The 410,294-nt window shown below is 60.4% G+C and carries 376 protein-coding genes, 5 tRNA genes, 2 pseudogenes and 1 riboswitch; of the genes and pseudogenes, 150 read left to right on the top strand and 233 right to left on the bottom strand.

Translation table 11 applies throughout. The features are described 5' to 3' along the window. Both CAG02_RS11985 and CAG02_RS11980 read left to right on the top strand, forming a co-directional pair. Positions 1-835: RHS repeat-associated core domain-containing protein (locus tag CAG02_RS11985; RefSeq protein WP_170931585.1), on the top strand; the 835-nt coding region annotated here is incomplete at its 5' end. Next, positions 832-1,251, top strand: a complete 420-nt coding sequence (locus CAG02_RS11980) for a hypothetical protein (protein WP_085710668.1) — start codon at positions 832-834, stop codon at positions 1,249-1,251. The genes CAG02_RS11985 and CAG02_RS11980, both read left to right, overlap by 4 nt. A 51-nt stretch (positions 1,252-1,302) precedes the next feature. Here CAG02_RS11980 and CAG02_RS29815 read toward each other — a convergent pair whose 3' ends face one another. From CAG02_RS29815 to CAG02_RS11965, 4 genes are all read right to left on the bottom strand, one after another. After that, positions 1,303-1,470 carry a hypothetical protein gene (locus tag CAG02_RS29815; protein WP_167443766.1) on the bottom strand — a complete coding sequence of 56 codons (168 nt, stop codon included), beginning with the start codon at positions 1,468-1,470 and terminating at the stop codon, positions 1,303-1,305. A 120-nt stretch (positions 1,471-1,590) separates the two neighbouring features. After that, positions 1,591-2,007: a hypothetical protein gene (locus tag CAG02_RS11975; protein ID WP_085710667.1), complete on the bottom strand. Its 417-nt coding sequence runs from the start codon at positions 2,005-2,007 to the stop codon at positions 1,591-1,593. A 135-nt stretch (positions 2,008-2,142) separates the two neighbouring features. Beyond that, positions 2,143-2,511: a bacteriocin gene (locus CAG02_RS11970; RefSeq protein ID WP_085710666.1), complete on the bottom strand. Its 369-nt coding sequence runs from the start codon at positions 2,509-2,511 to the stop codon at positions 2,143-2,145. Between the two features lie 310 nt (positions 2,512-2,821). Then, positions 2,822-3,010, bottom strand: a complete 189-nt coding sequence (locus tag CAG02_RS11965; RefSeq protein WP_085701198.1) for a hypothetical protein — start codon at positions 3,008-3,010, stop codon at positions 2,822-2,824. Between the two features lie 243 nt (positions 3,011-3,253). On the opposite strand from CAG02_RS11965, the gene CAG02_RS11960 reads away from it, so the two are divergent. Next, positions 3,254-3,529 (top strand): hypothetical protein, encoded by a 276-nt coding sequence (locus CAG02_RS11960; RefSeq protein ID WP_085710665.1) that lies wholly within the window; start codon positions 3,254-3,256, stop codon positions 3,527-3,529. 54 nt (positions 3,530-3,583) lie between these two features. On the opposite strand, the gene CAG02_RS11955 is transcribed toward CAG02_RS11960, so the two are convergent. The 3 genes from CAG02_RS11955 to CAG02_RS29810 all read right to left on the bottom strand — a co-directional run bounded on the left by CAG02_RS11955 (position 3,584) and on the right by CAG02_RS29810 (position 4,390). Further along, a complete protein-coding gene (locus CAG02_RS11955; RefSeq protein ID WP_007959944.1) occupies positions 3,584-3,904 on the bottom strand; it encodes a YbjQ family protein in 321 nt (106 codons plus the stop codon). A gap of 153 nt (positions 3,905-4,057) precedes the next feature. Then, positions 4,058-4,147, bottom strand: a tRNA-Ser gene (locus CAG02_RS11950). An 84-nt stretch (positions 4,148-4,231) separates the two neighbouring features. Next, complete coding sequence (locus CAG02_RS29810; RefSeq protein ID WP_170931584.1) at positions 4,232-4,390, bottom strand: hypothetical protein; 159 nt, start codon at positions 4,388-4,390, stop codon at positions 4,232-4,234. A gap of 64 nt (positions 4,391-4,454) precedes the next feature. On the opposite strand from CAG02_RS29810, the gene CAG02_RS11945 reads away from it, so the two are divergent. From CAG02_RS11945 to CAG02_RS11935, 3 genes are all read left to right on the top strand, one after another. Next, positions 4,455-5,144: a crotonase/enoyl-CoA hydratase family protein gene (locus CAG02_RS11945; RefSeq protein ID WP_085710664.1), complete on the top strand. Its 690-nt coding sequence runs from the start codon at positions 4,455-4,457 to the stop codon at positions 5,142-5,144. Between the two features lie 215 nt (positions 5,145-5,359). Then, complete coding sequence (locus CAG02_RS11940) at positions 5,360-6,082, top strand: 1-acylglycerol-3-phosphate O-acyltransferase (protein ID WP_085710663.1); 723 nt, start codon at positions 5,360-5,362, stop codon at positions 6,080-6,082. Positions 6,083-6,216: 134 nt separating this feature from the next. Continuing rightward, positions 6,217-7,188: a magnesium and cobalt transport protein CorA gene (locus CAG02_RS11935; protein WP_085710662.1), complete on the top strand. Its 972-nt coding sequence runs from the start codon at positions 6,217-6,219 to the stop codon at positions 7,186-7,188. Positions 7,189-7,227: 39 nt separating this feature from the next. Here the strand turns inward: CAG02_RS11935 and CAG02_RS11930 are convergent, their stop codons facing one another. From CAG02_RS11930 to CAG02_RS11920, 3 genes are all read right to left on the bottom strand, one after another. Beyond that, positions 7,228-7,950: an amidotransferase gene (locus tag CAG02_RS11930; protein WP_085710661.1), complete on the bottom strand. Its 723-nt coding sequence runs from the start codon at positions 7,948-7,950 to the stop codon at positions 7,228-7,230. Between the two features lie 95 nt (positions 7,951-8,045). Further along, positions 8,046-10,190 carry a 3-hydroxyacyl-CoA dehydrogenase NAD-binding domain-containing protein gene (locus CAG02_RS11925; RefSeq protein ID WP_085710660.1) on the bottom strand — a complete coding sequence of 715 codons (2,145 nt, stop codon included), beginning with the start codon at positions 10,188-10,190 and terminating at the stop codon, positions 8,046-8,048. Positions 10,191-10,207: 17 nt separating this feature from the next. Further along, positions 10,208-11,413 (bottom strand): acetyl-CoA C-acetyltransferase, encoded by a 1,206-nt coding sequence (locus CAG02_RS11920; RefSeq protein WP_085710659.1) that lies wholly within the window; start codon positions 11,411-11,413, stop codon positions 10,208-10,210. Positions 11,414-11,996: 583 nt separating this feature from the next. Between CAG02_RS11920 and CAG02_RS11915 the strand changes: the two genes are divergently transcribed. Beyond that, on the top strand, positions 11,997-12,818 hold the full coding sequence (locus tag CAG02_RS11915; protein WP_085710658.1) for a cytochrome c: 822 nt from the start codon (positions 11,997-11,999) through the stop codon (positions 12,816-12,818). A gap of 124 nt (positions 12,819-12,942) precedes the next feature. On the opposite strand, the gene CAG02_RS11910 is transcribed toward CAG02_RS11915, so the two are convergent. From CAG02_RS11910 to CAG02_RS11865, 10 genes are all read right to left on the bottom strand, one after another. Next, positions 12,943-13,752 (bottom strand): transglutaminase family protein, encoded by an 810-nt coding sequence (locus CAG02_RS11910; protein WP_085710657.1) that lies wholly within the window; start codon positions 13,750-13,752, stop codon positions 12,943-12,945. After that, complete coding sequence (locus tag CAG02_RS11905) at positions 13,749-14,699, bottom strand: alpha-E domain-containing protein (RefSeq protein ID WP_085710656.1); 951 nt, start codon at positions 14,697-14,699, stop codon at positions 13,749-13,751. Before CAG02_RS11905 ends, CAG02_RS11910 begins: the two co-directional genes overlap by 4 nt. Before the next feature lie 12 nt (positions 14,700-14,711). Continuing rightward, a complete protein-coding gene (locus CAG02_RS11900; protein WP_025113343.1) occupies positions 14,712-16,121 on the bottom strand; it encodes a circularly permuted type 2 ATP-grasp protein in 1,410 nt (469 codons plus the stop codon). A gap of 476 nt (positions 16,122-16,597) precedes the next feature. Beyond that, positions 16,598-16,945, bottom strand: a complete 348-nt coding sequence (locus CAG02_RS11895) for a ribonuclease E inhibitor RraB (protein ID WP_007960698.1) — start codon at positions 16,943-16,945, stop codon at positions 16,598-16,600. A 210-nt stretch (positions 16,946-17,155) separates the two neighbouring features. Then, the gene (locus CAG02_RS11890) at positions 17,156-17,389 is read right to left on the bottom strand and encodes a hypothetical protein (RefSeq protein ID WP_085710655.1); all 234 of its coding nucleotides are present in this window, start codon (positions 17,387-17,389) and stop codon (positions 17,156-17,158) included. A gap of 199 nt (positions 17,390-17,588) precedes the next feature. Then, positions 17,589-18,464, bottom strand: coding sequence for a polyamine aminopropyltransferase (speE, locus tag CAG02_RS11885; protein WP_085608797.1), 876 nt, complete (start codon positions 18,462-18,464; stop codon positions 17,589-17,591). A gap of 135 nt (positions 18,465-18,599) precedes the next feature. Continuing rightward, positions 18,600-18,791 carry a PLDc N-terminal domain-containing protein gene (locus CAG02_RS11880; protein ID WP_003223221.1) on the bottom strand — a complete coding sequence of 64 codons (192 nt, stop codon included), beginning with the start codon at positions 18,789-18,791 and terminating at the stop codon, positions 18,600-18,602. A 71-nt stretch (positions 18,792-18,862) separates the two neighbouring features. After that, entirely contained in the window at positions 18,863-19,393 is a 531-nt protein-coding gene (locus CAG02_RS11875; protein WP_085710654.1) for a hypothetical protein, read from the bottom strand. Between the two features lie 91 nt (positions 19,394-19,484). Next, positions 19,485-20,003, bottom strand: coding sequence for an ankyrin repeat domain-containing protein (locus CAG02_RS11870; protein WP_085710653.1), 519 nt, complete (start codon positions 20,001-20,003; stop codon positions 19,485-19,487). Positions 20,004-20,100: 97 nt separating this feature from the next. After that, positions 20,101-21,939 (bottom strand): long-chain-acyl-CoA synthetase, encoded by a 1,839-nt coding sequence (locus tag CAG02_RS11865; RefSeq protein ID WP_085710652.1) that lies wholly within the window; start codon positions 21,937-21,939, stop codon positions 20,101-20,103. Positions 21,940-22,327: 388 nt separating this feature from the next. Here CAG02_RS11865 and CAG02_RS11860 point away from each other — a divergent pair, with 388 nt between their 5' ends. Next, positions 22,328-22,606: a DUF3509 domain-containing protein gene (locus CAG02_RS11860; RefSeq protein ID WP_085710651.1), complete on the top strand. Its 279-nt coding sequence runs from the start codon at positions 22,328-22,330 to the stop codon at positions 22,604-22,606. Between the two features lie 78 nt (positions 22,607-22,684). Here CAG02_RS11860 and mtnC read toward each other — a convergent pair whose 3' ends face one another. The 5 genes from mtnC to aroC all read right to left on the bottom strand — a co-directional run bounded on the left by mtnC (position 22,685) and on the right by aroC (position 26,902). After that, on the bottom strand, positions 22,685-23,368 hold the full coding sequence (gene mtnC, locus CAG02_RS11855) for an acireductone synthase (RefSeq protein WP_085710650.1): 684 nt from the start codon (positions 23,366-23,368) through the stop codon (positions 22,685-22,687). Between the two features lie 4 nt (positions 23,369-23,372). After that, positions 23,373-23,918, bottom strand: coding sequence for an acireductone dioxygenase (locus tag CAG02_RS11850; protein WP_085710649.1), 546 nt, complete (start codon positions 23,916-23,918; stop codon positions 23,373-23,375). Between the two features lie 92 nt (positions 23,919-24,010). Beyond that, complete coding sequence (locus tag CAG02_RS11845; RefSeq protein WP_085710648.1) at positions 24,011-24,637, bottom strand: methylthioribulose 1-phosphate dehydratase; 627 nt, start codon at positions 24,635-24,637, stop codon at positions 24,011-24,013. Continuing rightward, positions 24,634-25,779, bottom strand: coding sequence for an MFS transporter (locus CAG02_RS11840; protein WP_085710647.1), 1,146 nt, complete (start codon positions 25,777-25,779; stop codon positions 24,634-24,636). The genes CAG02_RS11845 and CAG02_RS11840 overlap by 4 nt, the downstream gene beginning before the upstream one ends. Positions 25,780-25,810: 31 nt before the next feature. After that, complete coding sequence (aroC, locus tag CAG02_RS11835; RefSeq protein ID WP_085710646.1) at positions 25,811-26,902, bottom strand: chorismate synthase; 1,092 nt, start codon at positions 26,900-26,902, stop codon at positions 25,811-25,813. 130 nt (positions 26,903-27,032) lie between these two features. On the opposite strand from aroC, the gene CAG02_RS11830 reads away from it, so the two are divergent. Beyond that, positions 27,033-27,986 carry an alpha/beta hydrolase gene (locus CAG02_RS11830; RefSeq protein WP_085710645.1) on the top strand — a complete coding sequence of 318 codons (954 nt, stop codon included), beginning with the start codon at positions 27,033-27,035 and terminating at the stop codon, positions 27,984-27,986. A 97-nt stretch (positions 27,987-28,083) separates the two neighbouring features. Beyond that, positions 28,084-28,875, top strand: a complete 792-nt coding sequence (locus tag CAG02_RS11825) for a hypothetical protein (RefSeq protein WP_085710644.1) — start codon at positions 28,084-28,086, stop codon at positions 28,873-28,875. 42 nt (positions 28,876-28,917) lie between these two features. Here CAG02_RS11825 and prmB read toward each other — a convergent pair whose 3' ends face one another. Continuing rightward, positions 28,918-29,826: a 50S ribosomal protein L3 N(5)-glutamine methyltransferase gene (prmB, locus tag CAG02_RS11820; protein ID WP_085710643.1), complete on the bottom strand. Its 909-nt coding sequence runs from the start codon at positions 29,824-29,826 to the stop codon at positions 28,918-28,920. A 239-nt stretch (positions 29,827-30,065) separates the two neighbouring features. Here prmB and CAG02_RS11815 point away from each other — a divergent pair, with 239 nt between their 5' ends. From CAG02_RS11815 to CAG02_RS11795, 5 genes are all read left to right on the top strand, one after another. Continuing rightward, positions 30,066-30,656: a cysteine hydrolase family protein gene (locus CAG02_RS11815; RefSeq protein WP_085710642.1), complete on the top strand. Its 591-nt coding sequence runs from the start codon at positions 30,066-30,068 to the stop codon at positions 30,654-30,656. A 131-nt stretch (positions 30,657-30,787) separates the two neighbouring features. Then, a complete protein-coding gene (locus CAG02_RS11810; protein ID WP_085710641.1) occupies positions 30,788-31,108 on the top strand; it encodes a hypothetical protein in 321 nt (106 codons plus the stop codon). Positions 31,109-31,182: 74 nt separating this feature from the next. Continuing rightward, positions 31,183-31,740, top strand: a complete 558-nt coding sequence (locus tag CAG02_RS11805; protein ID WP_085710640.1) for a Smr/MutS family protein — start codon at positions 31,183-31,185, stop codon at positions 31,738-31,740. Between the two features lie 77 nt (positions 31,741-31,817). Next, positions 31,818-32,363, top strand: a complete 546-nt coding sequence (gene folE / locus CAG02_RS11800) for a GTP cyclohydrolase I FolE (RefSeq protein WP_003204506.1) — start codon at positions 31,818-31,820, stop codon at positions 32,361-32,363. A 102-nt stretch (positions 32,364-32,465) separates the two neighbouring features. After that, a complete protein-coding gene (locus tag CAG02_RS11795) occupies positions 32,466-32,837 on the top strand; it encodes a glutathione S-transferase N-terminal domain-containing protein (protein WP_007960011.1) in 372 nt (123 codons plus the stop codon). Between the two features lie 41 nt (positions 32,838-32,878). Here the strand turns inward: CAG02_RS11795 and CAG02_RS11790 are convergent, their stop codons facing one another. Continuing rightward, positions 32,879-34,036, bottom strand: a complete 1,158-nt coding sequence (locus tag CAG02_RS11790) for a PLP-dependent aminotransferase family protein (protein WP_085710639.1) — start codon at positions 34,034-34,036, stop codon at positions 32,879-32,881. A gap of 82 nt (positions 34,037-34,118) precedes the next feature. Here CAG02_RS11790 and CAG02_RS11785 point away from each other — a divergent pair, with 82 nt between their 5' ends. The 4 genes from CAG02_RS11785 (at position 34,119) to CAG02_RS11770 (ending at position 38,560) form a co-directional block, all read left to right on the top strand. After that, the gene (locus CAG02_RS11785; RefSeq protein ID WP_085710638.1) at positions 34,119-34,562 is read left to right on the top strand and encodes a MarR family winged helix-turn-helix transcriptional regulator; all 444 of its coding nucleotides are present in this window, start codon (positions 34,119-34,121) and stop codon (positions 34,560-34,562) included. Positions 34,563-34,760: 198 nt separating this feature from the next. Further along, positions 34,761-36,110 carry an NCS2 family permease gene (locus CAG02_RS11780; RefSeq protein ID WP_085710637.1) on the top strand — a complete coding sequence of 450 codons (1,350 nt, stop codon included), beginning with the start codon at positions 34,761-34,763 and terminating at the stop codon, positions 36,108-36,110. 87 nt (positions 36,111-36,197) lie between these two features. Beyond that, a complete protein-coding gene (locus CAG02_RS11775; RefSeq protein WP_085710636.1) occupies positions 36,198-36,827 on the top strand; it encodes a LysE family translocator in 630 nt (209 codons plus the stop codon). A 140-nt stretch (positions 36,828-36,967) separates the two neighbouring features. Next, on the top strand, positions 36,968-38,560 hold the full coding sequence (locus CAG02_RS11770) for a hypothetical protein (protein WP_139831867.1): 1,593 nt from the start codon (positions 36,968-36,970) through the stop codon (positions 38,558-38,560). A 107-nt stretch (positions 38,561-38,667) separates the two neighbouring features. On the opposite strand, the gene uraH is transcribed toward CAG02_RS11770, so the two are convergent. Continuing rightward, complete coding sequence (gene uraH, locus CAG02_RS11765) at positions 38,668-39,021, bottom strand: hydroxyisourate hydrolase (protein ID WP_011333195.1); 354 nt, start codon at positions 39,019-39,021, stop codon at positions 38,668-38,670. 430 nt (positions 39,022-39,451) lie between these two features. Here uraH and puuE point away from each other — a divergent pair, with 430 nt between their 5' ends. The 8 genes from puuE to CAG02_RS11725 all read left to right on the top strand — a co-directional run bounded on the left by puuE (position 39,452) and on the right by CAG02_RS11725 (position 47,518). Beyond that, positions 39,452-40,378: an allantoinase PuuE gene (gene puuE, locus CAG02_RS11760; protein WP_007960032.1), complete on the top strand. Its 927-nt coding sequence runs from the start codon at positions 39,452-39,454 to the stop codon at positions 40,376-40,378. Next, positions 40,375-40,890 carry a 2-oxo-4-hydroxy-4-carboxy-5-ureidoimidazoline decarboxylase gene (gene uraD, locus CAG02_RS11755; protein ID WP_085710634.1) on the top strand — a complete coding sequence of 172 codons (516 nt, stop codon included), beginning with the start codon at positions 40,375-40,377 and terminating at the stop codon, positions 40,888-40,890. The genes puuE and uraD overlap by 4 nt, the downstream gene beginning before the upstream one ends. 87 nt (positions 40,891-40,977) lie before the next feature. After that, a complete protein-coding gene (gene alc, locus CAG02_RS11750) occupies positions 40,978-41,973 on the top strand; it encodes an allantoicase (RefSeq protein ID WP_085710633.1) in 996 nt (331 codons plus the stop codon). Between the two features lie 118 nt (positions 41,974-42,091). After that, positions 42,092-42,595 (top strand): ureidoglycolate lyase, encoded by a 504-nt coding sequence (locus tag CAG02_RS11745; RefSeq protein ID WP_027613342.1) that lies wholly within the window; start codon positions 42,092-42,094, stop codon positions 42,593-42,595. A gap of 51 nt (positions 42,596-42,646) precedes the next feature. Then, complete coding sequence (locus CAG02_RS11740; RefSeq protein WP_085710632.1) at positions 42,647-43,960, top strand: urate hydroxylase PuuD; 1,314 nt, start codon at positions 42,647-42,649, stop codon at positions 43,958-43,960. A 169-nt stretch (positions 43,961-44,129) separates the two neighbouring features. Continuing rightward, positions 44,130-45,488 carry a nucleobase:cation symporter-2 family protein gene (locus CAG02_RS11735; protein WP_085608811.1) on the top strand — a complete coding sequence of 453 codons (1,359 nt, stop codon included), beginning with the start codon at positions 44,130-44,132 and terminating at the stop codon, positions 45,486-45,488. Positions 45,489-45,574: 86 nt separating this feature from the next. Beyond that, complete coding sequence (locus CAG02_RS11730; protein ID WP_085710631.1) at positions 45,575-46,360, top strand: outer membrane protein OmpK; 786 nt, start codon at positions 45,575-45,577, stop codon at positions 46,358-46,360. Positions 46,361-46,732: 372 nt separating this feature from the next. Continuing rightward, a complete protein-coding gene (locus CAG02_RS11725; protein WP_085710630.1) occupies positions 46,733-47,518 on the top strand; it encodes an outer membrane protein OmpK in 786 nt (261 codons plus the stop codon). Between the two features lie 114 nt (positions 47,519-47,632). Here the strand turns inward: CAG02_RS11725 and CAG02_RS11720 are convergent, their stop codons facing one another. Together CAG02_RS11720 and CAG02_RS11715 are read right to left on the bottom strand one after the other, a co-directional pair. Continuing rightward, positions 47,633-48,805: a patatin-like phospholipase family protein gene (locus CAG02_RS11720; RefSeq protein WP_085710629.1), complete on the bottom strand. Its 1,173-nt coding sequence runs from the start codon at positions 48,803-48,805 to the stop codon at positions 47,633-47,635. A gap of 35 nt (positions 48,806-48,840) precedes the next feature. Further along, a complete protein-coding gene (locus CAG02_RS11715; RefSeq protein ID WP_085710628.1) occupies positions 48,841-49,773 on the bottom strand; it encodes a lipid A biosynthesis lauroyl acyltransferase in 933 nt (310 codons plus the stop codon). 116 nt (positions 49,774-49,889) lie between these two features. On the opposite strand from CAG02_RS11715, the gene minC reads away from it, so the two are divergent. The 8 genes from minC to CAG02_RS11680 all read left to right on the top strand — a co-directional run bounded on the left by minC (position 49,890) and on the right by CAG02_RS11680 (position 57,644). Next, positions 49,890-50,627, top strand: a complete 738-nt coding sequence (gene minC / locus CAG02_RS11710; RefSeq protein WP_085710676.1) for a septum site-determining protein MinC — start codon at positions 49,890-49,892, stop codon at positions 50,625-50,627. A gap of 169 nt (positions 50,628-50,796) precedes the next feature. Continuing rightward, positions 50,797-51,609 carry a septum site-determining protein MinD gene (gene minD / locus CAG02_RS11705; protein ID WP_064378705.1) on the top strand — a complete coding sequence of 271 codons (813 nt, stop codon included), beginning with the start codon at positions 50,797-50,799 and terminating at the stop codon, positions 51,607-51,609. Then, a complete protein-coding gene (minE, locus tag CAG02_RS11700) occupies positions 51,609-51,863 on the top strand; it encodes a cell division topological specificity factor MinE (protein ID WP_007960071.1) in 255 nt (84 codons plus the stop codon). The genes minD and minE overlap by 1 nt, the downstream gene beginning before the upstream one ends. Positions 51,864-51,954: 91 nt before the next feature. Continuing rightward, positions 51,955-52,590 carry an RluA family pseudouridine synthase gene (locus CAG02_RS11695; protein ID WP_038367008.1) on the top strand — a complete coding sequence of 212 codons (636 nt, stop codon included), beginning with the start codon at positions 51,955-51,957 and terminating at the stop codon, positions 52,588-52,590. Between the two features lie 46 nt (positions 52,591-52,636). After that, positions 52,637-53,737, top strand: a complete 1,101-nt coding sequence (locus CAG02_RS11690) for a hypothetical protein (RefSeq protein WP_085710627.1) — start codon at positions 52,637-52,639, stop codon at positions 53,735-53,737. Positions 53,738-53,813: 76 nt separating this feature from the next. Beyond that, a complete protein-coding gene (locus CAG02_RS11685) occupies positions 53,814-55,103 on the top strand; it encodes a M18 family aminopeptidase (protein WP_085710626.1) in 1,290 nt (429 codons plus the stop codon). 131 nt (positions 55,104-55,234) lie between these two features. Next, positions 55,235-55,411 (top strand): hypothetical protein, encoded by a 177-nt coding sequence (locus tag CAG02_RS29805; protein WP_167443765.1) that lies wholly within the window; start codon positions 55,235-55,237, stop codon positions 55,409-55,411. A gap of 76 nt (positions 55,412-55,487) precedes the next feature. Beyond that, positions 55,488-57,644: a mechanosensitive ion channel family protein gene (locus CAG02_RS11680; protein WP_085710625.1), complete on the top strand. Its 2,157-nt coding sequence runs from the start codon at positions 55,488-55,490 to the stop codon at positions 57,642-57,644. Positions 57,645-57,706: 62 nt separating this feature from the next. On the opposite strand, the gene CAG02_RS11675 is transcribed toward CAG02_RS11680, so the two are convergent. Both CAG02_RS11675 and CAG02_RS11670 read right to left on the bottom strand, forming a co-directional pair. Beyond that, entirely contained in the window at positions 57,707-57,955 is a 249-nt protein-coding gene (locus CAG02_RS11675) for a bacteriocin immunity protein (RefSeq protein ID WP_085710624.1), read from the bottom strand. Beyond that, on the bottom strand, positions 57,955-59,808 hold the full coding sequence (locus CAG02_RS11670; protein WP_085710623.1) for an S-type pyocin domain-containing protein: 1,854 nt from the start codon (positions 59,806-59,808) through the stop codon (positions 57,955-57,957). Before CAG02_RS11670 ends, CAG02_RS11675 begins: the two co-directional genes overlap by 1 nt. A 554-nt stretch (positions 59,809-60,362) precedes the next feature. Between CAG02_RS11670 and CAG02_RS11665 the strand changes: the two genes are divergently transcribed. Beyond that, complete coding sequence (locus CAG02_RS11665) at positions 60,363-61,379, top strand: IS110 family transposase (protein WP_085710622.1); 1,017 nt, start codon at positions 60,363-60,365, stop codon at positions 61,377-61,379. A 379-nt stretch (positions 61,380-61,758) separates the two neighbouring features. Here CAG02_RS11665 and CAG02_RS11660 read toward each other — a convergent pair whose 3' ends face one another. After that, positions 61,759-62,472, bottom strand: a complete 714-nt coding sequence (locus CAG02_RS11660) for a UTRA domain-containing protein (RefSeq protein ID WP_085710621.1) — start codon at positions 62,470-62,472, stop codon at positions 61,759-61,761. Between the two features lie 351 nt (positions 62,473-62,823). Here CAG02_RS11660 and CAG02_RS11655 point away from each other — a divergent pair, with 351 nt between their 5' ends. The 6 genes from CAG02_RS11655 to CAG02_RS11630 all read left to right on the top strand — a co-directional run bounded on the left by CAG02_RS11655 (position 62,824) and on the right by CAG02_RS11630 (position 68,118). After that, positions 62,824-63,888: an ABC transporter substrate-binding protein gene (locus CAG02_RS11655; RefSeq protein ID WP_085710620.1), complete on the top strand. Its 1,065-nt coding sequence runs from the start codon at positions 62,824-62,826 to the stop codon at positions 63,886-63,888. 120 nt (positions 63,889-64,008) lie between these two features. Next, positions 64,009-64,815, top strand: a complete 807-nt coding sequence (locus tag CAG02_RS11650) for an alkaline phosphatase family protein (RefSeq protein WP_085710619.1) — start codon at positions 64,009-64,011, stop codon at positions 64,813-64,815. 5 nt (positions 64,816-64,820) lie between these two features. After that, entirely contained in the window at positions 64,821-65,657 is an 837-nt protein-coding gene (locus tag CAG02_RS11645) for an ABC transporter permease subunit (RefSeq protein ID WP_170931592.1), read from the top strand. Further along, positions 65,644-66,444: an ABC transporter permease gene (locus CAG02_RS11640; RefSeq protein ID WP_065261898.1), complete on the top strand. Its 801-nt coding sequence runs from the start codon at positions 65,644-65,646 to the stop codon at positions 66,442-66,444. Before CAG02_RS11645 ends, CAG02_RS11640 begins: the two co-directional genes overlap by 14 nt. Further along, positions 66,441-67,430, top strand: a complete 990-nt coding sequence (locus CAG02_RS11635; protein WP_085710617.1) for an ABC transporter ATP-binding protein — start codon at positions 66,441-66,443, stop codon at positions 67,428-67,430. Before CAG02_RS11640 ends, CAG02_RS11635 begins: the two co-directional genes overlap by 4 nt. 34 nt (positions 67,431-67,464) lie before the next feature. After that, complete coding sequence (locus CAG02_RS11630) at positions 67,465-68,118, top strand: HAD family phosphatase (protein ID WP_085710616.1); 654 nt, start codon at positions 67,465-67,467, stop codon at positions 68,116-68,118. Positions 68,119-68,163: 45 nt separating this feature from the next. Here the strand turns inward: CAG02_RS11630 and CAG02_RS11625 are convergent, their stop codons facing one another. Further along, positions 68,164-69,126 carry a zinc-binding dehydrogenase gene (locus CAG02_RS11625; protein ID WP_085710615.1) on the bottom strand — a complete coding sequence of 321 codons (963 nt, stop codon included), beginning with the start codon at positions 69,124-69,126 and terminating at the stop codon, positions 68,164-68,166. 181 nt (positions 69,127-69,307) lie between these two features. Between CAG02_RS11625 and CAG02_RS11620 the strand changes: the two genes are divergently transcribed. Beyond that, positions 69,308-71,392: a carboxy terminal-processing peptidase gene (locus CAG02_RS11620; protein WP_162803468.1), complete on the top strand. Its 2,085-nt coding sequence runs from the start codon at positions 69,308-69,310 to the stop codon at positions 71,390-71,392. Between the two features lie 134 nt (positions 71,393-71,526). After that, positions 71,527-73,317, top strand: coding sequence for a bifunctional diguanylate cyclase/phosphodiesterase (locus CAG02_RS11615; RefSeq protein WP_085710613.1), 1,791 nt, complete (start codon positions 71,527-71,529; stop codon positions 73,315-73,317). A 45-nt stretch (positions 73,318-73,362) separates the two neighbouring features. Here CAG02_RS11615 and CAG02_RS11610 read toward each other — a convergent pair whose 3' ends face one another. The 7 genes from CAG02_RS11610 to CAG02_RS11580 form a co-directional block, all read right to left on the bottom strand. Then, positions 73,363-73,779 carry a hypothetical protein gene (locus CAG02_RS11610; protein WP_085710612.1) on the bottom strand — a complete coding sequence of 139 codons (417 nt, stop codon included), beginning with the start codon at positions 73,777-73,779 and terminating at the stop codon, positions 73,363-73,365. A 278-nt stretch (positions 73,780-74,057) separates the two neighbouring features. After that, positions 74,058-78,554: an RHS repeat-associated core domain-containing protein gene (locus tag CAG02_RS11605; protein ID WP_371857767.1), complete on the bottom strand. Its 4,497-nt coding sequence runs from the start codon at positions 78,552-78,554 to the stop codon at positions 74,058-74,060. Between the two features lie 224 nt (positions 78,555-78,778). Next, on the bottom strand, positions 78,779-79,186 hold the full coding sequence (locus tag CAG02_RS11600) for an SEL1-like repeat protein (RefSeq protein WP_085710611.1): 408 nt from the start codon (positions 79,184-79,186) through the stop codon (positions 78,779-78,781). Continuing rightward, complete coding sequence (locus CAG02_RS11595; protein WP_003223109.1) at positions 79,187-79,558, bottom strand: hypothetical protein; 372 nt, start codon at positions 79,556-79,558, stop codon at positions 79,187-79,189. Beyond that, positions 79,555-79,896: a helix-turn-helix transcriptional regulator gene (locus CAG02_RS11590; protein WP_007950435.1), complete on the bottom strand. Its 342-nt coding sequence runs from the start codon at positions 79,894-79,896 to the stop codon at positions 79,555-79,557. Before CAG02_RS11590 ends, CAG02_RS11595 begins: the two co-directional genes overlap by 4 nt. A gap of 114 nt (positions 79,897-80,010) precedes the next feature. Further along, positions 80,011-80,466 carry a YkvA family protein gene (locus CAG02_RS11585; RefSeq protein WP_085710610.1) on the bottom strand — a complete coding sequence of 152 codons (456 nt, stop codon included), beginning with the start codon at positions 80,464-80,466 and terminating at the stop codon, positions 80,011-80,013. Between the two features lie 294 nt (positions 80,467-80,760). Next, positions 80,761-81,477 (bottom strand): FKBP-type peptidyl-prolyl cis-trans isomerase, encoded by a 717-nt coding sequence (locus CAG02_RS11580; protein ID WP_085710609.1) that lies wholly within the window; start codon positions 81,475-81,477, stop codon positions 80,761-80,763. A 270-nt stretch (positions 81,478-81,747) separates the two neighbouring features. On the opposite strand from CAG02_RS11580, the gene CAG02_RS11575 reads away from it, so the two are divergent. Together CAG02_RS11575 and CAG02_RS11570 are read left to right on the top strand one after the other, a co-directional pair. Continuing rightward, complete coding sequence (locus CAG02_RS11575; protein WP_085710675.1) at positions 81,748-83,556, top strand: di-heme-cytochrome C peroxidase; 1,809 nt, start codon at positions 81,748-81,750, stop codon at positions 83,554-83,556. A 26-nt stretch (positions 83,557-83,582) separates the two neighbouring features. Further along, entirely contained in the window at positions 83,583-84,719 is a 1,137-nt protein-coding gene (locus CAG02_RS11570; protein ID WP_139831869.1) for a catalase family protein, read from the top strand. 145 nt (positions 84,720-84,864) lie between these two features. Here CAG02_RS11570 and CAG02_RS11565 read toward each other — a convergent pair. The 4 genes from CAG02_RS11565 to CAG02_RS11550 form a co-directional block, all read right to left on the bottom strand. After that, a tRNA-Asp gene (locus CAG02_RS11565) sits at positions 84,865-84,941 on the bottom strand. A 19-nt stretch (positions 84,942-84,960) separates the two neighbouring features. Next, a tRNA-Val gene (locus CAG02_RS11560) sits at positions 84,961-85,036 on the bottom strand. Positions 85,037-85,226: 190 nt separating this feature from the next. Beyond that, a tRNA-Asp gene (locus CAG02_RS11555) sits at positions 85,227-85,303 on the bottom strand. Positions 85,304-85,322: 19 nt separating this feature from the next. Next, positions 85,323-85,398: transfer RNA gene (locus CAG02_RS11550), tRNA-Val, on the bottom strand. A 159-nt stretch (positions 85,399-85,557) separates the two neighbouring features. Here CAG02_RS11550 and rdgC point away from each other — a divergent pair. The 3 genes from rdgC (at position 85,558) to sugE (ending at position 88,016) form a co-directional block, all read left to right on the top strand. Then, positions 85,558-86,478, top strand: coding sequence for a recombination-associated protein RdgC (gene rdgC, locus CAG02_RS11545; RefSeq protein ID WP_007950430.1), 921 nt, complete (start codon positions 85,558-85,560; stop codon positions 86,476-86,478). 146 nt (positions 86,479-86,624) lie between these two features. Beyond that, positions 86,625-87,590 carry a bile acid:sodium symporter family protein gene (locus CAG02_RS11540; protein ID WP_085710607.1) on the top strand — a complete coding sequence of 322 codons (966 nt, stop codon included), beginning with the start codon at positions 86,625-86,627 and terminating at the stop codon, positions 87,588-87,590. A gap of 111 nt (positions 87,591-87,701) precedes the next feature. After that, entirely contained in the window at positions 87,702-88,016 is a 315-nt protein-coding gene (gene sugE, locus CAG02_RS11535; RefSeq protein WP_085682912.1) for a quaternary ammonium compound efflux SMR transporter SugE, read from the top strand. Between the two features lie 42 nt (positions 88,017-88,058). Here the strand turns inward: sugE and CAG02_RS11530 are convergent, their stop codons facing one another. From CAG02_RS11530 to CAG02_RS11515, 4 genes are all read right to left on the bottom strand, one after another. Next, a complete protein-coding gene (locus tag CAG02_RS11530) occupies positions 88,059-89,933 on the bottom strand; it encodes an MFS transporter (protein WP_085710606.1) in 1,875 nt (624 codons plus the stop codon). Between the two features lie 98 nt (positions 89,934-90,031). Beyond that, entirely contained in the window at positions 90,032-91,183 is a 1,152-nt protein-coding gene (locus CAG02_RS11525; RefSeq protein ID WP_085710605.1) for a TDT family transporter, read from the bottom strand. Positions 91,184-91,288: 105 nt separating this feature from the next. Then, a complete protein-coding gene (locus tag CAG02_RS11520) occupies positions 91,289-91,600 on the bottom strand; it encodes a cupin domain-containing protein (RefSeq protein ID WP_085710604.1) in 312 nt (103 codons plus the stop codon). Between the two features lie 52 nt (positions 91,601-91,652). Beyond that, positions 91,653-92,840, bottom strand: a complete 1,188-nt coding sequence (locus CAG02_RS11515) for an MFS transporter (RefSeq protein WP_085710603.1) — start codon at positions 92,838-92,840, stop codon at positions 91,653-91,655. Positions 92,841-92,931: 91 nt separating this feature from the next. Between CAG02_RS11515 and CAG02_RS11510 the strand changes: the two genes are divergently transcribed. Both CAG02_RS11510 and CAG02_RS11505 read left to right on the top strand, forming a co-directional pair. Further along, positions 92,932-93,474, top strand: coding sequence for a TetR/AcrR family transcriptional regulator (locus CAG02_RS11510; protein ID WP_085710602.1), 543 nt, complete (start codon positions 92,932-92,934; stop codon positions 93,472-93,474). Between the two features lie 136 nt (positions 93,475-93,610). Beyond that, entirely contained in the window at positions 93,611-97,081 is a 3,471-nt protein-coding gene (locus CAG02_RS11505) for a hybrid sensor histidine kinase/response regulator (protein ID WP_085710601.1), read from the top strand. Between the two features lie 9 nt (positions 97,082-97,090). Here the strand turns inward: CAG02_RS11505 and rmuC are convergent, their stop codons facing one another. Both rmuC and CAG02_RS11495 read right to left on the bottom strand, forming a co-directional pair. Beyond that, entirely contained in the window at positions 97,091-98,455 is a 1,365-nt protein-coding gene (gene rmuC, locus CAG02_RS11500) for a DNA recombination protein RmuC (protein WP_170931591.1), read from the bottom strand. Positions 98,456-98,630: 175 nt separating this feature from the next. Then, positions 98,631-98,954: a hypothetical protein gene (locus CAG02_RS11495; RefSeq protein WP_085710599.1), complete on the bottom strand. Its 324-nt coding sequence runs from the start codon at positions 98,952-98,954 to the stop codon at positions 98,631-98,633. Between the two features lie 951 nt (positions 98,955-99,905). Here CAG02_RS11495 and CAG02_RS11485 point away from each other — a divergent pair. From CAG02_RS11485 to CAG02_RS11475, 3 genes are all read left to right on the top strand, one after another. Next, a complete protein-coding gene (locus tag CAG02_RS11485) occupies positions 99,906-100,130 on the top strand; it encodes a hypothetical protein (protein WP_007950419.1) in 225 nt (74 codons plus the stop codon). A 276-nt stretch (positions 100,131-100,406) separates the two neighbouring features. After that, positions 100,407-100,889 carry a hypothetical protein gene (locus CAG02_RS11480; protein WP_085710598.1) on the top strand — a complete coding sequence of 161 codons (483 nt, stop codon included), beginning with the start codon at positions 100,407-100,409 and terminating at the stop codon, positions 100,887-100,889. A 146-nt stretch (positions 100,890-101,035) separates the two neighbouring features. After that, on the top strand, positions 101,036-102,307 hold the full coding sequence (locus CAG02_RS11475) for an OmpP1/FadL family transporter (protein WP_085710597.1): 1,272 nt from the start codon (positions 101,036-101,038) through the stop codon (positions 102,305-102,307). Positions 102,308-102,388: 81 nt separating this feature from the next. Here CAG02_RS11475 and CAG02_RS11470 read toward each other — a convergent pair whose 3' ends face one another. The 14 genes from CAG02_RS11470 to cobO all read right to left on the bottom strand — a co-directional run bounded on the left by CAG02_RS11470 (position 102,389) and on the right by cobO (position 113,751). Then, positions 102,389-102,949 (bottom strand): glutathione peroxidase, encoded by a 561-nt coding sequence (locus CAG02_RS11470; protein ID WP_085710596.1) that lies wholly within the window; start codon positions 102,947-102,949, stop codon positions 102,389-102,391. 52 nt (positions 102,950-103,001) lie between these two features. Continuing rightward, positions 103,002-103,127, bottom strand: coding sequence for a hypothetical protein (locus tag CAG02_RS30030; RefSeq protein WP_256576024.1), 126 nt, complete (start codon positions 103,125-103,127; stop codon positions 103,002-103,004). Further along, complete coding sequence (locus tag CAG02_RS11465) at positions 103,124-104,332, bottom strand: MFS transporter (protein ID WP_085710595.1); 1,209 nt, start codon at positions 104,330-104,332, stop codon at positions 103,124-103,126. Before CAG02_RS11465 ends, CAG02_RS30030 begins: the two co-directional genes overlap by 4 nt. Positions 104,333-104,386: 54 nt before the next feature. Further along, a complete protein-coding gene (locus CAG02_RS11460) occupies positions 104,387-104,791 on the bottom strand; it encodes a MarR family winged helix-turn-helix transcriptional regulator (protein ID WP_007950413.1) in 405 nt (134 codons plus the stop codon). 56 nt (positions 104,792-104,847) lie between these two features. After that, positions 104,848-105,579, bottom strand: coding sequence for an adenosylcobinamide-GDP ribazoletransferase (locus CAG02_RS11455; RefSeq protein ID WP_085710594.1), 732 nt, complete (start codon positions 105,577-105,579; stop codon positions 104,848-104,850). A 1-nt stretch (position 105,580) separates the two neighbouring features. Continuing rightward, complete coding sequence (gene cobC, locus CAG02_RS11450; protein WP_085710593.1) at positions 105,581-106,156, bottom strand: alpha-ribazole phosphatase family protein; 576 nt, start codon at positions 106,154-106,156, stop codon at positions 105,581-105,583. Further along, a complete protein-coding gene (gene cobT, locus CAG02_RS11445) occupies positions 106,153-107,208 on the bottom strand; it encodes a nicotinate-nucleotide--dimethylbenzimidazole phosphoribosyltransferase (RefSeq protein ID WP_085710592.1) in 1,056 nt (351 codons plus the stop codon). The genes cobC and cobT overlap by 4 nt, the downstream gene beginning before the upstream one ends. Further along, positions 107,205-107,726 carry a bifunctional adenosylcobinamide kinase/adenosylcobinamide-phosphate guanylyltransferase gene (gene cobU, locus CAG02_RS11440; protein ID WP_085710590.1) on the bottom strand — a complete coding sequence of 174 codons (522 nt, stop codon included), beginning with the start codon at positions 107,724-107,726 and terminating at the stop codon, positions 107,205-107,207. Before cobU ends, cobT begins: the two co-directional genes overlap by 4 nt. 118 nt (positions 107,727-107,844) lie before the next feature. After that, the gene (locus CAG02_RS11435; RefSeq protein WP_085710589.1) at positions 107,845-109,296 is read right to left on the bottom strand and encodes a cobyric acid synthase; all 1,452 of its coding nucleotides are present in this window, start codon (positions 109,294-109,296) and stop codon (positions 107,845-107,847) included. Beyond that, complete coding sequence (gene cobD, locus CAG02_RS11430; RefSeq protein WP_085710587.1) at positions 109,293-110,303, bottom strand: threonine-phosphate decarboxylase CobD; 1,011 nt, start codon at positions 110,301-110,303, stop codon at positions 109,293-109,295. Before cobD ends, CAG02_RS11435 begins: the two co-directional genes overlap by 4 nt. Further along, complete coding sequence (gene cbiB, locus CAG02_RS11425) at positions 110,296-111,204, bottom strand: adenosylcobinamide-phosphate synthase CbiB (protein ID WP_085710586.1); 909 nt, start codon at positions 111,202-111,204, stop codon at positions 110,296-110,298. The genes cobD and cbiB overlap by 8 nt, the downstream gene beginning before the upstream one ends. After that, positions 111,201-111,851, bottom strand: coding sequence for a 5,6-dimethylbenzimidazole synthase (gene bluB / locus CAG02_RS11420; protein ID WP_085710584.1), 651 nt, complete (start codon positions 111,849-111,851; stop codon positions 111,201-111,203). Before bluB ends, cbiB begins: the two co-directional genes overlap by 4 nt. After that, on the bottom strand, positions 111,848-113,143 hold the full coding sequence (locus CAG02_RS11415) for a cobyrinate a,c-diamide synthase (RefSeq protein WP_085710582.1): 1,296 nt from the start codon (positions 113,141-113,143) through the stop codon (positions 111,848-111,850). Before CAG02_RS11415 ends, bluB begins: the two co-directional genes overlap by 4 nt. Then, the gene (cobO, locus tag CAG02_RS11410) at positions 113,140-113,751 is read right to left on the bottom strand and encodes a cob(I)yrinic acid a,c-diamide adenosyltransferase (protein WP_007950401.1); all 612 of its coding nucleotides are present in this window, start codon (positions 113,749-113,751) and stop codon (positions 113,140-113,142) included. Before cobO ends, CAG02_RS11415 begins: the two co-directional genes overlap by 4 nt. Positions 113,752-113,831: 80 nt before the next feature. Further along, positions 113,832-114,058: riboswitch (cobalamin riboswitch) on the bottom strand. Between the two features lie 166 nt (positions 114,059-114,224). Here cobO and CAG02_RS11405 point away from each other — a divergent pair. Both CAG02_RS11405 and CAG02_RS11400 read left to right on the top strand, forming a co-directional pair. Next, positions 114,225-114,809, top strand: coding sequence for a hypothetical protein (locus CAG02_RS11405; protein ID WP_085710581.1), 585 nt, complete (start codon positions 114,225-114,227; stop codon positions 114,807-114,809). A gap of 66 nt (positions 114,810-114,875) precedes the next feature. Next, on the top strand, positions 114,876-116,189 hold the full coding sequence (locus CAG02_RS11400; RefSeq protein WP_085710579.1) for a sorbosone dehydrogenase family protein: 1,314 nt from the start codon (positions 114,876-114,878) through the stop codon (positions 116,187-116,189). Positions 116,190-116,257: 68 nt separating this feature from the next. On the opposite strand, the gene CAG02_RS11395 is transcribed toward CAG02_RS11400, so the two are convergent. The 5 genes from CAG02_RS11395 to CAG02_RS11375 all read right to left on the bottom strand — a co-directional run bounded on the left by CAG02_RS11395 (position 116,258) and on the right by CAG02_RS11375 (position 120,934). Continuing rightward, entirely contained in the window at positions 116,258-116,794 is a 537-nt protein-coding gene (locus CAG02_RS11395; RefSeq protein WP_085710577.1) for a C40 family peptidase, read from the bottom strand. 218 nt (positions 116,795-117,012) lie between these two features. Then, positions 117,013-117,630 carry a C40 family peptidase gene (locus CAG02_RS11390; protein ID WP_085710576.1) on the bottom strand — a complete coding sequence of 206 codons (618 nt, stop codon included), beginning with the start codon at positions 117,628-117,630 and terminating at the stop codon, positions 117,013-117,015. A gap of 214 nt (positions 117,631-117,844) precedes the next feature. Beyond that, a complete protein-coding gene (gene hda, locus CAG02_RS11385; protein WP_025111852.1) occupies positions 117,845-118,549 on the bottom strand; it encodes a DnaA regulatory inactivator Hda in 705 nt (234 codons plus the stop codon). A gap of 219 nt (positions 118,550-118,768) precedes the next feature. Next, positions 118,769-119,842 carry an AI-2E family transporter gene (locus CAG02_RS11380; protein ID WP_085710575.1) on the bottom strand — a complete coding sequence of 358 codons (1,074 nt, stop codon included), beginning with the start codon at positions 119,840-119,842 and terminating at the stop codon, positions 118,769-118,771. A gap of 36 nt (positions 119,843-119,878) precedes the next feature. Further along, positions 119,879-120,934 (bottom strand): DUF2066 domain-containing protein, encoded by a 1,056-nt coding sequence (locus CAG02_RS11375; protein WP_085710573.1) that lies wholly within the window; start codon positions 120,932-120,934, stop codon positions 119,879-119,881. Between the two features lie 375 nt (positions 120,935-121,309). Between CAG02_RS11375 and purM the strand changes: the two genes are divergently transcribed. The 3 genes from purM to CAG02_RS11360 are packed head-to-tail and all read left to right on the top strand — an operon-like array spanning position 121,310 to position 123,740. Then, complete coding sequence (purM, locus tag CAG02_RS11370; RefSeq protein ID WP_085710572.1) at positions 121,310-122,368, top strand: phosphoribosylformylglycinamidine cyclo-ligase; 1,059 nt, start codon at positions 121,310-121,312, stop codon at positions 122,366-122,368. Then, positions 122,368-123,018 carry a phosphoribosylglycinamide formyltransferase gene (gene purN, locus CAG02_RS11365; RefSeq protein ID WP_085710571.1) on the top strand — a complete coding sequence of 217 codons (651 nt, stop codon included), beginning with the start codon at positions 122,368-122,370 and terminating at the stop codon, positions 123,016-123,018. Before purM ends, purN begins: the two co-directional genes overlap by 1 nt. A gap of 8 nt (positions 123,019-123,026) precedes the next feature. After that, positions 123,027-123,740 (top strand): DUF3108 domain-containing protein, encoded by a 714-nt coding sequence (locus tag CAG02_RS11360; protein ID WP_085710569.1) that lies wholly within the window; start codon positions 123,027-123,029, stop codon positions 123,738-123,740. A gap of 52 nt (positions 123,741-123,792) precedes the next feature. Here the strand turns inward: CAG02_RS11360 and CAG02_RS11355 are convergent, their stop codons facing one another. The 6 genes from CAG02_RS11355 to CAG02_RS11335 all read right to left on the bottom strand — a co-directional run bounded on the left by CAG02_RS11355 (position 123,793) and on the right by CAG02_RS11335 (position 129,976). Then, on the bottom strand, positions 123,793-124,443 hold the full coding sequence (locus tag CAG02_RS11355) for a TetR/AcrR family transcriptional regulator (RefSeq protein ID WP_085710568.1): 651 nt from the start codon (positions 124,441-124,443) through the stop codon (positions 123,793-123,795). Between the two features lie 110 nt (positions 124,444-124,553). Then, a complete protein-coding gene (locus CAG02_RS11350; RefSeq protein ID WP_085710567.1) occupies positions 124,554-125,912 on the bottom strand; it encodes an MFS transporter in 1,359 nt (452 codons plus the stop codon). Between the two features lie 19 nt (positions 125,913-125,931). Beyond that, a complete protein-coding gene (locus CAG02_RS29545; protein WP_139831866.1) occupies positions 125,932-126,123 on the bottom strand; it encodes a hypothetical protein in 192 nt (63 codons plus the stop codon). After that, a complete protein-coding gene (locus tag CAG02_RS11345) occupies positions 126,098-126,955 on the bottom strand; it encodes a sugar phosphate isomerase/epimerase (RefSeq protein WP_085710565.1) in 858 nt (285 codons plus the stop codon). Before CAG02_RS11345 ends, CAG02_RS29545 begins: the two co-directional genes overlap by 26 nt. Then, the gene (locus CAG02_RS11340; RefSeq protein ID WP_085710564.1) at positions 126,943-128,001 is read right to left on the bottom strand and encodes a Gfo/Idh/MocA family protein; all 1,059 of its coding nucleotides are present in this window, start codon (positions 127,999-128,001) and stop codon (positions 126,943-126,945) included. Before CAG02_RS11340 ends, CAG02_RS11345 begins: the two co-directional genes overlap by 13 nt. Before the next feature lie 349 nt (positions 128,002-128,350). Beyond that, complete coding sequence (locus CAG02_RS11335) at positions 128,351-129,976, bottom strand: methyl-accepting chemotaxis protein (protein WP_085710562.1); 1,626 nt, start codon at positions 129,974-129,976, stop codon at positions 128,351-128,353. A gap of 377 nt (positions 129,977-130,353) precedes the next feature. Here CAG02_RS11335 and CAG02_RS11330 point away from each other — a divergent pair, with 377 nt between their 5' ends. Both CAG02_RS11330 and CAG02_RS11325 read left to right on the top strand, forming a co-directional pair. Further along, positions 130,354-130,770 carry an OsmC family protein gene (locus CAG02_RS11330; protein ID WP_065260454.1) on the top strand — a complete coding sequence of 139 codons (417 nt, stop codon included), beginning with the start codon at positions 130,354-130,356 and terminating at the stop codon, positions 130,768-130,770. A 61-nt stretch (positions 130,771-130,831) separates the two neighbouring features. Then, entirely contained in the window at positions 130,832-131,722 is an 891-nt protein-coding gene (locus CAG02_RS11325; RefSeq protein WP_085710561.1) for a pirin family protein, read from the top strand. Between the two features lie 42 nt (positions 131,723-131,764). On the opposite strand, the gene CAG02_RS11320 is transcribed toward CAG02_RS11325, so the two are convergent. The 4 genes from CAG02_RS11320 to CAG02_RS11305 all read right to left on the bottom strand — a co-directional run bounded on the left by CAG02_RS11320 (position 131,765) and on the right by CAG02_RS11305 (position 135,473). Next, on the bottom strand, positions 131,765-132,493 hold the full coding sequence (locus CAG02_RS11320; RefSeq protein WP_085710559.1) for a dienelactone hydrolase family protein: 729 nt from the start codon (positions 132,491-132,493) through the stop codon (positions 131,765-131,767). Between the two features lie 68 nt (positions 132,494-132,561). Continuing rightward, on the bottom strand, positions 132,562-134,466 hold the full coding sequence (gene htpG, locus CAG02_RS11315) for a molecular chaperone HtpG (RefSeq protein WP_085710674.1): 1,905 nt from the start codon (positions 134,464-134,466) through the stop codon (positions 132,562-132,564). Between the two features lie 81 nt (positions 134,467-134,547). Continuing rightward, positions 134,548-135,000 carry a PaaI family thioesterase gene (locus CAG02_RS11310; protein WP_085710558.1) on the bottom strand — a complete coding sequence of 151 codons (453 nt, stop codon included), beginning with the start codon at positions 134,998-135,000 and terminating at the stop codon, positions 134,548-134,550. Next, positions 134,997-135,473, bottom strand: a complete 477-nt coding sequence (locus tag CAG02_RS11305; protein ID WP_085710556.1) for a PaaI family thioesterase — start codon at positions 135,471-135,473, stop codon at positions 134,997-134,999. The genes CAG02_RS11310 and CAG02_RS11305 overlap by 4 nt, the downstream gene beginning before the upstream one ends. Positions 135,474-135,631: 158 nt before the next feature. On the opposite strand from CAG02_RS11305, the gene CAG02_RS11300 reads away from it, so the two are divergent. Further along, complete coding sequence (locus CAG02_RS11300; RefSeq protein WP_011333123.1) at positions 135,632-135,868, top strand: hypothetical protein; 237 nt, start codon at positions 135,632-135,634, stop codon at positions 135,866-135,868. A gap of 77 nt (positions 135,869-135,945) precedes the next feature. Here the strand turns inward: CAG02_RS11300 and CAG02_RS11295 are convergent, their stop codons facing one another. From CAG02_RS11295 to sdhC, 12 genes are all read right to left on the bottom strand, one after another. Beyond that, entirely contained in the window at positions 135,946-136,347 is a 402-nt protein-coding gene (locus CAG02_RS11295) for an MAPEG family protein (RefSeq protein WP_085710555.1), read from the bottom strand. Further along, on the bottom strand, positions 136,347-137,084 hold the full coding sequence (locus CAG02_RS11290; protein ID WP_085710553.1) for a DUF599 domain-containing protein: 738 nt from the start codon (positions 137,082-137,084) through the stop codon (positions 136,347-136,349). The genes CAG02_RS11295 and CAG02_RS11290 overlap by 1 nt, the downstream gene beginning before the upstream one ends. A 150-nt stretch (positions 137,085-137,234) precedes the next feature. Further along, positions 137,235-138,548 (bottom strand): branched-chain amino acid transport system II carrier protein, encoded by a 1,314-nt coding sequence (gene brnQ / locus CAG02_RS11285; RefSeq protein ID WP_085710552.1) that lies wholly within the window; start codon positions 138,546-138,548, stop codon positions 137,235-137,237. Between the two features lie 329 nt (positions 138,549-138,877). Then, positions 138,878-139,762, bottom strand: a complete 885-nt coding sequence (gene sucD, locus CAG02_RS11280) for a succinate--CoA ligase subunit alpha (protein WP_011333119.1) — start codon at positions 139,760-139,762, stop codon at positions 138,878-138,880. Then, a complete protein-coding gene (sucC, locus tag CAG02_RS11275) occupies positions 139,762-140,928 on the bottom strand; it encodes an ADP-forming succinate--CoA ligase subunit beta (protein WP_007959029.1) in 1,167 nt (388 codons plus the stop codon). The genes sucD and sucC overlap by 1 nt, the downstream gene beginning before the upstream one ends. 199 nt (positions 140,929-141,127) lie before the next feature. Continuing rightward, complete coding sequence (lpdA, locus tag CAG02_RS11270) at positions 141,128-142,564, bottom strand: dihydrolipoyl dehydrogenase (RefSeq protein ID WP_011333117.1); 1,437 nt, start codon at positions 142,562-142,564, stop codon at positions 141,128-141,130. Positions 142,565-142,661: 97 nt separating this feature from the next. Continuing rightward, positions 142,662-143,882 (bottom strand): 2-oxoglutarate dehydrogenase complex dihydrolipoyllysine-residue succinyltransferase, encoded by a 1,221-nt coding sequence (odhB, locus tag CAG02_RS11265; RefSeq protein WP_085710550.1) that lies wholly within the window; start codon positions 143,880-143,882, stop codon positions 142,662-142,664. 42 nt (positions 143,883-143,924) lie between these two features. After that, positions 143,925-146,756 (bottom strand): 2-oxoglutarate dehydrogenase E1 component, encoded by a 2,832-nt coding sequence (locus CAG02_RS11260; RefSeq protein WP_085710549.1) that lies wholly within the window; start codon positions 146,754-146,756, stop codon positions 143,925-143,927. 272 nt (positions 146,757-147,028) lie between these two features. Further along, positions 147,029-147,733, bottom strand: a complete 705-nt coding sequence (locus CAG02_RS11255; protein WP_065260469.1) for a succinate dehydrogenase iron-sulfur subunit — start codon at positions 147,731-147,733, stop codon at positions 147,029-147,031. An 11-nt stretch (positions 147,734-147,744) separates the two neighbouring features. Beyond that, entirely contained in the window at positions 147,745-149,517 is a 1,773-nt protein-coding gene (gene sdhA, locus CAG02_RS11250) for a succinate dehydrogenase flavoprotein subunit (RefSeq protein WP_085710547.1), read from the bottom strand. Positions 149,518-149,520: 3 nt separating this feature from the next. Next, positions 149,521-149,889 (bottom strand): succinate dehydrogenase, hydrophobic membrane anchor protein, encoded by a 369-nt coding sequence (gene sdhD / locus CAG02_RS11245; RefSeq protein WP_085710546.1) that lies wholly within the window; start codon positions 149,887-149,889, stop codon positions 149,521-149,523. Beyond that, entirely contained in the window at positions 149,883-150,257 is a 375-nt protein-coding gene (gene sdhC, locus CAG02_RS11240; RefSeq protein ID WP_011333113.1) for a succinate dehydrogenase, cytochrome b556 subunit, read from the bottom strand. Before sdhC ends, sdhD begins: the two co-directional genes overlap by 7 nt. 364 nt (positions 150,258-150,621) lie before the next feature. On the opposite strand from sdhC, the gene gltA reads away from it, so the two are divergent. Next, the gene (gene gltA, locus CAG02_RS11235) at positions 150,622-151,911 is read left to right on the top strand and encodes a citrate synthase (protein WP_007959044.1); all 1,290 of its coding nucleotides are present in this window, start codon (positions 150,622-150,624) and stop codon (positions 151,909-151,911) included. A 741-nt stretch (positions 151,912-152,652) separates the two neighbouring features. On the opposite strand, the gene CAG02_RS11230 is transcribed toward gltA, so the two are convergent. From CAG02_RS11230 to CAG02_RS11215, 4 genes are all read right to left on the bottom strand, one after another. Then, a complete protein-coding gene (locus tag CAG02_RS11230) occupies positions 152,653-153,780 on the bottom strand; it encodes an IS481 family transposase (protein ID WP_085710544.1) in 1,128 nt (375 codons plus the stop codon). 233 nt (positions 153,781-154,013) lie between these two features. Next, a complete protein-coding gene (locus tag CAG02_RS11225; protein ID WP_085710542.1) occupies positions 154,014-155,672 on the bottom strand; it encodes a cation acetate symporter in 1,659 nt (552 codons plus the stop codon). Beyond that, complete coding sequence (locus CAG02_RS11220) at positions 155,669-155,980, bottom strand: DUF485 domain-containing protein (protein WP_085710541.1); 312 nt, start codon at positions 155,978-155,980, stop codon at positions 155,669-155,671. The genes CAG02_RS11225 and CAG02_RS11220 overlap by 4 nt, the downstream gene beginning before the upstream one ends. Before the next feature lie 245 nt (positions 155,981-156,225). Beyond that, a complete protein-coding gene (locus CAG02_RS11215; RefSeq protein ID WP_085710539.1) occupies positions 156,226-157,077 on the bottom strand; it encodes a glycine betaine ABC transporter substrate-binding protein in 852 nt (283 codons plus the stop codon). Between the two features lie 287 nt (positions 157,078-157,364). Between CAG02_RS11215 and CAG02_RS11205 the strand changes: the two genes are divergently transcribed. Continuing rightward, positions 157,365-158,960: a beta (1-6) glucans synthase gene (locus CAG02_RS11205; RefSeq protein ID WP_085710538.1), complete on the top strand. Its 1,596-nt coding sequence runs from the start codon at positions 157,365-157,367 to the stop codon at positions 158,958-158,960. 44 nt (positions 158,961-159,004) lie between these two features. On the opposite strand, the gene CAG02_RS11200 is transcribed toward CAG02_RS11205, so the two are convergent. Further along, positions 159,005-159,379 (bottom strand): hypothetical protein, encoded by a 375-nt coding sequence (locus CAG02_RS11200; protein WP_085710537.1) that lies wholly within the window; start codon positions 159,377-159,379, stop codon positions 159,005-159,007. 223 nt (positions 159,380-159,602) lie between these two features. Here CAG02_RS11200 and CAG02_RS11195 point away from each other — a divergent pair, with 223 nt between their 5' ends. Continuing rightward, positions 159,603-160,901: a serine/threonine protein kinase gene (locus tag CAG02_RS11195; protein WP_085710535.1), complete on the top strand. Its 1,299-nt coding sequence runs from the start codon at positions 159,603-159,605 to the stop codon at positions 160,899-160,901. Then, complete coding sequence (locus CAG02_RS11190) at positions 160,894-161,682, top strand: VacJ family lipoprotein (protein ID WP_085710534.1); 789 nt, start codon at positions 160,894-160,896, stop codon at positions 161,680-161,682. Before CAG02_RS11195 ends, CAG02_RS11190 begins: the two co-directional genes overlap by 8 nt. A gap of 129 nt (positions 161,683-161,811) precedes the next feature. On the opposite strand, the gene CAG02_RS11185 is transcribed toward CAG02_RS11190, so the two are convergent. From CAG02_RS11185 to CAG02_RS11165, 5 genes are all read right to left on the bottom strand, one after another. Then, entirely contained in the window at positions 161,812-162,726 is a 915-nt protein-coding gene (locus CAG02_RS11185) for a DUF808 domain-containing protein (protein WP_085710533.1), read from the bottom strand. A 66-nt stretch (positions 162,727-162,792) separates the two neighbouring features. Continuing rightward, positions 162,793-164,229, bottom strand: a complete 1,437-nt coding sequence (locus CAG02_RS11180; RefSeq protein WP_085710531.1) for an efflux transporter outer membrane subunit — start codon at positions 164,227-164,229, stop codon at positions 162,793-162,795. Beyond that, entirely contained in the window at positions 164,230-167,352 is a 3,123-nt protein-coding gene (locus tag CAG02_RS11175) for an efflux RND transporter permease subunit (RefSeq protein WP_085710529.1), read from the bottom strand. Further along, the gene (locus tag CAG02_RS11170; RefSeq protein ID WP_085710528.1) at positions 167,342-170,425 is read right to left on the bottom strand and encodes an efflux RND transporter permease subunit; all 3,084 of its coding nucleotides are present in this window, start codon (positions 170,423-170,425) and stop codon (positions 167,342-167,344) included. The genes CAG02_RS11175 and CAG02_RS11170 overlap by 11 nt, the downstream gene beginning before the upstream one ends. A 12-nt stretch (positions 170,426-170,437) precedes the next feature. Then, positions 170,438-171,565: an efflux RND transporter periplasmic adaptor subunit gene (locus tag CAG02_RS11165; RefSeq protein WP_085710526.1), complete on the bottom strand. Its 1,128-nt coding sequence runs from the start codon at positions 171,563-171,565 to the stop codon at positions 170,438-170,440. A gap of 193 nt (positions 171,566-171,758) precedes the next feature. Here CAG02_RS11165 and CAG02_RS11160 point away from each other — a divergent pair, with 193 nt between their 5' ends. Continuing rightward, positions 171,759-172,364: a TetR/AcrR family transcriptional regulator gene (locus tag CAG02_RS11160; RefSeq protein WP_085710525.1), complete on the top strand. Its 606-nt coding sequence runs from the start codon at positions 171,759-171,761 to the stop codon at positions 172,362-172,364. 93 nt (positions 172,365-172,457) lie between these two features. Here CAG02_RS11160 and CAG02_RS11155 read toward each other — a convergent pair whose 3' ends face one another. Next, positions 172,458-172,898, bottom strand: coding sequence for a heme-binding protein (locus CAG02_RS11155; RefSeq protein WP_085710524.1), 441 nt, complete (start codon positions 172,896-172,898; stop codon positions 172,458-172,460). A gap of 268 nt (positions 172,899-173,166) precedes the next feature. Here CAG02_RS11155 and gcl point away from each other — a divergent pair, with 268 nt between their 5' ends. The 8 genes from gcl to CAG02_RS11115 all read left to right on the top strand — a co-directional run bounded on the left by gcl (position 173,167) and on the right by CAG02_RS11115 (position 182,662). After that, positions 173,167-174,942 (top strand): glyoxylate carboligase, encoded by a 1,776-nt coding sequence (gene gcl, locus CAG02_RS11150; protein WP_085710523.1) that lies wholly within the window; start codon positions 173,167-173,169, stop codon positions 174,940-174,942. Between the two features lie 144 nt (positions 174,943-175,086). Continuing rightward, positions 175,087-175,869 (top strand): hydroxypyruvate isomerase, encoded by a 783-nt coding sequence (gene hyi / locus CAG02_RS11145; RefSeq protein ID WP_007959286.1) that lies wholly within the window; start codon positions 175,087-175,089, stop codon positions 175,867-175,869. Positions 175,870-175,912: 43 nt separating this feature from the next. Further along, the gene (locus tag CAG02_RS11140; protein WP_085710522.1) at positions 175,913-176,806 is read left to right on the top strand and encodes a 2-hydroxy-3-oxopropionate reductase; all 894 of its coding nucleotides are present in this window, start codon (positions 175,913-175,915) and stop codon (positions 176,804-176,806) included. Positions 176,807-176,966: 160 nt separating this feature from the next. Beyond that, positions 176,967-178,241 carry a glycerate kinase gene (locus tag CAG02_RS11135; protein ID WP_085710520.1) on the top strand — a complete coding sequence of 425 codons (1,275 nt, stop codon included), beginning with the start codon at positions 176,967-176,969 and terminating at the stop codon, positions 178,239-178,241. After that, positions 178,238-179,653: a pyruvate kinase gene (gene pyk, locus CAG02_RS11130; protein WP_085710519.1), complete on the top strand. Its 1,416-nt coding sequence runs from the start codon at positions 178,238-178,240 to the stop codon at positions 179,651-179,653. The genes CAG02_RS11135 and pyk overlap by 4 nt, the downstream gene beginning before the upstream one ends. Positions 179,654-179,798: 145 nt before the next feature. Beyond that, on the top strand, positions 179,799-180,713 hold the full coding sequence (locus CAG02_RS11125; RefSeq protein ID WP_085710518.1) for an urea transporter: 915 nt from the start codon (positions 179,799-179,801) through the stop codon (positions 180,711-180,713). Between the two features lie 21 nt (positions 180,714-180,734). Further along, positions 180,735-181,559: an ion transporter gene (locus tag CAG02_RS11120; protein WP_085710517.1), complete on the top strand. Its 825-nt coding sequence runs from the start codon at positions 180,735-180,737 to the stop codon at positions 181,557-181,559. A 104-nt stretch (positions 181,560-181,663) separates the two neighbouring features. Then, positions 181,664-182,662, top strand: a complete 999-nt coding sequence (locus tag CAG02_RS11115) for a sulfate ABC transporter substrate-binding protein (protein ID WP_085710515.1) — start codon at positions 181,664-181,666, stop codon at positions 182,660-182,662. Between the two features lie 55 nt (positions 182,663-182,717). On the opposite strand, the gene CAG02_RS11110 is transcribed toward CAG02_RS11115, so the two are convergent. Then, the gene (locus CAG02_RS11110) at positions 182,718-183,338 is read right to left on the bottom strand and encodes a DUF5666 domain-containing protein (RefSeq protein ID WP_085710514.1); all 621 of its coding nucleotides are present in this window, start codon (positions 183,336-183,338) and stop codon (positions 182,718-182,720) included. 243 nt (positions 183,339-183,581) lie between these two features. Between CAG02_RS11110 and CAG02_RS11105 the strand changes: the two genes are divergently transcribed. After that, the gene (locus tag CAG02_RS11105) at positions 183,582-184,769 is read left to right on the top strand and encodes an MFS transporter (protein ID WP_085710513.1); all 1,188 of its coding nucleotides are present in this window, start codon (positions 183,582-183,584) and stop codon (positions 184,767-184,769) included. A gap of 37 nt (positions 184,770-184,806) precedes the next feature. Here CAG02_RS11105 and CAG02_RS11100 read toward each other — a convergent pair whose 3' ends face one another. Beyond that, positions 184,807-185,211 (bottom strand): type II toxin-antitoxin system HicB family antitoxin, encoded by a 405-nt coding sequence (locus CAG02_RS11100; RefSeq protein ID WP_085710511.1) that lies wholly within the window; start codon positions 185,209-185,211, stop codon positions 184,807-184,809. Positions 185,212-185,380: 169 nt separating this feature from the next. Between CAG02_RS11100 and CAG02_RS11095 the strand changes: the two genes are divergently transcribed. From CAG02_RS11095 to CAG02_RS11085, 3 genes and pseudogenes are all read left to right on the top strand, one after another. Continuing rightward, a complete protein-coding gene (locus CAG02_RS11095) occupies positions 185,381-186,268 on the top strand; it encodes a LysR family transcriptional regulator (protein WP_085710510.1) in 888 nt (295 codons plus the stop codon). A gap of 85 nt (positions 186,269-186,353) precedes the next feature. Beyond that, entirely contained in the window at positions 186,354-186,821 is a 468-nt protein-coding gene (locus CAG02_RS11090) for a helix-turn-helix domain-containing protein (RefSeq protein WP_085710508.1), read from the top strand. Then, positions 186,818-186,931, top strand: a pseudogene (locus CAG02_RS11085) (PIN domain-containing protein); the annotation flags it as partial. The gene CAG02_RS11090 and the pseudogene CAG02_RS11085, both read left to right, overlap by 4 nt. 40 nt (positions 186,932-186,971) lie before the next feature. Here the strand turns inward: CAG02_RS11085 and CAG02_RS11080 are convergent. The 10 genes from CAG02_RS11080 to ccmA form a co-directional block, all read right to left on the bottom strand. After that, entirely contained in the window at positions 186,972-187,379 is a 408-nt protein-coding gene (locus CAG02_RS11080) for a hypothetical protein (RefSeq protein WP_085710507.1), read from the bottom strand. Positions 187,380-187,404: 25 nt separating this feature from the next. After that, the gene (gene ccmI, locus CAG02_RS11075; protein WP_085710506.1) at positions 187,405-188,604 is read right to left on the bottom strand and encodes a c-type cytochrome biogenesis protein CcmI; all 1,200 of its coding nucleotides are present in this window, start codon (positions 188,602-188,604) and stop codon (positions 187,405-187,407) included. Continuing rightward, positions 188,601-189,071 carry a cytochrome c-type biogenesis protein gene (locus CAG02_RS11070; protein ID WP_085710505.1) on the bottom strand — a complete coding sequence of 157 codons (471 nt, stop codon included), beginning with the start codon at positions 189,069-189,071 and terminating at the stop codon, positions 188,601-188,603. The genes ccmI and CAG02_RS11070 overlap by 4 nt, the downstream gene beginning before the upstream one ends. Further along, a complete protein-coding gene (locus CAG02_RS11065) occupies positions 189,068-189,604 on the bottom strand; it encodes a DsbE family thiol:disulfide interchange protein (protein WP_011333088.1) in 537 nt (178 codons plus the stop codon). The genes CAG02_RS11070 and CAG02_RS11065 overlap by 4 nt, the downstream gene beginning before the upstream one ends. Then, the gene (locus CAG02_RS11060) at positions 189,601-191,589 is read right to left on the bottom strand and encodes a heme lyase CcmF/NrfE family subunit (RefSeq protein ID WP_085710503.1); all 1,989 of its coding nucleotides are present in this window, start codon (positions 191,587-191,589) and stop codon (positions 189,601-189,603) included. The genes CAG02_RS11065 and CAG02_RS11060 overlap by 4 nt, the downstream gene beginning before the upstream one ends. Positions 191,590-191,592: 3 nt before the next feature. Continuing rightward, positions 191,593-192,048 (bottom strand): cytochrome c maturation protein CcmE, encoded by a 456-nt coding sequence (ccmE, locus tag CAG02_RS11055; protein WP_065261104.1) that lies wholly within the window; start codon positions 192,046-192,048, stop codon positions 191,593-191,595. Further along, positions 192,045-192,221, bottom strand: a complete 177-nt coding sequence (gene ccmD, locus CAG02_RS11050; RefSeq protein ID WP_011333085.1) for a heme exporter protein CcmD — start codon at positions 192,219-192,221, stop codon at positions 192,045-192,047. The genes ccmE and ccmD overlap by 4 nt, the downstream gene beginning before the upstream one ends. Further along, on the bottom strand, positions 192,218-192,973 hold the full coding sequence (locus CAG02_RS11045; RefSeq protein WP_085699421.1) for a heme ABC transporter permease: 756 nt from the start codon (positions 192,971-192,973) through the stop codon (positions 192,218-192,220). Before CAG02_RS11045 ends, ccmD begins: the two co-directional genes overlap by 4 nt. A 78-nt stretch (positions 192,974-193,051) precedes the next feature. Continuing rightward, positions 193,052-193,720 carry a heme exporter protein CcmB gene (gene ccmB, locus CAG02_RS11040; protein WP_085710502.1) on the bottom strand — a complete coding sequence of 223 codons (669 nt, stop codon included), beginning with the start codon at positions 193,718-193,720 and terminating at the stop codon, positions 193,052-193,054. Next, entirely contained in the window at positions 193,717-194,352 is a 636-nt protein-coding gene (ccmA, locus tag CAG02_RS11035) for a cytochrome c biogenesis heme-transporting ATPase CcmA (protein ID WP_085710500.1), read from the bottom strand. The genes ccmB and ccmA overlap by 4 nt, the downstream gene beginning before the upstream one ends. A 198-nt stretch (positions 194,353-194,550) precedes the next feature. Here ccmA and CAG02_RS11030 point away from each other — a divergent pair, with 198 nt between their 5' ends. Both CAG02_RS11030 and CAG02_RS11025 read left to right on the top strand, forming a co-directional pair. Further along, on the top strand, positions 194,551-196,125 hold the full coding sequence (locus CAG02_RS11030; protein ID WP_085710499.1) for a flagellar hook-length control protein FliK: 1,575 nt from the start codon (positions 194,551-194,553) through the stop codon (positions 196,123-196,125). Beyond that, on the top strand, positions 196,122-196,451 hold the full coding sequence (locus CAG02_RS11025; RefSeq protein ID WP_085710498.1) for an EscU/YscU/HrcU family type III secretion system export apparatus switch protein: 330 nt from the start codon (positions 196,122-196,124) through the stop codon (positions 196,449-196,451). Before CAG02_RS11030 ends, CAG02_RS11025 begins: the two co-directional genes overlap by 4 nt. A gap of 54 nt (positions 196,452-196,505) precedes the next feature. Here CAG02_RS11025 and CAG02_RS11020 read toward each other — a convergent pair whose 3' ends face one another. The 14 genes from CAG02_RS11020 to flhA all read right to left on the bottom strand — a co-directional run bounded on the left by CAG02_RS11020 (position 196,506) and on the right by flhA (position 210,931). Next, positions 196,506-196,901 (bottom strand): DUF2802 domain-containing protein, encoded by a 396-nt coding sequence (locus tag CAG02_RS11020; protein ID WP_085710496.1) that lies wholly within the window; start codon positions 196,899-196,901, stop codon positions 196,506-196,508. Further along, positions 196,902-197,387 (bottom strand): chemotaxis protein CheW, encoded by a 486-nt coding sequence (locus CAG02_RS11015; RefSeq protein WP_007959223.1) that lies wholly within the window; start codon positions 197,385-197,387, stop codon positions 196,902-196,904. 85 nt (positions 197,388-197,472) lie between these two features. Beyond that, positions 197,473-198,426: a CheW domain-containing protein gene (locus CAG02_RS11010; RefSeq protein ID WP_085710494.1), complete on the bottom strand. Its 954-nt coding sequence runs from the start codon at positions 198,424-198,426 to the stop codon at positions 197,473-197,475. Positions 198,427-198,428: 2 nt separating this feature from the next. Further along, on the bottom strand, positions 198,429-199,217 hold the full coding sequence (locus tag CAG02_RS11005) for a ParA family protein (protein ID WP_085710493.1): 789 nt from the start codon (positions 199,215-199,217) through the stop codon (positions 198,429-198,431). 43 nt (positions 199,218-199,260) lie between these two features. Then, entirely contained in the window at positions 199,261-200,151 is an 891-nt protein-coding gene (gene motD / locus CAG02_RS11000) for a flagellar motor protein MotD (RefSeq protein ID WP_085710492.1), read from the bottom strand. A gap of 12 nt (positions 200,152-200,163) precedes the next feature. Next, the gene (locus CAG02_RS10995) at positions 200,164-200,904 is read right to left on the bottom strand and encodes a flagellar motor protein (protein ID WP_085710490.1); all 741 of its coding nucleotides are present in this window, start codon (positions 200,902-200,904) and stop codon (positions 200,164-200,166) included. Continuing rightward, on the bottom strand, positions 200,904-202,049 hold the full coding sequence (locus tag CAG02_RS10990) for a chemotaxis response regulator protein-glutamate methylesterase (RefSeq protein WP_085710489.1): 1,146 nt from the start codon (positions 202,047-202,049) through the stop codon (positions 200,904-200,906). Before CAG02_RS10990 ends, CAG02_RS10995 begins: the two co-directional genes overlap by 1 nt. A gap of 49 nt (positions 202,050-202,098) precedes the next feature. Then, positions 202,099-204,384, bottom strand: a complete 2,286-nt coding sequence (locus CAG02_RS10985; protein WP_085710488.1) for a chemotaxis protein CheA — start codon at positions 204,382-204,384, stop codon at positions 202,099-202,101. Between the two features lie 39 nt (positions 204,385-204,423). Then, positions 204,424-205,212, bottom strand: a complete 789-nt coding sequence (locus CAG02_RS10980) for a protein phosphatase CheZ (RefSeq protein WP_085710486.1) — start codon at positions 205,210-205,212, stop codon at positions 204,424-204,426. 17 nt (positions 205,213-205,229) lie between these two features. After that, a complete protein-coding gene (locus tag CAG02_RS10975) occupies positions 205,230-205,601 on the bottom strand; it encodes a chemotaxis response regulator CheY (protein WP_003183998.1) in 372 nt (123 codons plus the stop codon). Positions 205,602-205,768: 167 nt separating this feature from the next. Beyond that, positions 205,769-206,509, bottom strand: coding sequence for an RNA polymerase sigma factor FliA (gene fliA, locus CAG02_RS10970; RefSeq protein WP_007951959.1), 741 nt, complete (start codon positions 206,507-206,509; stop codon positions 205,769-205,771). After that, on the bottom strand, positions 206,506-207,336 hold the full coding sequence (fleN, locus tag CAG02_RS10965) for a flagellar synthesis regulator FleN (RefSeq protein ID WP_003222917.1): 831 nt from the start codon (positions 207,334-207,336) through the stop codon (positions 206,506-206,508). Before fleN ends, fliA begins: the two co-directional genes overlap by 4 nt. Positions 207,337-207,449: 113 nt before the next feature. Beyond that, positions 207,450-208,790, bottom strand: a complete 1,341-nt coding sequence (flhF, locus tag CAG02_RS10960) for a flagellar biosynthesis protein FlhF (RefSeq protein ID WP_085710485.1) — start codon at positions 208,788-208,790, stop codon at positions 207,450-207,452. Positions 208,791-208,801: 11 nt separating this feature from the next. After that, on the bottom strand, positions 208,802-210,931 hold the full coding sequence (gene flhA, locus CAG02_RS10955; RefSeq protein WP_085710483.1) for a flagellar biosynthesis protein FlhA: 2,130 nt from the start codon (positions 210,929-210,931) through the stop codon (positions 208,802-208,804). A 606-nt stretch (positions 210,932-211,537) separates the two neighbouring features. Between flhA and CAG02_RS10950 the strand changes: the two genes are divergently transcribed. Then, positions 211,538-211,912, top strand: a complete 375-nt coding sequence (locus CAG02_RS10950; protein WP_085710482.1) for a DUF6124 family protein — start codon at positions 211,538-211,540, stop codon at positions 211,910-211,912. A 624-nt stretch (positions 211,913-212,536) separates the two neighbouring features. Continuing rightward, positions 212,537-215,089 carry a putative mucin/carbohydrate-binding domain-containing protein gene (locus tag CAG02_RS10945; RefSeq protein WP_170931583.1) on the top strand — a complete coding sequence of 851 codons (2,553 nt, stop codon included), beginning with the start codon at positions 212,537-212,539 and terminating at the stop codon, positions 215,087-215,089. 51 nt (positions 215,090-215,140) lie between these two features. Here CAG02_RS10945 and flhB read toward each other — a convergent pair whose 3' ends face one another. The 54 genes from flhB to CAG02_RS10675 form a co-directional block, all read right to left on the bottom strand. Further along, positions 215,141-216,280: a flagellar biosynthesis protein FlhB gene (flhB, locus tag CAG02_RS10940; RefSeq protein WP_085710479.1), complete on the bottom strand. Its 1,140-nt coding sequence runs from the start codon at positions 216,278-216,280 to the stop codon at positions 215,141-215,143. A gap of 4 nt (positions 216,281-216,284) precedes the next feature. Further along, positions 216,285-217,070 (bottom strand): flagellar biosynthetic protein FliR, encoded by a 786-nt coding sequence (gene fliR, locus CAG02_RS10935; protein ID WP_085710477.1) that lies wholly within the window; start codon positions 217,068-217,070, stop codon positions 216,285-216,287. Between the two features lie 3 nt (positions 217,071-217,073). Then, positions 217,074-217,343, bottom strand: a complete 270-nt coding sequence (gene fliQ, locus CAG02_RS10930; protein WP_085710476.1) for a flagellar biosynthesis protein FliQ — start codon at positions 217,341-217,343, stop codon at positions 217,074-217,076. Next, a complete protein-coding gene (gene fliP / locus CAG02_RS10925; RefSeq protein WP_085710474.1) occupies positions 217,340-218,098 on the bottom strand; it encodes a flagellar type III secretion system pore protein FliP in 759 nt (252 codons plus the stop codon). Before fliP ends, fliQ begins: the two co-directional genes overlap by 4 nt. After that, positions 218,098-218,532, bottom strand: coding sequence for a flagellar biosynthetic protein FliO (gene fliO, locus CAG02_RS10920; RefSeq protein WP_085710672.1), 435 nt, complete (start codon positions 218,530-218,532; stop codon positions 218,098-218,100). The genes fliP and fliO overlap by 1 nt, the downstream gene beginning before the upstream one ends. Before the next feature lie 57 nt (positions 218,533-218,589). Continuing rightward, entirely contained in the window at positions 218,590-219,048 is a 459-nt protein-coding gene (gene fliN, locus CAG02_RS10915; protein ID WP_085710472.1) for a flagellar motor switch protein FliN, read from the bottom strand. Positions 219,049-219,104: 56 nt separating this feature from the next. Then, positions 219,105-220,073: a flagellar motor switch protein FliM gene (fliM, locus tag CAG02_RS10910; protein WP_003222890.1), complete on the bottom strand. Its 969-nt coding sequence runs from the start codon at positions 220,071-220,073 to the stop codon at positions 219,105-219,107. 9 nt (positions 220,074-220,082) lie between these two features. After that, entirely contained in the window at positions 220,083-220,583 is a 501-nt protein-coding gene (gene fliL, locus CAG02_RS10905) for a flagellar basal body-associated protein FliL (protein ID WP_085710471.1), read from the bottom strand. 212 nt (positions 220,584-220,795) lie between these two features. After that, positions 220,796-222,169: a flagellar hook-length control protein FliK gene (locus tag CAG02_RS10900; RefSeq protein WP_085710470.1), complete on the bottom strand. Its 1,374-nt coding sequence runs from the start codon at positions 222,167-222,169 to the stop codon at positions 220,796-220,798. Between the two features lie 105 nt (positions 222,170-222,274). Further along, positions 222,275-222,622 (bottom strand): Hpt domain-containing protein, encoded by a 348-nt coding sequence (locus tag CAG02_RS10895; protein ID WP_085710468.1) that lies wholly within the window; start codon positions 222,620-222,622, stop codon positions 222,275-222,277. A gap of 30 nt (positions 222,623-222,652) precedes the next feature. Further along, a complete protein-coding gene (locus tag CAG02_RS10890) occupies positions 222,653-224,356 on the bottom strand; it encodes a fused response regulator/phosphatase (protein ID WP_085710467.1) in 1,704 nt (567 codons plus the stop codon). A 5-nt stretch (positions 224,357-224,361) separates the two neighbouring features. Next, positions 224,362-224,667 (bottom strand): STAS domain-containing protein, encoded by a 306-nt coding sequence (locus CAG02_RS10885; protein WP_085710465.1) that lies wholly within the window; start codon positions 224,665-224,667, stop codon positions 224,362-224,364. Positions 224,668-224,768: 101 nt separating this feature from the next. Continuing rightward, on the bottom strand, positions 224,769-225,218 hold the full coding sequence (fliJ, locus tag CAG02_RS10880; protein WP_065260770.1) for a flagellar export protein FliJ: 450 nt from the start codon (positions 225,216-225,218) through the stop codon (positions 224,769-224,771). Positions 225,219-225,224: 6 nt separating this feature from the next. Beyond that, positions 225,225-226,583: a flagellar protein export ATPase FliI gene (gene fliI / locus CAG02_RS10875; protein ID WP_085710464.1), complete on the bottom strand. Its 1,359-nt coding sequence runs from the start codon at positions 226,581-226,583 to the stop codon at positions 225,225-225,227. Further along, on the bottom strand, positions 226,573-227,379 hold the full coding sequence (gene fliH, locus CAG02_RS10870) for a flagellar assembly protein FliH (RefSeq protein ID WP_085710462.1): 807 nt from the start codon (positions 227,377-227,379) through the stop codon (positions 226,573-226,575). Before fliH ends, fliI begins: the two co-directional genes overlap by 11 nt. 4 nt (positions 227,380-227,383) lie before the next feature. Then, a complete protein-coding gene (fliG, locus tag CAG02_RS10865; protein WP_007958288.1) occupies positions 227,384-228,403 on the bottom strand; it encodes a flagellar motor switch protein FliG in 1,020 nt (339 codons plus the stop codon). Then, positions 228,396-230,183 carry a flagellar basal-body MS-ring/collar protein FliF gene (gene fliF / locus CAG02_RS10860; protein ID WP_085710461.1) on the bottom strand — a complete coding sequence of 596 codons (1,788 nt, stop codon included), beginning with the start codon at positions 230,181-230,183 and terminating at the stop codon, positions 228,396-228,398. The genes fliG and fliF overlap by 8 nt, the downstream gene beginning before the upstream one ends. A 15-nt stretch (positions 230,184-230,198) precedes the next feature. Next, positions 230,199-230,528, bottom strand: a complete 330-nt coding sequence (gene fliE, locus CAG02_RS10855) for a flagellar hook-basal body complex protein FliE (RefSeq protein WP_085710460.1) — start codon at positions 230,526-230,528, stop codon at positions 230,199-230,201. A 128-nt stretch (positions 230,529-230,656) separates the two neighbouring features. Continuing rightward, the gene (gene fleR, locus CAG02_RS10850) at positions 230,657-232,048 is read right to left on the bottom strand and encodes a sigma-54-dependent response regulator transcription factor FleR (protein ID WP_085710671.1); all 1,392 of its coding nucleotides are present in this window, start codon (positions 232,046-232,048) and stop codon (positions 230,657-230,659) included. Positions 232,049-232,053: 5 nt separating this feature from the next. After that, on the bottom strand, positions 232,054-233,265 hold the full coding sequence (locus tag CAG02_RS10845; protein ID WP_085710458.1) for an ATP-binding protein: 1,212 nt from the start codon (positions 233,263-233,265) through the stop codon (positions 232,054-232,056). 110 nt (positions 233,266-233,375) lie between these two features. Continuing rightward, on the bottom strand, positions 233,376-234,851 hold the full coding sequence (locus CAG02_RS10840; protein WP_003222863.1) for a sigma-54 dependent transcriptional regulator: 1,476 nt from the start codon (positions 234,849-234,851) through the stop codon (positions 233,376-233,378). A gap of 172 nt (positions 234,852-235,023) precedes the next feature. Then, entirely contained in the window at positions 235,024-235,320 is a 297-nt protein-coding gene (locus CAG02_RS10835) for a flagellar protein FliT (protein WP_085710457.1), read from the bottom strand. A 10-nt stretch (positions 235,321-235,330) separates the two neighbouring features. Next, a complete protein-coding gene (gene fliS / locus CAG02_RS10830) occupies positions 235,331-235,729 on the bottom strand; it encodes a flagellar export chaperone FliS (RefSeq protein ID WP_085710456.1) in 399 nt (132 codons plus the stop codon). A gap of 129 nt (positions 235,730-235,858) precedes the next feature. Further along, entirely contained in the window at positions 235,859-237,325 is a 1,467-nt protein-coding gene (fliD, locus tag CAG02_RS10825; RefSeq protein WP_085710455.1) for a flagellar filament capping protein FliD, read from the bottom strand. Between the two features lie 80 nt (positions 237,326-237,405). Next, positions 237,406-237,762: a flagellar protein FlaG gene (locus CAG02_RS10820; protein WP_085710453.1), complete on the bottom strand. Its 357-nt coding sequence runs from the start codon at positions 237,760-237,762 to the stop codon at positions 237,406-237,408. 71 nt (positions 237,763-237,833) lie between these two features. Beyond that, a complete protein-coding gene (locus CAG02_RS10815; RefSeq protein ID WP_007920059.1) occupies positions 237,834-238,685 on the bottom strand; it encodes a flagellin domain-containing protein in 852 nt (283 codons plus the stop codon). Between the two features lie 244 nt (positions 238,686-238,929). Then, on the bottom strand, positions 238,930-239,196 hold the full coding sequence (locus tag CAG02_RS10810; RefSeq protein ID WP_085710452.1) for a hypothetical protein: 267 nt from the start codon (positions 239,194-239,196) through the stop codon (positions 238,930-238,932). Next, a complete protein-coding gene (locus tag CAG02_RS10805; protein ID WP_085710451.1) occupies positions 239,193-240,485 on the bottom strand; it encodes a motility associated factor glycosyltransferase family protein in 1,293 nt (430 codons plus the stop codon). The genes CAG02_RS10810 and CAG02_RS10805 overlap by 4 nt, the downstream gene beginning before the upstream one ends. Positions 240,486-240,571: 86 nt before the next feature. Then, positions 240,572-241,498: a ketoacyl-ACP synthase III gene (locus tag CAG02_RS10800; RefSeq protein ID WP_085710450.1), complete on the bottom strand. Its 927-nt coding sequence runs from the start codon at positions 241,496-241,498 to the stop codon at positions 240,572-240,574. A gap of 226 nt (positions 241,499-241,724) precedes the next feature. Next, positions 241,725-242,777 carry a pseudaminic acid synthase gene (gene pseI / locus CAG02_RS10795; RefSeq protein ID WP_085710449.1) on the bottom strand — a complete coding sequence of 351 codons (1,053 nt, stop codon included), beginning with the start codon at positions 242,775-242,777 and terminating at the stop codon, positions 241,725-241,727. Next, complete coding sequence (pseG, locus tag CAG02_RS10790; RefSeq protein WP_085710448.1) at positions 242,774-244,276, bottom strand: UDP-2,4-diacetamido-2,4,6-trideoxy-beta-L-altropyranose hydrolase; 1,503 nt, start codon at positions 244,274-244,276, stop codon at positions 242,774-242,776. Before pseG ends, pseI begins: the two co-directional genes overlap by 4 nt. Next, positions 244,273-244,968 (bottom strand): pseudaminic acid cytidylyltransferase, encoded by a 696-nt coding sequence (gene pseF / locus CAG02_RS10785; RefSeq protein ID WP_085710446.1) that lies wholly within the window; start codon positions 244,966-244,968, stop codon positions 244,273-244,275. Before pseF ends, pseG begins: the two co-directional genes overlap by 4 nt. Further along, positions 244,965-245,585 carry a pseudaminic acid biosynthesis-associated methylase gene (locus tag CAG02_RS10780; RefSeq protein WP_085710445.1) on the bottom strand — a complete coding sequence of 207 codons (621 nt, stop codon included), beginning with the start codon at positions 245,583-245,585 and terminating at the stop codon, positions 244,965-244,967. The genes pseF and CAG02_RS10780 overlap by 4 nt, the downstream gene beginning before the upstream one ends. A gap of 31 nt (positions 245,586-245,616) precedes the next feature. Next, entirely contained in the window at positions 245,617-246,774 is a 1,158-nt protein-coding gene (pseC, locus tag CAG02_RS10775) for a UDP-4-amino-4,6-dideoxy-N-acetyl-beta-L-altrosamine transaminase (protein WP_085710443.1), read from the bottom strand. After that, the gene (pseB, locus tag CAG02_RS10770) at positions 246,771-247,772 is read right to left on the bottom strand and encodes a UDP-N-acetylglucosamine 4,6-dehydratase (inverting) (protein ID WP_085710442.1); all 1,002 of its coding nucleotides are present in this window, start codon (positions 247,770-247,772) and stop codon (positions 246,771-246,773) included. Before pseB ends, pseC begins: the two co-directional genes overlap by 4 nt. Positions 247,773-247,794: 22 nt before the next feature. Beyond that, entirely contained in the window at positions 247,795-250,710 is a 2,916-nt protein-coding gene (locus tag CAG02_RS10765) for a TIGR00180 family glycosyltransferase (protein ID WP_085710441.1), read from the bottom strand. Between the two features lie 54 nt (positions 250,711-250,764). Further along, positions 250,765-251,502 (bottom strand): cephalosporin hydroxylase family protein, encoded by a 738-nt coding sequence (locus CAG02_RS10760; protein WP_064378606.1) that lies wholly within the window; start codon positions 251,500-251,502, stop codon positions 250,765-250,767. 17 nt (positions 251,503-251,519) lie between these two features. Continuing rightward, positions 251,520-252,593, bottom strand: coding sequence for a class I SAM-dependent methyltransferase (locus CAG02_RS10755; RefSeq protein ID WP_085710440.1), 1,074 nt, complete (start codon positions 252,591-252,593; stop codon positions 251,520-251,522). Continuing rightward, positions 252,590-253,441, bottom strand: coding sequence for an NAD(P)-dependent oxidoreductase (locus CAG02_RS10750; RefSeq protein ID WP_085710439.1), 852 nt, complete (start codon positions 253,439-253,441; stop codon positions 252,590-252,592). The genes CAG02_RS10755 and CAG02_RS10750 overlap by 4 nt, the downstream gene beginning before the upstream one ends. After that, entirely contained in the window at positions 253,438-254,664 is a 1,227-nt protein-coding gene (locus CAG02_RS10745; RefSeq protein ID WP_085710438.1) for a class I SAM-dependent methyltransferase, read from the bottom strand. The genes CAG02_RS10750 and CAG02_RS10745 overlap by 4 nt, the downstream gene beginning before the upstream one ends. Next, positions 254,661-255,221, bottom strand: a complete 561-nt coding sequence (rfbC, locus tag CAG02_RS10740) for a dTDP-4-dehydrorhamnose 3,5-epimerase (RefSeq protein ID WP_085710436.1) — start codon at positions 255,219-255,221, stop codon at positions 254,661-254,663. The genes CAG02_RS10745 and rfbC overlap by 4 nt, the downstream gene beginning before the upstream one ends. Beyond that, positions 255,218-256,300, bottom strand: a complete 1,083-nt coding sequence (gene rfbG / locus CAG02_RS10735; RefSeq protein ID WP_085710435.1) for a CDP-glucose 4,6-dehydratase — start codon at positions 256,298-256,300, stop codon at positions 255,218-255,220. Before rfbG ends, rfbC begins: the two co-directional genes overlap by 4 nt. Beyond that, positions 256,282-257,055, bottom strand: a complete 774-nt coding sequence (rfbF, locus tag CAG02_RS10730; protein WP_085605742.1) for a glucose-1-phosphate cytidylyltransferase — start codon at positions 257,053-257,055, stop codon at positions 256,282-256,284. Before rfbF ends, rfbG begins: the two co-directional genes overlap by 19 nt. A gap of 247 nt (positions 257,056-257,302) precedes the next feature. Beyond that, on the bottom strand, positions 257,303-259,057 hold the full coding sequence (locus CAG02_RS10725; RefSeq protein ID WP_085710433.1) for a calcium-binding protein: 1,755 nt from the start codon (positions 259,055-259,057) through the stop codon (positions 257,303-257,305). 109 nt (positions 259,058-259,166) lie between these two features. Next, a complete protein-coding gene (locus CAG02_RS10720; RefSeq protein WP_139831864.1) occupies positions 259,167-262,817 on the bottom strand; it encodes a calcium-binding protein in 3,651 nt (1,216 codons plus the stop codon). 216 nt (positions 262,818-263,033) lie between these two features. After that, on the bottom strand, positions 263,034-266,627 hold the full coding sequence (locus CAG02_RS10715; RefSeq protein WP_085710432.1) for a glycosyltransferase: 3,594 nt from the start codon (positions 266,625-266,627) through the stop codon (positions 263,034-263,036). 116 nt (positions 266,628-266,743) lie between these two features. Further along, positions 266,744-268,315 (bottom strand): flagellar hook-associated protein 3, encoded by a 1,572-nt coding sequence (locus CAG02_RS10710; protein WP_085710430.1) that lies wholly within the window; start codon positions 268,313-268,315, stop codon positions 266,744-266,746. 13 nt (positions 268,316-268,328) lie between these two features. Further along, positions 268,329-270,374 (bottom strand): flagellar hook-associated protein FlgK, encoded by a 2,046-nt coding sequence (flgK, locus tag CAG02_RS10705; protein WP_085710429.1) that lies wholly within the window; start codon positions 270,372-270,374, stop codon positions 268,329-268,331. Positions 270,375-270,395: 21 nt separating this feature from the next. Next, entirely contained in the window at positions 270,396-271,688 is a 1,293-nt protein-coding gene (flgJ, locus tag CAG02_RS10700) for a flagellar assembly peptidoglycan hydrolase FlgJ (RefSeq protein WP_085710428.1), read from the bottom strand. A gap of 11 nt (positions 271,689-271,699) precedes the next feature. Beyond that, on the bottom strand, positions 271,700-272,788 hold the full coding sequence (locus CAG02_RS10695) for a flagellar basal body P-ring protein FlgI (RefSeq protein ID WP_065260802.1): 1,089 nt from the start codon (positions 272,786-272,788) through the stop codon (positions 271,700-271,702). Positions 272,789-272,815: 27 nt separating this feature from the next. Beyond that, entirely contained in the window at positions 272,816-273,511 is a 696-nt protein-coding gene (gene flgH / locus CAG02_RS10690; protein WP_007965503.1) for a flagellar basal body L-ring protein FlgH, read from the bottom strand. A gap of 53 nt (positions 273,512-273,564) precedes the next feature. Further along, complete coding sequence (gene flgG, locus CAG02_RS10685; RefSeq protein ID WP_007958342.1) at positions 273,565-274,350, bottom strand: flagellar basal-body rod protein FlgG; 786 nt, start codon at positions 274,348-274,350, stop codon at positions 273,565-273,567. A 45-nt stretch (positions 274,351-274,395) separates the two neighbouring features. Next, positions 274,396-275,136 (bottom strand): flagellar basal body rod protein FlgF, encoded by a 741-nt coding sequence (locus CAG02_RS10680; protein WP_085710427.1) that lies wholly within the window; start codon positions 275,134-275,136, stop codon positions 274,396-274,398. A 204-nt stretch (positions 275,137-275,340) separates the two neighbouring features. Continuing rightward, complete coding sequence (locus CAG02_RS10675; protein ID WP_085710425.1) at positions 275,341-276,903, bottom strand: sigma-54-dependent transcriptional regulator; 1,563 nt, start codon at positions 276,901-276,903, stop codon at positions 275,341-275,343. A gap of 223 nt (positions 276,904-277,126) precedes the next feature. Between CAG02_RS10675 and phhA the strand changes: the two genes are divergently transcribed. From phhA to CAG02_RS10650, 6 genes are all read left to right on the top strand, one after another. Then, on the top strand, positions 277,127-277,963 hold the full coding sequence (phhA, locus tag CAG02_RS10670) for a phenylalanine 4-monooxygenase (RefSeq protein WP_256576873.1): 837 nt from the start codon (positions 277,127-277,129) through the stop codon (positions 277,961-277,963). Positions 277,964-278,073: 110 nt separating this feature from the next. After that, the gene (locus CAG02_RS10665; RefSeq protein WP_003222798.1) at positions 278,074-278,430 is read left to right on the top strand and encodes a 4a-hydroxytetrahydrobiopterin dehydratase; all 357 of its coding nucleotides are present in this window, start codon (positions 278,074-278,076) and stop codon (positions 278,428-278,430) included. Continuing rightward, entirely contained in the window at positions 278,430-279,623 is a 1,194-nt protein-coding gene (locus tag CAG02_RS10660) for an amino acid aminotransferase (RefSeq protein WP_085710422.1), read from the top strand. The genes CAG02_RS10665 and CAG02_RS10660 overlap by 1 nt, the downstream gene beginning before the upstream one ends. A 258-nt stretch (positions 279,624-279,881) precedes the next feature. Next, a complete protein-coding gene (locus CAG02_RS30025) occupies positions 279,882-280,013 on the top strand; it encodes a hypothetical protein (RefSeq protein WP_255261961.1) in 132 nt (43 codons plus the stop codon). A 73-nt stretch (positions 280,014-280,086) separates the two neighbouring features. Continuing rightward, complete coding sequence (locus CAG02_RS10655; RefSeq protein ID WP_085710421.1) at positions 280,087-280,269, top strand: hypothetical protein; 183 nt, start codon at positions 280,087-280,089, stop codon at positions 280,267-280,269. A 95-nt stretch (positions 280,270-280,364) separates the two neighbouring features. Then, positions 280,365-281,552 (top strand): MFS transporter, encoded by a 1,188-nt coding sequence (locus CAG02_RS10650; RefSeq protein ID WP_170931589.1) that lies wholly within the window; start codon positions 280,365-280,367, stop codon positions 281,550-281,552. Here CAG02_RS10650 and arfB read toward each other — a convergent pair. The 8 genes from arfB to CAG02_RS10610 form a co-directional block, all read right to left on the bottom strand. Then, the gene (gene arfB, locus CAG02_RS10645) at positions 281,549-281,962 is read right to left on the bottom strand and encodes an alternative ribosome rescue aminoacyl-tRNA hydrolase ArfB (RefSeq protein ID WP_011333010.1); all 414 of its coding nucleotides are present in this window, start codon (positions 281,960-281,962) and stop codon (positions 281,549-281,551) included. The genes CAG02_RS10650 and arfB overlap by 4 nt on opposite strands. A 224-nt stretch (positions 281,963-282,186) precedes the next feature. After that, positions 282,187-283,599 carry an amino acid permease gene (locus CAG02_RS10640; RefSeq protein WP_085710418.1) on the bottom strand — a complete coding sequence of 471 codons (1,413 nt, stop codon included), beginning with the start codon at positions 283,597-283,599 and terminating at the stop codon, positions 282,187-282,189. An 848-nt stretch (positions 283,600-284,447) separates the two neighbouring features. Continuing rightward, on the bottom strand, positions 284,448-285,659 hold the full coding sequence (gene rluB / locus CAG02_RS10635) for a 23S rRNA pseudouridine(2605) synthase RluB (protein WP_085710417.1): 1,212 nt from the start codon (positions 285,657-285,659) through the stop codon (positions 284,448-284,450). A 155-nt stretch (positions 285,660-285,814) separates the two neighbouring features. Further along, a complete protein-coding gene (locus CAG02_RS10630) occupies positions 285,815-286,006 on the bottom strand; it encodes a DUF1289 domain-containing protein (protein ID WP_085710416.1) in 192 nt (63 codons plus the stop codon). Positions 286,007-286,008: 2 nt separating this feature from the next. Then, positions 286,009-287,040, bottom strand: coding sequence for an SMC-Scp complex subunit ScpB (gene scpB, locus CAG02_RS10625; protein ID WP_085710415.1), 1,032 nt, complete (start codon positions 287,038-287,040; stop codon positions 286,009-286,011). 11 nt (positions 287,041-287,051) lie between these two features. Continuing rightward, complete coding sequence (locus CAG02_RS10620; RefSeq protein ID WP_170931588.1) at positions 287,052-287,750, bottom strand: ScpA family protein; 699 nt, start codon at positions 287,748-287,750, stop codon at positions 287,052-287,054. A 120-nt stretch (positions 287,751-287,870) separates the two neighbouring features. After that, complete coding sequence (locus CAG02_RS10615; protein WP_096822250.1) at positions 287,871-288,500, bottom strand: L-threonylcarbamoyladenylate synthase; 630 nt, start codon at positions 288,498-288,500, stop codon at positions 287,871-287,873. Positions 288,501-288,513: 13 nt separating this feature from the next. Then, a complete protein-coding gene (locus CAG02_RS10610) occupies positions 288,514-289,377 on the bottom strand; it encodes a PHP domain-containing protein (protein WP_085710411.1) in 864 nt (287 codons plus the stop codon). An 87-nt stretch (positions 289,378-289,464) separates the two neighbouring features. Here CAG02_RS10610 and CAG02_RS10605 point away from each other — a divergent pair, with 87 nt between their 5' ends. The 6 genes from CAG02_RS10605 to CAG02_RS10580 all read left to right on the top strand — a co-directional run bounded on the left by CAG02_RS10605 (position 289,465) and on the right by CAG02_RS10580 (position 293,678). After that, entirely contained in the window at positions 289,465-290,061 is a 597-nt protein-coding gene (locus tag CAG02_RS10605; protein ID WP_085710410.1) for a septation protein A, read from the top strand. A gap of 1 nt (position 290,062) precedes the next feature. Beyond that, on the top strand, positions 290,063-290,362 hold the full coding sequence (locus CAG02_RS10600; protein ID WP_085710408.1) for a YciI family protein: 300 nt from the start codon (positions 290,063-290,065) through the stop codon (positions 290,360-290,362). Positions 290,363-290,471: 109 nt separating this feature from the next. Next, positions 290,472-290,882, top strand: coding sequence for a translation initiation factor 2 (locus CAG02_RS10595; RefSeq protein WP_085710407.1), 411 nt, complete (start codon positions 290,472-290,474; stop codon positions 290,880-290,882). Positions 290,883-290,889: 7 nt separating this feature from the next. Next, positions 290,890-291,567: a response regulator transcription factor gene (locus CAG02_RS10590; protein WP_085710405.1), complete on the top strand. Its 678-nt coding sequence runs from the start codon at positions 290,890-290,892 to the stop codon at positions 291,565-291,567. A 142-nt stretch (positions 291,568-291,709) separates the two neighbouring features. Further along, positions 291,710-292,159 carry an LTXXQ domain protein gene (locus tag CAG02_RS10585; protein WP_085710404.1) on the top strand — a complete coding sequence of 150 codons (450 nt, stop codon included), beginning with the start codon at positions 291,710-291,712 and terminating at the stop codon, positions 292,157-292,159. Between the two features lie 178 nt (positions 292,160-292,337). Further along, positions 292,338-293,678 carry a HAMP domain-containing sensor histidine kinase gene (locus CAG02_RS10580; protein WP_085710403.1) on the top strand — a complete coding sequence of 447 codons (1,341 nt, stop codon included), beginning with the start codon at positions 292,338-292,340 and terminating at the stop codon, positions 293,676-293,678. Between the two features lie 14 nt (positions 293,679-293,692). Here CAG02_RS10580 and CAG02_RS10575 read toward each other — a convergent pair whose 3' ends face one another. Then, on the bottom strand, positions 293,693-294,259 hold the full coding sequence (locus CAG02_RS10575; RefSeq protein WP_085710402.1) for a nitroreductase family protein: 567 nt from the start codon (positions 294,257-294,259) through the stop codon (positions 293,693-293,695). Between the two features lie 121 nt (positions 294,260-294,380). Between CAG02_RS10575 and CAG02_RS10570 the strand changes: the two genes are divergently transcribed. Next, a complete protein-coding gene (locus tag CAG02_RS10570; RefSeq protein ID WP_085710400.1) occupies positions 294,381-295,835 on the top strand; it encodes a TrkH family potassium uptake protein in 1,455 nt (484 codons plus the stop codon). Here the strand turns inward: CAG02_RS10570 and CAG02_RS10565 are convergent. Continuing rightward, positions 295,792-296,853: an AraC family transcriptional regulator gene (locus CAG02_RS10565; protein ID WP_218189841.1), complete on the bottom strand. Its 1,062-nt coding sequence runs from the start codon at positions 296,851-296,853 to the stop codon at positions 295,792-295,794. The genes CAG02_RS10570 and CAG02_RS10565 overlap by 44 nt on opposite strands. 167 nt (positions 296,854-297,020) lie before the next feature. On the opposite strand from CAG02_RS10565, the gene CAG02_RS10560 reads away from it, so the two are divergent. Together CAG02_RS10560 and CAG02_RS10555 are read left to right on the top strand one after the other, a co-directional pair. Beyond that, positions 297,021-297,332: a DUF962 domain-containing protein gene (locus tag CAG02_RS10560; RefSeq protein ID WP_085710398.1), complete on the top strand. Its 312-nt coding sequence runs from the start codon at positions 297,021-297,023 to the stop codon at positions 297,330-297,332. Positions 297,333-297,356: 24 nt separating this feature from the next. Next, positions 297,357-297,947: an HD domain-containing protein gene (locus tag CAG02_RS10555; protein ID WP_085710397.1), complete on the top strand. Its 591-nt coding sequence runs from the start codon at positions 297,357-297,359 to the stop codon at positions 297,945-297,947. Between the two features lie 15 nt (positions 297,948-297,962). Here CAG02_RS10555 and CAG02_RS10550 read toward each other — a convergent pair whose 3' ends face one another. Further along, entirely contained in the window at positions 297,963-298,778 is an 816-nt protein-coding gene (locus tag CAG02_RS10550) for a UDP-2,3-diacylglucosamine diphosphatase (protein WP_085710396.1), read from the bottom strand. Positions 298,779-298,910: 132 nt separating this feature from the next. On the opposite strand from CAG02_RS10550, the gene CAG02_RS10545 reads away from it, so the two are divergent. Both CAG02_RS10545 and CAG02_RS10540 read left to right on the top strand, forming a co-directional pair. Then, a complete protein-coding gene (locus CAG02_RS10545) occupies positions 298,911-299,675 on the top strand; it encodes an AraC family transcriptional regulator (protein ID WP_085710394.1) in 765 nt (254 codons plus the stop codon). A gap of 72 nt (positions 299,676-299,747) precedes the next feature. After that, complete coding sequence (locus CAG02_RS10540; protein ID WP_085710393.1) at positions 299,748-300,641, top strand: DMT family transporter; 894 nt, start codon at positions 299,748-299,750, stop codon at positions 300,639-300,641. Here CAG02_RS10540 and CAG02_RS10535 read toward each other — a convergent pair. Beyond that, positions 300,635-300,922 (bottom strand): SelT/SelW/SelH family protein, encoded by a 288-nt coding sequence (locus CAG02_RS10535; protein ID WP_085710391.1) that lies wholly within the window; start codon positions 300,920-300,922, stop codon positions 300,635-300,637. The genes CAG02_RS10540 and CAG02_RS10535 overlap by 7 nt on opposite strands. A 71-nt stretch (positions 300,923-300,993) precedes the next feature. Between CAG02_RS10535 and CAG02_RS10530 the strand changes: the two genes are divergently transcribed. Further along, on the top strand, positions 300,994-303,183 hold the full coding sequence (locus CAG02_RS10530) for a patatin-like phospholipase family protein (RefSeq protein WP_085710390.1): 2,190 nt from the start codon (positions 300,994-300,996) through the stop codon (positions 303,181-303,183). Positions 303,184-303,189: 6 nt separating this feature from the next. Here CAG02_RS10530 and CAG02_RS10525 read toward each other — a convergent pair whose 3' ends face one another. The 3 genes from CAG02_RS10525 to recQ all read right to left on the bottom strand — a co-directional run bounded on the left by CAG02_RS10525 (position 303,190) and on the right by recQ (position 307,821). Then, positions 303,190-304,995 carry a FimV/HubP family polar landmark protein gene (locus CAG02_RS10525; protein WP_085710388.1) on the bottom strand — a complete coding sequence of 602 codons (1,806 nt, stop codon included), beginning with the start codon at positions 304,993-304,995 and terminating at the stop codon, positions 303,190-303,192. Between the two features lie 127 nt (positions 304,996-305,122). Beyond that, complete coding sequence (locus CAG02_RS10520; RefSeq protein ID WP_085710387.1) at positions 305,123-305,557, bottom strand: MarR family transcriptional regulator; 435 nt, start codon at positions 305,555-305,557, stop codon at positions 305,123-305,125. 134 nt (positions 305,558-305,691) lie between these two features. Next, positions 305,692-307,821 (bottom strand): DNA helicase RecQ, encoded by a 2,130-nt coding sequence (gene recQ, locus CAG02_RS10515; protein ID WP_085710386.1) that lies wholly within the window; start codon positions 307,819-307,821, stop codon positions 305,692-305,694. Positions 307,822-308,098: 277 nt separating this feature from the next. On the opposite strand from recQ, the gene CAG02_RS10510 reads away from it, so the two are divergent. The 8 genes from CAG02_RS10510 (at position 308,099) to CAG02_RS10475 (ending at position 319,755) form a co-directional block, all read left to right on the top strand. Further along, entirely contained in the window at positions 308,099-308,686 is a 588-nt protein-coding gene (locus CAG02_RS10510) for a YecA family protein (protein WP_085710385.1), read from the top strand. Positions 308,687-308,696: 10 nt separating this feature from the next. Then, positions 308,697-309,092 carry a YbaN family protein gene (locus tag CAG02_RS10505; RefSeq protein ID WP_085710384.1) on the top strand — a complete coding sequence of 132 codons (396 nt, stop codon included), beginning with the start codon at positions 308,697-308,699 and terminating at the stop codon, positions 309,090-309,092. A 118-nt stretch (positions 309,093-309,210) separates the two neighbouring features. Further along, entirely contained in the window at positions 309,211-313,224 is a 4,014-nt protein-coding gene (locus CAG02_RS10500) for a hypothetical protein (RefSeq protein ID WP_085710383.1), read from the top strand. Between the two features lie 70 nt (positions 313,225-313,294). Beyond that, positions 313,295-314,203: a hypothetical protein gene (locus tag CAG02_RS10495; protein ID WP_085710381.1), complete on the top strand. Its 909-nt coding sequence runs from the start codon at positions 313,295-313,297 to the stop codon at positions 314,201-314,203. Positions 314,204-314,234: 31 nt separating this feature from the next. Continuing rightward, positions 314,235-315,839: a hypothetical protein gene (locus CAG02_RS10490; protein WP_085710380.1), complete on the top strand. Its 1,605-nt coding sequence runs from the start codon at positions 314,235-314,237 to the stop codon at positions 315,837-315,839. Between the two features lie 372 nt (positions 315,840-316,211). Next, on the top strand, positions 316,212-318,050 hold the full coding sequence (locus CAG02_RS10485) for a hypothetical protein (RefSeq protein WP_085710379.1): 1,839 nt from the start codon (positions 316,212-316,214) through the stop codon (positions 318,048-318,050). Positions 318,051-318,140: 90 nt separating this feature from the next. Beyond that, positions 318,141-318,764 (top strand): hypothetical protein, encoded by a 624-nt coding sequence (locus tag CAG02_RS10480; protein ID WP_085710377.1) that lies wholly within the window; start codon positions 318,141-318,143, stop codon positions 318,762-318,764. Between the two features lie 73 nt (positions 318,765-318,837). Beyond that, complete coding sequence (locus CAG02_RS10475; protein ID WP_139831863.1) at positions 318,838-319,755, top strand: hypothetical protein; 918 nt, start codon at positions 318,838-318,840, stop codon at positions 319,753-319,755. A 139-nt stretch (positions 319,756-319,894) separates the two neighbouring features. Here CAG02_RS10475 and CAG02_RS10470 read toward each other — a convergent pair whose 3' ends face one another. The 3 genes from CAG02_RS10470 to CAG02_RS10460 all read right to left on the bottom strand — a co-directional run bounded on the left by CAG02_RS10470 (position 319,895) and on the right by CAG02_RS10460 (position 326,417). Next, positions 319,895-322,000, bottom strand: a complete 2,106-nt coding sequence (locus tag CAG02_RS10470; protein ID WP_256576868.1) for an autotransporter outer membrane beta-barrel domain-containing protein — start codon at positions 321,998-322,000, stop codon at positions 319,895-319,897. A gap of 406 nt (positions 322,001-322,406) precedes the next feature. Beyond that, positions 322,407-324,389: a hypothetical protein gene (locus CAG02_RS10465; protein ID WP_085748637.1), complete on the bottom strand. Its 1,983-nt coding sequence runs from the start codon at positions 324,387-324,389 to the stop codon at positions 322,407-322,409. 72 nt (positions 324,390-324,461) lie between these two features. Beyond that, complete coding sequence (locus CAG02_RS10460; RefSeq protein WP_085710372.1) at positions 324,462-326,417, bottom strand: hypothetical protein; 1,956 nt, start codon at positions 326,415-326,417, stop codon at positions 324,462-324,464. A gap of 527 nt (positions 326,418-326,944) precedes the next feature. Between CAG02_RS10460 and CAG02_RS10455 the strand changes: the two genes are divergently transcribed. The 3 genes from CAG02_RS10455 (at position 326,945) to CAG02_RS10445 (ending at position 332,651) form a co-directional block, all read left to right on the top strand. Further along, positions 326,945-327,316 (top strand): DUF6124 family protein, encoded by a 372-nt coding sequence (locus CAG02_RS10455; protein WP_085710371.1) that lies wholly within the window; start codon positions 326,945-326,947, stop codon positions 327,314-327,316. Positions 327,317-327,610: 294 nt separating this feature from the next. Further along, positions 327,611-331,741, top strand: a complete 4,131-nt coding sequence (locus CAG02_RS10450; protein ID WP_139831862.1) for a hypothetical protein — start codon at positions 327,611-327,613, stop codon at positions 331,739-331,741. Between the two features lie 538 nt (positions 331,742-332,279). Beyond that, the gene (locus CAG02_RS10445; protein WP_085710369.1) at positions 332,280-332,651 is read left to right on the top strand and encodes a DUF6124 family protein; all 372 of its coding nucleotides are present in this window, start codon (positions 332,280-332,282) and stop codon (positions 332,649-332,651) included. 68 nt (positions 332,652-332,719) lie between these two features. Here CAG02_RS10445 and CAG02_RS10440 read toward each other — a convergent pair whose 3' ends face one another. After that, the gene (locus CAG02_RS10440) at positions 332,720-341,365 is read right to left on the bottom strand and encodes a retention module-containing protein (protein ID WP_085722092.1); all 8,646 of its coding nucleotides are present in this window, start codon (positions 341,363-341,365) and stop codon (positions 332,720-332,722) included. Between the two features lie 533 nt (positions 341,366-341,898). On the opposite strand from CAG02_RS10440, the gene CAG02_RS10435 reads away from it, so the two are divergent. From CAG02_RS10435 to CAG02_RS10425, 3 genes are read left to right on the top strand one after another with little or no spacing between them, the layout of a single operon-like run. Continuing rightward, on the top strand, positions 341,899-343,263 hold the full coding sequence (locus tag CAG02_RS10435) for a TolC family outer membrane protein (protein WP_085710366.1): 1,365 nt from the start codon (positions 341,899-341,901) through the stop codon (positions 343,261-343,263). Between the two features lie 30 nt (positions 343,264-343,293). Then, the gene (locus CAG02_RS10430; protein ID WP_085710365.1) at positions 343,294-345,453 is read left to right on the top strand and encodes a type I secretion system permease/ATPase; all 2,160 of its coding nucleotides are present in this window, start codon (positions 343,294-343,296) and stop codon (positions 345,451-345,453) included. 9 nt (positions 345,454-345,462) lie between these two features. Then, positions 345,463-346,824: an HlyD family type I secretion periplasmic adaptor subunit gene (locus CAG02_RS10425; RefSeq protein WP_085710363.1), complete on the top strand. Its 1,362-nt coding sequence runs from the start codon at positions 345,463-345,465 to the stop codon at positions 346,822-346,824. A 145-nt stretch (positions 346,825-346,969) separates the two neighbouring features. Here CAG02_RS10425 and CAG02_RS10420 read toward each other — a convergent pair whose 3' ends face one another. Both CAG02_RS10420 and CAG02_RS10415 read right to left on the bottom strand, forming a co-directional pair. Continuing rightward, the gene (locus CAG02_RS10420; protein ID WP_085710362.1) at positions 346,970-347,563 is read right to left on the bottom strand and encodes a tRNA-uridine aminocarboxypropyltransferase; all 594 of its coding nucleotides are present in this window, start codon (positions 347,561-347,563) and stop codon (positions 346,970-346,972) included. A gap of 6 nt (positions 347,564-347,569) precedes the next feature. Beyond that, entirely contained in the window at positions 347,570-348,463 is an 894-nt protein-coding gene (locus CAG02_RS10415; RefSeq protein ID WP_007956593.1) for a LysR family transcriptional regulator, read from the bottom strand. Positions 348,464-348,668: 205 nt separating this feature from the next. On the opposite strand from CAG02_RS10415, the gene speB reads away from it, so the two are divergent. From speB to CAG02_RS10385, 6 genes are all read left to right on the top strand, one after another. Continuing rightward, positions 348,669-349,619 carry an agmatinase gene (gene speB / locus CAG02_RS10410; RefSeq protein ID WP_007956591.1) on the top strand — a complete coding sequence of 317 codons (951 nt, stop codon included), beginning with the start codon at positions 348,669-348,671 and terminating at the stop codon, positions 349,617-349,619. A 10-nt stretch (positions 349,620-349,629) separates the two neighbouring features. Continuing rightward, complete coding sequence (locus tag CAG02_RS10405; protein ID WP_085710361.1) at positions 349,630-350,052, top strand: nuclear transport factor 2 family protein; 423 nt, start codon at positions 349,630-349,632, stop codon at positions 350,050-350,052. Positions 350,053-350,108: 56 nt separating this feature from the next. After that, entirely contained in the window at positions 350,109-351,620 is a 1,512-nt protein-coding gene (locus CAG02_RS10400) for a cytosine permease (RefSeq protein ID WP_085710359.1), read from the top strand. A 79-nt stretch (positions 351,621-351,699) separates the two neighbouring features. Beyond that, a complete protein-coding gene (locus CAG02_RS10395) occupies positions 351,700-353,079 on the top strand; it encodes a sodium:solute symporter (protein ID WP_085710358.1) in 1,380 nt (459 codons plus the stop codon). 82 nt (positions 353,080-353,161) lie between these two features. Beyond that, a complete protein-coding gene (locus CAG02_RS10390) occupies positions 353,162-353,887 on the top strand; it encodes an MBL fold metallo-hydrolase (RefSeq protein WP_085710357.1) in 726 nt (241 codons plus the stop codon). Positions 353,888-353,934: 47 nt separating this feature from the next. Then, positions 353,935-354,183: a phosphopantetheine-containing protein gene (locus CAG02_RS10385; protein ID WP_085710356.1), complete on the top strand. Its 249-nt coding sequence runs from the start codon at positions 353,935-353,937 to the stop codon at positions 354,181-354,183. A 101-nt stretch (positions 354,184-354,284) separates the two neighbouring features. Here the strand turns inward: CAG02_RS10385 and CAG02_RS30020 are convergent, their stop codons facing one another. Both CAG02_RS30020 and CAG02_RS10380 read right to left on the bottom strand, forming a co-directional pair. Next, the gene (locus CAG02_RS30020; RefSeq protein WP_007914492.1) at positions 354,285-354,413 is read right to left on the bottom strand and encodes a PA1414 family protein; all 129 of its coding nucleotides are present in this window, start codon (positions 354,411-354,413) and stop codon (positions 354,285-354,287) included. A 142-nt stretch (positions 354,414-354,555) separates the two neighbouring features. After that, positions 354,556-355,449 carry a LysR family transcriptional regulator gene (locus CAG02_RS10380; protein ID WP_085710354.1) on the bottom strand — a complete coding sequence of 298 codons (894 nt, stop codon included), beginning with the start codon at positions 355,447-355,449 and terminating at the stop codon, positions 354,556-354,558. 105 nt (positions 355,450-355,554) lie between these two features. Between CAG02_RS10380 and CAG02_RS10375 the strand changes: the two genes are divergently transcribed. Next, complete coding sequence (locus tag CAG02_RS10375; RefSeq protein WP_085710353.1) at positions 355,555-356,736, top strand: MFS transporter; 1,182 nt, start codon at positions 355,555-355,557, stop codon at positions 356,734-356,736. On the opposite strand, the gene CAG02_RS10370 is transcribed toward CAG02_RS10375, so the two are convergent. From CAG02_RS10370 to CAG02_RS10360, 3 genes are all read right to left on the bottom strand, one after another. Next, a complete protein-coding gene (locus CAG02_RS10370; RefSeq protein ID WP_085710351.1) occupies positions 356,681-357,613 on the bottom strand; it encodes a DMT family transporter in 933 nt (310 codons plus the stop codon). The genes CAG02_RS10375 and CAG02_RS10370 overlap by 56 nt on opposite strands. A gap of 152 nt (positions 357,614-357,765) precedes the next feature. Further along, the gene (locus tag CAG02_RS10365; protein ID WP_085710350.1) at positions 357,766-358,176 is read right to left on the bottom strand and encodes a DUF2177 family protein; all 411 of its coding nucleotides are present in this window, start codon (positions 358,174-358,176) and stop codon (positions 357,766-357,768) included. A 45-nt stretch (positions 358,177-358,221) separates the two neighbouring features. Beyond that, complete coding sequence (locus CAG02_RS10360) at positions 358,222-359,058, bottom strand: S1 RNA-binding domain-containing protein (RefSeq protein WP_085710349.1); 837 nt, start codon at positions 359,056-359,058, stop codon at positions 358,222-358,224. A 350-nt stretch (positions 359,059-359,408) separates the two neighbouring features. Here CAG02_RS10360 and CAG02_RS10355 point away from each other — a divergent pair, with 350 nt between their 5' ends. From CAG02_RS10355 to CAG02_RS10345, 3 genes are all read left to right on the top strand, one after another. Next, a complete protein-coding gene (locus tag CAG02_RS10355) occupies positions 359,409-359,597 on the top strand; it encodes a hypothetical protein (RefSeq protein WP_016985943.1) in 189 nt (62 codons plus the stop codon). A gap of 207 nt (positions 359,598-359,804) precedes the next feature. After that, positions 359,805-360,521 (top strand): TorF family putative porin, encoded by a 717-nt coding sequence (locus tag CAG02_RS10350; protein WP_085710348.1) that lies wholly within the window; start codon positions 359,805-359,807, stop codon positions 360,519-360,521. Positions 360,522-360,592: 71 nt separating this feature from the next. Continuing rightward, a complete protein-coding gene (locus CAG02_RS10345) occupies positions 360,593-361,462 on the top strand; it encodes a DUF6279 family lipoprotein (RefSeq protein ID WP_085710347.1) in 870 nt (289 codons plus the stop codon). Positions 361,463-361,519: 57 nt separating this feature from the next. Here the strand turns inward: CAG02_RS10345 and CAG02_RS10340 are convergent, their stop codons facing one another. Then, complete coding sequence (locus CAG02_RS10340; protein WP_085710345.1) at positions 361,520-361,912, bottom strand: transcriptional regulator; 393 nt, start codon at positions 361,910-361,912, stop codon at positions 361,520-361,522. A 175-nt stretch (positions 361,913-362,087) separates the two neighbouring features. Between CAG02_RS10340 and CAG02_RS10335 the strand changes: the two genes are divergently transcribed. The 4 genes from CAG02_RS10335 (at position 362,088) to CAG02_RS10320 (ending at position 364,600) form a co-directional block, all read left to right on the top strand. Then, the gene (locus tag CAG02_RS10335; protein ID WP_085710344.1) at positions 362,088-362,822 is read left to right on the top strand and encodes a thioredoxin family protein; all 735 of its coding nucleotides are present in this window, start codon (positions 362,088-362,090) and stop codon (positions 362,820-362,822) included. A gap of 81 nt (positions 362,823-362,903) precedes the next feature. Then, entirely contained in the window at positions 362,904-363,179 is a 276-nt protein-coding gene (locus tag CAG02_RS10330; protein ID WP_085710342.1) for a hypothetical protein, read from the top strand. A 224-nt stretch (positions 363,180-363,403) separates the two neighbouring features. Beyond that, a complete protein-coding gene (locus CAG02_RS10325; protein WP_085710340.1) occupies positions 363,404-363,988 on the top strand; it encodes a papain-like cysteine protease family protein in 585 nt (194 codons plus the stop codon). 12 nt (positions 363,989-364,000) lie between these two features. Beyond that, positions 364,001-364,600 (top strand): hypothetical protein, encoded by a 600-nt coding sequence (locus tag CAG02_RS10320; protein ID WP_085710338.1) that lies wholly within the window; start codon positions 364,001-364,003, stop codon positions 364,598-364,600. Positions 364,601-364,662: 62 nt separating this feature from the next. Here CAG02_RS10320 and CAG02_RS10315 read toward each other — a convergent pair whose 3' ends face one another. Then, positions 364,663-366,003: a DEAD/DEAH box helicase gene (locus tag CAG02_RS10315; protein ID WP_085710336.1), complete on the bottom strand. Its 1,341-nt coding sequence runs from the start codon at positions 366,001-366,003 to the stop codon at positions 364,663-364,665. 191 nt (positions 366,004-366,194) lie between these two features. On the opposite strand from CAG02_RS10315, the gene CAG02_RS10310 reads away from it, so the two are divergent. Continuing rightward, complete coding sequence (locus CAG02_RS10310) at positions 366,195-367,493, top strand: mechanosensitive ion channel family protein (RefSeq protein WP_085710335.1); 1,299 nt, start codon at positions 366,195-366,197, stop codon at positions 367,491-367,493. Between the two features lie 64 nt (positions 367,494-367,557). Here the strand turns inward: CAG02_RS10310 and CAG02_RS10305 are convergent, their stop codons facing one another. Then, on the bottom strand, positions 367,558-368,199 hold the full coding sequence (locus CAG02_RS10305; RefSeq protein ID WP_007956548.1) for a hydrolase: 642 nt from the start codon (positions 368,197-368,199) through the stop codon (positions 367,558-367,560). Positions 368,200-368,368: 169 nt separating this feature from the next. On the opposite strand from CAG02_RS10305, the gene CAG02_RS10300 reads away from it, so the two are divergent. Continuing rightward, positions 368,369-369,274, top strand: a complete 906-nt coding sequence (locus tag CAG02_RS10300) for a LysR family transcriptional regulator (protein WP_085605645.1) — start codon at positions 368,369-368,371, stop codon at positions 369,272-369,274. Here CAG02_RS10300 and CAG02_RS10295 read toward each other — a convergent pair. The 3 genes from CAG02_RS10295 to CAG02_RS10285 form a co-directional block, all read right to left on the bottom strand. Next, positions 369,219-370,100 carry a carboxylate/amino acid/amine transporter gene (locus CAG02_RS10295; RefSeq protein ID WP_085710334.1) on the bottom strand — a complete coding sequence of 294 codons (882 nt, stop codon included), beginning with the start codon at positions 370,098-370,100 and terminating at the stop codon, positions 369,219-369,221. The genes CAG02_RS10300 and CAG02_RS10295 overlap by 56 nt on opposite strands. Positions 370,101-370,312: 212 nt before the next feature. Next, entirely contained in the window at positions 370,313-370,912 is a 600-nt protein-coding gene (locus CAG02_RS10290) for an FMN-dependent NADH-azoreductase (RefSeq protein WP_085710333.1), read from the bottom strand. 169 nt (positions 370,913-371,081) lie between these two features. After that, positions 371,082-371,396, bottom strand: a complete 315-nt coding sequence (locus CAG02_RS10285) for a 3-phosphoglycerate kinase (protein WP_085710332.1) — start codon at positions 371,394-371,396, stop codon at positions 371,082-371,084. A 49-nt stretch (positions 371,397-371,445) separates the two neighbouring features. Between CAG02_RS10285 and CAG02_RS10280 the strand changes: the two genes are divergently transcribed. The 6 genes from CAG02_RS10280 (at position 371,446) to CAG02_RS10255 (ending at position 377,140) form a co-directional block, all read left to right on the top strand. Further along, a complete protein-coding gene (locus CAG02_RS10280; protein WP_007956543.1) occupies positions 371,446-372,369 on the top strand; it encodes a LysR family transcriptional regulator in 924 nt (307 codons plus the stop codon). A 14-nt stretch (positions 372,370-372,383) separates the two neighbouring features. Then, positions 372,384-373,187, top strand: a complete 804-nt coding sequence (locus tag CAG02_RS10275) for an alpha/beta fold hydrolase (RefSeq protein ID WP_085710330.1) — start codon at positions 372,384-372,386, stop codon at positions 373,185-373,187. Between the two features lie 3 nt (positions 373,188-373,190). Next, positions 373,191-373,754, top strand: coding sequence for a peptidylprolyl isomerase (locus tag CAG02_RS10270; RefSeq protein WP_085700647.1), 564 nt, complete (start codon positions 373,191-373,193; stop codon positions 373,752-373,754). 88 nt (positions 373,755-373,842) lie between these two features. Beyond that, a complete protein-coding gene (locus CAG02_RS10265) occupies positions 373,843-375,675 on the top strand; it encodes an ABC transporter ATP-binding protein (RefSeq protein WP_085710329.1) in 1,833 nt (610 codons plus the stop codon). Positions 375,676-375,860: 185 nt separating this feature from the next. Beyond that, the gene (gene aqpZ, locus CAG02_RS10260; RefSeq protein ID WP_085710328.1) at positions 375,861-376,556 is read left to right on the top strand and encodes an aquaporin Z; all 696 of its coding nucleotides are present in this window, start codon (positions 375,861-375,863) and stop codon (positions 376,554-376,556) included. A 248-nt stretch (positions 376,557-376,804) separates the two neighbouring features. Continuing rightward, positions 376,805-377,140: a hypothetical protein gene (locus tag CAG02_RS10255; protein WP_085710326.1), complete on the top strand. Its 336-nt coding sequence runs from the start codon at positions 376,805-376,807 to the stop codon at positions 377,138-377,140. 87 nt (positions 377,141-377,227) lie between these two features. Here the strand turns inward: CAG02_RS10255 and CAG02_RS10250 are convergent, their stop codons facing one another. Further along, positions 377,228-378,361, bottom strand: a complete 1,134-nt coding sequence (locus CAG02_RS10250) for a GNAT family N-acetyltransferase (protein WP_085710325.1) — start codon at positions 378,359-378,361, stop codon at positions 377,228-377,230. 280 nt (positions 378,362-378,641) lie between these two features. Between CAG02_RS10250 and CAG02_RS10245 the strand changes: the two genes are divergently transcribed. Further along, positions 378,642-379,973, top strand: coding sequence for a putative porin (locus CAG02_RS10245; RefSeq protein ID WP_085710324.1), 1,332 nt, complete (start codon positions 378,642-378,644; stop codon positions 379,971-379,973). Between the two features lie 136 nt (positions 379,974-380,109). On the opposite strand, the gene CAG02_RS10240 is transcribed toward CAG02_RS10245, so the two are convergent. The 5 genes from CAG02_RS10240 to aceK all read right to left on the bottom strand — a co-directional run bounded on the left by CAG02_RS10240 (position 380,110) and on the right by aceK (position 388,243). Continuing rightward, complete coding sequence (locus tag CAG02_RS10240) at positions 380,110-380,346, bottom strand: anti-sigma factor (protein WP_085710322.1); 237 nt, start codon at positions 380,344-380,346, stop codon at positions 380,110-380,112. Further along, entirely contained in the window at positions 380,340-380,954 is a 615-nt protein-coding gene (locus CAG02_RS10235; protein ID WP_085710320.1) for an RNA polymerase sigma factor, read from the bottom strand. The genes CAG02_RS10240 and CAG02_RS10235 overlap by 7 nt, the downstream gene beginning before the upstream one ends. 80 nt (positions 380,955-381,034) lie before the next feature. Then, positions 381,035-382,156, bottom strand: a complete 1,122-nt coding sequence (locus CAG02_RS10230) for a beta-ketoacyl-ACP synthase III (protein WP_085710318.1) — start codon at positions 382,154-382,156, stop codon at positions 381,035-381,037. A 330-nt stretch (positions 382,157-382,486) separates the two neighbouring features. After that, positions 382,487-386,398, bottom strand: a complete 3,912-nt coding sequence (hrpA, locus tag CAG02_RS10220) for an ATP-dependent RNA helicase HrpA (RefSeq protein WP_085710314.1) — start codon at positions 386,396-386,398, stop codon at positions 382,487-382,489. A gap of 123 nt (positions 386,399-386,521) precedes the next feature. After that, the gene (gene aceK, locus CAG02_RS10215; protein WP_085710312.1) at positions 386,522-388,243 is read right to left on the bottom strand and encodes a bifunctional isocitrate dehydrogenase kinase/phosphatase; all 1,722 of its coding nucleotides are present in this window, start codon (positions 388,241-388,243) and stop codon (positions 386,522-386,524) included. A gap of 417 nt (positions 388,244-388,660) precedes the next feature. Here aceK and CAG02_RS10210 point away from each other — a divergent pair, with 417 nt between their 5' ends. Both CAG02_RS10210 and CAG02_RS10205 read left to right on the top strand, forming a co-directional pair. Then, on the top strand, positions 388,661-390,286 hold the full coding sequence (locus tag CAG02_RS10210; protein ID WP_085710310.1) for a methyl-accepting chemotaxis protein: 1,626 nt from the start codon (positions 388,661-388,663) through the stop codon (positions 390,284-390,286). A gap of 84 nt (positions 390,287-390,370) precedes the next feature. Then, positions 390,371-391,279, top strand: a complete 909-nt coding sequence (locus CAG02_RS10205; protein WP_085710308.1) for a DMT family transporter — start codon at positions 390,371-390,373, stop codon at positions 391,277-391,279. A 58-nt stretch (positions 391,280-391,337) separates the two neighbouring features. Here CAG02_RS10205 and CAG02_RS10200 read toward each other — a convergent pair whose 3' ends face one another. Beyond that, positions 391,338-392,201 (bottom strand): DMT family transporter, encoded by an 864-nt coding sequence (locus CAG02_RS10200; protein ID WP_085710306.1) that lies wholly within the window; start codon positions 392,199-392,201, stop codon positions 391,338-391,340. Between the two features lie 432 nt (positions 392,202-392,633). On the opposite strand from CAG02_RS10200, the gene CAG02_RS29520 reads away from it, so the two are divergent. Next, positions 392,634-392,813, top strand: a complete 180-nt coding sequence (locus CAG02_RS29520; RefSeq protein ID WP_139831861.1) for a hypothetical protein — start codon at positions 392,634-392,636, stop codon at positions 392,811-392,813. A gap of 48 nt (positions 392,814-392,861) precedes the next feature. Here the strand turns inward: CAG02_RS29520 and CAG02_RS10195 are convergent, their stop codons facing one another. Both CAG02_RS10195 and cysK read right to left on the bottom strand, forming a co-directional pair. Further along, entirely contained in the window at positions 392,862-393,800 is a 939-nt protein-coding gene (locus CAG02_RS10195) for an aspartyl/asparaginyl beta-hydroxylase domain-containing protein (protein ID WP_085710304.1), read from the bottom strand. Between the two features lie 187 nt (positions 393,801-393,987). After that, a complete protein-coding gene (gene cysK, locus CAG02_RS10190) occupies positions 393,988-394,962 on the bottom strand; it encodes a cysteine synthase A (protein ID WP_085710303.1) in 975 nt (324 codons plus the stop codon). 128 nt (positions 394,963-395,090) lie between these two features. On the opposite strand from cysK, the gene CAG02_RS10185 reads away from it, so the two are divergent. Then, positions 395,091-396,167, top strand: a complete 1,077-nt coding sequence (locus tag CAG02_RS10185; protein WP_085710302.1) for a DUF748 domain-containing protein — start codon at positions 395,091-395,093, stop codon at positions 396,165-396,167. 4 nt (positions 396,168-396,171) lie between these two features. On the opposite strand, the pseudogene CAG02_RS10180 reads toward CAG02_RS10185, so the two are convergent. Continuing rightward, positions 396,172-396,429: pseudogene (locus tag CAG02_RS10180) on the bottom strand (DUF2442 domain-containing protein); the annotation flags it as partial. 225 nt (positions 396,430-396,654) lie between these two features. Here CAG02_RS10180 and CAG02_RS10175 point away from each other — a divergent pair. Together CAG02_RS10175 and CAG02_RS10170 are read left to right on the top strand one after the other, a co-directional pair. Beyond that, complete coding sequence (locus CAG02_RS10175) at positions 396,655-397,500, top strand: MoxR family ATPase (RefSeq protein ID WP_085710298.1); 846 nt, start codon at positions 396,655-396,657, stop codon at positions 397,498-397,500. A gap of 12 nt (positions 397,501-397,512) precedes the next feature. Continuing rightward, positions 397,513-398,691 carry a VWA domain-containing protein gene (locus CAG02_RS10170; protein WP_007956512.1) on the top strand — a complete coding sequence of 393 codons (1,179 nt, stop codon included), beginning with the start codon at positions 397,513-397,515 and terminating at the stop codon, positions 398,689-398,691. A gap of 36 nt (positions 398,692-398,727) precedes the next feature. On the opposite strand, the gene CAG02_RS10165 is transcribed toward CAG02_RS10170, so the two are convergent. From CAG02_RS10165 to CAG02_RS10150, 4 genes are read right to left on the bottom strand one after another with little or no spacing between them, the layout of a single operon-like run. After that, a complete protein-coding gene (locus CAG02_RS10165; protein ID WP_085710296.1) occupies positions 398,728-399,642 on the bottom strand; it encodes a biotin-dependent carboxyltransferase family protein in 915 nt (304 codons plus the stop codon). Next, on the bottom strand, positions 399,639-400,343 hold the full coding sequence (locus CAG02_RS10160; protein WP_085710294.1) for an allophanate hydrolase subunit 1: 705 nt from the start codon (positions 400,341-400,343) through the stop codon (positions 399,639-399,641). Before CAG02_RS10160 ends, CAG02_RS10165 begins: the two co-directional genes overlap by 4 nt. After that, on the bottom strand, positions 400,340-401,092 hold the full coding sequence (locus CAG02_RS10155) for a 5-oxoprolinase subunit PxpA (protein WP_085710292.1): 753 nt from the start codon (positions 401,090-401,092) through the stop codon (positions 400,340-400,342). The genes CAG02_RS10160 and CAG02_RS10155 overlap by 4 nt, the downstream gene beginning before the upstream one ends. Before the next feature lie 60 nt (positions 401,093-401,152). Then, positions 401,153-402,439 (bottom strand): MFS transporter, encoded by a 1,287-nt coding sequence (locus CAG02_RS10150; protein WP_085710290.1) that lies wholly within the window; start codon positions 402,437-402,439, stop codon positions 401,153-401,155. A gap of 146 nt (positions 402,440-402,585) precedes the next feature. Here CAG02_RS10150 and CAG02_RS10145 point away from each other — a divergent pair, with 146 nt between their 5' ends. Further along, on the top strand, positions 402,586-403,500 hold the full coding sequence (locus CAG02_RS10145) for a LysR family transcriptional regulator (protein WP_085710289.1): 915 nt from the start codon (positions 402,586-402,588) through the stop codon (positions 403,498-403,500). 39 nt (positions 403,501-403,539) lie between these two features. On the opposite strand, the gene CAG02_RS10140 is transcribed toward CAG02_RS10145, so the two are convergent. The 3 genes from CAG02_RS10140 to CAG02_RS10130 are packed head-to-tail and all read right to left on the bottom strand — an operon-like array spanning position 403,540 to position 405,390. Then, positions 403,540-404,082 (bottom strand): DUF2937 family protein, encoded by a 543-nt coding sequence (locus tag CAG02_RS10140; RefSeq protein ID WP_085710286.1) that lies wholly within the window; start codon positions 404,080-404,082, stop codon positions 403,540-403,542. Positions 404,083-404,096: 14 nt separating this feature from the next. After that, positions 404,097-404,873 carry a class II glutamine amidotransferase gene (locus CAG02_RS10135; RefSeq protein WP_085710284.1) on the bottom strand — a complete coding sequence of 259 codons (777 nt, stop codon included), beginning with the start codon at positions 404,871-404,873 and terminating at the stop codon, positions 404,097-404,099. A gap of 16 nt (positions 404,874-404,889) precedes the next feature. Next, positions 404,890-405,390, bottom strand: a complete 501-nt coding sequence (locus tag CAG02_RS10130; protein ID WP_085710282.1) for an MFS transporter — start codon at positions 405,388-405,390, stop codon at positions 404,890-404,892. 215 nt (positions 405,391-405,605) lie between these two features. Here CAG02_RS10130 and CAG02_RS10125 point away from each other — a divergent pair, with 215 nt between their 5' ends. Both CAG02_RS10125 and CAG02_RS10120 read left to right on the top strand, forming a co-directional pair. Next, positions 405,606-407,660 carry a S9 family peptidase gene (locus CAG02_RS10125; protein ID WP_085710280.1) on the top strand — a complete coding sequence of 685 codons (2,055 nt, stop codon included), beginning with the start codon at positions 405,606-405,608 and terminating at the stop codon, positions 407,658-407,660. A 109-nt stretch (positions 407,661-407,769) separates the two neighbouring features. Next, positions 407,770-408,243 carry a cyclic nucleotide-binding domain-containing protein gene (locus CAG02_RS10120; RefSeq protein WP_085710279.1) on the top strand — a complete coding sequence of 158 codons (474 nt, stop codon included), beginning with the start codon at positions 407,770-407,772 and terminating at the stop codon, positions 408,241-408,243. Here the strand turns inward: CAG02_RS10120 and CAG02_RS10115 are convergent. Next, the gene (locus CAG02_RS10115) at positions 408,240-408,524 is read right to left on the bottom strand and encodes a hypothetical protein (RefSeq protein WP_085710277.1); all 285 of its coding nucleotides are present in this window, start codon (positions 408,522-408,524) and stop codon (positions 408,240-408,242) included. The two genes, CAG02_RS10120 and CAG02_RS10115, sit on opposite strands and share 4 nt — an antisense overlap. Before the next feature lie 78 nt (positions 408,525-408,602). Between CAG02_RS10115 and CAG02_RS10110 the strand changes: the two genes are divergently transcribed. The 3 genes from CAG02_RS10110 to CAG02_RS10100 all read left to right on the top strand — a co-directional run bounded on the left by CAG02_RS10110 (position 408,603) and on the right by CAG02_RS10100 (position 410,279). After that, a complete protein-coding gene (locus tag CAG02_RS10110) occupies positions 408,603-409,289 on the top strand; it encodes a hypothetical protein (RefSeq protein ID WP_085710275.1) in 687 nt (228 codons plus the stop codon). Positions 409,290-409,338: 49 nt separating this feature from the next. Beyond that, positions 409,339-409,710 (top strand): YajD family HNH nuclease, encoded by a 372-nt coding sequence (locus tag CAG02_RS10105; protein ID WP_007944009.1) that lies wholly within the window; start codon positions 409,339-409,341, stop codon positions 409,708-409,710. Positions 409,711-409,808: 98 nt separating this feature from the next. Beyond that, complete coding sequence (locus tag CAG02_RS10100; protein ID WP_007958066.1) at positions 409,809-410,279, top strand: RNA methyltransferase; 471 nt, start codon at positions 409,809-409,811, stop codon at positions 410,277-410,279. The last annotated feature ends 15 nt before the right edge of the window (positions 410,280-410,294 follow it).

Here is a 410,294-nt window from a genome sequence, read left to right as displayed (position 1 = left end):
GACTCAACACCGCAGCTTCATCTACGAACCCGGCACCTTCCGCCCATTGGCGATGCTCGACGGCCAAGGCCCGAAACGCGCCTGCCCGTTCTACTACCAACTCGACCACCTCGGCACCCCGCAAGAGCTGACCGACTACAGCGGCGACATCGTCTGGTCAGCCAAGTACGGCGCCTACGGCAAGGTCACCTCGCTGCAGCTCGCGACCGAGGACTACCTCGACCAGCCGCTGCGCTTTCAAGGCCAGTATTTCGATGCGGAAAGCGGGCTGCACTACAACCGGCATCGGTACTACGACCCGGACGTTGGACGGTACCTGACGCCGGATCCGGTGAAGCTGGCGGGTGGGTTGAACCAGTACCGGTACGTGCCGAATCCGACGGGGTGGGTGGATCCGTTAGGGTTGACGTCCAACTGCCCACCGCCGAATAAACCGGGGTGTTCGGTGCCCGATGTTGTCAGTGGTTCAAAGGTATACAAAGGTGAACCACTACCCCCTACCATTTTTTTCGAGGTAGAAGCGAAAACCTTGATACGAACGCATGCAATAGTAGGAAAAGGCTCAACTAAACGAGTAGAAAAGTTAAGACAAGACATGCGAACTGTCGGGTATGACAATGAATTCCCCATCGACGTGGCAGAACACAACGGCAACCTCTATATTTTAGATGGCCACCATCGCGCAGCGGCTGCGCGGCAAACCTCAACTAACGTAACAATAAATTTAGTAACCAACATAAAAGAACATAAAGGAATTCTAAACACTATCGAAGAAGTCTTAGAATCGGCGGCTAACACTGGCCACGACAGATTGGAGCATCACAGAAGAAGATGAGAGAACAAGACAGTACCCTTGAAGATCTAATAACTGATTTTTTATACAAAGTAGATATCGGCACGAAGCTGCTGGAGGAAAATTTTGGCACGCGAAATATTTTGAGGTTATGGCGCTCCAATCAGATACAACGATGCGGAAAAATAACAGATACCGTGGAATACGAACTGCACGGTGTCGGGTGCGCTATCCACTTCCCTACAGAGTCTGTGGATTTCGACTACGGATCAAACAATAGAATCGATGGCTTTGATATTTGGCGTCTCTACATTTACGCCAGTGACAGACCTTTGAAATACAAAAAATACTGCGACAAAAACGAACTAAAAAAAGAATTCAACGAGTATTTGGCGTTAAATAAGATAGAAAAAATGTCTGCTTCGGATAACCTGTACATCCTCAAAAAACCAGAATGATTAGGTCCAGGTGTGAAGTGCCGATACTCACACCTCGGGCTTGCCCAGCAATCACTCATCATCATCAAAATCCTCATACTCAAGCTCCTCCCCCTCACCCTCCCAAAGCGGAACCGTCGCATCATCCATCAACGACCCCGGATCCTCATTCCCCGGATCATTGATAAACGGCAACCCGCTCGGGCCTTTTTCTTCCTTGCCTTCGGTTTCGGGAGTCATGGTGCACCTCGCAAGCTCAGCGTGTAGACGTTCGAAAAGTATGGTCGCTAAACGTTCCGGCGCATTACGCGGGAACACAAAAAACCCGGCACAAGGCCGGGTTTCGGTAGTTCCGCTTGCTCAGCGGTGACGATATTTGTGTTTGTGCTTGTGGCCGCCACCGGAATGCGATTTTCCGCCATCGCCTCCCAGGCTGTTGCCCACTGCCCCACCTGCCGCGCCGCCGAGTCCGGCACCGACAGCCGAGCCGGTAGATCCACCGACGCTGTTGCCCAGCACTGAACCACCCGCCGCGCCAAGACCGCCACCAATCGCGGCCTCCGTACGATTACGCTTGTTCGCTCCGACGGCACTGCCGGCTGCACCGCCAACGCCCGCGCCCACTGCGGCGCCGGTGCTGCCGCCGAGTTGTCCGCCGACTACGTTACCCAGCACACCACCCAGACCACCGCCGACCGCCGCGGAACCATCGCCGGCAGCCATGGCGCCTTGCGCCACAAGCAATCCTAGAACCAACGCAGTTAATGTCGATCGCATACAGACCTCGCAGGTCCCGGATCGGGACGGTACGCCCGGAAGGGGCTATACGGAATTGGAGGCGGATTCCGGAAAAACGTTCAGCAACGAAAAGGCCCGGCATATAGCCGGGCCTTTTCAGACATGCATTCGCAATCAGTGACGCTTGTGGCCCTTGGACAGGTTGCTACCCACCGCGCCACCCGCTGCGCCGCCCAGGCCGGCGCCGATGGTCGCGCCGTTCTTGCCACCCAGGCTGTTGCCGATGATCGAACCGCCTGCCGCGCCAACACCGCCGCCAATGGCCGCTTTGGTGCGAGCACCTTTCTTCGCTGCCAACGCACCGCCAGCCGCACCGGCCAAGCCAGCGCCGATGGCCGCGCCGCTGCTGCCGCCCATTTTCTGGCCGACCACATTACCCAGCGCGCCACCCAGGCCACCACCCAGTGCGGCGGTACCATCACCGGCCATTGCACCTTGAGCGACCAGAAGCCCCAGAACCAGAGCAGGCAGAGTTAAACGCATGACGAAAACCTCAAAAGAAGGAAGAAAAAGGGCGCAGATTGAATGCTGTTGCCGCGGCAATGTCCAGTGCCACAGCGCACTTGGCGCCGATTGGACAGCGATTTCAGAAAAGGTTTTATCGCAGGCAAAAAAAAGCCCGCTGGGGAGACGGGCTGGAGACTTGCTTTCTAACGGATGGCTTCACCCTACGTAGACCGGTGTGAAAAGTTTGTGAAAGAAACCGGACGATTCCGCAATTTTCGTAGGACGCTTCTCTAGAAAATCAGCAATCAAAAACCCCGCTCAATGGCGGGGTTCTGTGGCATCCGGATTACTTCCTGGAACGTGTCGTCACCTTGGGCAGAAATTTCGCTTTCGGCCCCTTGGGTGCTGTCGACTTGATCTTGCCGGTCTGCACCGGATCTTCGCCAAAGCCCGCCTGATACTCGGTCTGGCCGCAGCGCACGCAATTGTTGAATGGAAATTCAGCCCCGTCGTCTTCGATGTACGGATCAGTCATCTCTTCACCCCTTTCAAAAGCGGGCCGATACCGGCAAGACCCTTTTGCCTGAAAAAATATCGACCTCCAAGGCTTTTTAGACTAGCCGGTCATTCCTGGACTTGTGATTCAGATCGCCCGAAGCCCGACGAATGGCCTACAGAAATTAAACACAATGCTCAGACCACTGGTCCTACGGAGCTAAAGATTCCCAACCACAGGCCGTTGCCCTTTTTCCTACGCAATGAATCTCAAGGAGAGAACATGGAAATCAAAGGATTCCCACCGATGCCCGTTGTAAAGCTCACGGACGAGCAGATCGCCGCCGCTAAAGCCGCGGCGGAAAAATTCAAGGAGAAGGTTGCCTCGGGTGAAATCGTCATCAAGCCACTGGACGGACCGAGTCCAGTGCAGCCTGGCAAACCTGGCGTCATCTACCATCCAGACCCGGTTCAGCCTGGCGGTACGCCGATGGTTGCAATCGATACCCCCCTGACCTACGACTCGAAAGGCACTGTCGTACTCAAACCGCAGGGCTGATTCATGGCAGGGAGCCCATTCTGTTGAATGGGCTCACACACGCTAAACCAAAGATCAACGCAACTTGACCGCCGTGCCGGTCGCGAACACTACAACCATGCCGCCCTTTCCCGCCGGCATGCTGATCTCAAAATCCACCCCGACCACCGCATCCGCCTGCAACGCCCGCGCGCGCTCCTTGATCTCGTCGGTCGCCTGAACACGCGCCTCCTTCAGCGCCCGCTCCAGCGTCTGCGAACGCCCACCGAAAAAGTCCCGCATCCCGGCGAACATATCGCGAATCACATTCACGCCCTGCACCGATTCGGCACTGACAATGTCCAGATACGCCGTGATCTGCCGGCCTTCGATGGAGTGGGTGGTGGAAATGATCATGGAAGTCGTCCTTTTACATACAGATAAAACCGCGATTGTACTGCCCCGGCAAAGTGAAGCCGAACCCAACTCTGTGAGCAAAAAAATCCGGACGCCAGAATGCACAAAACCCCTGGTTTCTCTCGAAACCAGGGGTTTTGTTTACATCGAATTTGGCGGTGAAGGAGAGATTCGAACTCTCGATACAGTTTCCTGTATACACACTTTCCAGGCGTGCTCCTTAAGCCACTCGGACACTTCACCGTATCTCTTCAAACATGTTCTGTCTGTCGAGGCGCGCTAATGTAGTCGAAAGCTTTTCTGATGGCAAACTTTTTTTCAGAATTTTCATGCGGTTAAGAGAAAAAGTCGTTTCTGCTGTCGATTGGCCATGGCGATCCGGCCAATCTCGGGTGGGCGCGGCCCTTCTATATAGGCATGCAGGCGTTTGTCGTGGGGCACGTTGCGGCGGATCAGCCGCTCAAGGGTGACCGACGGGTCAGTCACAGTGCTTTACCTGACCGGCGACGGTGGGTAACGTCTGCCCATCTTTCTTATAAGGAATTGCGCCATGAGCGACCTGATTGCCTACCACCTCGAAGACGGTATCGCGACCCTGACCCTGAGCAACGGCAAGGTCAACGCCATTTCCCCGGACGTGATCACGGCGTTCAACGCGGCGCTGGATCAGGCAGTGGCGGATCGTGCAATCGTGATCATCACCGGCCAGCCTGGCATTTTGTCCGGCGGCTACGATTTGAAGGTAATGACCGCCGGCCCTAAAGAAGCCGTGTCCCTGGTGACTGCCGGCTCTACCCTCGCCCGCCGTCTGCTGTCGCACCCGTTCCCGGTGATCGTGGCCTGCCCGGGTCATGCCGTGGCCAAGGGTGCGTTCATTCTGTTGTCTGCCGATTACCGGATCGGTGTCGATGGCCCGTTCAGCATTGGTCTGAACGAAGTGCAGATCGGCATGACCATGCACCACGCCGGCATCGAGCTGGCTCGTGATCGCCTGCGTCGCTCGGCTTTCCACCGCTCGGTTATCAACGGCGAGATGTTCGATCCGCAAAGCGCTGTGGATGCCGGTTTCCTCGACAAGGTGGTTTCTGCCGAAGAACTGCAAGGTGCCGCCCTCGCCGCCGCGCGTCAGTTGAAGAAGATCAACATGACCGCGCACAAGAACACCAAGCTCAAAGTGCGCAAGGCGCTGCTGGAAACCCTGGATAACGCGATCATTCAGGATCAGGAACACCTGGGCTGAATCCTCTTCGCTGCGAAACAGAAAAGCCCGACCGTCGTGTCGGGCTTTTTCTTACGTTCGCGGTTTAAAACTCTTCGGCAGCTCTAGGACGCCTCTGACCGACAAGTCGGAAACATGCGCTTAAACATCGCCCATCTCCTGACTCTATAGCGGCAATTGCCGAAAACAGTGCACATCCGTACACTGCGCCACCTTTTGTCCCGGTGGGCCTGAAAATGCTGTTCGTGTTTCGTATGTTATTGATGGGCCTGCACTTTATGCTGGCGGGTGTGCTCGGGGTGATTCTCGGGCTGTGCCGGCCATTCAATCCGGACAACAGTCGTCTGTGCGCCCGTCTCTATGCCCTGCCGGCGATGTGTATTCTGCGCCTGCGAGTGAAGGCCGACGTCGGTCAGTTGATGAACAAGCCCGACAGTTGCGTGATCATCGCCAACCACCAGTCCAACTATGACCTGTTCGTGTTCGGCAACGTGGTGCCGCGACGTACTGTGTGCATCGGCAAAAAGAGCCTGAAATGGGTTCCGCTGTTCGGGCAACTGTTCTGGCTGGCCGGCAACGTGTTGATCGATCGTGGGAACGCGCACAAAGCGCGCCAGTCGATGCTGACGACCACCGACACCTTGCAGCACAAAGACACCTCGATCTGGGTCTTCCCGGAAGGCACGCGCAACCTGGGCGAAGAACTGCTGCCGTTCAAGAAAGGTGCGTTCCAGATGGCCATCGCCGCCGGTGTACCGATCGTCCCGGTGTGTGTCAGCAGCTACATCAAGCACATGCGCCTGAACCGCTGGCGCAGCGGGAAAATTCTCATACGCTCGCTGCCGGCAATTCCTACCGCCGGCCTGACCATGGACGACATGCCCATGCTCATCAGCCAGTGCCGCGAACAGATGCGCGAGTGCATCGATGCGATGGATCGGCAGCTTCAGGCTGCGTGAAAAAGAAACCCGCCCTGTGCGGGTTTTCTTTTGCCCGGTGAACTGTGCAGATTTCACTGACTCTCAAGCAGCGACACGGCTAAGCTGAAGCCATGCCTCCCCTGCCATCTGCCAAGAAGAAGTGAACCACCACCATGGGTCGAGTTGTTGCTGCTGCGGTTTACAGCGCTGGTAAGAAAGTCACCAATATTTCCCTCGATGAAGGCGCCGCCTGGGCCGCCAAGACCGGGCACTTCGTCTGGATCGGCCTCGAAGAGCCGAACGCCCAGGAGCTGGCCAACCTGCAACGCCAGTTCAACCTGCACGAACTGGCCATCGAGGACGCTCTGGAAAAACACAGCCGTCCGAAACTGGAAACCTTCGGCGACGCGCTGTTCATCGTCACCTACTCCCCCGTTCGCGAACACGGCATCCTGCAGTTCATCGAAACTCATATCTTCGCCGGCAAGGGCTACATCATCACTGCTCGCAATGGCCATTCGGCGTCCTACGCCCATGTCCGCCAGCGCTGTGAGGCGCGGCCGCTGTTGCTGGAGCATGGGGAAGATTTCGTACTGTATGCGCTGCTGGATTTCGTCATCGAAAACTATCAGCCGGTGGGTGAAGCGATCCACGCCGAGATCGATGAACTGGAGCGCAACGTGTTGTGCAGCGCGCTGAATGAATACGACATACAGAAACTTCATGGCCTGCGCCGCGATGTATTGCGCTTGCGTCGGTACGCGGCGCCGATGGTGGAAATCGGCGAAGAGTTGCAGAAGCTGAGCTTCCCCTTCATCGACAAGAACATGCGCCCTTACTTCCGCGATGTGCAGATCCATGTCACGCGGCAGATGGAAGACCTGACCACCCTGGCCGACATTGCGAGCCAGACCATCGAGATCGGTGTACTGCTGGAGGCGTCACGGCAAAGCGTGGTGCAGCGCAAGTTTGCGGCTTGGGCGGCGATTCTGGCGTTCCCGACGGCGGTTGCCGGGATCTACGGGATGAACTTCCAGAACATGCCGGAGCTGAGCTGGCATTACGGCTACTTCGCCGTGCTGGGCTTTATCACCGTGGGTTGCGTGGGGCTGTGGGCGAGCTTCAAGAAATCAGGCTGGCTGTAAGGAAAAAAGCCCCCGTGCAGGACACGGGGGCTTTCGGATTCAAGCGGCGTCTGGCTTGTGCGCCACGAAACGCATCATCCATTCCGCCACCGTAGTGCCGTGGTGATCGCTCTCAAGACTGGCCACGCCCTTGCTGTAGATCTGTTCGCCCAGCGCTTCCTGACGCAAATCCAGCAGCGCCCGCGAGTAGTCGTGAATGAATTCCGGATGCCCCTGGAAGCACAGCACCTGATCGTTGATGTGGTACGCGGCGAACGGGCAGAAATCGCTGGAAGCAATCACCGTGGCGTTCTCCGGCAACGCCGTGACCTGGTCCTGGTGGCTGATCAACAGGGTCAGTTCTTCACGCACCGGGCTCATCCACGGAGCCTTGGCCGCCAGCTTGTAGTTGTGGGTGCCGACGCCCCAGCCCTGGGTCGCACGCTCGCTCTTGCCGCCCAGCAGCAGCGCCAGCAGTTGATGGCCGAAGCACACGCCGAGCAGTTTGTCGCCGCGCTCATAGCGGGTCAGCAGGTATTGCTTGAGGGTCTGAATCCACGGATCGGTGCCGAACGAGTCGGCCTTGCTGCCCGTGATCAGGTACGCATCGAAGGTCAGATCATCACTTGGATAGTCGCCCTGCATCACGTTGTACACCGTGAACTCGGCGGCAATCGGCTGTTGCGAGAACAGGCGCTGGAACATCTGCCCGTATCCCTGATATTCATCGACCAGTTCCGGACGCAGGATGTCGGTTTCCAGAATGCAGATGCGTAGCGACATAAAAAATTCCTGACACGTGATGGGAATAATGCACACCCCAGAGCCTGCCCTGAAACCACCCGGCAAGGCAAGCCCCGGAATGTTTCCCCGACCCGCTAGAACAGCTCGCCGCTGGCCGCCTTTTGCAGCAGCAGCGATGGCGGTGCGAAACGCTCGCCGTACTGTTCAGCCAGGTACTGCGCCCGCGCGACAAAGTCCTTCACGCCATATTGATTGATGAACTGCAACGCGCCCCCCGTCCACGCCGCGAAACCGATGCCGAAGATCGAGCCGACGTTGGCGTCTGCCGTCGAGGTCAGCACACCCTCCTCCACACAGCGCACAGTCTCGATGGCCTGTACGAACAGCAACCGGTCACGCACATCTTTCGGCGAAATCTGCCCGTCGGCTTTCTCGAAACGGGTTTTCAACTCCGGCCACAAGTGTTTCTGACCGCCCGCCGGATACTCGTAAAAACCGCCTCCGGCCGCCTTTCCCGGCCGCTTGTATTCATTGAGCAGCAAGTCAATCACGGCGAACGCCGGGTGCTCAATCAGCGGTTTCCCTTCTGCTTGCAGGTCTTTGGCCGTTTGTTGACGGATATGGCTCATCAGGCTGAGGGAAACTTCGTCGGAGATCGCCAGAGGCCCGATGGGCATGCCGGCCTTGCGCGCCTCAGTCTCGATCATCGGCGCACTGACGCCCTCACCCAGCATGGCAATGCCTTCATTGGTGAACGTGCCGAACACCCGCGAGGTAAAAAAGCCGCGACTGTCATTGACCACAATCGGGGTTTTCTTGATTTGCAGTACGAAATCGAACCCACGTGCGAGGGTTTCGTCGCTGGTTTGCGCGCCTTTGATGATTTCCACCAGCGGCATTTTTTCCACCGGACTGAAGAAGTGCAGGCCGATGAACTTGCTTTGATCCGGCACCGCAGCCGCCAGGCCGGTAATTGGCAAGGTCGAGGTGTTTGAAGCGATCACCGCTTCAGCGCCCACCACCTGTTGCGCCGCTGCCGAGACCTTGGCCTTGAGTTCACGATCCTCAAACACCGCCTCGATGATCAGATCGCAACCCGCCAGATCGGCATCGCTTTCAGTGGTCCGGATACGCGCCAGCACCGCTTCACGCTGCTGGGAAGTCATCTGCCCGCGAGCGACTTTCTTGTCCAGCAACGCCGCCGAATGTGCCTTACCCTTTTCGGCAGCCGCGAGGTTGATGTCCTTGAGCACCACATCGATCCCGGCCGATGCGCTGACATAAGTGATGCCGGCGCCCATCATGCCCGCGCCGAGGACACCCACGCGCTTCGTCACATAAGGTGCAAAACCCTGCGGCCGCGAACCGCCGGCGTTGATTTCGTTGAGCTGGAACCAGAACGTGCCGATCAGGTTTTTCGAGATCTGGCCGGTGGTCAATTCCGTGAAATAACGGGTTTCGACCAGGTGCGCGGTATCGAAATCGACCTGCGCGCCTTCCACCGCCGCACAGAGAATTTTCTCCGGCGCCGGCAACGTGCCCTGAGTCTTGGTGCGCAGGATCGACGGCGCAATTGCCAGCATCTGCGCGACTTTCGGGTTCGACGGCGTGCCGCCGGGAATCTGATAGCCCTTCACGTCCCAACGCTGCACGGCCGCAGGGTTGGCCAGAATCCAGGCCCGGGCCTTGGCCAGCAAATCATCGCGATCCGCCGCCAGCTCATCGATCAAACCCGCCTGCAACGCCTGTTGTGGGCGGACCTTCTTGCCTTCGAGCAGATACGGAAGGGCTTTCTCGATGCCGAGCATGCGCACCATGCGCACCACGCCGCCGCCACCCGGCAACAGACCGAGGGTCACTTCCGGCAGGCCGAGTTGCACCGACGCATCGTCCAGCGCCACGCGGTGGCAGCAGGCCAGGCAGATTTCCCAGCCGCCGCCGAGCGCCGCACCGTTGATCGCCGCGACCACCGGTTTGCCGAGGGTTTCCAGGGTGCGCAACTGGCCCTTGAGGGTCAGCACCATGTCGTAGAAGGCCTTGGCTTCGGGTTTGCCGACCTTGATCAGTTCATTCAGGTCGCCGCCGGCGAAGAAGGTCTTTTTGGCCGACGTAATGATCACCCCGGCGATGTCATCTTTTTCCGCGAGCAGTCGGGAGACGCTTTCGGCCATGGCGTCGCGGTACACCGCGTTCATGGTGTTGGCGCTCTGGCCCGGCATGTCGATGGTCAGGAGGACGATGCCGTCCTGGCCTTTTTCGTAACGAATGGCTTGGGTCATGACAGGTTTCCTTGGAGTCAGAGGCGTTCGATGATGGTGGCGATGCCCATGCCGCCGCCGACGCACAGCGTCGCCAGGCCATAGCGCAGGCGCCGGGCTTCCAGTTCATCGAGCAAGGTGCCGAGAATCGCGCAACCGGTGGCGCCCAGCGGATGCCCCATCGCGATCGAACCGCCATTGACGTTGACCTTTTCGGGATCGACGGCCATGTCCTTGATGAATTTCAGCACCACCGAGGCGAACGCCTCGTTGACTTCGAACAGGTCAATGTCTTCGACCCGCAGCCCGGCCTTGGCCAATGCCTTGCGGGTGGCCGGCGCCGGGCCGGTGAGCATGATGGTCGGATCGGTGCTGGTGACCGCCGTGGCGACAATTCGCGCCCGGGGTTGCAGGCCCAGCTCGCGCCCCTTGGCTTCGGAGCCGATCAGCATCAGCGCCGCACCATCAACGATTCCCGAACTGTTGCCCGGTGTGTGTACATGGTTGATGCGCTCGACATGGCTGTAGACCCGCAGCGCCGTGGCGTCGAAGCCCATCTGGCCGATCATTTCGAAACTCGGTTTGAGTTTGCCCAGGCCTTCGAGAGTCGACTCGGCGCGAATGAACTCATCGTGATCGAGCAGGATGATGCCGTTCTGATCCTGCACCGGTACCAACGATCTGTTGAACGAACCGTCGGCCCGGGCCCGGGCAGCTTTCTGTTGCGAGTGCAGCGCGTAGGCATCGACGTCCTGACGGCTGAAGCCTTCAAGGGTGGCGATCAGGTCGGCGCCGACGCCTTGAGGGGTGAAGTGGCTGTGCAGGTTGGTCTGCGGGTCCAGCGCCCAGGCGCCGCCATCGCTGCCCATCGGTACGCGAGACATGGATTCGACACCACCGACCACCACCAGCTCTTCGAACCCGGAGCGCACTTTCATCGCCCCCAGATTCACCGCTTCCAGCCCCGAGGCGCAGAAGCGGTTGATCTGCACGCCAGCGACACTGACATCCCAATCAGCCACCTGCACAGCGGTCTTGGCGATGTCCGAACCTTGATCGCCAATCGGCGTGACACAACCGAGCACCACGTCATCGACCTGGCTGGTGTCCAGCGCCGTGCGTGCCTGCAGCGCGGTCAGCAACCCGGCCACCAGGTTCACCGGTTTGACGCTGTGCAGCGAACCGTCGGCCTTGCCTCTGCCACGGGGCGTGCGTAATGCGTCGAAAATCAAAGCTTGGGTCATGGCGTTCTCGAACCTGTGCGGTGAGTGAAATTCGTGCCTCCACTCTTGGCCGGGACGGTCACGGATTCAATGACCACAGCGCTCAATGACGTTGACGTGCACGCTCAGACGGACGGTCATTCCCGGCCAGGTTAACCGGTTCAGGTCACCGAGCTGTCTAGCAAAAGGGCGGCAAAGAAGCTGGCAATGGGCCTCATGCCTTTTTAATCGCGTCTGGTAGCAAATACATATGAAATGGATCTAAGCCAAGCGTGACGCGGGCCCTAAGGTGAACATGTACGTCGTTGTCGTCGGGTTTTGCCGAGGCAGGCGTTCTTCAACAGGAAGTGCAGCGCTTGCCGTCATGGATATGCAGGCAGGCATCAGGAAATAACAAAAAAGGCGGTCAAGCCATGTTCAAACAACCGAAAGTTCGTCAAGCAGGGCTCATTCTTTTCGCCACGACGCTGTTGTTGATTTTGCCGAACCTGACCAAGGTCATCGGCTGACTCAAGCGGCAGGTATTGCTCATCGCCACTAACAATGTGACTGGCCCGCTTCCCGGGCCAGCGTGGCTGTGCCAACCTTTGCGCACTTCCACGACATGGACGGCGATCACTTGAAAACGCTCATACTGTTCGGGGCCATGCTGCTGAGCCTGCCCCTGTCTGCCGCGCAGCTGAATCTGGAGCTGGGCGAGAACAGCCGCACCTGGCAGACCGAGGAACTGCTCAAGCATCCTCAGGTGCAAACCCTCACGATCAAGAACGACGTGTCCTACAAGCAGGACATGACTTATCGCGCCGTGCCGATTGCCGCGCTGCTGAGCGGCATCAAACCCGAAGATCACCTGCAAGCCGTAGCGCTGGACGGTTTTGCCGCAGAACTGTCCGCCGCGCCACTACTGAACAACAAAGGCTCACGCGCCTGGCTGGCCATCGAAGACCCGGCCCACCCATGGCCGCCGCTGTCGGAAGGCAAACACAGCGCCGGGCCGTTCTATCTGGTGTGGACCGATCCGCAGGCCGGCAATATCAGCCCGGAACAATGGCCATTCGAAGTCGCCAGCATCAAGCGCATGGCGCCGTTGGCCGAGCGCTTCCCTGCCCTGCTGCCGGATCCTGCGTTGAAGGCCGATGACCCGGTGAACCAGGGTTTTGCGTTGTTCCAGAAGAACTGCCTGGCCTGCCATCGCCTGAATGGTGCGGGGGATGCGCAGTTCGGGCCGGACCTGAATATTCCGTACAACCCGACCGAGTACTTCGGCGCGGACTTCCTCAAGCGCTACATCCGCGATCCGCAGAGCTTGCGTCAGTGGCCGCAGGCGAAGATGCCCGGTTTTTCCGCCGAGGTGTTGCCGGACGCGGATCTGCAGAAGCTGATCGGATATTTGCAGCACATGGCCGGGCGCAAGGTTAAGCCTTGATCACTTAAGCCTTGCAGTGCTCTCACTGGCCTCTTCGCGGGCAAGCCCGCTCCCACAGGATCAGCGCATAACCTGTGGGAGCTGCGGTGCGACGACCCTTGCCAGCGATACGGTATTCCGGTTCTTACTGCTGCTGCACCGAGATGATTGGCGCTGGTGTCGGCGACACCAGCACTTTCGCATGCATCTGCTCTGACCCGCCGCCCCGGCGCATGCCCCGCACCGGGCAGGCGTCGAGGTAATCCAGTCCCACCGCCAGTTTCAGGTGCCGCTCCGGCCGCGCCAGCTCATTGGTCACGTCGAAGCTGTACCAGGCGTCATCGATCCAGGCCTCGGCCCAGGCGTGACTGGCCAGGTGTTCGCAATCCTCGCTGTACAGGTAACCCGACACATACCGCGACGGCACCCCAAGGCTGCGCGCGCAGGCCAGAAACGCGTGAGCGTGGTCCTGGCAAACACCCGCCCGCCCGGCAAACGCCTCGGCAGCGCTGGTGTCGACTTCGGTGGAGCCAGGCTTGTAGGTCATGTGCTGGTTTAAACCGTGCATCAGGTCAATCAATGCGTTGCGGTCCCGTCGTTGTTTGCAGGACTTTTCGGCAAACGCCCGCAGCGCCTCGTCAGCCTCGGTCAGCCGGGTGAAACGCAGGAACGGAAGCGCCGACTGGCTCTCGTGCTCCGCTTCGCGCAATTCGTCGATATCGACCTGCCCCCGAGCGCCGATGATGATCGCTTCGTGGGGCTCGTCCATGGTCAGCACATGCAGGATGTTGCCGAACGGATCAAGCTGAGCCCGTACCGGGCGCGGCAGGTCGAGCTGCCAGCTCAGCACGTGCTGACGCTCGCTGTCGTGGGGGGTCAGGCGCAGATACTGGATGCTCGCCCGCACCTGATCTTCGTAGTGATAGGTGGTCTCGTGGCTGATGGAAAGTCTCATGCGGCCTCCAGGTAGGAACTGTGAATGGCGTTGCCCAGCTGGCGCACCAGCGGGATGAATTCGGTGAGCCAGGCGTGCAGCCCTTCCTCGAGAATCTCTTGAATGCCGGTGTAGCGCAGGCGTGCGTCCATTTCCGCCGCCAGCCGTTGCGCCGGGCGCCCGTTGGCCCCCGGCAGTTGCGCGAGGATCTGGTCGATCTCTTCGGTGCAGGCCCGCAGTGAACGCGGCACGTCGGCGCGCAACAGCAACAACTCGGCGACATGCCGGGCGCCGGGCGCGTCGCGATAGATTTCGGTGTAGGCCTCGAACGAGGACAAAGCGCGCAACAAGGCGCTCCACTGGTAATAGGCGTGGGCGGTGCCGTCGCTGACCGCTTCCGCCTGATCGCCGGCCATTTCGTAGCGGGCGTCGAGCAGGCGCAAGGTGTTGTCGGCCCGTTCGATGAACGTACCCAGGCGAATGAAGCGGAACGCGTCGTTGCGCATGATGGTGCCGTAGGACGCACCACGGAACAGGTGCGAACGCTCCTTGATCCACTCGCAGAATCGGCTCATGCCATAACGGCTGAGGCCCTGATTGGCGATCCCGCGGATCTCCAGCCAGGTGGCGTTGATGTTCTCCCACATGTCGGCGGTGATCCGCCCGCGCACCGCATGGGCGCTGGCTCGCGCAGCACCGAGACAGCTGTAGATGCTCGCGGGGTTGGCCGCATCGAGGGCGAAGAAATGCAGCAAGCGCTCGGCATGCAGCTCGCCGTGGCGTTCCAGGTAATCGTCCAGCGTGCCGGTGATCATCAGCGGCATCGCCAGTTCGTGCAGACCGTCGCCACGGCCGTCCTGCGGCATCAGCGACAGCGAATAGCTGACATCGAGCATGCGGGCGAGGTTTTCCGCCCGCTCCAGGTAACGCGACATCCAGTACAGATCCGAGGCAGTTCTACTTAACATGGCAGGCTTCCTTCAATCCTCGACCACCCAGGTGTCCTTGGTTCCGCCGCCCTGAGATGAATTCACCACCAGAGAGCCTTCACGCAGGGCGACACGGGTCAAACCGCCGGGCACGACCCGGGTTTCGCGGCCGGACAATACGAACGGGCGCAGGTCGATATGGCGCGGCGCAATGCCGTTTTCGACAAAGGTCGGACAGGTCGACAGCGACAGCGTCGGTTGCGCGATGTACGCGTGGGGCTTGGCCTTGATCCGCTCGCGGAACGCATCGATTTCCGCTGTCGTCGCTGCCGGCCCCACGAGCATGCCGTAACCGCCGGAGCCCTGGGTTTCCTTGACCACCAGATCCGGAAGATTGGCCAGCACATGGGAAAGTTCAGACGGATTGCGGCATTGCCAGGTCGGCACGTTCTTCAGGATCGGCTCTTCATCGAGGTAGAAACGGATCATCTCGGTGACGAACGGATACACCGACTTGTCGTCCGCCACGCCGGTGCCGATGGCGTTTGCCAGCACCACGTTTCCGGAGCGATAGGACGACAGCAGCCCCGGCACGCCGAGCATCGAATCCGGGCGGAACGCCAATGGATCAAGAAACGCGTCGTCGAGCCGGCGGTAGATCACGTCCACCGCTTTCGGGCCGTCGGTGGTGCGCATGAAGACCTTGTCGTCGCGCACGAACAGATCGGCGCCCTCGACCAGTTCCACGCCCATTTCCCGCGCCAGGAACGCATGCTCGAAAAACGCGCTGTTGAACCGCCCCGGAGTCAGCACCACCACACTCGGGTCGTCGATCGGGCTTGAGCTTTTCAGGGTGTCGAGCAGCAGGTTCGGATAATGGTCGATCGGGGCGATGCGCTGGGCTGCGAACAGCTCGGGGAACAGGCGCATCATCATCTTGCGGTCTTCGAGCATGTAGCTGACACCGCTGGGCGTGCGCAGATTGTCCTCGAGCACGTAATAGGTGCCGTCGCCGTCGCGCACCAGATCGACGCCGGAGATGTGCGAATAGATATCGCGATGCAGATCCAGCCCCTGCATCGCCAACTGGTATTGCTCGTTGGCCAGCACCTGCTCGGCGGGAATGATCCCGGCCTTGATGATGCGCTGCTCGTGGTAAAGGTCGGCGAGGAACATGTTCAACGCCTTGACCCGCTGGATGCAGCCGCGCTCGACGATCCGCCACTCGCTGGCGGGAATGCTGCGCGGAATGGTGTCGAAGGGAATCAGGCGTTCTGTCCCTTGCTCGTCCCCGTAGAGCGTGAAAGTGATCCCGGCACGATGGAACAGCAGATCGGCCTCGCGTCGCCGCTGGGCCAGCAGTTCGTCAGGCGTGTCCGCCAGCCAGCGGGCAAACTCCCGGTAATGCGGGCGAACCTGGCCGCCGGCATCGTACATTTCATCAAAATAGGTGCGGATCATGCCGTACTCCTTGTCACCCCGGACCTACAGGCCTTCGCAAGGCCCGTGCCATCGGCATAAACGCTTTGATTTCAATCGGTTGGATATTCACGCCACACGCACCGCACCATTCCTGTGCGGCAAATGCCCCAACCTGATCGCCCCCGCTTCATTGCGACGCAGTCCTGTCGCCTATCACCAGCATAGTCAGAGTTGATTTCACTGCCCGGCGCCGCCTGCGGATAATCCGCACATCCGCTGCAAAACGTCCCTGACGAAGCACGCAGCCCAACTGACATGGCTTGCCCCGGCAGCCCTCCCGGCCGTAACCCTGACCGGTTTCCTCTCCTTCCGGTCTTCCCTTTCAGCCACCTCTCCTGGTGGCTTTTTTTTGCGCCGGATTCTTGTTTCAGGGTTTTGCCGTGCAATGTTCAAGGTGCAGAAACGACAACGGCCGACCCGAAGGTCAGCCGTTGCTCGACGTGTTGCGAGGGTGATCAGTTCAAACGATGGCGGTTGCGCACCTCCTGCTTCACGCCCCAGCCTTCGATGATGCCGCCCAGAGGCTCGACCACCGCCGAGAAGCCCTGTTCGAAATCGCCGATGTCGTCGTAGGTTGCGTACATCACCTTGCTCAATTCCAGGGACCACGCGCCGTCGTCGCGCGCACTGACCTGGGCATTGATGGATTCACCGCGAAACTTGCCTGCCGCCCTGCGCGCCCGCTCCTCGTCCGGGAAAATGGCGTAGAACTCGATGGGATGGAATCGGGAAAAATCGAAACCGCCTTCTTTCATGCGGCGCAGCACGTTGCTGCTGATGTCTTCTTGATAGGCTGTGCTCATGAACGTCCCCCTCGCATAGATGGATAGACTTTCCGTATTCCCTGCACCTGGCCGAACGGCTCAGGCGTTACGGCAACCGTGTTGCCGACGGGAAACAAGCATGTAGCTGACAAGACCAGACCTTAGCGATCCGTTCGCTGATCTCGCTTGCAGAGTAGCCCCAAGATAGAGCCGCTGCCAAGGCCTGGTGCGTTACGGGCAAGAAGATTTTCAGATGGGTGTGATGCTGCGGATTTCGATGCTGTTCTGGGTTTTCAGGCTTTTGGCGCCTGCATCGGAGGTGCGCCCTTCCAGATCGTTCAGATCCAGTGCGGCGGCGACAGGAAGGAGTCGTTCCTTGATCAGTCGTGCGGCCTCATCATCGCTGGGGCATTCCGCACGCTCGAAGACTTCATCGACAATTTCACCGTGATCATCCACGAAAGTGACTTTCCACTTTTGCATTGGAGCCTCCTCGAACAAACCCGCAAATGGGCTTACATCTATCTCGACTTTTGTCAGGATTGATCGTTCAAAAGGTTTAATCGCCCGAAGATGAAAAAAAACACATGTGGGAGCGAGCTTGCTCGCGATAGCGAACTGTCAGCCAACATCTTCGTTGACTGACTGGCCGCCATCGCGAGCAAGCTCGCTCCCACAATGATCAGTCGTTGCTTGGCTTGTTCACCGCTTGCAGCACGTATTGCGGCAGGGCGAAGGCGCCGATGTGGATTTCCGGGTTGTAGTAACGGGTGACGATGCCGCTGCCGATGAAGCGCTGTTGCAGGACTTCACGGCTCAGCTTGCGGTAAGCCGGGTTGGTCGAGCCCCAAGCGAAGGTCATCGAGCCGCCGATGTAGGTCGGCACGGCCGCCTGGTAGAAGTGCCAGTCCGGGAACAGGCTGCGCAGGCGACCGGCGGTGGTCTTCACTTCGTCGATCTGCATGAACGGCGTGCCGTTCTGGGTCACGAGGATGCCGCCCTCGTTCAGGCAGCGGTGGCAGGCCTGGTAGAAGTTCTCCGAGAACAGCACTTCGCCCGGACCGATCGGGTCGGTGGAGTCGGAAATGATCACGTCGAATTTTTCAGTGGTGGTGGCGACGAAACGCATGCCGTCGTCGATCACCAGGTTCAGACGTGGATCGTCGTAGGCGCCCTTGGAGTGGTTCGGCAGGAATTCCTTGCACATGTCGACCACGGTGCCGTCGATTTCGACCATGGTGATGTGCTCGACGCTGGCGTGCTTGGTCACTTCGCGCAGCATGCCGCCGTCGCCGCCGCCGATGATCAGCACGCGCTTGGCGGTGCCGTGGGCGAGGATCGGCACGTGGGTGAGCATTTCGTGGTAGATGAATTCATCGGCTTCGGTGGTCTGGATCACGCCGTCCAGCGCCATCACCCGGCCCATGCGCGGGTTCTGGAAGATCACCAGGTGCTGGTGTTCGGTGCGCACTTCGTGCAGCAGTTTTTCCATGCGAAAACGCTGGCCGTAGCCTTCGTAGAGGGTTTCCAGGTATTCGCTGGTCTTGGTGACGGTCATGGTGAAGTGCTCCGATGAATGCGCGGGCGCCAATCGTCAGGTTCGATTGCCCGGGAAAGGCGCGCATTCTACGTTGCCGAAGATGACAGGTCGAACCTCAGTTCATCGGCCCCGCGCAATCCATGGTGCGAACGGTCAGATCCGCACATTGCCCCGCGGCCCGGCGATCGCCCAGATGATCAGGCCCAGCACCGGCAGGAGGATGATCAACAGCACCCAGAGAATTTTCATCCCGGTCTCGGCGCCGCTTTTCAGCACGTTGATGATTGCCCAGATGTCGAGGGCAAGGATGATCAGGCCGATCAGGCCGTTGAACGTGGAACCCATGGTGTCGCTCCAAAATAGTGGCATGCACTTTTAGGATAGACGGTCGCGCGCAGGGTTCCCTTTTATTGCGTTCAGACGTGAACCGCGACCTTCAAGGCTTCCAGCGACGGCGCGGCGGCGATGCCGACTTCGGCGCACAGCTCCAGCACGCGCGGCACGTCGTTGCCGTAGACCAGCACCACTTGCAGCTCGTCGTCGAGCAACTGGCTGAAGTTCATCAGCGTGTAACCGCCGTTTTCCTTGTTCAGGCTGCTCATCTGCACCTGGATGCGGTTGAGCGCGGTCAGTGCTTCGGTCTTGGCCAGTTGCTTGGGCTTGAGGTTGAACTCCACGCCCGGCCCGAACGAAGCCACGATCTGCGCGAACAGGTCGACGTAGGTGTCGGCCTGGAACAGCACGGTCTCCGGCAGACTGCCGACCACGACCCATTCGCCCAAAGGAATCGGGAAGGTGTCGTCGTAGTTGATGTCCGGATTGGCGGTCAGAAAAGCGTCGGCATCGGCGTAGGCCTGTGCGGCTTCATCGGCGACCTTCTGAATCTCGTCTTCGCCCATGCAGCCGGAGCTGATTTTGCTGATGAGTTCGGCGAGTGCGGCTTTCATGGGGGCAGGTCCTGTGGCTTGGGGAATTTCGAGGGCGCGAAGGATAGCGCATTCTCGCCCTCGCCACAGAGCCGGCTGCGGACCGACGGTGTCAGCCCAGCAGTTTTTCCAGCTGCGCGGTGGTGTCCACAGCGCCCATGGTGCGAGCCGCGTCCAGCGCGGTGACGCCGTTGGCGTCCTTGGCTTTCGGGTCGGCGCCCTGGTCGATCAGGAACTCGACGATTTCAACGCGGTTGAACATCGCTGCCATCATCAGCGCCGTACGGCCATCGAAAGAGGCGCCTTCAATCTGCGCGCCACCAGCCACCAACGCCTTGACCACCGCCAGATCACCCTTGAATGCCGCGCCGGCAATCGGGCTCTGGCCGTTGCCATTGCGTTGCTCCGGGTCGGCCTTGTGCTTGAGCAACACTTGCACCGCGTCCACGTGACCGTAGTAACTGGCGAGCATCAGCAGGGTGTCGCCCTTGCTGTTGGTCAGGTTCACCGGCAGACCGGCGGTGATCAGGCGGTCCAGCATCACCGCATCGCCTTCGCGCGCCTTGTTGAATACCTGCTCGGTGAATTCGGCAGCTTCTTCGGGGGTCATCTGGCGGCTTTGGTCGGACATGGGGCAACTCCACTTTCGGTCAATCGGAAAGCCGCTAGTTTCCCGAGCGCGGCGATAGCTGTCACCCCCTTTTTTCCAAGGCAGCCGATAGCCAATATCAATAACGGAACTTGCCTGCCTGGATGCCCGCAAGGATCTCATCCGTGACCTGCACATAGGTTTCGGTCCCCGGCAACCAGGCGTAGATCGGGTCATCACCCGTCTGGCCGGGGTCGAAGCCTTCGTTTTTCAGACGCGTCTTCTGGTATTTGAAGGTGCCAGTAGTTTCCATCTTCACCTTGACCCGCAGGAACAGCGGCACGGCATAGGCCGGCATGCGCTGGCGGGCGAAGGCCAGCAACTCGGTGAAGTCCAGCGTCGCCAGAGACTCGGCCGGGGTGATCGCCGCCATGCCGGCGCGACCGTTGGTGTCGGGAATTTCCACGCCATAAGCCACGGCTTCGGAAATATGCGGATGCTGAAGCAGCAGGTTCTCGACCTCGGTGGTCGAGACGTTCTCGCCCTTCCAGCGATAGGTGTCGCCGAGCCGATCGACAAACTGCGCATGGCCGAAACCGATGTTGCGCAGCAGATCACCGGTATTAAAGAAACGGTCGCCCTTGGTGAACACGTCTTGCAGCACGACTTTCGCGGTTTTCTGCGGATCGGTGTAGCCGTCCAGCGGCGCCTTGTCGTCGATCCGCGCCAGCAACAGGCCGCGCTCGCCCCGGCCGACCTTGCGCATGAACCCGTCGTCACCGCGAATCGGCTCGCCGCTGTCCTGATCGTAGGCGACCAGTTCCCAGGCCATCAGCGAGAAGCCGATGGTGTTGTCGAAATTGAGGATGTTGGTGAAGCCGATATTGCCGTCGCTGGCCGCGTACAGTTCGCAGATGTGATCCACCGCAAACCGGGTCTTGAACTCGGCCCAGGCACCGGGCCGCAAACCGTTGCCGATCATCTTGCGCACGTCATGGCGGCTGTCATCGCTGCTGACCGGCTGATCCACCAGATAACGGCACAACTCGCCGACATAGCCGATGGTAGTGGCGCGGTAGCGACGCACATCGCTCCAGAACTGCCGGGCGCTGAACTTGCGGCGAATCGCGAAACCCGACGCGCCATTGACCGCCGAACCCCAGCACACGCAAAGCCCGGTGGCGTGATACAGCGGCAAGGTGCAATAGACGATGTCGTCCGGGCGCATGTCGAGGGCGATCATGCCGAAGCTCGCCGAGCTGCGCATCCAGCGTCCGTGCTTGAACACCCCGGCCTTGGGCAAGCCGGTGGTGCCGGAGGTGTAGATGTAGAAGCACGGGTCGTCGAAGAAGATCTGCCGGCTGCTGGCCGGATTGTCGCTCGATGCATCGGCACTGGCGCTGATCAGATTGGTGTAACCCTCCGGCGCAATGCCCGGATGGCTGAACGTGTCCTGATCGGCGACAAACCAGACGCGCTCTGCCGGAATCGACACTTGCTCGCGCACCGCAGCGAAGGCTGGCTGCAATTCCTCGCCGACGACAATTGCCACTGGCGCCACCAGATTGATGCTGTGGATCAGCGTGTCGCGGGTCTGCGAGGTATTCAGCAGCGCGCTGACCGCACCGACCTTGGCCAGCGCCAGAATCGTCACCAGCAGTTCCGGACGGTTCTCGATGAACACCGCCACCACATCGCCTTTGCCGATGCCCTGCCCGATCAGATAGTGGGCGATGCGGTTGGCCCACTGGTTGACCTGTGAATAACTCAGCACCACATCGCCCGACAGCAGCGCGGGGCCTTCGGGATTGCGCAGGGTCGCTTGCTCGAATGTCCAGCCCAGGCCACAGGTTTGGGTCGGATCCTTGACGTTGGCCACCTTCATGCCTTTCACCACCCGAGGGATGGCTTTGGCGATCATCGGCAGTTTGCGGAGCATCATGCCCCAGGTAATCGTGTCGCTAGGCGCGTGACTCATGGCAGCTCCCGTTCGACCTTGACGTGCAGGCCGGATTTTTATTGTCGGGCAATCGGGTGAGGCAACCGGCGCTTCTCGAGCGAGGGTCGAGGCCGAAAATACGTCAGGGCTTCTCGGGCTGTACACGCGGTTTTTGCAATGTTTTGTATCCGCCAGCGCTACAAGGCGAAACGTGATTGCGGCCGCAGGGAATGGTTCAATCGGATCGACAGCGATCCCGCAAAATGCAGGATGCACGATGGCCATTCATGCAGAATGCACGACGAGTTGAATTTGCATAATTTATAACTTATTGATTTATAACGAATTTATAAAAACAAAATACTGGCACAATCGCTGCAACCTCCTCCGCATGCTTGCCATTCAAGTGCATACGGAGCTGAAAGACATGAGCCTGATCCAAGAAAAATTTACCTCCCTGTTCTCCAACTTCGCAGTCACCACCCAACCGCGTCCCGATGGCGGGATCCTGCTGACGCTGAAGAGCGCCGACGGCAAAGTGTTCAAACGTGCGCTCACCTATCAGCAATTGCATGCCGGCGACCAACTGTCGTGGGCGATCAGCGCGATTCGCCGAGACCTGGCGGAACAGGCCAGCGAGCTGCCGCAGATCGGCATGCTGCAAAGCCAGCAGCGTTTTGCTCTGCCGACCTATCACTCGATGTAATTCGAACACCCCATAAACAAACAGGCCGTGGAGCTTTCGCTTCACGGCCTGTTTTATTCGCGCATCGATTTTCTGAAGTCAGAACGCTTCCGGTTCGATCCCGGTAAAGCTGTCGACGGTCACATGCCCTTCCAGCTCCCCACCTTCACGGGCCAGCCCGCAGGTTTGCAGGCCTGCGGCCTGGGCGGCATCGAGTTCCTGCACGATGTCGGACAGGAACAGGATTTCCTGCGGCTCAACGCCGATGGCCTGCTGAATATTGCTGTAGGACTGCGCTTCGCGCTTGGGGCCCGACGTGGTGTCGAAGTAACCACTGAACAGCGGCGTCAGATCCCCGGCTTCCGAGCAGCCGAAGATCAGCTTCTGGGCCTGGATCGAACCGGACGAGTAAACAAACAGTTGATACCCGGCCTGATGCCAGCGCTGGAGCGCTTCGACGGCGTCCGGGTAAACATGCCCCTTCAACTGCCCGGCCTGATAGCCCTGCTCCCAGACCATGCCCTGCAACGCTTTCAGCGGCGTGGCTTTGCGGTCTTCGGCGATCCAGGCCAGCAGAATTTCCACGACCCGTTCAACGTCGGCTTGCGGTTCGTTGCTGTCGCGGCGTACGGCGTCCAGTTGCTCGGCAACGTCGGCGCGTGTGGCGTTCTGGCGAACGAAGTCCGGCAGGTGTTTTGCCGCATACGGGAACAGCACGTCGAACACAAAACTCACCGCGCTGGTGGTGCCTTCGATATCGGTGAGGATGACCTTGATCGACATCGGCTCAGTCCTCCAGGCGCGGGAAGCGGCCGGCGATGTCTTCGCCGGTGAAGTTGGCGACCCAGCCTTCAGGGTTGTTGAACAGGCGGATCGCGACAAAGTGCGGGTTCTCGCCCATGTCGAACCAGTGTTTGGTGCCCGCCGGTACCGAAATCAGATCGTTCTTCTCGCACAGCACGGCGTAGACGTAATCGTCGATGTGCAGGGTAAACAGGCCACGACCGGCGACGAAAAAGCGTACTTCGTCTTCGCCATGGCGATGTTCTTCGAGGAACTTGGCGCGCAGCTCGGCTTTTTGCGGGTGATCGCTGTTGAGGCTGACCACATCGACGGTGATGTAACCGCGCTCGGTCATCAGCTTGTCGATCTGCTCTTTGTAGGCGCCGATCACTTCTTCCTGGCTGGCACCGGGCTGGATCTTCGCGGCGGCTTGCCAGCGGTCGAAACGCACGCCCTGCTCGGCCAGGGTCGAGGCGATGTCTTCGAAATGGGTCAGCACCTTGTTCGGAATTTCAGGGCTGGAAACGTGATAGACGGACAGGCTGCTCATGGGGCAATTCCTCGGTATCGGCCTTGCCGTCCGGTTCTTCGAGACCGGTCGGGCACTGCATTCATCAGGCAAATGGGCTGGTTCTGGTAAAGTCAGCCTTGGCGGTTCATGACGCTGCGGGTCTTCAACTCGCATTCAAACAGGAATTCAAAGGCCTCGATCTGGCGCAACGCGTCGCTCATCTGCGCGCCCCAGGTGTAGAGACCGTGACCGCGAATCAGATAACCGACGCAATCGGGATGGGCGTCGAGCCAAGGCTGCACCTTGGCGGCGAGGCGCGCAATGTCCTGATCATTGTCGAAGATCGGCACCCGCACCCGGGATTCGTGGGTCGAAATGCCGCTGAAGGCTTTTTGCAATTCGTAGTCTTCGAACTCGATGAAGTCTTCCGGCGTCAGGCGCGACAGCACCGTGGCATTCACCGAGTGGGTGTGCAGCACGGCGCCTATTTCCGGGCGCCAGCTATAGAGCTGGGTGTGCAGCAGGGTTTCGGCGGACGGCTTTTTGCCCGGTTCCAGACTGTTGCCGGACAGGTCGGTGGCGAGCACGTCGTCCAGGCCCAACTGGCCCTTGTGCTTGCCGGACACGGTCAGCAGCGCTTCGCTCGGCGACAGGCGCGTCGAATAGTTGCTGCTGGTGGCTGGCGACCAGCCGCGACCATAAAGAAAACGCCCGGCATCGACGATTTGCTGGGCAAGCTGTTCACGGGTAAGGCTCATGGCCTGTCCTCTTGCATTCGAATGGCAATGATAACGGCAGCGGCGAGCGCTGCGAGACTGGCAATACTAAAGGTCAATGTCGCGCCGAGGGCATTCCAGCTGTAGCCGGAATACAACGCGCCGAGCGCACCGCCGGTGCCGGCCAGCGCCGCGTACAGCGCCTGGCCCTGCCCTTGCTGGCGGGCGCCGAAGCTACGTTGCACGAAGGCGATGGCAGATGCATGAAAGCTGCCGAATGTAGCGGCGTGCAGCACCTGGGCAAACAGCAGCACCCAGAGGAATTCGGCGAACGAACCTAGCAGCAACCAGCGCAGCGCCGCCAGCAGAAAACTTGCCATCAGCACGCGGCGCAGGGAAAACCGCGCGAGGATCCGGCTCATGGCCATGAACATCAGCACTTCCGCCACCACGCCAACGGCCCAGAGCATGCCGATCACGCCACGGCTGTAACCCAGTCGCTCAAGGTGCAAGGTCAGAAAGGTGTAATACGGCCCATGGCTCATCTGCATCAGCGCCACGCAACCGTAGAACGCCAGCACCCCGGGACTGCGCAACTGTTTGATAAAACCCTCGCCCGTCGGCCGGTTGCCCTGCGGCGGCTGCGCGTTCGGCACCCACAGACTGCTGAGCACGATGCCGGCCATGATCAACACCAGCGCCGCCGGGTAGATGTCGAGGCTCAGCCATTCGAACAATCGCCCGAGCGCGACCACGGTGATGATGAAACCGATGGAGCCCCATAGCCGGATCTGGCTGTAACGGGAGGTCTGGCCCTGCAAATGTGCAAGCGTGATGACTTCGAACTGCGGCAACACCGCGTGCCAGAAGAACGCATGCAATGCCATGACCATCGCCAGCCAGGCGTAAGTCTTGCTGACGAAAATCAACGAGAAGGTCAGCAACGTGCACACCGCGCCGAAGCGCACGATGGCCAGGCGTCTGCCGGTGTAGTCGCCTAGCCAGCCCCAGATGTTCGGCGCCACGCAGCGCATCAGCATCGGAATCGCCACCAGCTCGCCGATGCGCGCGGCGCTGAATCCGAGGTGATCGAAATACAGCGCCAGAAACGGCGCCGTCGAACCGAGCAAGGCGAAATAGAACAGATAGAAACTGGACAGCCGCCAGTACGGGAGCGCCGCCACGGTCAGACCGCGGCGGCTGTGAGTTGACCCATCAGAGCTGGCCCAGAACCGGGGTGTTCACGCGCACGTCGGCGTTTTGGCCACGGTGACGCAGCAGGTGATCCATCAGCACGATGGCCATCATCGCCTCGGCAATCGGCGTGGCGCGGATGCCGACGCATGGATCGTGACGACCCTTGGTGATCACTTCGACCGGGTTGCCGTCGATATCGATCGAACGGCCCGGGGTGGTGATGCTCGAGGTCGGTTTCAGCGCCAGATGGGCGATGATCGGCTGACCGGACGAGATACCGCCGAGGATGCCGCCGGCGTTGTTGCTGAGGAAACCTTCCGGGGTCATTTCATCGCGATGCTCGGTGCCACGCTGGGCGACCGAAGCAAAACCGGCGCCGATTTCCACGCCTTTGACCGCGTTGATGCTCATCAGCGCGTGGGCCAGTTCGGCGTCGAGACGGTCGAAGATCGGCTCGCCCAGACCCGGCATCACACCTTCGGCAACCACGGTGATCTTGGCCCCGACCGAGTCCTGATCGCGGCGCAACTGGTCCATGTAGGCTTCCAGCTCCGGAACCTTGTCCGGGTCCGGGCTGAAAAAGGCATTCTGCTCCACCGATTCCCAGGTCTTGAACGGAATTTCGATCGGGCCGAGCTGGCTCATGTAGCCGCGAATGACGATGCCCTGGGTCGCCAGGTATTTCTTGGCAATCGCACCGGCCGCCACGCGCATCGCGGTTTCCCGTGCGGAGCTGCGACCGCCGCCACGGTAATCGCGCTCGCCGTATTTATGGTGGTAGGTGTAGTCGGCATGGGCCGGACGGAACAGATCCTTGATTGCCGAGTAATCCTTGGACTTCTGGTCGGTGTTGCGGATCAGCAGGCCGATGGAGCAGCCGGTGGTGCGGCCCTCGAACACGCCGGAGAGGATTTCGACTTCGTCCGCTTCCTGACGCTGGGTGGTGTGGCGGCTGGTGCCCGGCTTGCGGCGATCAAGGTCGCGTTGCAGGTCCTCAAGGGAAATCTCCAGGCCCGGCGGGCAGCCGTCGACAATGGCGACCAACGCCGGACCATGGCTTTCGCCCGCGGTGGTGACAGTGAACAACTTGCCGTAGGTATTGCCGGACATGCAGGACGCTCCGTGAAATCAAACCCAAATTCATGATGCGCGCCAGTATACGCAGGCTAACCGAGTAGTTCATCCTCGAACCTTGGCGGTGTTGGTGAGTCCAACCGGCACCTTGGCAAATGATGGCGTGATGATGCTGCGAGTTTTGATCTTGAGCCTTACCCTGTTTACTGGCTTCGTCCAGGCAACTGTCCTGCAGCGTCCGGTGACTCTGGACACCGGCAGCGGCGAACTTTTCGGCTCGCTGTTGCTGCCAAAGTCTGACAATCCGGTGCCGGTTGTCCTCATTCTTTCTGGCTCGGGTCCTACGGATCGTGACGGAAACAACCCCGACGGCGGGCGCAACGACAGCCTCAAGCGGCTGGCCTGGGTGCTGGCCAAGCACAACATCGCCAGTGTGCGTTTCGATAAACGCGGCGTGGCCGCGAGCCTGGCCGCGACGCCGGATGAGCGCAATCTGTCGGTGGACGCTTACGTTGCGGACGCGGTGGCCTGGGGCCAGAAGCTCAAGGCTGATCCGCGTTTCGGCCCGTTGATCCTGCTGGGTCACAGCGAAGGCGCACTGATTGCCAGCCTGGCCGCACCGAAAGTCGACGCTGCGGCAGTCATTTCGCTGTCCGGCACGGCACGGCCAATCGATCAGGTGTTGCGCCGACAACTGGCGCGCAGCCTGCCGCCACCGTTGATGCAGCGCAGCAACGAACTGCTCGACAGCCTCAAGGCCGGGCACACCGACGACAATGTCCCGCCGCCGTTGCAGGCGATTTTCCGCCCGAGCGTGCAGCCGTATCTGATTTCGCTGTTCCGGCAGGATCCGTCCGCCGCCTTCGCCCAACTGAAAATGCCGGCCCTGATCGTCCAGGGCAGCAACGACATTCAGGTGCAGGTCGATGACGCCAACCTGCTCAAGGCGGCAAAACCCGACGCGACCTTGGCGTTGATCGAAGGCATGAACCACGTGATGCGCATCGTGCCCAACGACGTGAAGCGGCAAATGGCCTCCTACAAGGACCCGAATCTGCCTCTGGCGGCGGAACTGGGAACACGGATCCTCGAATTTATTGACGGACTTCGCACCCGTTAAGGTCTTTTCACCCTCCAGTCCTGAAAAAAACGGCCGATAAGCCTTTGTCGCCAGCGTACTGGCTGGCGGCAAGCAGCTTGGACAGGATCTCGCCGTTATGACTGATACCCAGACTTCACCCGACACCACCGCTGAAAAAGACGCACCGCCAGCGGTCGAGCTGCCATGGGCGGATGTCCACGTCGAGCACCACAAGATGCTCCGCTTGGCGCCGCTGCAGACCGACCGCAACACCGGCGGTCGGCCGTTGCGCTTCGTCGAATTCGGTTACGCCGAGCGCAACAGCAAAGAACACAGCCTGATGCGCATGGCGATCAAACTGCCCGCGCAGCGTGTGCGCAAGGAACAGAATCAGCTCGACGTGTGGGTCGACCACAAGACCAAACGCGTGCACTTCGGCCCCGACAGCGGCTTGCAGATCGAACCGCTGAACCGTGGCATCGGCCGCTTCATGGCCGCCCAGGGCATCAACTGGGCAAAAAAGCGCTGGCCCACCTACACCGTCGACGGCATGGACTTGAACAACAAGGACGCGCTGAACGAAGACACCCGCCTGCGCCGCGATCACTTTCTGCGCGTGCATGGTTTTGATGTGGTGTACGCCGACGCCCAGCATTTGAAGGGCAGCGTCAAGGAAGTCCAGGTCGGTGACTTGCTGGGCGACTGGAACAGCGAAAAGCTGCAGATCGTCGAGATTCTCGAAGCCGCGCAGATGTTGCAGCAGGCCGAGCAGAACCTGGCCGAGCAGGAAGTGAAGCTGAAGAAGCAGGAAGACAAGGTCAGCAAGTTCAAGCGTGAAGACGCGGGTTTGCGCTTCACCATTACGTGTCTGGTGGCGTTTGCGGTGTTCCAGGCCGGTTTGCTGATCTGGATTGCCACGCACCGCTAAGCCAATGATCGTTCCCACCGAGGTGGGAACGATCGGTTCAGGTCAGACGCGGGAAGCGAACAGCGCCTGATGATCGCGGCACTGTTCGGCAGTCAGCATGAACACGCCATGCCCGCCACGCTGGAATTCCAGCCAGGCGAAATCGACTTCCGGGTACAGCGCTTCGACGTGTACCTGGCTGTTGCCCACCTCGACGATCAGCAAACCTTTTTCAGTCAGGTGATCTGCCGCTTCGGCGAGCATCCGGCGCACCAGGTTCAAACCATCGTCGCCACAGGCCAGGCCCAGCTCCGGTTCGTGCTGGTATTCGTCCGGCATGTCGGCGAAATCTTCCGCATCGACGTAGGGCGGGTTCGACACGATCAGGTCGAAACGTTGACCCGGCAGGCCATCAAAACCATCGCCCTGCACGGTGAACACGCGCTCATCGACGCCATGGCGCTCGATGTTCTGGTTCGCCACTTCCAGCGCTTCGAACGACAGGTCCGCCAGCACCACTTCGGCGTTCTGGAACTCGTAGGCGCAGGCGATGCCGATGCAGCCGGAGCCGGTGCACAGGTCGAGAATTCGCGCCGGTTCGTCGCCGATCCACGGTGCAAAACGGTTTTCGATCAATTCGCCAATCGGCGAACGCGGGATCAGCACACGCTCATCGACGATGAACGACATGCCGCAGAACCATGCCTCGCCCAACAGGTAGGCGGTCGGAATGCGTTCTTCGATGCGGCGCTTGAGCAGGCGTTGCAGGTTGACCAGTTCGTCGTCTTCCAGCGCGCAGTCCAGATAGCTGTCGGCGATTTCCCATGGCAGGTGCAAGGCACCGAGCACTAGCTGCCGGGCTTCGTCCCAGGCATTGTCGGTGCCATGGCCGAAAAACAGATCCTCCCCATGGAAGCGGCTGACGGCCCAACGGATGTGGTCGCGCAGGGTACGAAGTCGGGAAGTGATCACGGGGCAGAACTCCAGAAAAAACGACTGGCGATTCTACCAGCCAAAACGCGCCACGACGACGCAGGAAAAATCCCGGGGCGACGGTAGGAGTGTTCCGAATTCCTTATCGGCTATTGAACAGAACGTGTAACTTGACGAGGCTGCAGGCCAGTAACGACGGTGTCTACGATGGTAGCGATTCACAGAACCGCTCAGCCAGAGGACAATGTCGCAAAAGCCCCACCCCAAGGAGCCCCAGAATGTCCGTTCCAAAAACGATGTTTCAACTCAGCGGTCGCGGTTACGCAGCGGCCACGTTGAGCCATGCCACCGTGGTCATCATCGATGCCCAGAAAGAGTACCTCAGCGGCCCGCTGGCCCTGAGCGGCATGGACGCGGCTGTCGCGAACATCAAACAACTGGTTGCCGCCGCCCGCGCAGCCGGCCGTCCGATCGTGCACGTGCGCCACCTCGGCACCGTCGGCGGTCTGTTCGACCCGCAGGGCGAACGCGGCGAATTCATCCCCGGCCTGGAACCCCAGGGCGATGAAACCATCATCGGCAAACTGCTGCCGAGCGCTTTCCACGGCACCGAACTCTACGATCGTCTGCAAACCCTCGGTTCGCTCGACCTGATCGTCTGCGGTTTCATGAGCCACTCCAGCGTCAGCACCACCGTGCGCGCCGCGAAAAACCTGGGTTTCCGTTGCACCCTGGTCGAAGACGCCTGCGCCACCCGTGACCTGCCGTTCAAGGGCCGCGTGCTCAGTGCCGCACAGGTTCAGGAGGCGGAAATGGCGATCATGGCCGACAATTTCGCCACCCTCGCGCTGACCAATGACCTGATCTGATCGACCGCCAATGAGCGGCTCAGCCCGCCGCTCATCCGCAAAAGCCTCGCATTTGCTTCAATTACCCTAGCCTCAGGAACAACCCGGTCAACTCCCGGTCGAAGGGCCGATACCCATTGAGGAAGGTCGGAATGAAGTTATCCGATGGATTTGACGCACGCCGCTTGCGGCCCAAAGGCCAAAGCAACTGGCGTTTTCGATTCGGCGCAGCGATCGCCGCCATTCTGGCGACGTTCGGTGTGCTGTTGGCGATGGCCGGGGCTGCCAGCCTGATCGGGCATCCGCCGGCACTCGGCGACTTGAATGCGACGCCGACGGGCTCGGCGATCATTCTCGCGGTCGGCCTGTTGTTCCTGTATTTCGGCGTGGCCCTGTGGCGCCGTTGCCGGCGTCGCGCACGGCAATCGCGGGAGCTGAACATGTCCCCGCACCTGATGAAAAAACACGACTGAATCGACGGCCTGGCTTTTTGCCGGGCCGTTTTGTGTCTGTTTGGGTAAACTGGCCGCCCTTCGCGGAGGCTGATATGCAAGACGACGATTTTTCCCTGTTCAAAAGTGCGATCCAAGGCGTCAAGCCGATCAAGCACGACCGCGCCGACACCGGCAAACCCAAGACTGACCGCGCACAGATCGCCAAGCTGCGCCAGTCCGCGACCATCCGCACCGAAACCACCACCGTTGACGGTCTGTCCGATCAGTTCGTGATCGATGTCGGGCCGGAAGACGAACTGATGTGGGCCCGCGACGGCGTGCAGGAAAGCCAGATGCGCAAGCTGAAGGTCGGGCAGATCCCGTTCGAAGGCAGCCTCGACCTGCACGGTATGAGCGTCGAAAAGGCCCGGGAAACCCTTTGGGCGTTTCTGGCCGAAGCGACCAAATTCGAAATCCGCTGCGTGCGCGTCACCCACGGCAAGGCCGTGCGACTGGACGGCAAACGACCGATGATCAAGAGTCACGTCAACACTTGGTTGCGCCAGCATGCGCAAGTGCTCGGGTTCTGCTCGTGCCAGGCCAGACACGGCGGTGCCGGCGCGGTTTACGTGATGCTCAAACGCACCATGATGGAAGGCCGCGACGAATAATCCCGTCACACCGAACTTGCAGGGTCGTGTCCGCCGCCGTACCCTTGCCCTTTGCGAAAATCCCCACAGGTAGTTTCATGTCCCTGGAACAGAATTACACCGCGATTCTCGGCCAACTGGGCGAGGACGTGTCCCGCGAGGGCCTGCTCGACACGCCAAAGCGTGCCGCCAAAGCCATGCAGTACCTCTGCCGCGGTTATGAACAGACGCTCGAAGAGGTCACCAACGGTGCCCTGTTCAGCTCCGACAACAGCGAAATGGTGCTGGTCAAGGACATCGAGCTTTACTCGTTGTGCGAACACCACCTGCTGCCGTTCATCGGCAAGGCCCACGTCGCGTATATCCCGAGCGGCAAAGTGCTGGGCCTGTCGAAGGTCGCGCGGATCGTCGACATGTACGCCCGCCGCCTGCAGATCCAGGAAAACCTCAGCCGCCAGATCGCCGATGCGGTCCAGCAGGTCACCGGCGCGCTGGGCGTGGCTGTGGTGATCGAGGCCAAGCACATGTGCATGATGATGCGCGGTGTGGAGAAACAGAATTCGTCGATGATCACTTCGGTGATGCTCGGTGAGTTCCGTGAAAACGCGGCGACCCGCAGCGAGTTTCTCAGCCTGATCAAGTAATTGATGGCAGAAAAAAACCGGCGTTGATCGCCGGTTTTTTTTCGTCCGTGAAAAATCGGGTAAGCTGCGCGCCTTCTTCAATGTCCCTGTGAGGCTTGTAACGTGTTCGTCAAAGCGCTTCGTGTCGGCCTCGGCCAACTGATCATCTTCGTTGACTTCCTGACCCGCCCGGGCAAGAAGCAGCGCCCCGCCGCTGCCCAGGCTCAGGTTGACGCCGCCGCCAAGGACCTGACCCTGTATCAGTTCCACGCCTGCCCGTTCTGCGTGAAGACCCGCCGCAGCCTGCGTCGCCTGAACGTTCCGGTGGCCCTGAAGGACGCGAAGAACAACGAGCAGGATCGCCAGACCCTGCTGGAACAGGGCGGCAAGATCAAGGTGCCGTGCCTGCGTATCGAAGAGAACGGCCAGACCACCTGGATGTATGAGTCCAACACGATTATCGAATACCTGAACAAGCGGTTCGCCGCCGTTTGAATCAAAAAAAACCGGCCTGATGGCCGGTTTTTTTATGCCGCCTATGCGGCTTGTGCCTGGCGCACCACCGCCGCCAGACGCTTGAGCCCTTCGTCCAGACGGGCCGGGTCAATGTGACTGAAGTTCAGGCGCAAATGACCGTGATTGCGATCCGGCTCGGGGAAGAACGGCTCGCCAGGCATGAACGCCACATCGTTGGCCAGCGCGGTATTGAGCAAGGTGCGCGTATCCAGCGGCTGTTTAAGGGTCAGCCAGAAAAACAGCCCGCCCTGCGGGGTGTTCCAGTCCGCGAGATCGGCGAAATGGGTTTCCAGCGCCGATTGAAAGGCGTCGCGGCGCTGACGGTAGAAGCCGCGCAATTCACTCAAGTGCTGCTGATACTTTTCGCTGCCGATCCACTGCAACGCCTGCCATTGGCCGATACGGTTGGTGTGCAAATCCGCCGACTGCTTGAGTTTGAGCAGATGCGGGAACAGATCCGGGCTGGCGATCAGGTAACCGACGCGCAGGCCCGGCAACAGGGTTTTCGACACGGTGCCTGTGTAGATCCAGCTGGATTTTTTCAGACGCCCGGCAATCGGCTGGGCGCTGCCGCCGTCGAAGGTCAGTTCGCGGTAAGGCTCGTCTTCGATCAGGGTTACGCCGAATTCGTCGAGCAGTGCTGCGACTGCTTCGCGCTTGGCTTCGCTGTAGCGTACGGCGGACGGGTTCTGGAAGGTCGGGATCAGATAGATGAATGCCGGGCGATGCTGCTCCAGGCGCTGGCGTAACTGCGCCAGGTTCGGGCCGTCAGCCTCCAGCGGCACGGTCAGGCAATCGGCACCGAACAGCTGGAAAATCTGCAAGGCCGCCAGATAAGTCGGCGCTTCGAGCAAGATTTCGGTGCCCTTGTCGAGGTACAGCTTGGCCGCAAGATCGAGTGTTTGCTGGGAACCACTGACCACCAGCACCTGACTCGCCTCACACGGCAACCCCAGCGCCCTCGCCTCTGCCGCCAGGGCCTCGCGCAACGCGGGCTCGCCTTCGCTCATGCCGTACTGGCCGAGAGACAGCGGCATGTCGGCCCATTCAACCTTCGGCAGCATGGCTTCAGCCGGCAAGCCACCCGCGAAAGACATGACTTCCGGGCGCTGGGCCGCAGCCAGGATTTCACGGATCAGAGAACTTTTGAGACGCGAGACACGTTCGGAAAAAGCCATGGAAGTCACCGCTAGCGAGGCATGAGAAAAATGAGTCAAACTTGTTGACTGAAATTACGTCACCCTCACTGGAAGAGTCAATATGCTTGACCTTAAAAACTGCGCCAGCCAACAACAAGCCATGGAAGCGTTCTTCTTCGGTTATCAGGCGTTTACCGCCAAGGCTGACGAAATGCTCGAGCGTCGCGGCCTGTCCCGCGTGCATCAACGCGTCGTGTTTTTCATCGCACGCTATCCGAATTTGAGCGTCAAGGAGTTGCTCGCGCTGCTTGGTGTGAGCAAACAGGCATTGAACATGCCGTTGCGTCAGTTGCAGGAAATGCATCTGGTGGAAAGCGTGGCGTCCGAAGAAGACAAACGTAAACGGCTTCTGACGTTGACCGTCGAAGGCGCGAAGTTTGAACAGGCATTGCGCCGCGAGCAGGTGAAATTACTGGAGCGGGTGTTTGCCGAGGCCGGCGAAACCGCGGTCAACGGCTGGCTGGCGGTGAATATGGCGCTGGGGAAAAACCGCTCGGCCGATTGATATAGCGCGATCCTCAAAACTTTCGTCCACAAAACCAAAAACAATATTTGCTTTATTTGTACACAAAAGCATAATCCACTGCGTGCGAGTTCCTGACCGCATGGTCAACAAATTCGCGTATGCCTCAAAGGGCCGCTGCCACCCCCTCATAGGGTCCGGCCCTGGAAATAACAATAAAACTCTTGAGGAGTACTCGCTGTGGAAAGCCGCAAATCCGAAGCATCGACGCTGGAACTCTCGCCGCCGTTACGCAATGGCCTGCTGGAGCGCCTCTTTAAACTCAGCTTGCATGGCACCACGGTGAAGACCGAGCTGATCGCCGGTCTGACAACCTTTATCACCATGGCCTACATCATCTTCGTCAACCCGAACATCATGGCCGATGCCGGGATCGACCACGGTGCGGCCTTCGTCGCCACCTGTATCGCCGCCGCGCTGGGCTGCCTGCTGATGGGTCTGTACGCCAACTGGCCGGTAGGCCTGGCGCCGGGCATGGGCCTCAACGCATTCTTTACCTACACCGTGGTCGGCACCATGGGCTACAACTGGGAAACCGCCCTCGGTGCGGTGTTCGTCTCGGGCGTGCTGTTCATGATCCTGACCTTTTCGCGGATTCGCGAATGGCTGCTCAACAGCATCCCGGTCAGCCTGCGCTTTGCGATGGGCGCCGGTGTGGGTCTGTTCCTCGGGCTGATCGGCCTGAAAACCGCCGGCATCGTCGTCGACAGCCCGGCCACGCTGATCAAGCTTGGCTCGCTGCGTGAACCCGGCCCTCTTCTCGCCGCCATCTGCTTCCTGATGATCGCGATACTCAGCTACCACAAGGTGTTCGGCGCGATCCTCATCAGCATCATTACCGTGACCCTGGCTGGCTGGGGCATCGGTCTGGTGCACTACGAGGGGATCATGTCCGCCCCGCCAAGCCTGGCGCCGACCTTCATGGCCATGAACGTCGCCGGCGTGTTCAACGTCAGCATGATCAGCGTGGTGCTCGCCTTCCTTTTCGTTCACATGTTCGACACCGCCGGCACCCTGATGGGCGTTGCCCAGCGCGCCAATCTGGTGGGCGCTGACGGCCGCATCGAAAACCTCTCTCGCGCCATGAAAGCCGACTCCGCCTCCAGCGTATTCGGTGCAGTGGTCGGCGTACCGCCGGTCACCAGCTACGTGGAAAGTGCCGCCGGTGTAGCCGCTGGTGGTCGGACTGGTCTTACCGCAGTGACCGTAGGTGTGCTATTTATAGCCGCGATGTTCTTTGCCCCGCTGGCCGGCATGATTCCCGCGTATGCCACTGCCGGCGCGCTGATTTATGTAGCGATGCTGATGATGGGCGGCATGGCGCACATCGAATGGGACGAAGCGACCGACAGCATTCCGGCCATCGTCACCGCGATCATGATGCCACTGACCTTCTCGGTCGCCGACGGCATCGCGCTGGGCTTCATTACCTATGTCGCGCTGAAGGCCGGCACCGGTAAGTACAAAGAGATTTCGGTCAGCCTGTGGGTGCTCTGCGCGATCTTCATCGCCAAGTTCATCTTCCTGTAAGCGACACGCGGTTCGAGCGTCAAAACAGCCTCACCCTTGCGGGTGGGGCTTTTGCACATTCTTGATAACGATAAAAAGGAGAAAGTGATGAGTCTGGAAACCTGGCTGCTGTTCAGCGGCGCTGCGCTGGTGGTGATCCTGATTCCGGGGCCACTGTCGTTGCTGATGATCAGCAACAGTCTGAATTACGGATTGCGTCGTTCTTACCCGGCGTTTCTCGGTGGCGTGAGTGCGTCGATCTGCCTGCTCAGCGCTTCGGCACTGGGGTTGGGCGCCCTGCTGCTGGCGTCGGAAAAACTCTTCAGCGTGCTGAAGATCGTCGGTGCGATGTACCTGTTCTACCTCGCCTGGCAGAGCTGGCAGCAATCGCGTCAGCCTTCGGTTGGCGCTGAAGTGCCGCAGGCGGCACCGGTCCCACGCTTTCGCGCACTCTTCGGACGTGCATTCATGCTGGGCGCCAGCAATCCGAAAGACATCCTGTTCTTCGCCGCATTTCTGCCGCAGTTCCTCAGCGCCGAACAACCGTTTCTGCCTCAACTGCTGGTGATGATCGCGACCTGGACCGTGCTTGATCTGCTGTGCAAATTGACCTACGGCCTCGGCGCCCACGGTGCCGCGCGCTACCTGCGCAGCGGCAAGGGCCAGAGCTGGTTCAACCGCATCAGTGCCGGATTGTTTGGCGGCGCAGGCGCAGCCTCATTATTGAGCAGTCACTGAGGCCATCGAGAGTCGCCAATACCCGGCAACATTTCGCCTGACAAATAGATATATGTACCGCACTTCGCAGCGTTGATTCACCGAACATCCGGCCTCTTCTGGCCAGATCAACGTGAATCGACCTTGCGAGTGAAATCCCCATGAGCCCCAAACGCCCGATAAAACCCGGTACTTCAACCACCTCCCCCGAAACGCCTTTCACCCTTCCCGACATCGGGCCTCCGACACTCCACAGGTTGCCGCTGAACATCGCGCCCCACGGCGAAGACCGAGTATCTGTCGATCACCCGAGGACGTCGATTCAATCAAGCGCCTCCCGGCATGCCCCTCTGGAGATCGTCGACCTTCCGCCCGAGACCCATATCACCCCTGTCGTGGCCCATGCGCCGATCGAGCACTTTTTCCTTGCGCCCAGTCAGCTATCCAGGCTTCCGGCGCCGAACGCGCTTTCCGGCATTCGGGAACTCGGGACGCAGAGGCACTTCGTGGATCTTCAGGAGGGGGGAACCGTGTTGCTGGGCATTGATTCGGACAACCATTTCCGAGCCAGATTGAACAGCGACTTCAGACCTTCCGGTCCACGTGTCGAGCGGGTGGAAGGCACCCTCACCTGGCGCGTGAAACCCACTGACGAGGGTGCCGGGGGCAGCGATTCCAGATTGACGCTCAAGCGCCTGCGAAATCCGGATGATGATCCGCAAGAAGTTGTCGCGCCCAAACGTTCTTCCACCTCAACGGGTGATGAATGGTCCGATCCCTGGAAAAAATGGGAAGCGCCCCGCCTGCAGGCAGCGGTCGACAGCATTGAAGTCGATGGCACCCGGTTTCTGCTGGTGCCGCGTGGCAGCGATCCGGACCACCCGATCGTCTACATCAAGAACCCGGAGCACTGGGTATACGATTTCGATTACATGGAGCGCATCCTCGGCACAGACCTGATGCAGCAACCCAGAGGTGCGATCCGCGTGCCGCCTGCCAATCAGTGGGAGGTTGATCCGAACCTGCCCTTTCAACACCCTCTGAAGCAATACATCACCACTTTTTTTCCGCAGTTGTCGGAAGTCTCGGTGAACAAGGTGGCCAGGCACCAATTCAGCCTGGCCAACCACGGAAACATGGCAACCGGGGTCGGCCTGACCCGGCTCAGGCAAACGTTCAATGACTTGAGGCGCGGTAACAGCACACCCCACGCGCCACTGGCCGATCCGTTGCTGATGCTACCGACGCTGACTACCTCCAGCAGCGGACCAGGATCGAGCCGCACCCTGGAATTGCCACCCCTGACGCCGGAGGGTTCCCTGCAACGACTGGACTTCGATCTGACAAGGCAAGAATGGGATTACTTCAAAACGACGCAGTCAGGCACCGATATCAAACGACTCATGGCCAACCTCCTGAACCGTCAGGGATACGATGTTTTCATGACAACGCCTTCAGCTACTTTTCCGGCCCTGGTGTTTCGTCGGGAGAATCATCCCTTTGTCTTTTTCATCAGCCTGCATCGCGTCAGGGGCAAGAAAATTCATCAGCCCCTGAGCTCCGGCCCTGATGCCAGCGACGCCCGGTTGAACACTCAGGTCGGATACCCGGCATTGCAGGAAATGCTCCAGGCGCATGCTGAAAACCGACTGGTGTGGCTCAAGGGTGGATCTCAGATTCATGCTTCGCAACCGGACAGTATTTTCATCGTCAGGGATGATGAGTCGAGGCTCGCAACCCTTGCCGACCTGTAATCCGGAACGCTTTTGGCGAGACGAAAAAAAGCCCGCAGTGTGAGCGGGCGAAAGACCAAAGAAGCTATATGCGCAGTCGCTTCCCGGTGGAGGCAGCTGCTTGGGGGTCAGCTGCCCCGGTACGTGGAATAGCTGTAAGGCGAGATCAGCAACGGTACGTGGTAGTGATCCTGTTCGGCAGAAATGCCGAACCGCAGCACCACCACGTCCAGGAATGCCGGCTCCGGCAACTGGACACCACGGGCGCGGTAGTAATCGCCGGCGTGGAACTGAACCTGATAGACACCGGTGCGGTAGTCATCGCCTTGCAGCAGCGGCGCATCGACCCGGCCATCGCTGTTGGTAAGCGCACTGGCGACCAATTCCAGGTGCGAACCTTCAACGCGGTACAGCTCGACCTTGATCGAGCTGCCCGGGCAACCGTGTGCAGCGTCCAAAACGTGTGTTGTCAAACGTCCCATTGATTCTGCGCGCCTGCCTGCGTGGAGCAGTCAGACTTCGCGCCTCCCGAAGTCAGTTGAAAAGGAGACCGCACCGTTTCGGAGCACGAAAAGCTGCGGCGAGCGACTGATTAAGACACTTTTCAAAAAAATTGTACACAATAAAAACGACATTTTTCCGTTCACCTCCGCCATCCCGCGATTTCCCGGGGATCTGCCCGAGAAGCAAGCATTCATTGAACCCCTGAACCATTAGCTGACTGGTCAGGCAGGTTTCTTGCAGGTTCACGCCGTTAACAGCAAAAGATGACAGCCGGTGAAAAATGCGAAAATTCAGGCTTACAAATTGAGAATAAAGTTGTATACAATCAGCCCATCGCTGTGACGCCAGCCTGCCATCCAAACTTCAGGGCGCCACACAATCTGTCAACGAATAAGAAGGAAGACTGCAGTGAGCGCTGACTACCCACGCGACCTGATCGGTTACGGCAGTAACCCTCCTCACCCACACTGGCCGGGCAATGCCCGGATCGCCCTGTCGTTCGTGCTCAATTACGAAGAAGGCGGCGAGCGCAATATCCTGCACGGTGACAAAGAATCCGAAGCCTTCCTCTCTGAAATGGTTGCCGCACAACCGCTGCAAGGTGCGCGCAACATGAGCATGGAATCGCTTTACGAGTATGGCAGCCGTGCCGGCGTCTGGCGGATACTGAAACTGTTCAAGGAATTCGACATTCCGCTGACCATCTTCGCCGTGGCCATGGCCGCCCAGCGTCACCCGGACGTGATCCGTGCGATGGTCGAAGCCGGTCACGAGATCTGCAGCCACGGCTACCGCTGGATCGACTATCAGTACATGGACGAAGCCCAGGAACGCGAGCACATGCTCGAAGCGATCCGCATCCTCACCGAACTGACCGGCGAGCGCCCACTGGGCTGGTACACCGGCCGCACCGGCCCGAACACCCGTCGCCTGGTGATGGAAGAAGGCGGTTTCCTCTACGACTGCGATACCTACGACGACGACCTGCCCTACTGGGAACCGAACAACCCGACCGGCAAGCCGCACCTGGTGATCCCGTACACCCTGGACACCAACGACATGCGCTTCACCCAGGTCCAGGGTTTCAACAAGGGCGACGATTTCTTCGAATACCTCAAAGACGCGTTCGACGTGCTCTACGCCGAAGGCGCCGAAGCACCGAAGATGCTGTCGATCGGCCTGCACTGCCGTCTGGTGGGCCGTCCGGCGCGTCTGGCTTCGCTCAAACGCTTTATCGAATACGCTAAAAGTCATGAACAGGTGTGGTTCAGCCGCCGCGTCGACATCGCCCGTCACTGGCACGAAACCCACCCGTACCAAGGGGCTGCCAAATGAGCACCTTTCAAACCCTGAAACCGTCGACCCTGAGCCGCGACGCCTTCGTCAAAGCCTTCGCCGACATCTACGAACATTCGCCGTGGGTGGCCGAGAAGGCCTTCGACCTGGGCCAGGACGCGTCGATCGACCAGATCGAAACCCTGCACCAGCGCATGAGCGACATCCTGTTGAGCGCCGATCACGCCAGTCAGCTGGCACTGATCAACGCTCACCCGGACCTGGCCGGCAAAGCTGCCGTCCAGGGCCAGTTGACCGAAGCCAGCACCAATGAACAGGCTGGCGCCGGTATTCACCAATGCACGGCCGAAGAGTTTTCTCGCTTCACCGAGCTGAACGACGCCTACAAGGCCAAGTTCAAGTTTCCCTTCATCATGGCGGTAAAAGGCAGCAACCGGCATCAGATCCTCGCGGCGTTCGAAACGCGCATTCACAACCCGGTCGACACCGAGTTCAAATGCGCGCTGGCGGAGATCAACAAGATTGCCCTGTTCCGTTTACTGACTCTTTAGCAAGCCTGGCCCGAGCGTGTCAGACGCGGAGAACGCCCAGGGCCTCGCAAGCATCCCCAGCCACTTATTTAAAGGCAGACAAGAAGAATGAAAGCTTACGCCGTACCTTTCGAGAAGTTCGTCAACCTGGCCGATGCCCGTCTGGGCACCAAAATCATCTCGGTCACCGATGACTGGTTCGCAGACGCCAATCGTCTGTTTCAGCCGACCCCGGCCGTGTGGAAGGAGGGCGTGTTCGACGACAACGGCAAGTGGATGGACGGCTGGGAATCGCGCCGCAAGCGCTTCGAAGGCTACGACAGCGCGGTAATCCGCCTGGGCGTACCGGGTTCGATCAAAGGCGTGGACATCGACACTTCATTCTTCACCGGCAACTTCCCGCCATCGGCCTCGCTGGAAGCCTGCTTCCTGGCCTCGGGCGAGCCGGACGAAAACACCCAGTGGACCGAAGTGCTGTCGGCCGTCGAGTTGCAAGGCAACAGCCACCACTACCACGAAATCAGCAACGACAAGGCATTCAGCCACCTGCGCTTCAACATCTACCCGGACGGCGGCGTGGCCCGTCTGCGCGTGTACGGCATTCCGTTCCGCGACTGGTCGGCGGTTGGCGACAACGAGCAAGTCGACCTGGCAGCAGCCCTCAACGGTGGCCGCGCCCTCGCCTGCTCCGACGAACACTTCGGCCGTATGAGCAACATCCTCAACCCGGGCCGTGGCATCAACATGGGCGACGGCTGGGAAACCGCACGTCGTCGCACGCCTGGCAATGACTGGGTGATCGTCGCACTGGGTCACCCGGGCGAGATCGAGAAAATCGTCGTCGACACCCTGCACTTCAAGGGCAACTACCCGGACAGCTGCTCGATCCAGGGCGCGTTCGTAAAAGGCGGCACCGACAGCCAGATCGAAACCCAGTCGCTGTTCTGGCGCGAATTGCTGCCGAGCCAGAAGCTGGAAATGCACGCCGAACACACCTTCGTCGAGCAGATCAAGGCACTGGGCCCGATCACCCACATCCGTCTGAACGTGTTCCCGGATGGTGGTGTGAGCCGCCTGCGCCTGTTCGGCAAGGTAGCGAAGTAAGCGGCGCGACCATTCGCGAGCAAGCTCGCTCCTACATTGATCGCAATTCCTGTGGGAGCGAGCTTGCTCGCGAAAGCGTCAGATCAAACAACACAGAATTTTGGATAAGAAGAACAGCATGCGCACATTGACGATTGAACCGCTGACCAAAGAAGCCTTCGCCCCATTCGGTGACGTGATCGAAACCGACGGCAGCGATCACTTCATGATCAACAACGGTTCGACCATGCGCTTCCACAAACTGGCGACGGTCGAAACCGCTACGCCCGAGGACAACGCGATCATCAGCATCTTCCGCGCCGACGCGCAGGACATGCCGCTGACCGTGAGCATGCTGGAACGCCATCCGCTGGGCAGCCAGGCTTTCATTCCGCTGCTCGGCAACCCCTTTCTGATCGTGGTCGCGCCACTTGGCGATGTACCTGTATCAGGCTTGGTCCGCGCCTTCGTCACCAACGGCAGGCAGGGCATCAATTACCATCGCGGCGTCTGGCACCACCCGGTGCTGACGATCGAAAAGCGGGATGACTTCCTGGTGGTTGATCGCAGTGGCACAGGCAATAACTGCGATGAGCATTTTTTCAAAGAGGATGAGCGTTTGATCCTCGCCCCCCACCAATAAGAGAAGGTCCGATCACTCGACAACAAGAGTGACGGGCGAGAGGTAAAGACTGTGGAAGCACATCTGTTGGAATGGCTGAACCTGAGCGTGCGCTGGGTTCACATGATCACTGGCGTGGCCTGGATCGGCGCGTCGTTCTACTTCGTCTGGCTGGAGAACAACCTCAACCGCGTCAACCCGAAAACCGGTCTTGCCGGTGATCTGTGGGCGATCCACGGCGGCGGTATCTATCACCTGGAAAAATACAAACTGGCCCCTCCGTCGATGCCGGAGAACCTGCACTGGTTCAAGTGGGAAGCCTATTTCACCTGGATGTCGGGGATCGCGCTGCTCTGCGTGGTGTTCTACTCCAACCCCGTGCTTTACCTCGTGGCACCCGGCAGCGGCCTGACCGGCCCTGAAGGCGTGGCCATCGGCATCGGTTCGCTGATCGCCGGCTGGTTCATCTACGACTTCCTCTGCGATTCGCCCCTCGGCAAGAAACCTGCCCTGCTCGGCTTCATCCTGTTCGTGCTGATCATTGGCGCGGCGTTTGGCTTCAGCAAGGTGTTCAGCGGTCGTGGTGCGTACCTGCACGTCGGCGCGATCATCGGCACCATCATGGTCGGCAACGTGTTCCGCATCATCATGCCGGCACAGCGCGCACTGGTGGCCGCGATCGCCGAGAACCGCACGCCGGATCCGGCGCTGCCGGCCAAAGGCCTGCTGCGTTCGCGTCACAACAACTACTTCACCCTGCCGGTGCTGTTCATCATGATCAGCAACCACTTCCCGAGCACTTACGGCAGCCAGTACAACTGGCTGATCCTGGCCGGGATCGCAGTGTTGGCGGTGTTGGTGCGTCACTACTTCAACACCCGTCACGACAGCCACAAGTTCGCCTGGACCCTGCCGGTGGCAGCGGTGGGCATGATCACCCTGGCGTACGTCACCGGCCCTGCGCCGATGCCGACCGCGCCGGACGTGGCCAAGGCTCCAGCGAAAATCGAGTACCAGCCACTGCCGGAAACGGCCCTGGGTGGTGGCGCGAAACCGGCTGAAGCGGCACAACCGGCCGCACCTGCTGCACCGGCCGCTGCTCCGGCTCAGGCATCCAACGCCGGTCCTGCGTTCGACAAGGTGCACAACGTGATCCAGGAACGCTGCGCGGTCTGCCATTCGGCCAAACCGACCAGCCCGCTGTTCAGCGCTGCCCCGGCCGGTGTGATGTTCGACACCCCCGAGCAGATCCGCCAGAACGCGGCGCGGATCCAGGCGCAAGCCATCACCACGCAGATCATGCCACTGGGCAACATCACACAGATGACCCAGCAGGAACGTGACCTGATCGGTGCATGGATCGCCCAGGGAGCCCAGACCAACTAAGCAGTAAAAGCATCGCTGGCAAGCCAGCTCCCACAGGGTTTTGCACTGCCTGTGTGGGAGCTGGCTTGCCGGCGAATTGCCGCAACGCGGTTTACCTGATGCAAAGAAACAGCTGTGAGCAACCCGGCAGCTGTTCAATCACAAGAATAAAAAAGATCCGAGGTGTTGCATGTCCGAGCTGTCCAAAGCGCGCATCCCCGACGCACCCGCCATTCAGCGTTTGCCCCTTTTGCAACTGATCCTGGTCGGTTTGCAACATGTTCTGCTGATGTACGGCGGCGCCATCGCGGTACCGCTGATCATCGGACAGGCCGCTGGCCTGAGTCGTGAAGAAATCGCCTTCCTGATCAACGCCGACCTGCTGGTCGCCGGCATCGCCACCATCGTGCAATCCCTGGGGATCGGCCCGATGGGCATTCGCATGCCGGTGATGATGGGCGCCAGTTTCGCCGCCGTCGGCAGCATGGTCGCCATGGCCGGCATGCCCGGCATCGGTCTGCAGGGAATCTTCGGTGCGACCATCGCCGCCGGGTTCTTCGGCATGATCATCGCGCCGTTCATGTCCAAGGTCGTGCGCTTCTTTCCTCCTCTGGTGACCGGCACGGTCATCACCTCGATCGGTCTGTCGCTGTTCCCCGTGGCCGTGAACTGGGCCGGTGGCGGCGCTGGCGCCGCCCAATTCGGTTCACCGATTTATCTGGCCATCGCCGCTTTGGTGCTGGCGACCATTCTGCTGATCCACCGCTTCATGCGCGGTTTCTGGGTCAACATTTCCGTGCTGATCGGCATGTGCCTGGGCTACGTGCTCTGCGGCGCCATCGGCATGGTCGACCTGAGCGGCATGGCCAACGCGCCATGGGTTCAGTTCGTTACCCCGCTGCATTTCGGCATGCCGAAGTTCGAACTGGCGCCGATCCTGTCGATGTGTCTGGTGGTGGTGATCATCTTTGTCGAGTCCACCGGGATGTTCCTCGCGCTGGGCAAGATCACCGGCCAGGAAGTCTGCCCGCGCATGCTGCGTCGCGGCTTGCTGTGTGATGCCGGCGCATCGTTCGTTGCCGGTTTCTTCAACACCTTCACCCACTCCTCCTTCGCGCAGAACATCGGTCTGGTGCAGATGACCGGCGTGCGCTGCCGCTCGGTGACCATCGTTGCCGGCGGTCTGCTGATCGTCCTCAGCCTGCTGCCGAAAGCGGCGTTCCTGGTGGCATCGATTCCGCCGGCGGTACTCGGTGGTGCGGCGATTGCGATGTTCGGCATGGTCGCGGCCACCGGCATCAAAATTCTGCAGGAAGCCGACATCGGTGACCGACGCAATCAACTGCTGGTGGCGGTGAGCATCGGCATGGGCCTGATCCCGGTTGTGCGTCCGGAATTTTTCGCCCACCTGCCGTTGTGGATGAGCCCGATCACCCACAGCGGGATCGCCATGGCCACCCTCAGCGCACTGACGCTGAACCTGTTGTTCAACATCCTGGGCGGCGCCGAGCGCGCGGCCATCAACGACTGTCACGCACACCCGCACTGATCCGAAGAGTAAAAAAGGGGGCTCGCCCAAGCCTGCCCCCTCGCGACAGCTTTGCCTCAAACAATAAAAACAAGAGGGAGCAACAGATGATCCGGACTCAAACCAACGTGTTGTTGAGCGGCGGCCTGCTGGCCGCATCACAAGCCATGGCCGGCGATTTATTGCTGTGGCAGACCAACAGCCTGAGCTACCTGTACGGCAAGAACTTTGCGATCAACCCGTCGATCCAGCAGACGGTGACGTTCGAGCATGCCGACAAGTGGAAGTACGGCGACAACTTCCTGTTCGTCGACAAGATCTTCTACAACGGCCAGGAAGACCGCAACAAAGGCCCGCACACCTACTACGGCGAATTCACCCCACGCTTCTCGTTCGGCAAGATCTTCGACCAGAAGATCGAATTCGGCCCGATCAAGGACGTGCTGCTGGCAATGACCTACGAGTACGGCGAAGGCGAGAGCGAGGCCTATCTGATCGGCCCCGGTTTCGACCTGAAAGTGCCAGGCTTCAACTACGTCACCCTGAACATCTTCCGCCGCCAGACCGAAGGCCCGCGCCCAGGCGATGGCGTCTGGCAGATCACCCCGGGCTGGTCCTACAGCTTTCCGCTGGGCAATTCCGACGTGCTGATCGACGGCTATCTCGACTGGGTTGTCGACAACGACGAGAACTCCCGCGGCACCTATCACGCCAACCTGCACATCAACCCGCAGATCAAATACGACCTGGGCAAAGCCCTCGGTTGGCGCCAGAAGCAGCTGTATGTCGGCACCGAATACAGCTACTGGAAGAACAAATACGGGGTCGAAAGCAGCCACAACCTCGACACCAATCAGAACACCGCCAGCCTGCTGGTGAAGGTGCACTTCTAAGATGACCCGCAACCGTGCCGCCTACCTGTCGTCGGTGCTCTGTTGCGGGGCACTTGAGGCCTGGCCGTTGAGTCAGTATTCTCCGCGGCCTCCTGAATTCGGTCTAAAAAAAAGCCCGGATTTAATTCCTGACCGACGGGCCAACTTATCCCGGCCCCGGTCAGTATCGAGGCGTCCCGAAAACACGCTCAATCGACTGTTTTTCAGCAGCCGACGGGCGTTTTTTTGCTTTTCGAAAAGCCTTGGCTCAGCTCTTGCTAACAGCATTAAAGCTGACCGAATGGATGATTTTTGCGGTAACGAAAAAAGGCGCCACACCAGAGCGCCGACTCAAAAAAATAAACGTGGAATACCTACTTTGGGAGCAACCGAATGAAACGTATGAGCACCAGCCTGATGCTTGCGGGAACCATGCTGGCGGGGGGCCAGGCCATGGCCGACGGCCTGCTGCAATGGCAGAACAACAGCCTGACCTACCTGTACGGCAAGGACTTCAAGGTCAACCCGGCCATCCAGCAGACCGTCACCTTCGAGCACGCCGATGCGTGGAAGTACGGCGACAACTTCCTGTTCGTCGACAAGATTTTCTACAACGGCAAGCCTGACGGCGGCGTCGGCAACAACACCTATTACGGTGAGTTCCAGCCACGTATCTCGCTGGGCAAGGTGCTCGACCAGAAGATCGAATTCGGCCCGATCAAAGACGTGCTGCTGGCCATGACCTACGAGTTCGGCGAAGGCGACGTCGAGTCCTACCTGATCGGTCCAGGCTTCGACCTGGCGATTCCGGGCTTCGACTACTTCCAGCTGAACTTCTACCAGCGTCACACCGAAGGTTCGCGTCCGGGTGACAACGTCTGGCAGATCACCCCGGTCTGGTCCTACACCATTCCGGTCGGCAACTCGAACGTGCTGATCGACGGCTACATGGACTGGGTGGTCGACAACGACGTCAACAGCAAAGGCGAATACCACGCCAACCTGCACTTCAACCCGCAGGTTAAATACGACTTGGGCAAGGCGCTGAATTTCGGCGAGAAGCAGCTGTACGTCGGTGTGGAATACGACTACTGGAAAGACAAGTACGGGATCGACGACACCCGTGCCTTCACCACCAATCAGAACGTGACCAGCTTCCTGGTGAAGTTCCACTTCTGATCCGGCGGCGTCCTCACGGACGCCATCGCGAGCAGGCTCGCTCCCACATTGGTTTTGTGCACGACACAAATCCCTGTGGGAGCGAGCCTGCTGGCGATTGCTGTACCACTGATTTCAGGCCGGAACCACCGCCTCGCCAATCCCGAGAAACCGGCACAGCTCATCGCGCTTGGCCAGTGCATCGCGCCGTCCAAGGTCGATCAGTTCACTGCAATACCCCGCCTCGAACAGCAAATAACTCAACACCCCTGCCCCGCTCGTTTTGGTCGCCCCCGGCCCACGCAAGAACAGCCGCAATGCCGCCGGCAGTTCCTGACGATGCCGCGCCGCGATTTCATCGATCGGCTGACTTGGCGAGATCACCAGCACGTCCACCGGCGCCACACCCAGCGTGCGTATCGGCGTGCCTTCGGGCATCAGATGGCTGAACTGGTTCAGACGCTGGAGCAGCTCGATATCGCTTTCCAGGCTGTCAATGAAGGTGCTGTTGAGCATGTGCCCGCCGATCTGCGCCAGCGTCGGCTGCTGACCGGTGTAGGTGCGTTCCAGCGGCTGTGCCGGGTCGAACCCGCGCGGGTTGCCGCTGACGCCCACCACCAGCACCCGGCTCGCACCCAGGTGCAGCGCCGGGCTGATCGGCGCCGACTGCCGCACCGCGCCATCGCCAAAGTATTCCTCGCCGATTTTCACCGGCGCGAACAACAACGGGATCGCCGAACTGGCGAGCAAGTGCTCCACGGTCAATTGCGTCGGCACGCCAATGCGCCGATGGCGCAGCCAGGCATCGATGCTGCCGCCGCCCTGATAGAAGGTCACAGCTTGTCCGGATTCGTAGCCGAACGCGGTCACCGCCACCGCATGCAATTGCTTGCGGGCGATGGATTCGGCGATGCCGGGCATGTGCAGTTTTTCATCGAGCAAATGCCGTAGCGGCGAGCTGTTGAGCAGCGCCACCGGCAGGTGCCGGCCCATGCCCAGCAGGCTGTGACTGACGAAACGGCTGGCCTGGCGGATCACTCCCGGCCAGTCGCTGCGCAGCACGCGATGGCTGCGAAAGCCCTGCCAGAACAGGGTCAGGCGTTCGATGGCGGCACGAAAGTCCGTGGCGCCGCTGGCGAGGCTGACTGCGTTGATCGCCCCGGCCGACGTGCCGACGATCACCGGGAACGGATTGTCCGCGCCCAGCGGCAGCAATTCGGCAATCGCCGCCAGCACCCCCACCTGATACGCCGCCCGAGCCCCGCCGCCGGAAAGAATCAAACCTGTGACCGGTTCAGCTGGGCTCATCGCAACGCTCCGTGGTGCTTATGGGATGGGGTGAATCAACGACGTTTGGCGTACAGCTTCGGCTCGCCCGGCGGACGGCTCTTGAAGCGCCGGTGCGCCCACAGGTATTGCTCGGGACAATCGCGCAACACACCTTCGACCCACTGATTGATGCGGATGCAATCGGCTTCTTCGGTCTCCCCCGGGAAACCTTCCAGCGGCGGATGGATCACCAGACGATAGCCGCTGCCGTCCGCCAGACGCTCCTGAGTGAACGGCACCACCAGCGCCTTGCCCAGCCGGGCGAACTTGCTGGTGGCAGTGACCGTCGCGGCCTGAATGCCGAACAGCGGCACGAAGATGCTTTGTTTGGCGCCGTAGTCCTGATCCGGCGCGTACCAGATCGCGCGCCCGGAACGCAGCAGCTTGAGCATGCCGCGCACGTCGTCGCGCTCCACTGCCAGCGAATCGAGATTGTGCCGCTCGCGGCCCTGACGCTGGATGAAATCGAACAGCGGGTTCTTGTGCTCGCGGTACATGCCGTCGATGGTGTGCTGCTGGCCGAGCAGCGCCGCGCCGATTTCCAGGGTGGTGAAATGCACCGCCATCAGAATCACGCCCTTGCCTTCGCGCTGGGCCTTCTGCAGATGCTCGAGACCTTCGACATGGGCCAGTTTTGCCAGACGCTGACGAGACCACCACCAGCTCATCGCCATTTCAAAGAACGCGATGCCGGTAGAGGCGAAGTTTTCCTTGAGCAGACGTTTGCGCTCGGCGGCGGACTTTTCCGGGAAACACAGTTCCAGATTGCGCTTGGCAATGCGCCGCCGGTCGCCGGCGAAGCGATACATCAGGGCGCCGAGAAAACGACCGATGGCCAGCAATGCCGGATAGGGCAACTGCACCGTCAGCCACAACAGCCCCAGACCGCACCAGAGCGGCCAGAAGCGTGGAGCAAGAAATGCTTTTCGAAAACGCGGGCGATCCATTAAAGCTTCCGTAAATAAGTGGCCGCGCATTCTACATCGTTCAGCCCGGCTTGCGGCTGGCGGGCGTTCTCGTTATAAGTCTCGGCACTTTTAGTGACAAGCCGTTGTATGCCGACATGAGCCAAAACGAATCGCCAGACCAAGATCCCGTGTTCCAGTTGAAGGGCAGCATGCTCGCCATCACGGTGCTCGAGCTGTCCCGTAACGACCTGGACAGCCTCGATCGGCAACTGGCCGCCAAAGTCGCCCAGGCACCGAACTTCTTCAGCAACGCGCCGCTGGTCCTGGCGCTGGACAAGCTGCCGCCGAGCGAAGGCGCGGTCGATCTGCCGGGCCTGATGCGCGTGTGTCGCCAGCACGGCCTGCGCACCCTGGCGATCCGCGCCAGCCGCATCGAAGATATCGCCGCCGCCATCGCCATCGACATCCCGGTACTGCCGCCGTCCGGCGCCCGTGAACGGCCGCTGGAAACCGCCGAACCCGTTGCACCGAAGAAGCCGGAAAAGCCGCCGGAGCCGACCGTCAAACCGACCCGCGTCATCACCACGCCAGTACGTGGTGGCCAACAGATATATGCGCAAGGTGGCGATCTGGTGGTGGTGTCCTCGGTCAGTCCGGGGGCGGAACTTCTCGCCGATGGCAACATCCATGTATACGGCCCGATGCGCGGTCGTGCGCTGGCCGGGGTCAAGGGTGACACCAAAGCGCGGATTTTCTGTCAGCAATTGAGCGCTGAACTGATCTCCATCGCAGGCCATTACAAGGTTTCCGAAGACCTGCGTCGCGATCCGATGTGGGGTTCGGGCGTACAGGTCAGCCTGTCGGGCGACGTGTTGAACATCATTCGGCTTTAACGGATACTGCCGCATTTTCCAAGCATCTCTAAAACGTAGCGAAAACGGCTCAAACGAAGTAGGAAAAAGGCCAAAAGCCGAATTCCAGCCAAGGCTGTCCGACTGCAGTAGTTTTCAAGAGATGTTTTTCAGGGGCTGAACAGTCCTTCTTCCTTAGGGGTGAAACACCTTGGCCAAGATTCTCGTGGTTACATCCGGCAAGGGTGGTGTGGGTAAGACCACCACCAGCGCCGCTATCGGTACCGGCCTCGCTCTGCGCGGCCACAAAACAGTGATCGTCGACTTCGACGTGGGCTTGCGTAACCTCGACCTGATCATGGGTTGCGAGCGCCGCGTGGTGTATGACTTCGTCAACGTGGTCAACGGCGAAGCCAACCTGCAACAGGCCCTGATCAAAGACAAGCGCCTGGAAAACCTCTACGTGCTGGCCGCCAGCCAGACCCGCGACAAAGACGCGCTGACCCAGGAAGGCGTGGAAAAAGTCCTGATGGAGCTCAAGGAACAATTCGAGTTCGTCGTCTGCGACTCCCCGGCGGGCATCGAGAAAGGCGCCCACCTGGCCATGTACTTCGCTGACGAAGCGATCGTCGTGACCAACCCTGAAGTGTCCTCGGTACGTGACTCGGACCGCATGCTCGGCCTGCTGGCCAGCAAGTCCCGTCGCGCCGAACGCGGCGAGGAGCCGATCCAGGAACACCTGCTGATCACTCGCTACCACCCGGAGCGCGTCGAAAAAGGCGAAATGCTGGGCGTCGAAGACGTCAAGGAAATCCTCGCCGTACGCCTGCTGGGTGTCATTCCGGAATCCCAGGCCGTGCTCAAGGCTTCCAACCAGGGCGTCCCGGTTATCCTCGACGACCAGAGCGACGCCGGCCAGGCCTACAGCGATACCGTTGATCGCTTGCTGGGCAAGGAAAAAGAACACCGGTTCCTGAATGTCGAGAAGAAGGGATTCTTCGAGCGTCTGTTTGGAGGTAGGTAATGAACCTTTTTGACTTCTTTCGTGCCAACAAAAAGCCAAGTACCGCCTCGGTCGCGAAAGAGCGTCTACAGATCATCGTGGCGCATGAACGCGGCCAGCGCAGCACCCCTGACTACCTGCCATCCCTGCAAAAGGAACTGGTGGAAGTGATCCGCAAGTACGTCAACATCGGCAACGACGACGTACACGTGGCACTGGAAAGCCAGGGCAGCTGCTCGATTCTGGAACTCAACATCACCCTGCCAGATCGCTGAGTCGATCCGGCAGGAACGACGGCGGCTCAGGGCCCTTCCCCCACCGGAAGGGCCCTGAGCCGCCGTTGGCATTTGTTACGAGGCTGTTTTAATGCCGCTGTCCAACATCCACATCATCCATCAGGATGCCGCCGTACTGGTGGTGAACAAACCGACCCTGTTGCTCTCGGTGCCTGGCCGGGCCGACGACAACAAGGACTGCCTGATCACCCGCCTGCAGGAAAACGGCTACCCGGAAGCGCGTATCGTCCATCGTCTGGACTGGGAAACCTCCGGCATCATCCTGCTGGCCCGCGACGCCGACACCCACCGCGAACTGTCGCGGCAGTTCCACGACCGCGAAACCGAAAAGGCCTACACCGCCCTGGCCTGGGGCCAGCCGGAACTGGACAGCGGCAGCATCGACCTGCCCCTGCGCTACGACCCGCCAACCAAACCACGCCACGTCGTAGACCACGAATTCGGCAAACACGCCCTGACCTTCTGGCGCGTGCTGGAGCGTTGCGGCGACTGGTGCCGCGTCGAGCTGACGCCGATCACCGGCCGTTCGCACCAGTTGCGCGTGCACATGCTGTCCATCGGTCATCCGCTGCTCGGTGACGGGCTCTATGCTCACGAACAAGCCCTCGCCGCCTGGCCGCGTCTGTGCCTGCACGCCAGCATGCTCAGCTTCACCCACCCACAGTCCGGCGAACGCTTGCGCTTCGAATGCCCGGCTCCGTTTTAAGCACTGCCTGTCCGGCAGTCGCCTGTTTTAAAGGATTTTGTTCCGGATGAGTTGTACTGATTCCCTGGCAACACCCGTCAAGAAGACCCGTCACCAACTGCTTTACCTGATTTACGGCAACCAGGATGTTTACCGGCGCGAAGCCAAGTTCAGCATCCTGACCGCCCTGTCCCAGGCCAAGACCGGCAAACGCCCGGCGATCAGGATCCTCACTGACCGGCCGCAGGACTACGAAGGCTGGCCGGTCGATACCGTGCTGCTAGACGAACCGACACTGACTCGCTGGCAGGGCCACAACGGCTATCACCACCGACGCAAGGCCTGCGCCATCGCCGCCGGCCTGCAACTGGCCGAAAAGACCTTGTTCGTCGACACCGACACCCTGTTCACCAGCGACCCGAACCGCCTGTTCCCGCACATCACCCCCGAGCAATCGGTGATGGATCGCTTCGAATACGACTGGAAAGATGTCTTCGAGCGCGAAGATTACCTGAAGCTCGGTCGCGATCTCGGTGCCCATGGCGTCACCCCGGTAAACGGCTTCAAGCTCTACAACAGCGGGCTGTGCGGCGTGACCGATAGCGACGGGGCATTGTTCGAGGAGTCGATCCGCCTGATCGACGAATGGACGGCCGACGGTTTCGAGATCCATACCATCGAACAGGTCGCCCTGTCGTTCGCCATGCGCAAACGGCCGGTGGTCGAAGCCCGCAAGTACGTCTATCACTACTTTGCGGAAAAGCGCTTTTTCCACGCGATGCAGGCGTTTTTCTTCGCCCAGCACGGCGAGAAGTTCAGCCAGCGGCTGGTGGATCTGTGCAAGGACGTACCAAGGGTCAAACCGTTCCCGTCCGCGTGGCAGCGCCTGAAAATCAAATGGAAGCTGCGCAACCAGAAAGGCACCCTGCGCAAGGTCGGTCGCGATCTGCTGTACGGCAGCGCCGCCCCGGATCATCCGTACTACAGCGCCTGTCGCCATGAATGGTGGGAATGTGCCTCGCGGGAGATTCTTCGTTGGGACGAAAGCCGTCAGAAAAAGCTCCTGAACCAGAGCCGCTGGCCGCAACAACTGCCTCGCCCGGAAAAAACCGAAGACGAAAAAGTCATCATGTCCTACCTGAAAAAACGCGTGGCCGCCGCTCGTTGACGCGAGCGGTACATGTCATGTCCCAAGCATCAGGCCGATGCGTTAAACTCCCGCCCATTGCTGTCTGGAGCTTCTTATGCGCGAAGAGTTGAACCAAGGCCTGATCGACTTCCTCAAGGCCTCCCCTACCCCGTTCCACGCCACCGCCAGCCTTGTTCAACGCCTGGAGGCCGCCGGTTATGTGCGCCTCGACGAGCGCGAGACCTGGCACACCGAAGCCAATGGCCGTTACTACGTCACCCGTAACGACTCCTCGATCGTCGCGATCAAGATGGGCCGCAACTCCCCGCTGCACGACGGCATCCGCCTGGTCGGCGCCCACACCGACAGCCCGTGCCTGCGGGTCAAGCCGCAACCTGAACTGCAGCGCCAGGGTTTCTGGCAACTCGGTGTCGAAGTCTACGGCGGCGCGCTGCTGGCGCCGTGGTTCGACCGCGACCTGTCGCTGGCCGGCCGCGTCACCTTCCGTCGCGATGGCAAGGTCGAGAGCCAGTTGATCGACTTCAAGGCCCCGATCGCGATCATTCCCAACCTGGCGATTCACCTCAATCGTGAAGCCAACCAGGGCTGGGCGATCAATGCCCAGACCGAACTGCCGCCGATTCTCGCGCAGTTCGCCGGTGACGAACGTGTGGATTTCCGTGCGGTACTGACCGATCAACTGGCCCGCGAACACGGCCTCAACGCCGACGTGGTGCTCGATTACGAGCTGAGCTTCTACGACACTCAAAGCGCTGCGGTCATCGGCCTGAACGGTGATTTCATCGCCGGTGCGCGCCTCGACAACCTGCTGTCGTGCTACGCCGGCCTGCAAGCCCTGCTGACCGCCGACACCGAAGAAACCTGCGTGCTGGTGTGCAACGACCACGAAGAAGTCGGCTCCTGCTCGGCGTGCGGCGCCGACGGCCCGATGCTGGAGCAGACCCTGCGTCGCCTGTTGCCCGAAGGTGACGAATTCGTCCGCACCATTCAGAAATCCCTGCTGGTCTCGGCCGACAACGCCCACGGCGTACACCCGAACTACGCCGAAAAGCACGACGCCAATCACGGCCCGAAACTCAACGCCGGCCCGGTGATCAAGGTCAACAGCAACCAGCGCTACGCCACCAACAGCGAAACCGCCGGGTTCTTCCGTCATCTGTGCATGGCCGAAGAAGTCCCGGTACAAAGCTTCGTGGTGCGCAGCGACATGGGCTGCGGCTCGACCATCGGCCCGATCACCGCCAGCCACCTGGGCGTGCGCACCGTCGACATCGGCCTGCCGACGTTCGCCATGCACTCGATCCGCGAACTGTGCGGCAGCCATGACCTGGCGCATCTGGTGAAAGTACTGAGCGCGTTCTACGCCAGCCGCGAACTGCCGTAAAAACAACGGGGATCGCAACTCCGCGTTGCGATCCCCTGCCCTGCGAAACCGGCTCATTTCTGATACACATCACCACCGGTCGGCAAAAAGCGACCTAGACTCAAGTCATCCCCTTCGACAAGGCTGTCGCCATGATCTCGATGTCTGCGTTCCACTCCATGCTCATTCCGATCCTGTCCGGAATGATTCTGCTGGCGATCGGCTTCAACTTCCGCGACAAGAACGCCGGCGTGCTCGCCATGTGGATCGGCATGCTGATGATCCTGGCCACCGTGGTCTACAAGATCCTCGCCAAACTCAACGAATAAATCCGCGCCCGGCTCGCATTGATTCTGGCGGGCTCGTACACTCGCCCGATCCGCCCCTTGCGAGGTTGACCGCCTAGTGTTCGCTCGTTTCTTTGCCCTGCCCTGCCTTTTCCTCGTCTGCCTGATGACGCTGCTGCCATCGGCGCCTGCCCACGCGGTGAGTCTGCCCGGCCTGCTCAATGGCTCGAACAAGGCGCAACCGGAAGCCCAGGAACCGCTTGGCCAATCCCTCGACGAAGTCATCAAGTCCCTGGAAAACGATCAGCAGCGCTCCCAGTTGCTGGGCGACCTGAAAAAACTGCGCGACGCCACGAAAAAAGCCCAGGCCACCCCGGAAGAAGGCGTGCTGGGCCTGATCGGCGGCACCCTGGCCAATTTCGAAAAACAGTTCACCGGCAGCGACAGCCCGCTCAATCGCTGGTCCGCCGAATTCGAACAGGCCAAGGATGAACTGTCCGCCCTGATAATGCCGGCCAGCGAATGGCTGCCGATCATCTTCGGCTTCGCCATGATCCTGATGGTCTGGAGCCTGCTGGCCGCCGCGCTGATCTGGCTCGGCCACCGGGTGCGCATGCGCTTCGGCCTGACCGAAGAACTGCCGCAACACCCCCGGGCCCTCGACATGCTGCGCTTCGCCCTGCGCAAGCTCGGACCGTGGATGATCGCGCTGGTCATCACCGTCTACATGAGCTACGCGCTGCCATCGTCCCTGGGCAAAAGCCTGGCGATGGTCCTGGCATACGCACTGGTGGTCGGCACCTGTTTCTCGGCGATCTGCGTGATCGCCTTTTCCGTACTCGACGGCCCGCACCGCCACCGTGCGCTGTACATCCTGCGGCATCAAGCCTTCCGTCCGCTGTGGCTGATCGGCAGCTTCGCCGCGTTCGGTGAAGGGCTTAACGATCCGCGTCTGGTGGCGGGTCTGGGCGTACACCTGGCCCACACCGCCGCCACCGTCACCAATGTGCTGGCGGCGCTCTCGACCGGCCTGTTCATCCTGCGCTTTCGCCGCCCCATCGCGCACCTGATCCGCAACCAGCCGCTGTCCCGCCGCCTGACCCGCCGCGCCCTCAGCGACACCATCGATATCCTCGGCACCTTCTGGTATGTACCGGCGCTGGTACTGGTGGGGATTTCCCTGTTCGCCACCTTCGTCTCCGCCGGCGACACCAGCACAGCCTTGCGCCAGTCGCTGATCTGCACCGTGCTGCTGGTGTTGTGCATGGTCATCAACGGCCTCGTCCGCCGCCACGCCCTCAAACCCCAACGCGGGCCAAAACGCCACGCGCTGTATTCCGAGCGCCTGAAAAGCTTCTTCTACACCCTCGCGCATCTACTGGTGTGGCTGGCCTTCATCGAACTCGGCCTGCGGGTCTGGGGCATGTCACTGATCGGCTTCACCGAAGGCGAAGGCCACGACATCAGCGTCAAACTGTTCAGCCTGATCGGCACGCTGATCTTCGCCTGGCTGATCTGGATCCTCAGCGACACCGCCGTCCACCACGCCCTCACCCGCTCCCGCAAAGGCCTGGCCAACGCCCGCGCACAGACGATGATGCCGCTGATCCGCAACGTGCTGTTCGTGGCGATCTTCATCATCGCCCTGATCGTCGCCTTGGCGAACATGGGCATGAACGTCACGCCACTGCTGGCCGGTGCCGGCGTGATCGGCCTGGCGATCGGCTTCGGCGCCCAGTCACTGGTGGCCGACCTGATCACCGGCCTGTTCATCATCATCGAAGACTCCCTGGCCATCGACGACTACGTCGACGTCGGCGGCCACCTCGGCACCGTCGAAGGCCTGACCATCCGCACCGTCCGCCTGCGGGACATCGACGGCATCGTCCACACCATCCCGTTCAGCGAAATCAAAAGCATCAAGAACTACTCCCGGGAATTCGGCTACGCGATCTTCCGCGTAGCGGTGCCGTTCAACATGAACATCGACGAAGCCATCAAACTGATGCGCGAAGTCGGCCAGAAAATGCGCACCGACCCGCTGCAACGCCGCAACATCTGGTCGCCACTTGAGATTCAGGGTGTGGAAAGTTTTGAATCGGGTAATGCGATATTGCGCGCCCGCTTCAAGACCGCCCCGATCAAACAGTGGGAAGTTTCACGAGCGTTCAACCTGTCGCTGAAACGGCATCTGGATGAGGCCGGGCTGGATCTGGCGACGCCGAGGATGAATGTGCAGGTGATCACGGCGGGCGGCGGGGAAAGCGACAAGTAATCACTGACAAGAAAAAGCCCCCGTCGACGAGTTCGTCGACGGGGGTTGGATAAGCGTTTTATTTACTCTTTGAAGCCAGGCTTGTCATGAGCTGCACGCCAACGCTTCACCTCTGCAACAACTGCTTCTGGCCCACTTTCTCCAAGGGCTGGATAATAGAGCAAATCAGATCCTGCTGGATGCTCACTCAATCTTTCAAACTCCATTACAGCGGCGATTTGATCTTTTTCTGTTGCATATTCTGATTGATATATCTTCCACACAAACCCGAGAAACTCCGCCTCGGACATGTCGCTAATGAGCTGGATCATTATTCTCCCCTCCTATGAACATCCATATGTCGCTTCGGAGTTATCACACGAAGGTTATCGCTATCGTATAAGGCTCCACCGCTTGCCAGCGTAGTACTGTGATGCAACTCAAACTTCATCCTTTGACCGACGCGGTCGACCACCCTTACAAAGGGGGCTCGTCCTTTTTTCATTTCATTCAAGCTCCCCGGATCAAAAGTTTTCGCCAACTCCGTATCATTGGGAAAAGCTTTCCAAAATGCCTCTCTGAACGCCCTGAAATTCCTGAACTGCCGACCTCTCAACTGCTCTGCAATCTGCACGGGAATCGCCGCACCATTGCCTTGCGATGCCGCCTCGAGCCACCCTGCCGCCACTGGCTGTCCGTACCCGGAAGCAATCCCGGAATCGTTTCGCGGATCCCGGAACATGATGTATTGCGGGGGGATGCCGGAATCCGGTGGAAAAACCAGAATCCAGTCATTGAAATCAAAATCTCCCAGATCAGGATGACGATCAATTTGCCCCTCGACAGGGACGATGTTGCCGCCGGTATATCGCGCAGGATCCGGTTCGGAAACGGGCAATACAGTCGAACTGTCAGCCGGCGTAATTGACGGCGTCCATACCAATGTTTCTGATGGAATGTCGGTAGTCGTCGCGCGATAGGTGTTGTCCTGCGGGTTGTGAACGGCAGCAATCACCGGCACGCCGGTGGGAAACCTGACGCCATCGACCGGAATGACCAGCAGTTCGGTGTGATCGCCCTCGCCAGTTCTGGAATTGACACGCACGGGCAGATCCAGAGAACCACCGGAAGCCGCGAGCTGACCGAGATCTGGCATGGGACCGGACAGCAGATCGGACAGCGGCATGCTGACCAGAAACCGCTTGGGCAGCTCACCGTTTCCCAGCGCGGACGAGTAAACCAGCGCTGCAACACCCACCACCAACCCCGACACCGTGCCCGCTGCCAGAGCGGATAATCCGGTCGACGCGGAGCGGATGGCCGCCCGCAATCCAGACCTTGCGCTCTCGCTGATGGGAACCGGCCCGGTCGGCGTCGAAAATACAAGTTGCGGACTCCAGGCAGCGCCCTGCAAATGGAAGGCTTGCGCCTCCCAACGCGCCCGATCCGCGTCGTGCAATCGATCCTCAAGCAATTGCCGTGCATGCTCATCGGCTTCACGCCGCGCCTGTTCTTCAGCCTTTCGACGAGCTTCATCAACGGCCGCCAGCCGGGCGATTTCTGCCGCTTGTGCGGCTACACGCGCCTGTTCCTCGGCCATCTGCCGGGCCTGATTCTGCGCAGCGATCAGCGCCTGCTCCTGTGCAATTCGGTTGGCCTCCTGCACTTGCACAGCCGCAATCACATTCCTGACCGTTGCAGACTGACCGTTCAATAGCCCGATGCCTTCTACCAGTAACCTGGCATTGAACAACTCGCTATAGGCCTGGCGAACGCTGACGTTACCGCCACGCCGATTGACCTGTGGTAACCGACCACCATTGAAGAACGTTTCGATCTGCGCATGACCAAATCGCTGAATCGCAATGTCCTTCGCCGCGATCAGCGCACCAAACTTTCTGGCGATCAGCGCGTCCCGAAAACGCAGCTCACGCGCCAGCGTGTCCAAGGGAAGCAATAAACTGGAATCACCGCCAGCCCTGACCTGGGCAAGTTCAACTTCAAGGATCTGAGGCAGACTTCCGGAAAATGCCTTATAGGTATTTTCCATATCCAGTATTTCCCCCAAGGGGGCAAAATCAATTGCCGGCCCGGAGCCATCACCGAAACTTGAGTAGTGCACATAAACATCTTGATTGTCCGGCCTCACGATTGAAGCTGGAAGCTCAATTCCACGCCGTGCCATAAATACATTCCTCCTTGAATTAATTGCAGTGCTCGACAACCGGAAACAAATTCAAACATTGCGCCCGGTGTCTGGAGAAATGTATGGAAATAACAACCACGGACTGCGGTATATATGTACCTCGCACAAAAAAATCTGTCGCGTCAGATGCAGCCGAACAACAAGTAGGAAACGTCCAGAAATCCAGATCCGGATTCACCCAATTGAAAAATCCAACTCAAACAGCAATACCAACGCTTAAGAGGCACATATCCAGAACACGATGAGCGTTAGCTCAAGTACCGCTTTTGACGCGCCGGCCCAATCGGCAGGCTGAGTGGAGGGATTCATCCGGGGGTAGGCGCGCAGCGCCGTTTGGCGAAGCCAAACACATCGAGAGGAGGTGCAGCGAAGCAAACCGTAGGCGATGCCCCCGGATGAATCCCGGAACGAAGGAACACCGAGCCTCAGCGAGGTGCCGAACGCAGGGGCCAAGCGTTAATGAGATGGTCAGCCCGGCGAGAACCTCAGCTCTACACTACTGAGGTTCTCACTTTTCCTGAGGAAGCTTTCTCATGAACAGCGTAACGATTCTAGGCATCGACATTGGCAAGAACTGCTTCCACTTACACGGCCAAGACGCACAAGGCCATCAGGTACTACGCAAGAAGCTCAATCGAAGCCAGTTGCTGCCATTACTTGCGCAAATACCGCCCTGCAAAATCGCCATGGAATCCTGTGGCGGGTCACAGTTTCTTGCCAGAGAAATCACAAAGCTCGGTCACCAGATTCAACTGATTGCGCCACAGCATGTGAAGGCTTACGTCACCGGCAACAAGAACGACTTCATTGATGCCGAGGCTATCTGTGAGGCCGCATCCCGTCCCAGAACGCGTTCTGTACAGATCAAGTCGGTTGACCAGCAGGTGCTGTCGACCGTGCATAAACTGCGTAAATCACTGGTGAGTCCGCGCACTGGAGTGATCAACCAGGTGCACGGGTTCTTACTGGAATTTGGCGTTATCTTTCCCGCCGGCTATGCCGCGCTGGATCGGGTTCCTGCATTGATGGACGAGCACAATCTACCTCTGCGCCTGCGCCAGGCTATCACTCGGATGCTTGATGACATTCGCCAATTGACCAGCGAAATCAAAGCGCTGGATACCGAGATAAAGCAGCAGATAAACGGGAGTGACGCCGGCAAAAGATTACAGAGCATCCCCGGCATCGGCCCCCTCATCGCTAGCGCGCTGGTGGCCGATGTCGGGGACGCTTCGATATACAAATCGTCCCGAGATTTTTCGGCTTCGTTGGGGCTGGTGCCACGGCAATACTCGACCGGAGGGCAAACCACGTTGCTGGGTATCAGCAAGCGTGGGGACAGGTATTTGCGAACCTTGTTGATGCAGGGCGCCCAAGCCTTGCTTTATCGAATCGATAAACGAAACGACGCCCTTGGCGTCTGGGCCAGAAGTCTACTGGCTCGAAAACCTCTCAACAAAGTTGCCTGTGCGCTGGCTAATAAAATGGCCAGGATTGTTTGGGCACTGCTCACCAAAGGTGGCACCTACAACGGGCATTTCACCGCGTGATCCAGTTTTACCACCGGCTTTTGCGACGTCAGTAATTGATGGCGATAAACGGCAGATCCTGGCTGAGAACCTGATAAGCAAAATAGCTTTCGAAGCTGAAGCGTTTTTCAGGACAGGCAGGAGCGAATACTCATCAAGGGCCGAGCGCGTAACCGCGCTCACAAGGAGCCCGGATACATTAGTGCAAGCCTGATTTACCGTTCATCGTGACTGGATAGCAAAAGGTGGGCTGACCATACATTTGCTTACTTTTGGGCGTCTGCAAAAGTGAGCCGCTGTAAGAGCGGAACCGCCAGCCGCAACACCCGAAGAAACGGATATTCACCCAAAACAACCCAAAACCTGGTCGGCCCAGAGGCCGCCAAGGTCAAGGTCCAGGTCAAACAACATCAACCCCAACGTGAATCGCATCATGCCGCCAAAACTCCAGATCACAATCAATCAACCGCCCCGACTGATCATAATTGACCCGGGCAATCCGCAACCCCGGACTCCCCACCGAAACCCGCAAAGCCGCCGCCGCATCCACCGACAACGACGTCGGCACAATCTCGAACCGCACCCGCCCATAGTGCAAATCGTAATGCCGCGCATACAGCTCGGTGATCGACTGATTCAAATCAAACTCCAGAATCCCCGGAAAAAACTGCGGATTCAGATAATGCTCCACATACAACACCAGCCGCCCATCGATCCGCCGTGACCGGCAGATCTGGATCACGCTCGACAACGCCGGCAACTGCAACCACGCACACACCGCCGCTGACGCCGGCTGCAACCGCGCCGAAATCACCTCGGTCGACGGCACCCGCCCCTGCGCACTGACCATCGCGTGAAAGTGACTGCGTTGCATCAGGTTGTAGGCCAGCCGCGGCGGCGAAACGAACCAGCCCCGGCGCTCCTCGCGATAAATCTGCCCTTGGGCCTCCAGTTGCAACAAGGCTTCACGCACCGTAATGCGCGTCGTACCGAACAACTCGCTGAGCTTGCGCTCGGCCGGCAACTTGCTGCCCGCCACGAGCAAACCGTGGTCGAGTTGCTCCTGAAGGATCTGCCCAATGGCTGTCACCGCTTTTGTTGCCTCATCGCGCATCAACGTTACCTATCTGGACTAGACCAGCACTGTTTCGGGGCAAAACCGCACGACTATTGCGCCGTTCGGTCGTGTTGCAAGCCTAGGCAGTGCAGATGACCGAGAGATGACAAAACTACCGAGCGGTCGCGCTGACAACTTGCAATACATCGGCCAAGTCCCTTGCCTGCCGGGACTTTGAGGGTGGTCTACGCTTACCGGGCAGCCGCCTGTACCGGAGAAAATAATCGCTGGCCAGGCATCCGCCGACATCAAAGTGTCATCCAGCCCCCCTACATTGGCTCAGGTATTGCTGACCTAGACCAACACAAACCGCAATCGCAGCGTTGAACACGACCAAGGAGCTTCGGAATGAAACAGCTTTTCCTGGCAACACTGTTAGGCTCGACCATTGCCATGTGCACCGCCGCCATGGCGGCTGATGATCTGAAAACCCTCGAAGCCGCTGCGAAAGCGGAAGGCGCCGTCAACAGCGTCGGCATGCCCGATGACTGGGCCAACTGGAAAGGCACCTGGGAAGACCTGGCCAAGACCTACGGCCTGAAACACATCGACACCGACATGAGTTCGGCCCAGGAAATCGCCAAGTTCGCTGCCGAGAAAGACAACGCCACCGCCGACATCGGCGACGTCGGCGCCGCTTTCGGCCCGATCGCGGTCAAGCAAGGCGTGGTGCAACCGTACAAGCCGACCACCTGGGATCAGGTTCCGGCCTGGGCCAAGGACAAGGACGGCAACTGGGCGCTGGCCTACACCGGCACCATCGCTTTCATCGTCAACAAGAAGCTGCTGCACGGCTCCGAAGTGCCGACCAAATGGGCTGACCTCAAGGGCGGCAAATACAAGGTCTCCATCGGTGACGTGAGCACCGCTGCACAAGCGGCCAACGGCGTGCTCGCCGCTGCGCTGGCCAACGGCGGCGACGAGAAAAACATCCAGCCGGCCCTGCTGCTGTTCGCAGACATCGCCAAGCAGGGTCGTCTGTCGATGGCCAACCCGACCATCGCCACCATGGAAAAAGGCGAGATCGAAGTCGGTGTTGTCTGGGACTTCAACGGCCTGAGCTACAAGGCCAAGATGGCCAACCCGGATGACTACGTGGTGCTGATCCCGTCCGACGGCTCGGTGATTTCCGGCTACACCACCATCATCAACAAATACGCGAAGAACCCGAACGCCGCCAAGCTGACCCGCGAATACATCTTCAGCGACGCCGGCCAGACCAACCTTGCCCGCGGCAACGCCCGTCCGATCCGCGCCGAGCACCTGACCCTGCCGGAAGACGTGAAAGCCAAGCTGCTGCCGAACGAGCAGTACAAAAAGGTCACGCCGATCAAGGACGCCGATGCGTGGGAAAAAACCTCGAAGGCCCTGCCGCAGAAGTGGAACGAAGAAGTCATCGTAGAGATGAAGTAAGCCGATAGATCCCCACTGGGTCTGGCACAAAACCCTGTGGGAGCGGGCTTGCCCGCTCCCACAGGATCCGTGTCGATTTCGAGTTTCCCGTTTTTATTGTTTCGCGGAGTTTTTGCCCCTATGAAGCACAACGTCATCCTTGTCGTGCTCGACGGCCTCAATTACGAGGTCGCGCGTCACGCCATGGGGCATCTGCAGGCTTACGTTGGCGCAGGTCGCGCCGCGCTCTACCAGTTGGAGTGCGAGCTGCCGGCCCTGTCCCGACCACTTTACGAATGCATCCTCACCGGAGTGCCGCCCATCGACAGCGGCATCGTCCACAACAACGTCTCGCGCCTGTCCAACCAGCGCAGCATCTATCACTACGCCCGTGATGCGGGCCTGAAAACCGCCGCCGCGGCGTACCACTGGGTCAGCGAGCTGTACAACCGCTCGCCGTTCGTGGCCGCACGGGATCGTCATACCGATGATCCGGCACTGCCGATCCAGCACGGCCACTTCTACTGGAACGATCACTACCCGGACTCGCACCTGTTCGCCGACGCCGAGAACCTGCGCCTGCGCCACGCCCCGGACTTTCTGCTGATCCATCCGATGAACATCGACGACGCCGGGCACAAGCACGGCCTCGACACCCCGCAATACCGCAACAGTGCCCGCAGCGCCGACATCATTCTCGCCGACTACCTGCAAGGCTGGCTCGATGCTGGCTATCAGGTGCTGGTGACCGCCGACCACGGTATGAACAACGACCGCTCGCATAACGGCCTGCTGCCGGAAGAACGCCAGGTGCCGCTGTTCGTGCTCGGCGATGCCTTCAGCCTGAACGCCGACGCCACACCGAAGCAGACCGACCTCTGCGGCACCGTTTGCGAGTTGCTCGGCGTACCCCACGACAAACCTGTGTGCCGGGAGTTGCTCAAGTGAACTCAATGACTCGCGGCAAATGGCTGGCCGCCCTGTGCCTGGTGCCCTTCGCCCTGTTCTTTATCGTGTTCGAAATCGCCCCGCTGATCTGGGTGATGATCAACAGCCTGCAATCGGAAGAGTTCGGCTGGGGGTTCGCCAACTTCAGCAAGATCTTCAATTCGAAGTTCTATCTGCAGGCGATCCAGTACAGCCTCGAAATCAGTTTCTGGTCGAGTGTGTTCGGGATCATCATCGCGGTGCTCGGCGCCTACTCCCTGCGCCGGGTCGATTCGAAACTGCGCAATTTCGTCAACGCCTTCGCCAACATGACCAGCAACTTCGCCGGTGTGCCTCTGGCGTTTGCCTTCATCATCCTGCTCGGCTTCAACGGCAGCATCACGATCATGCTGAAACAGGCCGGGATCATTCAGGATTTCAACCTGTACTCGAAGACCGGTCTGATCATCCTCTACACCTACTTCCAGATTCCTCTGGGCGTCCTGCTGCTGTACCCGGCGTTCGATGCCCTGCGTGAAGACTGGCGTGAATCCGCCGCGCTGCTCGGCGCTGACGGCTGGCAGTTCTGGCGCCACATCGGTTTGCCGGTGCTGACCCCGGCCCTGCTCGGCACCTTCGTGATCCTGCTGGCCAACGCCCTCGGCGCCTATGCCACGGTGTATGCCCTGACCACCGGCAACTTCAACGTGCTGCCGATTCGCATTGCGGCGATGGTCTCCGGCGACATTTCCCTCGATCCGAACCTGGCCAGCGCCCTGGCCGTGGTGCTGGTGGCGCTGATGACCCTGGTGACCGTCGTGCATCAACTGCTGTTGAAGAGGAGCTACCATGTCTCGCGCTGAATCCGGCCCGGCCGGCGTCTACCACCGCGTCGTGGTCTACCTGCTGTTCGCCATTCTGCTGCTGCCACTGCTGGGCACCCTGATCTACTCGATTGCCAGCAGCTGGTCGGCCACCGTGCTGCCCAGCGGCTTCACCTTCAAGTGGTACATCCAGTTGTGGAGCGACCCGCGCTTCCTGCACGCCTTCGGCCAGTCGCTGCTGGTGTGCGTCGGCGCGCTGATCCTCTCGGTGGTGCTGATCCTGCCGCTGCTGTTCGTGGTGCATTACCACTTCCCGAAACTCGATGCGCTGATGAACATCCTGATCCTGCTGCCCTTTGCGGTGCCGCCGGTGGTGTCGTCGGTGGGTCTGTTGCAGCTCTACGGTTCGGGGCCGTTCGCGATGGTCGGCACGCCGTGGATCCTGATCGGTTGCTACTTCACCGTGGCGCTGCCGTTCATGTACCGGGCGATCACCAACAACCTGCAGGCGATCAACCTGCGCGACCTGATGGACGCCGCCCAACTGCTTGGCGCCAGCACCTTTCAGGCAGCCTTCCTGGTTGTGCTGCCGAACCTGCGCAAGGGCCTGATGGTCGCGTTGCTGCTGTCGTTCTCGTTCCTGTTCGGTGAGTTCGTGTTCGCCAACATACTGGTCGGCACCCGCTACGAAACCCTGCAGGTCTACCTCAACAACATGCGCAACAGCAGCGGCCACTTCACCAGTGCGCTGGTGATTTCCTACTTCTTTTTCGTGCTGGTCCTGACCTGGGTCGCCAACATCTTGAACAAGGACAAAAGCGAATGAGCTATGTCAGCGTCCAACACTTGCAAAAAAACTACGCCGGCACCACGGTGTTCAGCGACATCAACTGCGAAATCCAGAAAGGTGAATTCGTCACCCTGCTCGGCCCGTCCGGTTGCGGCAAATCCACCCTGCTGCGTTGCATCGCCGGCCTGACGCCGGTAGATGGCGGCAAGATTCTGCTCGATGGCGTCGACATCGTTCCGCTGACGCCTCAGAAGCGCGGGATCGGCATGGTGTTCCAGAGCTATGCGCTATTCCCCAACATGACCGTGGAGCAGAACGTCGCCTTTGGTCTGCGCATGCAAAAGGTCAATCCGGACGACAGCCACAAGCGTGTCACCGAGGCGTTGAAACTGGTTGAACTCAACGACTTCGCCAGTCGTTATCCGCATCAGCTCTCCGGCGGCCAGTGCCAACGTGTCGCCCTCGCCCGCTCTTTGGTCACCCGTCCGCGTCTGTTGTTGCTGGATGAGCCACTGTCGGCCCTTGATGCACGGATTCGCAAACACCTGCGTGAACAGATCCGTCAGATCCAGCGCGAACTCGGCCTGACCACGATTTTCGTCACCCACGATCAGGAAGAAGCCCTGACCATGTCTGACCGGATTTTCCTGATGAATCAGGGAAAGATCGTACAAAGCGGCGACGCCGAAACCCTCTACACCGCACCGGTCGATGTGTTCGCCGCCGGCTTCATCGGCAACTACAACTTGCTGGATGCCGAGAGTGCCTCGAAGCTGTTGCAGCGGCCGATCAGCCACCGCATCGCGATTCGCCCGGAGGCCATCGAACTGAGCCTGAACGGCGAACTTGATGCACAGATTCGTAGCCACAGCCTGTTGGGTAACGTGATCCGTTATCGCGTCGAAGCCCGGGGCGTGGAACTGGTGGTGGATGTGCTCAACCGTTCGGCGGCGGATCTGCATCCCGACGGTCAGCGCCTGGCGCTTTCCATCGATCCGACAGCCCTGTGTGAGGTAGCCTGATGACTTTGCTGACGTTGAAGAGAGAACTGCACTGATGGCCCTGGCAATTTTTGATCTGGACGAAACCCTGATCCACGGCGACTGCGCCACCCTCTGGAGCGAGCAGATGGGCCGCCTGGGCTGGGTCGATCCCGAGTCGTTCATGCGCAAGAACAACGAGCTGATGGACGCCTACAGCCATGGCAAGTTGCGCATGGAGGACTACATGGACTTCAGCCTCGAACCGCTGATCGGTCGCACCCCGGAAGAAGTCGAGCATCTGGTCGGGCCCTGGGTGGAAGACTTCATCGAGCCGATCATCTTCAGCGACGCGACCAAAACCATCGCCGCTCACCGCAAGGCCGGTGACCGGATTCTGGTGATCTCGGCCTCGGGCACGCACCTGGTCAAACCGATTGCCGAACGACTGGGCATCGATGAAGTTCTGGGCATCGAACTGGAAGTGGCCCATGGCGTATACAGCGGCCACACCGTGGGCACCCTGACCTATCGCGAAGGCAAGATCACCCGTCTGCTGGAGTGGCTGGATGCCGAAGAGGAAAACCTTGAGGGCGCGAGTTTCTATTCCGACTCACGCAATGACCTGCCGCTGCTGCTGAAGGTGGATTTCCCGCACGTGGTCAATCCGGATCCGGTGTTGCGCGAGCAGGCCGAGAAAGCTGGCTGGCCGATCCATCTCTGGAAGTAAGCGACTGCCCTGTGGGAGCACATTTGCTCCCACAGGCCTCGATGATCAGCTCAGGCTGTCGTCGATCACCAGTACCAGCTTCCCGGCGACCGTATTGCTCGCCAGCTCGGCGAACGCCGCTTCGGCATCCTTGATCGCGAAGGTCCTGGCCAGTTGCGGCTTCAGCCGCCCTTCGGAAAACAGCGGCCACACATGCTGGCTCAGATCGCTGAACAGATCCGCCTTGAACTGATCGTCGCGGCTACGCAGGGTCGAACCCAGCAGTTGCACACGCTTGGCCAGCACCTGGGCCAGATCGAGTTTCGCTTCGCGGCCCCCCATCAGGCCGATCAGCACCCAGCGCCCGTCCTGAGCCATCAGCTTGAGATTCAATGCAGAATAATTGCCGCCGACCGGATCCAGGATCACATCGAACGGGCCGAAGTCCCGCAGGCTTTCCAGATCGTCAGTGCGCACCACACCGCCCTGGGCGCCCAGCGCTTCACAGTAGGCCAAACGCTCGGCCGATCCGACGCTGACCCAGCACGGATTGCCAAACGCCTTGCACAGTTGAATGGCGGCAGAACCGATGCCACTGGCGCCGGCATGCAGAAGAACTTTCTCACCCGGTTTGAGCGCAGCGAGTTGAAACACATTCAGCCAGACCGTCGCGTACACCTCAGGCAGTGCAGCCGCTTCGATCAGCGACACACCTTCCGGAACCGGCAGCACATGCCGCCCGTCGACGACCACTTCTTCGGCCATCCCGCCCCCGGCCAGCAAGGCGCAGACCCGATCACCGACCTGCCAGGACGAGCCGGCGCCGACTTCGCTGATCACCCCGGAGCATTCAAGCCCCAGCACCTGACTGGCACCCGGTGGCGGTGGATAAAGCCCCGCCTTCTGTAATAAATCCGCGCGATTGAGGCCCGCTGCCGCCACCTGGATGCGAACTTGTCCTACATCACACGTAGGACTCGGCTCATCAACCCATGCCACTTGACCTTCAACGCCTTGCAATGCCTTCACAGTGCCTCCATAGTGAGTCTGGACTGAGCCCGAAGCTGTAGCGCCGGGCTTTTTGCATTATGCGACCGGCCCTGGGGTCTGAACGATCGCTGAACAGCAGTTATCGTACAGAGCGTAGAGGTACCGGCGACTTCAAAGACGGCCTAATATGCGTTATCAATTGTCCCCGCGTCGAATCAGCATGAAGCATCTGCTCCCCAGCACCGCCCTCGCTCTTTTCATCGGTATCGGCCTCTTGCCGGTGTCGGGCAGCACATTCGCAGCCAACAGCTGGGACAAGTTGCAGCCTGATCGCGATGAAGTGATTGCCAGTCTGAACGTCGTCGAGTTGCTCAAGCGCCACCACTACAGCAAGCCGCCACTCGATGATGCGCGCTCGGCGATCATCTACGACAGCTACATCAAGCTGCTGGACCCGTCGCGCAGCTATTTCATGGCCAGCGACATCGCCGAATTCGACAAGTGGAAGTACCAGTTCGACGACTTCCTCAAGAGCGGCGACCTCAACGCCGGCTTCACCATCTATAAGCGTTATCTGGACCGCGTGAAGGCGCGTCTGGACTTCGCCATCGCCGAGCTGGACAAAGGCGTCGACAAGATGGACTTCACCACGAAGGAAACCTTGCTGATCGATCGCAAGGACGCTCCGTGGCTCAAATCCACCGCCGAACTTGACGACCTGTGGCGCAAACGCGTCAAGGACGAAGTGCTGCGGCAGAAGATCGCCGGCAAAGAGCCGAAGCAGATCCAGGAAACCCTGACCAAGCGCTACAAGAACCAGTTGGCGCGTCTGGACCAGACCCGTGCCGAGGACATCTTCCAGGCGTACATCAACACCTTCGCCATGTCTTACGATCCGCACACCAACTATCTGTCGCCGGATAACGCGGAAAACTTCGACATCAACATGAGCCTGTCCCTCGAGGGCATCGGCGCCGTGTTGCAGAGCGACAACGATCAGGTGAAGGTCGTGCGTCTGGTGCCGGCAGGTCCTGCGGACAAGACCAAGCAGGTCGCCCCTGCCGACAAGATCATCGGCGTTGCCCAGGGCAACAAAGAGATGGTCGACGTAGTCGGTTGGCGCCTGGACGAAGTGGTCAAGCTGATCCGTGGTCCGAAAGGCACCGTGGTGCGTCTGGAAGTCATCCCGGCCAGCAATGCGCCGAATGACCAGACCAGCAAGATCGTGCCGATCACCCGTGAAGCGGTGAAGCTCGAAGACCAGGCCGTGAAGAAATCCATCCTGAGCCTCAAACAGGACGGCAAGGACTACAAGCTCGGCGTGATCGAGATTCCGGCCTTCTACCTGGACTTCAAGGCGTTCCGCGCCGGTGATCCGGATTACAAGAGCACCACTCGCGACGTCAAGAAACTGCTGACCGAACTGCAGAAAGAGAAAGTCGACGGCGTGGTCATCGACCTGCGCAACAACGGCGGCGGTTCCCTGCAGGAAGCCACCGAGCTGACCAGCCTGTTCATCGACAAGGGCCCTACCGTGCTCGTGCGTAACGCCGATGGCCGGGTCGATGTGCTCGAAGATGAAAACCCGGGCGCGTTCTACAAAGGCCCGATGGCATTGCTGGTCAACCGCCTGTCCGCCTCGGCTTCGGAGATCTTCGCCGGCGCCATGCAGGACTACCACCGCGCGCTGATCATCGGTGGCCAGACCTTCGGCAAAGGCACCGTGCAGACCATCCAGCCGCTGAACCATGGCGAACTGAAACTGACCCTGGCCAAGTTCTACCGGGTTTCCGGCCAGAGCACCCAGCATCAGGGCGTACTGCCGGACATCGACTACCCGTCGATCATCGACACCAAGGAAATCGGCGAGAGCGCCCTGCCGGAAGCCATGCCATGGGACACCATTCGCGCGGCGATCAAACCGGCGGTCGACCCGTTCAAGCCTTACCTGGCCCAGCTCAAGTCCGAGCATGACGCCCGTTCGGCGAAGGACGCGGAGTTCGTGTTCATCCGCGACAAGCTGGCCCTGGCGCAGAAGCTGCTGGAAGAGAAAACCGTCAGCCTCAACGAAGCCGATCGTCGTGCCCAGCACGCCGACATCGACGCCAAGCAACTGGCGATGGAAAACATCCGTCGCAAGGCCAAAGGCGAAGAACCGCTCAAAGAGCTGAAGAAAGAAGACGACGACGCCCTCGCGGCAGCCGAGCCGGACAAAGTCAAACCGGAAGACGACGCCTACCTGAGCGAGACCGGGCGCGTGCTGCTGGATTACCTGAAGCTGAGCAATCAGGTGGCCAAGAAGTAAGGTGATGGCAATTTAATGGTGACGATCCCCGGATCGTCATCAAACAGTCATCATTCTGTCGTGCAATAAAGGACTGGGAGCGGTTCTCTTCATCGAGAGCGCTCCCAGTCCTTTTTTTATCGCCAGAGATTGCCATGACCACGACCGAACAGCTGAGTGCCTTGAGCTCGATCCTGACTCAAAGCGGTTTGCACAGCCTGTTCCAGCCGATCATTTGCCTCTCTGAACGACGCATTCTCGGCTATGAGGCCCTGACTCGCGGCCCGTCCAACAGCCCGCTGCACTCCCCCATCGCCCTGTTCGCCGTGGCTCGTCAGGCCGGGCGTTTGAGCGAACTGGAAATCGCCTGCCGCCAAAGCGCCTGCCGCCGTTTCAACGAACAGCAATTGCCGGGCAAACTGTTTCTCAACGTCTCTCCCGAATCCCTGCTCGAAGCCGCGCACCAGCCGGGGCGTACGCTGCAACTGCTGCAGGACTTCGGCATTCCACCGAGCCAGGTGGTGATCGAACTCACCGAGCAGACGCCGATCGACGACTTTCAGTTGCTGCAAACGGCATTGCATCACTACCGGGCAATGGGTTTTTCGATTGCACTGGACGATCTTGGCGCGGGTTATTCAAGTCTGCGCCTGTGGTCGGAGTTGCGGCCGGATTACGTGAAAATCGATCGACACTTTATCGACGGCATTCATCAGGACGCGTTGAAGCGCGAATTCGTTGGATCGATCCTGCAAATCGCCAAGGCCTCCCGGGCCCAGGTGATTGCCGAAGGTATCGAATTGCCGGAGGAGCTGGCGGTGCTGACCGAAATGGGGGTGGATCTGGTCCAGGGCTACCTGCTCGGGCGCCCGCAAGAACACCCGCCACGCGACGCCCGGGCCCTGATGCCCAAACACGACAGCAGCGCCGTGGCGCTGAATGACGAAGGCAGCGACCTCAGCGCCCTGCTCAACGATCAGCCGGCCGTGAATCGCGACACACCCACCGCCACTGTCCTCGAAGCGTTTCGCCGCCAGGCCAACCTGAACTCGCTTGCAGTGCTGGACGAACAAGGCCAGCCCTGCGGCATCGTGCATCGCCACTCATTGTCCGATGCCTTGCTCAAGCCCTTCGCCACCGACCTGTTCGCCCGCAAACCGATCAGCCGCCTGATGAACGACGACTTCCTCGCCGTGGAAATGAGCCAGTCGCTGCAACAAGTCAGCCGCCTGATCACCAGCCGCGCCCGGCAACGCATCGAAGAAGATTTCATCATCACCCTCAATGGCAGTTACCTGGGCCTGGGCCGAGTGATCGATGTGCTTAAACTGATTACCGAACTGAAAATTCAGCAAGCCCGGTATGCCAACCCGCTTACTCTGCTACCCGGTAACGTACCGATCCAGCAATGCCTGACACGGTTGCTGCAACAGGGACGGGAGTCGGTTATTTGCTATGTCGATATCGATAGCTTCAAGCCCTTTAACGATATCTACGGGTATGGGCGGGGGGATGAAGTGTTGTTGTGTCTGGCGCAATGCCTGAACGAACGTGTCGACCCGTCCCGTGATTTCGTCGGGCATATTGGCGGGGATGATTTCCTGTTGGTGCTTGGCCCGGAGGACTGGCGCAAACGGCTCAACCAGTTGCTTGATGATTTTCAGAGCCAATGCCGACGGTTTTACCGCCCCGAACACCTTGAGGCCGGGTGTTTTGTTGCGCCGAATCGCCAGGGCATTCGTCAGGAGTTTCCGTTGTTGTCACTGTCCATTGGCGTTGTGCATTTGCATCCTGAGGCTTGTGCGCAACTGGATGCGAGCCAGTTGGCGGAGATGGCTTCGCAGGCGAAGCATCATGCTAAGAATGTGCCGGGGTATAGTGTGCATGTGATTGATAGCCTTACGGCACCTGACCTTCATTCACCGCAGGTTATTGGCCATCGCTGATCCCCAAACAACACAAATCCCAGTGGGAGCGGGCTTGCCCGCAAACTACCAAGACGACTGATTCTCCGCACGTGCTTTTTTTAGTTCCTCATGCCATTGTTCAACTGCAAATCTATATATATCTTCAAAAAAGCCACGCGGATCGTCTACCATCGTTTCATCCCACGCAACACATGTATTCGAGTCGTAGTCATCTTCAAATAATTTTGAAAAATCAAAACATGGCGAACTCAAAGCATCTTCAAGAATTTTAACCATCAAAAATTTATGTCTATACGTATATCCAAAAAAGCCACCTAAAATAAACTTCCTTATAACAATTTCTCTATCGCTTGCGTCATTGGGGTCGTAAATAGCTAGCGCCACCCCCAACGTTTCCTCCAGATCATAAGTTCCTATCCCACCAAGCCAATAAGAAAGCTGGGGAGTAAACGGAAGATTCACTCCTGGCGACATCAACATAAAAGTCTCCTAATCCGGAAAAGCTGTGTAAGGGCTATTAATATTTTGTCTGCGAAACCGCACTTCAGAAGAATTTAACTCATCTACATATCGTGGATTCTGTTGATCTCTTCTATTCGGCTTATATCCTCTGCCACCATTCGGCATCTCTTTTCTCACCACCGAATCCCCCTGAGATGTAAAACCTGTAGGAGCAGGAGGTGTTTGACTCATTCTGAAAACAGCATCATTGATAGCATGAAGCTGTAGCCGCCAATTCTTGAACTGAGAGCTCGAATTTACCCTTTCCCGTACTCCACTCTCAGTGGGATGACTGCCATCAATGGCTCTTTGCTTGAGCGCATGATCCGGAATTTCCGGATTATGTTTAGCGACAGCATTTGGTACAAATCCTCGTATTCATTCACTCGCCTCTTCGCATTCGCCTCCGCCAACTCATCAATTCTCGCCCTCCGCTCTTGCGCCGTCATCTTCGGCAGCGCTGGCTCACCCTCATCAACAACCGAACCACCCACCCCATCCGGCACCGGACATCCCGGCCTGTTCGGCGGTGGGCAGTTGGACGTCAACCCCAACGGATCCACCCACCCCGTCGGATTCGGCACGTACCGGTACTGGTTCAACCCACCCGCCAGCTTCACCGGATCCGGCGTCAGGTACCGTCCAACGTCCGGGTCGTAGTACCGATGCCGGTTGTAGTGCAGCCCGCTTTCCGCATCGAAATACTGGCCTTGAAAGCGCAGCGGCTGGTCGAGGTAGTCCTCGGTCGCGAGCTGCAGCGAGGTGACCTTGCCGTAGGCGCTGTATTTGGCTGACCAGACGATGTCGCCGCTGTAGTCGGTCAGTTCCTGCGGCGTGCCGAGGTGGTCGAGTTGGTAGTAGAACGGGCAGGCGCGTTTCGGGCCTTGGCCGTCGAGCATCGCCAATGGGCGGAAGGTGCCGGGTTCGTAGATGAAGCTGCGGTGCTGGGTCGGGCTGCTTTCGGCGATCAGGTGGTCGCCTTGCCAGAAGAACTCGGTGGTCTGGCCGTCGACCGTTTTGCGGATGCGGCGGCCGAAGGCGTCGTAGTGATAGGTGGCGCTGGTGCCGTCGGGGCGGGTCAGGCCGATCAGGCGGTGCTGGCTGTCGTAGCGGTATGCAGTGACGAGCTGTTGGGCGCGGCCACGGCGTTCGCGGATCAGGTTGCCGAAGGCGTCGTAGTCGTAATGGCGGTCGCCCTGCATCAGCAGGCGGTTGCCCTTGATGCTGGTCGGGCCGGGCCGATCCTGCAGCAACAGGTTGCCGGCGGGGTCGTGGGCGAAGTTTTCCGGCACATCGTCGCGGATGTGGCGCACGCGGATCAGCCGGTCGAGCGCGTCGTACTGGTAGCTGCGCTGGCCGTGGCGGGTGTCGGTGATGTGTTCGAGATTGCCGTTGGCGCCGTAGGCAAAGTCGCGGCGGTACAGCGCACTGCGTTGATGGCCTACGCTGTGTGCCCGCAACCGTCCTTGTTCGTCGTAGGCATATTCGCTGAGCAGCAGGCCTTGCTGGCGCTGTTGCTCGCGACCGTTCTGGTAGACGTGGCGAGTGAGCAAGGCGCCGTTGAGGTCGATCGCGGTCAGCGCGCCGCCCTTGGCGTAGTGGTAGTCGAGCTTGCTGTTGTCCGGCAGGCGCATGCGGGTGAGCTGGCCGCAGGCGTCGTAGGTGTAGCGCAAGGTGCCCCAGCCCTGATGCTCACGGACCAGTCGGTCCTGCAGGTCGTATTCGAAGGCCAGCGGGTGATTCTGGCCGTCGTCCACGCCGACCAGCCGGCCGAGGCGGTCGTAGCGGTATTCAACCGTACTGGCATCGGGCAGGGTCTTGAGCAGCAGACGCCCAGCAGCGTCACGTTGGTAGCCGGTGACCAGCGTCGAGCCGTCATCGCCGTACTCGGTCTTCTCCAGCAGATGGCCGTTGCGGTCGTAGGCGTACGCGGTGCGCCGGCCATCAAAACCGGTTTCCTGCCGGATCAATCCGGTGGGCGTGTAGTCCAGCCGGTATTTTTCGCCAGACTCGTTCTCGATCTCCGTCAGCAACAGCTGCGCATGGTCGTAGCGGTATTGCAGCCGCGTGCCGTCCGGGTTGATCCGCCGGCTGACCCGGTGCAGGTCGTCGTCATACTCGTAGCGGGTGATGCGCCCCAACTCATCGCGTTCGGCGGTGATCTGGCCGTAGGCGCTGTAGGACCAGGCGCGGGTGGCGCCATTCGGCGAGGTGGTCTGGATCAGCCGGCCGACGGCGTCCCACACATGGCGGGTGACGGCGCCATGTTCGTCCTGCGCAGTAATCCGCCGCCCCAAGGCATCGTAGGAAAACTTCCGAACCCCACCGTCCGGCAGACTTTCCTCGACCAGTTGCCCGAGGTCGTTCCACACGAACACATGCCGGCCACTGTCCGGATAACGGATCGACAGCAACCGCCCCTGCGGGTCGTAGTGGTAATGGGTGACATGGCCGTCGGGATCGACCGCCTCGGTAACGTCGCCCTGGGCATTGCGCCGGTAGGTCCACTCCGCCTCGCCCCGGCTACGGCGGTGCAGGAAACCGTTGCGATACTCGTAGGACGTCGGCGCATCGTCCGGCGGAATCAGCGCAACTAACCGTCCGGCGTCGTCGTAGCGGTACTCGGTGACCGCCCCCAGCGCATCCTGCTCGGCAACCAGCCGGCCCTGCGCATCGTAGGCCTTGAGCTGCTCGCCACCGTCAGCCGCGACCTGGCGCACCAGCCGAGCGGTGTCGTCGTGGACGTAAACCTCTTCACGGCCATCGACGTAGCGCACCGTCACGCTGCCGGCGTCATCCCAGACGTAACGCGTGTCCATCTGCGAAAACGATGCCCAGTGCCGCACGCAACGTGCCGCCTTGCCGGAACGCTCCCACTCCCAGAAGAAACTCGCGCCGCCCGTCAACTGCCGTTGCAGGATGACGTGCCGGTCGTCGTAGTCGTAACGCTCGCTTTCGCCGACGGCGTTGGTCGCCTCGATCAACCGGTGACGCGCATCGAAGCGGTAGCTGACCAGCGTCTGCTCGGTGCACCAGGCAGACTCAGAAAAAACCTGATAATCGACCGCGACCAGATGCGCCCGTTCGTAGCGCAACAGCAGCGAACGACCGGCCCCGTTGTCGAGGCGCTGAACCCGATCGGAAAGATCTCGATGCACCGTCAGACGATTGCCATAGGCATCGCTGACAACCGTCAGACGCCCAGCCCGAAAGTGATAAAACCGCGCCGCCTCACCCGCCAGCGCAACGATCAGTTCCTCCGGCTCATCCCCAAGAAAGATCGCCGCCCGCGACAGACTGTTGTGAATCGCCGGCCGCTCGACAGTCGGCAGCGGAAACCGCGTCCGCCGGTTCTCATGGTCAACCCAGACCACGCCATCGCCCTCGACCTCCAGCCGATGCGCCAGCGAATGGCTCCAGCCAAACCCCAGCCCGACATCGATCTCGGCGGCACTGGTGCGATACAAGCGGCTGAACTCGAACGGCAGCAATCCATCCAGCACGCCATCGGTCAGCGTCAGCAGTTCCTCGCCGGTGACCATCGACACCGGACAGCCATTGGTGCAGGTCCGGGGCACGCAATCAGCGCTGTCGCCGTTGGGGTTTTTCGCCTGATCAGGCTTGTCGTCGTGGTGTTCATCCTTTTTCAGGGAAGCGTTGCGTCTGGCGTCCCAACGCAATTGCATGCGGCCCTTCTTCACGCCGGCTGCGATACCTCGTGCAGCGACGGATTTGTAGTGGTTCACGTAGTCGATGACGGCACCGACAATGCCGAACAACGCCTTCACCAGACGCGTCACCACTGACAACAACTGAGCGCCACGATCCACCAGGCGCAAGGTCAGATACGCAATCCCCGCCCCAGCCCCCACGAAGGTCAGCACGACGCCGATCAACACATCGATCAGCAGTTGCACCACCACCATCGAGACGGCCTCGGCGGTTTTTCCGGCAAGTTCGCCGGGTGGCAGCATCTCGAGCCACAGACTGGCCGTGCGCAGCAACAGACACAGCGCCGCCTCGTCACTGACGAGCAGTTGGAGCTGCTCCATTTTCTCCGGCATCGACTGCGCGAACTCGGCCAATGCCGTCGCGCTATCTCCCAGCCGGCCCGCAAACTGAAGAGGATTCTGGAGAATCTCCGACAGTAACCCGATGCTGTCCCACACCCCCTCGATCGCCGCCCAGCTCCCGGCCAGCAGGCCGTTGCCCGCCGCGGTCGCCACCGACTGCGACCACTGCGGCTTGAAGCCCTGCCACTCGCTGCGCAACCAGCCATCCAGCTCCCGGGTCAGGCCATCGTAGGACTCGAAAAGCGCATCAACCTGCTTCTCGCTGGCCTCGCCCTGCACCACCACCCGATAGAACTTGCCCGGCTCACCGGTGAACAAACCCTTGCCCTGAGCATCGAGCGTGATCGACTTGACCTCGCCGCCATCCACCGCCACCACATCGACAACGATGTCGCCCAACGGAATGTCGTACACCGACTCGAACTTGCTCTCGATCTCCATCCGCCCGGTTTCGGGGCATTGCACGACGGCCGAAGAGAAACGCATGTCGTCAATGGCGACCGCCGTGCTGTGTGCGCCGAAACGGATGATCCGCTCCATCCCCATCAGTGACGGCAGATCGGCCGCATGGCTGATGCTGTCTGCCGAGCGACTGAGCCAGTGCCTGAGCTGTTCGCGATAGAGATCGAGGGTGCGGGGAAAGCTGTCGAGCGCTTGCTCGATGCGGGTGATGGCCTCCATCAACGCATTCCCATGCGCATGACGAAATGAAAAACCGGGTCGAACATGGGCGTTCCCTCGCGCAAAAATCAGGCGAAGGACTTTGCGGGGGATCAAACAGAAAAGAAGTCAGGCGAGTAGGCGGTGGATGTAGGAGAAGTCTGTAACTGATCTTTATCGAATCGCAGACGCAAAAACGGGGCGGGAGGTTTCCCTCTCGCCCCGCTCACGGAACAGATGACTATTTACGAAGAAGAATGCCGGCCGGTCAGCTCTTTCAATTTGAGCTCGGCCAACGGATGTCCGGCCTTGGCGGCCATGGTCCACCAGCGAGCCGCTTCCAAAGGGTCCGGAGCCTTGCTCGGTGTACCGGCAAGACTGATGACACCGACTTGATACGCGGCCTTGCCATCCCCGGCCAGCGCCGCCAGCCGCAGCAACCGGACGCCCTCCTCACGCGCCCCCAGGCCAACACCGCGAAACGTCAGGATGTGCCCGTAGAGGCTCTGCGCGCCGACATCGCCCAGGTTGGCCATGCGCGCAAATTGCCCTTCGAGCCAACGCCAGCCTCGGGGCTGACGGACAAACCACGACCAGTGAAACAGCCTACGGGCCAGCCAGTAACTTGCCCGCGCCTTGAGTCGTAAAAACACTCAGGCCTCCGCCGATTCCGGGTACTCGTACTCAAAGACCCGCACCACTTCCGAGGCATGCCATGAGGCGGCGGCAACACCATCGGACGGGCCGGAAAATCGCCCAAGACGCTCGACACACTCAAAGAAACCGGTGCGTGGCAGGCGACTGGCGCCCTGGCTGATCACCAGCGAACTGCGCAGCGGTTGTTCGGCTTTCGCGTCCAGCGCAGCCAGATGCTCCAGTGCAGCGGTCAGGGTCTGCATCGCCGGAGTCGGCAGTTGCAGACGTTCGAGCAAGGCTCGATAGGTCAGAAGATGGCGCTGCCTGCGCGCCTGGTCCAGCTCCCCCAGCAATCCGTCCCAATGTTGACGACTGATGCGTACGCTCACGATTGTTCCCTCCACCCTGGCACCGTCAACTCCCAGGCCAGGCTGCGGCGAATCGCAGCGTCGGGCAGACGCTCACCGCTTTCGATCATGGCCAGGTAAGACGGGCTGATGCCTACCGTGCGGGCGAGCGCCTCGATGGCGATGCCCTTCCCTTCGCGCAAACTGCGTAATTGATCCAGACCTGGAAGAATCGGGTCCGGTGTGGCCGCAAGCGGCGCTGGAGCCGGTTGCGACGGTGCTTCGTTAATGCCTGCTGCTTTCAGTAGAGCCTGATACTGAGCCCATGGCAGAACCGCATATTCGGGTTCGCCATCGCGTGCAATTATCTGAATATCCATGACTACCCCGTAGGACAACAACACTTAGCGAGTCGGCACTTTTCCCTAGAAGTGTAATCCTAACAGCGGCCAAGGTCGTGGGGGGTATCTATCTGTATAAGAGGCTGTCGCGATTCAGGACTTTTTCGGGCCCTGAAGCTGAAGTTGTTCGGGTGTATCGGGCAGTCGTTCGACAACCCTGAGCTTTTCCGGCGCCTGTCGTTGACGCCACAAACGGAATGCACTGAGCTCGTCGTCGAGGGTTTTCATCACCCAGGCAAGGACGGCGATGTCATCGAGCATGCCGAAAACGGGAATGAAATCCGGGATCGCATCCACCGGACTGAGGAAGTACATCAGGGCCGCAACGACCGAAACGATGGCCTTGGGACTGATCGCACGATACTCACCACGCCAGTACGCCAGGCACAGCGCCTGAAGCAATCGCAGATCATCCTTCAGCTTGCCGAGACGATTGCCCTGGGCAGCGCCTTTGCTGGCCACGGCAAACAGCAGCGTCGGCAAACGGCCACGGGCCAGGAGTCGTCCGGCCAATGGCAGGAACCGGGCGAAATTCCATGGAGCTTTCATCTATTTCTCCCGTTGAAATGTTATCCACACAAATTGTGGATAACCTTGTGAACAGAGCTGCATTTCAACGCTGAGAGCCCCGGTTCATAAGGGCTGCGCTCAGATCGGGCGTTTTTTACTCACATAAAAAACCCCAATATTTCATTGACTTGGCGGCTCAGGGCGTCTAGCGCGGGCAGCTACAAAGTCTAGGACTGTCGTGGCGCCTGTCGGTTCGCTCTGTTTACGCCGGGCGCCGACCAGATGCAACAACGCCCCGCATTAGCGAGGCGTTGTTGTCGAAACCGGGGCCAATTACTTGGCTGCGGCGTCTTCCTTGGATGGATCCTTGATGGCCAGCAGTTCCAGGTCGAAGACCAGGACCGAGTTGGCCGGAATCGCCGGGCTTGGCGATTGGGCGCCGTAAGCCAGATCGCTAGGGATGTACAGCTTGTACTTCTCGCCAACGTGCATCAGTTGCAGGCCTTCGACCCACCCCGGGATCACGCCGCTTACCGGCAGATCGATCGGGCTGCCGCGCTCGACGGAGCTGTCGAATACGGTGCCGTTGGTCAGCTTGCCGGTGTAGTGAACAGTCACGACGTCGGTAGGCTTAGGCTGTGGGCCGTCGGCTTTCTTGACCACTTCGTACTGCAGACCGGAAGCGGTGGTGGTCACGCCGGCTTTCTTGCCGTTTTCTTCGAGGAATTTCTTGCCGGCGGCTGCCGACTCTTCACTCATCTTGGCCATACGCTCTTCGGCACGCTTTTGCAGTGCAGCGAAGGCTTCGACCAGATCTTCATCTTTCAGCTTCTGTTCTTTCTTGCCGACGGCATCTTCGATGCCCTGGGCTACCGCTTTGGAGTCCAGATCATCCATGCCTTCCTGAGCGAGGCTCTTGCCCATGTTCAGGCCGATACCGTAGGAAGCTTTTTGCGCCGGGGTTTTCAGCTCTACGCTGGTCTGCGAATCACAACCCGCGAGGACCAGGCTAACCAGGGCAACCGCCGCCGCCAACCGATGCTGTTTCATGCTATTTCCTTGTTCATGCGCCGAAAGGGCAATCGAGTAAAGCCGCGAGCTTATCAGGCCGCCACGACCAATGGCTACCGGCATGAGAGCAGGAATCTTCCGATAAGTTCAGGGATTAAAAAGCATTTGAGCAAAGCCATGATGAAGCTTCTGTCATCTTGCCCTGACAGTGACCGATGCCCCTTCCCACAACACTTGGCGTAATGGCCACTTGCCGCACAGGACTCGGCTCAGGCATAACAGCGCAACAACTCGACAAGGATGTTCATCTTGCGCCTCTTATTCCGTGTACTGATGCTGATCGTGGTGCTGCTGGGACTGCTCCTGGCGGTGGTTCTTTACTATGTCGCCAATCCGAAACTGCCCTTCCCGACGCCCGCCAAACAGGTGCATTACCTCAAGCAATGGACCGACGAAGAGCGCCAGACCTACTACTTCACGCCACAGGGCACTCAGGTAAAAGGGCTTCGTTATGAGTGGTTCCAGGCTCTGGAACTGCCGTTCTCGCAGCAACGTTTCGCGTCCCCGGAATACCTCGCACGCTTCGGTTTTCTGGTCGATCCGCAGCAAAAAGCCACGCCGAACAACCCGGGGAATCTGCCGGTGGGTTTCACCCGGCATCAAAATCCGGGCAGCTCCGAGCAATATCTGGACATCACCTGCGCGGCCTGCCACACCGGCGAACTGCATCTCAATGGCCAGGCCGTGCGCATCGACGGCGGCTCGGCGCAGCATGTTTTGCCTTCCAGCGTTCCTACATTACGCGGAGGCAGTTTCGGACAGGCCCTGGTCGCCAGTCTGACCTCCACTTACTACAACCCGTGGAAATTCGAGCGGTTCGCCCGCACCGTTCTCGGCGAAGAATACGACGCGCGCCACGAACAACTGCGCAAAGACTTAAAAGGATCGCTGAATACATTCCTGAAAGTGGCGTGGAACGACACCCATCGCGGCCTCTATCCCACCGAAGAAGGTCCGGGACGCACCGATGCATTCGGACGGATCGCCAACGCGACTTTCGGCGATGCAATCTCCCCCACCAACTATCGCGTAGCCAACGCGCCCGTGGATTACCCGCAACTGTGGGACATGTGGACCTTTGACTGGGTGCAATGGAACGGCTCGGCGCAGCAACCGATGGCGCGCAACATCGGCGAGGCTCTGGGGGTTGGCGCCACATTGAATTTCTTCGACACCAACGGCCAGCCGCTGCAGGGTGATGAACGTTACGCATCGAGCGTGCGCGTGCGCGATCTGCACAAGATCGAAGAAACCCTGCAAAAACTTCAGCCACCCGCCTGGCCAGAAGAACTGTTTGGCAAAGTCGACAAACCACTGGCGGCCAGGGGGCGAGCCCTGTTTGCCGAAAACTGTGCGGGTTGCCACGTCCCACGGGTGACGCAGGAAGGCGAACGCTGGATCCAGCATCTGCACATGCTGCCGGTGGATGTCATCGGAACCGATCCGAACGCGGCCAACAACATCGCCAACCACCGTTTCGACCTGACAGCGCTGCAATGGAATCCGGCGGAGCTGGAGCAAATGGACGTGAAGCTGCATCCCACGCCCAAAGAACCACTCGACCTCAGCCAGTTATCCGTGGCCAAAGGCTTGGCTTACGTGACGGCGTTCGTTGAAAACCGCGCTTATCGTGAAGCGGGCGTCACAGCGCAGGAGAAACCAGAACTCGACGGCTTCGGTCTGCCCATCGGCGTCCGGGAAAAAGTCGCCTACAAGGCCCGGCCGCTTGCTGGTGTATGGGCCACCCCGCCATTCCTACACAACGGCTCGGTGCCGAGCCTGTATCAACTGCTGTCGCCGCAGGATGAACGCTCCACCACTTTCTATAAAGGCACTCTGGAATACGACCCTCGGCATCTGGGGTATCGCACCGAAGCCTTTACCAACGCTTTCCTGTTCGACACACGCATCACCGGCAACCACAACAGTGGCCATGAGTTCCGCGCCGGCGAGCGTGGCAACGGGGTCATCGGGCGGTTGCTGCAGCCAGAGGAGCGCTGGGCGCTGCTGGAATACCTGAAAGTGCTGGGCGGCCCGCTGGAGGCGCAATTGCCATGATTTTCAATTCATTCAAGAAGCCATCAATGCTGGCGCGCTTCTGGTTGTGGTTGGGCCGCTTGTTGGGCAAAACCCTGCTGTTTTTGCTGGTGATCGGACTGATCGGCTGGGCTTTGGCAACCGCCTGGTTTGCCTGGCAGCACCGGGGACCGGTATCGGCACTGGAGCAGATTCCGGACGGCGAAGCGTCCATGACGCAGGACGTGATCCAGACCGCTGTGCGAATAGTCGACCAGCACCGGGAAAGCACGCGTTTTCTGCGCGACGCCCATGCCAAGGCCCACGGTTGTGTGAAGGCGGACGTGCAAGTGCTGCCGGATCTGGCTCAGGAACTGCGGCGCGGTGTGTTCAGCGAGCCAGGCAAGATCTGGCAGGCGACAATGCGTCTGTCCAACGGCAACGCCTACCCGCAATTCGACAGCATCCGCGATGCCCGGGGCATGGCGATCAAATTGCTTGATGTGCCGGGCAAACAGTTGCTGGGTGACCGCCAGGGCCCGCACGAGCAGGATTTCGTGATGTTCAGCCATCCGAATTTCTTCGTCAGCGATGTCGCTGAATATCGTCAGAATGTGGCGGCGCAGGCTGACGGCAAGAAGGTCATGGCATTCTTTCCGGGCTGGGATCCGCGAAACTGGCAGATCAGGCATTTGTTCATTGCGCTGGCAACGCTTTCTCCGCCGCCCGAGAGCCCGACGCGTACCACCTACTTCTCGGTATCGCCCTACAAGTTCGGCGAGGCCAATGCGAAGTTCCGGGTAATGCCGGATCCGGACAACTGCCCGGCCTACACGCTGCCGAAGCAAAACCAGGATCTGCCGAATTTCCTACGCAGTGCGCTGAATCAGCAACTGTCCACGGATCGGGTGCCCGCGTGTTTTGTGCTGCAAATCCAGCGTCAGGACGCGAACAAGTACATGCCGATCGAAGACACCAGCATCGAATGGCGCGAACAGGACAGTCCGTTCCAGAGCGTAGCCAGAATCACCCTGCCCCCTCAGGACTTCGACACCCCGGCCCTGAACCTGCAATGCGACAACCTGTCGTTTAACCCCTGGTTCGGAATCGAGGCCCATCGCCCGATTGGTGGAATCAACCGCCTGCGCAAGGCGGTGTATGAAGCAGTGAGTGTTTACCGGCATAGCCGCAACGCCAGCCCGTAACAAACCGCAGAAACGAAAAAAGCGACCCGCAGGTCGCTTTTTTCATGCCCGGACGAGCAAAAAGCCAATCGCCAGACAGCAAAAAGCCCGCACTTGGCGGGCTTTCCGTGGTGACCTGGCGTTCAGTGTTCCAGGTTACCGAATATGGCGCAGCGGACGGGACTCGAACCCGCGACCCCCGGCGTGACAGGCCGGTATTCTAACCGACTGAACTACCGCTGCGCGAAACGCTTGAAACGAATGGTGGGTGATGACGGGATCGAACCGCCGACATTCTGCTTGTAAGGCAGACGCTCTCCCAGCTGAGCTAATCACCCTTCGCTTCGTTACGGGACGCATTATGCCACAAGTTTTCGTAAAGTGTTGATTTAATTGAAGTTTTTTTCAAATAAATCCGAAAACCGGTGAAACGACACATTCCGCATGTACAACTCGAGGCAGAAAAAAACCCGCCTTGGCGGGTTCTTCCGTGGTGACCTGGCGTTCAGTGTTCCAGGTTACCGAATATGGCGCAGCGGACGGGACTCGAACCCGCGACCCCCGGCGTGACAGGCCGGTATTCTAACCGACTGAACTACCGCTGCGCTAAACACTTGAAACGAATGGTGGGTGATGACGGGATCGAACCGCCGACATTCTGCTTGTAAGGCAGACGCTCTCCCAGCTGAGCTAATCACCCTTCGCTTCGGTGTGGCGCGCATTCTACGGAGCGACCCAACCTCTGGCAAGCACTTTTTTAAATAATTTTCTCAGGCCTTCCAAAGGCTTAGAGAAGGGTTGGCCTATGGGGCGGCGAAGACAATAATGCCCCCCTTTGTATAAAGGAGAGACTCACCCCATGTGGTTCAAGAACCTGCTTATCTATCGCCTGACCCAAGACCTGCCTGTCGATGCCGAGGCGCTGGAAACTGCACTGGCCACCAAACTGGCGCGTCCATGTGCAAGCCAGGAGTTGACCACCTACGGTTTCGTCGCGCCGTTCGGCAAGGGCGAAGATGCCCCACTGGTGCACGTCAGCGGTGATTTCCTGCTGATCTCCGCCCGTAAAGAAGAACGCATCCTGCCGGGCAGCGTCGTGCGTGACGCGGTGAAGGAGAAAGTCGAAGAGATCGAAGCCGAGCAGATGCGCAAGGTCTATAAGAAGGAACGCGATCAGATCAAGGATGAAATCATCCAGGCGTTCCTGCCGCGCGCCTTCATCCGCCGCTCGTCGACTTTCGCTGCCATCGCGCCGAAACAGGGCCTGATCCTGGTCAACTCGGCCAGCCCGAAACGCGCCGAAGACCTGCTCTCCACCCTGCGTGAAGTGATCGGCACCCTGCCGGTTCGCCCGCTGACCGTGAAAACCGCACCAACCGCCGTGATGACCGAATGGGTCACCACTCAGCAAGCCGCTCCGGACTTCTTCGTGCTGGACGAGTGCGAACTGCGCGACACCCACGAAGATGGCGGCATCGTCCGTTGCAAGCGTCAGGACCTGACCAGCGAAGAAATCCAGCTGCACCTGAGCACCGGCAAAGTGGTGACTCAACTATCGCTGGCCTGGCAGGACAAACTGTCGTTCATGCTCGACGACAAGATGACCGTCAAACGCCTGAAGTTCGAAGACCTGCTGCAGGATCAGGCGGAACAGGACGGCGGTGACGAAGCCCTCGGCCAACTGGACGCCAGCTTCACCCTGATGATGCTGACGTTCGGCGACTTCCTGCCGGCGCTGGTTGAAGCACTGGGCGGTGAAGAGACGCCGCAGGGGATCTAAAGCCTGCGAGTTTCACCTGTGGGAGCGAGCTTGCTCGCGAAGGCGCCGTGTCAGGCACTATATAAGTTGAATGACACAATGCTTTCGCGAGCAAGCTCGCTCCCACAGTTCGTTTTGTAGCGTTTATCAATAATAAGGAACAGGCCATGCGCGCACTGGCTGCACTGAGTCGTTTTGTCGGCAACACTTTCGCTTACTGGGTTCTGATTTTCGCCGTGGTCGCCTTTCTGCAACCGGCGTGGTTCCTCAACCTGAAAGGCGCAATCGTGCCACTGCTCGGGCTGGTGATGTTCGGCATGGGCCTGACCCTCAAACTTGACGACTTCGCCGCCGTCGCCCGTCATCCATGGCGCGTGGCACTGGGCGTGGTTGCGCATTTCGTGATCATGCCGGGGATGGCGTGGTTGCTCTGCCAGGTTTTTCACCTGCCACCGGAGATCGCCGTCGGCGTGATTCTGGTCGGGTGCTGCCCGAGCGGCACTTCTTCAAACGTTATGACCTGGCTGGCTCGGGGCGATCTGGCGCTGTCGGTAGCCATCGCAGCCGTCACCACCCTCCTCGCCCCGCTGCTGACGCCGGCGCTGATCTGGCTGCTGGCCTCGGCCTGGTTGCCGGTTTCGTTCATGGAATTGTTCTGGTCGATTCTGCAAGTGGTGCTGCTGCCGATCGTGCTCGGTGTCGTCGCGCAACGCTTGCTCGGTGACAGGGTTCGTCACGCAGTGGAGGTTTTGCCGCTGGTGTCCGTGGTCAGCATCGTGATCATCGTCGCCGCCGTGGTGGCTGCCAGTCAGGCGAAAATCGCTGAATCCGGCCTGCTGATCATGGCCGTGGTAATGCTGCACAACAGCTTCGGCTACTTGCTGGGTTATTTCACCGGACGCCTGTTCGGCTTGCCGCTGGCTCAGCGCAAGTCTCTGGCGCTGGAAGTCGGGATGCAAAACTCGGGGCTGGGGGCTGCGTTGGCCAGTGCGCACTTTTCGCCTTTGGCGGCGGTGCCGAGCGCGCTATTCAGTGTGTGGCACAACATTTCCGGGGCGCTGCTTTCGACGTATTTCCGACGCATGAGCGAGAAGGAAGATCGTGAGGCTTTGGCTCGGCAGCCTGCAGACTGACCGGGTCCCCGGCGCACTTTTTTAGGTACTATGTGCGCCACGCGGGGACGACCCTGCGGCTCAATCGAGTTTCAATCCGGGGACGGCCCCGTCAATCGATGGAGGTCTTTCATGTCCTGGATCATTCTGTTTTTCGCCGGTCTGTTCGAAGTCGGCTGGGCCGTCGGCCTGAAATACACCGATGGCTTCACCCGTCCACTTCCGACCGTTCTCACCGTCGCCGCCATGGCAGTCAGCCTTGGTCTGTTGGGTCTGGCGATGAAGGAACTGCCGCTGGGCACGGCTTATGCGATCTGGACTGGCGTCGGCGCCGTGGGCACAGTGATTGCCGGGATCATTCTGTTTGGCGAGTCGATGGCATTGATTCGGCTGGCCAGCGTTGCACTGATCATCACCGGGCTGATCGGGCTCAAGGTCAGCGCCTGAGCCATTGCCGCCATCCTTCGGGGATGGCGGCTTTCTAAACTACTACCTGACAGTCCCGCGCAACTCCCCGACCAACGCTTGCAACTCCGCAGGTTGCGCCGCTTCAACGGCCACCGGCGAACCCGCCACCAGCGTCACCCGCGACCACAAGCGGTGAAACAACCCTTTATTCGGATCGCGACTGAAGAAACTCCCCCACAACCCCTGCAACGCGAGCGGAATCACCGGCACCGGCGTCTCTTCGAGAATCCGCGTCAGCCCGCCCTTGAACTCGTTGATCTCACCGTCAGCGGTCAACTTGCCTTCGGGGAAGATGCACACCAGCTCACCGTCCTTCAGATACTGGGCAATCCGGGTGAAGGCCTTTTCGTAGATCTGGATGTCTTCCTGGCGTCCGGCGATAGGAATCGTCCCCGCCGTGCGGAAGATAAAGTTCAGCACCGGCAGGTTGTAGATCTTGTAGTACATGACAAAGCGAATCGGCCGACGCACCGCGCCGCCAATCAGCAAGGCATCGACGAACGATACGTGGTTGCACACCAGCAACGCCGCGCCCTCATCGGGGATCGCTTCAAGGTTGCGATGCTCGACGCGGTACATGGAATGGCTGAGCAGCCAGATCATGAAACGCATACTGAACTCGGGGACGATCTTGAAGATGTAGGCGTTGACGCCGATGTTCAGCAGCGAGACCACCAGGAACAACTGCGGAATCGACAGTTTGACCACGCTCAGCAACACGATGGAGACGATGGCGGAAATCACCATGAACAGCGCGTTAAGAATGTTGTTGGCCGCGATCACTCGCGCCCGCTCGTTCTCGGCGGTGCGCGACTGGATCAGCGCATACAGCGGCACGATGTAGAAACCGCCAAAGATGCCAAGGCCGAGGATGTCGACCAGCACGGCCCAGGTGTGACCAAAGCCCAGCACTTCAGTCCAGCTGTGGCCAACGGCACTCTCCGGAATTCCACCGGAATGCCACCACAGCAACAGCCCGAAAACCGTCAGGCCGAACGAGCCGAACGGCACCAGACCGATCTCGACCTTGCGCCCGGAAAGCTTCTCGCAAAGCATCGAGCCGAGAGCGATACCGACCGAAAACACCGTGAGAATCAGGGTGACCACGGTTTCATCGCCGTGCATCCACTCCTTCGCGTAAGCCGGGATCTGTGTCAGATAAATCGCCCCGACAAACCAGAACCACGAGTTGCCGACAATCGAGCGCGACACCGCGGGCGTCTGGCCCAGACCGAGTTTCAGCGTGGCCCAGGACTGGCTGAAAATATTCCAGTTCAGGCGCATTTCCGGCGAAGCGGCCGCCGCCCGGGGAATGCTGCGGCTGGCGAGGTAACCGAGTACGGCGATGCCGACAATCGCGGCCGACACCAACGGCGCATAGTGCGACGAGGACATGATGACCCCGGCGCCGATGGTGCCCGCCAGAATCGCCAGAAACGTGCCCATTTCCACCAGACCGTTACCGCCGACCAGCTCATCCTCGTGCAAGGCCTGCGGCAGGATCGAATACTTCACCGGCCCGAACAGCGCCGAGTGCGTGCCCATGGCGAACAGTGCCACCAGCATCAGCGACAGGTGATCGAACAGGAAACCGACGGATCCCACGGCCATGATGGCGATTTCCGCCAGTTTGATCAGACGGATCAGCGCATCCTTGGCGAACTTTTCGCCGAACTGTCCGGCCAGCGCCGAAAACAGAAAGAACGGCAGAATAAACAGCAGCGCACACAGGTTGACCCAGATCGAGCGGTCACCTTCGATGGTCAGCCGATAGAGAATGGCGAGGATCAGCGATTGCTTGAACACGTTGTCGTTGAACGCGCCCAGCGACTGGGTGATGAAGAACGGCAGGAAGCGCCGGGTACGCAGCAGGTTGAACTGTGAGGGGTGACTCATCTTCCGTGTGTCCCTGATGTTGGGTAACGAGTGGCCTGGATACGCTTATTGGAATGTCGATCCGCGATCCAGGCCACACCTTACCTAAACTTTTCAGGTTATTTCTTCAAACCTGCAATGCACGGTGAAACAAACAGCTCGCCGCGCCAGGCGCCTTGCAATGTGCGCTTGCCGACGATCAGCCACATCACCGCCAGCAACGTCACCAGCACACAACCGACCACGCTGAAGAAAGTCAGGTTCAGCGTGCTGCCGAGCTTCAGGGTCGCCAGCGAATACACGCCCAACGGGAAGGTAAAACCCCACCAGCCGAGGTTGAACGGGATGCCATCGCGCAGGTAGCGCACGGTGATCAGCAGCGCCATCAACATCCACCACAGACCAAAACCCCAGAGCGTGATCCCGGCCACCAGGCCCAGACCCGAAGCGATTTCACCGATCCCCGGCAGGCCGTTGGCCGCGAAGATCGCTGGCGCATCGCCGCCCAGCAGCAACATGCCCAGGGCACCGGTGCCGATCGGCCCCAATGCGAGCCAGCTCGATGCGGCCATGTTTTCGTGGGGCAGTTTGTGCAGGGCCATGCGCAACAGCAGGATGGTCAGAATGCTGAACGCCACCGGCAGGGAAAAGGCCCAGAGCACGTAGCTGGTCGTCAGCACTACCAGTTGCGAGTGCGCATCGGCCAAGTGCGGCGCGAGCAGTCCGCCGCTGGCCGCCGCCACTTCCGCCGCCACCACCGGCAACAGCCAGACGGCGGTCATCTGATCGATGCTGTGTTCCTGACGGGTAAACATCATGTAGGGAATCAGCACACCGCAGGCCAGCGACATCGCCACGTCCAGCCACCACAGCACTTCAGCCAGATGAATGACGCCCTCGCCCCAACGCGGCAGGCCGAACAGCAGAAAGCCATTGATGATGGTCGCCAGGCCCATGGGAATGGTGCCGAAGAACATCGAAACCGTGGAGTGGCCGAAGATCCGCCGCGCTTCATCAAAAAACAGAATCCAGCGTGCGGCGTAGGCAGCGGTAAACAGCACGAACAACAGAATGTTGAACATCCACAGCCCTTCGGCCACGGCGTGCAGTCCCGGAATGGCGACGGGCAGTTGGGCCAGCGCCAACGCCAGCACACCGGTACCCATGGTCGCGGCGAACCAGTTCGGTGTGAATTGGCGGATCACTTCACGGGGATGCTGAAGCTGGCTGAAAGGCTTGATACCGGGTTTGGCACTGTTTGGGCAAATCATCATGAACTCCTGTCCTCAGGTGAGGTTGAGCCCATGGTAGAACCGAATCGAATATCTATATAACGGGTAATTTCTCTAACTGTTATCTATTTATCAGATATAGACCTAAACGCTGCCCTCAGTTTCGATCACCAGAATCCGCGCGGCGCCTTGCGGGTGGGCAACATGCTCAGTGCCGACGGACGCATAGAAGATGTCACCGACATCGAGCTGCACCTGCTTTTCTTCGCCCTCTTCGCGGTAATGCATGAGCACCTGACCGTCGAGCACCACGAACACTTCCTCGCCGTCGTTGACGTGCCATTTGTACGGCTGGTCGGTCCAGTGCAGACGCGTGGTGATGCCGTTCATGTTGGCGATGTCGAGCGCGCCCCAGGCACGCTCGGCGGTGAAGGACTTGCTGCGGATAATCTTCATGAGTCGATCCGTGAGAAGAATGGGCTGGCCAAGGCTAACCGAATCCGCAGGCTTATGGCGCGCTGCAGGTCTTGGCCGCCTGCGCACGGAAACTCATCAACAGCGCGCCGACCGCCAGTAAGATCAGTACCGCGCCATACACATCGGTGGTCGCCAGCAGGCCGAGGCTGTGGGTGAAGTGCCCGGCCAGCAATGCTGGCAGACAGAACGCCAGGTAACTCAGTACATAGAATGCCGACATCAACCCGGCGCGCTCATGGGGCAACGCCAGCGGCACCAGACTGCGCACCGCCCCCAGAAACCCGGAGCCGAATCCACACCCGGCGACCAGCGTACCGAAGAAGAACAGCGACAGACTGGCGCTGTGCACGCCCAGCAGCATCAATACGATGCCGGCCGGCAGCAGGCTTGCGCCAAGTTGCAGCGCCCGGGAGGCAGGACGATTGCGCAAAGTGAAGATCATCAGGGCGCCGGTAACGGTCAACGCCGCCACGGTCGCGCCGCCGATCAAATTGGAAGTGGAACCGGTCGTCGTGCGTACCAGCGACGGAGCGAGCGAGGCATAGAAACCGCCGAGCGCCCAGGTCGCGGTGTTCAACGGCAATACGCGCCAGAGTGTGGAGCGAGCCTGAACCGGTACATGCAGGGTCGGCCGCAGCGAGGCCCATGCTCCGGCTTGAGGCGAGACACTTTCCGGCAGGCGCCAGACATAAATCCCCTGCAACACAAACAGCACGAGCAGCAGCCAATAGGTCAGTTGCAGTGGTGCAGGCGCGAACTCCACCAGCAAACCGCAGCCCATCGAACCTAGCGCCATGCCAAGCAACGGTGCCACGCTGTTGATCAGCGGCCCTTGTTGACGGTCAGTGTCCAGCAGTGTCGCGCTCAACACGGCAGTAGCCATGCCGGTGGCAAATCCCTGCAGCACTCGCGCGCCGATCAGCCAGCCGACGCTGTCGGCATAAATGAACAGCAACATCGCCAAAGCGTTCAGGACAACCGCAGTGAAAATCACCGGTTTGCGTCCCAGGTGATCCGACAACGAACCGACCGTCAGCAACGCGGCCAGCAGACTCAGCGCGTAAACGCCGAAAATCAGGGTCAGCACCGCTGCCGAAAAATGCAGGTGGTCCTGATACAGGTGATACAACGGCGTCGGCGCAGTGGAAGCGGCGAGAAAACTGAGTAAGGTGATCGCCAGAAACCACAGGCTGGAACGGTTGGAAGCAAGGCCGGTCATGAGCATACTCCTTAAAAGCTATTTTTTTGCTTTTGCGGAGTGTGCGCCCGACTTGCGCTTAAAGCAAATTCTTTGTGTTAAGGTCTGACACATGCCTATTAAAGAAAGTAGCCGTCCCGGCGGCCGAAGCGCCCGGGTGCAGGAATCGATTCACGGCGCCGTGCGTGCACTCCTCGAAGAACAGGAGCGTTCCACCGTGACCGTCCCGCAAATTGCCGCGCGGGCCGGGGTTACGCCCTCTACCATTTATCGGCGCTGGGGCGATTTGGCGGCGCTGCTCGCCGACGTCGCCCTCGCCCGCTTGCGCCCTGAGAGCGATCCGCTGGAAACCGGCAGCCTGCGCGGTGATATCCGCGCCTGGGCCGAGCAGTATCTGGACGAAATGAGTTCCGAGCCGGGGCGCAATGTCATGCGTGACGTGCAGGCCAGCGCCACACCGGGATTCTGCATCGCGATCATTGCCGATCAGTTGCAGACCATTGTCGATCGCTTCCCGGATCAGTCGCCACCAAGCGTGGATCACCTGATCAACCTGGTGGTTTCGCCGACGGTGTTTCGCATTCTGTTTGCCGTGGAACCGCTTGAAGTCGAAGAACTGCACCGGCTGATCGACATCGCGCTGCGTCAGGACTGACAGCGCAGAACCGCCCGGTTCTGCGCCTGCGACACCCCGCCACGCCACGACCTTGGTCGACACTGACTAACCGCCGCGCACATGCGAGACTGTCTGGCCGGGCGTGAGTCCGGTCGTATTCTGTCGGGAGTGCTCCATGTCGTTGTCCACCGGGCTGATCGCCGCCGTCGCCCTGGCCTATATGGCCATCATGTTCGCCATCGCCTTCTACGGCGACCGTCGCAGCGCGCCATTGCCGCCGCGGATGCGTGCCTGGGTGTACAGCCTGTCGCTGGCGGTCTATTGCACCAGCTGGACGTTCTTCGGTGCAGTCGGTCAGGCCGCCGAACAACTGTGGTCATTTCTGCCGATCTACCTCGGGCCGATCCTGCTGTTGCTGGGCGCGCCGTGGGTCCTGCAAAAAATGGTGATGATCAGCAAACAGGAAAACATCACCTCCATCGCCGACTTCATCGCCGCCCGCTACGGCAAATCCCAATCGCTGGCGGTGGTCGTGGCGCTGATCTGTCTGGTCGGCGTTCTGCCTTATATAGCCTTGCAACTCAAAGGCATTGTCCTCGGCGTGAACCTGCTGATCGGCGCCGGCGCCGATGCCATGGGCACCCGCGCCCAGGACACGGCGCTGATCGTGTCGCTGGTACTGGCCTTGTTCACCATCGTCTTCGGTACGCGCAACCTCGACGCCACCGAGCACCACCGGGGCATGGTGCTGGCGATTGCGTTCGAGTCACTGGTGAAGCTGTTCGCCTTCCTCGCCGTCGGCGCCTTCGTCACCTATGGCCTGTATGACGGCTTCGACGACCTGTTCAATCAGGCGATGCTCGCCCCGCGCCTTGAGGAATACTGGAAAGAAACCATCAACTGGCCGTCGATGGTGGTGCAGACCGGTGTGGCGATGATGGCGATCATCTGCCTGCCCCGGCAGTTCCACGTCACCGTGGTGGAAAACATCGACCCGCAGGATCTGCGCCTGGCCAAGTGGGTGTTCCCGACTTATCTGGCCTTGGCCGCGCTGTTCGTAGTCCCGATCGCGCTGGCCGGTCAGATGATGTTGCCCAGCTCCGTTCTCCCGGATTCTTTCGTCATCAGCCTGCCGCTGGCCCAGGCCCACCCGGCGCTGGCGATGCTGGCGTTCATTGGTGGCGCATCGGCGGCTACCGGCATGGTGATCGTGGCGAGTGTGGCGCTGTCGACCATGGTGTCCAACGACATGCTGTTGCCGTGGCTGTTGCGGCGCAACAATGCCGAGCGGCCGTTCGAAGTCTTCCGCCAGTGGATGCTTTCGGTACGCCGGGTCAGCATCGTGGTCATTCTGTTGCTGGCTTACGTCAGCTACCGCCTGCTCGGTTCCACCGCGAGCCTGGCGACCATCGGCCAGATCGCCTTCGCCGCCGTGACCCAACTGGCGCCGGCCATGCTCGGCGCGCTGTACTGGAAACAGGCCAACCGCCGGGGCGTGTTCGCCGGCCTCGCCGCTGGCACGTTCCTGTGGTTCTACACTTTGATCCTGCCGATTGCGGCTCGCAGCCTCGGCGTGCCGCTGGAAACGTTCCCGGGACTTGCCTGGCTGCACAGCAACCCGCTGAACCTGCCGATCACCCCGCTGACCCAAGGCGTGGTGCTGTCGCTGGCGGGCAACTTCACCCTGTTCGCCTGGGTCTCGGTACTGTCGCGGACCCGGGTGTCGGAACACTGGCAGGCCGGACGCTTCATCGGTCAGGAAATCAGCGCCCGGCCGAGCGCCCGCTCGATGTTGGCGGTGCAAATCGACGACTTGCTGCAACTGGCGGCACGATTTGTCGGTGAGGAACGTGCGCGGCAGAGTTTCATCCGCTTCGCCTATCGCCAGGGCAAAGGCTTCAACCCGAACCAGAACGCCGACGGTGAATGGATCGCCCACACCGAGCGATTGCTGGCCGGTGTCCTCGGCGCTTCTTCGACGCGAGCTGTAGTAAAAGCCGCCATCGAAGGTCGGGAAATGCAGCTGGAGGACGTCGTCCGGATTGCCGACGAAGCCTCGGAAGTGCTGCAGTTCAACCGCGCGCTGCTGCAAGGCGCCATCGAAAACATCACCCAGGGCATCAGCGTGGTCGACCAGTCACTGAAACTGGTGGCCTGGAACCGGCGCTATCTGGAGTTGTTCAATTATCCGGACGGCTTGATCAGTGTCGGCCGGCCGATTGCCGACATCATTCGCTACAACGCCGAGCGCGGTTTATGCGGCCCCGGCGAAGCGGAAGTCCACGTCGCCCGACGCCTGCACTGGATGCGTCAGGGCCGCGCCCACACCTCCGAGCGATTGTTCCCCAATGGCCGGGTGATCGAACTGATCGGCAACCCGATGCCCGGCGGCGGTTTCGTCATGAGTTTCACCGACATCACCGCGTTCCGCGAAGCCGAACAGGCACTGACCGAGGCCAACGAAGGGCTGGAGCAACGGGTCAGCGAACGGACTCAGGAACTGTCGCAACTCAACGTCGCGCTGACGGAAGCCAAAGGCAACGCCGAGGCGGCCAACCAGTCGAAAACCCGCTTCCTTGCAGCGGTCAGTCACGACTTGATGCAACCCTTGAACGCAGCGCGGCTGTTCTCCGCCGCCCTCTCCCATCAGGACGACGGTTTGAGCGGCGAAGCGCAGAAACTGGTGCAGCATCTCGACAGTTCGCTGCGCTCGGCCGAAGACCTGATCAGCGACCTGCTGGATATTTCCCGCCTGGAAAACGGCAAGATAAACCCGGATCGCAAGCCGTTTGCGGTCAATGAGCTGTTCGACACCCTCGGTGCCGAGTTCAAGGTTCTGGCGCAGGAACAGGGCTTGAGCTTCCGGGTGCGCGGCAGTCACTTGCGCATCGACAGCGACATCAAGTTGCTGCGGCGGATCCTGCAGAACTTCCTGACCAATGCCTTCCGCTACGCCAAAGGCCCGGTATTGCTGGGCGTGCGTCGGCGACAGGGCGAGGTTTGCCTTGAGGTGTGGGATCGCGGGCCGGGGATTCCGGAAGACAAGCAGCAAGTGATTTTCGAAGAGTTCAAACGCCTCGACAGCCACCAGACCCGCGCCGAGAAAGGCCTGGGCCTGGGTCTGGCGATTGCCGACGGCTTGTGCCGGGTGCTCGGGCACACCTTGCGCGTACGTTCATGGCCGGGGCGCGGCAGCGTGTTCAGTGTGCGGGTGCCGCTGGCGCGTACGCAGACTGCGCAGCCGAGCTCGGCGGTCGAACTCAACGGCAAGCTGCACAGCGGCGCGCAGGTGCTGTGCATCGACAACGAAGACAGCATCCTGATCGGCATGAACAGCCTGCTCACGCGTTGGGGTTGTCAGGTGTGGACGGCGCGCGACCGCGAGGAATGCGCGGCGCTGCTCAACAATGGCGTGCGGCCGCAACTGGCGCTGGTGGACTTCCACCTCGATCACGGCGAGACCGGTACCGATCTGATGGCCTGGTTGCGTACAAGCCTGGGCGAACCGGTGCCCGGCGTGGTGATCAGCGCCGACGGGCACCCGGAAACCGTGGCGCAGGTGCATGCGGCGGGGCTGGATTATCTGGCCAAACCGGTGAAACCGGCGGCGTTGCGGGCGTTGTTGAGTCGCTACTTGCCGCTCTAGAAGAGCGGCTTATTCAGGCAGTTCGACCAACCCGTCGGCATCGGTCATGGCGCGTTCCAGCAGATCCGCCGGCAGGCTCTTGCTCGCTCGCGCGCCGAGCAGTTTGAGCTGCTCGCTGCGGCTGACCAGGTTGCCGCGCCCTTCCGTCAGTTTGTTGCGCGCTGCGCTGTAGGCTTTGTCCAGTTGCTGCAGACGATTGCCGACTTCGTCCAGATCCTGAATGAACAGCACGAACTTGTCGTACAACCATCCGGCACGCTCGGCGATTTCCCGGGCGTTCTGGCTCTGGCGCTCCTGTTTCCACAGACTGTCGATGACCCGCAGGGTGGCGAGCAGCGTGGTCGGGCTGACGATCACGATATTGCGGTCGAAGGCTTCCTGGAACAGCGTCGGTTCGGCTTGCAGCGCCGCGGAAAACGCCGCTTCGATGGGCACGAACAGCAAGACGAAATCGAGGCTGTGCAAGCCTTCCAGACGTTTGTAGTCCTTGCCGGCCAGGCCTTTGACGTGACTGCGCAGCGACAGCACGTGCTGCTTCATGGCGATCTGGCCGATGGCATCGTCGTCGGCCGCCACATATTGCTGGTACGCCGTGAGGCTGACCTTGGAGTCGACCACCACCTGCTTGTCGCCCGGCAGGTAAATGATCACGTCCGGCTGGAAGCGCTCGCCGTCCGGGCCCTTGAGGTTGACCTGGGTCTGGTACTCGCGGCCCTTCTCCAGCCCGGCATGCTCCAGCACCCGCTCCAGAATCAGCTCGCCCCAGTTGCCCTGGGTTTTCTGGCCTTTCAGCGCGCGGGTCAGGTTGGTCGCTTCATCGCTCAGGCGCAGGTTCAGTTGCTGCAGGCGCTCAAGTTCCTTGGCCAGCGAGAAGCGCTCGCGAGCCTCGGCCTGATAGCTTTCCTCGACCCGTTTTTCGAAGGACTGGATACGTTCTTTCAAAGGATCAAGCAACTGCCCTAGGCGCTGCTGGCTGGTTTCGGCGAAACGCTGTTCACGCTCATCGAAGATCTTGCCCGCCAGTTCGGCGAACTGGGCGCGCAACTCGTCGCGGGAGCCTTGCAGGTCATCGAGACGTTGTTGATGGCTTTCCTGCTGCTCGCGCAATTCAGCATTCAGGGAAGCAGCCTGAGCATCCAGGCGCCGCAGTTCGGCTTCCTTGCTGGCGCGCTCTAGGTTCCAGGCATGGGCGGCGTCACGGGCGTCGTCACGCTCGATCTGCAACAGTTCGACCTCACGACGCACGGCCGCGAGATCGGCTTGTTTGGCGGCATTGGCCTGGCCGAGATCGGCGATTTCGTCGCGACAGGCTTCGAGCTGGGCGTTGAGACCGTCCTGGGCCATTTGCGCCATGGCCAGCCGCTCTTCGAGCAACGCGACTTCGGACTCGCCATGACTGGCCCGGCGCTGCAGTTGCCAGGCCAGTGCCAGCAGCGGTAACGCCGCGCCTGCCAAGCCAAGCAAGATGCTGGTCAAGTCCATCGCCATAGTGATTCCCGCCGATCCAATAAAGCCTGAAGGTTAACCAAGGCGTCAGGTCTTGGACAGCTCAGTCTTCGATCAGGCCGAGTTCCTGTTGCGCACGCCGATCACCCGCACGGGCGGCCTGACGCAGCAGATCCTGGCCGATACGACGATCCCGGGCGTTGCCACACTCACGGCACATCAACTGGCCAAGGCGGCTTTGCGCCGCGACCACGCCTTCCCGGGCCGGTTGTTTGAGCAGGCGGCCGGCGAGGTGTTTGGCGTTCTGGCTGTCGCCCAGGCGCGGGCTGTCGAGCAGCCATTCGGCCACGCGCACGGAAAATCGCTTGGGAGCGGTAACACGAGGGGGTTGGGAAGTAACAGAATCTGGAGATGAACGAAACTTCATAAAGCACTGTGGGACGGATCGAAGGGCGCGCCACTCTACTCTTTTTTTCGCACAGGTAAAGTCGAAAAAACCCGGCACGCCCGTGCTAGAGCAAGCGCTCGGGACAATCCACAGAAGCTGTGGATAACTCAGTGGACAACCGCCCCCGACTCGCCGCAAAGCCTTGTGGAATGGGGCCCGCAGTCAAACTGACGATTTTTTCACCAGTAAAAAAAAGCGATGTTTTTCATTGACTTAAACTTTCGTTACAGGCAGCCACCGGGGTCAGGTTCGATGTGACAGCGTCGTTACCGTCCGCGCAACTAATGTGCACAAGTACCTGTTACGCGGTTATATCGGTGCGCTTTTTCGGGTCGTTTTGCCAGCCCCGCTGGGGATAAGCCCCTGCGCTGTGCTTGTTCGGCTTGCCCACCGCGACGACCGACGGTCGGAATGTGAGCCAGATCGGGGCGGGGCCGGGGCTCAAGGAACAGTCCGTCTGTTCTTTTTAAAAATCAGGTTTGCCTTCCTCGATGTGTTCCGTTAGTATCCGCGGCGTTAGTACCAAGCTGAAAGTCAATTCCGGTCGAACAACCCCCACGGTCAGCCTTCTCTCAGAGAAGCCTCCACCGAAAAAGCGGGCCCGACCCCTCGATGGTTTCCAGGTAAATCTTGCGACGACACAGCCTTTGAATCGAATCAAAGGATGTTGCAAAGACCTCTTACTCTGACCGAACCAACCTGCAAATTGATCAGGATCTTCACCCCGGGCCCAGAACCTCTGCCCTCGATGTGTTGCCTGTCCTCCTAAGTACCTACCTGCCAGCCCAAGCGCGCCAACTTATCAGCGCTTCAAACTGGCTGCTTTGTTCCAGTCGGGTTCTTCGTTCGACCAATGGTGGTCTGCGTTACTGGAACGTTTTAACGTTGCACGGTTCTTATCCGTGTCATTTGTAGGAACACCTAATAACTATGTCTACTCAAATCCAGACTCAGGATGCCATTCGCACCCTAACCAACGCTTTTGCTCCAATGAACTGCCTGATCATGGCCGCTCGCAAAGGCTGCTTCAGCTTCACCGTGGTCAATGAACACGGGATCGCCCGCCACAGCGAGCGTCTGTACCCTGATCAATACTCCAGCGCCGAACCGCTGCAGGCCGTGATTGATCGCACCCGTCAGGCATTGATCGCCTGAGAGGCAGAAATGGCTGCAAAAGCAAAAGCCCCGCCTGAAAAGCGGGGCTTTTTATTGCCCGATGTTTCTCTTTTTACCCTTCCCGGTTAAGCACCAACCGATATAACGGTTATAACTGCCCGCCGGAAATATTTTAAAAACAGGCCTTTACGTCGCGAATATGACACTACACTTCAACTCAAGCGGCGTGATCCGCTTCCGGCGGGCCTGATTCGATCCACAGCTGCCAAGCTCCCCTTCAGGTCTCGCCGCCCGATAACAAGATCCGAGGGTTTTATGGGTATCGCTGCCAGCGAACTGTGCCGCTATGTGATCCGTCCGACGCTGATTTATCTGGGACGACACTGCGCCACTGCTGAATCCCTGCTGCTGGGCATCGCCGCCAGCCAGTCCGCCCTGGGTTCCGCCCTGCATGACCGCCGTGGCCACGGCCTGTACCGGATTGCCGAACATCGCCACCAGGCGTTGTGGGATCATTACCTGGCGCTCGATCCGGAGCGCGCCAGCCTGGTTCGCGGCCTCGCCAGCCAGCATGCCTTTCTCAGCAGCCCGCACCTCGAACTGACCGTCAACCTGCGTTACGCCACTGCCATTGCCTGGCTGCTGGTGGAAGAACAGACCCCCACCCTCCCCGACCCGGACGACCTGCTCGCAATGGCCCGTATCTGGCGTCAGACCTTTCAGCCCCAGGGTCGTCTGCGCGACTTCACCTGTGCATGGCAGACCTGTGTTTCACCGCTGAATCAGGTCGCGTGCTGACTCACCGGTTTCGCAAGATCGGCCAACGGGTCGCGAATCCGGTCGGATTGTCCTACAAAACCGCTCTAACTCAAGCCATACGGACTATAGCGCTGGGACGAAAATGTTGGTAATTTTCGCCCCGGTGATCACCAGGAGTTCTAATAATGAAAAAAGTAATGCTCAAAACCACCATTAGCCTCGCCGTTTCCCTGGCATCCACGCAGATTTTCGCCGCTGGCTTTGCCATCAACGAACACAGCATCAGCGGGATGGGGACCGGGTACGCCGGGCGATCTTCTTCTGCCGACGACGCAAGCACTGTTTACGGCAACCCTGCCGGCATGTCGCGCCTCACTCGCGAACAAGTCACCGGTGGCGTTGCATTCCTCGATGCCAAGACCGATATCAGCGACGCCAGCTCCAGCCCCAACGGCGGCAGCAACAAAGGCGACATGGTGCCCTTCACCTCGGTTCCTATGGGTTTCTACGTCAAGCCGATCGATGAGCATTGGGCATTCGGCCTGGGTGTATACGTACCCTTCGGCCTGATTACCGACTACGAAAAAGGCTTTGCCGGCCGCTACTTCGGCAGCAAGTCCGAAGTACAAGTCATCACCTTCCAGCCAACCGTCAGCTACAAGTTCAACGACGTTGTGTCGATCGGTTTCGGTCCGACCATCAACCGTATCGACGGCACCCTGGAATCCAACCTGTCGATCACCCAGGCCCTGCCGGACGGCAAGGTCAAGATCAAGGGTGACGACACCGCACTGGGCTACAACATCGGTGTTCTGGTACAAGCGACCGATACGACTCGCCTGGGCCTGACTTACCACTCGAAAGTCGACTACAAGCTCGAAGGCAACACCAAGGTCAACTACGGTGCACTGGCCGCAGTCGGCCTGGGCGCCAGCCAGAAGTACGACGCTTCGCTGAAGATCACTACCCCTGAGTCCGTGGACTTCTCGGTCACCCAGGCGATCAACGACCGCTGGAACGTCTATGCCGGTACCACCTGGACCCGCTGGAGCCAGCTGGAAAAGATCACCGTCAAGAACTCCGGTGTACAGCCTCTGCTGGCCGGTCAGTTCGGCGAGATCACCGAAGAGCAGAACTGGCATGACAGCTGGGCTTACGCCGTCGGTACTTCCTACCAGTTGAACAAGGAATGGGTACTGCGTACCGGTCTGACCTTCGACCAGTCGCCGACCAACAACGTCGACCGTTCGCCGCGCATCCCGACCGGTGACCGGACCATCTTCAGCATCGGTGCCGGCTGGAGCCCGACTGACGACCTGACCATCGACGTCGCCTACTCGTACCTGAAGGAAGAAGCCGTCAAGATCCGCAACGAAAACGATCGTGGCCAGACCTACGATGCCAAGTATGAAAACTCGGCAAACGGTTTCGGTGTCGGTGCGACCTACCGCTTCTGATGCTGTACGGCGAGGCTAACCCCTCGCCCATTAAAAAGCCCCGCTCTCTCGACAGAGGCGGGGCTTTTTAATGGGCGTCGATCAGGGTTTCAGGGGTTTGGATGCAATGGCTTTCTCAATGGCCGCCAAAAACTCCGGATCGTCAGGTTTGGTCAGACTGGAGAAATTGGCGATCACCTTGCCCTGACGATCGACCACGTATTTATAGAAATTCCACTTCGGCGCGCTGCTTTGCGCGGCCAGCACCTGGAACAGATGGGTGGCACCGTCACCACGGACTTTCTGCGGCTCGGTCATGGTGAAGGTCACGCCGTAGTTGGCGTAGCAGACCTTGGCGGTCTCGGCGCTGTCCTTGGACTCCTGCTTGAAGTCATTGGAGGGTACACCGAGCATTTCCAGCCCTTGCGCTTTGTAGCGCTGGTTGAGCGCTTCGAGGCCTTCGAACTGCGGGGCGAAACCACAGAAGCTGGCGGTGTTGATCACCACCAGCGGCTTGTCGGCGTAGCGCTGGCACAGGTCGATGGATTCCTTGGCCCGCAATTTGGGCAGCGAACCTTGCAGCAACTCCGGACAGTCCGCGGCCTGGGCCAATCCGGTCAACGCCATCAGCAACGCGGGAACAGCACACCAGCGCTTGAGCATGTCGGGCATCCTTGAGCATTCGTCAGAACCCGACGTTACTCGCCCTCAGAGCCTACAGGCAAGCGCCCATACCCAACTGCATCAGCGCCAGGCCGCCCTGATGCCAGCCCCACCACACCAGCGCCAGCAAGACAGCGCCGAGTGCGGTGATGGCGATTCGTGGCCAGATTCGCTTCATGCAGCGCTCGTACGGGCCTGCAGACGTTCGACCGGACGCTCGCGCACCGGCCAGTTCAGCGCGGCCGCCAACAGGCTCAAGAGAATCGCCACTTGCCAGATCAAGTCATAACTCCCGGTCCGGTCATACACCACCCCGCCCAGCCAGCCGCCGAGGAACGAGCCGAGCTGGTGGAACAGGAACACGATTCCGCCGAGCATGGACAGGTTTCGTACGCCAAACAAGGTCGCCACCGTACCGTTGGTCAACGGCACCGTCGACAGCCACAGGAACCCCATCGCCATACCGAACAGATACGCCGTAGTCGTCGTCACCGGCAGCCAGAGGAACAGCACGATCACCACCGCCCGCAGCAGGTACAACCCGGTCAGCAAGCGCGGCTTGGACATGCGTCCGCCGAGCCAGCCAGCGGTGTAGGTGCCGAAGATGTTGAACAGGCCGATCAACGCCAGCACCGTGGTACCGACGGTAGCCGGCAGATGCTGGTCGACGAGATAGGCCGGCAGGTGCACACCGATGAACACCACCTGGAAACCGCAGACGAAGAAACCGAACGCCAGCAGCCAGAACCCGGAATGCGAACAGGCTTCGCGCAGGGCTTCAGACAGCGTTTGCTCATGCCCGAGCACCGGCAGCGGCTTGTCCTTGAGCATGCTCACCAGCGGCACGATCAGCGCCACCAGCAGCCCCAGCACCAGCAATGCCGCCGACCAGCCCAGCCAGCCAATCAGCCCGAGGGTGCCCGGCAGCATCGCAAACTGACCAAAGGACCCGGCGGCGCTGGCGATACCCATGCCCATGCTGCGTTTTTCCGGCGGAACGGCACGACCAACCACACCGAGAATCACCGAGAAAGAAGTACCGGAGAGCCCGATACCGATCAGCAAACCGGCACTCAGGGACAGACCCAAAGCGGTCTCCGACAGCCCCATGAACACCAGGCCCAAGGCGTAAAGCACGCCACCGATCAGCACCACCTTTGCCGCGCCGAAGCGGTCGGCCAGTGCGCCGGTGAAGGGTTGTGCCAGGCCCCAGATCAGGTTCTGCAAGGCGATGGCGAAGGCGAACACCTCGCGCCCCCAGCCAAACTGGGCGCTCATCGGCGACAGAAACAGCCCAAAACCGTGCCGCACGCCCAATGACAACGCCAGAATCAGCGCACTCCCCAGCAACACCCAACCGCACGTACGCCACATCGAACTCATTGTTATTCTCCAGTCGCGGGTATATACCCGCTTAGATTCGGAAAAAACCGGCCCTCAGGCCAGTTCATCCAACAGCCGCAGCAAGGTTTCACGCTTCTCGGCACCCAGTCGGTCGATCAACCGCTGCTGCGCCGCTTCCCAGGCCGGCAGGGCCGCTGCCAGGCGTTGTGCGCCGGTTTCGGTGAGCCGGACGATGCGGTTGCGCATGTCTTCGCCTTCGGCCAGCGCCACCAGGCCCTCGCCTTCCAGCACCCGCAGATTGCGCCCGAGGGTGCTGCGATCCAGGCCCATGGCCTCGGCCAGTTCGGAAATGCTCGGTTGATCCAGACGCTGCAGGTTGCACAGCAGAGAATACTGGGCAACGTTGATCCCGAAGCCGTCGAGAGCGCCGTCGTAATGCCTGCTGACGCCACGGGCGGCGCGACGCAGGTTGGTGCACAAACACTGAGAAGGAAGCATGATGCGTGTATATACCCGCGAGTCTGTTAAATCAAGTTACAGATCAAAGTTACTTATCAAAACAAGGCCAGCCCGACCAGCACTGACATCTCCAGCAATTCCAGCAAGGCACCGGCCGTATCGCCCGTGGTTCCGCCCAGTCGCCGCACCATCAAATGCCGCAGCCAGATGAACACGACGACCGACAGCAGCAGCGCCACGACAGCGTTGAACCCGGCGATCAGCGTGCATACCGCCGCACTCACCACCAGCACCTGCCAACCCGTTTTGCGCGGCAGATGATCGGCCAGCGCCTGCCCCAACCCGCCGGCCCGCACATAGGTGGTAGTGAGGAACAGCCCGAGCAGCGCTGCTCGCCCCATCAGCGGCACGATGATCAACGCCATACCCTGTTGTTTTTCGATCAACGCCAGCAACGCGGCGTATTTGAGCAGTAACACCAGCACCAGCGTCACCACCGCGATCGGCCCGCTGCGCGGATCTTTCATGATCGTCAGCGTGCGCTCGCGATCACCGAAACCACCCAGCCACGCATCGGCGCTGTCCGCCAGGCCGTCGAGGTGCAGCGCGCCGCTGAGCAGCACCCACACCGTCAGCAACAACGCGGCATGCAGCAGCAATGGCGCGCCGACCAGAGCAATGTTCAGCGCCCAGAGAATCACGCCGAACAGCAAACCCACCAGCGGATAAAACAGCAGCGAGCGCCCGAGTTCTTCGGGCGCCGGCATGCCCGGCAGACGAATCGGCAGGCTGCTGAGAAATTGCAGGGCGATCCACAGGGGCAGCATGTCAGCACACTTCCTTGAGCGAACCATCGGACTCGACGATCAGCGAAAACAGCGCGCCGTGAGCAACTTCGACATTGAGCAGTTGTTCACGGGGCAAACCACGGGCCCGGGCCAGCAACAGGCGCATGACGCCACCATGACTGACCAGCAACACCCGCTCCCCCGCATGTGCCGCGTGCAAACGCATGACCGCCGCCAGCACCCGCGCTGAAAAGTCGCTGACCGCCTCACCCTGCGGCGGAGTAAACGAATAGGGATCGGCCCAGAACAGTCCAAGCGCTTCGGCATCGGTCTCCATCAACGCCGCCGCGCTCTGCCCTTCCCAGGCACCGAAATGCAGCTCTTGCAGATCCTTGTCCAGAGACACCGACAGATCCCGTTGCGCGCCCAACTCTTCAGCAAACCGCGCGCAACGCTGCAACGGCGAACTGACCAGCCGATCCCACGGCCCCTGCCCGATCACCGCCTCGCGCATCTGCGCCCAGCCCTTTTCGGTCAGTGCATCGTCGAGACTGCCGCGCAGGCCGCCGCCGAGTTCGGTTTCACCGTGGCGCAGCAGATCCAGACGCAAGGTCATGCCGGGCGGTCTGCCACGGCCGCTTCGGCGAAGGTCGCCATCTGCCCGTGCAGGTCGCAGGCCAGGCGCAGCAACGGCACCGCCAACGCCGCGCCGCTGCCCTCGCCCAGACGCAAGCCCAACTCCAACAGCGGTTCGGCGCCAAGGGTTTCCAGTACATGACGATGACCCGGCTCGGCACCGCGATGGCCGAACAACAGCCATTCACGGCAGGCAGGATTCAGCCGCACCGCCACCAGCGCCGCGACCGTGCAGATGAAACCGTCCACCAGCACCGCCACACCTTCCTGAGCACACGCCAGATACGCGCCGACCAAAGCCGCAATCTCGAAGCCGCCGAGATTGAACAGGGTCTGCAATACATCCCCACGTTGCGCCGCGTGGAGCGCCAGCGCCCGCTCGATCACCTGCGCCTTGTGACTGACGCCTTCGGCATTCAATCCAGTGCCGGGACCGGTCAGATGCACCACCGGGCAATCCAGCAAGGCACAAGCCAGCGCACTGGCAGCGGTGGTGTTGCCGATGCCCATTTCGCCGCCGATGAACAGTTGCGCGCCCGCCGCTTTTGCGCGCAACACGCTGTCGCGGCCGGCCTGCAAGGCCAGCTCGCCCTGAGCCTGAGTCATCGCCGCGCCCTTGGCGAAATTCGCCGTGCCCGGGCCGATGTTCAGATGACGCACGCCTGGCAGGTTCAGCGACGGGGTCACGGTGCCCAGATCCACCACTTCCAGTTGCGCACCGAGTTGCCGCGCCAGCACGCTGATCGCCGCGCCGCCACTGACGAAATTCAGCAGCATCTGCCCGGTGACTTCCTGCGGGAACGCGGAAACGCCTTCGGCGACAACGCCGTGGTCGCCGGCAAAAATCGCGATCCAGACCTGATCGAGTGTCGGCTTGATCCGGCCCTGCAATCCGGCCAGTTGCACCGCTACCGATTCGAGCTGCCCGAGGGAGCCGGCAGGTTTGGTCAATTGCTGCTGACGCGCCGCCGCATTTTCAACGGCGTCGGTATCCACCGGTTTGCACGGGTTCAGCCACCAGGCTTGAGTCATAACGCAGGTCCTTTCAGAGTCAGGGGCAGGCCGGCGACCGTCAGAACGACTCGCTGACAACGCTCGGCCAGAGCTTGATGCAGCCAACCGGCTTCATCGACGTAGCGGCGAGTCAATTCGCCCAGCGGCACGACACCCATTCCGGTCTCGTTGCTGACAAAAATGATTTCACCCGGCAGCGACGCCAGGCATTCGAGCAGGGCTTCGCGTTCGACGGCGAGACGTTCGGCGTCTTCGAGCATCAGCAGATTGGTCAGCCACAGCGTCAGGCAATCCACCAGCAGGCAGCGCTCGGTGCTGGCGGTTTCGCGCAGCACACGGGCCAGTTCCAGCGGCTCTTCGATCAATGCCCATTCGGCAGGACGACGGGCGCGGTGATGAGCGACGCGTTCATTCATCTCGCCATCCAGCGGCTGACTGGTGGCGATGTACGTCACGGCCAGCGCGCTGTCGGTGGCGAGCTTTTCGGCCAGGCGACTTTTGCCGGAGCGGGCGCCGCCGAGGATTAGTTGGAGCATGGATACATCCTATAAATATCAGTGCTACAGCTACCGCCTTCGCGAGCAAGCTCGCTCCCACAATGGATCGCATTTCAATGTGGGAGCGAGCTTGCTCGCGATGGGGCCAGCATGGGCATCACATTCCACAGAGTTGACGCAACAAATCAGTATCCAGGTGTTTCTCCACCAGATCCGCCAGCCGCTCGATATCGCGCTCGCGCAGGCCGTGGTAATCCACTTCTTGCACATCGCTCAAACCGGCCCAGCGCAACAGCGCCGCACTGGCCGCCGGCGATTCGAACAGGCCATGCAGGTAGGTGCCGAATATCTGGCCGTCAGAGCTTTGGGCGCCGTCGCAACGACCATCGTCCAGATGCACAGCGGCGTTTTCCAGCGCAGTTCCGGTCGTCACACCCGCATGAATTTCATAACCGCTGACCTCGGCATTTTCCAGCGCCAGACGCCCGCGCACATTGCGCAACTGCTTCTCGGCTTCGAGCTGGGTTTCGAATGCCAGCAGGCCCAGACCGGCGCTGGAGCCCGGCGCGCCTTCCAGGCCGAGCGGATCATGCACTTGCTCGCCGAGCATTTGCAGGCCGCCGCAAATTCCCAGCAGCTTGCCGCCATAGCGCAGATGCCGGCTGATGGCGGTTTCCCAGCCATTGGCGCGCAGATAGGCCAGATCGCTACGCACGCTTTTCGAGCCCGGCAGGATGATCAGATCGGCTGGCGGAATCGCTTGCCCCGGGCCGATGAATTGCAGGTCAACCTGCGGATGCAAACGCAGCGGATCGAAATCGGTGTGATTGCTGATGCGCGGCAGTACCGGCACCACCACTTTCAGGACTTGCTCGGCCTTGTCGGTCTGACGCTGGTCGATGCCGTCCTCGGCCTCCAGGTGCAGATCCATCACGTACGGCAACACGCCCACCACGGGTTTGCCGGTGCGCTGCTCCAGCCAGTCGAGGCCGGGTTGCAGCAAGGCGATATCGCCACGAAAACGGTTGATGATGAAGCCCTTCACCCGGGCCTGCTCGCTCGATGACAGCAACTCCAGCGTGCCCACCAGATGGGCAAACACGCCGCCACGATTGATGTCAGCGATCAGCAGCACCGGGCAGTCCACCGCTTCGGCGAAACCCATGTTGGCGATGTCACCGGCGCGCAGATTGATCTCAGCCGGCGAGCCCGCGCCCTCGACCATCACCAGCGGATACGCGGCGCTCAAGCGCTCGTGGGAGGCGAGCACCGCCTGCATGGCGATGGCTTTGTAGTCGTGATAGGCAACGGCGTTCATGCTGGTGACCGCACGACCGTGGATGATGACCTGGGCGCCTGTGTCGCTGTTCGGTTTGAGCAGCACCGGGTTCATGTCGGTATGCGGTTCAAGATGCGAGGCCTGCGCCTGCACCGCTTGCGCCCGGCCGATTTCGCCGCCGTCGGCAGTCACCGCGCTGTTGAGCGCCATGTTCTGCGGTTTGAATGGCACCACGGCAACACCCTGACGGGTCGCCCAGCGGCACAGCGCCGTCACCAGCGTGCTTTTGCCGGCATCGGAAGTGGTGCCTTGCACCATTAACGTAGTCATGCGGGTTTCTTGTCCATAGAGCGGTCCACGGCGAACGCTTGCAGAGCCTGCTCAAGACGCGCCTCATCGGCGGCATTGGCCGGCAGACCGAAACGCAGGCTGCTGTTGTGCGTAAAGAGACGCAGGAGGATGCCGCGACGGGCCATGAATTCGTGCAGTGCGTGAGCATGCTCGGTGATCAGCCACTGGAACAGCGCACAGCCGCCCTGGGGTTTGAAGCCATGGCGTTCGAGCAGCGCAGCCAGTCGTTCGCTGGCTTCGTCGCTGCGGATCCGCTGGCGGGTATGACCTTCGGTGTCTTGCAGGCAGGCCTGCCCCAGCACCCGGGTCGGCCCGCTGACAGCCCAGGGACCCACCTGCTCGGCCAGCAATCTGAGCAACTTGCGCTCGGCCAGCACGAACCCAAGCCGCACACCGGCCAGCCCGAAAAACTTGCCGAACGAACGCAACACGATCAGTCCGACCTGATGGGTATGCGGCGCCAGGCTCAGTTGCGGGGTGTTGTCCATGAACGCTTCATCGACCACCAGCCAGCCGCCGCGCTGGGCCAGCCGTGCATGCCAGTCGAGCAACTTCGCCGGCGTCAGGCTCAGGCCAGTGGGATTGTTCGGGTTGACCACCACCAGTACGTCGAGGCTGTCGAGGAAGAAATCGACTTCCTGCTCCAGCACCTCGCGCACGATGTAACCACTGCGCCGCCAGGCCTCGGCATGCTCGGCATAACACGGCGACAGCACACCGACCTTGCCGGCCCGACGCAATCGCGGCAGCAACTGGATGGCCATCTGCGAACCGGCCACCGGCAGCACCTGAGCGGCACCGTAGTAGTCGCACGCTGCCTGCTCCAGACCGTCATCGGTTTCCGGCAAACGCGCCCAGGCGCGCAACGGGATCTCCGGGACCGGAAACGGCCACGGCGCCAGCCCGGTGGACAGGTCGAGCCAGTCTTCTTCGGCGATGCCGTATTCCAGCGCCGCCCTGCGCAGCCGGCCACCGTGCTCAAGCATAGAATTCAGCCCCCACGCAGAGAATCAGCAGCCATAACCATACCCCGCGCTGGACCAATTGCCAGCCGCGATCGATGGAATCGGCATCCGCCGGCACACCTTCGCCCAGTTGCGGACGCTCGTGCAGCTCGCCGTGATAGATCGCCGGCCCGCCCAGTTCGACGCCCAAGGCACCTGCGCCGGCAGCCATCACCGGGCCTGCGTTCGGGCTGTCCCACTTCGGCGCCTGGGTGCGCCAGCATTTCAGCGCGAGTCGGGTCTTGCCCAGCAGCGCGTAGGTCAACGCCACCAGACGTGCAGGAATGTAGTTGAGGACGTCGTCGATTTTTGCCGCTGCCCAGCCGAAACGCTCGAAGCGTTCGTTGCGATAACCCCACATCGCGTCGAGGGTATTGCTCAGGCGATAGAGCACCACGCCCGGCGCACCGGCCACGACAAACCAGAAGATCGCGGCGAACACCGCATCGCTGCCGTTCTCCAGCACCGATTCGGTGGCGGCGCGGGCGACGGCGGTGCTGTCCAGTTCACTGGTCTGGCGGCTGACCAGATACCCCACGCGTTTGCGCGCCTCCTCCAGATCATCGCTGCGCAGGGCCTTGGCCACCGGCTCGACGTGCTCGCCGAGACTGCGCATGCCGAGGGCGCAATACAGCGCGACGATCTCGACGATCCAGCCCACATACGGCGCCCAGGACAATGCCGTGGCCAGTAACGTCAGCGGCAGCACCGCGATCACCCACGCGGTGACACCATGGCTGCGCCAGCCGCGCCCGCCGGTGTTGAATCGTTGCTCGATGCGCCCGGCAAAATTGCCGAACGCTACCAGCGGATGCCAGCGTTTCGGTTCACCCAGCAGCGCATCCAGCGCGACCGCGGCGACACTCAGCAACGCCACACTCATTGACTCACTCCCCAGAAATTTTCATACAGCAGCTCATTGAGCGGACGCGCCTGCGCCCACCCTTCGAGTACCAGCATCGGCGCCGGATAGAATTCCTTGACCGGCCCCAGGCAAAGAACTGCCAGCGGCTTGGCCCCGGCCGGCAGTTGCAGCAGATCGGCCAGCGCCTGCGGTTCGAACAGCGACACCCAGCCCATGCCCAGGCCTTCGGCGCGCGCCGCCAGCCACAGGTTCTGGATCGCGCAGGACAGTGAGGCCATGTCCATTTCCGGCAGCGTGCGGCGGCCGAAAATGTGCCGCTCGCGATCGTCCATCAAGGCTGCGACCAGCACCTCGGCGCAGTCATTGATGCCCTCGACCTTGAGCTTCATGAACTCGTCGCTGCGCTCGCCGAGGGCTTCGGCGGTGCGTACCCGTTCTTCTTCCACAAGATTCTGGATCTGTCCGCGCAAGGCGCGATCGCTGATGCGGATGAAACGCCACGGCTGCATCAGGCCGACGCTTGGTGCCTGATGGGCGGCTTCCAGCAAACGGCGCAGCAGTTCCGGCTCGACCGTGCCGCCGCTGAAGTGGCGCATGTCGCGGCGTTCGGCGATGGCGCGGTAGACCGCTGCGCGCTCGGTTTCAGTGAAGGCGTTGTCGGTCATGGCACCAACAGTGCGGCAATCGCCGACGGGTTCGACGGAAAGTAAAAGTGCACGTACGAGGCAGTCATCCGCCCTTTCCGATACACCGCTTCGGCGCCGCGCCCGCCATTGGGGCTGTGGCCTCGGGCAATCGGCGTCAGTTCGGCGGTGGTCAGGGAATGGTGATAGGTGTGGCCGCGTAGCAAGCCTTCCGGCAATTCGACCGATTGCAAGGCCAGAGCCGCCAGGCGCTTCTGCATCACTGCATCCCCTTTGAGCAGCCCGACCAGTTCGGCGCGTGTGCCTTCGACATCGGTCAGCGAGTCGAGCAGATAGAGCATGCCGCCACACTCGGCGAGCAACGGTTTGCCGGCGGCGTGATGCCCGCGAATCGCTTTGAGCATGTCGGCATTCTGCGACAAGGCAACGTGGTGCAATTCCGGATAGCCGCCGGGCAGGTACAAGCTGTCGGCTTCGGGCAATTGCGTATCGCGGATCGGCGAGAAGAAACTCAATTCCGCACCCATCGCCCTTAGAAGGTCGAGACTGGCGCCGTAGGTGAAGGCGAAGGCTTCGTCACGGGCGACGGCAATCCGCACGCCTTCGAGCAGTCTTTCGGTCTTCACGACTTCAGGTGCAGCGAACTCCACGGCCGGTGGCAGCGCTACCTCGCAAGTGCCGGCCAGCGCTTCGGCGGCGGCGTCGAGACGTACATCGAGGTCATTGAGCTCACCGGCCTGCACCAGGCCGAGATGGCGGCTTGGCAGTTCGATCCCGGTTTCCCGGGACAATGCGCCATACCAGCGCAGGCCTTCAGTGAGACTGCCTTCGAGCAATTGCGCATGGCGCACGGTGCCGACACGGTTGGCCAGCACCCCGGCGAACGGCAAGTCCGGCTGATAACGCGCCAGGCCCAGGGCCAGTGCGCCGAAGGTCTGGGCCATGGCGGTGCCGTCGATCACGCCGAGTACCGGCACGCCGAAATGCCGCGCCAGATCGGCGCTCGACGGCGTGCCATCGAACAAGCCCATCACACCTTCGATCAGGATCAGATCGGCTTCAGCGGCGGCTTCCCACAGCAGACGACGACTTTCCTGCTCGCCGACCATCCACATGTCCAGTTGATAGACCGGCGCACCGCTGGCGCGCTCGAGGATCATCGGGTCGAGAAAGTCCGGGCCGCACTTGAACACGCGGACCTTGCGGCCCTGATTGCGATGCAAGCGGGCCAGCGCGGCGGTGACGGTGGTCTTGCCCTGGCCGGAGGCCGGCGCGGCGATCAGTACCGCCGGGCAGTGACGTGGTTGATTCAAAGTTCGACGCCTTTCTGCGCTTTGATGCCGGCCTGGAAGGCGTGCTTGATCATGCCCATTTCGGTGACGGTGTCGCCCATCTCGATCATTTCCGGCTTGGCGGCGCGACCGGTGACGATCACATGCTGCATCGGCGGACGGGCCTGCAGATCGCTGAGCACCTGATCCAGATCGAGGTAACCGTGTTTGAGGGCGATGTTCAGTTCATCGAGCACCACCAGACCGATCGACGGATCACGCAGCAGCTCACGGGAGACTTCCCATGCAGCTTCTGCGGCGGCGATGTCGCGCTGGCGATCCTGGGTTTCCCAGGTGAAGCCTTCGCCCATCACATGAAAACGTACTTGCTCGGGGAAGCGGCGGAAGAACAGCTCTTCCCCGGTGCTGTTGCGGCCCTTGATGAACTGCACCACGCCGCACTGCATGCCGTGGCCCATGGCGCGGGCGAGCATGCCGAATGCCGAGCTGCTTTTGCCTTTGCCGTTGCCGGTGAGCACCAGCACCAAGCCGCATTCGTCGGGCGAATTGGCGATGCGCTCGTCGATCACGGCTTTTTTGCGCTGCATGCGCGCCAGATGGCGCTCGTCGCGTTCGGGGGAATCAGTCATGGGGGAGCTCTCCGTTGAGGCTGGATAACGGCGGGCAGGCACAAGAATAGACGGCAACAAGCCTGGCATCGCCCACCGTGATGCCGCTGGATGGATCAGGCCGGTCTCCGGGCTCATGAGCGGCGTTCGCCTGGCTGCGCGCCTTCCCGCTTTGCAGCAGTGGCATCCGACGCAGCTTTCACTCATTTACCGTTGCGGGGGCAGCGCCGGGATCGTGATGGTTCTTCGCTTGAAGACAATCCTCACCGGCTTCCCTGTTTCACTCTGTCGACAGCGGTCACAGAGCACCTGAAACAAGCCGCGAAGGTTAGAGGGTTGGGGGTGGAGCGTCAAATGAAGAGGGGGTCGTGCGGCAAATAACTGCCGTCGATCAATTATCTGACGCCAATCTTGTGCCACACTGTCAGCAGTGATATCAAAGAGCCATGCTTTTTGACTGCAGAGAGCACATCACAATAACAAGGGAGAGCACCATGCAAGGCATGATCATCAGCAATCCGCGGCTGGAATTCCTGCGCCCGGTGCTGGAACGATGGTTTGACTGTATCGACCGCTACAACGCCGTGCGCGGCGACAACGACACACCGTACTGGCACGACGAAAAAGCCAACCTCGGCCTGCTGTCCGCCGCCGCGTGGATGGCCGAACTGGTGACCCTGCGCGACACCGCCACGCGCAAACAGAACGAGGAAGGCGAACGCAATGCCCGCGCCGACCTGTTCCTGGCCGGCGCCGAAGATCGCGCCTACATTCAGGCGACCCAGCGCTGGCCGCGCGTCAACAGCCTGAATCTGACCCAGGCTCTGGCCGATATCACCAGCGACGCCAAGCGCATCAGCTACGCCAGCGATCTCAAACTCGGCTGTCTGTTCGTCGCCCCACAGAAAGCCCAGCACAGCGCCAGCCCGGAAGAACTGCAGGACATGGTCGACGACCTGCAAAAGGAACATACCTGCGCCGTCGCCTGGTACTTCCCGTACGCCTATCGCAAATTGCGCAGCGAGGCCGGCAACTATCACCCCGGCATTGCCGTGCTGTTCAAGGAGGCACGCGGCTGAGGGGTTGAACCATCGGGCTGGTGTGCTTCTCTATGATTAGGAATGCATTCATAGGGAAGATCAGTAATGCGCAAGCCCCACCTCGTTTTCGTCATCGCACTCGCCGGAGGGCTCACCGCCTGTGGTGAATCCTCCAGCCTGCAAGTCTCGGACGGCACCGGCCCGTCCCCCAAACTGCCCGAACCGAACAAGACCCTGATCCCGACGGTGAACATCGCCCCGGCGATCGGCTGGCCGGCCGGCGCGAAACCGACGCCAGCGGCAGGCACTCAGGTGGCGGCGTTTGCCGAGAATCTCGATCACCCGCGCTGGCTCTACGTGCTGCCCAACGGCGATGTGCTGGTGGCGGAAACCAATGCCCCGCCAAAACCGGACGACGGCAAAGGCATACGCGGCTGGGTGATGAAAAAAGTCATGGGCCGCGCCGGTGCCGGCGTACCGAGCCCGAACCGCATCACCCTGCTGCGTGATGCCGATCACGACGGCGTGGCCGAGACGCGCACCGTATTCCTGCAAAACCTCAATTCACCGTTTGGCATGACGCTGGTCGGCAACGATCTGTACGTCGCCGACACCGACCGCCTGCTGCGCTTTCACTACGAACCCGGCGCAACCGAAATCAAGAGCCAACCGATCAAGGTCGTGGACCTGCCGGGCGGCCCGCTCAACCATCACTGGACCAAGAACGTCATTGCCAGCAAGGATGGCAGCAAGCTGTACGTCACCGTCGGCTCGAACAGCAACGTCGGCGAAAACGGCCTGGATCAGGAAGAAGGTCGCGCAGCAATCTGGGAAGTGGACCGGGCGACCGGCAATCACCGGATCTTCGCTTCGGGCATTCGCAACCCCAACGGCCTGGCCTGGGAGCCGAAAAGCGGCGCGCTGTGGACCGCAGTGAACGAGCGGGACGAGATCGGCAGCGATCTGGTGCCGGACTACATCACCTCGGTCAAGGATGGCGGCTTCTATGGCTGGCCGTTCAGCTATTACGGCCAGCACGTCGATGTCCGCGTCGAGCCACAAAACCTGGACCTGGTGGCCAAGGCCATCGCTCCGGATTACGCCGTCGGCCCGCACACTGCTTCACTGGGCCTGACCTTCGCCGAGGGCAACACGCTGCCGGCCCAATTCAAGGAAGGCGCATTTATTGGCCAGCACGGCTCGTGGAACCGCAAGCCGCACAGTGGCTACAAGGTGATCTTCGTGCCGTTTGCCGCCGGCAAGCCGAGCGGAACGCCGGTGGATGTACTGACCGGTTTTCTCGACAAGGACGAAAACGCTTTGGGTCGCCCGGTTGGCGTGGTGATTGATCAGCAAGGCGGATTGCTGGTCGCGGACGATGTGGGGAACAAGGTGTGGCGCGTGTCGGCGGCTAAATAGCCCAGGCCCTGAAACAAAAAAACCGTGGGAGCCAGTGTGCTCCCACGGTTTTTTATTGATTCGCAGCTTTACGGATTGTGCGCCAGATGCTCCGGCTGCAGAACGCGCTTGGCACTCAGGTAGGCCTTCTGCCAATAGGCTTTCGACAGGCTGTCCAGCTTCACCGTACCGCCGGTGGCCGGGGCGTGAACGAAGCGCCCTTCCCCGACATAAATTCCCGCATGACTGACCTGAGAGCCGCCGTTGGTGGCGAAGAAGATCAGGTCGCCAGTCTGCAGCCCTTCCTTGCCGACATTCGGCGCCTGCATGACGATCATCTCGCGGGTCGAGCGCGGCAGGCTGATGCCGGCCGCATCGCGGTAGACGAAACCGATCAGGCCGCTGCAATCAAAGCCCGAGTCCGGCGTGTTGCCACCCCAGCGATAAGGCGTGCCCACCAGCCCGAGCGCGCGGAACAGCACGTCTTCGGCAGCGGGAGAGAAAGCCTGGGAGGATCCGAACACAATCGGCGCGCGAACCACGGGGGCTGGCGGCGGAGTGCGGCTGGCGCAAGCGCTGAGCAGCGCTGCGAAGAACATCAGGGCAAGGCGGGCCGTCATCGTCATAAGCAGAACATCCTGATCTGGCTGCGGCTTTTACTGCCGATTCGACAGAAAACAAAACCGCCTGCGTTGGGACGCAGGCGGTTTGCCATCAATATAGATCAGGATTCTAGCGGCTACGCGGCAAACTTCAAGTAAGACTTTAACTTCACCTTGTAAAGTTTGAGTCTATTGCCCCTGAAGGACCGCCTGTCGCCACGAGCGTGGCGACAAAAGCGTGATTACTTGCGAGCGGTAACCACGGTTGGTGCGTTCGCCAAAGCACGTTTGGCTTCGATGAAGGTCTTGCTCCAGTAGCTGTCACCCAGGCTGTCGATACGGACACCGCCGCTGCGACGACTGCTGGAGTGAATGAACTGGTTGTCGCCCAGGTAGATCCCGGCGTGGCTGACACGACCGCGACGACCATTGGTGGCGAAGAACAGCAGATCACCCGGCTCGAGGTTGCCGCGCGATACCAGCGGAGCATCCACGTTGATCATTTCGCGGGTGGAGCGCGGCAGGTTCATGCCGGCTTCTTCGCGGAACAGGTAGCCGATGAAACCGCTGCAATCGAACCCGGCTTCAGAGGTACCGCCGAAACGGTAACGGGTACCGATCAGGGACATGCCGCGTTCAAGAATGCTGTCGGCCAGAACCGGAAGCTGGTAAGGCTTCTTGCCATTGAAAGCGGCCAGTTCCTTTTCGGTGTCCAGCTCTTCCTGGTAAATAACGGAAGACTGGGCGGTGGCAGAATTTTTAGCCTGTTGTTGCTGCTCTTGAACAGGTGAATGAGCAGCGCAACCGAACAACAGGGTGACGAGTGCGAGAGGCACGAGGGGTGCGAAGCGCTTTAGCATGGGCACGACCGTGGCTGATAGTTGTAAAGAAGCCGAGACTATGCCCGCTATCAGCCTCATTTGCAAATTCAATCGATCTTTTTGTGACTTCCCGGTTTCTCGTTTACATCTAAGCGCTTAAGCCTATTTGAATCGAGACGCAGCCTGCGCAATGCACAGGAAAGCGGGTTTTCTGGCGCCTGAAATATGCCGAAACCCGCTGAAAGCCCCGGTTTTACCAGCCCAGGGTTTCTTTCAGGAAGGGAATGGTCAGCTTGCGCTGAGCCTGCAAAGAGGCCTGATCGAGCTGCTCGAGCAGGTCAAAAAGCGCGCTCATGCTGCGGGTGCCGCGAGTCAAAATAAAATGCCCGACTTCGTCGGTCAGATGCAGACCGCGACGGGATGCACGCAATTGCAGGGCACGCAATTTGTCTTCATCGGAGAGAGGACGCATCTGGAAAATCAGCGCCAGAGTCAGACGCGACTTCAAGTCAGCCAGCTTTACCGGCAATTCACGCGGCGAGGTGGAGGCGGCGATCAGCAATCGACGACCGCTGTCGCGCAGACGGTTGAACAGGTGAAACATCGCCTCTTCCCAGTCGGGCTTGCCGGCGATCACCTGCAAGTCGTCCAGGCAGACCAGTTCGTACTGTTCGAGGTTGTCGAGGATTTCGATGCCGCGATCCATCAACTCGGCCAGCGGCAGGTACACCGCCGGTTCGCCCATCTGTTCGAAACGCAGGCACGCGGCCTGCAACAGATGCGTACGCCCTACCCCGTGCTTGCCCCACAGATAGATCAGGCTTTCGGTCCAGCCAGCGTCGGCTTCGCATAGACGCTCGACATAGCCGAGTGCAGCGGCATTGGCGCCTGGGTAGTAGTTGATGAAGGTGGCGTCGTCACGCAGACGCACACCTAGGGGCAGCTGAATCGGTTTCATGCTGACTGAACAGTTCCCAAGGAACCGTTAGTGGCCTCTGTGTAAAGTGTGCGAAGTTTATACCCGTGAAGCGGAGCGCACAATGCGACAGACCCCAAGCAAAATCAAAGGTTTGCGTTAACGTGCTGGTTTTATGACAGTTTCTTTGGCGCCCGAGTGCCGGTATCGCCTGCATGAGACGGGCCAACCCGGCAATTCACCGGGCGGCCCTACCTCGCCTTACAGCTTCGGATCATCGACTCCGCTATACATTTCGGAGTCCTTGTACAAATCATGGACGTGGCGCACCAACACCATGATCACCGCCGCCACCGGTAACGCCAGCAACACACCGGTGAAGCCGAACAACTCACCACCGGCCAGGATCGCAAAGATCACCGCCACCGGATGCAGCCCGATTCGATCACCCACCAGCAACGGCGTCAGCACCATGCCTTCCAGAGCCTGACCGACCATGAATACCGCGACGATTCCGATCATCGGGTACAAGTCACCGCCAAACTGGAACAGCCCGGCAATCAGCGCAGCGCCGATCCCGATCACAAACCCCATATAAGGCACGATGGCCGCCAGACCGGCGATCAGGCCGATCAACAGGCCCAGCTCCAGACCGACAATCATCAGCCCCGCCGCATAGATCACGCCCAGCGCCAGCATCACCAGCAACTGCCCGCGCACGAACGCCCCGAGCACCTCGTGACATTCGCCCGCCAGCGCCACCACACGCTCTTCACGATCACGCGGCAACAGGCTGCGGATCTTGGCCATCATCACGTCCCAGTCGCGCAGCAAGTAGAAACTCACCACCGGGATCAGCACCAGATTTGCCAGCCAGCCGATCAGCGCCAGACTGGAAGCGGTGGCCTGGCTCAGTACCACGCCGACGATATCGGTGGTCTGGCCCATGTGCTCGGTGATTGCTGCCTTGACCTTGTCGAACTTCCAGAAGCCATCCGATAACCCCAGCTTCGACTGCGCCCATGGCAACGCCGTGTGTTGCAGCCAGTCGAGCATCTGCGGTGCCAGTTCGTACAAACGCAGCAACTGCTTGGCGAGCATCGGTACCAGCACCAGCAGCAACGTGGTGAAGATCAGGGTGAACAAGGCGAACACCGCTATCACGCCCCAGGTGCGGGACAAGCCGAGCCGCTCAAGACGATCCACCAACGGATCGAACAGATAAGCAAGCAACAGCGCCACCAGAAACGGCGTGAGGATCGGATGCAGCAACCAGACAAACGCGCAAAGCAGGAGCACCCCACCGAGCCAGAACCAACGCCGCGTATCGGCCATGTAACACTCCATTGCTTCTATATATGAAAGAAAAACCTACCAGCGGAACCGCAACGACGGTGCCGCTGGTGCCGGTGCCGGCGCAACGACAGGCGCACCGCCTGGCACTGCAGGCTGCGGAGCCACCGGAGCCGGCGCCTCGGCCGGCATTTCCTGCAACTTCGCCAGCGACATCTGCGCCCGTAACTGATCGGCACTGCCGTTGACCCGATACACAATGTGATCGGCATCGACACTCTGCACCCGCACACCAAAAGGCTCGAGCATCCGCAGCAACGTCGCGTAATGCTCCAGATTCATGCCCTGCACTTCCAGCGTCTGCTGACCCGAAGCGCCAGGCTTGGCAACAAAGCGCGGCGCCAGGCGCTCGGCCACCGCCAGCATCACAGCATCTGCAACAGCGGCCTGATCAGCCCCCTGCACACTTCCCGCCTCTTTCTGATCACCCAGCCACAAGTGCCATTTGGCTTGCCACTGACCACCCTCCTCACGAGCATGCACGGCGAGCAAGGCGTCAGCGTTGTAGCGTTCAGACGCCGCATGAAGCGGCGCCGGATCGGTGCCTTCGAGCGTCGGCGCGGTCGCGACCAGTTGCTCACTCAGATCCGCCAGCGGCAGGCGCAACGGCAACCCTCGGTGCTGGGCGGCACGCCGCAATGGCGCCGCACTGGCCTGACCGTCACCCACCAGACTCGAGCCTTCGGTGGAGTCGTTCAGCCACCAGCTCAGAATCGACGGCCGGCTCGCGCCCCACAGCGACAACCCGGCACGGCGCAGCGCCTGCTCGGTGGTGGCCGGATCGAAGTCGACCTTCAATACCTCCGGCGGCCCGGCATCGAAACCAAACTGGCTGATGATCTGTTGCGGATCCTTGCGAATCGGCGTCAGCCCGGGATTCTGCGGCGCCTTCGGATCCCCCGTGAGACGCAGCACCAGCGTATCCAGCGCCGCTTGCGTGGCACGATCACGCTCCTCCGGCGACTGGCCGTTGACCGGTTCGCGCACCTGATAAAGCCCTTTGACGTTTTCGGCCTGGCTCGCCAGGCTGACCAGAGACAAGCAGCCCACTAACAGCAATTTACACAAACGCATGGAGAATTCCCGTCGACAAGAGCGGCTGGAACAGGCCGCGTGAACCGGATTGAGCAAGCCTGTGACCACTGGCCGTTGCAAAACATTCACACGCTGGCGATAAGTTTTTGCACAGCCCTAACGATAGACGGTTCCTTATACAGGCACCCGTGATGTCACCCACAGCTTCATTTGCAAAAAATTTCGGCCGATATGCCCCTGCCCGTCGGCGTGAGGATGGCCGCTGCCCCTCAAGCCTGATAAAATCGCGCGCCTTCGCAGACCGGCAACAGCCGGGCACCTCGAAATTCGCGTGAGGCCATCGCCCCCTCGATTTCGAAGTTCCCGCTGAACTCGGTCGTTACCCCTGAATCCCCTCCCCTAAAGGCCTGGATCATGAGCAAGCAACCCTCCCTGAGCTACAAGGACGCCGGTGTAGACATCGACGCCGGTGAAGCATTGGTCGAACGCATCAAGAGCGTCGCCAAGCGCACTGCGCGCCCGGAAGTCATGGGCGGCCTGGGCGGTTTCGGCGCCCTCTGCGAAATCCCGGCCGGCTACAAGCAGCCAGTACTGGTTTCCGGCACCGACGGCGTCGGCACCAAGCTGCGTCTGGCGCTGAACCTGAACAAGCACGACAGCATCGGCCAGGATCTGGTCGCCATGTGCGTCAACGACCTGGTGGTGTGCGGCGCCGAGCCACTGTTCTTCCTTGACTACTACGCCACCGGCAAGCTGAACGTCGACGTAGCTGCCACCGTGGTCACCGGCATCGGTGCAGGCTGCGAACTGGCTGGCTGCTCGCTGGTCGGCGGCGAAACCGCTGAAATGCCTGGCATGTACGAAGGCGAAGACTACGATCTGGCCGGCTTCTGCGTCGGCGTCGTGGAAAAAGCCGAAATCATCGACGGCTCGAAAGTCGCCACCGGTGACGCCCTGATCGCCCTGCCATCGTCCGGCCCGCACTCCAACGGCTACTCGCTGATCCGCAAGATCATCGAAGTGTCCGGCGCCGACATCGAAACCGTTCAGCTCGACGGCAAGCCGCTGACCGATCTGCTGATGGCCCCGACCCGCATCTACGTGAAGCCGCTGCTCAAGCTGATCAAGGACACCGGCGCCGTCAAGGCCATGGCCCACATTACCGGTGGCGGCCTGCTGGACAACATCCCGCGCGTTCTGCCAAAAGGCGCTCAAGCCGTGGTTGACGTGGCCAGCTGGAATCGCCCGGCCGTCTTCGACTGGCTGCAAGAGAAAGGCAACGTCGACGAGACCGAAATGCACCGCGTACTGAACTGCGGCGTGGGCATGGTGATCTGCGTGGCTCAGGAGCACGTAGAGACTGCGCTGAGCAACCTGCGTGATGCCGGCGAACAGCCTTGGGTCATCGGCCAGATCGGCGTTGCCGCCGAAGGCGCTGCCCAGGTCGAGCTGAAAAACCTCAAGGCTCACTAATGCCTAATACCTGTGATGTCGTGGTGCTGTTGTCCGGCACCGGCAGTAACTTGCAGGCCCTGATCGACAGCACGCGGACCGGCGACAGCCCGGTCCGCATCGCTGCGGTGATTTCCAACCGCGCCGACGCCTACGGCCTACAACGCGCCAGTGACGCGGGTATCGCCACCCGCTCGCTGGATCACAAGGGTTTCGAAGGTCGCGAGGCCTTCGATACCGCCCTGATCGCACTGATCGACGAATTCAATCCGAAACTCGTGGTACTGGCCGGCTTCATGCGCATTCTCAGCGCTGACTTCGTCCGGCACTATCAGGGTCGCCTGCTTAACATCCATCCGTCGCTGCTACCCAAATACAAAGGGTTACACACTCATCAGCGCGCGCTGGAAGCCGGCGACGCCGAACACGGCTGCTCCGTGCACTTCGTCACCGAGGAACTCGATGGCGGACCACTGGTCGTACAGGCAGTAATACCGGTAGAGTTGCACGATTCGCCGCAGAGTCTGGCGCAACGGGTTCACGTTCAGGAACACCTGATCTACCCGATGGCCGTACGCTGGTTTGCCGAAGGACGGCTGACCCTCGGCGAGCAAGGTGCTTTACTGGATGGCCAGCTACTCGGGGCCAGCGGTCACTTGATTCGAAACTAGGAGATTTTATGCGTCGCGCCCTGCTCTTCGCTTGCGCTCTGCTTGCCCTGCCTTTCGCCCAGGCGGCAGACCTTCAACCGTTCTCCGCCAGCTACACCGCCGACTGGAAACAGTTGCCCATGAGCGGTACCGCCGAACGCAGCCTGACCAAGGAAGCCAACGGCGTCTGGAAGCTCAGCTTCAAGGCTTCGATGATGATCGCCAGCCTGTCCGAGGAAAGCACCCTGACCCTGGACAAGGACACCCTGCTTCCGCAGTCCTACCACTTCGAACGTGGTGGCCTGGGCAAGGCGAAAAAGGCTGATCTGGACTTCGACTGGAACAACAAACTGGTCACCGGCACCGACCGTGGCGACGCGGTCAAAGTCCCGCTGAACCGTGGCATGGTCGACAAGTCCACCTATCAGCTGGCGCTGCAGCATGATGTCGCGTCCGGCAAGAAGACCATGAGCTATCAAGTGGTCGACGGTGGCGATGTCGACACCTATGACTTCCGCGTCCTGGGTACCGAGAAAGTCGAGACCAAGGCCGGCAAGATCGACGCGATCAAGGTCGAACGCGTGCGTGACCCGACACAAAGCAAGCGCACCACTGTGATGTGGTTCGCCAAGGACTGGGATTACCTGCTGGTTCGCCTGCAACAGGTCGAGACCGACGGCAAGGAGTACAACATCATGCTCCAGGACGGCACGGTCAACGGCAAGACAGTCAAAGGCAGTTGATTCAACGAAAAGCCCCGCAAACGCGGGGCTTTTTTTCGCCTTCGATTCGAGCTCAGCGCACCAGAAAGCCCAGAATCACTTCGGTGACGTGGGACAGACGTTCATTGAGCGCCTTGGGCGTCACCAGATCGCGACCATGAATGGTCGACAGCGTGTGCTGATTGGCCAGATAGAAATAGGTCAGCCCCACCAGCGTGAAATACAGCTGAACCGGATCGACCCCTCCGCGAAAGACCCCCTCGATACGCCCCTGCTCCAGAATCCGCCCGAGATTGTCCACCAGTGGAGACGCCAGCTCCGGCAAACGACTCGACCCCGCCAGGTGCCGTGCCCGGTGCAGGTTTTCATTGTTCACCAGCGCCATGAATTCCGGATGATCGTTATAGAAACGCCACGAAAACTCGATCAACCGGCGAATCGCATCCATCGGCGGCAACGCCTCCAGATCCAGTTCACGCTCGGCCTGACGCAACTGCAGATAACCCTCCTCCAGCACACACAGGAACAGTTCTTCCTTGTTGGCGTAGTAGTAATAGATCAGTCGCTTGTCGACGCCGGCACGCTCGGCGATCTCCTCAAAACGCGCGCCCTCCAGCCCCTGCTCGGCAAATACGCCACGGGCAGCCTCGAGGATGGTTTGCTGGGAGCGCTTGGCATTGCGTGAACGCTTGGTTTGCGTCACTTCATTGATAGAGTCGGTCATGGGCGAGTCGGTGGCCGAAATCCTGTGGAGTGAAGCTTTGGAGAATACCCGAAGTCCGTAGCGGCGGTGGAGGCCAAATCCCTGGCCACCACCTCTCGGCCAGACTGGCCTCAGTCAACGCCTTCCAGAAACACACCCCGTGGTTTCACTTGTGGCTTGTCGCGCGGCGCGTCCCGCCCCAGGTCTTGCATGTCCACATCAAAGGTTTCCCGGGCGCTCCAGGTGGCCAGCGCCGCAATGGCACAGGCCAGCAACGTCAGGCAGGCCGCCGGCAGCCAGGGGCGATGGATCGAAGTCATGAACGCCGCCGCAATGATCGGCGCGAACCCCGACAATGCAAAACCGACCTGAGTACCGATCGCCATGCCCGACAGCCGCACGCGGGTACTGAACATCTCACCGAAGAACGCCGGCCAGATGCCGTTCGCCGCACTGAAGCAGATCCCCGACATCAACACACCGAGCACGAACATCAGCGGCAGGTTGTGCTGCTCGATCGACCACAGGTACGGAAACATCAGCAAACCGCTGGCCAGCACTCCGAACAGATAGACCGGCCGGCGCCCGATCAGGTCGGCGAGCATCGCCCACAGCGGAATGGCGAACAGGGCCACGATATTGGTCATGATCGTCAACCAGAGCATGGTGCTGCGTTCGACACCCGCGATATTCACCGCATAGGACAGGGAAAAGATCCCGAACACGGTACTGACCGTGGATACCATGGCTGCCAGCGCCACCCGCACCACATCACTGCGATAGTCGGCAAACAGGGTTTTCAGCGGCATCCGGGCTGTCTGATTGCGCTCACGCTCCTCCTGGAACACCGGGGTTTCCTCGATATTGCGCCGGATCAGAAAGCCGACGACCAACACCACCACGCTCAACCAGAATGGAATGCGCCAGCCCCAGGACAGCAACTGTTCTTCCGGCATCGCGGAAATCGGCAGGAACACCAGCGTCGCCAGAATCAGCCCGGCCTGGGTGCCACTCAAGGTGAAACTGGTGAAGAACGCCCGTTGTCGCGACGGTGCATGTTCGAGCGTCATCGAGTTGGCCCCCGCCTGCTCCCCTGATGCCGAGAAGCCCTGACACAGGCGCAGAATCACCAGCATGATCGGCGCCGCGATCCCGATGCTGTCGTAACTTGGCAGGCACCCGACCAGAAAGGTCGAGACGCCCATCAGCAGCAGGGTCAGCACCAGCACCCGCTTGCGTCCGAAGCGGTCGCCCAGATGCCCCAGAAACAAGGCACCCACCGGGCGCGCGATGTAACCCACGCCAAACGTGGCCAAGGCCAGAAGAACACCGGTGGCCGGCTCCGACGCCGGGAAGAAAACCTTGCCGAACACCAGCGCCGCCGCCGTGCCGTAGATGAAAAAGTCGTAGTACTCCATCGCACTGCCAATCCAGCCCGCCAATGCTGCCTTGCCCGGCGTTTTTTTGGTTTTTGTTGCCTGGGTATTCATTGCTACCTCCGCTACCGCTTTATCGACTGCCCGACGGCTGCCGGGAAAAACCGGCGCCGTGGATGCCTTGTTGTTTTTGTTGTTGAGTCTGGTGCGAGCCGGCAAGGCGCACCTGTGCGTCGATCGTCAGGTCAGTGGATGAAACCCTCCCCTTATGATCCGGCGTCTGGCCGCGATCGCGTGCATCAGTGACAAACGGCGGGTGCTTCATCCAGATCACCCCAGGCGTCCAGCTCCAGACTGACGAGCAGCGCCCGCGTCTTCTCCAGCATTCGTCTGGCACGCTCCACGGCCGGCCATTGAGCGGCGAGACTGCGCATGGGCACCTCCAGGCTCAGCGGGATCTGACGTGGCATCGCCCTGAGCAGGCGTTGCAGGTCCAGACCGCCATCTCCGGGCATCAACCGCTCGGCCCGGGCCTGATGCAGCAAGGTGTTCAGATCGACCGGGCGCTGCGCAGGCGCGTCGCAAAGCTGCATCAACCGGAAGTACTGCGGTGGCACCCCGGCAAGCGCCTCGACGCGATCGCCGGCCCGGTCGAAGTGGATCGGATCGATCAGAATCCCCGCATTGGCACAATCCGCCGCCTCGATCAGACGCGCCGCCGCCCCCACACTGCCGACCGCCACCCAGGGTGTCGGCTCCAGGTTTGCGCTGATGCCATAGCCAGCCGCCATTTCGCAAAAACCGCCGAACAGATCGGTCATTTGCGAAAAGTCCGCGACCTGCCCGGACACCACGGCATTGCGCGCACCGAGCAGCGCTCCGGTTTCCAGAGCTGCACGAAACGTCTTGAGATCCGTGGTCGGCTGCAGGCGGAACAGCTCGATGTCCGACACCACGATCCCGGTGTCGCGCAAACGGCGCGCGGTATCCCGGATCAACGCTGTATCGCCGACCGAATCCCATTGCGGTTCCTGATCCGTCGCCGGGATCAGGCGCAGCCCGAGGCAGTCATAACCGGCCACCGCCGCGCACTCGACCATTTCCACCGGCGACAGCTCCAGGTGCGACAGCGGCGCCAGGCCAATCAGGCGCCCCATGACGTCCCTCCTTCCAGGCGTACGACGGCACCGGTGCGAGCGGCGGCATGCACAGCGAGCGTCGCTTCAAGGGTACGGAAGCCATCCTCGGCGGAGCACACCGGGCGCTCGTTGCCGGCGATGACCGCACAAAAGTGGCGCATCTGTTCGGCATAAGGACAGCCGATATGCGGAACGGAGCGCTCCATGGTGATCGCGTCATGCCAGCCCTTTTGGCCGTGATAGCGCCACAGTTCCAGTCGCGGCAAGGTGAGCGACCCTTCGGTGCCCGAGAAGAAGTGCGAATTGACGTCATCCTGACGCGGAAAACGCTCGGCCTCGCCCGCCGACAGATCCCAGTTCCATGGCGCCGCCGTGGCATCGGAGACCGATACGGTGCCCAGCGCGCCGTTGCGAAAACGCAGCAGCACCGCAGCGGTGTCCTCTACCTCGAAGCGCCGGACTTTGCTGGACGTGATGGCTTGCAGACTCTCGATCTCGCCGAACAGAAAGCGCAGCAGGTCGATGTCATGAATCAGGTTGATCAGCACCGGCCCGCCACCGGCCTGCCGGCGCCACGCAGTCTCGAAGTAATCGTCCGGCTTGAGCCAGGTGCACAACGCCGTCACGCTGACCGGTCGCCCCAGCAAACCGGCATCCACGATCGATTTGGCATGCCGCATGATCGGGTTGTAGCGCCGCTGATGGCCGACCAGTGCGGGTACGCCGTGGGCGGCGGAGGCCGCGCAGATGCGCCGGGCGTTTACCAGTGTGTCGGCGATCGGTTTCTCGACCAGCACCGCCACCTTGCGCTCAAGGCAATCAACCGCCACATCGGCATGGGTGACGTTGGGCGTCGCCACCACTACACCACGCGGTTTTGCCACTTGCAGCATGGCGTCGTAATGCTCGAACCATGGCACGCCAAGAGAAGCTGCCAGTGCCTGTGAGGCAGGTGTGGGATCGGCAATGCCGACCAGCTCCACGTTTTCCTGGGCCATGGCACGTTCGATGTGGGTCTTGCCAATCAAGCCTGCGCCAATGACGCCGATCGGGATCTTGTTCACGTTGTTTCCTTCATCGGGGAATGTCATATGCCGCTTTATTCACCAATACGTGAAATAAAGCTGACAACTCATCAACAATTGATGAGAAATGACAGATTATTTCCCTTAAAAAGGAATTTCAAATAATTATCCAGTCAGTTAAAAAACGAAAAAATGAATTATTTTCAGCCGTTTGCTGTTTTTTTTATTCCTTATATTTATTTAAGAAACGTTTAATAAAATAAAATCGAATAATCTAATTCACCATAAGGTGAAAAAACACGATCTGTCATTCGAAATGAAAAACGCCCGATGCAAGCATCGGGCGTCTGGACAGACAGGCATGAAATCCACAGAAATCGAGCAACGGTCAGACCGAAAATTTGGCCACCATGTTGTTCAGATCCACCGCCAGCCGCGACAATTCCTGGCTCGCGGCACTGGTCTGATTGGCCCCCGCCGAGGTCTGCATCGCCAGATCGCGGATGTTCATCAGATTGCGGTCAACCTCCCGTGCTACGGCTGCCTGCTCTTCCGAAGCGCTGGCGATCACCAGATTGCGTTCGTTGATCAAGGTGAATGCAGAAGCGATTTCCTCCAGCGCCACGCCCGCAGCTTTCGCCAGCTCCAGTGTCGAGCGCGCACGAACATTACTTTGCTGCATCGAACTGACCGCCGAATCGGTGCCTTGCTGAATGCCGCCGATCATCTGCTCGATTTCCTGGGTCGACTGCTGGGTGCGATGGGCCAGCGCCCTGACCTCGTCGGCCACCACCGCGAAGCCGCGCCCGGCATCACCCGCACGAGCCGCTTCGATCGCCGCGTTCAACGCAAGGAGATTGGTCTGCTCGGCAATCGAACGGATCACCTCCAGCACTTTGCTGATGCTGTAGACCTTCTGCGCCAGATCCTCCACCTGCGTGGCGTTGGCGGTAACGTCATCCGCCAGCAACTCGATGGACGACACAGTCTGCTGCACTTGCTCACGGCCATGCTGGGCGATGCGGTCCGATTCCCGTGATGCCTCGGAGGTCGCCACGGCGTTGCTGGCGACCTCTTCAACGGCGGCGGTCATCTGATTGACCGCCGTGGCAGCCTGCTCGATTTCCAGGCTCTGCTGATGCAACCCGCGCGTGGCATCTTCAGTGACGCAGCTCAGCTCTTCCGAGGCCGAAGCCAATTGACTGGACGATTCCGAAATCTGCCGGATGGTGTCGCGCAGGCTGTGCTGCATGCTCTTGAGCGCATGCAGCAGCCGCGCCGGCTCATCCTTGCCGATGATGCTGATATCACCAGTCAGATCGCCGCCCGCCACCACTTCGGCGACCCCCAGCGATTGTGAGAGCGGCACCACGATGCTGCGGGTCAGCAGCAGCGCCAGGCCAATGGTGATCAGCGCCGTGATGCCGATCATCACCCCGACCCAGACCCGCGAATTGATGAACACCAAACGCGCGGCCTCGGTGGCGAGGTTGGCGTTGTGTTTGTTCAGCTCGACCAGTTCTTTGAGGGTCGCGGCGATGTCGTCGGCCAACGGGTTCATCTGGGTATTGAGAATGCTGGCCGCGTCTTCCACCTTCCCCTGAGCAGACAACGCCATCACTTGAGCCTGCAACTCCAGATACTTGTGCTCCGCGACTTTGAAGCGATCAAACAACGCTCGCTCTTCTGGCAGCACGATCAATATGTCGTAACGTTGCTGGGCTTCGCTCAACACACTGCGCAGCTCATTGAGCTTGGCGACATTCTGGTCCAGGGCCTGCGGATCGCGATTGAGCAACAGACGCATGGTCAGGGCGCGCAGACGCAGCATGTCCTGGCTCATTTCGCCCACCGCCATCACGCTGGGCAGCCAGTTCTTGTCGACCTCGTCGGACTGGGCCCGCATGTTCGACATCTGCAGCAGGGCGAACGCCCCGAGGGCAAACACCATCAGCGCCAACAGACCGAAGCCCAGCCCGGCACGGGGGGCAATATTGAGACTGCGGATACTCATTGCTCTGGTTCCTTCCAAAAGCGCTGCATCAACCCTGCAGCTGGCTGCTTTAGAAGGTATCGGCCCGGCGAAAATTTGCGTAAGACCAAAAGGTGATATCAAAAGGCCTTAATACTTCGAACCCTCGGCATTAACGATTCAGCGACGGTTTTGCCGGACTTGAGCGCTGTTCGCCGCAAGTTCAACGGTAAGTTACCTGAAAACCTTGAAGCAACTCGGCAGACGAAACACCGGCACAAGTATTCCTCGACTCACCGGCATAACCTGACGTCCTGCCGCACGCCGGCAAGAAAGTGGAACGCGCCCCTGCGGGAATGCTCTATACCTGCAAGGTCTTATTTGATCGAATGACTTTTCCTACTGCTTGCGAGGTTCACATGACCGTTACCGTCAATACCGTGTCCGCCGAAGGTTTCCGTCACACCGTACAGATCGATGAGCACGAACTGTTTACCGATGTCCCGACCACAGCTGGCGGCGAAGGCTCCGCGCCTGAACCCCACGATTATTTCGACGCCGCCCTCGGCGCCTGCAAGGCCCTGACCCTGAAGCTGTATGCAAAGAAAAAAGACATCCCGCTCACGGGCGTCGGCGTAGAGGTGAAGCGCGACAACAGCCAGGAACAGAAAGGCAAATACGCCCTGCACGTGACCCTGACACTCAAAGGCGTGCTCACCGATGCCCAGCGTGAAGAACTGCTGCGCGTCGCCGATCGCTGCCCGATTCACAAACTGATGACCACCAGCGAAGTCACCATCGAAACCCACGCCCCGCAAGGCTTCGACAGCCAGTAATCACCACGATGACACCGGCGGGTTATGCTCCACGCATCACCCGCCCAGCTTGGAACGCACCATGGACACCCAACCCCTGATCATCCACCCGCGCGCCGAAGACGTCGAAGGCCAGCCGATCCTGCGCCCGTTGCCGTCAGCCAAATGCCGCAGTGTCGGGCCTTTCGTATTTTTCGATCACATGCTTGAAACGCTTTATCCCGCAGGCAAAGGGATGAACATCCGACAGCATCCGCACATCGGCCTGTCGACCCTGACCTATCTGTTCGAGGGGCAGATCCAGCACAAGGACAGCCTCGGCTCGGATCAGGTGGTCAATGCCGGTGATGTCAGCTGGATGACCGCCGGCACGGCAATCGCTCACGTCGAGCGCACCCCCGAACCGCTTTGGGAACAAAGCTTCAGGATGCACGGGCTGCAGATCTGGCTCGCCTCGCCCAAGGATCACGAACAGGGTCCCGGGCATTACAGCCATCACCCGGCCGCGACACTGCCGGTCAGCGATAACCTCGGCGTGCAGATCCGCATGATTGCCGGGTCAGGCTTTTGCCTGGAATCGCCGGTGCCGGTGCTTTCTCCGACGCTGTATGCCGAACTGAAGATGCAGACTGCAACCACCCTGCTGATCCCCACCGAACATGAGGAGCGAGCGCTCTACGTGTTGAGCGGTGATGTGCAATTGAACGGGGAAACCGTGGAGACCCACGATCTGGTGGTGTTGCCGGCCGGTGTAGAAATGAGTCTGTTCGCCGAGAGCGACAGTCATGCCGTGCTGTTCGGTGGCGCACCACTGGATGGGCCACGGCGGATCAACTGGAATTTCGTCGCGAGCGATCCGGCGGTGATCGATGAGGCCCGGCGCAAATGGGCGGCCGGAGATTGGCCGACGGTGCCGGGGGAAGTTGAGCGGATCGAGTTGCCTAAATCGCGCAGCGAACCGACACCGCTGTAAACGAACACTCCCACGCCAGGCGTGGGAGTGCTTTCAACCGAATCAGCCCTTGAACACTTCTTCCAGCAAGTCATGCATCGACTTGAAAGCGCGCTTGGCGGTCTTCGCGTCGTACATCATCTTTCCCGGAACATTGGCGTGCGGATCGGTGAACGAGTGCACCGCGCCGCCGTAGCTCAGCAACTGCCAGTCCACGCCAGCCGCGTTCATTTCGTCTTCGAATGCCGGCAGTTGCTCTTTCGGCACCAGCGGATCGGAAGCACCGTGCAGCACCAGCACCGAGCCCTTGATGTTCTTCGCGTCCGCCGGGTTCGGCGAATCCAGTGTGCCGTGGAACGACACAGCAGCCTTGACCGCTGCACCGGTACGGGCCAGATCCAGTGCACAGCAACCGCCAAAGCAGAAACCGAACACCGCCAGTTTCGAGGTATCGACTGCGGCTTCGCCCTGCTTCTGCAATTGTTCGAACGCGGCCTGCATACGCTTGCGCAGCAGTGCACGGTCATTCTTCAGCGGCATCATCGCCGCACCCGCCTGATCACCATTCTGCGGACGCACCGCTTGCCCGTACACGTCGGCGATCAGCACCACATAACCCTTGGCCGCCACGGATTTGGCGATTTCTTCCGCGCCAGCGCTGACGCCCATCCAGTTCGGTGCCATCAACAGGCCCGGACGTGCGCCTTTGTGCTCGGCGTCGAACGCCAATCGACCTTCATAAGACTGGCCATCGATCTGATAGACCACGGAACGTACAGTGACTTGGCTCATTTCTGACTCCTGATGGGTTGAATACCAGAATGAAAAAACCCGCCGAAGCGGGTTTTTCTACAGCTTGATCAAGCGGACAGCTCGACCAGCAGCTTGTTCAGACGGCTCACGTATGCGGCCGGGTCTTTCAAGCTGTCGCCAGCCGCCAGGGCGGCTTGGTCGAAGAGGATGTGCGACAGGTCGCCAAAACGCTCTTCGCTGGTCTCGTTGTCGAGTTTCGCGATCAGCGGGTGGCTCGGGTTGAATTCGAAGATCGGCTTCGAATCCGGCACCTTCTGCCCGCTGGCCTCGAGGATCTGACGCATTTGCAGACCCAGGTCCTGCTCGCCGATGGCCAGGATGGCTGGCGAATCGGTCAGGCGATGGGAAACGCGGACTTCGGCAACGGACTCGCCCAGCGCGGTTTTCAGGCGCTCGACCAGACCTTCCTTCGACTTGGCGACTTCTTCTGCGGCCTTCTTGTCCTCTTCCGAGTCCAGATTGCCCAGGTCCAGGTCACCACGCGCGACGTCGACGAAGCTCTTGCCGTCGAATTCGCTCAGGTAGCTCATCAGCCACTCGTCGATGCGGTCGGTCAGCAGCAGCACTTCGATGCCTTTCTTGCGGAAGACTTCCAGGTGCGGGCTGTTCTTGACCTGCGCGTAGGTTTCGCCGGTGAGGTAGTAGATCTTGTCCTGACCTTCCTTGGCGCGGGCCAGGTAGTCGGCCAGACCGACGATCTGCTCGCCGTCACCTTCGGTGGTCGATGCGAAACGCAGCAGACCGGCAATTTTTTCCTTGTTGGCGAAATCTTCTGCCGGACCTTCTTTCATGACCTGACCGAAGTTTTTCCAGAAGCCCTTGTATTGCTCAGGCTCGTTCTTCGCCAGTTTTTCCAGCATATCCAGCACGCGCTTGGTCAGCGCCGACTTCATCGAATCGATGATCGGGTCTTTCTGCAGGATTTCCCGCGACACGTTCAGCGACAGGTCGTTGGAGTCGACCACGCCCTTGATGAAGCGCAGGTACAGCGGCAGGAACGATTCGGCCTGATCCATCACGAACACGCGCTGCACGTACAGCTTCAGGCCTTTCGGCGCTTCACGCTGGTACAGATCGAACGGGGCACGGGCCGGTACGTACAGCAGCGAGCTGTACTCGAGCTTGCCTTCGACCTTGTTGTGGCTCCACGACAGCGGGTTTTCGAAGTCGTGGGCGATGTGTTTGTAGAACTCCTGGTATTCCTCATCCTTCACTTCGGTGCGAGGACGGGTCCACAGGGCGCTGGCGCGGTTGACGGTTTCCCATTCAACTTCAGGTTTCTCTTCGCCTTCGGCAGCGGCCACTTCTTTCGGCAGCTCGATCGGCAGCGCGATGTGGTCGGAGTACTTCTTGATGATGTTGCGCAGACGCCAGCCATCGGCGAACTCGTCTTCACCGGATTTCAGGTGCAGGACGATACGGGTGCCGCGCTCTGGTTTGTCGATGGTGGCGACTTCAAACTCGCCCTCGCCTTTCGACGACCAGTGCACGCCCTCGCTGGCAGCGGAGCCGGCGCGACGGCTGTACACGTCAACCTGATCGGCAACGATGAAAGCGGAATAGAAACCCACGCCGAACTGACCGATCAGGTGCGAATCCTTCTTCTGGTCGCCCGACAGGTTTTTCATGAAGTCGGCGGTGCCGGATTTGGCGATGGTACCCAGGTGGGTGATCACATCGTCGCGGTTCATGCCGATGCCGTTGTCTTCGAGGGTGACGGTCTTGGCGTCCTTGTCGAAGCTCACACGGATTTTCAGTTCAGCGCCACCTTCGAGCAACTCAGGCTTGGCCAGGGCTTCGAAGCGCAACTTGTCGACGGCGTCGGAGGCGTTCGAGATCAATTCGCGAAGGAAGATTTCCTTGTTGGAATACAGCGAATGGATCATGAGGTGCAGCAGTTGCTTCACCTCGGTCTGGAAGCCCAGGGTTTCCTTTTGAGTTTCCACACTCATGGTCATCAAACTCCAATCAGATGGCATTGGCCGCGACCCAGGTGGTCTGCGGCGGGTTGTTCACTGAGTTGGGGGCGGTGTTCAGGATTTCAAGGGCTCGTCGATTTTGAAGTGGGCGCGGGCGGTGGCAATTGGTTCACTTTCGGTGCTTTGCCAGGCCGTGACCGCGACGTTGGCCACCCGCCGTCCCTGACGGCAGACCTGACACCGGGCCCAGGTATCGCGGAACTGCCCGGCCCGCAGGTAATCGAGGGAAAAGTCGATAATCTTCGGCACACCGGGCGCACCGGTGAAAATCAGCAGGTGTAGCGCAGCGGACAGCTCCATGAACCCGGCAATCACCCCGCCGTGGATCGCCGGCAATAAAGGGTTACCGATGTTGTCCTTGTTTGCCGGCAGCTTGAACAGCAGGTCATCACCGACCCGAGCGCACTCGACGCCGATCAGTCCGGCATAGGGGATCAACGCCAGCAGCGGCGCGTAGTCACCCTTCTCGTGGGCTTCTTGCAGTTGCTGCTTGAAATCATCGCTCATGGGTTTTCTCCCTTGATCGCACCACCAAAGCCCTTGGTACCTTTGAGCCCCTTGCCCATGCGCATGAAGGTGCCGACGACGTGGGCAATCGGCTGCTCGGGATCGTCCTGATAGGCGAAGCCCCGGGCGAAGATCACGTCGGTGGTGACCCGGTAGCACTGGGCGAAACCGTAGACGTCTTTGTGCGGTTCGGCGGCGTGCATATAGTCGATGCGTAAATCCAGGGTCGGGCAGACTTCGAATTCCGGCAGCACGCACAAGGTGGCCATGCCGCACGCGGTGTCCATCAGCGACGTGATCGCCCCGCCGTGGACCACGCCGGTCAGCGGGTTGCCAACGATTTGTGCGCTGTACGGCAAGACCACCGTCAGGCCTTCGCTGCTGGCGCTGTGCACTTTCAAACCCAGCACCTGGCAGTGGCGCAAGGCCGAGAGAAAGCGGGTCGCACGCTCAAAAACAGGGTTTTCGGCCATTTGACAATTACTCTTGTTAGTCACTGTTCCCGGTAGTGGAAAGAACAGCAAAAGTTCCATTACAAAACAAACTTATATATCTGTGAGAAATGAGGAACTTAACCCTTTTGGCTGCGCTCTTAAGGCCAGTAGTTATTTTCCATAAGGAGAAACACCCCATGCGTAAGACTTTAGCTATTGCCTTGATGTTGACCGCTTCCCTCGGTCTCGCTGCCTGCGATAAAAAATCCGAGGACAAAGCTCAAGATGCCAACCAACATGCTGAACAAGCTCAGCAGAAAATGAATGAAGCTCAGGATAAAGTGAACGACGCGGCGAAAGAAAACGCCGAAGCCGCCAAAGATCAGGCCGAATCGAACGCTGCAGCGCAAGAAGAAGCTGCCAAGAAGCAATAAGCCGCTTCTCGATGGCAAAAAAGAAAACCCGCCAAGTGCGGGTTTTCTTTTGCCTGTCATTTTCTGGTAATGCCTTGTTAGAGCAATGCAGTTTTAAAAGTCGGACTAATCATCAGCAACAATGAACACACTAAGCCGACCAGCCACACCAGACTGCGCAGCTTGGGAATATCGGCCAGGTAGAACCACAGATAGAGAATCCGTGCGATCACAAAGATGATCGCCAACGTATCGATCAACCATCCCGCCGTTTGCGTGGTATGCGCCATCAGCACACCCACGGCAAACAGGATGAACGCTTCAATGCTGTTCTGATGTGCCGCCAGTGCCCGGGCGCCGTAGCCGGTGAGTTGCGCCTGTTGCTGACGCGGCTGGTGATTGTTGTAACCACCCTGCTCTTTCATGGCCTTGCCCACGGGCATGCGCGCCACGTAAATCAACAACGCACTGATAAACACACACCAGAACGGAATACTCATCAAGCAGCCTCTTTGATCGTTTCGGGCAACGGCGCCTCTGTAGGGGTATAGACCATTACATCGAGCACGTCGGAATGAAACTCGCGGCGATACAACACCAGTACCACACCCGCACTCATCAGCATGAACAGCCACGGGCTGACGAACCACGCCAGCATGCTCATGCCAAAGTAATAGGAGCGCAGACCGAAGTTGAACTGGTTCGCCGCCATCGAAATCACCCGCGCCGCCCGGGAAGCGAACGCCTTGCGCTCCTGCTCGGACACCTGACGCTCACCGATCATCGGCGCCGAGCCCACCAGAACGGCTGCAAAGTTGTACTGGCGCATGCACCAACTGAACGTGAAGAACGCATAGACAAACACCAGCGCCAGGCACAGCAACTTGATCTCCGACATGCCCTGGGAGGCCTGCTGCACCATCGGGATGTCCGCCAGCAACGATACCGCACGCTCCGAAGCACCGAGCACAGTCAGGATGCCGGCCAGGATGATCAGTGTGCTGGAAGCGAAGAACGAGGCGTTGCGCTCGAGGTTGCCGATCACGCTGGCATCGGCGATACGGTTGTCACGCAGCAGCATGCGGCGCATCCAGTCTTCGCGGTACAGGTGCAACACGCTGGCCAGGCACGCCGTGTCACGGGCCTTCCAGGTGGCATAACGGGTGTAACCGCCCCAGCAGATGACGAACCAGAGCGCGGCAAGCAGGTGGATCAGGTTGGCTTGGATGAACGACATGCAAATTCCTGTGTGGAAGATTTCGGCTCCCCTTCGACGTTAGCCGAAAGGAAAAGACACTGCCTGACGCCCATAAAAAATGCCCCGTATCGATTGATACGGGGCATTTCTGTTTAATCGCTCAAGCCCGCTTGTGGCGGGCCGGCAATCTTAGGCCAGGGCTTCGGCGCGCTTGCCCAGCAGGCGGTCACAAACCACGGCGACCACCAGAGTCATCACGCATGGCACCAGCCACGCCAGGCCCTGCTCGCTCAGCGGCAGGTGGGACAGTTGCGATGGCATCCAGTCGGCCAGACCGGCGCCTTTCAGCGCGTCGATCGTGCCGAACACGAACGACACCAGCATCACCGGGCCCATGATGCGGCTCTGCTCATGCCAGAACGCGGCACAGAAGCTCAGGGCCACCAGCACGATGCACGGCGGGTAGATCGCGGTCAGCACCGGGATCGAGAACGCGATCAGCTTGGTCAGGCCCAGGTTCGACACCAGCAGCGAAAAGGCTGCGAGGATAATGACCAGCGTCTTGTAGGACAGCGGCACGATGCGGCTGAAGTATTCGGCGCAGGCACAGGTCAGGCCGACCGCCGTCACCAGACACGCCAGGGAGATCAGCACCGCAAGGAAACCGCTGCCCAGCGAACCGAAGGTATGTTGCACATAAGCATGCAGCACCGCCGCGCCGTTGGTAGCACCTGCGGCCACTTCATGGCTGCCGGAACCCAGGCGGAACAGGCTGACATACACCAGCGCCAGACCGACGCCGGCGATCAGCCCGGCGATGATCGCGTAGCGGGTGATCAGAGCAGGCGACTCGACGCCACGGGAGCGGATCGCGTTGACGATGACGATACCGAACACCAGCGCGCCCAGGGTATCCATGGTCAGGTATCCATTGATGAAACCTTGGGAGAACGGCGCAGCGACGTATTCCGGAGTGGCCACGCCGATATCACCGGCCGGCAGCGCGAATGCAGCGATGCCGAGTACCGCCAGGGCGATGATCTTCAGCGGCGCGAGGAAACGCCCTACGGTATCCAGCAGACGGCCCGGATAGAGCGAGATGAAGAACACCAGCAGGAAATAAACCGAGCTGTAGAGGAACAGCGCCAGCGGGCTTTCGCCGGTCAGCGGCGCCAGACCTACCTCGAACGATACGGTCGCGGTACGCGGCGTGGCGAACAACGGGCCAACCGCCAGATAGCACGCGGCTGCCAGTACGCCACCGGCAATCTTGCCGATCGGCGTGCTCAGCGCATCCATCGCACCGCCGACCTTGGCCAGCGCGACAACGGTGATCACCGGCAGACCGACCGCCGTGATCAGGAAGCCCAGCGCCGCCATCCAGACGTTTGGCCCGGACTGCAAACCGACGATAGGCGGGAAGATGATGTTGCCGGCCCCGACGAACAGGGCGAATGTCATAAAGCCAAGTGCCAGGATGTCCTGACCTTTCAAAACTTTCATTAAGGAAATACCACACTACTGAATCGGAATTTAGAGGGGGATTTCCCTGTGGGGTTAGGGAAATGCTGTCAATCCGTATAAGACTGACCCGTTTAGCGCGTTGCATGCCTTGTGGGCGGCAGACGCAAAAATGGCTGCTAGCCTAACGAATTTGTCTGACAAACGCACTGTTTGAGGGCGAACTATCCGATACGCGACGTGTCTGTGTCGCGTTTTTGCATGTAATTGGGCAGGTGCCTATAAATCGCCATCGTCAAACCGAACATCAGAAACGACAAAGGCCACCCGAAGGTGGCCTTTGTTGCTGGAGCTAAAAAGTCAGCCGAGGCTTACTTCTTCACTTCCCAGCCAGTCAGCTCGGCCAGGGCCTTGCCGATGTCTGCCAGCGAACGCACGGTTTTCACGCCTGCGTCTTGCAGAGCAGCGAATTTCTCGTCTGCAGTGCCTTTGCCGCCGGAGATGATTGCGCCAGCATGGCCCATGCGCTTGCCCGGAGGAGCAGTCACACCAGCGATGTAGGAAACAACCGGCTTGGTCACGTTGGCCTTGATGTAGGCAGCCGCTTCTTCTTCAGCCGAACCGCCGATCTCGCCGATCATTACGATCGCTTCGGTCTTCGGGTCTTCCTGGAACAGCTTCAGGATGTCGATGAAGTTCGAACCCGGGATCGGGTCACCGCCGATGCCGACGCAAGTCGACTGACCGAAACCGGCGTCAGTGGTCTGCTTCACAGCTTCGTAGGTCAGGGTGCCGGAACGGGAAACGATACCGACCTTGCCTGGCAAGTGGATGTGACCTGGCATGATGCCGATCTTGCACTCGCCCGGAGTGATCACGCCTGGGCAGTTAGGGCCGATCAGGGTGACACCCAGCTCGTCGCACTTAACTTTCGCGTCCAGCATGTCCAGGGTAGGAATGCCTTCGGTGATGCAGACGATCAGCTTGATGCCGCCGAATGCTGCTTCCAGGATCGAGTCCTTGCAGAAAGGAGCCGGAACGTAGATCACGCTGGCGGTGGCGCCAGTGGCTTCTACAGCTTCTTTCACGGTGTTGAACACAGGCAGGTTCAGGTGAGTGGTGCCACCCTTGCCTGGAGTCACGCCGCCAACCATTTTGGTGCCGTAGGCAATGGCTTGTTCGGAGTGGAAAGTACCCTGCGCGCCGGTGAAGCCCTGGCAGATTACTTTGGTGTCTTTATTGATCAGGACGCTCATTACTTGCCCTCCGCAGCTTTAACGACTTGTTGAGCAGCGTCGGTCAGGCTGGTAGCAGCGATGATGTTCAAACCGCTTTCTGCCAGTACTTTAGCGCCCAGTTCAGCGTTGTTGCCTTCAAGACGAACAACAACCGGGATTTTCACGCCGACTTCTTTCACTGCACCGATGATGCCTTCGGCAATCATGTCGCAACGAACGATGCCGCCGAAGATGTTAACCAGTACTGCAGCGACATTGCTGTCGGACAGAATGATCTTGAAAGCTTCGGTAACGCGTTCTTTGGTAGCACCACCACCTACGTCGAGGAAGTTGGCTGGCTTGCCGCCGTGCAGGTTGACGATGTCCATGGTACCCATGGCCAGGCCGGCACCGTTCACCATGCAGCCGATGTTGCCTTCCAGCGCTACGTAGTTCAGTTCGAACTTGGCAGCGTGCGCTTCGCGCGGATCGTCCTGGGACGGATCGTGGAAAGTCTTCAGCTTAGGCTGACGGTACATTGCGTTGGCGTCGATGTTGATCTTGGCGTCCAGGCAGTGCAGATCGCCGTCAGCCTTGATCACCAGCGGGTTCACTTCCAGCAGAGCCAGGTCGTGATCCTTGAACAGCTTGGCCAGACCTACGAAGATCTTGGCGAACTGAGCAACCTGCTTGCCTTCCAGACCCAGCTGGAATGCCAGCTCGCGACCCTGGAACGGCTGAGCGCCAACCAGTGGATCGATAGTGGCTTTCAGAATTTTTTCTGGAGTGTCGTGAGCGATTTTCTCGATGTCCACGCCACCTTCGGTGGAAGCCATGAACACGATGCGACGGCTCGAACGGTCAACGACAGCGCCCAGGTACAGCTCTTTAGCGATATCAGTGCACGATTCAACCAGGATCTTGGTGACTGGCTGGCCATTGGCATCAGTCTGGTAAGTCACCAGACGCTTGCCCAGCCACTGCTGTGCGAAGGCTTTGGCGTCTTCTTTGCTGCGAACCAGCTTGACGCCGCCCGCTTTACCGCGACCACCGGCGTGAACCTGGGCTTTGACAACCCACTCGTTGCCGCCGATTTTGTCGCAAGCTTCTGCTGCTGCTTCCGGGGTGTCTACTGCGAAACCAGTGGAAACTGGCAGGCCGTATTCAGCGAACAGCTGCTTACCCTGATACTCGTGAAGATTCATGCTTTTTACCGTCTTCGTTAGGTACTGCGCATTCGGCGCTGCGCTCTTGATGAGTGCCGCGCCACCTGTGACTGCTGCTTGCGTAGCCTTTCCGGATACCCGGTGCAGCTACGCAAGGCTGCGTCCAGCGGACATTCCGCGGTGAGTCTTGCACGCAAGGCTCACGACGGGCCGTACCGCCGTGGTTTCTTATTGTGTCTTAACGCTTCTTGCGGTTGGCAATGTGGATGGCGCCGCCATTCACTGCCAGAGCTGCTTCGTGCAAGGCTTCGGACAGGGTCGGATGGGAGAAAACCATCATGCCCAGGTCTTCAGCGCTGGTGCCGAATTCCATACCGATCGCGCCCTGCTGAACCAGTTCTGCAGCGCTCGGGCCAATCACGTGCACGCCCAATACGCGGTCAGTCTTGGCATCGGCGATGACCTTGACGAAACCACCGGTATCGTTGGCGGCCATGGCACGGCCGGATGCTGCGAACGGGAAGGTGCCGACGTTAACTTCAACGCCTTCAGCTTTCAAGGCCTGCTCGGTTTTACCAACCCATGCGATTTCCGGGTGAGTATAAATAACCGAAGGGATCAGGTCATAGTTCATCTGGGCCTTGTGGCCCTTGATGCGCTCGACAACCATGATGCCCTCTTCCGAGGCTTTGTGAGCCAGCATCATGCCGCGAACCACGTCACCGATGGCGTAGACGCCCGGTACGGTGGTGGCGCAGTGATCGTCAACGTGCACGAAACCGCGCTCGTCCAGGGTCACGCCACTGTCGGCAGCCAGCAGATCGGTGGTCACCGGACGGCGACCAACGGCTACGATCAGCTTGTCGAAAGTGATGGTCTGTTCGCCGTTGGCATCGGTGTAGTTCACAACGACTTCGTCGCCGTTCACTTTCGAACCGGTAACGCGAGCGCCCAGTTTGATGTCCAGACCCTGTTTGGTCAGGGTTTTCAGCGCTTCCTTGGAAACAGCGGTGTCCGCTGCCATCAGGAAGGTGTCCAGGGCTTCCAGGACAGTCACTTCTGCACCCAGACGCGACCATACCGAACCCAGTTCCAGACCGATCACGCCAGCGCCGATCACGCCCAGACGCTTAGGTACGGATTGGAATTCCAGGGCGCCAGTCGAATCGACGATGACTTTCTGATCAACCGGAGCTGGCGGAATGTCGATCGGACGCGAACCTGGAGCCAGGATGACGTTTTCAGCTTCGATGACTTCAACCGAGCCGTCCGGCTTGGTGACTTCGACTTTCTTGCCGGCCAGCAGTTTGCCGTGGCCCTGGATCGAAGTAACGCCGTTGGCCTTGAACAGGGTGGCAACGCCGCCGGTCAGGTTCTTGACGATGCCGGCCTTGCGGCCAACCATCGCAGCGACGTCCATTTTGACTTCGCCGGTCGAGATACCGTGAACGTTGAAGCTTTCTTTGGCTTCCTTGTATTTCCAGGAGCTGTCCAGCAGCGCCTTGGACGGAATGCAGCCTACGTTCAGGCAGGTGCCGCCCAGGGCTTGCTTGCCTTCAGCATCGGTGTACTTCTCGATGCAGGCAGTGCTCAGACCGAGTTGCGCGGCCTTGATGGCAGCTACGTAGCCGCCAGGGCCGGCACCGATCACTACTACGTCAAATTTCTGCGACATTCAAAAAATCCTCTTTAGCGAAAAGCTTCAAGCCGCAAGCTGCAAGCCAGACTGCCGATTCCGGCAGCCTGAAACCTGCAGCTCATGGCTGCTTCTATCAGATATCCAGCAACAGACGAGCCGGATCTTCCAGCAGGTTCTTGATGGTCACCAGGAAAGTCACAGCTTCTTTGCCATCGATCAGACGGTGATCGTAGGACAGTGCCAGGTACATCATCGGACGGATAACGACCTGACCGTTGATGGCCATCGGACGCTGGATGATGTTGTGCATGCCCAGAATCGCTGCCTGCGGCGGGTTGACGATCGGGGTCGACATCATCGAACCGAAGGTACCACCGTTGGTGATGGTGAAGGTACCGCCGGTCATCTCGTCCATCGACAGTTTGCCGTCACGGGCCTTCTTGCCGAAGGTGGCGATGCCGCCTTCGATTTCAGCCAGGCTCATGTGTTCGGCGTTACGCAGAACCGGAACTACCAGGCCACGGTCGCTGGAAACAGCAACGCCGATGTCGGCATAACCGTGATAAACGATGTCGTTGCCGTCGATCGAAGCGTTGACCGCCGGGAAGCGTTTCAGCGCTTCGGTGGCAGCTTTCACGAAGAACGACATGAAGCCCAGGCGTACGCCGTTGTGGGACTTCTCGAACAGGTCCTTGTACTTCGAACGCAGCGCCATGACTTCGGTCATGTCGACTTCGTTGAAAGTGGTCAGCATCGCCATGTTCGACTGGGCTTCAACCAGACGCTTGGCAACGGTGGCACGAACGCGGGTCATCGGAACGCGCTTCTCGATGCGGTCGCCAGCGGCGAACACAGGAGCGGTAGCGGCCGGAGCAGCGGCTTTCGGCGCAGCAGCCGGAGCGGATTTCTTCGCTTCAACAGCGGCAACCACGTCTTCCTTGGTCACACGGCCGTCTTTGCCGGTGCCTTTTACGGAAGCCAGGTTGATGCCGTTTTCTTCGGCCAGCTTGCGAGCGGCCGGAGCAGCGATCGCATCTTCGTCAGCGCCGGCAGCAGCCGGGGCAGCGGCAGCAGCGGCCGGAGCAGCAGCGGCAGCCGGAGCAGCGGCAGCAGCGCCGCCTTCAACGATGGAGCCCAGGACTTCGTCGGACAGGACGGTGTCACCCTCGCCCTTGACGATTGCGCCCAGCACGCCGTCGGCGGTGGCCAGCACTTCCAGAACGACTTTGTCGGTTTCGATGTCGACGATCAGTTCGTCACGCTTGACGGCGTCGCCCGGTTGTTTGTGCCAGGTGGCAACGGTGCCATCGGCAACCGATTCCGGGAAAGTGGGGGCTTTGATCTCGATAGCCATTGTCTGTGGTTCCTTAAATTCGGTTTCAGGTGCGCGAAGGCGTTAAACGGTAAACGCGTCTTGCAGCAGTTTTTCCTGCTGCTCGGCGTGCATCGATGCGTAACCACATGCAGGTGCAGCAGAAGCCTCACGGCCCGCGTACTCAAGTACGAGAGATTTGTTGAGGTTGCTGATGCTGCGACGCAGGTGGTGCTGGCTGCAGTACCAGGCGCCCTGGTTCATCGGCTCTTCCTGGCACCAGACAGCCGCTTTGGCGTTGGTGTAAGGAGCCAGGACTTCTTTCAAGTCGTCCTCAGGGAATGGGTACAGCTGCTCGATACGCACGATGGCGATATCTTCGCGGCCTTCGGCACGGCGTTTTTCCAGCAGGTCGTAGTAGACCTTGCCGCTGCACAGAACCACGCGCTCGACCTTTTTCGGGTCCAGTGCATCGATTTCCGGGATAACGGTCTGGAACGAACCTTCGGCCAGATCTTCCAGCGTCGAGATTGCCAGTTTGTGACGCAGCAGCGACTTCGGAGTCAGGACTACCAGCGGCTTGCGCAGCGGGCGGATCACCTGACGACGCAGCAAGTGGTAGATCTGCGCCGGAGTCGTCGGCATGCACACCTGAATGTTGTGCTCGGCGCACAGCTGCAGGTAACGCTCAAGACGTGCCGAGCTGTGCTCAGGGCCCTGGCCTTCGTAGCCGTGCGGCAGCAGCATGGTCAGACCGCAGAGACGGCCCCACTTGTGCTCGCCGCTGGTGATGAACTGGTCGATAACAACCTGTGCACCGTTGGCGAAGTCGCCGAACTGGGCTTCCCAGATCACCAGCGCGTTTGGCGTGGTGGTCGAGTAACCGTATTCGAACGCCAGTACCGCTTCTTCCGACAGGAACGAGTCGTACAGGTCGAAGCGTGGCTGACCTTCGTACAGGTGTTTCAGCGGAATGTAGGTGCCGGCATCTTTCTGGTTGTGCAGAACAGCGTGACGGTGCGAGAACGTACCGCGGCCGATGTCCTGACCGGTCATGCGGATCGGGTGACCTTCGAACGCCAGGGTCGCGTACGCCATGGTTTCGGCGTAACCCCAGTTGATCGGCAGGCCGCCGGCTTGCATCTTCTGACGGTCTTCGTAGATCTTCGCGACCTGACGCTGAACCACGAAGCCTTCCGGAATTTCCAGCAGCTTGGCGGACAGTTCCTGCAGGGTCTTCAGATCGAAGCGAGTGTCGTGACGCGCAGTCCAGGCGTGGCCCAGATACGGACGCCAATCCACGAACAGCTCTTTGTTCGGCTCTTTGACCAGCGATTTCACTACGTGCAGACCGTTGTCCAGCGCGTTGCGGTATTCGTCGACTTTCGCCTGAACACGCTCTGCGTCCAGCACACCGCCCTGGGTCAGACGATCAGCGTACAGCTCACGGGTGGTGCGCTGCTTGGTGATCTGCTGATACATCAGAGGCTGGGTGCCGCTTGGCTCGTCGGCCTCGTTGTGGCCGCGACGGCGGTAGCAGACCAGGTCGATCACCACGTCACGCTTGAACTGCATGCGGTAGTCGATGGCCAACTGGGTCACGAACAGTACGGCTTCCGGATCATCGCCATTCACATGGAGGATCGGTGCCTGGATCATCTTCGCAACGTCGGTGGCGTACTCGGTGGAACGCGAGTCCAGCGGGTTGCTGATGGTGAAACCAACCTGGTTGTTGATCACGATGTGCACGGTACCGCCGGTCTTGAAACCGCGGGTCTGCGACATCTGGAAGGTTTCCATCACCACGCCCTGACCTGCGAATGCAGCGTCACCGTGGATGGAGATCGGCAGTACTTTCTCGCCGGTCGCGTCGTTGCGACGGTCCTGACGGGCACGCACCGAACCTTCAACCACCGGGGAAACGATTTCCAGGTGAGACGGGTTGAACGCCATGGCCAGGTGAACTTCACCGCCGGCGGTCATCACGTTGGACGAGAAGCCCTGGTGGTATTTAACGTCACCGGAACCCAGCTCGACCTTCTTCTTGCCTTCGAACTCGTCGAACAGCTCGCGCGGGTTCTTGCCGAAGGTGTTGACCAGAACGTTCAGACGGCCACGGTGGGCCATGCCGATGACGACTTCCTTGGTGCCGTACGAGCCGGAACGCTGGATCAGTTCGTCGAGCATCGGAATCAGGCTTTCGCCGCCTTCCAGACCGAAACGCTTGGTGCCCGGGTATTTGGTGCCCAGGTATTTTTCCAGGCCTTCACCGGCCGTCACGCGCTCAAGCAGGTGGCTCTTGATGTCGGCGGAGTATTCCGGACGGCCACGTACGCTTTCCAGACGCTGCTGGAACCACTGGCGCTGCTCGGAATCGGTGATGTGCGTAAATTCAGCGCCGATGGTGCGGCAATATGTCTGCTGCAACGCTTCGTGAATTTCGCGTAGGCTCGCTTCCTCTTTGCCGATGAACAGGTCGCCGGCACGGAAGGTCGTATCAAGATCGGCATTGGTCAAGCCGTAATGATTGATCGACAGGTCTGCAGGTGCAGGACGCTGCCACAGCCCCAGCGGGTCAAGCTGGGCTGCCTGGTGGCCACGCATACGGTAGGCCTGGATCAATCGCAGCACTTCAACTTGCTTCTTCTCGTGCTCACTGCTCACGCTGCCGGCGGAAACCGGTTGGGCGCGGCGCTGGTTCTTCGCCAGCAGCACGAAATGATCGCGAATTGTGGAGTGCGAAACATCGGTGGCAGAGCCGCCGTCGGCGGGCAGCTTCTGAAAGTAGGTGCGCCACTCTTCTGGCACAGCGTTAGGGTCGTGCAGGTAGAGCTCATAAAGCTCTTCCACATAGGCAGCGTTTCCACCTGAAAGGTAGGCGCTGTTCCACATGCGCTGCATCACGCTTTCTTGCATGCTTGGTCACCCTCGGTTAGGGGAACACCATCGGTGTCGACACCGAGCAAACTTGCAGAAGTCCGAATGCAGCGACCAAAACAAGCCACTTAGGATCACACTGATAGTCCGGGTACCAGCCCGGATGCCCCTGCTTGTCTCATTTCTTCAAAATAAGAGCCGCAGCTTATGGCTGTTGCTCTGGTTATAGCCAGGGCGCGGGTTGAAGCCCGCGCCTTGACCTGTACGGTGCAGCGATGCCGCTTTTTACAGCGGCAGTTACAGCTTCTGAATCACACGCCGCTCGAAAGCAGCATGTTACGGATGTGACCGATGGCCTTAGTCGGGTTCAGGCCTTTCGGACATACGTTGACGCAGTTCATGATGCCCCGGCAGCGGAAAACGCTGAACGGGTCATCGAGGGACGCCAGACGCTCGGACGTCTTGGTGTCACGGCTGTCTGCCAGGAAGCGGTACGCTTGCAGCAGAGCAGCTGGACCCAGGAATTTGTCCGGGTTCCACCAGAAGGACGGGCAAGAGGTCGAGCAGCAGGCGCACAGGATGCACTCGTACAGACCGTCGAGCTTTTCACGCTCTTCAGGGGACTGCAGACGCTCGATGGCCGGAGCCGGCGTGTCGTTCTGCAGGAATGGCTTAACCTTCTCGTATTGCTTGTAGAAGATGCTCATATCGACGACCAGGTCACGGATAACCGGCAAACCTGGCAGAGGACGGATGACCAACTTGTTACCTTTGACGACAGCGGACAGCGGCGTGATGCACGCCAGGCCGTTCTTGCCGTTGATGTTCATGCCGTCGGAGCCGCAAACACCTTCACGGCAGGAGCGACGATAGGAGAAACCTTCGTCCTGCTCTTTGATCAGGGCCAGCACGTCCAGCACCATCAGGTCCTTACCACCGGTATCGACCTGGAATTCCTGCATGAACGGCGCAGCGTCCTGATCAGGGTTGTAACGATAAACACTGACTTTCAACATGGCGGTCACCCTTAATAAGTCCGGACTTTTGGTTCGAAAGTCGGAACAGTCTTCGGCGAGAAGTTCACGGCACGCTTGGCGACACGTTTCTCACCCGGGAAGTACAGGGTGTGGCACAGCCAGTTTTCGTCGTCACGGTCTTCGAAGTCTTCACGGGCGTGAGCGCCGCGGGACTCTTTACGTACTTCGGCAGCAATGGCGGTAGCTTCAGCCACTTCCAGCAGGTTTTGCAGTTCCAGCGCTTCGATACGTGCAGTGTTGAACGCCTGCGACTTATCGTTGATCTTCACGTTGGCGATGCGCTTGCGCAGATCGGCCAGCTGGGCAATACCCTTCTGCATGTATTCGCCGGTACGGAATACACCGAAGTAGTTCTGCATGCAGCTTTGCAGCTCGCGACGCAGGGTAGCGACGTCTTCGCCGTCGGTACGGTTGTTCAGCGCGCTCAGACGTGCCAGGGCAGCCTCAATGTTGGCTTCGGTGGCGTCATCGTATTCGATGCCGTCAGTCAGAGCTTTTTCGAGGTGCAGGCCGGCGGCGCGACCGAAGACCACCAGGTCGAGCAACGAGTTGCCGCCCAGACGGTTGGCGCCGTGAACCGATACGCAAGCCACTTCACCTACGGCGAACAGACCAGGAATGATCTGGTCCACGCCTTCGGCGTTCTGGGTGATCGCCTGGCCGTGAATGTTGGTGGCAACGCCGCCCATCATGTAGTGGCAGGTCGGAACAACCGGAACCGGAGCAACCACCGGGTCAACGTGTGCGAAAGTCTTCGACAGTTCGCAGATGCCTGGCAGACGGCTGTGCAGCACTTCCTCGCCCAGGTGGTCGAGTTTGAGCATTACGTGGTCGCCATTCGGACCGCAACCGTTGCCGGCGATGATTTCTTTAACCATCGAGCGGGCAACCACGTCACGACCAGCCAGGTCTTTGGCGTTCGGAGCATAACGCTCCATGAAACGCTCGCCGTGCTTGTTGATCAGGTAACCACCTTCACCACGGCAACCTTCGGTAACCAGTACACCGGCGCCGGCGATGCCGGTCGGGTGGAACTGCCACATTTCAATGTCTTGTACCGGCACGCCAGCACGCAGAGCCATACCGACGCCGTCACCAGTGTTGATCAGGGCGTTGGTGGTGGACGCATAGATACGGCCTGCACCGCCGGTCGCCAGTACGGTGGCCTTGGCGCGGATGTAGGTGGTTTCACCGGTTTCGATGCAGATTGCGATCACACCGACGAAGTCGCCTGCGTCGTTCTTGACCAGATCGACAGCGTAGTACTCGTTCAGGAACGTGGTACCGGCTTTCAGGTTGCCCTGATAAAGGGTGTGCAGCAGCGCGTGACCGGTACGGTCGGAAGCGGCGCAGGTACGGGCAGCCTGCCCGCCTTTACCGTAATCCTTCGACTGACCGCCGAACGGACGCTGGTAGATACGGCCGGTTTCGGTACGCGAGAACGGCAGACCCATGTGGTCCAGCTCGAAAACGGCAGCCGGGCCTTCCTGACACATGTATTCGATAGCGTCCTGGTCACCGATGTAGTCGGAACCCTTGACGGTATCGTACATGTGCCAGCGCCAGTCATCGTTCGGGTCAGCGGACGCGATGGCGCAGGTGATGCCGCCCTGGGCGGATACAGTGTGCGAACGGGTCGGGAAGACCTTGGTGATCACGGCAGTCTTGTGACCGCCCTGTGCCAGCTGCAGCGCAGCGCGCATGCCGGCACCGCCGCCACCAATGATGATGGCGTCGAAAGAAATCGTTGGAATGTTAGCCATGAATCAGATACCCCAGAGAATCTGCACACCCCAGACGAAGTAAGCGAACATCGCGACGCCGCATACTGCCTGGAAAAGGAAACGTACTGCAGTCGCGGACTTGCCCAGCGCCATCGGCGTCAGGTAGTCGGTCGCGATGGTCCACATGCCGACCCAGGCGTGAGCGCCCAGGGCAACCAGTGCCAGCAGACTGAAGATACGCATTCCGTTGTGGGCGAACAGGCCATGCCATTGTTCATAACCGATGCCCGGGTGAGCGGCGAGGTAGCCGATCAGGAAAATGAAATAAGCCGCGAGAACGACCGCAGACACGCGCTGTGCCATCCAGTCATAGAGGCCCGAACGCGAAAGGTTTGTAACGCTGGTTACCATATCCAAACTCCTGCCAGAACGATCAGCACCACGGAAACGGCGATGATCAGTTTCGAGCCCAGGCGGCCGCCTTCCAGCGTCTCACCGATGCCCATGTCCATGATCAAGTGGCGCACACCGGCAACCAGGTGATACAGCAGAGCGGACAGGAGGCCCCATGCTACGAACTTGGCCAGCGGGCTGGTCAAGCATGCCTTCACCTCGACATAACCTTCCTCGGAACCCAGGGATTTGCCCAATGCATAAAGCATGATGCCGAGGCCCAGGAAGAGGATGATGCCGGAAACACGGTGAAGAAACGACGTAACGCCGGTGATGGGGAGTTTGATGGTCCTTAGGTCTAGGTTTACAGGTCGTTGGCTTTTCACGGCTTTTTTTTCACACTGAAGAGCCCCTAACAATCAGGGCAAAGTTGTTGGGGAGTGCACTGGTCAGGTAACCACCACCCAGGGATGCGACCCCCAATGAAAGCAAGCCCAAAAGCCCTTGGCGGTCGGTCGCCGAGTATAGACAGTTAGGCTACTAATGACAACGCAATCGCCTACCCCCAATAGCTGATTGCACAAGTTGTATAAAAGGCGTAAATGGCAGGCAATTTCGAGGAAAAAGTGCGGTTAAAGCCTTCTGGAGCAAGACTTTAGGCAAATTGACATTCGAATTTATCTCACTATAGTGGTGCGGGCCCTGCGTGGGGGGTCTGTCTGATGATTTCAAGCATAAATAGGAGGCCACATGGCTGACAAAAAAGCGCAGTTGATCATCGAGGGCGCAGCCCCCGTCGAGCTGCCCATTTTAACCGGCACCGTTGGTCCCGATGTAATCGATGTTCGGGGCCTGACGGCCACGGGCCGCTTCACTTTCGACCCCGGTTTCATGTCGACCGCTTCCTGCGAATCGAAGATCACCTATATCGACGGCGACAACGGCATTCTGTTGCACCGCGGCTACCCGATCGAACAGCTGGCTGAAAAGTCGGACTACCTGGAAACCTGCTACCTGCTGCTGAACGGCGAACTGCCGACTGCAGAGCAAAAGGCCCAGTTCGTCGGCACCGTGAAGAACCACACCATGGTTCACGAGCAGCTGAAAACCTTCTTCAACGGCTTCCGCCGTGACGCCCACCCGATGGCTGTCATGTGTGGTGTAGTCGGCGCCCTCTCGGCCTTCTACCACGACTCCCTCGACATCAATAACCCGCAGCATCGCGAAATCTCCGCGATCCGTCTGGTTGCCAAGATGCCGACCCTGGCCGCGATGGTTTACAAGTACTCCATGGGCCAACCCATGATGTACCCGCGCAACGACCTGTCGTACGCGGAAAACTTCCTGCACATGATGTTCAACACCCCGTGCGAGATCAAACCGATCAGCCCGGTACTCGCCAAGGCCATGGACCGGATCTTCATCCTCCACGCCGACCACGAGCAGAACGCTTCGACCTCCACCGTGCGTCTGGCGGGCTCCTCGGGTGCCAACCCGTTCGCCTGTATCGCCGCCGGTATCGCCGCACTGTGGGGCCCTGCCCACGGCGGTGCGAACGAAGCCGTGCTGACCATGCTCGATGAAATCGGCGATGTCTCGAACATCGACAAGTTCATCGCCAAGGCCAAGGACAAGAACGATCCGTTCAAGCTGATGGGCTTCGGTCACCGTGTCTACAAGAACCGCGACCCACGTGCGACCGTGATGAAGCAGACCTGCGACGAAGTGTTGAAGGAACTGGGCATCCAGAACGATCCGCAACTCGAACTGGCCATGCGCCTGGAAGAGATCGCCCTGACCGACCCGTACTTCATCGAGCGCTCGCTGTACCCGAACGTCGACTTCTACTCGGGGATCATCCTCAAGGCGATCGGCATTCCGACCAGCATGTTCACCGTGATCTTCGCCTTGGCACGTACTGTCGGCTGGATCTCGCACTGGAAGGAAATGCTCTCCAGCCCGTACAAGATTGGCCGTCCGCGCCAGCTGTACACTGGTTATGAGTCGCGGGATATCACCAAGCTGGAAGACCGCAAATAAGACCTGTCTTGCGATAACGTCTTAAGTTGTAACGGGAACGGCCTCCATGTGAATGGGGGCCGTTTTTGTTTGTTTCATCTCAGCGGCCTTTGGGCCGACTGTTTTTTGTTGATTGGGTACATATCCGTTTCTTCGGGTGCTGCCGCTGGCGGTTTCGCTCTTACAGCGAGTCCCTTTTTCAAACGCCAAAAAGGAACCAAAAGGCTTTGCCCCGGCGTACGGCACTTCGCTTAGGCTCAGTGTTCCCTCGCTACGGTGTCCATCAGGGGGCATCGCCTACGGTTTGCTTCGCTGCACCTCCTCTCGATGTATGCGGCTTCGCCGCACGGCGCTGCGCGCCTACCCCCTGATGAACACCTCCGCTCGGCCTGCCGAAGGGGCAAAAAAATCAAAAGCCAGAGCCAGAGCAAAGGCCAGATCAAGAGCTCCTCCTCCCCACTCAACACGATGAGCGTTAGCTCAAGTACCGCTTTTGATCTTCGGGCGACGTCGGAAGGCTGAGTGGAGGGATTTATCCGGGGGTGGGAGCGCAGCGACCGTTTGGCGAAGCCAAACACATCGAGAGGAGGTGCAGCGAAGCAAACCGTAGGCGATGCCCCCCGGATGAATCCCGGAGCGAAGGAACCCCGAGCCTCAGCGAGCGGGCCGAACGTAGGAGCAAGCGTTTTTGGTTACTTTTTAGGCGTTTGTTGTACGGACTGGAGACATCGTTTACTCATGTACGGAGACATGGTTTACACATTATGGACCATAGTCAGGCTGATTGAAGTCGATGGTTCGCAGCAGGTGATGACAGAAATAGACGTCGAACAAAACGGTGCTTTCTGGATGAGGCCGTATCGCAATGAGTTGTCCAGCCAAGCCCTTGGCGATGCTGAAATAGCGTTTTCGGAAGCGAAATCGACTGTGATAAGCCTTGGCCAATACATCATCCGGACCGTATTCAAACTCCGGTATTGTCTGCGGAAAACTCCATGGGCTCGCTCTGAATCGATTCATAGGAACCTGATAATCCAAGGCTTGATGGGGTCGTTGATGGTTATAGACTTGCCGCCATTGATCAAATGCCAGTTGAACCTCGGCAAGGCTTCGAAAATGGCGACCATTCAACACTTCGGCCTTGAGTGATCGATGGAAACGTTCGATTTTTCCATTGGTTTGAGGGTGATAAGGTCGGCTAAAACTTATCCTGATACCTAATCGAATCAGCCAAATACTTAGCTCGGTAATTTCACCTGGATTGCGCGGTGAACCCCATGGTGGGCCATTGTCGACGTTGATTCGGGCAGGCATTCCGTAGCGCAAGAAAACTTCAGTCATCTTCTCCTGTACCGTTATCCCACGCTCATTGGCGCACGCTTGAATTGCCAGGCTGAAGCGTGAGTGGTCATCCAACAAGGTCAGGGGGTGGCATCGGCCCTGCTGCGTCGAAAAATGCCCTTTGAAATCCATCTGCCAAAGATCATTAGGTGCATCGTGCTCAAAGCGCCGGAGTGGTACATATGGTTCTTTATCGGATGGCAGGATCAGTCCGTGGCGGTGCAAAACATTGGTGACGGTGCTGGGGGCAATGCGTTTTTTCAACATGGTACTGATCGTTCGACCTCCCCATGCTGGTTGATCCTTTCGAAGCTTCAGAACTTCAGCTTCCAAGGCCGGTGGAGTCAACTGAGGGCTAGTGAGCGGACGACGGGATTTCTCCTGCAACCCATCCACTCCCTGCATTTCATAGCGTTTTAGCCACTTATATGCCGTCGGAGCGCTGATGCCAAAACGTCGGCACAACTCCCTAATGTTGCTACCCGGCTGCTGGGCCAGTGCAACAAACTCTTCTTTCAAGCTCATGGCGTCTCTCGTGTTCCAAGGCATGACGGCTTTCCGGCAAAGTTGGCTCGCCGGAAAGTGTTAACCATGTCTCCGCACACGTGTAAACGATGTCCCCGGTCCGTACAAGGCGTTTGTAAAAAGTGACCCGCCGTAAGGGCGGAACCCTAAGCAGCCGTTACCGCAGCAACGGATATGTACTCAATCAAAAAGCCCACAAAAAAAACGCCCCAATCTCTCGACCAGGGCATTTTCCATTCAACTCAACCTACAAAGCCTCAGTGCGAAACCGCCCCACTAGCCCCCAACCCAGTCTGCGAACGCACAAACTGCGGGAAAAACAGCGCACGCTCGTTCTCTGCCGCCGCCGACTTGTCGGTGATCGAGAAGAACCAGATCCCGATAAACGCAATGATCATCGAGAACAACGCCGGATACTCATAAGGGAAGATCGCCTTCTCATGATGCAGAATCTGCACCCAGATGGTCGGGCCAAGAATCATCAGACCCACCGCACTCACCAGACCCAGCCAGCCGCCAATCATGGCGCCACGGGTGGTCAGCTTCTTCCAGTACATCGAAAGCAGCAGGACCGGGAAGTTGCAGCTGGCCGCAATGGAGAACGCCAGGCCAACCATGAACGCGATGTTCTGGCTTTCGAACAGGATGCCCAGGCCGATGGCCAGCACGCCCAGTGCGACGGTGGTGATCTTCGAAACGCGGATCTCATCCTTCTCGTTGGCCTTGCCCTTCTTGATCACGCTGGCATAGAGGTCGTGGGACACCGCCGAAGCACCGGCCAGGGTCAGGCCCGCCACTACCGCCAGGATGGTCGCGAACGCCACGGCCGAGATGAAGCCGAGGAAGATGCTGCCGCCCACGGCGTTGGCCAGGTGCACCGCCGCCATGTTGTTGCCGCCGAGCAGAGCGCCCGCTGCATCTTTAAAGGCCGGGTTGGTGCTTACCAGCAGGATCGCGCCGAAGCCGATGATGAAGGTCAGGATGTAGAAGTAGCCAATGAAACCGGTCGCATACAGCACGCTCTTGCGGGCTTCTTTCGCGTCGCTCACGGTGAAGAAGCGCATCAGGATGTGCGGCAGGCCGGCGGTACCGAACATCAGTGCCAGGCCGAGGGAGAACGCCGAGATCGGGTCTTTCACCAGACCGCCGGGGCTCATGATCGCTTCGCCCTTGGCGTGAACCTTGATGGATTCGGAGAACAGGGTGTTGAAGTCGAAGTTGACGTGCTTCATCACCATCAGCGCCATGAACGAGGCACCAGACAGCAACAGCACCGCCTTGATGATCTGCACCCAGGTGGTCGCCAGCATGCCGCCGAACAGCACGTACAGGCACATCAGGATACCGACCAGAATCACCGCGACGTGGTAGTCGAGGCCGAACAGCAGCTGGATCAGCTTGCCGGCACCCACCATTTGCGCGATCAGGTAGAACGCCACCACCACCAGCGAACCGCAGGCCGACAGCGTGCGGATCTGGGTTTGCCCGAGGCGGTAGGACGCCACGTCGGCAAAGGTGTATTTGCCGAGGTTGCGCAGACGCTCGGCGATCAGGAACAGAATGATCGGCCAGCCCACCAGGAAGCCGATCGAGTAGATCAGGCCGTCGTAGCCGGACGTGAACACCAGCGCGGAAATCCCCAGGAAGGACGCCGCCGACATGTAGTCACCGGCAATCGCCAGACCGTTCTGGAAACCGGTGATCTTGCCGCCCGCCGCATAGTAGTCGGCAGCCGACTTGTTGCGTTTGGAGGCCCAGTACGTGATGCACAGGGTCGCGCCGACGAACACCACGAACATGACGATCGCGGAAACGTTGAGCGGTTGCTTGTGGACTTCGCCGGTCAGGGCGTCAGCGGCCCAGGCGGCTGGAGCGAACGCTGCGATGCTCAAAAGAGCCAGTAGACGCCGGATCATTGCTGAGCCTCCTTGAGAATCGCATTGTTCAGGTCGTCGAACTCGCCATTGGCGCGGCGCACGTAGATACCGGTCAGGATGAAGGCCGAGACAATCAGCCCGACACCGATGGGGATGCCCCAGGTGATCGATGAACCGGCACTGATCTTGGTCCCGAGCACTTGCGGCCCGTACGCTATCAGCAGGATGAATCCGGAGTAGAGCCCTAGCATGATCGCCGAGAGTATCCAGGCGAACCTTTCCCTTTTTTTCACCAGCTCCTTGAAGCGCGGGCTGTTCTGAATAGAGAGGTAAATGCTGTCGTTCATTGTTTTTATCCTCGCAGCACAGATTTTTATTTTTGGAACGTATCCACTGTATGCGGCTGCGAGCCGGCTTCCAGACGACCTTAGTAGTAGATGGCCATGACACTTTCGCCATTCTTGAGCACACCAAAAACAAATGTGGGAGCGGGCTTGCTCGCGAAGGCGGTGCGTCAGTCAACATCACAGTCAGCTGACAGATTGCCTTCGCGAGCAAGCCCGCTCCCACAAGGGTAATGCGTAACTTGCGTTTATTTAGTCCATTCAGCCACGCGGTCCGGATGTTTGGCGACCCAGTCCTTGGCAGCGGCTTCAGGTTTGGCACCGTCCTGAATCGCCAGCATCACCTGACCGATTTCGTCTTTGGAGGCCCACTGGAAGTTCTTCAGGAACTTCGCCACTTCCGGCGCCTTGGCATCCAGCTCTTTGCTGCCGATGCTGTTCACGGTTTCAGCCGCGCCATACACGCCTTTCGGGTCGTCGAGGAAGCGCAGTTTCCACTTGGCGAACATCCAGTGCGGCACCCAGCCGGTCACGGCGATGGATTCGTTCTTTTTCTCGGCGCGGGTCAGCTCGGCGATCATGCCGGCGCCGGAACTGGCCTTGAGGGTGTAACCGGTCAGGCCGTAATCCTTGATCGCCTGGTCGGTCTTGAGCATCACGCCTGAGCCGGCGTCGATGCCGACGATGCGATTCTTGAAGCTGTCGTCGGTTTTCAGGTCTTCGATGGATTTGGCTTTGACGTACTCGGGCACGATCAGGCCGATTTTTGCATCCTTGAAGTTCGGGCCGTAATCGACGACCAGATCCTTGTTCTTCGCCCAGTACTCGCCGTGGGTCACCGGCAGCCAGGCCGACAGCATGGCGTCGAGTTTGCCGGTGGCAACGCCCTGCCACATGATCCCGGTGGCGACGGCCTGGAGCTTCACGTCGTAGCCGAGTTTCTGTTTGATCACCTCGGCCGCCACGTGGGTGGTCGCAACGCTGTCGGACCAGCCGTCAACGTAACCGATGTTCAGGGTCTGTTTTTCAGCGCTGGCGAAAGTGGAGCTCATCGCAAGCACCAGTGCGGCACCTGCGCCTAAAAGTCGTCGCATCTTCATCGTTACTTCCCCGAAATGCTGCGCCCGACGGATGCCGGGCATCGTCAACGTATTGTTATGGTGCACAGCGCCCCCATCACGCCTGACCGCAAACTCGTTCGAACATCAGCGGAGTACTGATGGCTTTGATCATCAACCTGACGCACACAGCGACCTGCTCTGTCAGCGACCTCGAAGCAACGAGAAACGACATCAGAAAGCCATTAACTGCGTCTGAATATTTGACGCCAGACAATCCGCCCGAACTTTGCATGTCAAAAACATGCAGGCCACCAACCCCTCTATAAATGCAGGTAACATGCGTCGCTTTGCAGCCACTCGGCCTGACCATGTCCGCATCCTCCCGCTTCCCTTTTCTTCCCTATCTGTTCGCCAGTCTGCTCGGCCTGTTTGCGCTTTGCGGCTTCTGGTACGGCCTCGGCAAACCGGTGATCCTGCCGGACGTCGCCACCCCGACCCACAAGTTGCAATGCGCCTCCTACACGCCGTTCGACAAGGATCAGTCGCCGTTCGACGTGCCGTTCAAACTGCGCCCGGAGCGCATGGACGCCGACCTCGCCCTGCTCGCCACCCGCTTCCAATGCATCCGCACCTATTCCATGACCGGCCTCGAAGCCCTGCCGGAACTGGCGCGCAAGCATGGTTTGAAGCTGATGATCGGCGCCTGGGTCAACAGCAACCCGGTGGACACCGAGAAAGAAGTCGATCTGCTGATCGCTTCGGCCAACGCCAACCCGGACGTGGTCACTGCCGTGATCGTCGGCAACGAAGCCCTGCTGCGCAAGGAAGTCACCGGTGCGCAACTGGCGAAGCTGATCAACAAGGTCAAGCGCCATATCAAGCAGCCAGTGACCTACGCCGATGTCTGGGAGTTCTGGCTCAAGCACCCGGAAGTCGCGCCGGCGGTGGATTTCCTGACCATTCATTTGCTGCCGTACTGGGAAGATGATCCTTCGAACATCGACGCCGCCCTGCAACACGTGGCCGATGTGCGCCAGGTGTTCGGCAACAAGTTCGCCCCCAAGGACGTGATGATTGGCGAAACCGGCTGGCCGAGCGAAGGCCGTCAGCGGGAGACCGCATTGCCGAGCCGGGTCAACGAAGCCAGGTTCATTCGCGGTTTTGTAACTTTGGCCGAACAGCAGGGCTGGCGTTACAACCTGATCGAAGCGTTCGACCAGCCGTGGAAACGCGGCAGTGAAGGCGCGGTTGGCGGTTACTGGGGGCTGTTCGATGCGGATCGCCAGGACAAAGGCGTGCTGGCCGGGCCGGTATCCAACGTACCGGACTGGTCGCGCTGGATGGCAATCGGCGGTTTGATTTTCCTCGGCACGTTGGTGCTTGGCGGTCGGGTTCGCACCACGGGTTCAGCGCTGGTGCTGCCATTGCTTGGCGCCCTCGCCGCTTGTTCGATCGGCGCCTGGGGCAATCTGGCATGGCTGACCACGCGATTCGCCAGCGAATGGGTGTGGGTCGGTCTGCTGACTGTGCTGAATCTGCTGGTGCTGACCCATGCCGCACTGACCTTGAGCGCCCGCAGCGGCTGGCGTGAACGCGCCTTCAATGCATTCGAACGACACGCAGGCTGGCTGGTTGCAGCAGCCGGTTTTGCGGCAGCGATAATGGTGCTGGAGATGGTGTTCGATCCGCGCTATCGCAGCTTCGCGAGTGCGGCGTTCATTCTGCCGGCACTGGTTTACCTGTGCCGCCCGGTGCCGGTGGCCCGCCGGGAAATTGCCCTGCTGACCTTCATCATCGGTGCCTGCATTGCGCCGCAGCTGTTCCGTGAAGGTTTGCAGAACCAACAGGCCTGGGGCTGGGCGCTGGTCAGCGGGTTGATGGTGGCGGCGTTGTGGCGTTGCCTGCAGGTTCGCAAAGGCTGACCTTCAGTATCTGAAAGCATCGCGGGCTCGCCCGCGATGCATGACTACTCGTTGGCGGAGCGCGATTCCCGCACCAACCGCAACCCCGCAATCACCACCGCAAACACCGCCAGCGTGGTGTTGTACAACGCCAGCGCCGGAAACCCGAACACCAGCGCCAGCACCGCCAGCCACCACCCTGCCCGCCCCGGCACGACAAAACCGATCACCGCAGCCGCGACCGCCGCCCAGCCGAGCATCTGGAAATGAATCATCAGGCCCAGGTTCGAGCGTACCGAACATTCCCAGCGGCTCGCCTCATCCACGCAGATGCCCACCCATTGCGCGTCCTCCATGAAGCCATAACGCGCGCCATAACTGGCGGCCAGCCATAACGGCAACAGAACGAGCAGCAGAATCACAGGCAAGCGGCGGGACATGGAGCACTCCAATCGAGGAAATCGGCGGCCAGCTTAATCGCCTGCCAGCCGTGTGCAAGAACTAACAACTCTTAACTGGTCATTCGATCCGCGCAAAGTGTATCGTCCGGCTACTATTACCCCGAATTCCGTCTGATTGGTGCCGATGCATGGCACTTTGGCGCTAACCCAGTGGTCATAGCCTGCGAACCTCATTCGGCACCTTCCTTTAAGGGATTCACTCATGCTCCGATCCTTGCGCTTCGCCGCCCTGTTTGGCGGCCTTATCCTGAGTGCGTCCGCGCTGGCGGTGGATATCGACGCCGCCAGTTACGGCTATCCGCTGACCAACCCGTTCGAAGCGACCATCGCCACCACGCCGCCGGACCTGCGTCCGGAGCTGCCGTCGGACGACGACATCAATCAGACCGACCGCAGCGTCACCCTGCGCCCGGAACGCGAGTTCATCCTGCCGGACAATTTCTGGGCAGTGAAAAAACTCACCTATCGCATCGCCACCCAGGACAAGGCAGCCCCGCTGATCTTCCTGATCGCCGGCACCGGCGCGCGGTATGACAGCAGCCTCAACGAATACCTGAAAAAGCTCTACTACAAGGCCGGCTACCACGTGGTGCAGCTGTCCTCCCCGACCAGTTTCGACTTCATGAGCGCCGCCTCGCGTTTCGCCACCCCCGGCGTGACCAAGGAAGACGCCGAGGACATGTACCGGGTGATGCAGGCCGTGCGGGCGCAAAACCCGAAAGTGCCGGTCACCGACTATTACCTCAGCGGTTACAGCCTCGGCGCACTGGACGCGGCATTCGTCGCTCACCTGGACGAAACCCGCCGCAGTTTCAACTTCAAGAAAGTCCTGCTGCTGAATCCGCCGGTCAACCTGTACACCTCGATCACCAACCTCGACAAACTGGTGCAGACCGAGGTCAAGGGCATCAACAACAGCACCACGTTCTATGAACTGGTGCTGGCCAAGCTGACCCGCTACTTCCAGCAGAAAGGCTACATTGACCTCAACGACGCGCTGCTCTACGACTTCCAGCAGTCCAAGCAGCACCTGAGCAACGAGCAGATGGCGATGCTGATCGGCACCTCGTTCCGCTTCTCGGCGGCGGACATCGCCTTCACTTCGGACCTGATCAACCGTCGCGGCCTGATCACCCCGCCGAAATTCCCGATCACCGAAGGCACCAGCCTCACGCCTTTCCTCAAGCGTGCGCTGCAATGCGACTTCGACTGCTACCTGACCGAACAGGTGATCCCGATGTGGCGCGCCCGCACCGACGGCGGCAGCCTGCTGCAACTGATCGATCAGGTCAGCCTGTACGCCCTCAAGGATTACCTGCACGACAGCCCGAAAATCGCCGTGATGCACAACGCCGACGACGTGATCCTCGGCCCCGGCGACCTCGGCTTCCTGCGCAAAACCTTCGGCGATCGCCTGACGGTTTATCCACTGGGCGGCCATTGCGGCAACCTTAACTATCGCGTCAACAGCGACGCCATGCTGGAGTTCTTCCGTGGCTAAATATCTCCTGCTGTTTGCAGCGTTACTCTGTGCAGGCGTGGCCCAGGCCGACAACAGCAAAGCCAACGCACCGGTGGTGGTCGACAGTGACGGCTTCAAGGAGCCGCTGTCCAAACTCAAGTTCAACCCGGGCCTGGACCAGCGCGAATTCGAACGCTCGACCCTCAACGCACTGAACGTGTACGACCCGCTGGAGTCGTGGAACCGCCGGGTCTACCACTTCAACTACCGCTTCGACCAATGGGTGTTCCTGCCGGTGGTCGACGGCTATCGCTACGTCACGCCCGGTTTCGTGCGCTCCGGTGTGAGCAACTTCTTCAACAACCTTGGCGACGTGCCGAACCTGGTCAACAGCCTGCTGCAGTTCAAGGGCAAGCGTTCGATGGAAACCACCGCGCGCCTGCTGCTCAACACCACCATCGGCATCGCCGGCCTGTGGGACCCGGCCACCGCCATGGGCCTGCCGCGCCAGAACGAAGACTTCGGCCAGACCCTGGGCTTCTACGGCGTACCGGGCGGCGCGTACTTCGTGTTGCCGATCCTCGGCCCGTCGAACATCCGCGACACCGCCGGCCTGGCCGTGGACTACACTGCCGAATCGGCGATCAATTACCTGAACGTGTCGAAAGTCAGCGAAAACCACCCGGAAATCTGGGCGCTGCGGGCTGTCGACAAGCGCTACCAGACCCGCTTCCGCTACGGCCAGATGAACTCGCCGTTCGAGTACGAAAAGGTGCGCTACGTGTACACCGAATCGCGCAAGCTGCAGATCGCCGAGTAATTTCGACGAACACAAAACACTGTGGGAGCGAGCTTGCTCGCGAAGGCGGAGTGTCAGTCTATAGAAATGGGACTGAACTACCGCATTCGCGAGCAAGCTCGCTCCCACAGTTGTGTTATGCGCTGGAGATCAGCCCTTCAGGGCTTTCCAGAGCCTGCCGACAACCGACACAACAGCCAGCACCACCGCCCCCGCCACAACACCCGCCACGCCATTGAGCAACACGGGTACTGCAAACCCTGCACTGCCCGCCGCTGCGGCAACGCTCTCGATCCAGTGATGCACCACCGGTACGCCGTGGGTCAGGATGCCGCCGCCGACCAGGAACATCGCCGCCGTGCCGATCACCGACAGGCCTTTCATCATGTACGGCGCGGCGCGCAGGATGGCGTTGCCGATGCGTTTCGCCGCAGCGCCGGGCTTCTGGGTCAGCCACAGGCCGAGGTCATCGAGTTTGACGATGCCGGCCACCAGGCCATAGACGCCCACGGTCATGACGACCGCGATGCCCGACATCACGATCACTTGCTGGGTCAGCGAAGCCTCGGCCACGGTGCCAAGGGTGATGGCGATGATTTCCGCCGAGAGGATGAAGTCGGTGCGGATCGCGCCTTTGATCTTGTCCTTCTCGTAGGCCACCAGATCGGTCGCAGGATCAGCCACCGCTTCGGTCAGCTGTGCATGCCCGGCCTGATCTTCATCCTTGCCGTGCAGCAGCGGATGGGCGAGTTTCTCGAAACCCTCGAAGCACAGGTAGGCGCCGCCGACCATCAGCAGCGGCGTCACCAGCCACGGCACGAACGCACTGATCGCCAGCGCCGACGGCACCAGAATCAGTTTGTTGACGAACGAGCCCTTGGCCACCGCCCACACCACGGGAATTTCCCGTTCGGCGCGCACGCCCGAGACTTGCTGGGCATTGAGCGCCAGGTCATCGCCGAGCACCCCGGCGGTCTTCTTGGCGGCCATTTTGCTCATCAACGCCACATCGTCCAGAACGGTGGCGATGTCGTCGATCAGCACCAGCAAACTGCTTCCTGCCATGGGTCAGGCTTCCCTGTGTAAAAAAGTGCGCGCAGCATACCGTGCGCCACTCAAGGGAGCGAGAGGCTACGGAACCTGCCAGCCACCACCCAGGCTCTGGAACAGCGCGACACTGCCCTGACTGAGCAAACCCTGGGTATCACGCAGGTTCTGCTCGGCCTGCAACAGCACCAATTGTTGGGTCAGCACCGCTTGCTGGCTGACGGTGCCGGCCCGTTGCTGCGCCTGCTGACTGCCGAACAATTGCTGGTTGCGCTGGAACATCTGATCAAAGGCTTGCGCCTGAATATGCAGATGATTGATCGCCGACAGATTGTCTTCGACGTTCTGCAACGCCCCGAGCACCGTGCCGCGATACGTGGCCACGTCCTGATCGTAAGTGGCCTCGGCCGCTTGCTTGGCCGCCTCGCGGGCGCCGCCGTCGAAAATGGTTTCCGCCAGCGCCGGCCCGAGGGTCCAGATGCGATTGGGTACGGAGAACAGTCCACCCAGCGCCGATCCTCGGAAGCCACCTTCGGCGGTCAGACTCAGGGTCGGAAAGAATGCCGCTTCGGCAACGCCGATCCGCGCGTTCGCTGCCGCAGCCAAGCGTTCGGCCGACACCACATCAGGTCGACGCAGCAACAGATTCGACGGCAGCACCGGCGGCGGCATCGGCGTCGTGAAGCGATAGTCAGCGGCCTTGGGCAAATCGAACTGCGCCGGCGCCACGCCCACCAGCACCGCCAACGCATGCTCGGCCTGCTCTCGCGAGCGCTGCGCTGTTTGCAACGCCGTGACCACGGTACTGAGCTGATCCTGCGCCACCAGCAATTGATCGTTGGTCGCCGTGCCCTGAACGGTTTGCGCCTGAATCATTGTCAGCAGTTGCTGATTGATGGCCTGCTGTTGCTGCAACAGGTCGATGTCGATATCCAGCTGCCGCAGCCCCAGATAATTGGTCGCCACGCTGGCACCGATGGACAGCCGTACGCCGGCCAGCAACGCGTCGGAGGACTGTAGCGAAGCCTGGCTCGACTCGATACCGCGCCGCACCTGCCCCCACAAATCCGGCTCCCAACTGGCCGTCAGGGTGGCGCTGACCGTTTGTTCGACGGTGCTGCCGCTGCTGCCGGTCAAACCGCTGGTGGTGCTGCCGCTGGCGCCGCCGCCGACACCGCGCGCGCCGGACAATCCCACGCCCACGGTCGGCCACAACCCGGCGCGACTCGACGCCACCTGCGCCTGCGCCAGCCGATACGCCGCCTCGGCGCCAATGATCGACTGGTTGGCCTTGGCCGAGCGCTCGATCAGATCGTTGAGAATCGGATCCTGATAGGCGCGCCACCATTGGCTGTTCAGTGCACCCTGCGGATTGGCTTGGGCGCGCTGCCATTGGGTGCCTTCCTTGAACGAAGTCGGCAGTTCAATCGCAGGCTTGTGGTAGTCCGGGCCGACCATGCAACCGCTCAACAACAGGCTCAGCAACAGGCTGGCACCCACGGGGAACAGGCGACGTTTCATTTATCGCTCCTTACGCTTCAGGCGCTGCGACGCCCGGTCCAGCCAAAGGTAGATCACCGGCGTGGTGTACAGCGTCAGCAACTGGCTGAACAGCAGCCCGCCAATGATCGAAATCCCCAACGGCCGGCGCAGCTCCGAGCCATAGCCGCTGCCCAGCACCAGCGGCAGTGCGCCGAGAATCGCCGCCAGCGTGGTCATCATGATCGGCCGGAAGCGGATCAGGCAGGCGCGGCGGATCGCGTCCTTGGCGCTCAGGCCGAATTCGCGGCGCTCGGTGATGGCGAAGTCGATCATCATGATCGCGTTCTTCTTGACGATCCCGATCAGCAGAATCACCCCCACCAGCGCGATGATCGACAGCTCGGTGCCGGTCAGCAGCAAGGCGATCAGCGCGCCGACACCGGCTGATGGCAAGGTCGAAAGGATCGTCAGCGGATGCACCAGACTTTCATAGAGCATGCCCAGCACCACGTACACCGACAGCAGCGCCGCAACGATCAGCAACGGCTCGCTGGCCACCGAAGACTGGAACACCTGCGCCGTCCCGGCAAACTGGCCGACCACACTGGCGGGCATGCGCAGCTGTTTCACGGCGTTGTCCACCAGCGCCGTTGCCTGGCCGATGGCGACGCCCGGCGCCAGGTTGAACGAGGCGGTCACCGCCGGAAAAGTGCCTTGATGACTGATCGAAATCGCCGTGCGCCCCACGGAGTAATCCGCCAGCGCCGACAGTGGCACCAGCGTCTGCGAGACCTTGGCATTCAGGTTCGGCGCCGCCGCAGCGCCCTTGGTCGTGACCGCTGCGGTGCCCACCGGCACGTAAATGTTCTTCAGGGTCGCCGGGGACGCCCAGTACGCCGGCGCCACTTCCATCACCACGTGGTACTGATTGGCGGAACGGTAAATGGTCGACACCTGGCGCTGGCCGAAGGCGTCATACAGCGTCTGGTCGATGGCCGACATGCTGACCCCGAGCCGGGCGGCAGCGTCGCGATTGACCGTCACGCTCGACATCAGGCTGTTGTCCTGCTGATCGGTGTTCACATCGGTCAATTGCGGCAAGCCGTGCAGCACCGCAACGACTTTCGGCACCCATTCATCGAGGGTGCTCTGGTCATCGGCGGTCATCGTGTATTGGTACTGCGCTCCGCTCTGCCGCCCGCCGACCGTGATGTCCTGTGCAGATTGCAGATACAGGCGCGTGCCGGGCATGTCGCCGAGGGTGTGGCGAATCTGGCCGATGACCTGATCGGCGCCGTCCTTGCGATCCGCCAGCGGCTTGAGGGTGATGAACAATTGCGCACTGTTGACCGCCCCGCCGATCCCGCCACCGCCGCCGACAAACCCGCCGACGGTCGCCACGTTCGGATTGCTCAAGACCTTTTTATTGATCTCGCTGAAGTTCGACTGGATCGCCCCGAAGGAAATGCTCTGCGCCGCAATGATGCTGCCGGACATGCGCCCGGTGTCTTCCTGCGGAAAGAAACCCTTGGGCACCAACACGTACAGCACGCACGCCAGCACAATCACCAGCAGCGTCAGCAGCCCCATCAAAAACGAATGCTCGACAACCCAACCCAGCGTGCGGTCGTAGAACCGGTGAAAGTACGAATCCGGATGATCGTCGCCATTGCCGCTCTGCTGCTGAGTGCGCAGCAGCACGCTGGCGAGCATCGGCGTCACCGTCAGCGACACCAGCATCGAAATCACGATGGCCACCGACAGCGAAATCGAAAACTCGCGAAACAGCCGCCCGACCACCCCGCCCATCAGCAGCAACGGAATGAACACCGCCACCAGCGACACGCTGATGGTCATCACCGTGAAACCCACCTCCCGCGCCCCGGCCAGCGCGGCTTGCACACGGCTTTCGCCTTTCTCCAGGTGACGCATGATGTTCTCGACCACCACGATCGCATCGTCCACCACAAACCCGGTGGAAATGGTCAGCGCCATCAGCGACAGGTTGTTGAGGCTGTAGCCAAGAAAATACATCGCCCCGAAAGTGCCGAGCAGCGACAGCGGCACGACGATGGCCGGGATCAGCGTGCTGCGCCAGTCGCGGAAGAAACCGAAGGTCACCAGCGTCACCAGCGCGATCGAAATCAGCAGGGTCACTTCCACGTCGTGCAGCGAGGCGCGAATGGTGGTGGTGCGGTCCATCAGGATATTGATCTTGATCGCCGAGGGGATCGAACTCTGCAGGAACGGCAGGTCGGCCTTCACCGCATCCACGGTATCGATGACGTTGGCCCCGGGCTGCTTGAACACCACCAGCAGCACCGCCGGTTTGCCGTTGGACAGACCGAAATTGCGCAGGTCTTCGACATCCTCGGTGACGTCCCCCAGATCGGAGATACGCACCAGATCACCGTTGCGTTGCTTGACCACCAGCGGCCCGTAATCGCTGCCCTGATACAGCATGTCGTTGGCCTTCAGGCCATAGGACTGATCGCCGACCGACACCGTGCCTTTGGGCAGATTCACGTTGGACGCCTGAATCACCTGCCGAACCTGCTCCAGGCTGACGCCGTAGCGATTGAGCCGGTCCGGATTAAGCTCGATGCGCACCGCCGGCAGCGCCGCGCCGCCCACCGTGACATCGCCGACACCCGTGGTCTGCAACAGCCGCTGCTCGAGCAGGGTCGAGGCCACGTCGTACATCTGGCCACGGGTCGCCGAATCGGAGGTCAGGCTGAGAATCAGGATCGGCGAGTCGGCCGGGTTGACCTTGCGGTAAGTCGGGTTGCCGGACAGATCGCTCGGCAGGCTGCTGCGCGCCGCGTTGATCGCCGCTTGTACATCCCGCGCCGCGCCATCGATGTCGCGGTTGAGGTCGAACTGTAAAGTGATGCGGGTCGCCCCCAGCGAACTGGACGAGGTCATTTCAGTGACCCCGGCGATCTGCCCGAACTGACGTTCCAGCGGCGTCGCCACCGACGACGCCACCGTACTCGGGTCGGCACCGGGCAACGACGCGCGCACGCTGATGGTCGGGAAATCCACCTCCGGCAACGGCGCCACCGGCAGCAGGTTGAACGCCAGCACACCGAACAGCGCCAGCCCGACCGCCAGCAGCGTGGTGGCGATGGGGCGCTGGATGAACGGCGCGCTAAGGTTCATCGCGCAAGGCCTCGGCCGCCACTGGCCGGCGCCGGGTGAAGCGCTGCTCCAGGCCATGCATGGCGAGGAAAATCACCGGGGCCGAAAACAGCGTCAGCAACTGGCTCAGCAACAAGCCGCCAATGATCGCGATCCCCAGCGGATGACGCAGCTCCGAGCCGATCCCGGTGCCCAGCGCCAACGGCACCGCGCCGAACAGCGAGGCCATGCTGGTCATCAAGATCGGCCGGAATCGCAGCTCGGCGGCCTGACGGATCGCGGCCACCGGATCGAGCCCTCCCTTGCGCTCCAGTTCCAGGGCAAAGTCGACCATCATGATGCCGTTCTTCATCACGATGCCGATAAGCAGCACGATGCCGATCAAACCAATGATGTCGAACTGCGTGCCGGTGATCAGCAACGCCAGCAAGGCGCCGAGCGCGGCGGACAACAGGGTCGAGAGAATCGTCACCGGGTGCACGAAGCTCTCGTAGAGAATCCCCAGCATCAGGTACACCACGATGATCGCCGCCAGCACCAGAAACACCTGATTGGACAACGACGCCTCGAACGTCGCCGCCGCCCCTTCCAGATTGGCCTGCACCGACAGCGGCAGGCCGGCCTGGGCTTCGATGTCCTTGAGCCGCGTCACCGCCGCGCCGAGAGTCTGGCCGGGGGCGAGGTTGAACGAGACATCGGCGTAGGGAAATTGCCCCAGACGATTGATGGTTACCGGCGCGCGAATCACCTGCATCGTCGCCATGCTCGACAGCGGCGCCACCCCGCCGCCGGGAATATCGACATAGAGCCCGGTCAACAGATCCGCCAGATTGCGCGGCGGATGGTCGGTGGCGATCACCACGTGATACTGGTTGAGCTGGGTGTAAATGGTCGACACCTGGCGCTGGCCGAAAGCGTCATACAACACGTCGTCGATGGCTTGCGGCGTGATGCCCAGACGCGACGCCGTGGCACGGTCGAAGTTGAGCTGGATCTGATTACCGAACTGCATCGCCTGGCTTTGCACGTCGGTGAACATCGGGTCCTGCTTGATCGCCGCGAGCAGTTTGTTGGTCCAGGTTTCCAGTTCGCCCGGGTCGGTGGCTTGCAGGCCGAGGCGGTAACTGGTGGTCGAGACGGTGGCGTCCAGCGTCAGGTCCTGCACGCTGTGCAGGTACAGGCGAATTCCGGCGTCGTCGGCATTGGCGTCGGAGAGCCGGCGAATCACCGCCGCGCTGCTGTCTCGGTCGCCGTGGGGCTTGAGGTTGATCAGCAGGTTGCCCTGATTGATCGTCGGGTTGGTCTGGTCGATGCCGACGAATGACGACAGGCTCGCCACCGCCGGGTCCTTGAGAATCCGCGCCGCCAGCCGCTGCTGCTCGCTCTGCATTTGCTGGAAGGAAATGCCCGGCGAGGCCTGGGAAATGCCCTGGATCAACCCGGTGTCCTGCTCGGGGAAAAAGCCCTTGGGCATCACCACGATGATCAACAGCGTCAGCAGCCCGGTGAGCACCACCGAGATCAGCGTCAGCCCGCGATGCAGCAGCACCCAGTCCAGGCCTTTGACGTAATAGCCGTTGACCCGGTCGAAGAAGTCGACCCGGCGTTCCTCGTGTTTGTGCTTGAGCATGCGCGAACACATCATCGGCGTCAGGGTCAGGGTGATCAGCGCCGAGATGACGATGGTCACCGCCACCGTCATGGCGAATTCGCGAAACAGCCGGCCCACCACATCGCCCATGAACAGCAGCGGAATCATCACCGCGATCAGCGCCACCGACAGCGAAATGATGGTGAAGCCGATCTGCTCCGCGCCCTTGAGCGCAGCCTGCATCGGCGAATCGCCGGCCTCGATGTAGCGGGTGATGTTCTCGATCATGACGATGGCGTCATCGACCACAAAACCGATGGCAATGGTCAGCGCCATCAGCGTCAGATTGTTCAGCGAAAACCCCACCGCGTAGGCCACCGCCAGGGTGCCGACCAGCGTCAGCGGCACGGTCACCGCCGGGATGATCGTCGCCGCCACATTGCGCAGGAACAGGAAAATCACGATCACCACCAGCAGCACCGCCACCGCCAGTTCGTATTGCACGTCGGTGACCGAGGCGCGGATGGTTTGCGTGCGGTCGGTGAGCACGTTGACCTTCAGCGTCGCCGGCAGACTGGCGCGCAGCTTGGGCAACAGCTGTTGCACGCGGTCGACCACATCAATCACGTTGGCCCCGGGCTGACGCTGGATGTTCAGAACAATCGACGGCGTGCTGTCGGTCCATGCCGCTTGCCGAGGATTTTCCGGGCCCTGGGTCGATGAAGCGATCTGCGACAGGCGAATCGGCGCGCCGTTCTTGTAGGCAATCACCAGATCGCGGTACTCCTCGGCGGACTGCAACTGGTCGTTGGTGCCAATGGAATACGCCTGATATTTGCCGTCGATATTGCCCTTGGCCTGATTGACGTTGGCCGTGCCCAGCGAGGTGCGCAGGTCATCGAGGGACAGCCCCAGACTGTTCAGCGCCGAGGTGTTGGCCTCGACCCGCACCGCCGGGCGCTGACCGCCGCTGAGGGTGACCAGGCCGACGCCGGTGATCTGCGAAATCTTTTGCGCCAGCCGCGTGTCGGCGAGGTCTTCAACCTTGGTCAGCGGCAACACGTCAGAGGTCAGCGACAGCGTCAGCACCGGCGCATCGGCCGGATTGACCTTGCTGTAGACCGGCGGGTACGGCAGGTTCGCCGGCAGGAACGTGCCGGCGGCGTTGATCGCGGCCTGCACTTCCTGCTCGGCGACATCCAGCGACAGCGACAGATCGAATTGCAGGGTCACCACCGAAGCGCCGTCGGAGCTGGTGGAGTTCATCGACTTGAGCCCCGGCATCTCGCCGAGCTGGCGTTCCAGCGGCGCGGTGATCGACGAACTGATGACCTCGGGACTGGCGCCGGGGTATTGGGTGAACACCTGAATGGTCGGGTAATCCACCTCCGGCAACGCCGACACCGACAGCAAGTGATAACCCAGCAGACCTAACAACAGCACCGCCACCATCAACAGCGTGGTGGCCACCGGGCGTTCGATGAAGGGGCGCGAGACGTTCATGGGCTACGCCTCCTATTGCGCGACGACTTTCACCGCCGAGCCATCGTCGAGTTTGTCGGCGCCCTCGGTGACGACCTGCTCGCCCTCCTTCACCCCGTTGTCGAGCACCGCCGAAACATCGCCTGTCGCCGGCCCGGTCTTGATGTTGCGCAGGCTGACCTTGTTGCCGGGGTCGACCACGACGAAGACGAAATCGCCCTTGCTGCCGTGCTGGATCGCCCGGGTCGGCACCACGGGGTTCTGACTCAGAGTGTCAGCCTTGAGCCGGGCGTTGACGAACTGATTGGGAAACAGCGCCTTGCCGGAGTCGTCGAACTGCGCCTTGACCTTGATCGTGCCGGTGCTGGTATCGACCTGGTTATCCAGCGCCAGCAGATTGCCGGTGGCCAGCAGGTTGTGTTTGTTGCGGTCGTAGGCCAGCACCGTCACCGCGCCTTTGGCCATGGCCTGATTGATCGCACCGAGATCGTCCTCGGGTACGGCGAACACCACAGTGGCCGGGGTCATCTGAGTGATCACGGCAATCCCGGTGGTGCTGGTGGTAGTCACGTAGTTGCCGGGGTCGACCTGGCGCAAACCGACCACGCCATCTACCGGCGAAGTGATCGTGCAGTAGCTCAACTGGACTTCGAGGTTCTGCACGCTGCCCTGATCCGAAGCGACCGTGCCTTGCAGTTGCTGCACCAGCGAGGCCTGGGTATCGAGGGTTTGCTGGGTGGTAGAGCCGACCTTGATCAATTCGCGATAACGCGCAAGATCCCGCACGGCGTTGGCGAGCAGCGCCTGATCATGCATCAGCGTGCCCTTGGCCACCGCCAGTTGCGCCTTGAGCGCGCGGTCGTCGATGCGGGCGATGACCTGGCCTTTGGCGACGTGCTGGCCTTCCTTGAACTCGACCGAGCTGAGAATGCCGTTGACCTGCGTCACCACGGTCACGCTGCGGGTCGGGGTCACCGTGCCCAAGGCGTCGATGTAGACCGGCACGTCCTGCAGCTTGACCGCAACCGTCGCGACCGGCTCGGCAGCCGGCGGGGGTTTGACCCGACGCTGACCGGCGCTCAGGTAGAACCACAGGGCAAGCCCCAGCAACAGCACGATGCCAATGATCAACAGGACTTTGCCGCGCCTGCGTTTCGCCATGACCGCCCGCCTCTTGCCCCCGCGTCTGCCTTGACTCTAGCAGCGTCCCGACAGCCATCGCGGGGGATGGCGAATTTGTTCAGGCTGGCGACAGACTGACGCGACGAGCGCCACCGACAGGCATTGTTGAGCGCCGCGCGAGGCCGGTGCTACCATGCGCAACCGCCAGAACAGGCAAGGAACCACCGGGTTTATGAGCACAATCCGCGAGCGCAACAAAGAACTGATCCTGCGTGCCGCCAGTGAAGAGTTTGCCGACAAGGGCTTCGCTGCGACCAAAACCAGCGACATCGCCGCCAAGGCGGGATTGCCCAAGCCCAACGTCTACTACTACTTCAAGTCCAAGGAAAACCTCTACCGCGAGGTTCTGGAAAGCATCATCGTGCCGATCCTGCAGGCTTCGACCCCGTTCAACCCGGACGGCGTACCGAGCGAAGTGCTGAGCGGCTACATCCGCTCGAAGATCCGCATCTCCCGCGACCTGCCGTTTGCCTCGAAGGTGTTCGCCAGCGAAATCATGCACGGCGCCCCGCACCTGAGCGCCGACCTGGTCGAGCAACTGAACAGCCAGGCCAAGCACAACATCGACTGCATCCAGAGCTGGATCGACCGCGGCCAGATCGCCCCGATCGACCCCAATCACCTGATGTTCAGCATCTGGGCCGCGACCCAGACCTACGCCGACTTCGACTGGCAGATCTCCGCCGTGACCGGAAAGGAAAAGCTCGACGAAGCCGATTATGAGTCCGCGGCGCAAACCATCATCCGGTTGGTGCTCAAGGGCTGCGAGCCGGACTGAAACCAACACCTCCAGACACAAACAAGCCCGCCCTCACAGAACATCCTGTGAGGGCGGGCTTGTTCGTTTCAGCGACTATCCGGCGTTAGCCACTCAGGCCGCCACCCCCGCATCCGCCCGCAGGTCCAAAGCCTCCACAGCCTTGATCGCCACCTGCTCATCGACATCCGACAGATCGCCGCTGATGCCGATCGCGCCCAGCACGTTGCCCGCCTGATCACGGATCAACACGCCGCCCGGTGCCGGCACGACGCTGCCCTGCCCCATGCTGTTGAGTGCGGCGATGAACGCCGGGCGTTGTTGTGCGTCCAGCGCCAGCAGGCGTGAGCCCTTGCCCAGGGCGATGGCGCCCCAGGCTTTGCCGATGGCGATGTTCGGGCGCAGCAGGCTGGCGCCGTCTTCGCGTTGCAAGGTGACCAGGTGGCCGCCGGTATCCAGTACTGCAATGGTCAGCGGCGCGGCGGAGATCGCCCGCCCTGCGCTGATGGCTTCGTTGACCAGGTTGACTGCGACTTTCAAGGTTAAAGCGCTCATGGTGCCGTCCTCATTTTGTTATTGGGAAAGCCGTTGGGCTGCGCTTTTCTGCCGCAGCCCGATGCAACAAATAGAACACAATGAATTATTTTTTTGTATACAATAATTCTCGAAAAGCGCCCCATGCGACGAAAAGCCACAGTAGAAACGGCTTCCGACGAATGAAACAGGCGCTTGAGAAAATGGATTGACCTGCGCCGTCCGCCGTGAATACACTCTGCGCAAAGCCACTTGTATACAATTACAAAACGTAAAGAGGCACAAAACCATGAGCAAAATGAGAGCAATCGAAGCCGCCGTTCTGGTGATGCGCCGTGAAGGGGTTGATACCGCTTTTGGCATTCCGGGTGCTGCGATCAACCCGCTGTATTCCGCCCTGAAGAAAGTCGGTGGCATCGATCACGTCCTCGCTCGCCACGTTGAAGGCGCCTCGCACATGGCCGAGGGCTACACCCGCACCAAGGCCGGCAACATCGGCGTGTGCATCGGTACTTCCGGCCCGGCCGGCACCGATATGGTCACCGGTCTGTACAGCGCCTCCGCGGACTCGATCCCGATCCTCTGCATCACCGGCCAAGCGCCACGTGCCCGTATGCACAAGGAAGACTTCCAGGCCGTCGACATCACCAGCATCGTCAAGCCAGTGACCAAGTGGGCAACCACCGTTCTGGAGCCGGGCCAGGTGCCTTACGCGTTCCAGAAAGCCTTCTATGAAATGCGCTCCGGCCGTCCGGGCCCGGTGCTGATCGACCTGCCGTTCGACGTGCAGATGGCTGAAATCGAATTCGACATCGACGCCTACCAGCCACTGCCGCTGGCCAAGCCGAGCGCAACTCGCGTGCAGATAGAAAAGGCTCTGGCGCTGCTCGATCAGGCCGAGCGTCCATTGCTGGTGGCCGGTGGCGGCATCATCAACGCCGACGCCAGCGATCTGCTGGTGGAGTTCGCCGAGCTGACCGGCATTCCAGTGATCCCGACCCTGATGGGCTGGGGCACCATTCCGGACGATCACCCGCTGATGGTCGGCATGGTCGGTCTGCAGACTTCGCACCGTTACGGCAACGCCACGATGCTGAAATCCGACGTGGTGCTGGGCATCGGTAACCGCTGGGCCAACCGTCACACCGGCTCGGTCGACGTGTACACCGAAGGTCGCAAGTTCATTCACGTCGACATCGAAGGCACCCAGATCGGCCGCGTGTTCACCCCGGACCTGGGCATCGTTTCCGACGCCGCCGCCGCGCTGACCGTGTTCATCGAAGTCGCCCGTGAATGGCAAGCCGCCGGCAAACTGAAAAACCGCAGTGCATGGCTGCAGGACTGCCAGCAGCGCAAGGCCAGCCTGCAACGCAAGACCCACTTCGACAACGTGCCGGTCAAGCCGCAGCGCGTGTATGAAGAAATGAACCAGGTGTTCGGCAAGGACACCTGCTACGTCAGCACCATCGGTCTGTCGCAGATTGCCGGCGCGCAGTTCCTGCACGTCTACAAGCCGCGTCACTGGATCAACTGCGGCCAGGCCGGTCCGTTGGGCTGGACCATTCCGGCAGCGCTGGGCGTGGTAAAGGCCGATCCGAACCGTAAAGTCGTGGCCCTGTCGGGGGACTATGACTTCCAGTTCATGATCGAAGAACTGGCGGTCGGCGCCCAGTTCAATCTGCCGTACATCCACGTTGTGGTGAACAACTCGTACCTGGGTCTGATCCGTCAGGCACAGCGCGGGTTCGAAATGGACTACTGCGTGCAGCTGTCCTTCGATAACCTGAACGCGCCGGAACTCAACGGTTACGGTGTCGACCACGTCGCAGTCGCCGAAGGCCTGGGCTGCAAGGCGCTGCGTGTGTTCGAACCGGCTGACATCGCCCCTGCCCTGCGCAAGGCCGAAGAGCTGATCGAAGAGTTCAAGGTGCCGGTGATCGTCGAGATCATTCTGGAGCGTGTGACCAACATCTCCATGGGTACCGAGATCAACGCCGTCAACGAATTCGAAGACCTGGCGCTGGTCGGCAACGATGCGCCTACCGCGATTTCGTTGCTCGACTAACTGCTGACCGCTCCCACTGTGGGAGCGGGCTTGCCCGCGAAGGCGGCTTCACATTCAACAGAGTTGTTGACTGACCCACCGCTTTCGCGAGCAAGCTCGCTCCCACAGGGATCGAATGACCTGCTATTTACACGGGAGACCACCATGCCGCGTTTCGCAGCCAACCTGTCCATGCTGTTCACCGAACAGGATTTCCTTGCCCGTTTCGACGCCGCCGCCAAGGCTGGCTTCAGCGGTGTCGAGTACCTGTTCCCGTACGATTTCAGCTCCGCCGAAATCAAGGCCAAACTCGACGCCAACGGTCTGACCCAAGTGTTGTTCAACCTGCCGGCCGGTGACTGGGCCAAGGGCGAACGCGGTATCGCGTGCCTGCCGGACCGGGTCGAAGAGTTCCGTGCCGGTGTCGATCTGGCCATCGCTTACGCACAGGTTTTGGGCAACACCCAGGTCAACTGCCTGGCCGGTATCCGTCCGCAGGGCGTGGACGATGCCACCGTGGAAAAGACCTTCGTCGCCAACCTCAAGTACGCCGCCGACAAGCTGCAAGCCGTCGGTATCAAACTGGTGATGGAAGCGATCAACACCCGTGACATCCCGGGTTTCTACCTGAACAACACGGCGCAGGCCCTGTCGATTCGCGAGCAGGTCGGCAGCGCCAATCTGTTCCTGCAATACGACATCTATCACATGCAAATCATGGAAGGCGATCTGGCCCGCACCCTGCAATCGCACCTGGCCGAGATCAACCATGTGCAGCTGGCCGACAACCCGGGCCGCAACGAGCCGGGCACTGGCGAGATCAACTACCGCTTCCTGTTCGAACACCTCGATCGCATCGGTTATCAGGGCTGGGTCGGCTGCGAGTACAAACCGCTGACCACCACTGAAGCGGGCCTCGGCTGGCTGAAGACCCACAACGCGATCTGACCCCCTATTTGCTTGAGCAAGACAAAAACAAGAGGAATTTCTCATGGCTAAAATCGGATTTATCGGCACCGGCATCATGGGCCACCCAATGGCTTCGAACCTGCAGAAAGCCGGTCACAGCCTGTTCCTGTCGGCGCACCACGACGCCGCTCCTGCCGATCTGGTCGCTGCTGGCGCCGTGGCCCTGGCCAACCCGAAAGAAGTGGCCCAGGAAGCTGAATTCATCATCGTCATGGTGCCGGATACCCCGCAGGTCGATGACGTGCTGTTCCGCGCCGACGGCGTCGCTGCCGGCATCGGCAAAGGCAAAGTCGTGATCGACATGAGCTCGATCTCGCCGACCGCCACCAAGGCTTTCGCCGCGAAGATCAACGAAAAAGGCGCGCAGTACCTCGACGCTCCGGTGTCGGGTGGTGAAGTCGGTGCCAAGGCTGCGACCCTGAGCATCATGGTCGGTGGCGACGCCGATGCCTTCGAACGCGCACTGCCGCTGTTCCAGGCCATGGGCAAGAACATCACTCTGGTCGGCGGCAATGGCGACGGTCAGACCGCCAAGGTGGCGAACCAGATCATCGTTGCCCTGAACATTCAGGCCGTTGCCGAAGCCCTGCTGTTCGCTTCGAAAAACGGTGCCGATCCGGCCAAGGTGCGTGAAGCGCTGATGGGTGGTTTCGCCTCCTCGAAGATCCTCGAAGTGCACGGCGAGCGCATGATCAAGGGCACCTTCGATCCGGGCTTCCGCATCAGCCTGCACCAGAAGGACCTGAACCTGGCCCTGCAAGGCGCCAAGGAGCTGAACATCAACCTGCCGAACACCGCCAACGCCCAGCAAGTGTTCAGCACCTGCGCGGCCATCGGTGGCAGCAACTGGGACCACTCGGCGCTGATCAAGGGCCTGGAACACATGGCCAACTTCTCGATTCGCGACAAGAAGTAAGTCTCTGCTGCACCGTTTGAAACCTGAGGGAGCGAGCTTGCTCGCGAAGAGGGTCTGTCAGTCGACATGGATATTGACTGATCCACCGCTTTCGCGAGCAAGCTCGCTCCCACAGGTCCTGTATCGCCCTTTCGAATAACAAGAATTCCGGGAGCCCGCCATGTCGGTCGATCCGCAACAACTGCTGCGCGAGCTGTTTGCCACAGCCATCGACGCGGCCCATCCGAACCAGGTCCTCGAAGCTCATCTGCCGGCCGATCGCACAGGTCGCGTGATCGTCATCGGCGCCGGCAAGGCTGCCGCTGCCATGGCGCAAGTGGTCGAGCGCTGCTGGGAAGGTGAAGTCTCGGGCCTTGTGGTGACCCGCTACGGTCACGGCGCCCCGTGCGAAAAAATCGAAGTGGTCGAAGCCGCGCATCCGGTGCCGGACGCTGCCGGTCTGGCCGTGGCCAAACGCGTGCTGGATCTGGTCAGCAACCTGACCGAAGACGACCGCGTGATCTTCCTGCTGTCCGGCGGCGGTTCTGCCCTGCTGGCGCTGCCGGCCGAAGGCATCACCCTGGCCGACAAGCAGTCGATCAACAAAGCCCTGCTCAAATCCGGCGCGACCATCGGCGAGATGAACTGCGTGCGCAAGCACCTCTCGGCGATCAAGGGCGGACGCCTGGGCAAGGCCTGCTGGCCGGCGACTGTTTACACCTACGCGATTTCCGATGTACCGGGCGACCTCGCCACGGTCATCGCTTCCGGCCCGACCGTGGCCGACCCAAGCACCAGCGCCGAAGCACTGGCAATCATCAAGCGCTACGGCATCGAGATCCCGGCTTCCGTGCGCACCTGGCTGCAAAGCCCGGAATCGGAAACCGTCAAACCCGGCGACCCGAGCCTGGCCCGAAGTCACTTCCAGCTGATCGCACGTCCTCAGCAATCGCTGGATGCGGCGGCGGTGAAATGCCGTCAGGCCGGTTTCAGCACGCTGATCCTCGGCGACCTGGAAGGCGAATCCCGGGAAGTGGCGAAAGTCCACGCCGGCATTGCGCGCCAGATCATCCATCACGGCCAGCCACTGGCAGCACCGTGCGTGATTCTTTCCGGCGGTGAAACCACGGTGACCGTGCGCGGCAATGGCCGTGGCGGACGCAACGCCGAATTCCTCCTCAGCCTCACCGACAGCCTCAAGGGCCAGCCCGGCGTGTATGCGCTGGCCGGTGATACCGACGGCATCGACGGCTCGGAAGACAACGCCGGCGCGATCATGACCCCGGACAGCTACGCCCGCGCCGCCGCCCTCGGCCTGAGCGCCAGCGACGAGCTGGATAACAACAACGGTTACGGCTACTTCGCGGCGCTCGATGCGCTGATCGTCACCGAGCCGACCCGCACCAACGTCAACGACTTCCGCGCCATCCTGATCCTCGAGAGCTCTAAATCATGACGCCTGACAAAAAGGTCAAAATCCTCGCCACCCTCGGGCCTGCCGTCGACGGCATCGAAGACATCCGCGAGCTGGTCGAGGCCGGGGTCAACATCTTCCGCCTCAACTTCAGCCACGGCGATCACGCCGACCACGCCAAGCGCTATCAGTGGATCCGCGAAGTCGAGCGCCAGCTCAACTATCCGCTCGGCATCCTGATGGACCTGCAAGGGCCGAAGCTGCGGGTCGGCAAGTTCGCTGACGGCAAGGTTCAACTGCATCGCGGCCAGGCCTTCCGCCTCGATCTGGACGCGACACCGGGCGACGAACGCCGGGTGAACCTGCCGCATCCGGAGATCATCGCCGCGCTGGAAGCCGGAATGGATCTGCTGCTCGATGACGGCAAACTGCGTCTGCGGGTCGTCACCAAATACTCCGACGCGATCGACACCACCGTGCTCAACGGTGGCGAGCTGTCGGATCGCAAAGGCGTGAACGTGCCGCAAGCGGTACTCGATCTGAGCCCGCTGACCACCAAAGACCGCCGCGACCTGAGCTTCGGTCTCGAACTGGGTGTGGACTGGGTGGCGCTGTCGTTCGTGCAGCGTCCGCAAGACATCATCGAGGCCCGCGAGCTGATCGGCGACAAGGCGTTCCTGATGGCGAAAATCGAGAAGCCGTCGGCTGTCGAGCAACTGCGCGAGATCGCCGAGCTGAGCGACGCGATCATGGTTGCCCGCGGCGACCTGGGCGTGGAAGTGCCGGCCGAAAGCGTTCCGCAGATCCAGAAAAACATCATCACCACCTGCCGCCAGCTCGGCAAACCGGTGGTGGTGGCAACGCAGATGCTCGAGTCGATGCGCTTCTCGCCGGCGCCGACCCGCGCCGAAGTCACGGACGTCGCCAACGCCGTGGCCGAAGGCGCCGATGCGGTGATGCTGTCGGCAGAAACCGCGTCCGGCGAATACCCGCTGGAAGCCGTGCAGATGATGAGCAAGATCATCCGCCAGGTGGAGAACGGCCCGGACTACCAGACCCAACTCGACGTCAGCCGGCCGAAAGCCGAAGCGACCGTGTCCGATGCCATCAGCTGTGCGATCCGCCGAATCAGCAACGTGCTGCCGGTGGCGGTGCTGGTCAATTACAGCGAGTCCGGTGCATCGAGTCTGCGTGCGGCGCGGGAGCGGCCAAAAGCGCCGATCCTCAACCTGACGCCGAACCTGCAGACTGCCCGCCGCTTGAGCGTGGCGTGGGGCATTCATTCGGTGGTCAATGATCGTCTGCGTCAGGTGGATGAAGTGTGCTCGACCGCGCTGGAAATCGCTCAGGCTCAAGGAATGGCCGAGCGTGGCGATACGTTGCTGATCACCGCGGGTGTGCCGTTTGGGCAACCGGGGTCGACTAATTCGCTGCGGATCGAAACATTGATTTAAGCAACACCTGTGTGGCGAGGGAACGTGCTCCCGTCGCTCGGCATGACGGTTTCCACAAGAGACACCGCATTCACCGGGCATGAGCTCCCTCGCCACAGTTTCAAGCAAGACCTTTTGATTGTCCTACTGCCCAGATTGTCCAGACATGCCTGCCAACCACTTCAACACCCACTGCCCCGACTGGGCCGAAGCCTTGCTCAACGGTTTCAGTCAGATCTTCCTCCAGCGCCACCCGTTGTGTGGCCTGCTGTGCCTTTTGGCCATTTTATTTACCGCGCCGGTGCTGTTCGCCGGCGCGCTGCTTGGCGCGGTCGCCGGGTTGCTCACCGCGCAGCGACGCAACTACGCCAAGGCTGATCGCCAGGCCGGACTGTTCAGCTACAACGGCGTACTGGTCGGCCTGTTGCTGAGCCTGTATTTCCCCTGGTCGCCGATGCTGCCACCGCTGATTCTGGCGGCCGGCGGCCTGAGCGCGATGATCACGCAGCAGTGGCTCAAACGCGCGCGCCTCACCGAGTACCTGCCCGCCTACACCGCGCCGTTCGTGTTGCTGAGCTGGGTGTTCCTGTGTTTCGCCGAGCCTTCGACGCCGGCTCCGGCGCTTGAACTGAGCACGCCGAACCTGCTTGGTGCCGCGCTGAAGGGGCTGGGCCAGGTGATGTTCCTCGACCACCCGCTGGCCGGTGCATTGATCGCTGCCGGTTTGCTGATCGCCGATCGCCGGGCATTTGCCTGGGCGCTGCTGGCTTCGGTCATCGGTTTGGGCTCCAGCCTGTTGCACCACGACAGTCAGGTCGCGCTGCTCGGTCTGGGTGGCTACAACGCGGTGCTTGCCGCCCTCGCCTTCAGCACCCAACGCCAGCAACCGTGGCTGCCGCTGTTCGGGATCGGCCTGGCGCTGCTGGTGACCCCGCTGTTCGGTGCCCTTGGCCTGGCGACCCTCACGGCACCGTTCATTCTTGCCTGCTGGCTGCTGCGCACCGGAATCCGCCTGATGCGCCAACCCGAGTTGAACGCGGCGCCTTGCGCTGACGGGGAGAATCAACCTAGGCTGCGCTGATTTATGGCCAGGGCGATTCGCATGAACGGCAACAACACGTGGCGTGATCGCCTGTACGTGATCATCTTTCAGACTGACACAGTAGCGGGACGTCGTTTCGACAAGACCCTGCTGCTGATCATCCTCGCCAGTCTGGTGACGGTGATCCTCGACAGCATCGACGACGTCCACCAGAACTACGCCGATGTGCTGGCGTACATCGAGTGGGGCTTCACCGTCATCTTTCTCGGCGAGTACTTGCTGCGCCTGTATTGCTCGCCCAAACCGTTGCGCTACGCCTTCAGTTTCTACGGTTTGGTGGACCTGCTGGCGATCGTGCCCGGCATCCTCGCGTTGTATTACAGCGATGCCCAGTACCTGCTGATCATCCGGGTGATCCGGATGCTGCGGATCTTCCGTGTGCTCAAGCTCGGCCCGTACCTGAAACAGGCGCATTACCTGCTCGACGCCTTGCGCGGCAGCAAGCAGAAAATCCTCGTGTTCCTGCTCAGCGTCTGCACTCTGGTCACCGTTTTCGGCACATTGATGTATGTGGTGGAAGGCCCGGAGCATGGCTTCACCAGCATTCCAAAAGGCATCTATTGGGCTATCGTGACCCTGACCACCGTGGGTTACGGCGACATCGTGCCGAGGACCGTTCTGGGCCAGGTGATTTCGTCGCTGGTGATGATCACCGGTTATTCGATCATCGCCGTACCCACCGGGATTTTCACCGCTGAACTGGCCACGGCGATGCGCGGCGGTCAGCTGCAGCACGACTGCCCGGTGTGCAAGAAAGACAACCATGAACACGAAGCGTCGTTCTGCTCCCGATGTGGCAACGCGCTGTTCAAGAAAATGGAATAAGCAAAGTTCTTTTTAATCTTTAAGCGACTATGCGCGCCCCGCTATAGTCGCTGGCAATTGGCCTCACCTTTGTAAAAACACCCCCACAGAACAAGGAATGCGCAGTGAAAAAACTCTTTGGCGCCTCACTTCTCGCCGCTGGTCTTGCCTTCGGCAGCGTGGCTCAAGCCGCACCGACCCTGCTTAACGTTTCCTACGACGTGATGCGCGATTTCTACAAGGACTACAACACTGCGTTCCAGAAACACTGGCAGGCCGAACACAACGAAAACATCACGGTGCAGATGTCTTTCGGCGGCTCGAGCAAGCAAGCCCGCTCCGTGATCGACGGCCTGCCGGCTGACGTCATCACCATGAACATGGCGACTGACATCAACGCTCTGGCCGATAACGGCAAACTGGTCCCGGAGAACTGGGTCACCCGTCTGCCGAACAACAGTGCGCCGTTCACCTCCGCGACCGTGTTCATCGTGCGCAAGGGCAACCCGAAAGCCCTGAAAGACTGGCCGGACCTGCTCAAGGACGGCGTGCAAGTAATCGTGCCGAACCCGAAAACCTCGGGCAACGGCCGCTACACCTACCTGTCGGCCTGGGGCTACGTGCTGAAAAACGGCGGTGACGAGAACAAGGCGAAAGACTTTGTCGGCAAACTGTTCAAGCAAGCGCCGGTGCTGGACACCGGTGGCCGTGCCGCCACCACCACGTTCATGACCAACCAGATCGGCGACGTGCTGGTGACCTTCGAGAACGAAGCTGAAATGATCGCCCGCGAGTTCGGCCGCGACCAGTTCGAAGTCATCTACCCAAGCGTCTCCGCCGAAGCCGAGCCACCGGTGTCGGTAGTTGACAAAGTCGTCGAGAAGAAAGGCTCCCGCGCCGCCGCCGAGGAATACCTGAAGTACCTGTGGTCGCCGGAAGGTCAGGAAATCGCTGCCGCCAACTACCTGCGTCCACGTGACCCGGCGGTACTGGCCAAGTACACCGACCGCTTCCCGAAAGTCGACTTCCTGTCGGTCGAGAAAACCTTCGGTGACTGGCGCACCGTGCAGAAGACCCACTTCAACGACGGCGGGATCTTCGACCAGATCTACAACGGCCAGTAAGACGTGAGCTGACATGAAAAAGGCGACCTGAAGAGGTCGCCTTTTTTGTGGCCGGCTACATGGGCGGCTTGACGCCATCCTTGCCGGCCGAGATCGATTGCGCGGTCAACGTGCCGTCCGCGCTCTGGGTCACGAAGGTAACGATCTTCACTCCGACCTTGAGCAGGCTGCGATCCCCCGGCGTCAGGTTGACGATCGGCACGTCCTCCGGCACCAGGATCTTCTGCTGGCCGCCCTTGTAGTTGACGGTCAGCACCCGGCCGTTGCTCACCACCAGATCGCCGACGCTGCCATTGGTCATGCTGCTGCCCTTGGCGAGGTCGAACGGCCGATGACCGTCGCCGCTGCCGGCCAGCTCCGGCGGGAACACGTGAACCTCCAGCGCCTTGAGCGTGCCATCCTCCTGGGGAATGGCTGCCGAGCCGATGTAGCTGCCGGGCTTGATGTCTTCGATGTTGGCCAGGGTGACGGCGCGGACCTTGGTGTCCGGAGTCAACTGAACCACCACATTTTCACCCGTGTTGACGTGCACCTTGAGGGAGTCGGGGCTGACCCCGGTGATTTCGCCACGCACACCGATGCGCATGCCCGGGGCTTCGCCGGCGCAGACGCTACCGGCACTCAGTACGCCGATCATCAAAAGAGTCGTGGTGTGGCGAAGCAGCTGACGAAACATCGCAATCCTCCGGTTGTTTGCAGATGGAAATCCACTGACAACATAAGCACGCTATCGAACAAGATGTAAGTGAATGTATCATCGTCCCTCTTCGGTCGGACGCAAGGTTCGCCGATGGACGACGGATTGTTCGACGCGATCTATTCCGCAACGGAATAACTGATATCGATCCAGGGCTTCTACCGCCCGCCCGTTTCGTCCCTTAGCCTCACCGCATTCCTTTTCGCTGGATCGAGAAACCCTATGACCGCCACAACTCACGCAATGACCCGAGGCATGGTGCTGCTGTTCGCTTTCTGCTGCGGCGCCATCGTTGCCAACATCTACTACGCCCAGCCGATCATCGGTCTGATTGCCCCGGACATCGGCCTGACCGACACCATGGCCAGTTTCATCGTGTCGTTGACCCAGATCGGTTATGCGCTGGGGCTGTTCTTCCTGGTGCCGCTGGCGGATCTGCTGGAAAACCGCCGTTTGATGATCATCACCACCGTGGTGGCGATTGCCAGCCTGCTGGGGGCGGCGTTTACCGATCAGCCCAATGTGTTCCTGTTGATTTCGCTGCTGGTGGGCTTCAGCTCGGTGTCGGTGCAGATCCTGATTCCGCTGGCGGCACATCTGGCGCCGGAGGAATCCCGTGGCCGGGTGGTCGGCGGAATCATGGGCGGTCTGCTGCTGGGCATTCTGCTGGCACGTCCGGTGTCGAGTGTGGTCGCTGACCATCTCGGCTGGCGGGCCATGTTCATGATCGCGGCGGCGTTGATGGCGGCGATCAGCATCGTGCTGGCCCTGACCGTACCCAAGCGCCAGCCGGATCACAGCGCCTCCTATGGCCAGTTGATCGGTTCGCTGTGGACGCTGCTGCGCCAGCAACCGGTGCTGCGTCAGCGGGCGTTCTACCAGGCCTGCATGTTTGCCACCTTCAGCCTGTTCTGGACCGCCGTGCCGCTGGAACTGGCGCGTAACCATGGCCTGTCCCAGAGTGAAATCGCGATCTTCGCCCTGGTCGGCGCCATCGGTGCCATCGCCGCCCCGATCAGCGGACGCCTGGCCGACGCCGGCCACACCCGCGTCGCCTCGCTGCTGGCCATGCTGTTCGCCAGCCTGAGCTTCCTGCCGGCCTTTATCCACCCGGCCTACAGCGTGATCGGCCTGGCCGTGACCGGCGTGGTGCTCGACTTCTGCGTGCAAATGAACATGGTGCTCGGCCAGCGCGCGGTCTACTCCCTCGACGCCAAAAGCCGTGGCCGCCTCAACGCGCTGTACATGACCAGCATCTTCATCGGCGGCGCCTTCGGCTCGTCGGTGGCCAGTGCGGTGTACGAGCATGGCGGGTGGCTGTGGATCGTGATTGTTGGCAGTGCGTTTCCGCTGCTGGCGCTGGTGCGGTTTTTGAGTGTTTCGCAGAAAGCAGTCATGGCGACTGCTTGAAAGGTCCGAGGCGCTGCCCACCGGCAGCGCCCGACGCTCAATGCCGGACCAGTTTTTCCATGGCGGCGTCCGCCAGAAAGGATGAACGGCTTTTGACGTTGTGCTCCCGCACATAGCGGTCGATCCGCTGGATGACGTAACCGGGCAACGTCACGTTGACCTTTTCGGTCTTGCCCATGTACGGCGAAATATCCAGCTCCAGCATTCCCCAGCCCATCTCGGCAAACTCCGGGTTGTTGCGGTGGGTGGCCGCCGAGGTCGGCATCGGAATCGGATCACCATTCGCCGCGATCTCCTGCAGCATGATGTGGGCAATCTCGACAGCTGCGTTGTAGGCATCCTCAAACGTATCACCAGCCGTTACCGCGCCGGGAATATCGGGGATCTGAATACCGATGGCGGTGTTCTCGTCACCCCACTCGATGCAGATTGGGTATTGCATTGTGAAATTGCCTCGCCCATTAAAGTAACTCTAGAGATACCTTTAGTAGCCTGCAGAAGCCTGTTACACAACGTTGGTTGTTTTGCAGAATGTTTTGACCTCCTTGGCTGTAAGGCAAAACTGCCTACGAAGACTCACAATTTTTTAACAAGACTGCACAGGACCGCCGATGGACCGCCTCGCCGCCATGGAAACCTTCGTCTACGTCGTGGAAACCGGCTCGTTTTCCGCCGCTGCCCGGCGACTGGATATCGGCCAGCCCGCCGTATCGAAAACCATCGCCCAACTCGAAACCCGCCTCGGCGTGCGCCTGCTGTTGCGCTCGACCCGAGGCCTGACGCCGACCGAGGCCGGGCTGGCATTTTTCGAACGGGCCAGGCGTGCGCTCGAAGAAGCCGACGAGGCCGACAACGCTGCCCGAGGCGTGGCCGGCGGTCTGAGCGGAAATCTGCGGGTCAGCACTGCCGTGACCTTCGGTCGGATGCATGTGGTGCCTCATCTCGGGCCGTTCCTTGATCAGCACCCGCAACTCAATGTCGATCTGTTGCTCGACGACCAGAACATCAACCTCGTGGAAGAAGGCATCGACGTCGCCCTGCGCCTGGGCCCGCTCAGCGACTCAGGCCTGACCGTGCGCAAGATCGCTGAATGTCGGCGCGTCATCGTTGGCACCCCGGCGTACTTCACCAGTCACGGTGAACCTGCCTGCCCTGCCGATCTGAGCCGACACCGCGCCGTCATCTACCACCGTGGCGGTGGTGCGACCTGGCACTTCAACAAGGATGGCGAAGAACAGACCGTGACCGTCAATGGCCGCCTGCGTGTCAGCGCTGCCGAAGGCTTGCGTGAAGCGGTCCTCACTCATCAGGGCCTGGGGCTGGGCTCGGAGTGGATGTTTGCACCGGAACTGGCCAGTGGCGCAGTGAAGGCTGTCATGGGCGACTGGGTGTTGCCGAAGCAGGAGCTGTGGGCGGTGTTTCCCACGGGCAGGATGGCCAGCGCCAAGGCGCGGGTGTTTGTTGAATATGTGCAGGGGTTGTTGGCGCGAGCGTTGTAAAACCAGCACTAGTTTCGTTTATTGCGATTTTCATTTATTTCGAATAACGTTCCCGGCATTACTCATTTCCAAACCCGGACTCGCCATGTCGATCGTTATTCATCCCTCCATCAGCCTCCCCGTAGAACGTGAAGTCAAAGCCGCCATTGAAGGACAGCGCGCCCTGGCTGCCTATCTCGCAACCGGTTTCGAGACTCAGCACATCCAGATTTTCGACGAGCAGAATGAAGCTCATCGCGTCGAACTGCCCACCTCGGCCTTGCGCCTGCTGATCGATATTCTGGCGGAGCTGGCAGCCGGCAACGCGGTCCAGGTCGTGCCGGTGCATGCTGAATTGACGACTCAGGAAGCCGCCGACCTGCTCAACGTCTCACGTCCACACCTCATAAAACTGCTGGAAAGCGGCGAGTTGTCCTACCACAAAACAGGCAAGCACCGACGTGTGCGTTTTGCCGATCTGATGGACTATAAGACCCGGCGCACCACCGCCAGCGAGCAGGCAATGGCGCTTCTCGCAGAGCAAGCTCAGGCGTTAAGGACAGGTTACGAGTGAGGCATTCCTCTTTTACCGCTTTGTACGATGCATGCGTCTTGTACCCCGCCCCCTTGAGAGACTTCCTCATGTGGCTTGCCCTCTCGGGACGATTTCGGGCGCGATGGAGCCTAGATAGCAAAACGGCGATCCAAAGATCGCCGTTTTTCATTACTCCCCGAACTGTTTGCCCAACCCCGCCGGTACGCCGTGGATGTTGGTGTCCTCCCACGGTCCGTTCGGGCTGATCGAGCGGCTCCAGCCGTTGTTCCAGCGGTAGTAAGTGCGCTGGCGGTAGAAGGTGTTGGGCTGGTCATCCAGCACGTACACGCCCAGTTTCTGGTCCCAGTGGCTGTTGCCGCCCGGTGGCGGCGCGAAACTTGCCGAGGTGCGCGGAGCGGGTTTCGAGGGTTTGGCCGGGATGCCCGGTTTGCCCGGCGTCGGACTGGTCGACGGAGTCGGGCTCGGCTGTGAAGGCGGGATCGGCGGCAGACGTGTCGTCGGCTCCGGCCGTTGCACCGCACATGCGCTCAAGCCCAGGGCCAGTGTGAGGACTGTGATTCGGGCGATGGCGTTCATGGCGGTGCGTTCCTGATGGTTCCGGCTATTTGTCCGGGCTGTCGATGGTCAGTTTTTGTGGCGCGGTGGTGCTGCTGGCCAGAGGCCCGCTGCGGCCTACCCACTCACCGGCGGTCGGCTGACCGGCACGGGAGACGCGCGCAACCAGTTGGACTTCAGGAAAGTTCGACAGTTTCAACTGCGGCATCATTGCATCGGCATCGCCCAGCTCGACGGTTACCGGCAGGTCGGCAACGGTCAGACGCTTGGCGGCCAGCGGCGCTGGAGGGCCGGAAACGGCGCGGGCGAAGATGAACACGCTGTCACCCGGTTGCACCTTGCCTTTGAGCTCGCTGGCCAGATCCACGCTGACCTTGAGCAGCGCGGTTTTCGCCACCGGCGCCTGAGCCACCTTGCCGCCGCTGGCTTCAAGTTTTTCAGTGGCGCGGGCGATACCACCCTGCAGGGCTTCGCGGGATTTGTCATTCGCTGGCAGTTGCTCCAGCAGGCGGTTCCAGTAGTCGATAGCTTGCTGATAGCGCTCGCCTTCGAACGCAGCGATACCGAGCAGACCGAGGCTGGTGACTTCTTTCGGATCAGCCTTCAGCGCTTCGTCGATCAGGGCCTGGATCTTGTCCGACCACTTCTTGCCATCGGCGAAGTACTGCGCCTGCGCCCACTGGCCGAGCAGTTCTGGCTGACGACCGGCCAGGTTGGCGGCGCGCTCGAACATCTTCGCCGCGTCCGCCGGACGATCCTGAGCCATATAGGTGCGACCGAGGAAATACAGGCCTTCGGCCGAATCCGGTTGCGCGGCCACGGCGCGCTCCAGCCGCCGGGTCATCTCTTCCATCGACTGCGGCGCTTGGGCAAATTCCCGGGTCAGTTCGACTTTGTCAGCGGCACCGAAATGCAGGTACAGACCGAGACCCAGCACCGGCACCAGCACGGCCGCCAGCAACGGCAACGGCTTGCCCAGTCTAGAAACCCGGGTCGGCGCCACACCTTCGGTGTCGGCCAGCAGCTCACGGGCTGCTTCGGCTCGACCGCTGTCCATTTGCGCGGCATCAAGCACACCTTCAGCCTGCTGCGATTGCAGCTCGGCAACGCGCTCCTGATACAACGCGACGTTCAGGGCAGTCCGATCCTCTTCACGCTGGGCGCGACGTTCGCGCAAAACGGGGATCAGCAGAAAACTCAGGGCGACCAGAAGCAACAGCCCTGCGGCAAGCCAGAAATCAATCATTCTTGGTTTTTATCCAACAGTTGGTCGAGGCGCTGACGCTCTTCAGGGGACAGCGATTGCGGAGTCTCGGCGCGTTGCCCGCGACGGCGGCGGACGATCACGGCGATGACGACAAAACCGCCGAGCAACAATCCCGCCGGGCCAAACCACAGCAGCGCGGTCTTGGCATTCAGCGCCGGTTTGTAGCGGACGAAATCACCGTAGCGGTCGACCATGAAGTCGATGATCTGCTGATTGTCCTTGCCCTCGCTGAGCATGCGGAAAATCTCTTTGCGCAGGTCAGCGGCAATCGGCGCGTTGGAGTCGGCGATGTCCTGGTTCTGGCACTTGGGGCAGCGCAGTTCCTTGGTCAGCTCGCGGAAACGCTCGCGATCGCCCTCTTTGGCGAACTCGTAAGTATCGATGGCGGCATGCGCCACGCCGGCCAGACTCAGCCCCAGCACCACGGCAGCAATAAAACGCTTCATGGCTTGGCCTCATCCACCAGCGCCTGATACTTGGCCGCCAGTTTTTCACGCCAGACCTGCTCGTCGATCACCCCGACGTACTTGTCGCGGATGATGCCCTTGGCATCGATAAAGAAGGTTTCCGGCGCGCCGTAGACACCCAGATTCAGGCCCAGGGAGCCTTCGTCATCGCGGATGTCCAGTTGATACGGGTTGTGGAATTCGGCCAGCCACTTCAACGCATCGGCGTTGGTGTCCTTGTAGTTGATGCCGTAGATCACCACGCCGCGCTCGGCGAGTTTGTTCAGCACCGGATGCTCGACCCGGCAGGAAATGCACCAGGTGCCCCAGACGTTGACCAGCGCCGGTTTGCCGAGGATGTCGGCCTTGGTCAGGGTCTTGTCGCCCTGCACCGCCGGCAGGGAAAACTCCGGGAACGGTTTGCCGATCATCGCCGACGGCAGCTCCGCCGGATCCAGGTACAGACCGCGATAAAGAAATACCGCCACCAGCAGGAAAATCGCCAGCGGCACCAGCATCAACCAACGTCTCATGCAGCGGCTCCTTCCATGCCCAGCGCTTCACGCACCTTGGCTTTGACCTTGACCCGGTAACGCCGGTCCAGCGCCGCCAGCATCCCGCCCAGACCGGTCAGCAGACCGCCGAACCAGATCCAGCGCACAAACGGTTTCACATGCACCCGCACCGCCCAGGCGCCGTCGCCCAGTGGTTCACCCAGAGCAACGTAGAGGTCGCGGGTGAAACCGGCATCGATTCCGGCTTCGGTCATCATCGAACTCTGCACGGTGTACAGGCGTTTTTCCGGGTGCAGCACGCTGACTTCGCGACCATCGCGGATCACCCGGATGGTGCCTTTGTCGGAAGTGAAATTCGGGCCTTCGAAGTGTTTGGCACCCTCGAACACGAACTGATAACCGGCCAGTTCCATCGACTCGCCCGGCGCCAGACGCAGGTCGCGCTCGGCACTGTTCTGGCTCGACAACACCACGCCCAGCGCACACACGGCGATACCGATGTGGGCCAGTTGCATGCCCCAGTAGCTGCGGGTCAGGGTCGGCAGGCCTTTGATCAGGCCTTTGTGGCGCGTCTTGTCGAAGATGTCGCGCACACCGGCCAGCAACACCCATGCAGCGAGCAGGAAGGTCGCGATCACCGCCCAGTTGAAATCGCCGTAAGCGACACCGGCAACGACCGCCAGGGCGACGCTGCCCAGCAATACCGGGGTCAGCATATTGGCCAACCATTTCACCGGCGTGTCTTTCCAGCGCACGATCACGCCGACCGCCATCACCACCATCAGCAGCGCCATCAACGGAATGAACAGCGCATTGAAGTACGGTGGGCCGACCGACAGCTTGGCGCCGCTGATCGCATCCAGAATCAGCGGGTACAGCGTGCCGAGCAGGATCATCGACGCGGCCACCACCAGCACCAGGTTGTTGCCCAGCAGCAGGGTTTCCCGCGACCACAGGTTGAAACCGACCTGGCTCTTGACCACCGGAGCGCGCAGCGCAAACAGCGTCAGCGAACCACCGACCACGAACAGCAGGAAGATCAGGATGAACACGCCGCGCTCAGGATCCGAGGCAAACGCGTGCACCGAGGTCAGCACACCGGAACGCACAAGGAAGGTACCGAGCAGGCTCAGGGAGAACGCGGCAATCGCCAGCAACACCGTCCAGCTCTTGAATACGCCACGCTTCTCGGTGACCGCCAACGAGTGAATCAGCGCCGTGCCCACCAGCCATGGCATGAACGAGGCGTTTTCCACCGGGTCCCAGAACCACCAGCCGCCCCAGCCGAGTTCGTAGTAAGCCCACCACGAACCCAAGGTGATGCCGATGCCGAGGAAAGCCCAGGCAACGATGGTCCACGGACGCGACCAGCGCGCCCACGCCGCATCGAGACGACCGCCAAGCAGTGCAGCGATGGCGAACGCGAAGGCCACGGAGAAACCGACGTAACCCATGTACAGCATCGGCGGATGCACGATCAGGCCGATGTCCTGCAGCAGCGGATTGAGGTCACGACCGTCCGCCGGGATCTGCGGCAGGATCCGCGAGAACGGGTTCGACGTGAGGATCAGGAACAGCAGGAAACCGGTGCTGATCATGCCCATCACCGCCAGTACGCGGGCGAGCATGACTTGCGGCAACTGTCGGGAGAACACCGACACCGCGAAGGTCCAGCCACCGAGAATCAACGCCCACAGCAGCAACGAACCTTCGTGGGCGCCCCACACCGCGCTGAACTTGTAGTACCACGGCAGCGCGCTGTTGGAGTTCATCGCGACGTAGGCCACGGAGAAGTCGTCGGTCATGAACGCGTAGGTCAGAACGCCGAAGGCGAACAGCAGAAACGCGAACTGCCCCCACGCCGCCGGTTGCGCCAGGCCCATCCACAGACGGTCGCCGCGCCAGGCACCGAGCAACGGCACCACGGCCTGCACCAGCGCGAAACACAGCGCCAGAATCATCGCCAGATGGCCAAGCTCGGGAATAAAAATCGTTGAAGTCATCGATCAACCCTCCTTCGCTTGGGTCGGCGCGGATTGACCGCTGTCCTTCAGGGCCTTGGTCACTTCCGGCGGCATGTATTTCTCGTCGTGCTTGGCCAGCACTTCATCGGCGACCACCACACCGTCGGCGTTGAGCTTGCCCAGTGCGACGATGCCCTGCCCTTCGCGGAACAGGTCCGGCAGGATGCCGCGGTAAGTGATGGTCACGGACTTGTTGAAGTCAGTGACCACGAATTTCACGTCCAGAGAGTCCGGGGAACGTTGCAGCGAACCTTTCTCGACCATGCCGCCGGCGCGGATGCGGGTGTCCTGCGGCGCTTCGCCGTTGGCGATCTGGGTCGGGGTGTAAAACAGATTGATGTTCTGCTGCAGGGCGCTCAGGGCCAGGCCGACGGCAGCGCCGACCCCGACCAGAATCGCCAGAATGATGATAAGACGCTTTTTGCGCAGCGGATTCACTTGCCGTTCTCCCGGCGCAGACGACGCGCCTCTTGTTGCAGATAACGCTTGCGGGCCGCGATCGGCGCCGCCACGTTGAGGATCAGTACCGCCAGACAGATGCCGTAGGCCGACCAGACATACAGGCCGTGATGGCCCATGGCGAGGAAGTCGCCGAATGACGCGAAACTCATCGAGCGGCCTCCAGGCTGTTCTGCACTTCTTCTTTCACCCAACTGGCGCGGGCTTCGCGCTTGAGCACTTCAAGGCGCATGCGCAGCAACAGCACGGCGCCGAAGAAACAGTAGAAACCCAGCACCGTCAGCAGCAGCGGCAGCCACATTTCGACGGGCATCGCCGGTTTTTCGGTCAGGGTGAAAGTCGCGCCCTGGTGCAGGGTGTTCCACCACTCCACCGAGTATTTGATGATCGGAATGTTGATCACGCCGACGATGGCCAGCACCGCGCAGGCCTTGGCGGCGCTGTCGCGGTTGCTGATGGCGTTGCCCAGGGCGATCACGCCGAAGTACAGGAACAACAGAATCAGCATCGAGGTCAGCCGCGCGTCCCAGACCCACCACGAACCCCAGGTCGGCTTGCCCCAGATCGCCCCGGTGACCAGCGCCACGGCGGTCATCCAGGCACCGATCGGTGCGGCGCATTGCAGGGCGACGTCGGCCAGTTTCATTTTCCACACCAGCCCGACCACACCGCACACCGCCAGCATCACGTAGATCGACTGAGCGAGCATCGCGGCGGGAACGTGGATATAGATGATGCGAAAGCTGTTGCCTTGCTGATAGTCCGGCGGCGCGAAAGCCAGGCCCCAGACGACGCCGACAGCGATCAGCAGCAACGCTGCAATGCTCAGCCACGGCAGGAACTTGCTGCTGATGCCGTAGAACCACTTGGGCGAGCCGAGCTTGTGAAACCAGGTCCAGTTCATACTGTTTCCATCACGGGTGCCGCTCATCGGTGTGAGCAGTCTCAGGGTCTTTGCTGGTTAAATTTTAACCAGACCTCATTATTCGCCGACGCTGATCTTCAGGCCAGCAGCTATTGCAAAAGGTGTCAGGGTTATCGCCAGGGCGGTCAGGCTGCCAAGCCACAACAGATAACCCGTCGCCGGCATGCCCTGCAGCGCCGCCTGCAAGGCGCCACTGCCGAGAATCAATACCGGGATGTACAACGGCAGAATCAGCAGCGCCAGCAACAGGCCACCGCGTTTCAAACCGACCGTCAGCGCCGCGCCCACCGCGCCGAGCAAGCTCAGCACCGGTGTACCCAGCAACAACGAAAGCAGCAATACCGGCAGACACGCAGCCGGCAACCCGAGCATCAACGCCAGTAACGGCGAGAGCAAAACCAGTGCCAGCCCGGAAAAAAGCCAGTGTGCCAGCACCTTGGCCAACACCAGAAGTGGCAGGGGGTGCGGCGAAAGGACCCACTGTTCAAGGGATCCGTCTTCGAAATCACTGCGGAAAAGCCCGTCCAGCGAGAGCAGGACCGACAAAAGCGCCGCCACCCAGACTAACCCCGGGGACAAGTTTTGCAATACTTGAGTTTCCGGTCCGACGGCCAGCGGGAACAATGCGATGACGATGGCGAAGAAAATCAGCGGATTGGCCAGCTCCGCCGGGCGGCGGAACAGCAGTCGGGATTCACGGGCAACCAGCAGGCCGAACACACTCATACTGCCCAGTTCCCCAAATCGATGTCGCGATAACCGGCCGGCATCCGGCTCAGCGTGTGGTGAGTGGTCAACACCACCAGACCACCCTGCTCGCAGTGATGGGCCAGGTGTTCTTCGAGCTGCGCCACGCCTTGCTTGTCCAGCGCGGTGAACGGTTCATCAAGGATCCACAGCGGCGGGCTGTCCAGATACAAGCGCGCCAGCGCCACGCGGCGCTGCTGACCGGCGGACAGGCTATGACAGGGAACATCCTCGAAACCGCGCAATCCAACCGCCGCCAGTGCCTGCCAGATCGCGTCGCGTCCGGCAGGTCGATGCAGGGCGCAGAGCCAGGCGAGGTTTTCTTCCGGGGTCAGCAGATCCTTGATCCCGGCAGCATGGCCGATCCACAGCAGGTTGCGCGCCAGTTCGCTGCGTTGCTCGGCCAGGGGTTGGCCGTTGAGCAGCACCTGACCGTCGGTCGGTTGCATCAGACCGGCCAGCAGGCGCAAGAGACTGGTCTTGCCGCTGCCGTTGGGACCACTGATCTGCACCATATCGCCACTGGCCAGTCTCAATTCGAGATTCTCGAAGAGCAGTCTGAGATCGCGCTCACAGGCGAGGCCGACGGTTTGCAGGACAGGGCTGGTCAAGGGTTCACGGGCCTTATACGGTTCAAGTCGGCTCTGGGGCGGCCGTTAAAGAGTTGCAGCATAAATGCAATGACGGCTCAATCCAGAGAGCTGGGTCAAACAATTGCTATGTTTTTTTGAACGAACGGAAGGACGGGCGGCATTATACATGGCGTCCCCTGCTCTCCCGAGTGCATTTTCCTCAGGTTGTGTCCGCGTATGACAGGCGAAATGAACATCCTCCCGCTCCCGCCCACCACCCCGGCGACCGCTCGCCCGCAGGTGGGTGAGCTGCTCAAGCTGCTGACGCCGATGGACGGGCTGATTGCCGCCGGCCAGAGCGCCAAGGCCGAGGTGTTGTCGCTGAAACCGGCGGACCAGGCCTTTCAGGTGCTGCTCAAGGTCACCCTCGACGGCGGCCGTCAGACCACCGTGCAGGCGACCAGCCCCCTGCCGCTGCCGCAAGGCACCAATCTGACGGTCACCCAGCCATCGGCGGGCAATCTGGCGGTTACCGTGCAACAGGCCATCGCCAGCGCTGTCGCCACCCTCACCCGCATCGATACCGCGCAATTGCCGGTCGGGACGCTGCTGCAAGGCAAGGTGCTGACCAATCAGGCCTTGCCGCAGGTGCCGGGGCAGCCGACGGTGTTCCGCTCGACGGTCAGCCTGCTCAACACGGTGTTGAGCGGTAGCACCCTGAGCCTCGACAGCCCGCAGCCATTGCGCATCGGCACCCTGCTGTCGGCGCTGGTGCAGGATTCGCAGACCCTGAAATTCCTGCCGCTGAGCAGTCGTCAGGAACAACTGGCGGTCAGTCAGCAGCTGGTCAGCCAGCAAAGTCGCCAGGGTTCGCTGGATGGCTTGCTGAAAATGCTCCAGAGCCTGCCGCCCGCCGACGACCAGACCTCCAGTGATCTGCGCGCTGCCGTGGACCGGCTGCTGGCGAACCTGCCGGACGTCGAACAACTGAGCACACCCAAAGGCCTGGCCCAGGCCCTGCTCAACAGCGGCGCGTTTCTCGAAGCCAAATTGCTCGCCGGGCAAAACCCGACGCTGACCCCGGACATGAAAGGCGACCTGCTCAAACTGATCGCGCAACTCACCCCCGGCCTGCCCGGAAATACCAATCTCAACGCCATCATCGCTGCCAACACTCTGGCCCAGGCGATGCCGAGCTTCGTGCGCAATGCCCTCGGCATGCTGGGCCAGGTCAGCGCCAAACCCGTGCCGGGCAGCTTCCCGTTGCCGGATCGGTTGCTGCAAAGCCTGGAAGGCGAAGGCGATCTGGAACACTTGCTGCGCTTGGCCGCCGCCGCTGTTTCGCGCCTGCAAAGCCATCAGCTGTCGAGCCTGGAACAGACCGGCGTGACCGACGACGGGCGCCTGCTCAGCACCTGGCAACTGGAAATCCCGATGCGCAACCTGCAGGACATCGTGCCGTTGCAGGTCAAGTTCCAGCGCGAAGAAGCGCCACAGGACGAAAAACAGAATGAACGCCGTGACAGCGAGCGCGAAACCAAACAGCAACTGTGGCGCGTCGATCTGGCCTTCGACATGGAACCGCTGGGGCCGATGCAGGTTCAGGCGCAACTGATCAACGGCAGCCTGTCGAGCCAGCTATGGGCCGAACGACCGTACACTGCCGACCTGATTGAAACCAATCTGGCCGCACTGCGTCAGCGCCTGCTGGATCGCGGGCTCAACGTCGGCGATCTCGACTGCCACCTCGGCACCCCGCCGCAAGGCATCCAAACCCGTCTCGAACATCGCTGGGTCGACGAAACCGCATGAACGATTCCACTGCTCCACGCCAGGCCATCGCCCTCAAGTACGACGGCAGCCACGCCCCGACCCTCACCGCCAAGGGCGACGACGAACTGGCCGAAGAAATCCTGCGCATCGCCCGCGACTGTGAAGTGCCGATCTACGAGAACGCCGAACTGGTGAAGTTGCTGGCGCGCATGGAACTGGGCGACAGCATCCCGCAGGAGCTGTACCTGACGATTGCCGAGATCATCGCGTTTGCCTGGAACCTCAAGGGCAAGTTCCCGCAAGGACACGACCCGGATGCACCGATGGTCGAGAAGGACATCACCGATCGCGGCGACGATTACTGAGGGCAAAAAAAATCGCAGTCATCGACTGCGATTTTTTTGTTCCGCTCGAAACTCTCAACTGCTTCTGTGCAGCTTGCGCATCAACTCCGCCTCAGCCTGGGTCAACCCGCAGGACTGAGTCAGCTCATCGACACTCGCGCCCATCCCGACCAGTTTCGCCGCCTGGGCGAATGACAGGCTGGACGGGTCGCGCTGTTCGAGCTGGGTGATCTTGTCCGGGATCGGACTGACGACCGCACGCAGCTCGTGCAGGGCTTCGCCCATGCGCACGTTGCCGTTCTGGTAATCGTCGACACGCTTGGCCAGGTCCTTGATGCGCTGGTCACGCAGCGCATCGCCCTGGGCCTGTTGCGCAGCGATCACCCGCTGCGCCTTGATGTACGCCAGAAACATCGCCAGCGTGCCTGCCCAGAACAGGAACAGGACAATGACCGCTACCTCGAGAATCAATCAGATATTCTCCAGTTCCGACCATTCTTCTTCGCTCATCATCTTGTCCAGCTCGACCAGGATGAGCAACTCGTTGTTCTTGTTGCACACGCCCTGGATGAACTTGGCCGACTCTTCGTTACCGACGTTCGGTGCGGTCTCGATCTCCGACTGACGCAGGTAAACCACTTCAGCCACGCTGTCGACCATGATACCCACAACCTGCTTGTCGGCTTCGATGATGACGATACGGGTGTTGTCGCTGATCTCGCCGCTCATCAGGCCGAAGCGCTGACGGGTGTCGATCACGGTCACCACGTTGCCGCGCAGGTTGATGATGCCCAGCACATAGCTTGGAGCACCCGGAACCGGAGCGATCTCGGTGTAGCGCAGGACTTCCTGAACGCGCATCACGTTGATGCCGTAGGTTTCGTTGTCCAGCTTGAAGGTCACCCATTGCAGGATCGGATCTTCGGAACCCTTTGCCGCAGTAGCCTTGTCGTTCATACCCTAGCCCCTCGAAAAACCGCGCCTGGCGGTGTGTGTTCTGTGCGCCGCCATGCGTATGCCGGTGCTGTCTGTTATGTAAGTGTTATGTCGGTTTGTGGTTCGGCTTACTGCCGGACATGTGCTTTGCCCCACCGCTGGCGATCAGCTCGGCCAGTGCGGAGACATCGAGCAAGGCGCACATGTGTTCAATCACCGTGCCCGCGAGCCATGGCCGCTGACCCCGGTGACTTCTCCATTTGATTTCATTCGGGTCCAGGCGCAACGAGCGGCTGACCTGATGCACCGCCAGCCCCCACTCGTAACCTTGTACCGAAATCACGTATTGCAGGCCCTGACGGAAGTCATCGCGATAGCGATCCGGCATGACCCAGCGTGCGGTGTCCAGCACCTTCAGGTTGCCGGCCTGGCTCGGCAGAATGCCGAGGAACCACTCCGGCTGACCGAACAGCGGCGTCAGCTCATGGCCGGCCAGCGAATAGATCGAGCCCAGGCAAACCAGCGGCACGGCCAGGGTCAACCCGGCGACGTCGAACAGCAGGCATTCAAAGGCTTCCGACGCCCAGGCCGGGCGGCCATCGGTTTCCACCGGTGGCGGCGTATTGCTCGGTGGCAGATGCACTTCCACCAGTGGCGCAACCAGGGTCGGCTCGACCGGGGCTGGCGCAGGCGCCTCAGGCTCGGGCGCTGGCGCCGCCGGAACCGGCGGCGTTTGCAGAAGTTGGGTTTGCAGCAGCGGTGCCAGGGTCGAGACCACGCGCACCGGCTCAGGCTCTTTGATCAAAGTCGCAGGTGTCTTCGCCACCACAGCCGCCGGCGCTGCAACCGGGGCGACCGGCCGGGCGGCTTGCTGCGCATCGCGGGCCTGCTCTTCAAGCACGGCGGCCTGGAATTCATCGAGTACGGCGGTGTTCTCGACCACCTCGACCGGCGCTGCGATTTCCTGCTCGACCTCGTCCGTCACTTCCTGCAGCAAGCCGTCCAGATAGGACTGCAGCGCCAGTTGCGGCTTCGATGTCAGCTTGATCGGCCGATTCATGCTCAGGCCACCTGCGGAACGAGTTGTTGCGCCAGCAGATGCTTGAGCAGCGCGCGGTAAGCCAGCACGCCACGGCTCTTGCCGTCGAATTGCGAAGGCGTGACACCGGCACGGCTGGCATCGCGCAGACGAGTATCGACCGGGATATAACCCTGCCAGATCTCCTCGGGGAATTTGTCACGCAGCACGCGCAAGGTACCCATCGACGCCTGGGTGCGGCGGTCGAACAGGGTCGGCACGATGCTGAACGGCAGCGCCTGTTTGCGCGAACGGTTGATCATCGCCAGGGTATTGACCATGCGCTCCAGGCCTTTGACGGCCAGGTGTTCGGTCTGCACCGGGATCACCAGTTGCTGGCTCGCGGCCAGGGCGTTGACCATCAGCACACCGAGCAACGGCGGGCTGTCGATGATCGCGTAATCGAAGTCCTGCCACAGCTGCGCCAGACTCTTGGCGATCACCAGGCCCAGGCCACTCTGACCCGGCGACTGACGCTCGAGGGTGGCCAGCGCGGTGCTCGACGGCAACAGGGAAATGCGTTCATCGCTGGTGGACAGCAGCAACTGGCCCGGCAGGCCCTGCGGCACACTGCCCTTGTGCAGAAACAGGTCGTAGTTGCTGTGTTCCAGGCTGTCGGGGTCGTAACCGAAATAGCTGGTCATCGAGCCGTGCGGATCGAGATCGACCACGACCACGCGTTTGCCCGCCTCGGCCAGCAAACCGGCTAAAGCGATGGAAGAAGTGGTTTTACCAACACCACCCTTTTGATTGGCGACTGCCCAGACTCTCATTCGGATTGTTCCTCCCGGCCGAGATGCTCGGCCGAGACATGGCTCAGCGTATTAATGCGGGCGACGGAGAATTGACGGCACTCTCGCGTCCCGGCGTCTTGACCGGGGTCGGTGCAGTTTGTGTGCCAGCACGCTTCAACGCGGCGTCCGGTGTTGCATTGGCGGTCCCGGTACCGGTCAGGCTGCGGCGCACATCAAGATTGCGCGACACCACCAGCACCACGCGACGGTTCTTCGCCCGGCCTTCGGCGGTGGCGTTGTTGGCCACCGGCTGGAATTCGCCGTAACCCACCGAAGCCATGCGGCCAGGGTTGACGCCCTGCATCGCCAGCATGCGCACGATGCTCGCCGAACGCGCCGAGGACAGCTCCCAGTTGGTCGGGTACTGCGCGGTGCGGATCGGCTGGTCGTCGGTGAAGCCTTCGACGTGGATCGGGTTGTCGAACGGTTTGAGGATCGCCGCGACCTTGTCGATGATGTTGAACGCGATATCGCTCGGCATCGCATCACCGCTGCCGAACAACAGGCTGGAGTTGAGTTCGATCTCGACCCACAGCTCGTTGCCGCGCACGGTCATCTGGTTGCTCGCGATCAGGTCGCCGAACGCGGCGCTGATATCGTCGGCGATGCTTTTCAGCGGATCGCTGGCCCCGGCAATGCCGGCATCGACCTGTTCGGAATCCTTGACCAGCGGCTTGGCCGGGGTCACGGTCTTCGGGCGTTCTTCACCGATCGGGATCGGCTTGAGCGAGCGGTCGGAGTCGGTGAAGACCCCGATCAACGCTTCGGAGATGACCTTGTACTTGCCTTCGTTGATCGACGAGATGGAGTACATCACCACGAAAAAGGCAAAGAGCAAGGTGATGAAGTCGGCGTAGGAAACCAGCCAACGTTCATGGTTTACGTGCTCTTCATGCTGGCGACGACGTGCCATGAGGTTAGTCCCTTAATCCATGAAGCCCTGAAGCTTCAACTCGATGGAGCGTGGGTTTTCACCTTCAGCGATCGACAAAATACCTTCCAACAACATTTCGCGATAACGCGACTGCCGCAACGCAATTGACTTGAGCTTGGCAGCGACCGGCAGCAACACCAGGTTGGCACTGGCCACACCGTAGATGGTGGCGACGAATGCCACGGCAATGCCGTTGCCCAGTTGCGACGGATCGGCCAGGTTGCCCATCACGTGGATCAGGCCCATCACCGCACCGATGATACCGATGGTCGGCGCGTAGCCGCCCATGCTTTCAAAGACCTTGGCGGCTTCGATGTCGCGGGCTTCCTGGGTATAGAAATCCACTTCGAGAATGCTGCGGATCGCTTCCGGCTCGGCGCCATCGACCAGCAGTTGCAGGCCCTTGCGCGAGTAGGCGTCGGGTTCGGCATCCGCCACGCCTTCCAGGCCCAGCAGGCCTTCCTTGCGTGCGGTGAGGCTCCAGTTGACGACGCGATCGATGCCGCCAGCCAGATCCACACGGGGCGGGAAAAAGATCCAGGCCAGAATCTGCATGGCACGCTTGAACGCGCTCATCGGCGATTGCAGCAAGGCGGCACCGATGGTCCCGCCGAGCACGATCAGCGCCGCCGGGCCGTTGGCCAGTGCGCCGAGGTGACCACCTTCAAGGAAGTTGCCGCCGATGATGGCGACAAACGCCATGATGATCCCGATAAGGCTTAGAACATCCATCAGATACACGCCTCGACGATGTGCTTGCCGATATCGTCCAGACCGTACACCGCATCCGCGAGGTCAGCTTTGACGATCGCCATCGGCATGCCGTAGATCACACAACTGGCTTCATCCTGGGCCCAGACGGTGCTGCCGCCCTGCTTGAGCAGACGCGCGCCTTCGCGACCGTCGGCGCCCATGCCGGTCAGCACGACCGCCAGAACTTTGTCGCTGTAGGATTTCGCGGCGGAACCGAAGGTGATATCCACGCAAGGCTTGTAGTTCAGACGCTCGTCGCCCGGCAGGATTTTCACCGCGCCACGGCCGTCGATCATCATCTGCTTGCCACCCGGCGCCAGCAGCGCCAGGCCCGGACGCAGGATGTCGCCATCCTCGGCTTCCTTGACGCTGATGCGGCACAGCTTGTCCAGACGCTCGGCGAAGGCCTTGGTGAAGGCCGCCGGCATGTGCTGGATCAGCACGATCGGCGCCGGGAAGTTGGCCGGCAACTGGGTCAGAACCCGCTGCAGCGCAACCGGGCCACCGGTCGAGGTGCCGATTGCCACCAGCTTGTAGGCCTTGCGTTTCGGCGCCGGCGACGAAGCGCTGGCTGCCGGAGCGCGAGCCGGGGCAGGCGCGTGTGCCGGTGCCGGTGCCGGACGAGCCGGAGCACTGTGGCTGCCAAAGCTCGATGTTGGCGCCGGAGCCGGTGCAGGCGTCGGTGCAGCAGCTGGCGCCGGCGCACTGTAGGCACTGAAACGACGGTTACTGCGCGAGATGCTGTGCACCTTCTCGCACAGCAGTTGCTTGACCTTCTCCGGATTGCGCGAGATGTCTTCGAAATTCTTCGGCAGGAAATCCACCGCGCCGGCATCCAGCGCATCCAGGGTCACCCGGGCGCCTTCATGGGTCAGCGAGGAGAACATCAACACCGGGGTCGGGCAGCGCTGCATGATGTGCCGCACGGCCGTGATGCCATCCATCATCGGCATCTCGTAGTCCATGGTGATCACGTCCGGCTTGAGGGCCAGGGCCTGATCGATCGCCTCTTTACCGTTGGTTGCCGTACCGACAACCTGGATGCTCGGATCCGCTGAAAGAATTTCCGAGACGCGGCGGCGGAAAAAACCCGAATCGTCCACCACCAGGACTTTGACTGCCATAAACACTCCATTAGGTGCAGCGGGACGTTGTCGCCCCGCTGCCCCGGATTCAAATACGCCGTGCGGCGTAACGCTTGAGCATGCTTGGAACATCGAGAATCAGCGCAATGCGGCCGTCACCGGTAATGGTGGCGCCGGACATGCCCGGGGTTCCCTGCAGCATTTTGCCCAATGGCTTGATGACCACTTCTTCCTGGCCGACCAGTTGATCGACGACGAAGCCGATCCGCTGGGTGCCCACCGAAAGGATCACCACATGGCCTTCGCGCTGCTCTTCGTGAGCGGCGGAGCTGACCAGCCAGCGCTTGAGGTAGAACAATGGCAGCGCCTTGTCCCGCACGATCACCACTTCCTGGCCGTCCACCACGTTGGTGGTCGACAGGTCGAGGTGGAAGATTTCGTTGACGTTCACCAGCGGGAACGCGAACGCCTGGTTGCCGAGCATCACCATCAGGGTCGGCATGATCGCCAGCGTCAGCGGTACCTTGATGACGATTTTCGAGCCGGCGCCCTTGGTCGAGTAGATGTTGATCGAACCGTTGAGCTGGGAAATCTTGGTCTTCACCACGTCCATGCCGACACCACGGCCGGACACGTCGGAGATCTCGGTCTTGGTCGAGAAACCCGGGGCGAAAATCAGGTTGTAGCACTCGGTGTCGCTCAGGCGATCGGCGGCATCCTTGTCCATCACGCCGCGTTTCACGGCGATGGCGCGCAGGACGTTCGGGTCCATGCCTTTGCCGTCATCGGAGATCGACAGCAGGATGTGGTCGCCTTCCTGCTCGGCGGCCAGGATCACCTTGCCGCCACGGGCCTTGCCCGAGGCTTCGCGTTCTTCCGGCGACTCGATGCCGTGGTCGACCGCATTGCGCACCAAGTGGACCAGCGGGTCGGCCAGTGCCTCGACGAGGTTCTTGTCGAGGTCGGTCTCTTCGCCCACCAGTTCCAGGTTGATTTCTTTCTTGAGCTGACGCGCGAGGTCGCGAACCAGACGCGGGAAGCGGCCGAAAACTTTCTTGATCGGCTGCATCCGGGTCTTCATGACAGCGGTCTGCAGGTCGGCGGTGACCACGTCGAGGTTCGACACGGCCTTCTGCATCGACTCGTCGCCGCTGTTCAGGCCCAGGCGCACCAGACGGTTACGCACCAGCACCAGCTCGCCGACCATGTTCATGATTTCGTCGAGACGTGCGGTGTCCACACGTACGGTGGTCTCGGCTTCACTCGCCGGTTTTTCCGGTGGCGGAGTCGCCGGAGAACGGGCCGGAGCCGGTGCAGCAGCGGCGGCTGGCTTGGCCGGTTCGGCTTTTGGCTCTGGCGCTTTTGCAGCAGGTTTTGCCGCAGCGGCCGGGGCCTTGGCGGCAGGCGCTGCAACAGCAGAAGCATTGCCGGCCGTCACGACGGCACCGGTGGCGACGTCAGTGAACTTGCCTTTGCCATGCAGATCGTCGAGCAGCGATTCGAACTCGTGGTCGGTGATCAGATCGCTACCGGCTGCAGCCGCTGCCGGAGCAGCATTCGCATTTGCAGGGACCGACGCAATCGCCGACTCCAGCGCATCGACAGCAAAGTTGCCTTTGCCGTGCAACTGATCGAGCAAGGCTTCGAATTCGTCGTCGGTGATGTCCGAGCTGTCGCCCGCCGCCGGAGCCGCAGGCGCAGCGGCAGCCGGTGCCACGGCGTCCGCCGCGAACTGGCCCTTGCCGTGCAACTGGTCGAGCAGCGACTCGAACTCGGCGTCGGTGATTTCATCGCTGGCCGCTTCGTCGGAAGCCGGCGCAGCGGCAGCCGCCGGGGCTTCGGCTTCGGCCTTGACGGCGTTCAGCGAGTCCAGCAGCTGTTCAAATTCGTTATCGGTGATGTCGCCGGAGTCGCCGGTTTCGTTTTCAACGACCAGCTCTTCGATCATCTCGGCCACAGGCGAAGCCGGGGCTTCATCCGCCGATTGCGGTTCGGCCAGGCGCGCCAGGGCGGCCAGCAGTTCCGGGGTTGCAGCGGTGATCGGGCTGCGATCGCGGACTTCGCTGAACATGCTGTTCACCGCGTCCAGCGCTTCGAGCACCACGTCCATCAGTTCTGCATCTACGCGACGCTCACCCTTGCGCAGGATGTCGAACACGTTTTCGGCGATGTGACAGCACTCCACCAGCTCGTTGAGCTGAAGGAAGCCGGCGCCCCCTTTTACAGTGTGGAAACCGCGAAAAATTGCGTTGAGCAGATCTGCGTCATCCGGGCGGCTTTCCAGCTCGACCAGTTGTTCGGACAGTTGCTCAAGAATCTCGCCGGCCTCAACCAGGAAATCCTGAAGGATCTCTTCATCGGCGCCGAAGCTCATTAATGGGGTGCTCCTACAGGTCTAAAAACCCAAAAAAACTCAAAATCCAAGGCTGGATAGCAAATCGTCCACATCGTCCTGACCGGACACAACGTCTTCTCGTTTATCGGCATGAATCTGCGGACCTTCACCCTGCGAGAGATGTTTTTGTGGATCTTTTTCAGCGAGCATCGCCGCACGGTCATGTTCGATGCCCGCAAAGCGGTCAACCTGACTGGCCATAAGGACGAGTTTGAGCAAATTGCTTTCGACTTCGGTGACCAGTTGGGTCACGCGCTTGATCACCTGACCGGTGAGGTCCTGGTAATCCTGGGCCAGCAGGATGTCGTTGAGGTTGCTCGACACCGCGCGGTTGTCCGCGCTGCTGCGTGACAGAAAACCGTCGACCCGACGCGCCAGTTCGCGGAACTCTTCAGCCCCGACTTCGCGGCGCATGAAACGTCCCCAGTCGGCACTCAACGCCTGGGCTTCATCAGCCAGACCATTGACCACCGGCGTGGCGCTTTCCACCAGATCCATGGTGCGGTTGGCCGCAGCTTCGGTCAGCTTGACCACATAGCCCAGGCGCTCGGTCGCATCAGTGATTTGCGACACTTCCTCGGCCTGCGGCATGTGCGGGTCAATCTGGAAGTTGACGATTGCACTGTGCAGTTCGCGCGTGAGCTTGCCGACTTCCTGGTACAGGCCACGGTCACGGGTCTGATTGAGCTCATGGATCAGTTGCACAGCGTCGCCGAACCTGCCTTTTTCAAGGCTTTCGACCAGTTCGACCGCGTGTTTTTTCAGCGTCGACTCGAAGTCGCCCTGTGAAGATTCTTTATGCTCCATAGCTCCCCCGCGCGTCATCAGCCGATGCGTTCGAAAATCTTCTCGATTTTTTCTTTCAGCGCCTGAGCCGTGAAAGGTTTGACCACGTAGCCGTTAACGCCGGCCTGGGCCGCTTCGATGATCTGCTCGCGCTTGGCTTCAGCGGTCACCATCAGCACCGGCAGGTGCTTGAGTTTTTCATCGGCGCGCACGTGACGCAGCAGGTCGATACCGGTCATGCCGGGCATGTTCCAGTCGGTCACCAGAAAGTCGATGCTGCCGCTGTTGAGCACCGGAATGGCGGTGGTGCCATCGTCGGCTTCAACGGTGTTGGTGAACCCGAGGTCACGCAACAGGTTCTTGATGATCCGCCGCATCGTTGAGAAGTCATCAACGATGAGGATTTTCATGTCTTTGTTCAATTCGACCTCCAAGCAGTCTTAAACGCGTCCAGCACCTGGACGCGCCATTTCAATCAATCCGGCAAAGCACTCGATGACTGTCTGGAGCACAACAGAGCAAGACCGGTGCCGTTCACCACCGCACCAGCCTCGTTCGCAGTGTCCCCACACTGCCTTCAGCGCGCTCGCCACTCCCCCAAACGCCCCCGCAAGCGGGCCGCGCACTGGCTGTGTAACTGGCTGACCCGCGATTCACTGACGCCAAGGACTTCACCGATTTCCTTGAGGTTCAGTTCTTCGTCGTAGTACAGCGCCAACACCAGTCGCTCACGCTCCGGCAAATTGGCAATCGCGTCCGCCAGCGCCGCCTGGAAGCGTTCATCTTCCAGATCGCGTGACGGCTCAAGATGAGCACTGGCGCCATCCTCGTGCAGCCCTTCGTGTTCGCCGTCCTGCAACAGGTCGTCGAAACTGAACAGTCGGCTGCCCAGGGTGTCGTTCAAAATCCCGTAGTAATCGTCGAGACTCAACTGGAGTTCGGCCGCAACCTCGTGATCTTTAGCGTCACGGCCGGTTTTAGCTTCAATCGAGCGAATCGCGTCGCTGACCATACGGGTATTGCGGTGAACCGAGCGCGGTGCCCAGTCCCCCTTGCGGACTTCATCGAGCATCGCGCCGCGGATCCGGATGCCCGCGTACGTTTCGAAACTGGCGCCTTTGCTGGCGTCGTATTTGGTCGAGACTTCGAGCAGGCCGATCATCCCGGCCTGGATCAGGTCTTCGACCTGCACACTGGCCGGCAACCGCGCCAGCAAGTGGTAGGCGATGCGTTTGACCAGTGGCGCGTAACGCTCGATCAGCTCGTACTGCGCGTCACGCGCCGACTTTTTGTAAAGGTTCATACCGCTGGCGGTCATAGCACAGGTCCTGCCGTTTGCTGCACGAGGCGCTCGACGAAAAATTCGAGATGGCCGCGCGGGTTGGCGGGCAGCGGCCAGGTGTCGACCTTTTGCGCGATCGCCTTGAATGCCAGTGCGCACTTGGAACGCGGGAAGGCTTCATAGACCGCACGCTGCTTCTGCACCGCCTTGCGCACGCTTTCATCGTAAGGCACCGCACCGACGTATTGTAAGGCGACGTCAAGGAAGCGATCCGTGACCTTGGTCAACTTCGCGAACAGGTTGCGACCTTCCTGCGGGCTCTGGGCCATGTTGGCCAGGACGCGGAAGCGGTTCATGCCGTAATCGCGGTTGAGCAGCTTGATCAGCGCGTAGGCGTCGGTGATCGAGGTCGGCTCGTCACAGACCACCAGCAACACTTCTTGCGCCGCGCGAACGAAACTGACTACCGAGTCACCAATACCCGCAGCGGTGTCGATCACCAGCACGTCGAGATTGTCGCCGATGTCGCTGAACGCCTGGATCAGGCCGGCATGCTGGGCCGGGCTCAGGTGAACCATGCTTTGCGTGCCGGAAGCGGCCGGCACGATGCGGATCCCGCCGGGACCTTGCAACAGCACGTCGCGCAGCTCGCAGCGGCCCTCGATCACATCGGCCAAAGTACGTTTGGGCGTCAGGCCCAGCAGAACGTCGACGTTCGCCAGACCCAGGTCGGCATCCAGCAGCATGACCCGACGGCCAAGCTCTGCCAGCGCCAGGGACAAGTTCACTGACACGTTAGTCTTGCCGACGCCACCTTTGCCGCCGGTCACCGCGATCACCTGTACGGGATGCATGCTGCCCATGTTATTTCTTTACCTTGTCTTGCATAGACGGAGGCCACATTACTGGCTGCGCGTTCACAACCGGAACAATGCGTGGCAGACCATCGATGTAGGTACAAAAACTGTTCATTACCTCAGCCAACCTGCTTGGTCGGGCTGTGGTAGATATCAGCGAACATGTCAGCCATGGCTTCTTCGCTGGGTTCTTCCTGCATTTGCACGCTGACGGCGCGGCTGACCAATTGATGACGGCGCGGCAGATGCAGATCATCCGGAATCCGCGGGCCATCGGTCAGGTAGGCGACCGGCAGTTCATGACTGATCGCCAGGCTCAGCACTTCGCCAAGGCTGGCCGTCTCATCCAGTTTAGTCAGGATGCACCCGGCGAGCCCGCAACGCTTGTAACTGTGATAAGCGGCGGTTAGAACCTGTTTCTGGCTGGTGGTTGCCAGCACCAGATAATTTTTCGACCGAATGCCACGACCGGCCAGACTTTCCAGTTGCATGCGCAGTGCCGGATCGCTGGCCTGCAGGCCGGCGGTGTCGATCAGCACCACGCGTTTGCGCAGCAGTGGATCCAGCGCCTGCACCAGGGACTGGCCCGGGTCGACGTGGGTCACCGACACATTGAGGATCCGGCCCAGGGTTTTCAACTGTTCCTGAGCACCGATGCGGAAACTGTCCATGCTCACCAGCGCAATATTCTGCGCGCCGTACTTGAGCACGTAACGGGCAGCCAGTTTGGCGAGGGTGGTGGTCTTGCCCATGCCGGCCGGGCCGACCATGGCAATCACACCGCCCTCTTCCAGCGGCTCGACTTCCGGCGTGGCGATCATCCGCGCCAGGTGCGCGAGCAGCATGCGCCAGGCCTGACGAGGTTCTTCGATATCGCTGGTCAGCGCCAGCAGGTCGCGGGACAACGGACCGGACAGACCGATGCGCTGCAGACGACGATACAAATTGGCCTGAGCCGGACGGCTGCCTTGCAGCTGATTCCAGGCCAGGGTGCCGAGCTGCACTTCCATCAGCTCGCGCAGGCTGTTGAGTTCGAAACGCATCGAATCCAGCGCACGCGGATCGACGCCAGCGGCAGCCGGCGCAGGTGCCGGGGCTGGACGGGCCGGTGCGGCGTACGTCGGTTCTGTCAGAGGCTCGGCTGCTGTCAGCGGCAGGCCGGCGGTCAATGGCAGACCGGAGAACAACTGGCGATTGGTGTTGCCGTCGGCTTCACCACGCATGCTCAGCTCGGCCTGGGCAGTGACGATGCGCGACTGAGTCTTGCGCAGCTCGTCTTCGAGTTCCATGTTCGGAACCCGTGGCGCCAGCGCCGACAGTTTGTAATCCAGCGCCGCCGTCAGCTCGACGCCGCCGGCAATGCGGCGGTTGCCAATGATGGCGGCATCAGCGCCCAGCTCATCACGAACCAGCTTCATGGCCTGACGCATATCGGCGGCGAAAAAACGCTTAACTTGCATAAACCACTACCTCAGCCGTTGGGCCCTACTGTCGCAACGATGGTCACTTGCTTGTTGTCCGGAATTTCCTGGTAGGCCAGCACATGCAGTCCGGGAACTGCCAGGCGACCAAAGCGCGAGAGCATCGCGCGAACCGGGCCTGCTACCAACAGGATCACCGGCTGACCTTGCATTTCCTGACGCTGCGCCGCTTCGATGAGCGAACGTTGCAGCTTCTCGGCCATGCTTGGCTCCAGCAGAACGCCCTCTTCCGAGCCTTGTCCTGCCTTCTGCAGACTATTGAGCAATATTTGTTCCAACCTTGGCTCCAGCGTGATGACTGGCAGCTCGGACTCAGTCCCTACAATGCTTTGGACGATTGCACGGGATACGCCGACTCGCACAGCGGCCACCAAAGCGGCGGTATCTTGACTCTTGGCGGCATTGTTGGCGATGGCTTCGGCAATACTGCGGATGTCGCGCACCGGCACGTGTTCGGCCAGCAGCGCCTGCAACACTTTCAGCAGCTGCGACAACGTGACCACACCCGGCACCAGCTCTTCCGCCAGTTTCGGCGAGCTCTTGGCCAGCAATTGCATGAGTTGCTGCACTTCTTCGTGGCCGATCAGCTCGCTGGAGTGCTTGTACAGAATCTGGTTCAAGTGGGTGGCGACCACGGTACTGGCGTCCACCACGGTGTAACCGAGCGATTGCGCCTGCGCGCGCTGGCTGACTTCGATCCACACCGCCTCCAGGCCGAAAGCCGGATCTTTGGCGGTGATGCCGTTGAGCGTGCCGTAGACCTGCCCCGGATTGATCGCCAGTTCGCGATCCGGGTAGATCTCGGCTTCGGCCAGGATCACGCCCATCAGGGTCAGGCGGTAGGCGCTCGGTGCCAGGTCGAGGTTGTCGCGAATGTGTACGGTCGGCATCAGGAAGCCCAGATCCTGCGAGAGCTTCTTGCGCACGCCCTTGATCCGCGCCAGCAACTGGCCGCCCTGGTTGCGGTCCACCAGCGGAATCAGGCGATAACCGACTTCCAGGCCGATCATGTCGATGGGCGTTACGTCGTCCCAGCCCAGCTCCTTGGTTTCCATGGCGCGGGCCGGCGACGGCAGCAGCTCCTGCTGACGCTTGACCTCTTCCAGCGCCTGCACCTTGGCCACGTTCTGCTTCTTCCAGAACAGGTATGCACCACCGGCGGCCAACGCAGCCATGGTCAGGAACGAGAAGTGCGGCATGCCCGGCACCAGGCCCATGACTGCCATCAGACCGGCCGCCACCGCCAGCGCTTTCGGCGAGGCGAACATCTGGCGATTGATCTGCTTGCCCATGTCTTCCGAGCCGGAAGCACGGGTCACCATGATCGCAGCAGCTGTAGATAACAACAGTGATGGCAATTGCGCCACTAAACCGTCACCGATGGTCAGCAAGGCGTAAACCTTGCCCGCGTCAGCGAAGGACATATTGTGCTGGAAGATACCGACCGCCATGCCGCCGATCAGGTTGATGAACAGAATCAGCAGGCCGGCGATGGCGTCACCGCGGACGAACTTGCTGGCACCGTCCATCGAACCGTAAAACTCTGCCTCTTGGGCGACTTCCTGACGGCGGGCCTTGGCCTGGGTCTGGTCGATCAAACCGGCGTTGAGGTCGGCGTCGATGGCCATTTGTTTGCCGGGCATCGCATCGAGGGTGAAGCGCGCGCTCACCTCGGAAATCCGCCCCGCACCCTTGGTCACCACGACGAAGTTGATGATCATCAAGATCGCGAAGACCACGATACCGACCACGTAGTTACCGCCGATCACCACCTCACCGAAGGCCTGGATCACCTTACCGGCAGCGGCGTGGCCGTCCTGACCGTGGAGCATCACCACCCGCGTCGACGCTACGTTCAGCGCCAGCCGCAACAGCGTCGCCACCAGCAGGATCGTCGGGAACACCGCAAAATCCAGCGGCCGCAAGGCGTACACGCAGACCAGCAGCACGACGATCGACAGGGCAATGTTGAAGGTGAAGAACACGTCGAGCAGGAACGGCGGCACCGGCAACATCATCATCGCCAGCATGACCAGCAGCAACAGCGGCACACCCAGATTGCCCCGACTGAGGTCGGCAATGTTCGAGCGAGCACTGTTGATTAACTGAGAGCGATCCACCGGTTTTCCCCGTTCCTTTAAAGCAAACTTTTGACGCCCAGAGCGGGCGCACGGCGGCTACTGCAAGAAGCCTTCCAACTTTTGCCGATGATTGAAACAGAGGGGTTTGAGTGTGGCTTTTCTGCTGGGCGGGATGTCGCTTTCGCGAGCAAGCTCGCTCCCACAATGGAACGCGGTCAACTGTGGGAGCGACGGTGCGACGATTCGACTTGCTCGCGAAGAGGCCCGAGAAATCAGCACACAGTGCTTTTAAACTCTGGTGTTTAAAAGACACCTCCAGACACGCCTTGGAGGCTACGAATCCTTGCGCCATTGCCTACAGCTACGCCAGAATCCGCCGGCTTGTGCGCCTTGGGGTCGGGTTCTATTGTGGATCGGTCGCTGACGAATCAGCGATCGGGTTTAGCGACTCGCTCAGATTAAAGGTGCACCAGCGTTCCAGGCTTCGTTGCGGATCTGTTTGTCTGCAATTTCGTTATGGTGGCTGTATGCGGGAGACCCTTGTGGTCTGCCGGGTGCCTTTGACCGGTTCGCTAACCTGCGTACAGCCGCCACCTTCCTGTTTAGCGACCGGATATGGCGGCTCCACCACAAAGGAGCTTCACCATGATCAAACCAACACCCAACCCACCCGAAACCGACCCCGCCTCGCCCTACGAGTCCCTCGACTCCAGAAAGCTTCACGAAGCCGCCGATCGCGCCCTTGATCACTATCTCTGCCCGCCCGGCTCCACGCCACCACCGCGCAAAACCCGCCGGATGTTTGCCGTCACCGCGGACTTCAAAAACGAAGAGCTGCTGGTCGAGCTCTGCGAAACCCTCGCTTCCGCCAGAACCATCGCCAATGACTTCGCCCACCTCATGCCCGCCTCGCAGCGCAGGACGCTGATGGGCATCGGGCAACTGATCATGCTTGGGGTATTGGCTGCGAATCGGGTGCTGAATAATCTGGAACTACAACCGTCGCCGACCTCTGTGTAAAGGCTTGAGAAATGCGTCGTGGCGGTTGACGCTTTCGCGGGCAAGTCGAATCGTCGCACCGCCGCTCCCACAGGCTTTTCGTTGATGCCATCGACTGTGCACCCGCCACCGACCACTGTGGGAGCGGGCTTGCCCGCGAAGGCGGCCTCAAAAGCACCACAGGTCATCGGGCATAAAAAAACCGCCATCAGGCTCAACCGGATGGCGGTTCTTTTGTTTCATCAGAATCAGGAATCGCGCCGCAGATCCGACGGAATTGGCAGGTCATCATTGAGCAGACACGGGAACTTGCCGTTGCCCGAACAAGTGTAGCCGCTATTTATCGCCGCCTGACGCCTGTCACGACTCCGAGCATTCCAGATGAATAGAAAATAAAAACTAACAGGCAAGTTATCGAGGATGAGCACCAGACTTAGATCAGCTGTCAGAACTCAAATTCTCGCAGGATCAATAAAAGAGCGCGATCAACAATTTCACCTTTGAGAAAAAGCTTTAGACCTGAAATCAATAACGGTCGCCTCCACCATTACAAAATCAGCTAAAAAACTGCCGAGATTGACAGGTGACATGCCCGTCCGTGCAAAGGATATTAAAAAACATCATTATCAGCAGGAGTATAAAATCATGCCAAGCTGGATTAGCGCCAAACATAATATCTATACTCTTCAACTACCAACCTGGCTGAACAACGCCGGCATGAGCAAAGGAATTTATCACGACAAACAAACTCTTGGCGTAATTCTCGAACCAGGTACCACCATACGAATAAAACATTCCGACCCGTCAAATGAACTCACCCTGCAACTAGAATTGCTTAATGATGACGGCAGTAAAGAAAAGTACTTGGCATTTGGAAATGAACCCGCCGAAGTTACCATTGCTCATAAATCCGTAGCTTTCATATCAACACCTTACAGCGCCAACCCATCCAGCATTGAAATAGACGTTGAATACAGCCTAACACCATCCAATCTCCCCATTCATCGCACAGACACAGACACTGCCAACTTCTTCAAACTATGGGATGATGAAGCCAGTGCATTCGCCCTTATCAACACAATCCATGCAGACATACTAGTTCCTGCAAAAGACAAGGCACACCTTAAACGCCTTTATGAAAACAACGGCATGGCACATCTTGAAAGTTACTACGATAGTATTTTTGAACTATTTAACCTACTGGCCGGATTATCGCCCTCACCAGATACGCCAACGAACAAAAACATTCCCAACCGGTACTTCATGAAGGCTAACAGAACCGGTTCAGGAGCTGCTTACTACGGACATACTCATACCGCGGAAACAAATGACTCAGTCGCCACTTTCTGGCTGGATCCCTGCCCGCAAAACTGGGGAGCGATTCACGAAATAGCTCATGGATACCAAGGACATTTCATGAGTTACAGTGAAATCCCACTCGGCGAGGTCTGGAACAACCTATATGCATATTTCTATCAGGCACAATACCTGGGAGACAATCTCTTTAAAGAAGGTTGGCTTTACCATGGTGATCAAGAGCTGCTTTTCGATTCTTGCGAGCAGTTATTCGAAAGCAATCCTTCCACAAGCAACTGGCACCTCCACGAGCTGCTCTACTACTTGGTGCTTATCTTTAATAAAGCTGGACTACCAGCCCTGGCAGACTTCAACAAGTCTTACAGAACACTTTGCAATAAAAGTAATTTCAGACCAGAAGCACAGTCATTTATGGAGTTAATTATTGAAAGCTGCGCAAGATCTTCAAATATTGATATCTCGCCATTACTCAGAATAGGACACATCTCCACCTCGAGAACCAGCAGCCTATTCAACCGATACCAAAATCGGAAACCTGTTTATCCACTTTACAAGCTCGTACCCAAGGAAAAGACCGCCGATATAGTAAAAAAACTCAACCTCGACAGTCGCCTGGATTTAGTTGACAGCTTTGACCTCAAAGAATCCAAACTCATGGGAAGCATCGAACTGGTGTTGGACGAAAAATTATTCAATGCGCTTGAAAAACAAGATTTTTTACTTCGAACAGGGAGCAACCTGACCACTATCATCAACATCAACGCCCGAAAAATTATCGTCAACGACTTGGCTGCTGGAGTCTATAAATTACAAGCGCCATCCACAAACAATGGCAAGCTATACGTGACCACCGAGCACATCGACGTAATTGCGGATACCACCAACACCATTGCCATCGATTACCAATACAGGCCCGGCGTCAGCCTGGCATCGCAGACAATAAATTTAAATGGACTATACGGAAAATTCGCCTCAATTGAAATTGACTCTGCAATAGACAACATAAAAATCGACATCATCCCCACACCTCCTCACATTTACTACGCAGGACAACCTTATGCATCAATCACAATAGCTGACAGACATCAGCGCATTATTTACCAACAAGAATTGATGGGAGATAGTGTAATACAGCGAAAGGACTCGCTACCTGCAGCCCCCGCCTATTCAATCAGAATTTTTCATGCGGAGTCCGTCCGCAACACAATAACTCCAGTGAGCGAATCAGTACTGGACCTCGACAAAACCAATTTTACGCTCACCACAACCTATCACGGCCTTTATAATGAGGAACTTGATACACCAACAGATCAAAATCTGATTCGGCAAATAGATAACGCTGTAGAAATTATCAAGCCTCAACAACATTTCCTCCTCTACAGACACCAACCTCTTCTCGACGACCTTTATATCGCAATTGACTCTTTCAACAATATAGAGCGCAAGAAACTTCTGGAAAAATATAAAGAAATTTATTCCACCCACCTGAACACCACGCCAAGAATTGTTACAGCCTCAAATTTCAGCTGGCACCAAGGAGCACTTTCCGGAAACATTGTAAATATCGAATTCGACACAATAAAAGAAACCGTGCATATCGAAGTTCACTCAGCTCGCCCTCACGCTTACTTTGACAGTATTTACCTGGCAATTTGGGTATACAACGAAAACAGCAACATCATTTTCTGCCAAGAGATGCGTGGAAATATAGTAACTGAACACACATTGATTACCCTCCCATTCCCTGAGGGTTCCGAAATCAATATCTTCCATGCCGAATCTGTGCGAGCACCTATTATCAATCAAACAACAAAAGAGCAGTATCCTGTAGAACAGCGACACCGCGTATACGCACTGGGAAATTCCAGTCTTGCCATTTGACCGACCAACGCTGTTAAAGCGCGCTAACTAACGACAACGGCAGCATGGATCTCAGGAATCGCGCCGCAGATCCGGCGGAATCGGCAAATCGTCCTTGAGCGGTTCCGGGAACTTGCCCTTGCCCGCGCGGTGCTGGCGGATCTGGTAGACGTAGGCCAGCACCTGAGCGACCGCCAGGTACAGGCCGCCGGGAATCTCTTCTTCCAGCTCGGTGGAGTAGTAGATCGAACGCGCCAGGGCCGGCGATTCGAGCAGCATGACTTCGTTGGCCACAGCGATTTCGCGGATCTTCAGCGCCAGGAAGTCGCTGCCCTTGGCCAGCAGCACCGGCGCCCCGCCCTTCTCCGAGTCGTACTTGAGCGCCACGGCGTAGTGGGTCGGGTTGGTGATGACCACGTCGGCATCCGGGATCGCCGCCATCATCCGCCGCTGCGACATCTCGCGCTGCACCTGACGGATCCGCTGCTTGACCTCCGGCCGGCCTTCCTGATCCTTATGCTCGTCGCGCACTTCCTGCTTGGTCATCTTGAGCTTTTTGATGCTCTCCCAGAGCTGCACCGGGACGTCGACAGCCGCGATGATGATCAGACCGCAGGCCATCCACAGCGTGCTCCAGCCCACCACTTGCAGGCTGTGAATGATGGCCCGGTCGATGGGTTCGTGGGCGATGCGCAGCAGGTCGTCGACGTCACCGGACAGCACCACCAGCGCTACGGCAAGAATGATCAGGAATTTGGCCAGCGCCTTGAGCAGTTCGATCACCGACTTCGCGGAGAACATGCGCTTGAGGCCGGAGGCGGGATTCATCCGGCTGAATTTGGGCGCCAGGGAGCCGGCGGCGAACAGCCAGCCACCGAGGGCGATCGGCCCGAGAAACGCCGCCAGCAGCAAAGTGATCATGATCGGCTGGATCGCCACCAGCGCAATCAGCCCGGAGTTCATCAGGAACTTGCCCATGGCGCCCTGATCCATGATCACTTCCCGCGACAGCGTGAAGTTCATGCGCATCAGTTCCATAAGATCCTGCGCGAGCATGCCGCCGAACACCAGCAGCGCGCCGGAACCGGCGAGCATGATCGCCAGGGTGTTGAGCTCCTTGGAGCGCGCAATCTCACCCTTTTCCCGGGAGTCCTTTTTGCGCTTCTCCGTGGGGTCTTCTGTTTTGTCCTGACCGCTCTCGCTCTCTGCCATGACTTCAGCGCGCCTGTGCCAGTTCGCGTAGCAGCTGCAAGGCTTCGACGGCCAACGGCTGATACTGGTTGAGAATGTCCGCGAGACCGACCCAGACAATGAACAGGCCGAGCACGAGGGTCAGCGGGAAACCGATGGAGAAGATGTTCAGTTGCGGCGCCGCCCGGGTCATCACGCCGAACGCAATGTTGACCACCAGCAGCGCAGTGACTGCCGGCAGCACCAGCATCAATGCCGCACCGAGCACCCAGCCGAGCTTGCCGGCCAGCTCCCAGTAATGCGCGGTCATCAGACCGGCGCCGACCGGCAGCGTGGTGAAACTTTCAGTCAGCACCTCAAAGACCACGAGGTGACCGTTCATGCCGAGGAACAGCAGCGTCACCAGCATGGTGAAGAACTGCCCGATCACCGCCACCGACACGCCGTTGGTGGGGTCGATCATCGAGGCGAAGCCCATGCCCATCTGAATCGCAACGATCTGCCCCGCCACTACGAACGCCTGGAAGAACAGCTGCAAGGAGAACCCGAGCACGGCACCGACCAGAATCTGCTCGGCGATCAGCAACAAGCCGCTGAGATCGAGAGGACTGACCGCCGGCATGGGCGGCAGGTTGGGCGAGATCACCACGGTGATCGCCAGTGCGAGGTACAGGCGGATGCGCTTGGGAACCAGCGTGGTGCCGAAGACCGGCATCACCATCAGCATCGAGCCGATGCGAAACAGCGGCAACATGAACGTCGCCACCCAGGTGCTGATCTGGGTGTCGGTCAACTGAAGCAGCGACTGCATGGCCTAGCCGATGACCAGCGGAATGTTTTTGTACAGCTGGATGATGTATTCCATGAAGGTCTGGATGATCCACGGACCGCCGACAATCAGGGTCACCAGCATCACCAGCAGACGCGGCAGAAAGCTCAGGGTCTGTTCGTTGATCTGCGTCGCCGCCTGGAACATCGACACCAGCAGGCCCACCAACAGACTCGGGACCACCAGGATCGCGACCATCATCGTGGTCAGCCACAAGGCTTCGCGAAAGATGTCGACCGCTACTTCTGGGGTCATGGCGAAACACCTCCGAAACTGCTGGCCAGAGTGCCGATGATCAGCGCCCATCCGTCAACCAGCACGAACAACATGATCTTGAACGGCAGGGAAATGATCAGCGGCGACAGCATCATCATACCCATCGCCATCAGCACACTGGCCACGACCAGGTCGATGATCAGGAACGGGATGAAGATCATGAAGCCGATCTGGAAAGCGGTTTTCAGCTCGGACGTAACGAACGCCGGCACCAGAATGGTCAGCGGCGCCTGATCCGGCGTCGCGATGTCGGTGCGCTTGGACAGGCGCATGAACAGCTCGAGATCGCTGGAGCGGGTCTGCGCGAGCATGAAGTCCTTGATCGGCACCTGAGCCTTTTCCACCGCTTGCTGGGCGGTGAGTTTCTCCGCCAGGTACGGTTGCAGCGCATCGTTATTCACCCGGTCGAACACCGGTGCCATGATGAACAGGGTCAGGAACAGCGCCATGCCGGTGAGGATCTGGTTCGACGGCGTCTGTTGCAGGCCGAGGGCCTGACGCAGGATCGAGAAGACGATGATGATCCGGGTGAAGCTGGTCATCAGGATGACGGCGGCCGGGATGAAGCTCAGCGCCGTCATGATCAGCAGGATCTGCAGGCTGACCGAATACTCCTGCGCCCCGTTGGCATTGGTGCCCAGGGTGACCGCCGGGATCGACAACGGATCGGCGGCGAACGCCAGTGGCGCGGCCAACATCAGGGCCAGGGTCAAGACGATGCGCAACGCACCCATTACTTCTTATCCTTCTGATCCTTGCCGAGGATCTTCAACAGATGCTGGGCAAATTCCGGAGTCGCTTTTTCGGAGGTGGCCGGGACGTCCACCGGCTCCTTGAGTACGTGCAGCGCGGTGATGGTGCCGGGACTCAGGCCAAGCAGGATCTGCTCGTTGCCGACCTGAACCAGCATCAAGCGGTCACGCGGACCGAGCGCCCGGGAACCGATCAGCTCGATCACCTGCCCCTTGCCCGCCGGCCCTGCGTTCTGCACCCGGCGCAGCAGCCAGGCGAGGAAGAAGATCAACCCCAGCACCAGCAGCAGGCCGAACACCAATTGCGTCAATTGACCGGCGACGCCACTGCTGACCGCCGGAGCAATCGCGGGCGCCGCAGGAGCCGCCGCAGGAGCCGCCGCAGCAGCCGTCGCGACCGCAGGCTCGGCGGCCATGACCGTCAATGGCAGCGCCAGCACCGCGGCCAGCAAGGAACCCAGAACCTTTTTCACTCAGCGCAACTTCTTGATGCGTTCGCTTGGGCTGATCACGTCGGTCAGGCGGATGCCGAACTTTTCGTTGACCACAACCACTTCGCCGTGGGCGATGAGGGTGCCGTTGACCAGCACGTCCAGCGGCTCACCGGCTAGACGATCGAGCTCGATCACCGAACCCTGGTTGAGTTGCAGCAGGTTGCGGATGTTGATGTCGGTGCTGCCCACTTCCATCGAGATAGACACCGGGATGTCGAGGATCACGTCCAGGTTCGGACCGTCCAGGCTGACCGGCTCGTTGCTCTTCGGCACGCTGCCGAATTCTTCCATCGGCAGACGGTTGGAGCTCGAAACGCCAGCGTCGGCGGCCAGCAGCGCGTCGATGTCGGCCTGCCCGGCTTCACCGGTTTCTTCCAGGGCGGCAGCCCACTCGTCGGCCAGTGCCTGATCGTCCTGGGCGTTCATTTCGTCGTTCATCATTTGTCCTCGGCGGGCAACAATTCAGTTAAAGGCGTAAGGGGTGTTGCGCCGCTTCAGCGGCGCTCGATCGGCTCGATCACCTGCAACGCGAGGTTGCCTTTGTGCGAACCCATCTTGACCTTGAAGGCCGGCACGCCGTTGGCGCGCATGATCATGTCTTCCGGCATCTCGACCGGGATCACGTCACCCGGCTGCATGTGCAGGATGTCGCGCAGTTTCAGCTGGCGGCGAGCCACGGTGGCGCCGATCGGCACGTCGACATCCAGCACGTCCTGGCGCAGGGCGTTGACCCAGCGCTCGTCCTGGTCGTCGAGGTCCGACTGGAAACCGGCGTCGAGCATTTCGCGCACCGGCTCGATCATCGAGTACGGCATGGTCACGTGCAGGTCGCCGCCACCGCCGTCGAGTTCGATGTGGAACGTGGAGACCACGATCGCTTCGCTCGGGCCGACGATGTTGGCCATGGCCGGGTTCACTTCCGAGTTGATGTACTCGAAGTTGACTTCCATGATCGCCTGCCAGGCTTCTTTCAGATCGACGAACGCCTGCTCCAGCACCATGCGCACTACGCGCAGTTCGGTCGGGGTGAATTCACGCCCTTCGATCTTCGCGTGACGGCCGTCGCCGCCGAAGAAGTTGTCCACCAGCTTGAACACCAGTTTGGCGTCGAGGATGAACAGCGCGGTGCCGCGCAGGGGTTTGATCTTGACCAGGTTGAGACTGGTCGGTACGTACAGCGAGTGCACGTATTCGCCGAACTTCATCACCTGCACGCCACCGACGGCAACGTCCGCCGAGCGGCGCAGCATGTTGAACATGCTGATGCGGGTGTAGCGGGCAAAACGCTCGTTGATCATCTCCAGAGTCGGCATGCGTCCACGGACGATGCGATCCTGGCTGGTCAGGTCGTAGCTTTTGACACTGCCGGGTTCGGCAGCGTTATCGGTCTGTACCAGACCATCGTCGACGCCATGCAACAGCGCGTCGATTTCATCCTGGGACAGCAGATCCTGCACGGCCATGTCGTGTTCCTACTGCAGTACGAAATTAGTGAAAAGCAACTGTTCGATCACCACTTTGCCCAGCTCTTTCTGCGCCACTTCCTGGACGCTGGCCGTGGCCTTCTGGCGCAACATCTCCTGGCCGACCGGCGTCGCCAATGTGGCGAAATCCTGACCGGAGAAGAGCATCACCAGGTTGTTGCGGATCACCGGCATGTGCACTTTGAGCGCTTCCAGATCAGCCTGGTTGCGCGCCAGCATGGTGATGCTCACCTGCATGTAGCGCTGACGGCCGTTCTGGTTGTAGTTGGCCACGAAGGCCGGCGCCATCGGCTCGAAAATCGCCGGCTGCTTGCCGACCGGAGCGGTTTCCACGGCAGCCGCAGGTTTGCTCTGGGCGCTGTGCATGAAGAACCACGTCGCCCCCACAGACGCGCCGATGGCCAGCAGCAACCCGAGCACGATCGCGATGATCATCTTGAGTTTGCCTTTGGTTGCGGGGTCTTTTACTGCTGCTTCGCTCTTCGCCATGCCAATAATCCGTCACTAATCGGGTTTTCACAGTCGCACGGCAAGGCAAGAGCAAGTGTTATGCCAGAAGTGTCGGAGCGGTAGACAGGGGCAGCGCAAACAACTGTGGGAGCGAGCTTGCTCGCGAAAGCGGTTTAACATTCAACACAGGCGTTGTTCGTCAAAAAGCCTTCGCGAGCAAGCTCGCTCCCACAGTTAATTTGCCTTGTATATCAGGCGTAGTAGTCGACGGCGCTGGAGCCGATCACGTGAGTAGTCGCAGCAGCCGCTTCAGCCACGGCCGCAGACGTCAACTCTTCTTCCGAAGAGTCCAGGCGACCGCCGGCGGCGCTGGTGCGTCCCGTCTGGCCCTGCTGGGCCTGCTCCTGACCCTGCCCTTGCCAGCCACGGTTCTGGTCGGAAACGTTGACATCGACCTGCCCCATGCCCTGCTGGGTGAACATGTCACGCAGGCGATGCATCTGGCCGTCGAGGGCTTCGCGAACGCTCGGGTGAGCACTCATGAAGGTCACCTGGGTCTGCTGGTCCGGCACCATGTTCACCCGGATATCCAGGCGACCCAGCTCAGCCGGCTGCAACTGGATATCGGCAGACTTCAGGTTGTTGCTCGACAGGTACATGACGCGGTTGACCACTTCTTCGGTCCAGCCGTTCTGATGCATGGCAATCGGCTGGTTCACCGGCACCGCGTTGGCGGTTTTCGGTGTGGCGGCCTGAGTCAGTGCCGCCAGACGGTTGGCGAAATCATCGACGCGGGTATCGCTGGTGGCGGATTTCAGGTCTTTCAGACCATCGTCGATCAGACCACTGAAGGCCTTTTCGCCGCCCTGACTGGTGCTGTCCTTGTCGGCCTGCACATCCAGCATGCTGGCCATGCCGGCGGCGAAGGTCTGAGCCGAGGTCAGTTCGCCGTCAGCCTGAGTCTGGGCCGGCGTCGCCTTGGGCTGCGACTGGCTGGACGCGGAAATGTGACCGCTCTGCTCCATCGCCATACGCAAGGCCGGCATCGAATCGAGTGGATCGGCCTCGGGATCGAAATCACTGTCGGCGGCAGGCGCTGCCGTGGCAGCAGCCGGCAATGCCGCCACCGCCGGCGCCTGGGCCTCTGGCTTCACCGGAGGTGTTTCAACGACCGGCGCAGCGACAACCGGCGGCGTGACAACCGGCTGCACGACCTGCATCAGCGCCGGGTCCAGCGTCGGATCCACAACCGGGGTGGTGTCGGCGACCGGCGTGGTCGGCGTATCGGAGGTATCGTCGCTGGCGGCCTTGTCGTCCGCAGCTGTCGATGACGTTTTATCGGCGGGCAAGGCTTTGCCGCTATCGGCAACCGTGGCGTCCGGAGCGGCAGACTGATCCTTGCCGGCGTCCTTCTTGCCGCTGTTGTCGGCGACCTTGTCGCGTGCGGGCTTTACCGAGTTATCGACCGTGACGGAAGGCTTGTTCTGCCCCTGATCGGCAAACACCTGAGCGAAGCTCGAAGCCTTGTCCCCGGGGCCTGCGGCCACCACTGACGGTTTGGCAGAGGCGGCTTGCGCCTTGGCCTGGGCGGCAGTCTGAATAAGAATGTTAGGGGTTGCAGGCATGGCACGGTCTCCGCTGCACTGGGATCGTAGGTACAGTTGAACGAGATGACTGCAAGTGCCGGGCCAGTTTCGTCCGGCGCCGGATAAAAACGCCGGACGGTTGACTCAATGGGCGGGAGAGCGCTGTCGCTCGGCTTCATAGACGGGGCGCACATCCGCAAACTCGTCATGGATGTCGGCCACCAGCTTGATGATTTCGGACGGGCTCTTGTCCCTGGCGTGCTGCTCCAGCTCCTGACAAAGTTCAGCAAGACGGGTCGCCCCCATATTGCTGCTACTGCCTTTGAAGCTATGAGCCACCGACGACAAGGCGTCGGCATCGGCGGTTTTTTGCAGTTCACGCAGGCGCGCTTCGGAATCTGCCAGGAACGTATCCAGCAATTCCGGATAGCCATCCTCCATGACTTCTTGCAACGCACTCAGTACGTCGCGATCTACACAGGCATCAGTCACTTGTTCACTCCTTGATCAAGAATGCGCGGATTATGCCAGAGCCTCCCAGAAAAACTCCACGCGAGCACTACGACCATCGTCCGACCAGCTTGGATTCCTGCTCAATTGCCGGATCAGACTGACGCCGCGCCCCGACAGGCGGACACCGTCGAGGGGCCGGTCCATCACCCGAGCCACGTCAAAGCCTTTGCCGCTGTCTTCGACACGCACGACCAGACAACCGCCCTCGCCCTCCGGACGAACCTCCAGATGCACGCGCACATATCCATCCTGCAGGGCATCGAGGCGCGCATTGCGTTGCTCATAGTAACGGGCGAAACCCGAAGCGTCGCGCTTGAGGCTGGAATCCAGCCCCAGCACCCCATGCTCCAGCGCATTGGAGTAAAGCTCGGCGAGCACGCTGTACAGTGCGCCACTCTGCGTGCGCAAGCCATGCACTTCAAGCAGCAATTGCAGCAGGTAGGGTAGCGGATTGAAGCGCTTGAGCGTGGCGCCGCGAAATTCGAAACTCACCGACCAGTCCAGCGGACAGGACTGGCCACTGTCGGAGTACACCGGTGCCGACGGATTGACCTGCGCCATTTCCAGCAGGCTGACCTCGACCATGCTCACATCGTCCCGGGCTTCGCCGCGAAAATCCTGCAAGGCCTGCTCGATCTCGGCGAATAGCCGATCCGGCTGGCGATTGCCGGCAAACACCCGCTGCAGGCGCTCGACACCGAACAGCTGATCATTGGCGTCGCAGGTGTCGATCACCCCGTCGGACAACAGGAACACCCGATCGCCCACCGCCATCGACAGCACTTCGGTGCGGTCATCGAAAGCCTGCGGACTGAGCACGCCCAAAGGCAGATGTCGCGCCGCAAGCGGCACCCGTTCGCCCGTAGCGATGCGATGCAGATAACCGTCGGGCATGCCGCCGTTCCAGATCTCCACGCTGCGCCGCTGAAAACTCAGGCAGAGCAGCGTGGCGCAGCAGAACATGTCCACCGGCAGGATGCGCTTGAGCTTGGCGTTCATTTCCCGCAGGGTTTCGGCCAGCCCGTACCCCTTGGCAGTCATGCCGTAGAACACTTCCGCCAACGGCATGGCCCCCACCGCCGCCGGCAGACCATGGCCGGTGAAGTCACCGAGCAACACATGCATGTCGCCGGCAGGCGTGTAGGCTGCCAGCAGCAGATCGCCGTTGAACAGCGCATAGGGTGATTGCAGGTAGCGGATATTCGGCGCACTCAGGCAACCGGAATGCGCGACCTTGTCGAAAACCGCCTTGGCGACCCGCTGCTCGTTGAGCAGGTAGTCGTGGTGCCGGGCAATCAGGTCGCGCTGCTCCAGCACCGTGGCTTGCAGGCGGCGCAAGCGATCCATCGCCTTGATTTTGGCGGACAGGATCACCTGGTTGTACGGCTTCGCCAGAAAGTCGTCGCCGCCGGCCTCCAGGCATCGCACCAAGGCTTCACTTTCGGTCAGCGACGTGAGGAATATGATCGGCACCAGGTTTTCACCGGCCAGCACCTTGATCTGCCGTGCGGCTTCAAAGCCATCCATGACCGGCATCATGGCATCCATCAGCACCAGGTGCGGCTGCTGACTGGAAAACACCTCGACCGCTTCGGCCCCATTGGCGGCCGTCAGTACCGCATGCCCCTGACGTCGCACGATGGTCGACAACAGCAGCCGGTCAGCGGCGCTGTCCTCGGCGATCAGGATCGTCAGGGGTTCTTGCGGCTGCATGGCCGTCAACTGATGTCGAACAGTTTGTCGAAGTTGGAGATGGCGAGGATCTTGCGCACATCCGAATTGCTGTTGACCACCCGCACGTCCGAGTTGTCGCCGCCGGCATGATCGCGCAGCAGAAGCAGCATGCCCAGGGCCGAGCTGTCGAGATAGGTGGCATCCTTGAGATCCACCACGATGGAATCGGGCTTTTTATTGAGTCGCTCGTAGGACTCGCGAAACTCCTGATGGCGACCGAAATCGAACCGGCCCTTGATCGAGATCGTCAGCTTTTGGCCATCCGGAGAAACTTCTGTAACGACTGACATGTACTGGCTTCCTTGTCATTGACGAACCTGTACAAGGTTTAGCACTTGCAAGGGTAAGGGGCAAGGCAGGAAGTCACCGCAAACTGTCAGAGATCAACCCGTCAGTAGACATCACGGCGCGGCAGGCGCTGGGACAGTTCGTCCAGCAGTTTCTGTTCGCGCTTGTCTTCGGCGCGCTGGGCTTCATCGCGGTAGCGTTGTACAAGTTTTCGCAAGCCTTCGACCCGGGCAAACGCCTGTTGCCAGGCCTCGCGAGCCTTGTCCAGATTGTTCTGGTGCCATTGCAGGCTTTGCCGTTGCTGGTCGACCGCCGTATCGAGCTGGGTCAGAAACCCCTGAAACCCGAGCAACCACTGCCCGGTCACCCCGGTGCTGCCGCGCACGATCCATTGCTCGGAGTAATCCAGACGAAAGGCATGCAGGTCGGCGAGTTTGCTTTCGGCCACTTTCACCTGTCCCTGGAAATACCCGAGACGCTGCACGGCGGTTTTCTCGGCCTTTTCGGCCATTTCCACCACCGGTGCCAGACGCGCGGCGCGGCTCAGGGCCATGGCCGGTTACCCGCCGGTCGCAGGGGCGAGAATTGTTTCGAGGTAGGCCTCGCTTTCGCCCAGGCTGATGCTGTCGTTCAGACCCTGGCGCAGGTATCTGACCAGTTGTGGCTGCAGATTGATGGCAAGGTCAGTCTCGCGATCACCGCCGGCGACGTAGGCACCGACACTGATCAGGTCGCGACTCTGCTGATAACGCGACCACAGCTGCTTGAAGAATTGCGCCCGGACCATGTGATCGGGCGGCACCACGGCCGGCATGACCCGGCTGATCGACGCTTCGATGTCGATGGCCGGGTAATGCCCTTCTTCGGCCAAACGCCGCGACAACACGATGTGGCCGTCGAGCACGCCCCGCGCCGAGTCGGCAATCGGGTCCTGCTGGTCATCACCCTCGGACAGCACGGTGTAGAACGCAGTGATCGAACCCCCGCCCTTCTCCGCGTTACCGGCGCGCTCCACCAGTTTCGGCAGCTTGGCAAACACAGAAGGCGGATAACCCTTGGTCGCCGGCGGCTCGCCAATGGCCAGGGCGATTTCCCGCTGGGCCTGGGCAAAACGGGTCAGGGAATCCATCAGCAACAGGACATTCTTGCCCTTGTCGCGGAAATATTCGGCGATCCGCGTGCAGTACATCGCCGCGCGCAGACGCATCAGTGGCGCATCGTCCGCAGGGGACGCGACAACCACGGAGCGCTTGAGGCCTTCTTCACCGAGAATGTGCTCGATGAATTCTTTAACTTCTCGACCCCGCTCGCCGATCAGGCCGACGACAATGATGTCGGCCTCGGTGAAGCGGGTCATCATGCCCAACAGAACGGATTTACCGACACCGGTACCGGCGAACAGGCCCAGACGCTGGCCGCGACCGACCGTCAACAAACCGTTGATGCAACGAATGCCCACGTCCAGCGGCACGCTGATCGGGTCACGGTTGAGCGGGTTGATGGTCGGGCCGTCCATCGGCACCCAGTCTTCGGCCTTCATGCCGCCCTTGCCGTCCAGCGCACGTCCGGCGCCGTCCAGCACACGACCGAGCATGCTCATGCCCATCGGCAAGCGACCGGTATCGGCCAGCGGCACCACACGGGCACCCGGCGCAATACCGGCAACACTGCCAACCGGCATCAGGAACACCTTGCTGCCGGAAAAGCCCATCACTTCGGCTTCAACCTGCGACGGGTGATAGCTGTCGTCGTTGATCACCATGCAGCGCGTGCCCATGGCGGCGCGCAGGCCTTCGGCTTCGAGGGTCAGACCGACCATGCGCAGCAGGCGCCCTTCGAGGATCGGCGCACCGGGGATTTCGGTGGCCTCCGCATAGGTGCTCAGGCGCTTGGCGAAACTGGTGCGTTCAAGGCGCATCGGGGGCGTCCGCGAGCGGCTCGTCGGTGACAGGGGCCGGTTTCGGCGTTTCCGGCAAGTCGAGGCTCAGATCCGGTTCGGCCGGGTGCAAGGCCTGTTCGTGCAGTTGATCGAACAGCTTGGCCATGACCTGGCCGACACGGGTTTCGATGCTCGCATCGATCCGGCTGTGTTCGGTCTCGACCCGGCAACCGCCCGGCAGCAGCGACTCGTCCTCGACGATACGCCAGGTTTCCTCATGACGTTCGCGCAGGGCTTTGACCTGTTCGAAGTCCTGCGGATTGACGTACAGCCGCACATTGCCCACGCCCAGCGGCAACAGCTTGAGGGCGTCGCGCATGACGTGTTCGATCTGCGTCGAGTCGATGGCCAGTTCGCGCTGGATCACCTGGCGAGCGATGTGCTGCACGAGGTCGACCAGCGACTTTTCAATCTGCGTGTCTTGTTCGGCGATGGGCTCGAACAGGTTCACCATCAACTGCTCGAGGCTGTTGACCTTGGCGGAGAGGACCACCTCGGCTTCCTGGCGCACCTTGAGGCTGGCGCTGTGGAAACCTTCTTTTTCGCCGATGGCGAAGCCCTCGTTGTAAGCCTCCTGACGGATGCTTTCGAGTTCTTCCAGGGTCAGTGGCTGGACTTCCTCCAGCGGCACTTCTTCCATTTCCGGCGGTTCGGGCTCCGGTTCCGGCTCGGGTTCCGGTGGCGGCGGATCGAAACTGGGGATTGCCCAGGTTTCGAAACCGCGGACGTCCCGGGCACGGATCAGGTCCGTCACATCGTCGTCGTTCTTGCCCATGGTGTTAGATCATTTCCTCGCCGCCCTTGCCACCAAGCACGATTTCTCCGGCTTCGGCCATACGGCGGGCGATGGTGAGGATTTCCTTCTGCGCTGTCTCCACGTCGCTGACGCGCACCGGGCCCTTGGCCTCGAGGTCGTCGCGCAGCAGTTCGGCAGCACGTTTGGACATGTTCTTGAAGATTTTTTCCTTGACGCCTTCGTCCGACCCCTTGAGGGCCAGCACCAGCACATCGGAGGACACTTCGCGCAACAGCGCCTGGATACCGCGGTCGTCGACATCGGCCAGGTTGTTGAACACGAACATGAGGTCTTCGATCTGACCGGACAGGTCTTCGTCGACTTCGCGGATCGAGTCCATGAGCTGGCCTTCGATCGAACTGTCGAGGAAGTTCATGATGTCAGCCGCCCGCTTGATGCCACCCAGGGTGGTGCGCGAGGCGTTCGAGTTGCCGGAGAACTGCTTCTCGAGGATCTGGTTCAATTCTTTCAGTGCGGCCGGCTGCACGGTGTTCAACGACGAGACGCGCAGGATGATGTCCAGACGCACCTTGTGGTCGAAGTTGCCCAGCACTTCACCGGCCTGATCCGGATCGAGGTACGCGACCACGATCGCCTGGATCTGCGGGTGCTCGTAGCGGATCACGTCGGCTACGGCGCGCGGCTCCATCCATTTCAGGCTGTCGAGGCCGCTGGTGTTGCCGCCCAACAGGATGCGGTCGATCAGGCCGTTGGCCTTGTCTTCACCCAGGGCCTGGGTGAGCATTTTGCGCACGTAGTCGTCGGAGCCGACGCCCAGGCTGGTCTGGTCGCCGACGATGTCGACGAACTCGCTCATGACCTGCTCGACCTGCTCGCGGTGGACGTTGCCCATCTGGGCCATGGCCACGCCGACTCGCTGAACCTCTTTCGGGCCCATGTGGCGCAGCACTTGTGCAGCATCGGTCGACCCCAGGGACAGCAGCAGAATCGCGGCTTTATCGACCCGGGACAGTTTGGCGACGGCGGCTCGGTTATCACTCATCTGCGTTAATCCACTCTTTCACGACCTGGGCCACACGACCCGGGTCTTCTGCCACCAGACTCTTGATTGCGTTCAACTGAGCGTCATAGCCTTCGCTCGGGCTCGGCAGCAGGATGCTGGTCGGGCCGCCGAGGCTGACGCGATCGTTGGACAGTTCACCGTCCAGACCGCCCATGCCACCCAGTTCCACGTCACCGCCCAGACCGGCCAGTTCCTTGCCTTTGCCGCCGCCGGTGATGTTGTTGAGCACCGGACGCAGCACGCCGAACACCAGCACCAGGATGAACAACACACCCAGCACTTGTTTGACGATGTCCCAGAACCATGGCTGGGAGTAGAACGGAATGTCGGCAATCACTTCGCCGCGCTCGGCGGAGAACGGCATGTTGATCACGCTGACGCTGTCGCCACGGCTGGCGTCGAAGCCGACGGCGTCCTGCACCAGGCGAGTGAAGCGCGCCAATTCGTCGGCGCTCCACGGCGCACGGGTGGTTTCGCCGTTGGCCGGGTTGATCTTGACCTGATCGTCCACCACTACCGACACCGACAGGCGATTCAGGCGACCCTGCTGCTGTTTGGTGTGGCTGATGGAACGGTCGAGTTCGAAGTTCTTGGTGGATTGTTGACGCTTGTCCGCCGGGTACGGCGCGAGCATCGGCTGGCCGGTGGCCGGGTCCATGATCTGCTGACCGTTGGCATCGACCAGTGGCTGGCCAGGTTGCACCATGCCGGTCGAAGCCTGGGCACCGCCGGTGGTTTGCGGCGCGGAGGCTGGCGACGGCGGCTGGTTGCTCAGGGCACCCGGTACGCCTTGCGGGCCATTGCTGGCGGTACGTTGTTCGTTGACCGACTGCTCGCTGCGCAGCGCCGGCTGATCCGGGTTGAACTGCTCGGCGGTGGATTCGACGGCACTGAAATCGATGTCGGCCGACACTTCAGCCTTGTAGCGATCGTTACCCAGTACTGGTTGCAGGATATTGTGCACACGCTGGGTCAGCATGCTTTCCATGCGGCGGCTGTAATCGAACTGCTTGCCGGCCATGGTCATTTCGGAATTTTCCGCCTGATCCGACAGCAGGTTGCCCTTCTGGTCGACGACGGTGATCTGCGACTTGCTCAGCTCGGGTACGGAAGTGGCCACCAGATTGATGATGGCAACCACCTGGCCCGGCTCCAGCGAACGGCCGGAGTACAACTCGACCAGTACCGAAGCGCTTGGCTTGCGCTCGTCACGTACGAACACCGAGCTTTTCGGGATCGCCAGGTGAACGCGCGCGCCCTTGACGTTGTTCAGGGCGGAGATGGTGCGGGCCAGTTCGCCTTCGAGGCCGCGACGGTAACGGGTCGCTTCCATGAACTGGCTGGTGCCCAGACCCTGTTCCTTGTCGAGAATCTCGAAACCGATGTTGCCGTCGCTGGGAGTGACACCAGCAGCGGCGAGTTTCAGTCGCGCACGGGACAGGTCATCGGCCTTGACCAGCAAGGCACCGGAGTTCGGTTCAACGGTGTACGGAATGTCGGCGGAGGCCAGGGTGTCCATGACCTGCTTGGCGTCCATACCGGCAAGGCTGCCGTACAAAGGCCGGTAGTCCGGTTGCTGCGACCACAGCACCACGGCAAAGCCAATCGCCACGCTCGCGGCCAGGCCGACCAACAGGCCCACCTGACGCAGCATGGTCATCTCGGAGAGGTTTTCCAGGAAGGACAGGCCGAACAGCGGCGGTTTGCCGTCTATCGGGGTGGCCTTGGCCGGAACGTTATCGGCGACTGCTTCTGCCATGACTCAATCTCGTCCTTAAACCGGCATCTGCATGATGTCTTGATAAGCCTGAACCAGTTTGTTGCGCACCTGGGTCAGAGCCTGGAACGACACGCTGGCCTTCTGCGAGGAAATCATCACATCCGTCAAATCGACGCCGCTCTTGCCGATTTCGAACGCGTTGGCCAATTGGCTCGAAGCCTGTTGGGTATCGTTCACTTTGTTGATGGCCTGACCGAGCATGTCGGAAAAGCTGCTGCCCGCCACTTCAGGGACGGCGGCAGTCGATTTCGGCTTCGACATGGCGTCCATTTGCATGGCCTTCATGTCCATCATCAACCGATTAAATTCAATACCTTGGCTCATGGTCTACTCTCTTGGGCGGCCCGCAATTTTTTGACACTCACTCGGCGGGTACTCAGGTGTTAGCAACAACGGTGCCAGCTCACGGGCACCGCTTCGAGAAATGCGTTTTCAAACGTTTGCGCCACCGCTCACGTAGCGAACAGATACCCTTCGACGTCCATTCCGGCATCGCGCATCTGCGCCAGTTTGTAGCGCAATGTACGCGGGCTGATACCGAGTTTTTCCGCGGCTTCCTTGCGTCGACCGCGTTCGGTGCGCAGGGTGTCGATGATCATCTGGAACTCGCGACGACGCAGGTCATCGCCCAGCGCCCCGGCCGAATCGGCGTCGATCTCGACCTCACGAATGACGGGCGCGACCGGCATCGCCACCGGCAACGGCGCGAACAGCGCAGGCCCGGAGAGACAGAAATCCTGCGGCTGGATCAACCCGCCCTGCTGGAGAATCAACGCCCGCTGCACCGCGTTATCCAGCTCGCGCACGTTGCCCGGCCATGGATAACCGATCAGGCACGCCTGCGCCTCGGGCGAGAACTTCGCCATCGCATGCTTCATTTTATTGACGTGCTTGGCCAAAAGACGCTCGGCCAGCGGCAGGATGTCGGCGGTCCGCTCACGCAGCGGACGCCAGGCCAGCGGAAACACCGACAGGCGATAGTAGAGGTCTTCGCGGAACCGCCCCGCCGCCACTTCGCCCGCCAGATCACGGTTGGTAGTCGCGACGACACGAATATCGAGAGTGATCGGCTTGCGTGCGCCGACCCGCTCGACTTCGCGCTCCTGCAAGACTCGCAGCAACTTGGCCTGCAAGCCCAGGGGCATTTCGGAAATCTCGTCGAGCAGAATCGTGCCGCCGTCGGCCTGCTCGAACTTGCCAGCCTGCGCCGCGATGGCGCCGGTGAACGAACCTTTCTCGTGACCGAACAATGTCGCTTCAAGCATGTTGTCCGGGATCGCCGCGCAGTTGATCGCAATGAACGGCTGACTCGCGCGATGGGATTGCTGGTGAATGTAGCGCGCCAGCACTTCCTTGCCGGTACCGGACTCGCCGGAAATCAGCACGGTGGAATCGCTGCGGGCGACCCGCGCCGCCAGATCCAGCAACTGCGCACTGGCCGGCTCGACGGCCACCGGCCCTTCTGCGTCAGCCGTGCCGAGATTACCCAAAGCATGGCGCGCGACCAGATCCAGCAGCGCCTTGGGCTCGAATGGCTTGACCAGATAGTCCGCCGCGCCTTGACGCATCGCATCGACCGCACGCTCGACGGCGCCGTGAGCGGTCATCAGCAACACCGGCAATTGCGGCTGGCGCGTGCGCAGCAGACCGAGCAACTGGTGACCGTCCATGCCCGGCATGTTGACGTCGCTGACCACCAGGCTGAACGCCTCGCACTCTACGGCCTTCAGCGCCTCCTCGGCAGAACCCACGGCGTGATAGTCGTGGCCGGCCAGCAGCAGCGTATCGGCCAGCGCCTCGCGCAATGAACGGTCATCCTCGACCAGCAGAACCTTGATGCCCATGACCTTCACTCAGCTCCCTGTACAGCGGAAAACATCGGCAGGATCACCTGCGCGCACGTGCCGCGCCCGACCCGCGAGCGCAGCTGCAATTCTCCCTGATGCGCACGGGCCACGGCCTTGACCACGGTCAGGCCCAGGCCGGTGCCGGTGACTTTGGTGGTAAAAAACGGCTCGCCCAGCCGCGCCAGCACCACCGGCTCGATACCGCCGCCGTTGTCACTGACGCACAGGCGCAGGGTATTGTCGCGGGTGTAGCAATGCACTTTCAGACGCACATCACCGCCACCGGCCTGAATCGCGTTTTCGATCAGATTGAGGATTGCCCCGACCAGCGTGTCGCGATTGCACAGCAACTCGCCTGCATGGCTGTCGCACTGCCAGCGAATTGGCAGATCCTGCACATGGGTCAACGCTGCCGCCTGCAACGACTGCATCAGGGCATTGGGCGTGATGCGGTCGGTCAGCGGCAATTCACCGCGAGCGAACACCAGCATGTCGCGTACCTGGTGCTCCAGTTCATGCAGACGCTCCTTCAGGCGCCCGGCAAACCGCTGCTGAGTGGCGACCGGCAGCGCCTGCTCGGTCAAATGACTGGCATACAGCAGCGCGGCGGAAAGCGGCGTACGAATCTGATGAGCCAGCGAGGCGACCATGCGCCCCAGCGACGACAGACGTTCGTGACGCGCCAGTTGATCTTGCAAGTGACGGGTTTCAGTCAGGTCGTTGAGCAGCACCAGCTGCCCCGGCTCGGCATCCAGCGAGCGGGTGGCAATCGACAGGCGTCGACCGTTTCTCAGGGAGATTTCATGACCGTCGTCTTCACGGGGCGCGAAGCAACGGGCAATGACATGGCGCCACAGCTCGCCTTCCAGCGGCAATCCCAGCAGATCGATGGCGGCCGGATTGGCCTCGCACACTATGCCGTGACCGTCGATGACGATGACACCGCCGGGCAACAGATCCAGGAGATTTTGCAGACGGTTGGCCAGACGTTCTTTTTCCGCCAGTTCCTGCATGCGCTGGGCGCTGACCACGGCCAGCTCACCCTTGAGCTCGGTGACCCGCGCCTCAAGCATGCTGTAGGAGTCGGTCAATTGACTCGACATCTGGTTGAACAGCGCGAACGCCTGCTCAAGCCCCTGCCGACTGGCCTGCTCTACGGACGGCAGTTGCCCCGAGGACTCGGGAACAGAAGACATCTGGGAGGCTTGGGGCATTGTGCTCTCTCGCTTGGCTGACCGTCAGTTAAACGGAACGTTGCGAGGGATGTAGCAATACCCGTGCCTAAAAAAAACTGCTTATAAATGAAGGATTTGAAAAACAGGCGTCAATCATCCGCCTGTTCATCACCTTCACGCCGGCTCATGCCGTACTTGCGCATCTTCTCCACCAGCGTGGTGCGGCGAATGCGCAGGCGTTCGGCGGCCCGGGCCACGATACCGTTGGCATCATCCAGCGCCTGCTGGATCAGCCCCTGCTCCAGGCCACCGAGGTAGTCCTTCAGGTCGAGACCTTCCGGCGGCAGCATGGCATTGGCGGTGAAGTCCGGTGTGTGGCCGTTGATCGCCACGCGCTCTTCCAGATCGCTGCGCAGGCTGTCGACCATTTGCTCGTCTTCGTCGTCGACGTAGCGGAATTTCTTCGGCAGCTCGACCACGCCGATCACCCCGTACGGATGCATGATCGCCATGCGCTCCACCAGGTTGGCCAGTTCGCGGACGTTGCCCGGCCAGCCGTGGCGGCACAGGGACATGATCGCGGCGGAGTTGAAGCGGATCGAGCCGCGCTTCTCGTGCTCCATCCGCGAAATCAGTTCGTTCATCAGCAGCGGAATGTCTTCGACGCGCTCACGCAGCGGCGCCATCTCGATCGGGAACACGTTCAGGCGATAGTAGAGGTCTTCGCGGAAGGTGCCGATCTCGATCATGCTTTCGAGATTCTTGTGGGTCGCGGCAATGATGCGCACGTCGACGCTTTGGGTCTTGTTGCTGCCCACGCGCTCGAAGGTGCGCTCCTGCAGCACGCGCAACAGCTTGACCTGCATCGGCAGCGGCATGTCGCCAATTTCGTCGAGGAACAGCGTACCGCCGTTGGCCAGCTCGAAGCGGCCGGCACGGCTGGTGATCGCGCCGGTGAAGGCGCCCTTCTCGTGGCCGAACAGTTCGCTTTCCAGCAGTTCTGCCGGGATCGCCCCGCAGTTGACCGGCACGAACGGCGCATCACGACGCTTGGAATGGTAATGCAGGTTACGCGCAACCACTTCCTTGCCGGTGCCGGACTCGCCGAGGATCAGCACGCTGGCGTCGGTGTCGGCCACCTGCTGCATCATCTGGCGCACATGCTGGATCGCCCGGCTGGTGCCGACGAGGCTGCGGAACAAGTTGGGTTCGCGATGACGGCCGCGCTCGCGGGCCTGGTCGTACATTTCGCGATAGACCTGGGCACGGTGCAGGGAGTCCAGCAATTTGCTGTAGCTCGGCGGCATTTCGAGGGTCGAAAGTACCCGGCGGCGCTGGTCTTCGGGCAAGTCCACCGAAGAATTATCGCCCATCAGCAAAACCGGAAGGAACTCATCCCAGGTCGAGAGTGTCTTTAACAGGCCCAAAAGCGCACCAGGAGCATTGACCGTCCCGATCAGTACGCAAATGACCTCACGACTAGACGACAAAGAGCCGACTGCCTGCTGCCAGTCATGGCTTCCGCAGGGTAAATTTTCTTCGCCAAGAAAATTTAAAATCACCGCCAGGTCGCGGCGGCGGACGCTATCGTCATCGATCAGCAGAATTTTGGTTTCACGCCACATGCAATAGCAACTTCCCTAGTCAACTCAATGCCCGAAACGAGGGGCAAGCGAGACGCTTGCAGGACACTTCGTGCCTGTAGACGCCTGAAATCTGAAAACAGCCACTAGTTAAGTCAAAAAACCGTGCACAGTCAAATTTATGGCGCACATGTCTGGATTAACTGAGGGTTAATTAACCAAACAGATGGTAAACCTTTGCCGCGTTCTGCGCTTGGGTGATCTGCGACATCTCGTCGACTATCGCCTGACGCTCACCCATGGCGACTTCAAGAAGCTCTTTGTAGACATGCAGCAGCTCCTCGAGATTGTCACGCAGTGCGACTTCATCCAGCGAAGCTTCACTCAAGACATCTTCCATGCAGGAACGGCAATCCAGGTCGAGTTGACCGATCGCCTCCCAGTTGCGCTCGGCCAGGGCACCGACCAACGCCACACGGGTTTCTTCGATTCGCTGCAATACAAGACTCATGGTGATCTCCTTAAAACTGAGGAGCAGGCGTAGGAGCAATGGCATCCCAGCCTTCTTTTACCGTGCTCAGCAAGCCGGCAACTTCATCCAGAATACGCGGATCGCTGTTGATGTTGGCTTCGGCAAGACGCTTCATCATGTAGATATACAGCCCGTCCAGATCAGCCAGCGTATCGGCGGAATTCTCCAGATCCAGGCCTTCACGCAAGCCGCTGACGATGCCAATGGCCTTGCTGATCGCCGTGCACTTGGCAGGAATGTCCTTGCGCTCGATCGCACCTTTGGCCTGGGCAATACGTGCCAGGCCACCTTCCATCAGCATTTGCACCAGACGGTGAGGGCTCGCTTCGGACGTCTGAGCGTGGGCGCCAACTTTCTGGTATTGCCGAAGGGCTAACATCGGATTCATGTTCTACCTCATTTGCAACAATGACTCGTATGACCAGTGTATCGCCAGCGAGCCGAAAAACTTTAGACCATAAGACAAAAACCCGGCACACGCTCGAAAGCGTAGCCGGGTTTTTGTCGCTCTTACATGTTACTTCGCGGATTGCTGAGCGTTCAGCGAGCTGAAGAACGAGGTGATGTTGCTTGCCGTTGCCTTCATCTGACCTACCAGCAAGTCCATGGCGTTGTACTTGGCCGTCAGCGTCTTGGTCAGGTTGGCAACACGCAGATCCAGCGCCAGCTGCTGGCTGGTCAGGCTCTTGGTGTTGCCGTTCAGGATGGTCATGCGCTGATCAAGCAAGCCTACGGCGGTAGGGCTGCTACCGGCTGGTGCCTTCAGGTACGGATCCACAGCCTTGCTCATACGCGCCAACAGACCGTTGCTGTCGGTGGTGCCAGTAAACATCTGCTGGACCTGACCGGTCATGCCCGGCTGGGACATGACCTTGTTGAACGCGACAGTGTCAAACGTCAGGTTACCGGTGAGCTTGTCAGTCATCACACCCAACTGCGACAAGTAGGCCATCGGACCGGTATCGCTGCCGCTGCTCGGCATGGTCAATTGGCCGCGAATATCAGCGATCAACGAACGCGGCAGAGAGTCACCGGTAAAAGCCGCCTGAACGGTCAGCTTGCCATCTTCGTCCGGTGTCGCCTTGGTCAGGGTATCGACGGTGGTCTTCAGCGTGTTGTAGGCATCAACGAAAGCCTGAACCGAGGTCTGCAGGCCCTTGGTGTTCGCATCGACAGTCACCACGACAGGTGTGCCTTGCGGATTGGGGACCGTCAGCAGGTTCATGGTCAAACCACTGATTGCACCCGTCACGTTGTTGCTCTTGCTGGTCACCTTCAGGCCGTCGATGGTTAGCGAAGCATCTTGGGCGAGCCCGTTGACCGCTCCGGAATCACCCGCCGCCGGCGTGGTACCCATCGTTTTGGTGCCATCGATTTCCAGGCCGGCAATACCGCTGACCGTCAGATCAGAACCAGCGCCTGTCTTGCTCGAACTGATGACCAGACGCGAGGCGCCAGAACTGTCCGTGACAATGTTGGCTGAAATACCATTGACGCCCTGGGCCGTGTTGATCGCATCACGAGTGCTCTGCAGGGTCGCATTGGCCGGGATCGTGACATTGTAATCAGTGCCATTCTGACTGATTTTCAGGGTACCACTCGGAATGGCACTGGCAGCACCGCCGGCAAAGGACGCACTGGCTATTTTCGAGCCGGTAGCCAGATTATTCACAACAACACTGTATGTGCCCGAGACTGCGGTGTTATCCGAAGTTGCGCCCAGAACGGTCGGCGTACCCGAAGTCGCCGTGTAACCGGCAAACGCAGGGTTGGTCTTGCTGCCCAGGTTGGTCATCGCCGTCTGGAATGCAGTCAGTGCACTCTTCAGCGTGCCGACACCGGAAATCTTCAGCGTGTTGGTTTTTGTCGCATTGTCGATCTGCGTCTGTTTCGGCGACTTGTCGGCGTTGACCAGCGCAGTAACGATCGCACCGATGTCCAGGCCGGAACCCAGGCCGGAACCCGGTAAAATTGGACTTGCCATGTGCATCTCCCTTGGGGTTGTTGCCAGTCTTTTGACCCTTGTGGGGTCTAAAGAACTTCAAACACGATTCATGCCAGCTATCAGACTTTGGCGTCGAACAACACGTGACTCGCGTTGGCCAGGCTGTCTGCCAGCTTGAGCGCTTCTGCGGAAGGGATCTGTCGTACGACCTCGCCCGTCTCGCTTGCGATCACCTTGACGATGACCTTTCCGGAATGCTCGTCGATGGAGAATTCCAGATTGCGCTTGATCGACTGAACGAACTTCTCGATCTCCTGCACCGCCAGCTTCAACTTGGTTTCATCCGATTCCTGGCTTTTTTTCGAGTCAGAAACGGCATCAACGGCTTGAGGCTTGGTCTCCGACGGCTTGTCGGGGACGGTGTTGGCTGGCTTTGGAGCCGGATAAGACACGTTAAGCTTTACGCTCATGTCCATGCTCATCACCTCTTGACGTGAAAAAGCGAGAGAGCACGCAAGCGCACTCCCCCGCCAAACTCATTCCGAAATTACTGAAGCAGCTTCAGTACAGCGGAAGGCAGTTGGTTGGCTTGAGCCAGAACAGAGGTCGAAGCCTGTTGCAGGGTTTGCTGCTTGGTCAGGTTAGCAGTCTCTGCGGCGAAGTCGGTATCTTGTACGCGACCTTGTGCAGCAGTGGTGTTCTCGGTGATGTTCTGCAAGTTCTGGATGGTGCTGGTCAGACGGTTTTGCGAAGCACCCAGGCTGGCACGAGTTGCACCGATTGCAGCGATAGCGGCGTCGATTGCAGTGATCGCGTTGTCGATGTTCTGCGAAGCGCCAGTTACGGTAGCACCGGTCAGGGACAGAGTACCGCTGCCAACCGACAGGCTGACGGCGTCGAACTTGGAGCTCAGTACCAGGTCGATGTGGTTAGCCGAACCGGTGTTTGCGCCCACTTGCAGGGTCACAGTACCAGCCGAACCGTCCAGCAGGTTTTTGCCGTTCAGGTTGGTCGAAGCCGAGATACGGGTGATCTCGTCGGACATCTGAGCGAATTCAGCGTTGGTAGCGGTCTGGTCAGCAGTGCCGTTGGTACCGTTACGTGCTTTAACAGCCAGTTCACGCATACGCTGCAGGATGTCGGTAGTAGCTTGCAGAGCGCCTTCAGCGGTCTGGGCAACGGAGATACCGTCGTTGGCGTTCTGGATAGCCTGGGTGTTACCGCGGATCTGGGAAGACATACGGTTGGAGATCTGCAGGCCAGCGGCGTCGTCTTTAGCGCTGTTGATTTTCAGGCCGGAAGACAGGCGCTGCATCGAAGTCGACAGAGCGTCGGAGGCGCGGTTCAGGTTTTTCTGAACGTTCAACGACGTGGTGTTGGTGTTTACTGTTAAAGCCATGACGAATTCCTCGTTGGTTGGGTACTGCGGCTTCCGGCCCTGGCAACCGCCGGGTATGGCCTAGAGAACCTTCGTAATAGTTATCGTCGGGTTTGCAGGTTGCTTGAGGGCTTTTTTGAAAATTTTTGCCATCACCCTGCCACCCCCGAGAAAACAAAGACTTAGCAGCACTTCACCCTCGAAAAAATGACGCCATAAAACCGTCCGCCGCGCAAAGCTGCGGGCCAGTGCTGTCGGTGCTCTTTTATGCCGAAGAACTTTCCAGCAGATGGATCAATTCGTACTCCATGAAATCGGCGAGCCCGAGCCAGTCCTGGCGCTCCTGGCAATCGAGCATTTGCGTGAGCACCTGCGCCCAGGACTGCTGGATATCCGGCAAAGCGGACACCAGCAAATGCTGCGCACCTTCGAACACTTCAACCATCTCCAGCGCCGCTTCGACATCCCGCCCCAGGCGAAACAGCCCGGCACAGCGTCGGCATTCGTCGACACAACCTTGCAACGCACTCATTGCACGAACTCCTGATTGAAACGCGTCCCGGCAATCAATGCGCCTGAGCGGCTGCTGTTGAAAAACTCTACCTGCGGCTGACTGGCGATGTATCGCTCAAGCACACACAGATAACCGCGAAAATTGAGCTGCGTACTGACCCGCTCACCGAAGCCGTCACGCACCCAGTGCCGCGCCTGATTCACCGATGGCCCCAGATCACCATCACTCCAGCCGGCGTGGGTCTTGTTCATCGGAAACGCAAAGTCGGCGCCAAACAGCGTGATCCGCGCCGCGCCCATCTTCACCGCCAGATCCACCGCCGGGTGAATCACACTGCCGCCCACATGCAGCAGCGCCCTTGGGTGTTGCTCACGCAATGCCGCATAGACCGGGCTCAGCGAATAGCCGCCGTAGCGTTTGCCCTTCCAGGCCCGCAGCACCTCGGGGTCACTCATCGGCAGATACACCAGCGGGATGCCGTCGGACTCTTCAAAGGGCAAATGCCGGAAGCTGATGCGCTGGTCGATGCTCACCACCAAATCGGGCACGATCCCGTGCTCACGCAGCGGCCGGTAAGCGGTATCGACGCAAATGAACAGCGGACGCTCGTCTCGCTCGCGAATGGCGGCCAGTCGTTCGAAATGCTGCTCAAGGGTCGGCCCGGTGCCGATCACATAGATCTCCCGACCAACGCAGGTGCCAAACAATTGCGCCACGTCATCGTCAGCGAGCAACACCGGCAGGCAGTCCTGCAGGCGCTGTTGAATGAAGGGCGACTGCGGATCGAACTCACGATTGTTGAAGCTCAGGTGCACTTCACTGACCAGCCGATCACGGATCTTCGCGTTGAAGTCGTCGGCCAGCAGCATCTCCGCCGGCAAGGCAAAAAACGGCGTGCAGATGTCTGGCAGGTCACCGGCGTACAGAAGCTCTACCCGGGGATCCTCCAGCCATTGCCGCTGATCGATCAGTTGCAACACCAGGGCGAACAGCGCGCCATTGAGGATATGCACATACAAGCGCTCAAGCCCGGCACGCTCCAGCAGCACGGTCGGCAAATCTCCGAGGCCGGTGCCATAGACGTGCAATCGCGACTTGTCCGCCGGCAGGCTGGCGGCCTGAACCCGGGCCTCATGGACGCGGTCGTGGCGACTGGTGAGCTGAATGCCGTTGATGCTCAGCGTCGAACCCAGCCCCTGCGTCAATCCGGCGTCGATCACCGAACTGTCTTCGTTCAGCAATCGCGCGAACAGCGCCGGCCAGCGTCGCTCAATGACGTTGGCATTGGCTTGGAAAAACTCGCTCATGGCGCCTCGCGCTCCTTTCAGGCAAAAAAATAGCGTTCAAGGTTACCCCTTGAACGCTATTTTTGTATCCGTCGTTTTGGGTGGGTTCAAGGACGATAGATAATCGCCGAACCCCACGAAAGACCGACGCCGAAACCGCTGAGCGCCACTCGGTTCCAGCTGGAATCCAGCGCGTGCTTCTCCAGCAGCAGCGGAATGCTCGATGACACGGTGTTGCCGGTCTCGACCATGTCCTTGATGAACTTCTCCGGCTCGCCTTCGAAGCGCCGCGCCACGGCATCGACAATCGCCGCGCTGCCCTGGTGAATGCAGAACGCATCGATGTCATCGGCGTTGAGGCCCGAATCGTCGAGCAACTCATGCAAGTGCGCCGGTACTTTCAGCAACGCAAAGTTGAACACCTGACGACCGTTCATGAAGAACACGCCATCGGTGACTTTCAGGTGCGGTGCACCCGAACCGTCGGTGCCGAACTTGGCCTTGCCCAGCGCCCAGACCGGGTCTTCACCCATCCAGGTCGCGGTGGCCGCGTCGCCGAACAGCATGGTGGTGTTGCGGTCTTCCGGGTCGACGATTTTCGAATACGGGTCGGCAGTGATCAGCAAACCGTTCTTCAGACCGGCGGCTTCCATGAAGCCCTTGATCGCGTAGATACCGTAGACGTAACCGGAGCAGCCCAGGGAAATGTCGAACGCAGCAACGTTGGTTGGCAGGCCGAGCTTGTCCTGCACGATCGCTGCCGTATGCGGCAGGCCTTCTTCGTCACCGTTCTGGGTCACGACGATCAGCGCATCGATGGATTCACGTTTCAGCTCAGGATTGCTGGCAAACAGCGCATTGGCCGCTTCAACGCACAGATCGGAAGTTTCCTGTTCTGCGTCTTTACGTGGCAGGAAGGCCGAACCGATCTTGCCGAGGATGAATTCTTCATCCTTCTCGAATTTTGCACCTTGTGCGTAATTGTCCACGCCGGCTACAGGAACGTAGCTCGCAATGCTTTTTATGCCAATCATTACGGCTTCCCAATAATAAACAGCCCAATACCACCGCTCGCAAGGATTTCGAGGGGCGCCGACAAACAGAAAACGGCCGCCACAACGGGCAGCCACGAGGAGCGCAAAGGGCTATCACTGGAGCCGCTAACGGGCCAGGCGCCATCTCCCCGGTCAATACAATACAGTGAAGATGCGCGTTATGACTCGCAGGTCACGCTATTTTGCCGAATCGGTGCAGATCGGGTTATTCGACCAGCGACCAGTCCAGCGGCGTGCCGCGTTTGATCGGCGCGCGCGCGCGGCGGCCGAGGACGGCGTCAGTGTGCTTGGGCGGCAGACCGAGACCGGGACGAATGGCGCGCAGATTGGCCGCCGTGAAGGGCTCACCGGCCGCCATGTCGGCCGTGACGTACAGCGACCGACGGTAGACCAGGGACTTTTTCTCAGCCTCGGTTACGCCGTAATGCACCTGGCCCATGGCCTGCCAGGCGCGCTCGGTTTCGACCACCAGGCTGGCCATTTCCGCAGGCTCTAGCGAGAAACTGGCGTCCACCCCGCCCGCTGCGCGGTCGAGGGTGAAGTGTTTTTCAACCACCGTCGCACCGAGCGCCACAGCGGCCACCGACACACCAACGCCCATCGAATGATCGGACAGCCCTACCTGACAACCGAACAGTTCTCGCAGATGCGGGATCGTGCGCACATTGCTGTTGAGCGGTGTCGCCGGGTAGGTGCTGGTGCACTTGAGCAGCACCAGATCCTTGCACCCGGCTTCACGGGCCGCACGCACGGTTTCGTCGAGCTCGGCGATGCTGGCCATGCCGGTGGAAATGATCATTGGCTTGCCGGTCGCCGCGACGCGACGAATCAGCGGCAGATCGGTGTTTTCGAAGCTGGCGATCTTGTAGGCCGGCACGTCGAGGCTCTCGAGAAAGTCCACGGCGCTGTCATCGAACGGCGTCGAAAACGCGAGCATGCCCAGCTCCTTGGCCCGGGCGAAGATCGGTGCGTGCCATTCCCACGGCGTGTGGGCCTTTTCGTACAGATCGTAAAGGGACGTGCCGGCCCACAGGCTGTTCGGATCCTTGATGAAGAATTCGCCTTCCGCCAGATCCAGCGTCATGGTTTCAGCTGTGTAGGTTTGCAGCTTCAAGGCATGGGCACCGGCCTTGGCCGCCGCCTCGACAATCTGCAAGGCGACGTCCAGCGACTGGTTATGGTTGCCGCTCATTTCAGCAATGATGAATGGCGGTGCGTCGGCACCGATCAGGCGATCGCCAATCTTGAAACTGTTCATGAACGGTGTTCCTTCAAATCCTTGGTGAACGCGCAGGCACTTTGGGTGAACCCGGCGTCACGAAATACATTCAATGAGGCCTGATTGGCCGGCAAGACCTGTGCGCTGATCGCGGTCAATTGCGGCCAGTGCGTCGTGACGAACGCCTCGCCCCGCGTCAGCAGCGCCCTGCCCCAGCCGAGGCCGAAACGCCCCTCCAGCAGATACAGCGAAACCTCGGCTTCAAAGCCGCGCAGATCGTAGCGCAACACACCGACCGGGCCGTCATCGGCCTCGGCGATCAACAACAGCCGTTGAGGATTGCGCAGACTGGCGTTCAACCAGTCCAGATGCTGCGACCATTCGATGACGCCGCTCTTCACTGACCAGCGCTGCACGGCGTCGGCATTGCGCCCGTCGAACAACACCTGCGCATCGTCCAGCGTCACTGCGCGCAACTTGAGCACCGGACCGGCCAGTGCCGCCGCGACCCGCAGCGCGCCGCGTCCGTCGACCAGTTGCCGTGAACGCTCGGCCAGGCTCTGCCGCAAATAAAAATTGTCGACGACAAAACCGATGGCATCACGCAGTTGCTCGACGCTCACCTGCTCCCGCGCACCCATGAACACATGAGCCCCGGCCGCCGCCATCACCTCGCCGTTGGCCTGCTGGTTGTTCGACACGGCAATGCAGATCGTCGGCAGGCCCAAGGCCGCGCGCTCCCAACTGGTGCCACCGCCGGCGCCGATGAACAGGTCGGCTTCGGTCATGCGTCGATGAAAATCACTGACGAAACTGTGCAGGTGCCAGTTCGGCCGACTTTCGGCCAGTGCCTGCATTTCTGCCCATGCCGGGTTGTCTGCACCGGCGACAAAGTCCACTTCAAGCCCGGAAAAATCCGCCAGCGCCCGCATCGCGTGATGGGTCTGGCGGGCAGCGTCGAAGCCGCCGAAGTTCACCAGCACCCGTCGCGCCACGGGTTTGATCTCGATGGCCGGGCCGCTGAACTCTTCGCGCAGCATGGCAAAGCGCGGGCCGAGCAACGTTCGGCAGCCTGCCGGCAGCAGCGGCTGATAGTTTTCACTGAGGCCGGAGAGATTCTGATTGAGCAGCAGATCCACGCTGTAGCGACGGGTCGCCAGATCGTCCACGGCGGCGATCCGTGGTGCGAAGCGCCGGGCAGCGGTCTGCCAGTGATGATCGAGGCCGTAGTGGTCGGCGATGACCCAGTCGAATTCAGCCTGTCCTTCCAGCTGCGTCGCCAGCGCATCGATATCCGCCTGCCACGGCAGCATCGATTCGATGGCCTGCTCCGGGTCTTCACTGGCGTAGCGATCCGGCAACGCGAACGTCTCGAAACCTTCAGCCTGCAACGCATCGAGACGATGCCCCGGCAAACGACGACAGGCAAACGCCACGTGACTGCCCTGGGCGCGCAACACTCGCGCCAGCGTCAGGCATCGGGCGATATGGCCGCTGCCGATGGTCGGCGAGGCGTCGGCGCGGATCAGCACTCTCATTGCAGCTCCCCGCCAGCCTTGAGTGCCGCGTAGAGATACTCGGCGCGTTTCCAGTCTTCAGCGGTGTCGATGTCCTGCACCAGATGCCGGGGCAGGATCACCGGCAGGCTGGCCGGCGAATAAAGAATCTCGCCACGCAGCCAGGCCTCGCTGCGCCCCCAGTAGAACTGGCCGGCATCCTGAAAGGCGGCCGGCAGATCCTGCGAACGGGTATTGCGAAACTCGGGGTACAACGCCGTCAGCGCGCCCTGCCCGTCCAGGGTCAAGGCGCGCTGCACCGGAAAGCCGAAATCGGTGACCGAAAAGGCAAAGGACTTGTCGGGATGCTGCTCCAGCAACTCGAGCCCCTGACGCAGGAACCGCGCCTGCAACAACGGCGCCGTGGCGTACACGCAACAGGCGTAATCAAAGTGCGGCAGTTGCTGCAAGGCATGCACGATCACTGCTGCGGTGCCGGTGAAGTCATCGGCCAGCTCCGCCGGACGCAAGAACGGCACTTGCGCACCATGAGCCTGCGCCAGCTCGGCGATCTCTTCGTCATCGGTGCTGACCACCACCTGGTCGAACAACCCCGAATCCAGTGCCGTGCGAATCGAACGGGCAATCATCGGCACACCGTCGAACGGTTTGAGATTCTTGCGCGGAATGCGTTTGCTTCCGCCACGGGCCGGGATGATTGCGACGTTGCTCAAGGGCGTTTTTCCAGCAGGAACCAGGTGACGTCATCCAGCGGGAATTGCGGATCGCGGTGATAACCGAAGCCGTAATCCAGCAATTGCAGATCCGGATAGCGATCGAGCATTTCCCCGGCGAAATCGCGCTTGAACAGCTTGCCGCTGTTGCCGCGATAGGACACTTCCACCGGTGAGGGATTGTAGTATTCGGCGATCAGGATGTAGCGCTGGCTCAGTTCGTACAACTGCGCATACGCGGTCGGCAACAGCTCCGGGGCCAGATGGATCAGCACGCCTTTGCTGAGCGTCAGGTCGTATTGGCGCTCCCGGGGGAAATCGAACAGCGAGCCGTGCCAGATCTGTGCGATATCCAGCGCCCGGGCCTGGGCACAGGCGCTGGCGTTGATTTCGACACCGAACAGTTCGCAGCGCGGCAACAGCTGACGCAACGCCTGCAAGTTGTTGCCGGCGTTGGTGCCCAGCTCCAGCAGGCTGTCGATCCGCCCGGCTCGCGTCAGCGCCTTGGCGAACAACGCCAGGTTGGCCGCCACCAGCGGTTGCCCGACGTTGCGGTCGACGTACTGGTTACCGAATTCGCCCTGCCAGAATTGTTCCTGTTCGCTCAGATCACGCATTGCCGTTTTCCATCCACCGCCGCAGCGGCACTCATTCAGTCAATCGACGCAATTGCTCGACCACGTAATCCTGCTGCTGATCGCTCAGCAACGGAAACAGCGGCAGGCTGATCGCTTCGGCGTAATAACGCTCGGCCTCGGGAAAATCTCCCTCGGCGAAACCCAGTTCACGATAGTAAGGCTGCAAATGCACCGGAATGTAGTGCAGGTTCACGCCGATGCCGGCCGCGCGCAAGCCTTCGAACACCTGACGGTGGCTGAGGCTGATGCGATCGGTCTGCAAGCGCACCACGTAAAGGTGCCAGGCCGATTCGGCGTCCGGCTGGATGCCCGGCACGGTGACCGGCAAATACGCCAGCAAACGGTCGTAGCGTGCGGCCAGTTCCCGGCGACGGGCGATGAAGTCGTCCAGTTTGCCCAGCTGTGAAAGGCCCAGCGCCGCTTGCAGATCGGTGATCCGGTAGTTGAAGCCCAACTCGACCTGCTGGTAGTACCACGGCCCGTGGCTGGGTTCGGTCATCTGTTGCGGATCGCGGGTCATGCCGTGGCTGCGCAGGCGTTGCAGACGATCGGCCAGCTCCGGGCGATTGGTCAGCACCATGCCGCCTTCGCCGCTGGTGATGATTTTCACCGGGTGGAAACTGAACACCGTCATCGCCGCGAATTCGCCACAACCCACCGGGCGCCCGGCGTAGCTGGCGCCAACTGCGTGAGAGGCGTCTTCGATCACCGTGAAGTTGTAGCGCTCGGCCAGTTCGGCGATTCGCCGCATGTCGCAGCTCTGCCCGGAGAACGCCACCGCCACCAACACTTTGGGCAAGGTGCCGTCGCGTTCGGCAGCGTCGAGTTTGCTGGCCAGAACTTCGGCATCGAGGTTCCAGGTCAGCGGATCGATGTCCACGAAATCAACGTCGGCGCCGCAGTAACGGCCACAGTTGGCCGACGCGAGAAAGGTGTTCGGCGTGGTCCACAAACGGTCGCCCGCTCCCAGTCCTGCAGCCAGACAGGCAATGTGCAGCGCCGCCGTGGCGTTGCACACCGCGACCGCGAAATCCGCCTGGCAACGCTCGGCCATCGCCTGTTCGAAGCGCTCGATGGCCGGGCCTTGAGTGAGCCAGTCGGACTGCAACACCTCGACCACCGCGTCGATGTCCGCCTGGTCGAGGCTTTGCCGACCGTAGGGGATCATACCGACAGCTTCGCGTGCAGGTCGGCGATCTGCCCCACCGACAGGAAGTGCGGGTTGGTGTCGGAGCGGTACTCAAAGTCCTCACCCACCGGCCGCCCGTGCTCGCCGAGTTTATCGACGGCAAAATCGACATCGACGCTGGTGAAGCGGATCGAAGGCTGGATCGTATAGTGATCTTCGAACTCCAGGGTCATCCGCGCATCGTCCAGCGGCACCATCAGTTCGTGCAGTTTCTCGCCGGGACGGATGCCGACGTTCTTGTGCGGCAGGTGCTCGGCCATTCCCCGCGCCAGATCGACAATGCGGATCGACGGGATCTTCGGCACGAACACTTCACCGCCGTGCATCCGCGCAAAACTGTCGAGCACGAACTGCACACCGTGATCGAGGGTGATCCAGAAACGGGTCATGCGCTCATCGGTGATCGGCAGCTCTGTCGCGCCGTCGGCAATCAGCTTGCTGAAGAACGGCACCACCGACCCGCGCGAACCCGCCACGTTGCCGTAGCGCACCACGGCAAAACGCGTCTGTTGTTCACCGGCAATGTTGTTGGCCGCGACGAATAACTTGTCCGACAGCAACTTGGTGGCGCCGTACAGGTTGATCGGGCTCGCCGCCTTGTCGGTGGACAGTGCGACGACTTTCTTCACGCCGTTGTCGATGGCAGCGGCGATGATGTTCTCCGCGCCATTGACGTTGGTACGGATGCATTCGGTCGGGTTGTACTCCGCCGCCGGCACCTGCTTCAACGCCGCGGCATGCACCACGTAATCGATGCCGCGCATGGCCTGGCGCAGACGCTCGGCGTCGCGCACATCACCAAGGAAGTAACGCATGCACGGCGCGTTGAACGTCTGCTGCATTTCGTATTGCTTGAGTTCATCCCGGGAGAACACCACCACGCGCTTGGGCTGGTATTGCTCGAGCAGGCGCGCAATGAACTTGCGCCCGAAGGAGCCGGTGCCGCCAGAGATGAAAATCGATTTACCGTTGAACATGTCGTAGTCCTGTGCGGCGAGCTCAAGCGAGCAACTGCGCCCAATTGATCGAGGCACTCTCACCCAGCGTGAAACCTTTGCCGGTCAAGGCCAGGTTGGCGTTGTAGGCTGGGTCCTGCGCAAAGGCTGCGCTCCATTTCTCACGCAATGCCGCCAGCGCTTGCGGTGCCTGCGGCAGCTCACCGGTATGCAGCACCTGAACCAGTGGGGTCCAGACGGTGAGGTAGCCGACCTGACCGGCCTTCAGGCACAGGTCCACATCGCTGAAGCCATCGGCAAAAGTCACCTCGTCGAGACCGCCCAGTGCATTGAACAGCTCCCGGCCGACCATCAGGCACACTTTGGACACGGCCGAGTAATTCTGCTCGACGGCAAGCCGCTGCATGTAGCCCTCGGCGTTGTGCTTCTCGCCAACGAAGGGCGAGCCGACGCCATCGTTGAGGCCGAGGATCAGACCCGCCTGAGCGATCTTCCCGTCGCGGCTCACCAGTTTGGCGCCGACGACGCCCACTTCCGGACGCAAGGCGTGGTTGAGCAGCAAGTCGATCCAGTTCGGGTTGACCACCTCACTGTCAGCCGCCAGCAACACCAGGTACTCGCCTTGCGCCTGCTCACTGGCCGCGTTGATAAGCGCTGCGTCGTTCAATGGCTGATCGGCATACAGCACGCGCACCTTGGGGGATCGCAGTGAACCCAGCCAATCGTTGACCTCGGCCGACTCATTCGGATTGGCCGCCACCAGCACTTCAAAGCGGCTGTAGCGGGTCTTGAGTACCACGCTTTCCAGGCAACGCTGCAACGCCGGCACGTCATTGATGGTCGGCACAATGATCGAAACCAGCGGTTGCTCGGCATGACGGTAGTCAATCTGCCAGGTTCCCGGCAGTGTCGAATTGACCTTGGCCTTGTAGCCACGATTACCCAGATGACGCAGCAGCGCCTGGCGCTCGTGGGCGTTTTCTTCCGGTGCCGCGGCCTGAGTGATCAGCAACGGCTCGTCAAGATGCGCCAGGCCGTCCAGGCCACCCTGTTCAATGATGCGCAGCAACAAGTCCAGTTCCAGCGCCTTGTTGAAGTCCGCCTGATAGCCACCCGACTCCAGCAGAACGTCACGTCGGATCAGCCAGTGGCGCGCCATCAGCGACGGCACACTTTGCAACAGATCGAGATTGAAACCGGGACGGAACACATCAACCAGCGCACCGCTGTCCTGGCGCTGGATCTCGTCGGTGGCAACGGCACGGACATGGGTCGCGTTCATCAATTCCAGGCTGGCACGCAACAAGCCACTGGCGGTGAACTGATCGCCGGCCTGGGCCAGCAACAGCCAATCGCACGGAGACTGCTGGGCACTCTGGTTGAGCTTGTCGACAAAATTGCTCTGGGTCACCCGGACAAAGTGCAGGGTGTTCTGCGCCGTGGTCGCGCTCGGAGCCTCACCGGTGGTGAACACTACAATCCTGAACGCTTTGCAGTGACCTTCAAGCAGGCTGTCGAGCGAGGCTTGCAGCTTGTCGATGTCGTTATCCAGGTCCAGCAGGAAAATGCCGAACTGCGGACCGCCGCCGTTGACCGCCAGATGCCCGGCAATCGCTTGCAGTTGCTCGGCAGAGGGCTCGCGCGCAGCCAGCCACTTGAGCAGGCGCCCGGACTTCGTCTTGTCAAACATGGCCTGCTGGTCATCGTCGGCAAACGCCTCGAGACGAGCGATCCAGTCGTTCATGGTCTGCGCCGCTTCGTCCTGACCCAGCGTCTGCAACTGCGCCGACAGGCGCTTGACGACGGTCTGGTTGAACGCATTGAGATCATGAGCCTGCCACAAACGGTCGACCACACTTTCTGCGGTATCGTTATTGCGCGCCTGCAGCAGGTGCGCCTGGCGGGTCCAGACACCTTCCAGCCCGTCCAGTTGAACGCGTCCGGCAGGTCTGGCGTGGAGCATGAATTCGAACTGTTCCAGACGGTCGAAAAACGCTTTGTTGTAGAACGGCATTTCGACGTATTGCAGCGGTCCGAAACGACGGTCCGGCGCTTTCAGTTCCTGGTTCCAGGTCGACTCGAATATCAGTTCCGCGGTCAGTGCACGACCACTGCGCAGGCTGTCGGCCATGGCCTCGAAGCTTTCAAGAGCAAACGCTTTGCCTTGCTTGGCGTCGAGTCCTTCGATAGCACACGGCAACCCGGTGAGAAATTCGGCAAAGGCCTCCCGCTCGGCGACCGATTTGGCATCGACGTGAGTCAACGAATGGAACACATCGGTATTGTGTTCGGAGACTTGATAGTTGATCTCGCGCACCACGTATGGAATCGGCAGGATCCGCGCCTTCGCACTGGCCAGCAGGAAATACACGTGGCCGATTTCCTGCCATTGGAAATTGGTGCCGGCCGGCAATGCCGAATGCCAGGTCTGCATCAGGTCGGTACGGGTCACCGCGTAGAACGGCGGGATGTACTGGCTCATGTAATCGATAACCCGATCCTGAGCCCGTTCGGACGCGTAGTCTTCCTGGACTTTCTTGTCGCGGCGGTAGTAGTTCACACCGTTGGTGAGCGTCAGGTACATCAGGCAATAGCCGTGGCACATGCCATAGTCCTGGTTCGCTTGCAGGAAGCTCACGGACTCGGTCAGCGAATCGTGCAGGATGAAGTCGTCATCGGCGGCCAGCACCATATACGGTGTTGTCAGTCGTTCTACACCGTAGGCCAGCTTGGCCTGCATGCCCCAGTAGGCGAACTGCGGCACGTGATGATAATCAACGGCGGAAAAATCCCCGTCCGGACGCTCGACCGTCGAGTCCAGCACCATGATCTTGCAGGGCAAGCTGCTGTAATACTTCACCGCCCGGCGCAGGAACGCCGGACGATTGTGAGTAATCAGCACCACGGTCAACAGCTCATTGAGCGGCAGCGCTTGTTCAGAACTGTACTTGCCTTGCATAACCTCTCCCCACAACCGGCAATTTGCCAAAATGACGCTCTGTTGATTTGCGAATTAACGAACGCGACGCAGGTAACCGTCCGGCGCCACGGTGATCAGCAGCTTGTTCTGCAACTGAACGTCGATTTCGAAATCCTTGTTCTCTTCCAGGTATTTCCACACGGCGGTCTTCGGGTTGTCGCCCGGGCCCCATGGACGATCCGGGAAGAAATCGGCCGGCATGTCTTCAACCACGGTGTCCATCACCACGCAGTAGCTGTCCACCGAAACCAGTGGTGCGTAGAGACGCAGCTCTTCAAGCACGTGGTCGTGGGTGTGGTTGGAGTCGAGCACCAGAATGACCTTCTTGCCTTCGGCGGCAGCACGCACCTGAGCGGCGATGGCCGGGTCGATGCTCGAACCTTCGATCATCTTGATGCGCTTGCTCATCGGGTGGCTTTCGATGGCTTCACGGTTGTGGGCGCGGATGTCGAGGTCGATGCCCAGCACTTCGCCGTGACCTTGCAGTTCCAGCAGGGATGCGTAGTAGATGATCGAACCGCCGTGGGCGATGCCGCACTCGATGACCAGATCCGGTTTCACCTGCCAGATGATTTCCTGCATCGCCATCATGTCTTGCGGCAGCTGGATGATCGGACGGCCCATCCACGAGAAGTGATAGCTGTACTTGTGCTTGGCCGATTCGTTGAAGAAGTCACGGGCCAGACCGGTGAGTTTCTGGTCGTCACCCTGCTGGGCGATCTGCTCGCGGCATTCGGCTTCGAAGGCTTTGTTGATGCTGTTGTCGGTCATTTTCAAAATCTCAAGGGTCACTGGAACGAAGCGCTGTCGACGGCGTGATAGACGTAACGTCCACCGGTCATCCGCTTGATCTCTTCGAGGTAATTGGAATTCATCACAAACAGGTTGGCGCCTTCGGGCAGGGCGTCCATCGCCTCTTGCGGCGAGGACACCCGGGCGCCGCTCAGGGGCAGGTAACGCCCCTGCTTGGCCGGGTTGATATCGACCACGCGATCCACCGCCACACCGGCCCGTTGCAGGAACAGCGAATAGATCACGCCTTTGGACGACGCGCCCCAGATCGCCGAACCCTGCTCGGGTGCGCTCTGGATGATCTGTACCGCGCGCTCAAGGCTGGCGGTGAAGTCGTCCGGCAACGCCAGGCGCGGCACCGGTTGCTCGGGGGTCAGGCGCAACGTGGCAAGGTCGGCGACGATGTACAGGTATTGGCCACCGAACAGGTGACCGGCCTCGTGCACAGTGCCGAACATCCGGCGCAGGTCATCGAGGCGGAAGTAATTGACGTGCTCGTAGAACAGGTCGAACCAGGCGCGGTGTTCGAGGATCCAGTCAAAGCACGGCACCTCGATGTAGATCTGCCCGCCGCCCTGATTGGCCTCGGCGATCACCGCCAGAAAACCCAGCGGATCCTGGATGTGTTCCAGCACATGCCGCAGCACAATAGCGTCTGCTTCCAGGCCCAGACCCCGGGTGAACGGCGCCTTGATCACGTCGGCATTCTCGCCTTCGTAGGCCGGATCGATGCCTGTGATGCGGTAGCCCAGACCTTTGAGCAGCTCGAGAAAATAGCCTTTGCCGCAGCCGACTTCGATCAGTTCCTGACCCTTGAAGTGCCGGGCAATGATGCCTTCGACATCGCTCAGGTGTTTCTGGAACTGGCCGGAATGCGCCTGTTCGTTCTGGTAGTCGGCGTCATAGCTGAGCTTGTCGGCGTCGAACGCCGCATTGAAGATCAGACCGCTGCGCTCATCCTGCACCAGCAGCATGTCGGCGCTGGCCGATGCCTTCGCCGATTCGGGATCGGCAAAGGTGCGGTTCTGCAGCACCGGCAGGTCGGTGACCCGATACAACTCGTGCCTCATTGCAGCTCTCCCAATAACTGTTGCAGACGCTCGGTCACCGCCCAGAACGCCAGCGGTTCGTGGGTCGGATACGGGTAGTGGCCGAGGTTCAGGCCGATGGTCGCGCCGCGTTCACGCACGCGCTGTTCTACCAGCGCCCGCACCGAAACCGGCTGGCCGCTGGCGCAGTTGATCGTGCCGTCGAAATCCCGTTGGTGCAGGATCGCGGCGAGATGACCGGCAGCGGTTTCAATTGCCAGAAAATCGCGCAGTTGCTCACCGGCCGACATGTTGAACGTCGCATCCCCGGCATCGATTGCCCGGTCCAGCGCCGCCAGCAGACTGTTGGGGTTTTGCCCCGCGCCGTGCAGATAAAACAGTCGCGCCCATTGCAGAGTGAACGGATGTTCCTGCTGCAGATTTTGCAAAAACAGATGCAGGGTGTGCTTGGCCAGACCGTAGGGGTTGGCCGGCTGCGCGTCGTTCTGTTCGCTCAGCGGGCCACTCTGCATGCCGTATTCGAAGCAGGTGCCAGTCACCAGCACCTGCTTGATGCCCGCCTCTACCACGCCTTTGATGAAGCGGTAGTCGGCCATCAGGTTGTGCTCGAAATGGAACAGCGCCCGATAGTTCGGCAACCCCGGCCACGCCAGGTGTGCGAGTGCATCCACGCCTTCAGTCAGCGCGCCGATGTTCAGGTCCGCTGCGTGAATATCCGCGCTGACGAACTCGACGTCATTGATCCACGGCATGCCCGCAGCTTTCTGTGCATCACGCGCAACCGCCCGCACCGTGCAGCCACGGTTCAGCAATGCCGCGACCAGATGGCGACCGACGAAGCCGGTGGCTCCGGTGACCAGAACCTTCACAGCACGCTCAACTCAGGTACGGCGATCACGAAGCGGCCGTCCCACTGGCGGACCTGGGCCAGTTGCTGACTGACTTCGTGCAGCAGGTTCCATGGCAGCACCAGCACGTAGTCCGGTTTTTCGATATCGATCTGCGCGGGTGCCACGATCGGAATGCGACTGCCCGGCAAATACTTGCCCTGCTTGTGCGGGTTGGCATCGGCTACCCAGGCCAGCAGGTCAGGCTTGACCCCGGCGTAGTTGAGCAAGGTGTTGCCTTTGGCAGCAGCACCGTAGCCGACCACACGCTTGCCGTCGGCCTTGGCCTGCAACAGGAAGCGCAGCAGGTCATGCTTGATGCGTTCGGCGGCCGGCGCCAGCGTGGCGTAGTACTCGGGGGTTTTCACACCCGCGTCGAGCTCGGCCTGCAACTGCTGTTGCACCGCAGGCTGCACGTCACGACGCTCACCATCCTTGCGCTGCACGAAAACCCGCAGCGAGCCGCCGTGGGTGCTCAACTGGCTGACGTCGAACACTTCCAGCCCATTGCGCTCGCACAGCGTCTGCACAGCGGTCAGGGACAGGTAGGAATAGTGTTCGTGATACAGCGTGTCGAACTGTGCGCCGGCCATCAGCGTCAGCAGTTGCGGGAATTCGAAGGTGGCGACGCCGGTCGGTTTGAGCAGCGCGGCGAAACCACCGAGGAAGTCATTGATGTCCGGCACGTGAGCCAGCACGTTGTTGGCGGCCATCAGGTCGGCGGCCCAGCCTTCGCTTTTTAGCTGCGCGGCGGTGTCGCGACCGAAAAACAGTTCACGAATCTCCAGGCCTTTTTCCCGTGCCGCCTGCGCGGTGCTACGGGTCGGCTCGACGCCCAGGCACGGGATGCCGCGACCGGCGACGTATTGCAGCAGATAACCGTCGTTGGCGGCGACTTCCACCACCCGGCTGTCAGTGGTCAGACCGAAGCGCTCGACCATCTCGGCCACATAGCGCTCGGCGTGGGCCAACCAGGTGCTGGAGAACGAACTGAAGTAGGCGTACTCGGCGTCGAACAGGCTGTCGGCACTGGTGTAATCCTCGGTCTGTACCAGCCAGCATTGCTGGCACACGGCGACCTTCAGCGGCACCCATTGCTCCGCCTGCTCCAGGCGATCGGCATGCACGTAGGCGTTGGACGGTGGCGAGGTGCCGAGGTCGATCAGCGGCAGGCTCAGCGGTGCGGCGCACCCACGGCAGTTCATAGACGCACTCCAGCAAAGTGTTGATCGAGCGCGGGATGGCTGGAGTCACGCGCTGACAAATTATTGACAGGCAACGGCCAGGCAATCGCCAGCCGTGGATCGTTCACCGACAGCCCGCCCTCGTGCTCCGGCGCGTAATCGGCGCTGTGCAGGTAAAGCAGCTCGGCATCGTCGGTGAGGGTCTGGAAACCGTGGGCGAAGCCGGCGGGGATCAACAGGCTGCGACCGTCGCCGGCCTTCAGGTGCTCGGCGTGCCAGTGCAGGAAGGTCTCGGAATCCGGACGCAGGTCCACCGCCACGTCCCACACTTCACCGCGCAGGCAGGTGATCAACTTGGCTTCCGGCGCGTTGGCGTTCTGGTAATGCAGACCACGCACGCTGCCCTTTTCACGGGTGCAGGAATGGTTGATCTGGCGGATGTGAAATTCGCTGCCGAACGCTTTCAGACTGCCCTCGCAAAACAGCCGGGCGAAGTGCCCGCGCTGATCTTCGAAGCGTTTGTGCTGGACGCTGAATAAGCCGGCCAGCGGTAACTGTTTCAAGGAAAACTCGCTCACAGCGCGCCCCGGTACAGGTTCAGTTGGCCGAGGGTCACGGTGCGCATGTCATCGCCGTTCTGCCACGCCAGATGCCAGTCGAGGGTCTGGGTCAGGCATTGCTGCAACGACCAGCGCGGTTGCCAGCCCAGCACCTGACGGGCGCGGCTGCTGTCCAGGCGCAGCAGGCCGGCTTCGTGCAGTTCGCTCGGTTCGATGCGCAGACCGCGGGCCTGAGGCCAGCGGTTGGCGAGCAGCTCGACCACTTCGCCGACGCTGCACATGTCCGCTTCGCCCGGACCGAAGTTCCACGCCCCGGCGTATTCCGGACCTTCTTCGTAGAGCCCGGCAGCCAGTTGCAGGTAGCCGGCCAGCGGCTCCAGTGCGTGTTGCCACGGACGCACGGCTTGCGGGTAGCGCAGGGTCACCGGTTCGTCGGCCGACCAGGCTTTCAGTACATCGGGAATCAGCCGCTCAGGGGCGAAGTCGCCGCCGCCCAACACATTGCCGGCTCGTGCGGTGGCCAGGGCCAGACCGTGTTCGGCGTACTTGTCGGCCGGGAAGAACGATGCCGCGTAAGACTGCGCCAGCAACTCGCAGCAGGCCTTGCTGCTGCTGTAGGGGTCGTGGCCACCGAGGGCTTCGTCTTCGCGGTACGGCCACAGCCATTCCTTGTTGGCGTAGACCTTGTCGGTGGTCACCAGCACACAGGCGCGCACGCAACCGACCTGACGAATCGCTTCGAGCAGGTTCAGGGTGCCCATGACGTTGCTGGAGTAAGTACCGAGCGGATCGCGATAGCCTTCACGCACCAGCGGCTGGGCTGCCAGGTGCAGGACGATCTCCGGCTCGGTGTCGGCGATGATCTCCAGCAACGCGCCGAGGTCACGCAGGTCGCCGCGCTGGTCGTCGATACCTTCGTGCACCCGCGCCAGTTCGAACAGGCTCGGCTCGGTCGAAGGATCGAGGGAGAAACCGCTGACTTGCGCGCCGAGGCTTTGCAGCCACAGGGTCAGCCAGCTGCCCTTGAAACCGGTGTGTCCGGTGACCAGAACCCGCTTGCCGCGCCAGAACTCAGGACTCAGGCCCATTGCTTCCATGGGGCCTCCCCGCTCTGCCACAGCGCTTCGAGATGGTTCTTGTCACGCAGGGTATCCATCGGATGCCAGAAGCCTTCATGCTCGAAGGCTTTCAGTTGTTCGTCCTGGGCCAATTGAGCCAACGGCTCCGCTTCCCAAGTGGTTTCGTCTCCGGCGATGTAGGACAGCACTTTCGGCGACAACACGAAGAAACCGCCATTGATCCAGCCGCCGTCGCCACGCGGTTTTTCGGTGAAACCGAGGACCTGGTCGCCGTGACGCTCAAGGGCGCCGTAGCGACCCGGCGGCTGCACGGCAGTGACGGTCGCCAGACGGCCGTGACCTTTGTGGTAGTCCACCAGTTGCGCAATGTTGATGTCGGAGACGCCGTCGCCGTAGGTGAAGCAGAACGCCTCTTCATCCTTGAGGTAACGCCCGGCACGCAGCAGACGGCCACCGGTCATGGTTTCCTCGCCGGTGTCGATCAGGGTGACGCTCCACGGCTCGCTGTAGTTCTGGTGCACGTCCATGCGGTTGTTGCGCATGTCGAAGGTGACGTCGGAGGTGTGCAGGAAGTAGTTGGCGAAGAAGTCCTTGATCGCGTAGCCCTTGTAGCCGAGGCAGATCACGAAGTCGTGGATTCCGTGGGCGGAATACTGCTTCATGATGTGCCAGAGAATTGGCTTGCCGCCGATCTCGATCATCGGCTTGGGCTTGAGGTGCGACTCTTCACTGATGCGCGTGCCGAGGCCACCCGCCAAAATAACTGCCTTCATCGTCTCCCCTCTTCTACGTCACAGGGCTCGGCCTCGCTGTTGCAGGCCTTTGCGGCTGAACCTTTGCCAGTCCGGGCGCAGGTGAATCACCGCGAGCGCTCGTTTTATGGCGATTTGAGGGGGACTTGCAGGAAACGCGCCAGCTCCGCCGGCCCTGTGTCGGCGAGGAAATGCAGGCATGAAAAAAGGGATGAATCCGTTGCCGGACTCATCCCTTTCTCAGGCTCGTTTCAGCGGATCGAAGGGATCAGCCGAACATCGCAAACCCGTCGACCGTCGCCGGCAGGTCGTAGACCTGGCCGTCGGCCGTCCGCAGGTGCTCGATGTTGTTGTAACCGGCGTACCAGCCCTGCAGCTTCACGCCGCTGGCAGGAACACCGACGCTGCCGTCGTTGGCGCCATGCAGATAGGCGTCGTCACCAATGCGAGTGACGTTCAGCTGGCTGAGATTGGCAACAGTGTTCAGGATCAGGGTGTCGTTGAGATCCCAGCCCTCATCCTGGATCGTCACCAGGCCGGTAGTGTTCACCACGTAGGTGTCATCACCCTCGCCACCAAACAACGAATCGTTCTGTGGCCCCTCGCCATCCAGACCGGATGCCAGCCCGCCATAAAGAATGTCCGCACCGGCACCGCCGTGAATGACATCGTCGCCGGCACCGCCTTCCAGAATGTTGTCGCCCGAGTCACCCTCCAGCACATCATTGAAATGACTGCCACGCAGGCCTTCGATGTCGATGAAGGTGTCGTAAAGCGCAATACCGCTCTGCGCGCCCCAGTTGAGGGAAGCGCTCAAACCTTCGGTGCTGTCCTCGTAGCTGACGATGTCGATACCGGCCCCGCCTTCAAAGCGGTCACCGCCCGCGCCACCCAACAGGACGTCATTGCCGGCGCCCGAAACGATGACGTTGTTCCCGTCATTGCCGTAGCCGGTGAAGTCCGCCGTGCCGGTGTAGGTCATGTTTTCAATGAACGGATCCATGTGCATCGACGACAGGCTGGTGTACACGTGGTCGGTACCACCAAAGAGGTCCGTCTCGACGATGCTCACACCGGCGCTGTTGATGATGTACACATCGTCGCCTCTTCCGCCTTCCAGCGTCACGCCCGCGACGTTGGCGGTGAATCGGTCGTCGAACGAAGTACCGATGACTTTCTCGACGTTCAGCAACGTGACATCCGGACCAGCTTGCTGACCAATGCCGATACTGACGCCATCAAAGGAGTGACGGTAGCTCACGGTGTCGTAGCCATCGGCGCCATCCACGATCATGGCGTTATCGAGCAGATACACCACGTCATCGAAATTCGACCCCTGAATCGCCTCGATGCCGGTGAAGGTGTCGCCAGCGGCGATGGTCAATGCATCGTAGTTCTCGAAGTCCTGGACTCTCACACCCTCGAGGCTATCGGAATAGCTGACGGTATCGAAGCCTTCGCCACCCACGAAGTGATCAGCGCCGGCGCCACCCCACAGCCAGTCGTTGCCGGCACCACCGATGATCTCGTTGTCGCCGGCATTGCCATAACCCTTGAAGTCGCCCGTACCGGTGAAGGTCAGCTTCTCGATGAACGGGTCCATCTTGATGGTGTTGAGGCTGGTGCGCAGCTCGTCGTAACCACCATTGTTCTCCTCAATGATGGTCACACCTTCGGCGGTGACGTTGTACACATCATCACCACCACTGCCGTCCAGCGTCACGCCACCCACGGAAGCGGTAAAGGTGTCGTTGTAGAAACTGCCGACCACCTTCTCCACCGAAACCAGCGTGTCGACCTTGCCATCAGCCCCTGTGACCGTAACGGCGTCAGCGCCAACCTCGACACCGACTCCCGAACTCATGCCGTAATAGGTCGCCGTATCAAACCCTTCACCGCCGTCCAGCACGTCCGATCCCGCGCTGGCCAGCAATTGATCATCCGACTCAAGTCCATAGAGTTGGTCATTGCCCTGGGTGCCAATCAAGACATCCGCTTCACTCGTTCCATTCACGACTGCCATTTGTCTCTTCCTTGTGTTGTTGATTCTGAAACCCGGCCCTTGCGGACCGGATTGCCTTCCCATGCGCACCTGCACTGCATGACACGATTACAGGTGCATGAATCAGAAGTCAGCCAAACATTGCGAACGCATCGCTGTTGGCCGGCAGATTGATGATCTGATTATCGGCAGTCTGAATCTGCTCGATAGTGTCGGAACCGGCAAACCAACCCTTCAGGCGCACGCCGTCCTGCGGCGTCTGTCCGGCTGAAAAACTGTAACGGTGCAGGTAAAGGTCGTCACCGACACGATCAAGCAGCAGCTCGGAGCCGCGAATGTTCGACAGTACGATTTTGTCACCACGACTGGCGCCATCGTCCTGGACTGTCACCAGTCCCGGAGCAGTGACGAAGTAGATATCGTCCCCCTCTCCTCCGAAGGCCGATCCACTGGACTGCAGCACCAGTTTGTCATTGCCCGCGCCGCCAAACAGCGAGAAGCCAAGCCCCGTTCCGGTCAGAGTGTCCATACCCTCACCACCGTCGGCCATGCCATGAGCTACGGTGATGGTGTCATCGCCCGCTTCGCCATATGCACGGCTGCCGGTGTCGTTGGCTGCGGTGAGAATCGTGTCGTTGCCATTGCCACCGTAGAGCGTGTCGGCCTGGGGCCCTGCATTGGGTGCTGAACTGGCCAACGGTCCGGCCAGGGAAACCAGGCCTCCATAAATGAAGTCGGCACCGTCGCCGCCATAGATCACGTCATCCCCCGTGTTGCCCTCAAGAAAATCGACGGCCGAACTTCCGGTCAACGTATCGTTGAATTGACTGCCGATCACTCGCTCGATATTGAGCAGCACATCACCTTGAGCATCTCCGCCTTCATTGACGTTGGTCTGCAGGTTGATGTTCACGGCAGCCATGCTGTTGATGTACCAGGCAGTGTCATGCCCTTCACGCCCATCAATGCTGTCCGCACCGGCGCCACCGATGAAGTTGTCACCGAAGGCCGTTCCGGACAGGGTGTCGTTGAAGCGGCTGCCCTGGAAAAACTCGATTCCGGTGTAGGTATCGCCGGCTGCATCACCCGCATTGACTTTGGTTTTCAAATCAATGGTCACGGCGCTATCGGATTGCTCGTAGCTGACCATGTCCATGCCGTTCAATCCATCAAAGGCCATGGCCGCGCTGTCAGCGATAAAAATGTCGTTGGACAGTGTGCCGCTCAACCCCTCGATACTGACGTAGGTATCCCCGGCTGCAATCCCGGAATGAACGCCGGTTTTAAGGTTGATGGTCACGCCGACAGTGGAGTCGGCGTAGCCCACCGTGTCGAACCCGGCCCCGCCGATGAACCGGTCGGCACCTGCACCGCCATAGAAAGTGTCGTTGCCGACACCGCCGGTGATGATGTTGTCGAGTGCATTGCCGTAACCCGTGAAGGCGCCAGTACCGATATACGTCAGAATTTCGACGTTATCCCGCAGACTTTGTTGCCCGAACCCCGTACGTACCTCGTCAATGCCACCGTCGACCTTCTCGATCACATCGCTGACGTTGGTGCCATTGATGTAGTAAACATCGTCACCCGCACCGCCCTCGAGTGTCACGGCCCCACCCGCCACATAGAATGTGTCGTTGAACGCTGTGCCGATCACCTTCTCGATGCCGGTCAAGGTGTCGCCCTGTGCGTCGCCGCCGATGCCGGCGCGACCTGTGCCATTGGCGACGAGGTCGACATTGATCGCCTCGGCGGACGTCGAGTAATCCACTACGTCAGCTGTTCCGGCACCGCCGTCAAAGGCGAACACCCGGCTATCGGCAATGAAGATGTCGTTGAAGTCCGAGCCCTTGATCACCTCGATGTCGGTGTAGGTATCCCCCGCCGCAATCCCGGAGTTGACCCCGGTCTTGAAGTTGAGCGTGACCCCCACGGTGCTGTCGGAGTAGTCCACAGTGTCCCGGCCCGCACCACCAATGAATTGGTCCGCGCCGCCGCCACCCTGAAAAATATCGTTGCCGATGCCACCCGTGAGGATGTTGTCGCTGGCGTTGCCATATCCGGAGAAATTGCCGGTTCCGGTATAGGTCAATCGTTCGACGTTGGCCGACAGGTATTGAACTGCATAATTGGTACGGACCTCGTCATTTCCGCCACCAGCCTGCTCGATCACTGTGGTGACCCGCGTATCGTTGATGATGTAAACATCATCACCCGCACCGCCTTCCAGGATCATGGTCCCGCCCGCCACATTGAACGTGTCGTTGAACGCTGTGCCGATCACCTTTTCGATGTTGGTCAAGGTGTCGCCCTGTGCGTCGCCACCGATGCCGGCGCGACCTGTGCCACCGGCGACGAGATCGACATTGATCGCCTCGGCGGACGTCGAGTAATCCACCACATCAGCGGTTCCGCCACCGCCATCAAAGGCAAACACCCGGCTATCGGCAACAAAGGTGTCATTGGCGCCCGACCCCTTGATCACCTCGATGTCGGTGTAGGTATCCCCCGCTGCAATCCCGGAATTGACCCCGGTCTTGAAGTTGAGTGTGACCCCTACGGTGCTGTCGGAGTAGTCCACGGTGTCTCGGCCCGCACCACCAATGAATTGGTCCGCGCCGCCACCTCCCTGAAAAATATCGTTGCCGATACCACCCGTGATGACGTTATCGCTGGCGTTGCCATACCCGGAGAAATTGCCGGTTCCGGTATAGGTCAATCGTTCGACGTTGGCCGACAGGTATTGAATTTCGTAATTGGTACGGACCTCGTCATTTCCGCCGCCGGCCTGCTCGATCACTGTGCTGGTTCGCGTACCGTTGATGATGTAAACATCATCACCCGCGCCGCCTTCCAGGGTCACGGTTCCGCCCGCCACGTTGAACGTGTCGTTGAACGCAGTGCCGATCACCTTTTCGATGCCGGTCAAGGTGTCGCCCTGTGCGTCGCCACCGATGCCGGCACGGCCCGTGCCATTGACGACGAGATCGACATCGATCGCCTCGGCGGACGTCGAATAATCCACCACGTCAGCCGTTCCGGCACCGCCGTCAAAGGCGAACACCCGGCTATCGGCAATGAAGGTGTCATTGCCATTCGAGCCGAGGATCCTTTCGATACCGGTATAGGTATCCCCCGCCGCAATCCCGGAATTGACACCGGTTTTCAGGTTGATGCTGACGCCGACCGTACTGTCGCCGTAGCTGACGGTATCGATGCCGGCGCCACCGATGAACTGATCGGCACCCGCGCCGCCATACAGCAGGTCGTTACCGGCACCGCCGGTAATAATGTTGTCGCTGGCATTGCCCCAGCCGATGAATGCTCCGGTGCCCGTATACGTCAGGCGCTCGACGTTCGCACTCAGGTAGATCTGGCCGAAGCTGGAGCGCACCTCGTCGTCACCGCCGCCTGCCTGCTCAATCACCGTCCCGCCATTGTCGAGAATGTAGACATCATTGCCGGCACCGCCTTCGAAGGTGAGACCGCCCTTCGGTGCCGTGAACGTGTCGTTGAATGCGCTACCGATAACCTTCTCGATATTGGTCAGGATGTCGCCCTGGGCATCGCCTCCTGTACTGGCAAGACCTGCGAGGTTTACGTTGACCGCCTCCGAGGACGCCGAATAATCGACGGTATCGGCGTTTCCATCACCGCCATCGATCTTGTCTGCCCCGGCACTCCCCTTGATCAGGTCATTGCCGGCCAGGCCATTGATTTCGTCATCTCCACTGGTACCGGTGAGCGTATCCGCGCCGTTTGTTCCGTTAATAACTGCCATTACTTCTTCCTTGCCTTGTTATGAATCAGTCCCTGCTTGCGTGGCGCTCACACCTCATCGCGGCACGCTGATCGATCGAGGAATAGGTGGATATCGACAGAAAAAACCCAAAGCTTTAATCCGCGCGCAAATCCGTCGGCATTTAATGTAAAAACGCATTTCACGGCGAAAAAAAAAGCGACCTTCAGGTCGCCTTTTTCGTCAGTCGAGTGCAGCTCAGTCCGCCAGCCAGCCATATTCCCAATACCGCAGGTTATCGCCGCGCAGTACATAGTCACGCAAGACCACCTCGCGCAATTCGTCACCCATGCGGTAACTGGCATCGGGATCGGCCAGGTGCATGCGGATCGCTTGCAGCCACTCGTCCGTGCTGTTGGTCTTGATCCGGGTGCACGGCAAATAACCGCGATACGCCTCGGTGTCGGTGCAGATCACCGGATAACCGCAGGCACCGTACTCCAGCAGTCGCAAATTGCTTTTGCAGTCGTTGAACACGTGAAATTCCAGCGGGGCCAGGGCCAGATCCAGGTTCAGGCTGGCCAGCTTCGCCGGGTAAATCTCCAGATCGATCACGCCGTGGAATTCATGCATGTAAGGAAGCAGATCATCCGGACACATGCCGAAGAAGACCCAGTCGACTTCGTTGGCCAACTCGCGTACCACATCGGCGATCACGGCCAGATCACCGTGGTGACTGGTGCCGCCACCCCAACCGACCCGCGGTTTTTTCGAGGTACGGCGCTGGCTGCGCAAATGGCCCCACAAATCCTTGGACAGCATGTTCGGTACGACACGAATGTCGTGATGCATGTCTGACAGCACATTAGCCAGTGGCTGGGTCGAAACGACCACTCGATCACACAGACCGATGGCACGCCGCACCATACGCTCCATGTCCTGTTTGCTCGGCATATTGCGGATGTGCGCATTGCGATGCGGAACGTCGATCACATAGTCATCGAGTTCGAAGATGCGTCGCGCATTGAAATACTTTTTCAACGGCGGAATTTCATCGATGGCGTGTTCCGAATAGCGCCCCTGCAACACGATCACATCAGGCGACTGGCGCTCGATATCGATGATCGACGGCAAACCGTAGCAAATGCGCCCTTCGACTCTGTTGGCCGCCTGCAGCTCGATCATCGGCTGGCTCATGCGGTAATGCCCGATGGCAGAGGCGTTGATCGGCACGACCAGGATATTCGGCAACTGCGCCTTGGAAAAGGCACTCCAACCGGTACGCAGGCCAGGCTCAAGGCTGAAGTTGGTGGCGCCTACACCGTGCAAGGTCAGGTTGGTGTTGTAAGCCGGATCACGGGCGATGGCCGGCAGCCAGCGCTGATAGAAAGTGTCCCGCTCCTCGGCAATCAGCGCTTCCTCTTCAGTCGTCGCCGCAACGCTCGGGCGCGCACCCACTGCCAGTATGGCGTGGGGGTTCATCACCACCAGGTAGCCATCGCGACCGACCCGCAGACACAGATCCACAATGCTCAATGTCTGCTTCAGATCCTGCTCGTCGAGCCCACCCGCACCGTCGAAGACCGACTTGCGGATCAACACGCAATCACCACCCACGGCACTCAGATCATGCACCGCTTGCAGGCGGAACATGTACCCGTCCGACTGCATGGGCTGGCCATAGAACGGCAGCCCGACCGGTCCGTTCAGACCGAGAATCAGACCGGCGTGCAACACACCACCGTCCGGATTGAACAGCTTTGCACCGACCATGCCGACTTCCGGGCGCTGCGCATGATTGAGCAGCTCATCGAGCCAGTCGGCCTGGGTGATCACTGCAAAGGCATTGAGCAGCAGAACGTACTCGCCACGTGCCTGGCTTACCGCAAAATTGTGTATGGCCGCAGCATTGCCCTTATCCGGATAGCTCAGCACACGGATCCGGTCGCTGCCCAATTGCGCCATGCCGTCCAGCCATGCCCGCGCCTCCGCGCTCTCACTACCGTTGTCGACCAGGACTATTTCGTACTCGGTATAAGCGGTCTTTTCCAGGAGCGTTTCGACACAGCGTTGCAATGCAGCCGTCTGGTCCTGAGTGACAATGAGCACCGATACCAGCGGGCGTCGGGCATGGTGATAATCCACACGGTTGAGCAGTTCGCTGCCATCACGACGGATTTCATGGGCAACCCCCAGCCGCTGCAGATGCGCTTCGAGAATCCGCGAGCTCTGCGCCACGACACCCGGTTCGGCAAGCCACTGGGAGAGGTCGAATTTGGACTCCAGCAACACCTCGGCAATGTGGCCTACCACTTGCAGACCGTCGCTTTCGACCATCCGCCACAGCACATCATGCGCAGCCAGCTCGGCAAACGCCGGCGCAAAACCGCCGAGTGCCAGGAATCGCTCGCGCTTGAATGCCAGAGCACGGCCGACGTAGGGGTAGCTGCGCATGAGGTCCAGGTTGAAATCCGGCTTGAACGCGGGTTCAGCCGACTCGCCGTTGCGCAGGCTGCCCTCGTCGCTGTAAAGACAGGTCAGGGACGGAGAATGCGCGATCCGGTCGGCCATGACCAACAGCGCCGGTGCAGTCAGGCGATCACCCGGCTGCAGCAGATAGAACCAGTCGGCCCCATCGAGCTGCGGCAGCAGGGCGTTGATCTGCTCCAACCCGTCATCCTGCAACGGCATATGGAAAACCCGCCCGTCGAGGCGCGCCTCGTGACACGAAACTGACAGCACCAGGGTCAGCTCTGGCGGGTAATCCTGGGCTGCGATCGCTTCCAGTGTACGCTCCAGACCATCGCGACTGCCCTGCTGGTCAATGACGACCGGCACAATCCGTGGCTGATGCGGCCAGCTGGCGAGTGTTTCCGGCAGCCACTGGCGCTGCGACTCGGTGAGCGCCCGGCATGCCAGCCACTGCGAGTACAGTTCACCGAAGCTGTAGCTGTTGACGCCGACACCCCACTCCTGGCGGCTCTGCTTGGAGCCCAGGGTTCGACTCAGGGGCAGCTCCTGCCAGACACGGGGCGATTCATCGACCCCGGTCAACGGAACATAGCGTACCCAGCCCGGTGCCGGCGCCGACTCACCACTGCGCGCCTTGAGCATTTGCGAAATCCACTCGCGCTCGACCTCTGTGGCATCCTTCATCGGCTGTTGTGCGCTCAATCGCTCCGGATAGAGGCGTTCGGCACTGAGCACGTTGTTGGAAACCGCCAGGTTGCCGCGTCGCAGCAGGCAGACATACAAGGCAAAATCCAGTGTCGCGACGAAGCAGGCAGCGTCTTCGGTCAATGCCGGCAACAACTCGACCACATCGGCACGACGCATCAAGACGTTGCTGAACCCACCCAGAACGTTGACCGGGAATTTTTCAAAGATGCCCAGAACATCGTCGCCCTTGAGCAATGCACTGACGGGCGACAACGGGGTGTTTTCAATACGCGCCGGCAGAATGATGTCGTTCGCATCCCAGAGCAGCCGCTGCGCCACCACCAGGCTGACTTCGTCATGCCGCATCTCATGGACCTGCTGTTCGATGCAGGCGGAATAGAGCAGGTCGTCATCGCACAGAAACTTGATGAACTCACCCTGCGCCTGCCCGAGACAGACCTTGAGGTTGCCGACCAGCCCCAGCGTCCGTGGATTGCGCACATAACGTACGGCCACGCCGGACTCACCGCTCACTGACACGACGATGTCTTCAATCTCGCTGCCGCGACTGTCATCGCACACGATTATTTCGAGATTGCCGTAGTTCTGGCTCACGGCACTGTTCAAGGCGCGTTCGAAAAAACGCGGATTGAAGGCGGGAATGACGAGACTGACAAGGGGGAGTGAATTCACGGCGGACTCGCAAGCGGCGGGAACCCGCCCGGAACAGCGAGCCCTTTGAAACCGCAAAAGAAAACAAAAAATACAGAACGGCCAGAGCAACCGGGCGCTCGCGCGCCCGGCCAGTATCAGATCTTGTTGAACAGGCCCAGCTGGCTGATTTTGCTGAACGCCAGTTGCGAGGCCTGCAGCATGGTCTGCTGCAAGGTCAGACGCGTCATCACCTCGGCAGGATCCGAATCACGGATCGAACCCTGAGTCGTGGTGTTGGCCTGGATCAGGCTCTGGTTGGTGGTGTTCTGGTCGTCGAGCGACTGCCCGCGCGCACCGATCGACGTCACCGCCGTACCAATCTGATTGGCCGCGCTGTCGATGTTGCCCAGCGCAGACTCCATCTGGCCCTGGAATTTCTGCTTGGCGACCGCATCGCCATCAATCGGCGCTTTCAGTGCAGTGACCATCTGGCCCAGGGTGTCGAGCACGTTCTGGGTCTGGTGGTTGTTGGACTGGATCGAGAACTGATCGCCAGCGCCCGGCGTACCGCCAATGGCGAAGGTCACGCCTGCCGCCGTGGCGTTGCTGCCGACCATGGTGCCCGACGAAACCGGCTTGCTGTCAGCGGTGACCGGCGCCGCGTACAGGTCGAAGTCGGTGGCGCTGGTGAACTTCAGAACCGCGCCGCCGCCCGACGGGAACGTGGCATCGTAGGCGCCCTGGTTGGTTACGCCGGAGCCGGTGATGACCGCCGTGGACGGGTTGCCCGGGCTGCGCGCGGTGGTGAACGAGTCAGGTGTGGCCGACAGCTGGAAGCTGTGACCGGCGATGACCGCATCCGGGTTGGTGTCGCCGGCCTTGAGGTTGATGTTCAACTTGAGATCGACGCCGCGGAAGCTGACGGTCTGGTTCGCACCGTTGCTGTTGCTGATCAGACCGTTCTGGCTGGCTTCAGTCGTTACGTCGTTGCCCAGGGCATCGGTGATTTTCAACTGGGTGCTGCTGACGAAACTGACGGTATACGGCTGACCACCGGCAAACTTGGCGTTATAGGTAGCGCTGGAGCCGACGATACCGTTGGTCAATACCACGCGACCGTCATCGACAGCCGGAGCCGTCATGGTGGTCTGAGTGCGGTTGGTATTGATGGTCTGCTGGAAAGCATCCCAACCGGTGGTGTTGGTGCCGACCGACATGCCATCGCCGATGTTCAGGTTGATCTGGGTCTGGTCACCGTTATAGGTGTAAGTGCCATCGGCGTTCTGCGAATACGGCGCCGTGTCGGTCTTGGAACCGGAAAACAGGTAGTTGCCGTTGGCGTCCTTGGAGTTCATCAGACCCAGCACCTGCTGCTGGATCTGGCTCAACTCGTCGGCGTAAGCCTTGCGATCTGCGTCGGTGGCGATGCCGTTGTTGGCGGCCAGACCGATTTCCTTGGCGCGCTGCAAAGCCGTGGTGATGGAGCTCAGCGTCGACTCCTGCACGGTCAGCGCGCTCTTGGTAGTGTCGATGTTGCCCTGATACTGCTCCAGCATCGAGGCCTGCTGGCCCAGCTTGAGCAGGCGCCCGGCACCGATCGGATCATCGGCGGCGGTGTTGATGCGCTGCAGGCTGCTCGCCTCGTTCGCGGTGGCAACAGTCTTGCTGTAGTTACGCTGATATTGGGAAGCTTGTGTCGCGTAATACTGAGCGGTGGAAATGCGCATGAATTACGACTCCTTAAAGACTGTTGATCAGCGTGGCGAAAGTTTCCTGCGCAGCTTTGATGATCTGCGAAGACGCTGTGTAGTACTGCTGATACTTGACCAGGTTGCCGGTCTCTTCATCCAGATTGACCTGGGACAGCGAGTCGCGCGCACCCTTGGCCTGATCGAGGATCGCCGAGGTGGCGTCGTTGTCGGACTTGCTCTGGGCCGCCTTGGTACCAACGTTGGTCACCAGTTTGTTGTAGGCGTCGGTCAGGCTGATGCCCTTGCTGCCGGTGCCGGTGTCCACGGTCTGCTTGGTCTGCAGGCCGACCAGCGCTTGCGCGTTGCGGTTGTCCGAAGAGGCCGCGCCGGTCAGGTTGATCGTGAAGGTTTCGCCGGGTTTCGGCGTCGCGCCCACAGTGGTCTGCACGGTGAAGGTTTTCTGTACGTTCGGCGTGACCGAGGTATCCATCACCGGAGCACCGGTGGAATCGACCATGCCGATCTTCAGGTTCAGGGTGTTGGCCTGCCCCGGCACGATGGTGCCGGTGCCGATGGTGTTGCCCTTGGCATCGACCATGTTGTACGACTGGCTGCCGCTGGTGACCGCACCCATGACCAGTTTGACTGGCGTCGAATATTTGAGCGCGTTCTGCAACTCGGCCTGGGAAGCCGGGTTGGTGATGTCGAGGGTGTCGACCAGCGTCGGCTGGGTGTAGCTGCCGGAGTTGTTGGCGCTGGCCACGCCAGTCAATGGTGCTGCTGCCGCGATTTTCTTCGGATCGGTGAGCACGGTCTGAATGTTGGTGGCCGCATCACGGGTCGGGGTCACCTTGAAGGTGTCACCGGCGTTCATCGCACCGCCGTTGAGGGCCAGGGTAAAACCGTCGATCACTGGCGGCGGCGTGGTCGTGGTGCTGAACGAACCCATGTCGGTGCCATCGGAGCGCTTGACCGAATAGTTGGTGGCGCTGGTGAAGGTGACCTGGTAATCGCTGGTGGTCAGCTTGCCGGTGTCCTTGATGGTGACGTTCAGGTTGCCCGAACCCGCGCTGTTGCCTGCCGAGGCAATGCTGCGCTGGCTGATCAGCGCGGCACTGTTGATGTCATTGAAGATCGGCGCGCCGAAGTCACCGTTCTTGTCGATGCCCTGGGCTTGCTGGCGATTCATCTGGTCGGCAATGACCAGTGCTACACGGCCCAGCTCGTTGAGCGACGGGTTGAGCACTTCATTGCGATAGGTCAGCAGACCGCCGATTTCACCGCCGCTGATCACCGAAGTGATGTCGATGGTGCTTGAGCCACGATCCATCTGGATGCCCATGCGCGACGGGTCGTCCTTGCTCGGAACGGTGCTCAGGGTGTTGGTGGTGTTGCCGACAACCAGCGGCTGACCGCTGCCGACGTAGACGTCGAAGCTGGTGCCGCGCTCGACCACTTGTGCGCCGACCAGTTCGGAGAGCTGACGTACCGCTTCGTTACGGCTGTCGAGCAGATCGTTCGGCTGACCGCCGCTGGTGGAAACTTCGCCGATCTTCTGGTTGAGATTGGCAATCGAGGTCGCCAGCTTGTTGACCTGGGCGGCCATGTCGCCGAGGTTGCCATTGATCGTGGTGTTCTGATCGTTCAGCTGTTTGGCCAGGGCGTTGAAGCGGCTGGTCAGCGCCTGCGAGCCGGTCAGTACCGACTGACGGGACGTGTCGTCGGTCGCCGAAGTCGCCACACCCTGCATCGAGGTGAAGAACTTCTGCAGCACGCCGGTCAGGCCTGTGTTGGTATCGGACAACGAGTTGTCCAGGGCAGTCGCCTGGCCACCGTAGGCAGCCGCTTCACTGTTGAGCGACGTGGCGGTATGCAGCTGGCTTTCCAGGTAAGAGTTGTATACCCGGCGCACGTCGGCCAGGGTCGTGCCCGTACCGATGAACACGTTGCCAGTCTGGATCGAGGACTTGGTGCCCTGCACGGTTTGCTGGCGTGAATAACCGGCGGTGTCGACGTTGGCAATGTTGTTACCTGTCACAGCCAGAGAGGACGAACTCGCGGCCAACCCCGACATCCCGATATTGAGCAAACTCATGATTCAAACCTTACCTTGTGTTTATAAAGGCGTTGTTGAAACGCCGGCCGCAGCGTAGTTCTGATTTACCGTCATCTGCCTGGCAATCTGCGAAATCTTGCTTGCGTAGTTCGGGTCGGTTGCGTAACCGGCCTTTTGCAACTCGCGTACAAACTGTTCTGGGTTATCGGCCGACTTCAGCACATCTTGATAGCGATTATTGCTCTGCAGCAAAGTCACCAGATCGTGGAAGCTGTCCTTGTACGAGGCGTAGGAACGGAACTCGGCCGTCTCCTTGACCATCTGCCCGTTGCGGAACTCGCTGGTGATCGCCCGGGCCGAATCGCCCTTCCAGTTGCTGCTCGCCTTGATCCCGAACAGGTTGTGGCTGCTGGTGCCATCCTGGGCGCGCATGACCGATTTTCCATAACCGGTTTCCAGTGCGGCCTGCGCCACCAGATAACGCGGATCGACGCCAATGCGCGCCGCCGCCTCTTTAGCCATTGGCAGCATGGTGTTGACGAATTCGTCGGCGTTGCTGAACGCTTTCTTCGCCGGGGCCAGCGGAATCTGCGCCATGGCCCGACCGTAAATCTGCATCTGCCCGCCGGAGGCCTTTTCCGCCTCGGCGCGGGCCAGCCAGTCGCCGTTGTACAGCGGGCCGGAACCGGTGGCGGCAGCCATTGTGTCGCGCTGCGGCAATTGAGTAGCTGCCGTGTTTGTGGCCGAAGGCACCAGACCGGCGAGCAAGCGATCAGCCAGTTTCGGCGGCAGCGCCAGGCGACGCTGGTTGATCATTTCCATGTCATTGCGATGGGCCAGCTGGGTGTTCGGCGCATGCACCGAACGCGAAGCCCACAACGGACGCTCGCCATTGAGGCGCGACAGCGGACCGTTGGTGGCCACGGTGCCGGCGGCAATCGGCGTTTCCACCGCAGCGGCCTTGGCCAGCGCTTCCTGCTGCTTGGCAGCGGACGCGGCGGCGGCCTCGCCCGGCGCCATCGGTTTGTTCTTCGACATCTGCTTCATCAGGACGTCGGCCAGACCGATACCACCGCCCTCGCGGGACAGGGAAACGGCCAGTTGCTGGTCGTACATTTCCTGATATTGCTTGGCTGCCGGGGTGTTGAGCGGGTTGTCCTGGCCCAGCGCTTCAGTGGCCGAGCGCATCGACTTGAGCATCTCGCCCAGGAACAGCGATTCGAACTCCTGCGCAACCTTGCGCATGTTGCCGTCGCTGTTCTTGTCGCCGACCTTGAGCTGGTTCAGACGATTAAGGTCCGAGTACGAACCCGAATCGCTGCTGCTGACCAGACCGCTTTTGCGCATATCCATGGGCGGCGTCCTCAGATCACGATCAGGTCGGCTTGCAACGCGCCGGCCTGCTTCAGTGCTTCGAGAATGGCCATCAGGTCACCCGGTGCCGCGCCGACCTGGTTCACCGCACGGACGATTTCGTCGAGGGTGGTGCCCGGGCCGAACTTGAACATCGGCTTGGCTTCCTGCTGAGCATTCACACGCGAACGCGGCACCACGGCGGTCTGGCCGTTGGACAACGGGCCAGGCTGGCTGACGATCGGGTCTTCGGTGATGGTCACGGTCAGGCTGCCGTGGGTCACGGCGGCCGGCGACACCTTCACGTTCTGGCCGATGACGATGGTGCCGGTACGGGAGTTGATGATGACTTTCGCCACCGCCTGACCCGGATCGACTTCGAGGTTTTCCAGGATCGACAGATAGTCGACGCGCTGGCTCGGATCGAGCGGCGCGGTGACGCGAATCGAACCGCCGTCGATGGCCTGGGCAACGCCAGGGCCAAGCATGTCGTTGATCTTGTCGACGATGCGCTTGGCCGTGGTGAAGTCGGAACGGTTGAGATTCAGCGTCAGGCTGTTGCCCTGGTTGAAACCGCTCGGCACCGAACGCTCGACCGAGGCACCGCCGGGGATGCGACCGGCCGACGGAACGTTGACGGTGATCTTCGAACCGTCACGACCTTCGGCATCGAAACCACCCACCACCAGGTTGCCCTGAGCGATGGCGTAGACGTTGCCGTCGATACCCTTGAGCGGGGTCAGCAACAGGGTGCCGCCGCGCAGGCTCTTGGAGTTACCGATGGACGAAACAGTGATGTCGACCTGCTGACCCGGCTTGGCGAACGCCGGCAGATCGGCACTCACCGATACCGCCGCGACGTTTTTCAACTGCACGTTGCCCGATCCCGGCGGCACCTTGATGCCGAACTGCGAGAGCATGTTGTTGAAGGTCTGCAGGGTGAACGGGGTTTGCGTCGTCTGGTCGCCGGTGCCGTTAAGCCCGACCACCAGGCCGTAGCCGATCAACTGGTTGGAACGCACGCCGGAAATGCTGGCGATATCTTTCAGCCGCTCGGCTTGTGCGTTGAAGGCCGCCGACAACAAAACGGCAGCCACCATGAGGCTCTTGAAATTCAACTTGGCCACCTAGAAAGGGAACAGCGGGCTGAGGAAGAAACGGTCGAACCAGCCTGGCTGACTCGCATCGGCAAACGAACCGGTGCCCGAGTAGGTGATGCGCGCATCGGCGACCCGGGTCGACGACACGGTGTTGTCGGTGGCGATGTCATCGGCACGTACGAGGCCGGCGATCCGCACCAGTTCATCACCGGTGTTGAGGGTCATCCACTTCTCGCCGCGCACGGCGATGATGCCGTTGGGCAACACGTCAGCAACGGTCACGGTGATCGAGCCGGTCAGGGTGTTGCCCTGGGCCGCCTTGCTGTCACCCTTGGTCGCGCGGTCGCCGCTGTAGCCGACGTCCAGGCTCAGATCATTACCACCCAACGGGTTGTTGGTGGTGCCGCTGCCGCCGAACAGCGAAGTCAGGCCGATGCCGGTCTTGCTGTTCTTGGCCACTTGCGAGTTGGCGTTTTTGCTGGCCTGAGTCTTCTCGTTCAGGGTGATGGTGATGATGTCACCGACCCGGAACGCCTTGCGGTCGCTGTACAGGTTCTGTTCGAAACCGGCCTGATAGATCGAGCCGTTGTTGGCGGCCGCCGGCAACGGCGTACGCGGCAACACCGGGGCGTAGTAAGGGTCATTGGGCTTGGGCGTCGGAGCGACGCAGCCCGCGAGCGAGACGACCCCACCCAATGCCAGAACAGATACGAAGCGTTTCATGACCCTTACCTCACGGTGTTGCAGGCGGCCTCATGGCCGCCTCATAGACTTGATTACAGATTCTGCGTTACGAACGAGAGCATCTGGTCGGCGGTGGAGATCACCTTGGAGTTCATCTCGTAAGCACGCTGGGTGGTGATCATGTTGACCATCTCTTCCACGGTGCTGACGTTGGAGGTTTCCAGGGTGTTCTGCAGGGTGGTGCCGAAACCGTTCAGGCCCGGAGTACCGACTTGCGGTGCGCCGGAAGCGGCGGTTTCCAGGAACAGGTTGTTGCCCACGGCTTGCAGACCGGCCGGGTTGATGAAGTCAGCGGTCTGCAGGTTGCCGATCACTTGCGAAGCGGCGTTGCCGGCAACGGTGATCGACACGGTGCCGTCACGGCCGACAGTGAAGGTCTGGGCGTTGTTCGGGATGACAATCGCCGGCTCCAGAGCGAAACCGCTGGCGTTGACGATCTGGCCGTTGGAATCGAGGTGGAAAGTACCGTCACGGGTGTAGGACGTGGTGCCGTCCGGCTGCAGGATCTGAAAGAAACCACGGCCGTCGATGGCCATGTCCAGCGGCTGCTCGGTGGTTTGCAGGCTGCCGGCGGTGAAGTTTTTCTGGGTGCCGACGATGCGCACACCGGTACCCACTTGCAGACCCGACGGCAGTTCGCTGTCCTGGGTCGACTGGGCGCCTGGCTGACGCTTGATCTGATACAGCAGGTCCTGGAACTCGGCGCGGTCACGTTTGAAACCCGTGGTCGACACGTTGGCCAGGTTGTTGGAAATGGTGGTCAGGTTGGTGTCCTGGGCGGACAGACCGGTTTTGGCAACCCATAGAGCCGGAAGCATTCGATTCTCCTCGTGCGCCTGTTTTACGGCGCGACGTTCTGATAATTAGCTGATCTGCAAGACCCGAGCCATGGCCTGGTCGTCGTCTTTGGCGGTGTTCATCATCTTGACGTGCAACTCGAACTGCTTGGCCAGGGCCAGCACCGAGGTCATCTCTTCCACGGCATTGACGTTGCTCGACTCCAGGAAACCCGACACCAGTTTGACGTTGGCATCGGCCGGCGCAGGCTGGCCGTCCTTGGTGTAGATCGAACCGTCCAGGCCCTTGTTCATGTTCTTGATGTCCGGGTTGACCAGTTTGATCCGGTCGACCTCGGCCATGACGCGCGGGCCCTCGCCCATCGCACGGATACTGATGGTGCCGTCTTCACCGACTTCCACCTGCTGCTCCGGCGGAATCGCAATCGGACCACCATTGCCCAGCACCGGCATGCCGTTACCGGCGCGCAGTACGCCAAGGGCGTCGATATTCAGGCTGCCGGTGCGCACGTAGCTTTCGCCGCCGTTGGGGTTCTGCACGGCAATGAAGCCGTTGCCGCTGACGGCCACGTCGAGGTCACGCCCGGTCTGCACCAGGGAGCCCGGAGTGAAATCGGTGGCAGGCCGTTCGCTCATGGCAAACGCACGCGCCGGAAAGCTGTCACCGAACACCGGCATCGAACGCGCCTGTTCCAGGTCGCGCTGAAAACCATTGGTGGAGATGTTCGCCAGGTTGTTGGCATGAGCCTTTTGCGCCAGTGCGTTCTGGCTGGCGCCGGTCATTGCCACATAAAGGTACTTGTCCACACTCTTTCCTCTGCATGCCGGACGTTTGCCGCCCACCGCTGTACTGCTGACCCACAAGCAATTTGCAGACCAACTTTTTTCTGACAGCCAGGGACCCGATAAACAAAGGACTTGAGGGGTTTTGCGGGAAAGAAGGAAATGTATCGAAGACGAAAAACCGGCGGTGTCATGCCGCTTCGCGGCAATCAACCAGGCCGGTCGGGATCACTCGGACGCGTCTTTGCCGACTTCGTATTCACGCAACTTGTTGGCAATGGTCGTATGGGAAACCCCGAGCCGCTTGCCCAGTTGCCGACTGCTCGGGTGCTCGGAATACAAACGCTCCAGCACCGCTTTCTCGAAGCGCCCGACAATCTCGTCCAGCCCGCCTTCGAGGGAGAAATCGCCAAGCGGCTGACGCACGCCATAGTCCGGCAGACGAATATGCTCGGCCTTGACCGTTCCGCCATCGCACAGCGAAACCGCCTGGAACAGCACGTTCTCCAGTTGCCGTACGTTGCCCGGCCAATGGTAATGGCTGAGCCGGTCCATCGCCGCCGGTGCCAGTTTCGGCAGCGGGCAACCGATCTGCCGGCTGGCCTGGTCGAGGAAGTGCTCCACCAGCGGCGTCAAACCATCGAGGCATTCGCGCAATGGCGGGATGTGCAGGGAAAGCACGTTGAGGCGGTGATACAAATCCTGGCGAAACTCCCCTCTCGCACACAGCTCCGACAGATCCACCTGAGTGGCGCAGATCACCCGCACATCCAGATAAACCTCTTCATCGCTGCCCACACGACGGAAGCAACCGTCCTGCAGGAAGCGCAGCAATTTCACCTGCAGGCGCGGGCTCATTTCGCCGACGCCATCGAGGAACAGCGTGCCGCCCGCCGTCAGCTCCAGCAGCCCGAGCTTGCCTTCCGCCCGCGCGCCCTCGAAGGCACCGGGGCCATAGCCGAACAGTTCGGTCTCGGCCATCGATTCCGGCAGCCCCGCACAGTTGAGCGCCATCAGCGGCGACTGGCCGCGCGGACTCGCCAGGTGACAAGCCCGCGCCAACAATTCCTTGCCGGTGCCGGTTTCGCCTTCAATAAGAAGAGGCGCATCCAGCGGCGCCATGCGCCGGGCTTCGCGCACCACTGCCGCCATCACTTTCGAGCTCTGGAAGATGCTGTCGAATCCCCGCAGCTCCTGCTTGCGCACGTTGTAGATGCGCTCGCCGACCCGGTCCGCCCGGTGCAGCGTCAATACCGCACCGGCCATGGCCTCGCTGTCATCGTGCTCCGACTGGAGGGGAGCGATGTCGGCCAGAAAGATGTCGCCCTTGACCTTGACCCGCATGCCGTTGATTCGCGACTTGTTGGCGCGCACCAGTTCCGGCAGGTCGAAATCTTCGGCGTAACGCGACAGCGGAATCCCCGGCACCTCATCCACCCGCACGCCGAGCAATTGCGCCGCCGCGCGGTTGGCGGCAACGATGGAGCCACCCATGTCGATCGACAGCACCGGAAACTCCAGCGCACCGAGCAACGCGTTCAACTCCATGTGCCGGCGCTCACTGGGCATCAGCCCTACCCGCTTCACACCAAACACCCCGGCGATGGCTTCGAATTTGGGCCGCAACGCCTGGAACTGCAGGTTGATCAGGTTCGGGCAATGCAGATAGATCGCGTTGCCGTGCTCACCGCCGACCTCGCCCCGGGCGACGTTGATCCCGTACTCCACCAGCAGATTGAGAATGTCGCGCAGGATGCCGATGCGGTTCTGACAATGGACTTTGATACGCATATAAAGGCCCGAAACAGGTAAAGGGGCGGATTTTTCTCTGCCGCCCGCAAGATAGTCGTCAAGATTATGTGACAGACACCGGCCATTTCAAACCCGCCAATCACTGCAATCACGACTTATCGCACAAAGCGTAACGATAATTTTACGATTTAAAGAGACTTTTTCTACCCGACGGCTCTTCAACCTGCTGCAACACGGCACGCTCTGGGGTATTTCTCAGTCCATAGCAGGACATAACAAGAACGAATTCCCCTCGCAGGAGAGCAGTATGAAGCAGACGCAATACGTGGCCCGCGAGCCCGATGCGCAAGGTTTTATCGACTACCCCGCCGAAGAACACGCGGTGTGGAACACGCTGATCACCCGCCAGTTGAAAGTGATCGAGGGTCGGGCGTGCCAGGAATACCTGGACGGTATCGAAAAACTCGGCCTGCCCCACGACCGCATCCCGCAACTGGGCGAGATCAACAAGGTGCTCGGCGAGACCACCGGTTGGCAGGTTGCCCGCGTCCCGGCGCTGATTCCCTTCCAGACCTTTTTCGAATTGCTCGCCAGCAAGCAGTTTCCGGTGGCCACCTTTATTCGCACCCGTGAAGAACTGGACTACCTGCAAGAGCCGGACATTTTCCACGAGATCTTTGGCCACTGCCCGCTGCTGACCAACCCATGGTTCGCCGAATTCACCCACACCTACGGCAAGCTCGGCCTGCAAGCGACCAAAGAAGAGCGCGTTTATCTGGCGCGCCTGTACTGGATGACCATCGAGTTCGGTCTGGTCGACACCCCGCAAGGTAAACGCATCTACGGGGGCGGCATTCTCTCCTCGCCAAAGGAAACCGTTTACAGCCTGTCGGGCGAGCCCGAGCATCAGGCCTTCGATCCGCTGGAAGCCATGCGCACGCCATACCGCATCGACATCCTGCAACCGCTGTACTTTGTCCTGCCGAACCTCAAGCGCCTGTTCGATCTCGCCCACGAAGACATCATGGGCATGGTCAAGCAAGGCATGCAGCTGGGTCTGCACGCACCGAAATTTCCGCCGAAACCAAAAGCTGCGTGAACCGTGGCTTTTACTTACAAGTGAGTCTGTCAGTCGTCGCGGCTTTGGTTTAGCGTGACGGCATTGTCAGCCAATATAAAAAAACACCTCTAGATTTCAGGAAGTACACCATGTCCACCTTGAACCAAGCCCATTGCGAAGCGTGCCGTGCCGATGCTCCACAGGTCAGCGATGAAGAATTGCCGATCCTGATCAAGCAGATCCCTGACTGGAACATCGAAGTACGCGACAGCATCATGCAGCTGGAAAAAGTCTTCCTGTTCAAGAATTTCAAGCACGCCCTGGCCTTCACCAACGCCGTCGGCGAGATCTCCGAGGCCGAAGGTCACCACCCGGGCCTGCTGACCGAGTGGGGCAAAGTCACCGTGACCTGGTGGAGCCACTCGATCAAGGGACTGCACCGCAACGACTTCATCATGGCCGCGCGTACCGACGAAGTGGCCAAGACTGCAGAAGGACGCAAGTAATGCACTTCGACGCCATCGGCCGGGTGCCCGGCGACCCGATCCTCGGCCTGATGGAGGCCTACGCGCAGGATTCCAACCCGCGCAAGTTCGACCTCGGCGTGGGCGTCTACAAGGATGCCCAGGGCCTGACGCCGATTCCCGAGGCGGTGAAAATCGCCGAGGCGCGTCTGGTCGAGAGCCAGGACACCAAGACCTACATCGGTGGCCACGGCAATCCGCTGTTCGGCAAGGTCATCAATGAACTGGTGCTCGGTGCCGATTCGGCGCTGATCGCCCAGCAGCGCGCCGGCGCCACCCAGACCCCGGGCGGCACAGGCGCCCTGCGTCTGGCGGCGGACTTCATCGCGCAATGCCTGCCGGGCAAAGGCGTATGGCTGAGCAACCCGACCTGGCCGATCCACGAAACGATTTTCGCGGCCGCCGGGGTCAAGATCAGCCATTACCCGTACGTCGGCAGCGACAACCGCCTCGATGTCGATGCGATGCTCGCCGTGCTCAATGAAGTGCCGAAAGGCGATGTGGTACTGCTGCACGCGTGCTGCCACAACCCGACCGGTTTCGACCTGAGTCACGACGACTGGCACCGGGTGCTGGACGTGGTGCGCAGCCGCAACCTGCTGCCGCTGATCGACTTCGCCTACCAGGGCTTTGGCGACGGTCTGGAGCAGGATGCGTGGTCAACCCGGCTGTTCGCCGCCGAGTTGCCCGAGCTGCTGATCACCAGTTCCTGCTCGAAGAACTTCGGCCTGTACCGCGACCGCACCGGTGCGCTGATCGTCTGCGCGAAAACCGCCGACAAGCTCATCGACATCCGCAGCCAGCTGGCGCATATCGCCCGCAACCTGTGGTCGACGCCACCGGATCACGGCGCCGCTGTCGTCGCCACGATCCTCGCCGACCCTGAGCTGAAACGCCGCTGGGCCGACGAAGTGGAAGCCATGCGTCTGCGCATCGCCCAGTTACGCAGCGGTCTGGTAGAAGCACTGGAACCCCACGGCCTGTGCGAGCGTTTTGCGCACATTGGCGTGCAACGCGGGATGTTCTCCTACACCGGCCTGTCGCCGGAACAAGTGAAAAACCTGCGCGAGCATCACAGCGTGTACATGGTCAGCTCGGGCCGGGCCAACGTCGCCGGGATCGATGCGACGCGCCTCGACCTGCTGGCGGAAGCGATCGCCAACGTCTGCAAATAAACACAATTGTGGGAGCGAGCTTGCTCGCGATAGCGGTGTATCAGCCAGGGCAAATGTCGGCTGGCACGCACTCATCGCGAGCAGGCTCGCTCCCGCATTTGCCCTGCGTCACCCTGTCGCACTTGTCTAGACAATCCCGCCCGTCGCAACAAGCGGAATTAAAAATCTGTTTGTCATTTTTACTGCTGTATCCTTCGCAGGCTTTCTGAAAGCGCGGATCTACCAGATCTATCAACAGACTTAGCGAGGAGCGCAACCATGCACGAGATTCCCAATCTCCCCTTCCCAAGCCTGCACGTACCTGAGCAGACGACCACGCAACAAGCCGGTGCCCAACAGCCCGAGCCGAAAGAAGCCGCCGAAAGCCGTCCGGCCGACAGCAAAGAGTAAGTAACACCCGTCGTACAGACCGTGTGGAAAGCGCTAACATGCGCTTTCCACACTGCCTGAAACCGAGCCCGCCATGACCGACGAATCCTTTAACGAACACCAGGCTGAAATCCTCATAGGCGCCACCGAGAAGATGATCGAGATCTGGAGCCGCCTCTCGCCGGAGAAACAGGCCGCCCTGCTCGCCCGTTTCGGCAGCGAAGAAAACGCCCTCGCGGCACTCGTCACCACGCAACTGGTCGCCCCGGCCAAATAGTTTTACTTTTCCCCGCCGCAGCATCGTCCACGCCGGTATCATGAGCAGCCTATCTATTCTGCTCTCCCCGTGGATCGTTACCCATGTCGTCCTCTATGCCAGAACCCCAGCGCCCCCTGGCGGTCACGCTGCAAGTCGTTTCCATCGTCCTGTTCACCTTCATCGGCTATTTGAATATCGGCATTCCGCTGGCCGTGCTGCCCGGTTACGTCCATAGCGACCTGGGCTTCGGCGCGGTCATCGCCGGTCTGGTGATCAGCGTGCAATACCTCGCCACCCTGCTCAGCCGTCCATATGCCGGCAAGATCATCGACAACCAGGGCAGCAAACGTGCGGTGATGATCGGTCTGGCCGGGTGCGGTTTGAGCGGTGTGTTCATGCTGATTTCGGCGTGGACGCCCAATCTGCCGATGCTCAGCCTGATCAGCCTGTTCGTCGGGCGACTGGTGCTGGGCAGTGCGGAAAGCCTCGTCGGCTCCGGATCGATCGGCTGGGGCATCGGCCGCGTCGGCGCGACCAACACTGCCAAAGTCATCTCGTGGAACGGCATCGCCAGTTATGGCGCGCTGGCCATCGGGGCGCCGCTGGGGGTGTGGTTGGTCAGTCATTTCGGTCTATGGAGCATGGGCGTGAGCATTCTGTTGCTCGCATCGCTGGGCCTGCTGCTGGCCTGGCCGAAGACCGCTGCGCCGATTGTTGCCGGCGAGCGTTTGCCGTTCATGCACGTGCTGGGTCGCGTTTTCCCGCACGGCTGCGGCCTGGCGCTGGGCTCGATCGGTTTCGGCACCATCGCCACTTTCATCACCCTGTATTACGCCACGCAACACTGGGATAACGCCGTGCTGTGCCTGAGCCTGTTCGGTGCCAGCTTCATCGGTGCGCGACTGCTGTTCGGCAACCTGATCAACCGCCTCGGCGGCTTTCGCGTAGCGATTGCCTGCCTGTCGGTGGAAACCCTCGGTCTGTTGCTGCTATGGATCGCACCGGATGCACACTGGGCACTGGCGGGTGCGGCATTGAGCGGTTTCGGCTTCTCGCTGGTGTTCCCGGCGCTGGGCGTGGAAGCGGTGAACCTGGTGCCGGCTTCCAGCCGTGGTGCGGCGGTCGGCGCCTATTCGCTATTCATCGACTTGTCACTGGGGATCACCGGGCCGCTGGCCGGGGCCATTGCGGCGGGCTTCGGTTTTGCCTCGATCTTCCTGTTTGCCGCGATCGCCGCATTGAGCGGCCTGGCGTTGAGCGTCTATCTGTACCGCCACACATCGAAGTACCGCGAAGACTAGAAATCCACCTTGCCGCGCCCGGCCTTGATGCTGCCGCGCTTGGTCTTCGACTCCAGCCGACGCTTCTTCGAACCCAGTGTCGGCTTGGTTGGACGGCGTTTCTTCTCGACCTTGGTGGCGCTGAGGATCAGCTCGGTCAGACGCTCCAGCGCATCGGCACGATTCTGTTCCTGCGTGCGGTACTGCTGGGCCTTGATGATCAACACGCCATCGCCGGTGATGCGACTGTCGCGCAGCGCCAGCAGCCGCTCCTTATAGAACTCGGGCAAGGACGAGGCCGGAATGTCGAAACGCAGGTGCACAGCGCTGGAGACCTTGTTGACGTTCTGCCCACCGGCGCCCTGGGCGCGGATGTACGTCAGTTCGATCTCGGCATCCGGCAGATGCACGTTGTTGGAAATCACCAGCATGGAAAGCGTCCGTATTCAGAACCCGCAGGATAACGCGAATAACCTTTGAATACGCCGCTGATCCCTGTGTGGGTGGGTTTGCCCGTGAGGCGGCGTGTCAGAGGAATCAACGTTGACTGAGGCATCGCTTTCGCGGGCAAGCCCGCTCCCACAAGGTCCTGATGTATATCCCTAAAACAACAAACCCGGCACATCGGCCGGGTTTGTTGTTTTTGCTTGCGGCGTTATTTCGCGGTTGCAGGCACTACAGGCTGCGCACCACGCTTGTTCTTGATCACGTAGCAGACCCACATGAACACGACCCACACCGGAATCGCATACACCGAGATCTGGATGCCCGGGATCAGCAGCATCACGCCGAGGATGAACGCCACGAACGCCAGGCAGATGTAGTTGCCGTACGGGTACCACAGCGCCTTGAACAGCGGCGTCTGGTTGGTCTTGTTCATGTGCTGGCGGAACTTGAAGTGCGAGAAGCTGATCATCGCCCAGTTGATTACCAGCGTTGCAACCACCAGCGACATCAGCAATTCCAGCGCGTGCTGCGGCATCAGGTAGTTGAGCAGCACAGCCACCAGCGTTACCGCTGCCGAAGCCAGAATCGAACGCACCGGCACGCCGCGCTTGTCGATTTTCGCCAGACCTTTCGGTGCATCACCTTGCTCGGCCATGCCCAGCAGCATGCGGCTGTTGCAGTAGGTGCCGCTGTTGTACACCGACAATGCCGCCGTCAGGACCACGAAGTTGAGGATGTGCGCCGCGGTGTTGCTGCCGAGCATCGAGAACACCTGCACGAACGGGCTGCCGCTGTAGGAGTCGCCCGACGCGTTGAGGGTTTCCAGCAGGCTGTCCCACGGGGTCAACGACAGCAGGATCACCAGTGCGCCGATGTAGAAAATCAGGATCCGGTAGATCACCTGGTTGATCGCTTTCGGGATCACGGTTTTCGGCTTGTCGGCCTCGGCTGCGGTGAAACCGAGCATTTCCAGACCGCCGAAGGAAAACATGATGATCGCCATGGCCATCACCAGACCGCTGACGCCGTTCGGGAAGAAGCCGCCGTGAGACCACAGGTTGCTCACCGACGCCTGCGGGCCGCCGTGACCGCTGACCAACAGGTAGCTCCCCAAGGCAATCATGCCGACGATCGCCACGACCTTGATGATCGCGAACCAGAATTCGGCTTCACCGAAGACTTTGACGTTGGCCAGGTTGATCGCGTTGATCAACAGGAAGAACGCTGCCGCGGTGACCCAGCTCGGAATGTCCGGCGCCCAGTAGTGGATGTACTTGCCGACCGCGGTCAGCTCCGACATGCCCACCAGGATGTACAGGATCCAGCAGTTCCAGCCCGACAGGAAACCGGCGAAACCACCCCAGTACTTGTGCGCAAAGTGGCTGAAGGAACCGGCCACCGGCTCTTCGACGATCATCTCGCCGAGCTGGCGCATGATCATGAAAGCGATGAAGCCGCAGATGGCATAGCCGAGGATCATCGACGGGCCGGCGGATTTCAACACCCCGGCCGAGCCGAGGAACAATCCGGTACCGATCGCGCCACCGAGGGCGATCAGTTGAATATGGCGATTTTTCAGGCCGCGTTTCAGCTCGCCTGATTGCGAGTTTTGTCCACTCATGAAAAAGGTCTCACGCAAGGTTTGATGATGTTCAGTAGACGTTGCTGCAAGGTTGCGATTTCAACCAACCTTGATCAAACCCCAGCGCAGGCACCAGGAATTCAGCTTTCTTACAACGGTCATGCGTCACCTGTTTGTTTTTATCTGTGACGAAATCGAACCCAACACGCTTGTGACGCGGCGGAGTGAACAAGGCGGATAATCCTTGAGGTTTGCGCGATTACGCAGAGGGTCACAGTTAAAACGCGGCGCATTGTACACCGCTAACCCCCTGCTGCCAGACCCCGCTGGATCAGCGTGTCGGTTGCCGGGATTGCGCGTGCCCGCCCCGAGAGGCCCGGGCGGCTGCAAAAATTGAGTCAGGCCTTTGCAGGCCATCGGCGTGGAGGATGGAAAATCCGCCCCACGTGGAGAAGTGAAATTGGATATCGGCGTTCATTGCGCCTCCTTCTTGTTATGCACCTGCACGACAGGCATGGGGCGCATCTCACCTCTCAATCGAACCTGAAACAAGCATGCCAGAGCCCTGCGCCAGGCCCGGGGGACGGGGCTTCGGCAGATTTTCCTTACAGCCTGGCAGAGGCGCACGATTCACGGGACTTCGCGGGCTTTTCCGTAAACATTCACTGACATCGCGTAACGTAAAGTTTCCACTACAGACCCATCGAACCCGAGACCGATGTTTGACGTTAGCTGGCTAACTATCTGAAAGACGTCAATTTTTTTGTTTTAAAACAAGAAAAAAACACCCCAAAAAAAGAAATAAAAAGTCCAAAAAAAAACGCCAACCCTGAGGTTGGCGTTTCTGTTTTCCGCTTGAAGCTTACCGCTCGACGCTTACAACTGCCTTATTCCGGCTTCTTGCGACCGAAACCCGGGCGCTGGCCGGAACCGGCCGGGGCACCGCGACGCTTGCCCGACGGCTTGTCATCGTCCGCCAGTTTGATGCCTGGACGCTTCGGCGCAGGCTTGGCCGGACGCTTGGTCTCGGCTGGACGATCCGCCACTGGCGTACCACGACCAGCCGGTGCACGACCTTCACCGCGCTCGGTGCGGCCGCGCGGAGCGCGTTCGCCATCCGGACGCGCTGCCGGCTTGCGACCCGGACGTTCGCCTTCGATCTGCGGCTCACGCACGGTACGCGGGCCGGCAGCCGCCGGTGCGCCGTTGGCCGGACGCAAGGTACGCACGCGCTCGGTGCGAGGCATCGGGCGCGACGACTTGCGCTGCATGCGGTCGAGCTTGTCTTTGCTCTTGGCGTTCAGTTGCGGCATGGCCACCGGGGTCAGGCCGACTTCGGCGCTCAGCACGTCGACTTCGTACTGGCTCATTTCGCGCCAGCGGCCCATCGGCAGGTCGGAGTTGAGAAACACCGGACCGAAACGCACGCGCTTCAGGCGGCTGACCACCAGGCCCTGGGATTCCCACAGACGACGCACTTCACGGTTGCGACCTTCCATCACCACGCAGTGATACCAGTGGTTGAAGCCTTCGCCGCCCGGTGCCTGTTGAATGTCGGTGAAACGCGCCGGGCCGTCTTCCAGCACAACGCCGGCCTTCAGGCGCTCGATCATCTCGTCATCGACTTCGCCGCGAACACGGACTGCGTACTCACGGTCCATCTCGTAGGACGGGTGCATCAGGCGGTTGGCCAGCTCACCGTCGGTGGTGAACATCAGCAGACCGGTGGTGTTGATGTCGAGACGGCCGATGTTGATCCAGCGACCTTCTTTCGGACGCGGCAGCTTGTCGAACACGGTCGGACGGCCTTCCGGGTCGTCACGGGTGCAGATCTCGCCATCGGGCTTGTTGTACATGATCACGCGACGGACCGACTCGGCGGCCTCTTCGCGCTTGATGACCTTGCCATCGATGGTAATGGCGTCGTGCATGTCGACGCGCAGACCGAGGGTCGCCTCTGCGCCGTTGACCTTGATCCGGCCCTGGCTGATCCACGCTTCCACGTCACGGCGCGAGCCGACGCCGATACGGGCGAGGACTTTCTGCAGTTTTTCGCCTGCTGGACCGATTTCCTGGTCGTCTTTCTGGTTGTCACTCATCTGTGCACCTCCCGGTGTGATCTGTTCAGCGGCTCTGGATCGGGCCTGCCGAAGCATTGAAATCTGGGTTTTCGGGCGAAGGGATCGCCGAAGGGTCGCGAATCATACGCGGATGTGTTCGTTCGCGCATCAGAGACTAGTCGATCAAGACAAGGTTATTTCTTTTTCCGCCGACCGGTGGCGCCGAGCTTGATCAGGCGCAGCGCGGCTTCGGCCAGCACCGTGCGCTTGTCGTCCTTGTCGAGTTTCTTCCAGGCCCTGATCTCGCGCTTGCTGCGCCCGCAGCCGAGGCAGATGTCATCGCTGAACTTGCAGAGGCTGATGCACGGGTCCTTGGTCGAGCTCATGCTCAATCTTCGAACTCGCGGCGTTCGGCTTCGATGGCCTCGGCCAGGGCGCGGGCTTCGGCTTCTTCTTCGCTCAGTTCTTCCTCTGCGGCAGGTTCTGGTGCGGGTTGTTCGAGACGGGCAACGGCGGCCAGCAGTTTTTCCCGGGCTTCGGCCACGCCGAGGACATCGTCTTCCTGCTCAGGCTCGGACTCAAACTCAGGCTCAAATTCCGACTCAGGCTCAAAATCGACCTCCGGCTCTGCTTCGAACTCAATGTCGGCTGGCGGCTCGACCGGATCGGACTCAAACCCGGACGGCATCGGCTCGCCATCCGCAACATCACGCAGCAAATCGTCGAAGTCGGTCTTGATCCCCTCCTCCATGCTGTCCAGTTCCAGCAGCAACGTGTGGAAACTGGTTTCCTCCTTCGGCTCTTCCGGCTCGGCGCTGGCATCGGCCAGCTCTTGCAGGCCCGGTGGCACTGGCGCGTCGTCGAAGTCGAGCACCGGATCCGGCTCGATCTCGCGCAACTCCGCCAGCGGCGGCAATTCGTCGAGGCTCTTGAGGTTGAAATGATCGAGGAACAGCTTGGTGGTGGCGAACATCGCCGGTTTGCCCGGCACGTCGCGGTAGCCGACGACGCGGATCCACTCGCGCTCCATCAGTGTCTTGACGATGTTGGTGTTGACCGCCACGCCCCGCACGTCTTCGATTTCGCCACGGGTGATCGGCTGGCGATAGGCGATCAGCGCCATGGTTTCCAGCAGGGCCCGGGAATAACGCTGCGGGCGTTCTTCCCATAGTCGGCCAACCCATGGCGCGAACTTCTCGCGAATCTGCAGACGATAGCCGGACGCGACCTCCACGAGTTCGAACGCCCGCCCCTCGCAGGACTTGCCGAGCAGGGTCAGGGCTTTCTTGAAGACCGGCGGCTCCGGCCGTTCGCCTTCCTCGAACAACTCGTACAGGCGTTCAAGGGTTTGCGGCTTTCCCGAGGCCAACAGAAAGGCTTCAAGCAGGGGCGCCAGCTCGCGGGGTTCACTCAGGTTCATGTTCGGACTCGTTATTCGACTCGGGCTCGCACGTGGATCGCGGCGAACGGCTCATTCTGCACCAGCTCCACCAGCGATTCCTTGACCAGTTCAAGGATCGCCATGAAGGTCACCACCACACCGAGCCGGCCTTCCTCGGCGGTGAACAGCTCGACGAACGGCACAAACCCGCCGCCCTTGAGCCGTTCCAGCACATCGCTCATACGTTCGCGGGTGGACAGTGCCTCGCGGCTGACTTGGTGGCTTTCAAACATGTCGCCACGGCGCAGCACTTCGGCCATGGACATCAGGATTTCTTCCAGCGCCACATCCGGCAGCAACTTGCGCACCGTGACCTGCGGCGCGTCGAGCTTGGGCACGATCACATCGCGACCGACCCGGCTCAGGCCATCGATGCCCTCGGCGGCGGCCTTGAAGCGTTCGTATTCCTGCAGGCGGCGGATCAGTTCGGCCCGCGGGTCTTCCTCTTCCTCTTCGACGGTCTCGGCCCGGGGCAACAGCATCCGCGACTTGATCTCGGCCAGCATCGCGGCCATCACCAGGTATTCGGCGGCCAGTTCCAGGCGCACCGACTGCATCAGCTCGACATAGCCCATGTACTGGCGGGTGATTTCCGCCACCGGGATGTCGAGGATGTTGATGTTCTGTTTTCGGATCAGGTACAGCAGCAGGTCGAGCGGTCCTTCGAAGGCTTCGAGGAAGACTTCCAGGGCGTCCGGCGGGATGTACAGGTCCAGCGGCATTTCCGTGACGGCCTGGCCATAGACCATGGCAAACGGCAGTTCCTGCTGGGCACCGGCCTGGGGATCAACGGTTTCTACTGCGGACATTCAGGCCTCGACCATGAACGGCGCAGGATCGCCGCAACCGACGCGGACCACTTCCGGATCGTCGCCGGTCAGGTCGATCACGGTCGACGCTTTGATACCGCCGAAACCGCCGTCGATGATCAGGTCCACCTGATGCTCCAGCAACTGACGCATTTCGTACGGATCGCTCAGCGGATCTTCATCGCCGGGCATGATCAGGGTCACGCTCATCAGCGGTTCGCCCAGTTCGGCCAGCAGCGCCAGGGCAATCGGGTGGCTAGGCACGCGCAGGCCGATGGTGCGTTTCTTCGGATGCAGCAACAGCCGGGGCACTTCGCGGGTGGCGTTGAGAATGAAGGTGTAAGGACCCGGCAGGTGGGCTTTCAGAATACGGAAGGTGCCGGTGTCGATCTTGGCGTAATTGCCCAGTTGCGACAGGTCGCTGCAGATCAGCGCGAAGTTGTGCTTTTCGTCGAGCTGACGCAGGCGTCGAACGCGCTCGATACCGTTCTTGTCGCCGATCTGGCAGCCGATTGCGTAGGAAGAGTCCGTTGGATAGACCACCACCCCGCCCTTGCGGATGATCTCGACGGCCTGTTTGATCAGGCGCGCTTGCGGGTTTTCCGGATGGATCTGGAAAAATTGACTCACATTCTCTACCTGTTCAGACGGCGGCAATAACTGTGTCATGTTTGAACCGACACCACAGGGGTGGAAGGTCCTCAGGGAGCGGCCGGTACTGGCCGATCTCCGACCAGCCTCCAGGGCCATGAAAATCACTGCCGGCAGTGACCAGCAGACCGAACTCACGGGCAAGGATCGCCAGGCTGCCCACCTGTTCCGCAGGCTGATGGCCGTTGACCACCTCGAGCGCCTGTCCGCCCGCTTGAATATAGTCGGCAATCAGCTTTCGGCGCTTGCTGCGCGTGAAATCGTAGTGCCAGGGATGCGCCAGGCTGACCCAGGCCCCGGCGGCGCGCAGCGTGCCGACGGTGTCTTCGAGGGTCGGCCAGTGTTGCTTGACGTCCCCCAGCTTGCCGGCGCCGAGCCATTTGCGAAACGCCTCGGCGCGATCCTTTACAAAACCCTCACGCACCATCCAGTCGGCGAAATGCGGACGGGCCGGGGCATTGCCGCTGTCGCCCAGTTCCTGCTGGATCTGCCGCGCGCCGTCGAGCGCGCCGGGCATGCCCTTGAGGGCGAGCTTGCGGCTTATTTCTTCAGACCGCAGCCAGCGGCCATCGTGCAGACTGGCGATGGCCTCGACCAACGGCGCGGCGTTGACGTCAAAACCGTAGCCCAGCACATGAATGGTCGCGCCGCCCCAGGTGCAGGACAGTTCGACGCCGTTGACCAGTTGCATGCCCAGCGCTTCGGCGGCCGTACGCGCTTCGGCAAGGCCTTCGAGGGTGTCATGATCGGTCAGGGCCAGGACTCGCACGCCGTTTTCGAACGCACGCGCAACCAGTGCCGCAGGCGCCAGGGCGCCATCGGAGGCCGTGCTGTGGCAGTGCAAATCAACATTCACGGGGATGTGTAACCTCAAATCAGCTGGCGCTATCGCGCGCCCATATGTTTGTTATTATGCCGCCACATCCAGCTTCTGGCTCTCACTGTGAAACAATTCATCGATTTCATCCCGCTTCTGCTGTTTTTCATCGTCTACAAACTCGATCCACGCACCGTCGACGTTGCCGGCCATGAGTTGACCGTAGGCGGCATCTACAGCGCCACCGCCGTGCTGATCATCAGCTCCCTGGTGGTCTATGGCGCGCTCTTCATCAAGCAGCGCAAGCTGGAAAAGAGCCAGTGGCTGACCCTGATCGCCTGCCTCGTGTTCGGCAGCCTGACCCTGGCCTTCCACAGCGAAACCTTCCTGAAGTGGAAAGCCCCGGTGGTCAACTGGCTGTTCGCCCTGGCCTTCATCGGCAGCCACTTCATCGGTGACCGCCTGTTGATCAAGCGCATCATGGGCCATGCACTGACCCTGCCGGACGCCGTCTGGACGCGTTTGAACATCGCCTGGATCGGCTTCTTCCTGTTCTGCGGCGCCGCCAACCTGTTCGTCGCGTTCACCTTCCAGGACTACTGGGTGGACTTCAAGGTGTTCGGCAGCCTGGGCCTGACCGTGCTGTTCCTGGTCGCCCAGGGCATCTACCTGTCCCGTCACCTGCACGACGCCGATACCACAACACCAAAAACCGAGGACTGACATGCTCTACGCAATCATTGCCACCGACGTCGCCAACTCCCTGGACGCGCGCCTCGCCGCCCGCCCGGCCCACCTTGAACGCCTGCAAGTGCTCAAGGGCGAAGGCCGCATCGTCCTGGCCGGCCCACACCCGGCGGTCGACAGCAATGATCCGGGCTCAGCGGGTTTCACCGGCAGCCTGATCGTTGCCGAATTCGATTCCCTGAGCGCCGCGCAGGCCTGGGCCGACGCCGATCCGTACATCGCCGCCGGCGTCTACGCCAGTGTTGTCGTGAAGCCGTTCAAGCAAGTCCTGCCGTAATCCTTCCCCACGCGATGAACCTTGTCGGTTCATCGCGTTCTCAATCGCTCATTATTCTCGTTTGCCGGCCGACAACCTGCCCAATATCCATTTGGTAACAGGAGTCGCGATGCGCAAGGGTCCGTTGTGTCTGATGCTGGTCACGTTGTCGATCATGGCGCCCGCCCATGGTGAAGAAAGCACCGAAAGCGGCAATTCCACGCCGCTGTCGTTGAGCGCCGGCAGCCAGATCACCGAGTTGCAGCAGCGCCTGAAAGCCAGCGAGCAGCAGCGGGAAGAACTGAGCAAACAACTGCAGAATGCCGATAACACCCGCGAAAGCGCCCAGCTTGCCCGGTTGCGCCAGGAGAACCAGCGTCTGAAGCTGCAACTCAAGGAAGCCCAGGCCAGCCCGCTGCCGCGCCTGCTGACCGAACAGCAGCAATGGTTCGTCACCGGCGCCGGGGTAGCGCTATTGGCCCTGCTCTGCGGTATCTTTGCCAGTGGTGCAAGTCGAAAACGTCGACAATGGCTAAATTGAGTGAGTCATGAGCGAGCTGTTACTGATTGATGATGACCAGGAGCTGTGTGAGCTTCTGAGCAGTTGGCTGAGCCAGGAAGGCTTTCAGGTCCGTGCGTGCCACGACGGCCAGAGCGCCCGCAAGGCTTTGGCCGAATCCGCCCCCGCCGCGGTGGTGCTGGACGTAATGTTGCCCGATGGCAGCGGTCTGGAACTGCTCAAGCAATTGCGCAGTGAACACGCCGACCTGCCGGTGGTGATGCTTTCGGCCCGTGGCGAACCGCTGGACCGGATCCTCGGCCTGGAACTGGGCGCCGACGATTACCTGGCCAAACCCTGCGATCCGCGAGAACTCACCGCCCGCCTGCGCGCCGTACTGCGCCGCAGTCATCCGGCCGCCGTGTCGACCCAGCTCGAACTGGGCGATTTGAGCTTCAGCCCGGTACGTGGCGTGGTCAGCATCGACGAAAAGGAATTCACCCTTACCGTTTCCGAGAGTCGCCTGCTCGAAGCGCTGCTCAAGCAGCCGGGCGAGCCGCTGGACAAACAGGAACTGGCGCAGATCGCCCTCGGCCGCAAGCTGACACTGTACGACCGCAGCCTGGACATGCACGTCAGCAACCTGCGCAAGAAGATCGGCCCCCACGCCGACGGCCGCCCGCGCATCGTGGCCCTGCGCAGCCGGGGCTACTATTACAGCCTCTGAATCCCCCGCACGCGGACGCTTTGTCAGTTCGATGACAAAGCGTCTTTACCCAAGCTTTACCCAGCGCTGACCGCCGCTGACCTTGATCTCCGTAATCTGTACTCATCCGGAACGTACCGGGAACGAGACAAGGAGATACACCATGCGCAAGACTCTTATCGCTCTGATGTTCGCTGCCGCTCTGCCAACCGTCGCCATGGCCGTGCCGCAAGATGGTGGCCCGATGGGTGGGCCGGACGGCGGCTGGAGCCACGGCGGTCAGATGCACCGCATGCACGGCAAAGGCCCGTACAGCCAGCTGGACCTCTCCCGTGAACAGCGCGAGCAGATCCGCAAGATCATGGGCGAGCAGATGCACGAACGTAAGCAGACGGTCGAGAAATACCTGTCGAAACTCTCGCCTGCCGATCAACAGGCAATGAAGGACGAGATGGCGGCCAACCACAAGAAAGCCGAATCCGATGTCCGCGCCGTGCTGAAACCGGATCAACAGAAGAAATTCGACGAGATCCAGAAGAAACAGGCCGAGCGTCGTGCTGAATGGGCCGAGTTCAAGGCCTGGAAAGCGCAACAGCCGCAAAAGGCGCAATAATGCAGTAACTTCGGATCCGACGGCTAAACACCGTCGGATCTGTTGCCACTCAATTCAGATGTGGGAGCGGGCTTGCTCGCGAAGAGGGAGTGTCAGTCGACATCATCGGTGACTGACACACCGCATTCGCGAGCAAGCCCGCTCCCACATTGGATTTGTTTTTGATTGAGGATTTTCTGTGCGTTCATTGTTCTGGCGTATTCTCGCGAGCTTCTGGCTGGCCATCGCTCTGGTTGCGGGGCTTTCCATTCTGCTGGGGCACATGCTCAATCAGGACGCATGGATCCTCAGCCGCCATCCGGGGCTCAATACGCTGGCTGCGGACTGGACGCAGACCTACGAATCCCAGGGCGAGGACGCCGCTCAGGACATCCTCCAGCAGCGCAAACGCCAGTATCACATCGACGTTCAGGTGCTGAACGAGAGCGGCGACCCGGTAGTGCGCGGCACCTTCCCCCGCCGCGCGGCCGCCTTCGAGGCACGACAGAACAACGACGACCGACGCCTGCCGTGGCGGCGCCTGACCGATGAGTTCACCAGCGAAAAGACCGGTGACACCTACCTGTTCATCTACCGCATCCCGCACCCGGAACTCGACGCCTGGCACCGCGAAAGTCTGCTCTGGCCGTTGAGTGCCCTGGGCATTGCGCTGGTGGTGCTGACGCTGTTCAGCCTTTTGGTGACACTCTCCATCACTCGCCCGCTCAACCGCTTGCGCGGCGCGGTGCACGATCTGGGGCAGACCACCTATCAGCAGAACAGCCTGGCGAAACTGGCCAACCGCCGTGATGAGTTCGGTGTGCTGGCCAACGACTTCAACCGCATGGGCGCACGTCTGCAAAGCCTGATCGGCAGTCAGCGCCAGTTGCTGCGCGACGTGTCCCACGAATTGCGCTCCCCGCTGGCACGGCTGCGTATCGCGCTGGCATTGGCCGAACGGGCGAGTCCGGAAGAACGGGAAAAACTCTGGCCTCGCCTGACCCGCGAGTGCGATCGGCTGGAAGCATTGATTAGTGAAATCCTGGTGCTGGCGCGAGTCGATGCCGACAACGCCAGCGCCGAAGCCGTGGATCTGAATGCGCTGCTGGGTACCCTGCAAAAGGACGCGCAACTTGGTTCGCCGGAGCAGACCGTGCGCCTTGAGGCCGAACCGCAGCTGAATCTGACCGGCTGGCCGACCATGATCGAACGCGCCGTGGACAACCTGCTGCGCAATGCCCAGCGCTTCAACCCGGTGGGACAGTCGATCGAAATGCAGGCTTCACGCCAGGGCGAGCGAATCGTGGTCAGCGTGCGCGACCACGGCCCGGGGGTGCAGGCCGAGCATTTGAGCCAGTTGGGCGAACCGTTTTATCGGGCACCGGGGCAGACCGCTGCCGGCCATGGCCTGGGCCTGGCGATCGCCCGGCGGGCGGCGGAGCGCCATGGCGGGACGCTGGTGCTGGCCAATCACCCGCAGGGCGGGTTTGTGGCCAGTCTTGAGTTGCCGCTGGAGCCGGGTGCGGTTGTCCAGCCCTGACGGGGTTTTCAGTGTCAGGCTTTACCCGGCCAGGCACTGACAAACTCGGCCACATCAACCTTCTCCGCCACCCGCGGTTCTTTCTGCGGCGTGCCGAGGTACAGGAAAGCAATCACCTCTTCGTCGTCCGTCAGGCCCAGACCCTTGGCGACATGTTTCGAATAAGCCAGATCACCGGTGCGCCACACCGCGCCAATGCCCTGCGCGTAAGCCGCCAGCAGAATGCCGTGGGCGGCACAGCCTGCGGCCAGCAACTGCTCGGCCTTCGGGTATTTGACGTGATCCTGCAACGTGGCGATGACCACGACCACCAGCGGCGCCCGCAGCGGGCCGTTACGGGCCTTGTCGATCATCGCTTCGGTGACTTCGCCTTCCTGCATCTGCGCCGCTTCGGCCAGCAACTCGCCCATCTGCTCACGCGCCGCGCCTTCGACGGTCAGGAAACGATACGGCTGCAAATGCCCGTGATCCGGTGCACGGGTCGCGGCGGCAAACAGCACTTCGCGCTGTTCGGCGGTGGGGGCCGGGTCGATCAGTCGTGGAACGGAAACACGGTTGAGCAAAGCGTCGAGAGCCTGCATCGGCCACCTCCTGAAAAAAATGTCCGGCTATTCTAGCTGCAAGTGATCCGGCCGCGTCGGTTTACATGCCTTGCCCCGCAGGTAGAATGGCGCCTTTCCCACATCAGCCCGAGCGGACTTCATGGCGTTGCCGACCTTACGGATCATTGGTTTCATCATCGGCATCTTCCTGATCACCCTGGCCATCGCCATGGTCGTGCCCATGGCCACCCTGGTGATTTTCGACCGCACCGGCGATCTGCCGTCGTTCCTCTGGGCGAGCATGATCACCTTCGTCGCCGGCCTGGCACTGGTGATCCCGGGACGCCCGGAACACATTCACCTGCGCCCTCGCGATATGTACCTGCTGACCGTCACTAGCTGGCTGGTGGTGTGCATTTTCGCAGCGCTGCCGTTTCTGCTGACCCAACACATCAGCTACACCGACTCGTTCTTCGAAAGCATGTCCGGCATCACCGCTACCGGTTCGACCGTTCTCAGCGGCCTGGACACCATGTCTCCCGGCATCCTGATGTGGCGCTCGCTGCTGCACTGGCTCGGCGGCATCGGCTTCATCGGCATGGCGGTGGCGATTCTGCCGCTGCTGCGCATCGGCGGCATGCGTCTGTTCCAGACCGAATCCTCGGACCGCTCGGAAAAGGTCATGCCCCGTTCGCACATGGTGGCGCGACTGATCGTGGTGACCTACATCGGCATCACCATTCTCGGCAGCCTGGCGTTCTGGTGGGCCGGGATGAGCCCGTTCGACGCGATCAACCACGCAATGTCAGCGATTTCCACCGGCGGGTTCTCGACCTCCGACCAGTCCCTGGCCAAGTGGACGCAACCGGCGGTGCACTGGGTCGCGGTGGTGGTGATGATCCTCGGCAGCCTGCCGTTCACCCTGTACGTGGCCACGTTGCGTGGTAACCGCCGGGCGCTGATCAAGGATCAACAGGTGCAGGGTCTGCTCGGCATGTTGCTGGTGACCTGGCTGGTGCTCGGCACCTGGTACTGGTGGACTACCGACCTGCACTGGCTGGACGCCCTGCGCCACGTGGCGCTGAACGTGACGTCGGTGGTCACCACTACCGGTTTTGCCCTGGGTGACTACAGCATGTGGGGTAACTTTTCGCTGATGCTGTTCTTCTACCTGGGTTTTGTCGGTGGCTGTTCCGGCTCCACGGCCGGCGGGATCAAGATCTTCCGTTTCCAGGTCGCCTATATCCTGCTCAAGGCCAACCTCAATCAGCTGATTCACCCGCGCGCGGTGATCAAGCAGAAGTACAACGGCCATCGCCTCGACGAAGAGATCGTGCGGTCGATCCTGACCTTTTCGTTTTTCTTCGCCATCACCATCTGCGTGATCGCCCTGCTGCTGTCACTGATCGGTGTGGACTGGATGACGGCGCTGACCGGCGCCGCCAGCACCGTGTCCGGCGTGGGTCCGGGACTGGGTGAAACCATCGGGCCGGCGGGCAACTTCTCGACCTTGCCGGATGCGGCCAAGTGGATTCTGTCGTTCGGCATGCTGCTCGGCCGGCTGGAGATCATTACGGTGTTTGTGCTGTGTATTCCGGCGTTCTGGCGTCACTGATCGCGTTCGGTGCATCGAGCAAGCGCGCCCGGTAATCGCCGGGCGTGGTGTCGAACCAGCGGCGGAAGGCGCGGAAGAAATTGCTCGGGTCGGCAAACCCCAGCAGATAGGCGATTTCCAGCAAGGTCATGCTTGGCTGCGCCAGGTATTGCTCGGCAAGTTCTCGGCGGGTGTCATCGAGCAACTGCTGAAAACTGGTGCCCTCCTCCTGCAGACGCCGTTGCAGGGTGCGCTGGGACAGGTGCAGCGTCTGCGCCACCGTATCGCGTTTGGGCTCGCCCTGGGGCAGCAAACGACACAACACCTGACGCGCCTTGTGGGTCACGCGACTTTCGGAAAACCTCGCCAGATATTCCCCGGCAAACCGGTCGTGCAGCAACGCCATCGCCTCGTTGGCGGTGGGCAGCGGCGCTTCCATGTCGGCACGTTCGAAGATCAGCGCGTCATACGGCGCGTTGAATACCAGCGGTGCATGAAAGGCTTGTTTGTAGGGTTCAAGATCATCGGGTTCATCGCCCTGCACCAGCACTTTGCGTGGGTGCAACGTGCGCCCGGTCAACCAGCCGCACAGCGCCAGCGCGCAGGCCAGCGAGGCTTCGGCACTTTGCCGGGTCGGCGGCAGATGATCACCGTGCACCGTCAGAATCAGCGCATAACCTTCGTCGAGCAGACGAAAACTCAAGTCGGCACTTTCGGCAATGATCCGCTGATAACGCACCAGTCGCTGAAAGCCTTCGGCCAGGGTGTTGCTGGACATCAGCGCGTAGCCCGCAACATGGAACGAGGCCGGTCGCACCACCTTGCCCATGTTCAGGCCGATCGCCGGGTTGCCGGACAGCTCGACCGCCCGTTGCCAGAGCCGGGTCATGGAATCCTGCGGGAAGCGTGCGTCCGGATCTTCCAGCGCCGCGTAATCAAGCCCCAGCTGCCTGAACAGAACCCGACAATCCAGGCCGTCCATTTCCAGTGCCTTGACAATCCCCATCGCCCAGCTTGCAGATGTCGTACGTTCGCTCATGGCGTTTATTCTTGGATGACATGGTGAGCCGCATACTACGGCCGATTTCCCAAGGATAGTAAAGTGGCGCCGATTGTCACTGGCCGGCGCCATTGTTCACTCTAGACTCAAATAAGCTACCCGCCGAACAACTTGCAATCAGAACAATAACCACAGAGATCGCAGTCGTGGAAACCATCAAGCACTTCAACAGCTTCGCCGAGTTTTATCCGTACTACCTCAGCGAACACAGCAACAGCACCTGCCGTCGCCTGCATTTCATCGGCACGACACTGGTGATCTTCATTCTCGCCATGACCATCGCCAAGGGCGCCTGGCTGCTGTTGCTGGCCCTGCCGCTGGCCGGTTACAGCTTCGCCTGGGTCGGCCATTTCTTCTTCGAGAAAAACCGGCCGGCGACTTTCCAGCATCCGTTCTACAGCCTGCTGGGCGACTTCGTCATGTACCGCGACATGATCCTGGGCCGCGTGGCGTTCTAGAAATCCTGACCAAGAGAATTGCCGATGAATGTCACTGCCCGTTTCACCCACATGAAGGACGGCACACAGGAAGACTGGGCGATCATTGCGGCGGATTTCAGCGCCTACGCCCGTCAGCTGCCGGGCCGGATCATGGCGCACCTGAAACTGCTCGAAGGTGATTTCGGCGGGTTCCCGGTGGATCGCCTGACCCACTCGCTGCAGACCGCGACCCGTGCCCATCGCGACGGGCGCGACGAGGAATACGTGGTCTGCGCCCTGCTCCACGACATCGGCGACACCCTGGGCTCCTACAACCACCCGGACATCGCCGCCGCGATTCTCAAGCCGTTTGTCAGCGCCGAGAATCTGTGGATGGTGGAAAAGCATGGGATCTTCCAGGGCTATTACTTCTTCCATCACCTGGGCATGGATCGGCACCTGCGCGAGCAGTTCAGCGGTCATCCGCAGTATCAGGCGACCGCGGAGTTTTGCGCGAAATATGACGCGGCGGCGTTCGACCCGGACTACGACACCCTGCCGCTGAGCTTCTTCGAACCGATGATGGAACGCCTGTTCGCCCAGCCGAGAAACTCCATCTACAAAGCAGCGATGGAGGAACACTCCCCGGCTTGAGTTGATTTGAAAAACTCAGGCCAGCTCGGCAATCTTGGCCGCTTTCAGCTCTGCCTCCCGCGCCTGGGCATCCGCCAGGCGATACAGCTCGATCGTGCCGTCCCAGTGCTCGATCAGCGCCGTGCACGATTCCACCCAGTCGCCACAGTTGAGGTAATCCACCTCGCCGACCTTGCGGATCTCGGCGTGGTGAATGTGCCCGCAGACCACACCGTGCAACTCGCGCTTCACGCACTCGTGGGCGATGGCTTCTTCAAAGTCGCTGATGAAGCTCACTGCGGTCTTCACCTTGTGCTTGAGATAGGCCGACAGCGACCAGTAGCCGTAACCGTATTTCGCCCGCCAGTGATTGAGCCAGCGGTTGAGGGTCAGGGTGAATTCGTAGGCCGAGTCGCCGAGAAAGGCCAGCCAACGGTGATAACGGGTGATCACGTCGAACTGGTCACCGTGAATCACCAGCAAATGCCGGCCATCGGCCGTGACGTGCACCGCCTCGTCGACCAGTTGGATATTGCCCAGGATCAGCTTCGAATAGCGCCGCAGGAATTCATCATGGTTGCCGGTGACGTAGATCACCTCGGTGCCGCGCTTGCTCATGGTCAGCAAGCGGCGAATGACGTTGGTGTGCGCCTGGGGCCAGTACATGCCGCCGCGCAGTTTCCAGCCGTCGATGATATCGCCGACCAGGTAGATCTTGTCGGCGTGATAGCCCTTGAGAAATTGCGACAGATGCTCGGCCTGGCAATCCCGCGTGCCCAGGTGCACGTCGGAGATCCACAAGGTGCGAACCCTTTGTTTACGGCTGGGTCTGGCGAGCTCGGCGCTGGTCATGGGCAACCCTCTGCGATGTTTTCGCCACTGTGCGCGAGCCCGGTTAATCGACCATGACAGGTGTGCGTCAGTCTTGTGACAAACGCGGCGCTCTCGCGCCGGTGTAGACTGGCGGCTCGCCCGGAGACCGCCATGCAACCGATCCTGACCCTGCGCCATTACACCCACGACCTGATCGTTCACAGTCACGACCACGCGCAACTGGTGTTCGGCCTGTCCGGCGCGCTGGATTTCGAGGTCGAAGGGCACGGCAGTCAGGTCTTGCAGCAGAGCTTTGTGGTAATCCCATCCGGTGCGCATCACGCCTGCGGCAGCCCCAATGGCAGCCGTTGTCTGGTACTGGATGTGCCCGACGAGCAATGGCTGACCCGTTCGCTGGGCGATCACGCCGAGGCCAGCCGCCGTCTGCTGGATAACACCGCACGCCTGTCGCTGGATGCCGGACAAGGTCAACTGGTCAATTGGCTGGCGAACAGTCCGGTGGACGATCCGCTGATTGCGCAGCAAGGCGCGGTTTTGTTGCTGGCGAGTCTGAACCACGCCCGGCCTGCCGAGGTCTGCGACCGTCGCCTGCCCTACGCGGCACTCGATGCACACATCGAGCAGTACGCGGCCTATCCGCTGCAAGTCGCGGATCTGGCGCGTGTCGCCGGACTGTCCAGCGCCCGATTGCATGCGCGATTCGTCGCCGAATGCGGGCAAACACCCATGGACTACATTCGCAGTCGACGCCTGCACAAGGCCGTCGCGCTGTTGCGGGAAACCACGCTGCCCATCGGTGAAGTCGCCAGCCGCGTCGGTTATGGATCGCAAAGTGCGTTCTCGGCCGCCGTCCTGCGCGAGTTCGGGACCTCTCCTACACAATTGCGACGCGAGGCTGACGACAAAAGTCGATAGTCTGCCGACAGACTTTTCGGCCGCTACAGGCTTCAATGTGTGTCTGAAATGGTGTTTGGAAAAAGGACCGCAATGACTCCCCGTACCGCCCTTGGCGCCCTGCATATCGGCGCACTGATGTTCGGACTCACCGGCGTCTTCGGCAAACTCGCCGCCGCAACCCCGGCGGTCATTGTCTTTGGACGGGCCGCGTTTGCCGTTCTTGCGCTGGCGTTTTTCGCCCGTTTCGCCAGTCAGCACGGCTGGCAAAAACTGCAGGCGGTGGATTGGCGACGCCTGGCCCTGAGCGGGGTATTGCTGGCCGGCCACTGGGTGAGTTTCTTCATTGCGGTGAAGGTGGCGGGTGTTGCGGTGGCCACCCTGGGTTTCGCCAGTTTTCCGGCCTTCACGGTGATTCTCGAAGGGTTGATTTTCCGCGAACGTATCCGCGCCAACGAAATCATTCTGGTGGCACTGGTCAGTGTCGGTCTGGTGCTGGTGACCCCGGCGTTCGACCTGGCCAGCGGTGCGACTACCGGATTGCTCTGGGCGATCCTGTCCGGCCTGCTGTTTTCCCTGCTGTCGCTGACCAACCGCGCCAGTTCCGGGCGCATTCCGGCGGTGCAGGCAGCACTGTGTCAGAACGTGGTGGTGGCGTTGTGTCTGCTGCCGGTGGCGGCGCCGCAGCTGAGCGAAGTCCGCGCCATCGACTGGTTGTGGATCGCCCTGCTCGGGGTGTTCTGCACCGGCGTCGCCCACAGCCTGTTCGTTGCCAGCCTTGCGGTGATCAAGGCGCGCACCGCCGCGGTGGTGTTCGCCATGGAGCCGGTGTACGGCATTACCGTCGCGTGGCTGCTGTTCGATGAAAATCCGACCCTGCGAATGCTGGTCGGTGGCGCGCTGATCATCGTCGCCATCGTGGTGTCGAGCCAGATGTCAGGCAGCGCCAGCAAAAAAACGGTGGAGGCCGAGGCCGCGTCTCACTGAGTGCGGTCGTTGTGGCCGAGGTCGCGGTCAGGGTCGATCTGGTCGCGTACCCGTTGCTTGAGCACCTTGGCTTCGGGGAAACCACCGTCGGCCTTGCGCTCCCAGATCTGCACACCGTCGCAGCTGATGTGAAAGATGCCGCCGGTGCCCGGCGCCAGTGACACTTTGCCAAGGTCATCGCCGAAGGTGCTGAGCAGCTCCTGCGCCAGCCATGCGGCGCGTAACAGCCACTGGCATTGCGTGCAATAGGTGATGACGATTTCCGGTTTTGTCGCGGTCATGATCGCTGAAACTCCTGAGCCAGAGGGCGCCGCTATAATAGCCGGCTTTAACGCTCGCCCCGAGACTCACAATGCGTCGTCTGCTGATCTGCCTTTTGCTTGGTTTCCTTCCGCTGCTTGTTCATGCCAGTGAAGCGCCGCGACCGAAAGTCGGCCTCGTACTGTCCGGTGGCGCGGCCCGTGGGCTGGCGCACATCGGCGTGCTCAAGGCGCTGGAAGAGCAAGGCATCAAGATCGATGCGATTGCCGGCACCAGCATGGGTGCAGTGGTCGGTGGCCTCTACGCCTCGGGTTACAAGATCGACGAACTGGAAAAACTCGCCCTGAGCATCGACTGGCAGCAGGCCCTGTCCGATGCGCCGCCCCGGGAAGACGTGCCGTTTCGACGCAAACAGGATGACCGCGACTTTCTGGTGAAACAGAAACTGAGCTTTCGCGACGATGGCAGCCTCGGTTTGCCGCTCGGAGTGATTCAAGGGCAGAACCTGGCGCTACTGCTGGAAAGCCTGCTGGCGCACACCAGCGACACCCGTGATTTCGACAAGCTGCCGATCCCGTTCCGCGCCGTGGCTACCGACATCGCCAACGGCGAAAAAGTGGTGTTTCGCAAAGGCCACCTGCCCCAGGTGATTCGCGCCAGCATGTCGATCCCGGCGGTGTTCGCCCCGGTCGAACTGGATGGCCGGCTGCTGGTGGACGGTGGCATGACCGACAACATACCTCTGGATGTGGCCCGGGAAATGGGCGTCGATGTGGCCATCGTGGTCGACATCGGCACCCCGCTGCGCAACCGCAAGCAGCTGACCACCGTGGTCGATGTGCTGAACCAGTCGATCACCCTGATGACCCGGCGCAACTCCGAAGAACAACTGGCGGCGCTGCACCCGGATGATGTGTTGATCCAGCCACCGCTGGCCAGTTTCGGCGCCACCGATTTCGGTCGCGCCGAGGAAATGATCGATGCCGGCTATCGCGCCGCCAAGGCCCTCGACGCCCGCCTCGCCCGATTGAAGCCCGCCGAGTCTCAGGACGCCGAGCTCAACGCTGCCCGCGCACCGAGCCAGCGCACGCCGATCATCACCGCGATCAAGGTCGAGAACGACTCGAAAGTCGGCGACGACGTGATCCGCTACTACATCCGCCAGCCCATCGGTGAGCCGCTGGACCTTGGACGCCTGCACTCGGACATGGGCACCCTGTACGGCCTGGATTACTTCGAACAGGTGCAATACCGCGTGGTGCACAAGGGCCAGGAACACACGCTGGTGATCAGCGCCCGGGGCAAGCGCAGTGGCACCGATTACTTGCGGGTCGGCTTGAACCTGTCGGACGACATGCGCGGTGACAGCGCCTTCAACCTCGGCGCCAGCTACCGAATGAACGGCATCAACCGCCTCGGTGCCGAATGGCTGACCCGGGCGCAGATTGGTGACAAGCAGGAACTCTACACCGAGTTCTACCAGCCGCTGGACGTCGGCTCGCGTTACTTCGTCGCGCCCTATGCGGCGTTCGAAGCGCAGAACGTCGACTCAGTGCTCGACAACGATCCAATCGCCCAATATCGGGTGGAACGCTACGGCTTCGGCCTGAATGTCGGCCGCCAGATCGGCAACAACGGCGAAATCCGCTTTGGCGTCGGCGAGGCCTGGGGCAAGGCTGACGTACGGATCGGCGATCAGAATCTGCCGAGCGAACACTTCAACGAAGGATTCTATGCGCTGAAATATTCGTTCGACTCACTGGATAACGTGTACTTCCCCCACGACGGCAAGGACGTCAGCCTGACCCTGATGCAATTCGAACCGAGCCTGGGCTCCGACACGCGCTACCGGCAGTGGGAATTCAAACTGGACAAGGCCATGAGCAGCGGGCCGAACACGCTGATTCTGGGAGGTCGCTACGGGCGCACGCTGGACGATGCGAATGTGGTGACGTCGAGCTTCCTGCTCGGTGGCGCCCGGCAGCTGTCCGGCTTCCGCGAAGATGCCATCTCCGGGCAGAACGTCAGCCTGATGCGGGCCGTGTATTACCGCCGCCTGACGCCACGCGCCTACCTGCCGCTGGACTTCCCGTTGTATGCCGGCGGCTCGCTGGAACGCGGCCGGGCCTGGAACAACGACAACGAGTTCGACAGCGGCTACATCAACGCGGCCAGCGTGTTCATCGGCTTCGACACACCGCTGGGGCCGCTGAATTTCAGCTATGGCCTCAACGATGCCAACGAACAGGCGGTTTATCTGAATCTGGGGCAAACCTTCTGACCCGGATCAGCGAATCCCCGCCAACAGGGTTCGGGCGGTTTGCCTGAGCGGCTCATCGCCCTCTTTCAGCAACTCATTGAGCAAGGCGATCGCACTGTCGAGGTCGCCGTCGTCGATGCAGGTTTGGGCCTTTTCGAGCTTGCCGGCGTTGGCGGCGTCTGTCGGATCCGGCTCGGGCTCCGGCGCCTGCAGGTCCAGCGGTTCCAGGGCCAGTGACTGACCGGGATCGCCAAACTCGTTGAGAAAGTCTTCGTCGATAGCCTGAACTTCAGGCTCGGCGATCCACTCCAGCTCTGTCGTTTCAACGTCATCGCCGGTGGTTTGCGGCAATTCGAAATCCTGCGGCAGGACTTGCAGGCTCGAGCCAAGTGCCGATGGCGCCGAGGACAGTGGGTCCGTAGCCGGGCGGCTGTCTTCCAGATCCCAGCTGGAATCCATCGACAGTTGCTCCAGATTCAGCTCGAAATCATCTTCGGCCAGCGGTGTTGTGGGCGTGGCCTGCTCAACGGGTAACGCGGCAATGACCGGAGCCGCCGCAACCGAAGGTTCAGTCCTGGCCAGTTTCGGATATCGGGCGCGAATCTCGTGCAATCGCTGCTCTTCGACACCGAGCTGGCGCAAGTGGTTTTCCTGATCGTCATAGGCCACCTGATCGCCCTGGCGCCCCAGCACCTCGAGCAACTGCATGCCGAGATCGATGCGCTCCGGTTCTTTTTGCAAGGCGTCACGCAACAGACCGAGCGCTTCGCCCAGTCGTCCGTAGGCCAGATAAATGCCCACGGCTTCCAGCACATCGCCGTTTGTCTGTTCGTCTCGATGCTCGACGGCGCCATGGGCAGCATTAGGACGAACATGTTCGCTGTCATTGAGCTCCGGTTCGCTTCGCTGCGGCAGCACGCGTGCCGGCACGTCCGGAATCACTGCCTGCTGACGTCGGCGGCGAACGATCAGCCCCGCCACCAACCCTCCCAGTAGCACCAGCAAGCCACCGAGCAATGGCCAACTGACGGAGTCGTCCTGAGCCTCCGCCGGCGCAATGACCGGAGCCGGGACCGAGGCAGGCGCCGCCGGGGCTGTGGGTGCCGGAGGTGCCTGCTGGACCTGCGCGAGATGCGCCTGCAGATCGGCCAGCTGTTTTTTGCCGTCGGCGATTTGCACGTCCTGCGCCTGAAGCTTCAGGTTCAGCTCATCGATGGTTTTCTGCAGTTGCTGATTCAGCAGCACACTGGCCGCCAGCTGTTCCGCTTGCGCGTCGTTGGTCGCAGCCGTTTGAGGCGTCGGCGCGGCCGGTGCTGCAGCAGGTTTGTTCTGGGGGGTGGCAGCAGGCGCCTCGGGCGTTGGAAACTCCGAAGACTGCGCATGCACATCAGGTTCGTCGGTGGCCGGCACGATGCCCGGCGAACCCGGCGGATCGATCAGCACCGTGTATTCGCGCAACACATGGCCGTTGGGCTGATTGAGCTGCACCAGGAAATTCAGGAAAGGTTCGTTGACCGGTTTGGTCGAGGTCACCCGGATCAGGTTGCGATTGCCATGCAGGATCGGGGTGAACTTGAGGTCGTTGAGAAAGAACACCCGCTCGACCCCGGCACGGCCGAATTCGTCCGCCGAGGCCAGGCTGGCCGAAAGCTCGCCGGCACTGAGCCCTGCGGCGTCCACCAGGGCAATGTCGGCCTTGAGCGGCTGATTGAGCGCTGAATGCACGGTGATGTCACCGAGACCCAGCGCCAGTGATGCCGTGGACCAGGTGAGAACACCGGCCACCAGCAGCGAATTGGCGCAACGCAGTACTACGTGCCGACTGTCGAGCATGAGCATCCCTTAAATAAGCAAAACCGACTTCTATGGGTTCGCACATCCGGTACGAACACGATATTGCCCAGTAGTTCTTATAGTCTGCCCAGCGCGATCCCTCAAAAAAACGGCACGTCGTTGTGCCTCAAGATTTTTCCAGGTTGGCCAGAATGTGCCCGTGAACCCGCATGCACACCTTCATGTCAGCCTCATCGATACCCTCGAACAACTCCGTGCGCAGTTGCGTGGCGATGGTTTCGATCTGTTCGATCAGCGGGCGGGCCGGGGCACACAGCACGATCTTTTTAGCCCGGCGGTCTTCCATCACGGACTGGCGTTGCACCAGGCCCTGGCTTTCCAGGCTGTCGAGCAATCGTGCGAGGGTCGGCCCTTCGACGCCGACGCTTTGCGCCAGCTCCCGTTGGGTCGGCGCCTCTTCGAAACGAGCCAGATGCAGCAGCACCAGCCAGCGCGCCTGGGACAAGCCCAGACCGGCCAGCCGACGATCCAGTTCGGCACGCCAGCCACGGGACATCTGGGCCAGTTGCATGCCAAAGCGGTGTTGATCGGTTAACGGCATAAAACACTCATGGTTAGACTGAAGAAATAGAGAAAAACTAATTATTAGTCAGCTAAGCATGACATTTGGCTATAGGCAAGAGCCGCCCTGTACTGAATCGTTACATCCGTACAACGGTTTGTGTAAGCAAATGCTCACATCTCGAATTCCGATTGCAGCGCAGCCCTTACGCAATACAGCACACCTTCCGGTACACGACCGGCAAACAGCTCCGCCACTTCGGCGACCGACGGCAACTCGCCCTCGCCGTCGAGGAACGCATCCTGGACTTCGCCCATCAGGTCCTCTGGCAAGTCCAGCGCCTGCTCCAGCGACAATTGCTGCTTGCCGATGGCTTCGGCGAGCATGGTGTAGACGTTCTTTTCCGAGCATTGCAACTGACCGGCAATTTGCAGCGGCGTCATGCCGGCGCGGGCCAGGGTAATCAGTTCGTGGCGCACGTCGGCCACCACTTTCGGCGCCTCGGCCTCGCCGCCCAGCACCTCGAGGAAGGCCTCGCCGTAGCGTTCCAGCTTGCGTGCGCCGACGCCGCTGACCCGAGCCATGTCCGCCAGCGAAGTCGGCTGGCTGCGGAGCATTTCCAGCAGGGTCGAGTCGGGGAAGATGACGTACGGCGGCACACCATGTTCTTCCGCCAGTTTGCGCCGCAGGGCGCGCAAGGCTTCCCACTGTTCGCGTTCTTCGCCACGCACCAGTTGGCTGGCCTGGCTCTTGCTGCCGCTCTTGGCGGTGATTTGCGGTTTGAGGTCGCGGCGCAGCTCCAGGCTCACCTCGCCCTTGAGCAGCGGTCGGCAGGTGTCGCTCAGGCGCAGCCCCCCGTAGCCTTCGTGATCGACGTCCGCCAGACCACGGGCCACCAACTGGCGGAACAGCGAACGCCATTCGCTCTCCCCCAGCGCCTTGCCCACGCCGAACACCGACAGGTGCTGATGGCCGAAGCTGCGGACTTTTTCGTTGTCCTTGCCCAACAGCACGTCCACCAGATGGCCGACACCGTAACGCTGGCCGGTGCGATAGATCGCCGACAGCGCCTGACGCGCAGGCTCGGTGGCGTCCCAGGTCTGCACGCCGTCGATGCAGTTGTCGCAGTGGCCGCACGGCTCCGGCATGTCTTCATCGAAGTACGCCAGCAGTGCCTGACGGCGGCAACGGGTTTCTTCGCAGAGCGAGAGCATGGCGTCGAGCTTGTGCTGCTCCAGACGCTTGTGGCGTTCGTCGCCTTCGGAGTTCTGCAGCATCTGCTTGAGCATCACCACGTCCTGCAGACCGTAGGCCATCCACGCGTCCGCCGGCAGGCCGTCACGACCACCACGTCCAGTTTCCTGGTAATACGCCTCAAGGGATTTCGGCAGGTCGAGGTGCGCGACGAAACGCACGTTGGGTTTGTCGATACCCATGCCGAACGCCACGGTGGCGACCATGATCAGGCCTTCCTCGTTGAGGAAGCGCTTCTGGTGATAGGCGCGCAGATCGTTGGGCAGACCGGCGTGATACGGCAACGCCGGGAAGCCCTGCTCGGTGAGAAACGCGGCCACCTCCTCCACCTTCTTGCGCGACAGGCAGTAGACGATGCCGGCATCGCTGCGCCGTTCGGCGAGGAACGCCAGCAACTGCTTGCGCGGCTGCTCCTTGGGCACGATGCGGTAGAAGATGTTCGGCCGGTCGAAGCTCGAGAGGAAACGCTCGGCGTTCTGCAGGTGCAGACGGGTGACGATTTCTTCCCGGGTGCGCTTGTCGGCGGTGGCGGTCAGGGCGATGCGCGGCACGTCGGGGAACATTTCCGCCAGTTGCCCCAGTTGCAGGTATTCCGGGCGGAAATCGTGGCCCCATTGCGATACGCAGTGCGCTTCATCGATGGCGAACAGCGCGATGTTCAAGCCTTGCAGGAACGAGAGCATGCGCGGCTGCACCAGACGCTCCGGCGCCAGATAGAGCATTTTCACTTCGCCGCGCTTGATCCGGTTGGCGAGGTCGCGCTGTTGCTCGGCGCTCAAGGTGGAGTTCAACGCGGCAGCCGCCACGCCCAGCTCTTCGAGGGTGGCGACCTGATCGTCCATCAGCGCGATCAGCGGCGATACCACCACCGCCAAGCCCTCGCGCAGCAGCGCCGGCACCTGGAAGCACAGGGACTTGCCGCCGCCGGTCGGCATCAGGACAAGGGCATCGCCGCCACTGGCCACGCGCTCAATGATTGCACCCTGACGGCCACGGAAACTGTCGTAGCCGAAGATGTCCTTGAGGACGCGTTGAGCCTGTTCGAGCATAAAAACTCCAAAAATCCACCGAAACATCCCTGCACAGGCTGGTTCAAGACAGCCGAGGCTGCTTTAAACAAAACGTAAGGGCGCATTGCATGACGCCGTACAGATTCAGCCGCGACACCGGCAGGGATCGCAAAGCGCGGCAGTATACCCGAGCCCTCCCCGGCAAAGGGCACCGCCGATAAGAAGCTTGTGCGGGCAAATCTGCCGTGCGGCTGGCTTGAGGGCTCAAGAAGGCCTAGAATTCCCGCATTGTTTATTCCCCCAAGGTAGCCCTTTAATGTCCTTCGCCGAGCAACTAACCCGCCTGCAAGTCTTCCTCGACGCCGACGAGCTGCATGAAGAGGCGCTGGACTACGTGGCCGCTCACGGCTACCTGACTGCGCTGTCGATCTGCGCCGACGTGGTGCCGGATCGTGAGTGGATCGACGCCCTGTTCGCCGAAGAGCCGCATTACAGCAGCGAAGCCCAGCGTGAAGAGATCGAAGCCACGCTGATCGGCCTCAAGGCCCACATCGCTCGCCAACTGGCGTCGGATGAAGAATTCGAGCTGCCATGCGAACTGGACCTGGGCGACGAGCCGGACGATTCCGAACTGCGCGGCTGGTGCATCGGCTTCATGGAGGGCGTGTTCCTGCGCGAAGCGGCCTGGTTTGAAACCGCCGAAGAAGAAGTCAGCGAAATGCTCCTGCCGATCATGGTCGGTTCGGGCCTGTTCGACGAACAGCCAGAGTTCGAAGACATCGCCAAAGACGCCAACCTGATGGACGACATGATCGTGCAGATCCCGGAAGCCCTGACCGCGCTGTACCTGCTGTGCCAGGCACCCGACGAAAAACCGGCGATCCTCAAGCCACGTCACCACTAAGCTCCGGCCTATGGACAACCCCATAGGCAACCGCCCCCTGATGTTGCGCTACATCCTGCTGGCCATCGGCTGGCTCAGCGTGGCATTGGGGGTGATCGGGATTTTCCTGCCTGTTCTCCCCACCACCCCTTTCCTCCTGCTCGCAGCCGCCTGCTTTGCCCGCAGCTCTCCGCGCTTCTACCAATGGCTGGTCGAGCATCCCCGGCTCGGGCCATGGATCCGCGATTACCTCGATGGCAACGGCATACCGCTCAAGGGCAAGGTCTACGCGATCGGGCTGATGTGGGCGAGCATTCTGTTCTCGTGCTACCTGGTGCCGCTGCCTTGGGCTCGGGGGTTCATGTTGACCAGTGCGGTGTTGGTGACGGTCTACATTCTGCGACAGAAAACCCTGCACAAACGCTGAGCGCTCAGCAACCGTTCGTCGAAAAACCCTGCTCACCTGTCAGATCTGACAGTAGCCAGGCGATCGATTTCAAACATTAAATCACTCCGTCGCCCATCCCTCGACAGGAGTGTCTGCCATGTTAAAAAAGCCTGTAAAAAGAGTTCCCGCTTTGGCACTTGTCGAGCTGGAAATTCCCGACAAGCAACCAGATAAATTGCCTTCCGATGAGTGGGGGATCAATTGGGCAGCGGCGATGGGGGTACATCCAGAGAGAGGCCTGCAAACTTACATTTACCCCTGGACCCAAATGGGAGAAGGCGATAAGGCCGAGCTGCTAATGGATGGCAATGTTGTTGATCAGATCACCATCAAGGAAGCCGCCGAGGTGGGACAGCGCGCAACGCTGTTCGTCCCCTCCCGGCACGCACAGACAGGCTCGCATACCCTGTCTTACCGCATTACCCGCCTCAATCAAGCGCCGGAAACGCAGACACCGGCGACCAGGATATATATAAAAATCGATATTCCGGGGGGACAAGATACGCTGCCAGGCCCCGGCCACTCCGAACTGTTCATGTATATCGATCCGGAAATCGTCAACGGCATCGTGGACAAGGACATAGCAGATGAGGGCGTGTTGATTGTCATCCGCCCTGCGTCCGGCACCGGCCTGCCTTATCCCAATGCCGCAGAAGGGGATGTGATCATCGTGAGCTGGGGTGGTGTATTCGTGCAGTCCCCACCTCTGACTGCCGCACAAATCAATGACCCGGACAACAACCCGATCGAAATCCTGATAGACAAAAGTGTCATTGAAGAGGCCGGCGATACCGACGATTCCGGTCTCGCTGTAACGTTCAGGCCACGTGACAAGGTATTCAATTACGCAGAAGACTGGTGCAAGGAAACCCGGATCAGAGTCTCGGTGGGCATAAATCTTCTGTTCGCCCCTATTGTCGAACGGGCCCTCAACAATATTCTTGATCTTGAGAAGCTGGGTGATGACGACGTCATCGCTCAAGTGGTAGCCAGAAGTCCAGACTTCAAGCATGACGACAAAATCGAACTGACGATGCGCGGCACCACAGTAGATGGCGATCTGATCGAAGCCGTTGCTCCCTTGGTGACCATCGACAACTTGCCACACACCTACGAGTTGATTATCCAGAACTCGGATGCGCGCAAACTGGCAAAAACACAAGTGACTTTCTCCTATCGACTCATTCGTGCCGGCAGCACCGACCCTCTGCGTTCCAAAGGCCAGTTCGTGCAGATTGTGGGCGAAGCCGATCAACTGGCCGCCCCGATTCTCGACGATGCACAAAATGGTGCGATTCCCGACGACCTCCCGAGTACCACTTTGCGAATCCCGCACAATCCGGTCATTGAAGTCGGTATGGCAATCGAAATCAGATGGTTCGGCACACGGCCCGATGGCAGTACGTATGATCCCGACTTCGAAGATGAGTGGTATTTCCCGGACCAGTCCGAGGTGGACAACCCAAACGGTTTTGGCATCCCCATTGACGGCAAACACATTCACACCCTCAAAGGCGGAAAAGTCGTCGCGTCCTATACATTGCTGATGGACAAGGACGGCGAAATCATCAGGCGCCTTTCCCGACCTGCTGCCTCCGTCAATGTCGGCGAATCGCAGTTTGAACTGGTCAAGCCCATCGTTCTGGGAGAAGTGAATGGTGGACTGGAACCCGGCGACCTGCCCGCAGGCGTCAGCAGACTGACCGCACCAAAACCCACAGGTACTCTAAGTAAAGCCAAGGACGAGGTGACGTACACCTGGGACGGTGAGGTCACCGGCAAGACCGAAGACACGATCACACTGAATGCACTCTCGGCCAACAAGGATGTTAATTTCACACTGAATGCCGCATTTGTAGCTGCGCATATTGAGCCCAACCGCGGAAAAAAAATTACTGCGTCCTACAGGATCTGGCGCTTCGAAACCGACACCACCAGCTATTCCAATCCTCTGCCCTTTGTCGTCGGCGAGGCAGAGCAACCACTGCTCGATCCAGCGGAAGTGGTGCAGGCCCCCGATGGAATCCTGGACCCCGCCAACGCCCCGGACGGTGCAACCGTCAGAATTGCCGCCAACCGGCCAGAAAACGCCGGCGATCATTTTTTTATGACGTGGGCCACGACGGACAACGTGACAGTGCACGAGGACGACAAAACCGTCAGCGGAAACAACAAGGGCAAACCCGTCGAGTTCACGGTTGACCGGCCCACCGTGCTGGCCTGCCAGAACAAGGATGTGCTGATCCGTTATTACGTGGAACTGTTCGAGGGTGGTCAGCGCCGCGGTGAAGATTATCCGCTGAGAGTCGAGGCAACGGAGTTCAACCTGCCAGACGCCACGTTCAAGGAGGCAACCGGCCCTCAAAATGATCAGTTGAACCCCGACGATGTTTATCCAGACGGCGCGACGGTGGTGATACCGGCAACCGCCCTTCTGAAGGAAGCCGACGAAATCAAGGTAACGGTAGAGGGTCAAACCACCACTACGTATCCGCATACAGTGACGCCCGGGCAGGCCGACAAAGAGCTGGCCGTGATCAAGGTGCCGCATAGCGTGATCAACGCCAACGACGGGCGAAGCATCGCCTTGAACTACGAAATCAAACGCAAGGCCGGCGGAACCGATGGTCCTTCCGACCCGACGGTCTACGATGTGCGCAAGGTGATCGGCAGCGGCAAGTTGCTGATCATGGGAGCCCGCTACAACAAGGGAATTTATCGGGAGACCAGTTCCAGCTGGCTCATTTCCGCCTTCAATGCACAGACCCTGCAACGCGTGCAGGCCGAGTGGAAATACGCTGACGACAGCACCTGGACAAAAGCGGAAACCTGGGTTGATACCCATCCGTATGCCCCCTTGCAAGTTCGCACCAGCGACGATCAGGTCACCCTGAACAGAGTGAATATATTTGGCACCGGTGGCCCGGGCACTCCCGCCAATGACGGGGCATTCGTGGCGCTGCGGGACAAGAACAATCTGGCAGCCTGGGGTAACCCGTTGAATGGCCAGAAAATCCCGCCAACCTTTCAGACGTTCACCGACATTGCCAAGGCTGCTTGTTCCGGCAGTTCTTATGCGGTGATTCGTACCAACAACTTCACTGTCGCCTGGCCCGGGTCTGCAGGTCAGGGTGGAGAAATGGGCTCGGTGGTTCCTACGGACTTCAAGCTGCTCGCCGGCAACAGCGTGGCTATTGCGGGTATCAAAACCAATGGAACAGTCCATGCCTGGGGCAACGCTCCCAAAGGCGGGACCCCGCCCGCCGAAATCCTGGCCTTGAGAGATGCAGTCGAACTGGCGCCTGCCGGAGATGCTTTCGCCGTCCTCAGAGCGAACGGTCAGGTGATGGCCTGGGGAGGTGGAGCGGGGTTTGGCGGTGTTGTTCCTGCAGATATCGCAAGCCTCACCGATATCAAACACATGATCGGCAATGGGCACGCTTTCGCTGCACTTCGGAGAAACGGAAGTGTGGTCGCCTGGGGCGATACTGCGAAAGGCGGCACCGTATCCGACGAAGTCGCCGGCCTGACCAACATCAAGGTGCTTGCCTGTGCAAATGCTCAAGCCTTTATCGTCATGCTCATGAGCGGACAAATCGCGGGTTGGGGACCTGCCACCTATGGCGGGACAATACCTGCGGATATCCGCTCCCTGACGGATATCATCTCAGTCGTCTCCAGTTCGAATGCGTTTGCAGCGCTTCGATACAGCGGTCACGTCGTCGGATGGCCCGAGACTAATTCGGGTGGGCTGATACCTGACGCGATCGCTGGCAGGGACGATCTTGTTCAACTGGCCGCCACCGCTGGAGCGTTCGCCGCCGTGTGCAGAGATGGAACCGTGGTGGCCTGGGGAGACCGATTGCTCGGCGGAGATACCACGCCCGTAGCCGCCAAGCTGGTCAACGTCACCGCGATCTACGCCAACCGTCATGCCTTTACCGCACTCACTTCCGACGGCGAAGTCGTGACCTGGGGCAATGCTCTCGCTGGCGGCGACAGCAGCGCCGCTCAAGACCGGCTCAAAGGCCAGGTGTCGTACTACGCCAATGCGGCTACCCGCGGTCTGGCGCTCAAGGCCAGCCGCCTGGCCAGGCTCAATACCCCCTGACACCCTCGACGATGCCTTGCCGTGCGGCGCTCACCCGAGCGCCGCCTATCTGATTTGAGGAGAGGGAGACATGAGCCAGACCAACAACAATCTGCGGGAGCCCACTGTAGACGAAGCGCCCAACGGCGTTCTGGATCCGCAAACGCTTCCTCCCGGAGGGGCGACCGTCAGGATAAAGCCCTGGACGCCAATGACGTTCCGCGATCACGTTTACCTGTTCGTCGGCAAGACCTACACCGATGACCTGCCGATCAGCGCCAGCGCAGTCGGCAAGGATGTCACGTTCAAGGTTGACGCTTCGGAATTTGTTGCCGACGAAAATGACATCGTACCGATTCGCTACGAAGTACAGCTGTACCAGAACACTCGCGAACCTTCGGACATCCTGGATCTGAAATTGCAGACGGGTTTCGACGCTGCCGCCACACTGGATCTGAGCACTGAAAACTACGTCGTCTCCGTCGACAAACCACCGCTTGCCCCTCCCCCGGCGGCGCGCATGACCCGGGAAGCCACTTGGGGCCAGGCTCCCTACACCTGGGACAGCACTGATCCGCTGATTGCCAGGGCCGATGCACAATCGGGCGAGATCACCGCCCTGCGCAACGGCGCCTGCAAGATCCGCGCGACCGACAGCCAGAGCCAGAGCAGAGAGTACCCACTGACCGTCAAGGGCATTCAGGAGGTGCACTTCCTCAGTGCCGGCGCGGATTGGCAGGGCATGACCAGAATCTGCACCGCCGCAAAGCTGCAACCGATCACCCTCGCCCAGACGAAACGGTTATGGACGCTTTATTTTCCCGACAGCGGACCCGTCGCGGATTTCCTTGGGTGGTTGAACTACCCGGTATGGACCGCCGACGTCCTGGGCGCCAACACCGCCTGGACGTACGACCTCAACGGCTCCTCGGTCAATGACAACGCCACCAGCCAGGACACCGCCTCGTTCTGGCAGGTCCTGGGTGTTTCCCGGGATTGAACACGGTGACCGAAGACTTGCGGAGAACACCATGCAAAAGACTTCTCGAATCAAGTTTCTGCTGCTCGCGTTGTTGCTGCTCATCAGTGTCAGCCAGGCCGCCACCGGCCCGGAAACCGCGCAGCTGCTCAACCAGCGCTACCAGAACACCACAACCCAGTGTCCTGGCGACAACCCGGCGTATTTTTGCAGCGGCGTGTTGCTGCGCGGCAGTGAGGGCACGCAAGTGTTCTGGAAGCACTCGACGCAAGCCGTACAACTGGGCGCCGAGGGTTTCAATTACCTGCGCGCCGATCTTGATACTCGCTCGCTGACGCAAGCATACGGTGCCGTGTTCAGCGATCAATTCACGGCCATCGGCCAGGACAAGGCACTGGATGTGCTGTGTGCCTACCCGTTCGAGTTTGCGGTTCAGGGCACGCGCCCCGATTTCGGTTGCGGGTGGACAGCGACGGTCAAGGCTCAGGATGCCAGCTCCTGCACGACCCAGGGTGCGACCGACGTCCAGAGCTGGCTTGCGCACTTTGCACAACAGGGCAATCAGCCTGCGAAGCAATGCTCGCTCAGCACTCAAGACCCTGCGCAGTTCAGCGCCAGTCTGATCGCACACCAACGGATCGGCACCGAATGGTCTGTCCAACCTACGCTGCTGCAAATAAAGAACTGGGACGACCAGGCTCCGAAGCGACTGCCACTGCAAGGCTTGTTCTACGACGTGACGAAGACCGGCTCACTGCTGGGCGCACAAAAGGATCAACGCGACTATTTCAACGCCACCGGCGACTGGCTGCCGGTCCTGCGCATGGACCTGAGCCAGAAACCGGATGCGGTGTTCGGGTTCAATCAGCAGGATCAGTTGTACATCGGCTATCAGGTCGCGGCGAAGATGAATGCGCGGTATGCCGATACGGCCGCGACTTGCCGGGACAACTCGGTGGCCCATAACTGCAATGGTGTTCTGATCCGCGGTGCAAATGCTTCCGAGAGTTACAGAGCGTGGAATCCCAGTCCAAATTCAGTCTCTCGTAACGGCGTATCGTTCTCTTACCTCAGAGCGGACGTTGGCACTATCAGGCTGTTTGATACCCAAGGTTTTACATTCAAGGAGTCACACGCCCCGACTGCCCACCCGGGCACCCTTCGCTGCGCTTATCCAGCCAATGCGAGCACTTCCGGTATTCCTGACAGTTGCCGAGCCAGTTGTGCATCACAGAACATCACGACCGTCGCTCAGTGGCAGGCAAAATACGCCAGCTCTCCTGGGGGCAGTTGCGCATTCGGCAATTCTCCCGCCGACTTTCAACTCAGCATTTCCGTAAGGTCAACCATGACTGACACAGCAAGGCAGCAATGGAACGAAATCATCATTGCGGCGTGGCCGCAGGACATTCCACGGCAAATCCCGCTTGAAGCATTGTTTTATATAGCTGGCAGCAGTCCAGGATTGAATAACGCCAAGTTCATTCAACGTGACTATTTTCAGCACACTGCCCGTTACCTGCCCATTTTGCGGCTCACGCTGACTGCGTCGGGTCTGTCACCATTTTCCTTTGATACAACCGATCAAAGCGTTCAGGGAACATCTATGCAGACACTTGCCAATGGCATTACTCCTCGGGCCTCGAATGGCGATTGACCATGAAATCCGGATACATGTTGCACAACAGGCAATCAGCCCGGAAAGCAATGCTCGCTCAGCACTCAAGACCCTGCGCAGTTCAGCGCCAGCCTGGTGGAGCACCAGCGTATCGACACCGATTTGGTCTGCCATACCCACGCTGCTGCAAATCAGAGCCGGGACGACCAGGCTCCGAAGCAACTGCCACTGCAAGGCCTGTTCTACGACGTGACGAAAACCGGCTTGTTGGCGGGGAAACGCCGTGAGCTCGGACCGTTGGTCGAAAACCTACGCTCACCTGTCAGATCTGACAGTACCCCTCCCTCCTCTCCTCAGGTTCAATAAAAAACCGTCTGCGATCCCATTGCGTGCTCTTTCAGGAGTTTCGTCATGCTCACCAACAGTCCTCTCCTTTTTCCCAATCTCGACCAGACCGGCACGCTGGCGCTTCGGCCCATGCAGATCAGCGGCGCAGTCACGCCGGTCGAGGATGCCGATGGCGGAATCAATATTGCAGTGGTAGAGGAAAGCGCCAGCGGGGTGCTGTGCGTAATTGTGGCGTACCTTGACATGCTGGAAGGGGATAAAAATGTTGTTTATTGGGACGACGTTCAGGTGTTCACCCGAATGGTTGAACCGGGAGAAAAAGACAGGCATCTGTTTTTTTACCTGCCCAAAGAGCTGTTCACTCCCGGTCTGCATAAATGCTTTTACGAATTGACCCGCTTCGGCGCAGCTGCGCCGGACGATCCCTCTGTGGTGTCACTGTTTTTTGTCAATCTCACCAGCCCCGGCGGCCGAGACAGGGAACCTCATCTACCCGACGGGCACTCCGAACTGCACATCGCGCAATTGCCGCAGGAAATCATCGATCAGGGAGTGATCGACGCCGACTGGGCGAAAAAAGGCGTTCCGCTGACTGTCCGTCCCTACCCGGAAATCAGGGTGCGGGACAGAATTCTGATGCGCTGGGGCAGTCATACCTTGCTCCCTCATCTCGTCACGCAGGGTCAGGCGGAAGGCAAGGATCCCATCGTGATCGTCGTAAAACAGGAAGACATTCTGGCCGGTGGCGACAGTGCGGCACTGGAAATCAAGTACGACCCTCACGATGAAGTCTGGAACTGGTCTTCCCGGCACTCCAAACGCACACGGATCGCCGTCGACGCCGGCGCCTGGCGCCTGCCAGCCCCGATCATCAAGGAGTCGATCAATGGCATCATCACGATCATCGACTTGAACCAGAAGGACGTCACGGTCCAGGTTCATATCCAGGGCTCGGATTTCGCGCTGAACGACTCGGTGAAAATGACCTGGATCGGCACTCCCTTCAGTGGCAAGCCGTTGATTCACGCGGAATCCAGAACGGTGTCGAACATCCCGAGTGTCATGGATTTCCCAGTGCCTTATGCGCAAGTCCGCGCCATCGCCATGGGCCGGGCCGATGCCTCCTACGTACTGACGAAAGCAGACGGAAGTCCGCCGTTGTCCTCCAAACGTGAGTTCGCCGACGTGGTGGGTGACGTTTTGATGCCGGACGCACCGACAATTGACGAGTTGGTGGGTGACATACTCGAATCGGACCGACCTTACGCCACGGTATTGATCATGTACCTGACCATTGCCAATGGCGATCTGGTCGCCGGTCACTGGATAGGTGAAACGTCCAACGGTCAGCCCTATGTCCATGAGTTCACTCATACCGTCAGTGACAATGAGGCAAAAGAAGGCGGTTTCACTGTTTACGTCGACAAAGAGCACATCCGCGTGCTCGACAAGGGCAGCCTCGATCTTTGGTACACCGTGTCCAATGACAAGCCCGAACTCTACGGCGTCAGTGATTCGGAGCATCTGCGGGTCAAGGTGCAGGGGATTCCCGCGACATTGCCTGCTCCCAAAGTGGAAGAAGAGAATCCGCCCGGAATTCTAGACCCCACCAATATCTCCGATAAAGCCACTGTTCTCATCGACTACACAGGAACCGTCCGAGAAGACATTCTGCGCTATTACTGGATGGCCCCTAACCCCGTCGACAGTGTCAGCGACTGGATTCCCATCACCACCCTGATCGCTGGCAAACCCGTACGTTTCCGCGTGGATGCGCGATTTGTAACAAGCAACATCGGGCAGCTAGTAAAAGTGCGTTATTCATTGTGGCGTGCTGCTACCCGGCAATACGAATACTCGGCCGAACTCAATTTCTTGGTGAGCGAGCCCATTGGGGAGTAAATCCCACCCGAGGTCAGACAGGCCCCAAATGGCACTCTGGACCCGATTCAAGGACGCGACGGTGTCGATGTCTTGGTTCGCTATCCGAGCATGAAACCTTACGTCGACAAGATCACGTTGAAATGGCGGGGAACACCCGGCGAGGGCTCTTCCGAGGATCTGGAGTTACCGGGCGACGCCAGCGGCGTAGTCGAGTTTCATCTGAACAGTTCAGTGGTCGGCCCTAACGTCGGTAAATACGTCAAGGTCAGCTATGTCGTTTCACGCTATGGAAAGACAACCGACTCACAGGAGTTGGATTTGCTTGTTGATCAATTCAAGGACCCTGAAAAGGAATTGCCTCGCCCCGAAGTTCCACAGGCATCGAACGATGTGCTGGATTTGATTTTCTTTAGCGGCAATGCGCAAGTTCTGGTCAGGCCATGGCCGTTTATTGCACTCAAACAGTGGCTATGGCTGCGACTGCAAGGCAAAACCGACTCGGGCGCCGATTACGAGATCAAACTGCTGGACGGCGTGGAAATATCTGATGCACAAGTGCGCAATGGCTTGAATCAAACATTGCTTCGAAGCGAACTGATGAAACTGGGCCACTCCACACCGGCAACCTTGATTTGCAAGGTCACGCTCGTCGGCAGTCCTCTCGAAAGCGCCGCTATCGAGTTCCCACAACGACGACTGACCATCAGAACCCGCTACGACTATCTGCCCTGAAATCACTCTGGTTACGGATTCCAAAGGCGCAGTTGTGCAGGGGGGCATCACTTTTGACAAGTCAGTGACGGTCATGGGTAAAGCAACGGTGAATGAACGAATCCGCTTGCGCGATGCAGCCAGCTCAGTGGGTGAATACACCGCCGATGGCGCTGGCGAGTGGAGAGCTCCCCTCACCGGGTTGGCCGAAAAAAGTTACAGCCTCACCGCCCTTGCACTGTACGGCGACGGCGCGGTCTCTGCACCACCTCGTACTTTCCGGGTTGCGGCGGCCGTCCAGCCGACTATCACCAGCGTAACTGATACGGCCGGCAACAACATCGTTGACGGCGGATCGACAACCCAGCCCACTGTTGCGATCAGCGGTCGCGCGCCCGAAAACGCCACGATCGATCTCTATGATGGAAACGCACCGTTGCGATCGTTACCGGTGACCAACGACGTCTGGAACTTGCCACAAACAAGTTTCGCACCGGGAGAGCATACCATTACCGCCCGCAGTACAAATGGCACAGGGCTCACATCCACCGTGCGCAAATTCACCAGTGTTGCGGGGCTGACAAGAGACTTCACCGATTTTGCCAATCAGAACTGGAACAACTGGGTCGGAGGGCCAGGAGTTGACCCAAGGGATCTGCGATTGCGCAACGTGAGTGGCGACTGGAGATTCCACAACTACACCTACACCGAAAGATCCAGTGGAGTGATCATTCAAAAGACGCTGAACAATCTGCTGGTGGGGCGTCAGTATCGCTTCTCTATCAAAGCCATTCGATTCGATGGGAGATTTGCGCTGCCTTCACTGTCGATCAGGGCGGCTGGCAACCGTATTGCAGGCCCAACCCAAATAACTTCGCTGACCAACTGGGTGACTTTATCAGGTACCTTTATCGCTACTGCTACCACCATCATTGTGGACGTTTACAGCAATGTCTCCACAGGCGGGGGGAACGACTATGAAATCGATGACATAGAGATCGTAATCATTTGATCGACCGAGCTGTTCGATATCCAACCAGAGGGAATGGTTGAACGATAGGCACCAATGAGTACAGTCAAACTGTGCCAGGTACAAAAAAGCCGCTACCCCCTGACGGAGTAGCGGCTTTCTGATACCTGGGTATCGTGACTTACCAGCTGTACCGCACCCCCACATTCCCCCCCCAAGGCTGCTCAATATGCTCGCCATTGGCGTAATCCAGATCGACATGCACCTGCCATTTGTCAGACAGCGCCACTGCCACACCCGTACCGAACTCCGCCCGGGAACCGGACAGGTCGTTGTTGAACACGTTGTCGTTGACCTTTACCTCGTTGTTGTTCGCAAACTCATGTGCAATGGCTGCGCGCACATAAGGTTGCGCCACAGCACCGTTGCCAATGTCGAAGTTGCGCCCGAACGTGGCGCCTGCCTTGCCCAGGAGTGAACGGGTGCGATCGCCATCGGCCTGCATGTCGTTGTCCAGGTTGAAGCGTTTGCCCTGGATCTGCGCAGCCGAAAACTGCGCGAAAGGTTCGATGAAGTAATCGTCGCTCAACTTGATGTGACGACCGGCCTCAACCGATGCACTGACACCCCAGTTGTCGTAATCACCCTTGGCACGCGTGCCGTCACTCAGACTGACCTTGGCCTCGTTCTGGAACCGGTTGAATTTCAGCACGCCGTCAACGTAGTAACCGGTGTCGTGGTCCATCCACGTCACGTAAGGCCCGAAGTAGTAACTCTTGACCGTGCCCGAGGTGCCGTGTTCAAGACTCAGGTCCGATTGACTGTAACCACCCATCACGCCCACCAGTACATCGCTGTCATTCACCCGGGCATCGGCTCCGAGGGATAGTCCTTGCTGGTTCTGCTGGTACGTCACGCCGGAACTCTCGGACACGTTGTACTGATTGCCATAGGTGCGTGCCCAGGCGCCCGACTGTCCACCGTTGAAGCGCAACTCACCCATGCGGCTGCGCAGTGAACTGGCTTCGCCGTACAACAGGGTAATTGGAGAGTTGAACAAGGCCAGCACCGCACTGGCACCAGGGCTGATCTCCCGGGTGGTCGGATCGAGGAACCACTCTGTACCGCCAGCTCCTCCGGGTCGCTGGGCCAGGTCATAGGACCAGGTACCGAGATCCACTCGCCCGCCCGTCAGCGCAAAGTGCGCATCGCCAGCAGCCGTGTGCACCAGGGTCAGTTGCTGTGGATTCACCGCATCCAGGCCGGACGCCGCTACCAGCAAACCGAACTGCCCGGTCGCCACACCGGTGACATTGAGGAAGTCATGCTGCCCCGTGGCGAAGTTGCCCTTCATGGCGAACGTACTGGAACCATCCGGCGAGCCGGCGAGCGTACCGACGTTCAACTGGTAGAAGGTATTCGGCACATCCTGCGCACCAAAGCGTACCGTCCCACCATTCATGGCGAGCGTTCCTACGGTGTCGTTGCCCGTCAGGGTCCAGATCGAACCACTGTTGACGGTCACGCCGTTGACCTTGTCGAGACGACCGATGAATTGCGAACTGTTCTGCAGGGTGACGTTGGCGCTCGAACCGTTTTCGACCAGCACATCGCCGGTCATCCGGCCTTGATCGAAGGTCAGGTTGCCGGTGCTGTTGCCGGCGATGTTGATGTTGCCCTGCAACTCGCTGTTGGCGACGGTCATGGCGGCGGTGGAGGCGCCCTGGACGTCGAGCAGGAGGTTGTTGCCGGCGAGCAGGTGCGAATTGTTGAGTACTTCGATACTTGCCAGGGCACCACCTTCAACAAGAATGGCTGCTCCTGCCCTACCCTCCAGGCTCGCCGCGTTCAACCTCAAGTGTGAGTCTCCGAGCCCCGCTCCATCTGCTGCTATCCGTGCGCCGTTTTCACCACCACTGATTCTGGTACCGTTCGCGCTGACGCTGCCGCCGAAATAGTCGATGCCGACGCTACTGGCCTGAAGACCCGAAACCTCGCCGCCATTGAGTTCAAGCGAACTCAGTCCGGTAATCAGCACGCCCGACGTCCCACCTCTGAGAACACTGTCACTGACCACTGCCGTCGAGCCCGTGTTCGTACCGGACTGACGTGTCAACCACAGCGCAGAGCTATCACTGGTGAGTGTCGTGCCACTCAACGTGGCCTGACCGTTGAAAACGCTGATCGCGCTGCTGCCACTGCGTCCGGCAAACGTGCCGCCGACCGCGTTGAGCGTCGAACCGGACTGGATAAACACTTCGAATGTTTGCGCGCCATTCGCATTCAAAGCCCCCCCATCGGATACCAAATAATTGTCGGTGACAGTGGAGGCATCAATGTTGAGGTTTTGACCAGCCCCGACGGTTGTCAAAGCCATGGATAGAGGGCTGAAGACAAGCGCCGGGAAAAAAAACGGTAGGTTCGCTCTCCAGGCAAAATTAAAGGAGGCAAGCGATAAATACTTCTTCATGACAGCTTCTCCAGAATGGGTTATCCGACTCCCGTTTGGGTGGAGGGCGCGCAGCTTATTCAGTAAGTCCGATTCTTTATGTAGGAGAAATCCGAAAATCATTGATGATTTTTCGACCCACCAAATAAAAAACCATCGATAGCACCTCTTTTCATCAGCAACACATTTTCATGAGCGTAAAAAAGGAAGATAAAATCTTCCTTTTTTATCACCCCCTTCCGCCCTATATAGGGCATTGATTACCATCACCATCACGCACAACCACTTGTACCTCATGCTCATTCGAACCCACTTCACGCCCATCTATAGTTGTTGTGCAGCGAATTTTCCCACTCCCATCCTTGATCGGCTCAAGCGCTGTAGCAAGAGGCAGATACACTGAAAACCCCTCCACATGCTCATTACCACTCAGTGTCTTTGTAAATTCAAAATCATCTACAGGCACAGGCCCTGTATCATCATAAGTTGTACCCTCCCAAACAAATGACAAGGTCATACCGGATTCCAAAGGCTCACCGCCCTTCATATCGACCACGGCAGCCCTCCCCACATTGGAAATATTCCTGAGCGAAGAGCAATTCAAAAACTCTACACCACTGAAGAACACCGTATTGGCGACTGTCACCTCGGGCAGTTTTATATCAATGACGAACACACTGACAGGCTGACGAAGAGATGGATTAGGATTTCCGTCCGGAAGTGTCGGATTGGTAATTTCGTAATGGACAGGAATCGCAGAGCCATTACCTTGTGCGGTGATAAAGTCGGCCGGGATAACAAAGTCCACAGGATCACCATCCACTTCAGTGCCGTCGACCGTGTAGATTCCTCCGGGCGCAGGAACTGGGACTTTATTCCAATACAACCGATAGACATCACCCGTCACACGCACATCATCAATAACAGTAGTCGCAGTACCGTCTTCCCCCGCATCTATAAGTTCAAACTTGTTTGGGTCGGTCGTATTTTTTGCCTGAACGACTACCGGAGCCAGGTTCGGATTGCCGACTTCAGGATCCTCCGGATCAGGTGGAAGTGTTCCCGGCCGTCTTAGATCGACATTCACTGGAACGGCAGTCCTTTCAGGATATTCCTGACCGCCACGCCATATTGAATACGATGTACTGATAGCCCTGGGCCCGAGACCGTTACGTTTTACGTTCTCATAGGGAACCTCGAAAATCGCCGGCATCCCGTCGGCTACACGTTTTCGTGGTTGCGCAATCCCGTCCCAGATCAGAGCGATTTCATCCAGTGGACCTGGATTGTCATAGGCCCGGATTACGACCCCCACATCAGGGAAAGCATCCTTGATCGTGATGAGATTGTCGGGAGCAGGGGCTTCAGGCACCTCTAGTGGCTTCAGATTGCTGGGCGCCGCAGTCAGTTCGACAACAACGTCAAGCTCATGTGAAGTGGGCGCCTCGTTACCTACCCGATCCCTCGGTTTGTAGTAGATGATACGTGGGCCTTCACGACCGTTTTCGACCTGAGCCTTGGTCATATCGACAATCATGTCCGAAGTCGTATCGTCTGGAGCGGTATAGGTACCAATATAAGTTCCGGGCTCACTCGCACCCATAAAAACATCAAAAATATCGCCGGTCCTACGATCACTCGTCAGAGGAATCTTTATCTTGACTATGGGATCTGTTTCAAGGTGCTCTTTAGTAATACGATTGTCAGCGTAAACACCCAGCAGTTCGACCGGATCACCGGCAACATCCCTGTTAGACCCAGTTTTATCTATATAGATAGACACCGGCGACGCAAAGTCCGTCGGAGTACCAGCATAGGTCAATCTGTAACCCAACAGATGTACACCTTCAGTGATAGTTGCAGTACCTGGCAGAATCAGTGTCTGTGAAGTATTAATAGGCGTCACTGTATTCAACGGAGCTCCAGTTGGAACCCCCTTCCAAAGCAACTGAAGCATGGCGGGACGCCCTGGTGGAGGCGGCGGAGTAATATCCAGCACCTCCTCGATCAAAACATTGTTATCTACCCCTTGCCGCAGCTTCGGTAGTTTATTTGGCTCATCACCCGCAACATTCGGCAGCAAACCTTCGAGCACCGGAGCCGTCGCTAACCGCGCAGTTCTGGCAGCACGCGCGGCTTTCATTGCTGCACGCCCCGGATCATTATCAAGAGCTTTCTTATAAATACCCATTTCATTTTCTCCAATTAACTTAATAGAGGCAGCCATCTACTTCATGAAAAGGCGACCCCGTCAGCTTGAGTTTTAAACCAAACTGCAAACACCATTTTTCGCATGCAACTACAACTTGATCATCCCGACAAATTCTGAACAATCGACTTCATGTTCAGGCGAGCAGACTTCTCCACTCGGCATGGTTCGATTGATAACCACAAACTCCGAACGTGATCTTCCGATACCACCGTCGCGCTTATTCAATACATACCGCACCAGTGCCGACCCACGATTAACCATTGGAGCGATGAACGCTTCATAGTCATCGATAACCACCTCCAATCCGTTGACGACGCTGACGGGGTCCAGTTCTTTGACGATCTCGGTATATACACCTGCAATCGGGTCGGAACCGTTCGGGCCCCTGCAGCCCTGCCAAAAGAGCGTGATCTTGTCCTTGTCCGTGAACCGGGGATCGGGTGGAATATGCACCGTTACCCCATCCCATAACCGAGGTACGGAGCAGCAGTGCAAAACCACTTCTCTGCCTGCATGGGGAAATTTCACTTCCTTGAGATCGTTGAAGACCACCATCGACACCTCGACCTCAGTGACGCGCGACAGTTGGTCATTCACGCCATTACGAGTGACGTAATGAACCGGCAATTTCGGGTTTTGCAGATCCGGCTCGATGTACTTCCAGGGAATTTCGATATCCAGGGGTTTGCCTGCGACATCGCCAAACTTGACTTCGTAGCTGGCAACCGGGTCAGCGAACGTCCCCCAATACACATCAATGGTTTCTAGCGGTTGAGGATTGTCGTACAGCGTCAGCAACGCTCTCGCCGGTAACCCGTAATCAAGACCCACCAGTTTGTTGGGTTGGTCGGAAATTTGACCGCGCACTTCCAGCCTGGCCAAAAGTTCATTCAGAAGGGCGGGGGCGTTGGGGTGATCTTGTCCGGCCACTTTCAGATTGACAGCGACCGAGATCGAGGATGACGGTGGTGTGTAACTACCATCGGCAAGACGAATCCGGTAGCTCACAACAGCGCGCAGCGGGCCGTCTCCCTGCCCCTGCAGAACACTCCAGGGAACGTTGATCTCTTGCGGAAAATTGCTGGGATCAACAGGAACCTCTACCAATGGCGTTCCATCCCACAACACCGCCACCTTATGCCCGGAGTCCGGAAAGTCATATGGATCGATCTCGACCTTTACACCATCACGCGCCTGCTGGCGATCGATCAGGTTACGGGGCAGTTCCACTCTTGGAGGAGGCAAGTTGCCCGGCAGCGGAGTCAAATCAACGAGGATGGACGCCAGTGCGGAAATCGGCCCGGTGTTACCGGCCCGATCTCTCAATCTGTAATAGAAGAAGCGTGTCCCACCCTTCCAGGGTCGTATCTCATCGGCATATACCGTCACCAACAAGCGCTCATCAATGATGTCCTGCTCACTGAACTCCTGTTCACGAATTTCGGTTTCACCACTGGGCGGCGGGTTCTGGTCTGTCCAGAAATAAACGGCGCGATCCTTGGCGGCGACATCAGTGTAAAAAGGCACCTCAATAATTACTTGTCCGTGCCGAGACAAGTACGCTTCGGTAAGCGTACCGTTCAACTCCGCTGGAAAGATCCCCGCTTTAGGTTGTCTGCCAAAGTCAGGCATGGTGGTGTCGATGGTAATTTTTTTCCGGGGTGACTCTGTAGGATTCTGCAGGCTGGGAGAAACCCTGATTGAAACCTCATAGACCCCTTGATTCAGCAGCTCTCGCGGAACGGTAAGCGTCTGGGGCAGTGGAAGATTGATAACCGGTGAAGGGTACCGTCGTTCATTCACCGAAACGAATGTGGAATTCAGAGGGGTGAAGCCAAGCTCCACGAGATCCGTACGGCTCGGAACCACAGTGAAATCCCACCCCATGAATTCAACCACCAGGTCCTGCCCCAGGACCGCGACGGGCAACAAGCCCTCAGGGTCATTCTCGTCCAGTACTGCGGGGACTTCTGGTTTGTCCAACAACAGACTCGAACTACTGACGGAGACATTCTGATGAACGGGTGGCTTGGACGCTGACATGTTCGATTTCCCAATCCCGTTATGGAGAGTCAAGGAGACTGCCAGCGGCAAGGCTCCTTGAGCGATTGGCTTTATTTAGCGCTTGGCGTGCAAGAGTGGCTACTGTCAGAAATTACAGGTTTTGCTACCGCTCGTCGGAGATTGAACACCGCCACCCATCCGGCAGAACGGCATAAACAGAAATGTTTAACAAACGGGATCGGTGACTGACTCAGGCTACGCATCCTTGCGCCGATGCCTACGCATCAGCCAGAATCCGCCGGCTTGTGCGCCTTGGGGGCGGGTTTTATTGTTTGGCGGTCGCTGAAAAGCAGCGATCGGGTTTAGCAGCCCGGATCTACTCTAGACGCACAATGCCGTTCGTTCGTGATCAGGCTCACGCCTGTCCGTTCACATTATGGCGGCTTTGCGTGGGGCACTTCGGTGCGCCGGGTTCTAGAGTCCTGGTCTGCTAACCCGCGTACGGCCGCCACCTCTTTCGTTTAGCAGCGAAGCGTGGCGCCTCCACTACTCTAGAGGCTTTACCAATGATCAAACCAACGCCAAACCCGCCGGAAGTCGATTCGACTTCCCCCTACGAAACCCTCGATTCCAAGAAATTCCACGAAGTCGCCGAACGCGCCCTCGATCACTACCTCAACCCCTTCCACCCCAGAAAGCCGCTGCTCAAACCCAACACCCGCTACCTCATCGCCCCCGGCATCCCGAGCGAGGAGCTACTGGCCGACGCCTGCGAAACCCTGACCTCGGCCAAAACCATGGCCAGCGATTTCGCCGGGATGATCGATGCGCCGCAGCGGCATGTACTGTTGGGGATTGCGCAATTGATCATGCTGGGGGAACTGGCGGTGAATCGGGTGCTGGATAATCTGGAACTGAAGGCTGAGGCAACCCTGTAGGCAAGTGAGCGATTGTGGCGAGGGAGCTTGCTCCCGCTCGAGTGCGAAGCGCTCGCAAAGCTTTTGGGGGCTGCTTCGCAACCCAGCGGGAGCAAGCTCCCTCGCCACAGATTTCGCCAGGCATAAAAAAACCGTCGTCCCGTTTGATCGGGACGGCGGGTTTTGTCGTTTCAGAGTTCGGCTCATACCGTTCGTCTTGAACCAACGCTTACCTGTAATTTCTGACAGTAGCCAACTCCGCCACAGCGCCGTTCAATGCCTCCATCGTCGTGCCATTCGATTGGAGTTCGCGCCATGGCTATCAATAGCAAAAGCCCCGCTGTCTCATCACCAATGGTACTCAAGGAGCTCGACGTTCCCGGGCGCACCGGCCCCGTGTCGCAAGCGCCGGATGTCTGGGGGCTCAACCTTGCGGCCGTGCAGGACAACTTCCCCAGACAGGGTTTGCTATGCCGCGCCGGGCCGTGGGGGGTCATGAGCCGGGGCGACAGGCTGGTGATTTCCCTGGGCGGGCAACCGGTTTTCAACAAATCTGTCGACGAGCATGAGGTCAATACGACGCTATCGATGTTTGTGCCCGCCGCCCGCTTCACTGACGGCCCGTCCACACTGGCCTACGCCGTCACCCGGCAGGGCGGAACGGCCGAACCGTCCGAAGTGATGCAGGTACGGGTCAAGCTCACCCGTCCCGGTGGCCATGACAGCGACGAAGGGCCGGGGCACTCGAAACTGAAAATGACCATTCCCAGGGAAATCCTTGAGGGCGGCATCGACAAGGACAACATCACCGCTGGCGTGCCGATCACAATCGGCCCCTCTGACGACGGACCGCAACCCTATCCCAACGCAGCGGCCGGCGACCGGATTCAGGTGACCTGGGGCGGTTTTTTTGTGCACTACGGACCGCTGACTCAGGATGAGGCCGAGGGCAAAGTGCCGGTTGTCGTAAGAGTTACCGAGCAGGACATTCGCGAGGCGGGTGACTCCGGAGATGCCGGTCTCGCTGTGGCCTTTGAGGTCTACGACATTGTCGATAACCGCGCCGAAGACTGGAGTTACGAACTGCGCGTGGTGGTCGCGGTCGACGCCGACAGACTGGGCGCACCGATCTTGAAGGAAACGCTGAACAACGTGCTGGACGCCGACAAACTGGGGGATGCCGATGGCACGGCGCAGATCCTGGCCGTGGACGGCAGCAAGTTCAAGGTCGGTGACACCCCCATCGTCCGGCTCAAGGGCACACCGGTTGAAGGGGCACCGATCAACATCGAAATCACCGGCCAGCCGCTGGTCAGCGTGCCCAGCATCCCCGAGATCCCGATTCCCAATGCCGCGCTGCGGCAACTGGCCAAGACCCAGATCGGCTTGTCCTTTCGCCTGAAAAAAGCCGACGGTTCCGCCGACCTGTTGTCGAAGACCCAGTTCATCAATGTCATTGGCGAGATCCAGCGCCTGCTGGCCCCGGTCGCCCTCGATGCACTGCAAGGTGCCCTCGACCCGGAGCTTGCACAGGCCCGTATCCAGATTCCATTCGACAAGTCCTTTGCTGCCGGCCAGGCGATCAAACTGTACTGGCTCGGCACCCGTCCTGACCTGAGTACCTATCTGCCCGATCTGCCACTGCGCCCGATTACCCAAGGCGATATCACGGCCGGTGTGCCCTTGCTGATCAACGTCCCTCGCCTTCATCTGAAACAGATCGAAGGCGGCACACTGGAACTGTATTACCAGTTGCTGATAGAGGACGCGGTGCTGGCGACGATGAACCCTCTCAACGCGACGCACGCCATTCGCGAGTCGATCCATGCCGAAATCCTGAACGTCGGCGAACCGAGGAAAGAGCTGCCGGAGCCGGAAGTGGACGGCGTGGTGGACGGCGTATTGCCGGCAGATATGGCCGGCACCACGCTGACCGTGGAATATCTGAACACGGTCAAGGATGACGAGGTGACCTACTTCTGGAATGGCTCGAAAACCGGGCCGGACAGCGACTCGGTCAAGCTGTCCTCGTTTACTGCCGGCCAACCGGTGCCGTTCACCATCAAGGCTGAGTTGATCAAGGGCAATGAAGGGGGAACGGTCGAAGCGTCCTATTCCATCAGATGGGCGGATGGGCGGCCTACCAGTAATTCCGATGTGAAGCCGTTCAGTGTGGGAGTGGCGCTAGAGCTGATAGCCCCAAAAATCAAAGAAGCGCCGAACGATACCAGTCTGATCCCCAATGCCGCGAAGGATGCCCTGACCGCTATCGTTGACTATGTCGGCATGAAGTTGCAGGACAAAATCATTGTCACCTTCACCGGTGCGGCGGGTACGCCGGCGGGAGGCTCACACACCGCGCCAGAAAAAACCGTCACCGTGCTCGGGGCGCAGGAAATTCCACTGGCCAACAGTGTGGTGGCTTTCAACCTGAACAAAGCGGTGACGGTCAGCTACACAATGAAACGCGGGAGTGCGACACCGCTGCCTTCGGCAGCCCGTCCCCTGGCGGTACAGTCGCTGGCGCTGGATCTCTCGAACGTGCCGAAGATTCTTCAGGCGGCCAACAACGGTGATGGGCCGGAACTGGATCTGGATGCGATCAAATCATCGGCAACCCTACGCGCCCTCGGCTGGCCGTTGATTGCCCTAATGCAATATGTATGGCTGAAGTTCAGGGGGACACTCAGCGATGGCAGCCCCTACGAAAAAGCGTTCTGGACCCAACCAGGTCCCGTAACCAATAGCAGCTGGGTGACCAACGGATATTACGACTCTGGCCTCTCTACTACTTTTTTGAACGAATTCAAAAATCTAAAACATGATTCATCGTTGTCCATTGAATTCAAGGCTGCGTTGGGAAGCAGCACGATCGAAGCCGACGCGGTGTCTTTCCCGGTGCGGACCTACACCATAAAAGCCGTGGAAGATCTGCAGCCGACCATCACCTCGGTCAAGGGCTCGCCGAGCAATGTGGAAATCCCCAATGCCGGTTTCACCGTCGAAACCAGCGTGATCCTGACCGGCGCCGCCGCCAAAGGTCAGAAGGTCGATGTGCTGCTGGGCACCGTGCCCAAAGGCCAGCCCGTCGCTGATCCTACGACCGGTAACTGGACCCTGACAGTCCCCGGGCTGCCCGCAACAGCCCACAGTTTTAGCGCCAAGGCCTTGTATGGCTCCGGTCAATCGTCGGCCCCGCGAACCTTCACCGTAGTGGCCTTGATCGTGCCTACGATCACCAACGTACTGGACGCCAGCAATGCCGAAGTACCGGAAGGCCGCTGGACGACCAGCACCACCATGAAGCTCAAAGGCAAGGCCAGTCTTAGGCAGGAGGTCGAGGTATTCGACGGCAACGGTCCGAGTGCAGTATCCAAAGGCAAGGCGACCGCCAATGCCACTGGTGATTGGGAACTCTCGTTTACCGTAGCGGTGGGCGCACACCGTTTCGCCGCCCAGTCGCTCTATCACCCGACTCCGACGTATTCAAACGTGCGCACGATGAGTGTCGTGGCCTTGATCGTGCCTACGATCACCAACGTACTGGACGCCAGCAATGCCGAAGTGCCGGAAGGCAGCTGGACTACCAGCACCACCATGAAGCTCAAAGGCAAGGCCAGTCTTGGGCAGGAGGTCGAGGTATTCGACGGCAACGGTCCGAGTGCAGTATCCAAAGGCAAGGCGACCGCCAATGCCACTGGTGATTGGGAACTCTCGTTTACCGTAGCGGTGGGCGCACACCGTTTCGCCGCCCAGTCGCTCTATCACCCGACTCCGACGTATTCAAACGTGCGCACGATGAGTGTCGTGGCCTTGATCGTGCCTACGATCACCAACGTACTGGACGCCAGCAATGCCGAAGTGCCGGAAGGCAGCTGGACTACCAGCACCACCATGAAGCTCAAAGGCAAGGCCAGTCTTGGGCAGGAGGTCGAGGTATTCGACGGCAACGGTCCGAGTGCAGTATCCAAAGGCAAGGCGCCCGCCAATGCCACTGGTGATTGGGAACTCTCGGCTCCTGTCGCGATTGGCTCGCATCGTTTGTATGCCCAGTCGCTGTACCATCCGAGTCCGATATATTCAAATGTACGAACCTTTAGGGTTGAGACGTACGGAATAATCACGCATGTTTTGTTGGGAAAATACGATCCCAATGGTCGAATTGTCCAGCCAGGTGAAACCCTTCCACGCGGACAATACGTCACGTTGCTTTTGACGTCAGGAAATCCTGCAACAGAAACAGCTATCACCTTCAACGCCCAAACAGGACAGCACATGACCTTTGGAGCATTACAGATTATGGGGGGGAAAACCGCACTTGCAGTGTATCGCCCACCAGCAAACGATTTTGGCTCTTTTTATATATGGGTCGGTATTTACCCCCTAGGAAGCGCCACTCCGCCGATGCCCCCTGCACCCAACCCATTTCTGCTTCATTGGCGTTGATCGGAGTAAATAAAGAGAGAAAAAGAGAAGAAAAAGAAGAAAAAGGGGACGAGAAAAAGGGGACGTATTTATTTACCAGTCCCAACAGAAGGAAAAAGGGGACGTATTTATTTACCAGTCCCAACAGAAAACCCGCCCTCTCCTTCAACCTGGAGGGCGGGTTTTGTCATTTCAACATCAACAAGAATCCACGTTGAATAGTGTTGAAGCTTATGTCCGCAAAGCCACGCAACCTTGCGCCTTTGCCTACGCATCCGCCAGAATCCGCCGGCTTGTGAGTCTTGGGGGCGGGTTCTATTGTTTGGCGGTCGCTGAAAAGCAGCGATCGGGTTTAGCGATCCGGCTCCAGACAGACGCAACAATGCCCACTCTCAACTGCAGACTCTTTTCTGCACTTGGCGTAATGGTGGCTGTGCGTGGGAGACCTTTGGGTCTACCCGGGGTTTCTGTGACCCGGATCGCTAACCTGCGTACAGCCGCCACCTTTACTTGTTTAGCGATGAGTCGTGGCGGCTAAATCCAATCACGGAGATTCGCCATGATCAAACCCACGCCAAACCCGCCGGAAGTCGATTCGACTTCGCCCTACGAAACCCTCGATTCCAAGAAATTCCACGAAGCCGCCGAACGCGCCCTCGATCACTACCTCAATCCGTTCCACCCCAGAAAACCGCTGCTCAAACCCGACACCCGCTACCTCATCGCCCCCGGCATCCCGAGCGAAGAGCTGCTGGCCGACGCCTGCGAAACCCTGACCTCGGCCAAAACCATGGCCAGCGATTTCGCCGCGATGATCGATACGCCGCAGCGGCATGTGCTGCTGGGTATCGGGCAACTGATCATGCTGGCGGAACTGGCGGTGAACCGGGTGCTGGATAATCTGGAACTGAAGGCTGAGGCGCCGCTGTAGCCTTAGCAAAGAAAAAACCCGCCGCCCCGTTAGATTGGGACGGCGGGTTTTGTCGTTTCAGCCCCGGCTCACACCGTATCCACCTTCAACGAATGATCATTCAGCATGCCGTTGATGATCGTCGCCGTGTCATGCCCACCGGCAATCACCCCGCCCGCTCCCGGTGTCACGCCGTAGTGGCTGGCGAGGTTGACGCCCGCCAGGTCAATGGTCTGAGTCGGCGTGGCGCCGGCCATGGCGCTGACGTCGATGGTGGTGACCACCGAAGCGCCGCTGCCGGTGACGGTGAAGTGCAGGTAGTCATCCAGTGACGCCGCCGTGCCGTTTTCACCTTGCAGCAGTTGCGACAGGTCGAGCTTGTCGGTGCCCGGAGTGAAGTCGGTGACGGTGTCGTGGCCGCTGTTGCCTTTGAGCCACTGGAAGGTGTCGGCACCCGGCCCGCCGGTCAGGGTGTTGTTGCCCATGCCACCGATCAGCAGGTCATCACCGCCTCCGCCATTGAGGATGTCGTTGCCCAGGCCGCCGTTGATGACGTTGTTATTGTTGTCGCCGGTCAGGGTGTCGTTGAAGTTGGAGCCGACGAGGTTTTCGACATTGCTGATGGTGTCGATGCCGGCGCCGATGGTGTTTTGCGCACCGAGCAGGCTCAGGTTGACCGTCACCCCGGCGGTGGCATGGGCGTAGCTCACGGTGTCGATACCGGTGCCGCCATCGAGGATGTCATTGCCCGGGCCGCTGTAGAGCAAGTCGTTGCCGGCGCCGCCGTGCAGTTCGTTGTTGCCGGAGCCGGCGGTGAGCACGTCGTTGCCGTCGCCACCGTTGAGGATGTTGTCGCCGCTGCCTGCCACCAGCACATCGTCGCCGGAAGTCCCGGTGAGGGTGTGGCCGTCCTGATAACTGATGGTCACGTTGGCGGAGTCGCTGCCGCCGTGGTTGTCGTTGGCGGTGTAGGTGCCGTGGAAGTCCGGAGTGACGTCGTGGGCTCCGGCGTAGTTGACCGTCATGGTCAGTTGATAGTTTTCCGCAGCGTTGGTGTTGCTGCCGCTGGTATTGGTGATGTTGGTGATGTGGATCTGGTACGTGCCATCGGCGCTGGCGGTGATGGTGCCGCCATCGGCGATGCTGACGAACGCCCCTCCGTTCACCGAATACTCCATGGTGATGTGCCCGGCCGCCAGGTTGTGGTCGAGGTTGAGGGTCTCGCCCTGTTTCAGTTTGACGGTGATCAGGTCTTCGTCGTTGGCATTAGCGTTGGTCACCGCGCCGAGGTAGCCACTGACCACCAGCACGGCGGTCATCGCCGCCGTGTTGGCCGCAAAAGAGCTGCGCACATCGGCCAGGTTCTGGTTGGCGCTGGTGTTGGTGGTGCCGGTGAAACTGATCGCGCCGCTGCCGGTAAAGTCCGCGCCCTTGACGGCCCAACCGGTGTTGAAGGTGGTTGGCGAAGCACTGAGGGTATCGCCGTCCGGATCGGTGTCGTTGGCCAGCAGCAACTCGCCCGGCACCACAACGTTGCTCGACAGCACGTTGGTGATGATGTGGTCGTCCACAGCGACCGGTGGCGAGTTGGGGATCACTTTCACCGTCAGCGTGGAGCTGGCGAGGTCGCCGTCGTTGTCGCTGAGGGTGAAGCCGATGTTCTCGGTGATCACCGTCGTGGTGGTTTTCTGCGAGGTGTAGCTGTAGTCGCCGGTATCGAGGTTGACCACCAGCGTGCCGCTGTTGTTGGTGGCGATGCTCAGGGTGTTGTTCACCGTGTTGAACGTGCCGTGGTTGGTGCCGCCGCTGGCGGTCAGCGAACCCTGGCCGCTGTTGGCTTTCGGGTCGTAGGTGTAGGTGGTGCCGTCGACCACGATGGATTTGATGAAACCGCCATCGGCGCCGAACGTTCCGCCTTCACCCAGCAACGAACCGGTGACCGGCGCGCCCTCTACGGTGCCGGACAGCACCGAGTTCAGTTGATTGAGGTCGGTGACCACCACCGCATTGGTGTTGGTGTGGCTGATGCCGTCGTAAGCCAGCGGATCGAGGTTGGCGTTGCTGACACCGTTGCCCAGGCCGATCGCATAGTTCTTGATGTTGTTGGCATCAAGGAAGTTTTTCAGCGCGGCTTCGTCATCGGTACCGATTTCCTGGCCGGTGGTGGGTTTGCCATCGGAGAAGAAGTAGCCGACATTCTGCGCCCCGGTGAGTTTGCCCGAGGTGTTGAACGCGGTCTGCATGGTCGCCACGGCCGCATCGTAGTTGGTGCCGCCACCGGCGCTGAGGCCGGCGAGCAGGGTTTTGGCGGTCGCCACATCGACCCACACAGAAGTGCGATCGGTGGCGTTGCTGCTGAAGGTAACGAGCTGCACTTTCACATCGCCCAGATCGTCGTACTTGTCGAGCAAGGCGCTGATCGCCTGCTTGGCCAGGTCCAGCCGCGACAGGCCCGGCACGCCGGACGCGTCGGCCATGCTGCCGGAGATGTCGAGCACGATCAGGATGTTGGAGTCGATCTCCACCGCCGCCACCGAACGATCCGACGCCACAGCCTTTGGCACGTCGTCGACGATGTTGACCACGATGGTGCTGGTGGTGCTGTTGCCCAGCGCATCGGTGGCTTTGTAGGTGAAACTTTCGCTCAGGGTGTTTGCGCCGTCATTGGCGTTTGGCGTGGTTTTCGGTGCCGACGTCAGGGTGTAGGTGTACGTGCCGTCGGCGTTGAGCTGGATCTGCCCGTACGTGCCGGTGCTGCTGCCGACCAGGGTGTAGGTGATCGCGCCGCTGCCGCCGGTGACCGCACCGACCAGAGTACCGGTGGCGGTTTCGCCGGTGTTGGTCGGGTCGCTGCCGATGACCGTGCCAGGGGCCAGGTCTTGCCCGTCCTTGGTCAGGTCGAGGGCTTTTTCGTAGACGGTCACGTCCTGATCCACCGAGGCCACGAGTTTGCTGTCGGCGACGTTGACGGTGATGGTGGTGGTGCTTTCGTCGCCGTCACTGTCACGGATGGTATAGGTGAACGTGTCGGTGGCACCCGGCGGGCTCACCGAGTTCGGGTTGCTGTGATAAACCGCGTTGCCCGCCGCATCCAGGGTCAGGTAACCGTAGGTGCCGTTGATGTTGCTGTTGAGGCCGCCAATGGCTGAGGTCGAGGTGTCGCCGCCGGCCCTTACGCCCACCACCGCACCGCCCGCTGCCGGGCCGTCGGCGCCAGTGACGTCGTTGCCCAGCACGCTGATATTGACGGTGCCGCCCTCCACCACCGAGCCGGTGTCGGCCTTGGCGGTCGGCAGGTCATCGACGATGTTGACGTTGATCTGCCCGGACGCGGTGCTGCCATCGCCATCGGTGGCCACCACGTTGAAGTTCTCGGTGATGCTGTTGGCGCCGTTGCCGGTCGGGTGCGCATCGTTGTGCACCAGGGTGTAGCTGTAGCTCACGACGCCGGTCGCGGCGTTGAAGCCGGTGACGGTCAGTGTGCTGCCCAATGGCGTGGTGACCGATTGCGGGAAGCCTGCGGCGACGCCGTTGGTAACCACCGCGATGCCGCCGACGGTGAGGGTTTGCAGACCGTCGAGTGCGGTGACAGTGAAGGTGCCGCTCTGGGTCAGAGCCGTGGCGTCCGGCGCAGTGCCGTTGCCGAGGTTTTTCTCGTAGACAGTGAGCTCGCCGCCGTTGACGTCGAGGCCGCTGAGAATCACCGGATCGTCGTTGTTGTGAACCTGCAGCACGAGGTTGGCGGTGCTGGTGTCGCCGTCCGAATCGGTGATGGTGTAGGTGAAGGTTTCGGTGCCGTTGCCGCCGCCGTGCAGGGCTTTGAAGTCGGTATCGTTGGTGTTTAGCGTGTAGGTGTAAGTGCCATTGGCGTTGAGCACCAGCGTGCCATAGGTCCCGGTGAAGGTTCCCGCAGTTATTGGGCCGGCGTTGGGGCCGGTCGGGACGCGGTCGGCGCCTTGCACGTCGTTGGTCAGGACGTTGCCGGTCAGGGTGAGGTTGGTTTCAGAGGCGGTGCCGGTGTTGCTGTCGTTTACGGCTTTTGGCAGGTCGTCGACGATGTTTACGTCCAGCGATGCGTTGGCCGTGGTGCCATTGTCATCAACCACCGTCACGGCGAATTGCTCACTCAGTGTGTTCGCGCCATTGGCGGTTGGGTGTGCATCGTTGTGGTCGAGGGTGTAGCTGTAGCTGACAACGCCGGTGGCGGCGTTGAACCCGGTGATGGTCAGTGTGCTGCCCAGCGGAGTCGTGACCGATTGCGGGAAGCCGGCGGCTACACCGTTGGTGACAACGGCAATGCCGCCGACAGTCAGCGTGGTCACACCGTCCAAAGCAGTGATGGTGAAGGTGCCGCTTTGAGTCAGCGCGGTAGCATCCGGGGCGCTACCGGTGCTGAGGTTTTTCTCGAAAACCGTCAGCTCGCCGCCGTTTACATCCAGGCCGTTGATGATCACCGGATCGTCGTTGTTGTGGATCTGCAGCACCAGATTGGCGGTACTGGTATCGCCGTCGGAATCGGTGATGGTGTAGGTGAAAGTTTCAGTGCCATTACCGCCGCCGTGCAGGGCTTTGAAGTCGGCGTCGTTAGGGTTGACGGTGTAGGTGTAAGTGCCGTTGGCATTCAACACCAGCGTGCCGTAAGTACCCGTAAAAGTACCGGCAGTAATCGGGCCAGCGTTCGGCCCTGTTGGCACCCGGTCGGCGCCTTGTACGTCGTTGGTCAGCACGTTCCCGGTCAGGGTCAGATTGGTTTCCGAAGCGGTACCGGCGTTGCTGTCGTCCACTCCTTTTGGCAAGTCATCGACGATGTTGACATCCAGAGAAGCGTTAGCGGTCGTGCCGTTGTCATCGACGACGGTGACAGCGAACTGTTCGCTAAGAGTGTTCGCGCCATTAGCGGTCGGGTGGGCGTCGTTGTGATCCAGGGTGTAGCTGTAGCTGACGACGCCGGTCGTGGCATTGAACCCGGTGATGGTCAGCGTGCTGCCCAACGGCGTGGTAACGGATTGCGGGAAACCGGCGGCGACACCGTTAGTGACAACGGCGATGCCGCCCACGGTCAGCGTGGTGACACCGTCCAAAGCAGTGATGGTGAAAGTGCCGCTCTGAGTCAAAGCCGCAGCATCCGGCGCACTACCGGTGCTGAGGTTTTTCTCGAAAACAGTGAGTTCACCGCCGTTAACGTCGAGGCCGTTGATGATCACCGGATCGTCGTTGTTGTGGATCTGCAGAACCAGATTCGCGGTGCTGGTGTCGCCGTCCGAGTCGGTGATGGTGTAGGTGAAGGTTTCAGTGCCGTTACCACCGCCGTGCAGGTTCTTGAAGTCCGCGTCGTTAGGGTTGACGGTGTAGGTATAGGAACCATCGGCATTCAGCACCAGAGTGCCGTAAGTTCCGGTGAAGGTTCCGGCGGTGACCGGGCCGGTCGGCACCCGGTCGGCGCCTTGTACGTCGTTGGTCAGCACGTTCCCGGTCAGGGTCAGATTGGTTTCCGAAGCGGTACCGGCGTTGCTGTCGTCCACGGCTTTTGGCACGTCATCAACGATGTTTACATCCAGAGAAGCGTTAGCGGTGGTGCCGTTGTCATCCACCACAGTGACCGCGAACTGCTCACTCAAGGTGTTCGCGCCATTGGCAGTCGGATGCGCGTCGTTGTGATCGAGGGTGTAGCTGTAGCTGACAACACCCGTGGTGGCATTGAACCCGGTGATGGTCAGCGTGCTGCCCAACGGCGTGGTAACGGATTGCGGGAAACCGGCGGCGACACCGTTAGTGACAACGGCGATGCCGCCCACGGTCAGCGTGGTGACACCGTCCAAAGCAGTGATCGTGAAAGTACCGCTCTGAGTCAGCGCGGTAGCATCCGGCGCACTGCCGGTGCTGAGGTTTTTCTCGAAAACGGTGAGTTCTCCACCGTTTACGTCCAGGCCGTTGATGACCACCGGATCGTCGTTGTTGTGGATCTGCAGAACCAGATTCGCGGTGCTGGTGTCGCCGTCGGAATCGGTGATGGTGTAGGTGAAGGTCTCGGTGCCGTTGCCACCGCCATGCAAGTTCTTGAAGTCCGCGTCGTTAGGGTTGACGGTGTAGGTATAGGAACCATCGGCATTCAGCACCAGAGTGCCGTAAGTTCCGGTGAAGGTTCCGGCGGTGACCGGGCCGGTCGGCACACGGTCGGCACCTTGGACGTCGTTGGTCAGGACGTTCCCGGTCAGCGTGAGATTGGTTTCCGAAGCGGTACCGGCGTTGCTGTCGTCCACGGCTTTTGGCACGTCGTCGATGATGTTCACATCCAGCGAAGCGTTCGCGGTGGTGCCGTTGTCATCGACGACGGTGACAGCGAATTGCTCGCTCAGGGTGTTGGCGCCGTTGGCCGTCGGATGAGCGTCGTTGTGGTCCAGGGTGTAGCTGTAACTCACCACGCCGGTCGTGGCGTTAAACCCGGTGATGGTCAGTGTGCTGCCCAATGGCGTGGTCACCGATTGCGGGAAGCCTGCGGCTACACCGTTAGTGACAACGGCGATGCCGCCCACGGTCAGGGTCGTTACGCCATCCAGCGCAGTGATGGTGAAGGTGCCACTTTGAGTGAGCGCAGTAGCATCCGGTGCACTGCCGGTACTGAGGTTTTTCTCGAAAACAGTGAGTTCACCGCCGTTAACGTCGAGGCCGCTGATAACCACAGGATCGTCGTTGTTGTGGATCTGCAGCACGAGGTTCGCGGTGCTGGTATCGCCGTCGGAATCCGTAATGGTGTAGGTGAAGGTCTCGGTGCCGTTGCCGCCGCCATGCAAGTTCTTGAAGTCGGCGTCATTAGGGTTGACGGTGTAGGTATAGGAACCATCGGCATTCAGCACCAGAGTGCCGTAAGTCCCAGTGAAGGTTCCGGCGGTGACCGGACCAGTCGGCACACGGTCAGCACCTTGGACGTCGTTGGTCAGGACGTTCCCGGTCAGCGTGAGATTGGTTTCCGACGCCGTGCCAGTGTTGCTGTCGTCCACGGCTTTTGGCACGTCATCAACGATGTTTACATCCAGAGAAGCGTTAGCGGTGGTGCCGTTGTCATCCACCACAGTGACCGCGAACTGCTCACTCAAGGTGTTGGCGCCGTTGGCGGTCGGGTGCGCGTCGTTGTGATCGAGGGTGTAGCTGTAACTGACAACGCCGGTGGTGGCATTGAACCCGGTGATGGTCAGTGTGCTGCCCAGCGGCGTGGTCACCGATTGCGGGAAGCCAGCGGCTACACCGCTGGTGACAACGGCGATGCCGCCCACGGTCAGCGTGGTGACACCGTCCAAAGCAGTGATGGTGAAAGTACCGCTCTGAGTCAGCGCGGTAGCATCCGGCGCACTGCCGGTGCTCAGATTTTTCTCGAAGACTGTGAGTTCACCACCTTCTACGTTCAAGCCGTTGATGATCACCGGATCGTCGTTGTTGTGGATCTGCAGAACGAGGTTTGCAGTGCTGGTGTCACCATCGGAATCGCGAAGGGTGTAGGTAAAGGTTTCTGTCCCGTTGCCGCCGCCATGCAACGCCTTGAAATCCGCGTCGCTGGTGTTGAGCGTGTAGGTGTAAGTGCCGTTGGCGTTCAGCACCAGGGTGCCGTAAGTCCCGGTGAACGTACCGGCGATCACCGGGCCGCTGTTAGGGCCGACAGGAATGCGGTCGGCGCCCTGGACGTCGTTGGTCAGGACGTTGCCGGTCAGGCTCAGGTTGGTTTCCGAAGCGGTGCTGGCGTTGCTGTCATCCACTGCTTTGGGCACATCATCGGTGATGTTCACATCCAGTGAGCCGGTGGCGGTATCGCCGTTGCTGTCGCCGGCGATCACCGTGAAATGTTCGCTGAGGCTGTTGGCACCGTCACCCGCAGGATGGGCGTCGTTGCCGTTGAGGGTGTAGCTGTAACTGACCGTGCCGTTCGCCGGGTTGTAACCGGTGATGGTCAGGGTGTTGCCCAGTTGCGTGGTGATCGATTGCGGGAAACCGACGGGCACGCCGCCGACGATGACGTTGATACCGCCGATGCTCAGGCTTGTCAGACCATCGGGCGCCGAGATGCTGAAGCTGCCGGCCTGGGTCAGCGCACCGGGATTGGCGGCAGAACCGTCCGGCAGATTGGCTTCGTTGAGCGTCAGTTCGCCCCCCGGTACGTCGAGGCCTGTGAGGGTCACAAGGTTATTGACCGGTGGCGGGATGACCGGTGTCGGCGTGTTGTCGCCGTTGTCGATCACCGCGTAGTGGCGCTCTTGCGGGAACTCGGGAATGCCATTGAAACCGGCGGTGGGGAAGCCGACGACCGGATCGACCCGCCCGGCGACTTCCGTCAGCAAGACGAAACTGTGGCCACCGCCCTTGCCGCCATTGGCATCGCCCGGGGCATCGGGGCCTGCCGCAGTGGCTTCAGCGGATTTGGTCGGGTCTTCACCGGCGGCAATGGCTTTCTGGATCTGTGCGACATCGGTGAGTTGGGCATCGCTCGGGGTCAGTGCTTCCGGGGCATCCACGTGGGGCGCGTGGTTGGCCAGCAATTGTCCGGTCAGGGTCATGCTGCTGTCGCGGCCCAGGGTCAGTTCCTGGCCGTTTTGCAGATGGACGGCGACCGCCCCTTCCGCACCGGTGATCAATTGATCCCCCGTAAACAGCCGATCGCCCTCGACCAATGCACGCCGACTTCCGTCAGCGGCTTGAGCGAAAACCTGACCAATGACTTTGGTGACGGTCCCGATGAGCGTTGCCATGTGCATTTCCTCCGCTGCCGACCACCGTCGGCACTGGTTCGCGAAGCAGCCCATGGCTCAAGCGGGTTGTCGGGGCGACGCTCGCACCTCGACAGTTCGTTTCGCAGGTTGTGCAAGTTCAGAAACCCCAGCGCCCTCAGGCACTTGGAATCCCTGATCGATGCAGCACGCCCACTAGCGCTACGTAACGGTGGTGAATCACCCGAGTGACAAAAAACTGTCGCCCATTTGCCGCTACGCGTCCCTCCCCTTTAGCAGTACTTCGCCCGTATGTCGCAAAGTGAGTGGAACTTTCCTCAAGCCTTCATGCGCTCCCTAAAGCGCATAAAACAAAGGCTTTCGAATGGAACAATGTGCTGGATTCGGCGAAGCGCATAAGTTTTTTTTGGCATAAGCCATATGAAAAATTTTTCTTAGCTACGCTTCAGGATGTTCTTAGCTCTGTTGTAACAGCGATGAGACGCTAAACACTAAAAATATCGTCAATAAATTGGCGACAGCAATACACCATCAGGATTCAGGGAGATGCACCCATGCGCGTTCTAACCCCCCTCTGCAGTGCGGTTTTGCTGGCCATGGCTTGCACTTCCCAAGCCCAGGCCATGAACCTCACCGAAGCCATTCAGAACACCATTGCGACCCACCCGGATCTCGCTTCGCGCGTCGACGCGAAACTGTCGGCGGATGAACAGGTGAACGTCGCCAAGGGCGGCTACTACCCGTCCGTCGATCTGAATGCTTCCTATGGGCGCGGCTACAGCGACAACACCAACACCCGGGCGCTGACCCCGAGCGGCCACAACACTGAAACCCTCAACTACACCCAGTCCGAGCTGCGCCTGCGGCAGATGCTGTTCGACGGCTTCAACACGTCCAACGAAGTCGCGCGCACCAAAGGCGTTTCCAACTCGCGCGCGTATTACGCGCAAGGCACCGCCCAGGACCTGGCCCTGCGCACCATCGAGGTCTACCTCGAAGTGCTCAAGCGCCGCGAACTGGTGACCCTGGCCAAAAACAACCTGCAGGCGCACCTGCGGGTCAACGACCAGATCGGTTTGCGCACCCAGCGCGGCATCGGCAGCACCGCCGACTCCGATCAGTCGGTGGCCCGTAAGGCGTTGGCGCAGAACAACCTCGACACCGCCGAGGTCGATCTGGCGGACGCCGAATCGAACTTCTACAGCGTCGTCGGACGCATGCCCGACGAGCTGGAAACGCCCGCCTCGACCCGTGGTGAATTGCCCGCCACCCTGCCCGAAGCCCAGCAGAGCATGGTCGAGAACAACCCGTATCTGAAATCCGCCCAGGCCGACGTGCAATCGGCCGAGAGCCAGTACGAAGTCGCCAAGTCGCCGTTCTACCCGCGCTTCGATGCCGAAGCGGCGGTCGGCGCCAACAACAACGTGCAGGGTGACGAGGGCCACGACAACGAATGGCGGGTCGGCGTGGTGATGAACTACAACCTGTTCCGCGGCGGCAGCGACAAGGCGCGACTGGCCTCCGATGCGCACCAGATCAACCAGGCCATGGACATCCGCAACAACGCCCTGCGCCAGCTCAACGAGAACATTCACCTGGCCTGGAACGCCATGGTCAACGCCAAGAAACAGACCCCGACCGCCCGCGAATACGCCGAGACCACCAAGCGTGTGCGCGCCGCGTATCAGGATCAGTTCGGCCTTGGCCAACGCACCCTGCTCGACCTGCTCGACAGTGAAAACGAGCTGTACAACGCCAACCGTCGCTACACCGAAATCCGCTACACCGAGGAGTTTTCGATGTACCGCGTGCTGGCGAACATGGGTCAGTTGCTGAGCAAGCAACGGGTGGTGCTGCCGGCCGACGCGATTGCCGCTGCCGAAGTGAAGAACGAGGCGCGCTTGCCCGAACTGAAGTAGTCCCGATGATGTAGCCAGGGAGCGATCAATATGACCAGCATGGAACCCGGTGTTTCCGGGGTCGATCCGCGGCTGAGCTTCGATGATCCGTTACTCGACGGTCTGTTGATCCTCTGCAAACTCCATGGCGCGACGGTCAGTCGCGCCAGCCTGAGTGCCGGGCTGCCTCTGGACAAACAACGCCTGAGCCTGGACCTGCTGCCCCGTGCGGCGGCCCGGGCCGGTTTGCAGGCGCGGCTGCTGCGCCGCGACCTCAAGGACATCTCCCCGCTCAACCTGCCGGTGCTGTTGCTGCTGGGCAATGGCCGCACGGCGGTGCTGCGGCGTTTTGCCGATGACGGCAAGGCCCTGATCCTGCCCAGTGAAGCCGACGGCGGCGAGCAGTGGGTCAGCCGCGAAGAACTCGCCGAACACTACACCGGCCAGGCCCTCTTCGCCCGGCCACGGCATGAACTGGAAGACCTGCGTTCACCGTTGGTGCCACGGGTCCAGGCGTGGTTTCGCGACACGTTGAAGCTGTCGAAATGGCTGTACAGCGACGCGATCCTCGCCAGTTTCCTGATCAACCTGCTGGGCCTGATGGTGCCGCTGTTCGTCATGCAGACCTACGACCGCGTAGTGCCGAACCAGGCCACGTCGACCCTGTGGGTGCTGGCCATCGGGTTGCTGATCGGCACCGGTTTCGAACTGGTGCTGCGGGTGGTGCGCGCGCACCTGCTGGACACCGCCGGCAAGAAGACCGACGTGATCCTTTCCGCGACTTTATTTGAGCGCATCACCGGCATGGCGATGAAGGCCCGGCCGGCGACCATCGGCGGTTTCGCCCAGAGCATTCACGACTTTCAGGGGCTGCGGGAATTCCTCACCGCCGTGACCCTGACCAGCCTGATCGACCTGCCCTTCGTGGTGCTGATGCTGGTGGTGATCGGCCTGCTCGGTGGCTGGCTGGTGGTGATCCCGCTGCTGGCGTTTCCGATCACGATCATGTTCGCGATGATCATTCAGGTGCGCCTGCGCGACACCGTGCAAAAAAGCCTGAGCCTCGGCGCCGAGCGTCAGGCGCTGCTGATCGAAACCCTCGGCGGCCTGGAAACCCTCAAGGCCTGCAGCGCCGAAAGCGAGCGCCAGCACAAATGGGAAAGCACCCACGGCGCCCTCACCCGCCTCGACAGCCATGCGCGCAACCTCTCGGCGCTGGCCACCAACGGCACGCTGTTCATCCAGCAGTTCTCGGGGATGGCGACCATCGTCGCCGGGGTCTACAGCATCATCGCCGGCAACCTCAGCGTCGGCGCACTGGTGGCCAGTTACATGCTCGGCAGCCGCGTGCTCGCACCACTGGGCCAGATCGCCGGGCTGATCACCCGATACCAGCAAGCGCAACTGACCATGAAAAGCACCGACGCGCTGATGGCCCTGCCTCAGGAGCGCGACGGCAAACAGCGGCCGCTGGAACGCACGCAACTGCAAGGCGCGCTGGACGTCAGCGGTGTGACCTTCCATTACAACGGCCAAAATGCCCCGGCTCTGAGCAATGTCAGTTTCAGCCTCAAACCCGGCGAACGCATCGGCATCATCGGCCGCAGCGGCTCGGGCAAAAGCACCCTGGCGCGACTGGTGATGGGCTTCTACGAACCGGAAGAAGGCCAGTTGCTACTCGACGGCCTCGACCTGCGGCAACTGGATGTCGCCGACCTGCGCCAGCAGATCGGTTACGTCGCCCATGACCTGCCACTGCTGGCCGGCAGTCTGCGTGACAACCTCACGCTCGGTGCTCGTTACGTCAGCGATTCGCGGATGCTCGAAGTCGCCGAACTGACCGGCGTCACCGAACTGGCCCGCCAGCACCCGCAAGGCTTCGACCGGCCGGTGGGCGAACGCGGGCAATTGCTCTCCGGCGGTCAGCGTCAGGCGGTGCTGCTGGCCCGGGCGCTGTTGCTCGACCCGCCGATCATGCTGCTCGACGAACCCACCAGCGCCATGGACAACAGCAGCGAAGACGTGCTGCGCCAGAAGCTCCACGGCTGGGTGCAGGGCAAGACGCTGCTGCTGGTCACCCACCGCACCTCGATGCTGAGCCTGGTGGACCGGTTGCTGGTGCTGGACAACGGCCGGATCGTCGCCGACGGTCCGAAGGATGCGGTCATCGATGCACTGCGCAAGGGCCGGGTCGGCTCGGCGGCGGTCTAGGAGTTGCCCATGTCTGCTTCCTCTTCTTCAAAATCGCGCGGCTACTTCGACAGTTTCGGCAAAAGCGCCGAGGCCGAATTCATGCCGGAAACCGCCGGCGCGTCGTTGCAGGATTCGCCGCGCTGGTCGCGCATCACCGTGTGGCTGGCGGCGGCGCTGCTGATCAGCGCGTTGGTCTGGGCCAAGTTTGCGGTGCTCGAAGAAGTGACCATGGGCGAAGGCAAGGCGATTCCGTCGAGCAAAGTCCAGGTGATCCAGAATCTCGAAGGCGGGATCGTCACCGAGATTTTCGTGCGTGAAGGGCAAATGGTGAACAAGGGCGACACCCTGTTGCGCCTGGATGACACGCGGTTTCTGTCGAACAAGGGCGAGAGCGAGGCGGATCGCTATGCGTTGATGGCGCAGGTCGAACGCCTGTCGGCAGAGTCCGAAGGCCGGCCGATGAAGCTCTCGGACGAGATCGTCAGCAAGGCGCCGCAAGTGGCCGAAGATGAACGCGCGCTCTACGACCAGCGCCAGCGGCGCCTGGCCAGCGAGCAGCGCACCCTCACCGAACAATTGCGGCAGAAGACTCAGGAACTGGCGGAGTTTCGCTCCAAGCAGGGTCAGTACAGTTCCAGTCTGGCGTTGCTCCAGCAAGAGATGAACATGTCATCGCCGCTGGTGGGCACCGGGGCGGTGTCGCCGGTGGAAATCCTGCGGCTCAAACGCAGCGCGGTGGAAATTCGCGGATCGCTGAACGCCACGACCCTGGCGATTCCCCGGGCTGAATCGGCGATCAACGAGATCAAGAGCAAGATCGACGAATCGGAACAGACTTTCCGCTCCGACGCCGCCAAGGACCTAAACCAGAAGCGCACCGACCTGTCGAAAATCACCGCGTCGAGCATTGCCATCGACGACCGCGTCAGCCGCACCACCGTGACCTCGCCGGTACACGGGGTGATCAAGCAATTGAAGGTCAACACCATCGGCGGCGTAGTGCAGCCAGGCAGCGACATGGTGGAAATCGTGCCGCTGGAAGACAACCTGCTGATCGAAGCCAAGGTGCGTCCGCAGGACGTGGCGTTCCTGCACCCGGGCCAGAAAGCCATGGTCAAGTTCAGTGCCTATGACTACACGATCTACGGCGGGCTCAGCGCCAAACTTGAGCTGATCGGTGCCGACACCATCACCGACGACAAGGGCAACAGTTTCTACCTGATCCAGGTGCGTACCGACAAAAACCATTTGGGTGGGGATGTGAAACCGCTGCTGATCATCCCGGGGATGGTCGCCACGGTGGACATCATTACCGGGGAGAAAAGTGTGCTGGATTACCTGCTCAAACCGGTGCTGAAGGCCCGGACCGAGGCGATGCGCGAGCGGTAGTGGTGATCCGGACTTTGCGGTGAATGATCTGGCCCCATCGCGAGCAAGCTCGCTCCCACAGGTATGGCGTCGTACTCAGGTTTTGTGTTCGACAGGAACATTGTGGGAGCGAGCTTGCTCGCGAAGGCGTCGGGACAGGCAGCGATCATTTTGAATGATTGCGCTGAAAGGTCTCCTCCCCCATTGCCGCAATCTGCCCCTCGATCAACGCCTCGAACGGCTTGAGCAACGGATCGAAAGAGGCCGGCGCTTCCAGCGTCTGCAACGCCTGAACAATCGCCTCGATGGTCGACAACGCCCCCGGCCCCGGTGCCTTGCGCAGCCGATACCGGGAAACACCACCCTCCGCCAAAGTCACCCGAGGCAACGCCGCCAGCAAGGGATTGAGGTGCAACATCTTGCGCGCCTTGCGCCACGTGCCGTCCGGCACCACCAGCAACAGCGGCTCATCGGTCGCGGTGTAAGCCTGCATCGGCTGCGCATCGTCCGCCGGGAACAGTAACCGCGCCCGATAGCCCGGCCGGTTCAGCAACGCGGGCAGATCCTCGAACACCTCGCCGACGATCAATTCGGCATTTTTCAAACCGAGCGCTGCCAGCCGTGCGGTGTTGAGCGCGTGACTGACCTCGCTCGGGTGCTGCAACAGTAATACCCGGGTGCGGCTGTCGAGGCTGGGGATCAGCGGGCACAGGCAATGGGTTTGAGGGCGCAGGCAGCGCGGGCATTGAGGTCTGGACATGAATTCTTATGCCTGATTGAGCTGCGCTTTGAGCAGATCGCGGAAAGTCTGGATCAGCGGCTCGCGGCTGCGGCCACGGCGCATGATCATGGAAAAAGGCGCCTGATAACCGAAGGTCGCCGGCAGCAAAACCCGCAGGTCGCCCTTGTCGGCCCAGGCCTGGGCGTAGTGCTCCGGCAGGTAGCCGATGTAGGCGCCGGACAGCACCAGAATCAGCTGCGCCTCCATACTTTCCACGGTAGCGGCGCTGTGTTTGAAGCCATGGCGCGCCAGTTCCGCCTGGCTCCAGTAGCCGCGTCCGACCATGCGTTGCTGGGTGATGACCTGTTCGGGAATTCGCCGTTCGTTGAACAACGGGTGACGGCTGCTGCAATACAGCCAGTGCTGCTCGCGGTACAGCGGCATGTACACCAGACCGCTCATGCGCGTGGAAAACGCGCCGATGGCCAGATCGAGTCGGTTGTCCTGCACGCCGAGTTGCAGTTCATAGGGGCTCATCACCGACAGGTGCAAATGCACCGCCGGGTGTTCCTGGCTGTAAGCACCGATGGCTTCGGCGAACGGCAACGCCTTGTCGCTGACCGTGGAGTCGATCACCCCCAGATTGAGCGTGCCGCGCAACTCGCCCTTGAGCGCCGCGGCGTATTGCTCGAAACCTTCGAGCTCGGCCAGCAGGCGCAAGGTTTCCTGATGGAACAGCTCGCCCTTGCTGGTCAGGCTGAACCCGCCGCGCCCGCGATGGCACAGCACCAGACCGAGCGCGGCTTCGAGCTGGCTCATGTAGGTGCTGATCGCCGAGGTCGACAGGTTGAGTTCCTGCTGCGCATTGGCAAACCCCTGATGGCGCACGACGCTGACGAAGATGCGCAAAAGTTTCAGGTCGGGTAAAGCGTTGGCCATGGGGACTCCACTGATCGGGCAACGAGCATGGGCGAGAAGTCTATCTCCAGCCTTTCGATTAGTTTAGAAAATTCTGAACTAAGTTTTTGTTCGTAGCGATTCTTCCATCTCACTACATTTCGCAGAATCGGCCCCACAGCGGCGTCCGAACCTGTGCTGAACGGCGCGCCGACATAAATAAAACAAAGACGATGAGGCCCTACCCGTGGACAAGATTCTTCACCAACCACTGGGCGGCAACGAAATGCCGCGCTTCGGCGGCATCGCCACCATGCTCCGACTCCCCCACGTACCGACCGCTGCCGGCCTGGACGCTGCCTTCGTTGGCGTGCCACTGGACATCGGTACTTCGCTGCGCCCCGGCACCCGCTTCGGGCCACGCGACATCCGCACCGAATCGGTGATGATCCGCCCGTACAACATGGCTACCGGCGCCGCGCCGTTCGACTCGCTGTCGGTTGCCGACATCGGTGACGTGGCGATCAACACCTTCAACCTGCTCGACGCCGTGCGCATCATCGAAGAAGCCTACGACAACATCCTCGAGCACAACGTGATCCCGATGACCCTGGGTGGCGACCACACCATCACCCTGCCGATCCTGCGTGCCATCCATAAAAAGCACGGCAAGGTCGGTCTGGTGCACATCGACGCTCACGCTGACGTCAACGATCACATGTTCGGCGAGAAGATCGCCCACGGCACGACCTTCCGTCGCGCCGTCGAAGAAGGTCTTCTGGACTGCGACCGCGTGGTGCAGATTGGTCTGCGTGCGCAGGGTTACACCGCTGACGACTTCAACTGGAGCCGCGATCAGGGCTTCCGCGTGGTGCAGGCCGAAGAGTGCTGGCACAAGTCGCTGGAACCGCTGATGGCCGAAGTGCGCGAGAAAGTCGGTGGCGGCCCGGTGTACCTGAGCTTCGACATCGACGGCATCGACCCGGCCTGGGCGCCTGGCACCGGCACCCCGGAAATCGGTGGTCTGACGACCATTCAGGCGATTGAAATCGTTCGCGGCTGCCAGGGCCTCGACCTGATCGGCTGCGATCTGGTAGAAGTCTCGCCCGCTTATGACACCACCGGCAACACCTCGCTGCTGGCCGCCAACCTGCTGTACGAAATGCTCTGCGTACTGCCGGGCGTGGTCCACCGCTGAGGGTCGGGTCATGAACGAACGTGATCAGGTTCTGAAAGCGGCCGCCGATCTGGTGTCCGCCTTCGCCCGCAACGATCGTGAAGCCTACTTCGGCGCGTTCAGCGCCGATGCGAGCTTCGTGTTCTACACCCTCGAACAGCCCCTGCTGTCGCGCGATGCCTATCAGGCGTTGTGGGACAGCTGGCGCGCCGAGGATGGCTTCGAGGTGCTGTCGTGCACCTCGAGCAACGCCTTCGTCAGCCTGCAGGGTGACGTGGCGATTTTCATCCATGACGTGGCCACCGAGCTGCGCATGCAAGGGGAGCAACACTTCAGCCAGGAGCGCGAGACGATTGTTTTCAAGAAACAAACGTCGAGCCTAGAACAACAAGGCCATTGGCTGGCCTGCCACGAACATTTGTCCGCAATGCCGGAAGGGCTGCCACCCCCTTAGCCAAGACAGGTGACGCTCACGACACGATGAGCGCGCCTTTATGATCGGAGCAGATCATGAATAACAACAACAAAGACCAAAGCCTTACGCAGATTGAAACCCACGGGGTCGAACAGATCCCGGACAACGAACGCACCGCCGGTCCCGTGGACTTGTTCCGCATGATCTTTGGCGGCGCGAATACCTTTGCCACCGCCGTGCTCGGCAGTTTCCCGGTGCTGTTCGGCCTGTCGTTTCAGGCGGGCGTCTGGGCGATTGTCTCGGGCGTGCTGCTTGGCTCGCTGATCCTCGCACCGATGGGCCTGTTCGGCCCGCTCAACGGCACCAACAATGCCGTGTCGTCCGGTGCGCACTTTGGCGTGCACGGGCGGATCGTCGGTTCGTTCCTCTCGCTGCTGACCGCCATCGCCTTCTTCTCACTCTCGGTGTGGAGTTCGGGAGATGCGCTGATTGGTGGTGCGAAACGCCTGATCGGCCTGCCGGAAACCGACCTGACCCTGGGCCTGGCCTACGGTCTGTTCGCGATTCTGGTGCTGACCGTGTGCATCTACGGCTTCCGCTTCCTGCTGTGGGTGAACAAGGTCGCGGTGTGGAGCGCGAGCCTGCTGTTCCTGCTGGGTATCTTCGCCTTCGCCGGGCCTTTCGATTCGCACTACGCCGGCACCGTCAGCCTCGGCCAGCCGGGCTTCTGGGCCGCGTTCATCGGCGCCGCACTGGTGGCCATGAGCAACCCGATTTCCTTCGGCGCGTTCCTCGGCGACTGGGCCCGCTACATCCCGCGTGAGACCTCGCGCAAGCGGATCATGGCGGCGGTGATTTTCTCGCAGATCGCTACGTTCATTCCGTTCCTGTTCGGCCTGACCACCGCCACCATCGTAGCGATCCAGGCACCGGACTACATCGCGGCCAACAACTACGTCGGCGGTCTGCTGGCGGTGTCGCCGAGCTGGTTCTTCCTGCCGGTGTGCCTGATTGCGGTGATCGGCGGCATGTCCACCGGCACCACGTCGCTGTATGGCACGGGGCTGGACATGTCCAGTGTGTTCCCGCGCCTGCTGTCGCGAGTGAAAGCGACGCTGCTGATCGGCGTGCTGTCGATTGCCTTCATCTTCATCGGGCGCTTCGCGGCGAACCTGGTGCAGAGCGTGTCGACCTTCGCCGTGCTGATCATCACCTGCACCACGCCATGGATGGTGATCATGATCATCGGCCTGGTGGTGCGCCGCGGCTTCTACTGCCCGGACGACCTGCAAGTGTTCACACGCGGCGAGCAAGGCGGACGCTACTGGTTCAGCCACGGCTGGAACTGGCGCGGCCTGGGTGCATGGATCCCGAGCGCGGCGGTCGGCCTGTGCTTCGTCAACCTGCCGGGGCAGTTCGTCGGCCCGCTGGGTGAACTGGCCGGCGGCATCGACATCAGCCTGCTGGTGACCCTGGGCCTGGCCTCGGTGATGTACCTGATGCTGCTGAGCCTGTTCCCGGAACCGGCGCTGGTCTACGGGCCGAAGGATCCACGGAGCAAAGGCGCCCATGCGCCTGCTGAAGCGGCGCTGCGTCAGGCCGCCTGAAGAAACGAATCGCCTGTGGGAGTGAGCCTTCTCCCACAGTGTTCCACCCCATAAAAAAGACAATCGGAGACACGCCATCATGGCTTTGGATTTATTCGTCGTCCTCATCTACGCGGCCGGCATGCTCTTGCTCGGCTATTTCGGCATGCGCAAAGCCAAGACCAACGAGGACTTCCTCGTCGCCGGGCGTAACCTCGGCCCGAGCCTGTACATGGGCACCATGGCCGCGACCGTTCTCGGTGGCGCGTCCACCGTCGGCACCGTGCGTCTGGGCTATGTGCACGGCATCTCAGGTTTCTGGCTGTGCGCGGCACTGGGTTGCGGCATCGTCGCGCTGAACCTGTTCCTGGCCAAGCCGCTGCTGAAACTTAAGATCTACACCGTTACCCAGGTCCTGGAAAAACGCTACAACCCGATGGCCCGTTCGGCGAGCGCGGCGATCATGCTGGCCTACGCGCTGATGATCGGCGTGACCTCGATCCTCGCCATCGGCACCGTGCTGCAAGTGCTGTTCGGCCTGCCGTTCTGGGTTTCGGTGCTGCTCGGCGGTGGCGTGGTGGTGGTGTACTCGGCCATCGGCGGCATGTGGTCGCTGACCCTGACCGACATCGTGCAGTTCATCATCAAGACCGTGGGCCTGATGTTCATCCTGTTGCCAATCTGCCTGTACAAAGTCGGTGGCTGGGACGAACTGGTGCTGAAGCTGCCGGCGGCGGCGTTCAACTTCACCACCATCGGCTGGGACACGATCATCACCTACTTCATGATCTACTTCTTCGGCATCCTGATCGGTCAGGACATCTGGCAACGGGTGTTCACCGTCAAGAATGAAAAAGTGGCTCAGTACGCCGGCAGCTTCGCAGGCATCTACTGCATCCTCTACGGTCTGGCCTGCGCCCTGATCGGCATGGCAGCGCACGTACTGATCCCGGATCTGGACAACGTCAACAACGCCTTCGCCGCGATCGTCAAACTGTCGCTGCCGGACGGCATCCGTGGTCTGGTGATCGCCGCCGCCCTGGCCGCGATGATGTCCACCGCCAGCGCCGGCCTGCTCGCCGCCGCCACCACCCTGACCGAAGACCTGCTGCCGAAACTGCGTGGCGGCAAACAGTCGAGCCTGGGCATCAACCGCCTGTTCACCCTGCTGACCGGTGTCGTGGTGCTGGGTATCGCGCTGATTGTGAATGACGTGATCAGCGCCCTGACCCTGGCCTACAACCTGCTGGTGGGCGGCATGCTGATCCCGCTGATCGGTGCGATCTTCTGGAAACGCGCCACCACCGCCGGCGCCATCGCCAGCATGGGCCTGGGGTTCGCCACCGCCCTGCTGTTCATGGTCAAAGACGGTCTGGACGCCAACACGCCTATCTACTACAGCCTGGCTGTGGGTCTGGTGAGTTTTGTGGTGGTCAGCCTGATGTCTCGTCGCCCAAACGTGGTGGCCAGCGCGATCTAAGCTAAAGCGGTAGCAACAACTTTCTTCGGCGGGTGTGGCGTCGGTTGCCACACCCGTTTTTTTCGTCTCAAGGAAAGTGCCTATGAAGATTGTTTCCCGGGATCAATGGTACGAAGTGCAGCACCTGAGCGACGGCATTCGCCTGATTCACGAGCCTTACATTCGCCCGTTCTATCGCTGCAACCTGTGGCATGTTCAGGGGCGGGACAAGGATCTGCTGCTCGACAGCGGTTCCGGGCTGGTGAGCCTGCGCGAACAACTGCCGTGGCTGACCGAGCGGCCGCTGGTGGCAGTGGCCAGTCATTGCCATTTCGACCACATCGCCGGTCATCACGAATTTGCCGAACGGCTGGTGCATCCCGCCGAGGCGGATATTCTGGCGGCGCCGGATGGCGAGAATGACTTGAGCCGGGCCTTCGTCGGCGACGACATGTTCGAAGCGCACCCGGATTGCCCGTTGTGCTACGCCGAATACCGGGTCAAGGCCGCGCCGGCCACCGGGTTTGTCGAGGACGGTGATGTGCTGGACCTGGGCAACCGCACGCTGCAGGTGCTGCACACACCGGGGCATTCACCGGGCGGGATCAGCCTCTATGAAGCCGCCAGCGAAACCCTGTTCAGCGGCGACATCATCTACGACGGGCCGTTGATCGAAGACGCCTACCACTCCAATCTCGAGGACTACGCTGCCAGCCTGCGACGTTTGCAGGCGCTGAAGATCCGCACGGTGCATGGCGGGCATTTCGGCAGTTTCTCGGGAGAGCATTTACATTCGATGATTGACGAATGGTTGCGCCGACACGCCTGAGGCCTGCTGTACTCCAGTCAGATCCCGCCACTTTTTGAACATCTGCCATGAGAAGAGCTGCCGTGCGTGCCGCCGTGCACCGATTCATCAAACGCCTGCTGGAACACCGCGACTTCAATGACAACACCAGTCTGGCGGAACTGGGTCTGGAGAAGGCGGACATCGAGGATCTGATCTTCCATCTGGAAGATGAATTCGGACTGACGGCCTTCACCGCCGAAGAGGACCGCATGCTCAAGAGCGCGAAAACCGCGAATGACTTGAGTCGGTTTCTGTTGGAAATCGGGCGGCACTGAGAAGCAAAAGGTCGCCGTTTCGGGCGGCTCCAGCTTCTTTTCTGCCGGAGCCGCCCGAAACGGCGACCTCTCTAATCTTTAATCCTTGGAGCCGGAAGGCATTACCGCCGACGCTGCTGACGCCGACGCTGTTCGTCGTCAGTGCGAATCGGGACCGGTTGCAGAGGCGGTTCGATCAAGCCGAGAGCAACACCCAAATCGTGCAGCCAGTTCTGAATTTTCTCTTTCATCGTCATGCCCCCTTCAGGGTGGTGCTGAGCGGCCGGAATTCTGTAGCCGCTTCGCACTGATAATAGTCCGAAGTCCTACGCAATGCTCGGCGAAATCCGCAATGATCTGTTACTGAATGGATCAGAATCCCTGACCGATCGTTCAAGCCGTTTCCCGGGTATCTTCGCCAGCCACGGGATAGAGCGCCTGCTGCTGTTCAATCCACGCATTGAGGTTGGCGCCGACCATGCCCCGGCGCCACATGAGCCATGTTGTCGCACTGGCAAAAGGCTCGGTCAGCGGGTGCACTGCGACACTTTCGCGTCCCGGCAGGCTGGCGAGCATCGACTCCGACATCAGCGCCACGCCGCTGCCGGCAATTACACAGGCGAGCATGCCCTGATAGGACTCGATCTCCATCGCCCGGCCCATCGCCGCGTGATAGTGGGCAAACCACGACTCCAGCCGCGCGCGGTAGGCGCAGCCATGGCGAAAGGTGAACACCGCCCGTCCCTCGACATCCTTGGCACTGCGCACCGGCGGGTGATCGGCCTCGCTGATCAGCACCAGTCGCTCGTTGCACAATGGCACACCGTCGATCCCGGCCAGTTGCGGCGGGCCGTCCACCAGCGCCGCATCCAGCCGCCCGGTGAGCAAACCTTCCAGCAATTCGCCGCTGGGTCCGGACTGCACCTGCAGATTCACCGCCGGATATTGTTTGTGATAGCGCGCCAGCAACGCCGGCAAATGGATCGCGGCGGTGCTGTACAGGGTGCCGAGCACGAAATCCCCCGCCGGTTGCCCGCCCATCACCGCCGCACTGGCCTGATCACGCAGGGCGAACAGTTTGCCGGTGTAGTCCAACAGGACTTTTCCCGCAGGCGACAACTGCAAACGCTGACGCTCACGGACGAAAAGTTCGACGCCCAATTGCTCTTCGAGCTGTTTGAGCCGGGTCGACAGGTTCGACGGTACGCGATGCAGGCGTTCGGCGGCGCGAGTGATCGAGCCCTCCTCCGCCACGGCCTGGAAGATCCGCAATTGGCTGAACTCCACAACCTTTCTCCTGAACAGAACAAGTTACTCACTATTATTCAATTTTAAAGAAAGTCAATCAGTCCTAGCCTGACGGTCATCGAACCTTCCAACGGAATCCAGACCATGTCGCCGCTGATTCGCTTATCCGCCAGTTTCATTGCCCTGATGATGGCCATGGGCATCGGGCGTTTCGCCCTCACACCGCAACTTCCCCACCTGATCAGCGAAGGGCAGATCGACCTGACTGCCGCCGGTCTGATTGCGGCCGCCAACTACCTCGGCTATCTGCTCGGCGCCGTGGACGCGATGTTTTCCCGCCGGCCGGATCAAGTGCAGCGGCGTCTGCATGGCGGCTTGTGGTTGTGTGTGCTGCTGACGCTGGCATCGTTCTGGGCCAACGGCTTCTGGTCGCACTTGCTGCTGCGCTTCGGCACCGGTGTGGCGAGTGCCTGGGTGCTGGTGATGATTACGGCGCTGAGTCAGCCGCTGGCTGCGGCGGCGGGTCGCCCACGGTTGGGAGCGCTGGTCTTTGCCGGGCCGGGTCTTGGGATTTTTCTGACGGGCTTGTTGGCGCTGTTCTCGCATCTGGCGCAGCAGACGTCCGCCACTTTGTGGCTGATCTATGCCGCCGTGGCGCTGGTGATGTTGCTGGGGATCGTGCGGATCCTGCCGCAACCGGGCGTCAGTGCAAACGTCGCGCCTGCCGCCGTCAATCATTCGAATCGCGGGATTGGGCGGTTGGCGGTGGTGTATGCCTTGTACGGCGTGGGCTACATCATTCCGGCCACGTTCCTGTCGCAGATGGCCAACGCGCAGTTTCACGGACAATGGCAGGCGGATCTGTTCTGGCCATGCTTCGGCCTCGGCGCCGCTATCGGTGTGTTGCTGGTGAGTTTGCGCCGGCACGATCCGGACACCACCCGTCACTGGTTGATGGCAACGCTATGGCTGCAGGCCGCCGGAGTGTTTGCCTGCCTGCTGGGCAGCGGCCTCGGCCTGGCTTTGGGCGTGATCCTGTGCGGCACGCCGTTCCTGGCCTGCATGCAACTGGTGATGCAGCGCTCCCGGGAACTGGCACCCCACGCCACCCAGCGCAACGCCGGCCTGCTCACCGCGTGCTTCGCTGTCGGTCAGCTCAGCGGGCCGTTGCTGGCGGCGGTCAGCAGCCACTTCAGCGGTGGCCTGCAACCGGCGCTGGTGATCGCCGGCAGCGGCCTGCTGATTGCCGGTGGCCTGGCGTGGAAGCCGCTTACGACTGGCCGAGCGCTTTGCGCAAACGCCGACGCACCCACTGTTCCGCGCTGACGAAGGTGATGCCGAGCAACACCAGCACGGCACCGATGATGAAGTTCAGGCTCAGTTCTTCGCCAAGCAGCACCACGCCGAACGTGACGCCGAACAACGGCGTCATGAAGGAAAACACCGCCAGATTGGCCGCCAGATAACGGCGCAGCAGCCAGAACCAGGTCAGGTAACTGAAGAACGACACCACCAGGCCCTGGAACAGCACGCTGCCCACCGCCACGGCGGTCAGGCTGACGTGGGTAATCTGGCCGCTGAGCAGCGCGATCAACAGCAGGCCGACGAAACCGACGATCAGTTGATAAAACAGCGTCAGCGTCACCGGCGCTTCCGACAGGCGCGAGGCGCGCACCACCACGGTGGTCGCGCCCCAACTGGCCCCGGCCAGCACGCCGAGGGCATCGCCCAGCAGCATGCGGTGATCGAGGTTGTCCCATGACACGCCGCCGGCAAACGCTACCGCGATCCCGACAAATGCCATGAAGATCCCCAGCCATTGCACCGGTCGCAGACGCTCGCTGGGCAACAGGAAATGCACGCCCAGCGCAGTGAAGATCGGCGCGGTGTAGAGGAACACCGACATGTGCGCCGCAGTGGTCAGTTGCAGGCCTTCGGAAATGAACAGGAACTCAAGGCCGAACAAGGCACCGGCCAGCAAGCCGCCGCGCCAGGTCGTGCCGACCTGATCCCAGCCGCCCTTCCAGCAGATGAGCAGTCCTACAAGCAACGCGGAAATCCCCGACCGCCCCGCCGCCTGCATCACCGGCGCAATGTCGGTCGCCGCCCACTTGATCAGCACCTGCTGCACGCCCCAGATCAGGCACAGGCCGATCATCACTTGCAGGGCAAAGCCGTCGGCACTGCGCCGACTGACGCTCACCGCAACACCTCGAACACACACGACATGGCAGTTTTTCCAAAGGTCAAAACAACGCCCCGGCTCTTCGTCCGGGGCGAAAAATGGTCTCGGGGATTATTAACCAGTTGGCCAGAAAAAGCCGTCTGGAAGAGACACTTCATTCTCCTGAAGCGTCAGCGGTGACGGGTTGACCTGCCAAACCGGCCGGCCACGACAAATCCGACTGTACAGGCCAGCGCCGTGGCAAACGTCCCCCATGCCCAATCCATCAATGTCACCTGCATCGACCAGCCGCGCAGCGTCGCCCAGTTGGTCAGGTCGTAGGTGCCGTAAGCGACCAGCCCGAGCAGCGCCCCCATGCGGGCGGCGCGTTGCCAGGTCAGCGCCGGCAACACCACGAACGCCACGCAGCCGAAAACGTACAGGCAATAAAAAACCGCTGCTGGCACCAGCAACGGTTTTTCGAGCATCAGCGGACCAAGCAGTTCGCGATAGGTCGGCGCCATCAACACGCCGAGCCAGAAGCCGTCGAGCAAAAGAAACGTCAGCAGCGTGGCGGCGTAGGCAATCAGCGCTTTTTTCATTTGCCCGACCTCAGGTTGGCCCATGCAACATGGGCCACGTCTGGCTCAGGTTAGTTCAATGCGATCGGCATGAATGACGATCTTGCCTTCCTTGTACAACGAACCGATGGCCTTCTTGAAGTTGCCCTTGCTGACACCGAACAGGCTGCTGATCAGCGCCGGGTCGCTCTTGTCGCTGACGGCCAGGGTGCCGTTGCTTTCGCGCAACTTGGCGAGGATCTTCGAACTCAGGCTGCTGGCCGCTTCCTGACCCACCGGTTGCAGGCTCAGGCTGATCTTGCCGTCGGCGCGCACTTCCTTGATGAAACCTTTCTCGCGCATGCCGGAACGCATGAACTTGAAGATTTCATTCTTGTGGATCAGACCCCAGTGCTTGTTGTTGATGACAGCCTTGAAGCCCATGTCGGTGGCTTCGGCCACCAGCAGATCGACTTCCTGGCCCACGCTGTAGTTGGCCGGGGTCTTGTCGAGGTAGCGATCAAGACGCGCGGTGGCGGTGATGCGGCGGGTGTGTTTGTCGAGGTAGACATGCACCACGCAGTATTCGCCGGCGGTCATCTGGCGTTTTTCTTCGGAGTAAGGCAGCAGCAGATCCTTCGGCAGCCCCCAATCGAGGAACACACCGATGCTGTTGACTTCAACAACTTTCAAACTGGCAAATTCACCGACCTGAACTTTTGGTTTTTCAGTGGTGGCAATAAGTTTGTCATCGCTGTCCAGATAAATGAAAACATTGAGCCAGTCTTCATCTTCGCTGGGAATATCTTTGGGGATATAACGGTTGGGCAAAAGAATTTCGCCGTCGGCACCGCCGTCCAGATATAAACCGAAGTTAGTGTGTTTAACCACTTGCAAACTGTTGTAGCGCCCGACTAAAGCCATTTCCAATACCCTCATTGCGTGGGCGGCATTCTACCCGGTTTTGCCGGGTTCGTTGGCCGGCAGATGCTCCCGCAAACTGAAAATTGCGCGAAGCCCTGATTTTCCTTGGTTTGCCGCCGAGCAGGCGCCACTCGTCAGACCACCTCGGCGACTCCCCGGCGCGACGCCCCCGCGAAAAAGCCACCGATCCCGATAAATGTTGTTATTTAAAACAGCAGGTTAGCGGGATATTTCTAATAATTAATCGAGAATAATCCACCCGCACGCTGGGTTATTCCGGGGGATATTTACCAAGCAATTGTCAAGTTATTCCTGTACGATGCCTGGCCGAGTTACTTTTCTACAGGTTAATGGCCGCCATGCGTGTAAAAGCATCCACCAGCAAAGCAAAGCCAGCTCCAGCCGTTGAAACCAGCGAATCGATCAACGATCAGATCGCGGCATTCCTCAAGTCCGGCGGCGAGATCCAGCAAATTGCCAAGGGCGTCAGCGGCCAGACGTTCGGCCCGTCCAAGCAGATCAGCCTGGGCAAGAAGTAACACCCCGCAACATCCCAGTCCCAAGGCGCTTTGAGCTTCGAAGCGTCTGGACCGGAACCCTCGCAAAATCCCTCGCACGTTTAATCAAAAAAGCATAAATCGACGAACGGCCCTCGATGAGGATCATTCGCCGGTATCCTTGCACGCGTCTGGATCAAGCGTTTCAGCAGGTACGTCGGCCTGCGCTCGCTGTTCATGGAGTGACGCATGCTCAAACCCCTCTGTTTAATTCTTGCAGGACTGCTGACGAGCCCGGTGGCGCACGCGCAGATTTTCCAGCGCGAACTCGGCGACTTCGACCTCAAGCTCGGCACCACGCCCAGTCGCAGCATGGCCCAGGGCCTGGTCAAACCTTCTGCCGCCGGCTCGTTTCACGGCGGCCTCGATCTGACCCACGACAGCGGCCTCTACGTTGGCCAATACGCGCCGAGCATGGGGCTGACGCCGGGCAAGAATCTGGAAATCGACTCCTACGTCGGCTTCAAACAACCCTTCGATCAAACCCTCGGCTACGAAGTCGGGATGATCCATTACAGCTATCCGAAGGTCGACACCCTCGACAGCCAGGAACTGTTTGGCGGCCTGACCCTGCTCGGAAGCCGTTTCGGCATCGCACTGAGCAACGACCCGGACAAACAGAACAACACTTTGTTTGCCGATCTGGGCGGCAACCAGCCGTTCGGCATCGGGATCAGCATGAAATACACCACCCATCAGCTCAATACGCCGGTCTCGGTGGACGGCGGTTATGTCAGCAGTTTCACCGACTGGTCGGTGAAATTTTCCCGGCCGGTGATGGGCATCGACCTGGACCTGATCTACAGCAATTCCAGCCTCAGCGGCAGCGATTGCTCCGCCTATTCCGGGCACAACAGCCAGTGCGACGGGCTGGTCACGCTCAAGGCCGAACGCGCGTTCTATTGATTGGCTGAACTGCTGGGAGCATCCTGCGTTCACATAAGAATCAGACGCCAGGCTTTCGCAAGGACTCGCTCATGTCTCGCTGGTTCAAACGCTGTGTCACCCTGTTGATCTTCACCCTCGCCCTCGGCGCGTGCAGCCGCGTCGGCCTGGCCTATCGCAATCTCGACGTGATCATTCCCTGGACGCTCAGCGACTACCTGGACATGACCGGCGAGCAGAAAGGCTGGTTCAACGAACGCCTGAAGGAACACCTGAGCTGGCACTGCACCACGCAATTGCCGGGTTATCTGGACTGGCTGGATCGCCTGCAGACCATGGTCGAAACCAATCAGGTCACCGACGCCGCACTCCAGGCCCGCACTCTGGAAGCCAAGCAGGCGATTGCCGAGACCGCCCGGGAAATCACCCCGTCGGCCATCGAGTTGCTGCAAGGGCTGGACGACAAACAGGTCGCCGACATGAACGATGCGTTTGCCAAGGATCTGCGCAAACGTCAGCAGGAATATGTGAAACCACCATTGGCCCAGCAGATCGCCGAGCGTGGCGCCCGCATGGACAAACGCCTTAACGACTGGCTCGGGCCTTTGAGTGTCACGCAAGAGCAACGGGTAATGGCGTGGTCAACCGCACTCGGCGACCAGAACACCCAATGGATCGCCAACCGTGCGCATTGGCAACAGCAGTTCAGCGCCGCCGTTGCCCAGCGTAAAAGTCCGGAATTCCCACAGCGGATCGAGACACTTCTGGTCTATCGCGAGCGTTTATGGACAGCGGATTACCGCAAGGCCTATGCCGACACCGAAGCCCAGGCCCGCTCGTTGGCGGTTGATCTGATGGCAGAAAGCACACCGCAACAACGCCAGCGCCTGTTGAAGAAAATCGAAGGGGTGCGCAAGGACTTCAATGATTTGAAGTGTCTGAAAGCGGCGAAAGCAGGCTGAGGTTCATTGAACCTGCGGGAGCCGGAAACCCGGCTCCAGAGGGATCGCAGCAGGCGCTCAGGCAATCTGCGCTTTTGACGCCACACGGTCGAATGTCGCCTCATCCAGCGCATCCTCCTGTTCATCCAGCACCTGACGCGGATGATCATTACCGGGAATGCTGCTGTCGATCAGACTCAACAGGCTAGAACCACGCGGCGTCAGGCTGAAATTGTTGCCGGTGCTGCCCTCATCGTCGCCCCGAGGCTCGATAAAGCCGCGCAGCAACAGCTTCTGCTCGTATTCACAGGCGATGGTTTTCAGATGATCCAGATTCTCGATCGGCTCGCCTGCCGCGGCTTTTTCCGCCGCATAGTCTTCGGCATAGGACCGCGGTGCAAAGCTGTGGCCGGCGCCGTTCTGCACTTCATGCAGCAGGCGTTCAATCAAATCCCAGTTATAAGTCGTCATCCTGATTCAACCTCCGGTGCGCGTGATTAATGGCGCTGTCTTAGGTTGTGACCCGAGCGGGCAATAGCCGTTCAGCTTGATTTGCGGCACCGACCGACCGGCGGTCTGTCGAATCCCGTGGGCCTCGAGCGACTAGTCTGAGACAGACGGTTTCAACCCCGCAGGAGAAATCATCATGAACGTTGAGAATCATCCGGTGGTGTCGCGCGAAGAATGGCTCGCCGCCCGCAAGCAGCATCTGGCTGATGAAAAGGCCTTCACCAGGGAGCGCGACCGCCTCAGCGCCAAACGCCGCGCGCTGCCGTGGGTGAAAGTCGACAAGGAATACCGCTTCATGGGGCCGGACGGCGAATTGAAACTTGCCGACCTGTTCGGCCAGCACAGCCAGCTCATCGTCTATCACTTCATGTTCGCCAAGGGCTGGGAAGAAGGCTGCCAGGGCTGCTCCTTCCTCGCTGATCACTTCGACGGCGCCAATCTGCACCTGGCTCATCACGACATTGGGCTGGTGGCGGTATCCCACGCGCCATTCGCCGAATTCCAGGCGTTCAAGCGGCGGATGGGCTGGAAGTTCGACTGGGTGTCGTCGGACGGTTCCGATTTCAACTACGACTTCGGCGTGTGTGCCCGTGCTGAAGACGCCGAATCCGGAAAAGCTACGTACAACTATGAAAAGACTGACAGTGGCGAAGAGGAAATGCCGGGGCTGAGCGTGTTCTATCGCGCCAATAACGGCGAGATATTCCACACCTACTCAACCTACGCCCGGGGTCTGGACATGCTGGTCGGCGCCTACAACTTTCTCGACCTCACGCCCAAGGGGCGGAACGAGGACGAAATCATGGAGTGGGTGCGGCATCACGACCGGTATGAGGGAGAAACGAAATCCAGTTGCTGCCACGGCGACTGAGCCGGCAAAGACACTGAACTTTTCACGGGGCACGGCCCTCAACCGGTTAACCCGCCTTAACCGGATCTGAGGCCTGCCATCATGAAAACCCTGCTCACCCTCACACTCGCCACCACCTTCGCCTGTGCCCTGCCCGTCTGGGCCTGCACCCCGGAAGAAGCCACCGCCAAACGTGAACAACTGGCTCAGGAAGTGGCAAAGCTCACCGAGCAAAACCCGACCAAGGCCAAGGAAATCAACGCCGAGCTGCAGAAAATGGACCTGGGCACTGCCTCTGCCGATCTGCCGGACAAATGCCAGTTGATCGACCAGCGCTTGAAGGAGCTGGATTCGGCCGAGCACAAAACCGAGGGTTAACGGCCTCGGGCTTCAGCCCACCACAAAGGACATGCTCAAAGCAGTGTCCTTTCGTCCGTTGAATTGCATTTGTGCATTTATTTATTTGCACAAATGCATATTCAGACCTAGGGTTACCTCGAGCCTGATCGGAACCGGCCATCGGCGATGGCAACCCATTCACAGCCGATCACTCGCAACATCCACACGTTGGACATTTGTTTTCATTCATGGAGGATTGAAAAATGTTAACCACTGAAACAACGCAATACACCGGCAACACCCTGCCCGGATGCCTGACCGGCCATCTGCTCGACGCGCAACTGGTCGAGGTCGAAGCCGCGCCACAGGTCGAGGCCCTGGCGGCCTCTAGCCTGAACTTCACGATGCAGCAACAGACCCAGACCAACTGGTGTTGGGCCGCGGTTTCCGCTTCGGTCGGCAACTATTACGGCACCGGGTCCTGGACTCAGTGCGGCGTTGCCAGCACCCAATTGAACCGCAACTGCTGCAGCCAGCCGGGGCCGTGCAACGTCTACGGTTATCTGGATTCGGCCCTGCAAACCACCCGCAGCTACAACGGGATGAATCAGGGTTCGTTGCAGATGTCGGCCATCCAGAACCAGATCAACATGGGCCGGCCCGTCGGTCTGCGCTGTGCCTGGTACGGCGGCGGTGCGCACTTCCTGACGATCTATGGCACCAACGGCAACTACGTGCTGGTTGCGGATTCGATCTACGGCTATTCGACCCGCGCACTGAACTCGTTCCCCGGTTCCTACAACGGTGGCGGCAACTGGACCCACACTTACTTCACGGCGAAAAACTAGGAGGGCGACATCATGCAACTGACTTATCCAAAGGCGCCTTCCAACGGCGTACAGACCTTGCGTCCGGTGCTGCAAGCAGCGCTGCAAACCCAGGGGTTTGGCATCAATCGCCAGTTCGCCAGTGCTGCACCGGCGAAAATCAGCCTGAGCGAGGCCTATCGCGGCTACTCGCTGAGCCTGGAGGATCTGAGCCGGGGCAAAGGCCTGAAGGACGCCCGGGTCGGCGACTGGCATTACCTGGTGTTTGCCGACGGCGTGTCGATTGCCGATGCGCAATTGGCCGAAGTCCGCGGTCACGTCGAGTTTGCCTCGTTGAACCACGGCAACCTGGCCACCGCCACGGTCGATGCGCTGAAGCTGGCCGAGCAATCGCCGCAGTTGCAGGGCAAAACCGTCGAGCTGCGAGTGTTGTTCGTTTCGGCGCTGCATGTCGTAGCGATCTGGCTGCACGCGGCCGGTGAAGATGTGCTGATCCCGATCGAGCCGACGCCCAAGGAGCTGGCCCTGACCGGGCTGTACAGCGAGGCCGCCCTGCTCGCGCAGCTCAAACCGAAGGCGGATCAGACCAAGCAACGCTTTGATGCCGACACCCGTGGGCAACTGGGCAGCTGATAAACGCAGGCAATAAAAAACCCGGACAGTGTCCGGGTTTTTTATTGCCTGCCTGAAACGCCTTACTCGGCCGCAGGTGCAGCCGGCTTGCGGCGCTTGAGCGGGGCCATGCCGTCGCTGCTCACCAGAGAATCCGGTTTCGGACGGTTGGCGCTCTTGCGCTTGGTCGGGGTCTTGGCGGCGGCTTTTTTCTTGTCGCCCTTGGCGTCGGTCTTTTTCTTCTTCACGCCGACGGCCTTGCCCGATGCCTTGACCTTTTTCGGTCCGCCGTAGGTGCCTTTGACTTCCTTGATGGTGCGGCGCTCGAAGCTCTGCTTCAGATAACGCTCGATGCTCGACATCAGGTTCCAGTCGCCGTGACAGATCAGCGAGATCGCCAGACCGTCGTTGCCGGCACGGCCGGTACGACCGATGCGGTGTACGTATTCGTCGCCGCTGCGCGGCATGTCGAAGTTGATCACCAGATCCAGGCCGTCAACGTCCAGACCACGGGCCGCCACGTCGGTGGCCACCAGGATCTTCACGCCGCCCTGCTTCAGACGGTCGATCGCCAGTTTGCGATCCTTCTGGTCTTTCTCGCCGTGCAGCACGAATGCCTTGTACTCCTGAGCGACGAGGCGACCGTAGATGCGGTCGGCCATGGCCCGGGTGTTGGTGAAGACGATAGCCTTCTGATAGGTCTCGTTGGCCAGCAGCCAGTTGACGATCTGTTCTTTGTGCTGGTTGTGGTCGGCGGTGATGATCTGCTGACGGGTGGTGTCGTTCAGCTGGCTGACCGCATTGAGCTGCAGGTGCTCGGGGTTGTTCAGCACCTTGGCGATCATCTCGCGCAGGCCGGAACCGCCGGTGGTGGCGGAGAACAGCATGGTCTGCTGACGGTTCGGGCATTCGTCGACCAGACGCTGCACGTCTTCGGCGAAACCCATGTCGAGCATGCGGTCGGCTTCGTCGAGCACCAGCACTTCGACTTCTTTCAAATCGAGGTTGCCGGCGTTCAGTTGCTCGATCATCCGGCCCGGCGTGCCAATCAGGATGTCCGGCACCTTGCGCAGCATGGCGGCCTGGACCTTGAAGTCTTCACCGCCAGTGATCAGGCCGGACTTGATGAAAGTGAACTGCGAAAAGCGCTCGACTTCCTTCAGGGTCTGCTGGGCCAGCTCGCGGGTCGGCAGCAGGATCAGGGTCTTGATGCTGACGCGGATCTTGGCCGGGCCGATCAGGCGGTTGAGGATCGGCAGGACAAACGCGGCGGTCTTGCCGCTACCGGTTTGCGCCGTCACCCGCAGGTCACGCCCCTGAAGCGCCAGCGGAATGGCCGCGGCTTGCACAGGCGTTGGCTCGACAAATTTCAGCTCGGCCACGGCTTTGAGCAGGCGTTCGTGCAGGGCGAATTGGGAAAACACGGGTGCTACCTCGAAGATATGCAGAAAAACAGCTGCATAGGTTACCGGTTTCGAGCGCTCAGGCCGAGTTTCTTTGTGAAATCAGCCGCAATCAGTGGCTTTTTTGTTGCTCGATTTGTCTCCAACGGTAATACACAGCGTCTTAAATGCTCTAATCGCCCGTCGCGTCCTACAGAAGAATCGTTGCCCTCATGGATTTCAAACAGCTCTGGCTCAACGCCCAAGACCTCTGGGGTGCCCTCGATCAGCACCCGCTCCTGCACGCCGGCCTGGCACTGATCCTGCTGCTGGTGATCGCGCTGGTCCTCGGACGAGTGGCGCGTTACCTGATCCTGCATGCCAGCCGCATGCTCGGTCGCCAGCCCGCGCTGCACTGGATCAACGACTTTCGGCATAACAAGGTGTTTCAGCGTCTGGCGCAGATGACGCCGTCGCTGGTGATCCAGTTCGGCCTGCACCTGGTGCCGGAGCTGAGCAAGACCGCCATGGTGTTCCTCGGCAATGTCGCACTGGCGTTCACCATTCTGTTCCTGCTCCTGTCGGTCAGCGCCCTGCTCAATGCGCTGCTGGACATCTACGCCCGCACCGAACATGCCCGCACCCGCTCGATCAAGGGTTATGTGCAACTGGCAAAAATGGTTTTGTATGTGTTCGGCGCGATCATCATCGTCGCCACCCTGATCGACCGCTCGCCGCTGTTGCTGCTGTCCGGTCTGGGTGCAATGTCGGCGGTGATCCTGTTGGTCTACAAGGACACCCTGCTGTCGTTCGTCGCCAGCGTGCAACTGACCAGCAACGACATGCTGCGGGTCGGCGACTGGATCGAAATGCCGCAAGTCGGCGCCGATGGCGACGTGGTCGACATCACCCTGCACACGGTCAAGGTGCAGAACTTCGACAAGACCATCGTCTCGATCCCGACCTGGCGCCTGATGTCCGAATCCTTCAGAAACTGGCGCGGCATGCAGCAGTCCGGCGGGCGACGGATCAAGCGCAGTTTGTTCATCGACGCCAGCGGCGTGCGTTTCATCCGCGACGATGAAGAAGAAAAACTCTCTCAGGTGCACCTGCTGACCGCGTACATGGGCCGCAAGAAAGCCGAGCTCAAGGCCTGGAACGAAGCCCAGGGCAACGTCGCGGCGATGTCGGCCAACCGCCGGCGCATGACCAACATCGGCACTTTCCGCGCCTATGCCTTGGCTTACTTGAAGAGCCACCCGGAGATCCAGCCGAACATGACCTGCATGGTCCGCCAGATGCAGACCACGGCCCAAGGCATTCCGCTGGAAATCTACTGCTTTACCACCACCACGGTGTGGGCCGATTACGAGCGGATCCAGGGGGATATTTTCGATTACCTGCTGGCGGTGCTGCCGGAGTTCGGGTTGAGCCTGTATCAGCAGCCGAGTGGTGGGGATTTGCGCTCCGGGATATTGCCGGCAGTCCTTGGCGCGAGCCACATTCCAGAAGCCGAGAAGCATCTGATGTAGAGTTTTCTTGAGCGCAACAAAAAAGACGCAACCCCGGTTGCGTCTTTTTTGTCCGGCCGACTTATCAGGCCTGACGCTGCGGTGCCTTGTGCACCATGGTGTAGGCGTAGTCGACGCCCATGCCGTACGCGCCGCTGTGCTCCAGCACCAGATCCATCACTGCCTGATAGGTGTCTTTGTGCGCCCAGTCACGCTGGTACTCGAGCAGTACTTGCTGCCAGGTCACCGGTACGGCGCCGGCCTGAATCATCCGCTGTACCGACATGTCATGAGCTTCTTTGGTGGTGCCGCCGGACGCGTCGGTGACGATGTACACCTCGTAGCCTTCGGCCAGGGCTTCCAGGGCCGGGAAGGTCAGGCAGACCTCGGTCCAGAGCGCGGCGATGATCAGTTTCTTGCGGCCGGTGGCCTTCACCGCGTCAACCAGCGCCTTGTCTTCCCAGGAGTTCATCGAAGTGCGCTCGATCGGCTTCTGCTCCGGGTGTACCGCCAGCAATTCCGGCCAGATGTAGCCGCTGAAGCTTTCGGTTTCGACCGAGGTGTAGATGGTCGGCACGTTGAAGATCTTCGCCGCTTTGGCCAGGCCGACGGTGTTGTTCTTCAGAGTCTGACGGTCGATCGACTGTACGCCGAAAGCCATTTGCGGCTGGTGGTCGATCAGGATCAGAGCGGAGTTGGTCGGGTTCAGCAGTTCACGGATAGACATGGCGCGTTCCTTTTGATGTCGATTCAGAGTTTCGATTGGGTAATGGGTGAGTCGAGTGGCTTGCCGTCTTCAGCGTTGTTGTCTCGGCTTGGATGTCACTTTAGGGGCTAGCCGATAAAGGGACAATTACCTAAAATCGAGAATCATTGATTCTAAAAAAGGGACAATCATGGATCGCATCGAATGCATGCGTGCCTTCGTGGTAACGGTGGGCGAGAACGGCTTCGCAGCCGCCGCCCGGGCCATGGACGTGCCCCGCTCGAAAGTCAGCAAACAGATTCAGGCGCTGGAAGAAGCCATCGGCGTGCAACTGCTGCAACGCACCACCCGCAGCCTGCACCTGACCGAGGCCGGTGCCGAATATTTCGAAGCGGCGCGGGAAGTGATCGCTGCATTGGACGAGGCCGAGCAGCGAGCCCGGGACGGGGTTGGCGAATTGCGCGGTGTGTTGCGGGTGAACGCACCGATGTCGTTCGGCCTGCGGCGGCTGGGCAAGCTGATTCCGCTGTTTCATGAACAGCACCCGAACATCGAGCTGCAACTGGTGCTCAGCGACCAGCAGGTCGATCCGGTGCGCGGCGGGTTCGACGTGACGATCCGCATCGCCAGCCTGCCCGACTCGACCATGATCGCCCGGCAACTGGCGCCAGCGCCGAGGATCATGGTCGCCTCCCCTGCTTACCTCGAACGCGCGGGCACGCCGCAGACCCCGCAGGACCTGCGCTCGCATCAATGCTTGAACTACGGCTATCTGCAGAGCGGCGTCAGCCTGCAACTGTGCAACGGCAAGGAGACGCAGCGGGTCAACGTCACCGGGCCGCTGCACGCCAACAATGGTGACTTGCTGGCGCAAGCGGCCGAGGCCGGCATGGGCATCGCGCTGCTGCCGGACTTCATCGTCGAAGAGGCGCTGGCGGCCGGGCGCCTGGTGCCGGTGCTGTGCGAATGGCAAGCCCCGGCGATCACCATCAACGCGGTGTATTCGTCAGCGCGGCGGGTACCGCAGAAGACCCGGGCGTTTATTGAGTTTCTGGTGGGGCAACTGGCGCCGGCCTGCGAATCCCCAACCGGCTGATCCACACCGCCGCCAGAATCACGCCGCCACCGAGGAACAACCGCCCCAGTTCCTCATGCTGATTCCAGATCAACAGATTCAGCAGCAACCCCACCGGCACGTGCAGGTTGTTCATCACCGCCAGGGTACCGCCATTGACCAGGCACGCGCCCTTGTTCCACCAGTACAGGCCGAGAGCAGTCGAAACCAGGCCGAGGAACACCAGCACACCCCATTGCAGCGGCGCTTCGGGCAGGAAACTGGATTTGCCGAACAGCAGGAACGCCGGCAACGCCACCGCGAGTGCGCCGAGGTAGAAGAAACCGAAGCGCCGGTAATGCGGCAAATCGCTCGGATGCTTCGCCACCAGATGCTTGTACAGCACCTGCCCGGCGGCGTAGGTGAAGTTGGCCAGTTGCAGTAACAGGAAGCCCATGAAGAAGTCCGGGTTGATCCGGTCATAGCGGATCACCGCCGCGCCCGCCACTGCTACCAGCGCCGCAATCAGTGCCCACGGGTTGAAACGGCGGTTAAGCGCATCTTCGATCAGGGTCACATGCAAGGGTGTGAGGATGGTGAACAGCAGCACTTCCGGCACCGTCAGCACGCGGAAGCTCAAATACAGGCAGACGTAGGTCACGCCGAACTGCAACGCGCCGATCAGCAGCATGCCGCGCATGAACGCCGGTTCCACCGAGCGCCAGCGCGTCAGCGGGATGAACACCAGCCCGGCCAGCACCACACGCACCAGCACCGCGAAGTAGCTGTCGACATGCCCGGCCAGGTATTCGCCGATCAGACTGAAGGAAAACGCCTGGATCAGCGTGACAATAAGTAGATAGCCCATGGTCGCCTCGATTTCGAATGGCGGCGACGATAGCGGTTTTTCCCGGTCATCGCTAAATTCCGGGCAAAAAAAAGCCCGAGCTCGCTAAAGCGTTCAATCGGGCTACAGCACTCAGGAGCAACAAGTGCAAAGGGAGGTTCGATGCGCGTAGAGCCTTGAAGGGGTTGCGCCAGGTCACTAGAACAATCGGCGATTATCTGGCGATTAACATATCAAGCGACCTGGGAGAGTTTGGCGTTGGCCTGGTTGAGGCCTTTCTCCTGGAAGTCGCCACCCAGGTTCATGCCCTCGGCGTGGATGAAGGTCACGTCGTGGATGCCGATGAAACCCATCACCTGACGCAGGTACGGTTCTTGGTGATCCGCCGGGCCGCCGGCGTAGATGCCGCCGCGAGCGGTCAGCACGTAGGCACGCTTGCCGCTGAGCAGGCCTTGCGGACCGGTTTCGGTGTACTTGAAGGTCACGCCGGCACGCAGCACGTGGTCGAGCCAGGCTTTCAGGGTGCTTGGAATCGCGAAGTTGTACATCGGCGCGGCCATCACCAGCACGTCGGCGGCCAGCAATTCTTCGGTCAGCTCGTTGGAGCGATCCAGCGAGGACTGTTCGTTGGCATTGCGCTGTTCGGCGGGTTTCATCCAGCCGCCCAGCAGGTTGCTGTCCAGGTGTGGCACCGGGTTCACGGCGAGGTCACGGACGGTGATCTGATCGGCCGGGTGTGCAGCTTTCCACTGACTGATGAAAGTCTGGGTCAGTTGACGGGATACCGAATCTTGCTGGCGGGCGCTGCTTTCGATGATCAGAACGCGGGACATGGTGTGTAGCCTCCATCCGAGAATGTTGTAAGTCGATGGAGTGAAGGTTAAACAGAGTCGCATCGATGAAAAAGCGCAAATAATTGCTGCAAACCATCGAAATATTCGTTTAGATGCAAGCTACACCTGCAGGAGCGGGCTGACTCGCTCCCACAGAGAGGCAAAACCGCTATTTCGGGTTGCAGCTCAGCTCGACGCGCAGCTTGATGATCTCGCGGGAGAACTTGGCGGTGGCGTTGGTGTGTTTGCCGGCCGGCACTTCGATATTGCGGGTGCGCGGCGCTTCCGGGCCATTGCTGAACACGACTTTGCAGACCGCGTCGACCTCGCCGTAGTTGGCGACCCGGATGGAGCCGATGTCTTTATCGGTATCGAAGGACTCGTAGTCGATCTTCAGGCCATTGAGATTCTTCTGCACATCGATCGGATACGCAAACGCGGTCAGCGGCAGCAACGCCAGTACCACACAACAGAATTTTTTCATTCGGCAGTCTCCATGAGGGACAGCCAGCTTAGGACAAGAGGAGCTATCGATGAAAGCGCCCCGCGTGACCCTCGATCAATGGCGAACGTTGCAGGCGGTGGTCGACCACGGCGGATTCGCCCAGGCCGCCGAAGCGTTGCACCGTTCGCAATCGTCGGTGAGCTACACCGTCGCCCGCATGCAGGACCAGCTCGGAGTGCCGTTGCTGCGCATCGACGGCCGTAAAGCCGTACTGACTGAAGCCGGCGGCGTGTTGCTGCGGCGTTCGCGACAACTGGTGAAACAGGCCAGCCAACTGGAAGATCTCGCCCATCACATGGAGCAAGGCTGGGAAGCCGAAGTGCGGCTGGTGGTCGATGCCGCCTACCCGAGCGCCCGCCTCGTTCGCGCACTGACCGCATTCATGCCGCAAAGCCGGGGCTGCCGTGTGCGTTTGCGTGAAGAAGTGCTGTCGGGGGTCGAGGAGGTTTTGCTCGAAGGCGTGGCCGATCTGGCGATCACCGGCCTGAGCATTCCCGGTTACCTCGGTGCGGAATTGAGCGATGTGGAATTTGTCGCCGTCGCCCACCCCGAACACGCACTGCATCGGCTGAACCGTGAACTGAATTTCCAGGACCTGGAAACCCAGATGCAAGTGGTGATCCGCGACTCCGGCCGTCAGCAACCCCGGGATGTCGGCTGGCTCGGCGCCGAACAGCGCTGGACCGTCGGCAGCCTCGCCACCGCTGCCAATTTCGTTTCCAGCGGCCTGGGTTTTGCCTGGCTGCCACGGCACATGATCGAACGTGAATTGAAGGAAGGCCTGCTCAAGCTGCTACCGTTGGATCAGGGCGGCAGCCGCAATCCGAGTTTCTATTTGTATTCGAACAAGGACAAACCGCTGGGCCCGGCTTCGCAGATCCTCGTCGAACTGCTGCGCACCTTCGACACCTTGCCGCTGGACGCACCGTTCGCCGCCCCCGAACAAGCCTGACACGGAGTTCACCGATGGCGTATTTCGAGCATGAAGGCTGCAACCTGCACTACGAGGAATATGGCCACGGCGATCCGTTGCTGCTGGTTCACGGGCTTGGCTCCAGCACCCTGGACTGGGAAATGCAGATCCCGGCACTGGCCGCGCAATACCGGGTAATCGTCCCGGACGTGCGCGGTCATGGCCGCTCCGACAAGCCCCGCGAGCGCTACAGCATCGCCGGCTTCAGCGCCGACATCGTCGCCCTGATCGAGCATCTGAAACTCGGCCCGGTGCACTACGCCGGGCTGTCCATGGGCGGCATGATCGGCTTTCAGTTCGCCGTCGATCAGCCGCAGATGCTCAAGAGCCTGACCATCGTCAACAGCGCGCCCGAGGTCAAGGTGCGCAGTCGCGACGACTACTGGCAGTGGTTCAAGCGCTGGAGCCTGATGCGCCTGCTGAGTCTGGCCACCATCGGCAAGGCCCTTGGCGCCAAACTGTTCCCCAAACCGGAGCAGGCGGATTTGCGCCAGAAGATGGCCGAGCGCTGGGCAAAAAACGACAAACGTGCTTATCTCGCCAGCTTCGATGCGATTGTTGGCTGGGGGGTTCAGGAACGACTTTCGAGGATCTCCTGTCCAACGCTCGTCGTCAGCGCCGACCGGGACTACACCCCCGTCTCGCTGAAAGAAACCTATGTCAGACTGCTGCCCGATGCGCGGCTGGTGGTGATCGCCGATTCGCGCCACGCCACCCCGCTCGATCAACCCGAACGCTTCAATCAAACGCTGCTGGCGTTTCTCGCCACAGCCGATATTCACCCTCAGGATCACTGAACCATGCTGAAAAAACTCGCCCTCGCCGCCGGCACCGTGCTGTTCGCCGCCAACCTGATGGCTGCCACGCCGGCCAAGGCGCCACACGTCGAACTGGTGACCACCAACGGCACCATCGAAATCGAGCTGGATCCGGTCAAGGCGCCGATCAGTACCAAGAACTTCCTCGATTACGTCGACAGCGGTTTCTACACCAACACCATTTTCCACCGCGTGATCCCGGGCTTTATGGCTCAGGGCGGCGGCTTCACCCAGCAGATGCAACAGAAAGAAACCAAGGCACCGATCAAGAACGAAGCCAGCAACGGTCTGCACAACGTTCGCGGCACCCTGTCGATGGCCCGCACTTCCGATCCGAACTCGGCCACCAGCCAGTTCTTCATCAACGTCGCCGACAACGCGTTCCTCGATCCGGGCCGCGACGCCGGTTACGCGGTGTTCGCCAAAGTGGTCAAGGGCATGGACGTGGTCGACATCATCGTCAACTCCCAGACCACCACCAAACAGGGCATGCAAAACGTGCCTGTCGACCCTGTGATCATCAAGTCGGCCAAGCGCATCGACTAAGCTTTACAGGGCATATCGAGCGGCTGCAGCTTAAAACTGCGCCGCTCACACTGATAAAAGGAGAGCCCGTACTCCGGGCGGTTATCTGATGCTCTATCGCCGTTTCGAACAACTGATCGACATATTCCGTGACGCGCCTACGGCATCCCCGCCGGACCGTGTTCTGCCCTTCTATACCTATTACCTGAAGCAGGTCTGGCCGAGTTTCGCCGCCCTGCTGATCGTCGGTCTGTTCGGTGCCCTGATCGAAGTGGCGCTGTTCAGCTACCTGAGCCGCATCATCGACCTTGCGCAAGGCACGCCGAACGTCGATTTCTTCAAGGTGCATGGCGCCGAACTGGCGTGGATGGCCGTGGTGGCCCTGCTCCTGCGACCGCTGTTCCTGGCCCTGCACGACATGCTGGTGCACCAGACCCTGAGCCCGAGCATGACCAGCCTCATCCGCTGGCAGAACCACAGTTACGTGCTCAAGCAGAGCCTGAATTTCTTCCAGAACGACTTCGCCGGGCGCATCGCCCAGCGCATCATGCAGACCGGCAACTCGCTGCGTGATTCCGCGGTGCAGGCGGTGGATGCGTTGTGGCACGTGCTGATCTATGCGATCAGCTCGCTGGTGCTGTTCGCCGAAGCCGACTGGCGCCTGATGATCCCGCTGCTGACGTGGATCGCTGCCTACATCGGCGCGCTCTATTACTTCGTGCCACGGGTCAAGGACCGCTCCGTCGCCGCTTCCGACGCGCGCTCGAAACTGATGGGGCGCATCGTCGACGGCTACACCAACATCGCCACCCTGAAGCTGTTCGCCCACACCAACTTCGAACAGCACTACGCCCGCGAGGCGATTCAGGAGCAGACCGAAAAAGCTCAGTTGGCCGGCCGCGTGGTCACCAGCATGGACGTGGCCATCACCACCATGAACGGCCTGCTGATCGTCGGCACCACGGGGCTGGCCCTGTGGCTGTGGACGCAATCGGTGATCAGCGTCGGCGCCATCGCCCTGGCCACCGGCCTGGTGATCCGCATCGTCAACATGTCCGGCTGGATCATGTGGGTGGTCACCGGCATCTTCGAGAACATCGGCATGGTCCAGGACGGCCTGCAGACCATCTCGCAACCGGTCAGCGTCACCGACCGCGAACAGGCCAAACCGCTGGCCGTGGCCCGTGGCGAGGTGCGTTTCGAGCACGTGGATTTTCACTACGGCAAGAAGAAAGGCATCATCGGCGACCTCAACCTGACCATCAAACCCGGCGAGAAAATCGGCCTGATCGGCCCGTCCGGCGCCGGCAAATCGACCCTGGTCAACCTGCTGCTGCGGCTGTACGACGTCGAGGGCGGGCGGATCCTGATCGACGGCCAGAACATCGCCGAAGTCGGCCAGGAAAGCCTGCGTGCGCGGATCGGCATGATTACTCAGGACACCTCGCTGCTGCACCGTTCGATCCGCGACAACTTGCTGTACGGCAAGCCTGACGCCACCGACGCCGAGCTCTGGGAAGCGGTGCGCAAGGCCCGGGCCGACGAGTTCATCCCACTGTTGTCGGATGCCGAAGGGCGCACTGGATTCGATGCCCATGTCGGTGAGCGCGGGGTGAAGCTGTCCGGCGGCCAGCGCCAGCGGATCGCGATTGCGCGGGTGCTGCTCAAGGACGCACCGATCCTGATCATGGACGAAGCGACCTCGGCGCTGGACTCGGAAGTCGAAGCGGCGATCCAGGAAAGCCTCGAAACCCTGATGCAGGGCAAGACCGTGATCGCCATTGCTCACCGCCTCTCGACCATTGCCCGCATGGACCGGCTGGTGGTGCTGGAGAACGGCAAGATCGCCGAAACCGGCAACCATGCCGAACTGCTGGCCCACGGCGGATTGTACGCACGGCTATGGGCGCACCAGACCGGAGGGTTTGTCGGCATCGACTGATCCGGCAAGAAACGCAAAAACCGCCACAGCCCTTCCACCACGGGCTCTGGCGGTTTTTTCATGCCTGCTGGAAATCCCCGCATTCCCTGCTGTACTCAGCGAAGGCTCTGGAGATGAACCTGTCGTAATTGCAAGGAAGCACAACTCGATGCAGTCTCGATAGCGCGTCTATCAAGGACTCTCTCATGTCTCTGTTAAAACGTTCAGCCACGGAGTTGTTGGGTACGTTCTGGTTGGTGCTGGGTGGTTGCGGCAGTGCGGTGATCGCCGCGTCCTCACCTGTGGGTATCGGCGTGCTGGGGGTGGCCCTGGCATTTGGCCTGACGGTGCTGACCATGGCGTTTGCCATCGGCCACATCAGCGGCTGTCATCTCAACCCGGCCGTGTCGGTCGGTCTGGTCGTCGGTGGTCGGTTCCCGGCCAAAGAACTGCCCGCCTACATCATCGCCCAGGTGATCGGCGGGATCCTGGCAGCGGCGCTGCTGTATCACATCGCCAGCGGCAAGGAGGGTTTCGACATCGCCGCCGGCCTTGCTTCAAACGGTTATGGCGAGCACTCGCCGGGCAAATACTCGATGGCCTCCGGGTTCATCACCGAACTGGTGATGACCGCGATGTTCGTGGTGATCATCCTCGGCGCCACCGACAAGCGCGCCCCGGCGGGACTGGCACCGATTGCCATCGGCCTGGCCCTGACGCTGATCCACCTGATCTCGATTCCGGTGACCAACACCTCGGTCAACCCGGCCCGCAGCACGGGCCCGGCGCTGATGGTCGGCGGCTGGGCGATCGCGCAGTTGTGGATGTTCTGGGTCGCGCCGCTGTTGGGTGCGGTGCTTGGCGGGGGGATTTATCGTTGGCTGGGTGACGAAGACAAGTAGTTTCAGCTCGAAAAAAGACCGCGTGCAAGAACTTCCCACGCGGTCTTTTTTTTGAAAAAAATAAATAAAAACAACAATATCCCGCAACAAGCAAGTGACTGACACTCAAATAAAAATCCATTAACTTGGAAATGCGCCAATCAAGGACGCAACAACACACAACAATAATCAAAGTTCAGAGGAATGAAACATGCCTGCCTGTCGCAGGCAAACATACCCTTGAATAACGAAATCATGGAATTGATAAAATGAACCTTATTCGAAACACCCTGCTCAGCCTGCTTGTTCTTCCCGTATACATTGGTTTTGCCTCGGCAGCCCTGTCGCCAATGATCAATTCGAACCATCCGCTGGAAGTTGATATGGTCGACGCATTATCGGAAATTCGGCCAGAACTTAATTGTTCCGACGATCATACAACTGGCATAACTCAATGCGTGAGGCCCACTTATCTTTATACGTGCTCCGTCGCCAAGCGACCGAGCCTTTTAATTCAATACCATTCCAACATTGCCACTATCGAGGAGCTCGACACTCAGGCGAGATCCAAAGGCCTGTCCAACTGCTACGCCGGCGGTTTTTGATCAGCACGACCTGGCCATGATTTAACATCGGTTTTCGTGACAATGAATCGGCCGGGGGGCTTTCATCCATTGAGCCCTGGTCGAAGTTCAAAAACCTTGTGGCTGTTTGTAGGGCAGCGCCTCACGAGCCTGCTCTACATAACTCATCACACCGGCGCGCTCCTGCTGAAGAAAATCCTTCACGGCGGCTTTCAGGCCGGGATGGCGCAAGTAGTGCCAAGAGTGGGTAATCACGGGTTCAAAACCGCGAATCAACTTGTGTTCGCCCTGGGCACCGGCGTCGAAACGTTGATAACCCTGGGCAATCGCGTAGTCCATGCCCTGGTAGAAACAGGTTTCGAAATGCAGCCGGTCGTACTCGGCCAGGCATCCCCAGTAACGCCCGTAGAAACTGTCCCCACCTACAAGGCTGAACGCCATCGCCACCGGCCTTGAGCCCTGTTTGGCCAGCACGACACGAATCGACTCCGGCATGCGCTCGGCCAGCAGGCTGAAGAACTCCCGCGTCAGGTACGGCGCCTGACGGCGCACCGCATAAGTGTTGGCGTAGCAGGCATAGACAAAATCCCACTGCGCCTCGTCCAGCTCTCGCCCCTCAAGCCATTCGAATTCGAAGCCCTGCCCCGCCACTTGCTCGCGCTCCTTGCGCATCTGTTTGCGCTTACGCGAGCTGAGTACGTCGAGAAAGTCCTGGAAGTCACGATAGCCGCGATTCTGCCAGTGGTACTGACAGCCGATGCGTTGCAGCCAGCCCGGCTGCTCGGCCATGGCGGCATCGGTGAAGGCATCGGTGAAGTTGATGTGGGCACCGGAGAGTTCTTCGATCTCCAGGTAACCCGGCAGGCTCTTGAGCAGTTCGAATCCGTCCTCGACGTTCGCCGCCAACAGGCGCGGCCCGGTAACCGGGCTGAACGGCACCGCGCTCAAGAACTTGGGGTAGTAATCGATGCCGGCACGGGCGCAGGCATCGGCCCAACCGTGATCGAAGACGTATTCGCCGTAGGAATGCCACTTGCGATAACCGGGCAGCGCTGCGATCAGACGGCCGTCTTCGACGTGCAGCAAATGCTCCGCCTGCCAGCCGGTGTGCGGGCCGACACTGCCGCTGTCTTCCAGCGCGCCGAGGAAGGCATGGCGCAGGAACGGCTGGTTGTCCGGCACCAGTGCATCCCAGAGTGCCGGTTCGATTTCCGACAGTTTTTGCAGGCGCTGCAACGGCATTTTCCTCTCCACTTTTGGCCCTGAAAGCCTCGCGAGTATCGCTGATCGGCCCGGTCTTGCCCACGTCCGATTGCGCGACAGCGCTCTAGATCAATAGTTCACGCAAGGTTTAGATCGTCATCAACCTGCCATCACCGTGCCACTGCTCTGTCATAAACCATCGCGATACTGGCGCCTGTTTTTAGAGCGCCGGGTTCTACCCGGACACAGTTTTCCGACGTTCAAATCGTCGGTTGTGCCCAGGATGGTTCAGCCATCCCTCTCATCTTCGGAGATTGCTATGCGTCTTGCTTCCACGAAAACTGCGGCGGCCCTGTGCGGTGGCCTGTTGCTGGCCATGAGTGTTCCGGCCAGTGCCGCAGTCGACGCCAAACTGCTCGACATGCTCAAGGCTAACGGTTCCATCACCCAGGCGCAGTACGTAGAACTGCAAACCGAACTGGCCCAGGATCAGAAGGCCCAGCAAATCGCGCAGCAGGCGCAGCAAGAGACCAACGAGCAAATCGCGGCAACCGCGAAGAAAACCAACGAGCTGAGCAGCTTCGACCAGAAGCTGGCCTGGGCTGCCAAGACCCAGTTCAAGGGTGACGTACGTTTCCGTCAGGAAACCGTGAAGAACGATGGCGTACCGAACGCCAAGGACCAGGACCGTCAACGCATTCGTGCCCGTCTGGGTGCCTACACCGAAATCAACCCGCAGGTTGACACCGGTATCCGTATCGCCACCGGCAGCAGCGACGACGCCCGCTCCACCAACCAGGACCTGAACAACTACTTCGACAAGAAGCAGATCTGGCTCGACCTCGGTTACGTCGACTACCACCCTGACGCGGTCAAGAACCTGCACCTGATCGCCGGCAAGATGAACCAGCCTTGGGTAAGCATGGGCGACATCATCTGGGACAGCGACATCGACCCGGAAGGTCTGGCCGTCACCTACAAGTACCCGCTGAACGGCAGCGCCGAACTGTTCGGTAGCGCCGGTCACTACACCCTCAAGGACAACGTCGACGGCGAAGGCGTGCAGTTCAAGCACGACCTGCGTCTGTACGCTGGCCAGTTGGGCGGTCGCTTCGCGCTGACCGACAGCCTGAAACTGACCCTGGGCGGCAGCATCTACTCCTACGACAACGACAAGGACAGCGCTTGCCCTACCAGCGGCACTGTTACTGCGCCATGCGCCCTGGCCGTCAACGGCAACAGCCCGAACGAAACCTTCAAACTGTATGAAGGCTTCGGTCAGCTGGACATCGCCAACCTGCCGGTTCCGCTGTCGATCTACGGTCAATACGTGAACAACAACGACGCCAGCAACGACCAGGACACTGGCTGGCTGGCCGGCGTGAAGACCAAGGTTTACGGCTTCGGCATCGATTACAACTACCGCGACGTACAGCGTAACGCGGTGGTGGGTGCCTTCACCGACTCCGACTTCGCCAACGGTTACACCGGTTCCCGCGGCAGCAAGCTGAAAGTGAGCTACGAGCTGGACAAGAACTTCACCCTCGGCGCCACCTACTTCATGGCTAACTCGGACTACACCAACGCCAGCCTGAAGAAGACCGACTCCGACATCAACACCCTGCAACTGGATGCTGAAGCCAAGTTCTAACACCGCAGTGACAAGCTTCAGGCAACCAGTGAATGCCTCATTTGTAGCCTGAAGCTGATTTTCTCCTACAGCCCGGCGCCGCAGCAGCGATCCCCATCATCCGTTCGCTACTGTTACGCCGGGCTGTTTTTTTGCCTCAGGAATTGTCTTTGCGGCGCTGCGCCGCCAGCCGCTCGGCCAACACATCCACACCCTCCTCCGGTTTCTCCGGCATCTCCCGCAATGTCGCCTGCATCAAACGCATCTGGCGGATGAAGCGCCGGCAATTTCGGCAGAACATCAGGTGATGACGCACCATCAGCTTCTCGCGAAAGCTCAACTGGCCATCGAGATAATCGCTGGAGCGCGCCACTTGTTCTTTACAGGTCAGCATTCGCCGGTCTCCTCGAAATGCTCCACGGTGGCGAAGACTTTCAGCCGCGCACGATGCAGCAGCACACGGACATTGGAGAGCGAGATCTCCAGAAGATTACAGATCTCTTCCAGCTCCAGCCCCTGACGCTCGCGCAGCAGCAGCACGCTGCTTTGCAGTTCTGACAGGCTGAGCAGCGTGTGTTCCAGACATTCGCGCAGTTCATTTTCAGTCAGCAGCGCTTCGGGCGTGTCCTGATGCCAGGCGAACGGTGCGACCAGCCAGTGGCCGTCGCCGGGGGAAAAGCGATCATCGTCGATGGTGCCGTGGGGCGATGGCAGATCATCCATCAGCACTTCGCGGCGATTCTGCTTGTAACGGCCCTTGGCCGAATTGGCAGTGATGGTCAGCAACCAGGTCTTGAGACTGGAGCGCCCTTCGAAACTTCCGATATGGCGCACCACCGACAGCCAGGCGTCCTGCACCACTTCTTCGACGTGACGCTGGCCGACAATCGCATAGGCCACCGCGCGCATGGCGCTCTGGTAGGTGGTGACCAGTTCCTTGAAAGCCTTTTGCTCGCCGGCCAGCAGGCGTGCCAGCAATTGAGTGTCATCCGTTGCAGCCATCGATACCTCACGGGCAAAAAAAATCGCAGCCTGCAGCGTTTCCCGAAGGAGCGTGCAGACTGCGATCTTTTAACACGGACTCAGCGCTTGCGCAGAATCACGCTACCAATCGAATAACCGGCGCCGAACGAACTCAGCACCGCCAGCGAACCGGATGCCAGATCGTCCTGGTATTTGTGGAACGCGATCACGGAACCGGCGGAGCTGGTGTTGGCGTAGGTGTCGAGAATCACCGGGGCTTCTTCTTCGGTCGCTTCGCGGCCCAGCAACTTGCGCACGATCAGGTGGTTCATGCTCAGGTTGGCCTGATGCAGCCAGAAGCGTTTCACGTCACCGACGTTGAGCTTGTTCTCTTCCAGATGCTCGCCGATCAGTTCGGCCACCATCGGGCATACGTCCTTGAACACCTTGCGGCCTTCCTGCACGAACAGTTTGTCGCGAGCACCGATGCCCTCTTCCGCTGCACGGTTGAGGAAGCCGAAGTTGTTGCGGATGTTGTTGGAGAACTTGGTCAGCAGTTTGGTGCTGACCACTTCGAACTGGTGCTTCGACGTTGCCGTATCGGCACGCTCGATGACGACAGCAGTAGCCGCGTCACCGAAGATGAAGTGGCTGTCGCGGTCACGGAAGTTCAGGTGACCGGTGCAGACTTCCGGGTTGACCATCAGGATCGCCCGGGCCTGGCCCAGTTGCACGGTGTTGGCGGCTTGCTGGATGCCGAAGGTCGCCGACGAGCAGGCAACGTTCATGTCGAAACCGAAACCCTGGATGCCCAGTGCTTCCTGGACTTCGATGGCAATGGCCGGGTAGGCACGTTGCAGATTGGAGCAGGCGACGATCACGCCGTCGATGTCAGCGGCGGTCTTGCCGGCACGCTGCAGGGCTTGTTCGGCAGCACCGATGGCCATCTGGCAGAGCACCGACCATTCATCGTTGGAACGCTCCGGCAGGCGTGGCGCCATGCGTTGCGGATCAAGGATGCCGTCCTTGTCCATGACAAAGCGGCTCTTGATGCCCGAGGCTTTTTCGATGAACGCGGCGCTGGATTCGGTCAGGGCCTGGATCTCGCCGCTGGCGATGGCGTCAGCGTTGTCCGCGTTGAACTGCGCGACGTAGGTATTGAAAGACTGCACCAGCTCTTCGTTGGAGATGCTGTTGGCCGGGGTGTACAGGCCGGTGCCGCTGATGACGACGTTATGCATGGTCGTTTCTCTAATCTGTTCAGGCAGAAAGTGCTGGCACCGACGTGCCAACACGCAAAGGGTCTATTCCCATAGAGGGGACGCAAAAACCTGGCATCGCTTTATTCCGTCACGCGACCCGGCAAAGGCTCTGGGTCGCGAAACCGGCGTTTATGGTCGCGAAGTTTGCCATAAACCCGAGGTTTTGGCCCCATTCTCGGTCGCAATGAAAAACTCCTTGTGGGAGCGAGCTTGCTCGCGAATGCGGAGTATCAGTCAACATCTTGCTTGCCTGACCCGCCGCATTCGCGAGCAAGCTCGCTCCCACAGGGGTTTGTGCAAACTTGGGACTCAGGGTTCGACCTGCGTCCACTGTTTGTTCAGGCGCTTGTCGGAAATCGGCACTTTCGTCCCCAACTGCTGGGCGAACAGCGAAACCCGGTACTCCTCCAGCCACCAGCGATACAGCTCGAGCTGCGGATCGCGCTTGCCTTCCTGGGCGTGTTTGGCGGCGCGAGTCTGGTATTGCGTCCAGAGGCCGGCGAGTTCGCCGCTCCAGACCCGATCCTTCTGCACCTGGGCGCCCAGTTTCTCGAAACGCTGCTCGACGGCCTTCAGATAGCGCGGCAACTCCTTGAGCCACAGCATCGGCGTTTCCCGGACGAATCCCGGGTACACCAGATGGCTGAGCTGCTGCTTGATGTCGTTAAGCGCCACCGCCTGAGCCAGATCGATCTTGCCCTTGAAGCGTTTTTGCAGACCGTGCCAGAGCTTGAGGATTTCCAGGGTCAGACGCGCCACCCGCTCCGCATGCTCGGTCCAGCTGCCACGCTTGCGCTCGGCCAGTGCGGCCAGCCCTGCGCCGTCGCGAGGCAACGGGTCTTCGCCATCAAGAATGCAGCTGTCGAGGCTGGCCAGCAGAATGTCTTCCACCAATGCATCGACCCGGCCCAGTTCGCGGTACAGCAGGCCCAGTTCGGTCAGGCCCGGCAACTTGCCGCGCAGGAACTTGGCCGGTTCGGCCAGTTGCTGCATCAGCAGGCGCTGCAAGGCGCGGCGGTGCTGGAATTCGGCTTCGGCCGGGGTCGAGAAGCGCCCTTCCTTGACCGTGCCGCCCTCTTCTACCAACGCCGGATAGACCGTCATCGATAACCCGGCGATCTTCTGTTGAGTCTTTTCCGCAACTGGCGCGAAGACCTTGGCTTCCACCGGTTGCTGACTTTTCGCGCTCTGCGGCACAGCCAATGCAGCCTGACTGGCTTCGGCGAAACGCGCCGTCAGCTCCGCCAGATCCCGCCCTTCGCCGAGGAACTTGCCCTGGCCGTCGACGATTTCCAGGTTCATCCGCAGATGGCTTTCGACCTGCTGCGCCGCTTCGACCCAGGCTTCGTCGCTGACCCGCGCACCGGTCATGCGCAGTAGCTCACGGCCCAACGCTTGCGGCAACGAACCTTCGGCAAACGTCATGCGTTGCAGCGCAGCCTTGATGAAGTCAGGTACCGGCACGAAGTTCTTGCGCAGGGCCTTGGGCAGGTTGCGCACCAGCGCGATGCACTTGGCCTCGATCAGCCCCGGCACCAGCCATTCCAGGCGCTCCGGCGGCAGCATCGGCAACAGCGGCGCCGGCACGCGCAGGGTCACGCCGTCGCGTGGGTGATTAGGTTCGAAGTGATAACTCAGGGCCAGCTCCAGATCGCCGATGTGCAGCGTGTCCGGGTAATGCTGGGCGGTGACTTCGCTGGCTTCGCGGGCCAGCACGTCTTCTTCGCGCATGATCAGCAGTTGCGGATCTTTCTGGCTGTTGACCCGATACCAGCTGTCGAAGGTCGCGGTCTGGTGGATCTCCGCCGGCAGTCGCGCATCGTAGAAGGCGTAGAGGGTTTCCTCGTCGGCCAGAATGTCCCGGCGACGGGCCTTGGCTTCCAGTTCGTCGAGTTGTTCCAGCAATTGCTTGTTGGCAGTCAGGCACTTGGCCCGGGACTGAATCTCGCCGCGCACCAGGCCTTCGCGGATGAACAGTTCCCGCGAGACTACCGGATCCACCGGGCCGTAATGCACCGGTCGGCGACCGACCACGATCAGCCCGAACAGGGTGATCTGTTCGAATGCGACGACCTGACCGCGCTTCTTCTCCCAGTGCGGTTCGAAGTGGTTCTTCTTGATCAGATGCCCGGCCAGCGGTTCGATCCAGTCGGCGTCGATCTTCGCCACCATCCGCGCGTAGAGCTTGGTGGTTTCCACCAGTTCGGCAGTCATCACCCACTGCGGGCGCTTCTTGCCGATGCCCGACGACGGGTGAATCCAGAATCGCCGCTGACGGGCGCCAAGATAGTCGCCGTCCTCGGTTTTCTGGCCGATCTGGCTGAGCAGACCGACCAGCACAGCCTTGTGCAGCTTCGGATAATCCGCCGGCTCTTTATTGAGGCTCAACTGCAGGTCGCGGCAGATCAGGCTCAACTGGCGATGAGAATCGCGCCACTCGCGCAAGCGCAGGTAGTTGAGGAAATTCTTGCGGCACCAGTTGCGCAGCGGATTGGCGGTCAGCGCCTGGCGTTGCTCTTCGAAGCCACGCCACAGATTGACCAGCGCAGCGAAGTCCGAATCGGCATCTTTCCACTGCGCGTGGGCCTGATCGGCGGCTTGCTGACGCTCCGGCGGGCGCTCGCGCGGATCCTGAATCGACATGGCACTGGCGACGATCAGCACTTCCTGCAAGCTGCCGAGTTTCGCCGCTTCCAGCAGCATGCGGCCCATGCGCGGGTCCACCGGCAGCCGCGCCAACTGACGGCCGAGCGGCGTCAGCTGACTGTTGCGATCCACCGCCGAGAGTTCTTGCAGCAGGTTGAAACCGTCGCTGATCGCCTTGCCGTCCGGCGGCTCGATGAACGGGAACGCGGTAATCTCGCCGAGGCGCAGATGCAGCATCTGCAGGATCACGGCGGCGAGGTTGGTGCGCAGGATTTCCGGGTCGGTAAATTCCGGCCGACCAAGGAAATCCTCTTCGCTGTACAGGCGCACGCAGATACCCGGCTCGACCCGGCCGCAGCGACCTTTACGCTGGTTGGCGCTAGCCTGGGAAATCGCTTCGATCGGCAGCCGTTGGACCTTGGCGCGGTAGCTGTAGCGGCTGATGCGTGCGGTGCCGCTGTCGATCACGTAACGGATGCCCGGCACGGTCAGCGAAGTTTCGGCGACGTTGGTCGCCAGTACCACACGACGGCCCGGGTGGGACTGGAAAATCCGCTGTTGTTCGGCCGGTGACAGGCGCGCGTACAACGGCAGGATTTCGGTGTGTTTGAGCTGGGCCTTGCGCAGCATGTCGGCGGCGTCGCGAATCTCGCGCTCGCCGGGCAGGAACACCAGCACGTCGCCAGGGCTGCGGCGTTCGCTGCGCTCGTAAGCGGCGATTTCGTCGAGGGTAGCGAGGATCGCCTGATCCACGGTCAGGTCGTCCTCGACGCGGTTGCCCTCTTCGTCCTGCTCAAGTGTCAGCGGGCGATACCAGGTTTCCACCGGGAAGGTGCGGCCGGACACTTCGACAATCGGCGCATCGTCAAAGTGCTTGGAAAAGCGCTCCAGATCGATGGTCGCCGAAGTGATGATAACTTTCAGGTCCGGGCGACGCGGCAGCAGGGTTTTCAGGTAACCGAGCAGGAAGTCGATGTTGAGGCTGCGTTCGTGGGCTTCGTCGACGATGATCGTGTCGTAGCGTTCGAGGTAGCGGTCGTTCTGGGTTTCCGCCAGCAGGATGCCGTCGGTCATCAGTTTGATCAGGGTGTTCGAATCGCTTTGGTCTTCGAAGCGCACCTGATAACCGACCAGCGCGCCCAGCGGCGTACCGAGTTCTTCGGCAACCCGGCTGGCCACGCTGCGTGCTGCGATTCGCCGAGGCTGGGTGTGGCCGATCAGGCCATGCTGGCCGCGACCGATCTCCAGACAGATCTTCGGCAACTGGGTGGTTTTACCCGAGCCGGTTTCACCGGCGATGATCAGCACCTGGTGCTTTTCCAGAGCCTTCTTGATTTCGTCACGCTTGGCCGCAATCGGCAGGCTGTCGTCGTAACGGATCACCGGCAGACTGGCCTTGCGCGCCAGCACCTGATCGCAAGACGCCTGCATGCGCGCCACCCACTGGGCCAGCTTGGCCTCGTCAGGTTTCTTGCGCAGCTCAAGCAACTGCCGCCGCAGCCGGTGGCGGTCGGCGAGCATGGCGTGATCGAGGTTCTTCAGCAATTTGTCGATGGAGGGCGATTCGTCGGTCATCGGGTACGCAATTCGGTCGTCTAGTGGCGCAAGGACGCGATTGTGGCAGAAAAGCAGCTACAAGCGCCAAGCTACAAGCCGCAAGTTGAAAGCGGGACCTGCAGCTTGCTGCTTGCGGTGGCTTTATTCGTTATCCAGGCCCTTGCGCCGATACGGGAACACATCGATGACTTTTCCGGCCCGAATCGCCTCCTGCAACCCCTTCCAGTAATCCGCGTTATACAACTCGCCATGCAACTGATCGAACAGCTTGCGCTGCGCCGAGTCGGCAAACAGAAACGGCGGAAATTCCTCGGGGAACACGTCCAGCGGACCGATCGAGTACCACGGTTCGGAGGCCATTTCATCCTCCGGCGTGCGCGGTGCCGGGATGTGGCGAAAGTTGGCCTCAGTCAGGAAGCAGATTTCGTCATAGTCATAGAACACCACCCGACCATGGCGGGTGACGCCGAAGTTCTTCAGCAGCATGTCGCCGGGGAAGATGTTGGCCGCCGCCAGTTGCTTGATCGCCAGCCCGTAGTCCTCCAGCGCTTCGCGCACCTGGGCTTCGTTGGCGTTGTCCAGATAAAGGTTGAGCGGAGTCATCCGGCGCTCGGTCCAGCAGTGGCGGATCAGCACGGTTTCGCCTTCCAGCGACACTGTGGACGGTGCAACTTCCAGTAATTCCGCCAGACACGCCGGATCGAATTTGCTCAGGGGAAAACGGAAATCGGCGAACTCCTGGGTATCGGCCATGCGCCCGACGCGGTCGACGCTTTTCACCAGTCGGTACTTCTCGATCACTGTGGCGCGGTCGACGTTCTTCGACGGCGAGAAGCGGTCCTTGATGATCTTGAACACCGTGTTGAAGCCTGGCAGCGTGAACACGCTCATGACCATGCCGCGCACGCCCGGGGCCATGATGAACTGGTCGTCGGTATTGGCCAGGTGGTTGATCAGGGCGCGATAGAACTCTGATTTGCCGTGCTTGTAGAAGCCGATCGAGGTGTATAGCTCGGCGATGTGCTTGCCCGGCAGGATGCGTTTGAGAAAGCCGATGAATTCCGCCGGCACCGGCACATCCACCATGAAATACGAACGGGTGAACGAGAAGATGATCGACACATCGGCTTCATCGGTAATCAGCGCGTCGATCTGAATCCCGCGCCCCTCGCGGTGCAGCAATGGAATCACCAGCGGCCACTGATCGTCGTTGGTGTAGATGCGCCCGACCAGATAGGCGCCCTTGTTGCGGTACAGCACCGAGGAAAACAGCTCGACGCTCAGTTCCGGATCCTTGCACACCCAGTCCGGCAGGTTTTCGCGCAGTTGCGCTTCAAGGCGCTGCAGATCCCGGGGCAGATCGGCGTAATCCTCACTGAAACGGTAATCGGCAAAGATGCTCGCGAGCATGCCCGACAACTGCCCTTGCGGCTTGTAGGTGCGGGTTTGCGCAGCCCGGGCGCGGCGCAGGCTTGGCCGGGTGGTATGGATGAACATGCAGCCGTCGCTGATCAGGTCGTGGCTGAACAGGCCGCAGAAAATCGAGTTATACCAGGTCTCGGAGAGCTCATCGTCGAAGCGCAGGTCGATGATGCTGATGTAGGCGCTTTTCACCAACGGCCAGCAACTGACCTCCATCAGCGTGTCCGGCTCGAAATGCTCACGCAGCCGCGCGACGGTTTCGCCGACCTTGTCTTCGTAGAGGTTGATCCGCGCCGCCGACGCGGTTTGCGTGTCCTGCCAGCGCGCCTGTTCGAAACGCTCCCGGGCGCCATCGGTGATCCGCCGGAAATGCTCGCGGTAATCGTCAAAGCCATCGAGGATCATGCGGGCGATGTCGGTGGCTGGCCATTGCTGCGGCATAGATGAGACCTCTGCGGGAATTGAAGAATCTGTGCTCGAAGGCCTGAGCTTAGCCACGGAACCGGGGACAGGAGAAGCGTAATTTCTGCCAAATCCGCGACCGGCTTGTACAGCGACACAGTTTTTATCAAAGTTTTTTTAATCGACCGTTCGGTCAGCAAACACGCCCATCAGTCTTTCTCTCCGTTAGGCGCCAGCCCGCGAATCCTCTGAGTTTCGGATCCAATCAAGCAACGACATCTCTATTCCGCGGCTTTGCCCGGCCTGTGCATTCCTGTCCATCGCCCATGACCTTGATTGCGCAGTGACCTTACCAAGGTAGTGGCACTTTGATATACAGCCCGCCATCACCCGCCTCACAACAAGATCCTCGACCCACGAGGACGCCCTCTTTCTCAACGTTCAAGGAGCACATTGATGTCTATCCGGAATCTGCGCATAGGTTTGCGCGCCAGTTTGAGTTTTGCCGTTCTGGCCGGTCTGCTGATGGTGGTTGGCCTGTTCGGTCTGGGCCAGATGAAAGCCCTGCGTGAAAGCGCAGCGGTGATCGAAGAATCGTGGATGCCCAGCATCGAAAGCATTCATGACGCAGCGGCGAACATCGCCAGCATCCGCCTCGAATCCCTGCGCCTGATCACCAGTACCCAGGCCGCCGTGCGTGAACGCAGCAAAGGCATTCTCACGGCGCAGCGTCAGGAGTTGCTCAAGCGCCTCGACGATCACAAAGCCCTGCTCGCCAACGATCAGGAACGGGCGATGCTGGAAGGACTGGGCGCCGACACGGCCAAGTACCTGAGCATCCTCGACCAGATCATCAAACAGATCGATGCCGGGCAGAACGATCAGGCCTACACGCGGCTGACCACTGAACTGGCGCCTCAGGGCAGCGTGCTCGACAAGACCCTGGAGCAAATGATCACCCTCAATCAGCAAGGTGCCGATGCCGCCGCAAAATCCGCTGCCGCGACCTATCAGCAGTCACTGTGGATCGTCGCCACAATCATCGTCATCGCCCTGATCGCCACATTGCTGCTGGCCTGGCTGCTGACCCGCAGCATCACCGCGCCGATCAATCAGGCGTTGAACGTGGCGCGGCGCATTGCCTCCGGTGATCTCAGCGGCCGCATCGACAGTGAAGGCCGGGATGAAGCGGCGCAACTGCTCACCGCGCTGGCCGAGATGCAGGGCAATCTGCGTTCGACCATTCGCGGTATCAGCGAGTCGGCCCAACAGCTGGCCTCCGCCGCCGAAGAAATGAGTTCGGTGATGGAACAGAGCACTCGCGGCCTGCAACAGCAGAACGATCAGATCGAACAGGCTGCCACGGCCGTCACCGAGATGAGCACGGCGGTGGATGAAGTCGCGGCCAACGCCGTGTCCAGCGCCGAAGCGTCCGAAGCCTCGAACGAGGACAGCAAGCACGGGCATGTGCAGGTCAGCGAGACCATCAGTTCGATTCAGGAACTGGTCAGCGCGGTGCTCGGTGCATCCGAACAGGCCGAGGGCCTGGCGACCCAGGCCCAGGACATCAGCAAGGTACTGGAAGTGATTCGCGGCATCGCCGGCCAGACCAACCTGCTGGCGCTCAATGCCGCCATTGAAGCGGCGCGAGCCGGCGAGGCAGGACGTGGCTTTGCAGTCGTTGCCGACGAGGTCCGTTCGCTGGCCCAGCGCACGCAGAACTCCACCGAAGAAATCGAGCTGATGATCAGCAGCATCCAGCAAGGCACCGGTGCCACCGTCGGCGCGTTGCAAAGCAGTGCCGAACAGGCCAGCCAGACCCTGCGCCGTGCCAACAGCGCCGGCCATGCACTGGAGAAAATCACCGCGTCGATCTCACAGATCAACCAGCGCAATCTGGTGATCGCCAGCGCTGCCGAACAACAGGCGCTGGTGGCCCGGGAAGTCGATGAAAACCTGGTGACCATCCGCGACCTGTCGACCCAGACCGCCGCCGGCGCGACCCAGACCTCTGCCGCCAGTCAGGAACTGTCGCGCCTGGCCGTCGACCTCAACGGTCTGGTGACGCGCTTCGTGCTCTGACGGGGAAATTAAACGCCCGATTAGCGGTTGCCATCGTCAGGGCGCTCGGCAACACTCTCGTCCCCATCAAGGAAGGAGTTGCCCGTGAGCCCTGTCGATATTTTCCGCATGTTGTCGCTGGCTGCGATCTGGGGTGCGAGCTTCCTGTTCATGCGCATCATCGCCCCCGCGATCGGCACCGTCCCGACCGGATTTTTTCGGGTCTCGATTGCAGCCGTCGGTTTGTTGGTGATCCTAGGTCTGATGCGTATCAGCTGGGATTTCAAAGGCAAACTCAAGACCGTGATGATGCTGGGGGTGATCAACTCCGGCGTTCCAGCCACCCTGTATTCCGTCGCCGCGCAGGTGCTGCCGGCCGGCTACTCCGCCATCTTCAATGCCACCACGCCGCTGATGGGCGTGTTGATCGGCGGGCTGTTTTTCAGTGAAAGACTCACGGCGGCCAAACTGGCCGGGGTTTTCCTTGGCCTGCTTGGCGTGGGTGTACTGACCCGCGCCGGCCCGGTCGCATTCGACCTGCCGCTGTTGATGGGCGCCGTCGCCTGCCTGCTCGCAACGACCTGCTACGGCTTCGCCGGTTTCCTCGCCCGTCGCTGGCTGGATCAGGCCGGCGGGCTCGACAGCCGTCTGTCGGCGCTGGGCAGCATGCTCGGTGCGACGCTGTTCCTGCTGCCACTGTTCGGCTACAGCGTCATCACCCAGCCGCCGGTGAGCTGGGGCGGCTGGAATGTCTGGCTGTCGCTTCTGGGCCTGGGTCTGGGCTGTACCGCGTTCGCGTACATCATCTACTTCCGCCTGCTGAGTTCCATCGGGCCGGTGAAGTCGATGACCGTGACCTTCATGATCCCGCCGTTCGGCGTGTTGTGGGGCGCATTGTTCCTCGATGAACCGCTGTCGATGGCCCACGTGTATGGCGGGGTGTTGATCGCAATTGCGCTGTGGCTGGTATTGAAGCCGGCGGCAGTGAAACCGGCAGAAGTCGCGACTCGCTGATCGGCAGATGCAAAAAAGGCCCGGGAGTTTCCTCCCGGGCCTTTTTCATTTGTGGCTGTTACGCCGATTTACGGAACACGAATACCAGACCGACAATGATCAACAGCATCCCCAACACGCTCAACGCGGCCAGGCGGTTGCCGAAGATCAGGTAATCCATCACCGCGGTCACGGCCGGCACCAGATAGAACAGGCTGGTGACATTCACCAGATTGCCCCGGGCGATCAGCCGATACAGCAGCAAGGTCGCCAGCACCGAAACCACCAACCCCATCCAAAGCACCGGCACGATGAAACCGGCGCTGTGCTCGAAGTGGAACGGCTGGAACGGCACGAAGATCCCGCACAGCAACAGCCCTGCCAGATATTGCACCGGCAGCGTGCCGAGGGGGTTGTCGGTGATGCGTTTCTGCATGATCGAACCGAACGTCATGCTCGTCAGCGCCAGCAGACCGAACAGCATCCCCGCCAGCGACATCCCGGCCAGGCCGATGCCCTGGTAAACCACCATGATCAGACCGGCCAACCCCAGCGCCAGACCGAAGATCCGGCTCGCCGAGCGTTGGCGCTCCATGATGACCACCGTGAGAATCGGTTGCACACCCATGATGGTCGCCATCACCCCGGGAGTGACTTTCAGGTCCAGCGCCAGCAGATAGAAGATCTGATAAGCCCCCAACAACACCACCCCGGTAGCCATCGCATACAGCATCGGCCGGCCGCCCTTGGGCAGTTTCAGCTTGAGCAACGGCACCAGCAGCACCAGCCCGCACAGGGCGATCACAAAACGGATCAGCAGAAAGGCAAAGGGCGAAGCGTGGGCCAGACCCCACTTGGAGAAGATCGCCCCGCTGCTCCACAGCAGAACGAACAGGCTCGTGGACGCCGCCGCGAGCGCGGACTTTTTCGAAAGGACAAACATGAATACCACCTGTAGTCAGGCAAATAGCCAACTCAGCCGAAGCTGAAATTCAGTAGGTTTTTTCAGGCGGGCACAGGGGTCAGCAGAAAACGCTGATCAGCCCGAAACGCCAACACCCGGCGGTGATACGACTGCGCACACCGGCGTGCTACTGACAGGTGGGGGGTAATGGCTGATCTGCACAGGCTGCTGATTCCCGCACGGCACGACGCCAGCGTTAACCGCTGAATCGACTACCGCGTTGATGAGGGATGCAGGCATCTGGGCTGATCTTTTTTGAAGGGTTGAAAGGTGAGCCGTAGAACTCACGAGCGCCGACTATAACCAGCGTGCGACATGGATTGCAATGAGTTGGGCAAAGGGCCGCTAGCGACAGGCTGGATGCAGGCGCATAGGCTCGTTTGTTATTGCAACGTCCATAGTGGAGTCGCCATGAAAGCTGTCGTTGAAAACAAAGCATCAGACGCCAAACTTGTAAAGGCCAAAGGTAAGCGCTCTTCTGGAGAGTTATCTGAAAAGGAGCTACTCCGAATTAGAGAGACATTGGCTAATCCAGCAGTGGAAGAGCCAGGGGGTGTTCTCGCCGGCGCGTCTTTCACCTTTCCCTCATAAAAAAACCGCTCACAAGGAGCGGTTTTTTTTACACGCCTGAATCCAGCCTCAACCAAACAGCCAATACCCCAGCAACGTCAACACCACCACCGCCAGCACCGGCCGCATCACGCGGTAGGCCTTTGGATTGCGGCGCTTCCACTGCTTGACCACACCGCTGAACCGGTCGCTGAAGTTCTTGGTCCAGGCATAGGCCTGGTTGATCCCGCCGACGCGCTCGTCATCGAGGTTTTGCGGTGCGGTGGCGCGGCCCAGCCAGGCGCTGATGGAGCGGTTGATGCGGGTCATGAGGCGGTTGCTCAGCGGACGCTCGACGTCGCAGAACAGGATGACGCGGGTCTGTTCGGTTTCGTTCTTGACCCAGTGCACGTAAGTCTCGTCGAACATCACGTCTTCACCGTCGCGCCAGGCGTAGACCTGACCATCGACGAAGATCCGGCAATCGTCGGAGTTCGGCGTCGACAGGCCCAGGTGATAACGCAGGGAACCGGCGAACGGATCACGGTGCGGGTTCAAGTGGCTGCCGCCCGGCAACAGCGCGAACATCGCGCCCTTGACGTTGGGGATGGCACTCACCAGTGCCACGGTTTTCGGGCACAGCGTCTCGGCCGATGGCAGCGGTTTGTCGTACCACTTGAGGTAGAAACGCTTCCAGCCCTTCTTGAAGAACGAACCGAAACCGGCGTCGTTGTTCTTCTCGGCGGCGCGAATGTAGCCCTCGTCGAACAGGTGCATCGCTTCGTCGCGGATGGTTTCCCAGTTGTCTCGCAGCACGTCCAGTTCCGGGAACTTGCTGCGGTCCAGGTACGGTTTGGACGGCACACCGGAAAACAGGTACATCAAGGCGTTGTACGGAGCGAACAGCGCCGAATGGTTGACGAACTGGCGCAGCACCGGCAAACGCGCCTTGCCGCGCAAATGCACGTAGAGGATGCTGCTCACGAACAGCAGCAACACCAACACCTTGGCGGCCAACGAAAAGGTCATCAACGACTCCTTGAAAAAAGACAACGCCACGCAATGTCATTTACCCGACATGGCGGCCGGCCATGATAAACACTACCGGCTCCGGGAAAAACCCGCCCGACCCAAGATTCAGTGTTAAGAATTGCGCAACAAAGCACTAATTAACATAACGAGCCTGAACCCTGGCTGATCTGAATCAACGGGACGCTTACTGCTGGTTCTCCTGATCGGTGAACAGATCGCTGAACAACATGCTCGACAGATAACGCTCGCCGGAGTCCGGCAGCACCACAACGATAGTCTTGCCCTGCATTTCCGGGGTTTCCGCCAGGCGCACCGCGACAGCCATCGCCGCACCGCAGGAGATCCCGCACAGAATCCCCTCTTCCTGCATCAGACGCAGCGCCATGACCTTGGACTCCTCGTCGGTCACGCGCTCGACCCGATCCACCATCGACAAATCCAGGTTCTTCGGCACAAAACCGGCGCCAATGCCCTGAATCTTGTGCGGGCTCGGCTTGATCTCTTCCCCGGCCAGGGCCTGGGTGATCACCGGCGAAGACACCGGCTCCACGGCGACCGAGAGAATCGGTTTACCCGCCGTATTCTTGATATACCGCGAGACGCCGGTGATGGTTCCGCCCGTGCCGACGCCCGCCACCAGCACGTCGATGGCGCCGTCAGTGTCATTCCAGATTTCCGGGCCGGTGGTTTTTTCGTGGATGGCCGGGTTGGCCGGGTTGTCGAACTGGGCCGGCATGAAGTATTTGCCCGGGTCGCCGGCAACGATCTCGGCAGCCTTTTCGATTGCGCCTTTCATGCCCTTGGCAGGCTCGGTCAGCACCAGCTCTGCGCCTAATGCCTTGAGCACCTTGCGCCGTTCGATGCTCATCGAGGCCGGCATGGTCAGCATCAATTTGTAACCGCGAGCAGCCGCCACGAAGGCCAGGCCGATGCCGGTATTACCCGAAGTCGGCTCGACGATGGTCATGCCCGGCTTGAGTTTGCCGCTGCTTTCGGCGTCCCAGATCATGTTCGCGCCGATCCGGCACTTCACCGAGTAACCCGGGTTGCGACCTTCGATCTTGGCCAGAATGGTCACGCCACGGGGCGCAATGCGATTGATCTGTACCAGCGGCGTATTGCCGATGGAATGGGCGTTGTCAGCAAAAATACGGCTCATGGCTGGGTCCTTGTGCAGCGTTGAATTCAGCTCTCCAAGGTAAGCCTGTTGCTCTTGCCAGTCCAGTCGGGTCGAACGTCTGCAACCGCCGACAGTCAATCGCTTTACACCGTTCGGGAATTGCCGTCATGAAGCGTCGCTACCGCTGGCCGTTGTGGATCCTCGCCACTGTCGTTGTACTGCTGATCGCCCTGCACATCGCCCTGCCGTACATCGTGCGCGACTATCTGAATGACAAGCTGGCCAACATGGGCGACTACCGCGGGCAGGTCACCGACGTCGATCTGGCGCTGTGGCGTGGCGCGTACAAGATTAACGGACTGAAGATCGTCAAGGTCGACGGCAAGGTGCCAGTGCCATTCGTCAACGCACCGTTGATCGACCTGTCAGTTAGCTGGCATTCGCTGTGGTACGACCACGCGGTGGTGGCACAGGTGAAGTTCTTCAAACCAGAGGTCAACTTCGTCGATGGCGGCGCCAACAAGCAGAATTCCCAGACCGGTAAAGGCACCGACTGGCGTGCGCAACTGGGCAAGCTGCTGCCGATCACCCTCGACGAAGTGCAGATCCACGATGGCCGTATCAGCTTCCGTAACTTCAACTCCAAACCGCCCGTGAACATGAACGCCACCAACGTCGAGGCGAGCATTTACAACCTGACCAACGTAGTCGACACCAAGGGCAAACGCGATGCCCGCTTCGAAGGCAAGGCACTGCTGCTCGGTCAGGCGCCGCTGGAAACCTCCGCCACGTTCGACCCGCTGAGCAACTTCGAGGATTTCGAATTTCGCCTGCGTGCCCGCGACCTCGAACTCAAACGCATGAACGACTTCGCCTCGGCCTATGGCAAATTCGACTTCAACGCCGGCCACGGCGACGTGGTCATCGAGGCCCAGGCCAAAAAGGCCCAGCTCACCGGCTATATCAAGCCATTGCTGCGCGATGTTGAAGTGTTCAACTGGCAACAAGACGTGGAAAACAAAAACAAAAGCATCTTCCGCTCAGTCTGGGAGGCACTGGTGGGCGGCACTGAAACCGTGCTGAAAAACCAGGCCAAGAACCAGTTCGCAACCAAGGTCGAACTCAGCGGCAGCGTCCATCAGCAAGATATCAGCGCATTCGAAGCGTTTTTGCAGATTTTGCGCAATGGATTCATCCAGGCATTCAATGCCCGGTATGAGCGGCCGAAGCCGGATGCGGGCTAGGTATTTGCGCGAGCGCATCCAGATACAAGGTATCGGCGCCGAGCTGAATATCCGGATCCAGCCATTCCACGGTCCAACCCTCATCTCCGAGGTTTACTGCGCAGAATACCTCTGGATCAAGTAATGGCTTGAGGCCCGGATACCTTTGAAGATCCTGGCTCAAATCGACACACAACTGCTGACCATCAACAAAGGTAAGCGCCAGACAAAAATCCGCCAAAGGTTCTACAGACGATAAACGAGGGCGTTTCCTGGGTAGCATCGGTTCCGATCCTCTTTCAGAGATGTTCAGCAGGCTACTTCCAAACCGATGACCGCTGAATGCTGGCTTTGCGCCGAAACTGAGTCAACATGTGACGCCCCATTCAGAGACTGAATAAGCCGTCTGCGTTCACAGTCGACCGGGCCGCGCGTTATAGTCGGGCATCCGATTATTTCGCCCCCGCCCTGCCCGTTCAGGTCGGCGTTACCGTTCGAGGATTAGCAGATGAAGTTCGAAGGCACCCAGGCCTACGTCGCCACCGATGACCTGAAGCTGGCGGTCAACGCCGCCATCACCCTGGAGCGGCCGCTGCTGGTCAAGGGCGAGCCGGGCACCGGCAAGACCATGCTCGCCGAGCAACTGGCCGAATCGTTCGGCGCCAAGCTGATCACCTGGCACATCAAGTCCACCACCAAGGCCCATCAGGGCCTGTACGAGTACGATGCGGTCAGCCGCCTGCGCGACTCGCAACTGGGCAATGAAAAAGTCCACGACGTGCGCAACTACTTGAAGAAGGGCAAGCTCTGGGAGGCGTTCGAGTCCGAAGAGCGAGTGATTCTGCTGATCGACGAAATCGACAAGGCCGACATCGAGTTCCCCAACGACCTGCTGCAAGAACTCGACAAGATGGAGTTCTACGTTTACGAGATCGACGAGACCATCAAGGCCAAAAAGCGTCCGATCATCATCATTACCTCCAACAACGAGAAAGAGCTGCCGGACGCCTTCCTGCGCCGCTGCTTCTTCCACTACATCGCCTTCCCCGACCGCAACACCCTGCAGAAAATCGTCGACGTGCATTACCCGGACATCAAGAAAGACTTGGTCAGCGAAGCGCTGGACGTGTTCTTCGACGTGCGCAAAGTGCCGGGCCTGAAGAAGAAGCCATCGACCTCGGAACTGGTGGACTGGCTGAAACTGCTGATGGCCGACAACATCGGCGAAGCGGTGCTGCGCGAACGCGATCCGACCAAGGCCATTCCGCCGCTGGCCGGGGCGCTGGTGAAGAACGAACAGGACGTGCAACTGCTGGAACGTCTGGCGTTCATGAGCCGTCGCGGCACCCGTTAAGAGGCTGACGCCATGTTGCTCAACCTGTTCAATGAAATGCGTGCAGCCAAGGTGCCGGTCTCGGTGCGCGAGCTGCTCGACCTGATCAACGCGCTGAAACAACGCGTGACCTTCGCCGACATGGACGAGTTCTACTACTTGTCCCGGGCGATTCTGGTAAAGGACGAACGGCATTTCGACAAGTTCGACCGGGCGTTCGGCGCCTACTTCAATGGCCTGGAAAAGCTCGACGATCACTTGCAGGCGCTGATTCCCGAAGACTGGTTGCGCAAGGAATTCGAGCGCTCGCTGACCGACGAGGAACGCGCGCAGATCCAGTCCCTCGGCGGCCTGGACAAGCTGATCGAGGAGTTCAAGAAACGCCTGGAAGAACAGAAGGAACGTCACGCCGGCGGCAACAAGTGGATCGGCACTGGCGGTACCAGCCCGTTCGGTTCCGGCGGCTTCAACCCGGAAGGCATCCGGGTCGGCGATGCCGGCAAGCGCCAGGGCAAAGCGGTGAAAGTCTGGGATCAGCGCGAGTACAAGAACCTCGACGACTCCGTGGAACTGGGCACCCGCAACATCAAGGTCGCCCTGCGCCGCCTGCGTAAATTCGCGCGCCAGGGCGCGGCGGAAGAACTGGACATCGACGGCACCATCGACCACACCGCCAAGGATGCCGGCCTGCTGAACATCCAGATGCGCCCGGAGCGACGCAATACGGTGAAGCTGTTGCTGCTGTTCGACATCGGCGGCTCGATGGACGCCCATGTGAAGATCTGCGAGGAACTGTTCTCGGCCTGCAAGACCGAGTTCAAGCATCTGGAGTACTTCTACTTCCACAACTTCATTTATGAATCGGTGTGGAAGAACAACATGCGCCGCACCTCCGAGCGCACCTCGACCCAGGACCTGCTGCACAAATACGGCGCCGACTACAAAGTGATCTTCATCGGTGACGCCGCGATGGCGCCTTATGAAATCACCCAGGCCGGCGGCAGCGTCGAGCACTGGAACGAAGAGCCGGGTTACGTGTGGATGCAGCGCTTCATGGAGAAGTACAAGAAGCTCATCTGGATCAACCCGTACCCGAAAGACACCTGGGGCTACACCTCGTCGACCAACATCGTGCGGGATTTGATCGAGGATCAGATGTATCCGCTGACCCTGCGCGGGCTGGAAGAAGGGATGCGGTTTCTGTCCAAGTAATCCGGGATCACTCCCCCGCCAACGGCGGGGGAACGATCAAAAGCGTTTCAGATACTCGATATGCTCCCGGTGCGCGACGTTCTGCACCACCGGGCGCAATCTGACCTTCGCCCCCGGCAGACACTGCGCCAGTCGGGCCAGCGCCAATGGCGTCAACGCTCCCAATCGCGGGTAACCGCCAATCGTCTGCCGATCATTGAGCAACACGATCGGCTGCCCGTCCGGCGGCACCTGCACCGCCCCCAGCGGAATGCCCTCGGAAATCATCGGCTGGCCCTGATACTGCAAAGCAGTACCCAGCAAGCGAATGCCCATACGGTCGGCACGACTGTCCAGCGTCCAGGCACTGTTGAAGGCATCGAACAGGCTCTGCCCGCTGAACTGACCAATCTGCGCGCCCAGCACCAGATCAAGCGGTGCGTCGAGGAGCAAATCCGGTCGATGCTCCGCCGGGACCTCACGCACCAACAGGGTTTCGCCCTGATAACTCAGGCTTGCGCCCTTGCTCAATGGCAAGCCGAATCCATCAAGACCGCCAAGCTCCTCGCGCACCACCGTCGCACTGCTGCCCAACACTTTCGGCGCAGTGAAACCACCAGGGGCCGCCAGATAGGCCCGCGCGCCAAGCAACGGCTGGGTGAACTTCAAGGTCTGCCCTTTGCGCAGCTTGAAACTGCGCCACGGCGCCAGCGCGTCACCGTCAATCTGCGCGCCCAGATCGGCACCGGCCAGCGCCAGCAGACAATCCTCTTGCGCCACCACCGCAAACCCGCCGAGGGTGATTTCGATCACCGGCAGATCCAGGCCATTGCCCAGCAGCCAGTTGGCCCAGGCCATCGACCGCCAGTCCGCCGCACCGCCCTGAGTCACGCCCAGATGGCGCACGCCAAACCGCCCGGCATCCTGCAACAGGCACAGCGGCGTGCTTGCTTCAATCGTCAGTCGGCTCATGACAGTGCCTCCAGAGGTGTGTCATCACCGCCGAGGTTGATGAATTCTGCGTGGCTCACCGCTTCGAAACGCACGGTATCGCCGGGCTGCATGAGGCTATAGCCATCGCGTTCACGGTCGAACAGTTTTGCCGGCGTGCGACCGATCAGGTTCCAGCCACCCGGAGACACCACCGGATACGCGGCCGTCTGCCGTTCGGCAATGCCGACGCTGCCGGCGGCGACTTTCTTGCGTGGTGTATTCAGACGCGGTGCCGCCAGGACTTCTTCAACCAGTCCCATGAAAGCAAACCCCGGTGCAAAACCCAGAGCAAACACCTGATATTCACGGGCACTGTGGCGGCGGATCACTTCTTCCACCGACAACCCGCTGCGCTGCGACAACAAGCTCAATTCAGGGCCGACACTCAGGTCGTACCAGACCGGCAACACATGGCACTGGCCACCGGTGCGCGCATTCGGCGACAGGTCGATCAAGGCTTCGGCAATCAATTCCCGAGCCTGACCCGGATTCAGTTCGGTCAGGTCGTAATGCACCATCAACGTGGTGTACGACGGCACCAGATCGATCAGATGCGCGCCAAACACCGTGCGCAACCGCTCGCTGGCAGCGAGCATCCACGGCATGTTGGTTTCGGCGATTTCATCGAACAGGCGCAGCATCAGGCAATCCAGTGCTACCACTTCCACCCGCGGATTCATGGCGCGCTCTGCTCGTTCAAGGCGTGACGAATGCGCTGCACGGCCGCAACCGAACTGGCGTTGTCGCCGTGTACGCACAACGTGTTGGCTTGCAGATGCAGCGCGCTGCCGTCGCTGGCGGTGAGGTTGTCACCCCGGGCGATGGTCAGTGCTTGCCCGATGATGGTTTCGGCGTCGTGATGCACCGCGCCCGGCAGCTGTCGCGACACCAGTCGGCCGGCACTGTCGTAGGCGCGGTCGGCGAAGGCTTCGAACCACAGGGTCACGCCGTATTCGTCGCCGAGCTGTTGGGCGGCCGTGTTGTCGCGGGTGGCCATCAGCATCAGCGGCAGGCTACGGTCGTAGGCCGCGACGGCCTGGATCACCGCGCGCAACTGCGCCGGGTTGGCCATCATGTCGTTGTACATCGCGCCATGGGGTTTGACGTAACTCACTCGCCCGCCCTGGGCACGGCAAATGCCGTCGAGGGCGCCGATCTGGTAATGCAGGATGTCTTGCAGTTCCTGGGCGGTGTAAGCCATGGAACGCCGGCCGAAACCCACCAGATCCTGATAGGCCGGATGCGCGCCGATCTGCACGCCATGGCTCAGGGCCAGGCTGACGGTCTTGCGCATGATGCTTGGGTCGCCGGCGTGGAAACCGCAGGCAATGTTGGCGCAATCGATGAAGGGCATGACTTCCGCGTCCAGACCCATGGTCCAGCTGCCGAAGCTCTCGCCGATGTCACAGTTCAATAGCAGGCGGCTCACGGTGAACACTCCTGTAGCTTTTGTCTTTTTTTATCGTAGGGCGTTGTCGCAGGTTATCAGTTACTGCGCGTCCAGTTGCTTGCCACGGGTTTCCGGCAGGCTCAGCGCCGCCAGGATCACCACGCCGTAGGACACTGCCGCAAAGGCACCGATGCCTACACTCAGCGGTACTTTCTGGCTGAGCAGCCCGATCAGCAGCGGGAACAATGCCGCCAGCGCCCGGCCGATGTTGTAGCAGAAGCCCTGCCCCGAGCCGCGGATCCGGGTTGGAAACAGTTCAGTCAGAAACGCCCCCATGCCACTGAATATCCCCGAGGCAAAAAAGCCCAGCGGGAAACCCAGCCACAGCATCACGCCGTTGCTGACCGGCAATTGGGTGTAGAGCAGAACGATGGTGAACGAGCCGACCGCGAACAGGATGAAGTTCTTCTTGCGCCCCAGCAGGTCGGTCAAATAGGCGCTGATCACATAACCGGCGTAGGAACCGATGATCACCATCGCCAGATAACCGCCGGTGCCGAGTACGCTCAAGCCGCGTTCGTTCTTCAGAAAAGTCGGCAGCCAGGAGGTGATCGCGTAGTAACCACCGAGGGCACCCGTAGTCAGCAACGAGGCGCGGAACGTGGTGAAGAGCATGCCGGGGGCGAAGATCTCGTAGAACTTCGACGGACTGTCCGGAGTTTGCTTAGCCTTGGCTTCGCGGTAGATCTCGGGGTCTTTCACCAGACGACGGACGAAAATCACGAATACCGCCGGCACGATGCCGAGGATGAACAGTGCGCGCCAGGCATCTTCCGGTGGCAATACCGAGAACAGCAGCGCATAGAGAATTGCCGTCAGCCCCCAACCGAGCGCCCAGCCGGATTGCACCATGCCCACCGCCTTGCCGCGATCCTTGGCGCGGATCACTTCACCGATCAGCACCGCGCCGGCGGTCCATTCACCGCCGAAACCGAAGCCCATCAGGGTGCGGGCGATCAGCAGTTGTTCGTAGTTCTGGGCGAAACCGCAAAGGAAGGTGAAGAAGGCGAACCACAGCACCGTCAGTTGCAGAGTGCGAACACGGCCGATGCGATCGGAAAGAATCCCCGCAACCCAACCGCCGATGGCCGAGGCGATCAACGTGCTGGTGTGAATCAGCCCGGCTTCGCCGGTGGTGATGCCCCACATCGCGATCAGCGTCGGCACCACGAAGCTGAGCATCTGGGTGTCCATGCCGTCCAGACCGTAGCCGATCTTGCAGCTCCAGAAGGTGCGGCGCTCCTGTTGATTGATGTTGCGATACCAGTCGAACGGGCCGGGACGGGCCGTGGTCTTGGGGAGGTCGAGGGTGTCGGGCGCACTCATGGCATGTCTCCGCAGGCTTTTATTGGTCTTGTTCGAAGCTCCGACGACGCCTATCGTGGGAACCGGATGCGTCGATTCTTGGGTGCGTCACCCGGTCGCGTCCAACGAATAAAAACCCGCCCAAGACATAAGAAAAATTTGTTGCCATGAACCTGAAGTTTCTCGAGACCTTCGTCTGGGTCGCCCGGCTGAAGAGTTTTCGCCTGACCGCCGACAAGCTGTTCACCACCCAGGCCTCGATCTCCAGCCGGATCGCGGTGCTCGAAGGTGAGCTTGGGGTGAAGCTGTTTGTGCGGGATTCGCGCGGGGTGAGCCTGACGCCGGAAGGCCTGAAAGTGCTGGACTATGCCGAGCAGATGCTCGACACGATGCAGGCGCTGAAGCAGTCCATCGAAACCCGGTCGAGCAAGGTCGGCCGGGTGCGCATCGGGGTGATGGACACGGTGATTCACACTTGGCTCAGCCCGTTGGTGGCGCAGATGACCGATCTGTACCCACGGGTGGAAATCGAGCTGGTGGCGGATACCTCGCTGAATCTCTGCGATCAGCTGCAAAAAGGCTTTCTCGATCTGATCCTGCAAACCGACCTGGTGCGCCATGAAAGCGTGCGCAGCCTGGAACTGGCCAGCCACCCTATCGGCTGGATCGTTGCCAGCCATTCGATTTACAACCGCGACTACCAAAACCTCGCCGACCTGGCGCAGGAACGAATCATTACCTACTCGAAAAACTCCCGGCCGCATCAGGACATTCTGGCGCTGATGCAGGCCCAGGGCGTGCTGGCGCCACGCTTGAACTGTGTGAATTCGGTGTCGGCGATCACCCGCTTGTTGCGTGACGGTTTCGGTATCGGCGCGTTGCCACCGGTGCTGGTGGCCGAAGAGCTGGCGCGGGGTGAACTGACCCTGCTCGACATCGATCAACGGCCACCCGATCTACAAGTAGTGGTGTCGTGGCGGGTCGGTGTGGAATGGGTCGAGGAGATTGTGACGCTGTGTCAGCAGGTGCTGGAGGGGTATGCGCGCAAGGTGGGCGAGAACTACGTCGTGCTTGCCCCTTGATCATTCCCACGCAGAGCGTGGGGACGATCTTCATAAAGCTCAGAGCCCGCGCACATCCCGGTCTTCGATCGGCCGGCTCTGGCGCAGGCGCTTGCCGCCCAGCACCACCCAGTCGATCAGACGGAACAGGCACTCGAGGCCGAACGACAGCAGCAGCGCGCCGCTCATGCCCCAGATCATCGCTTCAGGCGTCAGCAGGATCTGATAGCTGTAGCCGTTCCAGGTTTCCTTGCGGATATCCGGATCGGCGGCCAGCACCACTTGCAGGAAACGGATGTACCACGGGCCCTGCATGGCCTGGAATTGCTTGTCCAGCGCCAGTTGACGGTTGAGCAAGGTGCTCAGGCTGTCGGCATCGCTACGAAACACCGGGTCCTCGCTGGCGCGATAGTGAGCGACCAGTGCCTGCAGATCACCCTTGAAGAACTGCTCGGCAGTGCCCTGGAAGCCACGCAGACCGGTCTGCGCCTCGATCAGATGCGCTTCGACCCGCTTGGCGTAATCGTTGATGAATCCCGGCACCTGGACACCGATCAACAGGCCCGCCGCAAACAACACCAGCCGTAGATAACTGAGCAACATCGAGGAGAGATCCTTTATTCGGTCGTGCCCTGGCTGACGCATTCGCCGCGTCGCCACAGGCTCCATTGGCCCGGTTCGTAGCGGGTCCAGGTTTCATTTTCGGTCAGAGGTTCGGTGGCAATCACCGTGACCACGTCGTTGGGCGTGGTTTCGGCCTGGAAGTCAACGATCACATCGACGTCCTTGAGCCGTGCCGGGCCGAACGGTGCGCGCCGGGTGATCTGCGCAAGTTTGGTCGAGCAATAGCAGAACAGCCAGTCGCCGTCGCTGAGCAGGCAGTTGAACACGCCTTTGCTGCGGTATTCGGCGCACGCGGCAACCAGATCCGGCAGCAGCATTTCTATATCGACCGGTTCCGGAAACGCTGCACGTACGCGGTTGAGCAAATCGCAGAATGCCGCTTCGCTGTCGGTATCGCCGACCGGGCGGTAGAAACTCTTGATCGGGGTGAAATCGGCCAGCTGGCCGTTGTGCGCGAAGCACCAGTTGCGCCCCCACAGTTCGCGGACGAACGGATGGGTGTTGGACAGGCAGACCTTGCCGACGTTGGCCTGACGGATATGGCCGATCACCACTTCGCTCTTGATCGGATAACGCTGCACCAGATTGGCGACTTCCGACTCGCAGCTGGCTGCCGGGTCCTGGAACAGCCGCAGCCCGCGACCTTCATAGAAGGCGATGCCCCAGCCATCGCGGTGGGGACCGGTGCGACCGCCGCGCTGCATCAGCCCGGTGAAGCTGAACACGATATCAGTCGGCACGTTGGCGCTCATGCCCAATAGTTCACACATGTGCGGGCTCTCGTGATTACAGACGCGGCTCGACGCGCCCGCGCTGCGGATTGCTCGGCAGCGGTGGACGGCCGTAACGATCATCGCCGGCACCGCCGAACGGTTGATCGCCGTCACGCTCGTCTTCGGCACGGGCAGCGGCGCGGGCGGCCTCGGCCTGTTCCTTGCGCGCCTTCGAAGCGCGTTCGATCGGGAAGCGGATCAGCACGAATATCAGGTACAGGCCGAACGCGATCATCGCGTACATGAGCAATTCGGAAATGGCCCGCCAGGCGTTGTTGCCGACCTTGAACGCCAGGTCCAGCGCCGTGATGGCGACGGCCGGGGCGAATTTTTCCTTCACCGGATCAATGATGGTCGGGCTGAACAGCAACACCGCCATCAGCACACGCAGCGGCTCGCGCAGCCAGCGCCACATCCAGCGGGTCATGCGCATCCATACCAACAGGCAGCCTACGGCAGCAAAGGCGTAGAGGCCCCAGGCGATCAGATAGTCGTTCTCGGTCATGGTGTCCATGGCAAGGCAGGCAAAGAGGCGCTTATAGTAACGACTTTTCGCACATCAGGCTTGTCCCAATGCCAGTCGGTCAGCCCCGGACATTGTGGGAGCGAGCTTGCTCGCGAAGAGGCCGTCAGATTCAACACTATTATTGACTGAGCCTCCGCTTTCGCGAGCAAGCTCGCTCCCACAGGTTGCGAAACCCTATTCCGTTACATTTTCGAGAGCCCTCCATGCCCGTATCCGCCAACGTCACCAGCGCCCCGATTGCCCGCAAGGATGCCGGTGCCGACCCGTATGCCTGGCTGCAGGAACGCGACACCGACGCGGTGCTCGACTACCTCAAGGCCGAAAACGACTATCAGCAGGCACAGACCGCCGATCAGGCCGGACTGCGCGAAACCCTGTTCGAGGAGATCAAGGGCCGGATCCTCGAAACCGATCTGTCCTTGCCGTCGCCGTGGGGCCCGTATCTGTATTACACCCGCACCACGGCGGGTGACGAATACCCCCGCCACTACCGCTGCCCGCGCCCGGCCGACGACAGCCTGACACTCGACGAAAGCCGCGAGCAACTGCTGCTCGATCCGAACGCCCTGGCCAACGGCGGCTTTTTCTCTCTCGGCGCGTTCAGCATCAGCCCGGATCACCAGCGTCTGGCCTACAGCGTCGATGCCTCGGGCGACGAGATTTACACGCTGTTCGTGAAGGAACTTTCCAGCGAGCGTGTCAGCGAACTGGAATTCCAGGACTGCGACGGCAGCATGACCTGGGCCAACGACAGCCTGACGCTGTTCTTCGGCGTGCTCGACGATACCCATCGCCCGCACAAGCTGTTCCGCTACCGCCTCGACGGCACCGCCGCCGAAGAGGTGTTCCACGAGCCGGACGGGCGTTTCTTCCTGCATTGCTACCGTGCCAGCTCCGAACAGCAGTTGCTGTTGTCGCTGGGCAGCAAGACCACCAGCGAAGTCTGGGCGCTGGATGCCAATCAGCCGCACCAGCCGTTCACCTGCCTGGCGCCACGGGTCGAGGATCACGAATACGATGTCGACCACGGCAAGCTCGACGGCGAATGGACCTGGTTCATCCGCACCAACCGCGACGGCATCAACTTCGCGCTGTATCAGGCGCCGGACACCGGCATCGCGCCGAGCGAAGCCGACTGGCAGAACCTGATCCCGCACAGCGACTCGGTAATGCTCGATGGCGTGACCCTCAACGCCGAAGCCCTGACCCTGAGCCTGCGCGAAGGCGGTTTGCCGATCATCGAAGTGCGCCCACACGGTCTGGCGCCTTATCGTGTGCAATTGCCGGACGCGGCCTACAGCCTCTATGTGCAAAACAGTCTGGAATTCGAAAGCGACCGCATTCGCCTGCGTTACGAGGCGTTGAATCGCCCGGCCCAGGTTCGGCAACTGATCCTCGCCACCGGCGCACAGGAAGTGCTCAAGGAAACCCCGGTGCTCGGCCTGTTCGACGCCGACGCCTACGTCAGCCAGCGCCTGTGGGCCACGGCCCCGGACGGCACGCTGGTGCCGATCAGCCTGGTGATGAAACGCGAAATGCTCGGCAAACCGGTGCCGCTGTACCTCTACGGTTACGGCGCCTACGGATCGAGCCTCGACCCGTGGTTCTCCCACGCCCGCCTGAGCCTGCTGGATCGCGGCATTGCGTTCGCCATCGCCCACGTGCGTGGCGGCGGCGAACTGGGTGAAGCCTGGTATCGCGCCGGCAAGCAGGAACACAAGCAAAACACCTTCAGCGATTTCATTGCCTGCGCCGAATTCCTGATCCTCAACGGCATCACCACCGCGCCGCAACTGGCGATCAGCGGCGGCAGCGCCGGTGGCCTGCTGATCGGTGCGGTGCTCAACCAGCGCCCGGATCTGTTCGGCGTGGCGATTGCCGAAGTGCCGTTCGTCGATGTGCTCAACACCATGCTCGACCCGGATCTGCCGCTGACCGTCACCGAATACGACGAGTGGGGCAACCCCGAAGAGCCTGACGTTTACGAGCGAATCAAGGCCTACGCGCCGTACGAAAACGTCACCGCCCAGGCCTATCCCGCGACGCTGGTGATCGCCGGCTACAACGACAGCCGCGTGCAGTACTGGGAGGCGGCCAAGTGGGTGGCGAAACTGCGCGCGACCAAAACCGACAACAACCCTCTGCTGCTGAAGACCGAACTGGGCGCCGGCCACGGCGGCATGAGCGGGCGTTATCAGGGATTACGTGACGTAGCGCTCGAATATGCATTTGTTTTCAAGGTTCTGGGCATTGCCTGAGGAACTCCGCCGGTCACTTGGGTCTTAATTCCGGGCACCGGAAGCCGATAATCAAGTCGGCTCCCGGTGGCGAGCCTGTAACCCGACACAACAAAAAGACCGCGATGACATGTCAGAACCGACCTTACTGAACAACGAAATCCGTGACTGGCTGATGGACTGCGGCCTGTTCGATCAATTGCAACTGGCGGACTTCGCCGCTGCCTCGGGCTACTTCAGCATCAGCACCGTGGCCGAAGGCGAGGCGATCTTTCGCGAAGGCGATGCCGGCAGTTTCATGTGCATCATTCACACCGGCCAGGTGGCCGTGCAGAAAACCGGCGCAGACGGCCAGGTCATCACCATGGCCACCCTGCGCAGCGGTCGGGCGTTCGGCGAAATGGCGGTGCTCGATGGCGAACGCCGCTCGGCGACCTGCGTGGCGGCGAGCAACTGTCAGTTGCTCAACCTCGGCAAGGATTCACTGGAAAAAATGCTCAACGACGCGCCGAAAATCGCCGCCAAGATCATTCGCGCCCTCGCCGTTTCCCTGTCCAAACGCCTGCGCATGGCCGACGGTCAACTGGCGGCGCAACAGATCTAGCCGCCGGGGGATTTGGTTTTACCTTCGGGCTGTTCGATACCCGGCACCGGTTGATCCTTGGATGGCGGGCTGGGCATCTCGATCGGCACCAGCGGTGGCCCGCCACTGCCGGAGCCGGCCTTGGGAATCGATACCGGACTGATCTGCGGATATGGTGTCGGCGTTGCGGTGCCGGGCGAACCCGGTTGCGGGGTCGGGCTGGCGGGAATCGCCTGCTGGGCCTGCACTGCAGTAATCGAGAGCGCGGCCAGGGCAATGACCGTTAGAATGGTGCGCTTCATCAAGGGCTCCGTTGCCTGAAGTCTGCTCTCAGGCTACTCCCAACGGGCCTGCTTGCCTTCCCCCCTGTAGAGATTTCCATGAAACGTTTCGTTCTGCTCGACACCACGCCGATCCCTGACAACGGCGGCGCCCTGTGCCTGTTCGAGTATGGCGAGGACTTTGTCATCAAGATCCAGGGCGGCGATGGCGGGCAATTGATGAACACCCGCATGCACGGCTCCGAAGACGCACTGGCCGAGATCCCGTGCCGCAAGGTCGCCGGCCGGCCGGACTCGCGCGTACTGATCGGCGGCCTGGGCATGGGCTTCACACTCGCCTCCGCGCTCAAGCATCTGGGCAAGAGCGCCGAAGTGGTGGTCGCCGAGCTGGTGCCCGGCGTGGTCGAGTGGAACCGCGGCCCGCTCGGTGAAAAGTCCGGACGTCCGCTGCTCGACCCGCGCACGGTGATCCGTCAGGAAGACGTGGCCAAGGTGCTGCAAAGCGAGCCGAACGGCTTCGACGCGATCATGCTCGACGTCGACAACGGCCCCGAAGGCCTGACCCAGCGGGCCAACAGCTGGCTGTATTCCGCCGCCGGTCTCGCCGCTTGTGCCAGGGCGATGCGGCCCAAAGCCGTGCTGGCCGTGTGGTCCGCCAGCGCCGACCGGCAGTTTTCCGACAAATTGAAAAAGGCCGGTTTCAAGGCCGAGGAAGTGCAGGTCTTCGCCCACGGCAACAAGGGCACCCGCCACACGATCTGGATTGCCGAGAAGCTCAAGGGCTGAGCTAAACTTGCGTCATAACCGTCATTAGTCTTTCTACAAAGGTGAACCCATGAGTTCGTCCACCCCGACCAACACTTCGAAGCTGGATCGCATCCTCGCCGACAACCAGCGCGACAAGGAAATGGGCTACCGCGACAAGGCCCTGAAGATGTACCCGCACGTGTGCGGCCGCTGTGCCCGTGAGTTTTCCGGCAAGCGCCTGAGCGAACTGACCGTGCACCACCGCGACCACAACCACGACAACAACCCGCAGGACGGTTCCAACTGGGAACTGCTGTGCCTGTACTGCCACGACAACGAGCACTCGCGCTACACCGACCAGCAGTATTTCGGCGAAGGCTCCCTGAGCACGCCGAAAATCGCCAAGGCCACGCACAACCCGTTTGCGGCGCTGGCCGGGTTGATGAAGAAAGAAGACTGAACCGTCCGTGATCATTCCCGCGCCGTGCGGGAATGATCGGTGCCGCCCTCCCCCAATCCCCGTATAATCGCCCTCTTTTTCCCGAAGGCACCCCGCTCGTGGCAGACAAACGGTACAGCTGCATTGGTTTGTATAACCCCAAATCACCGGAAAACGTCGGTTCGGTGATGCGCGCCGCAGGCTGCTACGGCGTGTCGACCGTGTTCTACACCGGCAAGCGCTACGAGCGCGCCGCCGATTTCGTCACCGACACCAAGCGCGTGCACTACGACATCCCGCTGATCGGCATCGACGACCTGAAAAAGATCCTGCCGCTCAATTGCGTCCCGGTCGCCGTGGAACTGGTCGACGGCGCCCGCCCGCTGCCGGAATACACCCACCCGGATCGCGCCCTGTACATCTTCGGCCCCGAAGACGGCTCGCTGGATCAGGAAATCCGCGACTGGTGCGAAGACGTCGTGTACATCCCGACCACCGGTTGCATGAACCTCGCCGCCACGGTCAACGTCGTGCTCTACGACCGCATGGCCAAAGGCCTGAACACCCGTTCCGGGCCGAAATTCCGCTGAACCGCCGCACATCCG

It is taken from the genome of Pseudomonas sp. R43(2017) (assembly GCF_002112345.1).
Taxonomy (GTDB): Bacteria; Pseudomonadota; Gammaproteobacteria; order Pseudomonadales; family Pseudomonadaceae; genus Aquipseudomonas; species Aquipseudomonas kribbensis.
This window is presented reverse-complemented; position numbering and strand designations above follow the sequence as displayed.

What these genes read in the sequence shown, in the direction of transcription:
- CAG02_RS11355 (WP_085710568.1), bottom strand. Translation starts at nt 124,443, where the DNA reads ATGACCGACTCTATCAATGAAGTGACGCAAACCAAGCGTTCACGCAAT.
- ccmD (WP_011333085.1), bottom strand. Translation starts at nt 192,221, where the DNA reads ATGAGTTTCGCGTCATTCGGCGACTTCCTCGCCATGGGCCATCACGGC.
- CAG02_RS10320 (WP_085710338.1), top strand. Translation starts at nt 364,001, where the DNA reads ATGCAACTGACTTATCCAAAGGCGCCTTCCAACGGCGTACAGACCTTG.
- CAG02_RS10420 (WP_085710362.1), bottom strand. Translation starts at nt 347,563, where the DNA reads ATGTCCAGACCTCAATGCCCGCGCTGCCTGCGCCCTCAAACCCATTGC.
- CAG02_RS11730 (WP_085710631.1), top strand. Translation starts at nt 45,575, where the DNA reads ATGATCCGGACTCAAACCAACGTGTTGTTGAGCGGCGGCCTGCTGGCC.
- CAG02_RS10345 (WP_085710347.1), top strand. Translation starts at nt 360,593, where the DNA reads ATGTCTCGCTGGTTCAAACGCTGTGTCACCCTGTTGATCTTCACCCTC.
- CAG02_RS11620 (WP_162803468.1), top strand. Translation starts at nt 69,308, where the DNA reads ATGAAGCATCTGCTCCCCAGCACCGCCCTCGCTCTTTTCATCGGTATC.
- CAG02_RS10780 (WP_085710445.1), bottom strand. Translation starts at nt 245,585, where the DNA reads ATGCGTGATCTGAGCGAACAGGAACAATTCTGGCAGGGCGAATTCGGT.
- CAG02_RS11770 (WP_139831867.1), top strand. Translation starts at nt 36,968, where the DNA reads ATGAGCCCCAAACGCCCGATAAAACCCGGTACTTCAACCACCTCCCCC.
- pseB (WP_085710442.1), bottom strand. Translation starts at nt 247,772, where the DNA reads ATGTTCAACGGTAAATCGATTTTCATCTCTGGCGGCACCGGCTCCTTC.
- CAG02_RS10665 (WP_003222798.1), top strand. Translation starts at nt 278,074, where the DNA reads ATGTCCACCTTGAACCAAGCCCATTGCGAAGCGTGCCGTGCCGATGCT.
- CAG02_RS29520 (WP_139831861.1), top strand. Translation starts at nt 392,634, where the DNA reads ATGAAAGCTGTCGTTGAAAACAAAGCATCAGACGCCAAACTTGTAAAG.
- CAG02_RS10975 (WP_003183998.1), bottom strand. Translation starts at nt 205,601, where the DNA reads ATGAAAATCCTCATCGTTGATGACTTCTCAACGATGCGGCGGATCATC.
- CAG02_RS11495 (WP_085710599.1), bottom strand. Translation starts at nt 98,954, where the DNA reads ATGAAGTTTCGTTCATCTCCAGATTCTGTTACTTCCCAACCCCCTCGT.
- CAG02_RS10535 (WP_085710391.1), bottom strand. Translation starts at nt 300,922, where the DNA reads ATGACCGCGACAAAACCGGAAATCGTCATCACCTATTGCACGCAATGC.
- CAG02_RS10335 (WP_085710344.1), top strand. Translation starts at nt 362,088, where the DNA reads ATGAACGTTGAGAATCATCCGGTGGTGTCGCGCGAAGAATGGCTCGCC.
- CAG02_RS11030 (WP_085710499.1), top strand. Translation starts at nt 194,551, where the DNA reads ATGACAGGCGAAATGAACATCCTCCCGCTCCCGCCCACCACCCCGGCG.
- fliM (WP_003222890.1), bottom strand. Translation starts at nt 220,073, where the DNA reads ATGGCCGTGCAGGATCTGCTGTCCCAGGATGAAATCGACGCGCTGTTG.
- CAG02_RS10820 (WP_085710453.1), bottom strand. Translation starts at nt 237,762, where the DNA reads ATGGACATGAGCGTAAAGCTTAACGTGTCTTATCCGGCTCCAAAGCCA.
- CAG02_RS10890 (WP_085710467.1), bottom strand. Translation starts at nt 224,356, where the DNA reads ATGCAGCCGCAAGAACCCCTGACGATCCTGATCGCCGAGGACAGCGCC.
- flgH (WP_007965503.1), bottom strand. Translation starts at nt 273,511, where the DNA reads ATGAAACGCTTCGTATCTGTTCTGGCATTGGGTGGGGTCGTCTCGCTC.
- CAG02_RS11975 (WP_085710667.1), bottom strand. Translation starts at nt 2,007, where the DNA reads ATGCGATCGACATTAACTGCGTTGGTTCTAGGATTGCTTGTGGCGCAA.
- CAG02_RS10655 (WP_085710421.1), top strand. Translation starts at nt 280,087, where the DNA reads ATGACCGACGAATCCTTTAACGAACACCAGGCTGAAATCCTCATAGGC.
- fliE (WP_085710460.1), bottom strand. Translation starts at nt 230,528, where the DNA reads ATGAGCCAAGGTATTGAATTTAATCGGTTGATGATGGACATGAAGGCC.
- bluB (WP_085710584.1), bottom strand. Translation starts at nt 111,851, where the DNA reads ATGACCGACAACGCCTTCACTGAAACCGAGCGCGCAGCGGTCTACCGC.
- CAG02_RS11480 (WP_085710598.1), top strand. Translation starts at nt 100,407, where the DNA reads ATGGGTATCGCTGCCAGCGAACTGTGCCGCTATGTGATCCGTCCGACG.
- CAG02_RS11930 (WP_085710661.1), bottom strand. Translation starts at nt 7,950, where the DNA reads ATGTCGCTACGCATCTGCATTCTGGAAACCGACATCCTGCGTCCGGAA.
- CAG02_RS11525 (WP_085710605.1), bottom strand. Translation starts at nt 91,183, where the DNA reads ATGATTTGCCCAAACAGTGCCAAACCCGGTATCAAGCCTTTCAGCCAG.
- CAG02_RS10415 (WP_007956593.1), bottom strand. Translation starts at nt 348,463, where the DNA reads ATGGCCAACGCTTTACCCGACCTGAAACTTTTGCGCATCTTCGTCAGC.
- CAG02_RS10490 (WP_085710380.1), top strand. Translation starts at nt 314,235, where the DNA reads ATGCAAAAGACTTCTCGAATCAAGTTTCTGCTGCTCGCGTTGTTGCTG.
- CAG02_RS11960 (WP_085710665.1), top strand. Translation starts at nt 3,254, where the DNA reads ATGGAAATCAAAGGATTCCCACCGATGCCCGTTGTAAAGCTCACGGAC.
- CAG02_RS11220 (WP_085710541.1), bottom strand. Translation starts at nt 155,980, where the DNA reads ATGAACGACAGCATTTACCTCTCTATTCAGAACAGCCCGCGCTTCAAG.
- CAG02_RS10275 (WP_085710330.1), top strand. Translation starts at nt 372,384, where the DNA reads ATGGCGTATTTCGAGCATGAAGGCTGCAACCTGCACTACGAGGAATAT.
- CAG02_RS11665 (WP_085710622.1), top strand. Translation starts at nt 60,363, where the DNA reads ATGAACAGCGTAACGATTCTAGGCATCGACATTGGCAAGAACTGCTTC.
- CAG02_RS10400 (WP_085710359.1), top strand. Translation starts at nt 350,109, where the DNA reads ATGAATAACAACAACAAAGACCAAAGCCTTACGCAGATTGAAACCCAC.
- CAG02_RS10375 (WP_085710353.1), top strand. Translation starts at nt 355,555, where the DNA reads ATGTCGCCGCTGATTCGCTTATCCGCCAGTTTCATTGCCCTGATGATG.
- sucD (WP_011333119.1), bottom strand. Translation starts at nt 139,762, where the DNA reads ATGAGCGTCCTGATCAATAAAGACACCAAAGTAATCTGCCAGGGCTTC.
- CAG02_RS10440 (WP_085722092.1), bottom strand. Translation starts at nt 341,365, where the DNA reads ATGGCAACGCTCATCGGGACCGTCACCAAAGTCATTGGTCAGGTTTTC.
- CAG02_RS11330 (WP_065260454.1), top strand. Translation starts at nt 130,354, where the DNA reads ATGACCGTTACCGTCAATACCGTGTCCGCCGAAGGTTTCCGTCACACC.
- CAG02_RS11615 (WP_085710613.1), top strand. Translation starts at nt 71,527, where the DNA reads ATGACCACGACCGAACAGCTGAGTGCCTTGAGCTCGATCCTGACTCAA.
- CAG02_RS10405 (WP_085710361.1), top strand. Translation starts at nt 349,630, where the DNA reads ATGAACGAACGTGATCAGGTTCTGAAAGCGGCCGCCGATCTGGTGTCC.
- CAG02_RS11970 (WP_085710666.1), bottom strand. Translation starts at nt 2,511, where the DNA reads ATGCGTTTAACTCTGCCTGCTCTGGTTCTGGGGCTTCTGGTCGCTCAA.
- CAG02_RS29805 (WP_167443765.1), top strand. Translation starts at nt 55,235, where the DNA reads ATGATCTCGATGTCTGCGTTCCACTCCATGCTCATTCCGATCCTGTCC.
- CAG02_RS11515 (WP_085710603.1), bottom strand. Translation starts at nt 92,840, where the DNA reads ATGACCGGCCTTGCTTCCAACCGTTCCAGCCTGTGGTTTCTGGCGATC.
- flhB (WP_085710479.1), bottom strand. Translation starts at nt 216,280, where the DNA reads ATGGCAGAGAGCGAGAGCGGTCAGGACAAAACAGAAGACCCCACGGAG.
- aqpZ (WP_085710328.1), top strand. Translation starts at nt 375,861, where the DNA reads ATGTCTCTGTTAAAACGTTCAGCCACGGAGTTGTTGGGTACGTTCTGG.
- sugE (WP_085682912.1), top strand. Translation starts at nt 87,702, where the DNA reads ATGTCCTGGATCATTCTGTTTTTCGCCGGTCTGTTCGAAGTCGGCTGG.
- CAG02_RS10480 (WP_085710377.1), top strand. Translation starts at nt 318,141, where the DNA reads ATGAAACCTTACGTCGACAAGATCACGTTGAAATGGCGGGGAACACCC.
- flgK (WP_085710429.1), bottom strand. Translation starts at nt 270,374, where the DNA reads ATGAGTTTGCTCAATATCGGGATGTCGGGGTTGGCCGCGAGTTCGTCC.
- CAG02_RS11540 (WP_085710607.1), top strand. Translation starts at nt 86,625, where the DNA reads ATGCGCGCACTGGCTGCACTGAGTCGTTTTGTCGGCAACACTTTCGCT.
- CAG02_RS11105 (WP_085710513.1), top strand. Translation starts at nt 183,582, where the DNA reads ATGACCGCCACAACTCACGCAATGACCCGAGGCATGGTGCTGCTGTTC.
- CAG02_RS11845 (WP_085710648.1), bottom strand. Translation starts at nt 24,637, where the DNA reads ATGAGCCTTACCCGTGAACAGCTTGCCCAGCAAATCGTCGATGCCGGG.
- CAG02_RS10250 (WP_085710325.1), bottom strand. Translation starts at nt 378,361, where the DNA reads ATGCCGTTGCAGCGCCTGCAAAAACTGTCGGAAATCGAACCGGCACTC.
- CAG02_RS11170 (WP_085710528.1), bottom strand. Translation starts at nt 170,425, where the DNA reads ATGAACGTCTCGCGCCCCTTCATCGAACGCCCGGTGGCCACCACGCTG.
- CAG02_RS10120 (WP_085710279.1), top strand. Translation starts at nt 407,770, where the DNA reads ATGTCAGAACCGACCTTACTGAACAACGAAATCCGTGACTGGCTGATG.
- flhF (WP_085710485.1), bottom strand. Translation starts at nt 208,790, where the DNA reads ATGCAAGTTAAGCGTTTTTTCGCCGCCGATATGCGTCAGGCCATGAAG.
- CAG02_RS10325 (WP_085710340.1), top strand. Translation starts at nt 363,404, where the DNA reads ATGTTAACCACTGAAACAACGCAATACACCGGCAACACCCTGCCCGGA.
- ccmI (WP_085710506.1), bottom strand. Translation starts at nt 188,604, where the DNA reads ATGATTGATTTCTGGCTTGCCGCAGGGCTGTTGCTTCTGGTCGCCCTG.
- CAG02_RS10695 (WP_065260802.1), bottom strand. Translation starts at nt 272,788, where the DNA reads ATGGTGGCTGCCGTTTTGTTGTCGGCGGCCTTCAACGCACAAGCCGAG.
- motD (WP_085710492.1), bottom strand. Translation starts at nt 200,151, where the DNA reads ATGGCACGTCGTCGCCAGCATGAAGAGCACGTAAACCATGAACGTTGG.
- rfbG (WP_085710435.1), bottom strand. Translation starts at nt 256,300, where the DNA reads ATGGAAGCAATGGGCCTGAGTCCTGAGTTCTGGCGCGGCAAGCGGGTT.
- CAG02_RS11100 (WP_085710511.1), bottom strand. Translation starts at nt 185,211, where the DNA reads ATGCAATACCCAATCTGCATCGAGTGGGGTGACGAGAACACCGCCATC.
- CAG02_RS10660 (WP_085710422.1), top strand. Translation starts at nt 278,430, where the DNA reads ATGCACTTCGACGCCATCGGCCGGGTGCCCGGCGACCCGATCCTCGGC.
- CAG02_RS11725 (WP_085710630.1), top strand. Translation starts at nt 46,733, where the DNA reads ATGAAACGTATGAGCACCAGCCTGATGCTTGCGGGAACCATGCTGGCG.
- CAG02_RS10330 (WP_085710342.1), top strand. Translation starts at nt 362,904, where the DNA reads ATGAAAACCCTGCTCACCCTCACACTCGCCACCACCTTCGCCTGTGCC.
- CAG02_RS10945 (WP_170931583.1), top strand. Translation starts at nt 212,537, where the DNA reads ATGCCAAGCTGGATTAGCGCCAAACATAATATCTATACTCTTCAACTA.
- pseI (WP_085710449.1), bottom strand. Translation starts at nt 242,777, where the DNA reads ATGAACAGTTTCAAGATTGGCGATCGCCTGATCGGTGCCGACGCACCG.
- CAG02_RS10640 (WP_085710418.1), bottom strand. Translation starts at nt 283,599, where the DNA reads ATGAGTGGACAAAACTCGCAATCAGGCGAGCTGAAACGCGGCCTGAAA.
- CAG02_RS11380 (WP_085710575.1), bottom strand. Translation starts at nt 119,842, where the DNA reads ATGGCCGATACGCGGCGTTGGTTCTGGCTCGGTGGGGTGCTCCTGCTT.
- CAG02_RS11010 (WP_085710494.1), bottom strand. Translation starts at nt 198,426, where the DNA reads ATGAATCGGCCGATCAAGCTGACATCGAAGCCGCAACTGGCGCTGCAG.
- CAG02_RS11160 (WP_085710525.1), top strand. Translation starts at nt 171,759, where the DNA reads ATGAGCACAATCCGCGAGCGCAACAAAGAACTGATCCTGCGTGCCGCC.
- CAG02_RS11255 (WP_065260469.1), bottom strand. Translation starts at nt 147,733, where the DNA reads ATGTTGAAAGTCAGTGTTTATCGTTACAACCCTGATCAGGACGCTGCG.
- CAG02_RS11925 (WP_085710660.1), bottom strand. Translation starts at nt 10,190, where the DNA reads ATGACCCAAGCCATTCGTTACGAAAAAGGCCAGGACGGCATCGTCCTC.
- CAG02_RS11015 (WP_007959223.1), bottom strand. Translation starts at nt 197,387, where the DNA reads ATGAACGACAAGGCTACTGCGGCAAAGGGTTCCGAAGATCCGATCCTG.
- CAG02_RS10465 (WP_085748637.1), bottom strand. Translation starts at nt 324,389, where the DNA reads ATGGCTGCCTCTATTAAGTTAATTGGAGAAAATGAAATGGGTATTTAT.
- CAG02_RS10240 (WP_085710322.1), bottom strand. Translation starts at nt 380,346, where the DNA reads ATGCTGACCTGTAAAGAACAAGTGGCGCGCTCCAGCGATTATCTCGAT.
- CAG02_RS10800 (WP_085710450.1), bottom strand. Translation starts at nt 241,498, where the DNA reads ATGATTGGCATAAAAAGCATTGCGAGCTACGTTCCTGTAGCCGGCGTG.
- CAG02_RS30025 (WP_255261961.1), top strand. Translation starts at nt 279,882, where the DNA reads ATGCACGAGATTCCCAATCTCCCCTTCCCAAGCCTGCACGTACCTGAG.
- CAG02_RS10160 (WP_085710294.1), bottom strand. Translation starts at nt 400,343, where the DNA reads ATGAATCCGCGGGTGGAAGTGGTAGCACTGGATTGCCTGATGCTGCGC.
- fleR (WP_085710671.1), bottom strand. Translation starts at nt 232,048, where the DNA reads ATGGGCATCAAGGTTCTGCTGGTCGAGGATGACCGTTCATTGCGCGAG.
- CAG02_RS10130 (WP_085710282.1), bottom strand. Translation starts at nt 405,390, where the DNA reads ATGGACACCATGACCGAGAACGACTATCTGATCGCCTGGGGCCTCTAC.
- CAG02_RS11520 (WP_085710604.1), bottom strand. Translation starts at nt 91,600, where the DNA reads ATGAAGATTATCCGCAGCAAGTCCTTCACCGCCGAGCGTGCCTGGGGC.
- CAG02_RS10115 (WP_085710277.1), bottom strand. Translation starts at nt 408,524, where the DNA reads ATGAAGCGCACCATTCTAACGGTCATTGCCCTGGCCGCGCTCTCGATT.
- CAG02_RS10390 (WP_085710357.1), top strand. Translation starts at nt 353,162, where the DNA reads ATGAAGATTGTTTCCCGGGATCAATGGTACGAAGTGCAGCACCTGAGC.
- CAG02_RS10900 (WP_085710470.1), bottom strand. Translation starts at nt 222,169, where the DNA reads ATGCCTGCAACCCCTAACATTCTTATTCAGACTGCCGCCCAGGCCAAG.
- CAG02_RS10170 (WP_007956512.1), top strand. Translation starts at nt 397,513, where the DNA reads ATGTTGCTCAACCTGTTCAATGAAATGCGTGCAGCCAAGGTGCCGGTC.
- CAG02_RS10540 (WP_085710393.1), top strand. Translation starts at nt 299,748, where the DNA reads ATGACTCCCCGTACCGCCCTTGGCGCCCTGCATATCGGCGCACTGATG.
- CAG02_RS11570 (WP_139831869.1), top strand. Translation starts at nt 83,583, where the DNA reads ATGCTGGCGCGCTTCTGGTTGTGGTTGGGCCGCTTGTTGGGCAAAACC.
- CAG02_RS11025 (WP_085710498.1), top strand. Translation starts at nt 196,122, where the DNA reads ATGAACGATTCCACTGCTCCACGCCAGGCCATCGCCCTCAAGTACGAC.
- scpB (WP_085710415.1), bottom strand. Translation starts at nt 287,040, where the DNA reads ATGAACCTGAGTGAACCCCGCGAGCTGGCGCCCCTGCTTGAAGCCTTT.
- minC (WP_085710676.1), top strand. Translation starts at nt 49,890, where the DNA reads ATGAGCCAAAACGAATCGCCAGACCAAGATCCCGTGTTCCAGTTGAAG.
- CAG02_RS11590 (WP_007950435.1), bottom strand. Translation starts at nt 79,896, where the DNA reads ATGGATATTCAGATAATTGCACGCGATGGCGAACCCGAATATGCGGTT.
- CAG02_RS11475 (WP_085710597.1), top strand. Translation starts at nt 101,036, where the DNA reads ATGAAAAAAGTAATGCTCAAAACCACCATTAGCCTCGCCGTTTCCCTG.
- CAG02_RS11350 (WP_085710567.1), bottom strand. Translation starts at nt 125,912, where the DNA reads ATGAATACCCAGGCAACAAAAACCAAAAAAACGCCGGGCAAGGCAGCA.
- CAG02_RS10295 (WP_085710334.1), bottom strand. Translation starts at nt 370,100, where the DNA reads ATGGGCTATCTACTTATTGTCACGCTGATCCAGGCGTTTTCCTTCAGT.
- sucC (WP_007959029.1), bottom strand. Translation starts at nt 140,928, where the DNA reads ATGAATCTTCACGAGTATCAGGGTAAGCAGCTGTTCGCTGAATACGGC.
- CAG02_RS10145 (WP_085710289.1), top strand. Translation starts at nt 402,586, where the DNA reads ATGAACCTGAAGTTTCTCGAGACCTTCGTCTGGGTCGCCCGGCTGAAG.
- cobC (WP_085710593.1), bottom strand. Translation starts at nt 106,156, where the DNA reads ATGACCTTGCGTCTGGATCTGCTGCGCCACGGTGAAACCGAACTCGGC.
- CAG02_RS11485 (WP_007950419.1), top strand. Translation starts at nt 99,906, where the DNA reads ATGTCTACTCAAATCCAGACTCAGGATGCCATTCGCACCCTAACCAAC.
- CAG02_RS10550 (WP_085710396.1), bottom strand. Translation starts at nt 298,778, where the DNA reads ATGACCAGCGCCGAGCTCGCCAGACCCAGCCGTAAACAAAGGGTTCGC.
- pseC (WP_085710443.1), bottom strand. Translation starts at nt 246,774, where the DNA reads ATGATCCCCTACGGTCGGCAAAGCCTCGACCAGGCGGACATCGACGCG.
- CAG02_RS10340 (WP_085710345.1), bottom strand. Translation starts at nt 361,912, where the DNA reads ATGACGACTTATAACTGGGATTTGATTGAACGCCTGCTGCATGAAGTG.
- CAG02_RS10230 (WP_085710318.1), bottom strand. Translation starts at nt 382,156, where the DNA reads ATGCATAACGTCGTCATCAGCGGCACCGGCCTGTACACCCCGGCCAAC.
- CAG02_RS10350 (WP_085710348.1), top strand. Translation starts at nt 359,805, where the DNA reads ATGCTCAAACCCCTCTGTTTAATTCTTGCAGGACTGCTGACGAGCCCG.
- CAG02_RS11830 (WP_085710645.1), top strand. Translation starts at nt 27,033, where the DNA reads ATGATGCTGCGAGTTTTGATCTTGAGCCTTACCCTGTTTACTGGCTTC.
- CAG02_RS11980 (WP_085710668.1), top strand. Translation starts at nt 832, where the DNA reads ATGAGAGAACAAGACAGTACCCTTGAAGATCTAATAACTGATTTTTTA.
- CAG02_RS11310 (WP_085710558.1), bottom strand. Translation starts at nt 135,000, where the DNA reads ATGAGCGATGATTTCAAGCAGCAACTGCAAGAAGCCCACGAGAAGGGT.
- CAG02_RS11915 (WP_085710658.1), top strand. Translation starts at nt 11,997, where the DNA reads ATGGACGGCGATCACTTGAAAACGCTCATACTGTTCGGGGCCATGCTG.
- CAG02_RS11260 (WP_085710549.1), bottom strand. Translation starts at nt 146,756, where the DNA reads ATGCAAGAAAGCGTGATGCAGCGCATGTGGAACAGCGCCTACCTTTCA.
- CAG02_RS10270 (WP_085700647.1), top strand. Translation starts at nt 373,191, where the DNA reads ATGCTGAAAAAACTCGCCCTCGCCGCCGGCACCGTGCTGTTCGCCGCC.
- fliG (WP_007958288.1), bottom strand. Translation starts at nt 228,403, where the DNA reads ATGAGTGATAACCGAGCCGCCGTCGCCAAACTGTCCCGGGTCGATAAA.
- CAG02_RS10500 (WP_085710383.1), top strand. Translation starts at nt 309,211, where the DNA reads ATGTTAAAAAAGCCTGTAAAAAGAGTTCCCGCTTTGGCACTTGTCGAG.
- CAG02_RS11080 (WP_085710507.1), bottom strand. Translation starts at nt 187,379, where the DNA reads ATGAACGCCATCGCCCGAATCACAGTCCTCACACTGGCCCTGGGCTTG.
- purN (WP_085710571.1), top strand. Translation starts at nt 122,368, where the DNA reads ATGCCTAATACCTGTGATGTCGTGGTGCTGTTGTCCGGCACCGGCAGT.
- CAG02_RS10520 (WP_085710387.1), bottom strand. Translation starts at nt 305,557, where the DNA reads ATGCCGTTAACCGATCAACACCGCTTTGGCATGCAACTGGCCCAGATG.
- CAG02_RS11865 (WP_085710652.1), bottom strand. Translation starts at nt 21,939, where the DNA reads ATGAGTCACGCGCCTAGCGACACGATTACCTGGGGCATGATGCTCCGC.
- fleN (WP_003222917.1), bottom strand. Translation starts at nt 207,336, where the DNA reads ATGGGCAGCATGCATCCCGTACAGGTGATCGCGGTGACCGGCGGCAAA.
- fliL (WP_085710471.1), bottom strand. Translation starts at nt 220,583, where the DNA reads ATGGCGAAGAGCGAAGCAGCAGTAAAAGACCCCGCAACCAAAGGCAAA.
- CAG02_RS11045 (WP_085699421.1), bottom strand. Translation starts at nt 192,973, where the DNA reads ATGAACTGGACCTGGTTTCACAAGCTCGGCTCGCCCAAGTGGTTCTAC.
- CAG02_RS10265 (WP_085710329.1), top strand. Translation starts at nt 373,843, where the DNA reads ATGCTCTATCGCCGTTTCGAACAACTGATCGACATATTCCGTGACGCG.
- CAG02_RS11685 (WP_085710626.1), top strand. Translation starts at nt 53,814, where the DNA reads ATGCGCGAAGAGTTGAACCAAGGCCTGATCGACTTCCTCAAGGCCTCC.
- cobT (WP_085710592.1), bottom strand. Translation starts at nt 107,208, where the DNA reads ATGACTCAAGCCTGGTGGCTGAACCCGTGCAAACCGGTGGATACCGAC.
- sdhD (WP_085710546.1), bottom strand. Translation starts at nt 149,889, where the DNA reads ATGGTAACCAGCGTTACAAACCTTTCGCGTTCGGGCCTCTATGACTGG.
- cysK (WP_085710303.1), bottom strand. Translation starts at nt 394,962, where the DNA reads ATGAGCCGTATTTTTGCTGACAACGCCCATTCCATCGGCAATACGCCG.
- CAG02_RS11850 (WP_085710649.1), bottom strand. Translation starts at nt 23,918, where the DNA reads ATGAGCAGCCTGTCCGTCTATCACGTTTCCAGCCCTGAAATTCCGAAC.
- CAG02_RS11125 (WP_085710518.1), top strand. Translation starts at nt 179,799, where the DNA reads ATGCCTGCCAACCACTTCAACACCCACTGCCCCGACTGGGCCGAAGCC.
- CAG02_RS11580 (WP_085710609.1), bottom strand. Translation starts at nt 81,477, where the DNA reads ATGAAACAGCATCGGTTGGCGGCGGCGGTTGCCCTGGTTAGCCTGGTC.
- CAG02_RS10195 (WP_085710304.1), bottom strand. Translation starts at nt 393,800, where the DNA reads ATGACCTTTTCGTTGGCCGCCAAGGTGTTGGTGTTGCTGCTGTTCGTG.
- CAG02_RS11070 (WP_085710505.1), bottom strand. Translation starts at nt 189,071, where the DNA reads ATGAAGCGTTTTATTGCTGCCGTGGTGCTGGGGCTGAGTCTGGCCGGC.
- aroC (WP_085710646.1), bottom strand. Translation starts at nt 26,902, where the DNA reads ATGTCCGGCAATACCTACGGCAAGTTGTTCACTGTCACCACCGCGGGC.
- CAG02_RS11790 (WP_085710639.1), bottom strand. Translation starts at nt 34,036, where the DNA reads ATGGCTTTTTCCGAACGTGTCTCGCGTCTCAAAAGTTCTCTGATCCGT.
- CAG02_RS10305 (WP_007956548.1), bottom strand. Translation starts at nt 368,199, where the DNA reads ATGTCTATCCGTGAACTGCTGAACCCGACCAACTCCGCTCTGATCCTG.
- CAG02_RS11785 (WP_085710638.1), top strand. Translation starts at nt 34,119, where the DNA reads ATGCTTGACCTTAAAAACTGCGCCAGCCAACAACAAGCCATGGAAGCG.
- CAG02_RS11060 (WP_085710503.1), bottom strand. Translation starts at nt 191,589, where the DNA reads ATGACTTCAACGATTTTTATTCCCGAGCTTGGCCATCTGGCGATGATT.
- CAG02_RS10985 (WP_085710488.1), bottom strand. Translation starts at nt 204,384, where the DNA reads ATGAGCTTCGGCGCCGATGAAGAGATCCTTCAGGATTTCCTGGTTGAG.
- speE (WP_085608797.1), bottom strand. Translation starts at nt 18,464, where the DNA reads ATGACCGTCACCAAGACCAGCGAATACCTGGAAACCCTCTACGAAGGC.
- CAG02_RS10450 (WP_139831862.1), top strand. Translation starts at nt 327,611, where the DNA reads ATGGCTATCAATAGCAAAAGCCCCGCTGTCTCATCACCAATGGTACTC.
- CAG02_RS10600 (WP_085710408.1), top strand. Translation starts at nt 290,063, where the DNA reads ATGCTCTACGCAATCATTGCCACCGACGTCGCCAACTCCCTGGACGCG.
- cobD (WP_085710587.1), bottom strand. Translation starts at nt 110,303, where the DNA reads ATGCTTGAGCACGGTGGCCGGCTGCGCAGGGCGGCGCTGGAATACGGC.
- CAG02_RS11400 (WP_085710579.1), top strand. Translation starts at nt 114,876, where the DNA reads ATGCGCAAGCCCCACCTCGTTTTCGTCATCGCACTCGCCGGAGGGCTC.
- CAG02_RS11875 (WP_085710654.1), bottom strand. Translation starts at nt 19,393, where the DNA reads ATGAAAGCCGCACTCGCCGAACTCATCAGCAAAATCAGCTCCGGCTGC.
- odhB (WP_085710550.1), bottom strand. Translation starts at nt 143,882, where the DNA reads ATGGCTATCGAGATCAAAGCCCCCACTTTCCCGGAATCGGTTGCCGAT.
- CAG02_RS11395 (WP_085710577.1), bottom strand. Translation starts at nt 116,794, where the DNA reads ATGACGATGACGGCCCGCCTTGCCCTGATGTTCTTCGCAGCGCTGCTC.
- fliI (WP_085710464.1), bottom strand. Translation starts at nt 226,583, where the DNA reads ATGCGCCTTGAACGCACCAGTTTCGCCAAGCGCCTGAGCACCTATGCG.
- CAG02_RS11510 (WP_085710602.1), top strand. Translation starts at nt 92,932, where the DNA reads ATGCCTATTAAAGAAAGTAGCCGTCCCGGCGGCCGAAGCGCCCGGGTG.
- cbiB (WP_085710586.1), bottom strand. Translation starts at nt 111,204, where the DNA reads ATGAGTGTGGCGTTGCTGAGTGTCGCCGCGGTCGCGCTGGATGCGCTG.
- CAG02_RS10845 (WP_085710458.1), bottom strand. Translation starts at nt 233,265, where the DNA reads ATGCCCCAAGCCTCCCAGATGTCTTCTGTTCCCGAGTCCTCGGGGCAA.
- CAG02_RS10135 (WP_085710284.1), bottom strand. Translation starts at nt 404,873, where the DNA reads ATGTGTGAACTATTGGGCATGAGCGCCAACGTGCCGACTGATATCGTG.
- CAG02_RS11455 (WP_085710594.1), bottom strand. Translation starts at nt 105,579, where the DNA reads ATGCTGCCCCTGTGGATCGCCCTGCAATTTCTCAGCAGCCTGCCGATT.
- aceK (WP_085710312.1), bottom strand. Translation starts at nt 388,243, where the DNA reads ATGCCGCAGCAATGGCCAGCCACCGACATCGCCCGCATGATCCTCGAT.
- CAG02_RS11660 (WP_085710621.1), bottom strand. Translation starts at nt 62,472, where the DNA reads ATGCGCGATGAGGCAACAAAAGCGGTGACAGCCATTGGGCAGATCCTT.
- recQ (WP_085710386.1), bottom strand. Translation starts at nt 307,821, where the DNA reads ATGCTCGAACAGGCTCAACGCGTCCTCAAGGACATCTTCGGCTACGAC.
- CAG02_RS11505 (WP_085710601.1), top strand. Translation starts at nt 93,611, where the DNA reads ATGTCGTTGTCCACCGGGCTGATCGCCGCCGTCGCCCTGGCCTATATG.
- CAG02_RS11670 (WP_085710623.1), bottom strand. Translation starts at nt 59,808, where the DNA reads ATGGCACGGCGTGGAATTGAGCTTCCAGCTTCAATCGTGAGGCCGGAC.
- CAG02_RS11095 (WP_085710510.1), top strand. Translation starts at nt 185,381, where the DNA reads ATGGACCGCCTCGCCGCCATGGAAACCTTCGTCTACGTCGTGGAAACC.
- CAG02_RS10510 (WP_085710385.1), top strand. Translation starts at nt 308,099, where the DNA reads ATGTCCTTCGCCGAGCAACTAACCCGCCTGCAAGTCTTCCTCGACGCC.
- CAG02_RS11090 (WP_085710508.1), top strand. Translation starts at nt 186,354, where the DNA reads ATGTCGATCGTTATTCATCCCTCCATCAGCCTCCCCGTAGAACGTGAA.
- CAG02_RS11195 (WP_085710535.1), top strand. Translation starts at nt 159,603, where the DNA reads ATGCTCCGATCCTTGCGCTTCGCCGCCCTGTTTGGCGGCCTTATCCTG.
- CAG02_RS11320 (WP_085710559.1), bottom strand. Translation starts at nt 132,493, where the DNA reads ATGAGCCAAGTCACTGTACGTTCCGTGGTCTATCAGATCGATGGCCAG.
- fliP (WP_085710474.1), bottom strand. Translation starts at nt 218,098, where the DNA reads ATGGGTGCGTTGCGCATCGTCTTGACCCTGGCCCTGATGTTGGCCGCG.
- CAG02_RS11295 (WP_085710555.1), bottom strand. Translation starts at nt 136,347, where the DNA reads ATGAGTATTCCGTTCTGGTGTGTGTTTATCAGTGCGTTGTTGATTTAC.
- CAG02_RS10475 (WP_139831863.1), top strand. Translation starts at nt 318,838, where the DNA reads ATGGGTAAAGCAACGGTGAATGAACGAATCCGCTTGCGCGATGCAGCC.
- CAG02_RS11860 (WP_085710651.1), top strand. Translation starts at nt 22,328, where the DNA reads ATGAGCCTGATCCAAGAAAAATTTACCTCCCTGTTCTCCAACTTCGCA.
- CAG02_RS11890 (WP_085710655.1), bottom strand. Translation starts at nt 17,389, where the DNA reads ATGCAAAAGTGGAAAGTCACTTTCGTGGATGATCACGGTGAAATTGTC.
- fliD (WP_085710455.1), bottom strand. Translation starts at nt 237,325, where the DNA reads ATGGCAAGTCCAATTTTACCGGGTTCCGGCCTGGGTTCCGGCCTGGAC.
- CAG02_RS11935 (WP_085710662.1), top strand. Translation starts at nt 6,217, where the DNA reads ATGGGTCGAGTTGTTGCTGCTGCGGTTTACAGCGCTGGTAAGAAAGTC.
- CAG02_RS10765 (WP_085710441.1), bottom strand. Translation starts at nt 250,710, where the DNA reads ATGCAAGGCAAGTACAGTTCTGAACAAGCGCTGCCGCTCAATGAGCTG.
- CAG02_RS11655 (WP_085710620.1), top strand. Translation starts at nt 62,824, where the DNA reads ATGAAACAGCTTTTCCTGGCAACACTGTTAGGCTCGACCATTGCCATG.
- fliQ (WP_085710476.1), bottom strand. Translation starts at nt 217,343, where the DNA reads ATGACCCCAGAAGTAGCGGTCGACATCTTTCGCGAAGCCTTGTGGCTG.
- CAG02_RS10360 (WP_085710349.1), bottom strand. Translation starts at nt 359,058, where the DNA reads ATGGCTTTAGTCGGGCGCTACAACAGTTTGCAAGTGGTTAAACACACT.
- CAG02_RS10995 (WP_085710490.1), bottom strand. Translation starts at nt 200,904, where the DNA reads ATGGATGTTCTAAGCCTTATCGGGATCATCATGGCGTTTGTCGCCATC.
- CAG02_RS10840 (WP_003222863.1), bottom strand. Translation starts at nt 234,851, where the DNA reads ATGTGGCGTGAAACCAAAATTCTGCTGATCGATGACGATAGCGTCCGC.
- CAG02_RS10395 (WP_085710358.1), top strand. Translation starts at nt 351,700, where the DNA reads ATGGCTTTGGATTTATTCGTCGTCCTCATCTACGCGGCCGGCATGCTC.
- CAG02_RS10760 (WP_064378606.1), bottom strand. Translation starts at nt 251,502, where the DNA reads ATGACCGACAACAGCATCAACAAAGCCTTCGAAGCCGAATGCCGCGAG.
- CAG02_RS10630 (WP_085710416.1), bottom strand. Translation starts at nt 286,006, where the DNA reads ATGAGCTCGACCAAGGACCCGTGCATCAGCCTCTGCAAGTTCAGCGAT.
- CAG02_RS10815 (WP_007920059.1), bottom strand. Translation starts at nt 238,685, where the DNA reads ATGGCTTTAACAGTAAACACCAACACCACGTCGTTGAACGTTCAGAAA.
- CAG02_RS29815 (WP_167443766.1), bottom strand. Translation starts at nt 1,470, where the DNA reads ATGACTCCCGAAACCGAAGGCAAGGAAGAAAAAGGCCCGAGCGGGTTG.
- CAG02_RS11805 (WP_085710640.1), top strand. Translation starts at nt 31,183, where the DNA reads ATGCAAGACGACGATTTTTCCCTGTTCAAAAGTGCGATCCAAGGCGTC.
- CAG02_RS10255 (WP_085710326.1), top strand. Translation starts at nt 376,805, where the DNA reads ATGAACCTTATTCGAAACACCCTGCTCAGCCTGCTTGTTCTTCCCGTA.
- CAG02_RS10555 (WP_085710397.1), top strand. Translation starts at nt 297,357, where the DNA reads ATGAATGTCACTGCCCGTTTCACCCACATGAAGGACGGCACACAGGAA.
- CAG02_RS10385 (WP_085710356.1), top strand. Translation starts at nt 353,935, where the DNA reads ATGAGAAGAGCTGCCGTGCGTGCCGCCGTGCACCGATTCATCAAACGC.
- CAG02_RS11290 (WP_085710553.1), bottom strand. Translation starts at nt 137,084, where the DNA reads ATGTCGTTCATCCAAGCCAACCTGATCCACCTGCTTGCCGCGCTCTGG.
- hyi (WP_007959286.1), top strand. Translation starts at nt 175,087, where the DNA reads ATGCCGCGTTTCGCAGCCAACCTGTCCATGCTGTTCACCGAACAGGAT.
- CAG02_RS11645 (WP_170931592.1), top strand. Translation starts at nt 64,821, where the DNA reads ATGACTCGCGGCAAATGGCTGGCCGCCCTGTGCCTGGTGCCCTTCGCC.
- minE (WP_007960071.1), top strand. Translation starts at nt 51,609, where the DNA reads ATGAACCTTTTTGACTTCTTTCGTGCCAACAAAAAGCCAAGTACCGCC.
- CAG02_RS10280 (WP_007956543.1), top strand. Translation starts at nt 371,446, where the DNA reads ATGAAAGCGCCCCGCGTGACCCTCGATCAATGGCGAACGTTGCAGGCG.
- CAG02_RS11135 (WP_085710520.1), top strand. Translation starts at nt 176,967, where the DNA reads ATGTCGGTCGATCCGCAACAACTGCTGCGCGAGCTGTTTGCCACAGCC.
- CAG02_RS30020 (WP_007914492.1), bottom strand. Translation starts at nt 354,413, where the DNA reads ATGAAAGAGAAAATTCAGAACTGGCTGCACGATTTGGGTGTTGCTCTC.
- CAG02_RS10165 (WP_085710296.1), bottom strand. Translation starts at nt 399,642, where the DNA reads ATGAGCCGACTGACGATTGAAGCAAGCACGCCGCTGTGCCTGTTGCAG.
- CAG02_RS11375 (WP_085710573.1), bottom strand. Translation starts at nt 120,934, where the DNA reads ATGCGTTTGTGTAAATTGCTGTTAGTGGGCTGCTTGTCTCTGGTCAGC.
- CAG02_RS11940 (WP_085710663.1), top strand. Translation starts at nt 5,360, where the DNA reads ATGCTGTTCGTGTTTCGTATGTTATTGATGGGCCTGCACTTTATGCTG.
- CAG02_RS11585 (WP_085710610.1), bottom strand. Translation starts at nt 80,466, where the DNA reads ATGAAAGCTCCATGGAATTTCGCCCGGTTCCTGCCATTGGCCGGACGA.
- CAG02_RS10720 (WP_139831864.1), bottom strand. Translation starts at nt 262,817, where the DNA reads ATGGCAGTTATTAACGGAACAAACGGCGCGGATACGCTCACCGGTACC.
- CAG02_RS11690 (WP_085710627.1), top strand. Translation starts at nt 52,637, where the DNA reads ATGAGTTGTACTGATTCCCTGGCAACACCCGTCAAGAAGACCCGTCAC.
- uraH (WP_011333195.1), bottom strand. Translation starts at nt 39,021, where the DNA reads ATGGGACGTTTGACAACACACGTTTTGGACGCTGCACACGGTTGCCCG.
- CAG02_RS10200 (WP_085710306.1), bottom strand. Translation starts at nt 392,201, where the DNA reads ATGTTTGTCCTTTCGAAAAAGTCCGCGCTCGCGGCGGCGTCCACGAGC.
- CAG02_RS11200 (WP_085710537.1), bottom strand. Translation starts at nt 159,379, where the DNA reads ATGTCCCGCCGCTTGCCTGTGATTCTGCTGCTCGTTCTGTTGCCGTTA.
- lpdA (WP_011333117.1), bottom strand. Translation starts at nt 142,564, where the DNA reads ATGTCGCAGAAATTTGACGTAGTAGTGATCGGTGCCGGCCCTGGCGGC.
- CAG02_RS10885 (WP_085710465.1), bottom strand. Translation starts at nt 224,667, where the DNA reads ATGTCAGTCGTTACAGAAGTTTCTCCGGATGGCCAAAAGCTGACGATC.
- CAG02_RS11390 (WP_085710576.1), bottom strand. Translation starts at nt 117,630, where the DNA reads ATGCTAAAGCGCTTCGCACCCCTCGTGCCTCTCGCACTCGTCACCCTG.
- CAG02_RS10245 (WP_085710324.1), top strand. Translation starts at nt 378,642, where the DNA reads ATGCGTCTTGCTTCCACGAAAACTGCGGCGGCCCTGTGCGGTGGCCTG.
- folE (WP_003204506.1), top strand. Translation starts at nt 31,818, where the DNA reads ATGTCCCTGGAACAGAATTACACCGCGATTCTCGGCCAACTGGGCGAG.
- gltA (WP_007959044.1), top strand. Translation starts at nt 150,622, where the DNA reads ATGGCTGACAAAAAAGCGCAGTTGATCATCGAGGGCGCAGCCCCCGTC.
- CAG02_RS11905 (WP_085710656.1), bottom strand. Translation starts at nt 14,699, where the DNA reads ATGTTAAGTAGAACTGCCTCGGATCTGTACTGGATGTCGCGTTACCTG.
- CAG02_RS29545 (WP_139831866.1), bottom strand. Translation starts at nt 126,123, where the DNA reads ATGAAGCACCCGCCGTTTGTCACTGATGCACGCGATCGCGGCCAGACG.
- CAG02_RS10595 (WP_085710407.1), top strand. Translation starts at nt 290,472, where the DNA reads ATGCGCAAGGGTCCGTTGTGTCTGATGCTGGTCACGTTGTCGATCATG.
- CAG02_RS10725 (WP_085710433.1), bottom strand. Translation starts at nt 259,057, where the DNA reads ATGGCAGTCGTGAATGGAACGAGTGAAGCGGATGTCTTGATTGGCACC.
- CAG02_RS11635 (WP_085710617.1), top strand. Translation starts at nt 66,441, where the DNA reads ATGAGCTATGTCAGCGTCCAACACTTGCAAAAAAACTACGCCGGCACC.
- CAG02_RS11650 (WP_085710619.1), top strand. Translation starts at nt 64,009, where the DNA reads ATGAAGCACAACGTCATCCTTGTCGTGCTCGACGGCCTCAATTACGAG.
- CAG02_RS10525 (WP_085710388.1), bottom strand. Translation starts at nt 304,995, where the DNA reads ATGCTCGACAGTCGGCACGTAGTACTGCGTTGCGCCAATTCGCTGCTG.
- CAG02_RS10805 (WP_085710451.1), bottom strand. Translation starts at nt 240,485, where the DNA reads ATGAGCGAGTTTTTCCAAGCCAATGCCAACGTCATTGAGCGACGCTGG.
- fliS (WP_085710456.1), bottom strand. Translation starts at nt 235,729, where the DNA reads ATGAATCCGATGTTAGCCCTTCGGCAATACCAGAAAGTTGGCGCCCAC.
- flgJ (WP_085710428.1), bottom strand. Translation starts at nt 271,688, where the DNA reads ATGGATATGCGCAAAAGCGGTCTGGTCAGCAGCAGCGATTCGGGTTCG.
- CAG02_RS11225 (WP_085710542.1), bottom strand. Translation starts at nt 155,672, where the DNA reads ATGATCCGGCGTCTACTGGCTCTTTTGAGCATCGCAGCGTTCGCTCCA.
- CAG02_RS11715 (WP_085710628.1), bottom strand. Translation starts at nt 49,773, where the DNA reads ATGGATCGCCCGCGTTTTCGAAAAGCATTTCTTGCTCCACGCTTCTGG.
- CAG02_RS11345 (WP_085710565.1), bottom strand. Translation starts at nt 126,955, where the DNA reads ATGGGGCGCCTGATTGGCCTGGCGCCGCTGTCGCACCTGGAGCTGTCG.
- CAG02_RS11405 (WP_085710581.1), top strand. Translation starts at nt 114,225, where the DNA reads ATGCAAGGCATGATCATCAGCAATCCGCGGCTGGAATTCCTGCGCCCG.
- CAG02_RS10310 (WP_085710335.1), top strand. Translation starts at nt 366,195, where the DNA reads ATGGATTTCAAACAGCTCTGGCTCAACGCCCAAGACCTCTGGGGTGCC.
- cobO (WP_007950401.1), bottom strand. Translation starts at nt 113,751, where the DNA reads ATGACTGATTCCCCCGAACGCGACGAGCGCCATCTGGCGCGCATGCAG.
- CAG02_RS10835 (WP_085710457.1), bottom strand. Translation starts at nt 235,320, where the DNA reads ATGAGTCTTGTATTGCAGCGAATCGAAGAAACCCGTGTGGCGTTGGTC.
- CAG02_RS10140 (WP_085710286.1), bottom strand. Translation starts at nt 404,082, where the DNA reads ATGTTGCTCAGTTATCTACGGCTGGTGTTGTTTGCGGCGGGCCTGTTG.
- CAG02_RS11920 (WP_085710659.1), bottom strand. Translation starts at nt 11,413, where the DNA reads ATGACCCAAGCTTTGATTTTCGACGCATTACGCACGCCCCGTGGCAGA.
- CAG02_RS10565 (WP_218189841.1), bottom strand. Translation starts at nt 296,853, where the DNA reads ATGAGCGAACGTACGACATCTGCAAGCTGGGCGATGGGGATTGTCAAG.
- CAG02_RS10980 (WP_085710486.1), bottom strand. Translation starts at nt 205,212, where the DNA reads ATGGAGCATAAAGAATCTTCACAGGGCGACTTCGAGTCGACGCTGAAA.
- fliJ (WP_065260770.1), bottom strand. Translation starts at nt 225,218, where the DNA reads ATGGCCCTGAGCCGCGCCGCGCGTCTGGCACCGGTGGTGGAAATGGCC.
- fliA (WP_007951959.1), bottom strand. Translation starts at nt 206,509, where the DNA reads ATGACCGCCAGCGGTATGAACCTTTACAAAAAGTCGGCGCGTGACGCG.
- CAG02_RS10185 (WP_085710302.1), top strand. Translation starts at nt 395,091, where the DNA reads ATGAAGCGTCGCTACCGCTGGCCGTTGTGGATCCTCGCCACTGTCGTT.
- CAG02_RS11720 (WP_085710629.1), bottom strand. Translation starts at nt 48,805, where the DNA reads ATGAGCCCAGCTGAACCGGTCACAGGTTTGATTCTTTCCGGCGGCGGG.
- CAG02_RS10460 (WP_085710372.1), bottom strand. Translation starts at nt 326,417, where the DNA reads ATGTCAGCGTCCAAGCCACCCGTTCATCAGAATGTCTCCGTCAGTAGT.
- CAG02_RS11165 (WP_085710526.1), bottom strand. Translation starts at nt 171,565, where the DNA reads ATGGCGAAACGCAGGCGCGGCAAAGTCCTGTTGATCATTGGCATCGTG.
- CAG02_RS11185 (WP_085710533.1), bottom strand. Translation starts at nt 162,726, where the DNA reads ATGGCAGGAAGCAGTTTGCTGGTGCTGATCGACGACATCGCCACCGTT.
- cobU (WP_085710590.1), bottom strand. Translation starts at nt 107,726, where the DNA reads ATGCTCCAACTAATCCTCGGCGGCGCCCGCTCCGGCAAAAGTCGCCTG.
- CAG02_RS10495 (WP_085710381.1), top strand. Translation starts at nt 313,295, where the DNA reads ATGAGCCAGACCAACAACAATCTGCGGGAGCCCACTGTAGACGAAGCG.
- CAG02_RS10530 (WP_085710390.1), top strand. Translation starts at nt 300,994, where the DNA reads ATGCGTCGTCTGCTGATCTGCCTTTTGCTTGGTTTCCTTCCGCTGCTT.
- CAG02_RS10710 (WP_085710430.1), bottom strand. Translation starts at nt 268,315, where the DNA reads ATGCGCATTTCCACCGCTCAGTATTACGCGACACAAGCTTCCCAATAT.
- CAG02_RS11815 (WP_085710642.1), top strand. Translation starts at nt 30,066, where the DNA reads ATGTCCGTTCCAAAAACGATGTTTCAACTCAGCGGTCGCGGTTACGCA.
- CAG02_RS10285 (WP_085710332.1), bottom strand. Translation starts at nt 371,396, where the DNA reads ATGAAAAAATTCTGTTGTGTGGTACTGGCGTTGCTGCCGCTGACCGCG.
- htpG (WP_085710674.1), bottom strand. Translation starts at nt 134,466, where the DNA reads ATGAGTGTGGAAACTCAAAAGGAAACCCTGGGCTTCCAGACCGAGGTG.
- CAG02_RS11300 (WP_011333123.1), top strand. Translation starts at nt 135,632, where the DNA reads ATGCGTAAGACTTTAGCTATTGCCTTGATGTTGACCGCTTCCCTCGGT.
- CAG02_RS30030 (WP_256576024.1), bottom strand. Translation starts at nt 103,127, where the DNA reads ATGAAGCGAATCTGGCCACGAATCGCCATCACCGCACTCGGCGCTGTC.
- CAG02_RS10455 (WP_085710371.1), top strand. Translation starts at nt 326,945, where the DNA reads ATGATCAAACCAACGCCAAACCCGCCGGAAGTCGATTCGACTTCCCCC.
- CAG02_RS10675 (WP_085710425.1), bottom strand. Translation starts at nt 276,903, where the DNA reads ATGCGTATCAAAGTCCATTGTCAGAACCGCATCGGCATCCTGCGCGAC.
- CAG02_RS11175 (WP_085710529.1), bottom strand. Translation starts at nt 167,352, where the DNA reads ATGAACCTTAGCGCGCCGTTCATCCAGCGCCCCATCGCCACCACGCTG.
- CAG02_RS11640 (WP_065261898.1), top strand. Translation starts at nt 65,644, where the DNA reads ATGTCTCGCGCTGAATCCGGCCCGGCCGGCGTCTACCACCGCGTCGTG.
- fliO (WP_085710672.1), bottom strand. Translation starts at nt 218,532, where the DNA reads ATGGCCGCCGAGCCTGCGGTCGCGACGGCTGCTGCGGCGGCTCCTGCG.
- CAG02_RS11810 (WP_085710641.1), top strand. Translation starts at nt 30,788, where the DNA reads ATGAAGTTATCCGATGGATTTGACGCACGCCGCTTGCGGCCCAAAGGC.
- CAG02_RS10290 (WP_085710333.1), bottom strand. Translation starts at nt 370,912, where the DNA reads ATGTCCCGCGTTCTGATCATCGAAAGCAGCGCCCGCCAGCAAGATTCG.
- CAG02_RS11610 (WP_085710612.1), bottom strand. Translation starts at nt 73,779, where the DNA reads ATGTTGATGTCGCCAGGAGTGAATCTTCCGTTTACTCCCCAGCTTTCT.
- arfB (WP_011333010.1), bottom strand. Translation starts at nt 281,962, where the DNA reads ATGCTGGTGATTTCCAACAACGTGCATCTGCCGGATGCCGAGATCGAA.
- brnQ (WP_085710552.1), bottom strand. Translation starts at nt 138,548, where the DNA reads ATGAAAGTTTTGAAAGGTCAGGACATCCTGGCACTTGGCTTTATGACA.
- CAG02_RS11215 (WP_085710539.1), bottom strand. Translation starts at nt 157,077, where the DNA reads ATGAAGATGCGACGACTTTTAGGCGCAGGTGCCGCACTGGTGCTTGCG.
- CAG02_RS11335 (WP_085710562.1), bottom strand. Translation starts at nt 129,976, where the DNA reads ATGAGTATCCGCAGTCTCAATATTGCCCCCCGTGCCGGGCTGGGCTTC.
- CAG02_RS11955 (WP_007959944.1), bottom strand. Translation starts at nt 3,904, where the DNA reads ATGATCATTTCCACCACCCACTCCATCGAAGGCCGGCAGATCACGGCG.
- hrpA (WP_085710314.1), bottom strand. Translation starts at nt 386,398, where the DNA reads ATGACCGACGAATCGCCCTCCATCGACAAATTGCTGAAGAACCTCGAT.
- CAG02_RS10585 (WP_085710404.1), top strand. Translation starts at nt 291,710, where the DNA reads ATGCGCAAGACTCTTATCGCTCTGATGTTCGCTGCCGCTCTGCCAACC.
- CAG02_RS10105 (WP_007944009.1), top strand. Translation starts at nt 409,339, where the DNA reads ATGAGTTCGTCCACCCCGACCAACACTTCGAAGCTGGATCGCATCCTC.
- fliH (WP_085710462.1), bottom strand. Translation starts at nt 227,379, where the DNA reads ATGGGCAAGAACGACGACGATGTGACGGACCTGATCCGTGCCCGGGAC.
- CAG02_RS10210 (WP_085710310.1), top strand. Translation starts at nt 388,661, where the DNA reads ATGTCTATCCGGAATCTGCGCATAGGTTTGCGCGCCAGTTTGAGTTTT.
- gcl (WP_085710523.1), top strand. Translation starts at nt 173,167, where the DNA reads ATGAGCAAAATGAGAGCAATCGAAGCCGCCGTTCTGGTGATGCGCCGT.
- CAG02_RS11695 (WP_038367008.1), top strand. Translation starts at nt 51,955, where the DNA reads ATGCCGCTGTCCAACATCCACATCATCCATCAGGATGCCGCCGTACTG.
- CAG02_RS11910 (WP_085710657.1), bottom strand. Translation starts at nt 13,752, where the DNA reads ATGAGACTTTCCATCAGCCACGAGACCACCTATCACTACGAAGATCAG.
- CAG02_RS10990 (WP_085710489.1), bottom strand. Translation starts at nt 202,049, where the DNA reads ATGGCAGTCAAAGTCCTGGTGGTGGACGATTCGGGTTTTTTCCGCCGC.
- CAG02_RS10445 (WP_085710369.1), top strand. Translation starts at nt 332,280, where the DNA reads ATGATCAAACCCACGCCAAACCCGCCGGAAGTCGATTCGACTTCGCCC.
- ccmB (WP_085710502.1), bottom strand. Translation starts at nt 193,720, where the DNA reads ATGAGTGTGTTCGGCCTGCTGGTTGCCCGTGAATCCCGACTGCTGTTC.
- fliF (WP_085710461.1), bottom strand. Translation starts at nt 230,183, where the DNA reads ATGGCAGAAGCAGTCGCCGATAACGTTCCGGCCAAGGCCACCCCGATA.
- sdhA (WP_085710547.1), bottom strand. Translation starts at nt 149,517, where the DNA reads ATGGCTAACATTCCAACGATTTCTTTCGACGCCATCATCATTGGTGGC.
- CAG02_RS11870 (WP_085710653.1), bottom strand. Translation starts at nt 20,003, where the DNA reads ATGTCCGACCAAAGCCGCCAGATGACCCCCGAAGAAGCTGCCGAATTC.
- rluB (WP_085710417.1), bottom strand. Translation starts at nt 285,659, where the DNA reads ATGAGTGACAACCAGAAAGACGACCAGGAAATCGGTCCAGCAGGCGAA.
- CAG02_RS11825 (WP_085710644.1), top strand. Translation starts at nt 28,084, where the DNA reads ATGACTGATACCCAGACTTCACCCGACACCACCGCTGAAAAAGACGCA.
- CAG02_RS10430 (WP_085710365.1), top strand. Translation starts at nt 343,294, where the DNA reads ATGACCAGCATGGAACCCGGTGTTTCCGGGGTCGATCCGCGGCTGAGC.
- CAG02_RS10355 (WP_016985943.1), top strand. Translation starts at nt 359,409, where the DNA reads ATGGCCGCCATGCGTGTAAAAGCATCCACCAGCAAAGCAAAGCCAGCT.
- CAG02_RS11180 (WP_085710531.1), bottom strand. Translation starts at nt 164,229, where the DNA reads ATGAAACGTCGCCTGTTCCCCGTGGGTGCCAGCCTGTTGCTGAGCCTG.
- alc (WP_085710633.1), top strand. Translation starts at nt 40,978, where the DNA reads ATGAAAGCTTACGCCGTACCTTTCGAGAAGTTCGTCAACCTGGCCGAT.
- CAG02_RS10505 (WP_085710384.1), top strand. Translation starts at nt 308,697, where the DNA reads ATGGACAACCCCATAGGCAACCGCCCCCTGATGTTGCGCTACATCCTG.
- CAG02_RS11965 (WP_085701198.1), bottom strand. Translation starts at nt 3,010, where the DNA reads ATGACTGATCCGTACATCGAAGACGACGGGGCTGAATTTCCATTCAAC.
- CAG02_RS11735 (WP_085608811.1), top strand. Translation starts at nt 44,130, where the DNA reads ATGTCCGAGCTGTCCAAAGCGCGCATCCCCGACGCACCCGCCATTCAG.
- CAG02_RS11465 (WP_085710595.1), bottom strand. Translation starts at nt 104,332, where the DNA reads ATGAGTTCGATGTGGCGTACGTGCGGTTGGGTGTTGCTGGGGAGTGCG.
- CAG02_RS11470 (WP_085710596.1), bottom strand. Translation starts at nt 102,949, where the DNA reads ATGCTCAAGCGCTGGTGTGCTGTTCCCGCGTTGCTGATGGCGTTGACC.
- rdgC (WP_007950430.1), top strand. Translation starts at nt 85,558, where the DNA reads ATGTGGTTCAAGAACCTGCTTATCTATCGCCTGACCCAAGACCTGCCT.
- CAG02_RS11360 (WP_085710569.1), top strand. Translation starts at nt 123,027, where the DNA reads ATGCGTCGCGCCCTGCTCTTCGCTTGCGCTCTGCTTGCCCTGCCTTTC.
- CAG02_RS10570 (WP_085710400.1), top strand. Translation starts at nt 294,381, where the DNA reads ATGGCGTTGCCGACCTTACGGATCATTGGTTTCATCATCGGCATCTTC.
- CAG02_RS10950 (WP_085710482.1), top strand. Translation starts at nt 211,538, where the DNA reads ATGATCAAACCAACACCCAACCCACCCGAAACCGACCCCGCCTCGCCC.
- CAG02_RS11460 (WP_007950413.1), bottom strand. Translation starts at nt 104,791, where the DNA reads ATGCTTCCTTCTCAGTGTTTGTGCACCAACCTGCGTCGCGCCGCCCGT.
- CAG02_RS10300 (WP_085605645.1), top strand. Translation starts at nt 368,369, where the DNA reads ATGGATCGCATCGAATGCATGCGTGCCTTCGTGGTAACGGTGGGCGAG.
- CAG02_RS11775 (WP_085710636.1), top strand. Translation starts at nt 36,198, where the DNA reads ATGAGTCTGGAAACCTGGCTGCTGTTCAGCGGCGCTGCGCTGGTGGTG.
- CAG02_RS10545 (WP_085710394.1), top strand. Translation starts at nt 298,911, where the DNA reads ATGCAACCGATCCTGACCCTGCGCCATTACACCCACGACCTGATCGTT.
- CAG02_RS10175 (WP_085710298.1), top strand. Translation starts at nt 396,655, where the DNA reads ATGAAGTTCGAAGGCACCCAGGCCTACGTCGCCACCGATGACCTGAAG.
- CAG02_RS11675 (WP_085710624.1), bottom strand. Translation starts at nt 57,955, where the DNA reads ATGATCCAGCTCATTAGCGACATGTCCGAGGCGGAGTTTCTCGGGTTT.
- rfbF (WP_085605742.1), bottom strand. Translation starts at nt 257,055, where the DNA reads ATGAAGGCAGTTATTTTGGCGGGTGGCCTCGGCACGCGCATCAGTGAA.
- CAG02_RS10575 (WP_085710402.1), bottom strand. Translation starts at nt 294,259, where the DNA reads ATGCAGGCTCTCGACGCTTTGCTCAACCGTGTTTCCGTTCCACGACTG.
- CAG02_RS10235 (WP_085710320.1), bottom strand. Translation starts at nt 380,954, where the DNA reads ATGGCTGCAACGGATGACACTCAATTGCTGGCACGCCTGCTGGCCGGC.
- CAG02_RS11435 (WP_085710589.1), bottom strand. Translation starts at nt 109,296, where the DNA reads ATGACTACGTTAATGGTGCAAGGCACCACTTCCGATGCCGGCAAAAGC.
- CAG02_RS10125 (WP_085710280.1), top strand. Translation starts at nt 405,606, where the DNA reads ATGCCCGTATCCGCCAACGTCACCAGCGCCCCGATTGCCCGCAAGGAT.
- CAG02_RS11325 (WP_085710561.1), top strand. Translation starts at nt 130,832, where the DNA reads ATGGACACCCAACCCCTGATCATCCACCCGCGCGCCGAAGACGTCGAA.
- hda (WP_025111852.1), bottom strand. Translation starts at nt 118,549, where the DNA reads ATGAAACCGATTCAGCTGCCCCTAGGTGTGCGTCTGCGTGACGACGCC.
- CAG02_RS10435 (WP_085710366.1), top strand. Translation starts at nt 341,899, where the DNA reads ATGCGCGTTCTAACCCCCCTCTGCAGTGCGGTTTTGCTGGCCATGGCT.
- flgG (WP_007958342.1), bottom strand. Translation starts at nt 274,350, where the DNA reads ATGCTTCCGGCTCTATGGGTTGCCAAAACCGGTCTGTCCGCCCAGGAC.
- CAG02_RS11945 (WP_085710664.1), top strand. Translation starts at nt 4,455, where the DNA reads ATGAGCGACCTGATTGCCTACCACCTCGAAGACGGTATCGCGACCCTG.
- CAG02_RS11880 (WP_003223221.1), bottom strand. Translation starts at nt 18,791, where the DNA reads ATGGGTTCCACGTTCAACGGCCTGATCGGCCTGATCATCCTTGCCCTC.
- CAG02_RS10650 (WP_170931589.1), top strand. Translation starts at nt 280,365, where the DNA reads ATGCCAGAACCCCAGCGCCCCCTGGCGGTCACGCTGCAAGTCGTTTCC.
- CAG02_RS10590 (WP_085710405.1), top strand. Translation starts at nt 290,890, where the DNA reads ATGAGCGAGCTGTTACTGATTGATGATGACCAGGAGCTGTGTGAGCTT.
- CAG02_RS10425 (WP_085710363.1), top strand. Translation starts at nt 345,463, where the DNA reads ATGTCTGCTTCCTCTTCTTCAAAATCGCGCGGCTACTTCGACAGTTTC.
- CAG02_RS10485 (WP_085710379.1), top strand. Translation starts at nt 316,212, where the DNA reads ATGCTCACCAACAGTCCTCTCCTTTTTCCCAATCTCGACCAGACCGGC.
- CAG02_RS10365 (WP_085710350.1), bottom strand. Translation starts at nt 358,176, where the DNA reads ATGAAAAAAGCGCTGATTGCCTACGCCGCCACGCTGCTGACGTTTCTT.
- purM (WP_085710572.1), top strand. Translation starts at nt 121,310, where the DNA reads ATGAGCAAGCAACCCTCCCTGAGCTACAAGGACGCCGGTGTAGACATC.
- CAG02_RS11530 (WP_085710606.1), bottom strand. Translation starts at nt 89,933, where the DNA reads ATGAGTCACCCCTCACAGTTCAACCTGCTGCGTACCCGGCGCTTCCTG.
- CAG02_RS11005 (WP_085710493.1), bottom strand. Translation starts at nt 199,217, where the DNA reads ATGAGAGTCTGGGCAGTCGCCAATCAAAAGGGTGGTGTTGGTAAAACC.
- CAG02_RS11205 (WP_085710538.1), top strand. Translation starts at nt 157,365, where the DNA reads ATGCAGGTAACATGCGTCGCTTTGCAGCCACTCGGCCTGACCATGTCC.
- CAG02_RS11155 (WP_085710524.1), bottom strand. Translation starts at nt 172,898, where the DNA reads ATGAGCGCTTTAACCTTGAAAGTCGCAGTCAACCTGGTCAACGAAGCC.
- CAG02_RS11305 (WP_085710556.1), bottom strand. Translation starts at nt 135,473, where the DNA reads ATGGCCGAAAACCCTGTTTTTGAGCGTGCGACCCGCTTTCTCTCGGCC.
- CAG02_RS11605 (WP_371857767.1), bottom strand. Translation starts at nt 78,554, where the DNA reads ATGGAGGCCATCACCCGCATCGAGCAAGCGCTCGACAGCTTTCCCCGC.
- fliN (WP_085710472.1), bottom strand. Translation starts at nt 219,048, where the DNA reads ATGAACGACGAAATGAACGCCCAGGACGATCAGGCACTGGCCGACGAG.
- CAG02_RS11120 (WP_085710517.1), top strand. Translation starts at nt 180,735, where the DNA reads ATGAACGGCAACAACACGTGGCGTGATCGCCTGTACGTGATCATCTTT.
- fliR (WP_085710477.1), bottom strand. Translation starts at nt 217,070, where the DNA reads ATGCAGTCGCTGCTTCAGTTGACCGACACCCAGATCAGCACCTGGGTG.
- pseG (WP_085710448.1), bottom strand. Translation starts at nt 244,276, where the DNA reads ATGAGAGTGCTGATCCGCGCCGACGCCTCGCCGACCATCGGCAGCGGC.
- mtnC (WP_085710650.1), bottom strand. Translation starts at nt 23,368, where the DNA reads ATGTCGATCAAGGTCATCCTCACCGATATCGAAGGCACCACCAGCGCG.
- CAG02_RS11900 (WP_025113343.1), bottom strand. Translation starts at nt 16,121, where the DNA reads ATGATCCGCACCTATTTTGATGAAATGTACGATGCCGGCGGCCAGGTT.
- CAG02_RS10745 (WP_085710438.1), bottom strand. Translation starts at nt 254,664, where the DNA reads ATGAACTGCCGTGGGTGCGCCGCACCGCTGAGCCTGCCGCTGATCGAC.
- CAG02_RS10150 (WP_085710290.1), bottom strand. Translation starts at nt 402,439, where the DNA reads ATGAGTGCGCCCGACACCCTCGACCTCCCCAAGACCACGGCCCGTCCC.
- CAG02_RS11630 (WP_085710616.1), top strand. Translation starts at nt 67,465, where the DNA reads ATGGCCCTGGCAATTTTTGATCTGGACGAAACCCTGATCCACGGCGAC.
- CAG02_RS11065 (WP_011333088.1), bottom strand. Translation starts at nt 189,604, where the DNA reads ATGAGACGTTGGTTGATGCTGGTGCCGCTGGCGATTTTCCTGCTGGTG.
- CAG02_RS10110 (WP_085710275.1), top strand. Translation starts at nt 408,603, where the DNA reads ATGAAACGTTTCGTTCTGCTCGACACCACGCCGATCCCTGACAACGGC.
- pyk (WP_085710519.1), top strand. Translation starts at nt 178,238, where the DNA reads ATGACGCCTGACAAAAAGGTCAAAATCCTCGCCACCCTCGGGCCTGCC.
- CAG02_RS11140 (WP_085710522.1), top strand. Translation starts at nt 175,913, where the DNA reads ATGGCTAAAATCGGATTTATCGGCACCGGCATCATGGGCCACCCAATG.
- CAG02_RS10755 (WP_085710440.1), bottom strand. Translation starts at nt 252,593, where the DNA reads ATGAGGCACGAGTTGTATCGGGTCACCGACCTGCCGGTGCTGCAGAAC.
- CAG02_RS10810 (WP_085710452.1), bottom strand. Translation starts at nt 239,196, where the DNA reads ATGAGTGCGTTGCAAGGTTGTGTCGACGAATGCCGACGCTGTGCCGGG.
- CAG02_RS11230 (WP_085710544.1), bottom strand. Translation starts at nt 153,780, where the DNA reads ATGCCTTGGAACACGAGAGACGCCATGAGCTTGAAAGAAGAGTTTGTT.
- CAG02_RS11110 (WP_085710514.1), bottom strand. Translation starts at nt 183,338, where the DNA reads ATGTTTCGTCAGCTGCTTCGCCACACCACGACTCTTTTGATGATCGGC.
- uraD (WP_085710634.1), top strand. Translation starts at nt 40,375, where the DNA reads ATGAGCACCTTTCAAACCCTGAAACCGTCGACCCTGAGCCGCGACGCC.
- CAG02_RS11745 (WP_027613342.1), top strand. Translation starts at nt 42,092, where the DNA reads ATGCGCACATTGACGATTGAACCGCTGACCAAAGAAGCCTTCGCCCCA.
- CAG02_RS11895 (WP_007960698.1), bottom strand. Translation starts at nt 16,945, where the DNA reads ATGAGCACAGCCTATCAAGAAGACATCAGCAGCAACGTGCTGCGCCGC.